This is a genomic window from Rheinheimera tangshanensis (assembly GCF_014645135.1).
Lineage (GTDB): Bacteria > Pseudomonadota > Gammaproteobacteria > Enterobacterales > Alteromonadaceae > Pararheinheimera > Pararheinheimera tangshanensis.
Genome location: NZ_BMLH01000001.1, coordinates 343,439 through 804,811 on the forward strand (window position 1 = coordinate 343,439; position 461,373 = coordinate 804,811).

Sequence of the window (461,373 nt, forward strand, 5' to 3'; positions counted from 1 at the left end):
GATTACAACGAGCCAAAAACAGATATCAACGATTTGTTCGCCGCTATTGTTGAGCACGTAGCTCCACCAGCTGTTGAGCTGGATGGTGATACTCAAATTCAGGTCTCTCAGCTGGATTACTCAAGCTACTTAGGTATCATCGGTATTGGTCGTATCAAGCGCGGTACTTTAAAGCCAAACCAGCAAGTGACAGTTTTGGGTGCCGATGGTACTAAGCGTAATGCGAAAGTAGGTCAGGTTTTTGGTTACTTAGGACTGGAGCGTATTGAAGCCACTGAAGCCAACGCGGGTGACATAGTGGCGTTCACTGGTTTAGGCGAGTTAAAAATCTCCGATACCATTTGTGCTCCAAACAATCTGGAACCATTACCAGCGCTGCAAGTTGACGAGCCGACAGTGACGATGACCTTCCAGGTCAATACCTCTCCATTTGCAGGTAAAGAAGGTAAGTTTGTTACTTCACGTCAGATTTTGGATCGCTTAAATGCTGAACTGAAACACAACGTAGCTTTACGTGTTGAAGAAACAGAAGATGGTGACAAGTTCAAAGTATCAGGCCGTGGTGAATTGCACTTAGGCGTGTTAATCGAAAACATGCGTCGTGAAGGTTTTGAACTGGCCGTATCTCGTCCAGAAGTGATCATGCGCGTCGAAGACGGCGTGAAAACCGAACCGATGGAAAACGTCACCATTGACGTGGAAGAACAGCACCAGGGTTCTATCATGGAAAAAATGGGTGAGCGTAAAGCTGACCTGACCAATATGCAACCGGATGGTAAAGGCCGTATTCGTATGGACTTCAATATGCCAAGCCGTGGTTTAATTGGTTTCCGTACAGAATTTATGACTCTGACTTCAGGTACTGGTCTGATGTACCACAGTTTCGACTGCTACGGTCCATACAAAGGCGGTACTATAGGTCAGCGTATGAACGGCGTGTTGATTTCTAACGCGACGGGTAAAGCGGCTGGTTACGCGATTTTCTCTTTGCAGGAACGTGGTCGTATGTTTATCGGTCACGCCGAAGAAGTGTACGAAGGTCAGGTCATTGGTATCCACAGCCGTAGCAACGATTTAACTGTAAACTGCTTAAAAGGCAAACAGTTAACTAACGTACGTGCTTCTGGTACTGACGAAGCCATCAACCTGGTTCCACCAATCCGTTACGCTTTGGAACAGGCTCTGGAATTTATTGATGACGATGAACTGGTGGAAGTAACGCCATTATCTATTCGTATCCGTAAACGTCACTTAACGGAAAACGACCGTAAACGTGCTGGCCGTGCCGGTTAATCACGTCGTTTAAGAGTAAAAAAACCGCCACAAGGCGGTTTTTTTGTTTGAGGGGAAGTGGACGTTGAACCTCAGCTGATGTCAGTAAGCTGTTACATCTGAACACTTTTACGCACAATTAATCACTTCGGCAAACTAAGATACTGAGCTATATTGGTAACAGTAGATTTAGCGTCACTGCCCTCTAGCATTAGGTGGGATTGATCAGTGGTTGCCAGAAACGAAAAGAGGTGAGTTATGCGTTTTATTAAATCTGGTGTATTGATGCTTTCTATGCTGGTTATCACAGCCGCTGCAGCCGCAGAAGTAAAGGTTGAATACAAGGACTATAAAAAGTTTACGGACATGAAACCAGCCAACGAACCTCGGGGTAGCTATGAAAAACGCACTATGGCCAGCTTCGATAAAATCTTTGCTGATTTGGCTAAACAATTACCTGAAGGTTTCAGCTGGACTGTCGTGGTCACCGATATAGATTTGGCGGGAGACGTGAATCATATGATGACTCAGACGGGGCAACAGATCCGCGTGATCAAGGATATTTTTATCCCAAGAGTCAATTTCAGCTACACATTGCTTGATCAAAACAAGGTTGTAGTGGCAGAAGAAAAAGATATAAAGCTCAAAGACATGGGCTTTATGAACCGGATCAGCAATGTACGTGCCGATCGTCCGTTGGAACATGAAAGGGTGATGCTGGAACGTTGGTTTAAAGAGACTCTAATGCCTGTAGTTGCTTCTTATCAACAAAATACGACTACAAAAGGTTAGCTATTTCTCTGTAAATAGCGATGGCTTCCTCACGGCTTAATTGACCACTGGAAGCCGCTTTTCCCAGCGTGCTGCTTACCCGTATTGAGTCTTGCCGCGGTTCTTCTTTTTGCTGCTGTGGCTCAGGCAAAACTTCTGCCAGCTGTTGCTGTTTAAGTTGTTGTACCGAGGGTTCTAATTGTCTGGCTAAAGCAGAGCCTGGATTAGAACGAGTTTGACCGCCGGACAGCGCGAATTGTCGTGCTTCCAGTTTTATATTGTCTACTGAAGTGGTTAAGCTGGCCATGGCGTACTCCTTCTACCTAGTTAGAGTAGTGCAATGGCCTGGTGTCGTTAGAATAATTTTTTATAAGCGAGTTAAAAAACAGGCTATTTTGTGATTGCTTGACGAAACTCTGCCAGAGTTTTGTGTAGCAACTGAATTTGTTTGACCACACGTTGTAAAGTGGCTGTATTAAACTGCTGTGTTTGGCGCATAGCTGCTACTTGCTCGGCTGCTTCACTTAAATAAGGCATAAATCTGTTACTGCTGACCTGAAAGCTTTTGTCGTTAACAAAAATGGTCTGATACTTGCCATGACCTTGTTGCTGGATGTCATCCAAAATCGCGTCTGCGTCCAAAGCTTTGCGATACAGATCTTTTAAGTTTTGATCCAGTTGTTCCAGTAATTGATCCATGATTGTGTCTCCCCAAAATTTTCCGCATTATGCCACAGCCAACGTCTGATGCCGATTGAGTCGCTGAGCTTTTTACTTAGGGTTCGAAAAGATTACTCAGAGCGGTTTGTTTTTGTTTTGATTTGTTATATTATCTCACTCCTTTAAAATCGGAGTGTTAATTCGTGCTGAGCCAGGTTCGTAATACATTAGATAAAGTAGGTATAGCCATCACGTCTTTGTGTGCTATTCATTGCATTATGCTACCTGTGTTATTGCCTGTGTTGCCTTTATTGGGATTGAGTGCCTGGCACAACCATGCCTTTGAGCGGATTATTTTATTGATCACTATGGTGTTGGGTTTTATCACTCTATTTGCCGGTTTTCATCGCTACCATAAAAAGATTTACCCTTTTTATTCGCTGTTTTTAGGTGGTTTTATTTACTGGCAAAAAGACATTTTTGGCCACGACTACGAGCACTATATTTTGATTGTTGGTGCCTCTTTTGTTGTACTGGCGCATATCTTAAATATCCGCCTGTGCAATAAATGCCATAGCTGCGACAGCCACAAGCATTAAGCTTAATCACCTGCTACCAGTTTCTGGCTTGCAGTGGATAGTTACAAAAAATCCCGTCTACACCCAACTGCTGCAGTTTTTTCGCTGTGCAGGCGTCGTTCACTGTATAGACCAGCACTTTTAAGCCACGTTGATGCGCATCCTGTACCATCTGCTGGTTGATAAAACCTTTATCACAATGCACTGACCAGGCACCGAGCTCTGATGCAAAGGCGGCATAATCCAGAGGTAATGAGGCCGTTAAGGCGCCAAGTTTTAAATCTGGTCTGTGGTTTTGAATCTGTTTCAGCAGATGATGGTTAAAAGAAGAAATCAGCAGTTTGTCCGGCTTTGTGCCAAGTTCTGTTTCCGCTTTTTTAAGCAGGGCTACTAATGTTTCTGCTGTGTCTGCACCTTTCAGCTCAATATTCAACAAGGCCTGGTTGTTCACTAGTTGCAGTACCTGCCATAAGGTAGGAACCTGTTGGCCTGAACCAGCATCCAGTTGTTGTAATTGTTGCAACGTAAAATTGTGCAGTAAGCCTGTACCATTGGTGGTGCGGCTCACATCTTCGTCGTGGATCACCACCAGCTCGTTTTCGACACAAAACACGTCAATTTCAATGCCATCCGCTTTTGCCAACAGAGCTTGCTCTATCGCCAGCAAGGTATTTTCCGGATAAGAGCCACTGGCCCCACGATGGGCAAAAATTTGCATTAATATTCTCCGTCGCCAGACACAAAACTCTGAGGAATAAAAAAAGCAGAGACCGGGCTCTGCTTTCTATCATCTAACCTTTAGAGACTATCTCGGCAAAAGGCTCGCCCATGCGTGTCACCGCTGTTGGGTATTGCTTGTCTGTAAACTCAATCTGACCGGCCTGGAACGCTAGGATCACTGTGGATCCTAATTTAAAGCGACCCATTTCAGCACCTTTGTCTAAAGTAACAGCTTGTGGTCCTGTGGCGGGATAAGTCCAGCGGAAGACATCTTTACCAGCAGGTGGAGTTACAGTGCCGGCCCAGACGGTTTCAATACTGGCCACTATAGTCGCGCCTACTAATACCAAAGCCATAGGGCCCAGTTCAGTATCAAAAATCGTGACTACTCGTTCGTTGCGGGCGAATAAATCCGGCACGTTTTCGGCTGTCAGCGGATTCACTGAAAACAACTCTCCCGGTACATAAATCATTTCACGTAAGGTGCCTTTGATAGGCATATGAATGCGGTGATAATCTTTAGGGGCTAAATAAATAGTAGCGAACTTACCGCCGGCGTAAGGCGCTGACGTCGCCGCATCACCGCCTAATAAGGCTTGCAATGAATAATTGTGGTTCTTCGCCTGAATTAACTTACCATCGACGATATCACCTAACTGACTGATCGCACCGTCTACCGGCTGGCAAACCACATCATCGTCGGTATCGATAGGACGTAAGCCATCTTTTAACGGACGGGTAAAAAACTCGTTAAAGCTGGCGTAATCCGAAGCCTTTTCAAATTTAGCTTCAGCCATATTAATTTTATAGGCTTTGATAAACAGATTAATCAGCGCATGGCTGATAAAACCTAAACGTGCTGCTGCCAAATAGCCAACAAGACGGGACAGTAAATGCTTTGGCATTACGTATTGCAATGCGATTTTGACTTGATCCATAGTGGATTTAAACCTCAGGGTTGAAAATAATTCGGTTTATCCTGCGCCATACTCAGCAAGATTTTATGGTAATTAGCAAAACGTTCCGGGTGAATTTCACCGATACTGACAGCGTGCTGTAAGGCACAGCCCGGATCGTTTAAATGCTTACAATCACGGAATTTGCAGCGTCCCAGCCAGTCTTTAAATTCAGGGTAACCTAAAGCAATTTGCTCTGGTTCTAAATGCCACAAGGCAAATTCGCGGATACCGGGCGAATCAATCAGATCGCCGCCGTCAGGCAGGTGGTACAAACGAGCCGTAGTGGTGGTATGTTGGCCTAAACCAGAATTCTCCGACACTTCGCGGGTTTCGGCGGAAATATCCGGCAACAGGTTATTTACTAAAGAGGATTTTCCTACCCCAGACTGACCAACAAAAATACTAACACCTTGTTTCAGGTAGGCATCCAGCTGAGCAGTGCCTTCGCCGGTTTTGGCACTGAGTAATAAAAATTCGTAACCAATCTTTTGATAAATCGCTAGTTGCTGATCGACTTCAGCACGTTGCTCTTCCGTTAATAAATCAATTTTATTCAACAATAACAAAGGTTTAATATGCATAGCTTCGGCCGCTATTAAATAGCGGTCGACAATATTCAGCGAAAACGCAGGTAAAACCGCAGAGACAATAATCATCAAATCTATATTGGCAGCTACAGGTTTTAAACCATCATAAAAGTCAGGACGCAGTAATACGGATTCGCGCTCAGCAACAGCTTCGACAACACCCTCTGGGCCACCGCCTGGCACTTTAGTGCGTCGAAACACCACTTTGTCACCTGTCACCAGAGAGTTAACAGTGCGGCGGATATTGCAACGAAAGATCTGGCCTGAGCTATCTTCAATATCGGCATGTTGGCCAAAACGACTGATCACTAAGCCATGTTCAGCTTCAGTCAATAAGTCAGAATCCAGCTCTGGTTTGTTGGTTTTATTCTGAGCCCTGGCTAAACGACGATCCTGATTGGCGGCTATACGTTGATGCTGGCGTTGATTGAGATGCTTTTTCTTGGTCACTGGGGCCTTGTATCTTTACTGTTGCCTGACTACGGCGGTTTTTACTTTGCTTAAGGCATAGTATGATACCGCTATTCGGGCAAGTTACAAAGCAGCAATACTGGCTGCATATTACCTAGGGTATAAAGCATGGCGAGCAATGAGAATAATCTGGTGTGGATCGATCTGGAAATGACTGGTTTGGATCCAGAACAGGATGTCATTTTAGAAATGGCTACTATAGTCACCGATAGCCAACTGAATATACTGGCTGAAGGTCCTGTATTTGCTATTAAAACACCTAAAGCTGTATTAGATGGCATGGATGCGTGGTGTACTGAAACTCACGGTAAAAGTGGTTTGACCAAGCGCTGTCTGGAAAGTGAAGTTGAATTAGCAGATGCTATGGCACAGACCATCAGCTTCCTGTCTGATTATGTGCCTGCAGGCAAATCACCTATGTGTGGCAACAGCATTGGCCAGGACAGACGCTTTCTAGTCAAGTATGCGCCGGAATTTGAGGCTTTTTTCCACTATCGCAACCTGGATGTCAGCACAGTGAAAGAGCTAGCCAGAAGATGGTACCCTGAAGTGACTAAGCTGGTTAAAAAGTCATCAAGTCATTTAGCTCTTGATGATATTCGGGAATCTATTGCGGAATTAGCAGTTTATAAAAAGCATTTTTTCAAAATTCCTGAATAAAATCTCTTGCAAAGGCCAAGGAATTTTGTAAAATGCGCGCCGCTTCGAACGAAAAATCGATTGAAGCGGTGTTTTCAGTAATCTTCTTTACAACCAAAGTAAAGAGTACAAATTATTGACAACAGGATGCGGGCATAGCTCAGTTGGTAGAGCGCGACCTTGCCAAGGTCGAGGTCACGAGTTCGAGCCTCGTTGCCCGCTCCAAATTCAAATTGGACTACCAATACCAGTTTGATAAAAATCAGTAAGATCCCATGCATGCGGGCATAGCTCAGTTGGTAGAGCGCGACCTTGCCAAGGTCGAGGTCACGAGTTCGAGCCTCGTTGCCCGCTCCAAGTTTCAAGTCAATTCTTTAATCTTCATAGTTAATAAAATCATCACTCGTACTGGCATAGTTGTGTTGGTAGAGCGCGACCTTGCCAAGGTCGAGGTCACGAGTTCGAGCCTCGTTGCCCGCTCCAAGTTTCAAGTCAATTCTTTAATCTTCATAGTTAATAAAATCATCACTTGTACTGGCACAGTTGTGTTGATAGAGCGCGACCTTGCCAAGGTCGAGGTCACGAGTTCGAGCCTCGTTGCCCGCTCCAAATTTTACTCCATTTTTTATTTTCATCTTAAATCTAAAACTTACTCTTTTGCCTTGAACTCAACTTGCTGGCGGATTTTATTGCTGCTATCTTTGCCTGACTAAAACTTACAGGTAAGACCAGTATGAAAGCCATTAATAAACTCGGCCGTTATGTGACCAAAATCAATCACTACTCGCCTTGGTTACGTTCTCCTCTGCTGACTTTATTGTTTGGTAAAGCTGTGAAATTTGCTGGTACTGCCTCGGTCAAAGTTGATTTGTTAAATTTTCAACAGGCGCAATTAAGCTTGGCGAACAAGACCAAAGTACAAAACCATATAGGTTCTGTGCACGCTGCTGCTATGGCTTTGCTGGGGGAATCAGCCAGTGGTTTTTTAGTCGGTTTGCATGTGGCTGACGATCGTATTCCGCTGTTAAAGTCGATGCAGCTGAACTATGTCAAAAGAGCGACAGGGAAGCTGGTGGCAACGACCTCACTGACGGATGAACAAATTCAGTGCATTCGTGACACAGAAAAAGGCGAGATCACTATGTTGGTGAAAATTACTGATGAGCTGAATGTGGAGCCTGTCATCGCAGAGTTTGTCTGGGCCTGGGTGCCTAAACAGAGAAAATAAAGTTTGGATAGTTAGTTGGCAGGCTATGATGAATTTAATAACGGAGACTTCTATGCCTGCATCACCCTGTAACCGCATTTGCTGTTTAAATCACTCTGATGTTTGTTTGGGCTGTGGTCGCACTTTGCAGGAGATTAAAGACTGGCATACCGCGGATCGGACTCAGAAACTGCAAATTTTACAAGACGCGCAGCTGCGTTTGGCTGCAAAGCCTCAGTTTGATCTTAAGCATCGCGCGGTAAACCCTTCTGAATAACCCGAACTAAACGGTCGGTCTGGCGACTCAATAAATTTTGCTGTAACAGACTTTTATTCTGCTGCTGTCTTAAAGCCCATTGAATATGCTCTGCCACCAAGTCAGAGGCTAACGCCAGTTGCTGTTCTAACGCGTCGACAATAGCAGGATCAAAAGGTGCGTTACCCAAAGCGACAGCAATATTGCGTTGCCAGCGTTGATAACCTATGCGGCGAATCGCAGAACCTTCTGTGTAGTTTAAAAATTCAGTTTCAGTCCAGCGCCATAAATCCAGCAAAGATGTATTCAGCCACTGTGGTCTGCGCTGAAAGTCTTGCTCTTGGGTGGTATCCGCTGCTCTGTTAACAGGGCATACCAGTTGGCAATCATCACAACCATAAATGCGATTGCCAAGCAAAGGCCGGAATTCTTCTGGAATAGCACCTTGCAGTTCTATCGTCAGATAAGAAATACAGCGTCTGGCATTCACTGTGTAAGGCGCTACTATAGCCTGAGTCGGACAAATAGTGATGCAAGCCACACAAGAGCCGCAGTCTCCTGTATGCACAGCGTCGACAGGCAGCGGAATATCAACCAGCAATTCGCCGAGGAAAAACCAGGAACCAGCATCCTGATTCAACACCAGACTATGTTTACCTTGCCAACCAAGGCCAGCTTTGACTGCAAGCGGCCGCTCCAGAATAGGGGCCGAATCAACAAAAGGCCGGAAACCTAATGCTCCCAACTCTTTTTCTATCCGTTCGCCCAACTGTTTTAATCGGTTACGAATGAGCTTATGGTAATCGCGCCCTAGCGCGTAACGGCTGATGTAGGCCATCGAAGGATCGGCCAGATTGGCGGCAAACTGTGCATGCTCTGGCAAGTAATCCATTCGTACGCTGATCACCCGAATAGTGCCTGGATGTAATTCAGCAGGCCTCGCTCTTTTCATACCATGAGCAGCCATGTAGTCCATCTCACCATGATAACCCGCATCCAGCCATTGCTGTAATTTAGGTTCTTCCGATGTTAGATCCGTATCGGTTATACCTATTTGTTGGAAGCCGAGTTGCTGGCCCCATTCTTTAATTTGCTCTGCAAGCTGCTGCCAATTGATGCTGTTGGTCATACTGAGATCCACTACTATTCGCTGCGCACTTTAGCATAAAAGCCGCTCAGGTTTTTGCTTTGACTTTTATACTTCCTGTTTCAGAAGAAACTGGCTGCACTGCGCTGTTTTTGTTAGCATAGCGGTCAATTCATCTGCTGTAGTCAAACAGCACGTGCGCTTAAAAAATTGTGACGACTGAGATCACTCAGCTTAGGTACAGATGACAGCTCAAAGCTACATTTTTCATTTAGCGGATGAAGCCGCTACTTTGGCATTGGCCGCCTTATTTGCACCCCATTTACGCCATGGAGCAGTAGTGTATTTGCAGGGTGATTTAGGGGCAGGTAAAACTACCTTTAGTCGTGGTTTGTTGCAGGCTATGGGACATCATGGCAATGTGAAAAGCCCTACGTATACCTTGGTTGAACCCTACACTATTGCTGAACAGCAGGTCTTTCACTTTGATTTGTATCGTCTTCGCGATCCGGAAGAGCTGGAGTTTATGGGGATTCGCGACTATTTCTCCAAAGGCAACTTGTGTCTGATTGAGTGGCCTGAACGAGGTTATGGTTTATTGGCGGATGCTGATCTGGATCTGCAGTTACAGATCGATCAAAATCAGCGTCAGTTGTGTGTAACGGCGAATCAGCCTGATGCTGTGCTGTGGTTGAACGCTATTAAGTTGGCATGGGAGCAGGCTCAATGAGTCTGACACTCAGAATTGTTGCTCTGCTGCTGTTACTTGTGTCCAGCCAAAGCTGGGCAGTGAACAGTGTCAAAGGTGTGCGCATTTGGCATGCGCCTGACAATACCCGATTGGTGTTAGATCTGGCCAATGCCCCCACACACAAAGTAAAACGCTTAAGTAACCCAAGCCGACTGGAAATAGAGCTTGCTGGTGTCACTAGCTTGAACATAGGCACTGTCAGTGGGGACTCACCTCTGGTCAAGCGGGTTTATGCCAGCAGAACACCAAGTGCTGCTACTGCCGTGGTGATCGAACTGGCTTTTCCGGTCAATGACAGTATTTTTTCTTTGCCACCCTCACCGCCTTATGGCCATCGTCTGGTGGTAGATATAAAAGCGCAAGGTGTTGTCGCTGCGTCCAATCAGACAGCGCCTGTTACCTCAGTGACTTCGTCACGACCACAAGCAGTGGTATCTCAGCCTGTAAGCTCAGCGCCTCAAGGTACGCCCCATAGCAAAGCGACAGGGCGGGATATTATTATCGCTATTGATGCAGGGCACGGTGGTCAGGATCCGGGAGCGGTCGGACCTAAAGGCACCTATGAGAAAAATATTACTTTATCTATATCGCGCCAGTTAGCCGATATGATTAATAAGCAACCTGGCTTAAAAGCTGTGCTAACCCGTACCGGTGATTACTATATTCACCCAAATAAAAGACCGGATATCGCTCGTCAAAAACAAGCTGATTTATTGATTTCGGTGCACGCAGACGCTGTACAAAACCGCAAAGCTCATGGCGCATCGGTCTGGGTGTTGTCGATGCGCCGCGCTACGACCGAAGTGGGACGGATGCTGGAACAAACCGAACAACATTCAGAGTTATTAGGTGGTGTGGCCGAAGTCATTAAAGACTCGGCTAACGAACGGTATCTGGCACAAACCGTACTGGATTTGTCGATGAATCATTCGATGGTCACTGGGTTTGAAGTAGCGAAAGAGATATTACGTGAAGTAGCACCCATAGCCCACTTACATAAAAAGGAGCCGCAGGCTGCCAGTCTGGCTGTGTTAAAGGCGCCAGATATTCCATCTATTCTGTTTGAAACAGGTTTTATATCGAACTACAACGAAGAACGTTTACTGAAAGATTCAAATCATCAACACAAGCTGGCGTTGGCTATGTTTCGGGCTATCAAAGGTTATTTTGAAAAATCACCGCCAGCGGATTCGTTATTTGCCGCCCATAAAAATAATGGCCGCTCAGTGCCTAGTGTTATGCCCTCCACACACAGACGATCATCAGCTGTCCCTGCAATGAGCAATCGGACTCATAAAGTAAAACGGGGTGAGTCTTTATCCAGAGTGGCGAAACAGTATGGAGTCAGCATGGCTGAACTTCGCAGGCACAATAATCTGAAAAGTGACAACATTCTGATTGGTCAGGTATTACGGATCCCCTGATGCCTATTCAAATTTTACCTCCTCAACTGGCTAACCAGATTGCTGCAGGCGAAGTGGTAGAACGTCCTGCCTCTGTCGTCAAAGAGCTGGTCGAAAACAGCCTGGATGCTGGTGCCGATCAAATTCTGATTGAGATTGAGCGTGGTGGCAGCAAAAAAATCCTTATTCGTGATAATGGCTCTGGCATAGCTGAAGCTGAGTTAGGCCTGGCGTTAAGTCGACATGCCACCAGTAAAATAAGCTCTCTGGATGATTTGGAGCAAATAGTCAGTCTGGGCTTCAGGGGTGAAGCTTTGGCCTCTATCAGCTCTGTTTCCCGTCTGACGTTAACGTCAAAACCAGCTGCTCAGGATAAAGCCTGGCAAGCCTGTGCCGAGGGCCGTGATATGCAGGTAAAAATTAAACCTGCAGCTCATCCGGATGGCTGTAGTATTGAAGTGCTGGATCTGTTTTTTAATACTCCGGCCCGGCGTAAGTTTTTGCGTAGCGACAAAACCGAGTTTGCGCATATTGATGAGTTGGTGAAACGTTTAGCATTAAGCCGTTTTGATGTCAGTTGGACTTTAATTCATAACGGTCAAACAGTACGGCAGCTGAAAAAAGCCGATAGCCGCGAAGCGCAGCAAAAACGCGTAGCCGCTTTGTGTGGCAAAAACTTTCTGGAACAGGCTGCTTTTGTTGAAGTCGCTTATGACGACTTAAAGCTTTGGGGCTGGGTGTTGCAGCCCTCAGCCTGTAAAGAGCAACTGCAATGTCAGTACAGCTATGTCAACGGCCGTATGATGAAAGATAAGTTACTCAATCATGCGATACGTCAGGCTTATGGCTCTATGCTAAGTGCTGAACAGCAACCGGCTTTTGTACTCTATCTGGACATTAATCCACGTCAGGTGGATGTCAATGTGCATCCGGCCAAGCATGAAGTTCGGTTCCATCAGGCTCGTTTAGTACACGATTTTGTTGCCTCGGCATTAACTGACGCGTTATTGCAGTTAGAGCCGCAGCAACAGAGTAGTGAGGTTGTAGTACCACCAGAACCTTCTGCCTTTGCTATGCCGGAAGCTTCAGCACTAAAAACCAGATCTGAACCTGTTCAGCGTTCTGCCACAGTTCCTTCTTATGTTGCTAGACCTTCAGCTTATGCAGGTCAACCTTATCGACCTGCGGTAGCACAACCTGCAGCACAAAGCTGGCCGGTTTTTGCTGAAAAAACTCAGCGGGTGGAGCAATCAGTGTCTGTTGTACGACACGATGCTCTGATAAGCCAGAATCGTTATTTGCTCTGCTCTGGCTCAGATCAACTCTGGTTAGTCGATATAGCACTGAGCAGCGCCAGATTATGGCTGGAACAAGGTGCAGAGCCTTTACCTTTATTGATGCCAGTACGCTTAACGCTACAACAAACAGAGCAAGAGTTGTTGCTCTGCAAAGCGGATTTATTAAGCCATTTGGGTTTTGATTTTTTAATCAGTAATCAAACTTTAATTGTCAGAGCTGTGCCGGCCTGGTTGCGACAAAGTGCAGTAGCGCAGTGGTTACCTTTATGGTGGCAAGGCTGGTTGCAGCAGCAAGATACACAACTGCTAAGCTTATTACTGCAGCAGTTATTAGGCTCTGGAGTGCTGCAGGCTGCTTCTTTGGTGAAACATTTTCCACTGTTAAGTCAGCAAGGGCCACATTGGTCTGCCGTGCCGCTGGATTTAACAGCTTCTATTCAGTTATTACAGGACTCAGATGGATCCTAAAGTTATTTTTTTAATGGGGCCTACAGCCAGCGGTAAAACGTCCTTGGCTATTGATCTGTATAACAGCATCCCCTCTGAGCTGATTAGTGTCGACAGTGCCTTGATTTATAAAGGTATGGATATCGGTACCGCCAAGCCTACAGCGGCAGAACTATTGGATGCACCTCATCACTTAATTGATATTCTGGATCCGGCTTTTGCTTATTCGGCTGCGGATTTTCGTAACGACGCATTACGACTTATTGCTGATATCCACAGCAGGGGAAAAACCGCTATTCTTGTAGGCGGCACTATGTTGTATTTCCGCACTCTGTTGCAGGGGATATCGCCTTTGCCTGAAGCGGACCCGGAGATACGGCAACAGATTGAAACTGAAGCGGCAGAGCACGGTTGGGGCTATTTGCATCAGCAATTGGCAGAGTTTGATCCGGTGTCGGCGGCCCGTATTCATCCGAATGACCCACAGCGGGTCAACAGGGCTGTAGAGGTCTATCGGTTAACTGGTAAGAGTTTAACTGAATTGACAGAGCAAAAAGGTGAGCCTTTTCCCTATCAGGTGCAACAATTTGCTATCAATCCGACAGATCGCTCTGAACTTCACCAACGTATAGCTGTCAGATTCCGGCAAATGCTAGCTTCTGGTTTTGCTGAAGAAGTAAAAACTCTGATGCAACGACCTGATTTGCATTTGGATTTACCTTCGATGCGTTGTGTGGGCTACCGTCAGATGTGGTTGCACCTGCAAGGACAGCTGTCTGAGCAGGAGATGATCGAGCAGGGAATTGCCGCTACTCGTCAACTGGCGAAACGGCAACTAACCTGGTTACGCAGCTGGCCTGAATTAAATTGGTTAAAAACTGAAGACAAACAGGCCGAAAACTTGCAAGCCATTTTAACTTCGCTAAGCTAGTTAAAGATAATTGAAAAAAAGTTGTTATTTAACGACTTGAAAATAATATAATAATCCATATATAGAGAACCATAATTAGAAATAAGGAAAGCGAAAATGGCAAAGGGCCAATCGTTACAAGACCCGTTTTTAAATACTTTAAGACGTGAGCGTATCCCAGTATCTATTTATCTGGTGAACGGTATTAAATTGCAGGGACAAATCGAGTCTTTTGATCAATTTGTGATCCTTCTGAAAAACACAGTCAGCCAAATGGTCTACAAACATGCCATTTCTACTGTAGTCCCAGCTCGCGCTGTCAATACTATGGCTAGCCATGGTACAGGCACAGGCGAAATGGACGAGATGGAATAATCGGGAATTCTTAAGCTTGTTTGACAGCGAAATGGTGGCCGAGCAAGCGATCCTTGTGCATATCTATCTTTCACAAGACAGCGCCAGCGAAGATTTGCAGGAGCTGGAGATGCTTGTGTCCTCGGCTGGAGTTCAATCACGTGCTGTGATGACCGCCAACCGTAGTTTGATTGATGCTAAGTTTTTTCTTGGCAGTGGCAAAGCGGCAGAACTAGCGCAAGCTGTCGCTGAGCTACAAGTCGATCTGATTATTTTCAATCACGCTTTAACCCCTGCTCAAACCCGTAACCTGGAACTGCTTTGTCAGTGCCGGGTTATTGATCGTACCACCTTGATCCTGGATATTTTTGCCCAGCGCGCCCGCAGCTACGAAGGTAAACTGCAGGTTGAACTGGCACAGCTAAAACATTTGTCGTCGCGTTTAGTGCGTGGCTGGGACAATGCTGAGCGGCAAAAAGGTGGCATTGGCATGAGAGGCCCGGGTGAAACACGTCTCGAAACAGACAGGCGTTTGGTGCGGGAGAAAATCACAGCTTTGTTACTGAAGCTGGATAAAGTCGGTAAACAGCGTGAGCAAGGCCGCAAGGCCAGACAACGTGCTGAAATTCCTGTGGTGTCTTTAGTCGGCTATACCAACGCTGGTAAATCTACTTTATTTAATCGCCTGACCAGTGCGGATGTTTATGCTGCCGATCAGCTGTTTGCAACGCTGGACCCAACACTACGGCAAGTGAAACTGCCAGAGTTTGGTTCTATTATCTTTGCCGATACTGTGGGTTTTATCCGTCATTTACCTCATGACTTAGTGGCCGCCTTTAAATCCACTTTGCAGGAAAGCCGGGATGCGGATTTGCAACTGCATGTGATTGATGTTGCCGATCAGCGGATGGCGGACAATATCAAACAAGTGCAACTGGTGTTACATGAAATTGTCGCCGATCAGGTGCCTCAGTTACTGGTGTTTAATAAAATTGACCAGACTGAGCAACAAGCCCGTATAGAATACAATGAACAAGCAGAACCTATAGCTGTGTATATTTCAGCAAAGCAGGGGTTAGGTATAGAGTTGCTGCTGCAGGTGATCCGCGAACGACTGGCGGATGACTATATGCAGCTGGATTTAAAACTGCCTGCAGATGCCGCTCTATGGCGGGCTCGGTTACACGAACTCTCTGCTGTTCAGACAGAATCTTTTACTGATCTGGGGGAAACCCAGCTTAGAATCGTCTTATCAAAAGCTCAGTGGGCGCGTTTACTGAAACAAAGTGATGGACTGTTACAAAACTATATCGTCAGTCCTTAGTTTTTTATCGTCAGCACGAAGCTTTTTTTGATACATTAGTTTCAATATCACAACTAGAGATGGAGTGAAGCATGGCTTGGAACGAGCCGGGCAATAATGGCAAAGACAACGACCCTTGGAAACAAGGCGGTCGTGATCAGGGCCCGCCCGATTTAGATGAAGTCTTCCGTAACTTAAGCAAAAAGTTCGGTGGTATCTTTGGTGGCAATAAAAACACCAGCAGCAACAGCAATAACAGTGGTGGCTCAGCCGCACTGATATTAATAGCTGTGGTAGCTTTACTGGTCTGGGCCTTTAGTGGCTTTTACACCATTAAAGAATCAGAACGGGGGTTGATCTTACGTTTTGGTCAGTATCACTCTGAAGTGATGCCTGGTATTCACTGGAAACCGACTTTTATCGATACAGTCACTCCGGTGGATGTGACCAGCGTGCGTTCATTACGTACCGACGGTTTTATGCTGACTCAGGATCAAAACCTGGTCCGTGTCACTTTTGAAATCCAGTACCGTGTGTTTGATGCCCGCGCTTACAAGTTCTCTGTGGTCGATGCAGACAGCAGCTTACGTGAAGCGACAGACGCCGCCTTACGTTATGTGGTAGGTCATTCCATTATGGATGATGTACTGACCAAAGGCCGTGAAGTGATTCGTCAAAACACCAGAACTGAGTTAGAACAAATCATCTCTCCTTATGCCATGGGTTTAGAATTAGTGGATGTCAACTTCCGTGATGCCCGTCCACCAGAAGAAGTGAAAGAAGCTTTTGATGATGCGATAGCGGCGCAGGAAGATGAGCAACGTTACATTCGTGAGGCTGAAGCTTATGCCCGTGAAATCGAACCGCGTGCCCGTGGTCAGGTGAACCGGATGATGCAGGAAGCTGAAGCTTATAAACAACAGACCTTGTTAAAAGCTCAGGGTGAAGTGGCTCGTTTCGAGAAACTGTTACCTGAATACCTGGCTGCGCCACAAGTGACTCGTGATCGTATGTACTTAGAGACAATGGAGCAGGTGTACGGCAATAGCTCTAAAGTACTGGTCGATGTAAAAAATGGTAATAACATTATGTATTTACCTTTGGACAAAATGATTAATAACAGTGGCGATACCAAAGCTCCTGCGATGAACCCATTAGCGCCAAACAGAACCAATGGTAATGAGGGCAGAACTCCGGATCTGCGTCCTGAAGCAAGCCGTGCAGACAGCACCAGAACTGGCAGAGGTTAAGTGATGAAAAATTTAGTATTAGCCTTAATCGCTATCCTGGGTATTGTTGCAGTGTCTTCAGTCTTTGTTGTACCTGAAGGCGAACGTGGCATTGTCATTCGTTTTGGTAAAATTCAACGTGATGACACTGAAGCTGTTCGGGTATTTGAACCTGGCCTGCATTTTAAAGTGCCGCTGATTGAGAATGTTCGTAAACTGGATGCCCGTATTCAAACCTTAGCTGATCCATCGTCAGACCGTTTTGTTACCGCTGAGAAAAAAGACTTATTGGTCGACAGCTATGTGAAATGGCGTATTGCCGACTTTGGTAAGTACTTCTTATCCACTGGCGGTAATTTGTCTCAGGCTGAAGTGCTGTTAAAGCAGTACATCAACAACGGTTTACGTACTGAGTTTGGTAGCCGCACCATTCAGGAAATTGTATCGGGTGAGCGTACTCAGCTGATGCAACGTGCAATGGAACAGGCTGCTGCTGGTTCAAAAGAGTTAGGTATCGATATACTTGACGTTCGGGTGAAAAAAATCAATTTACCTGATGAAATCAGTAACTCTATTTTCCAGCGTATGCGTGCTGAACGTACTGCTGTGGCAAAAGAGCACCGCAGCCGTGGTATGGAACAGTCTGAAATTATCAAAGCGGACGTCGATGCCCGTGTGACTATCATGGTGGCGGATGCTGAACGTAATTCACGCACCGTGCGCGGTGAAGGTGATGCAGCTGCTGCTAAAGTTTATGCGGATGTGTACAGCAGAAATGGTGAGTTTTACAGTTTCGTGCGTAGTTTAGAAGCCTATAAGAATAGCTTCCAGAACAAAAACGACGTGATGGTGATCCAGCCAGATAACGACTTCTTCCGCTATATGAAGTCGGACAAAGTGCAAAACTAAGCTGACACCTGCACTGTTTTGTTGAATAAGAAAAGGCCCTTAAGGGCCTTTTCTGTTCCTATAGCTTTCGGTTACTCTGCGTTGTCTTTCGTAAGGATCTTCCTATGTATCAGCAGTTTTATCAGCACTTCTTAAAAGCCAACCCGGATAAACAACATTTTGCCTGCCATTCCCATCACTATTGGCCCGATGTAACCCGCGACGCCACTTTGGCTTACTGGGATGACAGTGCCAGGCTGGTGGATGATAAGTGGGATCTGGTGTTTGGTGATAAAGTGCCTGCGGTACAGCACCACATAGCCCGAATTTTAAAGCTGCCTGACGCAGAACAAATAGTGTTTGCGCCCAATACCCACGAATTTGTCATGCGGATATTAAGCTGCTTTGACTGGTCCAAAGCCCTAACAGTCGTCACTACCGATAGCGAGTTTCATAGTTTTCATCGTCAGATCAATCGTTTGTCAGAATTAAACACAGTTAATGTCATTCGGGTACCGACCGAGCCTTTTGCTACTTTTCCAGAGCGTTTTGCGGCAGTTGTGGCGGCTCAGCCGACGGATCTGGTGTTTTTCAGTCAAGTGTTTTTTAACTCTGGAGTGGGGGTTAAGGAGTTGACTGGTCTGGTCCAACAGCTGGATAAAGTCACAGACGCAATGATAGTCGTAGACGGCTATCATGGTTTTATGGCGGTGCCGACCGACTTATCGGCTATAGCACAGCGTATTTTTTACCTGGCGGGCAGTTACAAATATGCGCAGGGTGGCGAAGGCTGTTGCTTCCTGGCTGTACCGAAATGCAGTGAACACAGACCTGCTTACACCGGCTGGTTTGCTGAATTTGGTGAACTGGCAAATGCTAAACAAGGACAAGTGCAATACGCCAACAATGGTTATCGTTTTGCCGGTGCTACTATGGATTGTTCAGCTTTATACCGGGTATTGGCAGTCTTTGACTTGTACCAACAGCAAGGCCTGACGGTTGAAAAAGTGCAGTCTTATATCCAAAGCCTACAGCATAGCTTCCTCGCCATATTAGATGAAATGCAGCATCCACTACTAAATCGCGCTCATCTGCTGGATAAGCAAAATCAGCAACAAGGCCAGTTTTTAACTTTTCGTTTTGCAGCTGATGATGTTGCTCGTATCGCTGCAGCATTAAAACAGCAGGGCATCATAACGGATTACCGGGGTGACAGGCTGCGTTTTGGTTTTGCCTTGTACCACAATCCGGCGGACTACAACTTAAGTTGCCTGAAGGAGATTCGTTAAATGGCAGACTACTGGTGGGCGGCTTTAGGGCTGGTGTTGATCATTGAAGGCCTGGGGCCGATGTTATTTCCAAATAAGTGGCGCTCTTATCTGCAGAAAATCGCAGAACAACCCACAGCTCAAATGCAGCAGGTGGGGGGAACACTGGTGATTGCTGGTGTTTTGCTGCTGTTTTTCTTTGCCTCTTAGCTATTTTTATCCCTCTTAGTTATTGAAAAAGAACCAGAAAGAAAATATCTGGTTTTTTTTTCTTAATCGCGCTGAACTTTGGTTGTTAATTTGGTAGAATCCCCGCCTAATTTTTCTCCATGATGTAGGAACCATGGCCAAAAACGTTGTCGTACTCGGAACCCAATGGGGTGACGAAGGAAAAGGTAAAATCGTTGATTTATTAACTGACAAAGCCAGCTATGTGGTGCGCTATCAAGGCGGCCATAACGCAGGTCATACCTTAGTAATTGACGGTGAAAAAACGGTATTGCATTTGATCCCATCAGGCATTTTGCGCTCCAACGTAAAATGTGTGATCGGTAACGGTGTAGTGTTATCCCCTGAAGCTTTATTAAAAGAGATGGCGATGCTGGAGCAAAAAGGTGTTCCGGTAAAAGAGCGTCTGTTGTTGAGCGAAGCTTGTCCGTTAATCCTGCCTTTCCATGTGGCTTTGGATAAAGCGCGCGAAGTAGCCCGTGGCGATAAGCCAATCGGTACTACAGGTCGTGGTATTGGCCCTGCCTATGAAGACAAAGTAGCGCGCCGTGGTCTGCGTGTAGGTGATTTGTTTAATCCTGAATTGTTTGCTGAGAAGCTGAAAGTTCTGATGGATTTGCACAACTTCACTTTAACTCAGTACTACAAAGTGGAAGCGATTGATTTCCAAACGACTTTAGACAGTGCTTTAGCCATAGCTGAAGTGTTAAAGCCTATGGTTGTAGATGTGACCGATTTACTGGATAAAGCCCGTAAAGCCGGTAAAGAAATCATGTTTGAAGGTGCCCAGGGTACTTTATTAGACATTGACCACGGTACTTACCCGTACGTGACTTCGTCTAACACAACAGCTGGTGGCGTAGCTACAGGTGCTGGTTTTGGCCCACGTTACTTAGACTATGTGTTAGGTATTGTGAAAGCTTATACCACCCGTGTTGGTTCAGGCCCGTTCCCAACAGAGCTGGACTGTGAAGTCGGTGAACACTTAGGTGTCAAAGGCCATGAATTTGGCGCCACCACTGGCCGTAAACGCCGTTGTGGTTGGTTTGATGCTGTTGCAGTGAAACGTGCTGTGCAGTTAAACAGTATCTCTGGATTCTGCTTAACTAAGCTCGACGTGTTAGATGGCTTAAGTGTCGTCAAGATTTGTATTGGCTATAAAGCAGCTGACGGTTCTATCACTGACGTGCCTCCAATGGCGGCTGAAGGTTATGAAATCGTCACTCCGGTATTTGAAGAAATGCCGGGCTGGACCCAAAGTACTTTTGGCGTACAGAAGCTGGAAGACCTGCCAGTAGAAGCTCGCAACTACATCACTCGTCTGGAACAGATCACTGGTGTACCTATTGATATTATTTCAACAGGCCCGGATCGTATTCAGACCATCACGCTGCGTCATCCTTTTGCCGTTTAATCCGCGGTAAGTAGAAAAAACGCTGCCATGTGCAGCGTTTTTTTTATCCTCGTCGTACTTACTGCCGCAGCGTTGTTGACTTCACGTCCTAGCCCCAGTCACATAGTGAACTATGCTCCCGGGGACTAGAACTCTTGTCGCCTAGCTGCAACAGCAATTACTTAGAGGATAGATTTGTCGTACTTGCTTCCGCAGCGTTGTTAACCATTTTCTCTGCGAACTAAACAGGATATGCTGGTGTCAGAACACTGTCTTTTGCGATGGCCTGATTTTTGTATGTTTTTTATCTATAAGTGTATAAATATCAGTGGCTATAGCCCGGGGTAACTATGAAGTTTTGTTTTTTAGTCTTAAGTTCAGTTCTGGTGCTGCTTAGCTTGCCTGCCAAAGCGCAGGAAGTGGCGGTAGTACAGTTGTATACTCAGGATGAACTGCTGGATTTAATTAAACAAAATGTACATTTACAGCGGGTGCAAAAAGACGAATGCCAGCTGGTCAGTGATATTCAGGCCAGAGCCGATGTCATGAAAGTGCCGGCTTATCAGTTTTTGTATGGCGATATGCTGGCCTTTGGTGTTTGTGTGAAAAAAGATGTCGAACGGGGCTGGGATTTAATGCAACAAGCTGCGTCTCAGGGCTTACCTGAAGCGCTGGAGCAAGTAGGGCGTTATTATCATACGGGCCGTTTTGTTCAGCAGGACAACAACAAAGCTGTGGTATATCTGCGTGAAGCCGCAGGTTTAGGCAATTTAAAAGCGCAGATGCGTTTTGCCCAAATGCTGATCAAAGGCGACGCCAGCCCTTTAGACATGGAAGATTGTTACCGTTGGCTGCATCACTCAGTGATCGCCGACACCAAAACGCACCAAGAGGTGCAACAGCTGTTAGCTCAGCTGGCGAATAAAATGCCGGGTGCTGCGCTAACGAGGGCCAAAAGGCCATTGTAGTGAAAAATTCACCTGCGACTGCTACACTGCAGGCTGAATTAGTGAAAAAGAGAAAACATGACGGTCAAAGATCCGCATCTTGCGCGTGAGCAAGAAAAATATGAAAACCCTATCCCTAGTCGGGAATTTATCCTCGAACACTTAAAGCAGCGGCAACAACCTGCCTACTTTGAAGAGTTGGCCGCTGAATTAAAGCTGACAGACGATGAGGCGATGTTTGCGCTGAAAAAACGTCTGCGTGCTATGGAACGTGACGGCCAGTTGCTGTTTAACAAAAGCAAACGTTATGGTCTGGTCGACGACCTGGATTTAGTTAAAGGTACTGTGTTAGGACACCGCGATGGTTTTGGCTTCTTAAAGCTGGAACAAGGTGGTCCGGACTGGTTTATTCCTAACTTTGAAATGAAACGTCTACTGCACGGCGACGTGGTGCTGGCATCGAAAAGCGATTTTGCCAGCCGCGACAAAGTAGAAGCCCGTATAGTCCGCATTTTAGAACCTCGTAATGAACCTATAGTAGGCCGTTATTTTAAAGATTTTGCTTTAGGTGTGGTGGTACCAGACGATCCACGTTTGAGCCAGGACATTGTGATACCACCAGGTGAAGAAGGCGCAGCGCGTCATGGTCAGGTGGTGTTGGTTGAAATCAGCCAACGTCCAAGCAAAAGAGTAAACGCCGTAGGTAAAGTGATTGAAGTGCTGGGCGAACATATGGCGCCTGGTATGGAAATCGAAATCGCTATTCGTAACCATCAGATCCCTCACGAGTTTTCCAAAGCTATTGAACAGCAAGTGGCAGGTTATGGCACTGAAGTGCCGGAAGAAGCCAAAGCTGGCCGCGTTGATTTAACGCAATTGGGTTTGATTACTATAGATGGCGAAGATGCCCGTGACTTTGATGACGCAGTGTATTGTGAACGCAAAGCCGATGGCGGCTGGCATTTATGGGTCGCTATAGCGGATGTCAGCGCTTATGTGCTGCCAGACACTCCGCTGGACAAAGAAGCGCTGGACCGTGGTAACTCGGTGTATTTCCCGGACCATGTAGTGCCTATGCTGCCTGAAGTGTTATCCAACGGTTTATGTTCATTGAACCCACACACTGACCGGCTTTGTTTTGTTGCTGAAATGCATATCAGTAAACAAGGCAAACTGGATGGTTATCAGTTCTATGAAGCCGTGATGCACTCCAGTGCACGTCTGACTTACAACAAGGTTCACGCCATATTAGAAGGTGATCCGAAGTTACGTCAGCAATACGAAGCCAACTTAACCAATATAGATAACCTGTTTTCGCTGTATAAACAAATGGCGAAAGTGCGGGCCGAGCGGGGGGCTATTGAATTTGAAACGGTCGAAACCCGTTTTATCTTTAACAGCCATCGTAAAATTGAACAAATCGTGCCAATTCACCGCAACGAAGCGCATAAGATCATTGAAGAATGTATGATTTTAGCCAACGTGTCGGCCGCTAAGCTGATTGAAAAACATGAGGCTTTTGCCTTGTTCCGTGTGCATGAGCGCCCGGATGGCGATCGTTTTGCCAACTTCAGACGTTTCCTGGCTGAATTAGGTATTGAAGCTAATCTGCCTGTGGAACCAACCCCTTTGGATCTGATGCTGACTTTGCAAAAACTGCAGGACAGACCGGATAAAGAGCTGATTGAAACCACGATGCTGCGCTCAATGAAGCAGGCTGTGTATCAGGGCGATAACCTGGGGCACTTTGGTCTGGCGTTAGAAGCTTATGCACACTTTACCTCGCCTATTCGTCGTTATCCTGATCTGGTATTGCACCGTGCTATTAAAGCCATTTTGCAAACTCAGGGTCAGAAAGTGACTGGGCCTAAAGGTTACACTGAAAAACAAATTCATCCTTTGGGTGAACAATGTTCAATGACGGAACGCCGTGCTGACGATGCCACCCGTGAAGTCGCAGATTGGCTGAAGTGTGAGTATATGCAGGATCACATTGGCGACAGCTTCAAAGGTGTGGTGTCGACCGTCACTAACTTTGGTTTGTTTGTACGGATCACAGATCTTTACATCGAAGGTTTAGTGCATGTCACTTCGCTTCAGAATGACTACTACCATTTTGATACTGAGCGTCAGGTGCTTCGTGGTGAGCATAGCAATGTGCAATACCGTATGGGCGACCTGATTGAAGTCAAAGTGCTGGCGGTGAACCTGGAAGCTCGCAAAATTGATTTAGGCATAGTGGGCATGGAAAAACGCACGACGTCCAATCGTAAAATCAGTGCCAGCAAAAAGGCCGCTATGACACCAGCGGAAGAAAAAGCCTCGATGCGCAAAAAAGGTGCCCGTAAAGCCGGTATTGAGCAGACAGCTCCAGCTAAAGCGGGCAAGAAACCAGCGGGTAAAAAGCCTACAGCGAAAAAACCAGCAGGTAGCAAGCCAGCGGCTAAAAGTCCGGCAGCGAAAAGCCCTGCGGGTCCGCGGCCAGGTAAAGCACCGCGTAAGCGTAAGTAACAGCCAGGTCAGTGTTTTTGCTACACTATACCCAAATTAATTGGAGTTGCAGCGCGGCGACAAGCGTTCGAGACCCCATGAGCATAGTTGTCCTATGTGATTGGGGCGAGATACCGCAGTCAACAAAGCTGCGGCTTCAAGTAAGAAGGGTATAGACGCTAGTTAAACTGAGCCCGGTGTTACCGGGCTCGGTCATTTTTAAAGAGGTTGCGATGAGCGCAGATTTTGTATTTGGTATTCATGCGGTAAGTGCGTTATTTGAACGTGCGCCGGAAGATGTTCTTGAACTTTTTATCTTAAAAGACAAAGACGATCAGCGTTTACAGCCGTTGCTGAAATTCGCCCGTGATTTTGGCGTGTCAGTGCAGTACTGCAACCGCCGAGCTTTAGATGAAAAGGTCAATGGTGCGCAGCATCAGGGCGTGGTGGCTAAAGCCCGTGCTCAGCAATCAGGCAATGAGCAGGATTTAGCCCGCATTGTCTCTGAACAATCCAGTCCTTTTATTCTGATTTTAGATGGCATTACCGACCCACATAACTTAGGTGCTATTTTACGTAGTGCCGATGCTGCCGGTGTGCATGCAGTGGTGGCAGCTAAAGACAGGTCAGTCAAAGTCACACCTGTGGTGCGTAAAGTGGCTTGTGGTGCCGCAGAAGTCGTGCCTTTCATCACTGTGACTAACTTAGCCCGTACTATTCGTGAATTAAAAGACGCTGGTATTTGGGTGGTAGGCGCTGCAGGTGAAACTGAAACGACAATTTATCAAACCAAACTGAATGGCCCTCTGGCCATAGCCATGGGCGCTGAAGGGGATGGTTTACGTCGTCTGACCCGCGAATTGTGTGACTCGCTGATGAAAATCCCTATGTTTGGTTCTGTCTCGAGCTTAAACGTATCGGTCGCGACCGGTATTTGCTTATTTGAAGCTGTACGTCAGCGCCAGTAATCTGTTGGGGAGCAGACCTTGCAGACTGCCCCCCAACTTTTAACTCTGACTTAAAAGGGCCGGATCCAATAACTTTTCTAACTCTGCTCTGCTATAACTGGTTTGCTCCACAGCCACATCAATCACAGGCCGTTTTTCTTTGTAAGCCTGTTTGGCAATATCCGCCGCTTTTAAATACCCAATCAATGGATTCAAAGCCGTCACCAGAATAGGGTTACGCGACAAGGCCTCGTTTATTTTGTCTTCCTGCACCGTAAATCCCGCTATGGCTTTTTCACCTAAAGCAGAACTTGCTGAACTTAACAGCTCCAGACTTTGTAAGATGTTATGGGCTATCACAGGCAACATCACATTGAGCTCAAAGTTGCCCGACTGACCAGCCACTGTAATGGTGGCATCGTTGCCTATCACCTGGGCCGCCACCATGGCTACAGCCTCTGGGATCACCGGGTTCACTTTACCCGGCATAATGGAAGAGCCTGGTTGCAACGCAGGCAGAGCTATTTCACCTAAACCCGCTAGTGGGCCAGAGTTCATCCAACGTAAGTCATTGGCTATTTTCATTAAAGCCACTGCCAGCACTTTAGTGGCACCTGATAAAGCTACAATAGAGTCTTGCGAGCCTAAACTTAAAAAGAAGTTGGAGCTGGGTTGAAATTTTAAACCTGTCTGCTGACTTAACTTCTGACAAAACAGAGCGGCAAAATCCGGATGGGCGTTCACACCAGTACCCACTGCTGTGCCGCCCTGAGCTAGCGCTAATACCTGTTGCTGGGCAAACTCCAGTTGCTGCCGGGCATGGGCAATTTGGGCTTGCCAGCCGGATAACACCTGAGCAAAAGTCACAGGCATCGCATCCATTAAATGAGTGCGGCCAGTTTTGACGATATGCCCAACCTCTTGAGCTTTAGTCGCTATCATAGCTTCAAGCCTGACCAGCGTCTCAATCAACTGATGATTGGCAACAGCTGCACTTAAATGAATGGCAGTTGGAATGACATCATTGCTGCTTTGGCCCAGATTAATATGATCGTTAGGGCTAATAGCCAGGCCTGAACTTTTACTGGCTAAAGTGGCCAGTACTTCATTCACATTCATATTGGTGCTGGTGCCAGATCCTGTCTGAAACAGGTCGATAGGGTAGTGCGCCATATCCAGTTCAAGCAGTTGCTGCTTTGCAGCAGAATGAATAGCCGAAGCAATTTCTGGTTGCAGTAACTTAAGCTCAAGATTGGCGGCAGCTGCAGCTTGTTTCACTCGAAGCACAGCTTTAATAAAAGCCGGAGGCATCGTTAGCTGACTGATTTGAAAGTTATCCAAAGCGCGCTGCGTTTGCGCCTGATACAAGGCTTCGGCTGGTAGTTGCACTTCACCCATACTGTCGCGTTCTGTTCTGAAACCCATGCCTAATTCCCGCTTATTTCCTGACCATTGAGAAATGTTATGGGGCCGCTTCAGATAAAAAGCAATATTCAGGTTGAATTGACACTCTAGCCTAATAAAAATCTGTATTGCTGCTTGTTTTAACAGCAAGAAACCCCTAGAATACAGCCCCTTCGGCCATCCAGAACGTTCCTTGCCTCTATGCGAGTCTGGCCGAGCTCACCCGAGGCTAACTAACCGTAAGGAGCTACAATGCGTCATTACGAAATCGTGTTTATGGTTCACCCAGATCAAAGTGAACAAGTTCCAGGAATGATCGAGCGTTACACTGGCGCGATCAAAGAAGCTGGTGGTTCAATTCACCGCTTAGAAGACTGGGGCCGTCGTCAATTAGCTTATCCAATCGAAAAGCTGCACAAAGCTCACTATGTTCTGATGAACGTAGAAGCGCCACAGGCAGTAATTGACGAGCTGGAAACTAACTTCCGCTTCAACGACGCTGTATTGCGTAACCTGATCATGCGCACTAACACTGCTGTGACTGAGCCATCACCAATGGCTAAGGTACGTGAAGAACGTCGTGACCGTGCTCCTCGTGATTCAGATGAGCTGGTAGCAAACGACGAGTAATTTGCAGATGGACAATAGCCTGGTCGTGACTGGCACTATCTGCCGTCAGGTCGACCACAGCGAAAGTCCGGCCGGTATTCCTCACAGTTATTTAGTGATTGAGCACCAATCGGTGCAGCAGGAAGCCGGTTTTAACCGTCAGGCTTATGTCAGGCTACAAGTAGTCTGTGCCGGAGCCGGGTTAGCGCAACAAACTCACAATTTGAAACTGGGAAACAAAGTTCGGGTGTCAGGTTTTTTAAACCGTCATCAGAGCCGCAGCGGTCAGTCTAAACTGGTGTTGCATGCCCAACAGATTGAAATATTAAGTTAGGAGAAATTTCATGGCTCGTTATTTCCGTCGCCGTAAATTCTGCCGTTTCTCTGCAGAAGGCGTGATTGAGATCGATTACAAAGATACAGCTACGTTAAAAAATTATGTCACTGAAAGTGGCAAAATTGTCCCAAGCCGTATCACTGGTACCAGCGCTAAGTATCAACGTCAATTAGCTCGCGCTATCAAACGCGCCCGCTACCTGGCCTTGTTACCATACAGCGATTCACACAGCTAAGCAGCGACTGGTTAAACCGTATACAGAGAGGGTATTACAATGGAAATTATTCTGTTGGACAAAGTCGCTAACCTGGGTGGTTTAGGCGACAACGTAACTGTTAAATCTGGTTATGCTCGTAACTTCTTATTCCCACAAGGAAAAGCAGTTCCAGCGACCAAAGCTAACATCGAAAAATTCGAACAGCGTCGCGCTGAGTTAGAAGCCAAACTGGCTGAAACTTTAGCTGCTTCTCAAGCTCGTGCTGAGAAGATCGCTGCTCTGGCTGAAGTGACTTTAGCTTCTAAAGCGGGTGACGAAGGCAAGTTGTTCGGTTCAGTGGGTACACGTGATATTGCTGATGCTATCACTGCTGCAGGTGTTGCAGTAGCGAAAGCTGAAGTGAAGTTACCTAACGGTACTATCCGTGAAACTGGCGAATTCAACATCGCACTGCAGTTGCACGCAGAAGTAACAGCTACTATCAAAGTAGTAGTGGTTGCTGAGGCTTAATAAGCCTTTTGGGCACACAGTTTTGTGTGCCCAATCCCTTCCCGCTTTACCTTCGCTTTTGCACTAAAAAAATTCCGCTTAACTGATTTTTCCAAACTTTTAACCATGCTTTAATGGTAGGCTATCGCTCCCTGACAGGCGCTATCAGCCTGTGACCTAATTTCTAGAACTTCTGGTGTTATGGACAATAAGCAAAGAGATAAACAAGTCGCTGCGGTAAAAATGCCGCCACATTCCATTGAAGCCGAGCAATCCGTACTGGGTGGCTTGATGCTGGACAATGATGCCTGGGATAAAGTCTCAGAAAAAGTGGTAGAGCAGGACTTCTATTTACGTTCACATCGCTTTATTTTTTCCGCCATGTCGCGCGTGGCAGAAGCCAACCAGCCGATCGACTTAATTACGGTATCCGAAGATTTAGAGCGTAATCAGCAACTAGCAGACGTCGGTGGTTTTGCTTATTTAGGCGAGATTGCAAAAAATACCCCAAGTGCCGCCAATATTCTGGCCTATGCCGAGATAGTACGAGAGCGTGCTGTGGTGCGGGATATGATTGCAGTGGCGCACGATATTGCCGATGCAGGTTATGACCCACAAGGCCGCAACAGTGCTGAGCTTTTGGACTTCGCTGAAACTAAAGTCTTTAAAATTGCTGAACAGCGCGCCAACTCGAATGAAGGCCCTGAGCCTATCAACAGCATTCTGTCTAAAACCATAGACAAAATAGATGAGCTATTCCGTAACCCAAGCGCCGGTGGTTTAACAGGTGTATCCACGGGTTATATGGATCTGGATAAAATGACCAACGGCATGCAGCCGTCCGATCTGATCATTGTGGCGGCTCGTCCTTCTATGGGTAAAACCACTTTTGCGATGAACCTGTGTGAACACGCCGCTATCACCAGCGACAAACCTGTGCTTATTTTCAGCTTAGAGATGCCGTCCGAACAAATTATGATGAGGATGCTGGCGTCTTTAGGTCGTATTGACCAAACCAAAGTGCGGACAGGCCAGTTGGATGACGAAGATTGGGCGCGTTTATCCTCTGCCATAGAACTTCTGAACAGCAAAGGCAAAATGTATATTGATGACGCTTCAGGCTTAACACCGACTGAAGTGCGTTCCCGTGCCCGTCGTGTGGCGCGTGAGCATGGTGGCCTGAGCATGATCATGGTCGACTACCTGCAGCTGATGACGGTGCCAGGTTTATCGGAAAACCGTACTTTAGAAATCGCCGAAATTTCGCGTTCACTCAAAGCTTTAGCTAAAGAATTAAAAGTGCCAGTAGTGGCCTTATCGCAGCTAAACCGTAGTTTGGAACAACGGGCCGACAAACGTCCTGTGAACTCCGACTTAAGGGAATCTGGTTCTATTGAGCAGGATGCCGACTTAATTATGTTTATCTACCGTGATGAGGTCTATCACGACGATAGCCCGGATAAAGGCACGGCTGAGGTGATTATAGGTAAACAGCGTAACGGCCCTATAGGTCGTATTCGCCTGACCTTCCATGGCCGCTATTCACGTTTTGACAACTATGCCGGAACAGCACGTTTTGAGGACGAGTATTAATGAGTCGTCGTCCACAGGCCCGTATTGATTTAGCGGCCTTATTGCATAATTTACAACACCTCCGTGCAGCCGCTCCCAACAGCAAAGTGTTGGCGGTATTAAAAGCCAATGCCTATGGCCATGGTTTATTGAAAGTGGCCGAACAGTTAAAAGACGCCAGTGCTTTTGGTGTAGCCCGCATCGATGAAGCTTTGATGCTGCGCGCCGGTGGTATCGTCAAACCCATAGTACTGCTGGAAGGTTTTTTCCATGCGGATGAATTACCGCAAGTGGTTGCCAGTAACTTACAGGTGGTGGTGCATCATCCAAGTCAGGTTGACGCTTTGCTGGCGGCAGAGCTCGATGCGCCTATCCATGTCTGGCTAAAAATGGACAGCGGTATGCACCGTTTAGGTTTATTGCCACAAGAGTTTCTGCAGGCTTATCAGCAGTTGTGTCAAAGTGCTAATGTGATCCAGCCTATGCGGCTGATGACGCATTTTGCCAGCGCTGATGAGCTGATGGTTGAGAGCACCCAACAGCAGATCGATCTCTTTATGAAAACTGTTGAAGGTTTGGCAGGTGAGCTTTGTTTGGCCAATTCTGCCGGCACTTTGGCCTGGCCACAAAGCCATGGTCATTGGATCCGCCCTGGTATAGCTTTATACGGTGTTTCCCCTATGGAGCAGGGCAGAGCAGAGCAACATCAGTTAAAAGCTGTGATGAGCTTCAGCAGCAGCGTTATTGCAGTGCGTGATGTGAAAAAAGGCGACAAAGTGGGGTATGGCGGTACTTGGACTGCGCCCACTGATACCCGCTTAGCAGTGGTGGCTGTAGGTTATGGTGATGGCTATCCAAGAGCGGCCAGCAATGGTTGCCCTGTACTGATTAAAGGTGAGCGGTATCCGATAGTTGGTCGTGTTTCTATGGATATGACCACAGTCGATATTGGCAAGGCTGATGTACAGATTGGTGACGAAGTGCTGTTATGGGGTGCCGATCTGCCGGTTGAAGAAATTGCGGAGCGGGTACAAACCATTCCGTACGAGCTGCTATGTAACATCACCAGCAGGGTCGAATTCCGATATCAGGAATAAAAATGGGGTCAGATCACATTGTTAACAGTTAACAATGTGATCTGACCCCATTTTCGTTAATTATTCGTCGAAGCTGACTTCAATAAACACTTTGCCGAAGTCTGAATCAAAAGGCATCAGAATTTTCGCACCAGTCGTCTTGTGGGTAATAGTGTGGCCTTTACCTGACACAACTACAGGAGTCGCCATACTGAATTCATGGCCTTTTTCGCCGAGAATACGTTTCGCACCACCAGTCACCATGTTGGTGATTTCTCCAACCATGTCCGTGACTTCTTCGTTAATACTGTCAGGTTTTTCACCCAACATTCTGGACATGATTTCCAGCGCCAAAGATTCTTCAAACGTGACTGAGAACGACCCTTTTGTGGTTGGGCCTATCATACCAATCAAACCTGATACTTCACCGCGAGCCTGTTCATCTTTCTTTAATCGTGGCTGTCCGGGCACAATTTTTGTATTGGCCATGGTACCTAACACGTTGACTAACGAAGAGAGAAACGGATTTACATACTCAACATTCATTTAATTAGCCTGTTCGGAGTCTAGACCTGATTGCGTTGCCAACTTCAAGATTAGGTGGCTCTGCTTTATAACACAAGTCTAGCTTATTGTTTTGGTATGAATTTTTCTAAATTATTTACAATTTTATGCTGTTCTAGTCACTAAAATAGCCAGTGTGACCAGAAGGCGTCAAGCGGATTCAGTCGTTTGACGCTTTTTTCAGACAACTTTGGCAACTGCCGTGAGCCTCCACAGTTTGCCTTTGAATTAAAAAGCCTTTTTCAGAGGCTAATTTTACAAGTTCTTGTTGTAACGGAGACGAATGTAATTCCTCTACATGACCACATTGATCGCAGATCAACAGCTGAGCAGGATGATGTTGCTCAAAGTGATGACAGAGTAAAAATGCGTTGGTCGATTCAATTTTATGAATAAACCCCTGCTCAGTCAGAAAGTCCAATGCCCGATAAATAGTGGCTGGTTTAGCCGCTGGTTCACTCGCTTTTAACTGTTCCAGTAATTCATATGCACCAATACCACCGTGAGTATCCGCCAATAAGCGGAATACTTTTTCTCGTATGGTAGTAAAACGCGCGCCATTCACATCACAAATATGGCGTGCTCTGGTGACCAAAGATTCAATCGACATAACTCAGCCCACTCTCGTAGCAATAGCGGCAGTTTATCACAGAAGTTTGTTCACTCCAGCTTTTGAGTTGGGATTTCCTGATACAAAACAGAAGTTAAGTCATATATGTACCAGAGCCTCTTTTTTATTCTTTATCTCTTCGTTTTATCAAGGGCGTCGGAGAGTCTCACTTCGTAGCTAGCTGTTTTTAGAGGAGCGCAAGGCAATAAGCGCATAGATTTATAAAGACGTTATCTGCGGCAGACCTATTCTTTGTGCCTTTAAAAGGTTGAAAAGTAATCTAACAGTGATTTTTTGTATTAATTTGTTTGTTTAAGTGTAAAAGTTTGTATATATTGTCGCCGTTTTCTTAGGCTGTATGGTCTGTTGTATCAGTCTAAGTGAAAACACAAATGGCAAACTGTTCCGAAAGGTCAGGACGCAAAGCCGCTGGTCTACTTACTTCTTTGATGAAGTATATGATGGCAGTGGTTGCATGTACTCACTCAGCTTCCTCTGATTTAAAGTATCTGGTCCTCCTTCTTTATAGTTATAAGTTTCTTTGCAGAATCTTTGCCCTTCTTGCCAACAGCCATAAGTTGCTGTGGTTATTTTATAGCCTTTGAGTGCAGTCCTCAGTTGTACTCAGGTTTTTTGTTTGTATGGAGTTTTTCAATGTTGAAAAGGAAGTTAGCCCTCGGCGTGATCTGTGGTTTCACTTTGTCTGGACTAGTTGCATGTGGTGGCGGTGGAGGTTCGTCTGAACCTGCATCACAGGGGAATTCAACTACTCCGGCCCCAGCTCCAATTCCTACACCCGAGCCTTCGGCTACCAATACAGTCAAGTTTTCCGCAGGCACTTATGTGCGCGAGAATCAGGGCACTATTTCCGAAGCCGTTGTGGTCGACGATACTATGTATTACGTCAGCTTTGAGACTGACGGCACCATGTGGTCTCGTGTCGACAAAGTGAAAGACTATGTTGTCGCTGATAAGATTGTTGATGCTCCGGCTGTCTATCAACTCGCGGATCAAACTATGGTTAATTCAGGACAGTTTGATGCAACGCTTACTATCAATAGCGATAAAGTGATTAGCTCAATGACAGGTTTGGCTTTGTCTATGGGTAACAGTTTCTTTCTCAATGGCAATAGATTTAACCCAGTTGAAAATATTACAGATCTTAGCAAGTTGAATGGTCAATGGATTAGCTCCGATTTTCGAAGTGTCCAAATTGACGGCAACACCACATTCAGTGCTGTTGATGCAAACAACTGTCAAATCAGTGGCATTTTAAGTGCGAAGTCCAATGGTGTGTTTGCAGCAACCTTAACTTATAGCAGCTGCGACAAAGCGGGCAGCTACGAAGGTGTCTTATGGTCATACAACTTTAATGATGTGACTTACCTGAAGTGGTTTGGTTTAGACAACGGTAACAAGGCTGTAAGCGCTTCGTTAGATACTGTTGCATCTGAGCAGGAACAATTGGCTTTGTCCGGTAAGTTAAATACGGCCTTTTACGCCAACACTACGGGCAAAATCTTATTTACCAAAAGCAACAAAGTCTATTATTCAGGCGGTAACAATGGTGGAAAATACTTTTTTGAGTATCAGACACCTGCTGATGTCACTACCTTGAACGCGGCAGGTCAAGGTATTACCTGGCCAGTCAAAACTGCTGTAAAGGCTTCATTAAAACTGATGGTGCCGAAATTGACGGGCCAGGCTGTGGAAGGTGAAATCACGTACGACACGGACCTGTCTGAATCCTTTTTCAACCTGCAACCTGTGCCAAAACAATCTTTATTAAGCTCAGTGACGGGGAATTGGGGTGAGTTGAGTATCGCTGATAATGGTAGTTTAAGTGGTAAGTTATTGGATTGTACTGTAGTGAGCGGTACTGTATCCGGCTACGAAAACTCTATCGCTGACATTGCACTAGAGTTAACCTCTTGTGATGGGGCTGGTTCATATTCAGGTGTCGTTACCGCTCAGGATTTGGAAAAAGACCGTTTAATGTTGTTTGTTCATCTAAATAATAACACTGATGTTTCAGTTGGAATTATTAGTGGTGGTTTAGATCGTACTAACTAATGGTTGGCCGGACAGAGTCGCTTTGCGCTCTGTCTGCTATTTATCTGACTCGCCTCGCTGTTTTAAGTCTCTGAATCGAAGACGAAAATTTGCGAGGCGAAAACTAGCCTAAACCTTCTTTTTTATTTGTATGTTTCGTCGTTAATTTATGGTTAATTAATTCTTTGCTATCCTACGCCAAAGCAACTAATATGCCGCGCCCCTGACTTCGTCTTGTAACTAAAGAGTAACAAATGATTACAGTCAACTTTGAGCATAAGCATAAACTAATGAGTAACTTTGCATGTTAGAACAGCACTCCATGAATCCAGAAGTTATTCCAAAAATTATTCATTATGTTTGGGTAGGTACTGCCCCGAAAACAGAACTGGCTTTACGTTGTATTGCCAGCTGGAAGAAGTTTTTACCAGATTACGAAATTATCGAATGGAATAATGAGCGTTTCGCTGCTTTAAATAATCGTTATGCTCAAGAGGCTTTCGCAGCGAAAAAATGGGCTTTTGTGTCAGATTTCCTGCGTCTTTATGCGCTCCGGGAAATGGGCGGATTTTATTTTGATACCGACTTAGAGTTAACTGCAGATCTGCAGCCATTTCGTCATCACGGATTTGTCATTGGTTTTGAGAATTTTAAAGGACGTGTAGCGCCACTCTCAGCAATGATTGGGGCAGCCCCCCGTCATGCGGTCGTTGAAAAGTTGCTAAGCGCTTATGACAGCAAATCTTTTTACAAAGCAGATGGTTCTGAAGATTTAACACCGAATACCGGGTTGTTCAGTGATATATTTGCCCAAAGTTTTGGTTTGAGTAAACCCTACGCGAGTGACCAGATCAATCAATTAACCGAAGATGCTTTCATTTATCCTAGTCATTACTTTTGCACACCTGAACCGGGTAAAGAAAACTTCAGTATTCACCACTTCAATGGTTCTTGGTTTGAGGAATACAGCCGGAAATTGCTGGTTTATCTGGCAGGGTATCAGTTACTGCGCTTGAAGCGTAATAAAGTCCGTAGCGGTGAGCTACCGTTAAAACAAGGCGAGAGAAAAATAGCTTTGCTGGAGCTAAGTTCGCGTTATAGCTTGTTATTGCTTAAATCTCAGCCCTGATCACCACAAACTCCGCTTTACGCTGAAATGCCGGGCTGTCTGGTGTATACTCGCGCGATTTTTCTACACTCTGTATTTAGAGCCGAAGAAAACAGCAGATTAACCAGATGGCAGCCGTTTTATGATGAGTTCGACTAATTCCCCCTCAAAGCCTGTGATTATGGATCACCGTTTCTCCATTGCCCCTATGCTGGACTGGACTGATAGGCATTGCCGTTATTTCCACAGATTATTGTCACAGCACGCTGTGCTCTATACCGAAATGGTCACTACAGGCGCTATCATTTATGGTCAGGGTGATTATCTGGCCTTTAATGAAGAAGAACATCCAGTGGTTGTGCAGCTGGGCGGCTCGGATCCAAAAGACATGGCGCACAGTGCTAAGCTTTGCCAGGAGCGGGGTTACGACGCTATCAATATCAACGTCGGTTGTCCGTCGGACAGAGTGCAAAACGGTATGTTTGGTGCTTGCCTGATGGCCAAACCTGAATTAGTCGCTGCCTGTATCCATGAAATGCGTTCTGTGGTGGATATTCCTGTCACAGTAAAAAGCCGTATTGGTATTGATGATCACGACAGCTATCAGTTTTTAGTGGATTTTATCGGCACTATCGCTGAATCCGGCTGTAACCAGTTTATAGTGCATGCCCGCAAAGCCTGGTTAAGTGGTTTAAGCCCCAAAGAGAACCGCGAAATTCCGCCTCTGGATTATGAAAGAGTCTATCAGCTGAAAAAAGATTTCCCGCAGTTAGATATCTCCATCAATGGTGGTGTGAAAACGCTGGCTGACTGTTTAACCCATTTGCAGCACGTCGATGGGGTTATGGTTGGACGTGAAGCCTATGCTAACCCTTTGATATTGGCACAAATTGATGCAGCTATTTATAACAACCCACGCGTGGTGCCCACGCCGCATCAGGTGGTTGAGCTGATGTTGCCTTATATTGAACGCCAGATGGCACAAGGTGCACGCTTCTGGCATATAGCACGGCATATGCTTGGGTTGTTTCAGGGCGTGCCTGGTGCTCGCTTATGGCGCCGGCATTTAAGTGAAATAGGCCACTTACCGACCAGTGGTCCACAGGTGATGCTGGATGCTCTGAAAAAGGTGCCGCAGCTTTAATTTCGAAAACAAAAAAGTGGTGAATTTCACCACTTTTTTGTTTTTAATCTTTGTGTATTTTTTTGATTATTCTTTTTATTTTATTTAATTCATTAAATATCAGTGATTTAGTAAATTTTTTCAGTATGGCATGCACCTTGAAATAGACATAGTGAACTTCACTACTCATTAAGGAGCACGACCATGAAAACACTTGCTACATTAGTCCTTGTTACCACTGCAGCTTTTGCTGTGACTCCAGCAGCGCAAGCCAATGAACTGAGCTTACCTTCAGTCAATACACAAGCCGTTAGTGTGTTAGCTGCCGAATTGATGAGCCAGCAAATGGCTGAGTTAAAAGTTGCTATTCTGGAGCAAAGCCAAAAAGCTCTGGCTGAACTGGCAACCACTTTAGCGACCACCACTGAAACTGAAAAAGAAACTGTAATTGCAGTAGCTAAGGTGGACTAGGGATGCTGAGTTTAACATTAGGGTTGTTGGGTTTATTTTTATTACCCGTAGTTAGTGTTGGCCTGGTGTCTGTGATCTGGCATTGGTTATTACCGCCTTTCGATATTCCTTCTTCAACCCGGTTTTAAGTAGTACCGGGTTTTGCTTTTTTACGTCCTCTCCTGCTTTCCTGTTTGTATCTGTCGATCCCTTTAGATCTACCAATTTTCAAACTTGTCTGAAGTGTCATCCTGCTGTATTTGCATGCCTGAGTTTAGTCTCAATAGGCTGTTTTTAAATCAGCTAAAAAGTGGTCAAAAATACTACTTTCGTGTTTTGAATGAAATTTGAGCTATAAAGGTTTTGTTGTTTTTATTTGATTAAGTTCATTAAAAACAATGGTTTAAAATTTATTTTCAAATTGGCACAACAGCTGCAACGTATAGATATCAACAGATGAACTGATGATGAATTAAACCACTAACTAAGGTTGAGGAGAGTCAAAATGGAAATAGCAGCACTGATGGTTGTATTAGCTTGGTTCGGTATTGTTGCAAGCTGGGCAGCTGACGAAGTCTAAATAGCAAAGCGTTGGTGAGTACCAGCAAAAGCACAAATAAAGGTTAGGAGAGTCAAAATGGAAATAGTAGCACTGATGGTTGTATTAGCATGGTTTGGCATAGTAGGTAGCTGGGCCGTAGACGAAATCTGAACGGATTAATCCGGTGAAGGAGGAACAGGACATGTCGCTGATTATCATCAACATAGTCGTGGTCTGGGCTTTAGCTGGTTTGCTGTGGATGCTGGATAAAGCGGTAATTAACAAAGTTGGGGAGTAACGTGATGAGAAACGACAAAAACGCCTGGTTTGTAAACAAGGCTAAACGCAAAATTTCTGGTGTATGTGCAGGTTTTGCCGCCTATTATGATCAGCCGATTTGGGTTATTCGCGCACTTGTAGTGGTAATGGCATTCTGCTTTCCGGTCGCAGTTTTGGTTGCTTATATAGCCGCCGCTTTGATACTGCCAGAACGTTGGGTGTACTGATATGAATTTGTTCGCAACAGGCGACCGGGCAGGTCGCCTGTAGAGCAGTTAAGCTATAGATAAGGCATTAAACTTTCTTTCGCGCCGTTAAGCGCACCCATTCTTCTTTAACCGCTACCGGGTCAAACTCAAATTCTGCCGCATAGGCATCGATCACCGACTGAGCCTGACTTTCCAGAATACCGGACAGCGCCAGTAAGCCACCTGGTTTGACATAAGCACTGATAATGCCGCTCAATTGTGCAAGCGGACCGGCCAGAATATTAGCCACTACTACATCTGCTTGTAATGAAGCTGGTTGATCCTTCGGCAAATACAGCTCAATTTGTTGTTCTACACCGTTGCGGGTAGCGTTGGCTAGGCTTGATTCAATAGCTTGAGGGTCAATATCGATACCAACCACACGCTTAGCGCCAAGCTTTAATGCAGCAATACCTAAAATGCCTGAGCCACAGCCAAAATCGACCACTAAACTTTGCGATAATTCCTGCGCATCCAGCCATTCCATACAAAGCGCAGTCGTAGGGTGAGTACCAGTACCAAACGCCAAGCCAGGGTCGAGCATTACGTTTACTGCAGTTGGGTCCGGAATATCGCGCCAGCTTGGGCAAACCCATAAACGGTTACCAAAGCGGATAGGGTGGAAGTTATCCATCCATTCCCTTTCCCAGTCTTTGTCTTCCAGTTGTTCCAGCTTGTACTGCACACCATTTTTGAAAATGGCGGCTTTTTCCAGCTGACGAACCACTTTGTCCATTTTGTGCTCGGCATCAAACAAACCCACCACAACCGTATTTTCCCAATACAAGACTTCACCCGGCAGAGGTTCGTAAATAGGGGTGTCTTTGGCGTCAACAAAACTGACAGCTTGCGCGCCCCAGCTCATCAGCATATCACTGACCTGCTCGGCTTGTTTTTCAGTGCTGTTTACGCGTAATTGGATCCACGGCATGGCGTTGCTCTTCACTCTCTGGAAATGGACGCGAATTGTAGCAGTTTGGCGGCGTAAAATCAGCGCTTAGGTGGTGCAAAAAGCAAAGCCACCGGGAAGGTGGCTCTGTAGGGGCGAGGCTTGTCCCCGCCCGTCTCATGTTCAAACACATGTGGGGTGAGAGCTTGAAGTCAACAACGCTGCAGCTTCAAGTACGACGGCAAGACCAATACCCAAAGTAATTGATGTTGCAGCTAGGCGACAAGTGCTTGAGACCCCAGGAGCATAGTTGCCTATGCGACTGGGGCGAGAGCTTGAAGTCAACAACGCTGCAGCTTCAAGTACGCAGGGGATTACTTCAGACCGAGTTTATGTTCCAAATAGTGGATGTTCGTTCCACCTTTATTGAAGTTCTCGTCTGTCATAATCAGCTTGTGCAGCTCGATATTGGTTTTGATCCCACCGACCAGCAGTTCGCTTAATGCGTTACGCATACGGGCTATAGCGATATCACGGTTTTCACCGTAAGTGATCAGCTTGCCCACCATGGAATCGTAGTTTGGCGGCACTGTGTAATCCGCGTAAATATGCGAATCCCAACGCACACCGTTGCCACCTGGTGGGTGGAAGCGGGTGATAGTGCCTGGCGACGGAATAAAGGTCTTGGCATCTTCAGCGTTGATACGGCATTCCACAGCATGACCACGGATCACAATGTCTGACTGCTTAATGCTCAGTGGCATGCCAGAGGCAATGCGCAGCTGCTCTTTAATCAGATCCACACCAGTGATCATTTCTGTCACTGGGTGTTCTACCTGAATACGGGTGTTCATTTCGATGAAATAAAACTCGCCGTCTTCAAACAGGAATTCGAAAGTACCAGCACCACGGTAGTTCAGGTCGATACAAGCCTGCACACAACGGCCACCGATAAAATTACGCAGTTCCTGAGTAATGCCTGGAGCTGGCGCTTCTTCTACCACTTTCTGGTGACGACGTTGCATAGAACAATCACGTTCACCTAAGTGAATGGCATTGCCCTGACCATCAGCCAACACCTGAATTTCGATATGACGTGGGTTTTCCAGGAATTTCTCCATGTACACCATGTCATTACCAAAAGCAGTGCCTGCTTCGTTTTTGGTCATCGCAATAGATTCAACCAGTTCGTCTTCGCTGCGCACTACACGCATACCACGACCACCGCCGCCGCCAGCAGCTTTAACGATAATCGGGTAACCGATACGTTTAGCAATAGCTTTGTTGACTTCGTCGTCGTCGCCCACAGCGCCGTCAGAACCTGGTACACAAGGTACACCGGCTTTTTTCATGGCTTCAATGGCAGAAACTTTGTCGCCCATTAAACGGATAGACTCAGGACGTGGACCGATAAACACCAGACCACTTTCTTCCACTTGCTGCGCAAAATCAGCACGTTCAGCTAAGAAACCATAACCAGGGTGAATCGCCTGGGCATTGGTCACTTCAGCTGCGGCAATCAGCGCAGGAATATTTAAGTAACTTTGTGGTGATGGCGCAGGACCAATACAAATGGTCTCATCGGCCAGCAGCACGTGTTTCAGATTACGGTCTACTGTGGAGTGCACAGCCACCGTTTTGATACCGAGTTCCTTACACGCACGTAAAATACGCAGTGCAATTTCACCCCGGTTGGCGATCAGTACTTTTTCTAGCATGAGTCTGCCTTTTAACTTATTCGATCACAAATAATGGCTGGTCAAACTCAACCGGCTCGCCGTTTTCTACCAGAATTTGTGTCACCACACCCGCCTTGTCAGACTGGATTTGGTTCATCATCTTCATCGCTTCGATAATACACAGCGTATCACCCACTTTAACGCTCTGGCCTACTTCAACAAAAGCTTTGGAAGTTGGAGATGCTGCGCGGTAGAACGAACCTACCATAGGTGAACGCATCTGGTGGCCAGTGATGACTGGCTTGGCAGCTTCAGCAGGAGCAGCGGCAGCAACTGGCGCTGCAGCAGGAGCTTGTTGCATTGGCGCAGCAGCATACTGCATTGGAGCATATTGCTGCATTGGGCCATTGCGGCTGATACGAACGGATTCTTCGCCTTCAGTAATTTCAAGCTCGTTAATGCCTGATTCTTCCAGCAGTTCGATCAATTTTTTAATTTTTCTGATATCCATGACGTAGTTGCCTAATTAATTTGATGGAATGGTTGATAAGGACGACACCGCCGATTCCAGTGCATAGTGGTAGCCTTTGGCCCCTAAACCACAAATCACACCTTTGGCGATATCGGATAAATACGAGTGACGACGGAATTCTTCCCGCGCATGTACATTGGACAAATGCACTTCAATAAAAGGGATAGCCACGGCCAGCAGCGCATCACGAATCGCCACGCTGGTATGGGTATATGCGCCCGGGTTGATAATAATAAAGTCCTGTTGTCCAAGGCTTTGCTGAATAGCGTTGATGAGCTCATGTTCGGCGTTAGATTGCAGATGAGTCAAAGTAGCATTCAGCTCTTTGGCATGGGCAGTTAAGCCATCAACAATGTGCGGTAAAGTGGCGGCGCCATAAATTTGAGGCTCACGTTTGCCTAACATATTTAAGTTAGGGCCGTTGAGCAGCAAAATACGTAAGTTTGTAGACATATAGCGCGAATTTCCCGTCATCTTGTTTAATTGCCAACTATCTTGCCAAAGGCATAAAGCAATTGCATCTTTTTTGTTCAGCGATCAGCTGTCGCTGCAGATTTGCCGCTTATTATAGTGAAATCGTTGCAAATGGCAGCAAAATACTGGTCTTATCAGCAGAGCGGAACTTTTTTGCGAAGTTGAAAATGAAGCTGTGAAATTTCGGCAAAGTCAGAGCCAGTCTGACTTTGCCGTGAGTAGCGCGGGAATTTTTACTGCAGTATTGGGCCTAAATGGGCACTAAAATCTTTTGGTCCCATGAAGCCTGTAATGCGAGATTGCGTTAATTCGCTGCCGTTTTTGTCAAATAACAGCAAAGTTGGCAAACCTAAAACTTGAAAATGATCGAGCAATTGCTGATCCTGCTCAGTGGCATGGGTGACATCTATCTTAATTAAGGTGAACTGCGCCATTAAGCTTTTCACTTCGCCATCAGCAAAAGTGATGTGCTCAAACTCTTTACAGGCCACACACCATTCGGCGAACAAATCGACCAGCACAGGTTTACCTGCTTCAGCCGATTTTTCCACTTCCTGTTGCAGCTCATCCAAAGTTTTCACCAGTTTAAATTCTGTGTTTTGTGTCTGAGTGACTTGCGTCGTTGTCACTGTAGCGCCAGGTAACCAATACCATAAGTTCGCACCTGTAGTGCCCAGCACTATCACTAAGGCCAGCATCCAACTGATGCTTTGGCCTGTAGTACCGGAAGAGAGTTGCTGCGATAAGCGGTGTAAATACACAGCCAGCATCAACAAGACGAGAGTTGCGGCAATGACCACCACATAAGCAGGCAGGAAACGGCTGAGTAACCAGACTGGCACTGCTAATAACAGGAAACCAAAGCTGGCTTTAACCACATCCATCCAGGCGCCGGCTTTGGGTAAAAACTTACCTCCCGTGCTGCCTAAAATCAGTAATGGCAAGCCCATACCCATACTTAAGATATAAAGCGTTAAAGCGCCCAGGGCTAAATCGCCGGACTGAGCTACATATAAAAGTGCTGCTGTCAGAGGGGCTGTGGTGCAAGGGGAGGCGACTAAACCTGATAACAAGCCCATCAAAGCCGCACCTTTAATGCTGCCGCCTTGTTGTTTGTTGCTTAAGTTATTTACTTTGTTTTGCCATTTTTCCGGCAGGCTTAAGTTAAACACGCCAAACATAGCCAAGGCTAAAAACACAAATAAGATGCTGATGGCGATTAATACAACAGGGTGCTGAAAATAGGTCTGGAACTGCAAACCTAAGCTTGCGACCAATAAACCCAATAAGGAGTAGCTAATAGCCATACCCTGCACATAAGCCATAGACAAACTAAAAGCGCGTTTGCCGGATAACTGCTGACCTTGCCCTACAATAATGCTGGTTAAAATAGGGTACATAGGGAACACACAAGGCGTAAAAGCCAAACCTAAACCCAGCAGGAAAAACAAAAACAGTGCTTTGACCGTGCTGTCGCTTTGTAATTTATCTAACAGCTGCAGCTGTTCTGAAACCGGTGCTGTAGAAGTTGTTGTTGAATCATCTGCAGCAGAATTATCCGTAATACCTAAAGCGGCTGCAGCATCAGCTGTACTGGCGCTAGCCGTTACAGCAGGTGCTATCAAAGGAATATCCAGCGTTTGCACCGGGTAACATAAACCGGCTTCTGCACAGCCCTGGAAGCGCACCTTCAGCATGGCTTCAGAACCCAATTGGCTTAACGGAATATCCAACACGACCTGATGGAAATACACTTCGGACTCACCAAAGTATTCGTCAGTAATCATCACACCTTTTGGGTACTGTGGATGAGAAAAGGCAGCATCTATGCCGACAAACTTAAACTTGTCTTTATACAAGTAATAACCGTCCGCTATGGTGAAGCTCACCTGCAACTTGTTTTCTTGCTGGCGAAAATCCATCACAAAAGCCTGCTCTACCGGCAGAAACTGCGAACCTTGCTGCAAGGCGGCCAGCGCATTGGTGCTTTGTGCCTGACTTACAAAAGATAAGCACAGCAGCAGGCTAACTAAAAAACTCTTAATCACGACTTGTTACCTCTTGAACCCACTGTAAATAGGGGGCGAATACTTGTTGTGCAGCAATAGCAATAATTTCAGGCACCTGATACGGGTGTAAAGCACAAATGGCCTGTTCGACTTCGATAAAATCTTCTTTTCTGGCTTTAATTAACAATGGAATTTCAGTGCTTTGTTCAAGTTTACCCTGCCAGACATAATGCGATTGCACTGCTGGCAAAACGTTAACACAAGCTGCCAGCTTTTGCTCCAGCAAGTGTTGAGTGATGCGCTCTGCAACTTCTGCATCAGGGCAATTACACAAAATCAGTTCCATCATCATGGTCGGATCCTCATCATCACGGCAAACAAGACCTGCTTAACCCGAATTTTGTTGCATAAAACGAATTGTTTGCACAAAAACTAAGCAGAAACACTTAAATGCGCAAAATTTTTAAAAAATAGCCCTTGGGTTCATAAGGAGATTGCCCCATATAGCAAACACAACAAATTTAACACCCAATGTTAAAACTCAAATCGCTTTTAGGAGATAAAAAAGCATGAATATTCGTCCATTACACGATCGCGTCATCATCAAGCGTTTGGAAGCTGAAAGCAAATCTGCTGGTGGTATTGTGCTGACTGGCGCTTCTGCTGAAAAATCTACTCGTGGTGAAGTGGTTGCAGTTGGCAACGGTCGCATTTTAGAAAACGGCACGGTCCGTCCTTTAGATGTGAAAGTCGGCGACAAAGTGATCTTTGGTGCTTACGTAGAACGCACTGAAAAAATCGAAGGCCAGGAATATGTCATCACTAAAGAAGACAACATCCTTGGCGTGATCACCGAATAATTAAACCGAACTTTCTAATTTAATTTCAAAGTATTCAGAGGAATTTTTAAAATGGCTGCAAAAGACGTACGTTTTGGCGATGAAGCCCGTAACAAGATGCTCAAAGGCGTCAACATTTTAGCAAACGCAGTGCGCGTAACTTTAGGCCCTAAAGGCCGTAACGTGATTCTGGACAAGTCATTCGGTTCACCAATCATCACTAAAGACGGTGTATCTGTGGCCAAAGAGATCGAGCTGGAAGACAAGTTCGAAAACATGGGCGCACAAATGGTGAAAGAAGTTGCTTCTAAAGCCAATGACGAAGCCGGTGACGGTACTACGACTGCCACTGTGTTAGCACAAAACATTATCAACGAAGGCGTAAAAGCTGTTGCTGCCGGTATGAATCCAATGGATTTAAAACGTGGTATCGACAAAGCAGTGATCGCTGCCGTTGAAGAATTAAAAGCTTTATCTCAGCCATGCGCCGACACTAAAGCTATTGCTCAGGTTGGTACTATCTCTGCAAACTCTGACGATGAAATTGGCCAAATCATTGCCAATGCCATGGACAAAGTAGGCAAAGAAGGCGTGATCACTGTTGAAGAAGGCCAGGGCTTAGCCAACGAGCTGGCTGTGGTTGAAGGTATGCAGTTTGACCGTGGCTACCTGTCTCCGTACTTCATCAACAACCCGGAAGCTGGTCAGGTCGAACTGGACAACCCGTTCATCCTGACTGTGGATAAAAAAATCAGCAACATCCGTGAATTACTGCCGGTATTAGAAGGCGTGGCCAAGTCTGGCAAGCCTCTGCTGATCATCGCTGAAGATTTAGAAGGCGAAGCTTTAGCTACGCTGGTTGTGAACAACATGCGCGGTATCGTCAAAGTATCTGCGGTGAAAGCGCCAGGTTTCGGTGACCGTCGTAAAGCTATGCTGCAAGACATCGCGGTATTAACTGGTGGTGTAGTGATTTCTGAAGAAATCGGTATGGAGCTGGAAAAAGCCACGCTGGAAGATTTAGGTACTGCTAAACGTGTTGTGATCACTAAAGACAACACCACGATCATCGATGGTGCTGGTGAGCAGGACGCTATTGACGGTCGCGTGAAGCAAATCCGTCAACAAGTGGAAGATGCCACTTCAGACTACGATAAAGAAAAACTGCAAGAGCGCCTGGCGAAGTTAGCTGGCGGTGTTGCTGTGATTAAAGTAGGCGCTGCCACTGAAATCGAAATGAAAGAGAAAAAACACCGCGTAGAAGACGCGCTGCACGCAACTCGTGCTGCCGTTGAAGAAGGCGTAGTGCCTGGCGGTGGTGTGGCTTTAGTACGTGTAGCTGCCAAGCTGGTTGACCTGCGTGGCATCAACGAAGACCAGAACCACGGTATCAAAATCGCACTGCGTGCGATGGAAGCACCACTGCGTCAAATCGTTGATAACGCCGGTGAAGAGCCTTCAGTTGTTGTAAACAACGTGAAAAACGGTTCAGGCAACTACGGTTACAACGCTGCAACTGGCGTGTACGGCGATATGCTGGAAATGGGTATCCTGGATCCAACCAAAGTAACTCGTTCTGCTCTGCAGTTCGCAGCTTCTGTTGGTTCTCTGATGATCACCACCGAAGCTATGGTGACAGAACTGCCGAAGAAAGATGCTCCTGCAATGCCAGATATGGGCGGCATGGGTGGAATGGGCGGAATGATGTAATCCGCACATCCCCCTAAAAAAATGAACCCGGCGCAAGCCGGGTTTGTTGTTTTTAAGGGGGAATGGCGGCTCACGAAGGGGTCAGATCAAGATTTGCGAAGCAAATTTGCTCTGACCCCAATATTCCATCCGAATCCTCAATCCCATCTGAACTAATCTGACGCTTCAACTTCAGAGCAAAACCAAACCGCTCTCCGAACCAGCCCAACCACCAACTACTACGTTCGCCCGTTCGCGCCTCCCGCGCTCACTTTTGATTGCTCACTGCGCAGTTACTGGTGTTTGGTATGCGACTTTCCTAAAATCCGATCTATTAGTCTTTTATGTGCAGCTAAGCTGGCACCAATATTTCATCCACGTCCAATGATCGCATTTCCTGCATGGTTTTCGATGATTTTAAAAATCGGAGAGATAGACATTTCATGAATGTAGCAATGATGGATTGATAGAACTAAATCTTGAAGTCGCTTATCTGTTTCCAAATCCAAAATATTTAAACCTATTCTTCTAAGTTCATCCCTAGTGATGTGTCGAGAATGAGTTTTGTGATTAGTATGATCTCCAAGAGCTTGCGACACTTTTAAAGCATGCTCTTTTGCTTCATCCCCCTTACCTGCAAACATTCCTCTAGCAAGCCATTCAGTCACCATAGTGTTTGACCAAGAGATGGCATGCTTACAGGTTGTTAGTAGAGTGGGATGGTACTTTTCCATTATGGGTCGCCACACATGAGCATATGCTGGGTTTTGAATTATTTGAGATGCAGCATATTCAAACTCTTCGATCAAACTTTGTGCCGCCATACCTCCAAGTTGTGGATCTATAGGGCCCAAGTTAGAATGGTTTCCCATTATGATTTCTTTGCAAGAGCAAGAAATCATTGTGCCAGCAGACATTGCTATCTGCGGTATTATCGCCCTTATGTCACCTTTGAATATACTGTATATATACTCAACTATAGATTCAGTGGCAGCTATGTCACCGCCAGGGGTATGGAGAATAAGGTCTAATCCAAGGCTTACATCTATGCCGCTTATTGCGTTCATAAATCCATTTTTATCTGAGTCATTGATAATTGTATTAGCAACGCCCGGCCTAGATAAAAAGCCTGAGTAGTAACAGATGACATTTCTTTGAGTGTGCTGATGTAATTCACCTAAATATTTTCTGCGTACACTATCAGACGGATGAGGATTTTCTGTAACGGTCTGAGTAGCGATCTCTAGCTGAATCTTATTGAAATTAGGCATAGTGGGTACATCCAATGTATAAAAAAGCTCCCAATTAGGGAGCTTAAATTTCTAAATAATTTAAACAGCAGCTGTTTGCTGTTCTGGAGGAGAAGTGTGAGAAACTAACTTCTCAGGAACATGCTTTAGCAGTGTAAATATTTCAAAGCTTGTTGCTTCTGACGCGTTGTTATTAGCTGTTTTTATTGCATCTGGGGTTGGAGTAAACCCTAAACTTTCGTACATTGCTGCGTAATCCATAAATATCACCCTGTTTGTTCGTACCCGATAAAAACCATTTTGGTTATTTCATCTGCACAAAAAGCGCGCGTATTATACTGTTATCGTCCGTTTCCACAATCACTAAAGTGATAAGTTTTGGCGCTCAAATAGACAATAGATCCATTCGTCGGACTAACGCAAGAGCATTTTGTATAAAAATGCAATTAAGTTTGCATAACCTATGAAGTTATTCTTTTTCTATGCACTAATAACTGTCTTTTTGCGTTCATCTGTGTATAAGTTTGTTAATAAGTTTGTTTTTTCGCTTTTATCCACATAGTTTTAGACTGATTCTCGGTAATTAGTTCAGTAAAATTGACTTTTTGCATGTGGATTCGTGGTGATAAATCTGCTGCGTTACCCAGCTTTTCTAAAGCTAAAGGCGACCAAACCACATTCATTTTTTCAACCGAGCTAGCAGCAAACTGCGGGCGTCTTCATTCGAAACTCCGGCGCCTGACGCCAGTTGGGCTTCTGCGGTGCGCAGTTCTTCCAGCAGTTCAATTTTCTCCTGCATAGCTTCATATTCAGCTACGTCCATCAACACAGCGACGCCTTTGCCATGCTGCGTAATGACTAAGGGACGGCGGGTTTCATTAATTTGCCGGATATAAGAAGCAACACTGGATCTGAATTCAGAAAGAGGTTGGATGTCCTGATCAAGACGGAGACGTGCCACAATAAAGCCCCATTAAGTACGAAATAACGTACAAAATATAGTGTAAGTTGAGTAATCAAGCAAGGTAGTTTGGCTACAAAGATCGCTCGCCCCAACCCCTGTCCCTAAACCTTTACAAATAGCCCAAACTTCAATAAATCACTTAAATTGATTAAAACCACATTTTCTATTCCATTGGTCTAATGTTTAGCGCGGTGCAGGTTAACTTTAACCAATGGAGGGAGCGCATATGCTTCAACGGAAAACAACATTACTCTCGGCTTTAGCAGTCGCCGTTTCGCTAGCTTTAACTACCCATATCGCCAGTGCTGAAAGCATGAATAAAGACAATCAGTTCTGGTGGCCTGAACAATTAAACCTGGCGCCGCTGCGTCAGCATGGGGTGGAATCCAGCCCTATGGATCAAAGCTTTAACTACGCAGAAGAATTTAAAAAGCTGGATTTAAAGGCAGTCAAAGCCGACATCACCAAACTGATGACCACGCCGCAAGACTGGTGGCCGCCGGATTATGGTCACTATGGGCCGTTTTTTATTCGTATGGCCTGGCACAGCGCTGGTACCTACCGGATTTCTGATGGCCGGGGTGGTGCAGGTGGAGGGCAGCAGCGGTTTGAGCCTTTAAATAGCTGGCCTGATAACGTCAATTTAGATAAAGCCCGGCGCTTGCTCTGGCCTATTAAACAAAAATATGGCCGGCAAATTTCATGGGCTGACTTAATGGTGCTGACAGGCAATGTGGCGCTGGAGTCTATGGGCTTTAAAACCTTTGGTTTTGCCGGTGGTCGCACCGATGACTGGGAAGCCGATATTGTTTACTGGGGACCGGAAACTAAATTCCTGGATGACAAGCGCTACAGTGGTGATCGTAAGCTACAAAAACCTCTGGCTGCTGTGCAAATGGGCCTGATTTATGTCAATCCGGAAGGGCCTAATGGCAATCCTGATCCCTTGCTTGCCGCCAAAGATATTCGCGAAACCTTTGGTCGTATGGCGATGAACGATGAGGAAACAGTGGCCTTAATAGCGGGTGGCCACACTTTTGGTAAAGCGCACGGTGCGCATAAACCTGAAGACTGTGTTGGCAAAGAACCTGCTGCGGCAGAGCTTGAAGAACAAGGTTTTGGCTGGAAAAACAAATGTGGCAAAGGCCATTCCGAAGATACAGTCACTTCGGGTTTAGAAGGTGCCTGGTCGGTGAATCCAACTGCCTGGACTACTCAGTATCTGGATAACCTCTATGCCTTTGATTGGGTCAAAACCAAAAGCCCGGCTGGTGCCACTCAGTGGATCCCGAAAGACGGTCAGGCTGCCAATTTAGTGCCGGACGCGCACGACAAAACCAAACGCCATGCGCCTATTATGTTCACCACAGACCTGGCGCTAAAAGAAGATCCCGAATACCGCAAAATCACCATGCGCTTTAAAGAAAACCCCAAGGAGTTTGAACTGGCCTTTGCTAAAGCCTGGTTTAAATTAACTCACCGCGATATGGGGCCTAAGGTTCGGTATTTAGGTGCTGAAGTGCCAGCTGAAACCTTGATTTGGCAGGACGCTGTGCCCGCTGTCGATCATGAATTGGTCAACGCTGAGGATATCAAAGCGCTCAAAGCCAAAGTGTTGTCATCCGGTTTAACAGTGCCAGAGCTGGTTCGCACCAGTTGGGCTGCAGCAGCCAGCTTCCGTGGTACAGATTTACGTGGTGGTGCCAACGGAGCTCGTTTGGCTTTAGCGCCACAAAAAGACTGGGCGGTGAATAACCCGGCTGAAGTGGCCAAGGTACTGAAAAAACTGCAAGGCATTCAGCAGGACTTTAATAAAGCCCAAAGCGGTGGCAAAAAAGTCTCTCTGGCTGATTTGATTGTGCTTGCTGGCGGTGCTGCAGTAGAGCAAGCCGCTAAAGCAGGGGGCATCACGGTAGAAGTGCCCTTTACACCGGGCCGCACTGATGCCAGTCAGGCGCAAACCGATGTGGCATCTTTTGCTGTATTGGAGCCGATGGCTGATGGCTTCCGCAACTACTACAGCAAAGATACTCTGTTATCTCCTGCTGAGGCTTTGGTAGATAAAGCCAATCTGCTGACCTTAAGCGTGCCGGAAATGACAGTGCTGATAGGTGGTTTACGTGCGCTGGACGCCAATACAGGCGGTGCAAAACACGGCGTATTTACCAGTAAACCCGGCACTTTAAGCAACGACTTCTTTGTCAATTTGCTGGATATGTCCACAGAGTGGCGCAAGTCGGCTAAAACTGAAGGCATGTACGAAGGTGTGGATCGCAAAACCGGCACACTGAAATGGACTGCAACCCCGGTGGATCTGGTGTTTGGTTCGCACTCGGAGCTTCGCGCTATAGCAGAAGTTTATGCGGCACAGGATGGCAAAGTGAAGTTCACTAAAGACTTTGTCGACGCCTGGACCAAAGTGATGACGCTGGACAGGTTTGATCTGACTATGTGATTGCTTCGTTGTTGAAGTAAATGATGAAGATAAAACACGGCGGCCTTTGGGTCGCCGTGTTTTCTGGGATCACTTGTATCATCTTAGTAGTTGACTGTTTTACTCGGGCTTTGTTAAAGTTGCGCCATCCCAAAGGGGAGTAGCTCACTACTGGTTTATCGTCATTACGAAACTTCAGGTTTCCGGTAACCAGGTCAGTACCACACTGATGAGCAAGACCTTTGCCGCTCTGGCAAAGATCCCTTTCAAACAGGAGTTCCAGCCCGTGCGGTTCTGGACAATACCGGCAGCAGCCGGTGAATCAAACCCTGTTTGGAGCTTTTTATGGAATCCATTGCAAACCCCTGGTTATGGGCCGCATTTTTTAGTGTGGTCATCATCATGCTTGCTATCGACTTATTTTGGGTCGGTGGCGGTAAACAACACAAAGTCTCAGTCAAAGAAGCTGCCATTTGGTCTGGTATTTGGGTATCGGTGTCTATGCTGTTTGCTGCCGGATTATGGCTGTATCTGAATAACACTGTGGGTGAACAAATAGCCACAGCCAAAACTCTGGAATATGTCACAGGTTATTTAATTGAGAAGTCACTGGCCATAGACAATGTCTTCGTCTGGCTGATGATTTTTACTGTGTTTGCTATCCCGGCAGATTTACAAAAACGCGTGCTGGTGTTGGGTGTTATAGGTGCCATTGTGATGCGTACCATCATGATTTTTGCTGGTGCTTGGCTTATTACTCAATTCCATTGGTTACTTTATGTGTTTGGCGTTTTCCTGCTGTTCACTGGTATAAAAATGTGGCTGGCTGCTGAGCAACAACCTGATTTAGCCAATAGCAAAATCGTCTTGTGGTTACGTCGTCGTTACAACATTACAGAACAACTTGAAGGCGAGAAGTTTTTCGTCAAACGTTTCGTCGATGGCCGCTGGGTACTGTATGCCACGCCGCTGTTTTTGGTGTTGGTGCTGGTGGAATTCTCGGATCTGATCTTTGCTGTTGACTCCATCCCGGCGATTTTTGCCATTACCACAGATCCATTTATCGTTTTAACCTCAAATATCTTTGCGATATTAGGTTTGCGCTCTATGTATTTTCTACTGGCCGATATGGCTGATCGCTTTAGTTTACTGAAGTATGGTTTGGCTTTAGTGCTGGTATTTATTGGTATCAAAATGATGCTGATTGATCTGATGAAGATCCCAACCGCTTTATCCTTATGTGTCGTAGCGACTATTATTGCCACCTCTGTGATACTGTCACTGCGCAAAAATCGTAAAGAAGCTGAAGGTTCAGCAGAATAAAACTGACGTCTAGGCCCAACTGGCATCTATTTTTTGCATGGATGCCAGTTGGTTAACTCTTCCCAACTACATCAGGCCCAGCTAGGCTAGAGCCATCCACATATGCCAAGGGCCATCTATGCGTCAGCAGTTGCTAAGTGGCTGGCAGAAAGCCTTAAAATCTGTCCTTGTATGACGTAGGGGCGGCCTTTATGGTCGCCCGTCTCTTATTTATAACCAAAACAAATTTCGCTTAAATGGCTTTATCTTTGCGTAATGCCCACAGCGTAAACAAACTTGCGGTGATAAACATCAGCAAGCTATAGACGCTGGGGGCTATCGACATGGCGCTATTTTGTAAAATGCCAGTAGTGATCATCAAAGCCAGTGTGCCATTTTGCAGACCAACCTCAAGACAAATGGTTCTGGCTTGTTTTTCTTGCTGCAGTAAAAACCGGCCTAAGCCATAACCTGCCAGCATGGTCAGCACATTTAAGGTCAAAGCTGCAGGTCCGGTTTTCTGTAAAAACAACCAAAGATCTGAACCCAGATCGGTCGCTATGCTGATGATCAGCAGTACCAGCACTATCACTGAAAAGCGGCTGATCAAGGGGTGAATGCGGGATGAGCGTTCAGGCCATTTAAAGTTAAACCACATGCCAAGCAATACAGGGAATACACCCACTATCATTAAGGTCAGCCAGGTTTTTAATAACGGCAGCTGAAAAGCAGTGTTTTCCCCTAAGAAATGCTCAATCGCCCATGCAGCCAGCAGCGGCAATGAAAAAGGCGTAACAAAACCAACCAGAGCTGTTAATGCGACCGACAAACCGACATCAGCTTTGGCTAAGTAACTGTACAAATTAGAGGTGGTTCCACCCGGACATAAGGCCAGAATAAATAAACCCACTGCGAGCTCACCCTGCAGCTCAAATAGAGAAATCACCAATAAGGCACAAAGCGGCAGCAGAAGTAATTGCGCCAAAGCACCAATAAAAAATGCTTTAGGCTGCCGTGCCACTTCAGTGAAGTGAGCTGGCCGCAGCGTCATTCCCACGCCTGTCATAATCAGTATTAATGCGATGGGTAAACCAATTTGGGTTAGCGTTTCAGGCATTTTATTCTTCTTCAAAGAGAGTAGAGGCTCACCCTAACTTGAATTTCCTGACTGAGCAAGAGTTACTCTACTCCCCGTCTGCGCGGCTGGCGTTTCACTTCGATCCTTAAGTAAATAACTAAATATCTTTATTTTTCATAAGCTTAGCTGTTGGTCGAAAAATAAGCTTGCGATCATGCTGTGTCGCACCTAGTATTTGCTGTGTGTTGCACAGTGTGCGCGGCACAGTATCGATGATTGAACAGGATTTTTTATGACCTCATCACAGTTGGACAAAATGCGACTGGAACTGCGCCGTGGGGTGCTGGTGCTTGCTGTTTTGGCTTCGTTGAAGCAGCCACATTATGGCTATTCGCTTAGAAAGCAACTGCAGGACAGAGGCATAGATATAGACGAAGGCACTTTGTATCCGTTGGTGCGGCGTTTAGCAGAGCAAGGTTTGCTGGACAGCGAATGGCAGCAAGCCGAAGGCCGCGAGCGGCGTTATTACTTGTTGTCGGAGCAAGGCAAAGAGCTGCTGGTGCAGTTAACCTCTGAATGGCTACAACTCAATTCGGCTTTGGATCCTTTGTTAACACAAGAGCAAAGCGGGGAGACAGAATAATGGAACTGGTAGAACGTTATGTGGCTGCGGTGCAGCGTGAGTTGCCTGAATCGAAAAGGCTGGAAATAGGCCGCGAACTGAATGCCAATATTATGGACCAGCTCGATGCGCTAAAAGAGCAGCAGGGTCAGTTGTCAGAAGAGGATGTGGCAGCAGCGTTAAAACAAATGGGGCGGCCCAGAACTGTGGCTTACCAGTTTGTGCCGCCTAAAGCTTTAGTGGCAGCCGAAGATATGCCTATGCTGAAACACACTTTGTATATGGTGTTGGGTGTGCTTTTTGTATTGCAGGTAATAGGCGCAACCACGCATTGGCTGGGCAGCAGTGATGGCAACTTAATACGTTTTCTATTGCAGCTTGCTGCTGGTTTTATGGCGGATGCTTGTTTTGCCTTTACCGCCATAGTGCTAAGTTTTGCCGCAATCAATGGTACAGGCCATAAGCTAGGTCATTGCCCGGGCAAAGACTGGTCGCCTAAAGATTTACCCAAAGCAGACCTGGGCTGGCAGCATATTAACCTGAGCGACATCTTTACTGATCTGGCGACCTGTATCTTTTTACTCATTGTAATTTGGTATCCACTGTGGATGAACCCGGCAGAATTTGCTGCCCGTAGTGTGACTTTTACTGATACTGCTTTGTTGATGTTGCAATGGTTTAGCCCTGTGATAATTCTGTCCGTTATGCTGAGTGTATGGCAATTACAACGACGGATTTGGAATCGGAAGCTTTTACTGAGCAGTATTGCAATCAATGCAGCTTTTGCGGTGTTTTTAGTGGCACTGGCTTTTAGTGGTCCATTGTTGCAGGCTGGTCCCGCCGAGCTGAATAGCCTGTTTACTTTACAACAGCTAGAACAGGGGCTGACTCATGGCTTGTTGATCACTGCCTGTTTTCCTGGTTATGAAGTTGTCAGAGATCTGCTCAGGTTAAAGCGTCTGAATTCAATTTGATTGAGCGTCTGATCTGGGGCTGTTGAATTTATCACACAACAGCCCCATTACCTTCAAAGGCAATCCGCCTTAACTGACTGAAGGTTTATCATGGCTTTACATCTTCCTGCTGTTGTTACCTTGCTGGCACTTTTATTATTCGTTTACAGCTTTCTGGCCGTTGGTATGGCTCGGAAAAAATATGGCGTGGCAGCACCAGCTACTACGGGCGCTGTTGAGTTTGAGGTGGTGTATAGAGTACAGATGAACACGCTGGAGCAATTGGTGTTGTTTTTACCTGCGCTTTGGTTATTCAGTGAGTACGTCAGTCCACTTTGGGCGGGGCTTTTGGGGTTAGTCTGGTTAGTGGGCCGTGTGTTGTATTCTGTCAGTTATATCAAAGACCCTAAAAGCAGGGGACCTGGTTTTATGATTAGTTTTATCGCCGCGATGGTGCTTATCCTCGGTGCTGCTGTGGGTGTAGTGATGCGTATCATGGCTGGTTTATAAATGGTGAGCAGCAGATCCCTCGAAACAGAAGCTGAGCCTGATACTGAAGTTCAGGTTCCAGCTAAAAAAATAGGCCCGCTTTTTAGCTTATTACCTTTTTTAACTCCTTATGCCAGCCGCTGGTTGCTGACTTTTATTGCTTTAACAGTGGCAGCTGTGGCTACTCTGACTTTGCCTGTGGCTTTTCGGTATCTGATTGATGCGGGTTTTTCCAGCGATCAGGCGGGTCATATCGACCAATATTTTCTGGCGTTATTTGGCCTTTCCGTCGTTCTGGCGGTGGCTACTGCATTGCGGTTTTATTATGTGTCCTGGCTGGGGGAGCGGGTGACAGCTGATTTGCGCAGTGCTGTCTATGCTCATGTGGTGAAGATGAGCCCGCAGTTTTTTGAGCTGACTAAAACCGGCGAAGTTTTATCACGTTTAACCACAGATACCACCTTAATTCAGGCTGTGGTGGGCACCAGTTTGTCTATGGGTTTACGCAATAGCTTCTTGTTGCTTGGCGGTTTGGTGATGCTATTTGTCACTAGTGCCAAGTTAGCCACTTACATTCTGCTGACCTTAGTCTTGGTGATTTTGCCAATTTTCTTATTTGGCCGCAAAGTCCGTAAGTTATCGCGTGACAGTCAGGACCGTATTGCTGATGCCAGTGCTGTGGCAGGTGAAGTGTTAAACGCTATTCCCACAGTGCAGTCGTACCGGCAGGAGCAACGGGAAACCGCGCGTTTTACTGGATCTGTTGAAACTGCTTTTACCACAGCGTTATCCCGTATTCGCGCCCGCTCTATGCTGACCTTAGTGGCGATAGTACTGGTATTTGGTGCTATCTCTTTTGTGCTGTGGTTAGGGGCTCAGGCTGTGCTGGCTAATGAAATGACAGGCGGCGAGTTGTCGCAGTTTATTTTATATGCGGTATTAACAGCTGGTGCTATTGGCGCTATTGCCGAAGTTTGGGGCGATTTACAACGCGCAGCTGGCGCGGCAGAGCGTTTGATGCAGTTGTTAAATGTACAGTCTCCTGTGGTGGAAAGAGCTGATCCTCTGCCTTTGGTTTTGCCTGAACATAATCTGGCGGGCAGTGGTATTGAGTTTAACAATGTTAATTTCAGCTACCCATCGCGGCCTGATACTTTGGCTTTGCAGGACTTTTCACTGCAAATTAAACCCGGTGAACATATAGCTTTAGTTGGCCCTTCAGGCGCTGGCAAAACCACCTTGTTCCAGTTGTTGCTGCGCTTTTACGATCCACAAAGCGGCCAGGTGAAATTTAACGGCACAGATTTAAAAGACGTACGTTTAACCGATGCCCGTCAGCCTTTTGGCATAGTGCTGCAGGACACTGTGATATTTGCAGGTTCTGTGCTGGATAATATCCGTTATGCCCGCCCTGAAGCGTCCGAGCAAGAAGTGCAGGATGCCGCAAAAATGGCAGCAGCACACGACTTTATTCTGGCTCTGCCCGAAGGTTACAACACTTATTTAGGCGAACGGGGTGTGCGTTTATCTGGTGGTCAGCGTCAACGTATTTCCATTGCCAGAGCCATCTTAAGTAACCCTTCGGTATTATTGCTGGATGAAGCCACCAGTGCTTTGGATGCACAAAGTGAACGACAAGTGCAACAGGCTTTGGATAACGCCGCACAAAACCGCACTACTCTGGTGATAGCACACAGGTTGGCCACCGTTTTGGCAGCCGATCGTATTGTGGTGCTGGAAGCGGGGCAAATTGTCGCTCAGGGCACACATACAGAACTTTTGCAAAGCAGTGAGTTGTATGCCCGTTTGGCAGCTTTGCAGTTTAGTCATTAATACCCTTCTTACTTGAAGCTGCAGCTTTGTTGACTTCGAGCCATCGCCCCAGTTGTTTTGCAAATAACATACTGGGGTAGAGCAGCTCGTTCTCGCTTCAATCCAATTGCACACAGGACTACTATGCTCCTGGGGGCTCAGGCTCTTGTCGCCTCCCTGCAACTCCAATTACTTTGGGTATAGGTAGGCAGGAAGAGCTTTGGTTTATAGCCAGGGCTCGAGTTTGGTTACATAATCTGCTGGCAACAGATGACCACTGTCGAAACGGAATAGCTTTTTATCTGGGTTTGGCAAAGCATCAAACAGCTGTTGATTCTGTTTGATGCTGGCGTATTCATCGTCATCTGCGGTGAAAAGCCAGACTTGATTATCCGAAAGGCCAGCCATCACATTCAGCGGTGCTACTACGGCTGTAGTGCTGTTCATATGGGGCGGTACTATGGCGGCGACACTCTTGATACGAGAGTCAACTCCGGCCAATAACAAGCTAATTTGTGCGCCCATGCTGTAGCCGGCCAGTTTAATCTTATTTTTATCAAGCATAGGTTGCTGTACCAACCAATCCAGTAACACTCTATGATCCCGCACCGTATCCACCAGCATGGTTTCGTAAGGCTCACGTTCGCCCCACCAGTGTAAATTCTCGATGATATCTACTACGGTCAGATCCGGGTCTTTACGTAAACCATGATTACGCGCATCTATGGCGACTACCGCATAACCTTTGGCTAATGCCATTGCTGTGATTTTGTCTGTTTGCTCAAAGGTCGCTCTGTCTTTAAAGCTGTCTTGCCACCAGCGAATTTGGCTGCGACCCATCGCATGAGCGCCAATCAGCACTGGTACTGGGCTTTGAATTGTTTTAGGCGCCTGCGGATAAATGATGCGGCCATTCACAGTCACGCCATCAAAACTTGGGTAGGTAAATTCAAAACTTTGTGGGGTTAGTTCTTTCAGATCCAGTTGCACTTGCTGTTTCACAGAGTAAGCATACCTGGCTGTCAGTTCCTCTGCGCTTAAGCTATAAGGTTTTAAACCAAATACGCCATACCAAAGCGCAGCGATTCCTGCCATTACAATACCTATGCTTAACATCGTCTTTTTTCCTTTTGTCAGTGCCATCACTTGTGCCTTTTTTCTATCAATGCAAACACGTTATCTTTCTCTGTGGCACAGAGCTTAAAGCTGCCAATGTGAAAACAATGTGAAATGAAAATATGAATGAGCACTGAGCCGTATCCGACTATGTGCACTTTATATTGTCACGACCTCTTTGTAGTTTTAGGTCGGACTCGCTTTATTGCTGCTAGAGTTAAGTTTGTTTCCCGTGCTTTTTTAATTTTTGATGGTAGCTATTTATGTTCAGGTTGTTACTGGGGGTTATGCTCTGTTGTCTTTTCGCTGAAAATGCAGTGGCTAAGGAGCCGTTACAATTTTTGATGCCAGACTATCCGCCTTACACCTATCAGGAGAATGGAGGTAACAAAGGCATAGGCTATGAGGCTGTGGCAAGTATTATGGCGGATCTGCAGTTGCCGTTTTCTGTGCAGTTAGTGCCTCATTTTGGCCGTGCTATAGCGGACCTGCAACAAGGCAGCGTGGATGGATTTTTTCTTGCTACCGAGAGCGCAGAACGTAACAAAAGTGCAGAGTTTTCTGAGCCTGTGTTGATGATCCAGTGGAGTTGGGTTTGGTTAAAGCAGCGCACGGACTTACAGCCAGGTTCGAATAGCTTTAAGCAAAAGGCAGTGGTATCGGCGCAAACTAACAGCAATATCTATCAATGGCTGAAAGAGCAGAATTATAAGGTAACTGCAGGAACTACGGATATACGAGGACTCTTGAATTTACTGCAGTTTAAACGCGTTGAAGCTATTTTATTACCAGAGCTAACGGTAAAAACTCTGATGGCAGAACAAGAAATTGATACGGCATTATTTAACTTCCAGCAGGAGGTGAATTTACCTTTTGCCATCTATATCAATAAAGTATATCTGCAAAAACATCCGGAATTTATGCAACAGTTAAATGCTGCTATTCGTCGTTATCAGGAGAAAATCTCTAATGCGACGACTGACTAAGCTGCTGCAACTTTGTATCCTCAGTTGTTTGTTGCCGCTTACAGCAGCGCAAGCAAAAGAGCCGTTGCGCATGGCGATGCCAGATTATCCGCCTTACACCTATGTTCAGAATGGCGAGTATAAGGGCTTTGGTTATGAAGCTTTTGTGAGCATCATGGCCGATTTGCAGCAGGACTTTACAATTGTACCCAAGCCAAATTACGGCAGGGCAGTGAAGGATATGCAAAATCAGTTGGTCGATGGTTTGTTTTTGGCGTCGGAAAATGATGAGCGAAACAAATTTGCTGAGTTTTCTGCTACTGTGTCTTACACTGGCTGGAGCTGGGTCTGGTTAAAGCAGCGCGCTGAATTGGACCCTGATTCTGCTGAGTTTAAGCAAAACGCTGTAGTTTCCGCTCAGTTAAATAGTAACCCTTATTTGTGGTTAATGAAGCAGGGTTATAAGGTTGCAGGAGCGCCAAATGACATTCGTATGTTATTTACTTTGTTAAATTCCCGGCGCGTTGATGCCATCATGTTGCCGGAATTGACGGCAAAGGCCCTGATGCAACAGGAAAAGTTAGATCCAGCTTTGTATTCAATGCAACTGGAGATGCAGTTACCTTTTGGCATTTACATCAGTAAAGATTATATCGCCCGCAACCCAGAGATTATGCCAAAATTAAATCTGGCTATTGAGCGTTACCATCAGCGTCAGAATAAGCCGGTTACAGTACCTTCCCACTCAAAGCTAAAGTAGCTTCACGCTGATCCAGTTGTTGACTGAAACTATTTACTGATTTCTTAATCTGAGTTCTCTGCCATAAAGTTGAGACTGGCATTTTCCATAGATTCAGCAGCCAGTCAGGCGCATAAGACAAATATCAATAGTTACAAAACGATGTTGTTCTCCTACAATGGCGCGGCAACTGGAGAGTAGTGATGAAATTTTCGGCAGTTTTAATTTTGGCTTTAAGTGCCAGTCCTGTGTATGCGACTGAATGGTGGCAAACTAAACAGGACCCAAATAACACTCAGGTGATAGCACTTGGCAAAAAGCCAGTCAATTCAGTGGCGTCGTGCCCGGAAGATACCGCACTGCGTTATTTCCTAAAAGATGACAAAATTACTGCGTTGCAAAATACCTGGTATCAGCAAGCAAGTCGTGAACCTCAAACCGATTTATATCGTTGGGTTTATGGCCCAACCTGGTCTGAGAAGTTAGAAAAAGCTGTATGGCCGGGTGAGGAAGCTTTGGTTAAAGCTGCGACTTTGGGGTCTGTGCAACAGTTGACAATGGAATTCCCTCAGTCTGAGCAAGATAATTTAGCCTTTGAGGATGTACTGGTCTTTAATCTGCAATTTGCCGGTTTTACCGCCGACCATAAACCGGATTTACGTATTGAACTGGACAGAGATCGAAGCCGGGTTGCTGGTGTGGGCGATTTGGACTTAGCCCTAAACCACAGATTGGCGAACAATATTTGTGTGGTGCATAGTTTGAATGAACTGGCAAAAGACAAGGAAGTTGAACTGAAAATTAAAGGTAAAACTGTTCCCACATTAAAAATGAGCTCTGAAACTGTCACTAGTCAGTTGTGTCTGGTAGAAATTCATCAGCAACAGCAAGTGAAAGGATCGCTGACTTTGCCTGTAACTCAGTGTTAGGGCGCGAAAGCTGCTGTTGTACTGCTATTTCCAGTATTGCTCCACCGTAATTTGGCCGGGGTCGCGGCGCAAGTTCTTCTTCAGGCCAAGACTCTCTAATACAGCTTTGGTTTCGGTGATCATCTGCGGATTGCCGCACAGCAGCACTTGCGATTCTTGATCCAGGCTGTGGCCACAAGCCTGTTGCAGTGCGCCACTTTGGATTAATTCCGGGATACGTTGTTGTAAAGCGCCAGCCTTGGCTTCCCGTGTGACTATGGGCTGATAATGCAGTTGCGTGCCATAACGTTGTTGAAAGTGACTGATCAGCGGCTGGTAAACCAGTTCTGCGACATAGCGCACACTATGCAGCAGAATAATTGATGAGAACCTTTGCCAGGGTGTTTCGGTTCCGAGCATAGATAAATAAGGGCCAATACCTGTGCCTGTTGAAATCAGCCACAGATTTTTACCATCAGGCACTTCATCCAGAATAAAGAATCCACAGGCAGGCTGACTGATGTCGACTGTATCGCCAGGCTTTAGCTGATGCAGCAAAGGTGTCAGCAGGCCATCCGCGACTGTGCTGATTAAGAACTCCTGTTCTGGGCCGCCAGGACTATTGAGCAGTGAGTAAGCACGCTGTACTTTGCCATCTGCAGTCTCTATGGCCAGCCGGACAAACTGACCGGCGATAAAATCAAAAGGCTCAGTCTTGACCCTTAGACTAAATAAAGTGTCAGTCCAGTGCGTATTTGCTATTACTGTTCCGCTAAGCCACTGCGCCATTTGTGATGTCCTGTCGGATGAGTCTGAGTTAAGCCTAACAAAACTGCATTGATATACAAAGTAGAACCTGACAGCGCTGAAGCAGAAAAAAGCCCGGAGAACCGGGCTTTTACATTTTTAGTTGGAGTTGGTTTTGTATTGATTAAACCAGGCCAGAATATATTCAATCTTGGTGATCATCCGGCTGGGTTTATTGGCAATACCGTGCGGAGAGCCCGGAATACGCACCATTACTGTGTCAACTTTGCGGATTTTCAGCGCCTGATAAAACTGCTCAGACTCACTGATTGGCGTACGTCTGTCAGCCTCGCCCGTCATCAACATAGTAGGAGTGGTGACATTACCTACTAAGGATAAAGGCGAACGTTTCCAGTAATGTTCAACGTTTTCCCAAGGTACTCCAGGGAACTGATGGAAGGTCTGATACAAATAACTGTCGCCTGTCAGTACTTTACTTAACCAGTTGATAATAGGCTTGACCACGGCCGCTGCTTTGTAGCGCTGAGTTAAACCCACCGCATAAGCTGTAGCTATACCACCGGCAGAACCACCAGCGATAAACAGGTTGTCTTTATCAATAAACCCCAGGTCGATCATGGCATTTACGCCTGAGTCGTGGTCGGCGTAATCCTCAGGTGAGCTGTATTTTCCGTGCAATAACATGGCAAAACGTTCGCCATAGGATGAGCTGCCTCTGTGATTGTCATAAAACACCACATAACCTTCTTTGGCAAAACGTTGCATCTCAGCACTGAAATGCGGGCCATAAGCTAAATGAGGACCACCGTGAATTTCCAGCATCATCGGGTATTTTTTGGTCGGGTCAAAGTCTGGTGGTGTGATATACCAGCCCTGAATTGGCTCGCCATCAAAAGAGGATTTGTAATTAATTTCATGCACTTGCCCCAGTTTTTTATGGCCAAGTACATCTTCATTTAAGGCGGTTAAGGTGCGGGTTTTGCCGTTTGCTATCACCGCCACATCAGCCGGACGCTGTGCATTGCCTCGGGTAAAGGCAATCACTTCATTAGCGACGCTGTATTCGCCACTTAAATAAGGCTGAGGTAATCCGGCACCAGACAGCTCGTCTGTCATTTGTTCCAGCTTGCCGGACAAAGACACTGAAGCAAGAGTGCGCTTGCCTTTGTCATCAAACTGGATCACCAGGCTGCTGTTATCCAGCCACTGCGGATTTTCCACGTCTCTGTCGAGTGTTTTGGTCAGATCTTTAATTTCGCCAGAGCGCCAGTCCATCAGTTTGAGTTTGCCGTTGGTATAAGGCACTTTTTCATTGTTGCCCCAGACAAAAGCCAGGTGTTTACCATCGGGCGAAAACACAGCTGAGTTTTCCTGGCCTGGCATATTGGTCAGTTGCTTTAACTGACTGTTGGCCAGCGTGAACTGATACAGGTCACTGTCTCGTGGCTGGTATTCCCAGTCTTTATGGGTATTGGCTGAAAAAATCAGAGCTTTGCCATCCGGTGTCCAGCTTAAGTCCGAGCCGTAGTTAAAGTCACCGTCCGTCAGCTTACGTTCTTTTCCACCTGTTGCAGGTAAAACAAACACATGACGAAACTCAGATTTTAAAAAACCCTGACCGTCAGCCTGATACTGAGCCCGCTCAATCAAGATTGCAGGTTCAGACCATTTGGCTGCTTCAGGTTTCTTTGGCATTTTAATGGCTTTAGCCAGTGGAGTGGCCTGAGCCGGCACATTCATGGTGAAGGCGAGTTGTTCACCATCAGGCGACCAGGTTAAGTTGCCCGGGCTTTTGGTCAGTTGGCTGACTAAAGCGGTTTTGTTTTCTTTGACATAATGCACATGGATTTGACGTGAGCCTGAACGGTCAGAAATAAAAGCAATACGGTTGCCGTCTTCAGACCAGCGTGGAGAGCCGTAGTTAAACTGATCAACAAATAAAGGGCTTTGCTGGCCGGTTTTGACATCCAGCAGCCATAAACTGCTATGGGTGCCATCTGTCATAATATCGTTGCTGTTACGGACATAAACTATTTGTTTGCCGTCCGGTGATACTTGAGGATCGTTGGCATACTCCAGCGCAAAAATATCTTCAGATTCAAAGTACTGGCTTGCTGCTGTTGACGCGAAAACTGGTGCTGCACAAAGCAAGGTGGTGCTGGCAATACAGGAGTAAATAAAAGGCCTGATGGCCTGGGGCTTTTGCATGGTTAAACCTCTTCTGATTAGACAGCAACTAAACTAACCCGATGTGACCTACTGCACAATTTGTCAGCGACCAAAACCTGAATTTAAGCGTTCAGTTCGTGCTGTTATCCCGCTGTAAGCCAGAACCCACGGCCTTAGTGGCTGGATTTTACAACCTGTTTTGTTTACACTGGCCCTATCTATCCTTTTGTTTGTAGTGCCTTATGTCGTTAAAAAACCTGAGTGTTTTTGCCTTCCTTTTTGTTGGTTTAACCGCCTGTAGTCAACCTGACCCTATTCAACGTATTTCAGGCCCAGCGCAGGGCTCCACCTTTACGGTCAGTTTTTGGAGTGAACAAGAGCTGGACAAAACCAGTTTAGAAACTCAGTTAAAAGACGAACTGGACCGTATTGATCTGTTGATGTCGAACTACAGACCTGACTCTGTGATTGAAGCTTTTAATGCCCAGCAAAGTCAGGAACCCATCGAAGTAGGTGAGGAACTGGTGCAACTGGTAGAAATTGCCAGACAAGTGTCCGTGCACAGTGAAGGCTGTTACGACTTAACAGTGAAGCCCTATTTTGAACTCTGGGGTTTTCGGGGCGATAAGCTCACCAAACCCAGTACAGAACAAATTCAGGCGTTAAAACAAACCATTGGATTAGATAAAGTCAGTAGCAAAGAAGGTAGCTTAACCAAGTTGAATCCGGCGCTGCGAGTGGACGTGTCTTCTATCGCGCAGGGCTACACAGTTGGCCAACTGGCAAAAATTCTTGATAAGGCTGGTATCCAGAATTACCTGGTCGAAGTAGGGGGAGAACTGGTTAGTAAAGGTAAAAAACCAGAAGCAAAAGCCTGGCGTGTTGCTATTGAAAAACCTTTGCCTGATTCGCAAAAACTACAAAAAATTATCAGTGTGCAACAAAGTGAGCCTCTATCTATTATGACTTCAGGCACCTACCGACATTTTTACGATCAGGACGGCGTAAGATACAGCCACGTGCTGGATGCCCGTACTGGTACTCCGGTGACTCACGATACAGTATCAACCACTATTCTGATCCCGGATCCAACCTGGGGAGATGCCTGGTCTACAGCGTTTTTATGCATGGGCAGTGAGCAGGGATTAAAAGTGGCGGATGAACTGAAATTACCAGTACTCTTTATTGACCAGCAAGGTGATAATTTTATTGAAAAACCAAGCCAGGCTTTAACAGAGGCACTCGCTTCAGGTACAGCGTTTAGCTTTCAGGAGTAAGAGGTAATGGCACAAGGATGGGATAAACAGAGACTGCAGCTGTGGCTTAGGCAAAGTGTGGACTTTTTCACTTTGTATCTGAAGCGTTGTCAGCATGATCAGATTAATGTGATAGGCGGATACCTGGCCTATATCTCGTTACTCTCTTTGGTGCCTTTTATTGCTGTGATGTTTTCTGTGATGGGCGCTTTTCCAATGTTCAGCGAATGGCGTGAGCAGTTAGAGGCCTTTTTGTATGCCAATGTAGTTCCGTCCAGAGGTGATGAACTGCGTCTCTATATCGCTGGTTTTGTTGAAAATATTGGAAAAATGACAGCAGTAGGTATAGCGGCTTTGGTGGTAGTAGCGCTGATGTTGATCCACAATATCGACAAAACCATCAACAGAATATTCCGCATTCAAAAACGCCCCAGACTGATTATTTCGTTCTCCATTTACTGGATGATCCTGACCTTTGGCCCTATTCTGCTGGGTGCGTCCATTGCCGTGACCTCTTATATTTTATCTTTATCCAGTTTGGCAGAGGGCTATACCCCCGGGTTAAGCTCTGTTTTGCTGGCACTTACTCCTTATCTGTTTTCTATTCTGGCGTTTTTTCTGCTGTATCTGGTGGTGCCCAATGGCAAAGTGAAGTATCGGCATGCCTTGATTGGTGCCACAGTGGCCAGCCTGTTGTTCGAATTCCTGAAAGAAGGTTTTGCTCTTTACATCACGCAATTTCCGTCTTATCAGGCGATTTATGGTGCTCTGGCTTTAGTGCCTATCTTGTTTTTGTGGATCTATCTGGTATGGCTGGTGGTGCTCTTGGGGGCTGAATTAACGGCTTTGTTGCAGGAGCTGTGGCTTTTAGCTGCAACAAAAGAAGAAAAAATAGCAGAACAGGATGCCACAGCATGAGCAGAGGTACAGCGATTGAAGCTTTTGCTACCCAATGGCTTGACACTCCTGATGGTCAGCAGATTTATCTGGAACAAAGTGGTAACCCGAACGGTATTCCGGTGATTTATTGCCATGGCGGGCCTGGTGGCGGTAGCTCGCCCTTTCATCGCCAGCTGTTTGATGCAGCTTTGTACCACATTATTATTTTTGATCAGCGTGGTTGCGGTTTATCCAGACCCGCATTGCAACTGAACAATAACAGTACCCAACACCTGATTGCGGATATGGAGATGATCCGGCAACATCTTCAGATCCCAAACTGGGTGGTTGCTGGTGGTTCCTGGGGCAGTACGCTGGCTTTAGCTTATGGTCAGACTTATCCGCAGTATTGTCTGGGCTTTATTTTGCGTGGCATTTTCCTTGGTCGTGAGCAGGACATCGATTGGCTCTACCGGGCAGGTTTTGGTGCCAGCCAGGTTTTTCCTGATTATTATCAGGATTTCCTTCAGCCTATTACTCATCTTGTGCACTTAGATGTGTTGCAAGCCTATCAGCTGCAACTGCATCATCAGGATGAAGCTATCCGTCTGGAGGCTGCATTAGCCTGGAGTATCTGGGAATCCCGTATCGCTACTTTAATGCCGAATGAGTTTTCCTGGGGTGGGGAGATGGATGCACAGTCCGCTCTGGCTCTGGCTTTGATTGAACATCATTATTTTATGCATCAGTGTTTTTTTGAACCTAATCAGTTGTTAGATAATCTACATAAAATCAGTCATTTACCTTGTAACATAGTGCATGGGCGCTATGACATGATTTGCAAAGCCGAAAATGCTTTTAGTCTGGCGTCGCGTTGGCCTGATGCCCAACTACATTGGGTATTGGATGCAGGCCATTCAGCCTCCGAAACTGGCATCGCAAAAGCCCTATACCAAGCCAGCAGGGCTATGGCGGACAGGTTACAAACTCAAGCCAGGACTGCGGTATGAAGGCTTTAATACAACGGGTCAGCTCTGCCAGTGTCACTGTCGATCAGCATCTGGTGGGGGCCATCAACACAGGTTTGCTGGTGTTGCTGGGAGTAGAAAAAGATGATTCAGAGCAGCAACTGAAAAAGCTGGCTGAGAAGGTACTTAAATATCGAGTGTTTTCGGATGAAAACGGCAAAATGAATCTGAATGTGCAACAAGCGGGTGGCGCTTTGTTAGTGGTTTCGCAATTTACTCTGGCCGCAGACACGAATTCCGGCTTAAGACCCAGTTTTTCGACCGCAGCTCATCCAGAGCTCGCACTTCAGCTTTATCAGGATTTTGTTGCTTACTGCAGAAGCCTGGGGGTTGAGGTAGCGACAGGACAGTTTGGGGCAGATATGCAGGTCGCTTTGGTCAACAATGGCCCTGTTACTTTTCTGTTAGAGGCTTAATCTCGTACAGCAGGTTAAAATATCCTTTGATTGGAATGCATTGATAAGGGCGATCGGAGAGTAAAACTTCGAGGTCTGGCTGACACTCAGGCTGAGATAAATTGATCCAGATAGTACCTTTTTGCTGCAGTAGTGTTTGCATGGCCTGCTGCCAGCCTTCAAAGAGCGGGTAAATATCCCAAAACACAAAAGGCCATTGCTGCTGATTCGACTGCAGAAAATCTTGTGCAGCTAAGCTCAGCAGCTGTTCTTTACCTTTTAGACAAAAGAAACGTTGATAAGCATCTATCACTTCATGACTTAGTTCTATGGTCAGCAAATGAGTATTGGGCAGCACAGTGGTCATAAAACGATTGATATCACCACCTCCCAAGCCCAGCTGCAATACTGCATCAGGCTTAAGTCGCTGTAACGAATACAGAACAGGCTCCAGATGAGCGGACAGTGTTGCTGCAGGTGCCAACTGGTTCATTTTACTTTGCATGATGCCGTCAAGATACAAGCATAAAAACGGGCCTTCTTCTGTCAGTTCTAATCTGGGCGGACCAGACTTAAACCAGACTAACTGTTGTATAACCTCAGCTTTTTGCTCCACAATACCCTCAAATCAACAGACGACAGGACGCAGATGTGAACTGGCAGCTTAGCGCCCCACAAACCGAAGCTCAATGGTTAGCTTATTATCAATTACGCTGGCAAGTGCTTCGAGCGCCTTGGGATCAACCTAAAGGTTCTGAACAGGATGAGTTGGAAGCACACTCTTTTCACCGTATGGTCTGCACTGAAGATGGTGAAGTTGTTGCTGTTGGTCGTTTGCATAAGGTCGATGAACACACTGCTCAGGTGCGTTACATGGCCGTGTCTGATCAATGGCAGGGCCATGGTTTAGGCGCTATGGTGCTGCAGCAACTGGAGCAAGTAGCGCTGGAGCAGGGCATGCAACGTATCATCTTAAATGCACGTGATACTGCTGCTGGTTTTTACCAAAAGGCAGGGTATAGCTACCTCGAACCTGCCAATGCGTTGTTTGGTATTGCGCATCATCGTTATGTCAAAACTCTGGCTTTTTCTACATCAGCAGTGGTGTTGCAGCAATGGCAAGCAGAGCTACAGCAGACTTTTTGGCAGACCATTCCACTCTCTGCTTATATGCAGTTAAAAGTACAGTCAGTGAACAGGCAACAGCTGGTCTGTACTGCACCTTTAGCCCCGAATATCAATCTGCATCAGACCATGTTTGCCGGCAGTATTTATACCCTGGGTACTTTAACAGGCTGGGGTATGGTCTGGTTATTGTTAAAAGATCAACAACTGGACGGGGATATAGTGCTGGCTGATGGCCATATCCGTTATCTCAAACCTGTGGCGGGGCAGGCTGAAGGACGCTGCTTGCGTCATCAGCACCACCCCGATTTTTCTGCTTTAGCACAACAACGAAAGGCCAAACTGGATGTTAAGGTCGGGATTTTTTGTGACGATAACCAAGTCGCTGTATTTGAAGGTTGTTTCGCTGTGTTACCAAAAAAAGCGCCTTAGGGGCGCGGTTTATCCGCGCCCGTCTCAAATTCCAATTCAATGCGGAGCGAAAACACCAAGCCAACAAAGCAGCAGCTTTAAATACGCAAGTCTCAGATTTAACCAAAGTAGTTGAAGTTGCGGCGAGGCGGCAAGTGGTCGAGAGCCCGGGAGTATAGTTGTCTATGTGACCGGGTCGAGAACATGAAGCCAACAACGCAGCAGCTTTAAATACGCGAGTCTCAGATTTAACCAAAGTAGTTGAAGTTGCGGCGAGGCGGCAAGTGGTCGAGAGCCCGGGAGCATAGTTGTCTATGTGACCGGGTCGAGAACATGAAGCCAACAAAGCAGCAGCTTTAAATACGCAGGTTAAACAGATATAAAGCAAATATCAGGGTTATTTCAGGTAAAAAGCTCTGACAAATTTGATACTGCAACTATCAAATCTGTCAGGAGAGTCTGTGATGAATAACAAATGGTTGATCAGCTCATGTATTGCGACAGCCGCAGGAATAGTTGCAGGGGCAACCTACCTGTTGTTTTCTGAATATTCAGTTTTATCTGGCGGTCAAAGTTGGGTGTTAAGTGCCACTTGGTCCAGTGTCATGTTGTGGCTCTTTGTCTCCATGTTTCTGCTGGCGTTGTTGTTTAATATTCTGGCCTTTCTGGAACTGGAACGTCAGGAAGAAGTGCTGAATCCTATGTGGTGGCCACAAGGCACTAAGCTTGGGCGACAACAGCAACAGTTCAAAGAAAATACTCAGCATTTATTGCAGTTTTTTGGCCGTGAAATGGAATCGGTAGAAGACTGTGATTCTCACTTCTTAGTTCGCCGTCAGCAGCAGGCTTTGTTGCTTTATATCCAACCTGAATTGGATCAGGCTTTAACTGTAGCCCAGGTTCGTTCTGTATTTCAGCAAATGTTATCGCTCAATTGTCAGCGTGGCTTAATTGTCTGCTATCAGAAAATTAATAGCCAGGTGCGTCTGTTTGCAGCTGAAGCGGGCATCGAACTTTTTGACCAACAACGACTGAAAAAATACATCAATGCTGAAAATTTTAGTCAATTAGCGCTGATATAAGGCTGATGTAAAGCTATATAAAGCTTTCGTCATGTTTTTATCGCCAAATTTGTCATGATGATCAAGCGTTTACGAATGTTAGACATGGAACGAACAAAGATAACGGATTACACACTTCCTGCCTGGCCAGACACTGTCTGGCCATTTTTTTAACCTCCACACTGAGCTGTCCTGAGTTTTATTCTGCATCCCTGAGAGAGTTTAAATACAGCTGCAAAGAGCTACTTTTACCAAGGGCTTCGCTTTATACACCTACTGGGTTTGGTGCCGCGTTACTCCAATCTGTATTACAAAAGAAGCTGCTAAAACCCCCGCGGACTAAAAGGGAGCTGATCGTGCCTGATGGACGATAACTTGTGATAAAAAAGCCAGAGCAATGGCTCTGGCTGATGGCTGTGCTAAGAGGCGCGACTTAATGCAACTTGAAGCTACGCACTGCATTTTCCAGTGTGCCTGCAGCTGTCGCGACCTGAGCGCTTTGTTCTAAAGTTGAGGTAGCGCGTTCAGTACTTTGTTCTGCTAACTCCACCATACTGTGCATGCTCTGCTCTATCGCAGTACCAAGCTGCAATTGGCTGGATGTTGTAGTGGCTATGTTATCGCTGATCTGATGCATGGCTTCGATAGCATGGTTAATTTCAGCCAAAGCTGTCATTAGCTGGCCATTTTGCGCCACACAGTTATTGGCATCGGTCTGGCCTTTTTCGATAGATTTTACCGCATGCATACTTTGTTGTTGCAAACTGCCAATCATGGTGCGGATTTCATCTGTCGCTTGCTGACTTCGTACAGCTAAAGAACGGACTTCATCTGCGACTACAGCAAAACCCCGACCCTGTTCACCTGCTCTGGCAGCTTCTATAGCAGCGTTTAATGCCAGCAGGTTGGTCTGTTCGGCGATGCCACGAATGGTGGTCAGAATGCCACCTATGTTGTTTGATTCAGTGTTCACAGCCTGCATGGTCGTGCTGGTATCATTCAGTTGTTGCGCCAACTCCTGGATCAGGCTGTTATTGGCGGCTGAGACCTGATCAATTTGCTGGCTTTGCGTCAGAGCTTGCTGCATTTGTTGCTGCGCCATATCCGCCTGTTCAGCAATCTGATGGGTATTGGTTGCCAATTGATGGGTAATACCGTTTACCTCTGCCACCTGATGATGTTGGGTACTTAAAGCCTGATGAATAGCACTGACTTCCTGACTGGATAAACGGGCACTCTGATTGAGCTCCAATACGCCTTGCTGAATTTGCTCAATCAGTTGTCGCAGGGCTTTGATCAGTGTGTTGACATTGGCGGATAATTCACCAAATTCGTCGTCTGAATTAATGCTCAGCTCTCGGCTTAAATCGCCTTTTGCGATTTGATCCAGCACTCTGTTGATACCGGCTAAAGGCGTGATCATGGCTTTAATCGTCAGATAAGCAGCACCTATCGCCAGCCCCACCAGCACAATCAGCATGATGACCGCTCTTATGGTGCCTGAGTTTAAGGCTGAGGATAAATCCTGCTGCAGAGAGTTAAACTGACTGTCCGCCTGGCCAATCATTTGATCCAATGCAGCCACAGCCTGTGTGACTTGTTGTTCAGACAACTCCAGTTGCTGCCTTGCTGTTTGCAGCTGGCTGACCTGCAGCAACTTAATGCTGACCAGACTATTTTCACTTTCAATCCTGCTCTTTGCCTGAGCGAGCTGTGCCAGGAAATCCTGCCACAAATCATCAGCTCCCACTTGCTTCACTATATTGGCAATGTAATCCAGGTTGCTTTGCATATCACTAAAAGCAAACTCCAGATTCTCCTGGCTGCTGGCAAGTTGCGCCGGATCGGTCATGGCTGCGATTTCGCGCACAGTTTTCATCAAACCTAACAACTGACCATCCACCCGGCCTGCAGCACCTTCCAATAAGGCCATTTGTGCACTTTTGCCAGGAGCTTCTAAAAATGAAATATCAACCAGTGTGGCGCCAGCAGCATCGATCAGATTTTCTAACTCTTTCAGCTCTGCCGCCGCTTTATCTGCCAAAGCTATCGCTTCTAAACGCGATGTAAACAGTTGTTCTACAGCTTGTTGATAGGCTAAAGAGGTTTGTTGAGCTTCAGCTAAAGGTTTTTGCAGAACAGGCTCTTTTGCAACTAAAGGGGCCAGACTGGTCATTTTGCTACGGTAAACGTCTGACGTCTGGATAAATTCGTTTTGGTATGCGGTAATTTTGGTCGCATCTTCGGCGGTATAACCCAAAGCAGATAACTTCGCTAGTTTAAGGAGCTGAATTTGCGCCATATTGCTTTGTTGTTGCACCGGCACTGCGGTTTCATTCATCTGGCTGCTGGTGCTATTCACTACAGCGAAACTCCAGAGTGACGATAAGCTGGCGACTAATAGCAGCAAGGCAATAAAGCCAAAGCCCAGATAAATTTTATGTGCGACACGAAGTTTCATAGACAAATTCCAACTGCTGTTATGGTTTTAGTATTGGTTAGAAAAAAGGCAAAAGATAATGGAAGGCTGAAACTAACAAAGTTTTTTTAACTGGTCTAGCCAGATTGGTGCAAATTTAGTTTTTTCTTATAAAAAAAGAGCACCATTTCGGTGCTCTTTGTTAGAAAGTGTAATTAAACTAATGGTTTAAAAACTGCTTAATAAATTAGCCGGTAATAAAGAATTTAAACGGCCATGACGTAACAGTTCAGCTGCTTTTTCGATATCAGGTGCAAAGTAGCGATCGACATCATAAAAGCTGACTTCTTTACGTAGCAGAGCCTTTGCCTGTTCCACGGCTGCAGCACCTTTAAGTGGCGCACGGAAGTCCATACCCTGAGCTGCTGCCAGATATTCAACTGCCAATACGCCTAAGGTATTTTCAGCCATATCTGCTAAACGACGGGCAGCAAAAGTGGCCATGGATACATGGTCTTCCTGATTGGCTGAGGTAGGTAAGCTGTCGACAGAAGCCGGATGTGCCAGAGATTTATTCTCTGAAGCTAAAGCTGCAGCTGTGACCTGAGCAATCATAAAGCCGCTGTTTACACCGCCGTTATTCACTAAAAAGGCCGGTAACTTGCTTAGATGCGAGTCGATTAAAAGCGCCATACGGCGCTCAGAAATAGAGCCAATTTCAGCAATAGCCAAAGCCAGATTATCGGCCGCCATAGCGACAGGCTCGGCGTGGAAGTTCCCACCAGAGATAATGTCATCTTCAGCTGCAAACACCAGCGGGTTGTCTGTCACGCCATTGGCTTCGACTAACAATACTGAAGCAGCAAAGCGGATTTGGGCTAAACAGGCACCCATTACCTGAGGCTGGCAGCGTAAGCTGTATGGGTCTTGTACTTTTTCACAGTCGATATGTGATTCGGCAATCTCTGAGCTTTCACCTAATAAATGACGGTAAATCAGCGCGGCATCTATCTGACCTTGCTGACCACGCACTGCATGAATGCGGGCATCAAAAGGTGAACGGCTACCCATAGCGGCTTCCACACTCATAGCGCCAATCACAGAACCTGCGGCATATAAGTCTTCTGCACGGAATAAACCTTCCAGCGCAAAAGCAGTGGATGCCTGAGTACCGTTTAATAAAGCCAAACCTTCTTTAGCCGCTAAAGTAATAGGCGCTAAACCCGCTATGGCTAAGCCTTCTTTGGCGGAGTAAATCTGACCCGCGATGCATACTTCGCCTTCACCAATTAAAGGCAACACCATATGAGATAAAGGTGCTAAATCGCCTGATGCGCCGACTGAACCTTTTTTCGGAATACAAGGATAGACACCTGCATTGACCAGTTGGATCAGCGCGTTGATCACCAGTGGGCGCACGCCTGAATAACCGCGGGCTAAGGAGTTAATTTTCAACACCATCATCAAACGTACTGTGCTGTCGTCCATCAGGTCGCCAAAACCCGCAGCGTGCGATAAAACGATAGAACGTTGCAGCGTTTCCAGTTTGTCTTTTTCAATTTTGGTATTGGCCAATAAACCAAAACCAGTATTGATGCCATACACAGTGCGGTTTTCCGCAACAATTTTTGCCACAGTAGCAGCGGATGCTTCAATAGCTGGTAAAGCGGCCGGGTCTAACGTCAGAGTCACAGCATGTTGTTGTACCTGACGCAGTTGCGCCAATGTGAGTTCACCCGGAGTGATGGTTAAAGCGTAAGTCATGTTTTTATCCTTCAAATTAATTCTGGTTAACCATCGGCAGATCAAGGCCTTGTTCGCGGGCGCAATTTTTCGCTATGTCATAACCAGCATCGGCATGACGCATCACGCCAGTGCCTGGGTCATTCCACAGTACGCGGCCTAAACGACGTGCTGCGGCCTCTGTACCGTCGGCTAAAATCACCACACCAGAATGTTGGCTGTAGCCCATACCTACGCCACCACCATGATGCAAGGACACCCAGGTTGCGCCGCCTGCTGTATTGAGCAGAGCATTTAATAATGGCCAGTCAGATACGGCGTCTGAGCCATCCAGCATGGCTTCGGTTTCACGGTTTGGACTGGCGACAGAGCCTGAATCCAAATGGTCACGACCAATGATAATAGGCGCTTTTAATTCGCCGTTTTTCACCATTTCGTTAAATGCCAACGCAATGCGGGCGCGGTCTTTTAAACCAATCCAGCAAATGCGAGCTGGTAAACCCTGGAATTTAATACGTTCACGCGCCATATCCAACCAGCGGTGTAAATGTGGATTGTCCGGGATCAGTTCTTTGACTTTAGCGTCTGTTTTATAGATATCTTCCGGATCACCGGATAACGCCACCCAGCGGAATGGACCTATGCCTTCACAAAACAGTGGGCGAATATAAGCGGGCACAAAACCCGGATAATCAAAAGCGTTCGCCACACCCATATCAAGCGCCATCTGGCGGATATTGTTGCCGTAATCCACAGCCACAGCGCCTTTGGTTTGCATATCCAAAGTGGCTTTGACTTGAATGGCCATTGAGGCTTTGGCGGCTTGTACTACTGCAGTTTCGCTTTCAAGGCGGCGCTCTGCTGCTTGCTGCATAGTCCAGCCTTGTGGCAGGTAACCGTTTAACGGATCGTGCGCAGAAGTTTGGTCTGTCACTACATCAGGAATAATATTACGAGCGACCAGTTCAGCGAAGATATCAGCTGCATTGCCTAATAAGCCGATAGAAGTGGGTTTACCTGATGCTTTGGCAGCTTCAAGCTGAGCTAAAGCTTCATCCAGGTTGTAGGCTTTTTGGTCAACATACCCAGTGCGTAAGCGGAAATCGATACGGGACTCGTCGACTTCACAGGCAATCATATGAAAACCAGCCATAGTGGCCGCCAATGGCTGAGCGCCACCCATGCCACCTAAACCACCGGTCAGAACCCATTTACCCTTTGGCTCACCGGCAAAATGTTGTTTGGCGATGGCAACAAAAGTCTCGTAGGTGCCCTGAACTATGCCCTGAGTACCAATGTAGATCCAGGAACCTGCTGTCATTTGGCCGTACATCATCAGGCCTTGTTTATCCAGCTCGTTAAAATGCTCCCAGTTAGCCCAGTTAGGCACCAAATTCGAGTTGGCCAGTAACACACGAGGCGCGTCCGGGTGAGTTGGGAATACACCGACGGGTTTACCGCTTTGGATCAATAAGGTCTGGTCGTCGTTTAATCTGTCCAGTACTTCAACAATTTTGTCGTAACAAGCCCAATCACGTGCAGCACGGCCTATGCCGCCATATACCACCAAAGAGGTTGGGTGCTCGGCCACTTCAGGGTCGAGGTTATTCATCAACATGCGTTTGGCAGCTTCGGTCTGCCAGCTCTTGGCGGTAATTTCGCTGCCGCGAGCGGCTCGGATCACACGGCTTGGGTCTAAACGTGGATTGCTCATAGGGTTATCTCTTTAAGTCTTAGGGTGGATAGTCAGGTGCCCGCCTAAACGATAGCGGCTGCCTGCAGAGGTCAGATAGGCAAAACTGACAGCACCACCCCGACTGAAGGTGCGGCGTGTCAGGCGTAAACAAGGTTCAGAAGCTGGTATTTTTAAATGCTGACGGGTCAGTTCATCCGGCAATACGGCTTCGACTATATGCTCGGCGTCTGTCAGTGGCGCCACAGCACTTAAGTATTCATGCGGTGTTTGCAAAACAAAGTCCTGAGCTAAATAGTCCGGCACTTGCTCTGGATTGACATAACGGGCTTCCAGCTGCAATGGCTGCTGGTTTTCGTAGTGCACAATGAGTGAAAAAAACACCGGCGCATTGCGACTTAAACCTAATGCTGTGGCAACCACACCAGGGCAAGGTAAGCTGGTCAGTTGCACTAATTCTGCTTTATGAAAATGACCACGGCGCTGAATTTCATCGGCAATATTACGGATTTCCAGCAAAGAAGATTGCGACTTAGGTGAGGCGACAAAACTACCAACCCCCTGAGTGCGATACAACACGCCTTGTTCGGTCAGTTCCTGCAAAGCACGACGTGCAGTCATGCGGCTGACTGCAAACTGAGTCGCCAGCTCGTTTTCCGATGGAATACGGCTATGCTCAGGCCAGGCCGCAGTTTCGACCTGGCTCAAAATATAATCTTTGATAGTAGCAAACTTCTTTTGCCCGGAACTGTTATCCATGACTGCTTTAACGCCTGAGTTTGAATGCAAAGAAAAATAGCTGAATTTGGTTGTATATACAAGTTGATCGGGTAGAATTAATTTCAGGCCGATAAGAGCAAACCACAAGCCGTGCAGGGGAATAAAATGCAAGTCTTTGATGCAATTTGGATTAATGTCAATTTAGCTACTATGACTGATAACGGTCAGCCTTATGGAGCTATTAGTAATGGCGCCCTGGCGGTGAAAGATGGCCGTATCGCCTGGTTGGGTCCTAAAGCAGAATTGCCAGAAACTGACTTGTTATCAACTCCTTTGTATGATGGCAAAGGCCAGTGGTTATTGCCGGGTTTTATCGACTGCCACACCCATCTGGTGTATGCAGGCAGCCGCGCTAACGAATTTGAAATGCGCTTAAATGGCGCTACTTATCAGCAAATCGCAGAAGCGGGTGGTGGTATTAAATCCACTGTGGCGGCCACCCGTGCCGCCAGCCACGAAGAGTTATTTGTGCTGGGTAAGCAGCGCTTAAATGCGCTGTTGAGTCAGAGCGTGACCACTGTTGAAATCAAATCTGGTTATGGCCTGGATTTGGAAACGGAGCAAAAAATACTCGAAGTCGCAGCAGAGCTTGATCGCACTCATCCAGTTGATATTCAGAAGACCTTTTTAGGCGCTCATGCCTTGCCGGTGGAGTATGCCGGTCGGCCAGATGAGTATATGCAGTTGGTTGTGGATGAAATGCTACCTGCGCTGCATCAGCAAGGTTTAGTGGATGCCGTCGACGTGTTTTGTGAAGGCATAGGTTTTTCGGTTGCGCAAAGCCGCTTGTTATTTGAAAAAGCCAAGGCCTTAGGTTTGCCAGTCAAGGCGCATGCTGAGCAGTTATCGCATTTAGGTGGTGCGAGTTTAGTGGCTGAATTCAGTGGTTTATCTGCCGATCATATTGAATACCTGCAAGAACAAGACGTGCTGGCGATGAAAGCTGCCGGCACTGTGGCAGTAGTTTTGCCGGGTGCTTTTTACTTTTTACGTGAAACCAAGCTGCCGCCTTTTGAGCTATTGCGCCAGCATCAGGTGCCTATGGCGATATCTACCGACTTAAACCCTGGTACTTCGCCTTTCTGTAATGTGCCTTTAATGCTGAATATGGCCTGTACTTTATTCCGTTTTACGCCAGAAGAAGCTATAGCAGGAGTGACCCGACACGCTGCCGCAGCTTTAGGCATGGCCGACAGAGGCAGCTTGGCTGTAAGCCAACTGGCTGATTTTGGTCTGTATCAAATCAGTCAGCCAGCAGAGTTGTGTTATCAGTTTGGTGTGAATAGCTTAACTCAACTGGTCAAGGGCGGGCGCGAAGTCAATTTGCGTGGACTGGGCTAACTTTACAAGGCAGGAAAACAGAGTAATCTTAAGATCTTATTGATCTTTTGAGTGCTGGCTGTGCTGTTATCTTCCCGGTCTTTGTTGTCTGCTTTATTGCTTACCAGCTCTGCCCCAGCTTTGGCTCAGGGTTTGGTAAGCCAGCCTTCGTTTTATCTGCTTGTTTTGTTAACTTTGCTGGTGCTGCTACTCGCACTTTGGGTTGTGCTGCTAAAAAAACAGTTGGTAGCGCAAAAGGCTGTTCAGCAAGACGCTAAACCCAAAGATTTGTCCTTTTTATCTTTGCGCGATGACACCAGTGGTTTACCGAATAAACTGCAGTTACAGCAGCAGTTTGAACTTTGGTGTCGTAGTCACCCCAATCGAAAAGCGTCTTTGCTGCTAGTGAAAATTCAGAACTTTGAGCGGGTAAATCAGGCGCTTGGCCACCAGAATGCCAATCTGGTGTTAGTGCAGATAGCACAACGTATCAACGCAGCAGTGCAGCAGGATCAGGAATTACTGGTGCTGGAACAGCAAGACAAACACACCAGTAAAGTGGCGCATATAGGTGGAGTCGATTTCGTACTTTGGGTCGATGCCAGTATCCGCCAGCATGCAGCAGAGCAAATAGCCCGCCGATTGGAGCACACTGTACCTGAAGCTTTGCTTATTCATGGTTGTGCTGTGGAATATCAACTACAAAGTGGTATTGCGCATTATCCGCAGCATGGCGAGTTGTTATCTGATTTGATAGACCGCGCCTATCTTGCGATGCAAAACCGGCAATGGATGCACAGCAGCTCTGGGGTTTTTCATCCGGATCTAATCAGTTACAACAACGATAAACTAGGGTTAATGGCTGAATTGCGTCATGCTATTGGTCAGCAGCAATTAAAACTACATATTCAGCCGCAAATTGCCTTAAGTTCCCGTCAGGTATTAGCAGGTGAAGTCTTAGTGCGCTGGCATCATCCCCGCCGTGGTTTGCTGGGACCCACTGAGTTTTTAGAGCTGGCTGAACAAATGGGGGTGATTTACCCGCTGACGCAATGGGTGCTGGAAAAAGCCGTGATGACGTTGGCAGAGCTTGCAGCGCAAGAGATCCATTGCAAGATAGCTGTGAATATTTCCAGCAAAGATTTACTGCAGGATGAACTGGTCGATAGCATTGAGCTGCTATTGAAACGTCACAGAGTGCAAGCTTCGCAACTGGTACTGGAACTGAAAGAGAGCGCGTTGGTGGCCGAACCCGACAAAGCTATGCGGATGCTAAAACACCTGGCGCAGCTTGGCGTAGAACTGGCGCTGGATGATTTTGGCACTGGCTTTTCCTCACTGGCTTATTTGCGTGAACTGCCGATTAGCCAGGTCAAAGTAGATTGCTCCTTTATCTTTGACTTACACCGCTCTGATACTCATACCGCTATTACGGGAGCCATTATTGATATGGCAAAAAATATGAATTTTATCGTAGTGGCCGAGGGGATTGAACAGCCAGAAGTTGAGCAAAAACTAATAGCTATGGGCTGTGCCAGAGGGCAGGGCTTTTTATATGCCAAGCCCTTTGCACTGGATGCCTTTCCTGAGTGGGTCAAGCAGTGGAGCTATAGCAAGGCGACCTATTAAAGCTGCTCCTTACCAAACAAAAAGGCGCAGACCAAAGCTGTTAAGATTTGCCCTGCGTCATTCATTCCTGCGGCTAAGCCCGCAGGGTGCTGAGCCGGCGCAGCTTCTGCCAGATGCAGATAACGGCTTTGAGTCTGACTTGCAAGCAAATAGACGAAATGCTCAGCTTGTTGCACTGATACTCCGCAACTGTTGTAGGCGCTGACCGGCATACCAGTAATAGCGTCTGTATCCAGTTCAATCCCAAACACCTGCTGTGGATCACGTTGGCTTAACCAGAGTTTAAGTAGTTCTGGCCAAGGGGCCTGTTCCCGCACAAAAAGTTGCTGATAACTCAATATATCCACACCAGCGGTTTTTATTTGTGCTAACGAGCTGGCTGAGTTTTTTAGTTCATGCAAGCCCATCACCAGATACTTATCTAAATGGCCCTGAGCTTTGGCATAACTAAAACCATTACCGCTGTGACGGCCTTCCAGTAAACGAAAATCTGCATGAGGGTCGAGGTTGATACAATTGACCGCCTGCTGCTGGTTTTTCGCTAAAGCGCTTAACAACGGCAAACTGTTGTTATGACCACCGCCTATCACTATAGGAGTTAAACCCGCCTCGAAAATAGCCAATAACACGGGCTCTAAACGTAAATCAATCTCTGCACAGAGGCTGCGTAAAGTGGCGACATCGGCATTTTGACTTTGCTGTTGCAGGTCGGCGCAGTTCAGTTCACCCAATAACAGTATCTGTGATCCGTCTAAAAATTCGTTTTGCTGCAAGTTAATAAATTTACGGATAAAAGCCTGCCAGCCCAGATCGGAACCACCCTGACCCAAATTGGCGCGTGGGCCTATATCTTCAGGCACGCCGAGCAACGCAAAAGCACAGCCTTGTTGTTTAGCTGCAGTTAAAGCTTCTGCCAGAGGTAAAACAGGATCGGTATAACATAGTACTTGACCCAGGCGGGTTTCACCGTCCCGGACCTGTTGAAAGGCCGCCAAAGAGGCGGCCTGATAACGGATTAGCGAGTCACTCATCTGCTATTCCAGATCTAAAGGCTCTGGAGATAAAATAATGCCAGTATTGTCGGCATATAAATGGTCGCCAGGTAAAAAGGTGACACCACCAAAGTTGACCGGAATTTCGTGTTCGCCAAAACCACGGTCATCGGCACCTACAGGAATAGCATTAACCGCTTGAATACCTATATCAAAGTCTTCCAGAGTGTCGACATCACGCACACTACCGTAACAAACAATACCTTCCCAGCCATTGGCCGCAGCGATAGAAGCCAATTCACCGTCAATCAAAGCGCGGCGCGAAGAGCCACCACCGTCAATTAATAACACTTTACCTACGCCAGGTTCAGCTAAAGCCTGACGAACTAAACCGTTGTCTTCAAAACATTTAATGGTCTGGATTACGCCGCCAAAAGAACGGCGACCACCGTAGTTGGCGAAAATGGGTTCAACCACATCGATCATGTCTGCGTAAAGGTCACATAATTCCGAAGTGTTATATTCCATGTTGTGCTCCAAACTTAAGTCTTTGATCAAAAACACAGTATACCCGTCTCACCTGAAGCTGCAAGGTCGTTGACAGCGCTCATTCGCCCCAATCACATAGTTTTTCTATGCTCATAGGGACTCAGTCGCCTGTCGCCTGCTTGCAACTCCAGTTGCTTTGGCTATTAACCCGTCTCACCTGAAGCTGCAAGGTCGTTGACAGCGCCCAATCTGCTCCAGGCTGATTTCTCAGCAGTTATTCATACCTAAGTTTTCACTATTCTGCTGTCGCTTGATTGTGACTCTGCATTGCCAGTGTTAAGGTGATTTTGCTAATTTAATTTAAGTTGTTTAATCAGGACTTTGCCTTTGAACTCAGAGCTGTTAGCCCGTACCTTGTTGCACCTGACACAGATAGGGTTTGCCGTTACCCTTACTGCTTTGCTTTGGTATTTTTTTAAAGTCTATCAACGTAGTTATCTGAAATCATGGGCTATTGCTTTCAGCTGTTTTACCGCTTATGCCACCTTTATTTTGGTTGAAATATTTTGGCAGCCAGTGTTTGCTGCCGAATTTCTTGGTTTAGGCGTCAAGTTTTTATACATCAGCTTCTGTTACGGTTTTGCGGTCTGGATTTTAGTTGGGGTGTATGAGGCGGTTAAACAGCAGCGACTGGCAACCCGAACTGTCAATCAATTGCTATTGCTGGTGACAAGCATAGCTTTGCTGTCTGTGACTCTGTTTTTACTGCTGCCGCAGTGGCAGGAGATGACCTTATATTTGCAGTTTTATATGCGTCTGGTGCTGATAGGCTTTGCCTTGTGTGTGGCCGGATTCTGGCTTTGGAGTTTAACCAAACGAATTTTTGCAACTAAAGTAGTCGCCAGTGCTATGTTGGCTTGGGGAAGCTTATTTTTGGCCAGTGCTGGCTCTATGCTGTTGCATGATGTTCAGGAAGAATCTATCCAGATGATACTTTATTTTAAACATTTGGAGCTGCTGGTTCAGGTCATTCTGGGTTTAGGTCTGATCATTTGGTTGCAAGAAGACGAACGTAGCACCAACCAGCAATTAACCGCCAAAACTCAATATCTGGACAGCCACGACCCCTTAACCGGCGCATTAAACCGCGATGCTTTGTTGCGGCAATTATCCTTGGTTTTACAGGCGGATAAACCCATCATTTTGCTGATGATAGGTTTAGATAGTTTTAAAGTAGTGAATGAATCTGTTGGCTTAAAACAGGGCGACCGTATTTTACGTGAAGTGAATCGTCGCTTTGAATCCTCTATTGTCAAACCTTGCTTAATAGCCCGTACCGGTGGCGATATCTTTGCTTTAGTGTTGGAGGATTGCACAACAGATCGGCAAAAGTTATTTGCGCTGCAGCATCTGGAACAGTTAATTGAAAAGCCTTTTACCACAGACAGTGGCCTGATCAAACTGACGGCCAGCATAGGTCTGGCTTGCGCGCCCCAGCACGCTGTGGAAGCAGATATGCTGTTGCAAAAAGCCAATATTGCGTTTCACCACTGTAAACGTTTGCAGCAACGCTGTACTTTTTACCAGCCGGGTATGGAAGAAGAGTCGGCTCGCTTACTTAATTTGGAAAAAGATTTGTTGTTGGCGTTGGAGCATGATCAGTTTGTATTTTATTTTCAGCCGCAATGGGATCTGCGTGAACAAAGAATTGAGGCTTTTGAAGCCTTAGTGCGTTGGGAACATCCACAAAAAGGCTTGTTGATGCCTTGTCAGTTTTTACCGCTTGTAGAGCAGGTTGGATTGAGTAAAGAGCTGGATTTACTGCTACTGGAAAAAGCAGTCTGCACTTTAGCTGAGTGGAAAAAACAAGGTATTCAGGTGCCACTGGCCGTGAATATGTCACCTGTGCATTTTCAGGTTGATGGTTTAAAAAGTCGCATTCAACAGTTGCTACTCAAGTATCAGGTATCACCCGCTGTATTGGAGTTGGAGATCACAGAAAATACTGCTATGGGCGATATGGAAAAAGGCTCGAACTACATTAACGAGCTGCAACAAATGGGGATCCGGGTTTCTATTGACGACTTTGGTACCGGCTATTCCTCTTTAGGTTATTTACGCAAAATGCCGATCGACAAAATTAAAATAGACCGTAGTTTTGTTACTGAGATGGCTGCCAACGATTCCGATATGATGATAGTCAAGACTATGATCACGCTGGCGCATGGTTTGGGCAAACGCATTCTGGCAGAAGGGGTAGAAACTGAAACTCAGTTGCTGCTGCTGCGTACTTTAGCCTGTGATGCGATTCAGGGCTATTTATTGGCCAAACCTTTACCTGAAGCAGAAGCTTTAGCGTTGCTAAATGGTTGTGCTTTATCCCGCTAATTGATTGTTTTTTTGTCATGTGTTTGTCACTAAGCCACTTTAAGCTGAACCTAGTCAAAGCAAAACGGCGGCTTGCTTATGTGGTTACAACGACTTGGAGTTTGGGATCAGCGTTGTTTTCTTATGCTTTTTAGTAAAAGTGAACGCAAGCGCATCCATCAACTCAGTTTCTGGTGCTCCAAAACCGGTGACGGCCCTTTGTATCTGGTTTTAGTGGCGCTATTGTTTGCCTTCGAACTGACTCACGCCAGCGCTTTTACTGAACTGCTGCTGCTGAGTTTTGCTATTGAATTGCCTCTGTATCTGGTGTTGAAAAACTCTATTCGTCGTCAGCGCCCTTACCAGTTGATGGCAGGCATGATGCAAGCTCATATCGAAGCCTCAGATAAATTCAGTTTGCCATCGGGCCATACAGCTGCCGCTTTTGTGGTGGCTAGTACCTTGTTATCTTTTTATCCGGACTGGGCCTGGTTGGCCTTTAGTTGGGCCGGTTTAATAGGCTTATCCCGTATTCTGTTAGGCGTGCATTTTCCGCTGGATATTCTGGCTGGCTCGTCTTTAGGTCTGTCTAGTTGTCTGGTGGCGCAACAAATCCTGCATTGATTCTGCAACTTTTATTAAATATTTCACAGCGAGCCTGGTAAAAGTCTGCTTGCTTTGTATTCCCTCTCTATAATTACTGGTAGTTTCTATATCCTCAGCTGATTCAACTGCTTGCGCAGTATTTTTTGGAGTTACCTTCTATGACCTTTTTACGTCAGTTTTCTATACGTCAGCGTTTATTGCTCAATGCAATTACTGTGGCTGTGTCGATGTTAATCATGTTGGGGTTGCTGCTGTTTCAAAGCAGTGAGCTGACTAAACTGGCGGAGCTCCGTCTTGAAGTGGAACGGCTTAATCTAAACGTGTTGCAACTTCGGCGTAGTGAAAAAGACTTTCTGCTACGCTCCGATTTAGAGTATCAGCAAAGGTTTAATCAAACCGCTACTGAGCTGAATCAAAAAGCGGCTTTATTGGCCGAAGGTCTGGTAGCGCACAGTATAGACGTTGCACCTTTAAACTCCTTTATTGGTTTTACCAAAAGTTATCAGGAGTTATTTAATCAACTGGTGCAATTGTCCGGGCAGGTTGGTTTAGATCCTCAATCCGGTTTGTACGGCGAGTTAAGAGCCAAAGCCCATGAACTGGAACAAGCCTTTAAAGACACTAACGATTTGCTGCTGACGACTCAGTTACTGCAGTTACGCCGGGCGGAAAAAGATTTTATGTTGCGGCTGGATTTAAAGTATCTGGAGAGTTTTAACACAGGTTTCAGCAAATTCCGGGCTCAAATTCAAAGCAATATCCCCGACACAACACAAGCGCTACAGATGCAGCAATTGGCTGATGCTTACAGTGTAGCTTTTGTGCGTTTGGTCGAAGGTGAGCAAAAAATTGGTTTAACTCATGATCAAGGCCTGATGGGACAAATGCGTGACGCTATTCACCAGACTGAAGAAAGCCTGGCTCTGATGTCGGAGCGCACTGAAGCCGCCGTCAATCAGGCCAGCTCAGCCAGTCAGACCTTAGCCATCAGTTTATTTGTCCTGGTGTTGGTAGTGGTGATAGCACTGGTGCTGATGACCAGTAAAAGCATCTTAGTGCCTATCCAAAAAGTGTGCGTCACTATAGGTTTAGTGCGTCAAGACAACGACTTTCGCTTGCGCGTGGCTGAAGATGGTCAGGATGAAATGACCCAATTAGCCAGAGATTTTAATCATATGCTGTCTGATGTGCAGGAATTGGTAGGTAACGTCAATCAGGCTTTGGTTATGCTGGATACTGCGACCAATGAGCTGGCTAAATCAACGGCCGAAACCAGCAAAGGTATGGCGCAACAGCAACTGGAAAGCGATATGGTGGCGACCGCTGTAACCGAAATGGGCGCTACAGTGGACGAAATAGCAGTGAATACCGAAAACACTGCCACCAAAGCACAAAATACCAATACCAATGCGTTGTCAGGTTTGAAAGAAGTGGAGCAAACAGTAAGCAAGATCAATGCTTTATCACAGGAGTTACAACAGGCTTCTGTTGTGTTGGCGGAGCTGGAGCAGGACAGTGCCACTATAGGTTCGGTGTTGGATGTGATCCGTGCTATCGCTGAACAAACCAATTTGCTGGCGCTAAATGCCGCAATTGAAGCAGCAAGGGCGGGCGAACAAGGACGAGGCTTTGCCGTGGTAGCGGATGAAGTCCGTACTTTGGCGCAGCGCACTCAGGAGTCTACAGGTCAGATTGAGAAAATTATTTCTGGCTTGCAACAGCGCACCAAAAATATTGTGGCTGTAATGCAAAACTGTCAGACACAAGGTAAAGAGAGCGCCAGTCAGGCAGGCTCTACGATAGAGTTGTTACGGCAAATTACCAGCGATGTGGGACTGATTATGGATATGACCACTCAAATTGCGACAGCGGTGGAGGAGCAAAGTTTAGTCGCTGCTGATGTGAATAAAAATGTGGTGCGTATTCGTGATATCTCAGAAGACTCGCTGAGTATTTCCAAACACAATGCGCAAATCAGTGAAGAAGTCGCCAGTCAGGCCAGCATGTTGCATCAGACTGTGGATAAGTTTAAAGCTTAATAAATTGGGTCAGATCACCTGGTTAAAATGTGATCTGACCCGGTTTTCATAGCTGTTTGATGGTCAGTTGTATCTCGCGGTTGCTGTTGGCTTGTTTTAAACGCTGCAAATAATCTGCCCAGAGTTCATTCTGCTCTGCGCCCAGTTTGGCCAGATAAGCCCAACTGTACAAACCCGTCTGATGACCATCATCAAATACCAGTTTCACCGCATATTGGCCTACTGGCACTATCTGGCTGATGGCGACAGCTTTTTTATGGCTGACCAATTGCGGCTTGCCATGACCACGCACTTCAGCCGAAGGCGAAAACACCCGCAAAAATTCAGCGCTCAACTGAAAGAGCTGGCCGTCAGCAAATCTGACGTCCAGCATTTTGCTTAAGCGATGATAATGCAGCACAGAGACCTGTGGCGTAGGGCTCACATTTGTTTGGATCTGCGCTGTCATAGAAGCTCCTGCAGCTATTTTTATAAAATAAAACGGCTTAAATCTTCGTCCTGCACTAAAGCGTCCAGATGTGAGTCGACGTAAGCAGCGTCGATCACAATGTGCTGACCGCTGTGATCGGCAGCATCAAAAGACAACTCTTCGAGCAAACGTTCCATCACTGTATATAAACGACGGGCACCGATGTTTTCAGTACGTTCGTTTACTTGCCAGGCCGCATTGGCGATACGTTTAATGCCGTCATCGGCAAAACGCACCTGCACGCCTTCGGTCGCCAGCATAGCAACACTTTGTTCGGTCAAAGAGGCTTTAGGTTCCGTCAGAATACGTTCAAAATCATTGGCTGATAAGGCGTCCAGTTCAACACGAATAGGTAAGCGACCTTGTAACTCTGGTACTAAATCTGATGGTTTGGCCATCTGAAAAGCGCCTGAAGCAATAAACAAAATATGATCGGTTTTGACCATACCGTGTTTGGTGTTGACTGTGCAGCCTTCGATCAGCGGTAGTAAATCCCGTTGCACCCCTTCACGCGATACATCAGGGCCACTGGTTTCGCCACGCTTACAAATTTTGTCTATTTCATCGATAAAGACAATACCTGTTTGCTCCACAGCATCTAAAGCTTTCAATTTCAGCTCTTCCGGATTCACCAGGCGTGCGGCTTCTTCTTCCACAAGCTGTTTAAAGGCGTCTTTAATTTTCAGCTTACGGCTTTTTTTCTTGTCAGCCCCTAAGTTCTGAAACATAGACTGCAGCTGGGAGGTCATTTCTTCCATACCAGGTGGCGCCATAATTTCCACACCCATCACTGGTGCTGCCAAATCGATTTCAATTTCTTTGTCGTCGAGTTGGCCTTCTCGCAACTTCTTACGGAAGATCTGACGAGTGCTGCTGTCGGATTCGCTTTGTTCAGCTTTGCCCCAGGCATCACGGGCTGGTGGCAATAAGGCATCGAGAATACGTTCTTCTGCAGCTTCTTCAGCGCGGAATTTGTTTTTTGCTACTTCCTGCTCACGGAACATTTTTACGGCGCTGTCGGTTAAATCGCGGATAATACTTTCCACTTCTTTACCTACATAACCTACTTCAGTGAATTTAGTCGCTTCGACTTTAATAAAAGGCGCATTTGCTAATTTGGCCAGACGACGGGCGATTTCAGTTTTACCTACACCTGTTGGGCCTATCATCAGAATATTTTTTGGTGTCACTTCCTGACGCAAGGCCGGATCCAGTTGCATACGGCGCCATCTGTTACGCAGTGCAATGGCGACTGCTCTTTTGGCATTCGCCTGACCAATAATGTGGCGGTCCAGTTCGTGGACTATCTCTCTTGGGGTCATATCAGACATGCAATTTACCCTTACAATTCTTCAATGGTCTGGTGATGATTGGTATAGACACAAATATCACCAGCTATGGTTAAACTTTTTTCCGCAATTTCGCGGGCGCTCAAATCAGTGTTAGCCAAAAGTGCTGTTGCAGCGGCCTGAGCAAAAGGCCCACCGCTGCCTATGGCGATTAAGTCATGTTCTGGCTGGATGACATCACCGTTGCCTGTAATGATTAAGGAGCAATTGGCGTCAGCTACAGCAAGCAAAGCTTCGAGCTTTCGCAGCATGCGGTCGGTGCGCCAGTCTTTAGCCAGCTCCACAGCAGCGCGCATTAAATGGCCCTGATGCATCTCGAGTTTGGCTTCAAAACGTTCAAATAAAGTAAAAGCGTCCGCTGTACCGCCGGCAAAACCAGCGAGCACTTTGCCGTGATACAAACGGCGGACTTTGCGGGCGTTGCCCTTCATCACGGTATTACCCAGCGAAACCTGACCGTCACCGGCAATAGCAACATGGCCGTTTCGGCGCACAGAAACAATAGTGGTCATCAGAAGCCCTTTTTGGCTGAAGAAAACAGATTAGCAAGGAGATAAGGGTGGGAATGCAGATTTTCAATACCCTTCGTACTTGAAGCTGCAGCTTTGTTGACTGTGCGCTTTCGCCCCAGTCACATAGGTTTACTATGTTCCTGGGGTCTCAAGCACTTGTCGCCTCCCTGCAACTCCAATTACTTTGGGTATACATGGGTATACATGGGTATAGATATGAAGATGTTTAAGTGGCGTTCGCTATGCGGCAATCAGCCACTTTTTGCCGCAGTAAGCGGCTTTTATCACTTTCAGCCTGACGTTTGCTGGTATAAGGCCCTAAAGTGACGCGGAAAAATACGCCATTTTTTCCTTCGATACGCCGCACTTCCGAAGGGTAACCGGCAAAAGCGACTTTGGCTTTCATTTGCTGTGCGGTTTCGATAGCACGGTAAGTACCACAAAACATTAAGAATGGTCCTTTGGCTTCCAGCTCTTCTACCTGCACCTGAATCTCTTTGTTTTCCAGCTCTTTAATGTACTGGTAAGGCTCGGCAGCAGGCTTGGGGGGTAACTCGTCTTTTTTCGCGGTGATAGCAGGTGTGACGGCATCCTCAACCGGAGTTTTTTGTGACAAATGGTATAAAAACCATACGAAACCAATAACTAAAGCAACGACCGTTATCACTAACGGCCAGGGGAAAGGTTTGGCTGTTTTGGTATTTTTTCTGGGTCTGGGGGTTGCCCGACCGGCTTTGACATAATCTTTTGGTGGCATCTTCACAACTAACAACAACTGGCCTGATGTCCCGCATTCTACTGCAGTTTTGTTAAAAAGAAATGATTAATTCAGGTCCTGCGGGTCCACATCCAGCTGCCATTTCACTTTGCGGCTTAACGACCAACGGCTGATTTCTGCCAGTACAGAGTCCAGACTTTGGTGCAATTGTTTCCTGTCTTTGGCAAACAATTGAATTTGCCAGCGGTACTTACCTGCTTTACGTTCCAGCGGACAAGCCAGTGGTCCCAGTAACTGCACTTGTGGCCAGTTTTTGTAATGTTCTGCTACTTGTTGCAGCCATTCTTTGCAGAGTTCCAGCTGGTGTGCTTCCACTCTGAATAAGGCGAGGAACATAAAAGGCGGCAAAAAAGTCTGTTGCCGCTCTTTTAATGCGCTGCGGGCAAAGGAGGCGTAACCATTCTGGATCACGTCCTGAAGCAGGGCATGGCCCGGATAATGGGTTTGCAGCAAAACTTTACCCGGCTGAGAGCCTCGTCCGGCGCGACCCGACACTTGAGTTAACAACTGAGCGAGCTGTTCCGGAGCTCTGAAATCATTGCTGTATAAAGCCGAGTCGACATCAATAATCACTACTAATCCGACATTCGGGAAATGATGGCCTTTGGCCAGCATTTGAGTGCCTAATATCAACTGAGGCTCGCCTTGTAAAATCTGATCCAAAGCCTGCTGCAAACTGCCTTTACGTCTGGTGCTGTCTCTGTCCAGCCGGGTGACAGTAAATGCAGGAAACAGTTGTTGCAGCTGCTCTTCCAATTGTTCGGTGCCCTGACCCACAGGCGCCAGCTGAGTACTGCCACAGCCGCCGCATTGATGTGGCACACCTTTAGTCGCCCCACAATGGTGACACACTAACTGACGGCTTTGTTTATGAAAGGTAGTAAAAGCGCTGCATCTGTGGCATTCGGTCATCCAGCCACATTCATGGCAAATTAAAGCCGGTGCAAAACCACGGCGATTTAAAAACAGCAGTACCTGCTGACCCAGTTTTAAATGCTGCTCGATGCGCTGGCGGGTTAACCCCGCCATGCCATGGATCATTTGCTGTTGTTTTAAATCGACCAGCTCAACAGCTGGCATTAACTGACCCGCGGCGCGGTCGGGTAATTCCAGATGCGCAAAACGGCCTTGCTGCACATTGGCAAGGCTCTCTAAGCTCGGTGTTGCTGAGCCTAATAAAATAGGGCAGCCCTGAATAGAGGCGCGTTTAATAGCTAAATCGCGGGCGTGATAGCGAAAACCGTCTTGCTGCTTAAAAGAGTTGTCGTGTTCTTCATCAATGATCAGCAAATCAAGTTTCAGGAAAGGTAAAAACAAGGCGGAGCGGGTACCTATTACGATAGCTAAATCTCCGGTTTGGCAGCGTTGCCAGACGGTAAAACGTTCAAGGTCCGTCATATTGGAATGCCAGACGCCAACAGGCACACCAAAACGTTGTTCAAAACGAGCTAAGGTTTGTGGTGTTAAACCAATTTCAGGCACTAACACCAACACCTGCCCCCCTTGTTTTACCACTGGGCTGATGGCCTGCAAATAGACTTCAGTTTTACCTGACCCTGTTACCCCTTCCAGTAAAAAGCAGCTAAAACTACCTAAGGCTTGTTGCACGGCTGTTACAGCCAAAGCCTGCGCCGGATTCAATGGCAAAGATTTTTGCTGTTCAGCTGTGGTTTGATAAGGGCCATAAAAAACTGGCGTGACTTGAGCCCAGCCCTGCTCAACAAAATACTGCAGCTCTTTGCGTTGAAAATGCTGCAGTAACTGGCTTTCGGTTTGAGGTTGCTGTAGCTGTTGCCATAACGCCAGCCGTTTTTTGGCCGCTTTAAATTGCTCTGCGGTTAAATGCTGGCCGGCTACAGTCAGGCTATAACTATGATCTTTCAGCGGATCGGCATTTTTGCCGTCGCGTAATAAGGCGGGCAGGGCACTGGTCAACACATCGCCTAACGGATGATGGTAGTAATCTGCGGCAAAACTCAGAAGCTGACGAATGGGGGCTGCTAATACCGGAATTTGATCCAATACTTCGGTCACAGCTTTGAGTTGAGCTGCGTCGTAGCTGTCAGTCGGGTTCAGTTGCCAGACAATACCTATCAGCTCGCGTTTGCCAAAAGGCACCAAAACACGACAACCCGGGCTTACCTCTTTGTCACAAAGGTAATCAAAATGCAGCCGAAGAGGTATGGGCAAGGCTACCCGAATCACCATCACAGTCAAAATCCACCTGTTTTATCAAGCAATTAGTGTAAAGCCCGTTACAGAACAAAGCCATTAAAAATAAATCAGCCAATTTGTTGAAACTTTAAGCCTTAGCCATTAAACTACGCGCCCTAATTTAACTGAAATTGCGTATGGTGTCTGACAACAGTTGATCAGATAGCGATACGGCCTAACGAGGTAACCCATGAAACCAAGTATCCACCCGGAATACAAAGAAATCACTGCAACTTGTACTTGCGGTAACTCTTTCAAAACTCACTCTACACTGTGCAAAGACATCCACCTGGACGTTTGCTCAGCTTGCCACCCATTCTACACTGGTAAGCAGAAAGTGTTAGACGTAGGCGGCCGTGTTGACCGCTTCAAAAAACGTTTCGCAGTACTGGGCGCCAAGTAATTTCAGGCATCAGTCAAAAAAGGCACCTCGGGTGCCTTTTTTTATGGGCTGCAAAATGTTCCGGCCAGTGGTCAGAGCCACTGGCGCTCATCCGGGCATTGCCAAACTGTTGGCAATGCTAAAACCGGCTTCGCCCTCCGTGCCATCGTCGCTCCGCTCCAATGTTAAAAAACAGCAGGACAGCTGTTTTTCACAGCTTCAGCTGCCGTGGGCGAACATCATGGACGATGTGAGTGAAAAATCGTTCCAGACGATTTTTTTATTGCCTGTAATTCAACAATGAGCGGGATTTACCCTAAGTAATTGGAGTTGTGGCAAGGCGGCAAGTGAACGAGACTCCAGGAGCATAGTTGCCTATGCGACTGGGGCGAGAGTGCGCAGCCAACGCCGCTACAGCTTCAAGAACGACGGGTAAAAAATCAATGCTTTTATAATGCAGCCCATAACTATATATTAAACATATAGTTAAATGGCGGCTGTGGTTATGAACGGTACTTTCTTTTTTGGCGAGTGGCAGGTGGACCCCAGCGCCAATACGCTAAGGCTTGGCAAACAGCTGATCCAGCTTGAACCTAAAGCTATGGATGTGCTGGTTTTACTGTGCCAAAAGGCCGGAGAAGTTCTCAGCAGCGACGAGATTGTCAGTGCCTGCTGGCCTCAGGCTGAAGTGGGCGATAACCCACTGCATAAAATCATCACCCAAATTCGTAAAGCCCTTGGCGACAGCGCTACGTCCTCTTCTTATATTGAAACCATACGTAAACGCGGTTACCGCACTCTGGCTCAGGTGATTTTCCCACTCGGGCAGGAAGAAAGCGCTACACCCCAAAGCTGGCAGGGTGGTTCACCTTTCCCGGGTTTACAGGCGTACGATGCCCGTTATGCCACAGTGTTTTTTGGCCGTGGCAGTCAAATTGATACCTTATTGGAACGTATAGCGCAGCAAGTGCAGTACGGCAGAGCTTTTTGTTTGGTGTTAGGCCCAAGTGGCAGCGGTAAATCTTCGTTAATCAATGCTGGCGTTATGCCAAATTTGATGCAAAACAATGGCTACAACGGCGTCAAGGTGGAGTCGTACAGCAGTCTGGATTTAGCTGACCTGACGCCAGGCCAATTGCTGATGCAGCTGGCCAGTGCTTTGCTCGACTGGGAAGTGGCGGACCAGCCGGTATTTGAAGGCTGCAGTGCCGAGCAGTTGGCTGATAAACTACAGCATCAAATGGACTGGGTGCTGCAAAGCTGTAAAAAAGCGCTACAAAACCAAAATGAAAGCAAATCCCGTTTTGCCATTTTTATCGACCGGCTTGAAGTGCTGTTATCTTCACCGCATTTTAGCGAAGAAGAACGGCAGCTGTTTATCGACCGGATGGAACAACTGGCAACTTCAGGTTCTGTAGTGGTATTAAGTGCCTGTCGTAACGAGTTTTACCCTTTACTGGTCAACCATCCTAGTTTAATGGCAGGCAAAGCCCGTGGTGCGCATTTTGACTTAGCGCCACCGGGCCGTACCGAACTTTTACAAATGATCCGCCTACCAGCCATAGCCGCCAATTTAAGCTGGGACATAGACCCCAACACAGCAATACCACTGGATGAGCTGTTATGCAGCGAAGCGGCCAGCAATCCCGACGCTTTACCTATGCTGCAATACACTTTGCAGGAATTGTATTTACAGCGCAGCGACAGCAATCAGCTGCTGTTTTCTGTTTATAAAAACTTAGGGGGTATTGAAGGTGCTATAGGTAAAAATGCCGAGCAGGCCATAGCGCAGTTAAGTACAGCAGAAAAAGACAGCTTACCTCGCGTGCTCTCTTTACTGGTGACTTTACGTGAAGACGAACAGTCCATCACCAGTCGCACAGCACTCTGGCAACAATTACAAAATGACGCTGAGCGTACTTTGGTGCAAGCTATGGTGGAGCATCGTTTATTTGTCTCTCACCTGCAAAATGCTGTGCCTTGTTTTAGCGTAGCGCACGAAGCTTTATTAAGGCGCTGGCCACGAGCTACAGCCTGGATAGCAGAACATCACCAAAGTTTAAGTGTAAAAAGCCGCTTGCAGCATTTAACCAAACGCTGGCTGACCGAAGATAAACACAGCGCCTATTTATTGGCCGACGGCAAACCTTTAGCCGAAGCCCAGCAACTGGCGCAAAATGGCTTTTTTACTTTAGATGCCAACGAACTGGCTTTTATTCAGGCCTCAGGCAAAAGAGCCACATTGCTGCGTACCAGCAGACGCCTGACCTTTGCTTTGCTTTGTCTGCTGACTTTTACCGCAGTATTAATGAGCTTCCGCAGTTTTGAAGCGGAAAAACAAGCGCAGCAAAAACGTTTAGCGGCCGAAAGTTTATTAGGTTTTATGGTGGGTGATTTTGCCGACAAATTACGCAGCATAGGCCGGATGGATTTACTCGACGGTATCAGCAATAAAGCACTGGAGTATTTCAGCGACTTTTCTGATGCCAATAACGATCAGTACCTAAGCACCCAAGCCCGTTTGCAACATGGCCAAACACTGGAAGCTATGGGCGAAGTGGCTTATTCACGTAACAAAATTGATGAAGCCAAAACTGCTTTATTAGCAGCCAGAGACAAACTGGCACCAGTACTTAAAGAGCAACCGGATAATTTAGAACTGCTCAAAACCTTAGGCGCCAATGCCTTTTGGTTAGGGCAAATTCATTACGATGCCAATAACTGGTTGGCCGCTAAACCTGAATTAGAACTTTATTACAGTTATAGCCAGGCTATGTACAAAATAGCACCAGACAGTGTAGATGCCCTTATGGAGCTATCTTACGCCACAAATTCGTTAGGCTCTTTGGCGATGAAATTGCAAGAGTTTGAGCAAGCCACAGCTTTTTTTGACGAGTCGCTGAATCTTAAATTATTGGCAAAAGCCAAAGACCCCACCAATACAGCCTTAATAGCTGATATAGCAGATACCCGTTCCTGGTTAGCCAGCGCTGCTTTGGCAAAAGGGGATATACATAAAGCTATAGCAGTGCATTTACAAATACAGACTGAATTTGAAAGAATGAATAGTGCTTTCAAATCAGATGCTTACTTGTTAGATAAAGTATTTAATAGCTACTTTAACCTAGCCTCTATTTATCATTATCAAGGTTTAAGCAAACAGGCTTTTGAGCAGGCTTATCAGGCTCATGCTTTGCTGGGGCTGGCTGTCGCACAAGATCCTAACAATAAAAGATGGTATGGTGAATTGTTCCACCTTAAGGTCTGGTTGATGAGATTGAATGTAACACTACGTGACCCGCGTGCAAAATTTACTCCTGAGACGTTAAAACAAGAACTTGAACAGAAGAAACATGAATTTGCCAGTGAACAACACTTCGCAAAAGTTTATGACAACTGGCTTATTCAGTCTGCCCGTTATTACGAGGCAATAGGACAGACGCAAAAAAGTATGGCCTTAACATCGGAGGCTCTAACTTATTATCGGGCATTGGTCGCAGCTGAATCAGGCGATCTGCAATTAGTGGCCTCTTTAGCTGAATTGGAGTTACTGCAGGCAAAACTGTATAAAAAGCAAATGCTACATCAGCAAAACCAGCAATCCTGCACCAGAGCTAAAAACTTGTTAGCTCCCTTGCAACAGAAAGATAAAAAACCTCAATATATTCAACCTTATGCTACGGCTTTAAATTGTCTGAATGAACTGGATCGACATCCAGAACTGCAGAAGTTGCTGAAAAAATTAGCACTTGAGCTTAACGATCTGTAGATTTTTTGTTTTTAACCCAAACCAAGGAAATTTTATGAACGCAACAACATTAATTCAGGGCCCTATTATTGATGTGATGATTACGCTGGATGCGAGTCAGGAACCTAAAGTCACATATCTGCAGGATGGTGCAGTTTGCACTGGTAGTGTGGTGGTGACTTGTGGCGAAGATATTACCTACAGACTGGTCAACTCCGCTGGTTATGCTTTTATGGGCGCGGGTTTTTTAACCCCTTATGACCATATTATTGATGCTGTACAAGTTTCTGCAGATGGTCAGGAACTGGTACTGGTGGATGAAGATAGTGTGTCAGGCACTACCAAGTTCCAGTTAATTTTTACCAATACAACCAATAGTTTGCTGCTACTAAGTCCTGACCCACAAATTGTAAACAAAGGCCAAGTTCCACCTAAGTCTTAATACTGCGTCTTACAACTTGGCTCTAAACTGTATCTAATTCAGTATCGAGCCCCTGTAGCGGTAAGTAACTCTTAATCTAAAAGCCCCCAGCCGGGGCTTTTTACTTCAGTTTAAAAAAGCCATAACTCAAGCAGCCCCTCGATTTTCTATTGTGTATTCGCTGTCCCTCTATTAGTGTGTAATCGATTTTATCCCCATCTTAACCCTTTCAATTAAAAGGAATTAGCGTGAAAAAAACGTCCTTACTTTTTACTGCCTTATTGGCAGCAGCACCATTTTTCAGCCAGGCCGCCACTCAACAAGAAATTGATCTGGCACTTGCCCCTGTAAAAACCAATGCCGATTTACAACAGCTGTTAAATTCAGCTTCGCCTTTAGATGCACTGGAACAGCATGTATTTCAGTTTGTCAGTAGTGTAAAGTTTTCGAAAAAAGGTAAGGCACCAAGCTTTGATAAAGAGCTGTTGGAAACGAACCTGTCGGCTACAGAGATTTATAAAATTCTGGCGCTATTTGGCCAACAAAGCAGCATCAGCCAGTATCAAAATGCCGCGATTATCACAGACACCGATAAATTATTATTAACAGGCTCCAGCCTGCCATTTTGTAATGCCGCCGATCCTATCGAAACCAGTGTCACCTTGGATAAAAATAAACAGGCGATATTTGGTTATGCTCAAGGTGGTGTTGTGTGTGACGGTAATGTCGAGCTGACTGAAAATACCACTGTTACCTATGTGTTAGTGCAGAGTGAACAATCGCCTAAAGGTTTACGTTTAACAGGCGCTGGTTTTACCAACCCTTTTGACGGCCATATAGAAAAAGTAACGGTAAGTCAGGACGGCCAAAGTATTCAGCTGGAGAACAATATTGAAAACTCCGGTGTCAGCAAATACCAGTTTATCCTCGAGTCGGAAGAAAATGATTTGCTGTTGGTAAGCCCGGATCCGCAGGTTATAAACAAAGGTGAATTGCCCCCTATGTAAGCTTGCCGAAGCTTTTGTGTTTGGCGGTAAAAGCTGAAAAGTTGTCTTTATCAGCAAGTGTAAACAGGCATTTTACTGCTGACACAAACAACAAAGCTGAATAAAAAGCCCCTTGCTGGGGCTTTTATAGTTTTTATGAGAAAGTAATTTATTTAAATTCAATAAGTTAAATCGGAAGGTTGCCGGAAGGTTTGTTTTTTCCATAAGTTCTAAAGTCATGCTCAGTAAACGCAGCAATGCGTCGGTACCAGGGCTTATGGAGCACAGACCTATGACACGTTCAGCACAATCTAAAAGATTATATTTAACCTCTGCACCTGTAAGTGAAGCCAACACCAGTTCAACTGAACTGAACCCTTCGCTTTATAACCGCAACGATGTAAGCCGGATCGATTTTTCTGGCGCTGGTGGTTATGCGGTCCCTCAGCTTGAAGCTTTACCTGCCCTGATTGAGTATTTGTCTGAGGCTGTGTTGGTGGTGAATTCCAGTGGCAGTATTGTTTGCATCAATAATAAAGCAGCGCAGTTTTTGGGCCATACCCAAGGCGCATTGCGTGGGCATTGCTGGCCGGACTTTTTAGTCAAACGTTATCAGCCGCATTACCACAACCTGGTCGATATGGGCCGTCGTGGTGTGTTGTCGCAGCAACAAAAGCCGACTGAAATGGCTATTATTTGCGTCAATGGGGATATAAAAGATATTGAGCTGACCCTGAGCTACTTGCCTTCAGATGACCCGTTGCTGGTGATTGTGATGCGTGATCTGACTTCTCATAAAGCCGAATGTTATAAATTGCATACGCTGGCCTGCACCGATCCTTTAACTGCGCTTGCCAATAGACGCCATTTTGATCAGATGTTGCAGAACTATTGGGATGAATGCAATAAAACACAAAGCCCAGTTAGTGTGCTGATTGTTGACGTCGATCATTTCAAGCAGTTTAACGACCAATATGGCCATATTCAGGGCGACGAATGTTTACGCCGTATAGCCGCTGCTATTTCATTGGCCGTTCCTCGTGGTCAGGGTTTAGCGGCCCGTTATGGTGGTGAAGAGTTTGCGCTTATTCTGCCGTACCACGACGAAGCTATGGCTAAAGCTGTGGCGGTTAAAGTGCAGCATTATGTCAGTCAGCTGAAGTTTTCAGAACAAGGTTTGTCAGACGATATCTCTGTGGCTGTCAGCCAGGGGTTTGCCAGTGAAATCAACGGTCAGTTCCGCACACCCTTTGCGATGTTATGTGCTGCTGATACAGCTTTATACCGTGCTAAGGCTGAGGGAAGGAATTGTATTAGCAGTAGTTGCTGATTGCCCGTCGTACTTGAAGCCGTAGCTTCGTTGACTTCGTATTCTCGCCCCGGTCACATAGGTTAACTATGCTCCCGGGGTCTCGAAGCCTCGTCGCCTCGCTGCAACTCCAATTACTTAGGGCAATAGGCTCGTTGTGCTTGAAGCCGCAGCTTCGTTGACTTCGTATTCTCGCCCCGGTTGTTCGTGGAACATGGTGATTGGTATGAGCTGAGAGTTCTCGCTTCAATCCAATGACACATAGGTGAACTATGCTCTCTGGGTCTCGAAGCCTCGTCGCCTCGCTGCAACTCTAATTACTTAGGGCAATAGGCTCGTTGTGCTTGAAGCCGTAGCTTCGTTGACTTCGTATTCTCGCCCCAAAACACAGCAGGTTTTGCTGCAACAACACCTGCTGATTGTTTTACGCCTCGCTGCAAAGGGGCGTTTTTTTATTTGTGCTGCTCTTTTGTCATAGCAGTTCAGCGCCTAAGATAAGCCACCTGAAACCGCTTTTAAGTTCTTGTTATGGCGCTCCAACTTATATCCCCCAACCAATGGCAAACTCAGGCCTGGAAAAATGGCGGTGGCATTACGCATCAGCTTGCCCGTTCTGACGACAATGCCGGTATGCGCTGGCGTGTTTCCATCGCTGAAGTCGCCAGTGACTGTGCTTTTTCCCGTTTTGAACAAACCGACCGCATTATTATGCTGCTGCAAGGCAATGGTTTTTGTTTGTATGGTGCTGAAGATCAGCCCGTGGTGCTGGATAAAGCCTTAGTACCTTTTGCTTTTACCGGTGAAACCGCTATTAACTGCACCTTGATTGACGGCCCGGTACGGGATTTTAACCTGATGACCAGACGCGCTGATATAAAAGCCAGTTTGCTGGTTGTGTCTGTGACAAATCCTTTGTCTTTGGTGCTGGCACAAGAATCAATCTTGTATCTGGCTTCTGGCCAGCTTCAGGTGAGTTTCGCCGGGCAGAGTGATCAGCTCGAAGCAGGGCAAAGCTTGTTATGCACTGACGAGGTGGGGGAGTTGCAGATTAGCGCTGGTGTAGAGCCATGTCAGTTGGTGTGGATCTGTATTCACCAACGGCCTCCTTTACAAGCCAGCCAAGGCGCGTACCATAAAGACACTGATGTTAGAAAGGATTTACTAATGAGCAAACAACATTCCCCAGGCTTTTTGGCTTTAGTTGAAGATGCCAAAAGTAGAGTAAAAGAGCTGACTATTGCGGATTTGCAGCAGTTTCCAACCCCTTATGTGCTGGTCGATGTGCGGGAAGATTTAGAGTGGCTGGCCGGGCATTTGCCTGCTGCTATTCATTTGGGTAAAGGCGTAATTGAGCGCGATGTGGAAAACGCAGTGCAGGATAAACAGCAAACGCTGATTTTGTATTGTGGTGGTGGTTTTCGTTCGGCTTTAGCGGCCGATATGCTGCAGAAAATGGGCTATCAGGATGTCTGGAGTCTGGCGGGTGGTTATACCGCCTGGGTCAATGCAGGTTTGCCTTTGACTAAGCCGCAAGTTTGATTTGAACATTGAGACGAACATAAAGGGTCAGAGCACTTTTGCTGCGCAAATGTGCTCTGACCTCAAGCTATTTACTTCAACAGAGCTTCTGTCAAATGCGGGCGCATGCCTTTTAACATGGCACCTAATACTTTTGGACTTGCGGCTACGATGTTGCCGCTGCGCAGGTAGTTGTTACCACCAGCGAAGTCACTGATTAAGCCACCGGCTTCACGTAAAATCAGCTCGCCTGCAGCAAAATCCCATGGCTTTAAACCAATTTCCCAGAAACCATCAAAACGGCCTGCTGCGACATAACATAAATCCAGCGCTGCCGAACCAGTACGACGCACGTCTGCGGCCTGAACCATCAGAGTTTTAAAGGTTTCAGTGTACGCGTCTAAATGGTGTTTGTGTTTAAAAGGGAAACCAGTCGCCAGAATAGCGCCGCCTAAATCAGGTAAATTAGTAGTACGGATACGACGGCCATTGAGCTGAGCGCCTGCACCACGGGATGCGGTGAACACTTCGCCACGTAATGGGTCAAATACCACGGCTTGATCCAGTTTGCCCTGATGACGCAGAGCTATGGATACCGCAAAGTGAGGAATGCCTTTGATAAAGTTTGTGGTGCCATCAAGCGGGTCGATGATCCACTGGTAATCGCTATTGTTGTTGCCATATTCGCCGTTCTCTTCACCGATAATATCGTGATCCGGGAATGACTTACGTAAAACATGCACTATGGCCTGTTCTGCTTCTTTATCGATGTTGGTCACAAAGTCATTAGTGCCTTTCTGAGTCGTCTGAACTAAGTCCATCTGACCACAAGCTTTAGCGATGACATTACCTGCGCTGCGGGCAGCACGAATTGCGATGTTTAACATCGGATGCATAACGATTACCTTATTGTATAAAGAACAGTCAAAAGAGCGGCGCGTATTGTAGCCGCTGACAGGAAAAAGTAAAGCGAATTCAGGGCCTGTGTTTTTGTAGTTTGCGCTGCAAAGTGCGCCTGTGCATCGCCAGAGCTTTGGCAGTCTGGGATATATTGCCCTGATGCTGTTCCAGAACCCGTTGAATATGCTCCCATTCCAGCTGATCTGTCGATAACACTTCGGGTTCAGTGGCTGCTGTTGCCTGGCTGATGTGGCCACTTAAGGCCTGAGTTAAAGTAGCAAAATCGACAGGTTTGGTCAGGTAATCGTCTGCTCCTGCTTTTACCGCTTGCACTGCTGTGGTGATGCTGGCGTAGCCTGTTAATAACACAATGCGGCATGTCGGCAACTGCTGGCGCAGTGGTGCAATATAATCCAGACCTGAGGCCACACCAAAACGTAAATCCAGCAGGTAGCAATCCGCTTGTTCTGCCACCAGTAAGTCCGGGCTTATCACCTCGTTATAGCTTTTCACCTGATGCCCCAATGCTTCCAGCCGACGGCATAAAGTGCGGGTTAACGTGACATCATCGTCCAGTAGTACCAGTTTCATTCTGTTTTATTACCAAAATAAATACGGGTTAATACGCCATTATCCGCACAGTTTTGCCGTTCCACTTTGCCACCTAAACTATCAATAGACACATTGGCCAGAAACTGGCCTAAGCCTAAACCTTGTTCACTGGGGCTGGGTTTTTTACCCAATTGCGCCAGTTCGCTCTCCGGTAAACCCGGGCCATAGTCGCGGATTTGTAACTCTAACTGGCTGTTATGTTGCTGCATGGTCAGACTTAACCGAGGTTCTTTGTTGGCTAAGCTGGCATCAGCGGCATTATCCAGAATATTAAATAAAGCTGCGGCCAGACTGATGCTGTCGCTGACTGTTAAAGGCGACTGATCGCTGCTGAAGTGTTGCTCCATGCTGATTTCAGGCCTGCTGACCAGCCAGAGCTGAATGCTGTGTTCTATAGCGTTATACAAAGGCTGGGATTGTAAGTCACCTTTACGCAGTTGCTGGGCATTACTGCGAAGTTTTTGCACTATTTGCTGGCAAAGCAGTAATTGCTGCCGTAAATCTGCAGCTAATTCAGGGTCTTGTTGTTCAGTCAGCTCGTCGGTCAGCAGTACCAGATTTTGTAGTGGGGTGGCCAAATCATGTGCCGCATTGGCAGCGTAGGTGGCCACAGCCAGTATTTGTTCATGCTGCAGCTGCTTTTGTTGCAGCTTGTTTAATTGAGCTGAAGTGCTGCGGATACGCTGGGTTTGGGCGCTGATAAACCAGCTGACGATAAAAGCACTAAAACTAAAAGCCCACCACATCTGGCTGATATGCTGACTAAAAGGTTCTGTGCCCGCTGGCTCAGCACTATGATGCTGGTGCATGGCATGCACATCTGTAGTCAATGGAACTTGCAGCAGCAGGCTGTAACAGCCAATAGCCAGTATCGCCATCAGGTAGCTGGGGAGTGTGGAAAATAACACAGCAGTAACGGCCACAGGCAGCAGTAAAATAGCGACAAAACCATTGCTGGCGCCTCCTGTCATGGCCAGCAGCGCTGTGATCATAAAAAGATCAATCAGAATACTGATGGCGATAAAACGTTGTTCAGAGCCTTTGTTGCCTCGCCAGAGTTTCAGACTGATATTGGTGAATACATGCACCGCAATAACAAAACACAGCAGACTCCAGCTATGGATAGGGTACTCCAGCAAGTAACCCGTCAGGCTGGCCAGCAGTTCCAATCCAATTAAGATCCAGCGAAAACGTTGCAGTTGCTGAATTGGCTGCTCTGTATGAAGTGTGTTGCGGGAAAAAATGGCGTTCATAGCATCTCAAAAAAAGCGGCTGCTAAGCAGCCGTTGCAAAAAACTGACAGCTCAGATTATAGGAGTGGGAACACCTTGTCATCTGATGGAAGTCGGAGTCATTCTGGTCTGGTTTTGGGCGCTTCGCAATGTGGCAAAAGGTCGCAGCTGGTTTTGTTGGTTTTGTAGGTGCGACTGGGGCGAGAGAGCGCAGTCAACAAAGCAGCAGCGTCAATGACAAAAGGGAAAGTCATACAACTGTAACCCGAGGCCTATAGTCTGCCTGCATTTTCTGCAATGAAGGTAATATGGATGAAAGCTGTACTTTATCTGATGCGTCATGCCACGGCTGATGTACGAAACTCCATGGTGGATGAGGCCGATCGTTGCCTGAATGAAAAAGGCAGATTACAAGCGCGCCGTGTTGCGGCTTTTATGCAAAAACATGGTTTGTTACCGGATCGGATTTTCTGCAGTCCACACACTAAAGCCGTGCAAACGGCCGCTTTAGTACGTAAAGATTCAGGAGTAAAAGTACTGGTTGAAGAATGGCCTTGTTTATTGCCTGCTGTACCGGCAGTTGAAGCAAAAACGCATTTATTCAGCCAGTTGCAAGACAATGAAGCTGTGCTGTTGGTGGGGCATGAACCTGAGATGGCATTGCTGGTGAATGAATTATTAGGGTTGGATAAAACTTTTCTTGAACTGAAAAAAGCCTCTTTAACTTGTCTGGAACTAGGCACTGAAGCCACAGTACCTGTGCGACTGGCCTGGTCTGTACCTGCTAAGTTTATGTAAGCCTCCGAGGTTTTTATCTGAATGTCCCGGAACTAATGACGACTTGAATTGTGTTGCTTAAATAGATATAAAACAGCCTGTATATTTTTTGTAAACTAAGGGACTAGTGTGAATAAGGATTATTGCAATAAAATCGGTCAGTGGTTGTGGGTTAGCCTGCTGTTACTTTTTGTCACTGCCTGTAGCCACAACGCTGTGGTTCCCGTTACTGAGCATACCATGCTCAAGGCCAGATTTGGTCATGCCGCAGTGCAGGATGGAAAAAGGATCTTTATTCTCGCTGGTTCTGATAAATCAGGATTGCTGTCTGATATTGAAGTTTATGATCCAGCCACTGGGCAAATTGAACACTGGAAAAAAAAGTTGATCCCACGCCGTTATTTTTCAGCCGTATGGGATGGCAATGAATCTGTCTATATTTTGGGTGGGATCTCAGTTTCAGCACGGGGTTCTGCTATAGAACCCAGAGTAGAAGTGTTAAACACCAGAACAGGTGATGTGACTTTTGCTCCAAATTTACCAGCGCCTACCCTGAACAATACAGCAGTTTTTTCTGATGGCCGGATAGTTGTGTTTGGTGGCTCTCGTCTTGAGCGTGACACCATAATGTCTACCTCTGTTGTAGCGATTTATGACCTGGCAGAAAGGCAGTGGTTTAGGGCAAAGGATATGCCAACACCAAAAGATACCAAGGCTGTGCTGAAAGACGAATGGATTTATTTGGTTGGGGGTTATAACAGGCAAAGTGCGTTAAATTCCTTTGAACGTTTTAATCCGACAACCCGTGAGTGGCAGGTTCTACCGCCTTTGCCTGTAAAGCTTAGCGCCCATTCTGTTGCTGTACTGCAAAACCAATTGCTAGCATTTGGGGACTACGAAAATATGACGTCCACCTACAGCTACGATTTTGATAAAGGACAGTGGCAGAAACTGGAGTTGGGTTACAAAGCCAGTAGGCATAATGCAGCTGTCACTTTTGATGATGACGTTTATGTGTTTGGTGGCACTATCGGCGGGAATGGACCTTTCCTTAACTATATTCAAAAATTCAGTTTTTAATTCAAATCAGGGCAAACCTTCAGGCATTAGGCATTGCCCTGCTTATTCCCTTCAATTGCAAACCCGCAGCTAATACAAAGTCACAGATACTGCTATAAATGATATTGAATTGCGAATCATTCTCGTTTAGTCTGTGCACCTTTGTTGTTGCTTTGAGGCTGTTATGTTGTCCTTACCATCTCCTTCGTTACTGGCTGTTGCTGTTATTGCTGCTTTACATTCAATTCCGTCTTATGCCCAGCTGTCAGATCAAGAAGGTTCTGATACACAACAAGCTGATAAAGAACTGGAAGTGATAGAGGTCAAAGGCCGCGCTCAGACTTTATACCGCGCTTCTCAAAGCAGTGTAGGCACAAGAACAGATACAGATTTAGAGCTGGTGCCGCAAAATATTCAGGTATTACCGGAAGCGCTGATCCGTGATCAGGCGGCTCGTCAGGTCACTGATCTTTACCGTAGCATGAGTGGCGTCAGTGCTTTTAGTTACTCAGGCGTGACCTTTCGTGGTTTCCGTCAGGACGAAATTTTATATGATGGCGTAAGAGGCGATCCATTTAATGGTTTTGCTGTGCCTCAGTTGTTTAACGTGCAGGAAGTGCAGTTACTCAAAGGCAGCAGCGGCGCTTTGTACGGCAGCAGCGCTCCTGGTGGCCTAATTAACTATGTGACTAAAAAACCACAACGTACCGCGAAAAATCAGCTGGAATTAGGTTTAGGCAATGATGATTACTGGCAGGGTTCACTGGAGTTGAGTGGTCCACTGAACGAGCAGCAAGCCTACCGTTTTGGTTATTACCGCGATTCTGAGCAGCCGTTTCGCTGGAATACCAAAGTTGAAAATGAAATTCTGGATCTGGGGTATCTGATTGATATCACAGACAGCACCAGTCTGACATTGCAATACAATACTCTGACGCAGGATTATCAGGGGGCCCGTTTACGCGGTGTGCCAACAGATGATCAGGGTAATTTCCTTGGCGACAGAGCCTGGAACCATAACGAAGCGACAGATTTTCAGTCGTTAGAAGCAGACGTTTGGCAGGTGCGGGCTGACCATGAATTTAACAGCAACTGGCGCACCGATTTGACCTGGCGTCATTACGATAATACCGAATTGCAGAACTACCATGAACCTTTCTGTAGCTTCGACACAGATGGTGATGGTGTGGTGGATTATTGCCGCCGTCAGTTCAGGGATCAGCGCCGCGAAAATACCGCAGACAGCGTGACCTGGAACAACATAGTAGAGTTCAGCACTGCGGGTTTGAATCACCAGTTGTTAATTGGTGCTGATACCATGACGCAGGACTCGTACTTTTTAGGCCGCAACGTAGCGCCAATCGAGCAGGGCGGTAAGGCCTTAGGTATTAGTTTAATCAACCCTGTGTATGGCCTGACCTCAGCTGCGGATTATGATATCGACAGCATCAAATCTACGCCGACCGATACCACTGCTGTGCGGCAGGGTTTTTATCTGCAGGATCAGTTAGATTTAACCTCAAGCTGGAATCTGTTGCTGGGTGTGCGCTGGGATAGTTTTGAAGATAAAAACAATATGGCCTCGTCCAAAGTGGATGGTAACGACAGCTCCTGGCGTGTCGGTTCTACTTATCAGTTGACCGATTGGGTGCGTTTGTATGCACTGAAAGGCACAGGCTTCAGCCCGCAGGCAAGTGCGTCTCAGGTGCCTGAAGTGGGTGGTCCTTTTGAAGCTGAGCAATCCAGTATTATCGAAGCGGGCGCGCGTTTTTCTTTGCTTAATGATGCAATCCGCCTGAATGTGGCTACTTATGAAATGATCAGAAATAACATACTGCAGGCGGACCCTCGTGGTGATGTCGGTGGGGATGGTCGTGACGATCAAATCGCTTTGGGCGAAGTCAAAAGTAAAGGCGTGGAACTGGACCTGCTGGGCGACTTAACCGACTCCTGGGTGCTGAATCTGAACTATGCCTACAACGATACCCGTATTGTCGAAAGCACCAGCGCTATTACCAATGCGGTGGGAGACAAGTTTGCCAATGCGCCACAACATCAGGTCGGGATATGGAGTCGTTACGAGCTGGACAGCATCAACTCAGCCATAGCAGCAGGTATGGATTATGTCAGCGATCAGTTAAGTATTGATGGTCAGCATGTAAAATCCTACACCGTCTTTGATATGAGCTGGCAAACCCGCTGGCAGCAGTGGATGTTTCAGGCCAATGTGAAAAATCTGTTTGATAAAACTTATGCCACTGCTGGTTTTATTGAACGCACCGGCCATTTTCCGGGTGAGCCACGCCGCTTAATAGTCACAGCCAGTTATCAGTTCTAAGCTGGCTATGAACGGCAGAAGTTGGTATAAGTTACATTCCTTTGCAGGTTTTGCTTTTGGCCTGCTGATGTTGCTGGTCTGTCTGACCGGCACTTTGGCCGTGGTCAGTCATGAAATTCAGTATCTGTCGCATCAAAAATACAGGGCCTTGTCTGAACGACAGGGACCTGTGCCCTGGCAGGTGCTGGAGCAGAATTTAGCCAAAGCTTATCCCGACTATCAGATCAGCAATCTCAACGTGCCGGAACAATGGTATTTGGCGGGCGCCGTAAGTTTAAATGCAGGCTCGGAATTTAAATTTGTTTATTTTGATCCCGCTTCCGGAGCTTTAACAGGCGAAGGTCAGTGGGGCACCGTATCGCGGTTTTTACGTAATATTCATATGTACCTGTCGCTGGGTTCTACCGGCAAAATCATAGTCACCAGTTTAAGTTTTTTGCTGCTGATTATTTTAATCAGCAGTTTTTATGTGTACCGGCAGTGGTGGCGTAAAGGTTTTCAGCTGCCTTCCGGTGCTAAAGCCTCCGGCCGTACTTTTTGGTCAGACTGGCATAAATGGACAGGCGTCTGGTGCTGGGGTTTTATTCTGCTGATGTTTCTGACAGGGCTTTGGTACTTTACCGAACACTTTTTACTGAAGTTTAAAGTGGATCATTACCCAAAAGCGCCGAAGCTGGAGCAGGCCATCACACATAAAGCTTTGTCTGTAACCGAATTAATGCAAGCTGCGCAAAAGGCCAGACCTGAACTGGATATCAGAGCGCTGAATTATCCGCTGTCTGACAAAGCGCCTGTGGTGGTGACTGGGCAGGATGATACGCTGCTGGTGCGCGACAGAGCCAACCGCATTTACCTGCATCCGGTGACGGCGCAAGTGCTGAAGATCCAAAAAGGCGGCGATTTAAAACCTGTGGCTTATATCTCAGATATGGCTGACCCGCTGCATTTTGGTAACTTTGCCGGGTTTGGCGTCAAGCTGCTGTATTTTGTGTTTGGGCTGGGTTTTACCTTTTTAGTGGCGGGAGGGCTTTGGATGCACTGGCTGCGCACCAAAAGACAACAACCACAACTGATGCGCTGGATAGGCTGGAGCGGAGCGGTGTCGTCAGTATTGGTTATTACGGCGCTGGTGGTGACTTCGGTGCAGTTTTCACAACGTGAAGTAGAAAACTTGCCTTTGTCGCCATTGCTTGGATCTCTACGATAGCGTTCAACAAAATAAAATGGGGTCAGATCACATTGTTAACGGTTAACAATGTGATCTGACCCCATTTTTAGGTTTTAGTGACGGAAATGACGCACGCCTGTGAAGATCATCGTCATGCCATGCTCGTCTGCAGCAGCTATCACTTCTGCATCGCGCATAGAGCCACCAGGCTGGATCACAGCTTTGATACCTGCAGCAGCTGCTGCATCAATACCATCACGGAACGGGAAAAATGCATCTGATGCCATGACTGAACCTTTGACTTCCAGGTTCTCGTCAGCAGCCTTGATACCGGCGATCTTCGCACTGTAGACACGGCTCATCTGGCCTGCACCGACGCCAATAGTCATGCTGTCTTTGGCATAAACAATAGCATTAGATTTCACATATTTGGCCACTTTCCAGCAGAACAACAAGTCACGTAATTCATCTGCAGTAGGCTGGCGTTTGGACACTACTTTTAAGTCATCCAGACCGACCATTTTCTGGTCACGGTCTTGCACTAGCACACCACCGTTGACACGTTTGATATCAAAACCTGTGGTTTTGCTGTCCCACTCGCCACAGACCAGTAAACGCACGTTTGGTTTGGTTGACACCACAGCTGCAGCCTGAGCTGTAGCGCTTGGCGCGATAATGACTTCAACAAACTGACGGCTGACAATAGCTTCGGCAGTTTTAGCATCTAATTCGCGGTTAAAAGCGATAATGCCACCAAAAGCAGAGGTTGGGTCTGTTTTGTAAGCGCGCTCATAAGCCGCCAGAATATCGTCGCCAATAGCTACACCACAAGGGTTAGCGTGTTTAACGATGACGCAAGCTGGTTCGTCGAATTCTTTTACACACTCTAAAGCTGCGTCTGTATCAGCGATATTGTTGTACGACAGCTCTTTGCCTTGCAGCTGAGTAGCGCTGGCAACAGAGGCTTCCTGAATGCTGTTTTCCACGTAAAAAGCAGCGCTTTGGTGGCTGTTTTCACCGTAACGTAAGTCTTGTTTTTTCACGAACTGAGTATTAAAAGTGCGCGGGAATTTGCTTGGTTTGGCGTCTTCATCACCGTCAGCGGCAAGCCCATAAGCAGGTAACATGGTTCCGAAGTAGTTGGCAATCATACCGTCGTATTGAGCAGTATGCTCAAAAGCGCTGATGGCTAAACTAAAACGGGTAGCATGAGTAGTAGAACCTGCGTTTGCAGCCATCTCTGCTAACACTTTGTCGTAATCGGCTGCGTTGACCACAATAGTCACATCGTTATGGTTTTTCGCTGCAGCACGCACCATAGTTGGGCCGCCGATATCGATATTCTCGATGGCGTCTTCTAAAGTACAACCTGCTTTGGCCACTGTGTTGGCGAACGGATACAGGTTCACTACCACTAAATCGATAGGCTTGATGTTGTTTGTTGCCATGACAGCTTCATCCATACCACGGCGGGCCAGAATGCCACCATGTACTTTTGGATGCAGCGTTTTGACGCGGCCGTCCATAATTTCCGGGTGACCTGTGTAATCAGACACTTCAGTGACAGCTATGCCTTGTTCTGCCAACAACTTGGCTGTACCACCTGTGGATAACAGTTCCACACCCTGGGCGGCTAAAGCACGGGCAAATTCAACTATACCGGTTTTATCTGACACGCTTAACAAGGCGCGACGGATTGGACGAGCTGCGTTCATTGGATCATTCTCCGCTGTAATGGTTAATTCGGACCAGCACTGCTGTTTTGGGCAGCTTTTGGATAGCAACAAAGCCAGGATATAAGCATAGAGAAAAAAGGCTTTGCTGTATCGCCGGGATTAGCTGGTGAAATCCCTTTTTTACTTCACACACTACTTAAAGTGGTTCCGCTAAGTATTTGACGTTGCGGCGAGGCGGCAAGGGCGTGAGACCCAGGGAGCATAGTCCACTATGTGACCTGGGTGAGCGCACGCAGCCAACGAAGCTGCAGCGTCAAAGACGACGCGGAAAAACAAAAAAGCACCCGAAGGTGCTTTTGCTGCGGGACTCCTCCCGCGGGGGCATTAACTCATGCCGTATTGTTTCAGCTTCTTACGCAGAGTACCGCGGTTGATGCCCATCAGGTTGGCAGCGCGGGTCTGGTTGCCGCGAGTGTATTTCATCACTTCTTCTAATAACGGCTTTTCTAATTCGGACAACACTAATTCGTACAGGTCGTTGACGTCCTGACCATTTAGTTGTTGTAAGTAGTTCGCCACCGCTTTTTGTACCGCGTTGCTTAAAGGCTGCGGTTTTTCTTGCGTTTGAACATGGGCGTTGGTGATAAATGGCGAAGTCACGTTTTGATTAAACATTGCCTAGTCTCTTTTACGTTAGGTTGCTGCTAGTAATTGCTCGAAATACACACTCAAGGTATCCAACTGCTGTTGAGCTTGTTCGATACCATTAAATTCACTGCGAAACATGCCTTCGCTGTCATGCTCTGCCAGGTACCAACCCACATGTTTGCGGGCAATACGTGGGCCAAGCACTTCACCATATAACTGGTGTAAGCCACGGACATGCTCCAGCAAAATATCCCTCACCTCGCTTGTTGAAGGCGAAGCCAGATGTTCACCAGTTTGCAGATAGTGCACCACTTCACGGAAAATCCAGGGTCTGCCCTGAGCGGCCCGGCCAATCATGACCGCGTCTGCTCCGGTATAGTCCAATACAAATCTGGCTTTTTCCGGCGTGGTGATATCGCCATTGGCAATCACCGGGATAGACACATTTTGTTTAATAGCGCGGATAGTGTCGTACTCCGCCTCTCCTTTATACATACAAGCTTTGGTTCGGCCATGAACCGCTAAAGCCACAATGCCGTTGTCCTGCGCTATTTGCGCTATCTGTACGCCATTTTTATGTTCGATGTTCCAGCCAGTACGGATTTTTAAGGTCACAGGTACTGATACTGCCTGAACGACGGCCTGAATAATCTGCTGCACTAAATCCGGATACTGTAACAGTGCCGAACCCGCCAGTTTTTTATTCACCTTTTTTGCCGGACATCCCATATTGATGTCGATGATTTGGGCGCCATGTTCAACATTAAACACAGCAGCTTCAGCCATCTGATCTGGATCTGAACCGGCAATTTGCACCGATCGAAGACCAGATTCATTTTGGTGAGTCATACGATTTAGCGATTTTTCACTTTGCCAGACCAAAGGATTGCTCGACATCATTTCTGATACAGCTAAACCTGCACCAAAACGACGGCAAAGCTCACGAAAAGTGTAATCCGTCACTCCAGCCATAGGAGCGCAAATTACGTTGTTCGTTAATTGATATGGACCTATGCGCACCGCTAAAACCAAGGCTCTACCCTAAAGGGGCGCTAAGTTTACGGATTTTTGCCAACAATGCAAAGGTTATTATTTAAACAAAAGTATAAATTTATAGGGGGTTGTTGGGTTGACAATCGCTAAACGTCTGAAAACTAGACTTTCTGAAATGTAAAACCCAATAAAATCGGGGGAAGGACTTATAGATAATTGTACAGCTGCTGTTTTTATCACCAAAACAGGACAAAAAGCAGCTTATAAAAGAAGTCAATGCTTTTCGTCGGCTAAGTTTGTTGCCCCATCCTCTGTCGTGTAAGATAAAGATCTGATCTTTAAAGGAGAACCCTGAATGAAAAAATGGATACTTACCTTATGCTTAGGCGCAATCAGTAGTTTGGCTCTGGCTGAAGTTATAGTCACAGATGCGACAGTTCGGGAAATACTGCCTGGCCGTAACATGACTGCAGGTTATTTTAGTATCAGTAACAAAAATAACGTAGCGGCAGAACTTACTGGCGCTAGTAGCCCTCTGTTTGGTTCTATTGAGCTGCATCGTACCAGCTTTAAAGACGGAATGATGAGTATGCAGCAGGTCGAATCTGTTGTGATAAAAGCGGGTGATCAAATACATTTTCTGCCGGGTGGTTTGCATCTGATGATGTTTGATGTCAAAGGTAGTATTAAACGAGGTCAACAGATCCCGTTACGTTTCACTTTTAAAGATGGTCAATCCATCGAGGTTCAGGCTTCGGTCAGCGCAATTGCAAGCCATTAGGAGTTATAAATGAACAGATTCAGGATTATAAGTTTAGCCGTGCTGTTCGTTTTTATTTTGGGTTATGGCACCGCCTGGTGGGCCAGTAGTGAACCTGAATTGTTTGATGTAAAAGATTTATCGGCCGAACTTAGCCCGGAACATAAGCAAACCGTGGGCTACACCACTACCAGTGCGCTGATCAAAGTGCTGGACACTCTGCTGACGAAAAATGCTGGCTTTATCAGTAACGACGTGGCGCCACCTTTCTCCTTGTTGGACAACATGCCGGCCTGGGAATTAGGGGCATTAGAGATGTCTCGGGATTTAGCACTGGCATTGCGTAAGGATTTAAGTCGTTCCCAATCTCAGTCTATTGAAAACCAGTATTTAAAGTTGGCTCAACCTATGCTCAATATTGATCATCGCAGTTGGGCTGTGCCTGCCGCTGAATCTGAGTATCAGCAGGCTATCACGCAATTAGCTTTGTACCGTACCGCATTATTAGATCCTGCCAAAACCGATAGCCAGTTTTACACCAGAGCAGATAATCTGCGTGATTGGCTCAAAAACGTGGAAAAACGGCTTGGTAGTTATAGTCAGCGTTTGAGTGTCAGCGTAGGGCAGGACAGGTTAAATACTGATTTAGCCGGGGATAGAAATGCCAGACAGTCGACACTGACTGCTGAATCCAACAGAATTAAAACAAGCTGGTGGAGCATAGATGATGAGTTTTATGAAGCACGTGGTGCGTGCTGGGCTTTGTTACATCTATTAAAAGCGATAGAATTGGATTTCGCCGACGTGTTAACCAACAAAAACGCGATGATTAGCTTACGCCAGATTGTTCGTGAACTGGAAGCTACCCAACAGCCCGTCTGGAGTCCTATGATCCTGAACGGTCGGGGTTTTGGTTTTATGGCAAACCACAGTCTGGTGATGGCGAATTATATCTCCAGAGCCAATGCAGCTCTGTTGGATTTAACTGAATTATTAGCGCAAGGATAAAGCATGAAAAAGTCTGTATTAAGTATGGTAGCTCTGGCTGTGTTGGCTGGTCCTGCAGCTATGGCTGATACCATTGGTGGTGTGTACCTTGGTGCTGATCTGCATTTTGCCGATGCCAAAGGTAGTTTTGGTCAGACAGGCAACCAGCAAAACTTCGAATTCGATGATAAAAATTTAAGCAGCTTTTATATCAAGCTTGAACATCCGGTTCCTTTGCTACCGAATATTAAACTGCAGCGTAATAGCTTAACGTCTGACGGCACGACCACTTTAAATCGTACTTTTGAGTTTGATAATCAGGTTTTTGCTGTGGGCACAGATGTGGCTCAGGATCTGGATTTATCCAATATTGACGCTACTTTTTATTACGAAATTTTGGACAATGATCTGGTCAGCCTGGATCTCGGTGTGACAGCTAAGTATATCGACGGTGATATCACTGTCGCCAGTCAGGGACAAAGCGCGACTCAGGATTTGTCTGCGGTGATCCCTATGGGGTATCTGTATGGTAGTTTTGGTTTATTAGGCACTGGCACAAAGGTGTTTGCTGAAGTGAATTACGTCAGCTACGACGGCAGTTCCTTGTCTGATATGCAGTTTGGTGTTGCTTATGAATTGATCGATTCATTGGCTGTTGATCTGGCGTTAAAAGCCGGAGTCAAAAAGACTAAACTGGAACTGGACGATATAGATAACCTGGATGCAGATTTAACCTTCGATGGTGCGTTCATTTCCGCGGAACTGCATTTCTAAACCATAGCCAATCCCGCCCCCAGCGCAGAATTTTGTTGTTCTGCTTTGAGGGGCAGCTTATAGTGCAGCTCAGGGATTTCAGGGTTCAATTGACATGACGTTAAAAGCTAAACTGGGTTTGGTATTTGGCTCTCTAGCCCTGATCGTTATCTGTCTTTATAGCTCTGCAAAGCTGCAATTACGTCATGAAACTATGGTCAGAGTTCAGGCTGAACAGCAATTGCTGATGAGTTTGTCTTTGATGGTTGAACCCTTTTTAGCACAGAACAAAATAGAGCAAGTCAAAGGCCATCTGCTGGCCACCAGCTTTTCCAGTACTTTACCTATCAAAGCTATTTTAGTGTATCAGGCTGATGGCAATTTGTTTGCCGCAACCCAATTTCCGCGTGAGCTGTTTAATTTTAGTCCAACCCGTGATTTAACCGGACAAAAAGCCTTACAAGATGGTTCTACTCTGTTGTGGTCCACTGTGATGGTGACTCCTGCCAGTATGAGTTATTTCGACAGCGATAAAGTCGCAGCTGAGGGCAGTACCTTGGGCTATGTCGCTATCCAGATCTCGCCATTGCGTTTATCTCAGCTATGGTGGTGGCAAAGCTTTTTGTGGGGCACAGTGTTAGTCATCATTCTTGCTTTAGCTGTGTTATTGCAGCGCCGTATTTTTTACCATCAGCATTTACGTTGGCAGGCATTTTTGAGACAAATCCGGACTTTAGTTTCTTCTCAGGAGCTTAACGATAAAAAGCTTACAGAGTTTGACTCTGCCGAACTGACATTGTTGTTTCGCTCACTGTATACGCAGCAACAGCAGCTCCAACAGCAATTGCAATTACAACATCAGCTGGAACAAAAGCAAGAACAAAACAAACAAATGGAATGTGAGCAACGGGAGCTGAACTATCAACAACAGTTAATGACTCTTGCCGATGAATTAAACAGCAGCCAATGCCAATTACAGCAATGGCAACAACTTTGTGTTTTAGGTCATGCCGGGAAAACGGAGCAGCAGGCTCAACTGCTGAAGTGGCTGCAGACTCAGGATATGCTGGATAAGCTTGAATTGCAGCAGGAAACTGTCTGGTTTCCTGCATGGCTGGCTGCGCAGGTGGCAGTATGGCAGCAAGAACTGCAACTTGATAAATTGAATTTTGTTCTGGTGGAGGACCCTGCACTGAGTGTATCTGAAGTGCAGTTTTATACCCGACACACGGCTGAGTTATTGAAACAAATCCTGAGTCTTGTGCTACAGGATGTGCAACAAAACGAATTGAGTCTGCATATCAACCTGCAGACATTTTCCGACAATAAACTGTTGCTGCAGTTTGATCACTCAGGCCAGAGCAAAGCGATTCGACAGGTGATTTCAACAACAGAATCTGCTGCAGTAGTGCAGCAACTCTGCCACAGATCACTGACACGGCTTGGCGCTAAATTGTCCGTATCTGCTTTGGAAGACTTAGGTTGTTCAGTACGCCTTGAATTGTCCTTAATTGCAGTAAAAAGTACAGAGCTTCCTATGTATCAAACTGCAGTCTATCTGGACACTAACCCTCTGCGGGCTGCCGTTTTAAAACAAAGTGTTTATTCAGTTGCAGAACAAGTTATTTATATCCAACAATGGTCACAACTTCAGCCTGAGTTACAACATCGACTCGTTGATTTAGTGCTTGTGCAACTGCCTTCTCCTGATACTGCAGACTCGCTTCGGACTGAATTACAGGCCCTTGCAGCTCGTACTCCGTTATTGGCATTTTGTGACTTTGCCCAGTTGAATGACTGGAAACAGATGTTAAATTGTCCTGTATTGGCCAACCCTATGTTGTCAGCAGATATCCGGCAGTATATTGACCGCAAGCCTGCAGAACCGCAGTTGAGGCTATTGGTGGTGGATGATAACAAAACTAATCTGGCTTTTGTCAAAGCCATCCTGAGTCAGCAACAGTTAGAAGTTGATACCGCAGAGACGGGAGCTGATGCGGTCCGGCTTGCTAAAAGTGGCCGATATCAGTTGATCCTGATGGATATTCAGTTACCGGATATGTCAGGCATTTTGGCGACTCACCTGATCAGGCAATTACCACAACATCAGAATACGGTGATTATGGCATTTACCGCCCATGCTTTACCGGAGGAAATCCAGCAGTTTCATCAGGCTGGAATGAATGATGTGGTAATCAAGCCTTTAGATGCTCACAAAGTGGCAGACTTGATCCGACGCTGTCAGCAACTCAGCCCTCAAAATCCAATACCGGGTTAAACAGTTGCTTTACCGCTTGCAGATAAGCCGGATTAGCCTGACTGTTCAGCAAAGGCAAGAGCTCAGCTCCTACAGGAGTAAATTTGTAGTATTGCAGTACCACTCCTGAATGCCTGGCTTTGCAGGTCAGCTGGTGCTGGTGGTATTGCAACTGCAAAGGTTGAGCCGGGATCAATTCACCGCTTTCAATTTCAATCTGATGCAACAGATTGAGGTCAATCAAGCTTAGGATCTGAGGATAAGTCAGCCCGAACTGGCTCAGGTTCAGCACAGCTCTGCTACGACCTGTCAGCACTTGCCAGATAGAAGGTTTGCGGACATAACCAAAATAAATATGACCACTGTCCTGTAGTCTGACTCTACAGGTCAGACTTGCTGCTTTTTGTAAGGCTAAGGCCTCTTTGTAACTCATACGTTGTAATAAAAATAAGGTTTTTAGCGAAAAGCTGCCAGGTTGGCCAATTTCTCCAGCCAGTATCTTAGCCCATAGCTGTTGCATGGTTTGGTTAGAAATATTCAGCACGAGGTCACAGTATTGCTGAAACCAATCCGGGTCGACCTCCATCTCTGCGACGTAGTCCGGACAAAAATCCAAAGCCAGTGCCATGATCTTCTCTAAATTGGACTGCTGTCGTTCTTTATTCATGCGCTCACGTCGTTCAGCACGTTGTGATAGAGTCGGGCCTTTAAAGCCAGTCTCGATAGAGACAGGAGCTCCGGATCGCTGTGACAGACTCTGATGACGTTGACTAAAGTCGCCTGCCTGAACCTGACTGACCGTCTCTGTATCTGCCGCGCTGCTTTTTGTTGCGAATTCCTGACCTAACTGGCTGCGAGCTAATTGCAATAAACGTTGATGACCACGACCAGTAGAGATTTTCTGCATCAGTACACCTCAGATGAAGACAGTTTCTAGTGTTTATTTTTCACAATAGCGCAAAAACCAGGTGACGACTTCAGAAGAAGTTTATGAATGTGTTAAATCAATGATTCATAATGGTTTTAATAAAATGAATTGCTTTTTCTGCCTGAGAGTATAGTGTAGAACAACTGGATTAAAAGCTTACCAAGGATTGTTGTGGGATTAGGTTCTGATTGTTAAAGCTAATACAGGGTTTAGGCTCGTATTTATGCAGTAAAACCTTGATATGTTTTTAAAAAAGTCCCTTACAGCTGATGTAAAAAAGGTCGGAGCATGGTGTCAAAAGCAGCAGATGATGATTTTCTGTTCCTCGCAGAAGACGAAATAAATTCGGAAGCAGAAACCCAATCCAGCGGTGAGTGGCACCTGTTGATTGTGGATGATGACGAAGAAATTCATACAGTCACTAAGCTGGCTTTATCTGACTTATTGGTTTTGGACCGTAAGTTGGTGTTTCATCATGCGTTTTCCGGTAAAGAAGCACTGAAGTTTCTGGCACAACATCCTTACATCGCCGTTATTTTACTTGATGTCGTGATGGAGTCTGACGACGCAGGTCTCAAGGTTGTGCAGCAAATCCGCGATGAATTAAAGATGGATGAGGTACGGATAGTTCTGCGTACCGGCCAGCCAGGTTATGCCCCGGAAGAGAGTGTCATCAAAGAATATGACATCAACGACTATAAAACCAAAACTGAGCTGACCCGCAATAAGCTGGTTACCGCTATTATTTCGTCCATTCGCAGCTATCAGCAAATCCGTACTATTAATCAAAACCGTATCGGCTTACAGAAAATTATCAATGCCGGCGCTAATTTGCTTGAACAGCATTCTTTGCATGAATTCTCTGAAGGAGTGGTAACTCAGATTTCTTCATTAATAGGTTTGCATGCAGAAGGGGTGCTCTGTGCGCAGATTGAGGATGACGGCAGTAGCAGTGATACTATTTATGTGTTGGGTGCGGCAGGGCACTATGCGCCCTATATCAAATGCAAATTGGAACGACTGAACAACCACAGAATTATTCAGCAAATTACCACCTGCCTTGAAGAAAGACGCCACATTTTTACCGAAAAAGATACCGTATTGTATCTAGGCAATACGGAACATGCAGCTGCTGTTTATATCGAAACCAACAGGCCGGTGGAAGATTTTGATCGCCAGTTGATCGAAGTGTTTTTGAGTAATATCTCCATTGGCTATGAAAACGTCACGTTGTTTCAGCAATTAAAACACGCTGCTTATATTGATCCTTTAACTAAAACACCAAACCGTAACGAGTTCACCGCTTTGTTGCAGGAAACCCGTCGTCTGGATCCTGATCGTAATGTTGCAGTACTGATTGATATTGATCATTTTTCTGATGTGAACGATGGTTTAGGCCAGGAAACGGGCAATGAGCTGCTGATCGCTATCACGCACCGACTGGTGGCTCAATTTGGCGAAATCGCCCAGATAGGCCGTATTGGTGCAGATGTATTTGGCTTAATAGGGCCTGAGCAGGCGCTGACTCCAGAGTCGTTGTCTGGCATTTTTGAAATGCCATTTCAGTGTTCCGAACATTCGCTACAGGTCAATGCCAGCTTCGGATTTTGCCGGTTACGTGACAGCGCCATGCATGGCCTGACTATTCTGAAACATGTGTATATAGCGCTGAACAGAGCAAAAAAGCATCTGGCACAAAACTATGAATATTTCAGTGCCAAGATGGAAGAACAGATGGTCGACCGGCTGGTCATGCTCAGAAGTCTGAGATCGGATTTCCAGAGAGACAAACTTCAGTTGTGGTATCAGCCACAAATTTGTTTAAAAACTGGCCATGTGTTGGGGATGGAGGCGTTATTACGCTGGCCTCAGTCCGAAGGATGTTTTGTCTCACCTTCTGTTTTTATTCCATTGGCAGAGTACTCTGGCCTTATCATTGAAATAGGTGACTGGGTGCTGCAGCAAGCCTGTAAACAATTGCAAAGTTTAAAAGCGCAAGGCTTTCCCAAGTTACGTATAGCAGTGAATGTGTCTATGCCACAGTTCCGTAATCATCGATTTGTGCAGTCTGTTATTGATTGTGTCGAGCGTTATCAGGTGGACCCGGCGTTGCTGGAGCTGGAAATTACCGAGTCTGTGGTGATGGATGATCCACAAATTGTGATTGCAGCTTTAAACAAGCTAAAAACATTTGGTATTAAAGTCGCGATTGATGACTTTGGTATAGGCTTTTCATCCCTGAGTTATTTACAGCAGTTGCCTTTAGACAGGATTAAAATTGATCGTGCTTTTATTCAGGATTTTGCCCGGCCCAACGGCACTTTAATTGCGGAAACTATCGTGGATCTTGGACAAAAGCTTGGCTTAGCTACTATAGCTGAAGGCATAGAAACTCAGGCGCAGGAAGATGCAGTGCGTGCTATGGGCTGTCAGGAAGTACAGGGCTTTATGTATGCTAAACCTATGACTGCGGCAGATTTAGTGAAGTTTTTATCTAAAAGTTGAAAATTAAGGGCAGAGTAAAATTAAACAACAAAGCTTAATTTTACTCTGCCCTTAATTCGTTTTAGCGACTGGCAATCAAAGCTAGCTGTTCGCCCATCTGATGCAAATCTTTGCTGTTTTGTTGGCTTTGAGTGGTGTGTGTGGCGATATCCCGCATGTATGTCACCATAGTTTTAGTTAAATGCTGCTGCTCATCTGTCGCCGAGGCTATTTCCTGATTCATCGCACAAATTTGCGCTATGCTGCCGGTGATTTCCTGCAAAGACAATCCCGCCTGATTGGCAGACTGCACACTTAAATCCGCTTGTTCACTGCTTAACTTCATTTTTTGCACGGCGTCACGGGCAGCGCTTTGCAACTGCTCGATGGTGCGCTGAATTTGTTCAGTGGATTTTTGCGTACGGGATGCCAGAGTACGTACTTCATCTGCCACTACCGCAAAACCACGGCCTTGTTCACCAGCTCTTGCTGCTTCAATAGCGGCGTTCAGCGCCAGTAAATTAGTTTGTTCCGCTATACCTTTAATCACTTCAAGCACGGCGCCAACCTGATTACTGTCTTGTTCCAACTGAGCAATAGTGGCTGATGCCTGCTGTAAATTTTGTGCCAGTTGTTCGATATTCTGCACTGTGCTGAATACAGTTTGCTGACCTTGTTTCGCAATATGATTGGAGTGGTTCGCTGCATCAGCCGCCATATTGGCGCTTTGCACTTCATCTAATACACTTTGGTTCATCGACTCCACCATAGTCAGAGTCTCACCCACAATCTGTTGCTGTTGTCCCAGATGCTTTTGTTCGTTTTTAGCCATATGGCGTATAGCTATAACCAGTTGCTGCAATTGCTCAGTCTGAGTTGAAGTGTCGTGTTGTTGCTGTTGCAGCGTGCCAAGCCACAGGTTAAATTGTTCACGAGCTTGAGTCAGCTCCGAAGCACCAGTAGCGCTTAACCGCAAGCTTAAGTCTTTTTCCTGCACACAGCGCTTGATTAGCGTCTGTTGTTCCGTCACGTAGTTTTGGTAATTTTTGACAGCAGACTGAAGCAATACCCAGTTCAGTAGCAGCACTGCAGTGATGAGGAGCACAGACCATAACCAGTGCTGTCCTGCGAACAAGGTAGCCAATAACACCATAGTTGTGAGCGTGATTACACTTGACAGCATAATTTGGGTTCGCGCAGACCCGAATTCAAACAAAACCATAACCTTACCCCTGACTCACTTCAATCTTTCTGCTGAAGTAGAATTTATTATTGTAATAATGAAAATTGGCCGATAGAACTAAACCAAATCTGCTGCTGAAAATAACAGATATTTACCGAAGTTTTTATCAGATTTTGCGTTTTTTTGAGAAAAAAGTCCTGGGTGTAAACAAAGAGACTGGCAGGAAGGATATTACTGAATAAAGTGCTGGATTGAAGGGATTCAGTGGATAAAAAAACGGCACTTTACAGTGCCGTTTTCAGTCGCAGATGTTACTTCTGCTGAGCGCGCTCAAACGAGCTGACGATTTCAGCTCTGGCTTCAGCTTTGTCGCCCCAACCAATGACTTTGACCCACTTACCTGGCTCTAACTCTTTGTAACGTTCAAAGAAATGCTGGATTTGGTTTTTCAGCAGTTCTGGCACGTCGTTCAGATCCTGGATGTTGTCATAAATTTTAGTCAGTTTGCTGATAGGCACAGCTAAAACTTTAGCGTCTTCACCGGCTTCGTCTGCCATTTTTAATACAGCAACTGGACGGCATTTGATCACTGCACCTGGTACCAGTGGGTATGGTGTTGGCACTAATACATCAACCGGGTCACCGTCTAATGACAGAGTGTGGTTCACAAAACCATAGTTGCACGGGTAAAACATTGGTGTTGACATAAAACGGTCAACCCAGACTGTACCTGTGTCTTTGTCTACTTCGTATTTGATTGGATCGGCATTCGCCGGAATTTCAATGATGACATTAATTTCATCTGGCAGATTTTTACCTGCGGCAACCTGACTTAAGCTCATAATGCTTCCTTTATGCTGAATTTTGGTGCTGTATTATAACAGCGGCCGTAAATATGGCTATAGCCGTTGTACTTGAAGCTGCAGCTTTTACCAGGCCTATGCCTGATGATACTGCAGGCAGCTTTCCACTTCGTGCTTTGAGCCTAAAATTACAGGGACACGCTGGTGAATATCCACAGGCTGGATTTCCATAATACGTTCATAGCCTGTAGTACTGGTACCGCCTGCCTGTTCGACCAGAAAGCTCATTGGATTGGCTTCGTACATCAGGCGCAGTTTGTCTGGTTTGCTTGGGTCTTTCAGATCCCGTGGATAAGCAAAAATACCACCACGGCATAATATTCTGTGGACGTCACCGACCATAGCGGCTATCCAACGCATATTAAAATTCTTACCGCGGGGACCTTCTTTGCCTTTGAGCAGGTCGGCAATGTAGCTCTGCATAGCAGGCTGCCAGTAGCGTTGGTTCGACATATTAATAGCAAATTCAGCGGTGACACCGGGAATAGTGACCTGCTCTGTGGTGAGCAGGAAACCGCCATAGGTTTTATCCAACGTATACATTTTGGTGCCTTTACCTGTGGTCAAAGCCATCAGGGTTGAAGGGCCATACAAAATGTAACCCGCTGCAATCTGAGCAGTACCAGGTTGCAGGAAAATAGCAGGATCAGCAGGGTCTGCGCCTTTGGGGGCCGGCAGAATTGAAAAAATAGTGCCAATTAAGCTATTGATATCTGTGTTGGACGAACCATCCAGTGGGTCGAAGGTGACCAGATATCTGCCTTCAGGGTTACCTGCCACAGTACTTTCTTCTTCTTCAGAAGAAATGGCCATCACAGAACCTGTTTCAAGGATCAGATCTTTCAGCAGCTCATTGGAGATAACATCGAGTTTCTTCTGAGTTTCGCCCTGAACATTTTCGTTCAAAGTGGAACCCAATACATCGGAGAGTTCACCCTGACCGACCCGAAATGAAATTTCTTTGCAGGCAGCTACGATACTTTTAATCAGATCTATCAGTTCTGCATCTGCGCCATCTAGACGCAGGGCCGGAGCCAATCGACGCATAACACCATCCTTTTTTTGTGTAGGTAGAGGAAGCTCTGGCCGCAGTATGAATTTTGATTAGAGGCTGTCGGCCACAGCAGCTGCCATTTTAATCAAGTTCGGGCTAAATTGCAGGTTTCTCACTGTTTTATTTCAGCTGTTCTTCAGAGTCCTTTGCTAGAATGGCTGCAAAATCCAAAATGGACCGGCTAAGGATCGAGTATGCATATTCATATTTTAGGTATTTGTGGCACTTTTATGGGCGGTATTGCCGCTATTGCAAAAAGTCTTGGGCATAAAGTGACAGGCTCTGATGCCAATGTGTACCCACCTATGAGCACTCAGCTGGAACAATTGGGTATAGAGTTGACGCAAGGTTATGATCCGGTTCAGCTACAACCCGCGCCTGATCTGGTGATTATTGGTAATGCCATGTCGCGTGGTAATCCTGCAGTGGAGTACACACTGGATCAGAATATTCCCTATAATTCTGGCCCGCAGTGGTTGGCGGAGCAGGTTCTGCATCAGCGCTGGGTGCTTGCTGTATCTGGTACTCATGGTAAAACCACGACCAGCAGCATGTTGGCTTGGGTGCTGGAGTATGCAGGTCTAAAACCTGGCTTTTTGATTGGTGGTATTCCGCAGAACTTTGATAGTTCAGCCCGTTTAGGCGACTCGCCGTTTTTTGTCATTGAAGCGGACGAATACGACACGGCTTTTTTTGATAAACGTTCTAAGTTTGTGCATTACAGACCCCGGACTTTGGTCATCAATAACCTGGAATATGATCACGCTGATATTTTCCCGGATTTAGCTGCTATTCAGCGTCAGTTCCATCATTTGCTGCGTATGGTGCCGTCGACTGGTCTGGTGTTAAGCCCGGCCAAGGTTGAAGCTGTGGATCAAACCCTCGCTATGGGCTGCTGGAGCGAACAACAGCGTTATGGCAAAGACTGGACTGTGGAGTTAAAACAGCCGGATGGCAGCGTATTTGAGCTGTTTTATCAAAGTGTTTCGCAAGGCACCTTAGGTTGGGATTTATGTGGTAACCATAATGTCGAAAACGCTGTGATGGCGATAGCGGCTGCCCGTCATGTCGGAGTGCCTGTGGCAGTCTCTATTGAAGCTTTAACGCAGTTTGTGGCGCCAAAACGCCGGATGGAACTTAAAGGTATAATCAACGATATTGCTGTGTACGACGATTTTGCCCATCACCCAACAGCTATTGAAACCACTTTGGCCGGTTTAAGAGCCCGTGTCGGGGATGCAAAAATCTGGGCAGTGCTGGAGCCGAGATCCAACACCATGCGAATGGGCGTACACAAATCTGCTATCGCTGATTCGCTGCATGATGCCAATGAAGTGCTGCTGTTTGAACCTGCAAATTCTGGCTGGTCCCTGACTGCTGTGGCAGAACAGATGCCGGGCAGGGCGCAAGTGTTTCAATCAGTTGAATTAATAGTGGCCGCTTTGGTTGAAAAAGCGTCCGCAGGGGATCATATAGTCATTATGAGCAATGGCGGTTTTGGTGGTATACATCAAAAGTTACTGGACGCCTTGTTTGCAACCCGTCGTACTTGAAGCTGCAGCTTTGTTGGCTGCCTGTTCGCGCCCCAGTCACATAGGTTAACTATGCTCCTGGGGTCTTGAACACTTGCCGCCTCGCCGCAACTCCAATTACTTAGGGTTCAGATCGGCGTGAAAATAAGAGCCACCACTTTAAAAAGAGAACTCCATGACCCAAGAAGTCACCTTAGCTTTTACCGGCGCTTCAGGCGCTGGTTATGGCTGGCGTTTGCTGGAAAACTTACTGGCACAACAAGTTAAAGTGCATCTGTTAATTTCCAGTGCGGCCCGCGTGGTATTCGCTACCGAATATGATTTAAAACTTCCGGGCGGGCCTGAAGCCTGTCGTGATTTTATTCTGGAAAAAACCGGTGCCAGCAAAGAGCTGCTCGCAGTGTATGGCAAAGACGACTGGTTTTCGCCTTGTGCTTCAGGTTCTGCTGCACCGAAGCAGATGGTGATTTGCCCATGCTCTACTGGCACTGCTGCCGCTATTGCCCATGGCATGAGTGACAATCTGATTGAACGTGCTGCGGATGTAGTGCTGAAAGAGCGAGGTCAGCTGATTATTGTGCCCCGCGAAACTCCATTAGGTACTATTCATCTGGAGAACTTACTTGCCTTGTCCAAAGCTGGCGCAGTGGTGATGCCGGCAGCGCCTGGTTTTTATCATCAGCCTCAATCTGTCGATGACTTAATCGACTTTATGGTGGCACGAATTCTTGACCATTTAGGTTTAAAGCAACAGTTAGTCAGCCGTTGGGGCTATGGAGATCCACAGTGACCTTAGCGTTAGATATTCAACAGTTACACAAGGTGTATAAAAGCGGCACTGTCGCTTTAAAAGGTATTGATCTGCAAGTGCAGCAAGGCGACTTTTTTGCTCTATTAGGCCCGAATGGCGCAGGCAAAAGTACCAGCATTGGCATTATCAGTTCACTGGTCAATAAAAGCAGCGGTACAGTCAAAGTTTTTGATTATGACTTAGATACTCAACTGGAAGATGCCAAAAGCCAGCTGGGTTTAGTACCACAGGAATTTAACTTCAACCAGTTTGAAACTGTGCTGCAAATTGTATTGAATCAGGCTGGTTATTATGGTGTGCCACGTTCTGTCGCCATAGTGCGGGCTGAAAAATACTTAGGTCAGCTTGGCTTATGGGATAAACGCTATGCCCGCTCGCGTGAGTTGTCTGGTGGTATGAAACGCCGTCTGATGATAGCCCGAGCTTTAATGCATGAACCTAAGTTACTGATTCTAGATGAACCTACAGCGGGGGTGGATATTGAACTACGCCGCTCTATGTGGGAGTTCTTAAAAGAGATTAACCAGCAGGGTGTGACTATTATTCTGACCACTCACTATCTGGAAGAAGCAGAGTCGTTGTGCCGTAATATCGCCATTATCGACAAAGGCCAGATTGTCGAAAATACCAGCATGAAAAACCTGTTGAGTAAGCTCAATAAGGAAACCTTTTTACTGGATATAGCGCCGACAGATGCTGTGATCACACTGGAGGGTTATACCTTCCGTCAGACTGACAGCCATAGTCTGGAAGTCGATGTGGAAAAAGCTCAGGGCTTAAATGGCGTATTCAGCGCTTTAACAGCGCAAGGCATTCAGGTGCTTTCAATGCGTAACAAAGCCAACCGTCTGGAAGAGTTGTTTGTCAGTCTGGTCGAAAACGGACGCGGAGCCAAAGTATGAGTTCTCGTAATTTAATAGCGCTACAAAGTATTCTTTATAAAGAAACCAACAGATTTATGCGCATTTGGGTGCAAACCCTGGTGCCTCCAGCCATTACCATGACCTTGTATTTTGTCATTTTTGGTGCTTTGGTGGGCTCGCGTATTGGTGATATGGGGGGCTTCAGTTATATGGAGTTTATTGTGCCTGGCCTGATTATGATGTCGGTCATCACCAACTCCTACTCGAATGTGGCCTCATCTTTTTTCAGTGCCAAGTTTCAACGTAATGTCGAAGAGCTATTGGTCGCACCTGTACCTAACTACATCATAGTGCTGGGTTATGTCGGTGGTGGCGTGGCGCGCGGCATTCTGGTTGGATTGATAGTCTCTTTGTTATCACTGTTTTTTGTCGATATCAAAGTGCATCATTTGTTTATTCTGATGTCGACAGTGGTATTGACTGCCACTTTGTTTTCGCTGGCCGGTTTAATTAACGCTATTTACGCCAAAACTTTTGATGACATCAGTATCATTCCAACTTTTGTACTGACGCCTTTAACTTACCTGGGCGGCGTGTTTTATTCACTGAGTTTGCTGCCGGAGTTTTGGCAGTATGTCTCGAAGGTGAACCCCATTGTGTATATGGTCAACGCCTTCCGTTACGGCTTTTTAGGTGTCAGTGATGTCAATCTGGTGTTTGCGTTCAGTGTGATTGTTGGTTTTATTGTTGTGTTTTTTAGCTTTGCTATGTATCTGATTAATAAGGGTACTGGCCTTAGAAGCTAAGCCACTGCACCTTCACATCAAAAAAGAGGCGCTTATACAGCGCCTCTTTTTTATACAGTTCCTCTTTCATAGTAGCGAAGTGGCACTGGCGCTGCAGGGCCAAAATAGTAACCTTGGGCGTAGCTGATGCCACAACGTTCCAGTGCATCCAAAGATTGTTTGCTTTCGACCATTTCTGCGATGATCAGTAAGTTGGTTTGTTTGGCAAAAGAGCTGATATGTTCAATAAAAAGCTGAGCGTCCGGGTCTGAGCTTATCAGTTCAATTAAGCTGCCATGAATTTTTAATCCATCCACCCGTAACTGCAGTAAATCGGCTATGCCTATACCGCTTGCTATACCAAAATCATCCAGCAGTACCTTGGCTCCGGTTTTCTGTAGGGCCAGTATAGCCTCACGACAGCGCTCAAACTGAGGTAAAACTCCGGCTTCAGCCAGTTCAAAATAGACCCGTTGTGGTTTGGGGTAATGCTGCAGGTAGTCGAGGAAAAACTGTTGCAAATCATCATCCAGTAAGTCCCGACAAGTGATATTAATAGACCAGCTGACTTCAGAGCTAGCGAACTGACTGGCACTTTTAATAAACATCATTTTGGTCAGCTCAGTATCCAGATGATTACGATTGATGATGCTTAAAAACTGACCCGGCGTCAGTATGCTGCCGTCACTGCGTAAAATCCGCGCCAGACATTCGTATTGGAGAATCTCACCTGTACTGATGTGTACCACAGGCTGGAAGTACGGCACTATTTGTTCATGACCTATGGCCTCACGTACTTCTTTGGCCATTTTGATATTGGTATGCAAATGCTGTTTCAGCGCCAGTAAGTTATCCGAATACACCACTAATGATTGCTGCTGCAAACGTGCTGTATTGACCGCCAACATGGCATTTTCCAGCACTACAGCGGCAGGAGATAACGCCACGCCTAAAGTCACAGTAAAGAGCAGGTAAGGGTCATTCAGCACTGGCTGACTGAAATCAAAACTTTTGAGTTTGTCATGCAATTCGTGATCAGAGCTTGCAGCAACGCGGCGAATAGCAAGCTTTTCAAAAGACAAACGGTATAATCGGAATGAAGGTCCCAGATGCTGTTGTAACTGGTGAATAAAGTGCTTCACCGCTTGTTCGGCAATCAGGGTGCCGTACAAGTGACTGATTTCCTCAAGATTGTTGACTTGTAAAATAGCCAGTTGGCAGAGGTTTGCTGACTCACGTCGCAGATGGGCTTCCAAAGCTAAGGCATTGCGCTGCCCAGAGCTGCGGTCTGTGGTCAGGTTATGTCGTAATACCACGGCGTAACTTAACGCCAACAGCAGGGCTAAACCAAAGAATATTGAACCACTTAAAATAGAGTGCTGCATACTGGCCATCAGCCACTGATCCAGATCGGTAATGGCAATATCAGCGCCCGCTAAATACACAGTGCCATCGGCGCTTTGATACGGAATCAAGACAGAACGGAAATGACCAAATTGGTCAACAGACTCTTCAAATACCGGCGCTATGGAGGCAAAAGCAGCTTTGTTGGCCTCCGTCGCTTCAGGATAATAATCGTAAAAGTAGCTTAACTGGCCACGAAGTAAGTCATCTTCTGTGTAGCTGGATGAGGTGAAATGTACTTTGCCATCGACCTGGATCATGCTGTAGACATATTGTAATTTTACATCTTTGGCGTACAGGCTGAGTTTCTTAGCCAGCTCCAGATACTCAGCACGAGAGATATGTTGGGGGCCACTGATGTTATTGTGGTAGTTTTCGCCAAGTAAATAGGGCACTGCTTTTACTGCACTGATCAGTTGCTGGTCAATCTGTGCCAGTTTAGTCTGATAGGTTTGCTGGTACTGGTAATACACAAAAAAAACGATGGCGAACAAATACACCACGAGACTGGCAATCATAAAATGCGCTGAACGGATCCGTACCATGCAATGACTCGTAAAAAGGAACCTGAAAACAATACGTTAATAGCTTAGCTGATTTCACTCAGGCTGACAGCTAATACTTTAATCTGATGAGGCAGGACTTCCTCTACAGATTTGTTGTAATCAGGTAGCGACATTCGGCAAAAATAGCCTGTTTGTTCGATTATTGCGGCATCTTTGCACAGAGATGATCAACAGATGAATTTTTTTAAAGACATTTAAAGGGGCATTTAGTACAGTGACTGCCTTTTTTGACTTACTGATTTTACGGCCTGAAAACACAAAATAAGAAGCCGACTTAGAGACAACGGTGAGACAGGATACGAATGACAGAATTAAATAAACGTCAGGCTACCGCTTCTGAAGAAGCTTTGTGGCGCATATTTACTGTGCCAGAGGCACCGGACTCGACTTTAAGTATCATTGAGCAGAATATTTCACAGAACCTGGCTGGCTTTTTACGCGAAAGTATTGTCGCTGTAGAGAAGCCTCTCTGGCAAATTGAACGCGATTTTCAGGCTCATCAGATCCCATCAGAACCTAAATTTGTCTCGGATTATGCTGAGCAGATGATGGAAAAACTGGTGGCGCATTCAGTCCATACCGCAGCTCCAAGTTTTATTGGTCATATGACCTCGGCTTTGCCTTATTTTGTGTTGCCGTTGTCAAAAATGATGGTGGGTTTAAACCAGAATCTGGTAAAAATCGAAACCTCTAAAGCTTTCACTCCGCTAGAGCGTCAGGTCATCGGCATGATGCATCATCTGGTGTATGGTGAGGGCGACAGCTTCTATAAAAAATGGATGCACAGTGCTAACCATTCTTTAGGTGCTTTTTGCTCTGGCGGTACTATTGCCAATATCACTGCGCTTTGGATTGCCCGGAACCGTCTGCTAAAAGCCGAAGGTGACTTTAAAGGCGTCGCCAAAGAAGGCCTGTTCCGTGCGATGAAGTATTATGGCTATGAAGGTTTAGCCATTTTAGTCTCAGAGCGTGGGCATTATTCTTTAGGCAAAGCCGCTGATATTTTAGGTATTGGCCGTGAGTTCTTAGTGCCTGTGAAAACTGATGCGAACAACAAAGTACAAAGCGCTGAAATGCGTCGCATCAGTCGTGAACTGAATGATAAAAATATCAAAGTGATGGCGATAGTAGGTGTTGCAGGCACCACTGAAACAGGCAATGTCGACCCGCTGAATGATTTAGCGGATTTAGCCGCTGAACTGGGCTGCCATTTCCACGTAGATGCGGCCTGGGGCGGGGCCACTTTATTGTCGGATAAATACCGCCATCTGCTAAAGGGTATAGAAAGAGCTGATTCAGTCACTATTGACGCTCATAAACAAATGTACGTGCCTATGGGCGCTGGTATGGTGGTATTTAAACACCCCTCTTCTGCTCATGCGATAGAACACCATGCTGAGTATATTCTGCGCAAAGGCTCAAAAGATTTAGGCAGCCAGACGCTGGAAGGTTCACGCCCTGGTATGGCCATGCTGGTGCATGCTTGCCTTCAGGTGATTGGCCGTCAGGGTTATGAAATTCTGATTAATCGCAGTTTAGATAAAGCCCGCTATTTTGCGCAGCTTATTAAAGAGCACGCACAATTTGAGCTTATCACTGAGCCAGAGCTTTGTTTACTGACATATCGTTTTGTGCCTGCTCAAGTGCAACAGGCCATGGCTACTGCTTCAGCGGAAAAGCTGCAGAAGTTTAATGAGCTGCTGAATGGCCTGACGAAGTTTATTCAGAAAACCCAGCGTGAAGAAGGCCGCTCTTTTGTCTCCCGCACCAGGATTAAACCGGAACGCTATCATCGCCAGGACACAGTGGTCTTTCGCGTAGTGCTGGCGAATCCTCTGACCACAGATCAGATTTTATTGGATGTATTGGAAGAGCAGCAGCAAGTGGCTGCTTTGGATAAAGAGTTTCTGCCAAGATTGTTGCAAATGGCCAAAGATAGCACAGCTTAATCTTCAGATAACAGCTGCAATCATCATCTGCAGCGCCAGTGCCGATAATCCCAGTTTTATCCAGTGGATATAGCGGGGGTTCGGTTCTGGTGGCCTGATTTTAGCACCCAGGTAAGAGCCTGCTACAGCACCCACTATCAGCGCCGCTAAAGGCCACAGATAATCAAGATAGGCAAAACCTATCCAGCCAAATACAAGTACTTTGAGCAAATGGCTGATGGACATCATCAAGGCCGTTGTCACTATCACTTTGTTTTGATCAGCGCTTTGTTTCAGCAATAAGCTGGTGGCAATAGGCCCGGTCGCACCAACAAATAAACTTAAACCACTTTGTAAAAAGCCAATCCAGATAAAGTTTTCATAGCGGCTGAGCAGTTTTTTGAATCCCTTATGCCACAAGCTCAGTAAGATGTAGAGCCCGATAAACAACGGGAGCAGTTGTACAGGCAGCTGAGTCCATAGCCAGCCAGCTGCGGCCACACCCAACACTGAGCCTGCTAAAAAGCCCGGAATCAAAGACCACAATACATCTTGAAGTGAGAACAGGGCTCTGGAGCTATTACTGGCTAATTGCGTTAAACCGTGCACAGGCACTATGGCTGCGGCAGGCAGAAACAAGGGCAGGATAGCTATCAACAACATACCTCCGCCAAAACCTATTAAAGCGGCCAATAAGGATGTCAGGCAGGAGAGAATAAATAACAGGAGTAGCAAAGTCATGGCCTTTTCAGTGTGTATCTGCCTAAGCATGCGGCAGAACATAGTTTCTTACAACAGAGGCATTGCATCCGTAGTGACAGATCGCTACTTTAAGAACGGCATGACATAGGAGGAACGCAGAATGTCGGATAAAACCTTAGCTTTATCAAATGATAAAATGATCGCAGGGGTCTGTGGTGGTATAGCTGACTATTTTGGCTGGTCCAGTGGTGGTGTGCGTCTGGCCTATGTGTTGCTCTCTGTGTTATCCGCTGCATTCCCTGGCTTGTTTATCTATATCGTGTTGTGGCTGTTAATGCCAAAAAAAGACACTATTTAAACTCTTGAACTCAAAAGAACGGACTTCGTATGTATTCGGGCCAATGCCTTTGTGGTGAAGTAAAGGTAGAAATTCATGGTGGTATTACTGACATTATCCATTGCCATTGTTCTTTGTGTCGTAAATCCAGTGGTACGGCTTACGCCACTAATGGTTTTGTATTGAGTTCGGAGTTTCGTGTGGTGCTGGGCAAAGAATTGCTGAGCGCATTTTCTTTAAAACAGGGCAGGGTAAGGCATTTTTGTTCTCAGTGCGGCAGTCCTGTTTACAGCTCCAGCGCTGCAGATCCAACTCGGATCCGTATTCGCTTGGGCATACTGGATTCAGACATCACAGAGCGTCCCATCAGCCATAACTTTGTCTCGTCAAAAGCCTGCTGGGACAATCTGGATGCAGAGTTGCCCCGTTATGATGCTCATGAACCAGGCAGGACCTAAACTTCAATATTATCAATCAGACGGGTATTGCCTAGATAAGCTGCAGCCAGTATCACTAAAGGCTGGGAGCTGTCTGTGGCAGGTACTAGCGTCTGACGATTAGATATATTCATGTAATCCGCTTTGAAACCTGCAGCATTGAGCTTGTCTTTCGCTTGTTGCTCTAAAGCCCTGAAGTCAGAGAAGCCTTGATGTAACTGTTGTTTCATCCACTGTAAAACGCTGTACAAATCAGGCGCTATGGCGCGTTGTTCTGCAGTCAAATACCCATTGCGTGAACTTAAGGCTAAGCCATCCTCAGCACGGGTAGTGGGGACACCTATGATTTCAATCGGCATAGATAAATCGGCCACCATTTGGCGGATAATAGCCAGTTGCTGATAGTCTTTCTGGCCAAAACAGGCAATGTCAGGCTGGACCAGATTAAACAGCTTGGTCACTATGGTCGACACCCCACGGAAATGACCAGCGCGGCTAGCGCCGCAGTGGTGATCACCCAGTAAAGGCACCTCGACATAAGTCTGCACATCCAGGCCCCTGGGATAAATAATGGCAGGTGTAGGGGTAAATACCGCATCAGCGCCGTGTTCGGTCAAGCCTTTACAGTCCTGCTCCAGAGTGCGGGGATATTTATCTAAATCTTCATTGGCACCAAACTGCATAGGATTGACAAAAATACTGACAATGACTCTGTCGGCTCTTTGTTTGGCGGTATCGACTAACTGCAAATGGCCCTGGTGCAGATTACCCATAGTCGGCACAAATGCAATCCGTTCACCAGCATTGCGCCATTGCCGGATTAACGCTCGTAGTTGAACTATATCCTGAATCATTAACATAAAAAACCGACCTTAAAAGCTATGTTCAGGGCCAGGGAACTGGCCTTGTTTAACATCCTGGATGTATTTGCCGATGGCTTGTTTAATCTCACCGGTTTCCTGCAGGAAGTTTTTCGAGAATTTTGGAATATAACCCGAGCTGATGCCTAACAAGTCGTGCATCACTAAAATCTGACCATCAGTGTCTTTGCCTGCACCTATGCCAATCACCGGGATCACCAGAGCTTTGGAGATACGTTCAGCCAACGCAGACGGAATACATTCAACTACTAAAAGTTGAGCACCAGCGTCCTGTAAAGCTATAGCCTGTTGCACCATAGCATCTGCGGCTTGTTCGTCACGGCCTTGCACTTTAAAGCCGCCAAACACATGCACTGACTGAGGAGTTAAGCCTAAATGGCCACAGACCGGAATACCCCGTTCAGTCAAAGCTTTGATGGTCGGTAACAGGAAGTCACCGCCTTCAAGCTTGACCATATTGGCGCCAGCTTGCATCAGCGGAGTAGCGTTTTGCATCGCCTGTTCTACTGTGGCGTAACTCATAAAAGGCATATCGGCGATGACAAAAGCCAGCGGTGCGCCAGCGCGGACGCAGCGGGTGTGGTAGGCGATTTCAGCTGTTGTCACGGGTAATGTGTCACTGTGGCCTTGTAATACCATGCCCAGCGAATCACCAATTAAAATAACCTCAACACCAGCATCGGCAAACAATTTAGCGAAACTGGCGTCATAAGCCGTTAAGGCGGTAATTTTTTCGCCTTTTTGTTTCATCTTCAGCAATTGAGCGGTGGTAATTTTTGCCATTTTTCTCTCATCCGACCACAAGGGAATAATTCGGGGCGCACCTTGGCATAAAAAAACGCCAACGGCAAGTTATCCATCTTCTATATAACCAAGCAACCAGGAGTTGCAGGGAGGTGACAAGCCAGTAAGACCCCAGGAGCATAGTTAAGCTATGTCACTGAGGCGAGATGGCGCAGTCAACAAAGCTACAGCTTCAAGTACGACGGTTATAGACGAGTCAGGCCGTTTAAAGGCACAGTCGTCAGTAACTCGGTCAGTCTGGTGCCATCAGGTAATACCAAGTCTGAGTTTAGTTCTGCCAAAGGGTAAAGCACAAACTCACGTTGCTTCATGCCGTAATGTGGCACTGTTAAACGTTCGGTCTGAATGATTTCATGACCAAACAACAGAATATCTAAATCCAGAGTTCGAGGGCCCCAACGTTCGTCTTTACGCTGTCGACCTTGTTCCAGTTCTATCTTTTGTAATTCTGTCAGCAAATCTTCTGCCGCTAAGCGGGTATGAAGTGCTGCTACAGCGTTGACATAGTCTGGCTGATCCTGCGGCCCCATAGGTTTGGAGCCGTAAAAACCAGATACCTTCACCAGTGAGGTGTGTTTGATGCTCTGCAAAGCTATGACAGCCCGTTCTAACTGTTGCGGAGGCTGGGCTAAATTAGCGCCCAGCCCGACGTAAACCAGCGTATCAGCCATTGGTTGTTGAACCCGGAGGGCGACGTTTGGTGGGTGGGCGACGGCGGCGTGGCCGACGTTCAATACCTTCTTTACCGAGGTTTTGCACTAAAATTTCACGACCAGCTTCATCATCGGCCTGGAAACGTTGCCACCAGTTGGCCAGTTCCAATAATTCGCCACCTTCGGCCTGGGCCCGCAGTTGCAAGAAGTCGTAAGCACCACGGAATTTGGTTTGCTCCAGCAATTTAAAAGCCCGGCGGCCCGCACGCTTACTTAACCGGCCTTGCAGGAACCAAATATCTTTAATGGTCAGGCTAAAACGTTTTGGAATAGCGATAGAACGCTGCACTTCATCCAGTATTTCCATCATGGCGATATTCAGTGCATCCACTTCGTTTAAACCACTTTCTACCAGCAGTTTCTGTGCACGTTGTTCGACCGGGTACCAGAGCAAAGCTGCAAAGGTAAAAGCCGGAGTGACAGGCTTATCCACGGCAACACGCTGATCGGTGTCCTGCATGGCTTTAGTGATCATCGTAAACACTTTGCCGCTACTATCCTGCTTCAACACTTTAGCCAATTGCGGCAACAGCTGTTTGAGAATGCCTAAGTCATTCAGCATCACAAAGTTATCAAAGGCTTTGCCTGCCATAAATAGCTTGAGGAATTCTTCAAATAAACGGGCCGCCGGAATATTTTTTAAAAGTACCGCCAGCTCCTTAATCGGCTCCAGTGACGCTGGAGCTATCTCCATATTCAGCTTGGTGGCAAAACGCACGGCGCGCAGCATCCGTACCGGATCTTCACGATAACGGGTTTCAGGGTCGCCAATCAGTTCAATTTTGCGTTGTGCTATGGCTTCAATGCCGTTGGCAAAGTCGTAAATGGCAAAGTCAGCCACTGAGTAGTAAAGGGCATTGATACTAAAATCCCGACGCTCAGCGTCTTCTTCAATAGTGCCGTAGACGTTGTCACGTAAAATCTGGCCAGCATCACTTTGGCTGGCTTTAGGGCTGGTTTCATCGTCACCTGTGTGATGACCACGGAAGGTTGCCACTTCAATCACTTCACGGCCAAACACCACATGAGCCAAGCGGAAACGGCGGCCGATCAGGCGGCAGTTTTTAAATACCTGACGTACTTGTTCAGGATGCGCATTGGTCACTACATCAAAATCTTTCGGCTTTAAACCCAGCAAAATATCGCGGATACAACCACCGACCAGATAGGCCTCGTAACCCGCATCTTTTAGGCGGTATAACACTTTAAGTGCGTTAGGGCTGATGTCTTTACGCGACACAGAATGGGCGTCACGGGAGATTTTTTTCAGCTCAGGCAGAATGGATTGACGGCTTTTTTTGGGTTGAGCTACGCTCTCAACGCTTTTGCTGCCAAGGGTTCGGCGGCAAAAATCCAGGACTCGCGAAATAATGGCAGTACTCCTTGTGAGCATCTAAAAATGAACTCGATGAAAAAAGCGGCTAATGATACCGCAGCAGCCATAAAAATAGAATGTTCGGCCTTGTGCTTTATAAAAAATCTGTAGCTTTTTGTTCGTTTTGACCGGGGATTTGTCTGATTTGCCAGTGTGTGCTGGCCCAGTTTAATAATTCACTGGCACAAGCTCCTGTCAGCTCAGTTGGCGGAGGATGACCTAAAAAACGTAAAACAGCAGTTAGAGTCTCGCTGACAGGCCAATGATCTACCGCCGGAGCATGGTTTTGTTTACTCAGTTTAAAACCGGGCTCGGCTACCGCCAAAGGCAAATGCAAGTAGGCGGGTGCTGCTTTGCCAAGTAGTTGAAACAGTGCCTGTTGTCGGGTGGTCAGTTCGAGTAAGTCTGCACCGCGCACTACTTCTGTAATGCCTTGATCCAAATCGTCCACGACCACCACGAGCTGGTAAGCAAATAAGCCATCACGGCGCTTTAAAATATAATCTTCAGCGGCTAATGCAGTGGGGACCTGCACTTCGCCTGCCAGCAGATCGGTAAAACTTGTGGCCGTGGCCGGTGCTTTTAGGCGCCATGCCAGCGAGTCTCCGCTCAGGTGTTGATCCCGGCAAAACCCATCATACCCCTGAGGCAAGCTTTGAATACGGGCACGGCTGCAGTTGCAGGCATAGGTAAGTTGCTGTTGTTTTAACAGATCCAACACCTGTTGGTAGCGTTCTAGTCTCTGACTTTGCACCCAGACATCGCCATCCCAGAACAGTTGATAACGTTCTAAAGTGCGCAAAATAGCATCAGCAGCACCGGTTTGCATCCGGGGGGTATCAATATCTTCCATCCGAACCAGCCATTGGCCTTGTTGGGATTTGGCTTGCAGATAGCTGCCCACAGCAGCGATGAGGGATCCAAAATGCAAAGGGCCGGATGGCGATGGCGCAAACCGGCCCCTGTAGGCAGGAGGGACAACAGGCATCATTAACCGCCCAGTTGTTTTTCCTTGATTTCAGCCAGTGTTTTGCAGTCGATACACAGATCGGCCGTAGGACGGGCTTCTAAACGTTTGATACCAATTTCGATACCACAGGTATCGCAGTAACCAAAGTCTTCGTCTTCGATTTTCTGCAGAGTTTTTTCAATCTTTTTCAGTAATTTACGTTCGCGATCCCGAGCACGTAATTCCAGACTGAACTCTTCTTCCTGAGCAGCACGATCCACTGGATCCGGGAAGTTTGCAGCTTCATCGGCCATATGGTTTTTGGTGCGATCCACTTCTTCACGTAACTGTTGACGCCATGCGTCCAGAATGCGGCGGAAATGGTCCAGCTGTTTTGGGTTCATGTACTCTTCGCCCTGCGCGGCCTGATAAGGCTCTACGCCAGCAAGGGCTAACAGTCCCAAAGTTTTTACGGTTTTGCCTTCTGGCATGATCATCTCCTGTAAAACAGTGCCAAGCAAAAAGTTGGCGGCTAGTGATAGCAGAAAAATATGACAGCTGCAATCACTATTAAAAAAGCCGCGGAAGTATACAGAGCAGAAGTGCCTGCGTCACCTTTTTTCCGACAGGTCAAAAATTTAGCTGATTTCATCAGACCACACTCTAAACTGCAAAAACACAGCTTGGGAAGTATTGTTCTTTGCTGCATCTGTTAACTTATTCAAAACAGGAGATATTTATTGCTTTAGTTTGTTAAAGTAATGCTCTTTTATTTAGGGGCGGGCACTGAGTATGGCCATCGAATGGGTTATTGCGTATTTGTTGTTGGGCGGCGCTGTGGGTTTTTTTGCCGGATTACTGGGAGTTGGCGGTGGCGGCATTATGGTGCCTGTGCTGACTGCTTTATTTTTAGCACAGCAATTTCCGGCTGAATTGTCTGTGCATATGGCATTAGCAACTTCTATGGCCGCTATTATCGTCACCTCCTTTTCCAGTATGCGTAGTCATCAGCGCCATGGCGCTATTTTATGGCCTGTGGTCTGGAAATTAACGCCAGCCATACTCATAGGCACTGTAGCAGCTGCTTATTTGGCTGCTGCTTTATCTTCGTTGGCTTTGGCTATCTTCTTCTGCTGTTTTATGACTTATGTCGCAATACAGATGCTGTTGAATATAAAACCTAAAGCTAGCCGTCAATTGCCTGGGGTTGTAGGTTTTAGTGGCGTCGGGTTGGTTATTGGAGCGGTATCAGCCTTAGTGGCTATAGGCGGTGGTTCGCTGACTGTGCCTTTTCTCACCTGGTGTAATGTCAAAATTCAACAGGCCATAGCCACTTCTGCTGCTGTGGGTTTACCTATAGCCATAAGCGGTACGCTAGGCTATTTTCTGGCTGGGGCTTCCACAGACACGGTATTACCACAATACAGTCTGGGTTATGTCTACTTACCCGCTATGCTGCTTATCGCTTCTGTCAGTTACTTTACTGCACCGCTTGGAGCCTCGCTGGCCCATCGTTTGCCTGTAGCTACTTTAAAGAAAGTGTTTGCCGCATTGCTTATCGCGTTAAGCGCGAAAATGTTACAGAGCGTCCTAAGCAGTTAAGTGGCTGTGATACACTCGGCCTTATACTTTATCCACGTAATAAGAGATAAAACCTATGTCTGACCTGATTCAAATTCGTTTAAGCAGCGCTGCTGCGGATGCCAAATGGGGCAAAAATGTAGCGCTGACACCAGACGCTACTGGCTATCAGTTGCATGTTAAAGCTGCTGATTTACGTGCAGTGCAAAAAGCCGGCCGTCAGCTCGATACCTTAGGTATTCAACAATTCCAGCTGGCAGGTGATGGTTGGACTGTCGATAGCCAGTGGGCCTTGTATCAGGGCTTTTGTACTGCCAAAAAACTGGGTGCTATAGGCTGGACAGGCACAGACGCTGAACAACAGCAATTACAGCAGTTACATCAAAGCTTCAGTTGGGCTAAAGCCATTATCAACCAGACGCCAGAAGATTTATCCCCTGTCACTTTGGCGGAGCAGGCTGCTGCTTTTATTCGTTCTGTAGCGCCAGAAGGTACTGTATCCACTGAAATTATTGCCGGTTCTGCGTTATTGCAGCAGGGCTGGGTAGGCATTCATGCGGTAGGGCGTGGCAGCGATCGCGACCCGGCCATGTTAGTACTGGATTACAACCCAACAGGCAAAGCCGATGCGCCTGTGTTTGCAGCTTTGGTCGGTAAGGGCATCACGTTTGACAGTGGTGGTTATTCGATTAAAGCCAGCGAAGGCATGGTGACCATGAAGTGCGATATGGGTGGTGCAGCTACTGTCACTGCTGCATTAGCTTTGGCGATTTTGCAGGGCTTAAACAAAAGAGTACAGCTGATTTTATGCTGTGCAGAAAACCTGATCTCAGGTGGCGCCTTTAAATTGGGCGATATCCTGACTTATAAAAATGGCGTCACTGTCGAAATCGTCAATACCGATGCTGAAGGCCGTTTGGTATTGGCGGATGGTTTACAAAAAGCTGCAGAAGCAACGCCAGAACTTATTATTGATGCTGCGACTTTAACAGGTGCAGCGGTGAACGCCTTAGGCACCGAATACAATGCAGTTTTTGCCTTGGATAAGGCCCTGGCACAACGGGTGTTAAGTTATGCCGAACAAGTGCAGGAAGCTGCCTGGCAATTACCGCTGGAAAAATGGCATCAGGGCCAATGTCCTTCACCTTATGCTGATACGGCCAATAGCCGTCCTGTCAAAGGTGGCGGTGCCGGTGGCGCCAGCAATGCGGCAGGTTTTTTAAGTCGTTTTGTGCCGAACGACGGCAAAGGTTGGGTGCATTTAGATTTAGCGGCAGCTTTTCATAATTCAGCCAATGGCTTTTGGGCCGCAGGTGCAACAGGTATGGGTATTCGTTTAGTGGCTCAAACCCTGACACAGGAATAATTATTGGCTAATTGCTGTTTAAGGCAGCAATTGGCAGAAACATTGATGTTTCTGACTTCGGTTCAATGGAAAAAGCAGCTAAGATAAGGCTGCTTTTTGTTTTTAGCGAGACTTGATTTGTTACCTGTTGCACAGATTTGCCCACAGCTGGTTCAGAGTCTGAAACAGCACAACAAAGTGATTTTATCTGCGCCGCCCGGTGCAGGTAAATCAACCTACCTGCCGCTGTTTTTACTGAACCATGCCGATTTTGCTGGAAAAACTATTCTGCTGTTAGAACCCAGGCGACTTGCTGCTAAAAGCATTGCCAGTTATCTGGCCAGTCAGTTAAATGAAGCTGTGGGGCAGCAGGTTGGGTATCAAATTCGCCATGAAAAAAGTTACAGTAAAAATACCCGCTTATTAATAGTCACAGAAGGTGTGTTGATCCGAAAGATTCAGCAGGATCCACAACTTACAGGCATAGACCTGATTATCTTTGATGAATTTCATGAGCGTTCCGTACAAGCCGATTTAGCTTTGGCGTTGGTGCTGGAAGTTCAGCAACTCAATAGCGATTTGCAATTGTTGATCATGTCGGCGACTTTAGATCAGCACAAACTAGCACTAGCCTTAGACGCACCTGTGCTGAGCAGCGAAGGCCGAAGTTATCCGGTGGAGATTCTTTATCAAGCGCTTACAGCCGAACCAATCTGGTTACAAAGTGCCAGATTAAGCCTGCAAGCCAGCCTTAAACATCAGGGTAGTATCCTTACTTTTTTACCAGGCCAACGTGATATTAATCAGGCCAGAGATTGGTTGCTGGAACACAACAAAGACAGTCGGTTAGATATTTATGCATTATCTGGTGCTTTAACTTTGGCCGAGCAGCAACAGGCTATAGCACCGAGCCCACAAGGGCTGCGCAAACTGGTACTGACCACCAATATTGCTGAAACCAGCTTGACCATCGAAGGTATTGAAGTGGTGGTGGATTCAGGTTTGTGTCGTCAGGCGGTGTATCACCCCAAACATGGCTTAACCCGTCTTGAAACTGTAGCCATCAGTCAGGCCGCAGCGGTGCAAAGAGCTGGACGGGCTGGTCGTTTATCTGCTGGTATTTGTTATCGGCTTGACAGCGCTGAGCTGTGGCAACGCCGTGCCGCTTTTACCCCTGCGGCTGTATTGCAATCCGATTTAACCGCATTACTTTTGGACATTTCAGCCTGGGGCTGCTCAGCAGATCAATTATTCTGGCTGGATCAACCGCCTCAAGCCAATCTAAAGTCAGCCGCCTGGGTGTTGTTGCAACTTAAAGCCATCAATGACAAAGGCCAGATCACTGAATTTGGCCGACAGCTGTTAGCTACAGGTACTGAGCCACGACTAGCCGCTTTAGTGCTGCATGGCAAAGAGCTGGAGCAACAAGGTGAGCAAGGCGCTGCCTGGCTTGCAGTGGTGCTGGCCACTCTGCTGGAAAACCCAAACCGCAGCCGTGAACAGGATATAGACCAGGTGTTGCAGCAGCCTTTGTATGGCGCTCTCTTGCTGCAGGCAAAACAACTGGCACAACAGAATCAGATCCAGGTGAGCAACTATTTACCTCAGCATCTAACGGCTGCTTTATTAAGCCGTGCTTTTCCTGACCGTATTGCGTTGCAAAGAGGCAAGGGTTATCTGCTGACCAACAGCGCAGGTGCATTATTATTTCCTGATAGTCCCTTAGTTGGAGCTGAAGTGCTGGTGATCTGTGATTTGTATTTTGGTCAAAGTACACAAGTCAGTCTGGCCGCTCGCTGGACTATGGCGGAGCTGATGCAAGAGTGGCGGGCTGATTTACAGCAGCAGTCCTATGTCGGCTTTGACGCGCAGCAAGGCCGTTTTATTGCAGAGCAGCGTTTAATGCTGGGCTGTTGTGTGCTGGAACGTAAACCGCTGAATACAAAACTGACAGAGACAGAGCAGCAGCAAGCCTGGTTAGATTGGTTAAAGCAGCAAGGCTTGCAGGCGTTGCCATGGACTGAACAGGCATTGCAATTAAGGCACAGGCTGCAATTGATGCAGCGACTGATGCCGGAACATCAGTTAGCCAAAGTCGATGACGAAGCCTTGTGGGCAGATGCAGAGGTCTGGTTAGCTCCGGCCTTAGGCAGGTTTACAAAACTGAATGATTTGAATAAGTTAGACCTTTACACTTTATTGTGGCAACGTCTTAGTTACAAAGAGCAGCAACTGCTTACCAGCTGTATGCCAGACAGTTGGCGTTCAGCTGTAGGATCTATGATCCCTGTTCACTACAGCGATGAGGGAGAAGCTATTTTGTCTGTTCGAATTCAGGAAATGTTTGGTCAGCTTGAGACTCCTGCTGTGGCAAACGGGCGTTTAGCCATGAAAATTCATTTATTGTCGCCAGCGCGTCGCCCTTTACAGGTAACTCAGGATTTGGCCAGTTTCTGGGCCACTAGTTATGCTGAAGTGAAAAAGGAAATGAAGGGCCGTTACCCAAAACATTATTGGCCCGACAACCCAGCACAGGCTATGCCGACCAATAAAACTAAAAAAGCTATGCAAAAATGACACAAAAACAAAGCCGTACATCAAGAAAAAAACCATCAGCCAAAAATGCCAAACGCCCGCAATTTGCCAGACAAATGTTGTGGCTGGCGCTGAAAATTGGCCTGGTATTGCTGCTGACCTTATTTATTTATCTGATTTATCTGGATAGCAAAATTACCACCTTGTTCTCCAGTCATAAATGGCAATTTCCAGCTCAGGTTTATGCCCGCAGTCTGGAATTAATACCAGGTAAAAGTCTGACGCAAAAACAACTGGTCAGCGAGCTGGAACTGCTGCAATACAGGGCTGTGGATAAAATTAATGGTCCTGGTCAATACAGTCAGAGTGGGACTAAAGTGACTGTGTTTCGCCGCGCCTTTCAGTTTGCCGATGGTTATGATCAGGAAGAAGTCTTTACTGTGTCCTTTGCCGGTCAAAGGGTGCACAACATTTATGATCATCAGCTGAAAAAGTCGGTACAAAAATCCCGGATTGAACCTCAGCTGGTGCAGCATTTAGTCTCTTCAGAACAGGAAGACAGGGAGATGGTGACTCTGGCAGATATGCCGGAGCATATTAAACAGGCTTTGCTGACCATTGAAGATCGGGATTTCTATCAGCATCACGGTGTTTCTGTCTGGTCTGTTGTTCGTGCATTTTGGGCCAATTTAATGGCTGGACGTACAGTACAGGGCGGCTCAACCTTAACCCAGCAGTTAGCAAAAAACATGTATCTAACGGCGGATAAAACCATGATCCGCAAGGTGAACGAAGCACTGATTGCGTTAATTCTGGATTATCGTTACAGCAAGGATCAGATCCTTGAAGCTTATTTGAACGAAATTTTTATCGGCCAGTTCCACAGCAATGCTGTTCACGGTTTTGCGCTCGGTAGTAAGTTCTATTTCGGTAAACCTCTGGATGAGTTGTTGCCCGAAGAATATGCGTTGCTGGTGGCGATAGTCAAAGGTCCTTCTTATTACGATCCACGGCGTTTTGGCGCACGAGCTAAAGATCGCCGTGACCTGGTGCTGAAAATGCTTCACGCTGAAGAGTTGTTATCTGATGCTGATTATCAGCGCGCTGTTAGCAAACCGCTTGCTGTGATCCCTTTGGGACATCATTTGAAAGGCCGTTCGCCGTCTTATCTGGACGCTGTTAAACGTGAGCTGAAAAATTTAGTCACAGATCCAGCAGTGATTGCAGAAGGGATGAAGATATTTACCTACATGGATCCGCAGGCTCAATTGGCGGCCGAGCAGGTTGTGAAACAACGTCTTTCAGAATTAGATAGCCAACTGGAAGCTGCTATGGTGGTGACGGATTATCAGGCGGGGTCGTACAAAGCTATAGTAGGAGGCAAGGCCGTGCATTTTGCCGGATATAACAGAGCCTTAGATGCCCGTCGTCAGATTGGCAGTATAGTAAAACCTGTGTTGTATCTGCAGGCTCTGAGCAGGCCGGAGCAATTTAGTCTGGCGACTATGCTCGATGACAGCCCTATTCATCTGAAGGGCAGCCAGGGCGGCTGGAGTCCACAGAACTTTGATAAAAAATTCCGTGGTCAGGTCACTTTAATCCAGGCCTTATCCGAATCACTCAATGTGCCAACAGTGCGTTTAGGTCTAAAACTGGGTTTACCTGCTTTGCGGGACGGTTTCAGCAAACTGGGGCTTGAACGTGAACTAAAAATGCAGCCTTCGGCTTTTTTAGGGGCTGTAGAACTGACTCCTGCTGAAGTTGCTCAGCTTTATCAGGTGATTGCCAATAAAGGCCGTTATATAAAATTGGCGAGCATAGAGTCTATAACTAAAACAGATGGAACTATGCTGTATCAGCGCAGAAACATTGTGCAACAAAGAGTTACAGAAGAAGCTGATTATCTGTTGCAATATGCGATGCAACAAAGCACACGCAGTGGTACATCAAAAATACTAGCGAATCAGTTTGCTGGTATTCGTTTTGCCGGAAAAACCGGAACCTCCAGCGATCACAAAGACAGCTGGTTTACCGGTTTTGAACATGAATTGTCCGTCACGGTCTGGTTAGGCCGGGATGACAATAAATCTATAGGTTTAACCGGGGGATCAGGTGCTTTAACTTTGTTCAGTCAGTATTTCAGAACTGTACCACCGAACTCTTTGTTCAGAGCTATACCACCTGATGTTACCTTAGGACGTTTTTCAGTAACAACGGGCAGACCCGTGGCAGATGATTGTGACGGAAGCATGTTGTTACCTAAAGTTGTCAGTGCGACACTCATTACAGAGTGCGAATAAACGGGAATTATTGACTTATGTCGTTCAGGCCAGAGAAACAGTTAAAAGTTGAAGAGTGGTGGTATTTGCCACAGCTGGACAAGCTGGCAAAACTCAACAACAGGATGGAGGTCAGTGAGTTAGCTGATCTCGATCACCTGTGTCAAAGCGTACTGAATTTTTTCCTGATGAACCCAGGTCGCCTGATCAGTAAGGAAGAACTGTTAAAAGAAGTCTGGCAAATGACCTCTGTCACTGATGGCCGTGTAGCCCGGGTGATCAGTATTTTACGTGATGTGTTAGGGGATGATGTTAAATCCCCTCGTTATATCGAAACTATTCCAAAGCGTGGTTATCGTTTTATTGCCAAAGTGATAGAGCAGGAACAACTGATAGCTCCAGCTTCTGACGGTCAGGAAGAGCCTGCCAGTGCGGCGGAGCGGAAAATAAACCGTATCTGGTGGTTGAGCCTGACTGCCGCCACAGTATTACTCGCTGTGTTAGCCAGTTGGCTCTTTTGGCCCGGCGACTCAGATCTTGAAAAACAAGCGCCTTTTGTGAACTGGAGTCCGGTGTCTTCGTTAGATGGTTTTGAGTATTATCCGGCGATTTCAAACGATAAAAAGTTTTTGGTGTACAGCTATCAAAAAAGTAAAAATCACTCCAATGTGTTGATGCTGCAGAATTTACGGAATCATCAAACGCAACAACTGACACAAAGTGACGCAGATGATTATGGCGCAAGTTTTCGGCCTGATGGCAAAGCCATCGCCTATCAACGATTAAAATACCGTGAATCCTGTGAAATCCGCCTACTAACTTTTACCGGTGAACCCGGTTTTTCTGCAACAGAAGATAAATTGTTGAGCTCTTGTGGTGCAGCTAGCACATCAACCCGCATCTCCTGGGCACCAGATGGTAAATCTTTGTTATTTAGCAGCGATGAAAATGGTGCAAAACGTATGGCAATTTTTTCGCTGGATATAGCTTCAGGTAATAAAACCCAGCTGGTTTTGCCGAGTAATTCAGGAATGGGGGATTTTACTGCCCGTTATTCTCATAGTGGCGATAAAATTGCCTTTTTACGTGATGTGGCCAGTAATTCAGTGCAAATCTGGCTAATGGATTTAAATAGCAGAGAAACCTCGTTATTACTGCATCTTAAACATAGTTATCCGGGCGATATTGCCTGGAGCCATGATGATAAACAGATTTATTATCCTGCCCGAAAATGGAATATTGAAAGTGTTGATGTGAATACAGCCGAACAAACAACCATAGCTCTTACCAATAACCAGGCTTATGAAATAGCTTTAGGGGCAAACAAGGAGTTTTATGGTGTGATAGGGCGTTATGGGAACTATTATATTAAAAAGTTTAATAACCCTATGACCAACCCTAAACCATCTGAAGAAATAGTTTTTAAATCCAACCGCAGTGAACGTATGGTGGAAGCGAATCCTACTTTGGATGGGCCAACAGCTGCTGTATCTATGCGTACCGGTTTGCCTCAGGTCTGGTTATTTTACCCAGACGGCAGGCAGCAGATGATTAGCCAGTTTGAAACTTCAGTGGTGATATCTGATATGGAGTTTTCCGGTGATGGTAAGCAATTGTTGGTGCTGATAGATCAGGAAGTCTGGTTATTTGATTTAGCAGGTCAGGCTAAACGGATCAGCGCAAAAGGGGATGTGGTAAAAAACCTAAGTTGGGGTCAGCAAACCAATACTGTATTTTATACAGTCAATAATAAAGGCAATTGGCTGGTGATGTCTTATCAGTTGGATTCGGAAAACCAGCCTGTAGCCTATCTGGATGGCGTTGATTTATTTGTCCAAAGCAAAGGTAGTAACCATCAGTTAAAACGAAGTACGGCCACAGGCCGATACAGTATTTTGACAGAACAGGGCGAAGAACTTTTAAGTGATGAAGTGCAGAGACTAATATTTGTTGAGTCCTCTACTTTTTTGCTGCGGGAAAATGGTCTGTATTTTTCCGCTATTAATGATCAGCAGCAAAGCCAGTTATATTTTTACTCTTACAAGGATAAAGTTCTGACTCCTTTGGCTTTGGTGTCTGATTTATATTCATCCCGTTTTTCGTTAAGTCATGATGGTCAGTATATTTATATGGTGATAGGAGAGACTCAGGATTTAGATATAGCTAAATTAGAGCTAAAAACCATAAAATAATCATTAATTTATAATAATTTCATCAGTTTATGTATTTGCAGACATCCGATAGTGTGTTGGTCAAATTTAACCACTCTATTTGGGACTTATATATGAAACTGATTAAATATATCGCCGCTATTGCTGTAGTTGCTTCAACTTCTCTGGTTTCAGGTGGCAATGCTACAGCTACAAATCATACCCAAGCTGTTGCTGGCGTTTGCCCAAACTGGCCATACTGCCGTGATGTAGAGATTGCAGATCAAACCATGGATACAAATCAATATATGAAGCTTGAAGCAGTGCGCAAGGCTGTTTAACTCACCCCTCTACTTTTTGTCTGAATTGGTTATAATCCGCCTACTTATTTATGTAGGCGGACCCTTATGCAACATACGGCAGACTACCTGACCTTTGGTCAATGGCGGTATCTGCGTACCATCGGACAATTACAACCTCTATCAGCTAGCGCTGATCCGGAGGTGTTGACATTGGAACCCCGGCTGCACAAATTATTAAACTTTTTCCTGGACCATAAAGATCTGGTGGTGAGTCGCGAACAAATTTTGTCTGGGGTTTGGGGCGAAGGTTTAGGCTCGGATGAATCCTTAACCCGTGCTATAGCCGCTCTGCGCCGAGCTCTGCAAGACAGCAGAGTGGAGCCGACTTATATCGCAACTTTGTCAAAAAAAGGTTACTGCTGGCTGGCTCCCGTAACAGAAATTGATGTGCCACCTGAGATTGAATCGCCACAGAACGCGGCAAACCCGACTCCAGCGGATCTGCTGAGCACCCAAAAAGCTATAGAGAACTGGCATCACACCAAGCAAAATAAATTAAAACGTATTCGCTATATCTGGTTCAGCACTTTAATACTGTTACTATTTAGCCTGAGTTTTGCATTATTGCTCAGTAAAATGAACGAAAAGGCTACTTTACCTCGTTATTTACAGGTCACACCTTTGAGTGCGCTTGATGGCAAAGAACAAAGCCCTTTATTGTCGAATGATCACTCTTTATTACTATTCCAGCACCAATTTCCTGACGATGTCAGTTGGCGTTGGGTTGCACAGCAACTTCCTTCGATGCAATCCCAACATGATGAACAAAGTTATCAGTTGCTCTCTCAGCCTCATTGGTTGAATACAGAACACATTATTTTTCGGGCGCAACAACAGCAAAAGTGCGCCTTTTGGCGTCAAAAAGTAAAACATGGTTTTTCAGCTGCGGTGCCACTGTTTTCTTGTCATCAGTTTAGTGCGTCCGGGCAAGCTGTCACTGCGGATGGTTTGTACTGGTTGGACTTAGATCCTGCCACAGGACAAACTCAGCTTTGGTTATGGCAAGAGGATTCGTCTCAACGTTTGTTGATGCAGTTTCCCGCGCAGTGGCGTGGCGTCAGTCATCTTATTGTCAGAGATAAAAAAGCTTATGCGCTGGCGCAAACAGGTTACAGCTATTCTTCATTGCTGGAATTGGATTTAACGGATTTAGACTGGCGGGTTATTACTGAGTTTGATTTTGCTGCCAATCAACTTGCATGGTGGGGCGAACATGACTTATTGGTAAATAAGTCCGCCCAGCAACTTCAGGTGTGGTCGCTGCGAACCGGAAATAGTAGAGTATTTGGCGAAATGACCTTTAATCTGGCAGAAAGCTCAGTCTGGAAACAATCGTTATTAGCGGTTTATCCAGCTCAGGCTGTTACAGACATAGGTCAATTACAATGGCAGGAGCATAATAGTCAATTTGTTACTTTACCTTTTGCCGAGAGTAACAGATCAGAGTTTTTACTACAGGCACATCACGGTCAGTACTATTTCATCTCTGATCGCTCAGGACTGCCGCAAATCTGGCGCTCGCAAGGAGAAAACACCCAACAAATCAGTCAGTTTAAAACCCAACTCAGTATTCAGCAGTTGTTATGGTTTAATGATAAGTTGTTGTTACTGGTCGACAGGCAGTTATTTGAATTTTCAGAAACATCGTCAAAACTAATACCTTTCACGGAGAAGCTGGCTGGAAGCGAGCATTTTGTGGTCTGTGACAACACTTTGTATTGGACATCTAAGGACCAAAAAGGTTGGGCCTTAAATCGTCTTGAACAAGGCAAAAACAAAGAATTACTCAGAGACGTTGTCAATGTCGGCTGTGGACCAGGACAAAGTCTGGTGTTACAGCAACAGGATTCGCTTTATGTCAGGCAGTGGCTGCAAGGTCAAACCATCACTTTGCCTATACAAATTAATTGGCGCAACACGGATGCATCTGCTTGGGCAAGCACAGATACAGGGTTGTACTGGTTATCAGCAAACGGAACTGTGTTGAATTATTATGGCTGGGTGAATCGACAACAGCAGCAATGGCCGCTTCCTGAACATGCACAGGCTTTGGTTTCAGGACTTGATGGAACTTTGTTTGTGCAGCAATTCAGGGCTCAGGATACAGATATTGTCTGGTTGCATCCTGAGCCTGTTGAATAACTCTTATGCTTTTAGCTGGAGAAAGGCTTTTTTAGCTGCGGCTATAGTATACGCAAGGTCGTCGTCACTATGAGCTATCGACAAGAAACCTGCTTCATAAGCTGAAGGTGCCAGATAAACCCCTTGCTCCAACATCAGGTGGAAAAAGCGTTTAAAGGCTGCGATATCACACTGAGTGGCTTGCTGGTAGTTAGTGATTTGTGCTTCCTTGCTAAAAAATACACCAAACATACCGCCGACCTGGGTGGTCGCTAATGGAATACCTACTTCTTTAGCAACTGCTGCTAAACCTTCAATCAGCTGTGTGGTTTTGGCTGTTAAAACATCATACACACCAGGTTTACGGATTTCTGTCAGTGCTGCTAAACCAGCGGCCATAGCAATGGGATTACCGGATAAGGTACCTGCCTGATAGACGCCACCTAAAGGCGCTATATGCTGCATAATATCGCGACGACCACCAAAAGCGCCCACTGGCATACCGCCACCAATAATTTTGCCTAAGGTCGTCAGGTCAGGTTTGATGTTGTAATAAGCCTGAGCTCCGCCTAAAGCCACGCGGAACCCCGTCATTACTTCATCAAAAATCAGCACTGCACCGTATTGATCACACAGGGCTCGCAGACCTTCTAAAAAGCCCGGCGCTGGGGGGATGCAGTTCATATTGCCAGCCACAGGTTCGACAATAATACAGGCCAGATCGGCACCTTGTTCGGCAAAAATCTGCTTCACTTGCTCTAAGTTATTAAACTCTGCGGTCAGGGTATATTTGGCAAAATCAGCAGGGACGCCAGGAGAATTGGGCACACCCAGAGTTAAAGCGCCTGAGCCGGCTTTAACCAATAAAGAGTCGGCATGGCCGTGGTAACAGCCTTCAAATTTTAAAATACTGTTACGACCGGTAAAACCACGGGCCAAACGAATAGCGCTCATGGTCGCTTCTGTGCCTGAGCTGACCATACGGACCATTTCCATGCTGGGCACTAATTCACAGATGGTTTCAGCCATAGTGATTTCAGCAGGGCAAGGCGCACCAAAACTTAAACCTTTTTCTGCAGCTTTGACTACAGCTTCACGGATCGCTGGGTGATTATGCCCCAGCAACATTGGGCCCCAGGACCCTATATAGTCGATATACTTTTTGCCATCGACATCGTACAAATAAGCCCTGTTGGCGCTATCAATAAAAACAGGTGTACCGCCAACGCTTTTAAAAGCGCGAACTGGTGAATTCACGCCACCAGGAATGGTGTTCTGTGCTTGTTGAAATAATTGTTCTGACTTGGACATAAAAGATCCTTAAAACCAAAGCTCTAAAACAAAGCCGGGCCTAAAGCCCGACTTAAAGATAACTGTATTGTGCATTATTTATTGCTGTACCAAGGTACTTCGCGTTCGTATTTAGTCACCAACTGTTCTACACCTAAAGTTAAAGCAAACAACGCCATACGAACCAAAACGCCATTGTCAGCCTGGCGGAAAATGGCCAGATTTGGGTTCAGGTTTAAGTCGTTATCCAATTCATTGGCTTCGATACGTGAATCCCGTGGTAGCGGATGCATAATGACGGTATTGGATTTACAGTGTTTGGTGTAAATATCCTGATTTAAGCGGAATTTTCCGCGGTATTTATTGGCTTCTTCCTGTGAGGGGAAACGCTCTTCCTGAATACGGGTTTGATAAACAATATCTGCATTCAGATGACCAGCTAATTGATCAGTCACTGTCACTCTGTGGCCTGCGTTTTCAATCAGGGAAACAATATCATCCGGCATAGCCAGCTCATTGGGTGCTATCAGCGTGAACTGGATGTTTTTATACAGTGCCAGTAACTTGGATAACGAATGCACAGTACGGCCAAACTTTAAATCGCCAATCATAGCGATATGCATACCATCTATAGGTTGTTGTGAGGCGGCCAGCTCTTTTTCTATAGTAAATAAATCCAATAAAGCTTGAGTGGGATGCTCATTCGCACCGTCACCACCGTTTAACACCGGCACGCGACTGCCTTCAGCAAATTCAGCCACTGAACCTGCTTGCGGATGACGCATGGCGATTACATCGCTGTAACTGCTGATCACCCGTGCTGTATCAAACAAGGATTCGCCTTTAGATAAAGCCGAGGATTGCATACCTGTGGTTTCGCGAACTTCACCGCCTAACAGGTTGAACGCGCAACCAAAGCTGACACGAGTTCTGGTGCTGGGTTCGAAAAACAGATTGCCTAAAATAGCTCCTTCAAGCACAGTCGTGCGCTTCTGCCGTTTGGCATAAGGTTCCATGCTTCGGGCGATATCAAAAACTTGCTGAATTTTGTCGCGGTCAAACTGTTTGACGGAGAGGATGTGTTCGCCTTTAAAGCTCATACTGGGTGCTCATCTGCTAGAGGTTGCGGGGGCGCCGAAACTGGCTGAAAGTCGGGGCATATAATAGCAAATAAGGTGCTTTAAATCAGCCTAGAGTGGCTTTAAAATCGCCAGAAAAATGATGCCAAACAATAACAGCACCGGAAACTCATTAAAGAAGCGGTAAAATTTGCTGCTTTTGCTGTTTTTGCCCAGCTTAAAGTCGCTTAACAGCTTAAAGCAATACCCGTGATAGATATAAAGCAGGGTGACCAACACTAACTTGTAATGCAGCCAACTGCTTGCAGCAAACCAGGCTGAACCATACAGATGAATCAGCCAGAGGCCAAATACCAGCGTTAGCACCGCAAAAGGTGTGACAAAATAAAGTAATCGCCTCTCCATCACTTTAAACTGGGTATCGACTGCCGGGTCTTTGTTGTCAGCGTGATATACAAACAAGCGCGGCAGATAAAAAATGCCTGCAAACCAGGCCACCATAAAACTGACATGTAATGCCTTAATAATGAGTAATGTATTCATCAGATTAAATTGTTCTGTTTAGTTAAAAGAGCTCGAACCTGTTCCCAGCGGATCAGGCCCAACAATTGTTCAGGCATTTGTGGATCGTAAATGTAAACGACGCCGCCTTTTTGTTCGTCCAGTAGCGTATGTACTTCTGCCATAGTAGCCTGATGGCTTAAACCCTGCAGGGGCTGATGTACTAAGGTCGCTTGCCCTGTCATCGAAGCGTCCAAATCATAATCAATCAACAAGAAAGGCTGTTCCGGATTGTTGGTCTTTTGCAGTAGCAATTGGTGGGCAGGTTTGTTGGCCAGAATAGTTTCAATTTGACTGTCTTCAGACGCTGATAGCACCAAATACTCTTTATCCAACATCGCCAGAACCCCGACCTTTTGCAGCACGTCATCCGCAGGCGCCAGTTTATAGGGCAGTTGTTGCAGTTCTAATTGCAATACAAAAATCGATTTGTTTTTAAATAACTGCACTGTAGTGACATAAGCGCAGGTAATGACCAGCATGGCTGGTACTATGATATCCGGGTTGTAGGACAGCTCCATCACGGCCACCAAAGCGGCCAGAGGAGCGTGTAAAGTTGCAGCCATAAAACCTGCCATACCCAAAGTGGCATAAGTACCGGATAAACTGGCGTCTCCTGACACAAATACCGGTAAAAACGCCAATAAAGTACCAGCTAAAATTCCTATACCAAAGATTGGGCCCACCACCCCTCCAGGCACCGCCAGACCTACAGCTACTATGGTTAGCACAAACTTAGCCAGCAATATAGTCAGTAATAACCAGAATTCAGTCGAGGCGGTCACAGCATAAAATATGGCACCTGTTTCTGCCCCCATCGCCTGAGGAACCAGATGACCTATGGCAGCGGTAATACTGGCGGCTAACAACAGCTTCAGCGCTAAATGCCAGTTCTGGAACCACTTTAAAATGCGCCAGATACTTTGGTTAAAGACATAAGCACCAGCGCCTATGGCGATACCACAAAGCACCAGATAAGGCAGATGCCAGCCACTGATTGAGATAATTTTCAGTGCCGCCAAATCATTGCCCATACCAAAGACGCCTCGGGTTAATAAAGCTCCAACCACTGAAGCCAGCATCACGGGCACAAAGACATGAATACGATATTCCCTTAGTACCACCTCCATCACAAAAATGACCGCGGCCAAAGGCGTATTAAAGGATGCTGAAATAGCGGCCGCTATGCCACAACCAGCCAGAATACGGATGCTGTTGTATGGTAAGTGCAAATATTGACCAAGCAAGCCAGCGCCAAAAGCGCCCAAATGTACTGAAGGGCCTTCACGACCTACAGAAAAACCACTGGTCAGCGCTATGATGCCGCCAAAAAACTGATTAAAAGTATTCCAGAACGGAATGACCCCGTAGCGGGTTTTAATACGATGGATCACATAGGAAATGCCCATACGATAATGCGACAGTCCAACTAACATCGCCATGATGCTGATAAGTCCGGCTGCGATAAAAGGCAAAGTCCAACGGTAGCCTTCGGCTATGCCGGAAAAGTCGTCAGTACGTTCCAAAAAGAAACTTTGGATGCCGATAATAGTCAGACGAAACAGCAGAATGATCAGAGCAGCTAAAAAACCTGCCACTATGGCCAACAGGCATAATTGTACCGAAGTAAGAGGGAAAGCTAACCGAAGTCGTAATTTTGCTTGCCAGTCCGCTGGTAGTAACATGCTATAGTGTCTGAGTCTGAGATGGACAAAGTGTAACATATACCCACACGAATTGAAGTTCTGGCATTTCGGGTATAACTAATTGAGTAGATTGATGAATCGTATGCAGTTTTTGCTTTGGCTTAAAAGTAGCTGGAGACAGGTTTTGGTCACAGTTGGTCTGATGGGACTTGCTGCTTTGGCTGGGCAGATATTTGGTAATTATTATTATGTGCAGCAGGTAAATCTGCTGTCGTCCAAACTGGAAGAAAGTCAGAAAAAAACCAACAGCCTGACCGCGAGTCTGAATGAGCAGCTAAAACAGAATGACTATCTGACTGCTGAGTTAGCCGTAGAAAAAAGTGCAGGACAGCTGATCCAACAAGAACTGAAAGCGGAGCAGCAAAAGCTGTTTGATACCCGCAAAGACTTGGCATTTTACCAGCGTATTATTTCTCCTGAATTACAAGCGGACAGCTTGATTATCGACAGTTTCAGCATCAGTCCTGGCGCTTCGGCTAATAGCTACAGATTTAATCTGGTGCTTATTCAGCAAGATAAACAACGTAATTTTGCTAAGGGCACAGTGGATTTGAAACTGCATGGTTTTGCGGGGGATAAAAGGGATACGCTGGATCTGTTGCAATTAGCAGGTTTCAAGAAAAGTGATAAGGCCTTCAGCTTTAAGTATTTTCAGATTATTGAAGGCGAGTTTTCGCTGCCCGAAGGCTTTAAACCTGAAAAAGTAGACGTTGCGTTGAAGGTTGCAGCTGCACGCTCAGCCAAGTCAGCCAAAGTGGACAAGAACTTTTTTTGGCCTACCGAACAGCCTGCCGAAATACTTGAATAAATTAGTCAGGTATTAGATAATCCGCGCCCAGTTATACCGGAGGACACATGTCAGAGTTACAGCTTCCTATTCAGTTCACAGACGCCGCCGCCAATAAAGTATTGGCCCTGGTCACCGAAGAGGAAAACCCTGAGTTAAAACTGCGGGTTTACATCACAGGTGGCGGCTGTTCAGGCTTCCAGTACGGTTTTACTTTTGATGAAAAAGTAAATGAAGGTGATTTGGTTGTCGAAAAAAATGGCGTGGTCATGGTGGTTGATCCGATGAGCTTGCAGTATCTGGTCGGTGGAGTGGTCGATTACACTGACGGCTTGCAAGGCAGCCGTTTTGTCGTGCAAAACCCAAATGCAACAACAACCTGTGGTTGTGGGTCAAGCTTTTCCGTTTAGTACCTCTGCGATTCATCCACTGATAAAAAGGCTTCTGCAGTGCAGAGGCCTTTTTAGTTTTTGTTCCCTGATCATCTTGTTCAGCCAGCAGTCAGACCTGTTGTGGAAACATGATTGCAACAGACTTGCATCCATTGCTGTACTGTAATCAAAACTGTTCGTTCCTGTAATTGCTGCAGTTCGATTATTCGACAAAACTGGACGATAAGTGACTACTTTTTCAGCCCCGCAACTATACGCTCTGAACAAGCTATGGTTTAATGAAATGCTTTTTTTGCTTATTGGGACATTCCCTAAGCTTTTGGATTTTTTTGGCAGGAAGTTTAAGTCGTAAACATAAGGCGTTCGCACGCCGGGAGAACAACAAATGAAAGGTACTAAAAGCGTTATTTCAGACGAAAATAAAAGATTGTGTGTATGGCTGAAGCGTCAGCGTCAGGAAAAAGGCCATACGATGCGTAGTTTGTCGGAAATTTTAGGCACACCGCATTCTTTTATTGGTAAGGTTGAAAATCAGGAACGTCGTCTTGATGTTGTTGAATATGTTCGTTATTGCCAGGCTTTAGCTATCGATCCTATGGATGGATTAAAGCAAGTTCTGATTGAAGCTTAATCTGCTTTCATCTGAAAAAAACGCCGCATTACTGCGGCGTTTTTTTTATCAACATTAAACAAAGCACAATAGCAGGTAAGCCCATCAGTGCTGTCATCACAAAAAAAGCTTGATAGTCCATGACTTCAACCCAGCCCCCGGAAAATCCACCAAGGAATTTAGGTAATAACAACATCAGGGAACTAAAGAGTGCGTATTGAGTAGCAGTAAAAGCCAAATTCACTAATGACGACAGATAAGCAATAAAAGCGCTGGTTGCTATACCTGCACTTAAATTATCAGCAGAGATCACTGCGACTAGCAATGGAATGTTGTGACCCTGGGTACTCAGGTAACAATAAAGAAAATTGGTACATGCACTAAGTAAGGCGCCCAGCAACAATATTCGCAAGGTACCAAAGCTGTTAATCAGTAAACCACCTAAAGCTGCACCAAGCAAAGTCATCACTACACCGAATATTTTAGAGACACTCGCAACTTCTTCTTTACTGAATCCCATATCTACATAAAACACATTGGCCATCACGCCCATCACTACATCAGAGACGCGATAACAAGCGATTAAACTCAAGATCAGCAAGGCATTCAGACCATGGCGGGCAAAAAAATCGACAAAAGGGCCTATCACAGCCACCTTAAGCCAGTTCAGCAGTTTTTGGCCGATAGAGCTTTCGGCTGTACTGACTCTGATCTGAGATTCAACAGCAGGTTCGGGTGAGAGTAGGGTAGTCAGCAAGCCTAAAGTCATACAAGCGGCCATCACCAGATAAGTGGACTGCCATGCCTGAAGATCGTAATCCGTATTCTCGCTGCTGAATATAGCCGCTATCCATAAGGTGCCAGCTGATGAGAAAATCATCGCTAGTCGATAACCAGCCAGATAGGCGGCAGCAAGCACAGCCTGCAAACGCTCTGGCGCTGCTTCAATACGGTAGGCATCTATAGTGATATCCTGAGTGGCTGACGCTATAGCGAGCAACACAGCGCACAAAGCCATCCATTTCAGTTCTGTCTGCGGGTCCATACTGGCCATTAAAACCACGGCCAGTATAATCAGGCATTGCGATAACATCAGCCAGCTGCGTCGTCGGCCAAGCCAGTGTTTCAGACCTGGCAGACTTAAATGGTCAATCAGGGGGGACCAGATAAATTTAATGGCATAAACCATAACCACCCAGCTGAAATAGCCTATTTGTTCACGCGAGACACCAGCTTCTCTGAGCCAGAATGATAAAACTCCAAACACCAGCATTAACGGCAAACCACCGGAAAAACCTAGAATAAAAATGGTTAACACTCTGCGCTGAAAGTAAATTTTTAAGGAGGAGAAAAAAGCAGCAATAGCAGACAAGACAGCAGCCCGTGAAAAAAACATGAAACCAGCTTACAGCTTCAATAAATTAGATCAAGGCCTTACACCCACACAATAACAAGGCAGCTGGCCGTAACCATGCAAAAAACTCAGGCAATAACGCAATTCCCGGCGTATTTGAGTATTTTGTTTGAGTTCAGGTTCTGACCAGTATTCAATCTGGTACAACAGATGCCAGAACACTTGTTCGCGCAAGGTTTCAGGACGCCAGCTTCCGATCCGTAGCTGCGACCACTCTTCTAATGTATCCCAGACGAATAAATGCAGTTCCCTGTGAGGTAAATGGCCACGCAGGAAGCGAGAAAGGTAAAAAATCAACTGTCGTGATTTTTGTTCAATAAAGGGCTCTAACATAGGTCTGATCCCTGTCAGAGCTGGCACCGCGCCAGCTCTGTGCGCTCAGAGCAAGTATAGTCAGACTTTATTGTTCTGGCTGTAAAATCACTTGTTTTAAAATGATGGGTTGCTTGGGCACATTTTGCCAGCCAGTTTTTTCGTCGGTATGAGTTTCCAGCAGTTTTATTTTTTCCAGAACTTCAAAGCCATCCTGAATTTGGCCAAAGACTGTGTACCCCCAGTTTTTGCCAGGATCCAGACTTGGGTTGTCGTTCAGATTAAAAAAGAACTGGCTGGTTGCGCTGTGAGGATCGTTGTTTCTGGCCATAGCTATACTGCCAAACTGATTTTTGGCGCCATTGCCTGATTCATTAAACACAGCGGGAAACTCAGCTACCGGGGCCATATCGGGCTTATAGCCGCCCCCTTGTACTACAAACTCAGGTTCCAGCCGGTGAAATACTGTGTTGTCATAAGCTTTGATATTGACGTAACTTAGAAAATTATTCACCGCTAAAGGCGCTTTAGTTCTGTCCAGTTCGACCAGGATGTCACCTACTGAGGTCACCAGTTTTACTTTGGGAAACAGGTTGTTTTGCTGGACATATTTGCCTGTTGGCTTTTTCATATCAACAGCAGCCAATGCTGAGACAGAAAACAGGGCAACTAAAGCTAATGTAATGAAACGCATAACTTATCCCTTTACGTAAGAGTGCCAGCTACTGTCATTCAGCAACTCAGCCAATACTTGCTCGGTTAATACCCTCAATTTCACTTCAGCCGCAGCGTTATCTAATTTAAATGGACCAGAGAAGCTGCTTTTTCCTGCATAGACTTTATCAAAAGTACCATGCTGATTTTCGATGGCGATACGTAATTCGACATCATTTTTCACTACGTGCTCTACGGTACGTTGATCGGCATCGGCAGATAATTTCAGGATTTGCACCGTCATGGTCGTGACGCTACTGGACGTTAACTTTGCACCTTGAGCCGTCATCGCATCTGTTAAAGTAGATTCCAGTTGCTGTGCCAAGTTATTGCTGGTGGGCAGGCTGCTGACTGAGGTACCTTTGCGCAAAAATAAGGTTTGGTCAGAGGGACGTTGATCCACTACGGTCAATACAAACTCTGCACCTGCTAAGGTTTTGCTTTGGTTCCAGAACACTTGTGGTGTCACTAAAAAGGATGATGAGGTACTGCTGCAGGCGGCAAGAACCAGACTAAAAGCCACCAGAGCCGGACGTATAAAAAGGCGCATATTTATTTCCTTTTGGTTGATTCGAGGATCACAAATTTATTGTTGCTGGCAATATGACGGCAGCCACCCAGCAGAACTGTCATTTTTTCGTAATAAGGTAAATGCCTATTGGCGACAATACGTAACTTCCCGCCTGCTTTTAAACAACGTTTCGCATCATTAAACATCTGCCACGCAATATGTTCTGTCACTGCCTGCTGTTGATGGAAAGGCGGATTACAAATCACATAATCCAGACTCTGATCCGCCTGACTGGCCAGACAATCATCTGTTCTGAACTCGGCTTGAGTCATAAGTTCAGGGATGTTCAGCTCTACCGACGCTCGTGCTGAAGCGACCGCCATATAAGAGTCGTCGGTAAAAATTACTTTAGCTGCAGGTTGTTGTTTCAGTAATGCAAGCCCAAGTACCCCATTACCACAACCTAAATCAGCCACTACCGCACCTTCTTCCACTACTGGTAAGTGTTCTAACAGAAAACGTGCGCCTATATCCAGTTGCTCTTTGGCAAATACATTGGCGTGATTCACCAAGGTGAACTGCTGTTCTGGTAACGGCCATTGAATAGGGTAAGTAAAGGCGCGAGCTTCACCGCGCGGTGTACAATGAATAGTCCGACATTTTTTCTGAGCCAGCGATGCCTGAGTAGGGCCTAACTCTTGTTCAAAAATAGCCAGTAAGTTTTTATGAATATCTTTGGCTTTAGCAGCGGCGATAATCATAGTGTCAGGCCGAACCACCTGACTTAACTGCTGTAGCATATAACGCAGATAACCATGATTATTTGGGACTTTTAACAGCACAAGATCCAAATTGGCAGGTAAAGCCGTAACACTGTCCAGAAAGCTGACGCTATCTGCAGACAATCCATTTTGTTGTCTGTTGTACACAGTGGCTTGTTGGCTTAATACCGAGTCGTTTTGCTGGCTATGTGGGTAGTTACCCAAAGCACAAGACAAGGCGCCAAATAAGTCGTGCATTACCACTACTTTTAAATCTGGGCGTTGAGCTAGTAAAGGCAAAGCCTGTTGTAACAGTAACTCGTCGGCCGCATCCCAAGCTTGTAAGCTGCGATTGCTTTGTCCTAGTGGTAATCTGTCCAGCTGCAGTTGCTTGTCAGCGATGGTAAAAATAGTATTCATGCCATTCAACTAAAAGAAGAGAAGGTTGTATTTTGACACGAGCACACCAGAGCGACAACCATGGATCGCTGCAACACTTTGTATTACCTGATACAGAACTGTTGTTTTGGCCAGGCTGGCTGTCACCAGAGCAGGCAGAACGTTGTTATCAGCAATTATCACAGCAATTAAACTGGCAGCAACCCGCGATAAAAATTTTTGGCAAAGCAGTGAAGATCCCGCGTCAACAGGTGTGGATGGGAGACCCACACTGTAGTTACAAATATTCAGGTGTATTATTTGAACCCGAACCCTGGCATCCGCTGGTCAAACAATTAACAGAGAGCGTGAATAAGCTGTGTCAAAGCCGTTTTAATTCTGTGCTGCTGAATTGGTATGCTGATGGTGGGCAGCATATGGGGTGGCATAGTGACGATGAATCTGAACTCGGTGAGAGCCCAAAAATAGCATCATTAAGTTTAGGTCAACCACGTTTTTTTGATTTAAAACACAAACACTTAGGTACGCAGCTTAAATTAGAGTTGGGACATGGTTCTTTACTATTAATGGCTGGCCAATGCCAGGCATTTTGGCAACACCGAGTGCCCAAAATGGCCTCTGCTACACGAGGACGTATAAACCTTACTTTCCGTGAAATCAAGCAAAAAACAACTTAATTATATTTTCTCTATGGCAGCAATCGCTTAGCTGGTTTTCCTTCACTTTTGCTAAAAAGCGGGCTGACAAGGCGCATTGCCTTAACTAGAGTAGAAGAGAGGGAGCAACAAAAGGGTTTCGCTATGTTGGTTCATACCGCAATAGAACAGAAGTTATTGAGCGCATTTGATCCTGTGTTCCTTGACGTGGTCAATGAAAGCCATATGCACAGTGTGGCACCGGGTTCGCAATCACATTTTAAAGTGGTCATTGTGACTAACGCCTTTGATGGCATGAGATTGTTAAATCGCCACAGAGCAGTCAATGCAATACTGGCCGAGGAGTTAGCCGAAAAGATCCACGCTTTAGCTCTACATACTTACACACCTGGTGAGTGGTACGAGTATTACGCTGAGAAACCTCCAGCCTCGCCTAAATGTTTTGGCGGCAGTAAGAGAGAGAAAACTGCATTACCTGAGTCCTGAACTCAGCTGAATTAAAAATATACCAAGCGCCGTAAGGCGCTTTTATTTTTGACACTATCCTCTTTCAATATCACTAAGTGCTTGTTTTTGAATCAGCATTACTGATATTTTTGCTGATCAGACCTGTTTTTTAAGCTAACGGCTTAAACTAGCTGACAATTTTCAACCAACAATAGGTTTTGTTATGGTTATCCAACCTAAAATTCGTGGTTTTATCTGCACTAACGCACATCCGGTCGGTTGTGCTGCTCATGTGCAAGAACAAATTGATTATGTCAAAGCCAAAGGCCCTGTAGCCGCTGGTCCAAAAAATGTGTTAGTCATCGGCGCTTCAACAGGTTACGGCCTGGCTTCCCGTATTACTTCTGCTTTTGCTTCTGGCGCAAAAACCTTAGGTATCTTTTTTGAAAAAGAGCCAACAGAGGGTAAAACAGCTTCGGCTGGTTGGTACAACACGGTCGCGTTCGAGCAAGCTGCTGCCGCTGAAGGTTTATGGAATAAACATCTGAACGGTGACGCTTTTACTGATGAGTTAAAAGCTCAGGCTATTGATTTAATTCGTCGTGAGATGGGCAAAATTGATTTAGTCGTTTACAGCCTGGCGGCGCCACGTCGTAAAGATCCGGTGACTGGCGAAGTGTACAGCTCAGTGTTAAAACCAATAGCCCAGGCTTACACGGCAAAAACTCTGAATACCAGCAAACGCGAAATTGAAAGTGTTTCTGTTGAACCTGCATCCGATGAAGAAATCTTCAACACGGTAAAAGTCATGGGTGGGGAAGACTGGGAACGTTGGCTTGATCAGTTGCATGCTGCCGGTGTATTGGCTGAAGGTTGCCAGACTGTCGCTTACACTTATATTGGTAAAGAGCTGACCTGGCCAATTTATGGCAAAGCAACTATCGGCAAAGCCAAAGAAGATTTAGATCGTGCTGCTGCAGCCATCACGCAAAAACTGGATGCAGTCAAAGGCCAGGCTTATGTAGCGTCATTGAAAGCTCTGGTGACGCAAGCCAGTTCAGCTATTCCTATCATGCCGCTCTATATCTCTTTGTTATACCGTGTGATGAAAGAGGAAGGCAGCCACGAAGGTTGTATCGAACAGATTTATGGTTTATTTCAGCAAGCGCTTTATAACAATAGTCGGACTTTAGATGAGGCCGGTCGTTTGCGTATGGATGGCAAAGAATTATCTGATCATATTCAGTCTGCCGTAAAAGAGCTCTGGGGTCAGGTGACCACAGAAAACATTGATGAGCTGACCGACTATAAGGGTTATCACCATGAATTCCTGCGCTTGTTCGGTTTTGGTTACAGTCATGTCGATTACGACGCCGATGTGCCGGCTTTATTGCCGCTGAAAAATTTGGTGCAGTAACGTTGAAAAGTCGCTTAATGCGACTTTTTCATTTAATCGCCCCTGGTTTTATTCAGATCCAGCAGAATTTACTCGCTCACAAGCCCAACTCAAAGGCAAAGTTAAAAATCTTGTCTACACTGAGCTTCAGTCGGCTGAAATGCCGGATAATTTTGTTGATTAACATAGATAGCACTTATGTTTAGTGCTAGAATCCGCAACTTTGGTATGTGTATCCGCCACCTGCAACAGAGGTTAGGCTGTTGAGGTACCGGATGCTACGCGCGGCGAGCAGCCGATAAACCAGGCCCTGTTTCTTCCCGTTAAAAAGTGCAAGTACGTATGATAAAAATCAAAAAAGGATTGGACATTCCCCTCGCGGGCAGTCCCAAACAAGACATACATGATGGTCCGTCCATCAAACACGTTGCTGTACTTGGCGAAGAGTACGTCGGTATGCGTCCTACAATGCTGGTAGAGGTTGGGGACCGTGTGAAAAAGGGTCAGGCTCTTTTTGAAGACAAAAAGAACCCTGGCGTATTTTTCACGGCGTCTGTTGCCGGTACAGTGAAAGAAATCAACCGCGGTGCTAAGCGTGTGTTGCAGTCTGTTGTAATTGAAGCTGAAGGTGATGAGTCTGTCACTTTTGATTCATTCTCAGCTGCAGAACTTGCTTCATTAACTGCTGAACAAGTGAAAAAGAACTTAACAAGTTCGGGTTTGTGGACTGCGTTACGCACCAGACCATTCAGCACTTCGCCAGCCGTTGATAGCACACCAAGAGCTATTTTCGTTACGGCTATGGATACCAATCCGCTGGCTGCTGATCCGACGGTAGTGATAGCGCAGCGTAGCGCAGATTTCAGCAATGGTTTAACAGTGTTATCCCGTTTGTCTGACAAAGTCTATCTGTGTAAAAAAGCGGGCGCCTCAATTCCTTCAGTTCCTGCAGTGCAGGTTGAAGAGTTTGACGGTCCACACCCGGCTGGTTTACCAGGCACTCATATCCATTTCCTCGACCCTGTCAGCATCAATAAAGTGGTGTGGCATATCAACTATCAGGACGTGATTGCGATCGGCGCACTCTTCACTTCAGGTCAACTGAATGCAGAACGCGTGATCTCTTTAGCCGGTCCTGTAGTGAAAAATCCACGTTTAGTGAAGACAGTCTTGGGCGCCTCTATTGCTGAACTGACCGCAGGTGAGCTGCAAGATGGTCAGAACCGTATCATTTCTGGTTCTGTATTATCAGGCGCTGCTGCAGGTGGTGTGCATGGCTATCTGGGACGTTTCCACAACCAGATTTCTGTGCTGGCAGAAGGGTATGACAAAGAGTTTTTAGGCTGGGCTATGCCTGGTTCAGATAAATTCTCTGTGACCCGTGCTTACTTATCTCATTTAAATCCTAAACGCCTGTTCAATATGACCACCAGCACCAATGGTTCGTCACGTGCCATGGTACCTATTGGTAACTATGAACGTGTGATGCCGCTGGACATTCTGCCAACTCTGTTATTACGTGACCTGTTGGTTGGTGATACAGATGGCGCGGTCTCTTTAGGTTGTTTAGAGCTGGATGAAGAAGACTTGGCATTATCCACCTTTGTATGCCCTGGTAAATATGACTATGGCGTAGCACTGCGTGATTGCCTGGCGACTATCCAGAAGGAAGGCTAAAAATGGGTTTAAAGCATTTTTTAGAAAGTATTGAGCCGCAGTTCGAAAAAGGCGGTAAATACGAAAAGTGGTATGCTTTATATGAAGCTGCTGCAACAATTTTCTATACCCCAGGTCTGGTGACTAAAGCGGGTACTCATGTGCGTGACAGTATCGATCTGAAACGTATCATGATTTTTGTCTGGTTAATGTTATTCCCTGCGTTGTTTTTTGGTATGTTCAATATCGGTCATCAGGCAGTTATCGCGCTGCAGGCTGGTTTTGGTATGCCTGACACCTGGCAGGTGGGCTTGTTCCAGTTACTGGGCGGTGAATTAACTGCTGAATCGGGCTGGGGCAGCAAAATGTGGTACGGTGCCGTTTGGTTCCTGCCTATTTATGCCACAGTCTTTGTTGTCGGTGGTTTCTGGGAAGTGTTGTTTGCTTCGGTGCGCAAGCATGAAATCAACGAGGGCTTCTTTGTAACCTCTATTCTGTTCGCCTTAATTCTTCCTGCTTCTATCCCTCTGTGGCAAGCCGCTTTAGGTATTACCTTTGGTGTGGTTGTAGCGAAAGAAGTCTTTGGTGGTACAGGCCGTAACTTCTTAAACCCAGCGTTAGCTGGCCGTGCTTTCCTGTTCTTTGCTTACCCTGCACAGATTTCAGGCGACAAAGTATGGACAGTGGCTGATGGTTACTCAGGGGCAACCTGGTTATCTAATGCCGCCAATGGTTTAGCTGCCAATGGCGAAAAAGCAGTAGATTGGTCTATCAACCAGCAATGGTGGGATGCGTTTTATGGTTTTATCCCAGGTTCAGTCGGTGAAACCTCGTTCTTAGCTCTGATGATTGGTGGTTTAGCCTTAATTTATTTCCGTATCGCTTCATGGCGTATCGTGCTTGGTGTTTTGGTAGGTACAGCAGTGTTTGCCACTATGTTCAACATGATAGGTTCTGACACAAATGCTATGTTTGCTATGCCTTGGTACTGGCACATTGTGTTAGGTGGCTTTGCTATCGGTATGTTCTTTATGGCTACAGACCCGGTATCCGCCTCTTTCACAAATCAAGGTAAATGGGCATACGGTATCCTGATTGGTTTTATGGTGGTGATGATCCGTGTGGTTAACCCTGCTTACCCTGAAGGTATGATGTTAGCTATTTTGTTCGCTAACTTATTTGCACCATTGTTTGACTATATGGTGGCTCAGGCGAACATCAATCGGAGGCTTGCCCGTAATGTTTAGTAATAACGATAGTATCGGCAAAACCTTTTTTGTGGTTATTGCTTTATGTTTGGTTTGCGCCGTGTTCGTGGCTACTTCAGCTGTTCAACTGCGACCAAAACAAACTGAAAACAAACTGTTAGATGCCCAGAAAAACATCCTGGTTGCGACTGGCTTGTTATCAGGTGACAACGTCAAAGAGCTGTTTACTAAACATATTCAGGAACGTCTGGTTGATATGAATACCGGCGAATTTGTGGATATGGACCCGGCTAAATACGATTACCGTAAAGCGATGAAAGCACCTGAAACCAGTATTAGACTGGAAGGTGCTGACGATAAGGCTTCAATTAAATCTCGCGCTAACGTTGCGCCGGTTTATTTTGCGTATAACGACGGTATCGAGTCTGGCAAGTTGTCCGCTATTGTTCTGCCAATTCATGGTTATGGCTTATGGTCCACCATGCATGCGTTTTTAGCTTTGGACAAAGATGGCAATACCATCAAAGGTCTGAACTACTACGAGCATGCAGAGACTCCTGGTCTGGGTGGCGAAATCCAGAATCCAAAATGGGTTGCTCAGTTTGTCGGTAAGAAGTTATTTGATGAAGCCGGTAACCCTGCTATCAAAATTCTGAAACCGGGTAATGCTGTTGCGACTTCAGAGCATGATGTAGATGGTTTATCTGGCGCTACCTTAACCAGTAATGGCGTACAACATACGTTTGAGTTCTGGACTGGTGCCAAAGGCTTTGCGCCTTTCCTGACTAAGGTTCGTGATGGAGCATTAAACAATGGCTAGTGCAAAAGAAATTAAAAGCCTTGTCTTCGGACCGGTCTTTGCAAATAACCCTATCGCATTACAAGTATTAGGTATTTGTTCTGCGTTGGCTGTAACCACTAAGCTGGATAAAGCTTTGGTTATGGGTATAGCCCTGACTTTGGTTACTGCGTTTTCGAGCATGTTTATCTCGATGATCCGTAACCATATTCCATCAAGCGTACGTATCATAGTTCAGATGACCATCATTGCGTCCCTGGTAATTGTGGTGGATCAGGTGTTGAAAGCTTTTGCTTACAACGTAGCCAAAGAGCTGTCGGTATTTGTTGGTTTGATTATCACCAACTGTATCGTTATGGGTCGTGCTGAAGCTTATGCGATGAAAAGCCCACCATTAATGAGCTTTTTAGACGGTATAGGTAATGGTTTGGGCTACACAGTGTTGCTGCTGATCGTTGCATTTATCCGTGAGTTGTTTGGTTCAGGTACTGTGTTTGGTGTAGAAATTCTGCCTCTGATCAGTGCCGGTGGTTGGTATCAGCCTATGGGCCTGTTACTTATGCCTCCAAGCGCTTTCTTTATCATCGGCTTGTTCATCTGGGTTCTGCGGACTTTCCGCCCAGAACAAGTTGAGAAGTAAGGGGACAGAAGATGGAACATTATTTAAGTTTATTTGTTCGTGCGGTATTTATTGATAACCTGGCTTTATCGTTTTTCCTTGGGATGTGTACTTTTATCGCCATCTCTAAACAAGTAAAAACAGCCTTCAGTTTAGGTATTGCCGTCACAGTAGTATTGGGTTTATCAGTACCGCTGAACAACATTGTATTTAAGCAATTTTTGGCACCAGGTGCTTTAGACTGGGCTGGTTTTCCAGATACAGATTTAAGCTTCCTTGGCTTTATCGCTTACATCGGCGTAATCGCAGGTTTAGTGCAGGTTCTGGAAATGTTCCTGGATAAGTACGTGCCTTCGTTATACAACGCTTTAGGTATTTTCCTGCCGTTAATCACAGTGAACTGCGCCATTTTTGGTGGTGTAGCATTCATGGTTGAACGTGATTACAACTTAGCGGAAAGTGCGGTATTTGGTTTAGGCGGCGGTTTAGGTTGGACTCTGGCCATCACATTAATGGCAGCTGTGAGCGAAAAACTGAAGTATGCGGATATCCCTGCGGGTCTGCGTGGTTTAGGTTCTCGTTTTATCATGGTTGGTTTAATGGGGTTAGGCTTTATGTCTTTCTCTGGCGTGTCATTGTAAAAATTGCTGTAAAAGGAAAACACAATGCAAGAGATTTATCTTGGCGTTGGGATGTTCACCCTGCTGGTTGTAGCTTTAGTGATTATGATTTTAGTCGCCAAAGCAAAACTGGTATCTTCTGGTGACATCACCATTGGCGTTAATGGCGACCCTTCGTTAGCCATTCAAACAAAAGCCGGCGGCAAATTACTTGGCGCTTTAGCTGATAAAGGCATTTTCCTGTCATCAGCTTGTGGTGGCGGCGGCTCATGTGGTCAGTGCCGTGTCCATGTTCATGCGGGTGGCGGAGACGTTTTACCTGTGGAAATGGGGCACTTAACTAAAGGTGAACGTCGTGAAGGTTGTCGTTTAGCTTGTCAGGTCAGTGTCAAAACTGACATGGAAATCGAAGTTGAACCAGAAATCTTTGGTATCAAAAAATGGGAATGTACTGTTATCTCTAACGATAACAAAGCTACCTTTATCAAAGAATTAAAGCTGGCTATTCCAGATGGTGAATCAGTACCTTTCCGTGCTGGTGGTTATATTCAGATTGAAGCTCCAGCTCACCATGTGAAGTATGCTGACTTCGACATTCCTGAAGAATACCGTGGTGACTGGGAGCGCTTTAAGTTCTTCACTCTGGAGTCCAAAGTAGACGAAGAAACTATTCGTGCTTACTCTATGGCGAACTATCCGGAAGAAGAAGGCATTATCATGTTAAACGTGCGGATCGCATCTCCTCCGCCAAATAACCTGAGCTTACCTTGCGGTAAAATGTCTTCGTATATCTGGAGCTTAAAAGCTGGCGATAAAGTGACGATTTCTGGTCCATTTGGTGAATTCTTCGCTAAAGATACTGATGCTGAAATGGTATTCGTGGGTGGTGGTGCTGGTATGGCCCCAATGCGTTCGCACATTTTCGACCAGTTACGCCGTCTGAAATCCAAACGTAAGATGAGCTTCTGGTACGGTGCCCGTTCTAAGCGTGAAATGTTTTATGTTGAAGATTTCGACATGTTGGCCGCAGAGAATGACAACTTCCAGTGGCACGTAGCTTTATCTGATCCGCAGCCGGAAGATAACTGGACTGGTTACACAGGTTTTATTCACAACGTGTTGTTTGAAAACTATCTGAAAAATCATAAAGCTCCGGAAGACTGTGAGTTCTATATGTGTGGTCCACCGATGATGAACAAAGCGGTGATCAACATGCTGAAAGATTTAGGCGTAGAAGACGACAACATTCTGTTGGATGACTTCGGCGGTTAAGCCAAAGCAAATTAAAAGTGGGGTCCTTGGGACCCCATTTTTATTCGCAGCCATCCCTGGCGCTCACCCTTTGGGCCAATGCTTCGCATTGTTAAAAATTGATCCTGACAATTTTTTATTTGTCTGAAAAACGTTTTTACGTAGGGAGAGTGGCTGAAACTTGTTACAATAGTGACCTGTATCGGGCGAGCAGGCAGACTGTTTGTTCAAAGCTTCTAAGTTTGATGAGGTTGCTATGGAAGTTTTTATTTTTACTTTTATCATCCTGATAGTTGTAGTCGCCGCTATGGCTATAGGCTACATGGTGCAACGTAAGACCATAGCTGGTAGTTGTGGTGGCTTAGGCGCTTTAGGCATTGAAAAGGCCTGTGACTGCGATACCCCTTGTGAGAAACGTCAGCAACGTATGAAAAAAGAGCAGGAATGGCAGCAGAATAAAATTATCTGATACTGTACATTTTTGTTTTATCAACGCCCGTCAAGTCAGCTTTAGCTGGCTTGTCAGTTTTTAGCTACAGGCTCTGTCTCTAACATCCTTTTGCTCTATTGCCTCAAATTGCTCTGTACTTAATAATGCAGTTCATTATTCTTTTGAGGCCATCTTCATGTCTTATCCGCTTGCTATTGCTGTATCTTCTGTTCAGGCTGCACTGAATGACTCCCAATGGGATGCTTTGATTATTATTGCGTCTGATTTTACTGCTGTGCCTGAATTACAGTTTGAAATTAATGCTGCCGCCGCTATTGATAGCCGTATTGGTAAAGAAACTGTGTTGCTGTTATCTGCAAAAGCGCCGGGTCAACGTCTGGTGCTTTCACCTACAGGCCCGCTTGACAGAGATTATGATGATGTTCGCAGTTTTTATGATGCCGCCAAACAAGGTATTACTCAGGCCAAAGCCGCTGGCGCTAAATCTCCGGCTTTGTATGTGATAGCGCCAGAAACAGATGCCTATCAATATGCAGCAGAAGTAGCTTATTTAGGTGCGTGTCAGGCCTTATGGCAACCGCTCGAAGGTCGTGAAGCCCGGGGGGAGGCCACGATAGAGCCTGTGACCCAGATTGGCGTCATTGGTGTCTCAGAACATCAGTCTCGTTACATGGAGGCTGTTGAAGCCGGTAAACGTGTGGCTCGTGATTTATGTGGCACTGAACCTGAACGTATGGCGCCACGTCGCTTCGCCGATTATTGTGTAGAAACATTTGCCGGTACTGATGTGCAGGTGTCGGTAGAAACTAAAGTCGATACATTGCAAAAAGACTACCCACTCCTGATGGCCGTCGCCCGCAGCTCGTTGCAGGTTGATCGCCATAAGCCAGCCGTGATCCGTCTTGAATATCAGGGCGAAGGCGAAATCGAACAAACGCTGCTATTTGCCGGTAAAGGACTGGTGTATGACACAGGTGGCGCGGACTTAAAAACCGGTGGCGCTATGGCTGGTATGAGTCGCGATAAAGGTGGCGCAGCCGCTGTGGCTGGCTTTATCAAAACTGTGGCTTTGTTAAAAACTAAAGGTATACGCATCATTGCCGAAATTGGTGCTGTGCGAAACAGCATAGGTTCAGATGCTTTTGTACCGGATGAAATTATTACCAGTCATGCAGGTGTAAGGGTACGTATTGGGAATACGGATGCTGAGGGGCGCTTAGTACTGGCGGACTTATTATCGCATTTACGTGAGGATGCCAAAACTGCGGTCAATCCTACTTTGTATTCTATCGCTACTTTAACTGGTCATGCGGCCCGAGCCGTAGGTCCATACAGTGCTCTGGTGGAAAATGGTGCTGCTCGTCGAGTTGGTTTGTCGGCTGACTTAGCTCTGGTGGGCGATTTATGGGCTGACCCAAGCGAAATCTCCCGCAGTCGTCGCGAAGATTTCAGCTTTATCAAAGGCCGCAGTTCTGCTGATGATTTATTAAGCTGTAATAATGCGCCTTCGTCAGTCACGCCCCGAGGCCATCAATTCCCTATGGCCTTCTTAGTTGCCGCGGCAGGATTAGATCAACACGGATTAAACACTGAACAGCCATTGCCATATTGTCATATTGACATAGCTGGCAGCGGTGTTGATGGTGGCGATTGGCAACATGGCAAGCCATCAGCAGCGCCAGTGGCAGCCTTAGCCGCTTACTATTGTTTATAAACCAGAATTCACTTGGCTATTGAATAACCCGAGGCTATGCTTCGGGTTTTTGCATTTATGCATCTGAGTAATGGATCGGACCTGATGAAATTTTTAGATCGTTATTTTGAGCTGACGGCACGCCAGACCAACATTAAAAAAGAGCTGATCGCAGGCCTTACGACTTTTATGGCGATGAGTTATATCCTGTTTGTAAATCCCACTATGCTGGCTCAAACCGGCATGGATCAGGGGGCAGTTTTTGTAGCCACTTGTCTGGCCGCAGCTTTTGGTTCTATCGCTATGGGAATGTTGGCAAACTTACCTGTGGCCTTGGCTCCTGGTATGGGGCTTAATGCTTTTTTTACTTATGTGATAGTGCTTGAGCAAGGTCACAGCTGGCAGACGGCTTTAGCTGCAGTGTTCTGCTCTGGTGTGCTGTTTTTGCTGCTAAGTATTTTCAAAATTCGTGAGTGGATTATTCAGAGTATTCCCTTTGCATTGAAGATGGGTATCGCTGCTGGTATAGGCATGTTTCTGGCACTGATTGCATTAAAAACTGCCAATATCATAGTGGCCAGCCCTGCCACGCTGGTGACGCTGGGCGATTTGCATGACCCTAAAGTCTTGCTTGCCATAGCTGGTTTTTTTCTGATTTTCGCCTTGGCACATCGTAAACAACATGCGGCAGTCTTTATCAGTATTTTAGTGATCACAGCTATCGCCTGGTGGCGTGGGGACACCACTTTTAACGGTGTTGTGTCTATGCCTCCCTCCTTGGCGCCGACTTTTTTACAGCTGGATTTTGCCTCTGTGCTGCAATGGGCTATGGTGCCAGTTATTTTAAGCTTATTGTTTTTAGATTTGTTTGATACCAGTGGTACTTTAGTGGCTGTGAGTCAAAGAGCCGGATTATTAAAAGCCAATGGTGAGATCCCCCATTTAAAAGGCGCATTATTAGCAGACAGTTCGGCAACTATTGCTGGTGCTTTAGTCGGCACGTCCACAACCACTAGTTATGTCGAAAGCACTGCAGGTGTTGCTGCTGGTGGTCGTAGTGGTTTAACTGCCGTTGTAGTAGGGCTGGCTTTTTTCGCTGCGCTTTGGTTGTCGCCACTGGCGGCTATGGTGCCAGCGTACGCTACAGCGGGCGCTTTACTTTATGTTGCCACCTTAATGCTCAGCAGTTTGCAGCATGTAGAGTGGAACGATCTGATCGAATCCGTGCCCGTTGTCGTAGTTTTGGTGATGATGCCGCTGACCTTCTCTATCGCCGATGGCATAGGTATGGGTTTTATTACTTATGCGGTGCTCTGTTTAGTAACGGGTCGTTTGTCAAAAACTACCCTTAGCGTGTGGATATTAACCGCAGTTTTTGCTGCTAAATTCTTCTTTGCATAAGGATGGATATGAAAAAAGTTACAGTTTTACTGGCACTGATGTTATGTGGTGTTGCTCATGCTCAGGACAAAGTGCAGGTCAGCAGTCTAGAGCTGGCAAAGCATTTGTATATGATCAAAGGGGCTGGCGGTAATATTGCCGCTGTCGTTGGTCCTGAAGGTGCGCTAGTGGTGGACTCTCAGTACGAGCATATGGCTCCACAGATCAAAGCTGAGCTTGAAAGCAAACAAGCAGGAGTACAAATCAAAACTCTGGTGAACACTCATTTCCATGGTGACCACGTTAATGGCAATGCGGCTTTAGCTTCAGGTGCTCAGATTATTGCTCATACTAATGTACTGACCCGATTAAAAGCTGATGCCAAGTTTCCTGTTGCTGGCTTACCTACAGAAACTTTTGTTGGTGAAAAACCGCTGAGACTTAACGGCGTCGACTTGCATCTTGTCACTATGCCTGTCAGTCATACAGATGGCGATTTGGTGGTCTGGTTTAAAGAGGCCAACGTGCTGCATATGGGCGATTTGTTTTTCGCAGACCGTTTCCCTTTTATCGATCTGAAAAGTGGCGGTTCAGTTGCTGGCTATATCAGTAACGTCAAACTGCTTCTCAGTCAAATCGATGATAAAACCAGGTTAGTTCCAGGCCACGGTGATTTAATGGATAAAGCAGGCTTGCAGCGCTTTTTAACTATGATGGAACAGACGCTCTCTGAAGTGAATGCACTGAAAGCACAGGGAAAAACAGAAGATCAAATAGTAGCTCAGGGTTTATCTGCCCAGTGGAAAAGCTGGAGTTGGAACTTTATAACGGAAGAGCGTTGGATCCGTACGCTATTTCAAGCTTAGTCTTGTAGTTCGGAGGCGCTCTGGTTATGCTTTGGCAACGAACAGGGCGCTTTTAGGGTATAAATCAGGATCTTCATGAGGTTACGTGAAACTTTAGTAGTCTACATGCTGCCTATCCTGGTCTTGCCTTTGTTATGTCTGGGTTATTTATCCTATCACTTCAGTGTACGCTATTACGAACAACAGCTGTTTCAGCAAATTAAAAATGAGTTGGTGCAGGTACAGCAGGACATTCGTCTTCAATTATCATCGTACCAGCAAGCTTTACTGCTGCTGTCTTCCCAAAGTCTGGTCGAACGTTTTATTGCCAAAGAGCAGCAACCGGAAGCCGCGCTGATTCAGGGATTTGAACACTATCGTAGAGAGCATCCGGAAATATCGTCGATTAAATTTATTCGTTTAAACGGCGATTATCTACTGACTATTCCGCAGCAAGACAAGGCGAAAGCACTCAGCAGGTTTCGAAATCAGTATTTTTCAGCGTTACAATCCATGATGGACGATAATGGTTTTTTCCTGTCCAGTGAGCAAGGTTCAAGCCAGCTGAATTTGTATGTGGCCCAAAAAGTTTATATGTCCGGACAATCGCCCGGCGATATTAAACGGCTTTGGGGTTATGTCGTCTTTGTGATTGATCCCGAATTATTTCACCAAAGTATCAGGCAGTTAGGAGGAGATCTGCGTGCTCCTTTGATTGTGAGTCAGGCTGCAACTATTGCTTTTTCCGAAAATCCTTTACTGATGGGTAGCGCTTTTTCTCCGGTTAGTTTTACGGAAATTCAGGCTAGTGTCGACCAAGATGAATTTGTTCCTACTCTGCTACTTGGACAGTCTATGTTAGTAACAGGTGTCTCTTTAGCTGGCCCTTATCAGCTGATTATGGGGATACGGCCAGCACTGTTAAACCAAAGCATGGCATATAAACCTATGTTAATAGCCTTGTTTTGTATCCTGTTTTGCATAGGATTACCTATGTTAATTTATTGGGTTCTGGCTCGCTTTGTGTTAACACCTATAAGGGAACTTACCCTGGCCAAAACTGCGGTAGGGCGAGGTGATTTATCCACAGTTCTCACTGTCAGAAAGCAGGATGAATTAGGCGATATGTTCGCTGCTTTTAACGTGATGGTACGTCAGTTACGTGTCTACAGAGAGCGGGAGAGAGCCTATCAGTTGCAACTGGAGGATAAAGTAGCGGCCAGAACTCAGGATTTAGCAGATGCGAATCAGCAACTGGAAGATGCCAATCAGCAATTGATTTTAGCCCGTGAGGTGGCAGAACAGGCTAACCGATTAAAAAGTGTATTTCTGGCCAATATGAGCCATGAAATCCGCACACCGTTGACAGCCATTATTGGTTTCAGTGAGCAAGCTATTCATGAGAATGACCCCCACAGACAACTGGACTATCTGAGTCGTGTGCTGCGCAGCGGCGATCATTTACTGGCTCTGATTAACGATATTCTTGATCTGTCAAAAATTGAAGCTGATAAACTGGAATTGTTAACAGAGCAGATCAGTTTGCTGGCCATGCTGGACGATGTGTACCAATTAACCAAGCAACAGGCAGAACAAAAAGGTTTGCAATGCTTGCTGGAACTGAACTATCCATTGCCACAATTTATCTACACCGACACCTTACGTTTCCGTCAAGTTCTGCTCAACCTAACCTCCAATGCAGTGAAGTTCACTCAGAAAGGCAAAGTGGTGATCGATGTGTCCTATCAAACGCCTGAGGAAGTGCTGAGGATCAAAATTAAGGATACCGGTATAGGCATTACCACGGTGGAGCTTAGTAAACTCTTTCAGCCTTTTGTGCAGGCTGACGCTGCCGTAACCCGTAATTTTGGCGGTTCTGGTCTTGGTCTTTGTATTTCAAAAAAACTGATGGAGCAGATGCAAGGCGATATTCTGGTGGACAGCGTCAAGGGAATTGGCAGCTGTTTTGAGATTGTAATGTCGTGTGAGCATCAACATATCAGTCTGGTCGATAGTTATCAAAAACCTACCCAAGAGCCTTTGGTGGTTGAAACTTCTACCGATTATCAAAAGTTGAAGCTACTGGTGGCCGAAGACAATACTGATAACCAGTTACTGATCCAGGTGTTGTTACAAAAGTTGGGTATTCATGCTGTGATTGTTGAAAACGGCCACAAAGCAGTAGAAAGGGTACTATTGGAGCATTTTGATCTGGTGTTGATGGATATGCAGATGCCGGAAATGGGGGGGGAAGAAGCGACGGCCTTAATTCGTCATGCGGGTATGGACTTACCTATTATTGCCTTAACAGCCAACGTGATGAGCGAAGACCAAAGCCGATATTTAAAGGCGGGGTGCCAGGCCGTCTTATCTAAACCTATAGTGCAAAAAGATTTTATCGCTGTGATACAAAAATTCTGTCAAAGCCGGACCAGTCTGGATGAGCAACTAGAAGCACAACTCGCTTCGGATCCCGTTATTGTACAGCTGAAACTGGAGTTTAAGCGGTCCTTGCCTTCGTTGCTTCAGGAGTTTCAGCTTTGGCTTAGTGCGGCAAACTGGAGCCGGATACAGTTTGAAGCTCACAGTGTAAAAGGTAGTGCCGGCAGCATGGGATATCCAGAGTTGACCGAGTTGATGTCGAATTTAGAATATGCAGTACGACAGGCAGATGTTGCGTTGATCACAGAGCTAATTCATGATTTTGCAGTGTTCGTCAGTACAGAGCAAATTACAGAACAGGAGATCATCAGTGCATCATAAAGAATTTGAACTTGCGGCAGAATTTGAACGAGATAGCCTCTATCTCGCGGATTGGCCGCTTTGTCAGTTGCGACTGCAAAACGATGCGAACTACCCTTGGTTTATCCTGATCCCGCGTCGCGTTGGTATGGTGGAAATTATTGATCTGACACAAACCGAGCAAAACCAACTTTGGCGCGAAAGTGCTCATTTATCTGTTTTTCTCAAAGCACAGTTTCAGGCTAAAAAACTGAATATCGCAGCTCTTGGTAATATGGTACCGCAGTTGCACTTGCATCATATAGTGCGCTACGACACGGATTTTGCCTGGCCTGCGCCTGTCTGGGGCAAGGTGCCTGCTCTGACTTACACTAAAGAGGCTTTAGAGCTCTTAAAACAAAAAATGGCATTATTGGCTGTACCTACATGACGAGTTTGCTTCCTGAAGGGTAGAATGTGCTGTTTTCTGAGACCCAGTCTGTGCTTGCAGTATACTTCGGCTGCCTAAACTTTTTTCGTGCTAAGGAACCTTGTTATGTCGGCTGAAAATGCTCTGTTAACTATTTTGGTTGAGAAGATCCGCACTGATATGCTGGTTTTACCAACTTTACCTGAAATGGCGATTCAGGTTCGAAAAACAGCGGACGACCCTGATAGTAATTTATTGATGATGACAGATGTGATTGCCCAGGATCCAGCCTTAGCCGCTCGTATGATCAAAGTGGCCAACAGTGCCTTTATGGGACGTTCCATTAAGGTCAACTCATTAAATCAGGCTATTACCCGCATTGGTCTGAGTCAGGTGAAAAACATTGCCACTGCTATGGCGATGGAGCAGCTGTTTGTATCACAACATGAGCAAATCAAAGAGAGAATGGCTTCTGTTTGGCGAGACAGTGTCAATGTGACCAGCATAGCGCTAGCCTGCTTAAAGTTATATATCGTTGAAAATAAGCACTGTAATCTGAATTTAGATGTGATGACCTTGGCAGGTTTGATGCATTTGATCGGTGCTTTGCCTATTTTGACTGAAGCTGAACGTTATCAGACCGTGTTTGGCGAGTCTCAATTTTTAGATCACGCACTTAGTACTTTGTCTGGCCAAATAGGAGCCAGCATTATGCGAGCCTGGGATTTCGCTGATACTTATGTGGATATTGTGCTGAACTGGAATAATGCTAACGTTCAGACTGAACAGGTTGGTTATATCGACTTTATCCGACTGGGTGCTTTGGTGCAAAGCCCATTGACAGGCACTGCAAGGTTGCAGGCGTTGCAACCCTATATTGACCGCAACATAATACCCGATGCTCACTTTATGGATATCGCAGAAATTCGTTTAATTTCTCAGGAAATCAAAGCTCTGTTAAGCTGATAGTCTGTCTTAGTACGAAAAGGCCCGCTTATTCGCGGGCCTTGTTGTATACACTATCCGTTTTACTGACTGCTGATATTGGCTTTGAGTGGCGTCAAGGCATGACGCAAAGCGTCTGTCATCAGTAATAAGTCGGCGTCCAGACGACCCATGACATCATCCCAGCCCATTTCTTCGTTTGCACCTGATAACAGGTCATGGAATTTTAAGCGCTTGATACTGCCGTCATCACAGATCAAAAAGGTCACTTTTTCGTCCTGCTCTAAGGCCAGTTTTGTCACCAGTTTATCCTGTAAATGGCTTTGCACTTCATCTGCACTTAGCAAGTGATTGATAAAGCGTACTTTAGCGCCTTCTTCATCCGGTGCTTTGAGTTCGGCTTCAGCCCCTAACTGAAAACCTTCTGGTAATTCTTTGCCTTGTAACCAAAAATGCAGTTGCTGATTCAACTGGTGATTGTCCAGCAGCGGCATGGCAGGTAAAGAGCCAAAAGCCTTGCGTAGCAACGCCAGTAGTTCTTCCGCTCTGCTGGCGCTACTGGTATCTACCAGTAACCAACCTTGTTGTTTATCGTACAAGGCAGTAGTGACGCTGGATTTGCTGAACGCCCGTGGTAACAGGGTTTGGATCAGTTCTTCTTTTAACGCCTGTTTTTCTTTGCGGCTTAAAGGGCGGCCTTTTTCCTGCTCCATCGCATCAATTTTTGGTGCCAGCTCTTCATTCACCACTGAACCCGGCAGCACTTTCTCCTGGCGTTTGACCGCAAATAACATCACGTCATTGGTCTGGTGGCAGTATTGCTTCAGGCTTGGATGCAAAGGGCTGGTGAAGCCCATTTTAATGGCTTCCTGTGAGGTACAAGGTGTGAATTTGAATGCAGCTAAGGCCTGCTCTAATTGATCCTGATCGGTGTTCAGGTTTTCGGTGACCTGATATAAACGTAAATTTTTAAACCACATAGTTAATTACTCTGTCTATAAGAATTGCGGCTTAGTATACAGAGTTCAATCATCAGATTTTGAGTTTTTCAGCTGAAAAAACCAAAGTGCAGTGCGCTGTACTTTGGTTGTTTAGGTTCAGGAATTACGTTTTAAGTTTTTCGGAAAACGAATATGATAACTCAAGCCATGGCCAGGTTCGCTGCTGACCTGAATCGAACCGCCCAGTGTTTGACGTACCAGATTATAAGTAATATGCGTGCCTAAACCACTACCGCCCTGGTCACGTTTTGTGGTGAAAAACGGATGGAAGAGTTTTTCCAGCTGTTCCTGAGTCAGGCCGCGGCCATTATCTGAATACGTGATGTCTACCATCTGACCTTCATCCAGCACAGTAATGCGGATATAACCTTCTTCCAGTTCTTCAAAACCATGAATTAACGAATTCATTAAAAGGTTAGTGAAAATTTGTGAGATAGCACCGGCAGGGCAGCTGAGCATCAGGCTTTCCGGGCAATTCACATCAATATGATGGCGGGTCTTTTTGAAGTTTGGCTGCAAGGAGCGGATCACTTCGTGCAGGTATTCGGCCAGATTAATAGTGCGAATTGCATCACTGGTCTGATCGACGGCGATTTGTTTAAAGCTGGCAATCAGCTCGGAAGCGCGGGTCAGGTTGGATTGCAGCAAAGAGGTACTTTGTTTGGCTTCCTCAATAAAATGCTCCAGCACTTTAGGCGACAAAGTCTTTTCTTTATAAGCGGCCTCCAGAGCCGTCAGCTTCTCAGCCAGAAAACTGGTGGCGGTAACGCCAATACCGACAGGGGTATTTACTTCATGGGTAATACCTGCCACAAAACCACCTAAAGCCGCCATTTTCTCCGACTGCACTAACCTGTCTTGTGCCTGCTTTAAATCATCCACGGTTTTTTCCAGCTCGCTTTGTTTGCCACGTAAGGCTTCTTCACTGTGGCGACGGCGTTCTATTTCCTCACGTAACGCTTGCTGTTTAACTTCAAGTTCTTGTTTTTGCTGTTGTAAATCCATCATGGCCTGACTTAGGCCTGAGGTTTTACGCGCCACTTCCTGCTCCAGTAGCAAGTTGTGCTGATCGAGTTTTTCGTTGGAGTGCAGCAGTTGTTTTTGGGTGCTTTCCAACTGCACTTTGTAATCCTGCACGCGAGCAATCAAGCGGTTAAAGGCATCTGCCATAACACTGAGTTCATTGGCTTCATCGTGGCGTACTTCCACTTTGGTGCCTTCCAGGTGGTCCAGCTCCAGATCTTCAATTTGTTGTGTCAGTTCACTCAGCGGTAAGGTCAGCTGACTGCGAAACGCCAGTAAAAAAAGAATAATTAAGAAGGTCGTTTTTAAAACCGCATTACCAACCAAAAAATAAATGCCAATTTTGATCCGGTCCAGCACTACAGCCCGGCTGGAGAACAAAGTAACGTCACCTACCTGAGTGGCGCGCCCTGAGAATTCAAAAATGAGAGGAAAGGTATAACCAAATAAGCCGGAGTTTTGTTCTGTGAGTCGAATGCCTTCCTGCACCAACTGATTACTGTAGCGCTCGCTGATATCTATATATCTACCCAATTGAGTAATGACAGCGCCACTATCATCCCGAACTATAATGCCTTCAATCGCAGGAATAGCCAGTAAACCATCAGCAATAATCAAGGCTTGTTGGGTATTTAACTCCCAAATAGCCCTAGTCAGACTGCCGGAAAAGGTTTGCTGTAAAGTCGCCAGTTCACCATTGATATGGTCTTTGGTGTTGAAATACTCGGCAACAATCTGGCCTAAAGTCACCACAAAGGTCAGGATAAAATACACTGACAAGACTTTGGTCAGCAGCTTACGCGATAAACTTTTTTGCTGCATGAAACAACCTTGTTTGGTTCGGCTTAATAGTAGTTAGCATTGAAACTCTAAGTTATAGAAGATCTGTTTAAATGAAAATACTATATGTAATAAATAACTTAGAGACTAGGCAACAAGAGCAGCTTTAGCAATATCGCGGCTATAAATTGTCAGAAGGCTGCAAAAGCAGCATTTAATGGTGTTCAATTGCGGTAGCTTTGAGTATGGTAGCGGTGTCGAATAATTGAGCTGTGCACATTAAATTGAAAACAAATAAAGCAATAATAAAGAGGCTGTTTTAATGGCGTTACCTGTATTAATTTGTGACGACTCCTTACTGGCGCGAAAACAAGTCCGTAAATCTCTACCTGAGTCTTTTGATGCTGATATTTTGACAGCAGCTAATGGTGTCGAAGCCCTGACTATTTTACGTAGTCAGGAGATAGGTTTGGTATTTTTAGATCTAACCATGCCGGAGCTGGATGGAATAGGTGTGCTTGAGGCGATAAAACAGGATGGATTGGATTGTTTTGTCATTGTCATTTCAGCTGATATCCAGCCGGAAATGCAAAAGCGGGTCACAGAGCTTGGGGCTTTAGCTTTTATTCACAAACCTGTGAATCCGGAAAAGCTGGTTGTTATTTTAAAACACTATGGATTGATATGAGTACAGTATTCTCTGAAGAACAAAGGGATTGTTTACAGGAGCTGATCAATGTCGCTATGGGTCTGGCCAGCGATAAACTTGCCCGTTTTTTAAATACCTTTGTGCATATACAGGTGCCTGCAATAGAGCTGGTGAACTCTGCACAAATTCCGGCACAATTTGAAGCTCAATACAGTAGTGCTGAAGCCGCTTTAGTCAGTCAGGGATTTTTGGGCAATGATGGGCTTCGGGGTGAGGCTATAGTGTTGTATCAGTTGGAGAATGCCCATCGCATTGCGGCTTTATTAGGGTATGACACGGATAACGCGTCCGAGCTGGAGATGCTGACGGATATTAGCTCTATTTTGACCACCACCTTTTTGAATGGTCTGGCGGAGCAAATTGACAATAGTTTGTCCTATAGCGCGCCCAGAGTTTTATCATCGCGGCAGAATAATATGACTGAAGCCTTAATTGAAACGGCTTGTCACTGGGAACTGGCACTTAGAGTCGATATTAGTTACCAGTTAATTCATCATTCTTTTAACTGCGATATGTTGTTGCTGATCCCAGGAGAAGCTGTGTTAAATATCCAGCAAATTTTGGATCGGATAGTGGAAGAGTATTAATGTCAGACGACTGGTTAACGGGCCCCATATTAGAGCAGCTTAGTAGTGGCGTGCTGGTGGTTGATGAGGAATTTCAACTGGTCTATCTGAATACCTTTTTGCAGCGCCACAGCTCAGTTCAACTGACTGAAGCAAAAGGGAAAAGTCTGTTTAAAGTTTTTGCTGATTTACCAGAAGCATGGCTTAGGCGTAAGTTTGCCTCTGTGCTGGAGTTGCAAAGTCCCTCATTTAGCAGCTGGGAGCAGCGGCAGTATGTGATCAAGTTACCCCATTTACGTCCTGTGACCAGTTCGAGCCAGTATATGGCGCAGAACTGCACCATGTTGCCATTGAATGATCCGTCGGGTCGTCGTCATGTCTGTATGCTGATTGAGGACGCCACTGATGCTTTTGTTTATCAACAGCATCTGCAAACGACTTTACAAAAACTGGAGCAAAGCAATCGTGTGGATGGTTTAACCCAGGCATTAAACCGCCGTTACTGGGAAGAACAGTTAAAGCTTGAAGTCCAACGAGCGCAGCGTTATCAGCAACCTCTGTCGTTGTTATTGTTTGATCTGGATAAATTTAAGCAACTCAATGATCAGTATGGTCATTTAGGCGGAGATTGTGTGCTGATTGAGTTAACAGCCAGAGTTCGGGGTTTATTGCGTGACACCGACTGGTTTGGCCGATACGGTGGTGAGGAGTTTGGCATAGTACTGACCAATACAGCCCTGGCCGGGGCAATGGAAGTGGCCGAACGTATTTGTCTGGCCGTCAGTAGTAAAGCAGTCACATTTAATGAGCACTCTATACAAAGTTCAATCAGTGTTGGTGTAGCGCAGCTTGACGCTGCTGGCGAAAGAGCCCACGAGGTACTGATAGGTCAGGCTGATATGGCGCTTTATAACGCGAAAAGAGAGGGGCGTAACAGGGTGGTCTCCTACAGTGCCGGTGAAACAGAGTTTCAGTTGAAAACCAATTAACGCCCCATTAAATTTAGAATAATCTAAACATTTAGATTGACAGACGTCTAAAACTTTGAGCATATAGACAGTATGAAAAAGACACAAATCCGCAATACACTCACCATTATTATTACCACCAACCCTGCGGGGTAGGAGGTCGGCGGCGTATTGTTTTCAAAAAGGCCCGTGACCTCCCCGTCACGGGCCTTTTTCGTTTAGCAAGGAGTAAAACATGAGGGTGCTTAAGTTTGGTGGTTCGTCTCTGGCGTCGGTAACCCGCTTTCTCGAGGTGGCGGATATAGTACAACAACAAATTGGCAATCAAAGCGTCGGCTTAGTCTTGTCAGCGCCTCAGGGCGTCACCAACTTACTGGTGGAACTGACGGATCTGGCCTTTTTAGGCTCAGATTATCAGCCGCTGTTGCTGCAGTGGAAAAATCGTCTGGCGCAGCATATTGCTGAAGCTTCACTTCGGGTCAATGCGCAGCAGCTGAAGGCTGTGCAACAACTGGCTGACGAGCAGGAACAAAAGCTAACTGAACGTTTGCAAGGCATCAGCTTATTGAGTTATTGCCCTGATCATATCAAGGCACAAATTTTAGGTATGGGTGAGCAGTTCAGTGTTTGCCTGATGACGGCGCTGTTTAAGTCCCGTCAGGTTAACGTGGTGCTGCTGGACTCTGTGGCTTTGGTGAAAAGTCAGGGTGATTATTTAAATGCAGTGGCTGATATTCCTGCTTCGGAGCAAAGCTTTGCAGCCGCTTTAGCGAAGCAATCGGCGCAGGTTTATGTGATGGCAGGTTTTGTCTCGAGCAATGCGCAGGGCGAGCTGTGTTTATTAGGCCGCAATGGTTCTGACTACTCTGCTGCAATAGTTGCTGCCGCGGTCAAAGCTTCAGTCTGTGAAATCTGGACTGATGTCGATGGTGTCTACAGTGCTGACCCACGTCAGGTGAAACAAGCCAAACTGATTGACCATTTATCTTATGACGAAGCCATGGAATTGTCGTATTTTGGTGCCAAAGTGCTGCATCCAAAAACTATTGGTCCATTGGCTCGTTTTCAAATTCCTTGTTATATCAAAAACACCTTAAACCCGTCGGCTCCAGGCACCTGTATTGATGCCGATAACAACGGTGACTCGCTGGTCAAAGGCATTTCCAGTCTGGAGCATCTGGCTCTGATCACAGTCTCTGGCCCTGGCTTAAAAGGCGTAGTCGGTATGGCCTCGCGGGTGTTTGCCACTATGGCGCGTGAGCAGGTATCTGTTAGTTTAATTACTCAGTCGTCTTCTGAATTCAGTATCAGTTTTTGCGTGGCTCAACTGGATTTAGCTGCTGCGAAAAAAGCGCTTGAAGCTGAGTTTGAACTGGAGTTACAAGGCAAGTTGTTGCGTCCGCTGCAAATCTTATCTGATATGGCGATAGTCAGCCTGGTCGGCGATGGTATGCGTCAGCACCGTGGTGTGGCGGCTAAGTTTTTTGCGTCCCTGGCGCAGGCTCGGGTCAATGTGGTAGCTATAGCTCAGGACAGCAGTGAACGTTCTATCTCTGCTGTCGTTGAGCAAAAAGCCTGTCAGAACGCAGTGAAGGTGTGCCATGAAAACTTCTTCAGCCATGTCCCAAGTATCGATGTGTTTCTGGTCGGTTGTGGTGTGGTTGGCAGCGAATTACTGGCGCAGTTCCAGCGTCAGCAAGAGTTTTTACAGCAACGTAATGTCAAGCTGAAGGTGTATGGCATAGCCAATTCCAAAGCCTTATTGCTGGATGAAAAAGGCATTGACCTCAGTCAGTGGCAACAGCAGATGCAGCAGGCCAAAGCTCAGTTTTCTGTGGCAGATTTAAGTCGCTTTGCTCAGGAGCAGCATTTAACTAATCCGGTATTGATCGACTGCAGCAGTGCAGAACCAGTGGCTGATTTGTATGTCGATTTCCTCAAAGCTGGCTTCCATGTGGTCACCCCAAATAAAAAAGCCAATACAGGCTCATTGGATTACTACCATCAACTGCGTCAGGTGGCACAGCAACATCGCCGACGTTTCCTGTATGAAACGACTGTAGGCGCAGGCCTACCGGTGATCGACACCTTACAGGGCTTGTTTAATGCAGGTGACGAGCTGGTGGCTTTTGAGGGGATTTTATCCGGCTCTTTATCCTATATTTTTGGTTTACTGGAGCAGGGCCAGTCTTTATCTGAGGTGACTACTAAAGCCCGGGAATTGGGTTTTACTGAGCCTGACCCTCGTGATGATTTATCCGGTATGGATGTGGCGCGTAAGTTACTGATTATGGCGCGTGAATCTGGTTTGATGCTGAATTTAGCCGATGTCGAAGTGGAAGGTGTATTACCTGCTGATTTTGCGCCAAACACTGACGTACCGACTTTTATGCAAAAGTTACCACAGCTCGACAAAGCTTTTTCTGAACGTATTGCACAGGCCAGAGCTAAAGGTCAGGTGCTGCGTTATATAGGTGAAATCAGTGAAGGTCGTTGCAAAGTCGCTATCAAAGCTTTGGATCTGGATCACCCACTGGCCAAAGTGAAAGACGGTGAAAATGCGCTGGCTATTCATACCCGGTATTACCAGCCTATTCCTTTTGTATTGCGTGGTTATGGTGCTGGTGCTGCGGTCACAGCAGCAGGTGTGTTCAGTGATGTAATGCGGACTTTGTCCTGGCAGCAGGAGATGTAATATGAAGTCGTATTTTGCGCCTGCGTCCACAGGGAATTTTTCTGTTGGCTTTGATTTATTAGGCGCTGCGTTTGAACCAGTTGATGGTTCTTTATTTGGCGATGAACTGCGTATTCACTCTGAGCAAGCTGAACTGAGTTTACAACTGACCGGTCGTTATGTGCATCAGTTGCCAAAAGACACAGACGATAACTTAGTGCTGAAGTGTTTTTATTCCTTTGAAAAGGCGATAGGCCGGACTTTGCCCCGATTGCAACTGGAGCTGGTGAAAAATCTGCCGGTTGGCAGTGGTTTGGGGTCCAGTGCCTGTTCTATTGTCGTGGCCTGTTATGCCTTTAATGACTATTTCGGCAAACCTTTAGCTGACTATCAGTTGTTACAACTGATGGCGCAACTGGAAGGGGGCGTTAGTGGTTCTGTGCATTACGATAACGTGGCGCCGTCCTTTTATGGCGGCTTATTGTTAATGTTACCGGATAGCCCCTTGTTATGCCGGACTTTGCCCTGGTTTGAACATTGGCAAGTGGTGCTTTGTTATCCGGGGACTGTACTGTCGACCAAGGAAGCCCGTGCCGTCTTGCCACAACAATTAACGCTGAAACACAGCATAGCGTTTGCCGGTATGTTAAGCCGTTTTATCAGTGCTTTGTATGCCTGGGATGAAACAGAAGCTTTTGCTGCTTTACAGGACTTGGTGGCGGAGCCTGCCCGTCAGCACCTGATGCCTGAACTGTTGCCTATCCGTGAAGCGTTATCCGCCGAAGGGATCGGTCATGTTGGTATCTCAGGCGCTGGCCCTACGATTTTTGCGGTCTGCCAAAACGATACTCAGGCCCAATTTGCCGCTGATTATTTACAACAGCATTACGCTAAAAACTCAGATGCCATCACGACCATTTGTCGCCTGGCGAGACAAGGCGCACGTGCGCTGTAGGATGTAACTATGCAATTAACAAATACCAAAGTCGCTTCGCAACAAGTTAGTTTTTTAGATGCAGTTCGTATTGGTTTGGGTGAGCAGCAAGGGCTGTTTTTTCCAACCCAGTGGCCAAGTCTGGATATAGATGCGTTATTAGAGCTACCTTTTGTCGAGCGCAGCGCCAAAGTACTGCAAGCTTTAATTGGTGATGAGCTTTCTGCTGAACAAATCCATCAGATGGTAAGCAACGCTTTTCAGTTTCCTGCACCTTTAGCTCAGGTGACGGATGATGTCGCCTGCTTAGAGTTATTTCATGGCCCCACTTTAGCTTTTAAAGACTTTGGTGGCCGTTTTATGGCGCAGGCCCTGATCCAGGCGCAAAAGCAGCAAAATGTCAGCAAAACCACTATAGTCACAGCAACTTCTGGTGATACAGGAGCTGCAGTGGCTCACGCTTTTTATCAGCAAGCTGGTGTTGATGTAGTGATTTTATTTCCAAAAGGAAAAATCAGCCCATTACAAGAAAAGCTGTTTACTACTTTAGGTCACAACATCCATACACTGGCGGTAGAGGCCGATTTTGACCAGTGTCAGGCGCTGGTGAAAGAGGTATTTAACGACCGTGATTTAGTCAAACAGCTGAATATCAACTCAGCCAACTCTATTAATATCAGCCGTTTGTTTGCCCAAATTTGTTATTACTTTGAAGCTGTAGCTCAGGTGCCAAAAGATAAACGCGATCAAATTGTTATTGCCGTGCCTAGTGGTAACTTCGGTAACCTGACTGCAGGTCTAATTGCCAAGGTGTTGGGTTTACCTATCAAACGTATGATAGCGGCCACCAACTTAAACGACACCGTGCCTCGTTACTGGAAGGATGGCCAGTGGGCACCGAACAAGACTGTGGCCACCTTATCTAATGCAATGGATGTCAGCGCACCAAATAACTGGCCACGGGTTGAAGCTTTATTGGCGCAAGGTAAAATTTGCCGCGACGATTTAGAAGCTGTGATGGTGGATGAAGAGGATACCCAAGTGTCGATGCGTCAGCTGGCACATTTAGGTTATGTCAGCGAACCTCACGCTGCTATTGCCTACAAAGCGCTAAAGCGTAGTTTGGAGGACGGCGAGTTTGGTATTTTCTTAGGCACTGCGCATCCGGCTAAATTTAAAGAGCAGGTTGAGAATATCCTCGGCAGCCCTATAGCTCTGCCGCCTGAATTAGCAGCAGTTGCATCAGAGGCAAGTTTAAGTGCAGATATGTCGCCGGATTTTGTACAATTACGCCAATTCTTACTGACTCTGGATAAATAAACTGTGTCTTTAAACTGGCAAGACGTGATTGGGGCTGAAAAAAATCAGCCCTATTTTCTGCAAACTATGGATTACTTAAAGCAACAACGTGCGGCAGGCCAGGTGATTTATCCGCCTGAAGTGCTGGTGTTTAATGCCTTTAAGTTAACGCCTTTTGCACAGATGAAAGTGGTAGTGATAGGGCAGGACCCTTACCATGGTCCAAATCAGGCTCATGGCTTAAGTTTTTCTGTGCCTGCAGGAGTGGCTATTCCACCTTCTTTACGAAATATCTATAAAGAGCTGGCACTGGAATATAGTGATTTCCAAACCCCAAATCACGGTTGTCTGGAAAGCTGGGCACAGCAAGGGGTGTTGTTACTCAATACGGCCTTGACTGTGGTGGCGAACGAAGCCAACTCACACCGTCACTTAGGCTGGGAGCAGTTTACCGATCAGGTGATCCGGGCTATCAGTGCCCATGCAGAAGGCATAGTGTTTTTGTTATGGGGCAGCCATGCGATTAAAAAATCTGCGCTGATTGATAAAACAAAACACCATATTCTGACCGCACCTCATCCATCCCCTTTGTCAGCGCACCGCGGCTTTTTGGGCTGTGGGCACTTTGCCAAGGCAAATGAGTTATTACAACAACAGGGTAAGAGCCCCATTTGTTGGCAGGTATAAATGACCATATATCGGTCAGGGATAAACCCAATCGCTACTGCGTATTCAGAGCCTGAATGACAGCCAAATAAAAAGCCCCGACATTACTGCCGGGGCTTAAATTTAACTTAATTCAATGTTCACTAATTCAGGTTCTATGGTCCAGTCTATGTCTTCTAGTTCTCGTTTTAAGCGCTGGCGTTCTTTGACTGCTTCAATTTCTCGCCACTTGCGTTTGACTGCACGGCTCTTCGTCGCAGGACGCTCCAACATATTCAGTAAGTCTTCGAAGCTTTCCATGGTTGCCCCTCTGAGTTGTTGTTATTTTCAACAAATTAGTACCACACTTTGTCTAAAAATAAAATAACTCTTTGACACAAATATGAACGAAAAATGAATGTTTTTCGTTCATTCAACAGGTTAGCCCAAGTTCAACTGCTTAAATTTTGCGATAAGTGCCTCTGTGGACGCATCAAAGTTATTTTTTTGTTGATCAGATAACACCTGATAAATAGGCGTCGACAGCTGTTTACCCAGCTCAACACCCCACTGATCAAACGAATTGATATTCCACAAAACACCCTGACAAAACACCTTCTGCTCATAAAGCGCTATTAAGGCGCCTAAGTAATAAGGTGATAATTCCGGCAGCAATAAGGTATTACTTGGCTTATTACCGGGCGACACTTTATGTGGTGCCAAAGCAATAGCTTCTGCTTCTGATGCACCGCTTGCCAGCACTTCAGCTTTGGCTTCATCAAAGGTTTTACCTTGCATCAATGCCTGAGTTTGAGCAAAGCAGTGCGCTGCTAATCTGTGGTGATGATCGTTGAGCTCGTGGCTGACTTTGGCCGGCAGAATAAAGTCCGACGGCACAGCCAATGCACTTTGATGCAATAACTGGTGATAGGCATGCTGGCCATTAGTGCCTGCGTCGCCCCAAATTACTGGCGCTGTAGCATCTGTCAGTGGCTTGCCATCCAGATCCACTCCTTTACCGTTGCTCTCCATATCCAGTTGCTGCACATAGGAGGGCAGGAAACGCAAATAGTGGCTGTATGGCAATAAAGCCTGCGCCTGACAACCTTTAGCATTGATATACCAGACGCCAAGCAAAGCCAAAATCACCGGCATATTTTGCTCAAGAGGGGCGTTGATAAAATGCTGGTCCATATCGCGTGCGCCCTTGAGCAGTTGTTGAAACTGTTCCATGCCCAACTGCAATGCCACAGGGAAGCCGATGGCAGACCATAACGAATAGCGACCACCCACCCAGTCCCACATCGGCAGAATATGTTCCGCCACTATGCCAAACTCCGCTGCGGCTTTGATATTGGACGAGGTGGCCCAGAAATGCTGAGCTATAGCGGCTTTATCTGCACCTTTGTCAGTGAACCACTGACGTACAGCCAACGCATTTTGTTTGGTTTCTTCAGTGCCAAAAGACTTAGAGGCGACAAACACCAGGGTAGTGGCAGGGTTTAACCCTTTGACTACATCGGACACTACAGCGCCATCTATATTGCCGGCAAAGTGAATACGTACCGGGCTTTTGTTAAAAGGCGCTAAAGCTTCACAGGCCATTTGTGGGCCTAATAACGAGCCGCCAATACCAATCCAAATCAGATCGGTAATGGCATCGCCCTGATAACCTTTGTAGCTACCCTGATGCAACTGGCCAATCAGCTCTGCCATTTGCGCATGACAAGCCTGAATTTCCGGCTGTAAATCAACACCATCTAACACTAAAGGCGTTTTTGTATCGGCGCGTAATGCCATATGCCAGACGGCACGTTGTTCCGTATTGTTAATTTTATCGCCATGGAGCATCTGCTGAGTTTTGCTTTGAATTTGGCTTTGTTTTGCCAGTTCCAGCAGCTTTTGCCAAATGCCATCTGTGATCAGGTTTTTGGCAAAATCCAGGTGAATACCACAGGCATTGACCTGGAATTTCTCAGCCCGCTTTGGGTCGGCGGCAAACTGCTGACGCAAGGATAAAGGCTGCTGTGCCAGCTGTTTTAATTCAGCCCAAAGTGCAGACGACATCATATAAACTCCTGTAGTGATCCGATGGTGATAAAAATTAAGCCTTTGCTTAGGCTTGTAATTGGGCCTGAATTAAAGTTTCCAGCTTACGTTGGTCCACGGCAAATTTACGGATACCTTCCGATAGTTTTTCGGTCGCCATCGCATCTTCATTCAGTGCCCAGCGGAATTCTGCTTCAGTTAAAGCGGCCGTTTCTTTGGCGGTAGCGCCTGTATCTTTTAGATAAACAGTTAAAGTGCCTTGTTGCTGGTTCAGTTCTTCTAATAAACCCGGGCTGATGGTTAAGCGATCACAGCCTGCCAGAGCCAATACTTCACCGATGTTGCGGAAGCTTGCACCCATCACCACAGTTTTATGGCCATAGCTTTTGAAGTAACGGTAAATTTCACGCACAGAAACCACTCCAGGATCAGTTTCTGCTGTGTAGTCTTGTTTGGTGTTGGCTTTGTACCAATCCAGAATACGACCGACAAAAGGGGAAATTAAAAATACACCAGCTTCAGCACAGGCTCGGGCTTGCGCCATATGGAACAGCAGCGTCAGGTTGCACTGAATACCTTGTTGTTCGAGTTGGCGGGCGGCCTGAATGCCTTCCCAGGTAGAGGCTATTTTGATCAAAATCCGATCTTTGCTGATACCATTTTCTTCATACAAAGCAACCAGTTGCAGCGCCTTATTGATGCTGGCCTGGGTATCAAAAGATAAACGCGCATCCACTTCAGTCGAAACACGGCCTGGCACTAACTTGCTGATCTGAGTGCCGATATCGACCGCAAACTTATCACTGGCTATGCTGACTTGAGTCGCCAGATCTGAGCTTTTGCTTTTGGCATAAGCCACGGCCTGAGCTAATAACGGCTTGGAAAACTCCAGCTGGCTGGCGTTTAGTAATAAAGATGGGTTTGTCGTTGCGTCTACAGGGCGGAATTGTTCAATGGCGCCTAAATCACCACTGTCGACCACTACTGTAGTCACTGCTTTTAGCTGTTCTAGTAAAGTGCTCATATTGTTTTATTACCGTTTTTCTGATCACAAGTCAGTGATGTGGGGCTTAATACTAAATAAATGTAGGAAAATTACAACACAAAAGCAGGCTTTTGCGGCAAGTTTCTCTCATTCGGAATTCTGTTTAGTTTACTGGCTACAGCCTTATTTTATAAGCTCTGCAGCCGGATCAAAGCTTACCATGAAAAAAACTAAAAACCATGTCAAAGCCGCGTCCGTATTGAGTTTTGTTGTCGAGCTCTGCCATAGTTTTTGTTATAGTCGCTTTATCTTGCTGTATAGGAAACCAAAACCCATGTTGATGGTGATATCACCCGCCAAAGATTTAGATTATCAAAGCCCATTATCTGTCACTGCTTTTACTCAACCCGCGTTGCTGGATCAAAGTGTGGAGTTGATGCCTTATTGCCGTACACTGACTCCTGCTCAGTTATCCAGCCTGATGCATATTAGTGATAAGCTGGCAGGTCTGAATGCGGCGCGGTTTGCACAGTGGTCCACACCTTTTAAACCGGACAATGCCCGTCAGGCTCTGTTTGCTTTTAATGGGGATGTCTATCAGGGCTTGCAAGCGTCCAGCCTGAAACAAAAAGATTTGGACTATGCCCAGCAGCATTTACGCATTTTAAGTGGTTTGTATGGTGTATTACGGCCTTTGGATCTGATGCAGCCATATCGATTGGAGATGGGAACTTCTCTGGCAACTGGCCGTGGCAGCAATTTGTATCAGTTCTGGGGCGACCGCATCAGTACTGAACTGAATCAACAGCTGGAGCAGTTAAATTCAGCAATGCTGCTGAACTTAGCCTCGCAGGAATACTTTAAAGCCGTCGATAAAAAAACGCTGAAAGCCAAAGTATTGAATGTTGAATTTAAAGATTTCAAAAATGGCCAGTATAAAATTATCAGCTTTTTCGCTAAAAAAGCCCGTGGTTTGATGGCGCGTTATGTCATTGAGCAGCAGATTGATCAGGTCGAAGGCCTTAAGCAATTTAACAGCGCTGGCTATCAGTTTAGCAGCACCGAATCCAAAGCCGATAAACTGGTGTTTACACGGATGCAACAGCAAGACTAAAACTTCTGGCTATCTTCGCGAAATAACCGAAAAAGCCGCGGAAAACTGCGGCTTTTTCCTGCGCTTTTTTAATTGGCTTTTGCTAAAATGCGCGGCTCTATTGATCCGAGTGTTGCCCTATGAAATTCCCTGGTCGTCGTAAACTCAAACATTATTTTCCCGTGTCTCAGCCTAAGCTGGCTTTACCCAGCTACGAAGTGCGGCCTGAACTGGACACTTATATTGTGGGTTTGGACCAAACTATAGTGGATGTGATTGCCAACGTCAGCGACGAGTTCCTTGAAAAATACGGCATAGGTAAAGGTTTATCTAATCTGGTTGAACATGGCAAAGCCGATTTGATCTATCAGGAACTGGTGGGTTCCAATGCGATTTCTGATCACTTTGCCGGCGGCACCATAGGCAATACAGTGCATAACTACTCAGTGCTGGCGGACGACAAGTCGGTATTGCTGGGCGTGATGTCGTCCAATATTCAGCTGGGTTCTCCGGCTTATCACTATTTATGCCATACCAGCAGTAAAGTCGACATGAACCACTTACAGGGAGTGCCTGGTGATATTGGTCGTGGTATTACTATGATCACCCCAGATGGCGAGCGCACTTTTGTTATCGATCCGGGCGACATGGACGAATTAACACCTGCTTATATTCCAACAGATATTATTGCCAAAGCCGCTGCTATAGTGGTCAGTGCTTATCCGCTGCGCGCTACTGACCAGCCTATTCAACAGGCTATGGTGAAAATGTTGTCCGATGCAAAAGTTGCAGATGTGCCTGTGGTGATGAGTTTAGGCACTAAACATTTAGTGGAAGAGCATAGGGAGCTGATTCAGCAAACTCTGGCGCAGTACGTTAATGTGCTGGCGATGAATGAGCTGGAAGCCGAAGCCTTGACTGGTTTTGCTGATCCTTTGCTTGCGGCAGAAGCAGCGCTAGATTATGTCGATATGGTGCTGCTGACCGCAGGTCCGGAGGGCTTGTATTTGTGTGGTTATACTGACGCTTCGGTTAAACGCGAGACCACCAACCCAATCAAATCCGGTGCTTTGGCAGACTACAACGAATTTGAGTTCAGCCGTCCTATGCAGAAAAAAGACTGCCAGCAGCCGGTCAAAGTCTATTCGCATATCGACCCTTATTTGGGTGGACCTGAGCGGATTAAAAACACCAACGGCGCAGGCGATGGCGCTTTAGCGGCGATTTTGCATGATATAGCAGCCAATCATTTTCACCGTCAAACCTTGCCTCTGTCCAGTAAACATGAACAACCTTATCTGGCCTATTCGTCTTTTGCCCAGATCTGTAAATACGCCAACCGCGTTAGTTACGCCATTCTGGTGCAAAATGCGCCACGCTTGTCTAAAGGCTTACCTGAGAAAGAGGACTCGCTGGAAGAAAGTTACTGGGACAGATAATAGAGTAACAGCCAGTTACAAATTCAGCGCAGAAGGCCGGCATGTCCGGTCTTCTTATTTTTAGCGTCTTTCTATATAGTGCCGGTGACTTTTTCTGCTGCTGTACAAGGATGCCTGAATGCTGCGTTGGTTTTTTCTCTGGATCGCTGTTTTTTCCTGTGCTGCTATCGCCGATATTCAAATCCCAAAAACCACTGAAACTATCAGCATTGATGGTGACTTATCTGATGCTGCCTGGGCGCAAGCCAACAAAGTACAGATAGAGATTAACAGCTGGCCATCGGAAAATACCCCAGCTCCGGTCGAAACCGAAGCTTTGCTGCTGGAAAACGGCGAGTATTTTTATCTGGCCTTTAAAGCCAAAGATCCCAACCCTTCGCAAATCCGTGCTTTTTTAAAAGACAGAGACAATGTCTGGGAAGATGATTTAGTCGGCATCAAAATTGACAGCTACAACGATCAAAAATTGGCCTATCAGTTTTTCAGTAACCCGCTGGGTGTGCAGGCAGATGCGATAGAGAATGAGGTCACTGGCGATGAAAGTGATGCCTGGGATGGGATTTGGCACAGCGTAGGTCAACTGACCCCTGATGGCTATCAGGTAGAAATTGCTATCCCGCTACGTATTTTAAACTTTAATGACAAATTGGCACTGCAGCAATGGCGTATTGAGCTGGTGCGGTTTTATCCAAGGGATCTAAAACACCGCTTATCCAGCAATAAAATTGAGCGGGTAAATCCGTGCTGGATTTGCCAAATGCGTGTCGCTACGGGTTTTTCCGGTGCCAAACAAGGCAGTCATTTTAGTGTGGTGCCCTCTTTAGTCACAGGTGCAAGTCAGCAACGTGATGTAACAGCTGACGCGAAAACAGACTGGCAGACAGAACCCAATACCGAAGTCAGTCTGGATTTAAAATGGGGCATCACACCGGACATTAACCTCAATGCCACACTCAATCCTGACTTTTCTCAGGTCGAAGCTGATGTGGCACAAGTTTCAATGAACGACACCTTCTCGTTATTTTTTGACGAAAAACGTGCATTTTTCCTTGATAACCAGGATTACTTCAGCTCACCGCTGGATTTGGTGTACACCCGCAATATTGGGGCTCCTGATACAGGCGCTAAGCTGACGGGTAAACAACAGCAGCATTCCTTTGCTTTTTTTGCCGCGAATGATGAAAAAACTACCTTTATCGTACCGGGCAACCTGGGTTCTGATGTTGCAATCCTGGATGAAGAAAGCACCAATGCTGTATTTCGATACCGCTACGATTTAAGTGCTGACTTGTCTTTGGGCTGGATCAGCAGCTTGCGGCAAAGCGACAGCTATCACAACAACTTAGCTGGTCTGGATCTGAAGTATAAATTCACCGATCAGGATCAATTGGTGTTGCAGTATTTATATGCCGACTCAGCCTATTCAGCAGCCTTACGCCAGAGCTTTGCAGATTCAGAGGCGGGTTTACGCCTGGCAGATGATTTATCCGATCCGGCTTACTTTTTGATGTATGAGCACGATGACGGGGCTTGGTTCTGGAATACCGAATACCTGGCGCTGGAACAAGACTTTCGCGCTGATATGGGCTATATGCCACAAACCGACTTTCATAAATTTGTGCAGGGTTTGGGCTATCAGTGGTTTTCTGACAACAACTGGTGGAACAGGGCGATTTTGAGCGGCGACTGGGATATCAGCCATAATGCCAATAATGAACTCTTGGAAAAAGAAGCAGAGCTATTTTTGGAGTTATGGGGTCCACAACAAAGCTTTTTCTCTGTGAGTCTTGCCGACAGAGATAAAACAGGTCCTCGTCTGAATAACAACTCGCTGGCTATTGATGGCAATACACTGATGTTTAACGAACAAAGACTGACCACTTTTGCCGAATTCAGGCCTTTACCTGCGCTTTATGCCAATGCCGAAGTAGAGCTGGGAGATGCCATAGATTACCGCAACAACAGGCTGGGCGAGCTGGTGCAGTTCGCACCGGAAATCAGCTGGAACGCCACTACACATTTGCAAGTTGAAGCCCGCCATACCTACAGATATTTAGAGGCTGATGGTGCCGAGGTCTTTACCGCCAACCTGACTGACTTGCGATTTAGCTATCAGTTTTCAGTGCGTAGTCTGTTGCGCCTGACTTTAATTTACAGCGATATTGTGCAGAACCCGCTGAATAATCCGGGTCTTACCCAGCAATTGGAGCGTAGCTTGGGTAGTCAGTTGTTATATTCTTACAAACTGAATCCACAGACCTTATTTTTCGCCGGATACAGCGATAATGCCTATCAGGATGATGAATTAACCAGTTTGGAGCGGGATCAGCGTTCTGTCTTTATGAAGTTCAGTTACGCCTGGTTGCTTTAACAAATCGTGACATAGTTCTGGCAGAAAAAGCTTTACAGCCTAAAGACTTCACTTTTATGCTGACTTTACAGAGCATGGAGTTGGGTAGTCAGAAGTGATGCGTTGGAAGCTTGTTTGTATCATTGGAATAATGCTTTGTTGTAGCCACCAGTTGCAGGCTAAATCACAGGACGTATATTTCCAGAGTAAAATGTCACCGGACTGGTTAAGCACCACACCAACTACAATCGAAAGTCTTGAGCTGAAGTTAATGCGGTTGATTTTGGCGCAAAGCTCTGATTTAACTCCGCATTTCCGTCAGGTTAATCACACTAAAGCTACGGAGTTGACTCGTACCCAGTCTTCCAGTTGTATGGCCAGTATCTTAAAAAATCCACAACGAGCTGCCGAGTTTATTTTCAGCCAACCGCTTTTAGCGACGGAAGGATTAAGACTTTATCTGCCTATTGAAAGTCCGTTACATACCAAACTACAATCCCGGCTAAAGCTCTGGGGTGGCAAAGTGCAGCTGCGGGATTTGTTGTTGACTGAATCAGGTTTTGTGTTAGGACTGGATCAGGAACGCTCCTACGGTGCAGGGTTGGATGTGCTATTAAAAGAAAAAGTACTTCGGCGTAGTTTGTACTTTAAACAAAGTGGCGCTCAGATTGCGCAGCTCTGGCCCATGTTGCAGCAGGGCCGAGTGTCAGCTGTACTGGAATATCCTTTTATGTTGGCAACGACAGATGCCAGTAGGCTGCACAGTTATGAAGTCGCTGAAGCCGAACCTTTGCAACTGGGTTATTTTGCTTGTAATAAAAGTGAAACTGGTCAGGCTATTATCAATAGTCTGGATCAAAGCATCCAGGCTTTGGTAGGTACCCAGGCTTATCTGGATTTGCATTTAACGACAGTACCGACAGAGCGGCAGCAGGCGTTTATACAAAATTACAATCAGCTAATGCTGGGTAAGCTAAATTAAGTGAGCACCAGCCAACCCGATGTAGTTCGCCTTTTGATGCAGCTGACTATATCGGGTCAGGGCAAAGAATTAACCTTTGGCCTTAGCGGCTTTTTTCAGCGCTTTTTTCTTCGCTGCTGTTTTAGGTTTTTTCTGTTTAGTCGGCGCTTTGGCTTCTTTGTGTTTAGGGCGTAAGCCTTCAATAAAGCGGCGTTTGAGTGGCTGCTCTGTATAACGCTCTACTTTCCCTACCACACCAATATCGTGAGCTTCTACTAACGAAATAGCAGTGCCTTTTTTACCAGCGCGGCCGGTACGGCCAATTCGGTGCACATAGACATCGGCAGTACGTGGCATATCGTAGTTAATCACATGAGTGATATCGTCAATATCCAGACCACGAGCCGCTATATCGGTCGCCACCAGAATACGCACCTGATTGTTACTAAAACGTGCCAAAGCAGTCTGACGTTTGTCCTGTGCCATTTCGCCCTGTAACCAGCAACATTTTAAACCTGCGGCTTCAAGCTGACCTGTTAAGGTGGCTAAACGTTCACGAGTCTTCACAAAGACGATGACTTTGCTGACATCTTCTTGCTTCAGAATATGGATAAGCAGCGCCAGTTTATGTTCGGCATCGTCAGCAGCATGCATCCACTGCTGAATCTTGGCTTTTTCGCGACGTGGTGGCGCGGCTTCAATCAGCACAGGTTCACGTAAAGCGCGCTCCGAAAACTTATTGACGCCATTACCATCCAAAGTGGCGGAGAACAACATGGTCTGACGACGACGTTTGGCTTCGAGAATAATGCGGTTCATCTCACCAACAAAACCCATATCCAGCATACGGTCGGCTTCGTCGAGGATCAGCACTTCTACTTCGTCGGCATGGAAACTTTCGTTATCCAGATATTCAATTAAACGACCTGGTGTAGCCACCAGAATATCGTTGTTTTTTTCTAAGGTTTCTTTGTGACTGCCGTAGTTGATACCGCCAGTGATCACACCAGCGTGCAGGTCGGTCAGCATAATCAGCTGCTGCACCTGTTCAAAAATCTGGTAGGCCAGTTCACGGGTTGGCGTCATGATGAGTACACGGGCAAAACCCGGATCGCGGCGCGGAAAATCCAGCAGGTACTGAATAGCCGGCAATAAAAACGCCAGCGTTTTGCCTGTGCCTGTAGGTGCACTGGCCAGTATGTCGCGGCCTTCCAAAGCCACAGGAATAGCCAGTTTCTGAATGCTGGTCGCTTCTTTAAAACCCGCTTTACTCAGGGTTTTCTCTAAGCTGTCATCCAGTTGAAACTCAGCAAAGGTCATTTTTTCCTGTGCAGTGTTGATTTCGCTCACGCTGTTCTTACCTTCTGTTTAGATCACGTTTAATAAGATGATGTTCTGTACTGACATACAAAACAGCTTCTTATACACTGCCACTCTTTTGGCCTTAGTAAGTAAGGGCAGTAGTGAGCGGCTTTTGGTGTAAAGAATTTTTTGTTGGCCACGACCGCTGTGCGATGAAAGTCGGCACGGACGCCTTGCTGTTGGGCGCCTGGGCCACTTTACCCAAGGCTGGCACAGCACTGGATATAGGGGCAGGTAGTGGCATTTTGTCTCTGATGCTGGCGCAGCGATTGCAAAAATCTGGGCTGAACCCATTGGTTTATGCTGTCGAATTGGACCAGGATGCGGCCTTACAGGCGCAAGAAAATGTGGCGGCCAGTCGCTGGGCGGCACAAATCCATGTCATTCAGGCCGATATTCTAACCTATGCGGCGACGGATAACCAACCAGAGCATGGATTTGAACTGATTATCAGCAATCCGCCTTATTTTCAGCAGAGTTTAGCCGCTTCAGATCCGAAGCGTCATCAGGCCCGCCATACCGATAGTTTATCTTTTACTGACTTAGCTTTAGTTGCCAAAAAGCTCGCCGCGCCGGATGCACATTTTTGTTTAGTCTTGCCCGTGGACGCAGATTTTAGAGCGGTAGCAGAGCAGGCTGGTTGGACTTTGCAACGACGTTGTCTGGTTAAAACTGCTACGCATAAAGCCGCTAAATTGCAGCTGTTGGATTTTAGTGCCAGTGCCGTAACTAGCCAGGTTGAACAGACAGAACTCTTGATACAACAAAGCCCAGGCCAGTACAGTGATGACTATCGAACCCTTCTGGCCGATTTTTATTTAAGGTTTTAACTGATGACTGCCTCTTGCCCCTTTAGCCCCAAAGAGTTACGCCAACTGATACTGCAGCATCAGGGCTTACTTCAACCAGCATCCGGCAAAGCAGCTGTGGCACAAGTGCTACAACAAATCAGTTATGTGCAGTTGGATTCTATTTATGTGGTGGAGCGGGCGCATCACCATGTGCTGTATAACAGAGTAAAAAACTACCAGCCAAAGCTGTTAGATAAAGCACTGCAGCAAAAACAAAGTTTTGAATACTGGTCGCATGCAGCGTCCTTTTTGCCCGCTGAAGATTATCGTTTTAGTCTGCAGCGCAAGCTGTTACTGCAAAACGGTAATAACCACTGGTTTAAGCCTGAACAGCAACTGATGAATGAAGTGTTGGTTCGCGTTGAGGCCGAAGGTCCACTAAAGGCCAGTGATTTTGCCGGTAATAATGGCAATGCGGGTAAGAAAAACGGTGCCTGGTGGGACTGGCAGCCCGCCAAGCAGGCGCTGGAGCAGCTGTTTATGCAAGGCAAGTTGATGGTAGCGCGGCGGGATAAATTCCAGAAGGTCTATGATCTGGCGGAGCGGGTCTGGCCCGATCATGCGGAGCATCAGGCACCTACAGACTCTGAGTTTGCCGATTATTTAATAGAGCGTTGCCTGCAAAGTCAGGCTGTGGCCACAGTGCAGCAAATAGGTTATCTGCGTAAAAATATGCAGTTGGCACTCAAGCAACAGCTAAAACAACAGCTGGAGCAGGGCAGGCTGCAGACTTTTTTGCTGGATGGAAAGATCTATTACTATAGGCCCCAGTTAGCGCTCACTAACAAACTACCTAATAAAGTGCCCAATAAAGTCTGGCTGTTGTCGCCTTTTGATAACTTAGTGATCCAGCGCGACCGGCTAAAGCAGCTGTTTAATTTTGATTATCAGATTGAAGTGTATGTGCCCGCCGCCAAACGGCAGATTGGTTATTACAGCCTGCCAATTTTGTATAAAGACCAATTTATCGGCCAGGTAGATGTTAAAGCAGACAGAGCCAGCAACACCTTATTGCTGCAGCATTTAGTGCTGGATGAGCAGGTCAGACTGACGGATGCATTAAAAGCGGCTTTAACCAAAGCAGTGGTGGACTATGCCAGTTTTAATGGCTGCGACAGTTGGCAGTTGATCAAAGCTAATAGCGACATTCGTCAGTGGTTGTTAGAAAGATTGTGACTGTATGCACGATAAGTACTATTAAAAGTTGGAATTGTACCTATATCAAGCTTCTGGTACTTTTGTTTGCATTCTATTTACATGTTGTCAGGGAAGATGGTGATGGTTAAATTCTATGTTACGTTCTTTATCTGCTGTATGATTTTTACGCTGCAGGCTTCGACTGAGGTTGAATCCATGCAACTGTCTCCGGGCTTGTGGGAAGGGATTAGCTCCGACAAGATGAGCTATCAGGTACTGGAGATCACAGAGAAAGGGCAACATCGCTTTATCTCGGCTAAGCTTACGAACGGCTTCAAGAATGGCATTGTCTATTCTTTTCATGATCAGCAGGTCAAATGCAGCTCATCTGAATGTATCGTGGATGTCGCACACCCGCAGCGTTCTGACGAACTTTTGAGGCTGATCCTGACTCCTTATCTGGATGAGTATTTTACCGTCTTGCATATTCACCGCGATCAAAATGGCAGGCCTGTGTTGACCGAGCATTACAGGCTAAGTAAGCAAACAAAAAAATCGACAGTGACGCGTTTTCTTGATGCACGTTTGGAACAGTTAAAAAAGCTAAAACCTGCTTCTGAGGGGGAGATGGATGGTGTCTGGATTGGTGTGATGAACTCGTCTGAAGGTTCAGCCGATATGGTGCTGTTAGAGTTTTATAGTCAGCAGATGTCCATTATCACCCGCTACATCAATGGCACTGAGTACACTCATGTTGCTACCTTTAAACCTGAAGACGTCAGTAAGCGTGGGGAGCACTTTTTAATTCGGGCGACTCACCCTATTAAAGATAGCAATCGTGAACTGACGCTCCATCGCAACGGCGACAATTTTATAGAGGGTTACTGGTCCGAATCTTTAAGAGGCCAGATAGCCTACGCTGGTAGTTTCAGGTTATATCATTTAGGTAAATAGCAACTTTTTGCGTACAGGTTCAAATGTGGATAAAGCCAAGGACTGAGCTTACACCAACGTCTGAATGGCTAAAGTTTGACTCTGTAAACGTAAGTTGCTAGCTGGTGTTGTTGCTTTTGTAAGTCTTGTACAAAAAGCTGAGCCACTTTCGAAGCGCCTTGCACTGATAAATGGGTGTTGTCGGTTTTGCCATCCGGAAACTTCTGATACAAACCCACCGGCACCTGAATAAAATACGGCTGACTGCCCGCAGGACCCAACTCTTGCCATAAATCGCAGCTTTGCTGCTGCAAATCAAAAAAGTCTACTTGTGCGAGTTCAGCCTGTTGTTTAGCTTGGGCAGCGTACGCTGCTAAATCCCGCTCTAAGCTTTTGCCTTTAAAATTACGTCTGCAAATCGAGCTGGCCAACATTGGTATAGCGGCTTTGGCTTTGACCTCACGGATAAACTGCTGCAGCAACTGTGGGTAACGCGTGTTCACCTCAGCATAACGCTTTGGGTCGTCCTGTTTTTGATCGTTATGGCCAAACTGGATCAACACATAATCACCAGCTTGCAGGTCATCCAGCAGCATTTGCCAGCGACCTTCGTTTAAGAATCTTAAGGTGCTGCGGCCATTGACGGCTAAGTTGACGACTTGTAACTGCGGCAACATAAAGTCAGGCAATAACTGGCCCCAGCCGCGCTCCGGATAAGCCAGGTTGGTTTTATCTGACATAGTGGAATCACCGACCAGATAGAGTTTGGCAGGCGGAGTGTTGGCCTTAGTGGTTAACCAGCTGCGGATGGTTTTTAGCAACTGCTCAGGCTGCCACTGGCCCTGATAAACCCAATCTTCGGTGATCTGAGATACTGCTTTAGGCCAGTTATCTTTTAACCAGCCGTAACTGGCACCCGTGGAGCCATTAAAATAACTACGTTCGCCCCACAAGTTGGCTCTGTCGCGGCTGGGTTCGTCCGGATAGGTTTTACGGAATATAGGTTTATCTGCCATCAAAGGTGAATACTGATTATTTTGCAGATAAAACTGGGCGTCATAATGGCGGCGGCCGAGTAAAAAGCCCTGAATACCGGATAGCTTCGAGTCTGTGACCACTAACTTCGCGTTTTTATCCAGCTCGCCATCGTGCCAAAGTGAGGCCTCTGTAGCCTGACTATAAAATTGGCTCTGTTTTATCCAGGCAGTGCCACGTGGACAGACATAATCAACATGGCCTTCAAAGTAACAGTTGCTGTGGTAATACAGCCCTTGTTTATTCCACAAACTTAAGCTGTCGGCACCACCAGCTATCACTCTGCACTGGTCGGTGATAATACGACTGGCTTGCTCAAAACCACGAATGGCAAACTGATGGTCATGATCGCCATACAGCGCGCCATAGCTATTAAATACGGTTAAATCTAACAGCACTATATCCGAGGCTTTGATATTCACCACGGCAGAACCCCAGTCATCAGGCTGTTGTTTTAAATGGTTTTTACGAAGTTCCGGGAATTCAATGGTGGTGCTGGTTTTACCGCTGCCGGCCAACACCACTTTATCGCGGGTCAGGTAAAGTTTTTCTTTATAAATGCCGGGGCCAATTTCAATCAAAGCCCATTGCTTGGTTGCAGGTAAGGAATCCAGCGCCTGCTGTACAGAGCGAAAAGGCGCGGAACCATCCAAAGCAACCTGTAAGCGAAGTGGTTGCTCACTGGCGTGCAGGCTCAGGCAAAATAGGTTGAATGCCAGTGCACCCAGCCAGACAGTAAGAAACTTCATCAGCTTAGTCTTTTAACAGCTGTGCCATTTGCACGCCAGCCATAATAAAAGGCCCTGTGCCTTTGCTGTCGTTGCGGTAGATTGGCTCACTCATGTAATAGTGATAGCTACCATCGCGACCTGCACCTAAACCCGCCACTTGTACCATGTTGGTCAGGCTGATGCTGCCATCCGGATGCACCAGTACAAATTCATTGAGCAGGCCTTGCCAGGCTTTTTTACTGATCTCCAGATACTGCTCTTTGGGTAAATAGCCTTTATTGATGGCTTTGGCATAAAAGTAGACAAACATGCTGCTGCCGCTTGATTCCAGATAGTTGCCACGCTCGCCGGCTTTATCCATAATCTGATACCAGACACCGCTTTCCGCGTCCTGATACCTGGCTAAGTCAGCGGCCAGTTCAGTCACCATAGTCAGCAGTGGCTGACGTAACTCGGTGTTATCCGCAGGGATATAATCCAACACATCCACCAGCGCCATACCCAACCAGCCAATAGCACGGCCCCAGAAATAAGCCGAGCGGCCAGTTTCTTTGTCGGCCCAGTCCATTTGTTTGGATTCATCCCAGGCATGGAAATACAAACCGGTTTTGTCATCACGTAACTGTTCGCGGGTCACGACAAACTCGTGCACCGCCTGTTCCAGACTGGCACCTTGCTCAAACAGACTGCTGTAATAAGCTAAAAACGGCATGCCCATATAAACCCCATCCAGCCAGAGTTGATGTGGATAAATCTTCTTATGCCAAAATGCGCCGTTTGATGTTTTCGGGTGATGCTTTAATTGTTCGCGTAAGGCTTGAACTGCCAATTGATATTTGGGCTCTTTGGTCTGTTCATAGACCCGCAGCAGCGCGTTTCCGCTATTAATACTGTCGATATTAAACTTACTGGCATCATAGCTGTGAATAGTGCCATCGGCCGCAACAAAGCTGTCGGCCATTTTACTGATCACGGCCTGATAAGCCGGGTTCGGAGCATATTTATTTAAATCATCAAAAGCCTGTACCAATAAACCTGTGGTGTATTCAAAACTGACAGGTCTGTCGCGCTCTGTATCCCAGCCGCCCCAATAATACTGGCCAGCCTGGCGTTTCAATTCAGAGTTGGCCAGCTGTTGGCTCCAGTACAAAGCCCGTTCGCTGGTCAGCGGCTGACTGGTTTGAGCCTTAGTCAATTCTGTTTTTAGTCTCAAACGAGGCTGTAGGGTTAAACGCTCTACCTCCTGTTGCAGATACTCTACAAATTGCTGTTCGTTGCTGATGCCATTCAGTTCATGTTGCCAGGCACCTAACAGGTAATACTCCAGATGCTGGCCTGATACATTCATCACAGCCACATGGTTATGCTCGTCTGTCGTCAACTGTTCCAGCTTGCCGCGCTTAAATAAAATCGCCATGCCCAGGTTAGAACCATCCAGACTTTGTTTGCCGTAAGTCGCGAGGTAGGTATAAGTATGGCCGCTACTTTCCAGTGTACCTGTCAGCAGTTGAGTGTCTGGTAGTTTGACTATACCCAGCGCCAGATTATCCAGTGGCTGGCTTAAGGTTAGGCGGTTATGCAGTAAACGGCTGCCTGCTGTCATCGATAAATGGGCTTTTACATCAAGAGTTTTTCCGGCGATTTGCCAGTTTTTGTAGTCGATGGTCATGGCTGAATACAAAGGGCCGTTTTCGATGATAGTGACTGTGTGGCCATCCAGTTTCGATACCCGTTCTACTTTGCTGCCATCCCAGTAACCAAAACCGCCAGCCCCTACTGCTTTGCCAACTTTCAGCACATCTGTGCCCCAGGGCAACATTTCATGGTAGGAGCTGTAACCATCCTGGCCTATTTGATCCAATATCGGCTTACCAGTTTTATTACCAAAAATATCAAAGCCATTACGCCAGTCGAGATAAATACGGTACGCCACTTTATCGGATTCAATACCAGGGCCTTCGTAACGGATAAATTCACTGTGATCTGTGTATTGAGGTGGAGGAGTCAGACTGCTGACATTTTCAAAGCTGCCACCGACGTACTTTTTGTCTTGCCACTGGCCACCGGTTTTTTGCGAAATCTCGGCCTGGGTTTGTTTCGGCTGTTCTGTTGCTGTGCCTGCGGTGATTTGCAGATCGAGAGTTTCACCAGCACTCAGAGTGGGGCTGATAAGTAAGGTATCTTTTTCGCCATCAGCGTTGCGGTCAATCCACTGTGAGGGCAGTTGGCCTTTGCTGTCGGTTGCAATAAAGCCGGAATTCTGGACTTCAGTTTCTGCCAGTCCTAAGTCGGCGGCAGCAAGATAAATAGGCTCTTGTGAGCGTAAAAAATCAGAAGGGTTGTGAATGCTTAACCTGGCAACTGCTTTGGCCGGAGCGGACTGAACGCTTTGTGGTTCTGTGGGTTCTGGTGCCGGAGCAGGTTTACCACAGGCGGCTAAAAAACTTAAGCTGAGGCTGGAGATCAGTAATGGGCTTTTAAACATCGAAGTCACGGCTATTACCTGTTGTAAAAGGATAAACAAAATCGTGACTTACAGCACCAGACTGTAAGTCACGCCAAAGCCGCCATCTCTGGCTAAGCAATGTAGCTATGTAGATCAGAATTTGTACTGAGCGCCCAGATAGTACTGGCGACCGGTTTCATGGTAATAGGTCAGGCGGTTACCGGCTGAATCTACCCACTGATCATCCACTTCGTCGGTCAGATTCAGTGCTTCAAAACTGATTTTCCAGTTGTCGTTTAACGCGTAGGATACTGAGGCGTCGACGTTAGTGGTGGCATTGGTACCTTCCATATCGTTGTTATCACGGCCTATGGCTGTGGTCAGGTATTTACCACGTTTTGCCATGGATACACGGGCGTTTAAGGCTTCATGCTCGTAATAAATAGTGGCAGCAGAGGTGTTTTTTGACAGGCCGTTTAAATCTCGAGTGGCCTGCACTACGCCAGCTGCACTGATGTAGTCCATCTGAGCGTCAACATAAGTGTAATTGCCGATAAAACCAAATCTGTTCCAGAACTCAGGCAGGAAAGTGAAAGGCAATTGATAGCTTACTTCCATTCCTTTTAAATCACCGCCAGGGCCATTGAGGGGGGTAGTTACCTGCCAATCGACGTTTTCATTACAGTCCGCATTGTAACCAGGACCTGCGGTACAGGCATCAATAGCTGCCTGGATCGGTAGTCCCGTTGCAGTAAAGGCTTTGGTTTCACGTAAAGTCTGGACATGGCTGTCAATATCTTTGAAGAAGAACGCCACACCTAACATGGATTCGTCAGAGAAATAGAATTCGAAACCTAAGTCGTATGTCTGAGCTTTGGTCGGCTCCAGTTGTGGGTTACCCCCAGAAACTGCGCGACTGCCGCCAGAAACAGATACTGAGACGTCAGGACGAATAGATCCTAAACCTGCACGAGCCATTACCTCTGCAGCACCAAAACGTACAATCACATCATCCCATGGTTCTAACGCCAGGTTTAACGAAGGCAATAACTCATTGTAATCATGCTCAGCTGTGATTTGAGTCGGAGTCGTGGCAAAAGTAGCCCATGCAGTGGAGCTTTGGTCTGTGTTCACCTGACGTAAGCCAATGTTACCGCGCAGTGGCATATCGGCAATATCTGTATCAAAACCTAATTGCAGATACGCACCTAAAGTTTCTTCTTCGGCTGAGTAGTTATCAGGGCGACGGAAGTCTGCGCTGACTACAAAAGCACCTGTATTACTGTAGATATCATACTGAGCATCAATAGCCGCAAAATCAGGTACTAACCAAACAGGTTGGCTACCTAAGCCTGAGTTGTATTCTTTTAACAGATCCGGCGTGTAGACGATTCCTGCACCATTTTCAGTTTGGCGACGGGCTTCATAGGTTTCAAAACTAAAGTCTTTATAATGCAAGCCTGCTTTTAGTGTGATGTTGTCGGTTAATAAGTAGGTAAAGTTCAGCTCAGCGGTGTCAAAGCTGTTTTCAGCCCCCAATGGACGCAAACGCACGCTGTTTGAGGTCCAGCCTGTTGGATCAAATACACCAGCACCATAAGTCAGCGCAGGGCTTTCTCTGTTGCCACCACGGTAATCATAGGCAAACTCCACGCCACGTTTTTCTGCTACCAAGGTCGTTTGTACCGGGTTATCAAACTCTGATTTGGCGGTACCAATCATCGCATCCATGCTCAAATCATCAGTCAGATGCTGTTTTAACGACAGGTTGTATTGCAGGAATTCTGTGCTGAGTTCGTCAAAGCGGTTTTCGGCACGAATAGTGGCATTTTCAAAACTGCCGTAGGTCATGGTATTGGTGTCATCGATAAAATAATCAACTACGTTCATGACTCCGGTATTTCCTGAGGCCGCGGTTGCCGAAGTAGGACGATTAGCTCCAGCGTTCAGAATGCCCTGCAGAAACACTTCATTACGGGTTGCATCCGTTTTTGCATACAACACATCTAAATCAATCTTGGTGTCTTCATTAGGTCTGAACTGGAAAGAAGAGCTTAAACCTAAGCGATCCATATCATGAGTGTAAGAGTCATAACGGGGTAAACGTGGACGGAATGCATTATTAATTTCGTCCAGTTCAGGTGCAGCGTTATCGCCCTGATAAGAGCCAAAGTCGTTGACGTTGTTCCAGCGTACTGTACTTGCACCTTGATCTTTGAGCTGACGTTCTGAATAAGAGGCAGAAAATAATGCGCCCACTTTGCCGTCAGCAAAAATATTACTGACTAAAAACGAGGTTTTCGGATCTGACTTTTCAGACAAATCGTTGTAACCCATCTGACCTGAGGCGGCGAAAGTAAAGCCATCGTAATCAAAAGGTTGTGCCGCTCTTAAGTCGACAGTGGCACCTAAAGAGCCCTCTTCGACATCTGCTGATGCAGTTTTACGCACTGTCAATGAGCTGAATAAATCAGAAGAGAAGGTATTAAAGTCAAAGCCACGGCCACGGTTTGCGCCACCTATCTGATCAGTACCACCGCTGGTGGACACTGCTTCCATGCCGTTAATACGGACGCGGGTAAATTCAGGGCCCAGGCCTCGTACAGAAATCTGCCGGCCTTCGCCTGCTGCACGGGAAATAGCAATACCTGGAATACGCTGCAGAGATTCAGCCAGGTTTAAATCCGGAAAGTCGGCGATATCTTCCGCCAGAATGGCATCGATGGCGCCATCAGACTGGCGTTTTTGATTTAATGCATTGGATAAAGAATCGCGGAAACTGCCTTTCACTTCGATCACTTCAATTCTTTCTTCGGCTTGCTTCGTTTCAGCCGTCTCTTGTGCAGAGACAGAAACTACTGAAGTACAACCTGCGATAGCTAAAGCTAAGGCAATTTTATTCGGGTGAAATGGCGTGTTGGATTTTGCCATGATATCTACCTCGTCCTGTCTGGTTCAAAGCGTTCAGCCAGTTCATGCCAGCTGTATTTTTAATAATGGAAGACGCTTTGTGCGACTCCCTGTTGATTTTGTCTACCGGTGGCAAAAAGTGCTTGCAATTTTGTGCCACCGATGGCAAAAAGCTAACACCAAGCTTAGATTACTGTCAAACGTCGCACAAAAAAAAATCAGTCATGTTGTAAGGTTTTATTTGATGTTGATAGTTAACTTATTGTTTTGTATTGATAATGTTGCACATTTAATCGCCGGATAAAATAGGTTTTGTTCCAGATGTGAAATTAATTCTGCTTAGACCGAACTTCACAGCCAGTTTGAACATTAAATATGCAGTAATAACAAGCTGTGGATCAGATAAAAAGGAATCAAAGAATGTCGGCTTTATTTTCGTTAAAAGGACAAAGAGCATTGGTCACTGGTGCCAGCCGTGGTTTAGGTAAGGCTATTGCACATGCCTTGGCACAAGCTGGAGCTTCGGTGATTTGTTGCAGCTCGCAGTCAGATGGTGCCCGAAAAACTGCAGCTGAGATTGAGGCGCAAGGTGCTCAGGCGTTTTCATTGGCCGCTGATTTATCGGATTTAGAGCAGGTGCATTCTTTAGCGCAAAATGCTTTGGCATTGGGTGACGTGCATATTCTGGTCAATTGCGGTGGGACCATTTTCCGTGCTCCAGCTGTCGATTATCCAATGCAAGAGTGGCAAAACGTCATGCGGGTGAATCTGGATTCTGCGTTTTTGTTAAGCCAGTTGCTAGGAGCTGAAATGCTGAAACGAGGTCAGGGCAAAATCATCAATATTGCTTCTATGTTGTCCTACAGCGGTGGTATTACGGTGCCAGCTTATACCGCCAGTAAACATGCGATTACAGGTTTAACCAAAGCTTTGGCCAATGAATGGGCTGCCTCAGGTTTAAATATTAATGCGATAGCTCCGGGGTATTTCCGTACTGACAATACCTTTGCTTTGCAGCAGGACGAAGTTCGTAATCAGGCTATTCTGGCAAGGATCCCGTCTGGTCGTTGGGGAGAACCCGAAGATTTAGCAGGTGCTGCGGTATTTTTGGCAAGCAGCGCCAGTAATTATGTCAACGGCCATGTATTGGCTGTTGATGGAGGCTGGCTGGCTCGTTAAGGCCAATTCATGCCCATTTTTTCAGGAGAATAAAATGAATGTAATTTTTGAAAACCGTTTTGCCACAGCTCCCTTGGATGTCAAACACTACGACACCGAAAAGCTGCGGCAGAATTTTTTGATCGACAACCTGATGCAAGCTGATCAACTGGTGTTGTGTTACACCCACTATGAACGTTTGATTGTTGGCAGTGCTGTGCCGGTCAAAGCCCCTGTTGCATTGCAAACAGTAGATGCACTCAAAGCTGAGTTTTTTCTACAGCGCCGAGAACTGGGAGTGATCAACGTCGGCGGCACTGGCTATGTAGAAGTCGACGGTAATCAATACGAGCTTGCCAATAAAGAAGCTTTGTATGTAGGGATGGGCTGTAGAAACGTTAGCTTTCATAGCTTAAACGCTCAGGAGCCGGCGAAGTTTTACTTAAATTCTACGCCTGCTCATCACGCTTATCCGGTGCAGCATGTACGGATGAATGATTGTAAGAAGCTGGAAATGGGCGCTTTAGCGACCAGTAATGAGCGCATTATTTATCAGTTAATGATTAAAGAAGTGGTGCAAACCTGCCAGCTGCAAATGGGCTTAACAGTGCTGAGTCAGGGCAGTGTCTGGAATACTATGCCAGCGCATCAGCATGACAGACGGATGGAAGCCTATTTCTATTTTGATCTGACGCCAGGTCAGGCCGTCTGTCACTTTATGGGTGAACCCAAAGAGACCCGTCATTTGTGGCTGGGTAATGAGCAGGCAGTGGTCTCTCCGCCATGGTCAATCCACAGCGGTGTGGGTACCGGCAGTTATGCCTTTATCTGGGGTATGGCTGGTGAGAATCTGGACTATCACGATATGGATAAATTTGGCCCTGATCAATTGAGATAAGGGAGACGGAGCTCTGGGGAGAGCTTCGTTTAGTCTTGTGTGCGATGCCTGGGAAACTTGATGTAGTAGTTAAAAAAGCGGCTTCAGGTTCGAAGTGTATACAGGGCAGCAATCACTGCAACAGACAGTGTGCCCTTCGACAGCGCCAGCAGTACGAGCGCTGACTTATAAAAAAGACATACCTCGTCAATAAAGCTGCGGCTTTAATCAGGGCGGGGAAAGCAACAGGTAGGTTAGACGATGAAATTCTTTTCACTGCGCAGCATAATGCTGTGCTGCGGTTTGGCGACTTTGCTATCCATCACAGGCTGTCAGCGCCAGCAAGATCACATCACCTTGCGTATGGGCCATTCGTTAGATCAGGAACATGTGGTGCACAAAGCTATGGTCTATATGGCAGAGCGACTGGAGCATTACTCCAAAGGTCAGATGCATATTCAGATCTATAGCGGTGGTCAGCTCGGTTCAGAGCGTGAACTGATTGAACTGCTGCAAATTGGCAGTCTGGCCCTGACTAAAGTGTCAGCCAGCCCGCTCGAAGGTTTTGTGCCCAGAATGCAAGTCTTTAGTGTGCCTTACGTATTCAGAGACAGCGCGCATTTATGGGCTGTATTAAACGGTGCTATAGGGCAGGATTTACTCAATTCAATGCATAGTGCCCGTTTGCATGGGTTAGGTTATTACGATGCCGGCAGCCGCAGTTTTTACACCACGAACAAGGCCATACGTCAGCCCGCTGATTTAAAAGGTTTAAAGTTCCGGGTTCCGAATAGTCAGACCTCAGTGCAGATGGTGCAAACCTTAGGGGGCGCGGCCACGCCAGTCGATTGGGGCGAACTCTACACAGCTCTGCAGCAGGGGGTGGTGGATGGTGCCGAAAATAACCCGCCCAGCTTCTTTTTATCCCGCCATTACGAACTGTCGAAGTACTACAGTCTGGATGAGCACACCTCAGTGCCAGACGTCATTTTAATGAGTTTACCTGTCTGGAAAAGCCTGACGACTGAGCAACAAGGCTGGCTGGAGCTGGCGATGAAAGACTCAGTGCGTTATCAGCGTGATTTATGGCAGCAGGCCAGCGACGATGCCCTTGCCAAAGTAAAGGCTGCAGGCGTTGAAGTGATTTATCCGGATAAAGCCGCTTTTGCTGCAGCTGTGCAGCCACTGCATCAATCTTTGCAGGGCACCGAAGTAGGGAACCTGATGGCTGAAATTGCGTTGGTTCAGGGCGAAACTGCGGAGGTGTCCAATGACTAAATTAGTGCTGTTAGTGGATTGGCTGTTAAAGCGCAGTTTAATGCTGTTGATGGCTGCCATAGTACTGGTGGTCTGCTGGCAGGTGCTATCTCGTTTTGTTCTGACTAATCCCAGTTCCATGACTGAAGAAATTGCCCGTTGTTTATTGCTGTGGATTGCCATGTTAGGGGCGGCTTATGCCTATCGCACTGGTCAGCATTTGGGCTTGGATATAGTCACCAGCCGGATGACGCCGTTGTGGCAACACCGTATTGCTTTTGTGCTGACGGCCGCTGTGGTGGTTTTCTCGTCTATTGTGATGGTCTGGGGCGGCGGCGAATTGGTATGGCTGACTTTTGAGCTAAACCAGATGTCAGCTGCTTTAGGTATTCGTATGGCCTGGATTTATATGGTGCTGCCTTTGGCTGGTGTGTTAATTGCGTTTTATGGAGTTTGTCAGCTGCGCTGTCTGGCGGCAAAAATTCAACTAGTCCCGGCAGAGGAGTCTGAATAATGGAATGGTCCGCACTTATTTTAATTAGCGTATTTTTTGCCTTGCTGTTACTGAACGTTCCTATTTCTTTTTGTATAGGTTTAGCCACTTTATGCACTATGTTGCTGTCGATGGACTTATTACCAGCTGTGACTACGTTGGCGCAGCGTATGGCGGGAGGCTTAAATAGTTTTGCTTTGCTGGCTATTCCATTTTTTGTGCTCTCAGGTTTGTTGATGGGGCGGGGAGGTATAGCCAAACGTTTAATTGAAGCTGCTATGGCATTGGTCGGCAGTTTGCCCGGCGGCCTGGCCCTGGTCAATGTGCTGTCTTGTATGTTATTTGGCGCTATTTCGGGCTCTGCAGTTGCAGCCACTTCTGCCATCGGCAGTTTTATGGTGCCTGAAATGAAAAAACAAGGCTATGACGTCAATTACAGTGCTGCAGTCACAGCAGCGGCAGCCACTACTGGTATGCTTATTCCTCCGAGCAATATTATGATTGTGTACGCTATTGCCAGCGGAGGAGTGTCTATTGCTGCTTTGTTTGTCGCAGGGTATTTGCCTGGTATTTTATTGGGGACGGGGTTAATGGTGGTATGTGCTGGTTATGCCAAACTAAAAGGCTATCCACTTGCTGCCCGCTTACCTTTGTCTTTAACTTTCAAAAAAATGGCTGCAGCTATTCCAAGTTTGCTGATGATTATTTTGGTGATAGGCGGCATTATCAGTGGTGCTTTTACTGCAACGGAAGCAGGCGCTATTGCTGTGGTCTATTCCTTTGTGCTGGCGGTTTGTGTCTACCGTGAAGTAAAAATAAAGGAGTTGCCGGCAATACTGCTGAAATCGGCAGAAACTACCGCCATAGTGATGGCGTTGATTGCCACTTCTGCGGCTATGTCCTGGATTTTGTCCTATGAAAATATTCCTCAGACTGTCAGCCAGGGCTTATTAACCTTAAGTGAAAACCCGTTACTGATTTTGTTATTGATCAACATTATTTTGCTGGTGGTAGGCGCCTTTATGGATATGACGCCTGCAGTGCTGATTTTTACTCCTATCTTTCTACCTGTTGCCGTGGAGCTGGGAATGAGTCCGCTACACTTTGGTATTATGATGATTTTGAACCTGTCTATTGGTTTGGTCTCACCTCCGGTCGGTAGTGTACTTTTTGTTGCTTGTGCTGTGGCCAAAACCAAACTGGAGTCTTTGATCAAGCCGTTGTTGCCTATGTATGCCGCCATGTTTGTGGTGCTGATGATGGTGACTTACATCCCTGCGATCAGTGAATTTTTGCCTGCTTTGTTTGGGCTTTAGGAGCTGTTATGACCAGTTATTTGATCCCTAATCTTGCCAATGCCTGCCGTATGATGGAGTTAGTGGCGGCATCGGGTTCTGGTTTAACTTTATCCCAGCTTGAACAGCAACTGCAGGTACCAAGAACCAGTGCTTTTCGTATTTTACAAACCCTGTGTCAGCAACAAATGCTATACAAAGAGGGTAAAAAGTATCGGGTAGGCAGTAGTTTATACAAAATGGGGCTGGACTTATTGCAGCACCATCATTTACATCAACTGGCGGTACCAGTGCTGCATAAACTGACTATCAGCACAGGCCTCACCAGCCATCTGGCCTTACCACGGCCTGATGGCGCTTTAATAGCTGAAGTCTGTGACAGTCCGAATCCCAGTCATCTGGCAGCCCGTCCCGGCTTTTTGGCTGATTTGCATTGTTCTGCTGGCGGCAAGGTGTTTTTAGCCTTTAACTACTTTGATCAATTGGCTACTTTGCCTGGTTTGCAGCACATGCAAGCAAGGACAGCACAAAGCATTACCGATCTGGCCTGCTTGCGGGTAGAATTGCAAAGCGTTTTAGGCCGGGGTTATGCAATAGACGATCAGGAATATCAGGCTAATGTGCGTTGTATTGCTGTGCCGATACGTAATGCGCAGGGCGCTGTTGTGGCTTCTGTTGGGGTCACCGGATTAACCAGTATTTTATGCAAACAACGTTTACCTGAATTGGTTGCAGCAGTGAAACAAGCGGCGATTGAAATCAGTCTGGCGTGCTACAGGCCTGCTTTGCTGGCTAACGATTAATAATAGGAAAAGCGGATGATACAAAAAAGTTCGACCATTAATGATGTCGCCCGTCTGGCCGGAGTGTCTAAACGCACAGTATCACGGGTGATCAATGGCTCATTAAGTGTGGGTGATAGCACCAGAGTCCGGGTCGAAAAAATTATCGCTGAATTAAATTATTCGCCCAATACGCAAGCCCGGGGTTTAGCATCCAGCCGTTCCTATTTATTGGGTTTAATTTACGACAACCCGGATGCGTTGTATTTAGATGATGTTCAACGGGGGGTCCTGGAAATTTGCTCAACTCTTGGCTACGAGTTGGTGGTGCATCCTTGTCGTTATCGCAGTGAAACCCTGGTGCAGGATTGCCTGAATTTTATCAACAGATCCAAATTGGATGGGGTGATCGTATTGCCCCCGGTTTCGGAATTAGAATCTTTGGCACTTGCACTTAAAAATGCAGGCCGTCCTTATGTGCGTTTAACCTCAGTCAGCATCGATGAGCCGCAGCACATAGTCGTGTCGGATGACAGAGCAGCTGCAGCAGAGATGGCTCGTTATTTTGCTCAGTTAGGTCATCAGGATATTGCTTTTATCAGTGGTCCACAGCGTTATAAATCGTCAACAGAACGGATGGAAGGATTCAAATTAGGGTTATCGGCTTACGGTATTACCCTCCAAACTGAGCGTATTATTGAGGGCAATAATACCTATGAAACAGGGATTGAGTGCGCTCGTAATCTGCTGAGTCAAACGCCTTTACCTACTGCTATTTTCGCTAATAACGATCAGATGGCAGCTGGCGTGCTGAAAGTAGCGCATCAAATGGGTATAGCTATTCCAGACCAGCTTTCCGTAGCAGGTTTTGATGATAACTTGCTGGCTTCCAGAGTCATCCCGGCTTTAACCACTATTCGTCGTCCAGTGCGACAAATGGCACAATTGGCTACGACTAAAATGATTATGGTTATTGAACAAAATGATAAATCTGCACAACAAGTTGCTGCCAAAGTGGCTCCCACTCTGGTTGTGCGCGAGTCTACGGCTCAGGCTGCTGTAGCAGTGTCATCATAACGACATCTGCTTTTATACTTTTTTAGTTTTCCCGGTCATGAAAATAGAGTAAGGTAGGTTTATTAGAAAAAATGAAACCATCTGCTGACTGGGATGGCGCTGATGTTATTTTGTATCAAATTTACTAAATCAAAGCTTGGAAAAAGTAGTAGTTTTTATATTACTGCATTTTTGCTATCGCTGTTTTTTGCTCTTCCTTTACCAGCTACAGCGGCCACTGCCACTCTTGCAGATTATTTCCGCGAGAGCTGGAGTACTCGTCAGGGCTTGCCTCATAACACTATTAACAGTATTAGTCAGACTCCGGATGGCTATCTTTGGTTTGCAACCTGGGAAGGGGTAGCCCGCTACAACGGCCGTGAATTTAAAGTCTTTGGTCGTGAGCAACAAACCGGATTACCAGACTCCGGGATCCGTGCTTTGCACTTAGATCCGAAAGGCCGCTTATTGTTAGGTGGCTCCCGCGGCGGTTTGGCGCTTGTTCAGGAGCAGCAATGGCGACCTGTCGATGCTGTATCTGCCTTAGTGAATGAAGTAAGGGGAGATGCGCAAGGTCAGCTATGGGTTGGTACCGAGGGGGGCGGTTTATTTTGTCTGCAGGCTAATGGCTCCCGCCAACAGTGGACTCGTAATGAGGGCTTACCCAGTAATACAATTTATAGTCTGCTGCATGATCAACAAGGTGGGCTTTGGATAGGCACCGCCGAGGGTTTAGTCTACCTGCATGATGGCAAGTTAACTCAGGTCGCCAATAGCCCAAAATCACCTGTTTTCGCTCTGGCTTTTTATAATAATCAGTTACACGTAGCGACTGAACGCGGTTTGTATCGGCAAGAAGCTGAACACTTTGTTGTGGCGCAGCAAGAATTACAGCAGACGGCTATTTCCAAATTATTGGTGGATCACCATGGTGATTTATGGATAGGCACTGTAGAAGAAGGTATTTTTCGTTCAAGTAATTATGGTCTGGAACAGCTTACCGCTAAACATGGTATGCCAAATAATAGAGTCTTGGCTATCTACGAAGACAATGAGCACAGTATCTGGTTGGGGACCAACGGCGGTTTATTCCGTTTGCGTGATGCACCTTTTTCCACTTTAAGTTCCGAACAAGGATTGCCAGATAATTTTGTCCGTACTGTGTTGCAACATTCGGACGGCGGCATCTGGATTGGTACCGCACGAGGCGTAGCGCGTTATCTTCATGATGAACTACTGACAGAACATAACCTCTTGCCTGAGCAATCCATACTAAGTCTGGCGGAAACAGACACAGGCGATGTGTTGATCGGAACTTACTCCTCTGGTGTTTTTCTATTCAGCAGCGGCAAGCTGACCAAGCTGTTGGACCGTGATTCTGGTTTATTATCCAATGAAGTCAGAGCTATTTTGCCTTTGCCTGATGGTTCTATCTGGTTAGGCACGGCACAAGGGCTGAACTATTATCATCCTGAACAACAGATACAAAGTTACACCACCAGGGATGGTTTAACGGCTGATTTTGTTGTGGCTCTGCATAAAATAGACGATGTACTCTGGGTGGGAACAGGCACTGGTGTCACTCGTTTGGTCAAAGGGGCCTTTGAACCTCTTAAGCTGTCGCATTTAGATCAAGCTGAATATGCTTTTGATTTTTATGAGCAAACTGAGCAAAAACTACTCTGGTTGGCGACAGATCGGGGCTTAGTGCGTTATCGTCTGGATACTGCTGAGTTGTCCCTGATTGGCCGCAAGGCTGGACTTCCTTTTGATAAAATTTTTCAGGTGCAGGCCGATCTGCACGGTAATTTTTGGCTGAGCAGCAATAGAGGGATTTTACGCATCAGTCAGCAGGACGCGAACGCTGTGGCTGAAGGTAAAGTCGCTTTTCTTGACTACGATTTGTATGGTGAAAGTGATGGCATGCTCAGTGCTCAGGCGAACGGTGGTTCAAATCCCGCAGCTATTCTGGCTCAGGATGGGGCTTTGTGGTTCGCCACAGCGTCAGGAGTCAGCCGGGTTCAACCGAAACGTTTAGCTGCTTTTGCTGAAGCTACCCCACCTGTGGTCCTCGAAGCCTTACTGGTGAATGGGGTAGCCCAAAAAATCGATGACAGTATTGAGTTACAGCCCGACAGTGACAGAGTGGAGTTACATTTCGCTGGTTTAGGTTTTGTGATGCCTGGCCGGATCCGCTATCGTAGTCAATTGATCGGCTTTGATGCCAACTGGCTGGACAGAGGCCAACAGAACTTTGCCGAATATACTAATCTGGCTCCGGGTCGTTATGAGTTTCAGGTGCAAGCTGCCAATCCTGGTGGGCAATGGAGTAAAGCAGCCCGAATAGAATTGATTAAGCATCCGTACTGGTGGCAAACCCGCAACTTTCAGTGGTTAAGTGCTTTCTCTTCGATAGCGCTGATCGTCCTGTTAGTGTATTGGCGGATTTCCAGCCTGCGTCATTCTGAGCAACGTTTAAAACGACAAGTTGCAGAGAAAACTGCGGAACTGCAGCAAAAAGCCAACAGTCTGCTCGCTGCAGATACGGAGAAGTCTCTGTTGCTTGAGCAGTTGCATCAACAAACCTTGGCTTTGGCATTGCAGGCCAGACAGGATGGTTTAACCGGTCTCGCTAACCGCCGTGCTTTTGATGAGGTATTAAGTAAAGAATTCAGCCGCTCGCAGCGACTGAAACAACCTTTGGTGTTCGCTTTTATTGACATAGACCACTTTAAGAAAATCAATGATACCTGGTCACACAATGCCGGAGACCTGGCGTTAGTGGCGATAGCGGAAAAAATCCGTCAGCATTCCCGTTCAGTGGATTGTGCTGCTCGTTGGGGTGGTGAAGAGTTTGCACTTTTGATGCCATCTACCAGTATGGAGCAGGCTCAGTTAGTTTGTGAACGTTTAAGGCAAGAGATTATGGCTTTGGATTGGCAGGATATAGCGCCTGACATTAGTATTACGGTCAGTATTGGTCTTGCTATCAGTGATGAGTTAACGGATGCCAAACAGCTGCTCTTTTTAGCGGATCAGGCCTTGTATCAAGCCAAACAGCAAGGTCGCAACAGGGTTTGTGCCGCCTGAAACCCTGGAATGATTCGAACCGCGTTTATTTCAATAATGGAATCTTCTTTGTAAACTTCTCTGACCAGTTGCCATCGGTGGCAAAAATTGCTGTCAATCTATTGCTACCGGTGGCAAATGCGTTATTATGCTGTTTAAACAGGCATAAAGCTGTGCTCAAAGCAGAGCCTTTATGCAGGCAACATGGATAAACACATGCTAATACCTGATCTGAAAAAACGTTTTTTACTCAAAGCTGGTATCGCCTCTACGGCGCTGGCGCCTTTGCTTAGTTTTTCAGCCAAGGCAGCAGCTGCAAAGGCGATCGATCCCGTTTGGGCTGGTGCAGAGCAAATACTGCGGGATTTAAAACAAACCTCTTTTCCAGATCATGATTTTGTTATTACAGCCTTTGGTGCTCAGCAAAATCAACGTTGTGATGAAGCTATCGCCAAAGCCATCACTGCTTGTCATCAAGCGGGTGGTGGTCGTGTGGTTGTGCCTGAGGGAGTCTGGTTGACTGGTCCGGTGCATTTACAATCTAACGTCAATTTACATCTGCAGAAAAACGCCGTTTTATCTTTTGTCACGGATCCACAAGCTTATTTACCGCTGGTCTTTACTCGCTGGGAAGGGGTGGAACTGATGGGGTTTTCACCTTTAATTTATGCCTACCAGCAGCAAAATATTGCAGTAACAGGGGAAGGTATTCTGGAAGGTAACGCCAGTGGTGACAACTGGTGGCCATGGAAAGGGGTATGGAAACATACACCATGGAAACTTGACCCTGCGACTGATCAAAAACCAGGTCGTGATCAGCTATTTGCTATGGCGGAAGCTGGTGTACCGGTTGAAAAACGTATTCTGGACAACAACAGGCTAAGACCACCTTTTATCCAGCCTTACCAGTGTCAAAGAGTATTGATTGAAGGTGTTACTATCCGCAACTCGCCCTTTTGGCTGATTAACCCAGTGTTGTGTAAGGACGTTGTGATCCGTGGAGTGAATTGCATCAGCCATGGTCCAAACTCTGATGGTTGCGATCCAGAGTCCTGTCAACGAGTGTTGATTGAAAATTGTCTGTTTGATACGGGCGATGACTGCATCGCGTTAAAGTCAGGCCGCAATGCCGATGGTCGTCGTTTAGCAACCCCGATACAACAAGTGCTGATCCAGGACTGTCTGATGAAATCAGGTCACGGTGGAGTAGTAATTGGCAGTGAAATCTCAGGGGGCGCTAAACAAATTTTTGCCCGCCGTTGTCGTATGAGCAGTCCGGATTTGGAACGGGGTTTACGTATTAAAACGAACTCAGTGCGTGGCGGTTTAATTGAGCAAGTTGCAGTAGCTGATATTGATATTGGTGAGGTCAAAGACGCTATCGTCATCAATTTCTACTATGAAGAAGGGGATGCAGGTCAGTTTTTACCTCAAGTCAAAGATTTAGATATCCGTAACTTCAGAGTGAAAAAAGCTCAACGTGCTTTTGAGATTCGAGGTTTACCCCGTTCTGGTATCAGCGGTATTCGTATGACGGATGTTAGCTTTGAACAAGCCAGTTTGGGCGTCTTAGAAAACGCCAGTGATTTTAAACTGAGTCATGTCAGCATGAATGGAAAACCCTGGACAGGACCTAAGTAAAACAGCTGAAGCGTATTTTTTTAACTCTATTTTGCCACCGATAGACAAGCTATAGAGCAGGTTGAAAATGACAGAACTAACAAAAGGTTGTAGCCCACATATTGCCGATCCGGCCGCTATTCAGTTGAGCCTGTTACAGGTGCATCCACGCGACAATGTGCTGGTGGTATTACAGCCTTTAGCTTCAGGTCAGGCTTTGATTGACCCCTGGCAAGAAGTGCAGGCCAAAGACGATATTCAACCAGGCCATAAAGTGGCTCTGCAGCTAATTAAAAAAGGTGAGGCGGTGATCAAATATGGTTACCCCATAGGTGTTGCCCAACAAGATATTCCGGCTGGTAGCTGGGTGCATTCGCATAACTTGAAAACCTTATTATCTGATCAGATTGAGTATCAGTATCAGGGTTGTGAGGCTGAGGATTTCACTTTCCCAACCGAATTACCTACTCATTTTATGGGCTATCGCCGCGCCAATGGCCGGGTCGGTACCCGCAACGAGTTATGGATTGTAAATACCGTAGGTTGTGTCAATCGTGCGGCAATGAAAATAGCCGAAAAAGCCAATCAGCAATTTGCCGGTTTAACAGATGGGGTGTTTGCGTATACCCATCCATTTGGTTGTTCTCAGTTAGGCGATGATTTAAATCATACCCGCGCTGTATTGGCTGGCCTGATGCAAAACCCCAATGCCGGTGCTGTGCTGGTGCTGGGTTTGGGCTGCGAAAACAATCAACTGGCGGCTTTGCTTAAAGCTTGCCCTGAACTGGATCAAAGCCGGTTGCGCTCTTTCAATGCCCAGCAGGTTGAAGACGAGTTAGAGCAGGGCCTGGAGGCTGTTGCGGAGCTGGTGCAACTGATGCAGCAGGATAAGCGCACAGAATGCCCAGTGTCCGATTTAGTGGTCGGCATGAAATGTGGTGGCTCAGATGGGTTAAGTGGTTTAACTGCCAATCCGCTGGTCGGCCGTATGGCCGATTTAGTCTGCGCTGCAGGGGGTAAAGTCGTCTTGACTGAAACGCCGGAGATGTTTGGTGCTGAACAAGTGCTGATGAGCCGTGCTGTCAACAAAACTGTGTTCTCCGACATAGTCAGCTTGGTCAACGACTTTAAACAGTACTTTATCGACAACAACCAACCCGTGTATGAAAACCCAAGCCCGGGCAATAAGGCCGGTGGTTTAACGACCCTGGAAGAGAAATCCTTAGGTGCTATTCAAAAAGGTGGCTCCGCCAAAGTAACCCAAGTGATCCCTTATGGCGCTTTGGTGCAGCAACAAGGTTTAACTTTATTGCAGGGCCCCGGCAATGATGCGGTATCGTCCACTGCTTTAGCTGCCAGTGGCGCCACCCTGCTGCTTTTTACCACGGGCCGTGGCACACCGCTGGGTTTCCCTGTGCCTACGGTAAAAATTTCGTCCAACAGCGATTTAGCCAAACGTAAACCGCAGTGGATAGATTTTGACGCCGGCGCTCTGTTGCAACAAGGCCAGAATGCGCAGGACTTTTCCTACCAGTTTTTCCGCGAGCTTATTGATATCGCCTCAGGTAAAAACACCAAAAACGAATTATCAGACAACAAAGAAATTGCCATTTGGAAAAATGGCGTGACCCTGTAAGGACTTTATATGGCCAACTTTAAACCTTTAGTACTTGATGACGACAGATTATTTCCGGCCGATCCAACAGTTCGCGCCATAGCCAGACGTTTGTATGCTGGCATTAAAAATCTGCCAATTGTCAGCCCCCATGGTCATACCGACCCGGCTTGGTTTGCTAGTAATGCTAATTTTGACAATGCCACCAGCTTACTATTGCTGCCGGATCACTATGTATTTCGTATGCTGTACAGTCAGGGGATTTCGCTGGAGTCTTTAGGTATTCGCACTAAAGACGGCACACCGGTTGAAACGGATTACCGCAAAATTTTCCACACTTTTGCTAAAAATTATCACTTGTTCCGTGGCACTCCATCCCGCATTTGGCTCGACAGCGTATTTCATGATGTCTTTGGTTTGGAACATGCATTAAACAGCGATACCGCAGATTTGTATTACGACAGCATCAACGAGCAGTTAGTCAAACCTGAATTTAAGCCCCGTGCTTTGCTGGATAAATTTAATATCGAACTGATTGCCACCACAGAAGGCGCGGTGAATTCGCTGAAACACCATGCGGCGTTAAAAGGCACGGGTTATGAAAAACGGGTGATCACCACCTTCAGACCTGATGATGTGATAGATGCTGACCGGGCTGATTTTCTGAGCAATATCAAAAAACTGGCAGAGCAAACAGGTCAGGACACTCATAGCTGGCAAGGCTATTTACAGGCTTTGCGTATTCGTCGGCAGTTTTTCCGCGACCATGGCGCGACCGCTACCGATCACGGGCATCCAACCGCCAAAACTGCTAATTTGTCCGAAACTGAAGCAAGCAGCCTGTTTCAGCTCTGTTTATCTGGTAACGCCAGTAAAGAGCAAACTGAGTTATTCCGTGGCCAGATGCTGACGGAAATGGCCGGGATGAGCATTGAAGATGGCATGACGATGCAAATTCACCCTGGTGCCTTCCGAAACCATAACCCGTCGATTTTCGAACGTTTTGGTGCAGACAAAGGCGCGGATATTCCAAGCCCGACTGAATTTGTCAGTAACTTAAAACCTCTGCTGGATAAATACGGCAACAATGCCGCTTTGAAAATAATCCTGTTTACCCTGGATGAAACTACCTATGCCCGTGAACTGGCGCCTTTAGCTGGTCATTATCCAGCCTTAAAACTGGGTCCAGCCTGGTGGTTCCATGACAGCCCTGAAGGTATGTTGCGATTCCGTCATCAGGTCACTGAAACCGCAGGCTTTTACAACACAGTCGGCTTTAACGACGATACCAGAGCTTTCTTGTCTATTCCGGCCCGCCATGATGTAGCGCGTCGTATTGATTGCCGCTTTTTAGCAGGTTTAGTGGCTGAACATCGCTTAAGCGAAGACGAAGCCCATGAACTGGCGCAGCAACTGACCTATCAGTTGGTAAAACAAGCCTATCAGTTGGACTAAGGGATTAAGCATGAGCATTGATATTCCTCGTTTACAGCCAGCGTTACTGGAACAGCTGCAAGGCAAACTGAAATTGCCAGCCTATGACCCTTCCGCGACAGGCATAGGCATAGTGCATATTGGTCCTGGTGCTTTTTTTCGGGCGCATCAGGCCTGGTACACAGATCTCGCGCTGAAATACGGCGGTGACTGGGGTATTTCGGTGGTGTCGATGCGTTCGAACGATTTGGCCAAAGCTTTAACACCGCAACAGGGTTTATACAGTCTGGTATTGCTGGATAAAACCACTGAATATCAGGTGGTCGGTTCTATTCGTGAGTTATTAGTGGCAGCAGAACAGTACGAGCAGGTACTGCAGCGTTTAGCGGCACCCAGTAGTTTTTATGTGACTTTAACCATCACCGAAAAAGGCTACTGCTTAAATGCCCTAGGTGAGCTGGATTTAACTCATGCCGATATCCAACACGATTTACAAAGTAACGTTAAAGCCCGATCTGCTATAGGTTTGCTGGTGCAGGCCTTATCTCTGCGTTTTGCTGCCAATGTGCCACCTTTTGTCCTGCTGAGCTGCGATAACCTGACAGACAATGGTCATAAACTCCGTAATGCAGTACTTACTTTTGCACGGCAAAAGCAACCCGCATTAGCCAACTGGCTGGAACAGCAGCTGTTATGTCCCTGCACTATGGTCGACAGCATCACCCCTGCCACCGATGAAGAATTGCCTAAACAACTAGCCTCAGAGCTGGGTTATCAGGACAACTGGCCTATTAAACGCGAAAAGTTCTGTCAGTGGGTGATTGAAGATATTCTGCCGGCCCACAGACCAGCCTGGCATCAGGTTGGAGTGACTTACACTCAGGATGTGAAAGCCTTTGAAAAAGCCAAGTTGCGGTTACTGAACGCACCGCATTCAGCTTTGGCCTATCTAGGCTCTTTGTGTGGTTTAGAAACAGTGTTTGATGCTATGCAGCAACCGGCGCTGCGCCAGTTTGTGCAGCAACTGGCGCAGGACGAAATTATCGGCTCTTTCCATGCGCCTGCAGAATTAAACCCGACAGAGTATAGCGTCGATATTTTCCAGCGTTTTGATAACCCAGCTATCCGGCACTTATTGGCGCAAATTGCCTGGGATGGTTCACAAAAACTACCAATGCGGGTTTTTCCTATCATTCTGGATAACTTAGCCGCGGGCCGCTCTATTCGTTTATTAAGTCGGGTTGTTGCCGGCTGGCTGTTGTTTATCCGGCTGCGTTATCAACAACAACCCAATACGGCCTTGGTCGACCCTTTAGCGAAAACCTTATTGGATTGCGCAGCGGCTTGCTCTGGTGATGCAGCTAAGGACACGGCGTTGTTTGTAGCTTTAGAGCAGGTGTTTCCGCCATCCTTGCAGCAGTCAAATATTTTTAAAGCTGAACTGGCGTCCGCTTACCAGCAGCTTTCCCCATTACTTTTATCAGCTCAAGGCACTGATGTTGCCACTTTTTTACAGGATCTTGTGAAATGACCTCGTTATCTTCCTTACTCAAAGGTGGCTTGTTGTTACCTATTATTCAGGCTGAACAACCAGAGCAGGCTGTGGCTATTGCTAAGGCGATGCAACAAGGTGGGGTCACTGCAGTGGAAGTTGTACTGCGTACAGCGGCGGCTTTAGATTGTATCAGCGCTATTCGTGCTGAAGTACCACAACTGTTAACTGGGGCCGGTACTATTTTGTCAGCCAAAGATGCTAACAATGCTAAAGCTGCTGGTGCGCAGTTTCTGGTTAGCCCTGCCAGTACACCTGAGTTATTAAAGGCGATGATCAACACTGAACTGGCTTTAGCTCCAGGTGTAGCCACCCCCTCTGAAATGGCGATGGCATTGGAGCTTGGTTTAACAGAGCTGAAGTTTTTTCCTGCCCATTTAGCTGGTGGCATTGAGATGCTGAAAGCTTTATCAGGTATTTTTCAGCAGGTTCAGTTTTGTCCGACCGGTGGAGTGCACTTAACTAATCTGGCTGATTTTTTAGCTTTACCCAATGTGTTTGTGGTTGGAGGCTCCTGGTTGTCTCCTAAAGAGTGGGTGCAACAACAAAACTGGAATGCTATCACCGAATTAACCCGCCAGTCTGTCGCAATGGCTGAACAAAGCCGGGTAAGGCATAACCGAGTTGCCTGATAAGGATTGATCCATGAAACAAGTGATAATTTTTGGTGAATGCATGGTGGAGTTATTCCAGCTCGTGGATAACGTTTACCATCAGGCCTTTGCCGGGGATGTATATAATACGGCGGTGTATTGCAAACGCAGTGCTGCAGCACAGCTGAATCTGAAGTTTTTATCTGCAGTAGGCACGGATTTAGTCAGTGACAAACTGATTGCCCAGCTGGAACAAGAGAAACTTGATAGCTCGCTCGTGCTGCGCACTAAAACAGCCCGGCCTGGTTTGTATATGATCAACACCGACTGCTTTGGTGAGCGTAGTTTTGTCTATTGGCGTGACAGCTCAGCTGCCAAACAAAGTCTGGCTTTGTTTAGACAACACCACACTGTCGAGCGGTTATTACCAGCAGATGTATTTTATTTCTCCGGTATCAGTCTGGCCATTTTGTCACTGGAGGATCGCACCTATCTGTTTACGCTGATTAAAGAGTTAAAAGCTCAGGGCGTGCAGATTGTATTTGACCCTAACTACAGGCCTGCGCTCTGGCCTGACGCTGAGATTTGTCGTGCTAATTTCGATCAGGCTTATGCGTTGTCCGATATCGCCTTACCCGGTTTAGACGATCATAAAGTCTTGTATGGTTGCAGCAGTGCTGGCGATGTGTTGGCTCAATTACAGACGTTAGGTGTCAAAGAGATTATTGTGAAAAATGGCTCGTCTGGAGTGCTTGGTTACAGTGAAGGAGAAAGCTTTCAATGTCCTGCAGTTCCTGTAAAAAAAGTGATAGATACCACAGCAGCAGGAGATTCTTTTAATGGGGGTTATCTGGCGGGGCGGCTTAATGGCTTATCGCCTCTAGCTGCTTGTCAGTATGCTGCGACACTTGCCAGTTTTGTTGTGGAGCACACAGGCGCCATTGTCACTAAAGAGCAATTCCGTGGTTTTTCCAGCCGTTTTAATTTGAGTACATTTAGCTAAAAGGAAATGAGTGATGTCTGCTGATCTGTCTTTGTATTTTCCAACCCAGGCTGATATTCCGACCCAGTGGCGACTCACAGCTCCGATAGAACAGCGTGACTATTTACTCAATGGTGAGCTCTGTCAGTGGCAGGGCGATTTAGCTCCTGTGTATAGTCCGGTAGCGCTTAGAAATAGTGCAGGTGAACTGACGCCTACTTTATTAGGTGCTACACCTTTAATGGACGAAACTGCCGCCAAAGCTGCGTTGCATGCAGCCTTAAAAGCTTATGATTTGGGCCGTGGTGTCTGGCCCTCTATGGCGGTGATGGAGCGAGTGGCGGCTGTAGAGAAATTCCTTGCTGCTATGCTGCTGCAACGTGAAGCGGTGATCCGTTTATTGATGTGGGAAATTGGCAAACCTTTACCGGATGCCGCCAAAGAGTTTGACCGCACCTGCGACTATATCCGCGATACGGTACAAGCTTTAAAGCAACAGGACCGCAGCGCCAGCCACTTTGTGATAGAGCAGGGCACTTTAGGCAAAATACGTCGGGTTGCAGTGGGCGTCGCACTTTGTATGGGGCCTTTTAACTACCCGCTAAATGAAACCTTTACCACTTTGATCCCGGCTTTGATCATGGGTAACACTGTTATTTTTAAACCTGCTAAGTACGGTGTGTTATTAATCCAGCCTTTGCTTAAGGCGTTTGCAGATTCTTTTCCACCAGGTGTGATCAACGTGATTTACGGTCGTGGCCGTGAAACTGTCGGTGCTTTAATGGAAAGCGGCAGCGTGGATTTATTTGCTTTTATCGGCACCAACAAAGGCGCCAGTGACTTAAAAAAACTGCATCCACGGCCACACCGTTTGCGAGCTGTGCTTGGTCTTGACGCGAAGAACCCAGCCATAGTGCTAAGAGATGCCGACTTAGAATTAACAGTTAAAGAGGCTGTGGCCGGTGCGTTATCTTTTAACGGTCAACGCTGTACGGCGTTAAAGATCTTATTTGTTGAGCGTTCAGTTGCCGATGCTTTTGTGCAAAAACTTTCAGAGGCCATTAGTGCTTTGCAACTGGGTTTACCCTGGAGTGACAAAGTGCAAATCACTCCTTTACCTGAGCCTGGCAAAGTCGATTTTTTAAAGAGCTTAATAACTGACGCTCTGGAGCATGGGGCCAGGGTAATCAACCCTGAAGGTGGTCAAAGCTCAGGCTCGCTGATGCGTCCTGCTTTGGTGTATCCGGTGAACAGTCAGATGAGATTGTATCAGGAAGAGCAGTTTGGCCCTCTGGTGCCGGTAGTGCCTTATGATGATATCAGTGAAGTCATTCATTATGTGATTCACTCCGACTTTGGTCAGCAACTGAGTATTTTTGGTCAGGACGCACGGCAAATAGGTGAGTTGGTGGACATGTTCGCCAATCAGGTCGGGCGTATTAACATCAACAGCCAATGTCAGCGTAGTCCGGATAGTTTCCCTTTTACCGGCCGGAAAAACTCAGCGGAAGGCACCTTGTCGGTGGAGGATGCTTTGCTGCAGTTTTCTATCCCCACTCTGGTGGCCTGTAAATACAACCCTGAACAAATTGCGCTGATGAAAGAAATGATTAAACAAGGTTCATCCCAGTTTTTAGCCACAGATTTTTTATTTTAAGCAGAGGGAAAACATGACTTCGGCATTTGGCCTTGCTGAACACAATGCCCGGTGAGATTTGTCTGTATCTCAGGCTTAGACAGATAAAAAGCTGTACAAAAACGAAGTCCCCCAGCCCCGGAAAGGCTGGGGGCAATGGTTGATTAGACTTTAAAACGTTTCACCATATCCATTAAACGAGAGGCCATACCCGCCAACTCCTGGCTTGCGGCGTTGGTCTGATTCGCTCCGGCAGAGGTTTGAACTGCTAAATCTTTAATAGCGACCAAACTTCTGTCGACATCACGGGCCACATGAGCTTGTTCTTCTGACGCTGTAGCAATAAGTAAGTTACGTTCATTGATATGGCTGACCGATGTACAGATTTGTTCAAAAGCCTGCCCGGCTTTGTTGGCCATATCGACCGTATTATCGGCAAGCCCTGTACTTGCTTCTATCGATTGTACCGCTTTGACTGTACCCTGACGGATATGAGTGATGAGTTGCTCAATTTCTTTGGTTGAGTTCTGAGTTCTGTGCGCCAAAGCCCTGACTTCATCTGCAACTACCGCAAAACCACGGCCTGCATCGCCAGCACGTGCTGCTTCTATAGCCGCGTTTAACGCCAGTAAATTAGTTTGCTCTGCCACGGCTCTGATCACGTCCAGCACCTGACCTATATTGTTGGCTTGAGTCGCCAGTTCCTGCACCAGTTCAGCGGAGGTTTTCATCTCAGTCGCCATTTTGCGGGTTTGGGCTATGGTGAGCCTCATTTCCTCAAGACTACGGCTGGCCAGTTCATTGGATTCTTTTGATGCATCAGAGGTCGATAAAGCATTTTGTGCCACATCCTCTACTGCAACTGTCATCTCGTTCACCGCAGTAGCGGCTTGTTGTAATTCAGCATTTTGCAGATCAAGGCCTTCAGTACTTTGTGAGGTGACAATACTTAATTCCTCGGCCGCTGATGCTAACTGAGTGGCGGTGTTATTAATTTGGCTGATGGTATCTTTTTGACTTTGTTGTAAATGTTGCAAGCCAGAAAACAGCGCTCCAATTTCATTTTTACTTTCAACTCGGATATGGCTGCTTAAATCGCCTTGCGCCATGCGCTGAAAGTGCTCGCCAGCCAGCTCCAGAGGCTGGATCAGCATTTTTTTGATCAAATACCAGCTCATTACTAAAGCGGCCAGAGCAATAACCAGAAAGATAGCGCAAAGAATAGCTGTCGCTGTATATCGATCAGAAGCTTCTTTCATAAAATTACTGTTTTTGATGCTGGCTTCTTCAACAAACTTCGCCACCATTTCCTGAGCTTTCGCATTGGTATCACGAGCTTCGAGGTTGGCGATGACATAACTTTCGCTGGTCCCTGTTTGCAGCTCTTTTGCTGTTTTGTCGATAGCTGCAAAGTACAAAGAAAAAACTTTCTGCATGTCCTGCACTAACTCTTTATGGTCGCCTTTGAGGCCTACCTCAGCAAAAGCATTAAATTTTTCGACGGCTTCTTTCAGAAACATCTCACCACGTTGAGCACTGATCTGAGCCTTATCGTTTTGGCCGCCTTCTTTTTCGATAAAACCGCCAGCTAAGGCTAGTCTGCTGCGTAACAGCATGCCATAAACATCTGAGATAGGGTTTACTTGTAAGACGGATAATTGGTACAGATCAGCCATACCTTCTTCACTGGCTTTGGCGCTATTCCAGGAGTAAAAGCTCAATATAGCCATACCGGCACTGAACATCAGCAGAATGGATAAAATTATATTTTTCAAATACATATCTTTGAACATGGTTACTCCTTGTCTAGGATCTTTAGTCTGGCGGCTGAGTACTCTTTATGGAGAAAGCACACTTAGTAACGAGTTAAATTACCTATTGTTTTTGCATAAAATCAGAGCTATCACTACGCCTGATACTATAGAACATAATAGCCAACATAGAGATCCAACATCCGTACTCTTTGTTTCTATCTGGATTTTGACAGATGCCGTTTTATCCGCTAAAACCCTATAAAGCGTCGTTTAGTACGAAATACTGAAGTATTTAATAGATTAATCTTTAAATTATTGTGTTTATTTTGCTGGGGAGCTTGAGCGTCTCAGTTTTGCACCAAAGGGGATAGGTACTTAAGATAATTTTTTGTATGCAAAGTGAGCAATGTCCTTGGTGCTGGATTATGTGCTCATCAATAGAGATTATGTTGTGACATCTGATAATTTATTTGAGTTACCCGTTTAATTTATCGGTCATGATGGTCGCTTTATTATTGTTTATTTCTTTGTCTGGTGTTGAGCAATAGTTTTATCGGGAGTGCATTAAGTCCGACTTTCATCGAATTATTAAATAATTTGGTTTTACAGTGATAGTCAGTAGATAAACCTATTGAGATTGACATTTTTGTGTGACTTTTGGCGAAAATAATCTGATTGCCAACAGTGAAAATAGTAAATAAGGGGACGAATTTGAACAACAAATATTGTGCTACCGTTGGCTCGCTGATGCTGCTGAGTGCCGGGGCTCAGGCCTTTGAGTGGGATGTCTACGGCAAGCTTGATCTGCAAGGCTTGTATGTAGATAAAGGCTTATACCGTTATGCCGACCAAGGTTGGCAAATTGAAGCGCCATTTACCAGGCTGGGGTTTAAAGCTCGCCAGGAGCTGGTGGATAATCTTGACCTGATCGTGGTTTATGAGTGGCAGGTTAATGGTTTAGATGAGGCAAACAAAGACGACAGATTAGGCAGTCGTAACACCTACATAGGTTTTGCCGGAAATTGGGGCGAACTGGTTTTTGGTAAAAATGACACCCGCTTCAAAAAGTCTGAAGGTAAAATAGATTTATTCAACGAGACCCTCAATGACATAGCACAGTTAAGTGCGGGGCAGGACAGGCTAGAAAATATTATTGGCTATCAGAGCCCCGTGATTGAAGGTTTTCAGTTGCAAGCTACGTACCAGACTGGCGCCAGCGATGAGGTCGCTGGTGGCTATGATTGGACCTTAAGTTATGGTGACTCAGGTTTTAAAGCTTACCCTTACTATTTTGCATACAGTCAGGCGCGTGAGCTAAATAATATCGATGCTGAACGTATTCTGGCTCACTTTAAGCTGATGGAATTGTCTGGAGGTCAGTTATCGGCGGGTTTGATGTTGCAGCACAGTGAACATATAAGACGCAACGTTGAAGGCGATGCAGTGATGGCACAGCTTGCATATAAGCTTGAAGCTCTGACTTACAAACTGCAATGGCAGCGGGATGACAGTAAAATTCGTCATCCGGAAACCGGTACTTTGTGGAGTGTAGGTGCAGACTACGCCCTGAACAGTGAGATGGTGATTTATACCATGTTCTCTGCTCTGGATTTTGATACAGAGCAGGACGAATCTGCAGCTTTGGGTTTTAAATATAATTTTTAATCTGGTGTAGTGCTTGAAACGAAAACCCCGGTAAGCCGGGGTTTTTCTGTTTAAAAGAATGCAATGCTCTGCTCAGAAGTTGTCTTTTTTGCCAGCGTCTTTGGTAATTTTATCCAGATAGCCCATAGCAAAAGCTGAGACAACAAAGGTCATATGGATAAGCAGATACCACATAATTTTGTCATTGGGGATATTCTGGGTATCCATAAAAACTTTAAGCAAATGAATAGAGGATATAGCCACTATGGATGCAGCAACTTTGTTCTTTAACGAATTGGAGTCGAGTTTACCTAACCATCCGAGCTTTTCACTGTCACCATCAATATCCATGCGGGACACGAAGTTCTCATAACCAGAAAACATCACCATCACCAGCAAGCCACCAACCAGCGAAATATCAATTAAAGACAGTACGACTAAAATCAGATCGACTTCCTTCATACTGAAAATAACAGGAATGATGGAGAATACTTCCTGAAAAAACTTCACGCCAAGAGCCAGTAAAGCCAGACTCAGACCAAGATAAATAGGCGCCATTAACCAGCGGGTGGCGTACATCACCTTTTCGATTAGTTGTTCCATTGCAGCTCCTGTATTTTTAACGACTTCACTTTATGGGGGAAATAGTACGGAAATTCAAGTCTCTGGCCGTTTTACTTTGCTGTAAAATATCGCACAATGAGCCCCGTTACCCGCAACAGTATCAGCACAGTGCTCTGATGCTGTTAGTTTGTCTGGGCCTTTATGCCAAGGAATTTCTGAATGAAAAAAACACTGCTTACACTGGCGTTGTCCATCGCTACTTTTGCTCATGCCGACGAAGGCATGTGGCAGCCTCATCAATTACCTGAACTAGAACAACTCCTCAAAGAAAAAGGTCTGGAAATTGATACCAAAAGTATTGCTCAGCTTACAGCCTTTCCAATGAACGCTGTGATTAGTTTAGGTGGTTGCACTGCCTCTTTTGTCTCTAATCAGGGGTTAGTAGTGACGAACCATCATTGTGCTTATGGCAGTATTCAGCACAACAGCACAGCGGCTAATAATTTGCTGGCTAAAGGTTTTTTAGCGAAAGAGTTAGACGAAGAATTACCGGCAGCTCCAGGGTCTAAAATTTTTGTGACTCAGCAAGTGACTAATATCACAGCGCAAATCAACCAGGAATTATCGCCTTCGCTCAAGGGCAAAGAACGTTTTGATAAAATTGACGAGCTGCGTAAAGAGCAAGTTGCTGCTTGCGAAACTCCGGGTTACCGCTGTGAGGTGTATAGTTTTCACGGTGGTTTAGAGTATTACCTGATCAAACAAATGGAAATTCGTGATGTACGTTTAGTGCATGCGCCAGCTTCAGGTATAGGTAAATTTGGTGGTGATATCGACAACTGGATGTGGCCGCGTCACACAGGTGACTACTCATTTTATCGTGCCTATGTCGGCAAAGATGGTCAGCCTGCTGATTTCAGCGCAGAAAATGTGCCTTTTACTCCACCTTCCTATTTAAAGGTATCTGCTAAGCCACTGAAAGAAAATGACTTTGTAATGGTTATCGGTTATCCGGGCCGTACCAACAGATACAACACTGCAGCTGAAGTTGAAAACCAGTTCACCCAGGTGTTGCCTTTATCCAAAGCCTATCGTGAAGAAGCGATAGAGGTGATTAAACAATACTCAGCTGAAGGCTCAGAAGCTCGGATAAAATATGAAAGTATTCTGGCGTCACTGGCTAATTATGCGAAAAACTTTGAAGGGATGATCGGCAGTTACCAGAAAGGTGATACTCAGCAACGTAAAGATCAGTTTGATAAAGCACTGAATCTATGGATTAAATCCAGCCCGGCCCGTCAGGCGAAGTATGCAGCTGCGGTGCGTAATCTGCAGCAGTTGTTGCAAGAGGAACAGCACTATCAGCAGCGTGATCTCATTTTAGGTTATCTGAGTTATGGCCAATTATTTAACACTGCCAAACGTTTATATCGTTTAGCTCATGAGCAGCAAAAACCAGACGCAGAGCGTGAAATAGGCTACCAGGAACGTGATTTGGAGCGTTTTTCTGCCAGCATGAAGCGTTTGTCGCGCAGTTTTGATGCCAAAGTAGAACAAGAGTTGATGCTGCATTTTCTGCAACATTACGCCAAATTACCGGCGGGTCAGCGTTTAAAAGCTTTGGATGGTTATTTTGGTATAGGTTCTACTGAGCTGGATGTCGCAGCGCTTCGCACCAAACTGGAAGGTCTGTATCAGGCGACTAAGTTGTCGGATGAAGTCGAGCGTTTAGCCTGGATGGGCAAATCAGTAGACGACTTTAAAGAGAGTGCCGATCCTCTGATCCAATACGCTGTTGCTATGTACGAGACCGATATCGCCTTAGAAAATGCAGAAAAAGAACACAAAGGTAAGCTAGCCGTGGTGCGTCCGCAAGTGATGGAAGCCATCATTGCGTTTAACAAAGCCAATGGCAAAGCAGTGTATGCCGATGCCAACAGCACCTTGCGTGTCACTTATGGTTCTATCAAAGGTTACCAGCCAAAAGATGCGGTGTCTTATCAGCCATTTACCACAGCTGCTGGTATTTTGCAGAAGCAAACGGGTATAGAGCCATTTGACGCACCGCAGGCTCAGATTGAAGCGTTAAAACAAGGCGATTTTGGCATCTACAAAGATGCGGTCTATAACAATCTGCCGGTCAACTTCTTAAGCACAGTGGATACCACTGGTGGGAACTCAGGTTCACCTACGCTGAACGGTAAAGCTGAATTAGTGGGTTTGTTATTTGATGGCGTGATTGAAGGCATCATTGGCAATTGGGACTATGACCCTGCCACCAACCGCTCTATCCATGTCGACAGCCGTTATATGCTGTGGCAAATGGAGAAGGTAGATGGGGCGACCAACCTGATTAAAGAAATGGAAATTGTGAAGGAATAATTGTAGGGGCGGGGTTTATCCCCGCCCGTCTCACATTCAAATCTCATACTGTTTAGGCTTTATGGTCGCTCTTTTTTAAGGTGTCACCCTAAACCTGATAGCCCCCAATAACTGCCCTGAATCCGTAACGACCCGAATTTTCCATTTGCCCACTGCATCTTGTGGAAATTGCTGTTTGCGAGTCCAGGCTCTGTAGCCTTCCTCCCGTCCGCCTGAAATATTTAGTGCAATACGCTCGACAGCTTGGCCATTATGAGTCCACTCATGATAAATCTGCTCTTTTAAGCCTCGGGGGGCCCGCACTGAGGTGTAGGCGTAGAGGCCTTGTTGCAGTTCAGCCAGCGATAACTCTGTAATAGCTGCACCTGGTAAACGTTGTTCGTAATCCATCTGCTGACTTAGCTGAATGTCGGTTAGGTTTAACACCGGCGCGGGGATCAGGCTGCGGCTAAACCAGATGCTACTGGTCATGACTACTAACAACAGAGATAATACAGGTAAGCGCCAGCGGCCTGGTTGTGCTAATAAAGGGCGGATACTGGGAATACTCAGTAAAGCTGAAATAATAAGTGCCAAACCCAAACTTTGGGTGGTGGTCATAAAAAACAGCAGCGGCAACACCACCATCAAAACGGCGAATAAAGAAAAACAGTGATACAGCAAAAATAAAGCCCGTCGTCTTGTCAGCAGCCTGTTGTAAGCCGGATCAATCACTGCCACCAAAGCACAACAAACCAATACCAGAGTAAACACGGCTTGGGGCTGGTCCCAGTCAGTGGCTGCCAGAAAAAATGGCAAGGCAAAAAACAAGCTTTCCTGATGCAGTAACTGAGTGATCAGGTGGGTGACGTCTTTTGATAACGAGATACCAAACTTACGCAATAAACCTTTGCGCAGCCAGTATTCACCCATCAACCACAACCAGCCAATAACCATTAGAATGGCAAAAAACTGGGCAAATTCTTCACGACGTTCAACTTGCCATAAACTGAATAAACCAGTGCAAAACCCAAATAAAGCCACCAGGCCGGAATATTTTTTTGTTAACTCAATCAGCCAAAAAAAAGCACTTTGAATGTTCTGCATTCAATCCTCATCAGTATCCGTCCCTGTCCGTCTGCGGCGGTTTGAATTCTGTCGCCGCACTATACGCTGTAATGACCTGTGAAAGCTGTTTTGGTTTCAAAATGATGAAGCCCGCAGTTAATTTACATAATCCGTAGCGAAAACCGTCTTTTTCTGCGTCAGCTATTCTTAGTAACCCTGCTTTTGCAGTAAGATATGCCTCGTTTCGTGGCTATCAGAGCTTCGACTGCTGAAGTGACAGAAGGGTTAAAGTTCGTGGATCAGAAAGTTCAGGTAAAACTTATCATACGTCGTGTGCCTATGCAGGCGGCTCTGACTTGGCTGACTAAAGCCTGGGAGTTGTTTCGTCAAGCACCTGCAACGCTGATTGCTATGGTGGCTTTTACCACTGTGCTAAGTTTAGTGGCGCAGTTGCATCCTGTGCTTGGAGTGATTCTGGTACTGGCAAATCCATTTCTAACAGCTGGTTTTTACAAAACTATAGTGCTGTTACAACAGCAACAAGCTGTCAATTTTCAGCTGATTTTTAGTGTGTTTAAAGAAGAACGTTATCGCCGTACTTTTATCAGGTTAGCTGGCGCTAATTTGCTGGCGAATATTCCGCTGATGCTATTGGCCGCCCAGTTGATGGAGCAAACTCAGGCTGGGGTAGTTGACCCTGTGACTATGTTTTTGCTCGCTGTGGTCTTAAGTCTGGTCTTTATGTTGTTTGCCTACGCTGTGGCCATTGCCTATTTCCTTAACGAACAACGTTTACAGGCTATTTTAATGGCTAGCCTCACCGCCTGTTGGCGTAATGTCGGTGCCTTAACTTTGTTTGGTATTTTGTCAGTCGTATTAGGCATGCTGGGCATAGCCACTTTGGGCTTTGCTTTTATTGTGATTATTCCGCTGTTACAAATTGCGTTCTTTTTGTCTTTTAGCGCTTTTTTTGCGCTGCAGCTGGATGATTCAGCACCTGCTGTGCTGGAAGTATAAGCATGACAGCGCCGCAGCCCTCGCAACAGCCAAAGCTCCTGACAGAGCAGGAGCTGCGGCAATGGTTGTTGGGTTTATTATCGCGCCGGGAATACAGCGCGCTGGAGCTGAAACAAAAGCTCAAGCAAAAAGGAGCTTCGACAGAGCAAATTAGTCAACTACTGGATTGGGCGCAGCAACGGGATTATCAAAACGAGTTACGTTATGCCCGGATGCAGGTCAATGCAAAGTTGCATAAAGGCTACGGATGGTTTTACATTAGCCAGTTTTGTGCACAGCAGGGCATTAACAAAGAACTACAACAGCAACTGCTGGACGAATTAGACATCGACTGGTTTGAGGTCGCCTCAACGGCGTACCGTAAAAAATATGCGGATAAACCCATAACGGATTATCAGGACAAACTTAAACGGATGCGTTATTTACAAAGCCGAGGCTTTGGCAGTGACACTATCCAACTTGTATTTGCAGAGCTTAAAGAAGAGTAAGATATGTATATGACTTCGGCACAACTTCGCCGCGCTTTCCTGGACTTTTTTGCCAGTAAAGGCCACCAAATCGTTAGCAGCAGTTCACTGATCCCAGGTAATGATCCAACCTTACTCTTCACCAACGCTGGTATGGTGCAGTTTAAAGACGTGTTTTTAGGCCAGGACAAACGTAGCTATAACCGCGCTGTCACAGCACAACGTTGTTTACGCGCCGGCGGTAAGCACAACGATTTAGAAAACGTAGGTTACACAGCCCGTCACCATACCTTCTTTGAAATGTTAGGTAACTTCAGCTTTGGTGATTATTTCAAACAGGACGCTATTCAATACGCCTGGGAATTTTTGACTGAAGTGGTCAAGCTGCCAAAAGAAAAACTCTGGATCACTGTCTACGCAACAGACGATGAAGCTTTTGATATCTGGACCAAACATATTGGTGTGCCAGTAGAACGCGCTATTCGTATTGGTGATAACAAAGGCGCACCTTATGCTTCGGATAACTTCTGGGCTATGGGCGACACAGGTCCTTGTGGTCCTTGTACTGAAATTTTCTACGATCACGGCGATCACATCTGGGGTGGCCCACCGGGTTCAGCTGAAGAAGATGGTGACCGTTTTATTGAGATCTGGAACAACGTCTTTATGCAGTTTAACCGTCACGCCGATGGCCGGATGGAACCTCTGCCAAAACCAAGCGTCGATACAGGCATGGGCTTAGAGCGTATTGCAGCTATTTTGCAAAACGTGCACAGCAACTACGAAATCGACACCTTTGCGGCGCTGATTAAAGCCACTGCAGCTATCACAGGCGCGACTGATTTAAACGACAAGTCATTACGTGTGGTCGCCGACCATATCCGCAGCTGTTCTTTTTTAGTGGCTGACGGTGTGATGCCATCCAACGAAGGCCGTGGTTATGTGCTGCGCCGTATTATTCGCCGTGCTATCCGTCACGGTAATAAGCTGGGCGCTAAAGGCGTGTTTTTCAGCAAATTGGTGGGCGCTTTAGCCGAACAAATGGGTGAGGCTTACCCAGAACTGATTGAAAAACAGGCTGTCATTGAAAAAGTGCTGGCGCTGGAAGAAGAGCAGTTTGGTAAAACTTTAGAGCGTGGTCTGGGTATTCTCGAAGAGGCTTTAGCAGGACTGAATGGCAGCACTGTGATCCCGGGCGAAGTCGCCTTTAAGTTGTATGACACTTACGGCTTCCCACTGGATTTAACCAGCGATGTGGCGCGTGAGCGCGGTTTAACTGTGGATCAGGCCGGTTTTGAAGCGGCGATGGAAGCACAGCGTAAACGAGCTCAGCAAGCCTCTAATTTTGGTGCTGATTACAATCAGGCCTTAACTTCTGCCCAGTGCACTGATTTTACTGGTTATACCCAAATTCAGGGCAAAGCCAAAGTGGTTGAAATTCTGCTGGAAGGCAATGCAGTCAATGCACTAAGCGATGGACAGCAGGCCTTGGTGATCCTGGATCAAACGCCATTTTATGCCGAGTCTGGTGGTCAATCCGGTGATGCTGGTGTATTAACGCTGGCCAATGGTGCTGTCTTTAGTGTGGTTGATACCATCAAAGTAGGTAAAGCTTTTGCCCATAAAGGCAGCTTAAAGGGCGCTTTGGCTATCGGTGATTTAGTCGATGCGGCCATTGATAATGCCCGTCGTGAAGCTATTCGGAAAAATCACTCGGCCACCCACTTGTTGCACGCAGCGCTGCGCACTGTCTTGGGTGAGCACGTGACGCAAAAAGGCTCTTTGGTAGGTTCAGAACGTTTACGTTTTGACTTCTCGCATTTTGAAACAGTAAAAGCCGATGAAATCCGTCGCATTGAGCAGATGGTGAATGAACAAATTCAGCAAAACCACGAAGTGTTGACCCGTCTGATGAATGTCGATGACGCCAAAGCTGCAGGCGCTATGGCGCTGTTTGGTGAAAAATACGATGACGAAGTGCGTGTACTGAGTATGGGCGACTTCTCGATTGAACTTTGTGGTGGGACTCATGTGTCCCGCACTGGTGATATCGGCCTGTTCAAAATTGTGGTCGAAAGCGGTATAGCTGCAGGTATTCGTCGTATTGAAGCTGTGACTGGCGAAGGTGCTTTAGCTTTTGTGCATAAGCTGGAACAACAGGCTCAAACAGTAGCTTCAATGCTCAAAGGCGATGTGTTTTCTATTGCTGAAAAAGTGCAGCAAGCCATGGACAGCCGCAAAGCTTTAGAGAAAGAGCTGGAGCAATTAAAAGCCAAACTCGCCAGCGCTGCCGGTGCTTCTTTGCTGGAGCAGGTGCAGATGATTAACGGCGTTAAAGTGCTGATTGCAGAGCTTAAAGGTGCTGATCCAAAAGCCTTCCGTACTATGGTCGATGAGCTGAAAAACAAACTAGGTTCAGGTATTTTGTTATTAGCTACAGCTGCTGAAGGCAAAGTCAGTTTAATTGCTGGCGTGACCTCTGATTTAACCGCCAAAGTACAAGCTGGTCAGCTGATTAGTTGGGCTGCAGAACAAGTAGGTGGTAAAGGCGGTGGTAAGCCGGACTTAGCTCAGGCTGGTGGGACTGATGTAGCCGCTTTACCTGCTGTGCTCAAAGCTGCTGCCGACTATATTGCGGCTAAGCTGTAATACTCAGTGGCTTTATATGTGCAAAAATTCGGGGGTACCTCAGTCGGTACCCCCGAGCGTATCGAGGCTGTAGCAGAGCAGGTGATTCAGACTGTGCATGCTGGTCACAAAGTAGTAGTGGTGGTGTCCGCGATGGCGGGTGAAACCAACAGGCTGCTTGGGCTGGCGCACCAGATTGATAGTCGTCCCTCGACCCGCGAACTGGATATGCTCGCCGCCAGCGGTGAACAGGTCAGTATAGCTCTGCTGGCGATGGCGCTGATTAAACGCGGTCATCCGGCAGTGTCTTTATTGGCTGACCAGATTGGTATTCTGACTGACAATAAATTCAGCCGTGCCCGTATTTTATCCGTAGGTACAGAACGTTTGTGGCAGGAGTTGGAGCAGGGCCATATTGTCATCGCTGCTGGTTTTCAGGGCCGCGATATTGAAGGCAATATCACCACTTTAGGCCGTGGCGGTTCTGATACCACAGCAGTGGCTTTGGCTGCGGCATTAAAAGCCGACGAGTGTCAGATATTTACCGATGTCGACGGTATTTACAGCATGGACCCGCGTATTTGTGCTGATGCGTTCCGGCTGCCTTATGTCGACGCGTCCAGTATGCTGGAACTGGCCAGTTTAGGCGCCAAAGTATTGCATTCCCGCTCTGTTGAATACGCAGCTATGCATCAGGTGCCGGTGCGGGTGTTATCCAGCTTCAAACCCGACCAGGGAACTTTAGTGTGTTATGAGGACCAGACCATGAGTCTACCAGCGGTTACAGGACTGGCTTGCCAGACCGGCGAAGTCTGGCTGGAGCTGAATGAGGTCAGTAGTGAGCTACATATCGCATTACTGAAGGAGTTCGCCCGTTTAGCTATTGAGACCGATATGTTAAAGGTGCAGTATGCGCAGTCAGGTTTAGTACAAATGCAGTTTAGTTTGAACCAAAATGACCTGAATACTGTAGAAGATATCTGTAATGAACTGAAAAAGAAGCAAAATTTTACGCTGCAAAGCAGGAAGTCTTTGGGCAAATTATCTATAGTAGGGATAGGGCTAAAATCAAATCCTGTTATTACAGCGACAGTATTTGAACAATTACAGTTATTAGCCGTACAAGTTGTGGCTGTCAGTTGTGCCGAAATTAAATTATCTATCGTCGTGCCAGAGACTGAATTGAATAAAGTCGCTGTCGCTTTACACACTGTCTTATTGGGTTCAGTTAATTAATTTCAAGGTTTTCATAAATTTGTCAGCTGAGTTATTATGAAGCTGACAGGTCTGCGCAGTACGATCAAACAGGCGCAACCATTGGAAGCTGGGATCATACAAAAGGAGCAAAGAATGCTTATTTTAACGCGTCGTGTTGGTGAGACCCTGATGATTGGTGATGAAGTCACGGTCACAGTTTTAGGCGTCAAAGGAAATCAGGTTCGTATCGGTGTGAATGCACCAAAAGAAGTGTCAGTGCACAGAGAAGAGATTTATATGCGCATTCAGGCTGAAAAAGGCACTCCTGGTGGCTTTAGCGGCGATGACGATCAATAAGTTTTAAGCTTTACCATTTTTAGAAATTGTATATTTTTAACGCTTTGTAGCGAATATTTAGTCGAATTGTTTAAAAGGTCAGCAAACGCGCTTTCCAGCTCCAAAAATTGTTTGACTTATTTTCCTGAGACATTAATATACACGCCGCAACGTAGTGCGGAGAAGTGGCCGAGTGGCTGAAGGCGCACCCCTGCTAAGGGTGTATAGGGGAAACTCTATCGAGGGTTCGAATCCCTCCTTCTCCGCCAGTTGTACTGTTAAGATTGGATGCATAGCTCAGCTGGATAGAGTACTCGGCTACGAACCGAGCGGTCGGAGGTTCGAATCCTCCTGCGTCCACCACTTAACTACAACGACGATGTGAAAAAGATAGTACCAGATGGATGCATAGCTCAGCTGGATAGAGTACTCGGCTACGAACCGAGCGGTCGGAGGTTCGAATCCTCCTGCGTCCACCACAACTAAACCTGCTAAGTGCAGGTTTTTTTGTGCCTGAAATTCACTTAAATAGATCGGCGATGTGGAGGCAGTAGGTGAGAACCTCCGCAAGGTTCGACAAAATCGCCGGGAGCGATTTTCACTCGTACCATCCGTGGTACTCGCCTTCGGCAGCGAAGCTGTGCAAAACGACGTCCTGTCGTTTTGTGGACGAGCGAAGCTCGGCCCGCAGGGCAAGTGGCAGGACGCCATTTGCAATCCTCCTGCGTCCACCACAACTAAACCTGCTAAGTGCAGGTTTTTTTGTTTTTCGCATCCCTGCGAAAAATCCCTTCGGGACCCGCCATGCGGCGGTCCAAACACGCTCCAGGCGTTTTTGTGTTTTTAAAATTCAGCTAAATAGATCTGCGATGGTGGACACAGGCGGATGAGATCCTCCTATCTCCTCGCAGAGCTCGTCGTGTTCAATCGGCAAGACGCCAAACTGTTGGCGTCTTGAGAGCCCTATTTCACGGTTCGAGCCATTTGCCGGGAGCAAATGGCGACAGCCGAAGGCTGGCCCGCAGGGACGTTTGCCAGGACGGCAAACGCAATCCTCCTGCCGCGAAGTCTTAGCTTCTGCAGTTTCTCTTTTGCTCTTTCGAGTTCCAGCAGAGTTCCAACCCAAATCTAAGCCGCCCGTTCCCCGCCATAACAATCCCCAAGCGTAGCCTCCAAAGCGCGAACCACCTGACCTCTGTTGAGCACCCCAACCACCGAGCCATTCTCCAGCACAGGCAGCTGATGCAAATGCAGACTGGTAAAAATCACGGCGCTATCTACCAGGCTGTCGGATGCAAGCACAGTCACTACCTTTTTACTCATTACTTGCGCTATGGTGTTGTGCAAGCTACAAAAGTAGCTGGCGTGTAACATAGCAGTCAAACAATCCTGTTCAGACAAATAACCAACCAGTTCATTGTCTTTGTTAAATACTGGCGAACCCGTCAGATTAAATTCTCGCAGTTGCTGCACGGCCTGAACTATCGTATCGTCTTGTTGCAGACGCGGAAATTCACGCTGGTATATATCTCGTACTGTGCTCATGGTTTTCCTCCTTTGAAGCTATAACGGCAGAATAAGCCTGATAAATGCGTCGATGAAAACGAATTAATAAGCTTGCCAGTATCGTAATTTCTGATTAAAAAACTTTGTCGCAAGCAGAGAAGGGGCCTTAAAGGAATGAAACGTATGTTTTATGTGCAGTTAAATCAGTGCAGACAGATTTTTGCTTTACCTTTGATGCCTCTTTTGTATAATGGCGCCTCCAACGCTAGGGGCATAGTTCCAATTGGTAGAACAGCGGTCTCCAAAACCGATGGTTGGGGGTTCGAATCCCTCTGCCCCTGCCACTTCATTCTGATATGAATTCTTCATCATCCAAGCAGCAGTTGCTGCATTTACTCCAGATACAACCACTTGAATTACATCAAGAGTTCTCTGCTATGGCTAAAACGCCTGAAGCAGAAATAATGGTGTTGGCTGAACCAGAAGCTGATATGGTCGCTGTAGCTGATGTGATAGAGACCGCAGCCCCAGTGCCTATTGAATCCTACTCAGAACCTGACCCTGAGCTGCCCCTCTCTAAAGACGTCTTGGCGGCGATGAATGAATATCAACCTGGTCTGCAGTGGCGGTTAAACCCAAGCAGTACTGAACCTATGTTGCAAAACGGACTCTTAGTAACACCTTCGATTGAATTATTACAGTCAGTGCCGCAGAAAAAGCTGCTCTGGTTGTGCCTCCAGCAAGAGAGCTGATGCATGCCGTTACTCCGTAGTGCCACCCCTGCCGATATCCCTGCGATGCTGCAGATAGAACAAAGCGCCAATAGCCATCCCTGGTCGGAAGGCACCTTCAACACTTGCTTTAGTGAGCGCTATTTTAATGCGGTGCTGCTGAATGATGATGACACCATCATAGGTTTTTACATAGGTGAAAAAGTCGCAGTAGAAGCCAGTTTATTTAATATAGGCGTATCGCCAAAGTTTCAGGGCCTGGGCTATGGTCAACAACTTTTGCAGCACTTTATTGCGCAGGCGCAGGATTTAGGAGCACTGGACTGCTGGCTGGAAGTGCGCCAATCCAATGCTAATGCCATTAAGCTGTATGAAAAATGTGGTTTTATTCAAACCGGTTTACGCCCCAGTTATTACCCAACTGCTACAGGCCGTGAAGACGCAATTTTAATGGCTTTGCCTCTGGGATAGCGAAAATCATTTTCCCAGACAGATAATTTCCTGAGCAAAACGGCTAAATTCTGTGCCTGTGCTTTGGTTGCTGTTATAATCGCGCGAAATTTCCATTTATAGCTAAGCCCACTCTGCTTTCTGGCTAAGTTGTGGCCTTTGTTTATTGATCAAGTTGGATGGCATGACGACCGAACTGTTTTTAGAAGAAGTTAATAAACGTCGCACTTTTGCGATCATTTCTCACCCCGATGCCGGTAAAACCACCATCACTGAAAAAGTGTTGTTGTTTGGACAGTTGATCCAAAAAGCAGGGACGGTCAAAGGTAAAAAGTCTGGCCAATACGCCACCTCCGACTGGATGGAAATGGAGAAAGAGCGGGGCATCTCGGTCACCACTTCTGTGATGCAGTTCCCTTATGCCGATTGCTTAGTCAACCTGCTTGATACGCCTGGTCACGAAGACTTCTCTGAAGATACTTACCGAACTTTAACGGCGGTGGATTCATGTTTAATGGTGATTGACGGCGCTAAAGGTGTTGAAGACCGGACCATTAAACTGATGGAGGTCACCCGTTTACGTGATACGCCAATCATCACTTTTATGAACAAAATGGACCGCGATATTCGTGATCCTGTTGATTTATTAGATGAAGTAGAAAGCGTATTAAAAATCGCCTGTGCTCCTATCACCTGGCCTATTGCCTCGGGTAAAGAGTTCAAAGGTGTTTATCACATTTACCGCGACGAAATTATTTTATACAAATCAGGTATGGGCCATACCATCCAGGAGCTGGATGTGATTAAAGGCATCAACAATCCTGAACTGGATCAACGTATTGGTTATTACGCTGGCCAATTGCGCGAAGAGATGGAGTTGGTCAAAGGAGCCAGTCACGAATTTGATTTAGAGTTGTTCCGCAAGGGCGAACTCACGCCGGTATTTTTTGGTACCGCCTTAGGTAACTTTGGTGTCGATCATATGCTGGACGGTTTAACTGAATGGGCACCTGCACCACAACACCGTGCGACTACCACTCGTGTTATTGAGCCGTCTGAACCTGCTTTTACCGGATTCGTGTTTAAAATTCAGGCCAATATGGACCCGAAACATCGTGACCGTGTGGCCTTTTTACGTATCTGTTCAGGTAAATATGAAAAGGGCATGAAAATGCACCATGTGCGTATTGGCAAAGATATGCTGGTGCCACAGGCATTAACCTTTTTAGCGGGCGATCGTGAGCATGTTGAGGAAGCCTACCCTGGCGATATCATAGGTTTACATAATCACGGCACTATTCAGATTGGTGATACTTTTACCTCTGGTGAGAAGTTTAACTTCACAGGTATTCCAAACTTTGCGCCTGAGTTATTCCGTCGTATTCGTTTGCGTGATCCTTTAAAACAAAAGCAGTTACTTAAAGGTTTAGTGCAGTTGTCGGAAGAAGGCGCGGTGCAGGTGTTCCGTCCGCTGGATAACAATGATTTGATCGTAGGTGCTGTCGGTGTGCTGCAGTTTGATGTGGTAGTGCATCGTTTAAAATCTGAGTACAACGTCGATGCGATTTACGAAAGTGTCAACGTGACGACTGCGCGTTGGGTATACAGTGATGATCAGAAAGCCCTGAGCGAGTTTAAAAACAAAGCCAGTATGAACCTGGCTTTGGACGGTGGCGATAACCTGACTTATCTGGCTCCTACTATGGTGAACCTGAATTTGTCGATAGAACGTTATCCGAAGATCAAATTCCATAAAACCCGTGAACATTAATTCAGGCGCTAAAGGTTTTTTATGAATATCAAAGAATTACTATCGAGCAAAACCCAGGCTGCTATGGTGGCATTGGGGTTGCCTGCTGACACCAACACAGCGGTGACCATCAGCACTAAAGTTGAATTTGGCGATTACCAAATTAACGGCGCTATGGCTGCGGCCAAGTTACTCAAAACAAATCCGCGTGCTTTAGCGGAGCAGCTGGTGCAACAGCTGGATTTAGCTGAACTGGCTGAGAAAGTAGAAATTGCAGGCCCAGGTTTTATTAACGTCACGCTACGCAAAGACTGGATAGCGGCACAGTTAGCCGGTGCTTCACAAAACCCACGCTTAACCTTAAGTGCAAACCCGGCACCACAAACTATCGTAGTGGATTACTCAGCGCCTAACCTGGCCAAAGAGATGCACGTTGGACATTTGCGCTCCACCATTATTGGCGATGCAGTAGTGCGTTGTCTGGAGTTCTGGGGCGACAAAGTCATACGTCAGAACCATATGGGCGATTGGGGTACGCAGTTTGGTATGCTGATTGCGCATCTGGAAGACAAGCTGGCGGCCGGTATCGATTTAGAGCAAGTGGCCTTAGCCGACCTTGAAGACTTTTACCGCGAAGCGAAAAAACGTTTTGACGATGAAGCAGGTTTTGCTGATAAGTCGCGTGACTATGTAGTGAAACTACAAAGTGGCGATGCGCATTGCCAGAAGTTGTGGCAGTTGTTTATCGATACTTCGATTAAGCACAGCGATGAAGTCTACAAAACCTTAAAAGTCACGTTAGGCCACGAGCATATCAAGCCAGAAAGCGCGTATAACGCTATGCTGCAGCCTATAGTGGATAGCTTGAAGCAGCAGGGGTTAGCGGTTGAAAGTGAGGGCGCTTTAGTAGTGTTTTTACAGGAACTGGCTGATAAAGAGGGTAATCCCTCGCCTTTTATCGTGCAAAAAACTGGTGGGGGCTTCCTGTACGCCACTACAGATTTAGCGGCTTGCCAATACCGTAGCTTTGATTTAGCGGCCGATCGAATTGTGATTTTTACCGATGCCCGTCAGGCGCTGCACTTTAAACAAGTGGAATTAGTGGCCCGAAAAGCTGGTTTGTTAAAAGACCATGTGGCTTATGATCACTGTCCTTTTGGTACCATGATGGGTGAAGACGGTAAGCCGTTTAAAACCCGTACCGGTGGCACTGTCAAACTGGCTGAATTGTTAGAAGAAGCCGTAGTGCGTGCAAAGGCCGTGGTTGAGCAAAAGTCCTCTGATTTAAGCGCTGAAGAAATGGCGGAAGTGGCACGCAAAGTTGGTATAGGTGCAGTGAAGTTTGCTGACTTATCGAAAAACCGCACCAGTGATTACGTCTTTAGCTGGGATGCGATGTTAAGTTTTGAAGGTGCTACAGCTCCTTACCTGCAATATGCCTATACCAGGGTCAGCGGCATTTTGCGCAAAGCCGGTATCGACGAGAGCTTTGTAGCTCCGCTGCAACTGCTGGAAGAGCAGGAAAAGCAGTTAGCAGTCAAACTGTTACGCTTAGAAGAAACTTTACAGGCCGTGATGAAAGATGCTGTGCCTAACCTGTTGTGTAACTATTTATACGAGTTATCCAGCCAGTTTATGAGTTTCTACGAAGCTTGCCCTATTTTAAAAGAAGGCATTGAACCAGATATAAAAAACAGCCGTTTAATGCTGAGTATTCTGGTGGCCAGTACTTTAAAACAAGGCCTGGATTTGTTAGGCATTGAAGTGATGGAGCGGATGTAATCCGCTTCAGGCCAGGAATCTCCTATAGATCTTCGCTGTTCAAGGACAAACTGATGAAAATTGCTGATATTCGCCGCAGTTATACTATGGATAAACTGGACCTGGATAAGCTCAATGCCGATCCATTTGTGCAGTTTGAAGCCTGGTTAAAAGACGCTGTAACTGCAGAATTACCAGACCCTACTGCTATGTGTGTAGCGACAGTGGATGCGTCAGGTCAGCCATCACAACGTCTGGTTTTGCTTAAAGATGTCAGCAGTAAAGGTTTTGTGTTTTATACCAACTTAGGTAGCCGTAAGGCCTCTGAACTGGAGCACAACCCTAAGGTGTGTCTGCATTTTCCATGGCATCCACTGGAGCGTCAGGTCATCGTTTATGGCACGGCAGAGCGGGTTCCGACCAGTCAGGTGATGAGTTATTTCTTATCCCGACCAAAAGAGAGTCAGCTGGCGGCCTGGGCTTCAGAGCAAAGCCGTCCAGTTTCGACCCGTCAGGTGTTGATGCAAAAGTTTGCTGAAATTAAACATAAATTTGAACATGGTGAAGTGCCGGTACCATCATTCTGGGGCGGCTTTTTAGTCAAACCCCATCAGATTGAATTCTGGCAAGGCGGCGAGCACAGGCTGCATGACCGCTTTATGTACAAACAGCAAGCCGATCAAAGCTGGGCCATAGAGCGTTTATGCCCCTAAGTCTTCCTTCACAGGCCGCCGATAAGCGGCCTGTATTATTTGATAGCCACTGTCATCTGGATTTACCAGAGTTATTGCCTGATCTGGAGTTGCATCTGGCGAGCGCTAAAGCTGTGGGGGTGGATGACTTTTTAGTGCCTGCAGTGCAATCCTCCGCCTGGTTGCCTTTGCTGGCATTAAAGCAGCGTTATGGTTTTTACATTGCCTTGGGTGTGCATCCCTGGTGGGCAAGCGAATCTGAACGTGAGGCTTTATCGCAGCTTGAAGCTTTAGCCGCTTTACCCGAAGTCAGTGCTATAGGTGAAATAGGGCTGGATTTCGCTTTGGATGAACATAGTTTCGCTTTGCAACGGCAGTGTTTTGAGGCTCAATTACAGCTGGCAGGCAAACTAAAAAAGCCAGTGATTTTGCACCATCGCAAATCACATAATGAGTTAGTGCAGGTCATTAAACATCAGCAGTTTAGCCAGGGCGGTATTTTGCATGCGTTTTCCGGTAGTTTCCAACAAGGCAAAGCCTTTATTGATATGGGCTTTAAGCTGGGGATTGGCGGAACTATTACTTATGAGCGTGCTGAGAAAACCCGCAAGGCAGTGAAACAATTTCCGTTGGAGGCTTTAGTGCTGGAAACTGATTCTCCTTCTATGCCGCTAAATGGTTTTCAGGGCCAGATCAATACACCAGCTCAGTTACCTTTGGTACTAACAGAGTTGGCGGAGTTAAGAGGCGAAGATCCGCTGCAGATAGCAAAAGCGCTTTGGAACACAACAGCACAGCTGTTAAATAAAATAGCCTAAAGCAAATTGGCAGCGTCCGCTTGTTTGCCTTTGCGCCATTTTTGCCATTGATGCACAATTTTGCTCCAGGTGCCGCGTAGCATAAAAGCGACCACGCCAGCGAGTAACAACATCCAGAATACCTGCTGCATCAACTGCTGCCAGGCCTGAGTCACTGGCAACAAGCTGGCATCGAGCTTCATACTGATTTTGATATAACCAATCACTCTGTTGTCCTGAGTAATCTCCTGCACCATGGCAAGCAAAGCTTGTTCGTGTTGAGGGGCGTATAACAACTGAGCTGCGGCTGTGCCGTCTGAGGCAGATAACTTCACGCCGTTGGCATCGTAGACTACGACATCCTGCAAATAAGGGGTGGCGGCAATATGGGTGGTGAGCTGATTTAAGCTTTCCAACTGGTCGTTATCTATCAGATAAGCGGCAGTATGAGATAAAGCCACAAGAGTAGACCGCATCAGTTCAGCGCTTTGTTGCTGGAACAACAGTTCGCCCTGTTGGTTACTGTTCCACCACCATTGTGAGAGCACCCAAATCCCGAGCAAAGCCAGCAACAGCTGAGCCAGTCTGAAGTATTTTGAGTTTTTATTGTGCTGATAACCGCTTAATTGCATTAATTTGCCTGATTTTTACACTGACAATGGCTTAAAAATGTCGGTAGAATGCCACGGCAACAGAATGAAGTACAGGTGGCCTTTTGAGCTTTTATTATAAGATTGACCCAAACTCTTTTGCCGACAACAGTTTAGTTCAGTGGCTGACTGCACAAGACACAGTGCTTTTGCACGCTTCCGGCTATTATCAAAGCGAACGTGAAGCTGCTGACTTTGTTTCAGCGCCAGAATTCTGGGCTGGATTAGTTACAAGGCAAAGCGCCGCCAGCCTGCGGATTTTTTCAGGGAGTTTTACGCTATCGCAGCTATTTGCTGTGCTTAAGTTATTGCCCGCTGATGCGGCTTATCCCTTGAGTCTGTATCGACCTCATGCCGATTTAGCTTTGGCCGTGCGTATCGACTTACCGCAAGCCCTAAGTGCAGAGCAAATTCTGGCTTTACGCCAGTTGAGTGAGCCCTGGACTGCTGAATTGGTCTATCTGCCAGCTCCGGTGTTGTTACAGCAACCTGGTGTACTGGTGATGGATATGGATTCGACTGCCATTCAGATTGAGTGCATTGATGAAATTGCCAAACTAGCCGGTGTTGGTGAGCAAGTGGCAGCTGTCACAGCCCGGGCTATGAACGGTGAGCTGGATTTTGCCCAAAGCCTGCGACAACGTGTCGCCACGCTCAAAGATGCACCAGAGACAATTCTGAAACAAGTGTTAGACGCTGTGCCACTGATGCCAGGTTTAGAATCTTTAGTCGCATTTTTACAGCAACATCAATGGCAAGTGGTGATCGCATCCGGTGGTTTTACTTATTTTACCGAAGCTCTAAAACAGCGTTTACAACTGACAGCTACTTTTGCTAATCAACTGGAAATTATCAATGGCAAGCTGACAGGGCAGGTATTGGGGGCTGTGGTGGATGCTCAGACCAAAGCGGACGTGGTGCAACGAATCGCCAGCCAATACCATATTCCGTCCAGTCAGACTGTAGCTATCGGTGATGGCGCTAACGACTTACCTATGCTGGCTGTCGCAGCCCTTGGGGTGGCTTTTCATGCCAAACCTAAAGTACAGGCGCAGGCCAAAGCGGCGATACGACAAGGTTCGCTGCTGCAATTACTTTATTTATTGGATTGCTGATGCAACATCACCAACAATCTGAATGGCTGACAGTTGCTGATTATCAGCTGCATTTGCGCCAGCTCACGCCAGTCCAGCCAGATTCCGCTTATCCGGTGCTGATGCTGCATGGCGCCATTGAAAACAGCCGGATTTTTTATAATGAAAAGGGTCGCGGTTTAGGCTGTTTTTTAGCAGACCACGGTTTTTATGTGACTTGCGCAGACTTTGCCGGTCGGGGCTTGTCTCAGCCTAAAGCCAGCAGGGATTTTAATCACAGTCAGCAGCAACTGATTTGTCAGGATATTCCGTCTCTTATTCAGCATCTACAGCAGCAGTATCAGCTGCCTGTAGTCGTGATTGCGCATTCCTGGGCTGGTGTGGTGCTGGCCGCAAGTTTAGCTCGTTTTCCACACCTGCTACCTAAGGTAAAAGCCATCATCACTTTTGGCAGTAAAAGGGTGATTCGTGTCGGTGGCTTTAAAAAACGTCTGCATATTGATTTGGTCTGGAACAGACTATCACCGCTGCTTTGCCGGTTATATGGTTATTTGCCCGCTAAACAATGGCGTTTTGGTGCTGATAACGAACCAGCTCAGTATTTATTGGATACTATTGGTTGGATCCGTGGTCATGCTTTTACCGATCCGACGGATGGTTTTGATTATGCCGCTGCTTGTGCCAAGCTCAGCTGGCCAGTCAGTTGGCATTTCGCTGCCATCAATGATCAGTTGTTAGGTCATCCGCTGGATGTACAGGCTTTTCTGACAGAAACAGGCTTAAACAAGGGACGTTATACCTTGCTGGGGAAAGCTCAGGGCCACCATCAGGATTATGATCATATTTCTATGCTGACTCATCCTTGCGCCTGTAAGGATCACTTTAACGAAGTGATGTTGTGGTTAAAGCAGATTGAGCCTCAGTACTGAGGCTAGGCTTATTCAGGCAGTTGAATACTCGCCAATAACGTCAGTCGTTTTTGCTGTTGCTGCGCTATTTGTGTATTGCTCAGGTTAGAACGCAATAGAACTTCATCTGTAATATCAACGACTTCACCTACACCTACGACGCTCCACAGCTCCTCTTCCAGTACTTTTGCTTTGTGAATAGCATAAGTGCTGACATAACCAAGTTCTTTAGCTATATGCTCGGTGTCAGGGCGACCTGTGCGGGATAAAAAGATTTTAAAAGCAAACAACACATCAGTATTGACCACATCATCGATAAACGCTTTTTTTGCACTATGCAACTGAAAGTCAAAATCAAACTTAGTTTCAAAGCTTTGTTCTATGCTGTCTTGCCCTGGAATAAAACGTAAAAATACCTCATAACTGAATGGTACTTCCTGACGCTTCATTTTTTTCAGCTGATTGGCAAAATGCAAATTGGTGGCGTTGTTTTTCAACAGCGGCAGCATAGTTATTGAGTTGGCATTATCACTAAACTGCGCCAGCAGCTTGTGTAGTGAATTGGGTTTAGCGCCAACAGCGACCACATCCAGGTTATAGCGCACGCCTTGTCGATGTACATAAAACGCGAAGTTATCCAAAGCCTTGACGTACATATTTCGCAGTGCAGGACCAAGGCCTGGAAACTTAGGCGTTTCCTCTGCCATGGTCAGTTTGCTTCTGTTGTTATTAATCAGTTGTTGGAAAAATATTTTACCTGGATGATCATTGGTTGGGTCTATTACCCGCATATTCATAATCAGTTTATTTTTACTGACGGCCATCACTTCATAAGCTAAGCCAGAAAGCTGATGCTTAGTGGTGATTTTTTGTAGTTCCGGCAAACTGATTTTTACCTGATCACCTTTTGAAAAACTGACAAGTTCCGCACATTCAATCTGCAGGCCTTTACTGGAAAAGTCGCGGCTAAATGCCTGAATATCAGGTCCTTTCGCCTGTGCCAGCATCACTGTAGTTTTATATAAAAATCGGCTCTCAGAACGTAAGTTGACATACTGCACTGAAGCACTTTCAATCGGAGGAATATGTTCCAGTTTGCCATGGCCAAATACTTTGAGCTTATTCAGCAGAGCGGCGTCATAGGTCATGGCTTTATACAGGCTAGAGCTGTGCGCAGTACTGATATCGGTCAGCTCCACTATATAACGCAAGTTACGAATAAAGTTTGCGATTAAAGGTGTAGGGGGCTGGTTTAGCTTTTGTATTTCCTGATCAGCACTGTTTGGTAAGGACAATGGAATATGTGCATGAGCAGGCAAAGTACGTAATACCGACATTCTGAACGCACGAAAGCTGGGTTTAGCCGCACCAAAGCCAAAAAATACAGGTTTTAGTTTAGAGTGTTGCTGCAATTCTTCACTGGTTGCTGAATAAAAGAATAATCTGCCTTTGGCTGCATGAGTAAAGGTATAAAGCACAGTGCTGTGCTCGTTGGCATCTTTGGCCAGACATTGTTTTAAGCGACGGACATGCAGTAACTGAGGCAAGACATGTTGCTGGCGCTCATCCTGAAAATAATGCATCAGATGTCTGTTATTTTCCGTGGTCAATACACAGCTCGGTGTCGCTTTGCCATCCTGAACAGAGAGAAATACGGGTAAAGAACTGATACGTGGCAGGTAAAACTGTTCGTAACCTTTGATAAATACCGCTTCATAGGTGTTATCCAGATTGACCTTATAGCGTCTTTTATTGCCATGAATAAAATGCTGCAGAAACTCTGAAAAGCCTTTTTCGTCCGCCAGAGGTAAACGCTTTAATCTGACATAATAACTTTTGTCAGCAGCTTCAACGTCGATCACCTGATAAGGGATGCCATTGTTGATACCTAAGGCAAACTCTTGTTCTAAACCACGGAAAAATATGGCAACTTTTTGCCCGGCACTCATCTCTATTGCAAGAGGTATTTTTATCTTGCAGCCAGAAACGGACAAATCACTGGTGGTTGCCGGAAAACGTTCGTCCTCTTGCAACAGAACTTCAATATCAATGGAGAAATTCATCCGCTCTTCGCGGCGAACACTATAACCGGCAAAGCGGATCAGGTGAGCTGCTTTATAATCGTTTATTGTTGCATCAATATCTGAGGGTTGCGAGGTCAGATTGCTTGTGCTGGTGGTCTCTTTGGATAACACATCCTGCAGTCTTTTATTGGTTTCCTGCTGATGTCTTACTCTGAAGTTGTTATCGGTGTTGGTGACATCTTCAAAAATCCCAATAGTGTATTGGCCATATTGTCTCAGTCCTTTTTCAAAGGTCTGTATTGCCACTTCATCCAGATAATGAGTCTGGCCTTTATACTCAAAAGGACGAACTTCGCCGTCGACCCTGCCACGTAAATCTATATAATAGCTGCAGGGTTGGGCCAGACGTTTTAATTCCATTTTGATCAGGAATTGTTGTGATTTGGCTAAGTCTGCGGTCAATAACTTAAATTCCTCATCAAACATCTTTGTGTTAATAAGGGGTTTCAGGCGTTCCAGCACGCTGCTATGAGCTTGTAAGTCGTTTGTTGTCATGCTCGCTTAAACACTTACAGGGCATCATGCCCCGCATCAATAATTGGGTTAGAGTAAAACCAGTACGATGTAAAAGCAATAATCGTGCCTTTTAATAAAAAGAGATTAAAAAATGGCTAAAACTAAAAGTGCTTACGTCTGCAATGACTGTGGCGCAGACTTTGTGCGCTGGCAAGGCCAATGCACAGAATGTGGTGCCTGGAACAGCATTAGTGAAGTGCGCTTGCCAAGCCTGACAAAACAGCAACGTTTTGACGGTTATGCTGGTGCGACTGCTGCCAAAGTGATCCGGTTGGATCAGGTCGACCTGCAGGATGTACCGCGATTTAGCTCTGGTTTTGCCGAATTTGACCGGGTTCTGGGAGGTGGTATTGTGCCAGGTTCTGCCATCTTAATAGGCGGTAGCCCTGGTGCAGGCAAAAGTACGTTATTACTGCAGATTATGTGTGGTTTAGCGACTACAGACAAAGCTTTGTATGTCACGGGTGAAGAATCTTTGCAACAAGTAGCGCTGCGAGCCCACAGATTAGGCTTACCGACACAAAACTTAATGATGCTGGCTGAAACCAATGTTGAGACCATCTGCCAGCTGGCTCAGCAGGAAAAGCCGCGCATTATGGTGATCGACTCCATTCAGGTGATGCAGATGAGTGATATTCAGTCTGCGCCAGGCAGTGTGTCGCAAGTGCGGGAAAGCGCGGCTTATTTAACCCGTTTTGCCAAGCAGCATAATGTGGCTGTGATTATGGTGGGTCATGTCACCAAAGATGGTTCTTTAGCTGGCCCCAAAGTTCTTGAGCATTGTATCGACTGTTCTATTTTACTGGATGGTGATACGGACAACAGATACCGCACGTTACGAGGTAATAAAAACCGTTTTGGTGCTGTGAATGAACTGGGTGTTTTTGCGATGACAGGGCAAGGTATGCGTGAGGTGAAAAACCCATCCGCGATATTTTTAAGCCGTGGCAAAGAAGACACGCCAGGCTCTATTGTGATGGTGCTGTGGGAGGGAACCCGACCTTTGCTAGTGGAAATTCAAGGCTTAGTGGATTATTCACCGCTAAATAACCCACGTCGCGTCACTTTGGGGATGGAGCAAAACCGTATTTCGATGTTACTAGCTGTATTGCATCGTCATGCCGGTATTCAAATGGCGGATCAGGATGTGTTTGTCAACGTGGTAGGTGGCGTCAAAGTCAACGAAACCAGTGCTGATTTAGCCACTTTGCTGGCATTGGTCTCCAGCTTTAAAAATAAAGCTCTGCCTAATGAGTTGGTGGTGTTTGGTGAAGTGGGGTTGTCCGGTGAAATCCGTCCTGTACCCAGCGGTCAGGAGCGCTTAAAAGAAGCGGCGAAACATGGCTTTAAACGCGCTATAGTGCCAGTTGCCAATGCGCCCAAAGAGGCCATTCCAGGCATGACAGTAGTTGCAGTCAGTAAATTATCAGAAGCCTTGGATGCGTTGTAAACGCAAAGTTAGGCATAAGCAAACATAAAAAAACGGCCTAAAAGCCGTTTTTTCTGTTTTGATACCCTAGGTAATTGATGTTGCAGCGAGGCGACAAGTGATTAAGACCCCAGGCGCATAGTGAACTATGTGACTGGGGCGATACTCTTTTCTTAAAATCAGACGCAGTCAACAAAGCTGCGGCTCCAATTACGACGGGTATATTAATTCAGAGCGTTAGGGAAGTTCAGCAACAACACAGCTTTAGCGTCATCACGTAATTTCGCCAAGCCTAATTTATCGTAACTTTCGACCATAATCTTCAGTGCTTGCTCTACCTGTGGTGAATCACGGTAGTACTCAACAATGTATTTACAACGGTTAGCCGCTGCTAGATGAGCACCACGACGAACATAATAATCAGCAACTAGTAATTCGTAACGAACCAGTTTTTCTTTGATGGCAAACATACGCTTTCTGGCATCGTTGGCATATTTACTGTTTGGGTAAGTGCTCACCAGAATTTTGAAATCTTCAAAACCTTGTTTGGTGCTGGACATATCGCGGTCAGCTCTGTCTATGCCAACAAACTCCTGAAAGGAGTTTTCATCTGCTTTAATATTGCTCAGGCCACGCATGTAATAGGCGTAGTCTAAATCCGGATGGTTTGGATTTAACCGGATAAAACGGTCGATACTGGCTAACGACTGAGTGGTATCACCACTTTGGTAGTAGGCATAAATCAGATCCAACTGCACCTGACGAGACAGTGGGCCAAATGGATAACGACTTTCCATCGCCTTTAATAGCTCAATAGCTCTGTTATACAGACCTGAGTCCAGCACATTTTTGGCTTCTTCATACATTTGCTGAGCAGACTGGTTGGTATTAACCAGCTCTTCTTCAGCATTTTTGTTCCCCGCACAGGCGGTAAGTGTTAAAGCTAGGGCGATTATGGCTAAAAAATTCACTTTCATTTAAAAATCCGCTACTACTTAAACCTATTGGCTATTTAGTCTGGAGTAAAACCGTTAAAATAGACTTTTATAGCCCGATTCTAACCCAGACAGTTCGGGTATGCACACAGGATAACTGGTTCCGACATGACAAAACAGATAAAACTTGCAGAAATTGTACCTGACCATCTTTTTGGTAAGCGCTTAGATCAGGTATTAGCGGAAATGTTCCCGGACTATTCGCGTTCCAGAATAAAAGAGTGGATTTTAGCCGATTGGGTTCAAATCAATGGCCAGCTCTGCAACACCCCCAGAGAAAAGTTACTGGGAGGGGAGTCTGTATTGATCCAGGCCGAGTTACCGGACGATGAACGTTTTGAAGCTGAGCCTATTGATCTGAATATCGTTTATGAAGACGAGCACATTATGGTGATCAATAAACCTGCGGGTTTAGTGGTGCATCCTGGTGCGGGCAATGCCGACGGTACTTTACTTAACGCGTTATTACACCACTGTCCTTCTATTGCTGAAGTGCCACGTGCGGGTATAGTGCATCGTTTAGATAAAGACACCACAGGTTTAATGGTGATTGCCAAAACTATTCCGGCTCAGACCCATTTAGTGGAAGCGATGCAGGAGCGGGAAATTACCCGTGAATACGAAGCGATTTGCCATGGCACTATGACAGCGGGCGGCACAGTGGATGAGCCAATAGGCCGTCACCCTACCAAACGTACTCATATGGCAGTGACCAGCTCAGGTCGTCCTGCTGTGACCCACTACCGTGTAATGGAAAAATTCCGTGCCCACACTCGTTTGCGTTTACGCCTGGAAACAGGTCGGACTCACCAAATTCGTGTGCATATGACCTATATCAATTACCCGCTGGTAGGCGATCCAGTATACGCAGGACGTCCACGTCCACCGCGTAAAGCCGATGAAGCTTTGCTTACTGTATTGCGTGGCTTTAAGCGTCAGGCACTGCATGCGGCTATGCTGCGTTTAGCGCATCCTATTACCAGTGAAATTATGGAATGGCATGCGCCTATCCCAGACGATATGGTTGAACTGACGCTGGCGCTACGTGAAGACACTGAAATCCATGGTCTGGACTTTGCCTGATGTTCAAAGCAGACTGGCCTGCGCCATTGAATGTCAAAACAGCAATCAGTACTCGTGAGGGGGGCGTCTCTTTGCCTCCTTACGCTGGCTTGAATTTAGGCAGTCATGTCCACGACAGGCCTGAAGCTGTGGCGCAGAATCGTCAGCTGTTCAGGCAAGAGGCCAAGATGCCAGCTGAACCTTTATGGCTCAATCAGGTGCATGGCACAGACTGTCTGTTTCTTGAACACACTGATTTTTCTGCAGGACCTGTGACTGCCGATGCCAGCACCACTAAAACCAAAGGCCTGGTGTCAGTGGTACTGACAGCAGATTGTCTGCCAGTATTGTTTTGTGATCTGGATGGCACTCAGGTGGCGGCCGCTCATGCGGGGTGGCGAGGTTTAGTGGATGGAGTGCTGGAACAGACGTTGGTGCGATTCCCTGATCCCCGTCGGGTGATGGCTTGGTTAGGTCCAGCTATTGGCCCCAGCGCTTTTGAAGTTGGTGACGAAGTACGGCAAGTTTTTGTGGAAAAAGATGCCAAAGCCGATGCTGCTTTTGCAGCTGTGCCGGATAAAACCGGTAAATGGCTGGCTGACTTATATCAACTGGCGCGTTTTCGTTTGAACGCTTCTGGTGTGACTCAATTATACGGTGGCGGTTTTTGTACGTACTCCGACCCACAACGTTTTTACTCCTATCGCCGTGATGGCCAGACAGGTCGCATGGCCTCCTGTATCTGGATGGATTGATATAAGTCAAATTTTTGACGTTTTACTGCTTGATAATTAGTCAGCTCTCCCCCATCTTAATGTCAACAGCAGTTTGACTTATGCGGAGATGTTATGAGACTCGACAGATTCACCAGCAAATTCCAATTGGCCATAGCCGAAGCTCAATCTATGGCTTTGGGCCGTGACCATCAGTTTATAGAACCTATTCATTTGATGTTTGCCTTGCTGGATCAGGAAGGTGGATCCACTAAAGATCTATTTAGCAAAATTGGTATCAACACCAACGAACTGCGCTCCAAATTATCCCAAGCCTTAGAGCGATTGCCCAAGGTCGAAGGCGCGGATGCGAATGTTCAGCTGTCTGCGGCCACTATTAATATGCTGAATTTGTGTGATAAATACGCGCAGAAGCGAAAAGATCAGTACATTTCCAGCGAGTTATTTGTGTTGGCCGCCTGTGAGGATAAATCTGAACTGGGCCATTTATTACGCCTGCTTGGATTAGACAAAGCGGCAGTGGAAAAAGCTATAGATCAGATCCGTGGCGGCCAGAATGTGGATGATCCGAACGCAGAAGACAGCCGTCAGGCTCTGAACAAATATACGGTGGATTTAACAGCGCGGGCTGAGGCCGGTAAGTTAGACCCGGTGATAGGCCGGGATGAAGAAATCCGCCGTTGTATTCAGGTTTTGCAGCGCCGCACTAAAAATAACCCGGTACTGATTGGTGAACCTGGGGTGGGTAAAACCGCCATAGTCGAAGGTTTAGCGCTGCGTATTATCAATAAAGAAGTGCCGGAAGGTTTAAAAGACAAGCGGGTATTGTCTTTGGATATGGGCTCGTTATTGGCGGGGGCTAAGTACCGTGGTGAATTTGAAGAACGTTTAAAGGCGGTATTGAACGAGCTTTCAAAAGAAGAAGGCCGGGTGATTCTGTTTATCGATGAAATTCATACCATGGTCGGTGCAGGCAAAGCTGATGGTGCTATGGACGCTGGCAATATGCTCAAACCTGCGTTAGCGCGGGGTGAACTGCATTGTTTAGGTGCGACCACTTTGGATGAATACCGCAAATACATTGAAAAAGATGCGGCACTGGAGCGACGTTTCCAGAAAGTCATAGTGGACGAACCTTCAGTGGAAGACACTATCGCCATTTTACGTGGCCTAAAAGAACGCTACGAGCTGCACCATGCGGTAGAAATTACCGATCCGGCCATAGTGGCTGCTGCGACTTTGTCGCACCGTTATGTCAGTGACCGGCAACTGCCGGATAAAGCCATAGATTTAATTGACGAAGCGGCTTCGAGTATCCGGATGCAGATGGACTCCAAACCAGAAGAGTTGGACAGATTAGAGCGGCGTATTATTCAGCTGAAGCTGGAGGACAATGCGCTTGCCAAAGAAACTGATGATGCGACGAAAAAGCGCCGTGACATGATCCAGGAGCAAATTCGTGAACTGGATTTGAAATACAACGAGCTGGATGAAGTCTGGACTTCAGAAAAAGCGGCCTTACAAGGCACACAGAATATCAAAGCGGACTTAGAACAAGCCCGGCTGGATATGGAAGTGGCGCGCCGTGCTGGTGATTTAAACCGCATGTCACAGCTGAAATACGAACGTATTCCGGCGTTAGAAAAACGCCTGGATTTAGCCTCTCAGGCTGAAATGCACGAAATGACTTTGCTCAGGAATAAAGTAACAGAGCAGGAAATTGCCGATGTCCTGTCCAAGGCCACTGGTATTCCGGTCAGTAAAATGCTGGAAGGCGAGCGTGATAAGCTGCTTCGGATGGAGCAGGAACTGCAAAAACGTGTAGTAGGCCAGACCGAAGCTTTAGAAGCGGTCTCGAATTCTATCCGCCGCTCCCGTGCAGGTTTAGCCGATCCGAATAAACCTATTGGCTCTTTCCTGTTTTTAGGCCCGACAGGGGTTGGTAAAACTGAGCTGACCAAAGCTTTAGCCCAGTTCCTGTTTGATACAGAGGAGGCGCTGATCCGCATTGATATGTCAGAGTTTATGGAAAAACACAGTGTCTCGCGTTTAGTTGGAGCACCTCCTGGTTATGTTGGTTATGAAGAGGGAGGTTATTTAACTGAAGCTGTGCGGCGCAAACCTTATTCCGTAGTACTGCTGGATGAGGTAGAAAAGGCGCATCCGGATGTGTTTAATATTCTGTTGCAGGTACTGGACGATGGTCGTTTAACCGACGGACAAGGTCGTACTGTGGATTTTAAAAACACAGTGATCATTATGACCTCGAATTTAGGCTCAGACCTTATTCAGGAGCATTATCAGCATCAGGATTATCAGCAAATGAAAGACATGCTGATGGAAGTACTGAGTAAACATTTCAGACCTGAGTTTTTAAACCGTCTGGATGAAACCGTGGTATTCCATCCGCTGGATAACGCTCATATCCGCCACATTGCTTCGATTCAGTTGCAGCGTCTGCGTTTGCGCTTACAGGATAAAGGCTTTGGTTTGTCGGTGACAGATAGCGCTTTGGATCTGTTAGCTGCAGCTGGTTTTGATGCAGTCTTTGGTGCACGGCCGTTAAAACGTGCTATTCAGCACTATATAGAAAACCCCTTGGCGCAGACCTTACTCAAGGGGCAGGTTAAACCTAATTCAATAGTGACTGTTGATGCACAAGAAGGGCAGTTTGTCATTGGCTCTGCGAATCCGCATTAAGCCGCGCTATTGAGAATAAAAAAGCCCGCTGCTGCGGGCTTTTTCACAACCAAAATTACTGACTGAAGGTTTTGCTTAAGTTTGCTATTTCAGCTGCTTGCTGATGCAAACGTTTATTGTTGTCAGCGACCAGTTGCATATTGTTTAAGTTTTCGTCGGCAATATGCTGGATATTTTGCACATTGCTTGCCACTTCGCTGGCAACCTGACCTTGTTGAGTGGCTGCAGTGGCGATTTGCGATGACAAATGATCGATGGTGTTCACCATCGCCACTATATCAGTCAGTTGCTCTGTACTGTGGGTGGTTTGAGTGACACATTCTTCTACCTGCTCGCGGCTTTGGGTCATAGTTTTGCCCCAGCTCAGTAAAGTTTGCTGGATTTCACCAATAGAGCGCTGTATTTGCTCTGTGGCTTTATGAGTGCGTGATGACAGGGCTCGGACTTCATCAGCAACAACAGCAAAGCCGCGGCCATGTTCACCAGCCCGTGCTGCTTCGATAGCAGCGTTTAACGCCAGTAAGTTGGTTTGATCTGCTATTCCCTGAATCTCTGTCATGACGGCACCAATGCGTTCAGCTTCAACCGCTAAGTTATCTGCTGTACTGGCTGCGCCCTGAACTTCTACCGCTAGTTTTTTTACTGTGTTGGCGGTTAATTGCATGACTTGTTCAGCCTGATGACAAATCTGTTGCGCTTCGCCCACTTTCTGATTGGTTTCACCTGTACGTTCGGCAATATCCAGCACTGTGCTACTTAATTGTTGAGTGGCAGCAGCAATAGACACCAGTTGTTGACTTTGTTGATGAATACCACGTTCTGTTAAATGCACAGCTTCTTCCAGCGTATCGGCAATACTAGTTAGTTTGTTAGTGCTATCTTTGGTTCGGCCTAACACAGTGCGCAAACGAGCCTGATGCATCTGGTGACGGAAATCTGCGACTGAAAATGCGGTTTTACCGCTGTAGATATAACGGGATACCGAGTCAAAATCTTGCTTAATTTTCTGTAGCTGGGCTGGAATATCTACTAATTCTTCATACATCAGTACAAAGAAAATGGCTGGAATAAGTAACGCCAGCCATAACGCATGAGACCAGAGTAATGCGCCAGCAGTGATTAAAATTAAACTGCACAACAGAGCAATCAGTCGACGTAAACTGCTATTGCCACTCCACTGGCTAACTGCTTTGCCGGAATTAATTGCCTGATAACAACGATCGGCTCTTTGGATCAAATCCGGGCTCGCTTTGACTCGTACTGATTGGTAACCCACCAGTTGTTGTTGCTGATAGATAGGGGTAACAAAAGCATCGACCCAATAATAACGGCCGTCCTTACAGCGATTCTTGACCATGCCGCGCCAGGATTGCCCTTGTTTTAAATGGCTCCAAAGGTCAGCAAAAGCGGCTGCAGGCATGTCTGGGTGACGCACCAGATTATGGTTTTTACCGACAAGTTCATCCTCGCTGTATCCTGCCACCTGACAAAACGCAGGGTTCGCATAAGTGATAACGCCACGGGTATCTGTAGTGGAGACTAGCTCTTGTCCGGCGTCGTACTGAACTTCCTGGTCAACTAGGTGCTGGTTGCGGCGGTTCATGCATATTTCCTTTTTATTTATCATTCAGTTAATCTGGATCAAAGCGGCGGCATTATTTCAAAGATCTCTCAGATAAGCGAGCCTAGGAGCATTATGCAAGTATCTGCCATTATGACCAGAAAGTTGACTATGGTTGACCCAGATATGAGTTTGTCTGTCTTAAAAGATATTTTTAACCAGTCAAAATTTCAGCATGTGCCCGTAGTTGATGCCAGCCGACGTTTGGTAGGTATAGTTTCAGTAAAGGATTATTTCAAAGCACTGGCTCCAGTGATGGATGCCGCTTCAGAAAAAACCTTAGATATTTTTGTCACCAGTCGTAAAATTAAGCATGTGATGACCAGCCCTGTGATTGCTGTGCCTGAAGACTATCCAGTAGTGAAAGCTGCGGCTTTATTGCTCAAACACAATATTGGTTGTTTGCCTGTGACTGATCTGGATAACCTGGCTATAGGTATAGTGTCGTGGAAAGATATTATGCGGGTTGTAGTATTGCAGGCGGCGCGCAAAAGCAGATTAGCTTATGGTGCCTCGTCTGAAGAAGAGTAAACTAACAGCATCATTTTTTGTCAGAGAAACTTAATCTGCCGGCGCTCTTGTTTTTTAATTTAAGTCGCCCCATTTTATGCTCTGCTTTTTATTCAGAATTAAGGGATCAGCTTGAGTCATTTCCTCGAACAACGTCTGGCTGCGCTTGGCACCACGTCATTTAAAACTGCGATTAAAGGGATCAGACGGGGTATTGAGCGGGAGACATTGCGGATCAAACCCGATGGTCAACTGGCACAAACCGATCATGCGAAAGCTTTAGGTTCGGCTTTAACTCATCCTTTAATCACTACAGATTTTTCTGAGTCTTTGCTTGAGTTTATTACTCCTGCGCAGACTGATATAGAAGTTACGCTAAAACAGCTGACCGACATCCATAAGTTTGCTCTATCTCACATTGGTGAAGAACGACTTTGGGCTGGCTCAATGCCTTGTTATATCGATAATCAGGACGAGATCCGCCTGGCGCAGTACGGCAGCTCTAATGTCGGTACTATGAAAACTGTCTACCGTCAGGGTCTTAAAAACCGTTATGGCAGTATGATGCAGGCCATCAGTGGTGTGCATTTTAACTTCTCTATCCCACAAGAGTTTTGGCAGCAGTATCAAAAGTTATTAGGCGATACCGGTTCGTTACAGGACTTTATTTCTGCTCAGTACCTGCACTTAATTCGTAACTACAAAAGATATGTCTGGCTGGTGGTGTATTTGTTTGGTGCGTCACCTGCAATGTGCAGCTCGTTTTTGCAGGGGCGTGAACCTAAATACAAGTTCCAGACCTTGGGTAAAGGCTCTTTGTATTTACCTTATGCTACCTCCTTGCGGATGAGTGATTTGGGCTACACCAACAGTGCTCAGTCCAGTTTGAATATCAGTTACAACAACCTGCCTGATTATATTCAAGGCCTGCGCCAGGCTATTTCGACGCCCTCTGCAGAATATGCTTCTATTGGCATCAAAGTGGACGGCGAATATCAGCAACTGAACGACAATATTCTGCAAATCGAAAACGAATTCTATTCGACTATTCGACCAAAACGCACCACTCAAAGTGGGGAACGCCCAACTTGTGCATTAAAACGCCGTGGTGTCGAATATATTGAAGTGCGGGCTTTAGACGTGAACCCATTCAGTGCTGTAGGCATAAATGCGGAGCAAATGCGCTTTCTCGATTTGTTCTTAATTTATTGTTTATTAGAGCAAAGTCCGGATTTATCTGCTGAAGAACAAACGATCACTGAGCAGAATTTACGTAAAGTTGTTACTGACGGTCGCCGACAAAATCTGGATTTGAATGACCAAGGGCAGCCTCGGTTGATGTTGGACTGGGCAGAGCAGTTATTTGCCGATCTAATGCCGATTGCCGAGTGGATGGACGCAGCTCACGGTGGTGATGCCTATAAAGCTGTGATGAAAGAGTTTTATTTAGGCTTGCTTGATCCAAACCAAACTTACTCAGGCAAGTTACTCAGTCGTTTAATAGCGCAGCAACAGGACAGCCCTTATTATGCCTTGTCTTTGGCAGAGCAGTACAGACAGCAACTGGCGGCGATGGATTATCAAATTTATAGCGAGGCTGAGTTTGAAAAAATGGCCGAGCAATCTTTACGTGAACAACAAGAGATCGAGCAGGCAGATGACCTGAGTTTTGATCAGTATCTCGAACGATACTTTGCTGATTTATAAAGATTAAACCGGATTTTGAATCCGGTTTTTGTTTACAAATTCCTTATCTTACAGATAAAAAAACGGCCAGCAAGCTGGCCGTGAAAACTAAGGATAAGGATAATCCAGGGATGAAAAACAAAAACTTGGTTGAATCCATTCATTGGGTTAGTCTGAGTTGTGTTTTAAAAAGTTCAGCGTCCGATGAAAAAAATTAAAAAAACTTTACTCTTCTTATCACTAGCCACAGCACTGACAGGTTGCGCGACAGCTCCGCCAAAAAATAGCTCTAATTTATGTGACATATTCCGCGAACATGACGATTGGTATGATGCCGCCGCGGATATGCGCGATAAATGGGACGTGCCCATTCATGTGCCTATGGCGATGATGTATCAGGAAAGCAGCTTTAAGCATGATGCGCAGCCTCCGATGCAGTATTGGTTCGGATTTATTCCTGTCGGTCGGGCCAGTACGGCTTATGGTTATGCTCAAGTGAAAGATGAAACCTGGGAAGACTATGGTCGGGAGACGGGCAGTTATTTTGCGGCCCGCTCCAACTTTGACGATGCGCTGGATTTTATGGGTTGGTATATCAATAAAAGTAGCCGTATTAATAGAGTATCGAAGTCGGATGCCTATGCTCAGTACCTGAATTATCACGAGGGCTGGGGCGGTTATAAGCGTGGCAGCTACTATAAAAAGCGCTGGTTGATGGAAACGTCCCGCAAGGTTCAGCAGCGTGCAACCATGTATCAACGTCAGTTGCAGAGCTGTGAAGACGAGTTTAAAAGCGGCTGGTTTTTTGGTTTGTTTGGTTAACTCAATCCAGTTGTGTAAAGGAAAATGCCATGGCTGGAGCGCGGTTTATCCGCGCCCGGCTCAAATTTTAAATTCAAGTACGACGGAATCTATTAATCCTGCTGTAAGTGAGGCATTAACCGCACTGTCTTAATCATATTGTCCTGCACTTCGATAATCTCCATAGGGCAGCCTGCCAAGGTTAAACCCAAGCTAGCTTCCGGAATTTCCTCCAGGTATTCCAACACCAGACCATTTAAGGTCTTAGGGCCGTCTGTTGGAAAGTTCAGCTGCATATCGCGATTTAAATCCCTTAAGTTGATACCGCCGTCGACCAGATAACTACCATCGGCTTGAGGCTGAATTTCGTTATTCTGATGATCTGCGATATCGGTAGTGAAGTTACCTACTACCTCTTCAAGTATATCTTCTAAGGTCACTAAACCCTGAATATCACCGTACTCATCCACTACCAGACCTATACGCTCTTTCGAGCTTTGAAACTTATGTAGCTGGGTATTGAGTGGGGTATTTTCCGGAATAAAATAAATTTCCCGCACTGAACGTAATAAAGAGGCTTTATTCAGCTGTTCTTTCAATGCTAAGCGAGCCAGCTCGCGGCTATGGATAAAACCCAAAGCATCATCAACGCTGTCACGGTACAACAAAATGCGGTTGTGTTGACTGTTAGACAGCTGGCGCACTATGTCTTTCCATTCGTCGTTAATATCGACCCCAACTAATTCGTTACGGGGGATCATAATGTCTTCCACTGTGGCTTTTTCTAAGTCCAGCACTCCGACCAGCATATTTTGGTGTTGTTGCGGAATTAAAGCTCCGGCCTCGTGCACTACAGTGCGCAGTTCTTCAGAGCTTAAGCTGCTGCCGTGATGTTGTTCAGCACTGACTCCCAGCCAGCCTAAAAAGGTATTGCAGATTTTATTCAGTAACCAGACCACAGGATAAAGCACTTTCATCAGGGGTTTGAGCACTACAGAACTAGGAAAAGCCACTCGTTCCGGATGCAAAGCTGCCAGTGTTTTTGGTGTCACCTCGCCAAAAATCAGGATGATCACTGTCAGCGCTACTGTGGCTATGGCAATACCAAAATCGCCGTAGAGTCGAAGACCAATCACTGTCGCAATTGCAGAGGCGGCAATATTGACCAGATTATTCCCCACCAGAATCAAACCAATCAGCCGATCACGGCGTTCCAGCATTGCTGTGACGCGCAGCGCAGCTTTATGCTGTTCATTGGCCAGATGTTTAAGCTTGTATGGGTTCACCGACATCATGCCGGTTTCAGAAGCTGAGAAGAATGCAGAACATAACACCAGCAGTCCCAATATGATAAAGAGGGTGCTGGTTGAGATCTCGTCCAAAAGTACTGTACCTGTAGGGCTAATCGAAGCTATTTGATATTATGAAGTGCCCGCCAAGTCAAGCCTTAATGACCCTTAGCGGTAAAAAGCTGTTATCCGAGCCGCTCCAGTATCACTTCACGCACGAAACGACTGCCAAAATAAGCCAGAGTCAGCAAAGTACTGCCAGTAAAGGTTAATGCAATGGCCAGACGACCACGCCAACCTAATTGAGCATGACCCCATAACAGCACCACAAACACCAGAAAGGCGATGGAACTCAAAATATTTTTATGCAGGTTATGTGCAGCCAGCCAGTTATCAGTAAAGGCTGCGCCACTGAATAAAGTCAAACCCAGTAATAAAGTACCGAGCAATAACACTCTGAACTGCAGCTGTTCTACCTGAAGCAGAGGCGGCAAGAACTGATTACCCAGCATAAAGTCTTTTTGTTTTAGTTTTTTACTAATGTAGTGCACTTGCAGAGAGTGGAGAGTGGCGACTATGAGCAGCGTATAGGCGACGAAGGCTACTATGATATGCATCAGTAATATAGGATTGTGTTCAAAGTGTTGCATTTGCACTTCAGTCGGTAGCGCCAGAACCGCTAATTGCGTCAGCGCTGAAAAACCATAGACTATCGGAAGCAATAAGACGGTTGGGGTACGAAGAGCCGTGACAGTAATAGCTGTGCTGATCAACCAACATACCAGTGAGATCACATTCAACAAACTGAAGTTTTGGCCAGAGTCGGCAAAAATTGAGTCAGCCAGAAACAGCATGTGGCAGACGATAGCTATTAAAGCTGCACTGAACATCAATTTATAGTTCGGGCCTTGTGGATGCACCAGACGTGACAAGACCATTACTGTTGCCAGCAGATAACCAACTAATGCCACACCGGGTAACAGCTCAACTAACATAAATCAGATCCTGTTGATTCGTGAAGATTTAACATTCTATTGCAAATTACTCGCATTTGACAGCCTAAGCTGAGGTATTCAGAGTAACAGCTTCTGCTCAGATGGCGGCTGACTGCTAACTCGCATCTTGAGGTCACTTGGGTATATAATCCGGCCATATTGTATATCAGGTGCTAAGTTATGTTTGAAAACCTGTCGGACCGCCTAACCAAAACGCTGAAGAACATCAGTGGTCGTGGTCGTTTAACTGAAGATAATATCAAAGAAACCTTACGTGAAGTAAGGATGGCTCTGTTAGAAGCTGACGTTGCTTTGCCTGTAGTACGTGACTTTGTCAATCAGGTCAAAGAACGCTCAGTAGGTATTGAAGTCAGTAAAAGTCTGACACCTGGTCAGGAATTTCTGAAAATCGTCCGTAAAGCATTAGAAGATGCGATGGGCGAAGCGAACGAAGAGCTGGCGCTTAATGTTCAGCCACCTGCTGTGGTTTTAATGGCAGGTTTACAGGGGGCGGGTAAAACCACCTCTGTCGGTAAACTGGCTAAGTTCTTAAAAGAGCGCAAAAAGAAAAAAGTATTGGTGGTCTCTGCTGACGTCTATCGTCCTGCTGCTATTAAGCAGTTAGAAACGCTGGCTAAAGAAGTGGGTGTGGAGTGTTTCCCAAGCGACGTGACACAAAAGCCTATAGATATAGTCAACGCGGCTATAGCTCATGCCCGCTTACAAATTTTTGATGTGCTGCTCGTCGACACCGCTGGTCGTCTTCATGTTGATGAAGAAATGATGTGCGAAATCAAAGCACTGCATGCTGCGGTGAAACCTATCGAAACTCTGTTTGTGGTTGATGCCATGACAGGCCAGGATGCGGCCAATACAGCGAAAGCTTTTAATGAAGCTTTGCCTTTGACCGGTGTGATCCTGACTAAAGCCGATGGTGACGCTCGTGGTGGTGCTGCTTTATCTATTCGTCATATCACTGGTAAGCCGATTAAGTTTATCGGTATGGGCGAAAAAACTGACGCCTTAGAGCCATTCCATCCGGATCGTATCGCTTCCCGCATTCTGGGTATGGGCGATGTGATGAGCCTGATTGAGCAAATCGAGCAGAAGGTTGATAAAGAACAAGCCGCTAAAGTCGCTGCCAAAGTGTTGAAAGGGCAGGGCTTTAGTTTAGAAGACTTCCGTGACCAGCTTGTACAGATGCGTGGTATGGGTGGCATGATGTCGATGCTGGACAAATTACCTGGCATGAAAAATTTACCGGCTGGTGCTATGGATCAGATGGGTAATAAGCAGTTCAATAAAATGGAAGCCATTATTAATTCCATGACGAAAAAAGAGCGCTTGTTTCCGGATTTAATCAAAGGCTCGCGGAAAAAACGTATAGCTGCAGGTTCAGGTACCCAAGTGCAGGATGTGAACCAACTGCTGAAGCAATTTACCCAAATGCAGAAAATGATGAAGCAGATGTCGGGTAAAGGCGGCTTGATGAAGATGATGCGCGGTATGGGGGGTAAGTTACCACCTGGACTGTTACCTCCCCGTTAAGTCCTGCTCCGGCCTCTTGCTGTCGGGTTTTGGCAAAAGCTTAAATATGCTGCCAAAGCCCGAAAAACCTTGCAAAGCAGGCAAAAATCCGTACAATTCACCGACCCCACGGTCTGACCGCGGGGTTTGTTATTTTTTTAAATCCTGAACGATTATTAGAGGACGGTATGGTAACTATTCGTTTACAACGTGGTGGCGCGAAAAAGCGTCCATTTTACCAAGTTGTGGTAGCGGACAGCCGTTTTGCCCGTGATGGCCGCTTCATTGAGCGCGTGGGTTTTTTCAACCCAATCGCTAGCGGTACTGAAGAGCAAACGCGTATTGACTTAGAGCGTATCAACCACTGGGTATCGCAAGGCGCTTCTTTAAGCGACCGCGTTGCTTCATTGGTGAAAGCTGCTAAGAAAACTGCTGCTTAATAGCTAAAATAAATAAAGGTCGGAGTTTCACCTTGAACGGTAAAGATTTAGTTGTCTTAGGTAAGTTTGGCGCCGTTTACGGCATCAACGGGTGGCTAAAAGTAAACTCCTATACCGATATCCCGGAAGGGATTTTTGATTACACACCCTGGCAAATTCAAGTGCAGGGTAACTGGCGTCAAATGCAAATCTCCGGTAAAAAACGACATGGCAACGGCCTGATCGTAAAACTGGCAGACGTGGCTGACCGCGACCAGGCTCAACTCTACGTCAATGCGGATATCGCAGTAGAGCGTTCTGCATTACCCCAGCTTGCTGAGGGTGATTTCTATTGGCGTGACCTGATGGGCATGGCAGTAGTGAACGAGGCTGGTTATCACTTAGGTGAAGTGGTCGACATGATGGAAACTGGCTCAAATGACGTTCTCGTTGTGAAAGCCAATAAATCCGATGCATTTGGCAAGACGGAGCGTTTACTCCCTTTCCTGACTGACTCTGTTATTAAGGAAGTGAATAACGCTGAACGACGTATCTTAGTAGACTGGGATCCGGACTTTTAATGTCGCAGCAAGCTGGTTTGTGGGTTGGGGTTATTACTCTGTTCCCGCAGATGTTTGATGCTATTACAAAGTTTGGTGTAACAAGCCGCGCTGTAAAGCAAGGGTTGTTGCAGGTAGAGTGCTGGAATCCGCGGGATTATACTTCGGATAAACACAATACCGTCGATGATCGCCCTTTTGGTGGTGGTCCCGGAATGCTGATGATGGTGCAGCCGCTGACCGACGCTATTCGCGCCGCTAAGCAAGCTGCCGGAGGAAATGTACATACGGTGTATTTGTCGCCGCAAGGCCGCAAGCTAGACCAAAAAGGTGTACAGGAACTTTCACGTTACCCGAAACTGCTGTTAGTGGCAGGCCGTTACGAAGGCATTGATGAACGCGTAATTGAAACCGAAATTGACGAAGAATGGTCAATAGGGGATTACGTGCTGAGTGGAGGCGAGTTGCCTGCGATGACGCTGATTGATGCGGTATCGCGACTAGTACCTGGCGTACTGGGGCACGAAGAGTCGGCAGAGCAGGATTCGTTTGCAACTGGTTTGTTAGACTGTCCACACTACACCAGACCTGCGGTGTTAGCAGACAAAGAGGTTCCACCGGTGTTGCTGAGTGGACACCATGAAAATATACGACGCTGGCGTCTGAAACAGGCTCTTGGTAGAACCTGGTTAAGACGGCCGGATATGTTAAATGCCCTGGCTCTGACTAAGGAGCAACGCAAATTACTGGATGAATTCCAATTGGAACACCAGGCGTTGCAGCAACACGATAGTTAATTCCAGGTAAAGTGAGATTGTTATGAGCAAAGTTAGCCAAAACATTATCAAGCAACTTGAAGACGAACAGTTAAAAACTGACGTGCCAGCATTTGGCCCAGGTGACACTGTAGTTGTTCAGGTTAAAGTGAAAGAAGGTGACAAAACCCGTCTGCAGGCTTACGAAGGCGTAGTTATCGCCAAACGTAACCGTGGTCTGCATTCAGCTTTCACAGTTCGTAAAATTTCCAACGGCGAAGGTGTTGAGCGTGTATTCCAGACGCACAGCCCTATGATTGACAGCATTACGCTGAAACGCCGTGGCGCAGTCCGCCGTGCCAAGCTTTACTACTTACGCGATCGTTCAGGTAAATCAGCGCGTATCCGCGAAAAGCTTAACTAAGCGACTGGAAAGGCTGACCTTGTGTCAGCCTTTTTTTTCGCCTTTACTTAAGTCATGCGCACAGAGCTGCAAGATGATTTAGTTACTGCACTCGAAGCTTTCCTGTTGTCCAGACAAGGTGAGATCAGCGAGCAGGAATTGCTACGTCAGTTAAAAGCCTTTTTCCCCGAACCCCGCTCTCTCGCTGTCGACTCTTTGTTATTCCAACAACACTTTATTCTTTATCATCATTTGTTTGTACTGCAGGCGCAGTGGCAGCAGGAGCAAGTAGCCTTGTTGCATATTGGTTATGCCAAAGTGATGGTTTATACGGTGACATCGTTACCCGATAATGCAGTAGCGTTATGGCAAGAGCAGCAGGAGAAAGCTGCTTACTATCTGGACTGGCAAAATATGCGTGCTATGACGGATGATAAATTACAGTCTTTGTTAAATGAGTTTTGGAAAAAACTGGAGCTGCATCAACAAAATAAAGCGCTCGACACAGGTTTTCTGCAGCAGAAATGGCAGTTAAGCCGCCCTTATTCTGTCGCCCAGTTGAAAAGAAACTACCGACAGCAGGCTCTGCGTTTGCATCCGGATAAAGGTGGCGATGCTGCAGCTTTTCAGTTATTACAGCAGGAATACCAATGGCTGCTGGCTGAGCTATCTTCGTAGAGCCGCACTATAAAAAGTGCTGTAACTTGGACTTTATCAATCACTTAGCTTTATCCTGTTCTATCCATACTTTACAAAGCCCACTACAATAGCTGTATTGTGTTGCAACGCGACAAGGACCCTGAAGTGGATTCCGCCAGTTTTATTGAAAAACGCCGTTTTATTGTCAAGCTTGGCAAAATGCTGCATAAGTTTGGCACCCCAGCTTACCGCCTGGAAGCGCACTTACAGGAAGTGGCCAAGTTGCTGCAAGTAGGTGGCTCTTTTGCTATTACGCCTACAGTGCTGACTTTTGTGCTTTGGATCCCTGGCGATGAAAATGAATACACTCATATTTCCCGAGTAAGCCCCGGCGAGCTTGATTTAGGTGCATTGTCTTATACAGATGAGCTGGTTGACCAGCTTGCCAGCAGTAAACTGACCTTACAGGATGTCAATCAGCGGCTGGATCAAATTACTGCTGCGCCTAACCCTTATTCACGTTGGGCTACCTTTGTGGCTTTTGGTGCTGCAGGGGGCGCTTTTGCCATGTTAATGCGCGCCAGCTGGCATGATGTATTCTGGGCCACAGTACTAAGCCTGATTGTGTATTTGTTTGTACTCTGGTCGATGAAGTCGCGCCGTGTGGCTCATATGCTGGAACCATTAGTGGCTTTGGTTTCGGCTTTGTTGGCGACAGCTGTGGCTGTGTATATCGACCCGATGATCAACGTACCTTTGGTGGTTTTATCTGCCATCATCGTCTTTATTCCTGGCCTGGCTTTAACCCTGGGTTTAGCTGAGCTCGCCGCCCGTCATCTGGTGTCAGGTACTGCCCGTGTAATGGATGCGGTGATGCTGTTGTTTAAGCTGTATTTTGGTGCTTTCTTAGGCGTAGCTTTAGGTCAGGTATTGTTCGGCCAAATTCCGCCACAAATCGCACCTTCAGTACCGCAGTGGACTAGTTGGTTAGCTGTCGCTATTTTATGTGGCAGCTTAGTGGTGGTGTTTAAAGCCAGATTGCGGCACGCGCTCTGGGGGCTGTTATCAGGCTTTATTGCTTATGCAGCCAGCTTGTGGGGCGCTTATTATCTGGGATTAGCACTAGGAGCTTTTGTCGGAGCTTTTGCTGTAGGTCTATACGGTAACCTATTTAACAGACTGATGAATGCACCGGCCAGCATAGTCTCTTTGCAGGGCATGATCGTACTGGTGCCTGGCAGTAAAACTTACATAGGCTTAAATGCTTTTGTTTCAGGCCAGCAGATGGTGGCGACTGATCAATTGGGTCAGCAAACCTTTCTGATTTTTATGTCGCTGGTAGCAGGCTTTATATTTGCTAACGTGGCATTACCACCAAGGAAGGCGTTGTAGCAAATTCGATTTTCGTTATACCCAAAGCTAATCTGCTGAAACAAATGATCGGGGCGAGGAGCGCAGCGACGATGGCCCGTCAGGGCGCAGCCAGTAAAGGCATTGCCAATAGTTTGGCAATGCTCGGATGAGCGTAAGTGGCTCTGCCTACTGGCCGGAACATTTTGCAGGACAGCAAAATATAAAAAAGCTGCGATTAACGCAGCTCTTGTAGTAACTTCTCTAAGCGGTCTTTTAAGTCGCTGAATAACAGTGGTTTTCGCATCAGTTGCACTGATTCAGGTAAGCCGCCACCAGCTGCAATTTCTGCATCTGTTAGTGCTGTCACAACAATAATTTTCATATTTTCGTGACGTGGAGAGAGTTTCAGTTCACGGATCATCTGAAAACCGTCCAGTTCAGGCATCTGCAAATCTGAGATCAAAATTTGTGGTGCCCATTCGCCGATTTTCAACAACCCGGCAATACCGTTGGTGACAGATTGCAAGCTGATGGGTAAATCCCAGGATTCAATTTGCAGGCTATAAAGTTGTTTCAGTAACTCGTCATCTTCAGCGAGTAAAATGCGAACTGAATTATCAACAGGTTGGGTTTGATTTTTCAGCAGAAGGCGTTCGACAGAAGACTGAGTGACACGACGATGACCACCTGGAGTTTTCCAGGCGTCCAGAGCACCTTTTTCTACCCACAACTGCACCGTGCGTAAAGAAACGCCAAGCAAATCAGCAGCTTGTTGAGTCGACAATAAAGGTTCTGTGTGCTTACTTTTGTTCATACGGGGCTAATGGGTATCATATTTTGTATTTTTATCAATTCTAGACGAGAACACAGGCCGCTGTCACTTTATTTTTTGTGATTTTCAACCGCTTTTTTTCAGCTAGGGGTCCTTCTCCTTTTGCTTGAACGGCAAAATAGTTGCACAAGGTTTTTGCTGCGGTTTTTGCGTCTTGCATAACAGTTCCAGAGCATCCTGCATCCGGCTCATTTCCGACAACATGAGTTGATAGGCTCTGGTTAGCCGGACCAGGGGAGCTTTATATCTCAATTGTTCTGACTGTAGCCTGAATAAGGTTTGTTGAATGGCTTTTCTTCCTTCGTTATCACTCTGCGCGTCGATCAGTTCCTGGTTCAATTTCTGCTGTAACCGATCCAGTGCAGCCGGATCTTGTTTTGCCATATGCAGTAATTCATCGAAAGCTGGTAGCGGTGAATAGGTGGAAGCAGCCATAACAGCGCCCATTTACAAAAAAAGAAGTTGTTTCTTAGTGTAGACCATTCATTTCAGCTTGTTATTCGTATTGTTTGAGTAGCAGGTGATGGGCTTAGAACATTTCATATTGCATTCACAATCATTGTGTAAATTAATTTGTACATTTTCTCTTCGTCTATTGTTTTTGGTTTAAGCCCTTATTTGTTTGGCTTTAATGGTTGACTTGTTTAGCTTTGGTTTTTAATATGCTTCTATTCGTAATTAATTAAATACGTGTTGTAAATATAAGTTTACTGGTGTTCTGCTTGCATTTATCAAGTAAAACCGGCGCTTTGGCAACGCATGATGCAAACAGGAGCATAAAAATGACTAAGATAGTTGACGATTTACGTATAGTATCGGAGCAGTTATTAAGCCCGCCTGCGGTGTTAAAACAGGCTTTACCTTTATCTGGTGCAGGTTCTGACTTTATTCAGAAATCCCGTCAGGAAATTGCTGACATAGTACATGGTCGTGATCCACGTTTGTTGGTGATCACAGGTCCTTGCTCTATCCATGACCCGGTGTCCGCTATGGATTACGCCCGTCGTTTGAAACAGTTGCAACTGCAATACAAGGATACCTTGTATATCGTAATGCGGGTGTACTTCGAAAAACCTCGCACTACGGTCGGCTGGAAGGGATTTATTAATGATCCGCACCTGGATGACTCTTTTGATCTGGAAACAGGTTTAACTAAAGGCCGTCGTTTACTGCTTGATTTAGTGGAGATGGAGTTGCCTGCAGCTACTGAAGCCTTAGATCCGATCAGTCCGCAGTACTTATCTGATTTAATCAGTTGGGCAGCTGTCGGAGCCCGTACTGTGGAGTCACAAACTCACCGTGAAATGGCCAGTGGCCTGTCGATGCCGGTTGGCTTTAAAAATGGCACGGACGGTAATTTAAATATCGCACTGAATGCGCTGCAATCAGCTGCCAGTGGTCACAGCTTTATTGGTATTAACCAAAAAGGTCAGGTCTCTTTGGTGCAAACCGCCGGAAATCCGGATGGTCATGTGATTTTGCGTGGCGGCTCTAAACCTAACTATGACGAAGACAGCGTGCAGGCAGCCTTGGCTGCGCTGCGTAAACATGGTTTACCTGAAGGTTTGGTGATTGACTGTAGTCATGGCAATTCCAGTAAAGATCACAACAGGCAAGGTATTGTGGCTCAGTCTGTGATTGAGCAGCGTGTCAAAGGCAACAAAGCCATTATCGGTATTATGCTGGAAAGTCATATTCATGCAGGGCGTCAGGATTTGGTAGATGGTAAAGCCGAACTTTACGGTGTATCTGTAACAGACGCTTGTATCGACTGGGCCACCACTGCCGAGTTGTTGGCAGGTTTAGAACAGCAGCTATCCTTAGCTGAATCCTCTGAAGTGGCAGCCTGAGAAGAAAATATGAATGATGCGTTAAATACGGCTGAGCCAATGACCGCTCTGCTGCCACTGCGTCAGCAAATCGATGTATTGGACAGTCAATTGGTTGAATTGTTGGCGAAAAGAGCTGCAGTGACCGCAGAAGTAGGCAGGGTAAAGCAGCTTTATGCTTTGCCTTTGTATGTGCCTGAACGTGAACAGTCCTTGATTAAAGCGCGCCGGCAGCAAGCCGAGCAGGCGGGTGTCTCAGCCGATTTGATTGAAGATGTATTACGCCGGGTGATGCGCGAGTCGTATCAGACGCAGGAAGCAGGCTTTGTTTGTTGCCGTACCCAAGGAGACAAAGTTGTTGTAGTGGGCGGGGCAGGTGCTTTAGGTCAACGTTTTGTCAGTTTATTTCAGCGTTCAGGCTACAGCGTGGAAGTGTTGGAACAAGATAACTGGCATCAGGCAAAAGCTATGGTGCAAGGCGCAGCTTTGATACTGATCGCAGTGCCTATTGCCGTGACTGAACAGGTTATAGCTCAGTTGCCTGAATTAGATGCTGACACAGTGCTGGCTGATTTAACCAGTACCAAGACCGGGCCTTTGACTGCCATGCTGGCCAAACACAGCGGAGCCGTAGTGGGTTTGCATCCTATGTTTGGTCCTGATATCAGTAACATCGCCAAGCAAGTAGTGGTCGTCAGTCATGGGCGTAATGTTGAACACTACCAGTGGCTGATCCAGCAGTTTAAAGTTTGGGGCGCTGTACTGACTGAAAAATCTGCCCAGCAGCATGATGAATTGATGCAACTTATTCAGGCGATGCGTCACTTTAGCTCTTTAGTTTATGGCGTGCATTTGGCCGAAGAGCGGGCTGATTTACAGCAGTTGCTGGAATTAAGTTCCCCTATTTACCGGTTGGAGCTGGCGATGGTGGGCAGACTCTTTGCACAAAATGCTGAGCTTTACGCTGACATTATGTTGTCCTCCAGTGCTGTCACGGGGTTATTGCAGCGTTATCAGCACAGGTTTAATCAATTATCACACTTGTTAGCGGCAAGGGACAAAGCAGGTTTAATGGCTGAATTTGCCAAGGGCCAGCAGTTTTTTGGACCCTTGGCTGATCAGTTTTTGCAGGAAAGTCGCCGTTTGCTACAAAAAGCCTCGGACGAACGTAGTTAAATTAAGTCTTTTCAGTTATATACCCAAAGCAATTGGAGTTGCAGTGCGGCGGCAAGTGAGCTAGACCCCGTGAGCATAGATACACTATGCGATTGGGGCGAGTAGCGCAGCCAACAATGCTGCGGCTTCAAGTGTGAAAGGGATACAGCAACTAAAGCTGGCTCATTTTATTGGAGAGCTTTACACTCAAATCTGATGAACACTTTTATCTGTATGGAAAGTCATTGATTTCAATTTGGTTTCGTAAGCTGCTTCGCGTTGTTAAATATCTGGTGATCCTGGCCTTGAGTCTGGTGATTTTACTTGCCTTTGTACCAGTTCCCGTCACTGGAGTAATGATTGAACGGCAAATTCAGGCGCTGTGGAATAATCATAAAAGTTATGAATTACAGCATGACTGGGTGCCTTTTGAACAAATTTCCGCTGCGATGAAACAAGCGGTCGTGGCGGCTGAAGATCAAAAGTTTCCGGATCACTATGGCTTTGATACCGCAGCTATAGAAAAGGCACTGGAGTACAACAGCAGAGGCCAGAAAGTGCGTGGCGCTTCCACCATTAGCCAACAAACTGCAAAGAATGTGTTTTTATGGACGGGCCGCAGCTGGTTTCGCAAAGGGCTGGAGCTTGTATTTACTGGTTTGATTGAGCTAACCTGGGGCAAGGAACGCATTTTAGAAGTGTATTTAAATAGTGTGGAGTTTGGTCCCGGAGTTTTTGGGGTTGAGGCTGCCGCGCAGAAATTTTTTAAACGACCCGCCAGTAAGTTGAGTCGCCATCAGGCAGCATTGCTAGCCGCTGTTTTGCCTAATCCACTGCGTTTTAAAGTACAAAGTCCCTCGCCTTATGTTTACAAACGCCAGCAATGGATTTTAAAACAAATGAGGCAATTAGCCCCGATAGAACAGCGCTTTGCTGATAATTAAATCTAGTATGACTTTTTCATGACTATGATGTGACTGTTCGATGAAGATTTCTGATTTTTAACGCTTTTTCGCTGCAAACTTTGCTCAGGCTGTTTAGGATCTGCTGCAACTGAAGAGTTGAAGCGGAGTTTGATCATGGGCAAAAGAACATCTGAATTTATGCGCTCTGTGCATATAAAAACTATCCAGGCCGATTTACAGCAAGGGAAAAGCATCGAGGATGCAACGCAGCACCTGCGTTTTGTTGGCGTCTGCGAGGATGAGATGATCGAGCTTTTAATCGAAGCTGGATACAATCCTGAGCATTATGCCATTCAGGGTTCTGAGTATTCAGGTATTTAAGTGGGCGGTGTTGCGATGGTAGAAATAAAAATGCAAAAAAGCAGGGACTGCATGCAGTCCCTGAAGCGCTGGGTATAGAACAGGAATAGAGCTGCGTCTTGCTACAGCCATAGCTAAGATGCCCAAACGCTGTGTCCGTTCTGTGACACCCCGCGCTTCTGCTCTGGTGAATACGTATTCAGCCGATTTTTTATCTTATTTGGGTAATTTGTGATTTTTCTGCAGGAAAAACAGGTCGGATTAGAGGAATTTTCTGCAAAATAAAGTATCCTTTGCGCACTTTTAACCGGCTTGGGGTACTCCATGCGTTTTTACTTCCCTCTGATCATCATTGATGAAGATTTCAGATCCGAAAATACCAGTGGTTCAGGCATTCGTGAACTGGCTGCAGCCATTGAGGCTGAAGGCATGGATGTGGTGGGTTACACCAGTTATGGTGACCTGACCTCTTTTGCTCAGCAACAAAGCCGGGCCGCCGGTTTTATTTTGTCTATTGATGACGAAGAATTTGGTGGCGGCTCTGTGGAAGACAGCCAATCGGTGCTGGAAAACCTTAAAGGTTTTGTTGATAAAATCCGTCATCGCAATCCGGATATTCCAATTTATCTGTACGGAGAAACCCGTACTTCTCGCCATATCCCTAATGCAATTTTACGTGAACTGCATGGTTTTATTCATATGCACGAAGACACGCCAGAGTTTGTGGCGCGTCATATTATTCGTGAAGCGAAAAGTTATTTAGATACCCTGGCTCCACCGTTTTTCCGCGCTTTAACCAACTATGCACAGGATGGCTCCTACTCCTGGCATTGTCCTGGACACTCAGGCGGCGTCGCCTTTTTAAAATCGCCTGTGGGTCAGATGTTCCACCAATTTTTTGGTGAAAACATGCTTCGGGCTGATGTCTGTAATGCGGTCGATGAGTTAGGTCAGTTATTGGATCACACAGGTCCTGTGGCGGCTTCAGAGCGCAATGCGGCTCGTATTTTTAATGCGGATCATTTGTTTTTTGTCACCAATGGCACGTCTACCTCCAACAAAATTGTCTGGAACTCCACAGTGGCTCCGGGTGATATAGTTGTGGTTGACCGTAACTGCCATAAGTCTATTTTGCACGCCATTATGATGACGGGGGCTGTGCCGGTATTTTTAATGCCAACGCGCAACCACTACGGCATTATTGGCCCTATCCCACGCAGTGAGTTTGAACCTGCGACCATTCGTAAGAAAATGCTGGCCAATCCATTTTGCCGTGAAAAACTGGAACAAAATCCGGATGTTAAACCACGGGTTTTGACTATTACTCAGTCGACTTATGATGGCGTCTTGTATAACGTCGAGGAAATTAAGTCGCTGCTGGATGGCGAAATTGAAACCCTGCACTTTGATGAAGCCTGGTTACCTCATGCCGCTTTCCATGATTTCTATGGCGATTATCACGCGATAGGGGAAGGCCGTCCACGTTGTGAAACTTCGATGGTGTTCTCGACTCAGTCGACACATAAGCTGTTAGCTGGTATTTCACAGGCGTCACAGATCCTGGTGCAGGATGCGCAGCAGAACAAGCTGGATCAGCATCTGTTTAATGAAGCTTATTTGATGCATACCTCGACCAGTCCGCAATACGCCATTATTGCCTCCTGTGATGTGGCTGCAGCCATGATGGAAGCACCAGGTGGCACAGCCTTAGTAGAAGAGTCGCTGGACGAAGCTCTGGAGTTCCGCCGAGCTATGCGCAAAGTCGACGATGAATATGGCGATGACTGGTGGTTTAAGGTGTGGGGACCGGATGATTTAACAGACGAAGGTCTGGATCACCGCGATGCCTGGATGTTAAAAGCGGGCGAGAGCTGGCATGGTTTCGGTGATATAGCTGAAGGTTTTAACCTGCTCGACCCTATTAAAGCCACCATTTTGACACCAGGTTTAAACGTCGACGGTGATTTTGATGAGTCAGGTATTCCTGCTGCTATTGTGGCTAAATATCTGGCCGAACACGGCGTGGTCATTGAAAAAACCGGTCTGTACTCGTTTTTCATTATGTTTACCATCGGCATTACCAAAGGCCGTTGGAATACCATGGTGACAGCGCTGCAGCAGTTCAAAGACGATTACGATAAAAACGCGCCATTGTGGCGGGTATTGCCGGAATTTATCGCCAAGTACCCTCAATACGAACGTATTGGTTTAAAGGACTTGTGTGATCAAATTCACCAGATCTACCGCGAAAACAACGTCGCCAAGATGACCACAGAGATGTATTTATCTGAGCTGGTACCAGCAATGAAACCATCCAAAGCTTTTGCTGCCATGGCACACAAAGAGCTGGATCGGGTGCCGCTGGATGATCTGATCGGCCGTATTACCGCTGTGATGTTAACGCCTTACCCACCAGGTATCCCGCTATTAGTGCCGGGTGAAGTGTTCAACACTGTGATAGTGGACTATCTGAAATTCGCCCGCGAATTTAATGGTCGTTTCCCGGGCTTTGAGACTTATATTCACGGTCTGGTCAGTGAAGAGCGCAACGGCAAAACAGAATATTTTGTCGACTGTGTAAAAGCGCAATAACGGATGACTGGGTCAGAGTCAAAGACTCTGGCCCAGCTGATAACAATCACAAATCGCTTGCCAGGCTTGCTCTGGTGTATCAACAAACTGAATAAGCTCCAGATCTTCTGCTTTAACTAATCCTTCCTCGACCAGCATGTCGAAGTTAATCAAACGATTCCAGAAGCTTTTATCGTAAAGTATTACGGGTACTGTGTTGGCTTTGCCGGTTTGCAATAAGGTCAAAGTTTCAAACAACTCATCCAGAGTGCCAAAACCTCCGGGAAAGGCGACTAAAGCTCGTGCTCGTTGCAAGAAGTGCATTTTACGAATAGCAAAATAGTGAAAACGAAAGCAAAACTCTGATGTGATATAAGGGTTAGGTTTTTGCTCGTGCGGCAGCACTATATTCAGACCAATACTTTGACCACCTGCCTGATAAGCGCCTTTATTGGCGGCTTCCATCACACCTGGTCCACCACCACTGATAATCATCAGAGAGCTATCTGGACAATCTTTGCTGTGCTGAGTGACTAATCTTGAAAATTCGGCCGCAGCTTCGTAATAGACACTGTTTTTCAGCTGTCGCTGAGCCTCTCTCAATTGCTGTTGCAGTGCTACAGCATCCGGCTGTTGGGTCAATTTAGTCTGGGCTACAGCAATCATCTGTTCAGCCTGCTGACGTGAAACAAAACGAGCACTGCCGAAGACAACAACTGTCGCATTGATTTGATGTTGCTCGAGGATCAACTGAGGTTTCAAGTACTCCAACTGCAAACGTACATGCCGTAGTTCGTCCTGCATCAAAAAATCATTATCTGCAAAAGCCAGCTTGTAAGAGGGATGCTCAAGTAAATCCTGACTTTGTTGCTCTGTCGCTTCACGGGCAGAACTCAGATGGCGTTGATACAGCGGATTATCAGCAGACATAAAAAGACTCCGGAGATAGGAAAAATTAATAAACTAACATATTGTTTGATATGGACTAATCTTTTACTACTTCAATTCAGTTATAACATGGGGAGAACCCCACAACCGGAGTGCACTCAATGCCATTAGATGCCAGTTTAACCTTTTTAGGCGCCGCCGAGCAGGTTACAGGGTCTTGTTATCTGTTAAAGCTCAAAGAGAAGCAAATTTTACTCGATTGCGGTATGACTCAAGGCGAAAACCAAATTACTGAATGGCATAAATTCCGCTTTGCCTTTCGCCCTAAAGATATCGACTATGTGATTCTGTCGCATGCCCATATTGATCACAGTGGTCTATTGCCGCTGCTGGTGGCTAAAGGTTTTCAGGGCAAAATTTATTGCACTCAGGGCACGGCTTTATTGCTTGGTGTATTGCTGAAAGATTCAGTGCATTTGTATTTAAAAGATCTGGAGTGGCAAAACCGGCAGTTGGCCCGTCAGGGCAAAAAGCTACTGGATCCTGTGATGGGGATACAGGATGTAGAGCAGGTGTTGGACTACTGCCATCCTATAGGCTATCAGCAAAAAACCACAGTCTGCGAAGGGCTTGAGCTGGAGTTTTTGGATGCGGGTCATATTCTGGGTTCTGCCATAGTGCAGCTGGCAGTCAAGCAAGGCAAGGCCATGCGCCAGTTGGTATTTTCCGGCGATTTGGGTAATCCTGCCACAGTGCTAATGCCTGATCCAAGTCCGGTCAAAACCGCTGATCTGGTGCTGATGGAAAGTACCTATGGCGATCGAAACCACCAGCCTTTGCAGAATACGTTGGAAGAATTTGCCAATGCGCTGGAAGAAGCACACAGAGGCGGCGGAAATGTATTTATTCCTGCGTTCGCTTTAGGTCGTAGTCAGGAAATTTTGTATTACCTCGGACTTTTGTACCATCAGGGCCGGTTGAAACAAAAGATGGTGGTACTCGATAGCCCAATGGCAATTGAGATCACTAAAATTTACAGTGAGTTGATGAGCGAGTTCGACCGCAAAGATACGAAGGTGTTACATGGCTTTGGAGCTCGTGATTTGCAATCCTTTTTGCCGATCCTACGCCTAGCTTCCAGTATGGAAGAGTCCATGGCGTTAAACCGGGTCAGTGGCGGTGCTATTGTGATTGCAGGTTCTGGCATGTGTAACGGTGGCCGTATTGTGCATCACTTAAAACACAATTTATGGAAAAGCAGCAATCATTTGATTTTCGTTGGTTTTCAGGCCAGGGGGACTTTAGGCCGACGGCTGGTGGATGGTGAAAAAAGAGTCAAACTCTTTGGCCAGAATATAGCGGTCAAAGCAACAGTCCATACCATTGGCGGTTTTTCTGCTCATGCCGGTCAGGATGAGTTAATCGGCTGGGCCAGGATGATCGGCGGTGAGCCACGCTTTTATCTGGTGCATGGTGAACCGCAAGCTCAACAAGCGCTGCAAAGCCGTCTGATGGATTACGGCCTGCATTGCCAGATCGCTGAAAAAGGTCAACAAATTAAACTATAGGGGGGCGTCCACCACTGTTTTGCTGAAAAAGGTCAGCTCAGTAAACTATGACGCATCCACATGAACTACAGTTGGGCTGATATCTTCACTTGGATAACAGCCCAATACTTTGACAAAACGAGTGATACGGTTCAGTTCATCCAAAGCGCGGGTCATGGCGTAATCGCCTAAATTAGCGAATACATCCACATAAAACATCTCTTCCCATGGGTTGCCTGGGATAGGGCGAGACTCCAGTTTACCCATGCTGATACCGTGTTGTTTCAGTACGGTTAATGCATCGACTAAGGCGCCTGGCTGCTGGCCTGTGTACATAATAAAAGTGGTTTTGGCTGGGATGGCTTTGGCCACATTTATTGCTTTGCGCGCCACCACAATAAAACGGCTGGCGTTGTCTTTTTGATTGGCTAAACCGCGGCCTAACACTTCTAATCCATAGAGCTTGCCACCTTCTTCACCACCAATAGCCACTACGGATTTGTCCTGGGCTTTACGAACCCGCTCAAAAGCGTCAGAGGAGGCGTCGCAGTATTCAATTTTGACATTGGATAAACCCTGCAGATAATTACTGCACTGAGCTATGACTTGTGGGTGAGCACAAATTTGACGGATTTTAGTTAATTCTGTGCCTTCCACACCCAATAAACAGTGTTCTATAGGGTGGGTCAATTCGCCGACGATCGACAAACGGGTATGCTGCAGTAAGTCATAGACTTCGTTAATGCTGCCGGATGAGGTGTTTTCGATAGGCAACACGGCATAATCAGCATGGCCTGTTTCTACCGCTTGCACTATTTCGTTAAAACTGTCGCAGCCAATTTCAATCAGCTTTTCAGCACGACGGGTGAAGTACTTTTGCGTGGCCCAGTAGCTGTATGAACCCTGACGACCTAAAAAGGCGACACGACAGACAGGACCATTGTCGCCATTGAGTTGGCCTTGCACTTTGGCTTGTTGTTGCAGTACTGAGTCTTCAATAATCACGTGGTAAATTTTAGTCACATACTGAGCGTCTAAACCCAATTCCTTACCATGTTCAATCAATGACACCAGCAACTCTTCTTCCCGTTTCTGATCGCGGATCGGTTTATTTTGTGCCAGTTTGGCATCGGCTACGCTTAATGCGAGCTGACGTCGGGTGGCCAGTAATTGCAGCAAGTCTTTGTCTGTGCTACTGATCTGCTGGCGAATATGGTCTAAATCTATGCTCATAACAGCGTCCTTTAAGCTAAAAAAAAACCTCCCGATGTTGGGAGGTTTTTTGGTTTATCACGCGCGCGCGACTTACCGCCTCCCCGTTGGGGTGGTAAAGAGGCGAAAAAAGCGAGCGATCTGAATTTGTTTCATGGTCACCACAATAGTAAGTCTGGACGTCTAAAGTCAAGCTTTAGGTTGCAACTTCAGCAAGTATTTTTGCTCACCAGGTAAAAAGCCTAAAGGCTGCTCCTTTAACCAGAAGTCGTGGTCGGCGTCATAAAAAGGCGATAACGGATGACCAGACTGACCTGCCGGGATCACTAAAATACCTTCAGCTTCTTTGCCTGGAGACACCACCATGCGCTCCGACTGGCCATGCACTTTGTTTTGCACTCGTGGCATATGACTGTCGCCATTCATTGGCATAGCAGGCATATTCAACCAGTCACCAAAGAAGGGCACAGCAGCTGCCAAAGGATGCACTATGGCACTCTGATTGATATTGCCCCAACTGGCGCTGGCTAAACTGCCATAATCGGTTTCTAATTTTTGTTTACTCTGCAACACAGCCTGTTGCAACAGGCTACGCCAGGAGCTGAAATCAGCCGGCAAGGTATCAGTACGCTGCTGCTGGATCATTTCCCAGCCAGCGGTTTCCAGTGAAAACTTTAGATCCCGGCCTGATAATTTGTTCTGCTCCAGTAACGCCGTTAAAGGCGCAAAAGTCAGCTCCAGAGTTTTAGCCCGGAAGGCCCGCACCAACGAATAACCGACTGAGCCGATACTGGCCTGACTGGCATCTTTCATCACATAATCCCGATAAGACTCAAGCTGATGTTCTGCCACAAAATCTTTGGTCAGTACAGTGTCGAGCAAGAGCTGTTGCCAGCGAGCGAGCATCAAGGCGCGATGATCCAGTTGTATGGCATGCAGGCTTTGCTCGTTATGCTGCGCGGATGCTAAGAGTGCATCCCGGATTTGTTGGCCGCGAGCGCCCAGGTCATAGCCGCCGTTACCTATTAACTCTAAATCTTTACCGCCAATCATTCGGCTGTTGGCTGTCCAGAGCTGGCCGGATTGTGGCTGGTAAATTTGTGGGTAAGCACTTTGTGACAAATAACCCGTCCAGTTATTCTGGCCATTGCTCCAGTCTTGCGGTGTATCCATCTGTTGTACTTTGCGTTGTGGCAAAGCACCAATCAAAGTCCAGCCAATTGCGCCGTCTTTATCTGCCACCAGTAAGTTTTGCGCCGGAACTCCGGCACTGGCGGCCAGTTTTAACGTCTCTTTTACGCCTTTACTTTTCTCAAGTGTTATTAAATTAAAGTTGGCACCTTGTGGATCATGCGCCACCCAGCGGTAAGCATAATTCTGAAAAGGAGGTGTTAAAACCGGGCCCCAGATGGTTTCTTTTTGTAGCACCAATTCATCGGGCTGACCTTTGACCTTAATCACTTCGTTCTGATAACTGAACTCCTGCCAGCCGTCTGTAGTCTGGTATTTCTCAGCTTTCTCATCCAGTTTTAGCGCTATAACATCAGACCAATCTGCGGTGCTGTTGGTAAAACCCCAGGCGATATGACCATTACTACCCGCTACTATAGCCGGAGTGCCTGGCAGGCTGACCCCTGCAACTTCATAGGCTTCTCCGTTTTCTATCCACTTCAGCTGGGCCTTAAACCAGGTGCCTGGCACCCGAATGCCTAAATGCATATCATCGGCCAGAATAGCCCGGCCATCTGCTGTTCTTTTGCCTGAGACGGCAAAGTTATTACTGCCGATATCTGTGCTGTCATGCAAGGAGCAGTCTGTGCAGGCGGTTTTTTGTCCAGCTAATACGGCTGGGTAGCTGGACTTCGGCATAGGTGTCAGACTAACTTTGCTGTCATCCATAGCAGCTTGCCAGTCCGGGCTGTGCTGAAATAAAAAGTCGTACCAGTCCTGGGGTAACTTTTGTTGCATCAAGCCCATAGCTAATTCGTCTTTGCCTTCAGCCCCCTGCAAATCCAGATACATGCTGTAGAGCGCCAAAAAGGAATCAGCTTCAACCCAGTTACGCGGAGTCTGAGCTAGCAAGCCATACTCAAAAGGTGGCCAGCCCAGTTCAGCTAAACCTGCATTCACCCCTGCGGTATATCGCTGTAGTAGTGTTTTGTGCTCAGCAGGTAAGGCAGCAAACCCCCATTCTGCTTTGGCTCTGAATCTGTGAATGCGGCGTTTTTTATCCAGCTCCAACGCCATTTCGCCAAACAGTTCCGACAGCTCACCAGCTGCATTGCGGCGCAATAAATCCATTTGGAAAAAGCGTTCTTGTGCATGCACAAAACCTAAGGCATAAGCCACATCATTGCGGTTTTCGCCTTCGATACTGGCATAACCCTGAGCATCCCGGCTGATCGCAACACTTTGATTGACCTCTGCAGGCAATTCACCTTCATATAGCGGCAAACTGCTGCGAAGCACAAAGTATAGAAAACCAACCACCAGCAGTATCAGAGTCAGTAAGCCGACCGAAATCCGTTTAAACCAAAGCATAGGTTTTTGCTTCCAATAGGGTAAAATCAATAACTTATCATAATAGAGGACGATAAGAAGATGAAAGTGATTCAGTTATGGGATAAGGCCATTCGTATTTATCACTGGAGCCAGTTATTGTTGCTGGTTGGTTTATGGTTTAGCGCTGAGCAGGGGTATTTGGTGCTGCATCAGCTTTTTGCCTATTCGTTAGCAGCACTTTTGATCAGTCGTATTCTCTGGGGTTTTGTTGGCAGTGAGACAGCTCGTTTTAGCCATTTCCTGCAAAGTCCGCTGCAGTTGGTACAGATGTGGAACAAAGCTAAACATGGTATCGGCCATAGAGGCTTGTCCGGTTATATGAGTCTGACCTTAATGCTGTTGTTAGCCTTGCAGTTTATTTCCGGCTTAATGACCACAGATGATGTAATGACCGAAGGCCCCTTGTATAGTGCGGTATCCTCTGACTGGTCCTCTTTTGCCTCCTGGTTTCATCATAATAACTTTAATCTGCTATTGGCGCTGATTGCAGTGCACGTGGTTGCAGCTTTGGTGCATGGATTTAAAAAAGACGGTGTTTTAGGCGCTATGCTGCATGGCAAGCTTCAAACTGAAGTACAGCAACCTAAAGTGAAATCAACGGGTTGGTACCTGCTGCTGGTGATGGTGTTTGCCGGGATTTTTGCGCTCTGGCAAGGTGTATCTTTGTATCAGCAGTGGTGATGTGTAACGGTAGCTTCTAAGGATATATCCAAGGTCATTGGAGTTGCAGCGAGGCGAGAGGCCGCAGTCAACAAAGCTGCGGCTTCAAAGACGAAGGATAGATATTAGTCGGCTTTGTACTGGTCGTGACACGCCTTGCAATTTTTGGCGAAATTCCCAAAAGCAGGCTTAATGGTGGCCTGATCGCCAGACTTAGCTGCAGTTTGCAAGGCTATAGCATCAGCCTGGAATTGCTCTGCTTTTTGTTTAAAGTCTTTTAAGTCTTTCCAGATCTCTGCTTTGGCATCACTTTTTACTTTGTCAGCACCAGGTACTTCAAAGGCTTCCCATGGCAATGTGGTCAGTGTTGCTAAAGCATCAGCTCGTTTTTCTGCACGTTTCGCGTCAAATGGCACTTTGCCGCGCATCATGTCTCCTAAATCGACAAAATTATGCCGGATCAACTGGAAGCTATGTTGGCGGTAGGTGACAGAGTCTTCGGCGTCGGTAAAGGCGCTGCCCGCCAGAGCCGCGGCAGAAGATAAACCCAAAGATAGCAAGATAAACAGATTTTTCATTGGCTTAATTCTCATTTATTTGATTTTGATGCAATAATGGTTTGATGCTTTTGTATGCCACATTAGCATTACAACTGAACCCCGTCGCTGTCAATTCAGGAAATCATGTGAAGGAAGTCAATTTTCACAAACCTACAGGTATGAATTCCCTTAGCATTAAGTTCGCGCTGCTGGTATTTATGCTAACCATAGTTGCCAGTGCGGCTATTGCTTATGCTGTGCTGATATTGCAACAAAGTGTACTAGTTGAGCAGGAAAAACAACAATTAAAACTGCAATCTGAAAAATATGCCCGTGAATTGGATGCTGCTTTTCTGACCCGAGAAAAAAAAGCCATCAGTGCAAATAACATAGTGGTGCGGTACTTAACGAAAAATACAGCAGTCACTTCCTCTGTACCTGCAACTTTGCCAGACGGTAGTGTGCGTAGCCAGGATGATTTATCGGCAGCCTTTATTCCTCAAACAAAGTTAGATGCTCAGCAAGCACGCTGGTTAGTGCAAACCGAAGAATTATGGCAACAGTTGGCGCCTTTAATGCTGGAAGAGTTTTTTAATTTTTATTTTATTTCCAAACAGGGGTTGATCCGTATAGCTCCTGCCGACTGGGCTCTTGAAGTACCTGTAACTCATGATTTCACCAAAGATATATTCTTTGATATCGCAAGTCCCGAACAAAACCCCAGTCGTCTGCCTCGTTGGACTCCCCTTTATTACGATCCGATCTGGCAAAAATGGATGACCAGTCTGGTGATCCCTGTCTACGCAGAGGATGAATTTCTGGGGGTCACAGGCAGTGACTATGTCCTCGATGAACTGTTTCTTGATTTGACCACTATTGAGCAGTCCTCAAATGGCGTACGTAGCCTGTTATTTGACCCAAAAGGTCATCTGTTACTGGATGGGAAAAAGCCAGTAGCAGTGGGGGGAGCCGCGCAGCAAAACTTTGATGCCAGATATAGTTCAGTTGCACCAAGACGTCCGGAGCTGGCCGCTTTTATTCAGCAAGTGATTGCAAATCCAAAACAGCTGGAGCTGCGACAAGCAGATGTGACTAACTATCTGATCTCCGCGGCTAAAGTAGAGCGATTAGATTGGTACTTGACTCTGTATCAGGATAAACAGGTTGTGATGACTGGCCTGAAAGATTTTCGTGACAATGTGATGTTAATCTTCCTTGCGGTCGCTGTGGTAGTGGCTTTATCCCTGCAATTTTTTATTTATCAGTTTATTTTAAAACGCTTAACCCGCTTATCTTCTGCAGTACAGCGGATTAGCCGTGGTGACTTGCAACAAATAGCACTGGATCAGAATGACGATGAGATAGGCATGCTGAACCGGGCTTTTAATGGTATGGCGGACGAAATTCATCAACTGATATCAGGGTTAAATACTCGTATTGTTGAAAAAGAACAAGCTGAACGGGCAACCCGTAAACTGACCAAAGCCGTGGCTTTTTCCAGCTCTGGATTGCTGTTAACCGATAAAGAACTGAACATCGAATATGTCAATCCTTTTATGCTGGAACTGATTGGCTGTAGCGCTGAGCAGATGATGCATAAACCTTTGTCCTCATTGTTTGCTACCGAGATGTTTTTTGTCGGTGAAGAGATAGCTCAAACTTTGCAGGAACGTCATCACTGGCGCGGTGATATGTTGTTACAGCATGTGCTGCGTAAACTTTGGGTGTCATTAGCAATAGCACCTATCCGTGATGAAAAGGGGGATGTCAGCAACTATGTCTGCGCCATGCAGGACATTTCTTTTATCAAAGAGAGTCAGCGTAAAATGGAACAGCTGGCCTATTACGATATGCTAACCGGCCTTGCCAATCGCAGTTATTTCCGCGACCAGTTACGCAAAGCTATTGCCATGTCCTCCCGGGGTTATTACCACTTTGCTTTGTTGTATTTTGATCTGGATGAATTTAAGCGGATTAACGACACTTTAGGTCATGATGCCGGTGATGAATTACTCAAAGAAGTGGCCCGCAGGTTAATCAGTCGTTTGCGTGAGGAAGATACCATAGCCCGTTTAGGGGGCGATGAGTTTGCCGTGATCTTAAGCGGGATTAAAGACAGAGCCCAGGCTGCCCTTATCGCTGAAAATTTGCAGCAAAGTTTTGCGGCCCCGGTCAAATTAACAGGTCAGGAAGTCGCAATCAGCGCCAGTATTGGTATCACCATAGCGCCAGAAGATGCGGCTGATGAGGAGCTGTTGCTCAAACATGCTGATCTGGCTATGTATGAGGCTAAGGCTCGTGGTCGTAACACCTATCATTTCTTCAGTCAGGATTTAAACGAGGCTGCCAAAGAGAAATTACAGATTGAAAACCAGCTGCGTGAAGCCATACGCGAGCATCAATTTGTCTTGTATTACCAACCAAAAATAGACATTCGCACTAATGTCGTCATTGGTTATGAAGCATTGCTGCGTTGGGTTCGGCCTGATGGTTCGATGATCCCGCCCTTGCGCTTCATCCCGGTGGCAGAGAGCACGGGGTTGATAGTGGAAATTGGTGAATGGATAGTATGGGAGGCTTGTCGTTTTATCAGCCGCCAGCAATCCAGGGGTCATGATGTCAGCATTTCTATCAACCTGTCGGCACGGCAATTTACCGATCAAAATCTGACCGAAGTGGTCGAGCGGGTATTGCAAAGAACCGGGGCCCGACCCGATAAACTGATCTTTGAAATTACTGAGTCCATGTTAATGGGAGACACTGATGCGGCTATTGCCCAGTTAAATGAGTTAAAAGGGCTGGGGGTGACTTTATCTATTGACGACTTTGGTACAGGCTATTCATCGCTGAGTTATTTAAAGCGATTCCCGGTAGACGAGCTGAAAATCGACCGTTCTTTTGTTAAAGATATTCCGAATGACACCAATGACATGGACATAGTTGCGGCCATTATCGCGATGGCGCAAAAAATGAACCTGAGGGTGGTGGCAGAAGGGGTAGAGAGCAAAGAACAGGTTGAATTCTTGAAAAACAATGCTTGCTATCTGGTACAAGGTTATTACTTCAGCATGCCAAGAGCAGAGCAGGACTTATATAACCTGAGTTATCAACCATTATTAATAGGGGAAACGCCACTGTAATCTGTAGTTGGGACTAAGCCCGCTTTGCTGCATGCTTTTCCTCGTCAGTGTACAGGGCAAAACCTCAACAAAACCAGGAAACATCCATGATCAAACTAAGACTGTCCTTGTGCAGTACGGCAATGCTTTGCGCGCTATTGCCTGCAGCTTCGGCGGATCAAACCACGCCCGTTCAGGGCATACGTGATAAATCTCCGCAACTTTACGCTTTAACCAATGCCACAGTGATCACAGAACCTGGCAAACGGCTGGACAAAGCGACTGTGCTTATCAGCAACGGTAAAATCAGCAAAATACAAAATAAAGCGGATGTACCGGCTGGTTACCAGACGATAGATGCCAGCGGCTATTTTATTTATCCGGGTTTTATCGATCTATACAGTCAGTATGGCTTGCCCAAAGCGGAAAAGGGCAATGGCTTCGAATTCGGTCGCAAGCCGAATTATACCAATGACCGCAAAGGTGGCAATGCCAGCAATGCCGCTATTCATGCTCGCCAGCAGTGGGTCAGTGAATTTAAACCTGATGCTGAACAGGCAAAAAGTTATCAGCAGCAGGGCTTTACTACAGTGCAATCCGGTCGTTTTGACGGTATTTTTCGTGGCCAGGCTTTTGTTGCCTCATTAGTGCAGGGTTTGCCGAATGAAGCTGTGATGCGGGCACAGGCCAACCAATTTATGGCCTTTAGCAAAGGGACTTCGGTACAAAGTTATCCATCGTCCTTGATGGGCAGCATAGCCCTTATTCGTCAGACCTTGGCGGATGCCAATTGGTACAGTCAGGCTTACGGCAAAGGCAACTGGCGTTTTTACAATCAAGCCATTGAATTTAATGCTGATTTAGCGGCATTAGGCCAGTTAAAGACTCAGGGGCTGGTGTTTGAAGCTGCTGACGATCAGGCCTTGTTACGGGCGGATAAGCTGTTAAAAGAATTTGGCTTGAATAAAGCGGCTCTGATCGCTTCAGGCTATGAGTACAGTCGTATTGAACAAATCAAAGCAACGGGCCGTCCGCTTATACTGCCTCTGGCTTTTCCTGCAGCACCTGCAGTACAGCAACTGAATGATCAGTTGGATGTGGAATTAGCACAGTTACGACACTGGGAAAGAGCGCCAGCTAATGCTGCGGTATTGGAGCAGGCCAAAGTGCCTTTTGCGCTGACACTGCATAAACTGGAAAAACCAGAACAATTTTGGCCAAACCTGCGTAAAGCTGTGTCTTATGGCTTAAGTCAGCAAAAAGCTTTAGCCGCACTGACGACCGAACCGGCCAAATGGTTGGGGATGGAGCAACAGATAGGTAAAATTGCTGAAGGTTATCAAGCCGATTTAGTGGTCAGTAAAGGCGATTTATTTGCTGATGGTGAAATAGTAGCGACCTGGGTGCGTGGTCAGCAACAACAGTTCACAGCTATGGATTTACCTGTTTTTGCCGGTACCTATCAGTTGAATGTCAATGGCAGCAGCTTGCCGTTAGAACTGACAGATAAAAAAGGCTCAGTCGAGGGTACAGTCAAGCTGGGCGATAAAACCAGTAAGTTACAACATGTGGCTGTACAAAAAAATCAGCTGCAGTTTGCTCTGGATCTAAAAGCTTTAGGGCAGGGAGCAGGCATAGCGCAGTTCAGCGGCGAACTCAAAGGTAAAACCTTGCAAGGCAAGTTAGTCACTGCAGAGGGCAATACTGTTGCGATCAGTAGTCTGCAGCAACCCCTTGTTGCCAAAGTTGAGCAGAAAAAAGCCCCAGAAAAACCTGTGTTAGTATCAAAACTGACGACCCCTAATCGGGCTTTTGGCGTGACTGAACAAGCCAAACAGCAAAATGTGCATATCAAAAATGCCACAGTCTGGACTTCAGCCAAAGCAGGTAAGTTAGAAAACACCGATGTGCTGGTAGAGGACGGCGAGTTTGTCAAAATTGGTAAAAATTTATCCACTCCGTCTGGTTTTCAGGTGATTGATGCCACCGGCATGCACTTAACCGCAGGTATTATCGATGAACACTCGCATATCGCCATTGATCAGGGCGTGAATGAAGGTTCAGACGCTGTTACCTCCGAAGTGCGGATTGGTGATGTACTGGATGCGGATGATATCAATATTTATCGTGGTTTAGCTGGTGGTACTACTACAGCTCAACTGTTACACGGCAGTGCTAATCCTATTGGTGGTCAGGCACAAATTATTCAGCTGCGTTGGGGCGATAATTCAGAGCAACTGAAGTTTAAAGGTGCGCCTGAGAGCATCAAGTTTGCTTTAGGTGAAAACGTCAAACAATCCAACTGGGGCGACGACTTTGTCACCCGCTATCCACAAACCCGCAGTGGTGTCGACACTATTATTCGTGATGCCTTCCAGGCTGCCAAAGAATACAAAGCACAATGGGCGGAGTATGAGGATTTATCCAGTTCAGAGCAGAGTAAAACTGCACCACCCCGGTTGGATTATCGTTTAAAAGCCCTGGTTGAAATTTTGGATAAAGAACGTTTTATCCATGTACATTCTTATGTGGCCTCTGAAATTCTGATGATTATCAAATTAGCCGAGGAAATGGGCTTTAACATCACCACTTTCACCCACATTCTGGAAGGCTACAAAGTCGCGGACGAGATGAAAGCACATGGTGCCAGCGCTTCTACTTTTGCCGACTGGTGGGCTTATAAAATGGAAGTGCAGGATGCTATTCCAACCAACGTTTGTTTAATGCAACAACAAGGCGTGTTGGTCAGCGTCAACTCAGATAGCCCGGATTTACAGCGTCGTTTGAATCAGGAAGCGGCCAAAGCTGTGGTCTACTGTGGTATGGATGAACAACAAGCGCTGAATATGGTGACTATTAATCCAGCGAAGCAGTTAAAAATTGATGAAAAAGTGGGTTCAGTCGAAGAGGGCAAACAGGCTGACTTCGTCTTGTGGTCTGCTCATCCACTGTCTGTGTACGCCCGTGCCCAACAAACCTGGATTGAAGGTACACCTTATTATCAACTGACGAAAGACGAGCAACTGCAACAGCAAGTGGCCAGTGAAAAACAACAGCTGATCCAGAAGGTGCTGCAATCTTCTGATGATGAAAAAGCAGGTTCTGGCGCGTCCTACAAAGCCAATAACCCGGTTTGGCACTGTGAGGATAACCATGACGTGTTATCCCTTGCTTTTGATCACCAGCATTAATGGAGTCCGTCATGAAATTTTCTAAACTTTTTACCCTGATGACGGCAGCACTTTGTGTAACGGCACAGGCTAATGATATAGCGCCAGCTCCTGCACAACGTCAGGCTATCCTGTTACAGGATGCCACTGTGCATACTGTGACCAATGGTGTCTTAAAAGATACTGATGTCTTACTGGTGGACGGTAAAATCAGCGCTATAGGCGCAGATTTAGCAGTGCCAGCTGGCGCACAAGTGCTGTCTTTACAAGGTAAGCAGTTGTATCCAGGTCTGGTCGCTTTAGCGAATCAGCTGGGTTTAACCGAAATTGAAGCAGTACGGTCAACAGATGACACCACAGAAGTGACCAATACCAACCCGGATATCAAAGCTCAGGTCGCTTACAACGCTGACTCCGAAGTAGTCCCTACGATTCGCGCTAATGGTTTTAGTTACAGCCTGGTCTATCCAAATGGCTCTCTGATCATGGGCCAGTCGGCATTGATGCAATTGGATGCCTGGAACTGGACTGATGCCACAGTGGTAGATTCAGTAGCCTTACATATCAAATGGCCCCGTGCTGATGTAATGCCAAGCCCATGGCGGCCACAAAAGCCGGAAGACATTCGTAAAGCCAGTCAAAAGGCCATGACGGAACTGGAAGGTTACTTCAAAACAGCAAAAGCTTATGCTGACGCTGTCGGCAAAGGTGTAAAACTGCCTGTCGATTCACGCTGGCAGGCGATGATCCCGGTGTTTAAAGGCGAATTGCCGGTCTTTGTGCATGCCAATGACGAGCGTCAGATGGAGCAAGCCATGAAGTTTGCCCAGCAGTACGGTTTTGCACTGACGATAGTAGGAGGGCGTGATGCCTGGCGTATAGCGCCACAGCTTGCCGCTGCTAATGTAGCTGTGATCTACACCTCACCTTATGGCATCCCTGAGCGCGCCGATGAAGCGACCAGCCAGTCGTTCCAGACGCCTGCACTGCTTGCTAAAGCAGGTGTGAAGTTTGCGTTATCACTGGACGGCTACTGGGATACCCGCAACGTGGTTTTTGCCGCAGGACAGGCGATTAGCTATGGCTTGAGTCCTGAGCAGGCGTTACGTTCTGTTACACTTGATGCAGCGGCTATTGCTGGTGTAGCTGATAAAATCGGTAGCATCGAAGTGGGGAAAGCGGCCACTCTGGTGGTGTCTGATGGTGATATTTTTGATTATCTGGGACACAAAGTTCGGTACATGTGGATTGATGGTCGCGCTGTGGATTTAAACAGCAGACATAAACAACTGCATGATAAATATCAGCAGCGTTACCAGGCTAAAAACTAAACAGTCAGGGGCGAAAGCCCCTGAATTTTTTAAGGAAACTTTATGAAACTGATGTCAGTCAGTGCTTTATCCGCCATGCTGGTGCTGGCGGGTTGTCAAAGCACCACTGCTCCTTCCTCTGTGGTTGTGCAGCCCAAAGCCAGCGCGAAAGCCATCGAAGCTCACATGACCTTTTTAGGCGATGACAGCTTAGAAGGCCGTGACACTGGTAGTCGTGGTCATCAAATTGCCTCTAATTACATTGCCACTCAACTGGCAGGTTTAGGTTTAGAGCCAGCAGGGGAACAAGGCTATTTTCAGTCTGTACCTATGCGCAAAGCTTTACTGGTGCAAAGCAGCGCCAAAATGTCGCTGACTAAAGATGGCAAAACCACAAACTTTGAGTATCCAAAGCAGTTTTTCACTGGTCCCAGTACGTTACATGCCAAAGTAGATGTAACAGCGCCTTTGGTGTTTGTTGGTTATGGTCTGGTGTCGAAAGAATTTAATCTGGACGATTACGCTAATCTGGATGTGAAAGGCAAAATAGTGGTGATGCTCAGTGGTCGTCCTAAGTCCTTACCAAGCGAGGAAGCTGCGCATATCCAAAGTTTAAAAGCCGAAAACGCCGCTGAACGTGGTGCTGTCGGTGTGATCACCTTGCATACTCCTTCAGAAGAAAAAGTACGGCCTTATGCCAACAGCCTGATGTATCTGACCAGCCCTCGTATGCGCTGGTTGCATAAAGATGGCAAAGCCGAAGGTGAGTTTGAGTCCTTAACAGGTTCTGCTTATCTGCACCCTGATGCAGCTAAAGTATTATTTGCAGGAGCCAGTCGTTCTCTGGACGATATTTTTGCTGACTTAGCCGCAGAAAAGGTGCCGACAGGTTTTGCATTGGAAGGTACGGTTAATTTAAAGCGAGAATCTACCACTGAAGATATCACCAGCCCAAACGTGGCTGCGGTATTACCAGGTTCAGATCCAAAGCTTAAAGATGAGTATGTGGTTATAACAGCGCACTCGGATCACATAGGGTTTTCCAACGATGTGCGCAGTAAAGACAAAATCAATAATGGCTTGATGGATAATGCCGCCGGCGTCAGCATTATGCTGGAAACGGCGCGTTTATTTGCTCAGCAAGCGCAGCGGCCAAAACGTTCTTTGTTATTTGTTGCGGTAACAGGGGAAGAAAAAGGTTTGTTGGGTGCTGACTATTTTGCCCATTATCCAACCCGTCCTATCGACAAGCTGGTAGCGAACGTCAATATCGATATGCCTGTGTTGTTGTATCCTTTTGCTGACATCGTAGCTTTTGGCGCCAATCACTCCAGTTTAGGTGCAACAGTAGATAACGCAGCTGCTGCTGTTGGTATTACCCAAAGCCCGGATCCTATGCCTGAACAGGCTATTTTTACCCGTTCAGACCACTACACTTTAGTGCAAAAAGGCGTGCCATCCGTGTTCCTGATGACAGGTTTTACTTCCAAAGATCCAAAGCAAAAAGGTGGCGAAGTCTGGGGCAAGTTTTTTGCCAAACATTACCACAAGCCAACGGATGATAAAGCGGGTTTAACCGCTGACTTTGGTGCTATTCGTTATGATGCTGGTGCTACATTTGCCGACATTAACTTTGGTATCACTACGCAAGTGGCGAATAATCCACAGCGTCCTGTCTGGTTAAAAGACAGTTTCTTTGGCAAGATTTTTGGCAAAGACTACAACCAACAGAAGTAATCTGACGGGTCAGAGTGCAAGCTCTGACCCTTCTTTTTTTAGTGTTCCATAATGCGGCTTAATAAAGCCCGCACTGTCTCAGGTTCAAACGGCTTATCACAAAGTGCATTTACACCGGACTGAGCTATGTTGGCTAGATGAGATTCATTGGCTTCACTGGTCACCATCAAGACTGGAATATGGCTTTGTTGGCTGTGTTCACGAATATACTGGGTCAGCTCCTGACCATTCACTTCTGGCATATTAAAGTCGGTCACTACTAAATCAAACATGTTGTTTTGCAGCAGCTCAATGGCTTGTTGTCCATCTTCTGCTTCAGTTAAATGCTGAATGCCCAGATTCTGCAGTACACGTTTAATATGATTACGAGCCAGACGACTGTCGTCCACTACCAACACCCGCACATCGTGCACGTCAAACAAACTCAGTTCCAGTTCGGCCGGACTTAACAAGTCGATAGCTGCATTTAAGGCTTTGCCTAGCTGCACTGAATTAAAAGGCTTAGGTAAAATCGCCACAACACCTGATTGTTTAAACTGCTCCAGCTGGGCTTTTTTAGTTTCAGACGAAATCAGCACAAAAGGCACGTCCGCTAAATTTGCATCGTTTTTTAGTTTTGCTAACAGCTCCAGGCTAGTTCCTTGCTCAAAATACAAGCTGCTGATCACCAGATCGGCTTTATGCTGTTTGAGCTGCTGCATGGCTGTTGTTATGTTGTCTGCTGTACTGACCTGGGTGGCGCCTTCTTCGGCCAGCTGTTTGATAATAATTTTGCGTTGAACATCTGAAGGTTCAATCAACAGGATAGATAAATCAGAAGGGGAGAGTTGTTGCATCAGACGCTCGCTTAATCCGCTTGGGTATCTTGGGTATAAAAGGGGGGCGGGTTAACCACCAGCCCACTTATGTTTGTAACCTAATTTGGTTAACTCCTGCTGCACCAGCTCGCGCTGGTCACCCTGAATTTCAATGACACCATCTTTGACCGAACCACCACAACCGCACTTTTTCTTTAATAGGGCTGCTATTTCCGCCAGTGTTTCTGTGCTTTCAGCCAGGCCGGAAATAGTGATCACCGCTTTGCCATTACGGCCTTTGGTCTCCCGTCTTAATCGTGCATGACCGTCAGAAAAACTCTGAGCCACAACTTTTTGTGGTTTGGGTTTATCAATACGGCCTGAATCTGTACTGTAGACCAAATCATCCGATGCTGCTGTTGCAGCTTCAGCAGGTCGACCCAATTGCTGCTGCCAATCGGCTAAAGATATTTTTTTGCCACTCATAAAACAATCTGTGTAAGTCATCAGAAAGCGCACGATAAACAAGTTAATAATAAACAGCAAGCGCTATCCCCGTCGTTCTTGAAGCCGCAGCTTTGTTACCTTCGTGCTCTCGCCCAAGCCACATAGTGGCCTATGCTCCTTGGGTCTCGCTCTCTTGTCGCCTTGTTGCAACTCCAATTACTTAGGGTACATCCGTCGTTCTTGAATCCGCAGCTTTGTTACCTTCGTGCTCTCGCCCAAGTCACATAGTGGCCTATGCTCCTTGGGTCTCGATCTCTTGTCGCCTTGTTGCAACTCCAATTACTTAGGGTACACCCGTCGTTCTTGAAGCCGCAGCTTTGTTACCTGCGCGCTCTCGCCCAAGTCACATAGTGGCCTATGCTCCTTGGGTCTCGCTCTCTTGTCGCCTTGCTGCAACTCCGATTACTTAGGGTATAAAAATAAGGAGGTAAAAAAAGCCATTGGCAAATAAAAGGCTTCTGGTAAACTACGGCTAATTTTAGAAATCTGGATGGCTGAAGTGTCTATTAATTTATATCTGGAACAGTCAGGATTATCTGCCTTGCTAGAAGGGCAGGAAACAGCCATAGAACAGGCTGTGGCTGCACTGAAAACACAACTTGCCGCAGCGTCAGCTCCTGCTGTGACCTGGTCGTATCAGGTGCCGGAATTAGGCGAAGGTGGTGCTTGTTCTTTGTTTGGTCAACTGGCCGATGAACCTTATGATTTAGCTGCTACTTTAGGTAAAAGCGAAGCAACCACAAAAGCTTTGAGTCAACTAACTGCTGTGGTGAAAAACTATCAGCAGAGCAATGACAGTGATTGGTTTGGTATTTATCAGAAACGTCAGAATCCACAAGGCGAAACCGTACTGGTGAAGCTGGCCTATTTTGGTGCGGCTTCCCGTGCTGAATTTCCGTTAACAGCCGAGTTTGCCCAAATCAGCAATAACAGCACTGTGGGTCTGACCGGCAAAGCTAAAGTGATTAACGATGTCACTGCGTATTTAACCGCAGGTGGCGAATATTATACCTGCGACCCCAAAGTATTATCCGAAGCTTGTTTGCCTCTCTTTAATAGTACAGGTGAACTGGCAGGTATTATTGACGCTGAGGCATTTAAACGTCAGGCCTACCATACAGATGCACTGGTTCGTCTGGTCGCTATCTGTCTTGTGCTGCCAGACTTGCTGCCTGCATGATAAGATGAAACCGAATTGATTTTTTAACACTGCAAACTGACAGGTAAAATTTATGTTTTCGCACTTACAGCCGACCCCTATCGATCCCATTTTAGGTTTAATGGCCGCTTATAAAGAAGATCCAAATCCACTGAAAGTGGACCTTGGGGTGGGTGTCTATAAAGACGAGCAAGGCCATACGGCTGTGCTGGATTGTGTGAAGAAAGCAGAAGCGCTGCGTTTAAAAAACGAAGATAGTAAAACCTACATTGGTATGGCGGGTGATTTATCCTTTAACAGCCATATCGAGAAACTGGCTTTTGGTCAGCATAAAGTACTGTTGTCTGGCCGTGTCACTACAGCGCATACCCCTGGTGGTACAGGCGCATTACGGGTGGCTGCTGAATTTATTAAAAAAGCCAATCCTGATGCTACGGTGTGGGTCACCAACCCAACCTGGGCTAACCATATTTCTCTGTTTCAGGCGGCCGGTCTGAAAGTCAAAGAATACAGTTACTATGACTGGGATACCAAAGGCTTAAAGTTTGACGCCATGCTGACTGAGCTGGCGCAAGTCCCTGCAGGTGACGTGGTGCTGGTACATGCCTGCTGCCATAACCCAAGCGGTATGGATTTGAACTTTGAGCAGTGGAAACAATTTGCGCATTTGGCCAAAGAAAAAGGCTTTACGCCACTGGTGGATATGGCCTATCAGGGTTTTGGTTTAGGTCTGGAAGAAGACACTCAGGGCTTACGTTATCTGGCTGATCTGGTCGAGGAACTGATTTTATGTAGTTCATGTTCGAAAAACTTTGGTTTGTACCGTGAGCGTATAGGGGCCTGTAGCATAGTAACAGCGGACAGCAAAACCACTGAAATTGCAAAATCAGTGTTGTTGAGCGTGGTACGTAGTATCTACTCTATGCCACCAGCTCATGGCGCTATCATCGTTAGTCATATTCTGGATAGCCAGGAATTAACTGCGCTGTGGCATCAGGAACTTGCTGTGATGCGTAATCGTATCAATGACTACCGTCAGCTGATTATCGATAAATTTATTGCTGAAGGTATTACACAGGATTTCAGCTTCATTACTAAACAACATGGTATGTTCTCGTTCCTTGGTATTAACAAAGAACAAATAGAACGTCTGCGGAAAGAGTTCAGCATTTATATGGTGGGTTCAAGCCGCGTCAGTATCTCCGGCTTAAACCACAGCAATATTGATTACTTCGCCAAAGCGATGGCGCAGGTGCTAAAAGGTTAAGCGTTCAGACTAACCAATAAAGGGTGGCTTGTGTCACCCTTTTTAATTGCAGCAAAAAGTACTGAGTCGCAGGAAGGTGGCGCTGATTTAAGCTAGCATAAATAAAGTTTCGTATAGATAGTCATACATCTGCCTGAGGTTAGTAGTGCTAAAAAGTCTATGTGCTGTTCTGTTTTCTTTGTCAGCTGTGTCTGCCTATGCAGCTTCAATCCGGGTAGTGACAGAGCTATCGCCGCCACATCAGACGGTCGAAAATGGCCGGGTTGCTGGTGTCAGCACACAAATTGTTGAGGCTACGTTACAACAGGCGGGGCTGCAAAGCCGCATCGAAGTCTATCCCTGGGCCAGGGCTTTTTATATTGCGACAAGCACGCCGAATGTGCTGATTTACAACATGGCCCGAACCACAGAACGGGAAACAGAATTTCACTGGATTGGTCCTGTAGCCACTTACAGGTTAGGGTTAGTCAGACTGACTGAACGCACTGATTTGACCCCAAACCATCTCAAAGACTTAGGCTCTGCTGTGATTGCGGTGCAAAGAGATGATTTCTCTTATCACTGGTTAAAACAGCAAGGTATGAAGGTTGGCAAAGAGCTGCAACTCTCTGCGGATATACTGGAATCCTGGCGTTTATTGCTCAAAGGCAAGGTAGATTATGTGATCGACGACGAGGCCGCCTTGACGTTGATGGAGAAGCAGTTGGCTCAACCTCAAGGCATCACACGTTTTGTGTTGGCTATCCCACAGCTTGAGCAAAAAACCTATCTGGCAGCCAGTAAGGACACAGATCCTGAACTGGTTAAGAAGCTGCAGCAAGCCCATCTTCAAGTGCAAAAAACAGCCTTGTACCAGAATGTGATGGCTGGTCGTTTTTAAAGTTCGACCAGTTCGTTCATTAACTGAGTCAGCCATACATTAAGACGCTGATCCGTCTGGTCATATTGATTTTCTTCGTCCAACGCCAACCCATAAAACCATTCGCCGTCTGAGGTCACTGCTTTGGAGGCAATAAAGTCATACCCCTCTGTAGGCCAGAACCCGATCCGAATACAGTCTTGCGGCGCTATGGCCTGATGCAACATACCTACAGCATCCTGAAACCATTCGGCATAGCCCAGTTGGTCGCCCATGCCATAAATAGCCACTATTTTTCCGCTTAAGTCGACTTCTTTAATGTCGTCCCAATGTGCTTCCCAATCTTCCTGCAGCTCACCAAAATCCCAGGTAGAAATACCCAAAATCAGCAAATCGTAGTCTGCCATCAGCGTCAGAGGCTGATCTTTAATATTATGAAGTGTTACACTGCTGCCATCCGGCAAACTTGGGTCAGCACTTAAAAGCACCTGAATTTTCTCTGCCACTATCTGGGTGTAGCAGGTGGTGGATCCGTAAAAAAGACCAATGTTCATCTGATATAACTCAGCACTTTGTGGGGCCGGCAGTGTAGCAGAAGCGTCTGAACCAACAAAGTCAGACAAGATAAATTAACCCGGGAGTAAGAAGTGGCAACGGTATTGGCCAGCTCAGAGCAACAACTGATCCAGGCTTTTTTAGATCAGCTATGGCTGGATAAAGGTGTCAGTGAACATACCTTAAGCGCCTATGGCACAGATCTGACTAAATTTGCGTTGTTTTTGCAGCAGCACGACCAGCAATTGACGGCTGTGGATCAACTGCTGCTGAATAGTTATCTGGCCTACAGAGTGGATCAGGGCTTTAGCCCACGCAGCACCTCCCGCACTTTAAGCAGCTTACGACGCTTTTATCGTCATCTGCACAAAACCAAACAAATCAGCGAAAATCCTTTATCTGATGTTTTTAACCCCAAAATTGGTCGTTCGTTGCCTAAAACTCTGTCTGAGCAGGACGTGGATTTATTATTGGCTGCGCCGGATGTCAGTGATTTAATTCAGTTTCGTGACAAAGTGATGTTAGAAATTCTCTATGCAGCCGGTCTTCGAGTGTCGGAGCTGGTCGGTTTAACCTTGCAACAGATTAATCTGCGCCAGGGCTTAGTCCGGGTCACAGGCAAAGGCAAAAAAGAACGGCTGGTGCCTTTGGGGGAAACTGCGGTGGAATGGCTGGATCAATACCTGCGTCAGGGCCGCGGCTTGTTGCTCGATGGTCAAAGTGATGTGGTATTCCCAAGCAACAGAGGCCAGCAAATGACCCGACAAACTTTCTGGCACCGGATTAAGTTTTATGCCAAAGTGGCAGGCATTAGTGCAGAGTTGTCTCCGCATACGGTACGACATGCTTTTGCTACCCATTTATTGAATCATGGTGCTGATTTAAGGGTCGTACAGTTACTGTTGGGACACAGCGATTTATCAACTACCCAAATTTATACCCATGTGGCGCAAGCGCGCTTGCAAAGTTTACATCAACAACATCATCCAAGGGGCTAGCCCGCGGAGCAGGAAACAGAGATGAAGAAGTTTAGCTATCTCGCCGTTATGGCAGCATGTTTGAGTACAGGTTTAGCAGCACAGGCGGTGTTACCTGAAGTGAATAAAGCCTTTTCTGAAGTGGGCTTAACTGTCAAAGCTGTAGCGGACTCCACTGTGCCCGGCATGCTGCAGGTGCAAACCGACAAAGGTTTATTTTTTATGTCAGACAACAAACAGTATCTGTTTGAAGGCAATATTTACGACTTAAAAAATAAAAAACTGGTGAATGAGGATATCCTGAAAGACATCCGCAAAGCCGGTGTAAAAGACTTTGACGGTTCAGTCATTGAGTTTAAAGCCGCTGACGAAAAATATGTGATCCATGTATTCACCGATACCAGCTGTGGTTATTGCCGTAAGTTACATAACGAAATGGCGGATTTAAATAAAGCTGGTATTACCGTACGTTACCTCGCTTTCCCTCGCGGAGGGATCCAGTCGGCAACCTATGACGAGTTGCAGTCGATTTGGTGTGCTAAAGATGCCAAACAGGCGCTGACGGATGCAAAAAATGGTAAAGCCGTGAAGCAAGCCAGCTGCCAGAACAACGTGGCGCAGCAATACGAGTTGGGCCAGAGTTTTGGTATCAATGGCACTCCAGCTCTGATCTTACCTGATGGTCGTTTAATTCCAGGTTATCAACCCGCCGCAGCTTTAGTAGCTACCCTGAGTCAGAATGCGTCTTAAGCGGAACCATCCTTGAGTATCATGAAAGAATTACAACGCCGGCCTGTACCGGCGATTTCGGCGGAGCTTTCCCAGTACCATCCGGTGATACAGCGTATCTATGCCAGCCGCGGCATTGAAAGCTCGCTGCAATTGGCACGGGGCGCTGCTCAGTTACTGCCTTTTACTTTGCTCAAAGGTATTTCAGCAGCAATAACCTTGTTGATTGAAGCGTTACAGCAGCAACAGCATATTGTCATAGTCGGCGATTTTGATGCCGATGGTGCCACCAGCACAGCCACTCTGCTGACCGGCTTAAAAAGTCTGGGGTTTAAGCATGTGGAGTATTTGGTGCCGAACCGGTTTGAATATGGTTATGGTTTGTCGGTTGAAATGGCAGAAATTGCTGTGGCTCAGGGCGCTCAGCTGATCGTCACAGTTGATAATGGTATTTCAGCCATTGACGGCATAGCGCTGGCAAAAAAAATGGGTGTCAAAGTGCTGGTCACAGATCACCATTTACCTGGCAACGAACTGCCGGATGCGGATGCTATCGTCAATCCAAACCAGCCGGGCTGTGACTTTCCCAGTAAACAACTGGCTGGTGTAGGTGTGGCGTTTTATCTGCTGTTGGCGCTGCGTGCTGAACTTCGAAGCCTTGGATATTTTACCGAAACTCAGCCTGAACCTAATCTGGCGGATCTGTTGGATCTGGTGGCGTTAGGCACAGTGGCTGACGTTGTACCGCTGGATACCAATAACAGAATTCTGGTGCATCAGGGCTTGCAACGTATTCGCAGTGGCAAAGCCCGGCCAGGCATTCAGGCGTTAATTGATATTGCCAATCGTAAAGCGGAAAAACTGACAGCTCAGGATTTTGGTTTTGCTTTAGCTCCCCGTTTAAATGCCGCAGGGCGTTTAGATGATATGGGCCTTGGTATTAGCTGCTTATTAGCACCTGATTTACCCCGCGCCCGTATGTATGCGGCAGAACTCGATAGCTTAAACGTCGAGCGCCGTGAAATAGAGCAGGGCATGCAGCAGGAAGCTCAGGCTTATTTGCAGCGGTTGTCCTTTGCCTCTGAAGAGTTGCCGGACGCTTTGTGTTTGTACCAAAGTGATTGGCATCAGGGCGTGATCGGGATTTTGGCCGGCCGTATTAAAGAGCAGTACCACAGACCTGTGCTGGTGTTTGCTCAAGGCGATGCAGGCGAGCTCAAAGGGTCTGCCCGTTCAATTCCGGGCTTACATATCCGCGATTTATTAGATGAAGTTTCTACCCAATACCCTGGCCTGATTAAAAAGTTTGGCGGTCATGCGATGGCGGCTGGTTTAACTATTGCCGAAGAGCGGTTTGAAACCTTTAAGCTGGCGCTGAACTTTGTTGCAAAAAAATACCTGACGCCAGAGCTACTGACAGCAGTGCTCTATACAGACGGAGATTTGGGTAGTGATTGCTTGTCTGTACCTTTTGCAAGGCTGTTGCAACAAGCAGGTCCCTGGGGACAAGCGTTCCCTGAACCTGTGTTTGAAGGCGAATTTATTATCCGCCAACAACGCTTGTTAGCTGATAAGCATCTGAAACTGATGCTGGAATCCAGTGATGGCAGCTTAGTAGATGCCATCTGGTTTAACGCTGATAACAAGGCCTGGCCTGATGCCAATGTCAAAAAAATCCGCGTGGCTTATCAGTTGGATATCAACGACTACCGTGAGCAACAGTCGGTGCAATTGATAGTGCGTTTAATTGAAAAAATTGGTTAGCTTGTCCAAATAAGTACTTTAGGGCCAGCATTTTTGTGGCCCTAAAGTATCCGCAACAGAAAATCGTCGGGATGGCTGCATGTCTGCAGAAAAATTGCTACAATCGCCACCAATTTTTTTCTAAGCGCCTTAAATCATGTTTGAAGTAAATCCGGTATACAACGCCATTAAAGATCTGACTGAACGCACCAATGTGCTTCGGGGGTATCTTTGACTACGACGCCAAAAAAGAAAAGTTAGAAGAAGTCAGCCGCGAGCTGGAAGATGCTGCCGTCTGGAATAAACCTGAATATGCTCAGGCTTTAGGTAAAGAACGTTCGGCTTTAGAGCAAGTGGTGGGTACCATTGACAAGCTGGACCAGGGACTGGAAGACGTAGCCGGTCTGGTCGAGCTTGCCATTGAAGCTGAAGACGAAGATACTTTTCATGAAGCTCAGGCTGAACTTGCTGATCTGGAAACTCAGCTGGCAAAGCTGGAATTCCGTCGTATGTTCTCAGGCAAAAGCGATCCGGCGGATTGTTATCTGGATATTCAATCTGGTTCTGGTGGTACTGAAGCTCAGGATTGGGCCAGTATGTTAATGCGGATGTATCTGCGTTGGGGCGAAGCCAAAGGCTTTAAACCTGAACTGTACGAAGTGACAGATGGCGACGTGGCCGGCATCAAAGGTTGTACTATCAAATTTACCGGCGAATATGCCTATGGCTGGTTGCGCACTGAAACCGGTGTACATCGTTTAGTGCGTAAAAGCCCGTTTGACTCGGGCAACCGTCGCCATACCTCGTTTGCGTCGGTATTTGTGTCGCCTGAAGTCGATGATGATATTGAAATTGAAATCAATCCAGCCGATTTGCGGATAGATACCTACCGTGCATCAGGCGCTGGTGGTCAGCACGTCAACAGAACCGACTCAGCGGTGCGTATTACTCACTTACCCACCAATATTGTGGTGCAGTGTCAGAACGACAGGTCACAACATAAAAACCGCGATAACGCTTATAAGCAATTACGCGCCAAGTTGTATGAGTTTGAACTGCAAAAACAAAACGCCGAAAAACAAGCGCTGGAAGACACCAAGTCGGATATCGGCTGGGGCAGTCAAATCCGTTCTTACGTGCTGGACGACTCGCGGATTAAAGACTTACGCACAGGCGTGGAAACCCGCAATACCCAGGCCGTATTGGACGGTGACCTCGACAAATTTATTGAAGCCAGCTTAAAAGCCGGTTTGTAATTTAGCTCACAAAATCAGGAACTTATCATGTCTGAACAAAACACTCCTATCGAAGAACATCAGGACGTAAATAAACTGATTGCTGAGCGAAAACATAAGTTGGCTGGCTTACGTGAGATGGGTAACCCATTTCCAAATGATTTTCGCCGTGATGCCACTTCTGACCAGATCCATGCTCAGTACGAGCACCTGAGCAAAGAAGAGCTGGAAGAGAAGAAAATCCGTGTCACTGTGGCAGGTCGTATGATGCTGCGTCGTATTATGGGTAAAGCCAGCTTTACCACTATTTCTGATGTCGGTGGCAAGCTGCAGTTGTATGTTGCACGCGACAGTCTGCCTGAGAATGTCTATAACGAAGGCTTTAAGAAGTGGGATTTAGGCGACATCATAGGCGGTAGCGGTGTGTTGTTTAAAACTCAGACCGGTGAGCTGACCGTCTGGTTAGACGAAATCCGGTTGCTGACCAAAGCCTTGCGTCCATTGCCGGACAAATTCCATGGTTTAACCGATCAGGAAGCTTGTTACCGCCAGCGTTATTTAGATTTGATTGTGAACGATCAGTCACGCAAAACCTTTTTAATCCGTTCAAAAACTGTGGCTTATATCCGTCAGTTTTTTAACAGCAAAGGCTTTTTAGAAGTAGAAACCCCAATGCTGCAAAGCATTCCAGGTGGTGCTTCGGCCCGTCCTTTTGAGACGCACCACAATGCGCTGGATATGCAAATGTTCCTGCGTATTGCACCAGAGCTGTATTTAAAGCGTTTAGTGGTCGGTGGTTTTGAAAAAGTATTTGAGCTGAACCGTAACTTCCGCAACGAAGGCGTTTCTACCCGTCATAACCCTGAATTCACTATGCTGGAATTCTACTGGGCTTATGCCGATTACAACGATTTAATGGATATCACTGAAGAGTTATTCCGCGGTCTGGCGCAGTCTGTGCTGGGCACCACTGAAGTGCCTTATCAGGGCAACCTGTTTGATTTCGGTAAACCTTTTGCCCGTATGTCAGTGACTGAATCTATTCTGCACTACAACCCAGAAGTGAAGTTAGAGCAGTTAACGACCCGTGAAGCAGTGGCTGAACTTGCCAAGTCGTTAGGCATTGAAGTCAAAGCCAACTATGGTCATGGCCGTATTCTGATGGAAGTCTTTGATGAGCTGGTCGAAACCAAGCTGCAACAACCTACTTTTATCACTGAATACCCGGCAGAGATTTCTCCGCTGGCGCGTCGTAACGATCACAATCCGGAAATCACCGACCGTTTTGAGTTCTTTATTGGTGGTCGTGAATTAGGCAATGGTTTCAGCGAATTAAACGACGCAGAAGATCAGGCTGAACGTTTCCGTGAGCAAGTTGCACAAAAAGAAGCGGGCGACGATGAAGCCATGTACTACGACGAAGATTTCGTCACTGCACTGGAACATGGTTTACCGCCAACCGCAGGTCAGGGTATTGGGATCGACCGTCTGGTAATGTTACTGGCCGACGCGCCAAGCATCCGGGACGTGATCCTGTTCCCGCATATGCGTCATAGCGATAAGCACGGTTCTTAAGTTTTGAATTTAAAAAGGCAGCGCAAGCTGCCTTTTTCTTCTGTGCTCCGTTAAAACAGAGGCTTTTACTGTGCTTTGCTGATTTATTATTTTTTTATCCTGCCTTTTGATTGAGCAGCAAGCTGCCCTTTGTTATAATTTCCCCCCGTCCTAAGTTCGTAAATTCTTTATTGCCAATGGCGTCTCAGGGGTCTCATGACTACAAGATACATCTTCGTGACGGGTGGGGTTGTCTCATCCTTAGGTAAAGGCATTGCTGCTGCATCCTTAGCAGCTATTTTAGAAGCCCGTGGCCTGAAAGTGACCATCCTTAAACTGGATCCGTACATCAACCTGGATCCGGGCACCATGAGCCCAATTCAGCACGGTGAAGTGTACGTCACAGAAGACGGCGCAGAAACCGACCTCGATTTAGGTCACTATGAGCGGTTTATCCGCACTAAAATGACCAAACGTAATAACTTCACCCAAGGCCGTATTTACTCGGACGTATTACGTCGTGAGCGCCGTGGTGATTATTTAGGTGCCACTATTCAGGTGATCCCTCATATCACCAACGAAATCAAAAGCCGTGTGATTGCTGGTGCTGAAGGTTATGACATTGCCATAGTGGAGATTGGTGGCACTGTAGGTGATATCGAATCCCTGCCATTCTTAGAAGCTATTCGTCAGTTAGGTACCGAAATTGGCCGCGAACGCGCCATGTTTATGCACCTGACTTTAGTGCCATACCTGGGCACTGCCGGTGAAATCAAAACCAAACCTACTCAGCATTCGGTCAAAGAGCTGCGTTCTATTGGTATTCAGCCGGATATTCTGGTCTGCCGTTCTGACCGCGCTATTCCGTCGAATGAGCGCGCTAAGATTGCGCTCTTTACCAATGTGGAAGAGCGTGCTGTGATTTCATTAAAAGATGTGTCCAGCATTTACCAAATTCCTGCACTGTTAAAATCACAGGGTCTGGATGATTTAGTGGTGCGCCGTTTCCATATGACTTGTCCTGAAGCTGACCTGACCGAATGGGAACAGGTGTTGTATCAGGAATCCAATCCTACAGGCGAAGTGACCATTGGTATGGTCGGTAAATACGTTGAACTGCCAGATGCTTATAAATCAGTCAACGAAGCCTTAAACCATGCAGGTTTAAAAAATCGCTTAACTGTGCATATCAAATACATTGACTCGCAAGACGTCGAAAGCAAAGGCACTGACATTTTAGCTGGTGTGGATGCGATTCTGGTGCCTGGTGGTTTTGGTGAGCGTGGCGTCGAAGGCAAAATTTTAGCGGCCCGTTATGCCCGTGAAAACAAGGTCCCTTACCTGGGTATTTGTTTAGGTATGCAAGTCGCGCTGATTGAATATGCCCGTAATGTAGCTGGCATGAAAGATGCGCATTCAACTGAATTTAATAAGAAAACACCTTACCCTGTGGTGGGTCTCATCACAGAATGGCTGGATGCGGACGGTAATGTTGAACAGCGGACTGATAAGTCTGATATGGGCGGCACTATGCGTCTGGGCAGTCAAAACTGTAACCTCAAAGCCAATACCAAAGCCCGTGAGATCTATGGCAATGACATCATCAGTGAACGTCATCGTCACAGATACGAAGTGAACAACAACTATGTTGCTCAGCTCGAAGAGGCTGGCTTAAAGATCTCTGGTCTGTCGGCGGACAACCAGCTGGTTGAAATGATTGAAATACCTACACACCCATGGTTTGTGGCGGGTCAGTTCCATCCGGAATTTAACTCTACACCACGTGACGGACATCCGTTATTCCAGGGCTTCGTGGCCGCCGCTTATAAATATCAGAAACAGCAATTGGTTTAATTTGATTAAAGCCGGGCCCTTGAGTCCGGCTTTTGTTTATGCAGCATAGAAGGGGATTTACATGTCTGAGATCGTCAATATCATCGCCCGTGAGATCATGGATTCGCGCGGTAACCCAACAGTAGAAGCCGATGTATTTCTGGCCAGCGGTGCCATGGGTCGTGGCTGTGCGCCATCAGGTGCTTCTACCGGTACCCGTGAAGCTTTAGAACTGCGCGATGGTGACAAGAGCCGTTATTTAGGGAAGGGCGTGCGCACTGCGGTTGCCAATATCGATGGTCCAATCAAAGCGGCTTTAATAGGTAAAAACGCGTACAAACAAGCAGAAATTGACCAGATCATGATCGATCTTGATGGTACTGAGTCTAAATCTAAGTTAGGTGCTAACGCTATTCTGGCTGTGTCTTTAGCTGTAGCCCGCGCAGCTGCTGCTGACAAAAAAATCCCATTGTATCAGCACATTGCCGACTTAAACGGCACACCTGGTGTGTATTCCATGCCAGTGCCTATGATGAACATCATCAACGGTGGTGAACATGCGGATAACAACGTCGATATTCAGGAATTTATGGTGCAGCCTGTTGGCGCTAAGACCTTCGCTGAAGCGCTGCGTATGGGCGCCGAAATTTTCCACCAACTGAAAAAAGAACTGCACAGTCAGGGCTTAAATACAGCTGTGGGTGATGAAGGTGGTTTTGCACCGGATCTGAAGTCTAACGAAGAAGCTTTAACTGTGATTTCTAAAGCTGTGGCCGCTGCTGGTTACGAGCTGAACAAAGACATCACTTTAGCTTTAGACTGCGCAGCCTCTGAGTTTTATGTCGATGGTAAGTACAAATTATCTGGCGAAGGCAAAGAATTCACCTCGTATGAATTCAATGACTTCCTGGCTGGTTTAGCCACCCGTTTCCCTATAGTTTCAATCGAAGACGGTTTAGATGAGTCGGATTGGGATGGCTGGAAAGACATGACCAATAAAATGGGCAACAAAATCCAGTTAGTAGGCGACGATTTATTTGTCACCAACACGAAAATTCTGACCCGTGGTATTGAGCAGGGCATTGGTAACTCTATCCTGATCAAATTCAACCAAATCGGTAGTTTAACTGAAACTTTAGCCGCTATTAAAATGGCGAAAGACGCAGGTTTTACCGCAGTGATTTCACACCGTTCAGGCGAAACTGAAGATGCCTTTATTGCTGACTTAGCTGTAGGTACCGCTGCTGGTCAAATTAAAACAGGTTCTTTATGCCGCTCAGACCGCGTGTCTAAGTACAACCAGTTACTGCGTATTGAGCAGGAATTAGGTGCTAAAGCCCCGTACCGTGGCCGTGTAGAAATCAAAGGCCAGGCGTAAGCCTGATCAGATAAAGCAATCAAGGGTGGTTTTTGCCCTCTTGATTGCTTTTGCTCCCTTGATTACCATCAACGGATGAAAAAACATTCAGCCGATCAACATCAGCTGTGGCAAGGCCCGGCGCAGGACCTGACGTATACAGAGCTTTGTAATGCTTTGTATGAACGGGAGTTAATGCGTTATGCCAAAACTGCCCCTGAGTTTTTAACTGGTCTTCCTAAAAAAATTGCCAGTTTGCCTTTTTATATCCGCCGCTGCGCCAGCAGTATTTTGTCGCACAAATCCCCGCTTGAAATGGATAGTCAAAATGCCAGTTGGATAGGTCGTCAAAGCCCACAGTGTCCGGCCAAAGAACAAGGCATTGAACAAATTGAACAGTTTTACTTAAAACACAAAAAATTAGCTTTGATAGTGCCTGTCTACCAAAACCAATTGGCGCAAGAAACAGTTTGGCTGGACTCAGTCGATGAAATTGATATCAATGGGCAGAGATTGCATTGCAATGAACATGGCTGGTTTAGTTTTAACGGCACCCCTTTGACCGACGAAAACAGTGATAAATTCTTACTTAAGCCAACAAAAAGCTTAATGACAGCCGCTTGTTGTGGTCATCAGTGGCTTAACAGTGAACGCAAAACCCCACGAGTCTTGAGTTTAAGAGAGTTATTGCTGGCAAGCCGGCTAAATTGGCAGAACTTTGCTAAGCCTTTTCAGCCTTAAGTCACATTTTTCCTGCATAAGCCTTTATTTTCGGCTTTCCAGTCTGGCCGATAAGCTTCATAATACTTTTATCTTTTTCATTGTTGGTTTGATATGCGCCTGTTGGTTTTATTGTTACTGACGCTGCTTGCAGCACTTCAACATCGCTTGTGGCTTGGCCAACACAGCGTGATGGAGTATTGGGCTCATAAAACTGAACTTGCCAAGATGGAACAACAAAATGAAGTGCTGGCCAAGCGTAATAAATTACTGAAGGCGGACGTCACTGACCTGCAAATTGGTCTGGATGCTATTGAAGAGCGTGCCCGCAACGAATTAGGTTTGATCAGACAAGACGAAGTATTTTTCCGGATTATTAGCCCGCTGGATAAAAAATGACTGCTATTCCTGCTATTGCGACTGTGATCCCGGCCGCTGGTGTTGGCAAACGAATGCAAGCGGATAAGCCCAAGCAGTATCTGCAACTTTGTGGCCTGACTGTGTTGGAGCAAACGCTGCATCGCTTAAAACAAGTTCCTGCTTTACAACAATTTTATCTGGCGCTGAGTCCGGATGACCCTTATTTTCCTGCATTGCCTCTGGCGAATGACCCGAAGATTCAACGCCTGAATGGTGGCGCTGAACGCGCCAATTCAGTGCTTAACGCTTTGCTACAGATTGACGCGCAGCAGTACCCATGGGTGCTGGTGCATGACGCCGCCCGCCCTGCAGTGCGGGTCAGTGATATCGAGCTTTTGATTCAGAGCTGTATTCAACAAGGGCAAGGCGGCATTTTAGCCACGCCTGTGCGGGATACCATGAAACGTGGTTCTGACACTGTACAGCATACGGTTGATCGTGCTGGTTTATGGCATGCCTATACGCCGCAGTTGTTTCCGACAGCGCAGCTCAAGGATGCATTGCAACAAGCTTTAGCTCAGGGCGTGGCTATTACTGATGAAGCCAGCGCTATGGAATGGGCAGGATTGCCTGTACTTTTGGTGCAGGGCCATGCTGACAATATCAAAATTACTCAGGCTGAAGATTTAGCTTTGGCCGCTTTTTATCTGGAGCATTCTGTATGATGCCGTTTCGTATTGGTCATGGTTTTGATGTGCACGCTTTTGGTGGTGAAGGTCCTGTCACTTTAGGTGGGGTAAAAATTCCTTACGAACAAGGTTTGCTGGCGCATTCAGATGGTGATGTAGTGCTACATGCTGTATCCGACGCATTGTTAGGCGCTATGGCCTTAGGTGATATAGGCCATCATTTTCCTGACACAGACGCGGCTTTTAAAGGCATAGACAGCCGTATTTTATTGCGTAAAGTTTTTGCTGATGTCAAAGCTTTAGGCTACGAAGTGGGTAATCTGGACGTGACCATTATGGCGCAAGCGCCAAAAATGGCGCCTCATGTCGATGCGATGCGCGCTTGTATTGCTGAAGATCTGGTCTGCGGTTTGTCACAAGTCAATGTCAAAGCCACTACAACAGAAAAACTTGGTTTTGTTGGTCGCAAAGAAGGCATTGCTGTTGAAGCCGTGGTGCTGTTGGTGAAGTCCTGATGCAAAGAACAGTGCAGCTGCCACAGCTAAGTTATTTATATGGCCAGCCTGAAACTACAGCTTTATTGCGTGTGCAACCTGATGATTTTATTGTGCATGAAGAGCTGAGTTTTACACCGACCGGCGCTGGCGAGCATATGCTGCTGCTAGTGGAAAAAATTGGTCAGAATACGCAATATGTCGCTAAGTTATTGGCTGAATTAGTAGGTTGTAAAGCCCGCCAGGTCAGTTATGCCGGTTTAAAAGATAGACACGCTGTAACCCGTCAGTGGTTTTGTGTGCCCGTGCCTATCAAACAACAACTGAACTGGCAGGACTGGAATATCGAGGGCGTTAAAGTTCTCGACAGTATCCGTCATCAGCGTAGGTTAAAGTTAGGCTCGATAAAATATAACGAATTCACCCTGACGTTAAGGGATGTCAGTGATATTCCGGCTCTTTTACAGCGGCTGGAATTAGTGAAAAAAGGCGTGCCGAATTATTACGGCGAACAACGTTTTGGTATTCAGGGTGGTAATTTAGCTTTAGCCGAACAGCTATTTTCTGGTGGTGGTATTGAGGATCGGAAAATACGCGGTTTAGCTTTGTCGGCCAGCCGTTCTTTTTTGTTTAATTTACAAGTCGATGCGCGGGTAAAAGCTGGTACTTTTAATCAGTTGCTGATGGGTGAAGTGGTTCAACTGGATGGCTCTGGTTCTATTTTTAAAGTGCCGCAGAGCGATGACACTTTAAGGCAACGCTTACTGGAGGCTGACCTTCATCCCACGGCGGGCTTGCCGGGTTTAGGTGAGCCTTTAACTACGGCCGATGCTTTGGCTTTTGAACAACAAAGCCTGAGCCTCTGGCAGCATTGGGTCGATAAGCTCGCTGAACTTAATGTCAGGGCGGAGCGACGCAGCATTCGGGTTATACCAAAAGATTTAACGGCCGAAGTACAAGGCCAAAATGTAAAAATTAGCTTTAAACTCTATTCAGGTTGTTTTGCCACTGCCGTTTTACGGGAGCTGGTGAATTACCAGGATGTGCAACGTAATTACGCCACATTGGATTAACCCCTTTGGGGCGAGGGCAGATCATCAATGCGAATTTTATTAAGTAACGACGATGGCGTGTACGCCAAAGGTATTCAGGTGCTGCAGCAGGCTTTATCTGCCATAGCAGAAGTCACTACTGTAGGGCCCGATCGCAATTGCAGTGGGGCCAGCAATTCGCTCACCCTATTAAACCCGTTACGTACTCAGCAGTTGGATAATGGTTTTATCGCAGTCAATGGTACCCCAACAGACTGTGTGCATTTGGCGATCAATCAGTTGTTGGACAAAGCACCGGATTTGGTAGTGGCTGGTATTAACCACGGTGCAAACTTAGGCGACGATGTACTGTATTCGGGCACCGTAGCTGCAGCTACCGAAGGCAGACATTTAGGTTTGCCTGCCATTGCGGTCTCTTTAGCTGGTCGTGATGAGCGGCATTTTGCTACCGCAGCTTATGTCACAGTGCAGGTGATTAAAAAATTAAAATCTCAGCCACTGCCTGCGGATCAAATTTTAAATATCAATGTACCAGCTGTGCCATTGGAGCAACTGCGCGGTATACAGGTGACCCGCTTGGGCCGTCGTCATAAGGCTGAAACCATGCAAAGCTCTACAGACCCTTGGGGCCGTCCCATCTATTGGTATGGCTCCTTAGGACCCGAGCTGGATGCAGGCCCAGGCACAGACTTCTATGCGATAGCCCAGGGTTACGCCTCTATTACGCCTTTGCATGTCGACATGACAGCCTATCGCAGCATGGAATTATTAACGGACTGGTTAGATGGAATTGAGTGTTAAGTTATGGCTGTAGTCACCCATCGCAGTGCCGCAGTATTGGCACAAAAGCTCCAGCAGGATGGTATTCAGGACAGCAGAGTGTTGTCCGCTATTGCGCAAACGCCAAGGCATTTGTTTGTCGAAGCTGTACTGGCACATAAAGCCTATGAAAATACGGCTTTGCCCATAGGCCAGGGCCAAACTATTTCGCAGCCTTATATAGTAGCGAAAATGACAGAGTTATTGCTGCAATCTCAGCAATGTCAAAAGGTGCTGGAAATAGGCACTGGCTCCGGTTATCAGACCGCTGTACTGGCGCGTTTATTTTCACAGGTTTGTAGTGTAGAGCGGATAAAGTCGTTGCAGTTTCAGGCCAAACGCCGTTTGCAGCAGCTGGATTTGCACAATGTGTCGATGAAACATGGTGATGGCTGGCTTGGCTGGGCCAGTAAAGCGCCTTTTGACTGCATTATAGTGACAGCTGCACCTCATGAAGTGCCACAAGCTTTATTGCAGCAACTGTCAGAGGGCGGGCGTTTAGTGATCCCAGTCGGCTCTCAGGAGCAAGTGTTACGAGTATTCACCCGCATTGGGGATGAGTTTGAACAAAAAGATGTCGAGGCCGTGCGTTTTGTACCCTTAGTTCCGGGTGAGCTGGCTTAATCAAAAGGATGAACAGTTGAAAATTTTCCAATGGATGTATGACAAAGCACTGGTATGGGCAAAACACCGGCATGCAGAACGTTATTTAGCAGGCTTGAGTTTTACTGAATCCGTTATTTTCCCTATACCGCCAGATGTGATGTTAGCTCCTATGGCATTGTCCCAACCTGACAAGGCCTGGCGTTTTGCCTGGATCACCACTTTGTTTTCGGTATTTGGTGGTATTTGCGGCTATTTCCTTGGTTTATGGCTGTATGAACCACTCGTATTGCCTGCCGTCGAATACATGGGCTATCAGGAGACTTTTGCCAAAGTAGAACATTGGTTCACTACCTATGGTGTGTGGGTGGTATTTATTGCGGGTTTCTCTCCTATTCCCTACAAGTTATTTACCGTAGGCGCAGGATTGATGAATATGGCTTTTTTCCCTTTTGTTATCGCTTCTTTTATTGGTCGCGCTAGTCGGTTTTTTTTGGTTGCAGGCCTGATGTACTGGGGCGGTGAAAAAATGCAGCAAAAACTGCGCGATATAGTCGATTGGTTAGGCTGGGGCACTGTGGCTGTTGGCGGCATTTTATATCTGGTCTATCGCTAACTGATGAAGTATTTGAGTGTCTGTTGCCTGGTTCTGACATTAACGGCTTGTAGCTCAAGAGAATCGCCAGCACCTGTTACTACACTCAATGACATCAAAAGTTACTACAAAAAATACCCACAAGGTGAACCAGTCTCAGGTTATGTTGTTCAAACAGGTGACACCTTGTATTCGCTTGCATTCAGAGCCGGTATGGATTACAGGGAACTGGCTCAACTGAATAATATTTTACCTCCTTATCGTATTTTTGTAGGTCAAACGTTACGATTTAGTAACAAAAAATACACATCAATTCGCGGTGAACAGCGTTATTCATCCGTTAAAGTGCCAAAAATAGCGACTGCAACAGTAAAGAATCCTTCGCGAACGCAAAGTAAATTAACAACTGCTAACAAAGCTGTTGCGCGCAACAATCAAACGGGTTATGTTCGAAAGCAGACAGTAAAGGAAAATGCAACTTCAGCAGAAAATTCTGTTTCCAGTTCTAAAGTAAGATGGTCATGGCCAGTTCGTGGACCACTACTGGCAGGCTTCTCTAATGCTGAACATGGTAACAAAGGGTTAGATATAGGAGGAAAAGCAGGGACTCCTATAAAAGCAGCTGCGGCGGGTGAAGTCGTTTATGCGGGAAATGCACTAAGGGGCTACGGCAATCTGGTGATTATCCGTCACAACGACGACTTCTTAAGCGCCTATGCTCATAACCGTAAATTACTGGTGAAAGAGCGTGATACTGTCGCAAGCGGACAAACTATAGCTGAAATGGGTGATACTGATGCGACCTCTGTCCGGCTGCATTTTGAGATCCGTTTCCGTGGTAAGTCTGTTGATCCAAAACGATACTTAAAATAATTAAATATAATAAAAAACATCACCCCGAAAGGGCGAACAGGTAAGGATACCGGGCAGTTCAGGTGATACCCAAAGCTTGTAGAAGTGGGAGAAGGAAATGGGCCATAAAGATGACGATGATGTAATTGAATTTAAAGAAGCTGAATTAACAGATGATGTTCTTTTAGCAGATGATGATAACGCAGAACCCGATTTAGCCGCTTTAGCAGCGGAAGAAGACACTACCCCAGACGATGTTTTTACAGCCAATGATAGCCAGAGAGCTATGGACGCCACTCAGATTTATCTGGGTGAAATTGGTTTTTCCCCTCTATTATCTGCCGAAGAAGAAGTCTATTTTTCCCGTCTTGCACTGAAAGGCGATAAAGCTGCCCGTAAACGTATGATTGAAAGCAACTTACGTTTAGTGGTGAAAATTGCCCGTCGGTATATCAATCGAGGTTTAGCTTTGCTGGATCTGATTGAAGAGGGGAATTTAGGTTTGATCCGCGCTGTGGAAAAGTTTGATCCTGAACGAGGTTTTCGTTTTTCAACTTATGCTACCTGGTGGATCCGTCAAACCATAGAACGGGCCATTATGAATCAGACCCGTACTATTCGCTTGCCTATTCATGTAGTCAAAGAGCTGAATATCTACCTGCGTGCAGCCCGTGAGTTATCACAACGACTGGATCACGAGCCAACACCGGAAGAAATCGCAGCGGCACTCGACAGGCCTGTCGAAGAGGTACGCAAGATGTTGAAGCTGAATGAAAAAATTACCTCAGTGGATACCCCTGTTGCAGGCTCTTCAGAAAAACAGCTACTTGATGTATTAGCAGATGAAAAAGAATTAGGCCCGGAAACTGAATTACAGGATGCAGATATTCGCCAGCATCTGGTGATTTGGCTAGATGAGCTGAATGCCAAACAACGAGAAGTCTTAGCCCGCCGTTTTGGTTTATTAGGCTATGAGCCATCGACGCTGGAAGATGTAGGTAAGGAAATTGGATTAACCCGCGAAAGAGTAAGACAAATTCAGGTAGAGGCACTGCGCCGTCTGCGTGAAATTGTGACTCATCAGGGCCTGAATATCGAAACTTTATTCCAGGAATAATGAAGCGGGTCAGAGCTTTAGCTCTGACCCTAATATTCTGTTTAATAGCAAAACCATCTAGTCTGTTTTAGTTCTCCGCTTAAAACCTGAAGTCCCAACTTTCTCTGTATGTCACCAACTTGTCACTCAAAGTTCAAGCTCTGAACTGCAATGGCATAACCCTTGCTCCTTTCTGATACAGAACAAAAAAAGCAGGCCCATCAGTTAAGTTGTTCGGGTCGTATCGGACGGGAAGGAGTCGCCAATGGGTGCAAAAAGTTTTGGGCACTATCAGCAAATCAGCCAGTGTTTTGATGAGCTGGTGCAGGCGGATGGACAAATACGACCACCGGCTGCGGCTATAGCTCGTTTTATTGATCGCCACGGCTCTGCTGAGCTGATTCAACGGCAAGAGCAGTTAAATCAAACGATTAGCGCCATGGGCGTTTGCTTTACCTTGTATTCAGACGGTAATAATATCGATCGCTGCTGGCCTTTAGATGTAATGCCACGCACTATCCCAAGCTCTGAATGGCAAAAAACTAGTGCAGGCCTGAAACAACGTTTAGCTGCGTTAAACCTGTTTATTGACGACTTGTACCACGATCAGCGTATTCTGAAAGACGGCATAGTGCCAGCTGATTTAGTGCTGGACTCGCGCAACTACCTTGCACCATGTAAGGGCATTTCGCCCCGTTATGGGGTCTGGGCCAATATCTGTGGGACTGATTTGGTGCGTGATGGCTCAGGCCAATTTTTAGTGCTGGAAGATAACTTAAGGGTGCCGTCTGGCGTGTCTTATATGCTGGAAAACCGCACTGTGATGAAACGGGTGTTTCCGGAATTATTTGCCGATTCCTTTATCTACCCTGTAGACGACTACCCGCATCAACTCTGGCGTATGTTGGCCTCTTTATCTCCTCGTCCTGGTGATGTGCCTTGTATAGTGCTGTTAACACCTGGTGTTTATAACTCGGCTTATTTTGAGCACAGTTTTCTGGCACAGCAGATGGGCGTTGAGCTGGCCGAAAATACAGATTTACTGGTGCAGGATGACATTGTTTATTTAAAAACTCTGCATGGCCTGCAGCGGGTGGACGTGATTTATCGCCGGGTGGACGATGTGTTTATCGACCCACAAGCTTTTCGGCCCGATTCTGTGTTAGGTATTCCGGGTTTGATCAAAGCCTGGGCCAAAGGCAATGTATCTATCGCTAACGCGCCAGGCTCTGGTGTCGCCGACGATAAAGTGATCTATGCCTATGTGCCACAAATCATCAATTATTATCTCGGCGAACAGCCGCTGATTGACAACGTTCCTACCTATTTGTGTCTGGATCCAAAACAGCGTGACTATGTGTTGGCTAATCTGGACCAGTTGGTGGTGAAACCTGCCAATGAATCCGGTGGTTACGGCATTTTGATAGGCCCACGCTCCACCAAAGCAGAGCAACAGCAAATGGCGGAAGCTATTAAAGCCAATCCGCGTAATTTTATAGCTCAGCCGACTTTGGCGTTATCGACTGCGCCAACTTTATGTGACGGTGTGCTGGAACCCCGGCATTTGGATTTACGGCCCTTTATTTTGCAGGGCCGGGATTTGTACTGCACCACAGGCGGTTTAAGCCGGGTGGCACTGAAAAAAGGCTCTTTGGTGGTCAATTCGTCGCAAGGCGGCGGTAGCAAAGACACCTGGATCATCAACGATGAGGTCTGATCTATGTTATTAAAATCTTTGGATCATATATTCTGGTTAGGCCGTTATCTGGAGCGTCTGGATGACACGGCCCGCTTAATTAATGCCACCAGCCATTTACTGATCGATAGTCACAAAGACAGCCAGTTCAGTTGGTCCTTGTTGTTGGATGTGCTGGGGCAGAATAGTGTTGAACTCCTAAGCCAGCTACCGGCCAGCGATTTAACCTTAGAGCAGCAGGTGATGGGATTTTTAATTACAGATGCCAGTAGTCAGGTGTCGATACGAGCGGCCTGCAGTGCGCTGAAACAAAATGCCAGAACAGTGCGACAACTGATCCCCCGTGATATGTGGGAAGAGCTGAATTCACTGGATTTGTTTTTGCAGGAGCACTGTCAGCAGTTGCAGGGACGGCAGCACAGATACAAGTTAATGACGGAAGTCAGCCGTCGCTGCCAAATGGTGGTGGGGGTGTTGGACGGTACTATGCTGCGCAGTGATGCTTTTGATTTGTTCAACATAGGCCGGCATCTGGAGCGGGCCGATATGACGACTCGTATTATGGACGTGATGGTATTGCAGCAGTTGCAGCCGACAGATATTAAAAGACCACGTTTTCGCTGGACTTCGATCTTAAATGCTCTGGGTGGCGTAGAGTCTTACCACTACTATTTAGCCCATCAAAACACTGAAGTGGATGCGGTGGATTATTTACTGACGTACGCAGACTTTCCGCGCTCTATTGCCTATTGTTTGCACAGAGTGGCCGCTTCGGCCAAAGCTTTACCTCATGGTGCCGCTATTTTGCAACGGGTCTGGCAGTTACAGGATTTGTTAAAAACACAGAACTTAGCGGAATTAACCACAGGTCAGTTGCATCAGCTAATCGATCAACTTCAGACAGGGATCATTGAATTGCATCAGGTCATCAGTACTCCTTCAATTGAGTTTTCCTCAGAGCTCAGCCAGCAAATGTCGGCTTGAGGATGACAGTGCACGATCAGTCGTTCAACGAACAGCAGCTTTGGGCAGAACTGCCACAGTGGCAGCAGTTGCAACTCTGGTGGCAGCAACAGTCTGAGTCGCAGCTGTTGCAGTTGCATACGGAGCTGCAGCATCAACTGCGGGAAAATGGTGCCACTTTTGATCCCTGGCTGGAACAGCAACGGCAGCTGGATTTAATGCCCTGGCTGGTCAGTGACTCTGAGTGGCAGCAGCTGCAAGCTGGAGTAAAGCAGCGACAATTGCTGCTCTCGATGATCTTGCAGGACTTGTATGGCCCCCAGCAACTGATCCAACAGGGTCTGCTGCCAGCTGAACTGATTTTTCAGAATAAAAACTATTTGTTGCCTTGCCATCAACTGGTACCCACTCATCAGCAGTGGCTGAGTTTGCTGGCGGTGGATATAGGCCGGGATAGCAAAGGCCAGTTTTGCGTCTATGCCGATCAAAGTCAGATGCCAGCAGGATTAGGTTTTGTGTTAGAACACAGGCTGGCGTTTAACCACTGCATTGGTGAGCTGAATCACAGCATAGGTAAAAGTCAGCTGGCTGGTTTTTTCCGTAAATTGCAGCTGGTGTTTGCACAGGGCACTGGCCATACAGCCGAAGGGCGACGGCCACTTTGTGGTTTATTAACCCATGGCAAACGGGATGCTGCCTATTTTGAACATGCCTTTTTAGCCAATTATTTAGATATAGCCCTGATGCACAGTGCCGATCTGATGTTTAAAGACGGTGCTTTATGGCTTAAAACAGTCACAGGTTTACAGCAGGTCGACAGCCTGATGCGCTATTTACCCGATGCACGTTGTGACGCATTGGAACTGGACCCGGATTCAACAGGCACTGCAGGTTTATTGCAAAGTATCCGCCAGCAGCAGCTGTTTTGTGCTAATCCGCCAGGAGCTGCCTTAGTGGATTCAGCTGTGTTATTGCCGTTTTTACCGCAATTATGCCGGGTACTGTTGAATGAAGAGTTGCAGCTACCTGGCACTGCAGCTATTTGGTGTGGTGAACCTGATCTGCTACAGCAGGTGTTGTCTGATGCCATGCAGTATAGGTTCCATCGGGTCGACACAGGCCAAAGCTGGCTTTGGGCTCAGCTGGAGCCGTTGCAACAACAGCAGTTGCAGCAGCAACTGCAAGCAGAGCCCAGACTTTTTATTGCCATCTATTTGCTACCTTTAAGCACAGTGCCTTGCTGGAATGCTACCCAAGGCGAGCATCAGCAATATGGCGTGTTGCGGTTATTTGGATTGTTGTCCGAGCAGCATAGTCCTGCTGTGATGCCAGGCGCTTTGGCTCGCATCAGTCCGGATCCGCTTTATCTGCAGCATCATTACAGCATGGGCTTTGTCGCTAAAGATGTCTGGGTACTGGCCGATCAGGACCATGCGGTCAGCTTGCTGCAAAATACCCAAAAACGTATTTTATTGTCCCGCCACAGTGGCTTGTTGCCAAGCAGAGTGGCTGACCATTTGTTCTGGCTGGGTCGTTACAACGAAAGGCTGAACTTAGTGTGCCGTGCTTTACGTTATACGGTGCCGCTTTTGACCAGTGCTGGTGTAAGCAGTTTTCAGGCCAGCACCAGTCAGCAGCAAGACAGCAGAGCTTTAGTCCGGTTTTGCCTGCAGGCCAATGGCACCTTGCCAGACAGCGCAGCTTTGAGTTCATTACAGCAGACCAGCGCTTTGCAGCAGGCTTTAAGTGAACTCTTTTCGCTACAGCATCCGGCCGGTTTAGCGCAGGTGCTGAAAAACTTACTCTTTAATGCACAGTCAGTACGGGAATACTTCAGCGAAGACACCTGGTATGTGCTGGATAAATTGCAGCTGGCGCTGACGCAATGGCCGAATCCGTTAAACTGGCAGCAGCCGCAACAAATGGTGCGTTTGCTGGATGAAGTCATATTATTGCAGACCGCTATTTATGGTCTGAATAACGAAACCATGAGCCGCACCCAAACCCTGAGATTTATGGATTTAGGTCAGCACCTGGAAAGAGCACTACAAAGTGTCACTCTGCTGCAGGAAGTTTTTGTCTTTGATCAGGGTAGAAATTGTAGCGCTTCGTTGATGGAGTCTGTTTTGCGTATGACGGATACCTTGATGACCTACAGGCGCCGTTATAAAACCGAGCTGCACCCGCTGGCTGTGATTGACTTGCTGCTGCTGGATGACAGTACGCCTCGTTCTGTGGGTTATCAGTGCGCCCGTCTTGCCAGCCAAATTCAGCAACTGCCTAAACCCGGTGCAGCTGTGGTGCTGAGCCGCGAGCAAAAACTTGCAGTGGAGCTGGTATCTTTACTGCAACTGGCTGAACCCGAACAATTATTTGATGATCAGTTACAGGCAACACCAGAGCTGAGGCTTTTATTGCAGCAGTTGCATACTGTGCTTAGGCAATTGTCTGACAGCATTACCTTGTCGTATTTCAGCCATGCGGAAGCGGGCAAATCCTGGCAGAGCTTTTAAATGGGTATTGATATGAACACCGGACGGGCGGGTGCAAGACCCGCCCCTACAAGGCTGAAAATATGAAGTACCAGATCCGCCACCTGACCCGTTATTGTTACCAGCATCCTGTGGCCAACAGTTACAATCTGGCTTGTTTGCAGCCACGGCAATTACCGACACAGGAGCTATGTAGTTTCAGCTTAGAGGTTTTGCCTACAGCGTCTTCTGTGTATGCCAGAACAGATACCTTTGGTAATACCCAGCATTTTATTCACTTGCAGCCGCCGCATCAGCAACTGGCTGTGACTGCTTTTTCTGTGGTTGAAGTTTTGCCACGGCAGCAGAGTCTGGCTTTGGATTTAACTCAGCCCTGGCCACAAGTCGCAGCTTTTTTCCGCCAGCAACAAGGTTATTCACCCGAGCAACTCAAAGCATTGTTGTGCACCGGTCCAAGCCGGATGATCCCAGTGCCGGATGAAACAAAGGCATTAATTCAGAGCATTGCTGACCCGAGTTTGACCGTATTACAGCTAGCGCAACAACTGACAGATTTGATTTTCCACCAGTTTGAATACGACCCTGAATTTAGCTCAGTGGTCACCCCTGTGTCCGAAGTGTTGCTGCATAAAAAAGGCGTCTGTCAGGATTTTGCTCAACTGGCTGTCAGCTGTTTACGTGCTTTAGGTATTCCCAGTCGTTATGTCAGTGGTTATCTGGAAACCTCACCACCAGAAGGCCAACCGCGTTTAATAGGTGCTGATGCTTCTCATGCCTGGTTTGCTGTATACGACCCTGAACTGGGCTGGGTTGATTTTGATCCCACCAACAACCTGATGCCGGCAGAACGTCATATTACCCTGGCTTATGGCCGTGACTACGCCGACGTAGTGCCACTGAAAGGTTTGCTGCAAGGCCATGGTGTGCATCAGCTCGAAGTGGAAGTGGATGTAGTGCCGATGTGATGTCGGGTCAGATCATCATTTGCGTAGCAAATGTGCTCTGACCCGAGAGATCAAATCACAAACTATAATCCTGCGTTAGTTCATCATCGCCTTTTTCCAGCTCAAAACTTACTGTGTCACCATCAGCGCACAGCTGCACTATTTTGCAGGGTACACCTTCAGCCGTTAGCTCGACTAAACCTATACCAGCCGCATTAACCAGACGGCGGCCTTTGCTTTCGCCCATGGGTTTGTGGTGGGTGATTTTCATCCGGCGTCTTTTGGTAAACCAGTTTAGCGGTGAGCGGGAGGCATAAAGCCAGCGGTTGGCGGTATCTAAAATAGCCAGTAGCTTATGTGGAAACTCATTTTTCAGGCCGCTGCTGGTGATTTGCCAAATAGCCGGGCTTTGCTGTTTATGTTTAAGGGCAACCTGAAATACAAAACTGTAATGCACATCACCGGATAAAATCACAAAGTTGCGGGGTGTTTTGGGGTGGCGGAATAAATTTAGCAGCGCATAAGCAGAGCCCGGGTGGGTCATCCAGTTTTCAGCGTCGACCATCAGAGGTTTACCAAAGCTGGTAAAAATACGCTGAATAGTTTCAATCAGTTTCACACCAAACACAGGGGCGGGGGACACCAGCAATACAGCTTCATAGCCCAGCAATTGTTGCTGCAATTCAGTAATAGCTTCCCAGTCCATTAAGCCCGAAGGTTTTGCCATTGACAGCTCAGAGCGCCAGCGTTGGGTGCGGGTATCCAGTACTAACAAAGGCGGCTGGGTTGGCCAGCTATAATGCCATTCAGAGAATTTGAGCAGGCTATTAATGCATTCATCATGCGCTTCAGAGCCGGGCTGACTCAGGGCTTGTTGGCACAAGGGCATCAGCTTTTGGACTTTTTCCGGCGCATTACCAAAACCCTGAAACAGCAAGTAGCCCATTAGCGCATTACCAATAATACGGCGGGAAAACGGGTGTTCGTAGGCGGTTTTTTCCCACTCTGCAGTTAAATTCCAGTCGTCGGTAATATCGTGATCATCAAACATCATAGCGACAGGCAGGTGGGCCATTACACGTCTGACCTGGCTTAAACCTGCTTTAAATTCTGTCAGGTTTTTGCTGTAGGTAGCACAGCGCTTTTGGCGCTCCGGACTAAAGCTATTGAGCTGTGCTTGGGGCATCTGCAACTCCAGCTCTTGCCACGGCGCAGGCGACCAGACCAGCAGGTACATCGAAAACACTTCGGCCATAGAGATCAGATGGTTATGGGCACTGTCTGTGGTAAATACTGGCTTTTTTGCGCCTTGAAACAACTGTTTTAATACCTGATAACTGGCTTCGGTAGCAGGCAGCAGTTTCTCGCGTTGGTAATAATAAGGGGTTTTGCTGTGTAGCTCATGGCTCGAGCTTAAAGTAGCACAAGGCAAGGTTTCGTCAGCAAATTCCAGTTTAGCAATCAGTTGATGAATAGCATAAAGCATAGGTGCGGCCACATCGTCAGTGTAGACCTGATCGCCACTTAGCATCAGCAAGCTTGGCCACTCTGCAGGGTTTGTTTCCGCTAACTGCTGGTCGGCACAAACTAAACCGTCTCCGGCACCAAAATGTGGTTTACGACAGGAGCCGTGCAAGACCGAATGCACCTTGGGTTTGAGGATAAAACCCGGTAAATCCCGTCCTGGATAAACTAAGTCGTCCGCCCACTGCCGCCAGTTTTGCCAGTCGCTGCTGCTGGTTTTTAACTGCAGATCATAACTAATCCAGCGTTCTGTTGGCAGCGCTTCGCTCAGTTCCAGGTCCAGCAAAACCAGATGTAATTTACCGGCAAGCTGCAGTTGTTGCACAAAGGGCTGCAGCTGTTTTGCGTCAAACTCGAGCGGTTCAGCTTGTTCAGGTTGAAGCTGAAGTTGCAATTCAACCGCTTCGGAACTTGCTAACCAGAGACATAACCGCTTTGGTGTCAGGCGACGTATGATAGGGCCAGCCCACACCAAAGGAGTACGACTGGCTGCTTTGGACAAACTTAGTTCAGAAATAACAGCACTCCTTTTTCAACCAGTTTTTTACAAGCGCTCTTTCAGTTGATACAACAAATCCAAAGCCTGACGGGCTGACAATTGATCCGGATCCAGTTTTGTCAGTTGCTCCAGTATTGGATGAGGTTCGGCTTCGGCAAATAATTGTTGTTGCAGCGGCTCTATTGTTTTAGCCGCTGCAGGTGCTTTGGCACTGACAACGGACTGTTGTTCCAATTGGGCCAGTTTTTGTTTGGCTTTTTGGATCACCACCCGAGGCACACCAGCCAGCTGGGCCACTTGTAAACCATAACTTTTACTGGCCGCGCCGTCCTGCACCTGATGCATAAAGACGATGTGTTCGTCGTGCTCGACCGCATCCAGATGAATATTGGCTAAACCCTGTAACTGCGATGCTAGCTCCGTCAGTTCAAAATAATGGGTGGCGAATAAGGTCATGGCTTTCAGTTGCTGCGCCAGGTATTCAGCACAGGCCCATGCCAGAGACAAACCATCATAAGTACTGGTGCCACGGCCTATTTCATCCATCAGCACTAAACTTTGAGCTGTCGCATGATGCAAAATAGTGGCGGTTTCTGTCATTTCCACCATAAATGTAGAGCGGCCTGACGCCAGATCATCGGATGCACCGACCCGGGTGAATATCCTGTCGACCGGGCCTAATACAGCGCGCTGTGCCGGTACAAAACTACCTATATAAGCCATCAGCACTATTAAGGCATTCTGACGCATATAAGTCGATTTACCGCCCATATTCGGGCCTGTAATCATCAGCATGCGCCGCTCTGGCGAGAGCTGAAGTGGGTTGGCAATAAAAGGTTCGGTCATCACCTGTTCCACCACAGGGTGACGGCCTGCTTCTATCTGGATGCCAGGTTCTGGTGTCAGCTCTGGCTGATGGTAGTTCAGCTGTTCAGCCCGTTCAGCGAAGTTGGTCAGTAAATCCAGTTCGGCCAAAGCAGCGGACAGTTGCTGTAAATCAGCCAGGTAAGGTGCTGTTAAATCAAATAACTCGTCATACAGCTGTTTTTCCAAGGCCAAAGCTTTGCTTTGACTGCCAAGCACTTTGTCTTCGTATTCTTTTAATTCAGGAATAATAAAACGTTCGTTGTTTTTTAAGGTCTGGCGACGAATATAATCGGCTGGCACCTGATCGGCAGCGCTGCGGCCGGTTTCAATGTAATAACCCGCCACTCTGTTAAAACCTACTTTGAGTGAAGCTATGCCGGTGCGTTCTTTTTCGCGTTGCTCCAGTCGCTCCAGATAGTCCGTAGCCCCTGTCGCCAGTTCACGCCATTGATCCAATGCGGCGTTGTAGCCTGAAGCTATCACACCACCATCCCGAATAAGCATGGGTGGAGTGTCCACTATGGCGCGCTCTAATAAATCACAAAGCTCTGGCAGTGGCTGACACTTCGCAGCAAGCTGCGCCAATAAAGGGCTGCGTAACAGAGTCAGTTCAGGTGAGAGTTCAGGTAATAACTGCAACGCAGCGCGCAAACGCGAGAAATCACGAGGCCTGGCGCTTCGAAGTGCTAAACGGGCGATTACCCGCTCCGTATCGCCTACTTGCTTAAACAGCGGTTGTAAACTCTGATGATGGTGCTGCAATTCAGCCACGGCCTGATGCCGGCCTGATACTAAAGCCTGATCGCGCAGCGGTGCATGGATCCAGCGTTTGAGTAAACGACTGCCCATAGCTGTCTGGCATTGATCCAATACTGCCGCGAGCGTGTGGTCAAATTGGCCTGCTAAGGTTTGGGTTAGCTCCAGATTACGCCTTGTTGCTGCATCCAGCACTATGCAGTCCTGATTACGCTCTAATGCGATAGAGCGAATATGAGGTAACTGAGCGCGCTGGGTGTCTTTGACATAACCCATTAAGCAGCCCGCGGCCATTAAAGCCACAGGTGCTTGTTCTACGCCAAAACTTTGTAAGTCGCGGGTGCCAAATTGTTGGGTCAGTAAACGTTTGGCATTGCTTAGCTCAAATTCCCAGACAGGGCGGCGACGCACGCCTTTGCGGTTAATGACGCTGTCGGGCCAATCCTGCTCTTCGGCATATAAAATTTCTGCCGGATTTAAACGTTGCAATAAGGCCAATAAATCGTCTAAATGAGAGACTTCGTTAATTAAAAAACGGCCACTGCTTAAATCCAGATAAGCAAAACCATAACTGCCTTTTTGCTGATACAAAGCCGAGACCAGCGTATCCTGCCGTTCATTCAGCAGTGCTTCGTCTGTAACAGTGCCCGGAGTCACAATACGCACCACAGCACGTTCCACCGGACCTTTGCTTAAAGCTGGATCGCCGATTTGTTCACAAATAGCGGCGGATTCGCCTAACTGTACTAAACGGGCTAAATAACCCTCAATCGAATGATAAGGCACGCCTGCCATAGGAATAGGCTGGCCTGCCGACTGACCTCTTTTAGTCAGGGAAATATCCAAAAGGGCAGAGGCCTTTTTGGCATCGTCGTAAAACAGCTCGTAAAAGTCACCCATACGATAAAACAGCAAAATATCAGGATGCTGGCATTTCAGGCCAAGGTACTGTTGCATCATCGGAGTGTGCGGGCTTGGGGCTTGCCCGTCTTTCTGTTCTGGCGGCATAATGGCTTAATAATTCCTGCGTTGGACCAAAGATGACAATTCCAGTAACCACCTATCAATTGGCGGCGGAGCTCGGAGCGCTATTATTGCGGAAAAACTTCAGTATCACCACAGCAGAATCCTGCACTGGCGGTGGTATTGCTTATGTGTTAACCGCAGTAGCAGGCAGCTCCGCTTATCTGGACCGCTCTTTTGTTACTTACAGCAATAAATCCAAGCAACAGTTGCTGGGCGTCAAAGCCGAAACTTTATTGCAATACGGTGCTGTCAGTAAAGAAACTGTACTGGAAATGGCGGTAGGCGCAGCCAAAGCTGCTGGTGCTGAAGTGGCTGTAGCAGTGTCAGGTATTGCTGGCCCTGATGGTGGGTCGGCCGCTAAACCTGTGGGTACTGTACATTTTTGTTTTGAAATTCAGGGCCATCAGGTATTGTCGCAGCGTATTTTTGATGGCGACAGAGCTAGCGTGCGCCAGCAGGCGATCGATTTTGTGTTGCAGCAGTTGATCTTGTTATTGACAGACTAAAGCAAAAAGACTACTGTATGAGCATACAGCACTTTGAGTGCATCCAAGAATCCACCGGAGAGAGCAATGGACGACAATAAACAAAAAGCATTGACCGCAGCCTTAGGTCAAATCGAACGCCAGTTTGGTAAAGGTTCTATTATGCGTTTGGGCGACAGCACAGCGCTTGATATCGACTTTATCCCTACAGGTTCGTTAGGTTTGGATATAGCGCTCGGCATAGGCGGTTTGCCTTGTGGTCGTATTGTTGAGATCTACGGTCCTGAATCATCAGGTAAAACTACTTTAACTTTACAAGTCGTTGCTGAAGCTCAGCGCATGCTTAGACCCTGTGTACGCTAAAAAATTAGGCGTTAACGTCGATGATTTATTAGTGTCTCAGCCTGATACAGGTGAACAGGCTCTGGAAATTTGTGACATGTTAGTACGCTCTGCTGCGGTCGACGTGATCATTGTCGACTCAGTCGCTGCATTAACACCTCGCGCTGAAATTGAAGGCGATATGGGTGACAGCCACGTCGGTTTGCAGGCACGTTTAATGTCTCAAGCTTTACGTAAACTGACAGGTAATATCAAACGCTCCAACACTTTATGTATTTGGTTCACCAGAAACCACCACAGGCGGTAACGCATTAAAATTCTACGCTTCAGTGCGTTTAGATATTCGTCGTACTGGTTCTGTCAAAGATGGCGACGAAGTGACGGGTAACGAAACCCGCGTCAAAGTGGTGAAAAACAAAGTAGCACCACCCTTTAAACAAGCCGAGTTTATTATTATGTATGGCGCTGGTATCAGCAAAGATGGCGAATTAATCGACTTAGGTGTGCTGCATAAGCTAATCGACAAAGCCGGTGCCTGGTATGCATACAAAGGTAACAAAATTGGTCAAGGTAAAGCCAACGCCATGAAGTACCTGCAGGAAAACCCTGCGGTTGCCAAAGAAATTGAAGCTGAATTACGCCGTATGCTGTTACTGGAACCTTCTAAAGGTGCTCCGTCACCAGCAGAAGATTTTGGTATGGTGCCAGAAGACGCTGAAGCCGATCTGTAAGCGGGAGCAGCCCTGAGCTATAAGCGCAAAAGTTAACACGAACCCGGCTCAGGCCGGGTTTGTTGTTTTTAGACCCTCGTCATTTTTGATTCTGCTCCGGCTTTTTTGAGTTGTGTCGGTTTCATTCTTTTTGGAAAATAAGGAGCTGTTAATTAAGGTCTGGAGTTGCTGGATGTTTCACTTTTTCTCTCCATCTTATTTTTAGACGTCTAAACGTTTAGAAGTTGACATTTCCAGGGCTTTCAGCCAGAGTAACCTCATTTTTCAGTCTTGCCGGAGATGCTATGCCTATTAAAGTCATTGATCAGTTACCTGCTGTGGAAGCTCTTTCTGCAGAGAATGTGTTTGTCATGACCGAGAGCCGGGCTTTGTCGCAGGATATCCGGCCGCTGAAAATTGCCATTTTGAATTTAATGCCAAACAAAGTCGCGACTGAAATCCAGTTATTGCGCTTGTTAGCCAATAGTCCGCTGCAGGTGGATGTAGAGCTTATTCGTCTTGATAACCATGTCAGCAAACATACCCCGCAGAACCATCTGGACTGTTTTTACCGTTATTTTTCTGATGTAGAGCAGCAAAACTATGATGGCCTGATTATCACAGGCGCGCCTTTAGGTTTAGTGAATTACGAAGATGTCAGTTATTGGCCACAGCTCTCAGAAATTCTGACCTGGGCTGATCGTCATGTCACCTCAACTTTGTTTTTATGTTGGGCTGCCCATGCGGCTTTGTATCATTATTATGGTTTACAGCGCGAAATTCGTGGCGAGAAGTTATCCGGGGTCTACTGGCAAAACGTCTGTCAGCCTTTAAGCCCATTGGTACGGGGTTTCGACGATGAGTTTTTAGTACCACATTCACGTTATGCGCAGGTACCTAAACAAAAATATCAGCATCATCCGGATTTGCATGTGTTAGCAGAAGCCGATGTGACAGGCGCCTATTTGCTGCAAAACAGCACGGGTAGCCGGGTCTTTGTCACTGGTCATCCTGAGTATGATTTAACCACGTTAAATGATGAATATCAGCGTGATCTGGCCGCAGGTCTAGAGCCAAAAATCCCAGAGAACTACTATAAACAAAACGATCCGGCCAAAGGTCCACATAAGTTATGGCAAAGTCATGCCTTTTTATTGTTCAGCAACTGGCTGAACTATTATGTATACCAGGCCACACCTTTTGATATTCAGCAGATAGGGCAGCAGTTATGACCAATCGCAGTGTGTTAACCCCAGACGCCCTTCGTACGCTGTTGGCGGAACGTATTTTGGTATTAGACGGTGCTATGGGCACCATGATCCAGCAATATAAATTGCAGGAAGCGGATTACCGTGGCGCTGAGTTTGCCGATTGGTCTACTGATCTGAAAGGCAATAACGATTTGCTGGTGCTGACCAAGCCTGAACTTATTCTGGATATCCATCGTCAGTACTTAGCTGCCGGTGCTGATATTCTGGAAACCAATAGCTTTAATGCCACGCCTATCGCCATGGCTGATTACCAGATGTCGCATTTATCTGCCCGTATCAACCGTGAGTCAGCGGCTCTGGCGCGGCAGGCCTGTGATGAATACAGCACGCCGGATAAACCGCGTTTTGTCGCTGGCGTATTAGGCCCGACCAACAGAACGGCTTCTATTTCACCTGACGTGAACGACCCGGGTTTCCGTAATGTCGATTTTGATACCTTGGTCAGCGCTTATTCTGAATCTACTCATGCGCTGATTGAAGGTGGTGCTGACATTATTATGCTCGAAACCATCTTTGATACTTTAAATGCCAAAGCTGCTGCTTTTGCGGTACTGAAAGTATTTGATGAGCTGGGTTACAGTTTACCTGTGATGATCTCTGGCACTATTACTGATGCCTCAGGTCGTACTTTATCTGGCCAAACTACTGAAGCTTTTTACCATTCACTCTCTCATGTAGAGCCAGTCAGTTTTGGTTTGAACTGTGCTTTAGGGCCAGATCTATTGCGGCCTTATGTAGAGACTTTGTCAGGTATTTCACAGTGTTATGTTTCAGTACATCCAAACGCCGGTTTACCGAATGAATTTGGTGAATATGATTTAGGTGCAGTAGATATGGCCAAAGAAATCGCCGACTGGGCAGAGCAGGGCTTTTTAAATATTGTAGGTGGTTGTTGTGGCACCACACCAGAACATATCCGTGCTATCAGTGATGTAGTTGCAGGAAAGCCTGCGCGTCAGCCGAAAGAAAAAACGCACCAGTTTCATTTGTCTGGTTTAGAAGCTTTTGGTCTGGAGTGGTAATGCGACAACAAGCCCGTTTTATTAACGTTGGTGAACGTACCAACGTTACAGGTTCAGCCCGTTTTAAAAAGCTGATTTTAGAAGGCGAATATGAAAAAGCCTTAGACGTTGCCCGTCAGCAAGTCGAAAACGGCGCTCAGATCATTGACATCAACATGGACGAAGCCATGCTCGACAGCAAGGCGGCCATGGTACGTTATCTGAATTTATTAGCCTCTGAGCCGGATATCTCCCGGGTGCCCATTATGGTCGACTCGTCCAAATGGGAAGTGATTGAAGCTGCACTGAAATGTATTCAGGGGAAGCCAGTCGTCAATTCTATTTCGCTGAAAGAAGGCATTGAGCCGTTTTTGTATCAGGCCAAATTGCTGCGCCGTTACGGTGCTGCTGTGGTGGTGATGGCCTTTGATGAAAAAGGTCAGGCCGATACCAAAGTCCGCAAAGTCGAAATCTGTCAGCGCGCTTATGACATTCTGGTTAACCAAATTGGCTTTCCGCCAGAAGATATTATCTTTGACCCGAATATTTTTGCTGTGGCGACCGGCATAGAAGAGCATAACAACTACGCTGTCGACTTTATTGAAGCGACCCGTGAAATCAAACGCTTATGTCCTTATGCCAAAATTTCAGGCGGCGTGTCGAATATTTCCTTTTCGTTCCGTGGTAACGACCCGGTGCGCGAAGCCATGCACTCAGTATTTTTGTACCACGCCATTGGCGCAGGTATGGACATGGGCATAGTCAACGCCGGTCAGTTGGCGGTGTATGACGATATTCCAGAGCTGCTGCGTGAGCGGGTGGAAGATGTAATTTTAAACCGCCGTGACGATGCGACAGAACGTTTACTGGATATTGCCGCCGAATTCAAAGGCGATGGAGCTGTGGCTGTTAAAGAAGACGAAGCCTGGCGCGCCTGGCCTGTGCATAAACGCCTTGAACATGCCTTAGTCAAAGGCATTACCGACTTTATTGATCAAGACACGGAAGAAGCCCGTTTAACTGTTGACCGCCCCTTGCACGTGATTGAAGGTCCGCTGATGGACGGTATGAACGTGGTCGGTGACTTATTTGGCGAAGGAAAAATGTTCCTGCCTCAGGTAGTCAAATCCGCCCGGGTGATGAAAAAAGCAGTAGCTTATTTGCAGCCTTTTATCGAACTGGAAAAAGCCGGTACTGGTGCTCAGGCTCAGGGCAAAGTGCTGATGGCAACCGTCAAAGGTGATGTGCACGACATAGGCAAAAACATAGTAGGCGTAGTACTGCAATGTAATAACTATGAAGTGATCGACCTTGGCGTCATGGTGCCTTGTGCCACCTTGCTGCAAAAAGCCAAAGAGCTGAATGTCGATATTATTGGCTTGTCTGGCCTGATTACGCCGTCTTTAGATGAGATGGTGCATGTAGCCAAAGAAATGAGCCGTCTGGGTTTTGATATTCCGCTGTTGATTGGTGGCGCTACGACATCCAAAGCCCATACCGCCATCAAGATTGCGCCGAATTATCCGCATGGTGTGGTTTATGTACCTAACGCTTCGCGTAGTGTGTCTGTGGTGCAATCGCTGATCAGCAAAGAGCATAAACCGGCCTTTTTGGAAAGGGTCAATGACGAATACGACAGGGCACGTGACCAGCATGCCCGTAGCAGGCCTGGTGAAAAGCTGCTGAGCCTGGAGCAAGCCCGCGCTAATAAATTCCAGCTGGATTTAACTAAAGTGGCACCAGCGCCTAAACAGAGTGGTGTGTATTTATGGCAAGACGTGGATTTAGAGCGGCTTCGCGATTACATCGACTGGACGCCATTTTTCCTGACCTGGCAGCTGTCTGGTAAATTTCCAGCCATTTTGAATCACCCTGAAGTGGGCATGGAAGCACGTCGTGTGCATAAAGATGCCAATGCTATTTTGGATTTGATGATCCAGCAGAAGAAAGTGCAGGGCAAAGCTGTATTTGGTTTCTTTCCGGCCAACAGCGAAGGTGACGATATTATTGTCTACACGGACGAAAGCCGTACAGTGGAACGCTGCCGTTTATTTAACTTACGTCAGCAATTGCAGCTGCGTAATGACAATCCAAACTGCTGCCTGGCTGACTTTGTTGCCCCTGTGGGTTCAGGCATTGCTGATTATATTGGCGGTTTTGCTGTCAGCACTGGTTTTGGTGCTGATGAACTGGCTGCTGAATTTGCTGCGCAGCATGATGATTACAACAGCATTATGGTCAAAGCCCTCGCCGATCGTTTAGCTGAAGCGCTAGCCGAATACCTGCATATGCGAGTGCGACGGGAATTCTGGGGTTATGCACCTGAGGAAAACCTGGATAACGAGCAGCTTATTCGTGAGTTGTATCAGGGCATACGGCCTGCACCTGGTTATCCGGCTTGTCCTGAGCACACTGAAAAAGGCACTTTATGGCAGCTGCTGGATGTCGAAGCCCAAACCGGTATTCAACTGACTGAGAGTTACGCCATGTGGCCTGGCGCCGCAGTCAGTGGCTGGTACTTTGCTCATCCTGATAGCAAATACTTTGCTGTCAGCAAAATTGGCACTGATCAAAAAGACGAATATGCCGCGAAAAAAGGCTGGAGTACTGAACAAGCAGACAGCTGGTTAGCGCCTAATTTAGGATAATGATGATCGGATCAGAGCCCTGGCTCTGACCTGGCCTTTAACTGGCGATAGTCGGATCACCAATAAAAGGTTGCAGCATTTTAATGACTTGTCGTTCCGGCAGTTCAAACTTACTACCCAAAGACAATTTCTGTAATTCCAGATGACAGTCCATAATTTCACCGTGCAGTTGAATACGCTCCTCCTCGCCAGGCACCAATAACTCCATTAGCAGCGGCATTTTGTTGATTGGACTGGTGTCGGCATGCTGTTTGATTGAACAATATCTTTATAACCTCCATCCACAACTCGCTGCGGAAGCTTCAACACCAGACAGCGGTCTTTTTTGTGCACCATGACTGAGTCTAACCATTGCTCCATCACGCAACACTTTTTTGCTTTAAATAAAGCGGCATATTTGATTCATAGTGCAAATCTCCTGGGGCGCTTTATTGTAAAGAGATGATACCAGTGGGAGTAAATCAGGGGCGAGTGGGGAATGAGGATGCTTACCAGAACCGCGGCCGTGTTCTATAGTAAAAGCAGGCGAGGGATAACTTCCGTTTTTAGTGAGCAGTGAGTCCCGACAGGAGCATCAAATGCAAAGAATTACTCTCAGTTGTCTATGTGGTCTATTGCTGATGATGACTGCTGGTTGCAGTCTGACAGTCCAAAATGAACTAAATACAGAACCCCGGCAGTATCTGGCTGATCATTTGTTTACGGCTATCCCCGAGCAAAGTATAGAGACTGAGCAACAGATTTTCGCATTACCAGATGCTGTTTATCACGACATGTTGCGGATGGTCAGGCCTCTGAACTCCTCCAGAGAAAAAGCCGATGCATTGTTAAATTACATCTTTTTTCTTAAGGGAAAGCGTATCAGTTATGAGACCAACGCAACCTTAACCGCTAGCGAAACATTGGCAAGGCAGCAAGCGAATTGTCTGTCTTTGACTATTCTGGCGTACAGTCTGGCCAGCGTTGCAGAAATGAACGTGCTTTTTCAGGACGTCATCATTCCGGAATACTGGACCCATGTGCAAGGCGTCAGTTTGTTAAGTGGTCATGTGAACTTAAAATTGACTGGCTCCGGCGCAAAGACCTCACGAGGAGCTGCAAATTATGAACAATTTAGTTATGTCATCGATTTTGACTTGGAAACTAATAAGAGTGATTTTCCGGTTCGTGTACTAAAAAAACCGCAAATCATAGCCATGTTTTACAACAATAAAGCCGCTCAGTTTATGATTGAAAAAGACTATGATCATGCATTCGCCTATCTAAAAGCGGCTATCTTAACAGACCCAAATTCATCAGAGAGCTGGAATAATTTGGCGGTGTTGTACCGCAGCATCAGGCATTTTGATTTGGCGGAAGATGCGTATAAGCTCGCACTGCAATTAGACCCTGAGTCAACCAATGTAAAATCCAATTTGGCATTGCTCTATATGCTGAAAGGCGAAACTGAAAAAGCAGAAGATTTACAGCGGGTAGTGTATATCCAACGATTAGACAATCCGTATTATCACATTATGCTTGGCAATGAAGCTATGCAGATGAGTGATCATCAACAGGCGATAAAGCATTTCAGATACAGTCTTAAATTGAATAAAAAGGCATCAGAAGCATTGGCTGGGCTGGCTAAAGCGTACTACCAGCTTGGTCATGCAGAAGCGGCCAGGCATTACTTGTTACAAGCTAAAAAACATGCACCCAGCATGCAGGAGCGAGGAAGATATCAGTCTAAGCTCGATTCTTTAATGACCGCCTCTAAGCAGCATTAAATGCTGGCTCAGACTCGAATGATGGTGAAGTGGTTGTGCTTTGTTAGCTGTTTATTCTCTGTCAACGTTTGGGGTGATGTAGCTGAGTTTGAAAGCGCCTTGCTTACGGATATAAAACTACTGGCTGATGATCGGATGCAGGGGCGAAAAACCGGTCATCCGGGCGCTGAGCTGGCAAGGCGTTATATTGAACAACGTTACCAGCAGTTAAAATTACTACCTATACAGGAGAAGGGATTCCGTCAGGTATTTAGCTATTCATCAGGTTTTACTGAAAAGAAAGGAATGAATGTCATAGGGTGGCGACAAGGTTGTGTTCATCCGTCTTCTTATGTGGTGATCACTGCTCATTATGACCACTTAGGTATGTCCGGCAGCAGAGTGTACAACGGTGCGGATGACAATGCCTCTGGTGTCGCCACTATGCTGGCATTGGCTGCCTTGTTAGGACAAAACTGTCCGGCATATAGTTATATTTTTGCGGCTACAGACGCTGAGGAAAATGGTTTATACGGAGCTAAAGCTTTGCTCAGGCATTTCCCTGTCGCTGCAGAACATATTTTGCTTAACTTGAATCTGGATATGTTGAGCAGAGGAGAACGATCTAACCAGCTTTACGTCTATGGTGCCCGTTCTTTACCCGGAGTCAGTGAGTTTTTTAAACAACGATCTTTTGCGGTGAAGATCAAACTAAGGCGTCAGGGGCGACAACAAGGTCAATCAGGCACAGATTGGGATAATGCCAGTGATCATGCACCTTTTCGTCGCGCTGGTATTCCATTTTTGTATTTTGGTGTCGACACTCACGCAGATTACCACAGTATAAACGATGACTGGCAGCGTATTGACTCTGACTTTTTGCAACGTATGTTTTCTTCATTAAGTCAGGTGCTGTTATGGCTGGACCAGCAGCCGCCTGAATGGTATCAGGCGGCGCGTAAATCTTAATAAGAGTACAAGCATACTTTAAGGTGCGGGGATCCACTCGGGATCGTCGGTCAAACGAGGGAAGTTGCCGCTATTCCAGTCTGCTTTGGCTTGAGCCAGACGCTCTGGGGTACGGGCTACAAAGTTCCAGTTAAGCAGCACAGGATCTGCCACTGCATCGCCACCCAACAGCATAAAATGTGCACCGTCATCACCGGCCAGCACTGTTAGATCGTCAGTCATCACCAGCATTTGTCCAGCGTTCAGCTGTGGTTGTTTTAACGAGCCTTTCGCCAGGTAGATAGCCAATTGCTGCTCTGATTTGGGTAATGTCAGATTGCTGCACGGGTCTAGTTTCAGTTCGGCATAACAGCAGCGGGATGGGAAACTAACCACTGACGTCTGAGAAAAATATTCGCCTAACAAGACTTTGATTTCACAGCCTGGTACCTGCATGACCGGAAATAAAGCCGCGGGATAATGTTGAAACGAAGGCTCTGACTCGGCTTGATCCTCTGGTAACATCAGCCATATTTGCATACCTTCGACCTGAACCTGCTCCTGACGAATATCGACCGGAATACGTTCAGAGTGCGCTATACCACGACCTGCACGCATCAGATTGATGGCACCTGGTTCAATTCGTTGTCTGGTCCCCAAGGTGTCACTATGTTGCATAGCGCCGGAAAATAAATAGGTGACAGTAGCCAGTCCGATATGCGGATGCTGTCGCACATCACCTTCAGTACTGCCAGCGACAAAAGTAGCTGGCCCCATATGATCAACAAAAATAAAAGGTCCGACACGACGCTGGGCTTTGGCAGGCAATAACCTTTTGATCATAAAACCTATATCACGTTCCTGTGGCTGGATAAGCAGAGGCTCACTGCTTTGAACCGGGGCGGATTCGGATTTCAGGCTGGTATGCACCTGAACTTCACTGTGCGTTACCAATTTATGGATAGGGCATTTATCGGCTATAGCCAGCAACTGCTCGCGCTGCTCTGTGGTTAAATCACCAATCAATTCCAGAGTGGCATACAGCTGGTACAAACCTTTGCTTTCGGCGCTGTCATCCCTGCTGATTTCCACTTTTACTTCGTCTAACGGGATATTTTTGCGTTTGGCAAATAACTGTAAGGTCATGGCTTTACACGTAGCCACGGCTGCGTCAAACAAATCGTGTGGATCAGGTCCAGTGTCTGAGCCTCCGGCAGCCTGAGTTAAATCAGCATTGATTTGATGACTATGAATACGGATGGTTTGTCGTAATTGGCCTGGCGTATGTTGGCTGACTGTAATGGTCATAACTCAATCCTTTTTACGTTAACTGCACTCAGCTTAACTTAAATTGACCAGCTGGTGTGTCATTCGTTCAGATCAAGGTCCAGCTGCGCCCTCGAGTTAGCCGATTTTGTTTTGCGCTTTGATGGCCTTTTCCTGCTGGCATGGCGCTGTACGACCTGACGTTTTTGCTCGCGCCACCAGCTCTGATCCTGCTGTTGTTTGCATTCCGTCAGGCGCTGTTTAGCCAGTCGCATAGCCTGTTGTAAATCAACAACAGGTAGAGGGTAATCTCGGCCCAGCACACAGGCATATTGCTGTTGTAACGACAAAGGCATCAACCAGGGTTGATGCAGCCAGCTGTCGGGCAATAAAGTCAGTTCCGGGCACCAGCGCCTGATAAAGTGTCCTTGTGGATCTTTTTGCTGGCTTTGCAGCACAGGATTGTACATCCGGTTAGGATTGATGCCCGTTGTACCAGCCTGCATCTGAATTTGCGGGTAATGAATGCCCGGTTCATAGTCAACAAAACACTGAGCCAGATGCAATGCCACGGGTCGCCAATCCAGCCATAAGTGATAACAGGCAAAGGCCACTAACATGGCACGGGCACGAAAATGCAGCCAGCCTGTGGCGAGTAAGCTGCGCATGCAGGCATCAATCAGCGGATAACCGGTATACCCATGCGACCAGGCCCAAAACCAGTCACTGTTAAAATCCTGCTTACGTAGCCTGGCATACCCCGGATGCAGCGCTTCGGTTTCGATCAGCGGATCGGATTCCAGTTTCTGAATAAAATGACAATGCCAGCGCAATCTGCTGTAAAAAGACGATAAACCAAAACTCAAGGCTGGTTGCTGCTTGATGCTGCGCAAGGTCTGCTGCTGCAAGGCTCTTAAACTCAATTGACCATAAGCCAGATAAGGACTGAGCCGTGAGCTGCTGTGCAGTGCTTTGTCAGGTAATGAAATATGCCGGCTGTAGTCTTTGGCTCTGTGGCTAAAAAAGCTTTGCGTTGTATTTTGCAAAGCAAAAGCGTTTTGTCCCTGACGACAAGGGGGCAAATCCAGCACTCTTTGTGGCCGGAAGGGCTGCAGCAACTGGCGGCCTGCAGCTAAAAAATCTAATGACGCAGGGGGCTGAAACAAAGCGCCGGATAAATACTGATCGGCTTGTTCAGCCCATAGGTCTCTGTTATTTAAAGCCCGAAACACCGCATGCTGACGATACTCACGCCATGGGACCGCCAGTTCTTTCAGCAGTTGTTTCACCGCCAAATCGCGCTGAAAAGTCCATAAGTTGCCGGTTTCTTCATGGCTCAATACCTGAGTGATCGGAAATTCCTGACACAACTGCCGGATCACTTGCGTGGCCGGGCCTTTGATCACAAACAAAGGTTGACCCAAGGCTGTCAGCTGTTGGTCCAGCAGTTGCAGGCTTTGCTCGATAAACAGCCATTGCCGTACTGAGGTATCAGGTTGTTGCCAATAATCAGGCTCAACAATATACAAAGGCAAGACAGCGCCTTGCCGTGCCGCCTCTGTCAAAGGGCCATGGTCATGGATACGCAAATCACGCTTAAACCAGACCAGACTGATCATGCTTTACTCTTGAGCTGCTTAAGAAAAGGTAACCAGAAGTCCTGCAGCTGGACTTTAGCCTCAGGCCAATGCACCAAAGCGCCTGCTGTGGTTTTTTCCGGTAGCCAATGGCGAACAAAATCACCGTGCGGATCGTGAGTTAAGGCCTGTTTGATCAGGTTAAACTGCCTGGCGCCGCTATTGCCAACACCGGCGATATAAGCCCAGTTACACCAGTTGCTGGCGCAATCATAATCCAGTAAATGCTGCTCAAAAAAAGCGGCCCCCAAACGCCAGTCTTGCTGCAATTCAAAAATAAGATAACTGGCGACATTCTGCCGGCCACGATTCGACATCCAGCCGGTATGCAACAACATTTGGATATTGGCATCGACCAAAGGCAGGCCTGTCTGGCCCTTGCACCAGAGTTCAAAACGCTTATCCGGGATAGGTGCAGAAAAATCCAGCGGTGGACGAAAGGCATTTTTACTAAACCAGGCGCTATTGTGCTGACGCATCTGCCAGCGGAAATATTCACGCCATAACAGCTCAAAGCGGATCCAATAGGTTGATTCATTCGCCATCTGCTGTTGTTCAAAATCCACGACCTGTTGCCAGGCATAACAGGGCGATAAACTGCCATTGGCTAAATAAAAACACCACAAGCTGCTGTTCCAGTCTCCATCCAAAGCATCACGGCTTTGCTTGTAATGAAGAACTGCGCGTTGCTGCCAGATAAATTTCGTCAAACGCTCCAGAGCCGCCGCTTCATTCAGTAAAGCCGCAGTCGGAGTGTGGTAGCGACTGATAAAATCAGCTGAGACTGTATCCAGAGCCAGCTTTGTTTCACCATAAAACTGCCCGGAAAACTTTAGTTGTAGTGGTCGCTGCACCAGCAGTTCGGGCTCGCGCTGCTTTCTAAAGGCTGAAAAACTTTTAGGTAATGAGGCTAAATCTGGTCTGAGCTGGTGCTGCAACAAGCTATTGATGTCATACAACCTGAGCGCTAAGCCTGTGCTCTTTAGTTGTTGGTATTGTTCCGGTGCAGTGGGCTCTGCTGCAATCAGGCTTTGAGCCTGATACTGCTGAGCTAATTGCAGCAGACAGCTTGTGGTGTCGCCAATACGAAGGTGCAGCACCAACTGTTTTTGCTGCCATTGCTGTTGCCAATCCAGCAGCAGTTTTAATTGAGCCTGCAGACGCTGTGCACTGGCGCGTTTGATACCATATTGTTCAGTCAAATATTCGGCGGGGTCTAACACAACAACGGCAATTAGCTGATCGAAGTAGGCGTGTTCTGACAGCAGCAGATTGTCGTGCCAGCGCAGGGCCTGGTTGAACAACACCAAAGCGCGTTTCATAATTGCTCCAGATGGATCAACAACTGCTGAGCTTTTTCGGTAATTTGCGCACGTTCTTCATCCGATTTACGGTACCAGTTCTGATAACTCAGCTGCATTCGGGCATTGCCGGATAATAACGCCTGATTACGCTCGAGGAAATTCCAGTACAAAGCATTAAAAGGACAGGCCGTGGGGCTGGTGGTTTCAGCGACATCGTAACTGCAGCTTTTGCAGTAATTACTCATGCGCTGAATATATTTACCACTGGCTGCATAAGGTTTGGACGCCAAGACACCTTCATCGGCAAACAAGGCCATCCCCAGTGTGTTGGGCAGTTCAACCCATTCATAGGCGTCGGCATACACAGCCAGATACCAATTGCAGATCTCATCAACAGACAAACCAGCCAGAAGTGCAAAGTTACCTGTGACCATCAGACGCTGAATATGATGCGAATAGGCATGTTCTATGGTGTGGCTGATGGCTTGTTGCATACAGCGCATTTTCGTCTGCGCCGTCCAGTAATAGCCGGGCAAAGCGGTTTGAGCATTTAAGAAGTTACGTTCTTTATACTCCGGCATCAGCAACCAGTACAAACCCCGGACAAATTCACGCCAGCCAATCAATTGGCGAATAAAACCCTCAGCGGCGTTCAGTGGCACTTTGCCTTCTTTGTAAGCGAGTTCTACTTTCTGGCAGACCCAGCGCACATCCAACAAACCACAATTGAGATACATGGAGCAAATACTGTGGAACAGATGAGGTTCGTCCAGTTGCATCGCATCCTGATAATCACCAAAAAGTGGTAGCTGATGCTCAACAAAATGCAAAAATGCCTGACGAGCCTGCTTGCCGGTCACCGCGTAGCTAAAATGCTCTGCGTTGCCCATATTGTTCGGAAATTGCTGTTGAACTAAAGCGATAACCTCTCTGGTGATATCGTCCTGTTCAAATTTAAGTATTGGTGGCAACTGCTGTTTCGCCGACATGGCTTTTCTGTTACTGGCATCAAAATTCCACTGTCCACCTACCGGCAAACCGTCCTGCATTAAAAGGCCTGTGTAACGCCGCATTTCTCGGTAGAAATACTCCATCCGATACTGTTTTCTATCCTGCGCCCAGTGTTGAAACATGGCTTTACTGGCAATAAAACGATCATCCTCCATCAGCACTACAGGGCGCTGAAATTGCATTTGCCAGCTTAAAATCTCTTGCTCCAGCCTGTATTCGCCGCATTCGGTGATACAAATTTGCTGCAACTCTGGATAACGGGATAGCTCTATCGCCACAGCTTCGGTCAGACTGCTGACTTTTTGCTGATAGTCGATGTAACTGACCTGGATCCCCTGTTGTTGCAATACAGAGGCAAAATGCCGCATTGCGCTGAAAATCAGCACGATTTTTTGTTTGTGGTGTGGGGTGTAGTTGGCCTCGCTGGCGACTTCAGCCATCAGGACCCGGTCTTGGGGTTGCACGTCACGTAAACTCGACAGTGCAGGACTGAGTTGATCACCTAATACCAGAATTAACTTTGCCATGACTCATTACCATTATTTTGTTTTTTGATACGGCGCTGGCCCTGGAACAGATCAATGACAAGACGAAAGCTGTGATACCGTTGAATTAACAAAAAACTGCGGCAGAAGGCGGTGGCAAAACAGATATCTTCCAAAGGTCGGGGTTATGATAAAGACATATTTCTTGTTTTGGAGTAGTGGGTCGTGCAGTCAAAAACCATGAATACAATAGTAAGACGATGGGGCTTAGTGCTTGGTGCAACTTTGTTTGTCAACTCGGCAACAGCGCAGGAGCATCAGCATGAAGAACATGGCAGTCATACCCATGGTCAGGCCGTATTAACTTTTGTGCTGGAGGGCAATGAAGCTGAGCTGGCTTTTGCAACGCCAACGGTGAATATTGTCGGTTTTGAACATCAGGCGAAAGGCGAAGCACAGCGTCAGCTGGTGCAAAAAATGATTGCAGATTTTACCAACGCCAACTGGTTTAGTTTTGATGAGCAAGCCAACTGCACGGTGACAGGAACTGACATCAGTTCAGATTTAACGGCAGAGCGCACCACTCAGCCACAACATGCAGATTTAAATGCAAACTATACTCTGGTCTGCCAGAACCCGGCGCGTTTACAAGCGTTGACATTGGATTTAGCCACTATTGCAGCAGGTGTAGAAAAAGTATCAGTACAGTGGATAGTCAATGGTGAGCAAGGGGCCAGGGACTGGACGCCAGACTCAGCAGCATTGCCGCTGACGGCACAATAAAGCATGTGCGGATTTGGTCGCTACAAGGTTCCACATTGTTGCGACATGCCGTCCATCCCACTAAAAAACCGGCCTGAGCCGGTTTTTTAGTCGGATAAGGACCAAACCTACTCGTAAGTATATTCTTCGATTTTATCAGCTTTCATCGAATAAGCTGATTTGGCTAAATCATGGCTCATCGTCTCTGTAGTCAAAGTACCACTGATCCAAAACGGTGAGTAAATCATGTCGCCTTTGATTTTTTGTTTGTTGGTGACAAAAATAATCTGGTTTGGCGGTGGTGGTGGAACGTGAATACAGGCTCCGAAATAAGGCACCAGAAAAAATGCAGTTACATTCTGATCAGCATCGTATTCCACTGGCACAATAAAACCCGGTACTTTCACTTTTTGGTTATTCAGTTCGGCTTTTACATTGGCGGACATCAATACTTCGTTCCAGGCCGCTGCTGCGGGGTCCTGATTGCCAAAGGCTTGATTTAAAGCACCACCGGCAGGAGCTTCACCTCCTTCGTGGCTGATTTCCGGCAATTGTTCCATCTTTTTCAAGTCTTCTTCAGGCAATAAATCTGTCCATTCCAATGCCTTATAGTCTTCCGCTTTGACTGGTAACGCAGTAAATGCGACCAAAGTCAGAATTAATGCCATGTATAACGATTTAACCATTGGAGCCTCAGCCTCTGCATATGTTATAAGGTCACAAAAGAAGCCGTATCATAACATGAGCCTTGTAATGTCAGAGCACACAGACCTGAAAATTCCGGCACTTGAACTCAAATCTTTAGTGTTCAGTTGGCCGGACCAAGCCCCTTTATTCAACATTCCGCAGCTGAAGTTAGCGCAGGGGCAGCATTTATTCATTTATGGATCATCCGGTTCAGGAAAAACCACCTTACTGAATTTACTCGCAGGTATTTACCCTTGCCAGCGTGGCGATATTGTCATTGCAGGCCAGTCGATGACTGCGTTATCCGCCGCAAAAAGGGATCAATTGCGGGCCTCTTCTATAGGTGTCGTCTTTCAGCAGCTGAACTTAATACCGTATTTGACTGTGTTGCAAAACGTCTTGCTGGTCAGTGCCTTCGCCAAAAAAATTCCGCAGGCCGAGCAACGCGCCCGGTATTTATTACAGAAACTGGGGTTAGAACAGCAGTTATGGCAAGCGCCAGCTAACCGACTGAGCGTAGGGCAACAGCAGCGTGTGGCGATAGCCAGAGCTCTGCTAAGCCAGCCGGCTTTATTAATTGCGGATGAACCAACCTCGGCTTTGGATCATAAACACAGGGACAGTTTTATGCAGTTGATGCTCAGTGAGGCTGAACTTTGTGGCACTACGGTGATTTTCGTCAGTCATGATCCTGCTTTACGCTCGTATTTTCACTTCGAGCTGGATATGGAACAATTACATCAGGGAGTTCAGCCATGTTAATGCAGTTGGCCAGAGCCAGTTTATGGAACCGCAAAGGCACAGTACTGATGACGGTGATTTCACTGACCATCAGTATCGCTTTGTTATTAGGTATTGATCATATCCGCCACGAGGCGAAAAGTAGTTTTACCAGTACAGTGTCCGGTACGGATTTAATTGTAGGTGCCCGTTCCAGCCAGTTGAATTTATTATTGTATTCAGTGTTTCGTATTGGTAATGCCACCAATAATATCAGTTGGCAAAATTATCAGACGGTCAAAACTCATCCGCAAGTGGCCTGGAGCATTCCCATCTCATTAGGCGACTCACATCGTGGTTACAGAGTGATAGGGACCAACGAAGATTATTTTAAGTTTTACCAGTACGGTGAAAAACAGCCATTAAAACTGGCTCAGGGCAAGGTGTTTGCAGGTGTGTATCAGGCGGTGATTGGCTCAGTAGTAGCGCAAAAACTGGGTTATCAACTAGGCGAAAAGATCACCCTATCGCATGGCGTTGGCAGTGTCAGCTTTACTCAGCATAAAGATAAACCCTTTGAAGTGGTGGGCATTCTGGCGCCAACAGGGACTCCGGTGGATCAAAGTGTACATATTCCGCTGCAAGGTATCGAAGCTATCCATTTGGGCTGGCAAAGCGGTGGTATGCCAGCACCAGGTAAAGGCATTAGTGTTGAACAAAGCCTGAGTATGGATTTAGAACCTAAAGTGATTACCGCTTATATGCTGGGTTTAAAAGCCAAAATGGCGACTTTTGTGGTACAGCGTCAGCTGAACGAATTTAAAGGGGAGCCATTATCCGCCATTCTGCCTGGTGTGGCTTTAGCTGAGCTCTGGCAAATGCTCAGTATGGTGGAGAATATGCTGCTTCTGATTACAGCTTTAGTCATAGTGGCCACTTTGGTTGGGATAGTTACCACCTTACTGGCTGGCTTAAAAGAACGGCAGCGTGAAATGGCAATTTTAAGAGCCGTGGGTGCACCGGCCTCCACTGTTTTTTTACTGATTGAGCTGGAGTTGCTACTGATGGCGTTGTTGTCTATCGCGGCAGCCGTGCTGGTTTTAGTGGCGGGGCTCTGGGGATTCCGTGAGGTACTGGCCAGTCAATATGGACTTTTTATCAGCATTAATCCCTGGCATGATCAGACGGTCTGGTTGCTCAGCGCTGTACTTGGATTGACCTTGGTGTTAGGAGCTATTCCGGCCTTTTTAGCTTACCGCAGAGCACTGGCTTCAGGTTTGATGGTACGACTTTAAGCAACCAATGGGCAAAGCCGCAATGGTCTTTGCCCAAATTTTGTTGTTTTTTTAAGCACATAGCGTGAAGTTTTTTCTGGCAAATTTGTATTTGTAGCTGGGATTTGTTTAATCCTTTGTTATAGTAGAACAGCATTTACAATCAATTATGACTGAGCATGACCGCAGATCAATCTAAATTAGAACAACAACTAGCCAAGCTTCATCAGCAATATATGGAGCGACTGCAAACCGATATTCCCGCACTCGCTGTTCAGGTGAGTTCCTTAGTGACCTTGTCAGGTCAGCCTGACTGGCGTTCAACGATTCTGCCGCTTAAGCATAAATTCCATACTTTGGCAGGCTCTGCTGGTACCTTTGGTTTACCTCAATTGGGTAAGTTGGCTAAAAATCTTGAGTTACAGCTCAAAGATTGGATTGCTGCGGATGTTGCACCTGATCTGACTGCCATCAATAACTTTATGAGTGTTTTTCAGCAGGTGCAATATGCGCATCAAAGCGGGCATCAGGTAATGAACCTTACCTCAGCCAGGCTTGATGCGTTAAATGAACAAAAGGCTTTAATTTATGTGCTGGAAGATGATGAAGAAACTGCAAATCATCTGACTCTGACACTCGCCACTTTTGGTTATCAGGTTCAAAGTTACAGACGTCTGGTCGAACTTGATCAGGCCCTGAAAACAAAGTTACCTGATGCGCTGATCCTGGATATTTCCTTACCTGGTGAAGAACAAACCGGTTTGGAATATATCAGTGCTTTTCAGCAGAGCTTGACTGAAGCGCTGCCTGTGCTGGTGATCACCAGTCATAACAGTTTTGAGCATCACTTGCAGGCCGTTCGAATAGGGGCTCGCGGTTATTTTGTAAAACCTGTCAATACCACCGCACTTGAAGCGCGTTTACAGCGCTTGTTGGCCGTGCGTCAACGTGAAGCTTTTCGGGTTTTGATTGTCGATGATGATCAACTACTCGCTGAACATTATGCGCTGGTGCTGCAAGGTGCAGGATTACGGGCTGAGATTTTGTTAGAACCTTCGCAAATTTATGAGGGAATGAATCGCTTTCGCCCCGATGTCATATTACTGGATGTTCTGATGCCGGGCTGCTCAGGCCCTGAATTAGCACAATTAATCCGCCTACAGGATGAATGGCTAAGTGTACCTATTATTTATTTGTCCTCTGAAACAGACAGTGAGCGTCAGTTAGCAGCGCTGGTCAAAGGGGGGGACGACTTTCTGACCAAGCCTATTACAGACACTGCACTGATTGTAGCTGTGTTTGCCAGAGCACAGCGTGCCAGACAGCTGGCTGAGATGATGACTAAAGATAGCCTGACTGGCTTGTTGCAACATGCCAGAGTGAAAGAGCGATTAGATCATGAATTGCAGCGCAGTGAGCGCACAGGTGAGCCATTAAGTGTAGTGATGCTGGATATCGATCACTTCAAAAAGGTCAATGACAACTATGGCCATCTGATCGGCGATCAGGTGATCAGCAGTGTAGCCAATCTGTTAAAACAGCAACTTCGTAAGACCGACATCATAGGCCGTTACGGTGGTGAAGAGTTTTTGCTGATTTTACCCGATTGTAATCAGCAACAGGCTTTTGCTCTGGTGGAGCAGCTGCGTCAATCCTTTGCCAGTTTGCCTTTTAGTTTCGACTATCACAATTTCCACTGTACTTTCAGTGCAGGTATCAGTCAGGCCAAAGCAACAGATGACACCGATCAGTTGATAGACCAAGCTGATAAAGCCTTATACAGCTCGAAACATGCGGGCAGAAACCAAACTCAATTTTACCAACAACAGTCTTAGCTGGAGTTCTCACTCAAGGCTCTGCATGCCGAGCCTTGAGTGATCAAAGCCCTTGTGGTAGCAAGCTTTTTAGTTGCTCTAACAAAGCCGGTAAATCTATCCGGCTTTTAGCCAGTACCAGATCGACCTGGTGTTTTTGTTTTTGATTTAGTTCCTGAGCTGACCAAATCACTACGGGTGTGTGTGGCTGACGTAACGCTAGCTCAGGTAATAACTCCAGTCCTGAACCATCTGGCAAACCAATATCCAGAATGACTAAATCAAAACATTGACTGTTTAGCAGTTGCATAGCTGATTTGACACTAGTGGCTTGTACAGAAGACGCGAAATCAGCCAGGTGTACAGCTAGCACTTGCCCTAAATGCAGATCATCTTCGACATGAAGAATTTTGATACCCTGATTTTTCCTAGTTCTTAATAACAGCTCCAGCTTTTCCAACAGAGATGAAGGGGATACAGGCTTATCCAGCCAATCCAGAGTATGGATCCCACCAAACAACTGAGTATGATTGTCTTTCGATTCTGAACTGATGATCAAAACCGGGGTGCTCAGATAGCGTTCACGATGTCGTAGTTCAGCAAACAGAGCTGAACCATGACCATCAGGTAAATTCAGATCCAAAGTCACGCCTTGATAGCTATCCAGGTCTAACGCAGCAACAGCATCAGCCAGAGTAGCCGCGTTGTGGCTTTGGTAGCCTTGAGTGTGCAACAGCTGCATGATAAATGCTGCAACCTGAGGATCATCCTCCACCACAAGTATTTTTGGTTGATTCAGGTTGGCTTGTTGCGCTTGAGGAAAGTTCAGATAAAAACAACTGCCCTTAGGAGACAGATTATAAAAACCTACCTGACCAGCCATGTGCTCGGTCAGTTCTTTCACTATCGACAGACCTAAGCCAGTACCTTCGCTTTGTCTGCTATCGGCGCCATCGGCCTGTGAAAATTTCTCAAAGATATGAGCTTTAAACTCAGTGGGTATGCCAGGTCCTTCGTCTTCTACTTCGATTCTGATCTGACCATCTTTTAACAAAGAACGTACTTTCACCACTGAACCCGCAGGCGAAAACTTGGCTGCGTTGGACAATAAATTAGCCATAATTTGCTGAAACCTCATGGCATCTGCCATCACCAAGGCTTCCTGTTGTTCAGTCAGTTGTAGCTGGACGCCGTACTTATCGGCATATGGCTGGTTACTTTGTACTGATTTTTTCAGCAGATCCGTGACCAGACACAAACTCAGATCAAAATGCATTTTGCCTGCAACCAGTTTATCTATATCCAACAGATCATTAATCAACTGACTCAGTCTGGCGCTGTTATCTTTGGCTATCTCCAGCATAGGGACCATAGCCGCAGGTACAGCTCCTAAAACTCCCCCCGTGATTAATGCCAAGGAGCCTGAAATAGACGTCAGTGGGGTACGTAGCTCATGACTTACCATAGAAACAAATTGATTTTTCATCTGTTCTATACGACGGCGTTCAGTAATGTCCTGAATAATGGACCAGATTTGTTGTTCGCCCTCGTGATTTTGAATCAATACCCCTGTCACAGACACGGGCACCAGATGACCATCCTGATGGCGAAGCTCCTGCTCCAGCGGACCGTAGCGACCATTGTGTTGCAGTTGCACCATGGCATCCTGTGCCAGCATGGCGTAGTCACCTTCAAAAGACGCCTCAACACCAACAGCAGTGTGTTGATAACCCAACATGCAATAAAACTCAGGGTTAGCTTCGATAAAAGCACCATCAGTAAAACGGTTCAGCGCTATGGCAAGCGGTGCCATTTTGTAGAGTGAGGATAATTTTTGCTCGCTTGCAGTTAAAGCCAGCTGTGCTTCATGTTGCAGCGTCACGTCCCAGATAAAACCGTCTATGTATAACAACTCGCCTTTTTCGTCGTACACACCCTGACCTAACTCCTGCACCCAACGTAAGCTGCCATCTTTGTGCCTCAGCCTGTATTCAACATTAAAGCGTTGGCGATTAGATAAAGCATGCTGCACTACGGTATTAGCATGCTGCATGTCCTCCGGGTGATTTAACTGTGCAAAGCTGATTTCCTTGCTGCGGATCAGTTGTTGCGCCTGATAGCCGGTCAGCGCAAAAACCTCATCACTGATAAACAGCATGGTCCAGTATTCATCGTTACGGCATCGGTACACTACACCTGGCAAGTTATCCAACATAGAGCGATAACGCTGTTCACTCATCAGCAAGGCGTGATTTAAATGTTCCAGCTGAGTAATATCGATGGCAACGCCCAGAAAGCCGCGAATGGCGTTGTGTTCATCCCTCATGGCCGACACACTCAAACGAACTTGTTTACGATCGCCATTTTTGCAAATATAGGTCCATTGGCGGGTTTCGTTTTGACCTTGTCGGGCCTGATGCACAAAGGTGTCAAAGCCCTGGATCGGTTGACCGTACTTTTTGCTCAGTAGCTGCCCCTGAGACTTAACTTCTGACGGCTCATGAAATAAAGCGGGGCTATGCTGGCCGACCAGCTCGTCCGCGCTGTAGCCGAGCATACGTTCTGCTCCGGTATTAAATAACCTGATGATGCCCTGAGGATCGGTTGAGATCAAAGCGACCTCAGTGGAAGAATCGATCATAGCTTGCAGCCAGGAACGGGTTTCCAGGATCTCCGCTGCTTTCTCTACGGCTTCAGTCACGTCGGAATGAATACCAAACATCAATAAGGGTTGACCATCGGCGGTCCAGTTCATCACCTTGCCTATGGCATGGATCCATACCCAGTGGCCGTTCTGATGCTTCATCCTGAATTTAGTATCGTAATAGGCGGTCGCTTTTGAGAAATGCTGCGCCAGTATGTGTTTTGATTGAATCAGATCATCCGGATGCAGCAGGCTGGCCCACAAATCGATCGAGGTGGTCGCTTGTTGCGACATCCCTAAAAGTTCAAACCAGCGTGCATTGTAGATGGTGGTACCTGTCTGTATATTCCACTCCCAGGTGCCGAGATTTGAGCCGTTAATGATGGCATCCATTCGATCATGTTCTTGTTTTAATTGTATTTGTTGTTGGTGAACTTCGGTGACATTTGCTGCAATAATGATGATACTTTCTACCTTACCCTGACGATTTTTTTGAGGCACGAAGTTCACATCGAAGATTTGACCGTTGGCAGGTTTGGCCTGAAAAGTGACAGTCTCTCCTGTCAGGCAGAGTTCTAAAGAGGGTTTGGCATTGAGAAAAGCTTCTTCACCAAAAACTTCGACAATAGTTTTACCTACGGCTACTTGAGGTGCTATGCCAAACCACTCTGCATACTTGTGGTTACAAAAGATATAACGAAAATGAGTGTCAATTTGTCCTAACAGCACAGGTGCATGATTGATCACGGTTTCTAACGTGCGTTGTTGCTTGTAATGCTGTTCTGCTTTTTGCCGTGCTTCCAATAATTGCACCGCCTGCAACCCCAACAAGGCCAGACTTTGTTGTTGCTCTGCGGTCAGTTCTCGCACTTTGCTGTCCACTACACATAATGTACCCAGCACAACACCATTGCTTAAGGTCAGGGGAGCACCGGCATACATCCGTATACCATCTGGTTTAGTGACATCAGGATTGTCTGAAAAACGTGGATCCTGCGTCGCATCCGGCACATAAGTGAGTGCATTAGGCTGCAAAATACTATGGGCACAAAAGGAGATATCGCGGTGTGTTTGATGATGATCAAAGCCGATTTTTGTTTTAAACCATTGCCTGTCTTTGTCTATCAGCGTCAGCACAGCGCAAGGAGTCTGGCATATATAACTTGCCAGTTGTACCAGTGCGTCAAAAGCTGCTTCAGGCGCAGTATCGAGGATATTCAACGCATGCAATGTCGCTAAACGTTCTGTTTCATTGGGAGGTAAAGCTGCCCGCATAACACATTCCAGACAATGACTGTGGATAGAGTGTAACTGTTAATTTAAAAGCTTTTAAAGAAAAAGCTGAAACAAAGCAGGTATTTAATGTTTTCAGATGGATTGGGCGGGCGTAGTGAACTATCAAAAACTCTGACCAGAACTACTGTCTGAGCAGCCGATTCATTTTCGTAGTTGGTGAAAGTATGGGTGACAAAGGAGTTAAAGTCGGCGAGCATAAGATTTGAGTTATTGGATCAGACAGGAGTGATTATGTTATTCAGAATTCTATGTGTGTATGCAGCCTTATTTATCACAGCTGCAACCGCTTCAGAAGCGCAGCTACTCAGAGCGGATTATCAAAGCGCTGTCGACGGTTTAAAACGGCAGTATTTTGTCTATTTGCCGCAAGGTTATGACCAAAAAGCAGCACAAAAATGGCCGGTTCTGCTGTTTTTACATGGCAATGGTGAGCGGGGCAATGGCCTGGACGAGCTGGATTACACTCTAATCCACGGTCCTTTATACGAAGCCTGGATACAAAAACGCGACCTGCCTTTTATTATGATAGTGCCGCAATTGCATATGTTTGATATGGGTAAGCTGCCTTATATCGCCAACCGTAGCAAAACTGATATTCCAAAACGCTTAGCGGATGGGGTACCACCACGGCCTATGATGTTCCCGTCGGACAAAGCCATAGTGCCAGCCAAGGCTGTAGCAGATATGTCGCAAGTGCCCGTGTTATTACCAAATGGCTGGGAGAAGGCTGAACAGGACTTGCTGGCCATGCTGGCGACTGTGGATAAAAAATACAATACGGACACCAAAAGACGTTATATCTCGGGCATCAGTTACGGTGGTTTTGGCACCTGGTATATGGCCAGCAAACACCCTGATTTATTTGCAGCCGCTGCTCCTGTTGTGGCCTGGGGTCACCCGGATTTAATGCCGCCTCTAGCTGCAGCTAAATTACCTTTATGGGTTATTGCTGCAGGCCGGGATTCGGCGATCAATAAAGATAATATCTACCCAGGCATAGAGAAGCTGCGCCAGCTTGGCCACACCAATGTACGTTTTAGTATGCTGGAACAGGCCGAACACGACGCCTGGCGACAAGTGTACGAAGGCTGGGATATTTATGGTTGGTTGCTGGGGCAGGGGAAGTAGGGTTTTGTTCGTCTCTCGCGTCCGCCGCGAAACCACAATAAAGCAAAAGGCCACCTTGCGGTGGTGGGATAGTTGGGGGGATTTATTCGCGGCTTTGCCGCTCACCTCTCGTTTTCAACGAGAGGCCGCCCTTTGGGCGTTGTCTGCGCTTGCTGCGCAAGCTCCGGCTGAACCCCAAACGGCGCTTCGCGTCCACCGTGAAACCACAATAAAGCAAAAGGCCACCTTGCGGTGGTGGGATAGTTGGGGGGATTTATTCGCGGCTTTGCCGCTCACCTCTCGTTTGACAACGAGAGGCCGCCCTTTGGGCGTTGTCTCCGCTTGCTGCGCAAGCTCCGGCTGAACCCCAAACGGCGCTTCGCGTCCACCGTGAAACCACAATAAAGCAAAAGGCCACCTTGCGGTGGCCTTTTGCTTTATTGGTGGAGCCGGGGGGATTTGAACCCCCGTCCGAAAAACCTAGATCGTCGGTACTACATGCTTATCCAGTTATTTAGTTAACCCTATGAGCGCCAGCTGGCAGGCTATCGTCGGGCGAGTCTGATTGGTTTTAGCATCTTGGCTCCAGACAAAGCCGCCATGCGATCCTATTAGGGGTGATCTTCCAGAGTCTCAGCTTATAGGCATGCGTGAGGGGAAGAGCGCTCTACTGCTTATTAGGCAGCGAGTGCGTAAGTTTCGTCGTTTGCGACTACTAGTTTGCGGCTTTTTTACGAGGCCTACCGCACCTCGGCATGCACCTAAGAGTTCGTGAATCCCGTCGAATCCAGTATCGGCCCCGAATTCTTTAGTACTTCTGAACACTTCTGTGTTGAGCGCATTCTACGCTCTGCAGTGCAAGGCAGCAAGGTGAAGACTGGAGTTTTCTTGCTGCATTTCACTGTTATTTACTTATATGGTGATGAATTGAACAATCTCAAGGCCAAAGGCAAAAGTTATCTTTTGCTGTGCTTCATCATTCGTTCTTTTTCACGTGACCAGTCTCTGTCTTTGATGTCATCGCGTTTATCAAAGTGTTTTTTACCTTTGGCCAGATGGAATTCCAGTTTTACCCAACAGGCTTTCCAGTACATGGAGGTGGCTATTAAGGTGTAGCCGTCCTGTTCTTTTTTACCGACCAGTTTGTTCAGTTCACGTTTGTTCAGCAACAGCTTGCGCGAGCGCTCTGGATCACAAACTACATGGGATGACGCGCTGTGCAGCGCCTGAATTTGTGCACCAATTAAAAAAGCCTCGCCATCTTTTATAATGACATAGGAGTCAGATAAATTGACTTTACCTTCACGAATACTCTTTATTTCCCAGCCTTGCAGGCACATACCTGCTTCGAAACGCTCCTCGAGGAAATAGTCGTGTCGTGCTTTTCTATTTTGGGCTATGGTGCCGCCCTGATTTTTGCTGCTTTGTTTTTTGCTCATCTTTGCGAACGAATAACTCTTAAAAGCCAAGGAATTTAATGGCAAAAGGCTTGCGCCTGGGACATTGAGGCTACGGCTAATTCTGTTACAATCGCCGCCTGCATTAAGGGGAGAGAGTATGCCACAAATTGAGCGCAGCGCACTGGTTTTTTACAGCGCGCGCCAGATGTTTGAGCTGGTGAACGACGTGCCACGTTATCCGGAATTTTTACCCGGTTGTGCCAAAGCACAAATTTTGCAGCAATCTGCTGACCAGATGCTGGCTAAGTTACAGGTAAAAAAAGCCGGTATCAGTCAGGAGTTCACCACCCGAAATACGCTAGTGACCAATTCACAAATTCAAATGCAACTGGAGTCCGGCCCTTTTAAAGCTTTGTCCGGTGGCTGGACCTTTGTACCCTTGAGTGATGAGGCGTGTAAGGTGGTGTTGTCGTTGGATTTTGAGTTTTCTAATAAAATAGTCGAGTTTGCTTTTGGTAAAATTTTTAATGAGTTAACGGCCGCTATGGTAGGTGCCTTTACGCAAAGAGCAAAACAAGTGTACGGAGAACAACATGGCGGAAACTAAAGCTGTCGAGCTGGCTTATGCCACGCCGGCGAAACAAAGTTTGTTGAGTTTAACTGTGGATGCTGCATCTACTGTAGAGCAGATCATTCAGCAGTCAGGCATTTTATCCAGTCATGCAGAAATTGATTTAAGTCAGAATAAAGTGGGGATCTGGAGCCGGACCTGCAAACTGAATGAAGTGCCTAAAGCGGGTGATCGCATTGAGATTTACCGGCCTTTAATTGCTGATCCAAAAGATATGCGCCGTCGCCGTGCTGAAAAAGCCAAAGACGAAGGCAGAGCAAACAAAACAACGGGTGGCAGGGCGCAGGTGCAGAATCATGATTCTGAGCCACAGTCTGACAGTTGATGGATAGGTAGAAGGTTACACCGAAGTCATGATGAAGGGGTCAGAGTGGAAACTCTGACCCAGCCAAAAAGTTATTTATCCAGCGGTGTATTGAAGTTTTCTGGCTTTTTGAAATCACCAGTGATATCAACTAATTTGTCGTCTTTAAATTGAGCGACCATCTGTTTTTCAAAGTTTTCACCACGACCACCTTTTAACGCATAAAAATAATGCCAGATGTCGTCGTCAAATGCGTTTTCAGCAACAGGGTTGCCTAACACAAAGCGAACCTGCTCTTTGGTCATTTGAACACGCAGTTTATCGATATCTTTTTGTTCCAGAAAGTTGCCTTGTGGCACGTCAATCCGGTAAATCCAACTGCTACAAGCTCCCAGAGTCAATGCTGTGGCCAACACAAGGGCCGTTTTCACTACTGCTTTCATCTGTCTCTTCATCTGAATAAGTCTGACGGCATCATACCGCAAGCATGGGCTGAAATTAAAGCCTTAATCAGACCTAAGTGTGCTGGCTAAGTTCGTACCTGTTAAAAATAATTGCTACAAATCAGTTTTAAGGCGCACATAACAACTCACGTGCATTGGCAATTGCATTGGCGCTGACATTTTCACCCGCCAGTAAACGTGCTATTTCCTGTACCCGCTCTTCGTCTGCCAGTTCACGAATACGGGTTTCGGTGGCTATACCGTCAGTGTATTTTTCAACAAACAATTGGTGATGTCCCTGGCTGGCGACTTGTGGCAAGTGAGTGACACAAATCACTTGAGTGGATTCACCCAACTGGCGTAATAATCGACCTACACCCGCAGCCACAGGGCCGCTGATGCCTACATCTACCTCATCGAAAATTAATGTAGGAGTGGTTACTTTACCAGCCAGAATGACCTGAATGGCCAGACTGATACGGGATAGTTCGCCACCAGACGCGACTTTGTGCAGCGCCTGTAAAGGTTGGCCCGGGTTGGTGCTGACCAGAAAATCGACCTGATCCCAGCCGGATGCGTTGGCTTTTTCTATCCCGACACTTTCCACGGCGATAAAAAATTTGCCGTTAGCCATGCTGAGTTCTGCCATGCTGCGGGCAATTTTGTCGGACAGCTCCAAAGCAGCTGATTTACGCAATTCAGAGACTATTTCTGCGGCCTTACAATACAGCTGTTGGGCCTGCTGAATTTCAAGCTGGAGTTCAACGATACGCTCATCATCGCCTGCCAGTTCTGACAACTGCTGGGACAATTGCTGGTGGAACAAGGCCAGCTGGTCGTTTGGAATTTGATGTTTACGGCTTAAACTGAGCCATAGGCCCAGACGCTGATCAATTTCTGCTAAACGCTCTGGGTCTATATCTACTTTTTCGCTGTAACGGCGTAATTCGCGGCCAGCTTCTTCAATTTGTACTAAAGCTTCACTTAGCATCTGATGAATAGGGGCTAAAGCCGGATCGACGTCGATATAGTCGTCCAGTTGCTGGCAGGCATGGCTTAATAAGCGATAGCTGTTGGCTTCTTCATCCTCATAGACCAATTGTAACGTCTGTTGGCTGGCCTGAATTAGACTGTGACTATTACTTAAACGCTGATGTTCAGTTTCCAACTCGGCAAATTCATCCGCGCCCGGCGCAAATTGATCCAGCTCAGCCACCTGGTATTCCAATAACTGACGCTGTGCTTCACGTTGCTGCTGACTGCTTTGTAGTTCGCCATATTCCTGTTTCAACTGTTGCCAGGCTTTCCAGTAATGACGACAGTCAGCTAAAGCGGATTGAGTATTGGCATAAGCGTCCAGTAACTGGCGCTGATGATCCGATTTTAATAACAGTTGATGTGCATGCTGGCCATGAATGCTCAGCAGGTGATGTCCCAGTGCTTTGAGTTGCTGCGCAGGTACCTGCACGCCATTTATATAACCACGGGAGCGGCCTTCGCTGCCCACCACACGGCGCACTATACATTCGTTACCCATGGCGAGATCTTGTTCAGCCAGCCAGTGCTGAGCGGCAGCTAACTGACTGATATCAAACGTAGCCACTATATCGGCTTTATCACAACCGGGGCGAACCACTAAACCATCGGCACGGTCGCCTAAACACAAGGACAAGGCATCCAAAGCTATAGATTTACCTGCGCCTGTTTCGCCGGTAATGGTGGTCATGCCACCACGCCAGTCGAGTTCCAGCGCGCGTACTATGGCAAAGTTGCTGATATGCAGATGGTTGAGCATGGTCCAACTCCCTTATACTGAATAACTGTTAATTTATACAGTAATTCTGTATTTAGCAAGGGAGTGAGCCATAGAATTTTTTAGTAGAGTTTACTGCCCCAACCAAGTTTGTTACGCAGCACATTAAAGTAGCTATAACCCGGTGGATGCACCAGTTTCAGTGGCTTAGGGTGTTTACGAATACGGATCTCATCACCAGGCATCACGGCCAGAATGACGTGACTGTCACAGCTGACCTGTAAATGTGCGTCGTTACTCGGCGATACTTTGAGTACAATTTCACTGGTGCCAGAGACCACCAGAGGCCGGCTGCTTAAGGTATGAGGAAACATGGGCACTAAGCTCATCGCATCCAGTTCTGGCGTCAAAATTGGGCCGCCTCCAGACAAGGAATAGGCGGTGGAGCCTGTGGGCGTGCTGACAATTAAACCATCAGAGCGCTGACTAAACACAAATTCACCATTGATATGTGCTTCAAACTCAATCATATGAGCTACTTTATCAGCGTGTAATACCGCTTCGTTTACCGCGCTGTTACTGCTTTTAACGCAGTCATTGCGATAGACTTCGACTTCCAGCAGATTGCGTTTTTCGGTGACAAAATTACCTGCCAGCACTGCGGCTAAAGGCGTTTCAAAATCTTCCGGTGACAAATCAGTTAAAAAACCTAAGTTACCGCGGTTTACACCCAGGACTGCGACACCAAATCGCGCTAATACGCGCGCAGCTCCGAGCATATTGCCATCACCACCGACCACTATGGCCAGGTCGCAGTTTTTACCCAGCTCCACTAAATCCATCACCTTTACATCCGGCAAGGCCAGGGATTCTGCTACTTTTTCTTCCACGTATACCTGTAGCTTTTGTGCCGTTAAAAACTGATACAGGCTGATAAGAGTAGTATTGGCGCCGGGATGATTCGGTTTGCCAATAAGGCCAATGGTTTGAAATGCGCTGCCTGGATTTTGACTCATGAGTGTTCCTTTCAAAGTGCAAATGCAGTATACCCATAGTTTTTCGCAGCGAACAGCTTTGCAGGCGCAGAGCAGTGCACAAGGGCAAGGCTTGAATTTTTAAATAAAGACCCCACAATACATAGCAGTATAAGCAGAGCGTATTTATTTTTGGTCGTTGGGTCGTCTTTTTAACCGGAGTAACAGCTGTAGTGGTTCAGTTAAGCAGACCAGAACTGATATTAAAACTCATCGTCGAGCATTATTTGACGGATGGTATGCCGGTGTCTTCTAAACTGCTGTGTGAGCAGTCAGAGCTTGGTGTCAGTTCGGCTACTGTACGCAATACCATGATGTTACTGGAGCAGCAGGGGTTTATCCGCTCTCCTCATACCTCAGCTGGTCGGGTTCCAACCACTTCGGGTATTCGCTTATTTATCGATAAAATGTTACAGCTTGAGCCTTTAAGCGGGCGTTGGCTGGACGCTATTCAGGTGAACTTACCGCCACAATTGCCTGTCTCTCTGCTTTGTCAGCAAGCCGGACAGTTGCTCGCTAACTTAACGGGTATGGTCAGTATTGTCAGTGCGCCTAAAGGTCAGGGCCGGGTGATACGTCAGGTTGATTTGGTGCGTCTGGCTACACAGCGCTTACTGCTGGTGGTGATAGACGAAGACGGTGATATTTTACATCGTGTGCTGTTTAACGACGATTTAATAGATAACCAGACCTTAAGCCGGGTTTTGTGTTTACTGAATGCGGCGTTATGTGGACAGGACTGGCTGGATGGTATTTCCCGTTTAGCTTTAATTGCAAAACAAGAATCTGGTGCAGTTCAGACTTTAGTGCAAACCGCTATGGCACAGCTGAGTCTGGATGAGATGCAGCAGCATCAGCCTCTGATTTATGGACAGCATCAATTGATGCAGGCAAGTGACTACCACCGGGATCCGGAATTACAGCAAGTGATTGAGTTGCTGGATAATCCGTCCTGTCTGGTGAAGTTATTAGCGCCTGTCACTCAGGATGCTCAACCAAAATTAATACTCGGACGTGAGTCTGGTATTGAACCTTTAGCCAAGGTGAGTTTGATTTGTGCACGCTACCGTGCAGAGCCCCATGGCTTTATTGCCTTGCTTGGGCCACGCCGGATGAACTATGGTCGTTTTGTGCCTTTAGTTGAAGCTGTAGCACAACAAATGTTTTTTAACTTGAATCATCTTAATCAATCCCCATAATAAGCCAACCTATGGTGGAGTAGTAACTAATGAGCGAGCAAGATAAAGTGCAAACTGAACAACAACAGGCTGCGGAAGCAGCGGCAGAGCAACAAGTGGTAGAACTGACGCCGGAGCAGGAACTTATTGCAAAGCTGGATGCAGAATTACAGCAGGCAAAAGCCCAGTTGGCAGAGCAGCATGATTTAATGCTTAGAATTAAAGCTGAAGCTGACAACAGCCGTCGTCGTTCAGCCATGGATGTTGAAAAAGCCCATAAATTTGCGCTGGAGCGTTTCGCTGGTGATTTATTGCCTGTGGTCGACAACCTCGAGCGTGCTTTAACTTTCTTAAATCGCGAAGACGACAGCCAGAAAGCTCTGGGTGAAGGCGTGGATTTAACCTTAAAAGGTTTACTGGATACCTTGGCGAAAAACGGTGTGCAGCAAATTGACCCGCAAGGTCAGCCGTTTAATCCTGAATTCCATCAGGCCATGTCGATTCAGCCAAGTGCTGATGTAGCGCCAAACACTGTGACTTTTGTGATGCAGAAAGGTTACGAGCTGAACGGTCGTTTAGTACGTCCTGCTATGGTGGGTGTATCTAAAGCTGTTGAATAACAAGCAACTGCGTAAAAGCAGGGGGAAGAGACATGGGATGCCAGCATCTGATGTCTCTGCCCCCTTATTTTTTACTGGGCTTTATCCTTGCGGGCTTTTACAATAGCTTCATCGCAGTGTAGGCATTTGCAAAGGAATCTTTTTGTCTGATCTGGAGTCTGGTGTAACGCAGCCCGCGCAACCTGTTACTGAACTGGTGCTTTGTCGCCACTGCGATCTATTGCAGCAATTGCCCTTATTGGCTATTGGTCAGGAAGCGGCTTGCAGCCGCTGTGGTTATTTACTGGATATGCGTCAGAAAGATCCGGTGTTGCGCCCTGTACTCTACGCTGCTAGTTCGTTGTTTATGCTGATCCTGGCAAACCTCTTTCCTTTTATTGGCATGGATGTGGCGGGTAACGTCCATATCATGAGTTTCTTTGATACCTCCTCCGTCTTGTTTAACGAACACCAGCAATGGCTGGCTGTACTGGTTTGGTTATTTATTCAGGCGATCCCGGCTTTTTGTATGTTGGCGGTGATTTATATCAAACTTGGCATGGTGCGCCGTGTCCGTGGTTTAGTCTGGACTGCCCGTGTGCTGTATATGCTTAAACCTTGGAGTATGGTGGATATTTTCCTTATTGGTATTCTGGTCGCTTTTGTCAAACTGGTGGTCTATGCCGATATTTCTGTCGGAATGAGTTTCTGGGCTTTTTGCCTGTTTTGTTTGTTGCATTTGCGCACTTTCCAGGTGATAGACCGTCATGCCTTGTGGGAGTCGATAGCTGCAACGCCTCAACCTGTTTCCGCTGATTTTGCCGGACGAACCGGTATGTCGCTGAATTTAGCCAGTTGCAGCTGCTGCACTGCCATAGTGCCGCTGGAGCAAAAACACTGCGGTCGCTGCGGCACCAAAGTCACGGCGCGCATTCCGGCCAGCCTGCAAAAAACTTTGGCTTGGTTGATTACTGCTACCTTGTTGTATATCCCAGCTAACTTGCTGCCTATTATGGAGACTGTGTCTTTGGGCAGTAGCATTCAGTCTACAATCATCAGCGGTATTATATTGATGTGGCAGGACGGTGCTTACCCTGTCGCTATTGTGATTTTATTGGCCAGCGTGGTGGTACCAGTGGTGAAAATCGCTGTGATGTTTTGGCTCTGTTATCTTGCCAGTCACAGTGGACATAAGCGGCAGTTGCTATCGACCAGGGTGTATTTACTGGTCGACTGGATTGGCCGTTGGTCCATGGTGGATGTTTTAGTGGTCGCTATTCTGGCGGCATTGGTTCGATTTGATTTATTGATGGGCGTGTACCCTGGTATGGGTGCGATAATTTTTGCGACTGTGGTGATCACCACCATGCTCGCCGCTATGAGTTTTGACCCACGTTTATTGTGGGACCAACGGAATAAAAAAGAGGAGAAGCAGCGTGGCTAAGACGCAGGGCCGGGTGGCCGCGGTGAAAAAGATCCGACAATTATCTCCGATCTGGATAGTGCCAGTGATAGCTGTGGCTATTGGTATTTGGATGCTTTATTACACTCAGAAAAATCAGGGGCCCGTGATCACCTTAGTCACACTCAATGCTGAGGGCATAGTGGCAGGTAAAACCCAGATCAAAAGTCGTAGTGTGGATATAGGCCGGGTCGAATCCGTGCAGCTATCAGAAGATTTAAGCAAAGTGTTAATCAAAGCTCGGATGGATCCCGGTATTGAGCCTTTACTCAATGAAGACTCTCAGTTATGGGTGGTTAAGCCTACGGTAGGGCGTGGTGGTGTCAGTGGTTTAAATACATTGTTATCAGGTGCTTATATTGAATTACAGCCAGGTAAAGCCAATGTACAGAAGTATTATTACGAGCTGCTCGACAGTCCACCTATAGCACCGGCTGATGCGCCTGGGGTTCGTGTGACGTTGTTAAGTGATGATGCGACAGCTTTAGCTGTAGGCGATCCTGTGCTTTATCATGGTTATGCAGTAGGTACGGTAGAAACCAGTCATTTTGTGGCTGAGCAAGGTCATATGACCTATCAGTTGTTTATACGTGCACCTTATGATGCTTTGGTCACTGAAAACGTGCGCTTCTGGCAAGCCAGCGGTATGGCGCTGGATGTCTCTGCTCAAGGGGTGCGAGTGGAGTTAGCCTCTATCGCCACGCTACTGAGTGGCGGCGTGCATTTTGATGTGCTGGATGGTTGGCCCGCTGGGGATAAAGTGGTTAGCAACAGCGAGTTTCAGTTATTTAAAAATCAAAAAGCGATCAAAGAAGGTTTATATACCGAATACAACGAATACCTGCTGTTTTTTGATGAGTCTATTCGTGGTTTAACTGCTGGGGCTCCTTTGGAATACAAAGGTATACGCATTGGTACTGTGGCTATGGCGCCGTACTTTTTTAACATGGATAATCCATTGGATGTGGCCTTTAAAAAAGGTATTCCTGTATTGGTGCGGGTTGAAGCGGGCCGTCTGGCTGGTGAGATGAGCCTGAAAAAACTGGCGCAGGAATTAGAAACTGCAGTACAACATGGCTTAAGAGCCGTACTAAAAACTGGTAGTTTATTGACGGGCGCTTTGTATATTGAACTGGTGCAAACTGATGCACAAATTGAAACACCTAAAGTTAAAGTAGATATGCCAGCTTTGGCTGATGCTGAACAGTCTGAGAAAGTTCAAGTCACTACAACACAACCGCCAGAATTTTCCAGCGAAGGTTTTGTGCCTGCACCTTTTGCCCTAGCCGATCACGCTGGTCTGAAAATTATGCCAACAGCCCCAAGCGGTTTAGCCAATATTGAACAGAAAGTGCTGCAGGTGCTGGATAAGGTGAATCGTCTGCCTGTAGAAGATGTGTTAGCGCAAAGTTCCGCTACTTTGGCACAAAGCGAAAAAATGCTGAAAAACGCTGAACAGCTGATCCAGTCACTGGACTTGCTGGTGAAAAATAACGCAGTGCAGCAATTACCTGCAGACTTACAACAAAGCCTGGCAGAGCTGCGCAAAACTCTGGCTGGTTTTTCGCCGGGCTCACCGGCTTATGAGCGTTTAAATGGAAATTTACAGTCGATGGATCAGTTATTACGTGATTTACAGCCTGTGATTAAAACCATGAACAGTCAAAGTAACTCTCTGATCTTTAATGCTGATCTGCCAAAAGATCCTGAACCTGAGAAGGGCAACTAATGCGTTATTTAGCTTGTGTAGTCTTAAGCCTGGCGTTGGCCGGTTGTGGCAGTTCTCCGTCTGAACTGCAGTATTACCGTTTACCAGCAGTTGCGGTCAAGGCACCAGTGGTGGATAGCAGCAAAGTGTTGGTGGTAGAGCCAGTGATGGTGGCCAGTTACCTGAACAGCAATGCGCTGGTGTATCAGAACAATGAGGTTAACCTTCAGCTGACCCGCACTCATCAATGGGCCGAAGCTCTGGATCAGCAACTGACCCGTAATTTGCAGGCACATTTATCCGGCGCTTTAACGGACTGGCGTGTCACTCAACAGGTAAACGGGGCGGGAGACAGTCGTCTGACGGTACAGGTGACGCAGTTCCATACCACAGCAGATGGTGTGGTGCTGATCAGTGGTCAGGCGCATTTACTCACAGGCGCTACCGTGAAGCAAATGCCTTTTGAGCTGCAATTAGCTATTGCTGATGATGGTTATGACGAAGTGGTCAAAACCTTAGGGCAAGGCTGGGGACAGGTTGCTACACAAATAGCAAAGGTAGTGGAACAACAATAAGTAGTAGTGTGGAATTTAGTAGGTAAATTCCGCACCTAATACCACGGCTTTTCGTGCGCCTGTGACTTCAGGAATATTACCTGGGATCTTGTGGTCATAGGCATAAGCCAGCCAGGCAAAAGCCATAGCCTCCACATCATCAGCTTTTATCCCTAAACTTGCAGTTTGCTGCAGCCGTACTGCAGGCAATAGCTGCTGCAAATCGCTGAAAAGTACTTTGTTATAAGCGCCACCCCCACAGACAAATAACTCCTCTATGGCTTCATTGACCAGTGCGATTTTAATGCTCTCCGCAGTAAAGCGTGTCAACGTGCGCTGCACATCGGCCGCGGCATAGGTATTCGCAAGTAGCTTATGGGCCAGCCACTGTGGATTGAAATACTCTCTGCCTGTGCTTTTGGGGCCTTGTAACTGAAAGTATGGATCTGACAGAAGGTTAGCTAATAAATCTTGCTGTACCACGCCTGAGGCCGCATAAAGGCCATCTTTGTCATACAAACCTAAACCTTGTTGTTGGATCCAGTTGTCCATCAGGCCATTGCCAGGGCCAGTATCAAAACCACGCACTGGCATATTGGGTTGCAACAAGGTGATATTGGCGATACCACCAATATTTAAAATGGCGCGATAGCTGTCTGGCTTTGCAAAAATAGCTTTGTGAAAAGCTGGTACCAAAGGGGCACCTTGCCCGCCATACGCCATGTCTTTACGACGAAAATCGGCAATCACCCGGATTTGCGTTTGTGCAGCCAGACGGAACATATCTCCAATCTGATAAGTAAAAGGAAACTGCGCATAAGGGCGGTGACGAATGGTTTGGCCATGACAGCCAATGGCGCTTATTTGTTCAGCAGCTACTTTGGCCTTTGCTAATAATTGCTTGATCGCATCTGCATAAGCTAAGGCCAGTTGCTGCTCCACCTGACCCATCAATTCCAGCTCGTTGGGGCCGGACTGGGCTAATTGGCTTAATTGCTGACGTAATAGTTCAGAAAAAGGACAAAGCAGAGAGTCGAGTAATTCAGGTTGGAGTTTATCTTGAGGTCGCGGCCCAAAACGAACCAGCACCAGATCGATGCCATCGAGACTGGTGCCGGACATTATACCTATGTACAAGCTGGACATTACTCAGCAGCGGCTACTGTGATCCGCTCGTGGTTTTGCATTTGTGCAATCAGCTGTTTTGCTTGATTCACAAAAGCAACACGTTCGCTGGTAGACAGTGCATCTGCCTGAGGTAATTTCACAGTACGTGGATTACGGTGTACACCGCCGACCACAAATTCGTAGTGCAGGTGAGCGCCAGTGACACGGCCAGTGGCGCCTAAGCGACCTATAACCTGACCTTGTTTCACGTTTTCACCTTGCTTCACATCACGTTTGGATAAGTGTAGGTATTTGGTCACTATGTTGTTTTTATGCTTAATAAACACGTAGTTACCATTCACTCCGTTACGGGTTGATGCAATCACTTTACCATCACCAGCCGCCATAATAGGGGTCCCGACTGCAGCAACATAGTCGACACCATTATGAGGCTTTACTTTCTTTAACACTGGGTGTAAACGGCGAGGGTTAAAATTGGAGCTGACATACTGGAAGCTAACCGGGGCTCGTAAGAAGGCTTGTTTTGTGCCTTTACCGTCCGGCTTGTAAAAAGCGCCGTCCTTGTGACGAACTGCCTGATACACCTGGCCTTCGTTTTTAAACTGTGCGGCGAGAATATTCCCGTTACCAACAAATTGACCGTCGGCATAACGGGTCTCAAAAATCACGCTAAAGCTGTCACCTGCTTTGATATCTAAACCAAAGTCGATGTCGTAGCTGAAAATGTTGTTGGCCAGAGTCAGCATCTGAGCTTCGGTTAAACCCGCTTCCAGACCTGCGTTCCAGAATGAACCGTTAACCACACCACTGACCACTTCAGTGCGGGTTTCAACTTCTTTTAATAACTCTTCGGCTGCAAACTTGCCATTGGCAGTACGCTGTACCCGCAAAGTTTTCAGGTTGTTGATTGGATAACGGATTTCCTGCAACTTGCCCTGGTTATCTAAACCAAACTCAATTTGCTCGCCGGGGAAAATACGGGTTAAGGTTTTGACTGGTTTACCCAGCTCTAACACTTCCTGCATTGTGGCTTGATCTAATTTAGCTTTGCGGAAAATAGCCGACAGAATATCGCCTTTTTTCACATCGATAGTCACCCACTCCAGTGAGTTATCTTCGTGTGGAAGAGTTGCCAGCTGTTCAGCCGCAATTTTCTCTTCCACCAAAGGAATATCAATACTGTATCTTTTTCCAACTTCCAACTCAGAAGTTTCTGTAGTTCTGGAGGCTGAAGCTTGTTCTGACGGGATCAACAGCATAACGGCAACAATGCCGCTTAAAGCGCCGATTAATAACCGATGTTTGATAGGCAAAGAAGAAATCATAGAAAGCGCATCTCTTATTATTATCAGACAAACCAATAAAAAAACGAGCATATAACGATTTTTTACCTGATGCCACACTTTTGTTGGTTTGATCTAAAGAAATGTTTCGTTAGAATGCAGGCTTGGAATTTTGCCAAATACAAAGATATTTAGGAGTAGACCATGGCTCACTGGGAGCAGGCGCTGGCTGAGATAAAACGCGGCTGCGAAGAGATTTTGTTAGAAGAAGAACTTATTGCCAAGTTAAAGGAAGGAAAACCTTTAAAAATCAAAGCAGGTTTTGATCCAACTGCGCCAGATTTGCACTTGGGCCATACGGTTCTGATCAACAAATTACGTACCTTTCAACAGTTGGGTCATGAGGTTATTTTCCTGATAGGCGACTTCACCGGCATGATTGGCGACCCAACAGGTAAAAACGTCACACGTAAGCCTTTGACCCGCGAAGATGTGCTGGCCAATGCGCAGACTTATAAAGAGCAGGTGTTTAAAATTCTTGATCCGGCAAAAACCCGCGTGGCTTTTAACTCCGAATGGATGGAAAAGTTAGGTGCGGCTGGCATGATCAAACTGGCAGCGCGTCAAACCGTAGCCCGTATGCTGGAGCGTGATGACTTTAAAAAGCGTTATGCTAATAACCAGTCTATTGCTATCCACGAGTTTTTATATCCGCTGGTGCAAGGCTGGGACTCTGTTGCTTTAGAAGCCGATATCGAAATGGGCGGCACCGATCAGCGCTTTAACCTGCTGATGGGCCGTGAGCTGCAAAAAGACGAAGGTCAGCGGCCGCAAACTATTATTATGGTGCCATTGCTGGAAGGCCTGGACGGTGTGCAGAAAATGTCCAAATCTTTGGGCAACTATATTGGTATCACAGACACGCCGGGTGAAATGTTTGGCAAAGTCATGTCCATCAGCGATGAGCTGATGTGGCGTTATTACGATTTGCTGAGTTTCCGTCCTATCGCTGATATTGCGGCACTGAAGCAACAAGCGGCTGAAGGTCGTAACCCACGTGATATCAAAATTGAGCTGGCAAAGGAAATTATTGCCCGTTTCCATGACGGGGCGGCAGCGGATGCTGCTGAGCAGGATTTTATCCAGCGTTTTCAGAAAAACGCCTTGCCGGATGATATTCCTGAACTGACCTTGACCTTAACATCAGACAGTATCCAGATTGCCAACTTATTAAAAGAAGCAGGTCTGGTTGAAAGCACTTCAGAGGCTTTGCGTATGATTAAGCAAGGTGCGGTCAAGCTCGATGGTGAAACTAAGGTGGAAGACAGCAAAATGGAATTTGCCAAAGGCAGCCATCACATCTTCCAGGTCGGTAAACGTAAGTTTGCTAAAGTCAGTCTGGTCTAAGCTCTGATTTATTCTAACAAAACCGGCTTTGATGCCGGTTTTTTTATGTTGTGATTAGCTGGCTTGTTGTAAGCGGGCAAATAGCAGCTTTTGTAATTCTGCCTTAAATTGTGACGGGTCAAATGGCAGGTGCAGCCAAATAATATCAATACTCAGCTTTGGCTCTGGGTCTTCAGCACAGAGCAGGGCAAGTTTCACCTGATGTTGAGTAAGCTCGTTGAGCAGCATGGGTAAATCTATTCCTGGCTGGTCAGCCATCATCATGACGAGTTCAGGTTTATGTTCACCCATCATCAATAAAGCTTCTACAGCGTTGCGCGCATATTTTAATTCAATTGGAAAATGCCACTGCTTACACAAGGCTTGAATTAATTTGAAAAAATCTGCATCCAGATCTACGCATAACAGATGTGTCAGCGGCGGGGATTTTTGTCTTTTATGTAACAAACCCAGCAGAGACTCCTGCACTATACGTCTGTGTCCCCCAGGTGTTTTCCATGCACTCAATAAGCCTTGTTCAACCCAAAGCTGGATAGTGCGCACTGAAACTCCAAGCAGGGTAGCTGCCTGACGAGTAGAAAGAAGTTGATGTTGCTCTGACATAATATACTTTCTGATTTGATTAATTTTATCATATTTATCAAATGAGGTGATGTCAATGAAGTCTGAAGTTTTTGTGACTGATAGCATGTTTTTTATACATATTACCTTGCGCTTTTTTTAAATGAAGCTAATTTGATATTAAATTGATATCAAATTAAGGAGCCGAAATGAAAGAGTATCTGGCAACAAGCCGCAGTGGTTTAATGATGTTAGCTGTGCTTCCGGCAGTCTTTGTTTTATCTGGTTTTGGTCTGCTGGTCTTAGGTGGACCACTAAAACTGGTAGCGATACTGGCGCTGATTTTTGTGGGAATTGGTTTTTTTGGCTTCTACATGGTGCAGCCCAACCAATGTGCCGTACTGCAGCTGTTTGGCCGTTACGTCGGCTCTGACCTACAAACAGGCTTACGTTGGGCAAATCCTTTTTACAGTAAACAAAAAGTGTCACTGCGGGTTCGTAACTTTGAAAGCGGCAAATTAAAGGTGAACGATCACAGTGGCAACCCGGTGGAAATTGCGGCCGTTGTGGTGTGGAAAGTGGTAGACAGTGCTGAAGCTGTGTTTGAAGTGGAAGATTACGAAAACTTTGTCAGTATTCAAAGTGAAGCAGCACTGCGGTTTTTGGCGTCCAGTTATCCGTATGAAGCAGCAGACGACATCGATATCAGCCTGCGCAGCAATGGCCCTGAAGTGACCGATTTGCTCAAAGGTGAAATTCAAGCTCGATTGGATAAAGCCGGTGTTGAAGTGCTGGAAGCACGGATCAGCCATTTGGCTTATGCGCCTGAGATTGCCAGCGCTATGTTGCAACGTCAGCAAGCGCGTGCTGTGGTGATGGCTCGTCAGCAATTGGTTGAGGGGGCTGTAGGTATGGTTGAACTGGCATTGGCGCGTTTATCTGAAAAAAACATGGTGCAACTGGACGAAGAGCGCAAAGCCGCTATGGTCAGTAACTTGCTCGTCGTGCTTTGTGGTGATCATCAGGTGCAACCTGTGATCAACACTGGCACTTTGTATTAAGCGGAGAGCAGTGTGTCAAAAAAAGCTTTTGCGTTACGTATTGATGAAACAGTGCTGCATGCTTTGCAGCATTGGGCTGACGATGAGTTTCGCAGTGTGAACGGTCAGATAGAATATTTGTTACGAGAGGCACTTATTCAGTCCGGACGGCTAAAGAAAAAACCTCCGGCAGAATCAGTTGCAGAGCCAGATTAACGCAAGGCCTGCATCAGCAGCCTGGCTTGTTGTTTGGCATGCTGAGCCACTGTGGCATCGGCGTGCACTAAAGCCATACTGATGGCGCCTTCTTTCAGCAACATCAAACCATCCAGCAATAAAGACTGAGTTTCCTCTGATAGCTGACAACTCTGCAGTTGAGTGTTCACTAAGTCTCTCACCTTGCGTTTATGCTGGGCGCAAAGCTGCAATACGGTGCTGTCTGGGCCATGGTATTCTGCAGCGCAATTTTGAAAATAGCAGCCAAAAAAAGGCCCTAAAGGCTTCGCGTTGCCTTCAAACCAAAAACCCAAGGCATCAAAGAGTTGATCTACCGGGCTTATGTTTTCATTAGTATTAAACTGATGCTCCAGCCACTGATAAAAGCGCTGATGCCGAAGTTCCAGTGTCGCCAATAACAGCTCGTCTTTGCTGACGAAATGGTGATACAGCGTTTTTTTAGCCACAGCAGACTGTTCTAAAATCTGATTAATACCTACAGCATGCACACCGTGACGATAAAACAAGCTTAAAGCTGTTTCAACAAGTTGTTGTTTTTTATCCGGTTCCATACATGTCCTCACCATAGTAGAGACTTAGCTTGACACAGGTAGACCAGTCTGTCTACAATGCAATTCGTTGGTAGACAAACTGGTCTACTTTAAGAGGTGATACTGTGACTGAACATAAAGTCTGGGTGCAAGCTGTGTTAGCGGGTTCTGGTGCAGCATTGGTGATGGCATTATTGGCTTTGCTGCAACAATGGCAGCAGTTATGGCTGGTGGCACCTTTTGGCGCTACCGCAGTGATTTTGTTTGCCTTGCCGGGTAGTCCGCTTGGTAAAGCAAAAAATGTGATAGCGGGGCATTTTTTAGCCGCGTTGATTGGCCTGACTTTTGTGCATAGTTTTGGTCTAACTGTATGGAGTCTGTCTATTGCTGTCGGGTTAGCTATAGGTTTGATGGTACTGCTGAAAATTACTCATCCGCCTGCAGGTGCTACTACTTTACTGATTATGCTGACAGCGCCGGACTGGTGGTTTTTGTTGAACCCTGTGCTGACAGGTTCTGTGCTGATGGTGGTGGTGGCTCATTATTATCATCAAAGTCACAGGAAAGGCCATCAACATTTAGTTAAACGTAAAGCTGCAGTAGTAAGTACCAAAGCGGAAGACTGATAAAACTAAGCAGTAAACCCAAACCTACCAAAGCTGGCACTAAACGCAGTGCCAGCCCTGCACCAATAGCGATAGCACCGGCAGATACCATAGGCGGCATGGCGGCTTCAAATACTACGACCTGCAGCAATAAGGGCTCTGGCTGGAAAAAGCTTAAAAAAGTTAAGGCTAATACAGGCATCAGAAGCAGTTTAACTCCTAAGGCAAAAATTAAAGGTTTGGTGTCTTCGTTATCCAGTTGCAATCTGAACTGAAAACCTACGGCTATCATTATCACCGGCACTAAAGTTGCGGCCAGACTATCTAGCAGCTGGCTAAAAAACTGCGGATAAGGCCAGGATTTAAGGGCTAAGGCTACAGCCAAAGCGACAAAAGATGGGAAAGTGATTACACGCATCAGCATTTGCAAGGCGCTGGGGGTAGTTGCATTCGGGTTATACCAAGCCGCCAGCAAGGTGGAATAAGTCGCCAAAGCGACAAAAGAGCCCGCCTGATCGTAAATCATCGCAAAGGGCAGGGCTTTTTCACCAAAAAATGCTTCTACCATAGGAAAACCTAAAAAAGAGGTATTGCCCAAGGGGAGTACCACCAGCAAGGCCCCTACTGTGGTTTTCTCCCAGTGCCACACTTTACCGGCGAGGATCACTAAGCCAGCCACTATGATCAGTAGCACCCAGGGCGTGATAGCGGGCAACCAAAGCTGACTGGAAAATTCTAACAAAGGAATTTTTTGCAGTACCAGAGCAGGTAAAGCAACAAAAAGCACATACTGATTCAGCACTAAACCTGTATCTTGAGGAAATTGCGGCAGTCTGCGTAGCAGGGCACCAATCATCAGATAGATCAGGACTAAAGCAAAATTTTCCATCACAACTCCTTATGCTTTTCAGCCAGTCTAATCTGAAGCGGCTTCTGTGCCTATGCGACTTTCGCCTGATAGCTGCTCTAGCAGGTTCAGCTGTCTAATCTCTTGCCTTAGCAACAACTCTTTGTCTTTTTTTGTCCATCGTTTCAGCTGATACTCCAATTTGCTGGCTGAAGAGCGGCACGGCATAGGGTGAGTAAAAACTAACTCTAAAGGACCTTTGCCTTTAAGTGCTTTAGCCCCACCCGTTAATTCCCCCTTATGTTGACGTAAACGCCGTTCTGGATCAGTGCTGATGCCCGTATACAAAGTATCTGCTGTGGTGCGCACCATATAAACAAACCATGGGGATGATACTGCTGTCATGCCTTGTCCTGTTAGTTCTGCTAAACTAGCGACGATTTATACCTTTAGCACCTGAAGCCGTAGCCTCAGGAGATTTGGGTATAGATGTTTCAAAGCCGATACTTTAAAGGAAATTGCATGTCATTTGCCACGCTTGGTTTAGATCCCCGTATTCTTTCTGCTGTGACCAATCAGGGGTATCACACGCCAACCCCTATTCAGCAGCAAACCATACCCGTGATCTTGGAAGGCAAAGACGTATTAGCTGGCGCTCAGACGGGTACTGGAAAAACAGCTGCTTTTACCTTGCCCGTACTACAGTTGCTCAGTAAAAATACCAGCAAAGTGAATAATCTGCAGGTGCGTTGTTTAGTACTGACGCCAACCCGTGAACTGGCGCAGCAGGTCGCTGACAGTGTCAAAGCTTATGGTGCGGACTTGCCACTGAAATACGCGGTTTTTTATGGCGGTGTGTCAATAAATCCGCAATATGATCAGGCAAGCAGAGGTTTAGATATTCTGGTCGCCACACCAGGGCGTTTGCTTGATCATTTGCATCAGGGCACTGTCAGTTTGTCAGAGCTGCAAATTCTGGTGCTGGATGAAGCCGACCGTATGCTGGATATGGGTTTTATTCACGACATTAAACGTATTATGGCGCGCCTGCCCAAAGAGCGACAGACACTGTTTTTCTCTGCGACTTTTGCTAAAGAAATCAAAGAGCTGGCTGATACCTTATTAAAATCTCCTGTACTGATTGAAGTCGCTAAACCCAACAGTACCGCAGAGAAAATAGAGCAACTGGCCTATCGTGTGGATTCGCAGCGCAAGCGTGAAATGTTGTCTTATCTGATTGGCTCACGGCAGTGGAAACAGGTGCTGATTTTCAGCCGTACTAAACATGGTGCTGACCGTCTGGCGAAACAATTACGTTTAGATGGGATTGAGGCAGGTGCTATCCATGGTGATAAAAGTCAGGGCGCCCGCACTAAAGCGCTGGATGACTTTAAGAACAACAGATTAAGTGTGTTAGTGGCGACTGACATCGCGGCTCGCGGTTTAGATATTGAAGAGCTACCTATAGTAGTGAACTACGATTTACCACAGGTGGCGGAAGATTATGTACACCGCATTGGCCGGACAGGCCGGGCCGGAAACTCGGGTTTAGCCATAAGTTTAGTCACGCCTGATGATCTGGTGATGTTACAAGCTATTGAGAAACTGACCAAACAAGTGATCACGCAACAGGTATTACCTGGGTATGAGCATGATCCGAAAATGAATCACAGCAGCAAAAAAGCCGATGCCGAAGAAGAACGGGTGCAAAAAGTCGCCAGCCGCAATAAACAGCTGGCTAAAGAAAAGGCTAAATTACGCTCACAGTTGCTAGGTAAAAAATAATCACCAGGCCGGTCAGCCGTCTACAGGCTCGACTGGCGTATTTAAGGTCAGCTGATAAAAGGCCAAATCTAACCAGCGGCCAAATTTGAAACCCGCCTGAGTGATAGTGCCACTGTGTCTGAAGCCATGTTTGGTATGTAACGCAATACTGGCTTCATTAGCCGCATCAATACCTCCAATCAGCAGATGATAATTTTCCAGTTGCGCCTGCTGAATAATTTGCTGCAACATCAGAGCTCCATAGCCTTTCCCTTGCTGATCCGGTGCTACATAGACTGAGTGCTCGACTGAATATTTGAAAGCCGGAAAAGCTCTGAAGGTGCCATAACTGCCAAAAGCCACCAGTTGGCCCTGCTCATTCAGCAGTCCTAACACCGGGAAATTGCCTGCCGTTTTGTTAGCAAACCATTGCTGCATCGTGGTCATAGTACGTGGCTTGTATTCATACAAAGCTGTGGTATGCAAAATAGCGTGGTTAAAAATAGCCAGAATAGCTTCGGCATGTTCTTCATAATTACAGAGCACAAAACGCATCTGGTTCTCCAGTGATTGCTGCTGTTAGCTTCGATACAAAGTTTTAATCAGGTGGTAACCAAACTGGGTTTTCACCGGGCCATGCACTTCCAGAACCGCCTTTTTAAACACCACTTCGTCAAAAGCTCTGACCATCTGACCTGGTTTAAACTCTCCTAAATCCCCGCCTTTTTTGCCGGAAGGGCACAACGAATGTTTTTTAGCTAAGTCATGAAAACTGGCACCTTTGGCCAGTAGTTGTTTTAACTTCTCTGCTTCAGCTGCAGTTTTAACCAGAATATGGCAGGCACAGGCTTTGGCCATGCAGATTGCTCCTTCAAAACGAAAACTTATTGTATAACGTCAAGGTGCGCAGGAGCAAAACTAGATTGGAATTTGCTATGGTGAATTTTGCAGAATAAAAAACCCGCCAGAGGCGGGTTTTTTTATCGAAGGTTTTATTTAGTTTGGTTTATATAATTTCTCAACTACATCCAAACGAGCTTCCTTCACCAATCCTGATTTACGGACTGATTCAATTAACTCAGTAAGATTAGCACCAGCTGGAGCTTGCATAATGGCAATTTTATTGCCTATGGTCTTCACTGATTTTAAGCCAAACTCTTGTTGTAAACGTTGCAGTGCAGCAGCATCATTCGCCAATATAGACAAACGACCAGTGACAACTCCAAGTTCACCTGTCAGTAAATTTCTTACCACAGCGTCAGTTTTCACCACACCATCCGAATTCACTGTTGTTTGTTGTACTAAAGCACGGCCAGACAAAGTACCTTCAGCGCTACCAGCAGCCAGACTGGCCGGAGCTAATGCTAAATCCGGTAACAACTTATAAACGCCAAAATCGGCATTTTCAACTTTTTTGACTGTTTTGCTTGTTACAGCTTCAGTTTTCGCCGGAGTCAGCTTTCTTAACTCTGGTGAAATTTCGGTAGCCTGTACTGAAGCCATAGTTCCGATAGTAGCCAGAGCAACTAAGGTTAATTTGAATTTCATAACTCTCTACTTCCTCTATTAATGGCCAAATACACGAATAGCTACGCCTTCTACAACTGAAGGTTCAGCGTTGTTGGCGTATCCGTCGACTCCTAAGTAACCGCCTGTAGCGGCATAATCAGAGCCGTTTGCATCCAGAACTTTAATGGTCCAGGTACCCTGAGCGTTTTCGCCATAAAAAGCGTTCGTCAGGAACACGGTATCATTCAGTATATAGCCTGGTTGGAAGAAGAAATCTTCTGTCAAAGCAGGGATGGTCAGAGCCTGTTTAGAAGATAACAAGACACTCTTAGTTCCTGCAGGTGAAGTGACTTCGATAGCTAAATCAATACCAGCTGTTGTTTGGAAGTAACCATCCACTGTGCTGAAACCATACTCCATATCTGGGTTAGAGACAGAAAACTTCAGCTGAGCACCCTCAAGTACCATCTTGTCAGTGACCTCAAGCGTGACAGTAGCTCCAGTCACACTGTTATCCGGAACAGGTAAAGCCAGAGAGGTTGGAGTTTCTGTAGCAGCATAAGACCCTACACCAATCCAATCAGAGCTGACTGCTTCACCTAAGTTCACTGTATAGTTTTTAGCCATAGCAACAGCTGCACCAGCGTTGACCCGACCAAAACCATATAAGTTATTGAAGTTAAAACCTGCTGCGTTTTCTACCCAGCCTTGGTGCGCTACGAATTCACCATTGGCTAATGCTAAGGATACTGGTTCATTGTCTGCATCAACCATAGTGCTGGTTGATACCAGAATGTGACGAATATCGCGGTAACTCAGCTCTGGGTTAGCAGAGGCGATCAGCGCTACTACACCTGAAGCATTTGGAGCCGCAGATGAAGTACCATTGAAGGTTGATGTGTAGTTACAGCTGGCGTTTTCCGGGTGACCTGGGTTGTTAAACGGATAGAATCCTGCAAAGAAGCCTGGGAAATAGCTGTTATCGAACCGATCGGCTCTGGTAAAGCTACTATAACCACGTAAACAAGTCATTTGGTCAGTAGTCACCATCGCAGGCTCAAAATCACCATACTCACCCGCAGGGGCAGATACCAATACGTTGGCACCAGCAGTGGAGTAGCTGGTATGTTTGCCATCGCTATTCACTGCACCAATACTGAAGTAGTACGGAGTTGCTTGTGAAGGTTCAAAGTTACCGTTGTAACAGGTTAAACCTAAGTCATTGGCACCGTTTACGTCACATAAATCGTTGTCAAAGTCTACACTGCCGTCAAGGAAGCTATTGCCACTGGATTTCATATTGGCAGCGCCTTTGCCTGAACGTAATTCGGTCGCACTGAATTCCTGTACTGCTTCTTCAAATTCTGAGTAAGCAATAGCTGCAGGTATGGTCAGACCGTAGCTGCGGTTAAATACTGCAACTGGTTCAGAAGTACTAATACCGCTGCCTGGTGCACCATGACTTAACAGGAAAGCTACGTTGCTCTGTTCTTCCAGGTAGTTCATACCAATCAGTTGCGCATTAGGCGCGACACCACGACCGCCCAAACCATTCCAGCCTTCAGCCGCAATCAAACCTGCAACGCTGGTACCATGGTCACCTGTGGTGCTGGTACTGGTTGGGTTAGTTGGATCTGTGACTCCCGGAATAAAGTTCAGTGAGCGATTTGGTATTACGTTGTTTCTCAGATCTTCATGAGCAATCTCCAGACCTGAGTCAACCACAACAGCGATAGTGTTGCTACCCGTTGCGCCTGCAGCATAAGCCGCAGTCACGTTCATATCTTCGCCTTCTACCAAGATCTCTGGATTCTTACGCGATTCAACGATAGCAACTGCATCTTCCTCGTCCAGACCAAATACATCTGTCAATAGGGTTAGATAGGTCTCGTACACTGAGTCGCTCATTGAAAAGGCTTTTTGGCCAGTGTTTTTTAAATGCCACTGTTGGTAAGCCAATGGATCTGTCTCTGCTCCAGCAATAGTGACTGTCGCAGTAGCAGATTCGTTACCATCCGATACAGTATAAGAAAATACTTGCTCACCTGGAGCTGTTGGTGTGAATACGAAATTCAAACCAGTCACTGCTAGAGTGCCTTTACTTAAGCTATATACACCGCCGGTAGGCGTCACTAGGGTATTGTTTTCAGTGATAGCTGTCAGGGTTAATGCATCCTGATTTGCATCAGTGCCTGCAAATGCACCTGATACAGGGACCCATTCTTTGACTTCAATATTTGTCAGTGAGACGTTTGTTGCTTGTGGAGCAATGTTTCTATTTCCATCACCACCACAGGCTGCAAGAGCAACCAGCACAGCAACGGATAAAGCAGAATATTTTAGCTTAGACATTGTGTTGTTCTCTGTTCCGTGATTTCAAGTTTTTGTTATGAGCTTGTTTGTTGTTATGTGCGCACATAGACAACCAACTGCCATTTCATCCTATCATGTTAACAAATTGAAACTCTAGTGATTTGTTTGTGTTTTTTTCAAGAGGGAATTGCATTGATTTGTATGGTTTTTTGTTCTTATTTGTTATTTTTGGCTGTTTTTTGTCCAAAAAAACGGAGCTTCATGCTCCGTTTCGCGGGGAATTATAAATTAAGCAGGCTGTTGCTGAGTAATACAGTGCACGTTACCGCCACCTAACAAAATCTCCCTGCCTGGCACAGTGACGACCTGATGTTTTGGAAAGACTTTAGTTAAGATGTCGATCGCTACCTGATCGTTGGCATCGTCAAATACCGGCAACACCAAGCCGCCATTGCATAAATAGAAGTTGATGTAAGAGCCTGCTAAACGTGCTTCAGACTCACGAGGTACAGCTGCACCTGTTAAATCCACAGTGGCATATTCGTCTGCTTTGGCCAGCATAGGAGCAGGCACAGGCAGCTTGTGGACAGTGAATTTCCGACCTTTCGCATCAGTGCTGTTTTCCAGCACTTCTAAAGCAGCGCGTGAGCGTTCGTACTGTGGATCGTTTTTGTCGTCAGTCCAGGCCAGTAAGACTTCTGCTGGGCCGACAAAACAGCACATATTGTCGACGTGGCCATCGGTTTCGTCGTTAAAAATGCCTTCTTTGAGCCAAATCACTTTATCTATACTTAAGTAGTCTGACAGCATCTGCTCGATTTGTTCGCGCGATAAATCCGGGTTACGGTTTTTATTCAGCAAACATTCTTCAGTGGTCAGCAAGGTGCCTTCGCCATCAACATGAATAGCGCCGCCTTCCAGCACAAAACCTTCAGTGCGGTAACGTGGCGTGCTTTCAATATTGGCAATCTTTTGTGCGACCTGGTCGTCTCTGTGCCATGGGAAGTATAAACCACCGTTTAAACCACCCCAGGCGTTAAAAGTCCAGTCAACAGCCCGCACTTCTTTGCCATTGGTGACAAAAGTAGGGCCTGTATCACGGCACCAGGCATCGTCTGTTGAGGTTTCAACCACACGAATTGGGTGAGTGGTTGGCTCTAAGCTCAACTGCGCCTGAGCATTAGCAAACTGAGCGGCAGAAGCCAATACTGTGACCTGCTCAAAACGGGCAATAGCACGAATGACTGCACAAAAGGCTTGCTGTGCTGGCTTGGCGCCTAAACGCCAGTTATCGGTGCGCTCTGGCCATACCATCCAGGTTTGTTTATGCTCGGCCCATTCGGCTGGCATAAAAAAACCATCGGCACGAGGCGTACTTTGTAAGGTAACAGCCATCTTAGTTATTACCTTCAGTTGGTATGGTTTTACCGTCTTTGGTTAAGATCGCGCCGTATAAGTCGATACGACGGTCACGGTACACGCCCCAGTTACGACGGTTTTTCGCGGTTTCGTCTAAATCGAAGGTGTGAACTAACACAGCCTCGCTGACTTCGTCGGCTTCTTCTACTTTGGCGCCAAACTCGTTGGCGATAAAAGAGCTGCCATAGAAGGTAATAGCAAAGTCGTCTTCGGTTTCACGGCCAATACGGTTCGATGCAATCAGAGGCACTAAGTTAGCAGCGGCATGGCCTTGCTGAGTACGTTGCCAGTGTTCACGTGAATTCACGGTTTCATCATGAGGTTCAGTGCCGATAGCTGTTGGGTAGAACAGCAGTTCTGCACCCATTAAAGCCATGCTGCGGGCACATTCAGGGAACCATTGATCCCAGCAAATACCAATACCAATTTTGGCATAAGCGGTATCCCAGACTTTAAAGCCTGTATCACCTGGGGTGAAATAGAACTTCTCGCTGTAACCTGGGCCATCAGGAATATGGCTCTTGCGGTATAAACCTAAGTTACTGCCGTCGGCGTCAATCACGGCTACAGTGTTGTAAAAGCAGTTGCCGGCTTTTTCATAAAAGCTGATAGGCAGAACGACCTTCAACTCTTTGGCAATTTTGCTGAAGTGTTTAATAGCCGCGTTGTCTTCGACACTAGTCGCGAACTCTAAATATTCATACTTTTGTTTCTGGCAGAAGTAGTTACGCTCAAACAGTTCCTGCAGCAGGATGATCTGGGCGCCCTGTTCAGCGGCTTCACGGACTAAGCGCTCACCACGGGCAATATTTTCTTCTACATTCCAGCCACCAATCATTTGGGTGGCGGCCACAGTTACCTTACGCATGCAAAGTCTCCTCAAGCCAGAGCTATTATTCAAAGTAGAATTCAAAACAGAATTCGGATCTAAAGATGCAGCTACTCTAGTCAGTTTTATGCTGGAGGGCAATCAAAAGCCAGGGCTGCAAGGGCGCGCAAAATGCCGTATTTTTGGGCTGTCGTCAATGAGTTTTACGTTGTTAGGGCAGAGTTTCAGGGCAGTTCGGGCTGCCCTGAATTAACTATGGGTGGATATGCATAAATATTGGGTTTTTAGTGAATGTTATTCGTTTGGCTGTTTTGCTAAACGAGCTGCCAGCAACAACAGCTCAGGCTGTAAGCGGACTTTGTAATTAATATGCTGATAGCTGTACTGCACTAAACCCTCTTTGTTCAGGATATATACAGCAGGCACGGGCAGCACTACTTTGCCGCTGCTTGCTTCCTTATTTAAATTCAGTTTGTAGGTATTTAAATAGGTCGCGCTGGTTTTTTCATCCAGATAATAAGCCACACCAAAAGCAGAGCTTAAATTGAACTGACTGTCGGATAACAGGGTATAAGTAATGGCAGCGCCTTTGGTCTCTTTTAAACTAGCCTGGATAGCGGCAGGGCTGTCTGGTGTCACTGCAATCAGCTGATAACCTAAAGCTGCAAGTTTAGGTTCAATCTCACGTAAAGCCGCCAGTTGCAGGTTGCAATAAGGACACCAGCCACCGCGGTAAAACACCAGCACTGTGTCTTGTTGTTTTAGTACTGAATTAAGATCTACTGCTTTGCCTGTCGCATCCTGCAGACTGACCTTAGGCGCAGACATGCCGTTTAATAAGGGTTTAATATCTTCAGGGCTTTGCGCAATGCGGGGTGCTGCCAACAGGCTAAAACTGAACAGGCTGAGGCTAAGTAACAGAATATGCTGAATTTTCATTTTGGTTTTTCCTTAAGTGATATGAGCTTATATACCGAAGTTGCCTGAAGAATCTTTCAGCGGCTGCTGAATAAATGACGAATAATTGCTGATATAGCGCAAAGTAAACACCGAAAAGCAGGGTAGAATGTGCTGAAGTGAGCAGGAGGTTGTTGTGCTGGATATATTAATTGTAGGTGGTGGTATGGTGGGCGCCTCAGTGGCGCTGAAGTTAAGCCGTGCTGGTATGCAAGTGGGCTTAATTGAAAAGCAGCCCGTCGCGGCTTTTGACCCACAAAGCAGCATCGACTTGCGTGTATCCGCTATCAACAGACGCAGTGAACAGTGGCTGACGGACTTAGGTGCCTGGTCTTTATTGCAGCAATGGCGTGTATGCCCTTATAAACGATTACAGGCGTTTGAAGGCGAACAGGCCGGACTGACTTTTCATGCTGATGAAGTGGCTTTGACCCATCTGGGCCATATCATCGAAAATAACCTTATTCAGCAGGCGCTCTGGGCCAACTTTCCTGCCAACTTACAATTGTTTTGTCCAGCCACTGTGACAGGTTTTACCCAGCAGTCAGACTTTGTTTCTGTCAGTACCGCAGAATTTGGCGAGCTAAAAGCTAAACTGGTGATAGCAGCAGATGGTGGGCAGTCACAGCTGCGGCAGTTAGCACAAATTGGTGTGTCGGGTTGGCAGTATCAGCAAAGCTGTTTAGTGGTTACAGTCAATACAGACTGCGAACAGCAGGACATCACCTGGCAGCAATTTAACGAATCAGGCCCACGGGCTTTTTTACCTTTGCCGGGTAAGCAGGGCTCTTTAGTCTGGTACGACCATCATCACAAAATTAAACAGTTGGCGGCATTATCTAAAACCGCTTTGGCGGAACAAATTCAGCAGGCTTTTCCGGCTAAGCTTGGCAAAATTACAGTGGAACAAGTGGCCAGTTTTCCTTTAGCCCGTGTCCATGCAAAGGATTATGTCAAAGGGCGGCTGGTGCTGGTGGGCGATGCGGCTCACAGTATTAATCCACTGGCAGGTCAGGGCGTCAATTTAGGTTTTGCCGATGCGATGTTGTTGTCTGAACTGCTGGAAAAGGCTTTTGCCCAACGCAAGGATGTAGCCGAGCCTGAGTTATTAAAGCAGTACCAAAGCACACGCCAGCGTGAAAATGCGCTGATGATGTCGGCTATGGACCTGTTTTATCAAAGCTTTAGCAGCAGCTTGCCTCCTGTACGTTTTTTACGTCAGTTGGGTTTAGCAGTAGCAGAAAAAGCTGGCCCGTTAAAGCATTGGGTCAGCCGTTATGCGGTGGGTATCAGTTAAGCTACAACTTCAGTAAACGTACCTGATAAAGTCCACCTGCTATGTTGCCGGGCTTGGCGACAAATTTGATCCTGAAGTGATTGGCATTTTTCGGCAGCAGATCATTGGGGATTGGATAATCGACGCTGTACCAGTCCGGCCCCAAGCCGCTTTTAAGCTCCACATCGGTCAGCTTTTTATCATCCAGCCAGACTTCAAATGCTCGTCCGCCATCCAGACCAAAATACTCCAGCCGCAAGGTCAGATTCTGCTGGCCCTTGTGGCTTAACTGATAACTAAACCAGCTTTTACTGTGCCGCCAATGTCGGCCTGAATTGATACCAGCTTCGCTTTGTTCACCCTGATAGAAATGGTCCGACTCAGGCTGCTGTTCACCCGGATAGACTTTATCCAGCGTTTGTTGTTCCAGTAAAGCTGCGGATTTATCTTGCTGTTCTTGAGAAGCTTTTTGTTGTTGCCAGAGTTCAAGGCTAGTGTGCTGAAAGTAAATCTGGTATCTGCTGTCGTGCAGCCTGAAAAAAGGAATCAGCTCCGGCTTGCCCTGCAAAAAGCCTTGGCCTGTGCTGAAGCTTAAAGGTTGATTGGGCAGACGCTTTAAGCTGGCGAGGAAGTTTTTTGTATCACCAATGTAAAGTGGTGCAGCTGAGACTGGGCAGGTTGGGCCTGAAGCTATATGGCCCATACGGCTGTCGTCAGCAACAAAGCTCAAGCTTTCGTTTTTAAAAGGTGTACTACGACTGGCCAGCACTATAGGGCCGTACAATACCGCATGATAATCTGGCTTGGCTGGCATAGCCTCCAGACTTAACTGCATCGGCAGCTCCAGTTTCACTTTGTCGCCTTGCTGCCAGGGGCCTGCCAGCAGAATATGTTCACCGGCTTTGGCTGTTACTTCAACGGCTTTGCTATTGCGCCAGACTTTCACGGCTCCAGCCCAGGATGGATAACGCAGCTGCAGGTTCAATGTACTTGCTGCATCAAAGACCAATTCAGTGCTGTTTTCATCCGGAAATAGGGTCTGCTGATGCAGTTTTATCTCTGGAGTGTTAATGCTAGACGCTATCCACAAATTCACTTGCAAAGCGTTTTTATCAAAGCTGTAAATAAATTCGCCATGTTTGCTGTGGCTTTCTATGCCTGAGCCCACACAACACCACATGCCTTGATCCACTTTGGAGTAAACCCGGTAATGTTGGGGCCGCATAGAGGTAAAATAAACAAAACCGCCATGCTCTGGATGTTGGCTGGCCAGAATGTGGTTCCACAAGCCACGCTCATAATAATCGAGGTATTTGCTCTGGCCAGTCTGACGGTACAGCAGCATAGAAAGCTTCAGCATATTGTAGGTATTGCAGGTTTCAGGCCCTTCCACTTCATTGAGCATAGGGTTGAAGTCGTCTTTGGGATGAAAATGCTCCCGCACGCTATTGCCACCTATAGCGACAGTGCGCTGCTCTACCACTAAAGACCAGAAGTATTCGGCCGCTTTTAACCAGTCCTTGTCGCCCGACAATTCAGCAATACGGGCTATCCCCACCACTTTAGGAATTTGGGTGTTAGCATGCAGGCCTGTCAGCTTGTCTTCGCCTTTTAGCAGCGGTTCCAGAATACGTAATTCGGTAAAGTCTTTGGCGAGAGTCATATAGCTGTCATCGTCATAAATAACCGCCATATCAGCTAGCACTTCGTTCATGCCACCATGTTCGGTTAGCAGCATTTGCTGGACTTGCTGCGCTGATAAGTTTTTCACCAGATTTTTCAGCCAGTTGCCATAATTCAGCAACAGGGTTTTGGCGCGCATATCGCCAGTTTGCTGGTAGATATCACGCAGGCCTGCGAAGGTTTTATGGATATTGTAAAAAGGCACCCAGTGTTTATTCAGGCTAAATAAATCAGCTTCAATCTGGCCTTGTTGAATTTGTTGCCACAATGCTTTACTGCCGGGCACTCCGCCTAAATAACCCTGCTGAGCCTGCTGGATTTTCTCAAGTTCAGTCAGCAGATAATCCAGCCTGGCTTTGATCTGTTCATTGGCTGTAGCGCTCGCCATAAAAGCCAGAGCACTCAGGTAATGCCCCAGCATATGACCGTCTAAGCCGGTATTTTCCCAGTTGCCATAGGATTCTGTCTTTTGTTCAATACCTGCTTCACGGCGCAGTGGTGCCAGCAGTTTGTCCGCATCCAGCGCCAGTAAGTACTGCAGATTGGTTTGCTCTGAATGTGAAAATGGGCCGTCGGTTAAGCGCACTTCTTTGAGTGGCACAGTCGTTAGCGCAGCAGCTTGCACGCAGAAACTGGTGGCCAACAACAGGGAAAATACTAGTCGCATTGATGACACCTCTTAGGTCAGAGCCAAGGCTCTGACCCGCTAATTACTCCTGTAAAGAAGGGCGGCCAAACAGCGGCATCCCCTGCTCATCCCAGCGCAGCGCTTTGACATAAGTATGGCGGTTTGGATCCCAGAGTGGATCGCCGACTATTTCAGTGTAGGTGCGGGCGTGATACACCAGTAAGTCGGTTTTTCCGTCGGCGGATACTGTAAAACTGTTGTGGCCAGGGCCATACACCTTATGTTCAAAGCAGCTTTGCAGCACTGGTTCTGGCAGCTTATGCCAGCTTTGTGGGTCCATCAGGTTGGCGTTTTCATCGGCCCACAATAGCCCCATCGCATAGTTTTCATCTGTAGCGCTGGCGGAGTAGCTGATAAATACTTTGCCGTGACGAATAAGCACGCTCGGGCCTTCATTGACCCAAAAACCACGGATTTCCCAGTCAAATTCAGGCTTACTCAACAGCACAGGTTCGCTGCTGATTTTGTCCGGTGTATCCATAGTGGCTAGGTATAAATTGCTGTTGCCTTCAATCTGATTGTCTTTTTGCGCCCACAGATAATACAGCTGGCCCTGATGTTCGAAGGTGGTGGCGTCCAGACAAAAAGTATCGATGCCGGTATCAATCTGGCCTAAAAACTGCCATTGGCCCGAGGTAGGATCTGCGTCTTTGCAGCAAATCACGTACATACGGTGCTGAAACAGTTTGTTTTTAATCTCGCGACTTGGAGCAGCAGCAAAGTAGATATACCAGGCACCCTGACGAAAATGAATTTCCGGCGCCCATATAAGCTCTGAATAAGGCCCTGACTCAGGTTTTAACCAGGCCGTGATGGGAGTTGATTGCGGTAGTTCTTCAATGCTGCGGGCACGGCGCAACTCGACTCTGTCATAGGCTGGCACTGATGCAGTGAAATAATAATAACCATCGCTATGACGATAAATGCAGGGATCAGCCCGCTGCTCAATTAAAGGCGTTAACAATCGCATAAAAACTCCAGTGCGTTAGTCGTCTACAAAAATTTATTTGGCATTCACCAGCTGAACTTTAGCTGTTGCCTGCTCAGGCTTTGGGGGCTCAATTTGGCCTGCCACCATGTCCTGATAAAAGTTGTCGGTGATTTTGTATTTGTACATCAGAAGGCCCATCAACAAATGGAAGAAGCCCGGGATCACCGATAACATCAGCGCTATACCCAATAAGCTGAATTCGCTTTGCAGCTGATCAGGTTGATAATCAAAAAAGGTCAGTAAGCTGCCGACGACAAAACCCGCTATGCCCATGCCTGCTTTCTGGCAAAAGGAAATACCACCAAAAGCTAAACCTGATACACGCTGACCGGTTTTGTGTTCGCCATAATCTACGGCTTCGGCAATAGCCGACCAGAACACAGGCGCGTGCAAATCCACCACAAAAGAGAGTAAAAAATACAACACAAAAGCCAACCAGAGATCACCGGGTTTGACCAGTACAAACAGCAGCACACTTAATACCGCCACCACAATCTGGCTGTGCCGGAATAGTTTTACTTTGCAATGATGTTTAGTGATCCAGGTCGATGCCACCATGGCCAGAATAGCGGCGACCACGCCAGTAGATAAAAAGGCGGAGAGCAGAGCGGCATCTCCACCCAGATAATACTTGGCGTAATAGGCCGCCACTGAGCCGCGAATGACATAACCAATAGTACCTGTGACACAAACAGCACACAAAATCAGCCACTGCTCATTTTTTAATAACAGCTTTAACTGACTGAAAAAAGGTTTGGTTTCCACCTGATGCTGCAAACGCTCAGTGGTATTAAAAAAGCAGAATAAAAACAATAAGCTGGCCATAGCACCCATCAAACCCATAGCGGCCTGATAACCAGCAGCCAGTTGGCCTTCGCCCCATTGCGCTGCCAACACTGGCACAATAATAGTGACTAAAAAAGCAGCTATTTTGGCGAAAAATAAACGGTAGCCGTTGGCGGATAAACGCTCTTTCGGGCAATCGGTCAAGACACCGATAATGGAAATATAGGGGATAGTGACAGCGGTAAACATCAGGGTGACAAAGATGTAGGTGGCATAGGCCCACACCAGTTTACCGTTATAGTCCAGGTCTGGTGTTGAGAAGGTTAAAAACACCGAGATGCCAAAAGGGATCGCCATAAAGAGGAAATAATGCCTGTAGCGGCCCCAGCGGGTGGTAAATTTATCGGTCAGCATGCCCATCAAAGGGTCGGTCACTGCGTCAATCAGTCGTACCACCAGAAACAAAATGGCAACGTCTGCGGCTTTTAGGCCAAAGATATCGGTGTAAAAAAACGTGATGATAAGCATCATGGAAGAAATGACTACATTGACTGCCATATCGCCGGCGCCAAAGCCAATTTTCTCCATAACAGATAGTTTATAACCTGCCATTCGACTCCCCTGTGGTTTACATCAGTTTTATGCTCAGTTTTTCTCATCCACCATTAAAACGCGGCTGGATCCTGATGCTAAAACCTGTTTTATATCGTTTATGATCTTATAGTATTACTAATAAGTTGGGCTGGCAAGTCAGCAAAAAGCTTGGTTTTTACAGCCATTAATTAGTGTTTATCTATTTGTTTTATATGGTTATTTATTGATTTTTTTGCTGAGTTCAGCGCAATAGTGGGCAGTAGTGCTTCTGCATTTTATTGCTTGCTGAGTTGAACTTATGCTATTTGTAATACAAATTCAACTAAAACAGGATTCACTGTATGGGCAAGCCTAAATCTTCGATCGCTTTGCTGGGGTTGTCACTTTTTAGCGGCTGTCTGCTTTATGTCAACTCGTTGCAAGCTGAACAGGTTAGCATTCATGATCCGGTGCTGGCGAAAGAAAAGGGCCAGTATTTTTTATACAGCACAGGGCCGGGCATCACCTTTTATCAATCCAGTGATTTAACAAACTGGCGTTTAGGTGGTCGGGTGTTTGCAGGTGAACCGACCTGGGCCAAATCTGTATCCCCAAGCTTTGATGGTCATATTTGGGCACCTGATATTTTTCAGCATCAGGGCAAGTTTTATTTGTATTACTCCATCTCGGCTTTTGGTAAAAACACCTCGGCTATTGGGGTCACTGTGAACACTACTCTGGATCCTAACGATCCAGCCTATCAATGGGTGGATCAGGGCATAGTGCTGCAGTCTGTGCCACAGCGGGATTTATGGAATGCGATAGACCCAGCAGTGATTTTGGATAAACAAGGCCAGGCCTGGATGAGTTTTGGCTCCTTTTGGGGAGGCCTGAAACTAGTGAAACTGGACCCCACTTTAACCCGTATAGCGCAACCCGAACACTGGCATACGCTGGCAAAAGCACAGCGGCCAGCATTTTTGGATGATGCTGAACCTGGCCCTGCTGAGCTAGAAGCGCCTTTTATCTACAAAAAAGGCCAGTTTTATTATCTCTTTGTTTCCTATGGCAAATGTTGTCGCGGTAAAGACAGCACTTACTATATGGTGGTCGGTCGTTCTCAAACCTTAACCGGGCCTTATCTGGATAAAAACGGTAAGGATTTAGCCGCAGGTGGCGGTTCTGTTTTATTGAAAGGTAACAAAGACTGGCCGGGTTTAGGCCATAACTCTGTGTATGCTATGGATGGCAAAGATTATCTGGTGTTTCATGCCTATGAAATGGCAGACAAGGGTCTGCAAAAGTTGAAGATCACTGCATTGGAGTGGGATAACCATGGCTGGCCTTTGGTGAATGAAAAAGACTGGTTGGGCTATCAGAGTGTGCTGGTTCGCTAAATTCTGACTTAGGCGAAGGATCGCCGCTGCTGTTGTTTTCTTTTGTTTTTCGTTTTAGACTCATAAAGTCTTATTGTAATACAAATATAAGATTCAACAGATCAGACAGGGGTAGCTATGAATTTCAGTACAAAGCCTTTGCCCGGCTTCAAAGGGTATCGTCTGCCATTGGCTATCAGCTTACTTAGTGTGTTGGCCGCTTGCTCGCCTGAACCAAAAAGCAGGGAAGCAGTTTTAGTAGCTGCGCCACCAGTGACAGCAGCTGCCGCTGCTATTGAAGATCAAAGTTTTACCAATCCACTATTTGCCAATGGTGCTGATCCCTGGCTGGAGTATTGGCAAGGCAATTATTACCTGACCACTACCACCTGGACTTCTCAGTTGGTGATGCGTAAATCGCCGACTCTGGCCGGTTTAGCCAATGCCACACCAGTCAATATCTGGTCTGAAACCAATCCAAAAAGTTGTTGTAACTTCTGGGCTTTTGAATTTCATCGTTTGCAGGGGCCTGACGGTCCTCGTTGGTACATGATCTATACCTCGGGCAAGCAGGAAAACTTAGATGGTCAGCATTTATCTGTGCTGGAAAGTGCAGGGGACGACCCTATGGGGCCTTATCAGTACAAAGGCTCGCCTATGCCTGATAGCTGGAACATCGACGGTAACTACCTGGAACATAATGGAAAATTGTATCTGTTATGGTCAGAGTGGGTAGGGGATGAGCAACTGAACTGGATAAGTCAAATGTCTAACCCCTGGACCTTAACAGGCGAGCGGATGGTGTTATCCCGACCGTCTCTTCCTTGGGAACAGTCAGGTCGTAAGGTGAATGAAGGTCCTGAAGTGCTAAAACATCAAGGCCGTACCTTTGTGATTTACTCCGCCAGTTTTTGTGACACAGCGGATTATAAATTAGGGCTGTTGGAGTTAACAGGTGCCAATCCAATGGATACCAAGTCCTGGACTAAGGCAAAACACCCTGTGTTTGAGCGTGGTAATGGCGTATTTGGTCCAGGTCACAATGGCTTTTTCACCTCACCTGACGGCAGCGAAAACTGGCTGGTGTATCACGGCAATAATAAAGAAACTGAGGGTTGCAGCGCGACCCGCTCAGTGCGTGCTCAGCCATTTACATTCAAGCAAGATGGCATGCCGGATTTTGGTACTCCAGTACCTGAAGGTCAGACGGTTGCTGCTCCATCAGGTGAAAATGGTCCTTTAGTTGTGGTGCCTGAAGGGGTGAAATGGCAGGTTGTGAATCGCGCCACTCAGCTTTGTCTGGCGTCCTCTGCACAAGGGCTAACAGAACAGGTGTGCGATGAGCAGGGGTCTTGGATTATAGACCCGACCACTAAGGGACGTTACCGACTGGTTGATAGTGAGGGGCGCTTTCTTGGTGCAAATCGAGATTTATCAGCCTGGGTCAATCAGCCAAGTCAGCAGTGGCAGTTAAACGCTGGTCCAGATGGTTATTATCAGTTGCTTAACGCCGCAGATCAAAAGCCATTTACTATGACAAACTGCAAAGCAGAAGATGGAGCCTTATGTCAGGACTGGTTACTGCTGCCCACTGGTAATACGGTAGTGAGCAGCAGACAAAGTGGTAAGGTGCTCAGTACGGAAGATTGTACTGCCGGGAACAATACTTTGGTCACACAACAAAGCTGGAACAAACAAGGCTGTCAGCAATGGAACTGGAAAGCAGGGCAGGCGGGTTATGTTCAGCTGCACAACAGCCTGAACCCGGAACTTTGTCTGATAGTGAAAGACGATGCATTGGCAACTGGTGCTGATTTGGTATTAGGCAATTGTGCAGCAAAATCCAGTCAGTGGGCTTTGCAATTACTCACCAATGGTGCTGTGTCTTTGTTATCTCAACATACAAAGCAGGTGGTCGATTTACCCAGTTGCAGTTTGTTCGACGGGGTTGGGTTGAAACAGACTCCAGAACAGTCTGATGCAATTTGTCAGCAATTTCAGCTCAGAACTGCAGACTAAAAGAATTCGGGCCAGAGTAAAATGCAGTGTATGACTTCATTTTACTCTGGCCCTGATTCAGTTATTCCCTGAATTTAGACGAGACAGTGTTCAGCTCCTGAGCCAGACCGCGCAGTTGGTCTGAAATATCAGCTACTGTGCTTTGCACCTGGATAGTACGGCTAAATGAGTCGGCCATCTGGTGGGTATTATCCAGCACCAAACTGGCTACCATGGTTTGCTCTTCTGTGGCAGTCGCTATTTGGGCATTGACCATATTAATTTTGTCAATTTCCTGATTAATCAGCTCTATAGAGCTGCCTGCTTCGGCCGTCAACACTGCGCTGTTATTGGCTTTGGTGACAGCCTGGTCCATTAGTCGGACTGCGCTATCAACGTTTTGTGTTAGCTTGCCCAACAAATCACGAATAGTAGTCACAGATGAGGCGGTGCGGGATGACAATAAACGCACTTCATCCGCAACTACGGCAAAGCCACGACCTTGTTCACCAGCACGTGCGGCTTCGATAGCTGCGTTGAGTGCCAGTAAGTTGGTTTGATCGGCAATATCATTGATGCTTTTTAAAATACCGCCAACTTCCTGAGTTTGTTTGGCAAGGTCGGTAATCACACTGCTGGTTTGAGCAATTTCTCCGGCCAAATCTTTGGAAGCCTGCACGGACGAGGTGGTTTTTTCATAACCTAGTTTGGCAAGGCGGCTGGCATCATTCGCGCTGCCAGAGGCGGCATTGGCCGACTGACTGATATCTTTGACGCTGCTTTGCATCTCCTCCATTGAGTGAGAGACGGTATCTGCATCATTTTTCTGTTGGCTTGTCATGCTATCTAACTCACGCATGCCTCTGGCCAACTCGTCCGCCGTTCGGCTTACAGGGTCGACTAAATGAGCTATAGCCACAAAAGAGCTTTGTAGCAAAGCGATAAATTCGTTGAAGTTGCGGGCTACAGCACCAAATTCATCTTCAGAGTCTATCGCAAGACGGCTGGATAAAGAGCCTTTTCCCGACGCTAAAACCTGCAGCGAACTGGCCAGATCATTGGCTGTTTTACTGATGTTGCGGCCTATCACATGACCGACAACAGCCATAATAATCAATAGGATAGTTCCACATAACACAATGATAAGCACTGAACGCTCTGATGAGGCAGACATATCCACCAGTATTTGTTGGAAGTTATCATCTGTTTGTTTTTGGTAGGATACAAAACCAGTTTTAGCTGTTTCGTACAAAGCCGTTTTATTTTGAATAATGCTTTGTGCTGCACTCATATCCAAAGTGCCATCAATCATCGACTGCGCTATCTCTGCTGCAGCTGTGGCATAGGCGTTAAAATTCTTTTCCAGTGTTTCCAGTTGTTTCAGATTAGCGGTATCAAGTTTTTTAAGCTGAGCCAGATTAGTGACCACCCGATCTTCAGTGGCTTTGGCTGTACTGAGGATGTCTGGATCAGACAAAGAAACCGACTGAGTAAAAAACTCTTCAACGGCATTAAACTCCACCACTATTTGAGAGGCGAGTTTAGAACTGTCATACATTTTATCTTTAATCAGCACAATGCTGTCGGCATTGCGGGCGGTAAAGTAAATGGACGACGTCAAAACTATCAAGAAAGCCAGAATTGCGATGGCAATAATAAGCCAGATTTTTTTTAATAAACTCAGGTATTTCAGCATAAGTAGTATCCAGAGTATGGCTTACAACAAAGGCAGGTGATGTGATCACCTGCCTGCCAGGCTTTAATTCAGTGTTAAAGCTACTTTGACATTACCAGTAACAGCGCCCGCACTGACATAGCCAATAGCTGCAGGGTTTTTTGCTACTGTATCCAGCACTTCCTGTTCTGATGCCAGTTCTTTTGGTGGTGTTCCTTTACCTGTGAATACGAGCTTAGACCAATAAGCTTTCATCTGGCTCGAAGAACGCCCCAGCGCTTTTTGATCAAAATCGGCACGAGCTGCAACTGTCTCTGTCAGATTTACTGGCTCAGCTGCTTTGCCATCAGTAAAGGTTTTAGCACGGCCGGTAAAAATTTTATTGATATCATCCTGCGACAAGGCTGCCGCATTGGATGGGTGAACTATCACTGCCACATTGGCAACTGCCATAAAGCTTAGAGCCAGAACAGGAATTAAGATTAATTTTTTTAACATGATTGGATTCCTTAAAACACCAGATCTACGCCAACAACCAAGACGCTGTCTTTACGATCAGCAGTTTTATTGTCTGCACTGGTGTATTGAGCTTTAAATGCAGCTGATGGGTGGAAGTCATAACGCACACCAAGGTTAATACTGTCGCGTTCAAGTTGCTGACGATTTACCACGCTTGAGACTGCACCATAAATTGGTGACGCCGTTGGTATAGCTGCGTACAGTTCAGTTTTTGCTGTGTTATCTTCTTTTTCAAACGACACATAGGGAGTGATGGTATCAAAACGATGTCCGACAGAAATATAATAAGATTTCTGATCGGTAATAAACGAATCATCAACTGTCGCTTTCGTGATTTCTGATACCACTACCCAGTCATTTTTATCGATATTAAAGCCAACACCGGCGAAAGAGCTGGATTCATCCACTATATCTAAATCTTTAGCTAAAGCGCCTAAGCCAAAAGCGGTTAGTTGCGCGTACAAGCCAGACACTGGAGTATCCAGTTGGTTGATAGAGAACGTCGATTTACCGATCAGATAAGCCATACGGAATGAATAACCGTCCTGACCTACTTCCCAGGCTACACCTGTCACGTTGTCAATTTGCGCTTCAGCCGTTGTACCACCTATTTCTTCTTCACCATCGTAACTGCCGATAATCAGCTGTAAAGTGGAATCAAAATTACCTAATGTGGTGGTATGGTACAAGGATGCACCTTCAATGGTATCAAAACCTAAACCGTACACGCTTTGCGGTACCCGCGACCAATCATAGGCGTAACCTACATCACGGAAGTCTGAGTATTTGTAAAACGGAGTTCTTAAACGACCTGCGTTCACACGCAGAGTATCGGTTAAATCGTAACTTAAAAAAGCCCACTCAAATTTAACATCCCAGTCGTCAGCGCCGCGGCCTAATAACTGAGCCGTCACTGAGAGTTTGTCGCCTAAGTCTGATTTCACTTGAAGTGCAGCCAAACTTTCGTTTTTAAAGCTGAAATCATCGTCGTAGCCATAGAGCTCGTCATCGTTGCTCAATGCCATACCGCCTTTGATTGAAGCAAAACCGTTAATGTCTACTGCGGCCTGACTGGCGCCGCAAAAAGACGCAGCTATAGTGGCTGCCAGTAATGTACGTTTTAACATAGGGTATCCTCATCAATGTTATATGTATTGCGTGTTTTAAAGGCTAAGCAGCCTTAGCTTTTGAGAGATTTACTAGTCAACCTTGACTAAGTTTTTGTTTGCTATAAGGTGTAAAACCTCACATCTGGTCTGATGTCTATGTCCGAGTCGACTGAGTCAATTTTGTACCTTTTTATATTTGCATTAACTTTTGTCGTGTGAATTGTACAACCTGACGAATTGAATTACTAGTTTTTTCAGATTTATCATATTTTCGTTTGTGTCTGAGATGGAAAAAACCTGTGTCTCTGCCTTTAAACATAGCTAAGAGCGCAGGTTTTGCAGAGATTTTTGTTTGATTTACAACAGCTTTAGCTGAAGTTGTTGGCAGTTTTTCAGAGCAGGCAGAGACTGATGACTGGCGATGATGAGAATTTGCTGCGAACAGCGGCGACTCAAGATTTGAAACAGTTGATCCGCTGTGGCTGGATCCAGCCCAACGAAAGGCTCATCAAGTAAAAGGATCTGGTGGGGTTGTAACAGCAAACGCGCCAAGGCGATACGTCTGGCTTGGCCGCCAGAGACTGCAACCCCATATTCACCCAATTCAGTATCAAGCCCCAGAGGTAAATGGGTCAGCCATTGTTCTAACTGAGCATCGGCTAAAACCTGTCGCAGCTCTTCATCACTGGCCTGCGGTTTTGCCAGACGTAAATTCGCAGCGAGCGACATATTAAATAAGCTGACCTGTTGCGATAGTAAACCTATGTGGTGCCGCAGTGTTGAGTCCTGATACAGCTGCAGCTCCTGACCATTGAGCAGAATGCGGCCTGACGCAGGCTGCAACCAGCCTGCCAGAGTACAGAGAAAAGTAGATTTTCCCACGCCTGATGGGCCTTGTAACCATAACATCTCACCGGATTTTAACTGATAATTCACAGCGGATGTCTGCTGTATAGCGTCGGGATAAGCCACACTCACTTGCTGTAGTTCAAGGGTTAAAGGCCCGCTAAGATGATGTAAAGAACCTTTTGGTACCTGAGGTTGTATCTGATCCAGCCGTTGTTTTGCCATCAGACTGTCGGCCAGGTGGCGGTACAAAGTTGCCAGGGGTAACCAGAGCTCTGTTAAAGCTAAAGTCGACATCAACATAGCCACTAAAGCGGCAATACTGATTTGTTGCTGCTGCAGTAAAGGTAAAGCTGTCCACAACAGATGAAAAGCCATCAGTGCCAAAATACTCAAGAGTAAAAACTGACAACACAGATCCAATACGCTCTGGCGCCATACCAACTTCTGATACTGCTGCTCTGTCTGTTGCCATTGCTGCTCTGCTGCAGTCCAGCCCTGATGCAGTTGTAACATGGTCAGGGCGGATAAAGGCTCCAGTAATTCCTGCCTGCGTTGGGATGCCATTTCGACTAAAGTACAAGCCCGGCTATACCCTAAAAGTACAGCGAATACAGGCACTAGCAGCAAGCCAAGCAGATAACAGAAAGCAAGTTGAGCCAGGTCGTTTTGCCAAAACCATAATAGAGTTAACCAGCCTGCACTTATCAGACAAGCCCAGAATACCGGAGCTATCACACGCAGAGGCCATTGATCCAGCCGGTCTATATCGGTGATCAGTTTTTGTAACAGATCGGCTGATTTCGTATCGGGTTGAACCGAGCTGGCTAAAAACCGTCGCATAAACCACAGCCTTAGTTGTTGTAGCAACAGCAAGATAGCGTTGTGCGAGCTTAAGCGCTCAAAGTAGCGGCCCGCAGTGCGGCTGATGGCAAAAAAGCGAATAAGAGCGGCAGGGCCAAAGTAGTTAAAACTACCAGCACTTGCCAGTTGCAAACCAGCCAAAGCAGAGGCGGTAATAAACCAACCGGAGACAGTGAATAACCCCATAATACTGGCCAGGGTTAAAGCCCCTAAGGCCAGACTAAGTAACCACCAGCGCCAGTGTGGACGCATCAAAGCGGAGAGTTTCAGTTGATCTTTCATTGGCTCTCCTGCGCATAACTGGCCTGATACAGCGGATGAGCCTGAATTTCTGTCACTGTGCCTTTGGCGACAATCTGTCCCTGTACAATAAGCCATACCTGATCCAGCCAGTCCAACTGCTGCAACTGATGAGTGGCCAGCAGCAGAGTTTTGCCGCGGCTTAACTGTTCAAGCTGCTGAAAATAATGCTGTTGTTGCTCTTTTGGTAGCATGGAGGCTGGCTCATCCAACAACCAACACCAACTTTGTTTCAATAAAGCTCTGGCCAGCGCCAGGCGTTGTAATTGCCCCCCCGACAAGCCAATACCACTCTCGGCCAGCACAGTGTCCAGTCCCGCAGGTAAGGCAAAAACAAAGTCTGCACACAAAGCTTGTTGTAACACCAGTTTAAGCTCAGCGTCTGTGGCGCTTGGTTTAGCCACTAATAAATTGCTGCGCAAGCTGCCACTTAGCCACTGACTTTGTTGAGATAAATACAACAGTTGTTGTCGCCACTGAGCTAGATTCAGATCCGTCAACTTCTGATCGCCAATCTTGATCTGTCCTTGCGCCGGTTGCTGAAAGCCCAATAAAGACTCAAGCACACTGGTTTTTCCCGCACCACTTGGCCCAGTTAAAGCTATACGTTGTGCCGGTAATACCTTGGCCTGAATATCTGTCAATAATGCAGCCCTGTGCTCAGATCCTTGCAGGCTAAACTGCTGAAATTCAATGCAGACAGCTTCTGTCGGGGCAGGAGAGTCGCCGCCTCTGCAAAAAGGTAAAGTCCAGATCGGTGCCAGACTGGCAAAAGCGGCTTCGGCTTGAGCTTTGGCATGATAGTCTGAACCTAGCTGGCGCAGAGGTGCATAAAACTCTGGTGCCATTAATAAAATAAACAGGGCGGGTTGGTAAGAGACTAGGATCTCTGCTTTGGCCCATGGCAACTCGCCTAGTAACCCCAAGCCCAGATACAAAGCCACTAAAGCTATGGCTAAAGAGGCAAATAATTCCAGCACAGCGCCGGATAAAAAGGCTTTGCTTAACACCGACATAGTGCGGTTTCTGTAGTCTTCACTGGCGTTATTTAGCCGATTTAATACCAAAGGTTCAGCTTGTAATTGGCGGATAAGCGCAGCGCCTCGTAAAAATTCCAGAAAACGCCCGCCCAACAAACCTAAAGCCTGTACTTGCTGCTGACTGGCCTGTGCAGCTCTTTTACCCAGTAAAATCATAAAAAGAGGGATAAGAGGGGCGGTGGCCAATAACAGTAGCGCTGCCAACAGACTTTGAGTGGCTACAGCAACAGAGATAAATAAAGGGCAAAGCACAACCAGATAAAGCTGCGGATAATAGCGACTGATATAGGGGGCAAGCGCATCCACTTGTTCCAGCAAACGGGTGGATAAATCGCCGTCAGAGGCGATACGTTGGCGCAGTGGCCCGGCTTGACTAATAAGTTGAAGTAATTGGTGCCGAACAGATGTACATATATTCTGGCTGGCAGAGAGGCCAAGCAGATCTTTAGCCGCCAACAACAAAGGACGTAGCAGCCACAGTACTAAAATATGCAACAGCAAAGAGCTTGGGATTGGTTGCTGATGTAAAGCCAAATCACATAAAGTCGCCAGCAACCAGCACTGCCAAATCATCAGTAATGCAGCCGTTGCTCCCAGCGCTATGGCCAGGTGCAAACGGCTTTTTTCTGACTGGACTATTTGCCTTAAAGACAACACAGGCGTCAAATCCTTATTTACTCTGATGGCTCGTTTTCTTCGCCAGGGTAGCCATTAAATTCCAGCCACATCGCATTGATAATGCCAAAAGAGCAGGCTAGTAACACGCCTAAAATCCAGGTGAAATACCACATAAACTGCTCCTTAATACAATGAATGAGTGTTGCTGCTGATGGAGTTACGGTTTAAGCGGCCCCACATTTTCCAGTAACACCAGGCTGTGTAGCCCAGAATGATAGGTACAAAGATACAAGCGACCACAAACATGATTTTTAAGGTCAGTTCGCTGGAGGTTGCATCCCACATCGTCAGACTATGATTCGGCATGCTGCTGGATGGCATAATAAAAGGAAACATTGACACGCCGCAGGTCATAATCACGCCTACAATGGCTAGCGAAGAAGCGACAAAAGCTTGCCAGCCCTTAGCCATTTTGCTGCAAAGCGCACTGACCAGGAATGCAGCTACACCTAGCAAAGGAAAAATCCATAGCAGCGGGTAGCTTTCATAATTGCTTAGCCAGGCACCGCTACTGACTTCCACTGTTTTCGTTACCGCACTATTAATAGCATTGCTGTCTATGACGCTGGTCACTTTATAGCCCATACCAGCGGAAGCCAGCCAAACTCCTGCTGCGATAAACAGCACGGCGGCCAGAGTTGCGCTGATTAAAGACACAGCTTCTGCACGCTGACGTAATGGAGCTTCGGTTTTCATTTGCAGATAGCAGGCGCCCTGGTTGATAAACATCAGCAGGCTAAACACACCAACCAACAAAGCAAAGGGGTTTAACAAAGCCCAGAATGAGCCTGTGTAGTAAATCCGCAGCAGTTCGTCAAAGTGAAAAGGAACACCTAGCAGCAGGTTGCCAAAGGCTACACCAAAGATAATGGGGGGTATGGCTGAGCCTGCAGTGAGAGCCCAGTCCCAGTTGCTACGCCATTTAGCATTATCCAGCTTAGAGCGGTAATCAAAACCAATAGGACGCAGGAATAAAGCGGCCAGCGTCAGCATCATCGCCAGATAAAAACCACTGAAGGCTGTGGCATAAACCGGAGGCCAGGCAGCAAATAAAGCACCACCAGCGGTAATGAGCCAGACCTGATTACCATCCCAATGCGGCGCAACGGCATTGATCAGTATGCGGCGTTCTGTATCGTCGCGGCCTATCACTTTTAACAGAGCACCGACACCCATATCAAAACCATCTGTAATGGTAAAACCAATCAGCAAGACGCCAACCAATAACCACCAGATAAAGCGTAAAAATTCATAATCCATATTAAACCTCCCGGGCCTGTTCGCCGTGATACTTGCCGGTATGGATAGACGCAGGGCCTTTGCGGGCGAAATGCTGCATCAACCAGACTTCGATGATCAGAAACACTGTATAAAGCGCGGTGATAGCCAATAAGCTGATCCAAATTTCTGTGGCGCTTAACTGAGAGGCCGCTAAATGAGTCGGCAGAATTTCACCTACAGCCCATGGCTGACGGCCATATTCAGCGACAAACCAACCAGCCTCACAGGCAATCCATGGCAGTGGTAAAGAAAACAGCGCAGCTTTAAGCAGCCAACGTGGTTTTTCTGGCGTGCGTTTGGCACTGTGATAAAAAGACAGGGCAAACACCAGCAGCATAATAAAGCCAGCAGCGACCATCACACGGAAGGACCAAAACAACGGGGCTACTTTAGGTATACTGTTTTGCACAGCTTGTTCCACCTGCTCTGCAGTGGCATTGACCGGGTCGTCTGTGTAAGCCATCAGCAGCAAGCCATAACCTAAGTCATTTTTTACCGCATCAAAAGCCGCGATGTTTTCAGCTGTTTTTTCACCCGCACGCAGTTTTTTCAACAAGCCATAAGCGGTTTGCCCGTTGACAATACGCTGACGGTGAATCTCTTTCAGCTCTGCAAGTCCCATCACTTCTTTGTCCAAAGATCGGGTGGCTATCAGGCCCATAGCGCCCGGAATTTTCAGCGCATAGTCGGTGCTTTGAGTTTCTTCGTTTGGAATACCGAATAGGGTGAAATCTGCTGGTGCTTCGTGAGTTTTCCATTCAGCTTCCACTGCAGCTAATTTCACTTTTTGTACATCACCTAACTCATAACCAGATTCGTCTCCCAGAACTATCACTGATAAAGCACTGGCTAAACCAAAAGCTGAAGCAATAGCAAAACTACGGCGGGCAAAAGCTAAGTCGCGGCCTTTGAGCATATACCAGGCCGAAATGGCCAGTACAAACATGGCGCCTGTGACATAACCAGCAGAGACAGTATGAACAAACTTCACCTGTGCGACAGGGTTAAATACCACTTCGCTGAAGCTGACCATTTCCATACGCATGGTCTCGAAATTAAATTCAGCGCCGACCGGATGTTGCATCCAGCCATTGGCGATTAAAATCCACAGCGCTGATAAGTTCGAGGCTAAGGCGACTAACCAGGTGACGGCTAAGTGTTGGACTTTGCTCAGCCTGTCCCAACCAAAAAAGAACAAGCCGACTAAGGTAGACTCAAGGAAAAATGCCATCAGGCCTTCAATAGCCAGAGGTGCACCAAAAATGTCACCGACATAATGCGAATAATAGGACCAGTTCGTGCCAAACTGGAATTCCATCGCTATACCTGTGGTCACACCTAAAGCGAAGTTAATGGCAAACAGCTTGCCCCAGAATTTAGTCATGTCGCGGTAAATTTCTTTACCCGTCATCACATACACTGACTCCATGATAGCCAGCAAGAAGGTCATACCCAAAGTTAAGGGTACAAATAAGAAGTGGTACATTGCCGTAGCGGCAAACTGTAACCTTGAGAGTTCTACAACATCCATTCGGATTGCTCCTCCATATGGAACTGTGGGTCTGGGCCTAAAGCTCCAGTCAGTAGCTAAAACTCATACATCAGAATGAGTGAAGGCCAAATTACGCCTTTTGTTGCTGGCTGGTGTTGATGCCGATCAAGAAAAATCGATGCTTCAGTTCAAATCCTGGAAAATTTGATAAAAATCGCATCAGTTATTCTGTTACCATCAAATTCCATATCAGGGGAGTGAAGGCATTAAAGATGAAAATTTTAGTGATTGGTGCGGGCTGGTTAGGGACTCAACTGGCAACTCAGTTAAAAACAGATGGCCACGAGTTATGGCTTAGCAGTCGCAGTGCAAGCAAATCTTCTGTGGTGACAGAACAGTTTGGTCATTTTGTGCTGGATTTAGCACAATCTGTGCGGCCTACTGCTGAGTTGGGGTCTTTATTCAAAGATGCTCTGATCCTTTGTACTGTGCCTGCCAGCCGCTCTGATGGTGAGGGTTATATAAGAGCGCTGACTCAGTTAGCGACTTTGATGAAACAGTTAGGTGCTGCAGCTTGTATTCATTTAAGCAGCACTGGTATTTATGAAGGTTTGACAGGCAATGTGGATGAGAAAAGTCAGCTACAACTCGCGGATCCCCGTATTGCATTGCTGGATGCTGGTGAAAAATTACTAGCAGCGGCAGTGCCTTGCTGTACGTTACGTTTGGCGGGTTTAATTGGTCCTGGCCGTCATCCGGCCCGATTTTTATCCGGTAAGCAAGCCGGCGCGGCTGACGTGGCTGTGAATATGGTGCATAGCAGCGATATCTGCAGCGCTGTTTCTGCGATAGTTCAGCAGCAGTTATGGCCAGAGCTGTTTAACTTATCCTGTCCTGAATTTTGCTCAAAAGCGGAGTTTTACTTAACGGCTTGTGAACTGGCCTCCTTGCCAGCTCCGCAGTTTGAGTCGAGCAGCACAGCGACATCAAGCCGCAGAGTACTCAGCACTAAATCTCAGACTATCACTGGTTTTCACTATCAATTTGAGTCAGCGTTGGCGGCTTTACCTTTTTGCAGCTGAGCTAAACTCTAAACTTCTGTAGCCGGGTAACCGGCTTCATCCAGCGCTGCAATAATCTCCTCAGCCGTTACTATGCTCTCCACACTGACCTGTTGCTGTGCTAAGTCTACTGTCACCTTGGCATCGGTCTGTAGCGCTGCGATCGCTTTATTGACCATACTGATGCAGTGATTGCAAGTCATACCCGTAACCTTCAATTGAACTTTCATTTTATCTTTCCTCTGTAGTGAATGGGGGGCCACCATGATCTAAGTTTGACCTGTGGTAAGGTCAACTACTATTTTTTATTTTTTGGGTTGACCTTACCCTGATGGCAAGCTTTAGCCTTATTGCTATCGGGTCATCGCACCTTTTTCATCTGGAGTCATGGTATGTCTGAACAGATCCAACTGAATATCAATGGAATGAGCTGTGCTTCCTGTGTGGGGCGTATTGAAAAAGCTTTAGCCAAAGTGACAGGTGTTGAGCAAGTGAGTGTCAATCTGGCCAGTGAAACGGCCACAGTCAGCGGCTTGTCTGTGTCAACTGACTTACTGCTAGCGGCGGTGGAGAAAGCCGGTTATCAGGCCAGTCTGCCAGAAAAAAAGATCCAGACTGAACAGAAGCAGACTGCTTTTTATCAGCAGGAATGGTGGCCTGTGCTCGCAAGCATGGTACTGACCTTACCTTTAGTGCTGCCCATGGTTGGTTTACTTTTTGATCAGGACTGGATGCTGGCTGCGTTTTGGCAATGGCTGCTGGCTACACCAGTACAGTTTTATTTTGGTGCACGTTTTTATAAAGCGGGCTGGGCAGCAGTGAAAGCTGGCAGTGGCAATATGGATTTATTGGTGGCTATAGGCACCAGTGCTGCATATGGCTTGTCCTTGTATTTGTGGTGGAGTTTTACTGCGCTGCATGGACAACACGGCGCGCCTCATTTGTATTTTGAAAGCAGCAGCGCGGTTTTAAGTCTGGTGCTTTTAGGTAAATATCTGGAACATAAAGCGAAAAAACGCACCACTGATGCACTAAGAGCACTGGAAAACTTAAAACCTGCAGTAGCCACTGTGTTTCAACAGGGACTCTGGGTGGACGTTAAAGCAGAAACTGTGCAACAAGGCGATTTGGTGTTGGTCAAGCCTGGCGAGCGCGTTCCGGTGGATGCGGTGGTGGAGCAAGGCCTAAGCCATGTGGATGAGGCCTTGATTAGCGGCGAGTCTGTACCTGTCAGTAAAATGCCGGCTGATAAAGTCACAGGAGGCTCTGTTAATCTGGATGGTGTACTACAAATCCGTGCTACTGCAGTGGGCGCTGAATCGACCCTGTCCCGCATTATTCAACTGGTAGAGCAGGCGCAGGGAGCCAAGGCTCCAGTGCAGGCCTTAGTCGATAAAATCAGCGCTATTTTTGTGCCTGTGGTTTTACTGATAGCCCTGGCGACCCTGGTCGGTTGGGGTCTGCTGACAGACAACTGGGTGACGGGTATCTTAAATGCAGTTGCTGTATTGGTCATTGCCTGTCCTTGCGCACTGGGATTAGCAACACCAGCAGCTATCATGGCGGGCACAGGTTCAGCCGCGCGTTCAGGTATTTTGATCAAGGATGCGATAGCGCTGGAGCACGCGAAGGCTGTGACTTTGGTCGTATTTGACAAAACCGGCACCTTAACTCAGGGCAAAGCTGTGTTGCAGCAAGTCAGCAATCTGGCTGATGAACCTGATGCATTACTATGGGCTGCCTCATTGCAGCAACACAGCGAACATCCGCTGGCTAAAGCTGTAGTGAATTACGCCACAGCGCATCAGGTGGCCGCTTTGGAGGTGACTGAGTTTCAGGTGATCGCAGGTAAAGGGGTGCAAGGCAAAGTACAAGGGCACAACCTGATTCTTGGCAGTAGTCACTGGATGCAGCAGTTGGGCATAGAGTTGCCAGTGGATCAGATTAAAACCAGTGGCGCTTCCGTGTCCTGGTTAGCTGAGCAACAAGCTAACGACAGCTATAAGTTAGTCGCACTGTTTTGTTTTACCGACGAATTAAAGCCTGATGCAGTGCAAGCTGTGAATTTGTTAAAGCAACAAGCTATTGCTGTCGCCATGCTGACAGGTGATAGTAAACAAAGTGCGGCACTCATAGCGCAGCAGCTGGATTTAACTGACTGGAAGGCAGAGGTGTTACCGGCAGACAAAGCTGCGGCCATTCAGAACTGGCAGCAGCAGGGTTATCGGGTGGCTATGGTTGGCGATGGTATTAATGATGCCCCAGCTTTAGCCCAGGCGGATTTAGGTATAGCGATGGCGAGTGGTACTGAAGTGGCTGTCAGTGCTTCGGCTATGACCCTAATGCGCAGTAAGCCCTCTCTGGTGAGTGCAGCGTTGCAGATAGCGCGGCTGAGCTACCGTAAAATTCAGCAGAATTTGTTTTGGGTTTTTATTTTTAATGTGATCGGTATTCCTTTGGCTGCTTTGGGTTATTTAAATCCGGTTATTGCTGGAGCTGCTATGGCGTGCAGCAGTTTATTTGTCATTAGCAATGCCTTGTTGTTACAGCGTTGGAGAGCTCATGAGTAAAATGATGACAACCTTAGTGACCATAGGCCAGGCGGCTAAACAAACCGGACTTTCTGCCAAAATGATCCGGCATTATGAAGAAGCGGGTTTGCTTAAAAAAGCCAACAGGACAGATGCCGGGTACCGCTTGTACAACAGTCAACAGCTGCAACAACTGAGTTTTATTAAACAAGCCCGAACTTTGGGTTTTTCTATTGCTCAGGTCAGTTCTTTACTGGATTTATGGCGAAATCCACAGCGCAGCAGCAAAGAGGTCAAACAATTGGCCGAACAGCATCTGGATGAAATTAAACAAAAAGTCGCCGAGCTGCAGCAGATGCAAAAGGTATTACAGCAATTAGCGGATAGCTGTTGTGGGGATGATCAACCCCAGTGTGCAATTCTGGATGGCTTACAAAAATAAAAGCTGGAGCTTTTTAAAAAAAAGATCCCGACTTTTGTCGGGATCTTCAGCTAAAAGCCCAGGGATTAAGGCTGATAAGAGGTTGTTAAAGTGATACCTGATGCCGCTGTGTAACCACGAATACCAATATGGTAAGTGGCTGCTACAGGGTTATTAAAGGTACAGCTTTCTGTATTGCCATTGAGGTATGGACGGCAATCATAGGTTGACGTCGTCGGTTGTGAACCGCGACGGACATATAGATCCGCATCACCTGTACCGCCAGAGGTATTGACAGTCAGTACTCTCATACCCGCTGGTACTACGACTGTGTAGTATTTCCAGCTATTTGCACCGACACTGATGTTGTTGATGGTCGAGGTTGCTCCTGTACCACCGCCGCCGCCGGTGCCTGATGCAGCAGCTACAGCAGCTGCTGCATCAACAATACCAGTACCACAACTGGTACAAGTCGCAGGGAAAGAACGGGTGGTGGTTTTCAGGATGGTTTCAATTTCATCTGGTGTTGCCGCTGGTTTTTTCTGGGCAATTAATGCCGCTACACCAGCCACATGAGGTGCAGCCATGGATGTACCTTGGCTGTAACCGTAGCTGTCTGAACCCGGTGTAGTAGTTCCAGTGTTGTAAGTCGACAGAATACCATTTGGATCATTAGCCGAGTTCATCGCGCCACCAGGTGCAGCGACATCAATAGAGGTACCGTAGTTTGAGTAGTAAGCACGACCACCGCTGCGATTGGTGGAGGCTACGTTGACAACACCAGCGCAGTTACCTGGGTTGAAGTTGTTGGCGTTACCGTTGTCGTTACCTGATGCAATGACAACCACAGTGCCACGTGAGCGGGCTGAATTAATAGCTGCCTGGGTGGTAGAGTCACATGCGCCTGAACCACCTAAACTCATGTTGATGACTTTTGCGGGGTTAGCGTTCGCTGGAACACCGGACACTGTGCCACCTGAAGCCCAGATAATACCGTCTGCGATATCTGAAGTATAACCACCACATTTGCCCAGTACACGCACTGGTACTACTTTAGCGCCATAGGCAACACCAGCTACACCTGAACCGTTATTGGTCACTGCAGCGACTGTACCAGCGACGTGCGTACCATGCCATGAAGAATCTTGTGCTGGGTTTGAGCCGCCGCATTCATTGGCCAACACCCAGTCACCCGGATCCCTCGCATCAGAGTCACGAGCATTTCCATCGTTACCGACAAAACTGTCAGAAATCATGTCGTAGCCAGGCAGGATATTGGCATTTAAATCAGCGTGCGGACGGTAACCTGTGTCTAACACAGCCACTACCACACCAGCTCCTGTGGCATTATCCCATGCAGTGTTTGCACGTAAACCGCCTGTAGACTCGTAGTAATGCCATTGACTGGTGTACTGCGTGTCGTTTGGTGTTGCTGCGATTTGTAACATGCGGTCTTCTTCAACCGATTCTACCATTGGGTCCTGAGCAAGCAGTTCGATCGTACGAGCTGTTTCAGCTTTTGACAGACGGCGCTCCGCTTTTACTACATGGCGGTTGGCTACCGCTAAAGAACGCACAAAGCTCATAGGCTCACCAGCTCGGCTGGATAATTCAGCAGCGGCATGAGCTTTTAACTGACTGACTGAGTTTGCAGCCATGCCGGTTAAACCCTGAGCAGATAAAGTGGCAGCACTTTTATACTTGACGATAAAACGGGTTGGTGGCTCGATAGCTTTGGTTTCATTGATCTCTGCAGTGATACCAGATTTTTGGGGGGCAGCCTGTACAGCAGTCGCCACCAAGGACAGCGCGGACAAAGTAAGCAATGAGACTTTGGATAAGTTAAATATTTTATGTTGCATTTTGTTCTCTCGGATTATTGTTATGTGAATTGCCTCATCCATGGAAACCCTGTCCCTTATTTAGTTAATGTACTGGGCAGGCAATAGGATAATTAGTCAATATTTTGTTAATGTAAATAGGTGTATATTTATCAAATTTAATCTTTTGTTTTCAATTTTTCGGTTTTATCAGAGTTGTATGCGATAAGTTGCTTGTGTGGGGCGGCGAAAATGCTGGGTTTGATTACAATTTGTCACAAGTGTATATTTGTTGAAAAAAGTTATTAGATATATTAAAAAGGTATAATGAGTGGTTTTTTATTGGTCTGTTGTCTGTTTTTTGTTGGTCTTTGCCACTACCGGCAGAGTAACTGGCAGTAAAAAAGCCCTGAGATCAGGGCTTTTTCATTCTGTTTAATGGTGGGAGTGTGAATTCGGTTTTCTTACTTTCAGTGTATCTGTACTTTCTGTGGTATCCGCTTGTGCGGATGTCACTTCTGGTACTTCTCCTGTCCATTCCTGAGCTATAGTACCGGCTGGATGTGGATACCAGCCCGGATCTTTGTAATCGCCAGGTGCCTGATCTTTCCGGACTTTAAACACGCTGAACATACCGCCCATTTCCACGGAGCCAAAAGGTCCATCACCTGACATCATTGGTAAGGTATTAGCAGGTAGCGGCATCTTCATTTCAGTCATATCTGCCATACCACGTTCACCCATGACCATATAATCCGGCACCAGTTTATTGATTTTTTGCATCAAACCACTGTGATCCACCCCAATCAGCGTCGGTACGTCATGGCCCATCGCATTCATCGTATGATGCGATTTGTGGCAATGGAAAGCCCAGTCACCTTCTTCGTCCGCCAGTAATTCAATTTGTCGCATCTGACCTACAGCCACATCTGTGGTGACTTCAGGCCAGCGGGCAGAAGGCGGCACAGGACCACCGTCTGTGCCTGTGACTGTAAATTCATGACCGTGAATATGAATAGGGTGATTGGTCATGGTCAGATTACCCACCCGGATCCGGACTTTATCGTTTTTACGCACCACTAAAGGATCGATGCCAGGGAAGACACGACTATTCCAGGTCCAGAGATTAAAGTCGGTCATGGTCATGATTTTTGGCGTGGCACTGCCAGGCTCTATATCGTAAGCATTCAGCAGAAAACAGAAATCGCGGTCCACTTCGTCGATATGGGGATGGGCCTCTTTTGGATGGGTGATCCACATGCCCATCATACCCATCGCCATTTGTACCATTTCGTCGGCATGAGGGTGATACATAAAAGTACCGGGGCGGCGGGCGATGAACTCATACATAAAGGTTTTACCGGGCTTGATGGCGCGCTGATTTAAGCCGGCGACTCCATCCATACCATTAGGTAAACGCTGACCATGCCAGTGGATAGAGGTATGTTCGGGTAACTTGTTGGTGACAAAAATCCGCACTCTGTCGCCTTCCACCACTTCAATCGTAGGGCCTGGCGACTGGCCGTTATAACCCCATAAATGCGCTTTCATCCCTGGTGCCAGTTCACGCACTACAGGCTCTGCCACCAGATGAAATTCTTTTACGCCATTATTCATCCGCCACGGCAAAGTCCAGCCGTTTAGCGTGACAACAGGGTTATAAGGTCGGCCAGTGTTGGGTATTAAGGGATCCATAGTGTCAGCGGATTGCTGGATCACAGGTTCAGGCAAGGTGGCCATTGAGCTTTTGCTGACTGCGGCTACACCTACAGCAGCTGTAATAGCACCGACTTTTTTTAATAAATCACGACGGGTGAGCATCACATTCTCCTGTTAATGACCAGCTGCAGTAGCTGAAGTGTTGGTAATTTCCGTTGCTGTTGGCAGCTGCAGTGTTGGGCTGCCCCACAGCGCTTGTTGTAAAGCCAGTTGTGAGAGATAAAAATCGCGTTGTGCTGTCATTTGTCCTGTCACAGTGCTGACCTGTGCCTGAGTGTCGGCAATCAGTTCAAATACACCAATCAGCATGCCGTTATACCGCAGTACATTTTGCTGATTGATTTTCTGCGCCAGTGGCACTAGCTGGTCCTGATAATGCCGGGCAACCTGATAAGAATGCTGCTGCAGGCTGTAAGCCTGACGTACTTCAGACAACGCTTTTTGTTCCAGAGCTTTGGCTTGCCACCAGGCTTGCAGGTATTGCGCCTGAGCTTTGTTGATACGCTGTGCGCCAGAGTCAAACAAGGGTAATTCAATGCCTAAAGCCACTTCACGTTCTGCACTGTGTTGCACTGATCCTGCAATTTCACCAGATAAACCGCGGACAAAACGGCTGTTCTCATTTTGCTCAAGTTGTAACTGTAGTTGCTTTAATCTGACTTTAGCTTGTTGCAGATCCAATCGTTGTTCCAGCGCTTGTTGTTCTAACTGATGTTGTGGTTGCATTTCAGTCGGAATCGCAGGCAGGTAAGCGGGTAATTGCAAGGAAACTGCAGCGTCAGACAGACCAAGCGCAAGAAGAAGGCGCTCGCGACTTTGTTGTTGCTGTTGTTGTGCTGTCGCCAGTTGCAGACGAATTTCTGCGGCAAACTTTTGTTGGCGTGCGTGCTGCAGTTCACTGTAGTTGCCGACCTGATACATGCGACTGGCCAGTTCAGCCGAGGCGTCTATTGCTTCCTGTACTGTCTGCAAATAGCTAAAACGCTGTTGTGCCACCACGGCTTCAATAAAAGCGCTGCGACTTTGGCTTAACAATTCCTGCAACTGAAGAGCCACCTGCTGTTGCTGTTGCCTAGCCTGTTGTTCTGCTATGGCCTGATTGGATTTGAAAAACAGAAAGCCAAATAAGTCAAAAGAGAAATCAAGTTCTGTGTTATAGCCTTCTTCTTCGCGGCTGCGGATCACTCTCAGGCCCGGATTAGGTAACAAACCGGCCTGAGCCAACTCAGCTCGGCTAATGTCCAAAGATGACAAACTCGCCAGAAACTCAGGGTTGTTTAATACCGCGATACGACTGACGTTATGCAATGACAAAGGCCCGGCTAATAGTCGTTCCACTTCCTGTTCAGTCTCTGCTCTTAACGCCGGGTCTACCGGAGCCAGAGTCAGCTGTTGCCGTTCGGCTTGTTGTATCAGCGCATTGTTTTGTTGCAGCTGAGAGGTCCCGGCACAAGCGCTCAGTAAAACCAGCGCGGCCAAAGGCGATAATTTAGTGATGATGCTCATGCTGATCTCCTGCTGCTGGTTTTGGTGCTGTCTGCTTGGAAGTTGCATGGCCCGAATGCTGCGAGTGATCCATGGCGGGTTCAGCCTTATGTCCGCTGTGGCCCGAATGCTGCGAGTGGTCTATAACGGGTTCAGCCTTATGTCCGCCGTGGCTCGAATGCTGCGAGTGGTCCATAGCGGGCTCAGCCTTATGTCCGCTGTGGCCCGAATGCTGCGAGTGGTCCATGGCAGGCTCAGCCTTATGTCCGCTGTGGCCCGAATGCTGCGAGTGATCCATGGCGGGCTCAGCCTTATGTCCGCTGTGGCCCGAATGCTGCGAGTGGTCCATGGCAGCATGACCACCTGCTTCCTGCATATAAAATTGCCAGCCGCCCAGTTCCGCCACCTTTTTATTGGCCTGGATCCAGTCAGATGTTTTTTCTTCAGAGCTGATGAACAGTGGGGGCAATTGTTGTAACACTGATACCTCTGGTGAAGCGAAAGAGATACCAGAATGAGTCATCAATAAACCGCAGGCACAACGAAGTGCTTTGTTTTTGACAGAGAGCATAAGAAAACCTGTTTTACACTGAAAAACTATTAAGAAAGGCTGGATGCAGAGCCTTCACCTACTAAAAAGTATGATCAGCTGTATAAACGAGGCGGACGTTCCAGACCAGAACTGGTTAAAGGGAATAGAAAGGAGGTTGAACTGAAGATCCGCTCAGTTTGATTTTTCTCGGGCGGTATCCCGCATGGATCCATAATCAAGACAGCAGAAGCACAACTGATAGCGCAGCCTGGGCAGGAGCTTTTATGTCCGGCATTGGAGAGGTCTGAGTCCTGATCTTGCTGTTCCATCATCTCTGCATGCTGTTCGGTGCTGTGAGCCCTATGATCAGACATCTGATGTGCTGTAGTGCCCGAATTCGGATGATGAGAAGAGGAAGTTGAATGAGAGCTGTGATCTGGCCCACAACACAACATAGCGGCAGAAGCTACTCCTTTGAACAAGAGTAAGCTAATAAGCACCATTAACCTGAGCCAGGGCGTTTGTCCCTGATTTCTGTTCATGTTTTTCTGCTTGCTTGTGCCATGGGATAAAACTGACGTTACCTTAATACAAAACAGCTTGAAACTCAAGAGCCACAAGACTCAGAGCCGGGCAAGCTAAGTATTGACGGAATACAAAAGCGGCGTCATTGTAAACAAAACACTAAGGAAACAACTCGAGCTTGCTATGTATTCAGATACAATCCGTGCTTTTCATGCAGAAATAAAACAAGCAATGACAGCCCGCCGTCGACAGCAGTGGCAAGAGGCCTGGTTTCATCTTGAGCGAGCCCATATTTTAGGCCAACAAGATTTTATTCTGCATATGCATACTCACTGGCAGATGTTAAAGCTGGCCGCCGATCAAATAAACTGGTTGGAAGTCCGTGGTCAGTTGTTGCGTCTGATTCTGACTCCCGTCGGCCATTTAACAGGACGCTTGCCTTTGGGTAACCCTGGCTCCAGCCGTTACTCTGTATTGGAATCTGTGCCAGTGCCTGATGATTTACAAGCTTTATTAGAAAAGTCTGAGCAAGACCAGCGTTAAGGTGCAGTGTTTCTTTTTGTGGTATGGTTTGAGGTAGATTTTTTGTTGTCAGCCAAGGAGCGAAAGCATGCAGGTTGCCCAAATTCCGCTTAATGAGCAGGAAAGATTAAAAGCACTGCTGAAGTTACAAATCCTGGATACTGAACCTGATGCCACTTTTGATGCCATTACCTCTTTGGCTACTACTTTGTTTCAGGTTCCGATAGCCCTGGTGTCTTTGATTGATGAGCAACGACAGTGGTTTAAAAGTAAACAAGGGCTGGAGGTCTGTCAGACTGATCGCAAACTGGCGTTTTGCGCTCATGCTATTTTGCAGCCAGATATTTTTATCGTCGAGGATGCATCTAAAGACGAACGTTTTGCCGATAATCCGCTGGTGTGCACTATCCCCAATATCAGATTTTATGCCGGATGTCCGTTAATTGATGAAGCCGGCTTTGCACTGGGCACTTTATGCGTGATTGATGGAAAACCACGCACTATGTCTGAGCAGGACAAAGCTGTGTTGCGAAAACTGGCGGTGTTGGTGATGGACAGATTGAAGGAGCACAAACAAAAACTTCAGACTGAACATAAATTGCAACTGCTGGACTTACTGCTGGATTCTATTCCTGATGCCTTAGTGGCTTGTGACAGTGAGGGGCATCTGGAGCAATTTAATAAAGTTGCCCGCGACTGGCATGGGGTGGATGTTCGCAAGTGTGAAGCACAGCTGTGGAGTCATCACTATAACTTGTATGAAGAGAATGGCCATACAGTGCTGCCCGTGGAACGAATACCTTTGCTCCGGGCTTTTCATGGCGAGACTGTGGTTGGACAGGATATTTGTATTAAGAGTAAGGGGCAGCCTCCACGTTGGGTGAGTTGCCGAGGAGAGCAGCTAAAAACACGCTCAGGCCAGCTGTTAGGGGCTTTAGTTTTGATGCATGACATCAGCGAGCAAAAGCAACTGGAACAGATGAAAACTGATTTTATTTCTACCGTCAGTCATGAATTACGTACCCCTATTACTGCTATTAGTGGTGGTTTAGATTTAGTGATCAATCAGGTTTTAGGGCCTGTTCCTGAAAAAGCTTTAGCTATGCTGAAGGTGGCCGGCCAAAATAGTAAAAGACTGCAGTTACTGGTAAATGACTTACTGGATATGGAGAAACTCAGCGCAGGGAAAATGGATTTCTGTCTGCAGCCTTGCGATTTGGCTGTCGAATGTCAGCAAGCTATCGCACAAAATCAACCTTATGCCGATAAGTTTGGTGTTCATTTGCGGATACTCAATACAGAATCTGTTCAGATGCAGCTGGATAACCACAGGCTGCAGCAGGTATTGAGTAACTTATTATCCAACGCTATTAAATACTCAAAAGCTGGTGCTGAAGTCACACTGAGTTACGCTCAGCAGGGTAACAAGACGCGTATTCAGGTCGAAGACAAAGGTGAAGGCATACCGCTACCTTTTCAGGAGAAAGTCTTCCAGCGTTTTGCTCAGGCGGATGGCTCTGATTCCAAAGCCAAATCTGGCACAGGTTTGGGACTTGCGATCAGTAAAGCCATTATTGAGTCTATGGGAGGCAGCATAGGTTTTCATTCAGTGCCCGGACAGGGCACTGTATTTTTTTGTGATTTTCCGTTGTAAACACCTACAGAGCTGAAGATAAATAGCGCTGACCTTCAGTTCTGTCTCCGTGCTTAGTTTTTCCTCAGCGGAATTTGTTCCAGCTCCAGTGCCGCTTTGACCTCTGGTAATTCGCCCATACGATCCAGATACTGTTGGAGTGAGTGCAATTGCGCTACGCCAGGCACTGCAGACAAGCTCCAGCGAATAAAAGGCAACAGGTAATAATCGGCCAGTGTTAGTTGGTCACTAAGCCAGTATTGGTGTTGCGCTAATTCCTGGTTCAGTTCGGTAAAACGTTGTAATAAACGCGGTTGTGCCTGCGTACTGACGGCAGTTTTTAACCCTGCATCCAGCACAAAACGTTGGGGTCGCCACAAGGTGGCAAAATCGATATGCAAGGTATTGGACAGCCATGTCATTTTGGCCAGAACTTTTGCCTGCAGCAGGGGCTCTGCGGGTAATAAGCCCTGTGGATGGCGTTGTTCCAGCCAAATCAATAATGCCATGGCTTCGGTCAGTGCAGTGTCCTGAAAGATTAGTACCGGTACGCGCTCTGCCGGATTGAGCTGACGGAATGAGTCGGTCTGGTGCTGACCCTGAGCCAGATCAACTTTGACTGGCTGATAGGGGACGGCTGCCTTTTTTAACTTGATCTGAACAGCCAAAGAACAGGCTCCGCTGGAGTAATAAAGTTGATACATAAATGCTCCTATCGACGGCCGACCCAGGCTAATGGTGTTAAACCACAGTCCTGGATCAACTGGATTAATTTGTCCAGACTCAGCAAAGTCTCAATCCACAGGGTGTTGCAGCTTTTTCCCGGCTGGATATGGCTAAAGGGATCAAGGCGTGATAACTGATCACGAATATGGTCAAAGGTTCCTTCTCGGTGTAAGTCCTGCACAGTGATCTCAATCATAGTACTACTCCGATCCTGTTTGAGTTTGCTCTGGCTAAAGCTTGCCTCTGGGCAGAGTCAAGTAATTTGGTAACGTGCCAGTATATGGGTATTAGTCACCGACTTTTCAAAGCAGCGGGCTTTGATTTGCAGATACTCAGGATGATTAAAAAAGCTCTCCATCCAATGCTCTGAAGCAAAGTGAATAGTAAATACTCTGTTGATTGCTGAATTTGACGGCTTCAGGGTGTGCTGTACTACAAAATCGTAGCCAAAATCTCCCTGATGTTGCAGTAATAAAGGTGTCATCTGACGGCGATATTCTGCGTAAAGCTCGGCATCATTCAGTTCTAATCCGATCAACAATTCGATACGCATCATGTTACTCCTGTAAAAAGTGGCGCAACTTTAACCAGTGTCTTGGTTGCAGACAAGTAATTAACTGTAATTACACTGTTTACTAAATGAGCATAATAGCATCTATGTAACCAGCGATTAGCCAGTTGAGCCTGTTGCAGCTTGCGGTCGTTCACTCAGACTCCATCAATCTGATTGTGTTTCGTCGATAAAAAGTGGATGTTTTTGCAGTCGATACAAGCCAGGCGGTTGCTGATAATGAGCTTTGAATACGGTTGAAAAATGATAAGGGTTACTGAAGCCCGTCTGATGTGCGATCTGTTTGATACTCAGGCTGGTGCTGGTAAGTAACATAGCAGCGTGGCGTAATCTTAATAACTGCAGGTAGTGTTTAGGCGTTTGCCCCCAATGCTGCAGACAAAGCCGGTGCAGTTGCCGCTCTGATAAAAAAGCGCTTTCAGCCATTTCTGCTACTGTCCATGCTTTGTCCAGAGATGTGACAAGCCGCTGTCTGAGCTGCTCTAAAGGCGCAACCATGGTGTGCTGCCTTACTCTTTGGGTCAGGATCCGCAGTTGCTGACAACAGAGGGTGCTGCTTTGATCCGCCTTGGGATTTTGCTGCTCATTATAGAGAAACTGTAACAGGAGTTTTAGTTGCAGAGCCTGATCGGTCGCGCCTGACTGATACCTGGTCAAAGCTGGCGTTTTTGTGCTGTAAAACAGTATCCAGCAAAGCTGCCAGGGAGTCGTTGTATCCGGATCGGTTAGTTGATACTGAACTAAACTGCCGGAAGGCAACCAGACCCAATCACCGGCGTGCTGCATCTGCCAGTGATCCGCTAGTTTCACCATCCCCTGACCTGACACTGTCACCAGTAAGGTATCTATGCCAGGCAGCACACGGTGAATTTGATATAAGTGTTGTAGCTCAGAGTATCCCGCCAGCCAGATCCCTTGTTGTGCCAGAGCAGGCAAAAGAGAGTCACAGCAAATCCATTCTTGGCAGTCTTCCCCAACCAAAATGATTGCTTTGTTGGCAGTTTTTGAAATCATGATGTCATTATCAGGTATTTTTTAACAAGGTACTTATAAATACTATGGCAGAAATTGATATCTGTGAGGATCGCTTTATGAAGATCGAACATCTTGCTATCTGGACTGAGCAACTGGAGTTATTAAAGGAGTTTTATTGTCGTTATTTTGGCGGCAAAGCAGGCAGGTTGTATCAAAACCCGCGGCATGATTTTACATCCTATTTTATTGAATTTGAGCAAGGGGCGAGGCTCGAACTGATGCAGATGCCGGTCTTACCCAGACCTTATCCGCCGGGCCGACAGCATCTTGGCTGGGCGCATCTGGCCTTTGCGTTAGGTTCAGAGCAAGCTGTGGATCAGTTAACAGCACAGCTAGTTCAAGACGGTTACACTCATCTCGATGGTCCACGGCGGACTGGCGATGGGTACTATGAGAGTACTGTTTTGGATCCTGAAGGAAACCGGCTGGAACTGACGGTTTAACTGCTGTGCTTAAGCAAGCTAAACAATGTTTTAATATCGGGAGCCTGAATTTTTGTCACACAGGTCTGAGCGGATGCAAAAAAGTGCGTCTGAACCAAGGCTGTCAGCTCCTGTAATGAAAACTCTTTCACCGCTTTGGTAGCGACAGTCTCCAGAGGGCAGGGCTTGAGCGAATAAGCCTGACCTGTGCTGTCGATCAGCAAATCATCAGGCAACAGATAAGACTGCTGCAGCTGATAGTGTTGCATAAAGTTACTTTGTGTCTCAGATAAAAGCAGTTCATCCTGACCTGACAACTTGAAGATGGCGGGAAACTGGATCATCTGAACACCCTCTGGATTCTTTGTTGTATTGTAGCCTGAACCGAAGACTGGTAGTAGCGGATTAACAAGGGAATGAGTCCCCATGAACATAGTTCACTCTATGATTGGGGCGAAGCTCTTTTTAAAAAGCCAGGGCAGTCAATAAAGCGGCAGCTTCAAGGGCGAAGGCTAAACAAAAAAGCCCCTTGCAAGCAAGAGGCAAAAGGCGCGGATGAGCCTATGGGTTAAACTATGTCTGTGACATTCTGCAGGAACCTCACAACAGTTACTGTTATACGCCCTTTACTTTGTCAGTAAAAATCGAATATAACTTCTAATATGTTCGTAAATAATTGAGTTAATATGACCCCCGTTAATTACAACCAGCTGTATTATTTTTATCTGGTCGCTGAGCACGGCAGTATTGCCCGGGTCAGTGAGTTGTTACATATCACGCCGCAAACCATCAGTGGACAAATCAGTGCCTTTGAACATGGTATTGGTACTGCGCTGTTTTCCCGGCAGGGTAAGCGACTGATCCCAACTGAGTTAGGCGTTGTAGTGCAACGTTATGCCGCTGATATCTTTCAATTGGGGGATGAGCTTAAAGCTGTACTGACCCGTCAGCACAGCAGTTGGCAAAATTTTAGTGTCGGTATCACCGACGTTTTGCCTAAGGCTTTTGTTTATGAAATGCTCAGACCTGTTTTGCAGTTGCCAATTAAGCTGATTTGCCGTGAAGGTGAGCAAGCCGGATTGTTGTCTGAACTTGCGATCAATAAACTGGATATGGTGTTATCGGATCAACCTATTCAGCCTGGCAGCCATGTCAAAGCCTACAGTCATTTAGTCACCGAATCTCCAATGGCCGTTTATGCATGTGAAGCTTTGGCTGAACAACTCAGCGCAGATTTCCCGCGTTCCCTGCACGATCAACCTTTTTTGTTGCAAGGTAAAAAATCCATAATCCGCCAGCAGTTAATGGGCTGGTTTAATGAAGTGGAGGTGCAGCCGGATGTCGTAGCTGAATTTGATGACAGTGCCTTGATGCAGGCTTTTGCCCAGCAGGGCTTGGGTGCTTTTGCCGCCCCTTTATTGCTGGAAACTCAACTGCTGAACAACTATCGTCTGTTAAAAGTCGGAGTGATCCACAGAGTTACAGAACGTTTTTATGCGATATCGCCTGAGCGTAAACTGACTCACCCGGCCGTGTTGCAACTGGTCAAAGCATTACAACAGGATGGCCGGGCTGATGTTGAAAAAACTAAAAGTTAAGCCGCAGAAAAAGGCTGCAGTTGTTGTTGGGTGCGTTTAGTTCCGGATAACAACTGCTCTGTGGCCTGATCTATAGCGGCCATCTGTTGATACGCCAGATTGGTGCCTTGTTCAATTTCTGTCAGGTGATGATGGTTTTGTTCTGAGCTATGCGCCAGTTGCTGCACATGCTGCTGAATATGATTCAGTTGCTGCTGGGCATTTTTAAGTTGTTGCTCCAGTTGACTAAAATCACCACTGGTTTGCTGGATCTGTTGCTGGGCTGCGCCAGCTTGTTGTTGCAGTTGCTCGGATTCGTTCTTTGTATCGCGAACCAATACATCCATTTCATTCAGGAAACCAGAGATTTGGCCTGTAGCGCTGTTGACTTTAGCTGCCAGAGTGCGCACTTCGTCAGCGACCACGGCAAAACCACGACCGGCTTCGCCCGCCCGTGCGGCTTCAATCGCTGCATTAAGTGCCAACAGGTTGGTTTGATCGGAGAAGTTCTCCACCATCAACAAAATCTGCCGCACGTTTTCGGCGTTTTTCTGCAAACCTGTCACAGTGCCACCAAAGTTAGCCAGTAGCTGCTCGATTTTATGCAGTTGGCTAGTGAGCTGATCCAGTTGAGTACTGGCGGTTCTGGCGTTATGGACTGTGCTACTGGCAACTTGTATCACCTGATCGTTGCTTTGCACTATTTCGGCTAAACGTTGCAAGGACTGATCACTTTGTTGGCGGATTTGCTGACTGTTTTGCTCAGCTCCCTGCAATTGATGTCTGGTACTGTGCACAGCTTCTGCCACTTGCTGGTTGACTGCAAAGTTGCTGGACGCTTGCTGATGAATACCTCGTAACATCGCGGATAATTGCTCAACAAATAAATTGTATTGCTCAGACAAAGTACGAAATTCATCAAAAGTAAAAGCAGGTAAACGGGTTTTTAGATCGCTGCCTGCCTGGTTGGCGTGCTGCAGAGCGTCGACCAGAGCTTTGACCGGACGCACAATGAGATGCATCAGATAGCCGATAGTGAATACAAAAGCGCCGGTACCAAGCACTAAAATCCACCACCAGCTTTGTCCTGCGCTCCCTTCATCCGGGTAAGCTGCAAACATCGCCAGCCAGAAAATCAACGTTAAAAAGCCAATATTACCGACAATTTTTAATGTCAGGCTGTAGAAAAACTGCCGCTCAACTGCATTGTAAATATCGTTAAATAAGCTCATGTCCTGACTCTCAGTCTTAGTTCCAAACCCAATTGCTGATGTTGAACTTTAACCTCTTGTGACAGAGGCTTTATTGTCCTATGTCATACCATACCCAGTTTTTAGCTATTTTTTAAGTGCATTCGAAGGATTGTTTTTATACAATTAGTATATGAAATGTATATGAAGCGTAGTTATGGGTATAGTGAAAATATCGGACGACCTGCATGATGATTTGCGGGAAGCCAGCAGGGTGATGGCGCGTTCCATTAACGCTCAGGCTGAATTCTGGATCCGGGTCGGCATGTTGGCTGAGCTGAACCCTCAGCTTAGTTACCAGGAATTGTGTCGTAAATTATTAAAAAACAAATCTACAACTTTGCAGGACTTACTGAATGAACTCGATCCATCTGAAAACCCCGGCTGAACTGGACCTCCAACACAAAGCCGGGCAGTTGCTGGCTCAGGTCTTTCTGATGCTGGATGAGCTGGTGCAGCCTGGCATCAGTACCATGCAAATTAACGATGCAGTGGAGGATTTTATCCGCGGGCCTTTAGCGTCACGACCTGCCAGCAAGGGTCAGTATGACTATCAGTACGTACTCAATAGCTCTATCAATGAGGTGGTCTGCCATGGCGTGCCCAAACCTGCTGATATTTTAAAAGAAGGCGATATTGTCAATCTGGACATTACGTTGGAAAAAGATGGTTTTATCGCCGACTCCAGCAAAATGTATTGCGTAGGTAAGGTCAGTCCTTTAGCACAGGCTTTAGTGGATGTAACTTATCAGGCGATGTGGCAGGGCATTTATCAGGTGAAACCCGGCGCCCGTTTAGGTGACATAGCGGCTGCTGTACAGCACCATGCTGAGCGGCATGGTTATTCTGTCGTGCGTGAATACTGTGGTCATGGCATAGGGCGTGAGATGCACGAAGAGCCACAAATTTTGCACTACGGTAAAGCAGGCACAGGTCTTACTCTAAAGCCTGGCATGGTATTTACCATTGAACCTATGATCAATCAGGGCGACAGAAGGGTAAAACAAAAATCTGACGGCTGGACTGTGGTGACCAAGGATAAGAAGTTATCAGCCCAGTGGGAGCATACAGTGGCTGTGACTGACACTGGTTTTCTGGTGTTAACACTAAGGCCAGATGAGCAACACTTAGTGCAGGCAGGCCAGCGATGAGCAAAACCATACTGATCACCGGCTGCTCCAGCGGTATAGGCAAAGCTTTGGCGTTAGAGGCTAAACAACAAGGCTACAGAGTCTTTGTTACAGCACGAAAAGAGACTGATCTGCAGCAACTAAAGCAGATGGGTCTGGAAAGCATAGCACTGGAAATGACCAACCCAGATTCTGTGAAACAAGCTGTGGTGCAGTTGCAGCGACAAGCAGGGCGTTTGGATATTCTGGTGAATAATGCTGGTTTTGGTGTTATGGGGCCAGTGCTGGACGCCGGGGCTGAAGGCTTACGTCAGCAGTTTGAAGTCAACGTATTTGCGGTGATGGATTTAACACAGGCTTGTTTGCCTTTGCTGTTACAAAGCAAAGGCCTTGTCGTCAATATTGGCAGTGTATCTGGGATATTAACCACACCTTTTGCTGGCGTTTATTGTGCCTCTAAAGCGGCGCTACATAGCTTGTCTGATGCACTGCGAATGGAACTAGCGCCTTTAGGTGTGCGGGTGTTGACTGTGCAGCCTGGAGCTATTGCTACTGGTTTTGCCCAAAGAGCAAAACTTGAAGCTGAGCAGTTGTTAAAACCGGATTCACTCTGGTGGCCTATGCGTGATGGTGTGATGCTGCGCGCTAATGCCAGTCAAAACCAACCTACATCGGCAGAACGTTTTGCCAAACGTTTGGTACGAGAGCTGAATAAAGCCGATTGCAGCGGTGCTGTGGGTATAGGGCATGGCGCTGTCACTTTACCTTTGCTGGCAAGATTATTACCACAAAAATGGTTGGATCGTCTGCTACAGCGCAAGTTTTTATTACGGAATCCCTAAATTAGGGTTTCAGCATAAATTCAGTTTCATTGTTTTATAACTGCAAAGTTGAGTGGGGTCATCCCAGCTATCAGGAGTAAAAAATGAATACTAAGAAACAATGGGGTATTTTGGCATTGGTCAGTGCTTTATCCGTCAGCTTAGCCGCTTGCGGAGGGGGCTCGTCAGAGGAGGTTGATCAAAACGCCAGTTTTAGTCTGGCGATCAGTGACGCACCAGTGGATGGTGTGGATAAAGTGATGTTATGTTTTGGCTCAGTTGAACTGGTAGGAAATGGTTTGGGTAATCAGACATTTACGCCAGGTTTGGAGCCAGTTGCAGCAAACAATAATACTGAGTGTCTCGATAACAATGGTGCGGTTGTGGCAAATAGTATAGGGGTTGATCTATTAACCTTGCCAGGCGCCACCTCATTGGCTTTGATTTCGCAAGCCACAGTACCTGCGGGAAATTATGGCCAAATGCGTTTGAATATCGTGCCCGGCAGTTACATTCAGCTGACGGATGGTACTCAATATCCATTGGAAGTACCGTCAAATCAACTTCGTCTGAATGGTGTTACTTTATCTGCTGGTGGGACTTTCAGTTACACTCTTGAATTTGATTTACGTAAAGCTATGGTGTTGTCTAACCCGCAGAAATACTTGCTCAAACCTACAGGTTTACGTCTGGTGAATACCAGTGAAATTGGTCATCTGGAAGGTGATATCAGTGAGGCTGTTTTATTAGCCAATAATTGTACTGTAGCCCCAGCTGATCAAAATCAGCCCGTCGCAGCTGTTTATCTGTATCCTGGAGCAGATTTGGATCTGAGTACCTTGGCTGATTATGGTGGTACTGAAGCTGTGTCACCTTATGCCAGTGCACCGGTATTATTTGATGGTGCTTCCAGTTACGGTTATGAGTTAGGTTTTATTGACGCCGGGAATTACACTGCCGCTCTGACCTGCCAGCTGAATGATGAACCTGAGCAAAATGACGAGCTTGTATTTTTGCAGACTAAAAATTTGACCATCACTAAATCCGCGACTCCGGTCGAACTTGATTTCTGATCCTGTGTCTCCAAGGTCAAGGTACAACTAGGTACCTTGACCGTTAAGTTTTTGTTTGTATTCTAGTTTCAATTCATTCGAAAAAATTGTGCAAATTTTCATCGAAAACTGCTTGCCTGCTGCTGAATATTTCACCACTATGACTGTCGCTTTTCTGCAGAGAGTGAATTATATGACATCTAACTTTATGCGAACTGTGCACTTGAAAACTGCACAACAATTCAAAGAACAAGGCCATGATGTGCAGTATGTGGTGAAGCATTTTCACAAAGTAGGTATACCGGAAGATGAGATACCGGAACTCTTGCCGCTACTGGGTTTTAGCCTTGACGCCGACCCTTTGGCTTTACCAAACAAGGGCCGTAAAGATTAATTATTCAACAAAAAACGCCACTTTCCAGTGGCGTTTTTTGTATGTAGCAAGAAGCCTAGTCGTGCATCTCATCTGCAGCAGACTGCATATCCGCCACTTGTTCCGGCGTCAGTTGAATAGCTAATACTTTGTCTACCCGCTTGCCATCCATATCGACAATTTCCAGTTGCCAGTTATGCAGCAGCACTTTGTCTGCAGTCTGTGGAATTTTGCCCATTAACAGCATCAATAGGCCATTTAAGGTCTGATAGTTACGCTGATTTTCTTCAGGTAATTCATTTAAACCTAAACAGTCTTTTAGATCGATAATAGGCAGCAGTCCGTCCAGCAAATAGGAGCCGTCATCACGCTGCACCACCATTAAATCTTCGCCGTCATCCGGGTTCAATTCGCCTGTTAAGGCTTCCATTAAATCCTGCAGCGTCACCATGCCTTTTAGGTCGCCATATTCATCGACAACAAAAACAACCTGGCGTGCTGTTGTACGGAAATGCTCCAATAATTCCATGCCAGTTAAACTGTCAGGCACATAATGACAAGGTTGGACCAATGACGACAAATCCGTAAGCTGACCTGCGACAGATTGTGCCAGCAATTGTTTGGCGGAGACTATCCCAATTAACTCATCTGCGCTCTGTTTGCAGACCGGAAAGCGGGAGTGTGGCGATTGCATCACGCGATGTAAGTTATCTTCCATACTGATGGCAGTGTCTAAAAAGATAATGTCAGAACGGGGTACCATCAAGGATGAAATCGAACGTTCATCCAGACGGAATACGTTCTTCACCATCGCATGTTCATTGTGTTCAATAGCACCTGAACTGGAGCCTTCCAGTAACATGGCCTGAATGTCTTCATGGGTCACATTGGATTCAGTGCTGTGAGCAAAACCAAAGAGCCGCATCAGACCGTGAGTTGAGCCGGATAATAACCAGACAAAAGGTTTGGTCACTACAGCCAGTAACAGCATAGGTTTGGCCATTAAGCAGGCGATAGATTCGGCACTGATTTGACCTACACGTTTAGGTACTAACTCACCCACAACGATAGACACATAAGTCACCACTATAACCACTAAAGCTGTGGCAAAAATGCTGCTGAATTCCGGTGTCATTCCGAGGCTTTGTAACCACAAGGCAAAAGGTTCTGCAAGAATAGATTCACCGAAGATACCGTTTAAGATACCAATAGAGGTAATACCAATCTGGACTGTCGATAAAAATTGAGTAGGGTCTTCAGCCAATTTCAGCGCTATGGCGGCGGAGGATTTGCCTTTTTGTGCCAGAGCTGTTAAACGCGATTTTTTGGCGGTGACGATAGCAATTTCAGACATGGCAAAAATGCCATTTAATACGATAAGTCCAACAAGTATAAAGATTTCCATGGGGTCTCATTGAGGTTATGAACTGCGACGGATTATATAAACAAAAGCAGGGGTTGGATAGTGCTCAAATCGGGCAGCAGATACAGATCATCTAAATGTCATACTGGATACAAATAAAAACAGGCCCTACTGGGCCTGTTGTGACGTTTTTGGCTAACTCATTGATGTATTTGTTTGTTTTTTATGCGGTCATGGATAAATGAGGCGACCACGTAAAGTACAACCACAGGCAACAAACCGTACAAAATACCTTGTTGTAAGTCTGGCAGATAAGCCTCTTTTAACGCCATAGCCACCAGATACCAAGTGTAGGCGATGTAGAGCAGCATAAAGAGTAAACCTTCGATGCGGTTCAGCACTGAGCCGATAAAAAACAGCGGTACACAAAGCACTGCCACACCGACCATCACCGGAATATCGACCATGGCCATTTGCTCACCAGCCAGCAGGGGGAGAGGAGACACCAGACCTGAGATACCCAGTACACACAGGATATTGAATATATTGCTGCCTACGACGTTGCCGACAGCTATATCACGCTCGCCGCGTATGGTGGCGACAACAGAAGTAACCACTTCAGGCAAGGAGGTTCCGGCAGCGATAATAGTCAAACCTATTACAGCCTCGTTGACTCCAAAGGCGCGGGCAATCTCGACCGCACTGTCGACCAGAAAACGTGAACCTAACACCAGCAATATTAAACCACCGACCAGCAACAATAGGTTTTGCCAGGTTGGTACTTTAGCTTTGAGCATTGCTTCGACTTCTTCGTCTACCGTATCTGCGCCTTTGGCTTTACCCTGGCGAAATAAAAACCAGGTGTAGCTGATTAACCCGAGAGTCAATATCACTGCTTCCAGACGAGTAATTGAACCATCAAAAGTCATCCACATGGCAAGAGCTGATACCAGGACCATAATAGGTACATCCTGGCGGATCAACTGACGTGAAATAATCAGAGGCGAAATCATCGCCGCAGCACCCAGAATAAACAACACGTTAAAGATATTACTGCCGACCGCATTTGCAATCGCCAATTCTGCCTGACCAGAATATGCAGCTTTCACACTGACGGCTAATTCAGGTGCGCTGGTACCAAATGCGACCACTGTTAAACCTATCACTAAAGCCGGGATCCCAAAAGATCCTGCTAAACGTGCAGCCCCTTTGACTAATAAATCAGCACCAACGACCAGTAATACCAGGCCAACCACCAAAAAAATCCAGGTCATGCGTTACTCCATCTGATGATTTTAATTGGTCGCTAATGTAGAGGAAAAACATGACTGTTGGAAGAGCGAAGCCGGATAAAGTCTTGCCAATAGTTTGGCAAGACCCGGCTGAGCGCCAACGGCTCTGACCGTTGGCCAGGTTGTGTTCGGATAAAGTCTTGCCAATAGTTTGGCAGCTTTGATGGTAAAGCTGCGGCTGAGCGCCAATGGCTCTGACCGTTGGCCAGGTTGTGTTCGAATAGTGCGCAAAGGACTGCAAAAAAAGGCCCGCTGCTCAGACGGGCCTTTGTTACAAAACCAGCTGCGGCTTAGTACTGCAAACTGATTTTATAACCTGTTTCAGTATCAGGATCTTTTTCTGCGACCAGCAGGTAAGAACTGCCCTGAATAAATTCAATTTCATCAGTTTGCGCCAGCAGGGTTTTGTTGTTATTTAAATCCTTGCGCACCAGTAACACCCTATAGCTGTCTAGCGGCAGAGTAATGCTCGCGCTGGTGGCATCGTTGATGCTGCTGATGTAGTACAAGGTGGTTTCCATGGTTTTGCCTGGCGGCACAAAATAGATGCTGACGTTTTCAAAGTCAGGTATCACGTTCACCACATTAAAAACAAAGTCGTATACTTGAGGAGTCGCGCTGTCAGTGACAGACATCACTGTTGGCTGGTCATTTTCGTCACGGTAAAAGATCAGACTTTTGCTTTGACCCTGATTTAAGGTTAACAAACCGTTTGGAATTTGGCTGGACCCTTCGTTTGCTGTTAACGTCACTCTGTAATCACCATGTGGTATTTCAACATAAGAGGTCAGAGTATCCGCTGCTACATCAGCAAAAACCGGCGTACCATTGGTGCTGCCAGCATAAATTTGAGCCGGATCTAAATCGTTCAGACTGTTGTATACCCGGAATTGAGCGTTGCTGTTTACGTCTTCCAGTGGATAAACAGTAGTGGTATTGCCTATCACATCTAAAGCAATTTTACGTTTAAGCGGGCCTGCGTTGTCACGCAAAGCCAGAATATATTCTGTTTCGTAGCTAAAGGAGTACACCGGGCTTTGTAATACAACTTCTTTGCTGCCTGAGTCTGTCAGGTACAAAATGTAGCTGCCAATATCAAAAGTAACTGCTTCACTAAAGGCGTTTTGTCCTACGGTTGCAACAAAATCGGCGTCATCAAAATCTTCAGTGGAGCTGCTGATGTATAGATCCATGGTTTTATTTTCCGCCAGTAAATTGGCAAAGTAGACTTTAAACTGATCATCCAGCCCATCATCCCGCAAAAAGCTTAAATTCAGCAGTTTTGGCGCTTCGTAGTTATCTACCATAAAAAGCACAGTTTTTTGACTGGTTTTCATGCTGACCTGATCTTCCAGCACAGTCTGCACATCGCCACTTTTATCGGTGTAAGTGAAAGCTAAATCATAAGTTTCAGTATCTACAGTAGTTAAAGCTGTGGCGTCACCAAAAGCGGCACTGCCTAAAGTACTTTCCACTTCATCACTGTCGGTTAAGGTCAGTGTGGTGGTCGCGCTGTTGGATGAGCCGTTATAAAACTGCAGATAACTGCTTGGGTAGGTATCGTTGCCTTCTGATGAGCTACCGCCACCGCAGGCACTGAGTACAAAAAGGCTGGTAATTGGAATGATGAGCTGACGTAACAACATAGTGGTTTTCTTATCCTGTGAGAAATAAATACCGTCATCAGAACAAAAAAAATATGCCGGGTTCAGCTCTTTACCCGGCATTTACTTTGCTTAACCTAACTTAATATCAGCTTTACTCAGCTTTGGGTTTAGCCTCTTGCTGTTTGGCCCACAACTGTGCATAAAGCCCTTGTTGGGCAAGCAATTGCTGGTGGGTGCCAGCTTCAGCCACTTCGCCTTGTTGCAGCACTAATATCTTGTCCGCGTCGGTAATAGTCGACAACCGGTGCGCTATCACCACTGAAGTATGGTGTTTCGCCAGTTCACGCAAGGCTTTTAAAATAGCGGCTTCTGAGTGTGAATCCAAAGCTGAGGTGGCCTCATCAAAAATCAGAATAGGGGAGCCTTTTAACAATACCCTGGCTATGGCAATACGTTGTTTTTCTCCACCTGATACTTTTAAACCACGTTCACCGACTAAAGTTTGGTCGCCTTGAGGCAAACTTTGGATAAAGCTGTCCAGATGGGCCAACTTGATCACCTGATCCACTTCTGCCTCGCTGGCTTCAGGGTTACCGTAACGAATGTTTTCTCTGATACTGGTGTTAAACAACACTGTGTCCTGCGGCACTATGGCGATGCTTTGGCGTAATGAGCTTTGAGTCACATCACGTAAATCCTGCCCATCAATGCATATACTGCCGCTTTGGATATCGTAAAAACGATACAACAGTCTGGCTATGGTACTTTTACCTGCACCCGAAGCACCAACAATCGCCAGTTTCTGCCCAGGCTCTACCACAAAACTTAAGCCATTCAGAATAGGGCGGCCCGGCTGATAACTAAAATGTACTTGCTTAAACTCAATACGACCTTGCTGCAACTGCAGCTCCGGTGCATTGGTTTTGTCTTTGATTTTCGCCTCTTTTTTCAAAAGGCCAAGCATATTTTCCAGATCGGTTAATGAGCGGCGGATTTCCCGATAGACAAAACCTAAAAAATTCAGTGGGATAAAAAGTTGTAGCATGTAGGCATTGACCATGGCCAAATCGCCTAGCGTCAGCTCTTTGTTAAGCACTCCTTGCGCCGCCATCCACATCATTAAGGTAATGGCCAGCGCTATAATCAGCGCCTGACCAGAGTTTAATGCCAGCAGCGACATACGGTTTTTTAGCTTGGCAGTTTCCCAGTTGGCTAAAAACTGATCATAAGTGCGTTCTTCATAAGCTTCGTTATTGAAGTATTTGACGGTCTCATAGTTCAGCAAGCTATCAACAGCCCTGCTGTTGGTGGCTGAATCGGCCTGGTTAGCCTCACGGATATATTTATTGCGCCATTCGGTGACATAAAAAGTGAAAGCCACATACAAAGCTACAGCGACAAAAGTTAACACGGCATACCAGTAGGAAAACAGCAGTGCAAAAATCACCGCCACCAGCAGAATTTCCAGCAGGGTAGGCACAATGTTAAACATTAAAAACCGCATCAAAAAACTGATACCGTTGGTGCCTCGCTCTATATCACGACTGATGCCACCGGTCTGACGGTCCAAATGAAAACTTAGTTCTAACTGGTGCAGATGATTAAATACCCGCAGGCCAACTTTACGCATCGCATGTTCAGTCACTCTGCTAAACAATGCGTCACGCACTTCACCAAAAAACACTGAGCCGAAACGTAAAGCGCCATAAAATAACAGAAAGGCCAGTGGTAAAGTGATGACTGAGTTTAGGCTGGGATCTAAATCATCAATGATAAGTTTTAAAGCGTAAGGCAGATATAAAGTGGCTGCTTTGGCGGCAAGTAAAGCCGCTAAAGCCAATAATACCCTGCCTTTAAAGGCCCAGATATAGGGCCACATATACTCTACAGTTTGCTTCAGATTAAGAGCTTCGGTCTGCTTTAGTGCGTCTGCTCTTTTCGCCACTGTTCCCATACCACGCATAAATCAGTTTTTCCTGAATAGGCGTGCCGGATACACACCTTATTGATAAGTACAAAGATAAGCTGTATCAGCTGCGACTTTTAATTGAAATTTCACCTGAGCAGGCACTTCAAATGAAGCTCCGCGCGCAAAGGTTTGCCACTGGGTCTGACCAGGTAATAATACGGTTAAAGCGCCGCTAATCACAGTTAAAACTTCATGCTGACTGGTACCGAATTCATACTCGCCCGGCGCCATCACACCCACTGTTGCTGGGAGTTCTTCGCCTTGAAAAGCTATGGATGTCACCTTGCCGTCAAAATAACTATTTACCTTAAACATCTGTTTTATTCCCCTGAAAAAAATACTGCAACCAGTTAACCCGATTTCGCTTTTGAAATAAAGAGATTTCTGGGTGTTTAGATGTCTATTTCTGTGTTGGGGAATTCAGTTTTGGTTCGGGCTTTTTTTAACAACTGTTGCTATACCTAAATAGCGATATCACAGAATGGAGTCTAAGTATCTGAATTTAATTCTCAATCAGCATTGGAGTCTGTATGCAGATCACAAAATTTCTTGTACCGGCTTGCCTGATATTGGGTTTCAACCCATCGGCTCAGGCCAATTTGAGTTCCACTGTTACTCTGACTTCTAACTATTTATTTAATGGTATTACGCTGACTCAGGATGATCCGGCTTTACAACCCAGTCTTGACTGGGTGTCCGATTCCGGTTGGTATCTTGGTACCTGGGGATCCAACGTCAGTTTTGCCGAAAATACCGACCGGGAAGTTGATTTTTATACAGGCTATTACACCGATTTAGGCAACAACTGGGCAATGGATCTTGGCATAGCGCATTACACTTATTATGGCAGCAGCGATAGCAGCGCTTTCGATTATCCGGAGGCTTACATCAAAGTATCTTACAGAGACACTAAACTCAGTTATTGGTATGCCAAAGATTATTTTGGTGCTGGTGGCGGGCATTACATAGTGATGTTGACGCAAAATGTGCAATTAACACAGGACTTGACCTTACAGCTGTCGGCTGATCGTTCCACTTCAACAGATACCAGCAAATTTTTACGTGATAATGACGGCACCTACCATCACTGGCGTCTTGCATTACTGGGTGAATGGTTCGGGGCAAAATGGACAGCTGCTTTTGATGATACCGATTTGGAGCTGGATGATTTAGGTGAACCTACCTTTTCGTTGTCAGTGGCAAAAACATTTAATTGGTTCTAGGTGGCGATGATGCAGTTAAATTCCTTACGTTTTAAACTCACTTTTGGTGTCGCACTGTTACTTTCTATCAGTATAGGCAGCATGGCTTTTATTGGTTGGTATTCAATGACCAGCAGCAATAAATCAGCCGTGAGTAAACTCACGCAGTCGGTACGCACCTTAGCCGAACAAATTCTGACCGAAGCAGCACAGCGCACAGCCCTGGAGACCAGTAGTGTACTGGATCGCAACTTTGATACGGCGAAGAACTTTGCGGCTTTATTATCTGGTACAGCACTGGGTAGTGGGCAGACCCCCTACAGTCGCGAGCAAGTGAAGGCAATGGCGGGTCACATCCTCGCCAGCAACACAGGTATTTCATCTTTATACAGTCAGTTTGAACCCAATGGCTATGATGGGGCTGACAGCCAATTCTCAATTGCCAATGATCACAGCTCGAAAACCGGCACTATGGAAATTTACTGGGTACGTGAACAAAATCAGCTGAAGTTTGTGCAAACACCAGATCCTGCAGTGAAATACAAAGAGACTAAAAACGAATTTGGTGTGCGGGAAGCCGAATGGTACCTGTGTAGCCGTGACAGTAAAAAAGCTTGTCTGATGGAGCCTTATTTATGGGAAATAGCGCCGGGTAATCAGGTGTTGTTAACTTCTTTGGTCTACCCCGTAGTGACTCAGGATCAGTTTCGTGGCGTTTCTGGTGTCGATTTAAACCTGCCTGTACTACAACAATTACTGCAAGCTCAGGCTGATTTATTATACGGCGGCAAAGCGCAACTTTATTTACTGAGTAAATATGGCTCAGTAGTGGCCAGTAATAGATTTCCCGACAAACTGGGGCAATCTATTAAAAGCCTGGATGCTGAATTAACTGCTCATCTGGAAAAACAGCAGGCTGGTGTGAGTTTATACAACGGCTCGATGCTGGTAACTCAGCCCATTAAACTCGACAGTACACAATCTGGCTGGACTGTCGTTGTGGCTGTGCCTGAAGTCACAGCCTTAGCGATGGCAACTCAACTGGCAGAGCAACTGAATGCAGATTCTGCTCAAACTACACAAAGTATGATTGGTTTGGGGGTGATCCTGTTATTGGCTTTTGTGCTGTTAATGGCTTTAGGCTTAAAAACGGCGACTGCGCCTATATTGCAAATGAGCATGCTGATGAAAGAGCTGGCGGGGTCGGAGGGCGATTTAACCCGGCAGTTAACTCAAAGCCAGCATCAGGAACTGAATGATATGGCCGATGGCTTTAATCTATTTACGGCTAAATTACGCTCCATGATCAACAACTTAAAAGAATCCTCCAAGCTGATGCAGTATCAATCCGAGCAAATGGTCAAAACCACGGATCAAACCAATAGTTCGGTCAGTATTCAAGCCAGCGAAATTCAGAATGTGGCTTCTGCCATGCATGAAATGTCAGCCACAGCCCATGAAGTGGCTAATCTGGCCGGAAGCACAGCCCAAGGCGCTCAGGAATCACTGGAGGCGTTAACGTCGGCCAATCAGTTGTTTCAGAATACAGTTGAGGCTTTCAAAGCTGTGTCTGTTGAATTTAATCACACCAGTCAAGGTGTTAATGAGGTTGCGCAAAGTAGTCAGAAAATTAACGGCATCATTGATGTGATCCAGGCCATAGCGGAGCAAACGAATTTACTGGCATTAAATGCTGCTATTGAAGCGGCACGGGCAGGGGAGCAAGGCCGGGGTTTTGCTGTGGTTGCTGACGAGGTTCGTTCACTGGCTGCCCGCACTCACAGCTCTACCGACGAAATTAAAAACCTGATCCATGCTTTGCAGCAGCAAGTTTCAGCTGCAGTACAGCAAATTCATACTAATACCGCTAAGGTGACCAGCACCTTGCAAGAAGCTGAAAGTTCGTATGAAAAACTGTCACTGGCCACAGCTGGTATTTCTACCATAGCGGATAACGCGTTTCAGGTAGCGTCAGCGGCTGAGGAACAAAATCAGGTCAGTGAAGAAATTAACCGGAATATTACCGCCATAGATGACGCAACTAAGGCATTGAATCAACTGGCTAAACAAAACCTGCTGATCAGCAAAGAGATTGACAGCATTACCGGAGCCATGGATGCTCAACTGGCGCAATTGCGTTGCTAAGTTGAGGCAAAACGAGTGAAGAAGTGGTTGTTTTTGCTATGGAGTGTATCTGCATCTGTGCAGGCCGTCGTAGCTGAGCCTGTGCGGCTGGCCAGTTTAGACTGGCCACCCTACACAGGACATCAGCTTGAACAGCAAGGTGAAACTTCAATACTGCTGCGGCAAGTCTTTGCGGCTATGCAACTGGAGGTACAGACAGAGTTTTTACCCTGGTCCAGAGCCATTCGCGCCAGTGAAAGCTCAGGCGCTTCATACGCAGGCTATTTTCCAGAGTATCAAACTCATAACCCCAGCTTTATTTTGTCGGATAGTTTAGGCAGCAGCGAGCTGGGGTTTGTTGAATCAAAAGCAAAACCTCTGGGGCCACTCACTGCTGTGTTGCTGCCAAAGTTTCAGTTAGGTGTGGTGCAAGACTATGTCAATTTAACAGTGGTTGATCAAATGATTGCCAGAGGCCAACTGACACCCCAACTGGCGTTTTCTGATCGGCAAAACATTCTTAAAGTCGCTTTAGGTCGGCTGGATTTGGCGGTGATAGACCGCAGGGTTTTACTTTATTTGCTTGAGCATGATGCAGAAGTTAAACGTTTGGCGACAGATAAGGTGCAATTTAACGCCAGTTTAACTGAACTAAAAACCTTACATCTGGCACTGCGAAACGAACCAGAACATAAGCTATTGATAGAGAAATTTAATCAATATTTACAAAAGGTTAAAGCTGATTCTATCGTAAATAATTAAATGTTTGTGTGTTCGGCATTGCAGCTTTTTGCGTGACATCTTTTGGCAGTGAACAACACTAACCTTACGAATAGTGAGGGTGAATACAAGACGCTCAAGGCGTCTTGTATTCACCAGCTCAGTCTTAAATCAAAGCTTTAATACCAATGACTCGAATGGTGCTAGTTCAATCTTTACTGAAGCCGTATCTCCCGTCACTTTTAAAGAGGCTTTACGTTCAGACAACAGATCTTGGAGCTGATAATCACCTTTGCTTAACTGCCATTGTTTCTGCAAATCCGCTGGCAGTTTTAACTCAAAGCGGGTCGCCTCGGTGGCGAAATTACTGGCTACTATCACCTTGGTGCTGTCGTTAAAACGAGCAAAAGCATAGGTTTTATCGCTGTAGCCGTCCGTATCCTTGTTGATGCTGTGCAGTTCCTGATAAGCGCCGTTAAATACAGCTTCTGTCGCCGATAAGCTCATTAACTTGACATAAAACTCGCGTAGTTGCTTTTGTTCGGCTGTCAGTTTACCGCCATCAAATTTGCCGTCATTAAGCCAATTCTGATGAGCCGGAACACCCGCATAATCAAAAATGGTCGTGCGGCTTGGGTCGCCAAAACCTGAATCTAAAGCAGCGGTTTCACCGACTTCCTGGCCAAAATACAACATAGTAGGGGAGCTGCTGATTAACGCCGATACCACCATAGCGGGCTTGGCTTTGTTGGCATCACCGGCAAACTCAGGCGCGGCAATACGCTGCTCGTCGTGGTTTTCTAAAAAGTGCAGCATATGGTGTTCAATATCCGCCATACCTTGTTGCACCTGAGCTATGGCATCTGTGCTGCCTTTGCCTTGCATCACCAGCTTTAAGCTATCGTACATTTCTACTTTGTCGTACAGATAATCCATTTTACCGAGGCGAATATAGTCGCGGTATAAGGTGGGGTTATAAACTTCTGCTAATAAAAAGGCGTCCGGGTTCTTGGTTTTAATGCTCGAGTTTAAAAAGCTCCAGAATTCAACAGGCACCATTTCGGCCATATCAAAACGGAAACCATCGACACCTTTATCCAACCAGTAGAAGGCGATGTCACGGAATTTCAACCAAGAGTTTGGCAGGTCTTTACCTTGCCAGAAGGCCGCGTGTTCCTGCACTGATTTATCGGCGTAGTCTGCCGGTAGGCGATCAAAATCGTAGCTGCCATCTGGTTTAACACCGTAGTTTACTTTGACGGTTTCGTACCAGTCGTTAAAGTCAGGCTGAGCTAAACGCGAGCCATTGCCTGTCCATTTCGCCGGATTTTCATCAAATTTGCCGTCGGACAGTGGATGTGCTTCGCCGCCCAAAGGCTGATAGCCATTGAGTGGCTTTGGCACCTGGAACGGCTGGCCAACCACGTAGTAGAAGTTATTGTCTCGTTTGTATTCAACACTGGTGTCATCATTGGCACCAAAATCTTCAATGCCGGCAGGTTTATCCAAAGATTTGTAATGCCGTGCCACATGGTTAGGCACTATATCAATAATAACTTTTAAACCCTCTGCATGGGTTCGTTCTATCAGTGCTTCGAATTCCTGCACTCGTTTGGCCGGGTCTACTGCTAAATCCGGATTGACACTGTAATAGTCTTTCACTGCATAAGGAGAGCCTGCACGGCCTTTGACTACATCCGGGTCGTCCAAACTTATGCCATAAGCGCTGTAATCTCTAATGACTGCATGGTGCAATATGCCGGTGTACCAGACATAAGTTGCACCCAGCTCTTTAATGCCTTTGAGTGCAGCTTGGTTAATATCGTTAAATTTACCGACACCGTTTTGCTCTATGGTGCCCCAGGGCTGATTGGCATTATTGCTATTGCCGAATAAGCGGGTAAACATCTGATACACCACTACTTTGCCTGCTGGCGCTGCGACAGGCTCACTGGTTGGAACTGGCTTTTCTACAGCAGCTTGTTTAGTGGCGGTTTGATGTTCCACTGGTGCTTTACCGCAAGAGGCCACTGCAGCAAGAGCCAGAGCACTGAGCAGTAGGGTGTTGCTTTTGGAGTAAATAGATAGACGCATCTTTGTCTGGTTCCATGTCGTTTTTCCTTATGCTAACACAGCCACTCTGTCAGGCTTTTTTCCTGCATACGTTTTCATAAGCTGAGCCTGTAAAGCGTCAATAGCTTATTTCGCTTCTATCCGCTTTAAACGCTGGATAAAGCGCTCTATATGTTCTTCGTCTTTGGCATCTATATGATATTTCTGGTGAAAACCCAAAGTGACAGTGACTTGGTCTGCGACAAAATATAAATCGTAGCCATCAAAACCACTGGCTATGGTCATGCCGTCCAGCTCAAAACCTTTCCCAAATGGCGTATCCACAGCAGTGCCTTGTTGTTCCACTTTGCTAAATACTTTCATTAGTAATTTAGCATCTATTAAATTTTGCATTTCCTTTCCTCTGGTTGCCCGGCTTTTGCGTTAAGGCATTTAATAAAGGTATAGTGCGGTTACGAAAAAAAGGAGTCCACGGATGCAAATAACTAAAAAAACATTATTTATCAACGCCTTTTCCTTAACATCCACTATCACAATCAGTCTTGCTTCATGGTCTGTTTCTGCGGCACCAAGCCAGGCGCAACTGCAGTTTTTTGACCAGTTAAAAGCTCTGTGCGGCAAAGCTTTTGCTGGCAAAACCACTTTGGATAATCAGCCAAGCGCTGCGTTTAGTGGCGATATGGTGATGCATGTGCGCGATTGCAGCGACACACAAATTCAGGTGCCTTTTGTGGTCGGTGAAAACCGCTCCCGCACCTGGATTATTACCAAAACCGACACGGGCCTTAAGCTACAGCACCAACATAAGCATGAAGATGGTACAGATGATCAGTCTACTCTGTACGGTGGCCATACTTCTACAGCTGGTTGGGCTGAAGCTCAGAGTTTTCCGGCAGATGACTATTCAAAAGATTTATTTATCAAAACCAAAACACCACAATCCGTCGGCAATACCTGGCATATGTACTTATACCCGAACGAGAGTTTCAGCTATCGCTTAACCCGCGAAGGCCGTGAATTTCGAGTTGATTTTGATTTAAGCAAAGCTGTTGCTTTACCAAAAGCCAACTGGGGCGCTGGAAAATAAATCAATTGACGGCGAAATCACCGCTAACGGGGCAAAAGCTGCGATAACTGCTCTGGTCAGTCGCAGCTCGCTTGGTTAGTATCAGAGAGTATTTAAGAATTTTACACAAGACCTTAATAAAAACGATCCGGGAGTGTTATGAAGCCACAATTTTGGTTTTCAGCCACAACGCTGACCGTGATGGCTGCTTTAACCTTAACAGCGTGTTCTAAACCCGCTGAACAGGAACAAACCGCCAGCACTGCAGCAGTTGAATCTGCCAAAGCCACCACAGCTTTGGTTGGAACTGAGTTTAACTCAGCCTACAAAGACTACTTAAAAACTCTGGCTTCTGATGAATTTCAGGGCCGTATGCCTGCAACGCCAGGTGAAGAAAAAACCATTAACTACATTTCAGAGCAATTTAAACGTATTGGCCTCAAAGGTATTAATGGCGACAGTTACCTGCAGCCTGTGTCTTTAGTGCGTATTGATCCTAAAGAAGTGTCTGGCCTGAAGCTCTCTGGCGATAAGCTTAATGCAGAGCTGAAATACAAAGAGCAAATGATGGCCTGGACCACGCAAGTGACAGAACAGGTTGAAGTCAAAGACAGCGAGCTGGTGTTTGTTGGTTACGGCATAGTAGCGCCGGAATACGACTGGAACGACTATGAAGGTCTGGACGTCAAAGGCAAAACCGTCGTGATGTTTGTTAACGATCCGGGTTTTGCCACAAAAGATCCAAACCTCTTTACCGGCAATGCCATGACTTATTACGGTCGTTGGACCTATAAGTTTGAAGAAGCGGCTCGTCAGGGCGCTGCAATGGCCTTGATTATCCACGAAACTGAACCTGCATCTTACGGCTGGCAGGTGATAGCTGGTGGCTCGCCTACTAAGTTTGACCTGATTAATCCTAATAAAAATATGGATAGATCCAAAGTAGAAGGCTGGCTGACCACTGAGTCGGCGCAGCAGTTGTTTGCTGCTATGGGCACTGACATTGAAACCATGCGCCAAAAAGCACTGAGCAAAGACTTTGCCCCTGTGCCTATGGGCGTAACAGCTTCGGTTTCAGTGAAAAACAATATCAGTGAACTGACGTCAAACAACGTGATGGGGTATATCGAAGGTTCAGAAAAACCGGACGAAGTGGTGCTGTATATGGGCCACTGGGATCACTTGGGTGTGGATTTTTCTAATCCAAAAGACAAAGTCTTTAACGGTGCACAAGACAACGCCAGTGGTACTGCTGCTGTGATAGCTCTGGCCGAACATTTTGCCAAACAACCCAAGCCAAAACGTTCAGTCGCTTTCCTTGCGGTCACAGCTGAGGAACGTGGTTTATTAGGTTCAGCTTGGTACGCCGCTCATCCTGTGTTCCCACTGAACAAAACTGTTGCCGGTATTAACATGGACGTGATGAATGTCTATGGTCCGATGAAAGATATGGTAGTGGTGGGTCATAACAACTCAGAGCTGGAAAACCTGCTGACTAAATACACTGAACAGCAAGGCCGTTATGTCGCGCCTGAGCCAAGTCCTGAGCACGGTTCATTCTACCGCTCAGACCACTTCAATCTGGCCAAAGTTGGTGTGCCAATGCTGTACGCTAAAGGTGGTATCGACAGTTTTGAGCATGGCAAAGAGTGGGGCGCAGCCCAGAAGAAAGACTACAACGTCTGCTGTTACCACAAAGCCGCTGACGAATTTAATGACAGCTGGGACTTACGTGGTGTGCAGCAGGACATGAATGTGTTTTATCAGGTGGGTGCTGATTTAGCCAACTCAGATCAGTGGCCAAACTGGTTTGAAGGCCGCGAGTTCCGCGCCATTCGCGACGCTTCTTTAGCCGCCAAATAAATGAAAATGGGGTCAGATCACATTGTTAACTATTAACAATGTGATCTGACCCCATTTTTTTAAGAGGGAAATCTATGAATAAGTTAGTCACTGCTTTGGCTTTGGGTCTGGTGTTTACTGCCAGTGCCGCAGAACCGGCATTAGTTCAAACCGACTTTAACGCCAATTTCGCCCGCTATTTTGAAAAAGTAGCGTCGGATGAAATGCAAGGCCGGGCTCCGGCCACAGAAGGTGAAAAACGCACTGTCGCTTACCTTGAAACTGAATTTAAACGTTTAGGTTTAACGGCTTACAAAGACGGCAGTTACCGTCAGGCTGTGCCTGTGGTACAAATTGACCCTGTGTCCGTCTCCAGCATGACCTTGACTGGCGATAAAACCGCAGCTTCGCTGGTATACAAAACCGATATGATGGCCTGGTCCACCCGTATGGTACCGGAAATTAAAGTCGAAAACAGCGATATGGTGTTTGCCGGCTACGGCATAGTAGCGCCTGAATACAACTGGAATGATTACAAAGACTTAGATGTCAAAGGTAAAACAGTGGTCGTGCTGGTGAACGATCCGGGTTTTGCGACTCAGGATCCCGCTCTTTTCACTGGTAATGCCATGACTTATTACGGTCGCTGGACTTACAAATATGAAGAAGCGGCCCGGCAGGGCGCAGCTATGCTGTTGATAGTACATGAAACTGAAGCCGCCAGTTATGGCTGGAATGTGGTCGCTGGCACCAGCCCGATTCGGTTTGAACTGGCTGATGCCAATAAAAACATGCACAAAGCTCAGGTGGAAGGCTGGTTATCTTTGGATGCGGCCGAGCGTTTATTTGCCGCCAATGGCAGTAGCTTAAAAGAGATGAAAGCCAAAGCCTTAAAGCCTGATTTTAGGGCCATACCACTGAATGCCAAAGCCAGCATCCGCATTAAAAACAACTTACGAGAAATCGACTCCAACAACGTCATAGGTTTTATTCCTGGCAGTAAAAAGCCGGATGAAGCTGTGATTTATATGGCGCATTGGGACCATTTTGGTCTGGATTTCAGTCGCAGCGATGACAAAATTTTTAACGGTGCTCAGGATAACGCCGGTGGTATTGCAGGTTTATTAGCTCTGGCTGAAAAGTTTAAACAAGGCCCGGCACCAGAGCGTTCTATAGCTTTTGTTGCTGTCACTGCTGAAGAGCGGGGTTTGTTAGGTTCACGTTGGTATGCCGAACATCCACTGTTTCCGGTCAATAAAACGGTAGCCGGTATCAATATGGACATTATGAATGTCTACGGCCCAATGCGTGATGTGATGGTATTTGGTTATGGCAGCTCAGAGCTGGAGCCTATTCTGGGCAAATACGCCAAAGCGCAAAACCGCTACATAGCGCCTGAACCTACACCACAGGATGGGTTTTATTACCGCTCAGACCACTTTAATCTGGCGAAAAAAGGCGTGCCTATGTTGTATGCCCGTGGTGGTATAGACAGTGTAGAGCACGGCAAAGACTGGGGCCTACAGCAACGCAAAAACTACGTCACGGACTACTACCACAAGGTGAACGACGAGTTTGATCCGAAGTGGGATTTACGGGGTTCACAGCAGGATTTATTCCTGTTTTATCAGGTAGGTTTAGAGGTGGCGAATAGCCAAAGTTGGCCTAACTGGTTGCCCGGTAAAGAATTTAAAGCGATACGGGATCAATCACTGCAGCACTGACTGCTCAGATGAAATCTTCAGGCCACAATTCACTGTGGCCTGAGTTTTACTGGATCAGCTTTTAGAGGCATCCTGCATTGTGGTGACAGCCAGTGCATCAGCCATAGTATCTACGCTATAAATCTGCTTAACGCCTTGTGTGGTTGCTGCCTGCGCCAGAATATCCTGTTGCCGCTGATTACTGACCGCGTTCTCAAACAAAATCCCGGTGGAATGCGCCATACTCTGGTACAAAGTTCCCATCGCGATGGCTGGACTTTCAGGCACAACTTTGACATTGCTTTGAGTCACGGCATCTGTGATTTGTTCATTGACTGAAGTAGCCATTTTTATTCTCCTTTATTGAGTTTATTCTTACTGCTGTTATTACCATGAGTGTCTAATTAACCCGTTGTTTTACTATCAAAAGCTGTTGCGACAGCGCTGGCCGCAGCCGTCAGCTCCCGCGCAAAACCTGTTAAACCTTGTAATGCGTCTGTGACAGCACTTAATGCTGCTTTGCCTTGCTCTGTGGTTGTTTCCTCTGTGGCCAAATGGGCCGCTTTTGCCAAGGCTACGAATAGAAGTTGTTCGCTACCCTGTAAAAAACAGCGCATATCCTCCAGCATCAAAGCCGCGGTCTGGTTGGCCATAAGTCGGCTTGCTGCTGAGGCAAGTTGTGGATTGGTCTGAAGCAATTGCTGGCATACAGCCTCAAAGGGTTCGATATTTCCGGCTGGCTCTGAATGAGGATCTGTTGTGGTTGTCATCTGATGTGGTCCCGTTTAGCTTTTCAGCAGTTGAATAGCCTGAGCCACAATAGCCGGATTGAGCTGATTGAGATTCTGCTGGTTACTAACGGCGTTATGCATCGCAAGCCCTAACGCATGGGCGCTGAGTTGATACAAAGTAGCTATCGCCTGACTCGGTGCATTGCACAGCACTGTCGTATTGGTTTGGGTGACCGCGTCGGTAATTTGTGGATTCACAGTACTCATGGTTTCTCCAGTAGGTGGTGCGGACTGATAAAAGCTGCTTTGTGCCGCTTTTGATCTATGGCTCAAGACCTTGTCACTAAAAGGCGGTCACAGCCGGGCCGTTAAGACTATAGGTTGTAGTTGATATAGGTGCAAATCTGCCGTTAAAACTAACAGTTTACCTTCAATCGGAATTTATCTTTCGAGATGAATATTTCTTTGTTTCTGAGTTGACAGTCTATTAATCATACAATAGCATGATTTAAGAAATGATAAAAAAATGCCTCGAAGGTCTGCTGTGTTTTGACCGGGAAGGTGTACTAAAACCACGACAAGGGGAGAAGAAGCTCATGTTTAAGCGATCCGTCTTAAGCAGTGCAGTGTCTATGGCTATTGTATTAGTAAGTCAGCCAGTGCATGCAGCGCAAGAAAATAACAAAGCAGCAGAAGTTGAAATTATTGAAGTCAAAGGTATTCGGGGTAGTCTGAATAAAGCGCTGGGTGTAAAGCGTCACAATGAACAAATTGTGGATGCGATAGTCGCAGAAGATATTGGTAAGTTCCCCGACAATAACGTCGTAGAGTCTTTGCAACGCGTGACAGGTGTGCAGGTGACAAACCGTGCTTCAGGCGAAATTTCGGCTGTCTCCATTCGTGGTTTAAGTGATATTACCACCACAGTGAATGGCAGAAATATTTTCACCGCCTCAGGCACAGCCGTTGCTCTGCAGGATATTCCTGCCAGTTTATTAAAACAGGTGGATGTGTATAAAACCCGTTCCGCCAGTCAAATTGAAAGTGGTATTGCCGGTTCTATTGACGTCAAAACACATCGGCCTTTTGATTTTGACGGCGCTAAGTTTATTGCCAATGCCCGCGGTATTTATACCGAACAAAATGAAGAAATTAATCCAACCTTTAGCGCTTTAGCCAGTAATAACTGGGAGTTGGACTCTGGTCAGTTTGGCGCTTTGGTGAATATCTCCTATTCCAGAATGCGTTACCGCGATCAAAGCGTGACTGCTGGCGCTATGCTGCCCTTTATGACAGAAAATCCGACAGCGCCTTTTACCCCCTACGAGCGTATTTTTCTGGATAGGCCAGGGGTTGCTGAAAATCCTATCTGGCAACCGGGTTTATTAGCGGGTTTACCATCAAACCAGGGTGCTACCTTGGATATCAATGGTGTGGCAACCCCTTATTTACTCAGTCGTGATGCGATATTCCAAAGTGATTTCAGCGGTGAGCGCGAACGTCCTGCCGCCAATATTTCCTTGCAGTTCGCTCCCAATGAAAAGTCTGAGTATGTATTCGAATCCTTTTATAACGGCTTTCGTAATGAAGGTTTTAACAGCCTGCTGTTCTCCTTTGCTGATGGTTGGGGTGGTTATGCAGGCATGACACCAGCGCAGGCTGCCGCTGCGGCTAATGTGCAGTTGCATCCAGGCACTAATATTGTCAAATCCCGTTCAGTTAACGACCCTTGGGTTTTTACCAGCGGTGACTTGTCCACAGGAAAAACTGACAGTTACTTGCATGCTTTAGGTGGTAAATGGGAGCTGTCTGACTACATGACGTTAAAATCTGAACTGGTGTATCAGGACAGTGAATACAACAGTGATTTTTTTGCCATGCGTTTTGTGCGGCCGGGTAACAACTACAAACTAAATGTCGATTTTAATGAAAACGGTGGAATTCCGGGTTTTAACTTTGAAGACAATCCGGCGACTACAGCAGTGGATGAGTCTAGTATGGCGGATCCTTCGGCTTATCGAATCGACGGCATGTACGACAATGCCAATAAAGACGAAGGCGATGCGGTGACTTTTACTTCTGACTTGTCCTATCGTCTTGATGGTTTTTTTACCACAGTAGAAACAGGTGTGCGTTATGACAAGCGTGGCGCGACCACATCATTCAGCCGTCAGGATCGTTGCTGCGGCGGTGAGGTTAATGTAGGCACTATAGACGGGCTGGCATCGATCAATTCAGGATTTATGGACGGTGAAGCCAATGTGCCCACCAGCTGGGCTGTGGCTAATGGCTATTACATCCGTAATAACGCTGACGAGTTCCGCGCTCTGTATGGCATGAACAAACTGGATTTACAGCGCTCCTTTGATATTGACGCCACCACTTTGTCCTTGTATTTGCAGAGCAAGTTTGAAACCGAAGTGGCAGGTCGTGCATTAAACGGTGAAATTGGTGCGCGTTACACGGGCATAGACACAGACTCCACTTTCTATCAGGAAAGCGCGCCTGGAGCATTGCAAAATACTACTGCTGGCGAGAGTAAAACCCGCAAAATTTTGCCTAGTCTGACGGCTCGTTATCAACTGACGGATGATGTGCAGGCCCGGCTTGCTTACACCGAAACTTTACGTTATCCAGCCTTTGGTGATTTAAATCCGCTGATCATCTACAACGAGGATGTCACAGGTATAGGCTATGGCACTGCAGGCGGCGGCAATCCGGATTTGAAACCAACAGAGTCGAAAAACTACGATCTGTCGCTGGAATGGTATTTTGCTGAAGCCAGTTCTTTGTACGGTACTTTATTCAGACGTGATATTGATGGTTTTGTGGTGGGCTTCCGCCGCTCTGTTACAGCGCCAAAATCAGCGACCGACTCAACCCCTTATAAATTTGTGCTGACGCAGCCATACAATGCTTCGAATGGCGAGTTATCTGGTGCTGAAATTGGTCTGGTCTGGTTCCCTGACTATTTACCTGATGCTTTAGATGGCTTTGGGGTACAAGCCAGTTATACCCGTTTGTCATCTCAACAAACCACACCAGATACGAACAGTGAAGGTGAAATTACCGGCTACAGAGACACCGATCTGTTTGGTGTGTCAGACTCGTCTTACAGTGTGGTGCTGGCATACGATAAAAACGACTTGGGGATGAGATTATCCTACTCCTGGCGCGAAGGATTCCTGTCCAATTATGAAGCGGCTTTATTTGCCAACCCGCTGGAGATGCGCCGTAAATCCGAAGCCAGTATGGATTTCCAGTTAAGTTACAAACTGACAGAGCAGTTTGAAATTACTCTGGATGGCACTAACCTGACCAATGAGCTTTATCAGAGTTATTATGGTAATGACGCGACTACAGGCAATTTCGGTACTGCGTTATACAGCCGTACTTTCGCCTTAGGGGTGCGCTACAGTATGTAAGTGCAACCCTTGCACTCACCATCAAAACACCGGACTTGTGCCGGTGTTTTTTTGCGCACGTCACAGCTTGGCGTCAATACCGCCCTTGAAGTAGTGCAACATGACAAAGTGCAGAAACTTAGATCCGGCAAATTCTGCTCCTCCCCACTGTGTTTATTTTTCAGTAGTCTGGTATTCTGAGCAAAGAATTTGTTATTGCAGCTTTTATCGTTTTCATCAGCGGTACATTGTGGTTCATTCAGGCATAAGGCAGGATATGAAACAGCGGACTTTTTTTGATTTATCAGCCAGCACTGATGTGATTGTTTTAACTGCTCATCAACTTAAGCGATTAAAGCAAATTGTCTGGATTTGTCTGACTGCAGTGATCTGTGGTGTCTTGCCGTCAGGTCCTAAATCCTCAGCCATTTTATTGGCCACAGCCGTTGGCTTAGTGTGCATTCTGATTTTGCTTTACCGGGCTAAAGTCCGTTTTGCTACCGATGCTTTGTTGTGGCTGTTAACTCTGATGATCTGTAGTCTGATCAGTATTAATTTGGGTATTTTCGACCTGATGTTGCTGGGGTACCCATTGGTATTGGCTTATGCCGCTATGTACAGCGGGAAGCGTTTTTATTGGTTGCTGTTCGGTTTTATTTTGCTGTTTTGTTCTGCTCTGGCTTTAGCTACTTTGTATGGCTGGATTGAGTTTCGCCAGCCTCTGCCTACAGTTAACTCTTTTGTTACTTTAAATATTCTTTTGATTGTCAGTGGCTTAAGCATGAGGCTGATTGCCCGGGATACCAAAGATGCCTTGTTGCAATTAAAGCGGGAAAACGAAAGAGTCGTCAGCTCTCAGTTGGAAATTCAGCGTTTGGCTCAGCACGATCCATTGACTGGCTTAGTGAACCGCGCTCAATGTGAACTTGCCTTTCAACGAGCCGTGGCGGTCAAACCTGAAGCAGAAGTCGCTTTACTATTTATTGATTTAGACAACTTTAAGCCTATTAACGATGCGCTGGGGCATCAGGCAGGAGACGAGGTTTTAAAGCAATTAGCGGTCAATTTGCAGCGAGCCTTGTCGGAGCAGGATCTGTTAAGCCGTTTTGGTGGTGATGAATTTGTTGTGCTGTTAACCCAATGGCAACAGCGGCAAGAACTTGAACTTTTAGTGCAAAACTTATTGCAACATTGCCAACAGGAAGTTCTGGTGCAGCAACATAAAGTGCAGCTATCGGCTTCTGTTGGGGTGGCATTGTCGCCACAGGACGGTACTGACTTTCAGCTGCTTTGCAAAAAAGCTGATACCGCTATGTATCAGGCGAAGAAGATGGGGCGTAACAGATTTTGCTGGTATCAGAGCGAGATGGAACAGCAGCAACTGGAAAAATTTAATCTGATGATGCGCTTACGTTTGGCCGTCAAACAGCAACTATTCTCTGTGCTGTATCAACCTGTCTATGACATCAAAACGAATACAGTATTTGGAGCAGAAGCTTTATTGCGCTGGACTGATTCTGAATTAGGTGTGATTGCGCCGGACGTCTTTATTCCTCTGGCTGAGGAAATAGGCTTGATTCAAGAGTTAGGGCTTTTTGTGTTGCAACAGGCTTGCGGTCAGGCCGTCGCATGGCAAAACTCAGGGTATGCGCTTCGTATTGCCGTCAATATCTCTGTCATGCAATGCAAGCAGGGTGATTTACCTGCTCTAATCCGGCAAGTTCTGCAGGAGACTGGCTTGGCCGCACATGCACTGGAGTTGGAGCTAACCGAGTCTGTACTGATTGATGATACCGCTTTGGTAAAACAACAAATACAACAGTTATCGGCTTTGGGTGTGCATTTTGCCATCGATGATTTTGGTACTGGCTATTCTAATTTAGGCTATTTAAGCCAGTTTCAGCTCAGCAGTTTAAAAATAGATCGATCTTTTGTTAGCCGCATCTCACATGATGACAAAGATTTGGCTCTGGTCAAAGGTATTATTCAACTGGCAAGCAGCTTAGGTTTGCATACTGTGGCTGAAGGCGTGGAAGATCAGCAGAGTCTGGAGTTATTACAGCAAGCAGGTTGTCATTATGCACAAGGTTATTTATGGTCTAAAGCTGTGTCGCCAAAGGAATTTGAATCACTACTAACTCAGTAACAAGGGGGACAGATGATACTAGCTATGTGTAACTAATATTATCTGGCCCCAGCTTCATGTTTGGGTTTTAGACTGGTTTCACCTGATGCTCTTCTTCGTCATCCTCTTCGTCCATTACCTTGTCATGGCTATGATCTTTGGCGATCAGCATGTAGACAGAAGGTAACACAAAGAGTGTCATCAAGGTTCCGATCGTCATCCCCAGTACCAGGACTATACCTATAGAGTTACGTGCAGCGGCACCTGCGCCTTCAGCGAAAATCAGTGGCGTGTGACCTGCGATAGTCGCAATGCTGGTCATCATGACAGGACGCAACCGCAGCACTGAAGCTTCACGAATGGCCTCCAGTTTGGATTTACCTTGCTCTTGCAGTTTGTTGGCAAATTCCACCACCAGAATACCGTTACGGGCTATTAAACCTATCAGTGTGACTAAGCCCACCTGCGAATAGATATTCAGTGTGCTGGTAAAGCCGTCGGTGAAAAATGGCATAGGCGCTGGTATTTTCAGGAAGGTAAAGACCAGGGCACCAAACAGAGCCAGCGGTACTGAACCTAACAAGATGACGATAGGATCACGGAAGCTGTTGTACTGAGCCGCGAGCACCAGGAAAATCATAGTCACTGCCAGAGTAAAGGCTGGCAGGAAGGTGTTGCCCTCCCGTTTTAACTGACGGGATTCACCTGTGTAATCTATTGAATAACCGCTAGGCAGTAACTTCTTCGCTTCGGTTTCAAGGAAGGTTAAGGTCTCATCCAGAGGTTTAATAGTCACACCACTGATTTTCACAGCATTTAACTGCTGCATACGGTTGATGCTGCGTGGCACAGTGCTGTGAGTCAGGCTGGCGATTTGATCAACCCGAATCATCTGGTCTTGTGGGCCTTTGATATAGAGATTGGTTAAATCATCAGGCGTTAACCGCTCCAGACGTTTAACCTGCGGTACCACTTTGTAACTTTGGCCTGACATGTTAAAGCGGTTAACGTAACCACCACCTAACAAAGTGCCTAAGTCTTGCACTACATCACGCATATTCAGTCCCAGATCCGCCACTTTGTCGCGGTCGATATTCAACTGATACTCAGGCTGATCCACCTTCATATCAATCACCTGGAACGGGAACATACCGCTTTCACGCATTACTTTTTCCAGTCTCAGCGCATAGTCGTAAATCTCTTTTGACTCAGCCGTAGAGGCAATGACAAATTCAACAGGGAATTGGCCACCACCAGGTAAAGCAGGTGGAGTAATAGGTAAAATTCTAACACCCGATATTTCTGCCAGTTTTTGCTGCACTTCCGGCATCATCTCAAAGACTGTACGCTCACGTTCAGCCCAGGGTTTAGTCACCATGCCGCCAAAACCACCAGTAGGGAAGGTGATTTGGAAGGTAAAGTCAGTTTCAGGCACGGACATAAAAGCTTCGTTCACGTACTTACCGTAATAAGATGACTGATCCACTGTTGAGTTAGCGGGAGAGTCGACTATGCCGAAAATAACGCCCTGATCCTCTACTGGTGCCAGCTCTTTCGGTGACATGCTGTATAAAGGTACGCACAGCAGCATAATGCCAACCCAGAATACATAGACGCCCGATCTGTTATTTAAACTACTTTCGAGCTTACGGCTGTAAAAGTGCTGGAAACGGCTAAAAATAGCATCCAGTGGTGCTTTATTGCTGGTATGAGGTTTTAACATCCGTGATGCCATCATGGGCGACAACGTAATAGCGACAATGGCAGAAATAGCCACAGCACCTGCCAGTGTAATGGCAAATTCACGGAATAAGGTCCCTGTTAAACCACCTTGTAGACCTATAGGCACATAGACAGAAATCAAAGTCACTGTCATCGCAATAATAGGACCACCCAGTTCGCGGGCCGCCACTAAGGCTGCTTTGAAAGGTTTCAGGCCATTCTGAATATGGCGCTCTATGTTTTCCACCATAACAATAGCGTCATCCACCACCAGACCGACAGACAATACAATCGATAGCAAGGTCAGCAGGTTTAATGAGAAGCCAAAGACTTTCATAATAAACATGGCGCCAATCAGGGACAGTGGGATGGCGATAATAGGAATGAGCACTGAGCGGCTGAACCCTAAAAACAGGAAGATGACGATGACGATAATCAGTAAAGTTTCGCCTAGTGTTTTTACGACATCATCAATAGCAGCTTCAATGTATTTGGTGGCGTCGTAAGACACTTCACCTGTTAAACCACTGGGCAGCTCAGCTTTAATTTGCTCCATCTCTTTGGTTACTGCTTTAATCACATCCAGCGAGTTGGCATTAGGAGCCACAAAGACCCCCATAAAGACGGCTGTTTCGCCTGAGTAGTTGACGTCCGTGTTGTAATCGTCAGCACCTAACACCACATCTGCTACATCAGACAAACGCACTATACCGTCGCTATTCTGACGTAAAATCATACGCTTAAATTCATCAACACTTTTCATGTCGGTGTTGGCGCGCAAATTCACCTGGGTGTAAGCGCCCCGGGTCTGACCTATGGTGGCCTGAATATTATTGTCAGTCAGGGCAGTGCGCACATCAGAAGCGGTAATACCTAAAGCCGCCATACGCTCTGGTTTGAGCCAGACCCGCATTGCAAAAGTGCGGCCACCCAGGATATCTGCTTTTTGTACACCACTGATGGCAATTAAACGAGGCTGTACAGAACGGCTTAAAAACTCAGTAATTTGGTTTTGCTCCAGAATGTCTGAGCTAAAGCTTAAGTAAGCCGCAGCAAACTGACTGTCGGCGGCTTCAATCGCAATAGCCGGCACTTCGGCTTCTGGCGGTAAATCTCCCCTTACCTGATTGACCTTAGCACTGATTTCCGTCATAGCTTTGAGCGGGTCATAGTTCAGGTGTAAATGCGCTGTGACTGTCGACACGCCCATAGTGCTTTGCGATTCGATATAGTCGATACCACCAGCTGAGGCGATAGCACGCTCTATAGGGGTAGTAATAAAACCACGAACCAAATCAGCGTTGGCACCTATGTAAGCCGTGGTAATTTTGATCACAGCTATGTCTGAACGTGGGTACTGCCGTACCGTCATATTGCTCATCGACTGGAAGCCAGCGAGCAATATCAGCAGGCTGACCACTATGGCCAGCACAGGCTTCTTAATAAAAATATCGGTAAAATTCATAATCTGCTCATTCTTAATGGCTGGTTATTAGCAAGTACAAATCAGGTATCAGCAGGTGTTGGCGTTGCTTTAAACTCTGGTGGTTGAGTTTTACTCAGCACCACAGCCTGGCCGTTAAATAATTTAAAGGCTCCAGCGCTTACCACTTGCTCACCGGCTTTTAAGCCATCAATCACTTCAACAAAATCACCACGGGCTTTACCGAGACGGACAAACTGTTGACGGGCTTTTAAGCCGCCTTTGTCATCTTTTTCTACTACAAATACGGTGTCACCAAAAGGCGCGTAGATAATGGCTGTGCTTGGTACCACCAGCAGTTGATGTGGTTCTGTTAAGGTTACAGTGGTAGAGACCGCCATACCTGGAATTAATACGTCAGAGCTGTTGTCCAGAATGGATTGCACTATTACGTTTCGGGTGCTGGTATTAATTTCTGCGCCTATCGCACTGATCTCGCCTTTGACAATCACAGCTCCGTCACCGACAGACACTTCTACAGGCAAACCTTTAGTGATCTGGGTCAGCCAGTGTTGCGGCACAGGGAAGTTGACCCGCACTTTATTGGTGGCCTGCAATGACACTATCGGAGTTCCAGCTTGTAAATCTGTGCCTAAATCCACCTGACGAATGCCAATACGGCCATCAAAAGGCGCGCGAATGACTTTCTTCTGCAAGGTGGCTTTTAAGTTATCGACTTGAGCTGCGGCGCTGTCCAGTTGCTGTTTGGCATTATCCAGTTCGCTTTGAGTGGCAATGTTAGTGCGACGTAACTGCACTAAACGGTCATAACTGGTTTTCGCCAGTTTTAAGCTGGCTTCAGCTGAACGCAACTGAGCCTGCTCATTGGTGACATCCTGTTCAATCAGTACTGTGCCTGCAGTGACTTGCTGGCCATTACTGAAACTGATTTTTTTCACCCGACCCGGTACTTCAGCCGCGACAATAATACCTTCGTCGGCCAGCACCGTGCCTATCGCATTGTAGGTATTAGGCCAGCTTTGTTGCTCTACAACAAAGGTGCTGACATGTTCTGGTGGCGGCACAAAAGTTTCACCTGATTCGATCATGGCTGCAATCTGGCCACCTTTGACCCCTGCAAGCACCATAAACACACAGATCAGGCCAAGTACGGCAAACAATATAGATTTAAATCTTTTCATAGCGGTAACCAGATTAAAAGTTAATAAAGACCCAAGAGTTTCAGCGCTGATACTACGAGCTGGCAGCACTCCCGGATTAGAGCCACTTATAGTGAAAAGCTCGGAATAATGGTTCTGAGCTTATACCTGACTTACAACATTCAGCGGGCTGACTAGTGTGCCACGTTTTCCTACAAATTGTGACGATTAGTCATAAATTAATAAAAATTTAAGAAAATGGGTGCTGGTTAGCTCTGAATGGCAGTGGTCCGTGCCAGTAGTTTTGCGCTTTGCCTGGGGTTGGAACAGTAGCAAAGACGCAAAAAACCTTGTCATAGTGTAGCGAGCAAAAGCGCTTTCACCTATCGGAAAATAGATTAAATTTGTAACCAAATGACAGGAATGTTAAGCGTTATCACAAAGTCTGGCAGCGTTGTTGCAGGAAAATAAGGCCACCTTAGGGTGGCCATCTCTACATAAACTCGATCAGAGACTGATTTTTTCTACCGGGTAACCCAGTTTCTCCAGCTCTGGTGTTAAGCTTTTCGCATCCCCCACCACCAGAATGGCCATCTCTTTGGTGTTTAAATGTTTGGCAGCCAAAGCGTTAATTTGCTCTTTACTGATACCAGACACAATCTGATTACGTTCACGGACAAAATCGGGCGTTAAGTTAAATTCCAGAATTTGTGCCATAAAGCCTAACTTAGCATTGGGCGTTTCGTATTTTAGTGCATCCGACTGATTAATGGCCTGACGCATAAAAGACAGTTCATCATCGGCAATACCTTTTTGCTGGAAGGCATCCAGTTCATTGATAAATTGACGAATAGAATCAGCCGTGGCATCGGCACGCACAGCCGCAGAAGCAGTGTAAGTACCTGCAAACTTGTCGGCGATAAAACTGGCGCGGGCGCCGTAGGTGTAGCCTTTGTCTTCACGCAGATTCAGGTTAATGCGGCTGTTAAAGGTACCGCCTAACACAAAGTTCATCAGGCTTGCCTGATAAAACTCGCCAGTAATGTCCTGGGTCAGTGAACGCTTACCAATACGAATTTCAGACTGGGGGGCGTTAGGTTTATCCAGCAAATAAATAGTGCCAGGCTTGGCTTTCATCTGGCCTGTATTGACCTGAACAGCCGGACCTTTACCTTGCCAGTCAGTCAACTGAGTTTTTAACTCTGCAGCGACTTTATCCTGAGCTAAATCCGATACCACAATCAGCTGGCCACCGGCTGGCTTGAAGTAGGTTTGATACCAGTTTTTCACATCATCCAACGTCAGTTTGCTGACAGATTCCAGCGTGCCTTCATTAGGTAAAGCCGCGATACTGCCATCAAACATTAGTTTGTTGTAAGCCGTTGCCGCTATATAAGCCGGATTAGTGGCGCTGTGCTGAATACCCTGCAAGGTTTGCTGTTGCAGGCGACTGAAGTCTTCGGCTTTAAAGGCTGGATTACGTAACTTTTCCTCCAACAGCCTTAAGGTTTGTGGCAGGTTTTTGCTGAGGCTGGATACAAACACATCGATGTAACTATCGCCTGAACTGATGTTGATGTTGCTACCCAGCTTTTCCAGCTCCAGACTCATTTGCTCCGTGCTGTAGTTTTGTGTGCTTTCATTCAGAATAGCCGCCAGTAAAGCGCTGATACCAGCTTTGTCCGCTGTTTCGTAATAGCTGCCGACCGGGATTTTCAGCAATAACGAAGTGGTAGGTGTTTCAGTGCTTTGGCTGCCTAATACCTTGATACCGTTGCCTAAATCCATGGTCCAGGTGGCTGGTAGTTCCACGGCTGGGTTCACGCCAGCCATAGGTTGTTTACTGCGGTCAAAAGTGTCCACTGCTTTACGTACTTGTAAATCTTCAGCTCTGGTTTTTGAAGGGCCACCAAAATCGTGTTTTACCGGTGTGAAATTATCTGCTTTGGCGATCAGTTGCTTCTGGCCTTTTGGCACCACGCTCATCACCACAGAATGTTGATTTTTAATGTAGGTGTTGTACACCCGCATTACGTCTTCTTTGGTTACCGCATTGTAACGGGCTATATCGTCCGCAATGGTATCTGGTTTGCCCTGGAAGGTTTGGCTTGCCGCCAACTGACTGACTTTACCGGACACACTCTGCAGGCCAAAAATACTACTGGCTTCTATCTTGGCTTTTACTTTTAACAAATCGTCGTCTGTGACGCCACGCTGTTCAAATTCGGTCAGGCTGGCGCGGATCACTTGCTCTATATCGGCCAGAGTTTTGCCTGAGGCCGGATGAGGCAGGGCATATAAAGAAAATTCACAGGCCAGCTCACGACAGGGGTGCGATACAGCAGCCTGCACTGCCAGCTGATTTTTCACCAGATTTTTGTACAGCAGCGAGTTATTACCGCCGCCTAAAATTTCCGACAAAATATCCAATGCGGCTTCGTCTTTATGAGTGGCATAAGCTGTTGGATACGCAATGTAGACCAGCGGTAAATGCACATTGTCTTCCATCGAGATATAACGGGTTTCCGGTAGCTTCACGAACGTTTTAGCTGCATCCGTTACTTCAGGGCCACGTGGGATAGAGCCAAAATACTTTTGCACCAGAGGTAACATATCTTCAGCTTTTACCGCTCCACCTATGGTTAAAGTGGCATTATTTGGTCCATACCAGCGCAGGAAGAAGGCTTTGACATCATTGACGTTAGCGCGGTTTAAATCGTCCATGTAACCAATCACTGGCCAGGAGTAGGGATGGCCATCTGGATACAATGCTTGAGAGACTCTCTCGTTTAAACGGCCATAGGGTTGGTTGTCGACCCGCTGACCCCGTTCGTTTTTCACGGTTTCACGTTGTACTTCAAACTTCTTTTCTGTCACAGCGTCCAGTAAAAAGCCCATCCGGTCTGCTTCTAACCAAAGCATTTTTTCAACCTGATTGACAGGTACTGTTTCAAAGTAATTGGTACGGTCTGAGTTAGTGGTACCGTTTAAAGTGCCGCCTGCTTCGGTAATGATTTTAAAATGTTGTTCGTCACCAACGTTTTCAGATCCCTGAAACATCATATGCTCAAAAAAGTGAGCAAAACCTGATTTACCTAGCTCTTCGCGGGCCGACCCCACATGATAGGTCACATCTACATGCACCAGTGGGTCTGAGTTATCCTCATGCACTATCACAGTCAAACCATTGTCCAACTGATACTTTTTATAAGGAATATGAATGCCTTGCTGCGGTTTGGACTGATCAACTAATGTCACACCAGCAGGTAAATTTGTTTGAGTCTGAGTGCCGCAAGCGGCTAAGGTAAAGGCAAAAGCGATGGCTAGTGCCAGTTTAGATTTGTGCATAAGTCCCTCCGTGTAAGTGGCCCGATTAAAACACGTTTCGCAGGGGTTAAAAAGATACAACTATGTAACAAAGCTATACAATGCGGCGGTGCGGGGTTCGATAAAAGTACTTTTGCCGCTATTTATCTCCAACACAGGGTACTGAATTCATTCATAATTCAGCCTGTCTGGCTTAAAGTTCTGACAAGCAAAGAGGATATCAAGTGGCGAAGCCTGGTTCTGGCATAAAGAAATCGACCTCCTGGTTAAAATGGAACCTGCTGTTATTACTGCTGGCAGGCTGCGTATTTGCTTTTATTCAGTTGCAGTTCTGGTGGACTCAACTCAGTCCAAAGTGGCAAGGTTTGGAATGGTCATGGGGCTCGGCGCGTGTGGAGCAGTTGTCCTTGCAACTGCCGTTCTCTGGCCAGCAGCAGGTGCAACTGGAGCAAGTAGAACTCGGTTGGAGCGGCTGGCCCTGGCCTTTGGATGTACTCAAAGCGAAATCGCTAAAAGCCCAATTGGATGTGCAACTGGCCGCATCCGGCGAAACCGGGCAGGAGGCTACAGTCTCAGTACCCACACTACCGCTCTGGTTGCCGAAGGTGTTGTCCTTCGAGCAGATAGAAGTCTCGCTGCCTTGTGCCCGTTTGAATACTAAGCTTAGCAACAGCACTGAAAATAACGACTGCAAGCTCATTGGTGCTTTAACCTACAGCGAACAAAACCAGCAGATACAGCTGCAACTGGCGAATCAGCAGGCCGTACTTATTGAGGGGGTCGGTGATATAAAGCTAGCAGTGAAAGCTTTGATCACTCCAAGTGCTGAACAACTGCAAATTCCACAGTTTGAACTGAGTCTTGCAAGCAGTAAGCTTAATTGGCAGCAGTACCAGTTGTCTGATTTGGAGCTAAAGCTCAGCGGTCGAGCCGTCTGGCAAAACAACCTGCTGCAATTTGAAGCTACCGAACCTTTGCAGCTGACCACCAGTTATCAGCAACCTGACTTGCAAGTACAGCAGTTGATGCTGAATGCAACTTCCTTGCAGCTGGAATTGGACCCAACGCAGTTGGCCAATTCGCAGCTGAAAAGCGATCTGCAATTTGAAGTAAAGCAGCTGCAGCATCCACGACTCAACACGCTGGACTGGAACTGGGTCGGAACTCTGTTGTATCAACAGCAACAAGCTCAACTCGAAGGTCGGTTAGCGAATAGTTTATCTCTGGCGCTTGAGCATAAAATACAAATGGCAGAGCAAAAAGTCAGTGCCAGCTGGACTTTGCCTGAGCTGTTTTTTTTGGCCGGTAACCCGCTGCACGTTGGAACTTTTTGGCCTGAACTGCTGACGCTGCAAAAAGGCAAAGCCTCAGGCAAAGGCCAGCTGGAGTTTGACCTTAGCAGCATGGCGCTGACCAAACAGCACACAGAACTGGAGCTGCGGGATTTAAGCGGCATTTACGACAGAACTGTATTTACAGGTTTAACCACCACACTGAAGCTGTTCAGCCAAGGTATGGTCTGGAAAGTAGAGACTGGTGATCTCAAGCTGCAACAGATGAACCACGGTCTGGTGATGGGACCATTGAAATTGAATGCGCTCTACAAAACCACAGCACCGGATTGGTTCAAAGGTCAGTTAGACTTAAAGCAGCTGCAATTGGCTTTATTTGGTGGACAGATAAAAGCCGCAGAGCAGCAAATTGATTTAAGTAAAGATGCTAAGGTATTGCTACAGCTGGATAAATTACAGCTGGCAGAGCTACTGAAGCAGCACCCCAGCGCCGATATGACAGGGCAGGGAACTCTATCCGGTACTTTGCCTCTGAGCATAGAACAAGGCAAGCTGACGGTGGCTCAAGGCTCTGTCGCGGCTTTAGAGCCTGGTGGCAAAATTGCCTATCAGTCGCAAAAGGCTCAGGCTATGGCCGCATCGAATCAGGGCATGAAGATTGTGATGCAGGCGCTGCAGAATTTTCATTTTTCAGTGCTGTCGGCCGGAGTCAGTTACAGCAAAGAAGGTCAGCTGTTATTGGCTTTAAAACTGGAAGGCAATAATCCGGATTTTGAAAAAGGCCGGGCTGTTAATTTCAGTATTAATTTAGAAGAGAATTTACCGGCCATGATCACCAGCCTACAGTTGAGCGGTCAGGTCAGCGAGTTAGTGAAAAAACGGGTTCAACAGCGTCTGGCAGCCCAAAAAGCCAAAGACGCCCGCAAGGAGTAACAATGCGATATGGGCAGGATAGACAATTTTCCCAGCCAAAGGCTGCTAGTCAAAAGCGGTTGGCGGCACAAGGCCTGAGCCTTGGTTTGGCCATCTTCATCACTGCAGCCTGTACCCCAACGGTGCAGGTGGCTATGCCAAATGAGCCAATCAACATCAATTTGAATGTCAAAATTCAGCATGAAATTTTGATTAAAGTGGACAAAGAACTGGACGAACTGATCAGTGATTCCAGTGGTTTATTTTAAGGAGCACCAAGATGAAAATTGTACATAAATTCGTGCTGTCAGCTTTATTTGCTCTCAGTTTGCCAGTGCTGGCGATGGACTTACAACAGGCGATGTCTGCGTTAGGGCCAGCAAAAGCCCAGGGGTTGGTCGGTGAACAACCCAATGGTTATTTAGGCGTGGTGAGCTCATCAGCGCAAGCCAAAGAAATTGCCGACTTAATTAACCAGGCCCGCAAAGCTGAATATCAGAAACTGGCCGCTAAAAACGGTATTCAGCTAGCGGACGTTGAAGCTATCGCAGGCAAAAAGGCCATAGAAAAGACCGAACCCGGCCAGTTTATTCAGCTGAACGGCCAGTGGCAGAAAAAATAGCCTAACGGATTGGTGTTGCTGCGTCATGGCCTACCACTGTATGCCATGGCAGAATACGGTAGCTACTGACTAAGCCATGAATGACATAAGGATCCGATTCGGCAAAGGCCTTCACCTTTGCTGGATCGGAGACATTAAACAGCAATAACGCGCTTTCGATCGGCTCGCCCACTGCACCACCTAAGATCAATTCTCCCCGCTCCGCGGCCCACCATGCCAGCTGTAAATGTTCTGCTCTGAATAAGCTGCGTTTTTCCAGATAATCTGCTGAGGTTTGATACTGCAGTAAATAATGCATTTGTGCTCCCTGATGGTTAAATGCCCGTTGTCCGGCTGATTTTAGCGGACACTTTTTCTGTCCGCGGACAGTTTTTAATTAGTAAGTGCTTTATTGATATTTGTTTATAAAACAAAGGTTTATTTTTATTTTCTGTGCTGGCACGTTCCCTGCTATCTCTGCGTAATCAGATTGCGGAGAACAACGATGATCCAGGGTACAGAAAATCAGGATATTCAAATCCAACCGACCAAAGCAAGGCAATGGCGTCGCCCTGTGTTGGCCACTTTGTTTATGGCTGGTGTTTGTTATATCAGTTATAGCCTGTTGGCCGCCAGCTCGGCTCAGGCTTCTTTGGTGTTGCCTAAAGATCAGGTGCAACTGGCCATAGTTGAGCGCGGCAGCTTTACCCGCGATTTATCAGTGCAGGGCAGAGTGGTTGCGGCTAATGCACCTACTTTGTTTAGTCAGGAAGCAGGGCAGGTGCAGTATCTGAAGCAACCTGGCGAAGCTGTGCAGCTGGGGGATTTATTGGCTGTGGTGTCCAGTCCGGCTTTGGATAATGAGCTGGAGCAACAACGCGCTTTGCTGGCCAGCATGGAATCTGACTTTGAACGTTCCACTTTATTAGCCCGTGAACTGCAACTGGATATGGAACAAGTGCAAAACACAGCTCATGTCAACTTAGTGGCGGCGAAGCGCGAGCTGGCCCGTGCTGAACAATCCATCAAAGTGGGGGTGATTCGTCAACTGGATTATGACGTTGCTAAAGACAAGTTGTTACAGGCTGAGCTGGAATTTGATCATGCCAAACGTAAAGTAGCTCTGGCTTCAGATAAGCTGAATTTTGAAAAAAAGTCGGGTCAGTCCGCCTTAGCTCGTCAGGCTTTAGTAGTGGCTGAACTGGACAGAAAACTGGCCGCTTTACAAATTAAAGCACCGGTCACAGGCCAGGTCGGTAACTGGCTGGTGGAGCAACAAAGCCATGTGCTGGCAGGCACAGGTTTACTGACCGTGATTGATTTAAGCCGCTACGAAGCCGAGCTTTCAGTACAGGAGAGTTACATCCGCGATTTAGCTGTGGGTATGCCGGTGGAAGTGAATTTAGGCAATCAGCAACTCAAAGGTGAGCTGAGCCATATAGCCCCAGAAGTCAAAGACAATTTAGTCACAGCCCGAGTGCGTTTCTCGCAGAACGACAGCACCAGTTTACGCCAAAACCAACGTTTATCTGCCCGTGTCATTATTGAACAAAAAGAAAATGTACTGCGCATCAAGCGTGGCGACTTTGTTGGCTCAGGTGCCAGTCGTATCGCCTATCAGGTGACTAATAATCTGGCGGTGAAAACCCCTGTGGTATTAGGTGCATCTTCAGTGCAGTACGTCGAAATTTTACAAGGTGCCAAAGAGGGAGACCAATGGGTGATCTCTAATCTGGATGAATTTAAACAACAAGACAGAGTTCAATTGAACTAAGGCTTTCACAGGAATTGAGGGCTTGAGCCCTACAGGAGAAAACCATGATTAAAATTAATAACTTAAGCAAAATTTTCCGCACCGATTTAATTGAAACCCATGCGCTGCGGCAGATTAATCTGCAGGTGAATGAAGGCGAATTCGCTGCGTTAACAGGCCCTTCAGGTTCTGGTAAATCAACCTTGCTGAATGTGCTGGGTACGTTAGAAAGTTTTGATCAGGGCGATTATTTATTGGATGGCCGTTCCGTCAAGGGGTTATCGGACCGGGAATTATCAGCCCTTCGCAATGAAAAAATAGGTTTTATTTTTCAGGGCTTTAACCTGATTAAAGACTTCAGCTTGTTCGACAATATCGAACTACCGCTACGTTATCGTGGTTTTAGCGCTGCTGAGCGTAAACGCCGGGTGGAGCAGGCGTTAGAAACTGTGGGTTTAGCGGCGCGTCGTGATTATCATCCAAGTCAGCTGTCCGGTGGTCAGCAGCAACGGGTTGCTATAGCCCGCGCTATTGCCGGTGAACCTCGTATTCTGCTGGCGGATGAACCAACAGGCAACCTGGATTCGTTAATGGCCCGTCAGGTGATGGAACTGCTGGAAAAAATTAATCAGCAAGGCTGTACCATTTTGATGGTGACACACGACCCGGATCAGGCCCGCCGTGCCAACCGTCATATCCAGATTGTTGATGGTCAACTGAATGATGCGACCATGTACGAACCTTTAGCGTCTGAACCTTTAGTTGCAGGAGCTTAACATGGAAGCCTTACTCCATAACCTGAAGCTGAGCTGGTTCAGCATTAAAAGAGCGCCTTTGCCTTATGCCTTAACCCTGCTGATTTTAAGTTTAGGTCTAGGTACTTTTTTCAGTAATGCCACTTTGTATTACTGGATGAACCGCGATCCTATTCCGCAGAAGAGCGCAACTTTGTTTATGGCCCGAATAAACTCTACACCGGGCGATTGCACCGACTGTTTTGAGCCACCACGAGTAATGAGTTACATGGATATGCAAAAGATGAGTGGCAGCGGCATACCCTCTGCAGAAGCTGCTATGTTCTCCAGCGATGCCTATGCCAAAACAGTAGAAAATCAACAGGCGACTCCCAGTCAGGTCGAGTTGCGTGTCACCCAGCGCGATTTTTTTAAGCTATTTGACGTGCCTTTTTTACATGGCGAAACCTGGCCTGATAACAAAGCCCGGATGGAAGTAGTGATCAGCAAAAATACCGCGCTGAAGTTTTTCAGCCGTACTGATGTGGTCGGTCAGGAGATGCTGATTGATGACAAACTGTATAAAGTCATTGGCGTACTGGACGACTGGGCTATGTTGCCCCGTTTGTATGATGTCAATGGTCGTCGCTCTGCTGAACCTGCGGAGGATATCTATATCCCATTGGAGACTGCTTACGATTTAGCCATTCAGTCCAACACTCAGAACTCTTATTTTGACGTGGATTGGGATGGCAATATGGCTACTTACCCGCAAATGGCCAGAACTAATTTTGCCAATCAGTTGCAGTTTTGGGTGCAATTAGACAGCCCTGAAAAAGTGCAGCAGTATCAGCAGTTTCTGAAAAATCTGGTGGCCGATGAGAAAGCTGCTGGTCGTCATACCAGACCTGAAAGCAACAAGTTGGATAATATTCTGGACGTGCAAAAAGCTATGCGTGCGACCAATGAGCAACTGGATGCTTTTGCTTTAGTGGCTTCATTATTTCTGTTGGTTTGTGTGGTCAACGCCAGCCATTTATCGTTGAACCGTTATATGGCCAACCAGTATGAATTCAGTTTACGCCGTGCTTTAGGTGCCAGCCGCTGGCAGTTACAAGGCCAGATCCTGGCCGATGTGTTATTCAGTTCAGTGTTAGCTTTTGCTGCAGCGCTGCTGTTTGCTCAGTTGGGTTTATGGACTATTAATTCGTTATTGCCCAGCACCCGGGCTTTAGCGGGGTGGGACTGGCAGATGGTGGCAGTGATGGCGCTCTTTGTGGTGCTAATCAGTTACCTGGTGACCTTGTATCCGGCATTAAAAACCTCGTTCAGCCCGCTGAATCAGCAGTTAAAACAATAAGGAGCGCATTATGTCTGTTCATTTAATTATTAAATCCTTATTGCGCCGTAAAGTGGTGACGGCTTTATTACTGTTGCAGCTGGCTGTGACTTTAGGTTTGGTCGTTAACTCCTTGTTATTAGCCAGTGCTGCTAAAGAGTTGGTAGAGCAACCAACAGGTCTGGCATTGGAGCAAATTCTGACGGTCAGAGTAAAACCGACCAGCGCATCGATGCGGAATGAGCCAGCCTTGTCTGAAGTAATTAGCCGGCAACTGGCGGCCATTCGCTTAATTCCCGGTGTGGAAGCCGCTGAATACGCCAATCAGACGCCGTTACGGCAGGGGGGCTCGAGCTCTAACCTGTTTGAAACTGACCGTCAGGATGAGAGTAATGTCGACGCAGTGCCTTACTACAACACAGGCAGCCAGATTTTTCAGGTGCTTGGCACTCAGTTAATAGCGGGCAGGGAACTGACCGATCTGGATAAAGGCACTCAAAACATTATTCTGACTGAAAAGCTGGCAAAACAAGTCTTTGGCGAACAGAACCCTATAGGGAAATCCACCAATCAGGGCACTGTGGTTGGGGTTGTGTCTGACTTTTACTCGCAGCGATATGCCACAGATCAATCCTATGGCGCTATCAATTTTGTGCCTATGGCCAGAGCGGAAATGGGTTATCAGCTGATGATCCGGGTAGCCCCTGGCCAGTCGGAAGCTGTGCGAAAGCAACTGACCGATGTGATCAGAAATGCCGAGTCAGAAATGGATATTGGCACAGTGATGCGAATGGATGAAAACCGTGATGAAGTGTTCCGCGCTGAAATTGGTTTAGCTACGTTGCTGGCGGTATTAAGTGGTCTGATGTTGTTGGTCGCTATGATTTCTGCCTACAGCCACGCCCACTTTCACGCGCTGCAAATGCAAAAAGAAGTGGGTATTAAACGGGCCTTAGGCGCCAGTAAAGCCCGGGTATTGCTGGACGTGTTAAGCGAGAGCTGGCTGACCACCGCCATAGGTGCAGGCTTTGGTATTCTGGTGTGTTATGGCTTAAATATCAGCTTGGCTAAGGTGATCAGCATCCCGGCAGTACCGGTCTGGCTGCCGCTGCTGACACTGGTATTACTGCTGCTTTGTGTCACGCTGGCCACATGGTATCCTGCCAGAATAGCAACCAGAATTTCACCAGCCACTGCTACTAAAACCTTATGAAAAAAATACTGGTCATCGACGATAACGAAGCGGTGTGCACCGCCCTGATGACCCTGTTTCAGTTGCAGGGTTATCAGGTGTTTGTTGCGCAGCATCCGGCTCAGGCTAAAAGCATTTTGCAGCAGCAATCTATCGATCTGATTTTGCAGGATATGAACTTTGCGCAAGGCGAAATGAGTGGCGCCCAAGGCAAAGAGCTGTTTTATCAGTTGCGATCTGACTACCCAAGCATTCCAGTGGTATTGCTGACGGCCTGGACTCATCTGGATATGGTGGTGGAACTGGTCAAAGCCGGTGCCACCGACTATATCGCCAAGCCCTGGGATGATCAGCGTTTGCTGACCACTGTGGCCAATGCACTGAAAATTAAACAACTGACAGAGCAAAACTTAAAAGCCGAGCGCAAGCAGCAGGAAAGATTAGGTCTTTTTGCCGGTAAAGATTTATGTGGTCTGGTGTTTGCCAGCACCGCCATGGAGCAGTTGCTGCAGATGGCGTTGCAACTGGCGCCGAGCAATGCGGCAGTTTTGGTCACTGGTGAAAATGGTGCGGGCAAAGAGGGCATAGCTCAGGTGCTGCATGCTAATTCCAGCCGTAAACAGCAGCCTTTGATCAAGGTAAATATGGGCGCTTTGCCGGCCGATTTAATGGAAGCTGAGCTGTTTGGGGCCGAAGCCGGAGCCTACAGCGGTGCCAGCAAAACCCGGATAGGCCGTTTTGAAGCTGCAGATGGCGGCACTTTGTTCCTCG

At 46.6% G+C, this 461,373-nt stretch carries 402 protein-coding genes, 6 tRNA genes, 1 other RNA gene, 1 pseudogene and 1 riboswitch (2 of these 411 only partly in view); of the genes and pseudogenes, 257 read left to right on the plus strand and 153 right to left on the minus strand.

Translation table 11 applies throughout. The annotated features are described in order from the left end of the window. Both typA and IEW88_RS01575 read left to right on the plus strand, forming a co-directional pair. Positions 1-1,293: the 3' portion of a translational GTPase TypA gene (gene typA, locus IEW88_RS01570; RefSeq protein ID WP_053423876.1), read on the plus strand. It extends 540 nt beyond the left edge of the window; the window shows 1,293 of its 1,833 coding nt (coding positions 541-1,833); the start codon falls outside the window, past its left edge; it ends in the stop codon at positions 1,291-1,293. A 237-nt stretch (positions 1,294-1,530) separates the two neighbouring features. Next, positions 1,531-2,064, plus strand: coding sequence for a DUF3016 domain-containing protein (locus IEW88_RS01575; protein WP_147902999.1), 534 nt, complete (start codon positions 1,531-1,533; stop codon positions 2,062-2,064). Here the strand turns inward: IEW88_RS01575 and IEW88_RS01580 are convergent. Together IEW88_RS01580 and IEW88_RS01585 are read right to left on the minus strand one after the other, a co-directional pair. After that, complete coding sequence (locus IEW88_RS01580; protein WP_147902998.1) at positions 2,051-2,350, minus strand: hypothetical protein; 300 nt, start codon at positions 2,348-2,350, stop codon at positions 2,051-2,053. The two genes, IEW88_RS01575 and IEW88_RS01580, sit on opposite strands and share 14 nt — an antisense overlap. Positions 2,351-2,433: 83 nt before the next feature. Beyond that, positions 2,434-2,742 (minus strand): prephenate dehydrogenase, encoded by a 309-nt coding sequence (locus IEW88_RS01585; protein ID WP_147902997.1) that lies wholly within the window; start codon positions 2,740-2,742, stop codon positions 2,434-2,436. Between the two features lie 164 nt (positions 2,743-2,906). On the opposite strand from IEW88_RS01585, the gene IEW88_RS01590 reads away from it, so the two are divergent. Continuing rightward, positions 2,907-3,302 (plus strand): MerC domain-containing protein, encoded by a 396-nt coding sequence (locus IEW88_RS01590; protein ID WP_053423880.1) that lies wholly within the window; start codon positions 2,907-2,909, stop codon positions 3,300-3,302. Positions 3,303-3,315: 13 nt separating this feature from the next. On the opposite strand, the gene IEW88_RS01595 is transcribed toward IEW88_RS01590, so the two are convergent. The 3 genes from IEW88_RS01595 to rsgA form a co-directional block, all read right to left on the minus strand. Further along, complete coding sequence (locus IEW88_RS01595; RefSeq protein ID WP_147902996.1) at positions 3,316-3,999, minus strand: glycerophosphodiester phosphodiesterase; 684 nt, start codon at positions 3,997-3,999, stop codon at positions 3,316-3,318. A gap of 73 nt (positions 4,000-4,072) precedes the next feature. After that, the gene (gene asd / locus IEW88_RS01600) at positions 4,073-4,939 is read right to left on the minus strand and encodes an archaetidylserine decarboxylase (RefSeq protein ID WP_147902995.1); all 867 of its coding nucleotides are present in this window, start codon (positions 4,937-4,939) and stop codon (positions 4,073-4,075) included. A 14-nt stretch (positions 4,940-4,953) separates the two neighbouring features. Next, positions 4,954-5,997: a small ribosomal subunit biogenesis GTPase RsgA gene (gene rsgA, locus IEW88_RS01605; protein ID WP_053423883.1), complete on the minus strand. Its 1,044-nt coding sequence runs from the start codon at positions 5,995-5,997 to the stop codon at positions 4,954-4,956. A 129-nt stretch (positions 5,998-6,126) separates the two neighbouring features. Between rsgA and orn the strand changes: the two genes are divergently transcribed. The 5 genes from orn (at position 6,127) to IEW88_RS01630 (ending at position 8,141) form a co-directional block, all read left to right on the plus strand. Further along, positions 6,127-6,678, plus strand: coding sequence for an oligoribonuclease (gene orn, locus IEW88_RS01610; protein ID WP_053423884.1), 552 nt, complete (start codon positions 6,127-6,129; stop codon positions 6,676-6,678). A gap of 128 nt (positions 6,679-6,806) precedes the next feature. Continuing rightward, positions 6,807-6,882 (plus strand) — tRNA-Gly (locus tag IEW88_RS01615). Between the two features lie 56 nt (positions 6,883-6,938). Beyond that, a tRNA-Gly gene (locus tag IEW88_RS01620) sits at positions 6,939-7,014 on the plus strand. A gap of 376 nt (positions 7,015-7,390) precedes the next feature. After that, positions 7,391-7,885, plus strand: a complete 495-nt coding sequence (locus IEW88_RS01625) for a DUF4442 domain-containing protein (RefSeq protein ID WP_053423885.1) — start codon at positions 7,391-7,393, stop codon at positions 7,883-7,885. A 52-nt stretch (positions 7,886-7,937) separates the two neighbouring features. Then, a complete protein-coding gene (locus IEW88_RS01630) occupies positions 7,938-8,141 on the plus strand; it encodes a DUF1289 domain-containing protein (protein WP_147902993.1) in 204 nt (67 codons plus the stop codon). Here the strand turns inward: IEW88_RS01630 and queG are convergent. Beyond that, positions 8,110-9,249, minus strand: coding sequence for a tRNA epoxyqueuosine(34) reductase QueG (queG, locus tag IEW88_RS01635; protein WP_147902992.1), 1,140 nt, complete (start codon positions 9,247-9,249; stop codon positions 8,110-8,112). The two genes, IEW88_RS01630 and queG, sit on opposite strands and share 32 nt — an antisense overlap. Positions 9,250-9,451: 202 nt before the next feature. Here queG and tsaE point away from each other — a divergent pair, with 202 nt between their 5' ends. The 14 genes from tsaE (at position 9,452) to rlmB (ending at position 25,084) form a co-directional block, all read left to right on the plus strand. Beyond that, positions 9,452-9,937, plus strand: coding sequence for a tRNA (adenosine(37)-N6)-threonylcarbamoyltransferase complex ATPase subunit type 1 TsaE (gene tsaE, locus IEW88_RS01640; protein WP_147902991.1), 486 nt, complete (start codon positions 9,452-9,454; stop codon positions 9,935-9,937). Continuing rightward, entirely contained in the window at positions 9,934-11,382 is a 1,449-nt protein-coding gene (locus IEW88_RS01645) for an N-acetylmuramoyl-L-alanine amidase (protein ID WP_147902990.1), read from the plus strand. The genes tsaE and IEW88_RS01645 overlap by 4 nt, the downstream gene beginning before the upstream one ends. Then, entirely contained in the window at positions 11,382-13,127 is a 1,746-nt protein-coding gene (mutL, locus tag IEW88_RS01650; protein ID WP_147902989.1) for a DNA mismatch repair endonuclease MutL, read from the plus strand. Before IEW88_RS01645 ends, mutL begins: the two co-directional genes overlap by 1 nt. Further along, entirely contained in the window at positions 13,117-14,037 is a 921-nt protein-coding gene (gene miaA / locus IEW88_RS01655; RefSeq protein WP_147902988.1) for a tRNA (adenosine(37)-N6)-dimethylallyltransferase MiaA, read from the plus strand. Before mutL ends, miaA begins: the two co-directional genes overlap by 11 nt. 96 nt (positions 14,038-14,133) lie before the next feature. After that, on the plus strand, positions 14,134-14,391 hold the full coding sequence (gene hfq, locus IEW88_RS01660) for an RNA chaperone Hfq (RefSeq protein WP_053423891.1): 258 nt from the start codon (positions 14,134-14,136) through the stop codon (positions 14,389-14,391). A 16-nt stretch (positions 14,392-14,407) separates the two neighbouring features. Further along, positions 14,408-15,694, plus strand: a complete 1,287-nt coding sequence (gene hflX, locus IEW88_RS01665; RefSeq protein ID WP_221411346.1) for a ribosome rescue GTPase HflX — start codon at positions 14,408-14,410, stop codon at positions 15,692-15,694. A 71-nt stretch (positions 15,695-15,765) separates the two neighbouring features. Next, complete coding sequence (hflK, locus tag IEW88_RS01670; RefSeq protein ID WP_053423893.1) at positions 15,766-16,923, plus strand: FtsH protease activity modulator HflK; 1,158 nt, start codon at positions 15,766-15,768, stop codon at positions 16,921-16,923. A gap of 3 nt (positions 16,924-16,926) precedes the next feature. Then, positions 16,927-17,811 (plus strand): protease modulator HflC, encoded by an 885-nt coding sequence (hflC, locus tag IEW88_RS01675; protein WP_147902987.1) that lies wholly within the window; start codon positions 16,927-16,929, stop codon positions 17,809-17,811. A gap of 104 nt (positions 17,812-17,915) precedes the next feature. Continuing rightward, positions 17,916-19,079: an aminotransferase class V-fold PLP-dependent enzyme gene (locus IEW88_RS01680; RefSeq protein WP_147902986.1), complete on the plus strand. Its 1,164-nt coding sequence runs from the start codon at positions 17,916-17,918 to the stop codon at positions 19,077-19,079. Next, positions 19,080-19,268: a DUF2065 domain-containing protein gene (locus IEW88_RS01685; protein ID WP_147902985.1), complete on the plus strand. Its 189-nt coding sequence runs from the start codon at positions 19,080-19,082 to the stop codon at positions 19,266-19,268. Between the two features lie 133 nt (positions 19,269-19,401). Further along, positions 19,402-20,700: an adenylosuccinate synthase gene (locus IEW88_RS01690; RefSeq protein WP_147902984.1), complete on the plus strand. Its 1,299-nt coding sequence runs from the start codon at positions 19,402-19,404 to the stop codon at positions 20,698-20,700. Between the two features lie 329 nt (positions 20,701-21,029). Further along, positions 21,030-21,647 carry a tetratricopeptide repeat protein gene (locus IEW88_RS01695; protein ID WP_147902983.1) on the plus strand — a complete coding sequence of 206 codons (618 nt, stop codon included), beginning with the start codon at positions 21,030-21,032 and terminating at the stop codon, positions 21,645-21,647. A 57-nt stretch (positions 21,648-21,704) separates the two neighbouring features. Next, positions 21,705-24,137 (plus strand): ribonuclease R, encoded by a 2,433-nt coding sequence (rnr, locus tag IEW88_RS01700; protein ID WP_147902982.1) that lies wholly within the window; start codon positions 21,705-21,707, stop codon positions 24,135-24,137. Between the two features lie 212 nt (positions 24,138-24,349). Next, the gene (gene rlmB, locus IEW88_RS01705; RefSeq protein ID WP_046520106.1) at positions 24,350-25,084 is read left to right on the plus strand and encodes a 23S rRNA (guanosine(2251)-2'-O)-methyltransferase RlmB; all 735 of its coding nucleotides are present in this window, start codon (positions 24,350-24,352) and stop codon (positions 25,082-25,084) included. Between the two features lie 39 nt (positions 25,085-25,123). Here rlmB and IEW88_RS01710 read toward each other — a convergent pair whose 3' ends face one another. Beyond that, entirely contained in the window at positions 25,124-26,488 is a 1,365-nt protein-coding gene (locus IEW88_RS01710) for a class II fumarate hydratase (RefSeq protein ID WP_147902981.1), read from the minus strand. A 231-nt stretch (positions 26,489-26,719) separates the two neighbouring features. Here IEW88_RS01710 and rpsF point away from each other — a divergent pair, with 231 nt between their 5' ends. The 6 genes from rpsF to alr all read left to right on the plus strand — a co-directional run bounded on the left by rpsF (position 26,720) and on the right by alr (position 30,788). After that, positions 26,720-27,097: a 30S ribosomal protein S6 gene (rpsF, locus tag IEW88_RS01715; protein ID WP_046520104.1), complete on the plus strand. Its 378-nt coding sequence runs from the start codon at positions 26,720-26,722 to the stop codon at positions 27,095-27,097. Between the two features lie 7 nt (positions 27,098-27,104). Continuing rightward, complete coding sequence (gene priB / locus IEW88_RS01720) at positions 27,105-27,410, plus strand: primosomal replication protein N (protein WP_127020188.1); 306 nt, start codon at positions 27,105-27,107, stop codon at positions 27,408-27,410. Positions 27,411-27,420: 10 nt separating this feature from the next. Then, on the plus strand, positions 27,421-27,648 hold the full coding sequence (rpsR, locus tag IEW88_RS01725) for a 30S ribosomal protein S18 (protein WP_008899548.1): 228 nt from the start codon (positions 27,421-27,423) through the stop codon (positions 27,646-27,648). 39 nt (positions 27,649-27,687) lie between these two features. Further along, positions 27,688-28,140 (plus strand): 50S ribosomal protein L9, encoded by a 453-nt coding sequence (gene rplI / locus IEW88_RS01730; protein ID WP_053423903.1) that lies wholly within the window; start codon positions 27,688-27,690, stop codon positions 28,138-28,140. 180 nt (positions 28,141-28,320) lie between these two features. Beyond that, entirely contained in the window at positions 28,321-29,712 is a 1,392-nt protein-coding gene (dnaB, locus tag IEW88_RS01735) for a replicative DNA helicase (RefSeq protein WP_053423904.1), read from the plus strand. Continuing rightward, positions 29,712-30,788, plus strand: a complete 1,077-nt coding sequence (gene alr, locus IEW88_RS01740) for an alanine racemase (protein ID WP_147902980.1) — start codon at positions 29,712-29,714, stop codon at positions 30,786-30,788. Before dnaB ends, alr begins: the two co-directional genes overlap by 1 nt. A 60-nt stretch (positions 30,789-30,848) precedes the next feature. Here alr and IEW88_RS01745 read toward each other — a convergent pair whose 3' ends face one another. Together IEW88_RS01745 and IEW88_RS01750 are read right to left on the minus strand one after the other, a co-directional pair. Further along, positions 30,849-31,313 (minus strand): chemotaxis protein CheX, encoded by a 465-nt coding sequence (locus IEW88_RS01745; RefSeq protein WP_053423906.1) that lies wholly within the window; start codon positions 31,311-31,313, stop codon positions 30,849-30,851. A 178-nt stretch (positions 31,314-31,491) separates the two neighbouring features. Next, positions 31,492-31,941 (minus strand): transcriptional repressor, encoded by a 450-nt coding sequence (locus IEW88_RS01750; protein WP_147902979.1) that lies wholly within the window; start codon positions 31,939-31,941, stop codon positions 31,492-31,494. A 384-nt stretch (positions 31,942-32,325) separates the two neighbouring features. Beyond that, positions 32,326-32,420, plus strand: a riboswitch (cyclic di-GMP riboswitch). A gap of 175 nt (positions 32,421-32,595) precedes the next feature. Here IEW88_RS01750 and IEW88_RS01755 point away from each other — a divergent pair. The 6 genes from IEW88_RS01755 to IEW88_RS01775 all read left to right on the plus strand — a co-directional run bounded on the left by IEW88_RS01755 (position 32,596) and on the right by IEW88_RS01775 (position 37,721). Beyond that, entirely contained in the window at positions 32,596-34,014 is a 1,419-nt protein-coding gene (locus IEW88_RS01755) for a hypothetical protein (protein ID WP_147902978.1), read from the plus strand. 283 nt (positions 34,015-34,297) lie between these two features. Continuing rightward, complete coding sequence (locus tag IEW88_RS01760; RefSeq protein ID WP_147902977.1) at positions 34,298-35,122, plus strand: glycosyltransferase family 32 protein; 825 nt, start codon at positions 34,298-34,300, stop codon at positions 35,120-35,122. Between the two features lie 121 nt (positions 35,123-35,243). Then, positions 35,244-36,245: a tRNA dihydrouridine(20/20a) synthase DusA gene (gene dusA / locus IEW88_RS01765; protein ID WP_147902976.1), complete on the plus strand. Its 1,002-nt coding sequence runs from the start codon at positions 35,244-35,246 to the stop codon at positions 36,243-36,245. Positions 36,246-36,428: 183 nt separating this feature from the next. After that, positions 36,429-36,695: a hypothetical protein gene (locus tag IEW88_RS01770; RefSeq protein WP_053423911.1), complete on the plus strand. Its 267-nt coding sequence runs from the start codon at positions 36,429-36,431 to the stop codon at positions 36,693-36,695. 2 nt (positions 36,696-36,697) lie between these two features. Beyond that, positions 36,698-36,823 (plus strand): hypothetical protein, encoded by a 126-nt coding sequence (locus IEW88_RS18765; protein WP_260394360.1) that lies wholly within the window; start codon positions 36,698-36,700, stop codon positions 36,821-36,823. Positions 36,824-37,517: 694 nt separating this feature from the next. Then, on the plus strand, positions 37,518-37,721 hold the full coding sequence (locus tag IEW88_RS01775; RefSeq protein ID WP_053423912.1) for a PspC domain-containing protein: 204 nt from the start codon (positions 37,518-37,520) through the stop codon (positions 37,719-37,721). 67 nt (positions 37,722-37,788) lie between these two features. Here the strand turns inward: IEW88_RS01775 and prmA are convergent, their stop codons facing one another. The 6 genes from prmA to cutA all read right to left on the minus strand — a co-directional run bounded on the left by prmA (position 37,789) and on the right by cutA (position 43,677). After that, positions 37,789-38,673, minus strand: a complete 885-nt coding sequence (prmA, locus tag IEW88_RS01780; RefSeq protein WP_147902975.1) for a 50S ribosomal protein L11 methyltransferase — start codon at positions 38,671-38,673, stop codon at positions 37,789-37,791. Positions 38,674-39,005: 332 nt separating this feature from the next. Beyond that, the gene (accC, locus tag IEW88_RS01785) at positions 39,006-40,349 is read right to left on the minus strand and encodes an acetyl-CoA carboxylase biotin carboxylase subunit (RefSeq protein WP_053423914.1); all 1,344 of its coding nucleotides are present in this window, start codon (positions 40,347-40,349) and stop codon (positions 39,006-39,008) included. A 16-nt stretch (positions 40,350-40,365) separates the two neighbouring features. Next, entirely contained in the window at positions 40,366-40,821 is a 456-nt protein-coding gene (accB, locus tag IEW88_RS01790) for an acetyl-CoA carboxylase biotin carboxyl carrier protein (RefSeq protein WP_147902974.1), read from the minus strand. 15 nt (positions 40,822-40,836) lie between these two features. Continuing rightward, complete coding sequence (gene aroQ, locus IEW88_RS01795) at positions 40,837-41,295, minus strand: type II 3-dehydroquinate dehydratase (RefSeq protein WP_147902973.1); 459 nt, start codon at positions 41,293-41,295, stop codon at positions 40,837-40,839. Positions 41,296-41,549: 254 nt separating this feature from the next. Then, a complete protein-coding gene (locus tag IEW88_RS01800; protein ID WP_147902972.1) occupies positions 41,550-43,364 on the minus strand; it encodes a protein-disulfide reductase DsbD in 1,815 nt (604 codons plus the stop codon). After that, on the minus strand, positions 43,357-43,677 hold the full coding sequence (gene cutA, locus IEW88_RS01805; RefSeq protein ID WP_221411345.1) for a divalent-cation tolerance protein CutA: 321 nt from the start codon (positions 43,675-43,677) through the stop codon (positions 43,357-43,359). The genes IEW88_RS01800 and cutA overlap by 8 nt, the downstream gene beginning before the upstream one ends. A gap of 217 nt (positions 43,678-43,894) precedes the next feature. On the opposite strand from cutA, the gene IEW88_RS01810 reads away from it, so the two are divergent. Both IEW88_RS01810 and groL read left to right on the plus strand, forming a co-directional pair. Then, entirely contained in the window at positions 43,895-44,185 is a 291-nt protein-coding gene (locus IEW88_RS01810; protein ID WP_053423916.1) for a co-chaperone GroES, read from the plus strand. A 51-nt stretch (positions 44,186-44,236) separates the two neighbouring features. Then, positions 44,237-45,874, plus strand: a complete 1,638-nt coding sequence (gene groL, locus IEW88_RS01815) for a chaperonin GroEL (RefSeq protein WP_147902971.1) — start codon at positions 44,237-44,239, stop codon at positions 45,872-45,874. A gap of 350 nt (positions 45,875-46,224) precedes the next feature. On the opposite strand, the gene IEW88_RS01820 is transcribed toward groL, so the two are convergent. The 3 genes from IEW88_RS01820 to IEW88_RS01830 all read right to left on the minus strand — a co-directional run bounded on the left by IEW88_RS01820 (position 46,225) and on the right by IEW88_RS01830 (position 48,064). Beyond that, positions 46,225-47,124, minus strand: coding sequence for an SDH family Clp fold serine proteinase (locus IEW88_RS01820; protein WP_147902970.1), 900 nt, complete (start codon positions 47,122-47,124; stop codon positions 46,225-46,227). Positions 47,125-47,184: 60 nt separating this feature from the next. Further along, positions 47,185-47,364, minus strand: a complete 180-nt coding sequence (locus IEW88_RS01825; protein WP_147902969.1) for a hypothetical protein — start codon at positions 47,362-47,364, stop codon at positions 47,185-47,187. A 418-nt stretch (positions 47,365-47,782) separates the two neighbouring features. Continuing rightward, positions 47,783-48,064, minus strand: coding sequence for a type II toxin-antitoxin system Phd/YefM family antitoxin (locus tag IEW88_RS01830; protein WP_147902968.1), 282 nt, complete (start codon positions 48,062-48,064; stop codon positions 47,783-47,785). A gap of 229 nt (positions 48,065-48,293) precedes the next feature. On the opposite strand from IEW88_RS01830, the gene katG reads away from it, so the two are divergent. Together katG and IEW88_RS01840 are read left to right on the plus strand one after the other, a co-directional pair. Further along, positions 48,294-50,522: a catalase/peroxidase HPI gene (katG, locus tag IEW88_RS01835; RefSeq protein WP_147902967.1), complete on the plus strand. Its 2,229-nt coding sequence runs from the start codon at positions 48,294-48,296 to the stop codon at positions 50,520-50,522. A 324-nt stretch (positions 50,523-50,846) separates the two neighbouring features. Then, positions 50,847-51,824 (plus strand): TerC family protein, encoded by a 978-nt coding sequence (locus tag IEW88_RS01840; RefSeq protein ID WP_147902966.1) that lies wholly within the window; start codon positions 50,847-50,849, stop codon positions 51,822-51,824. A gap of 232 nt (positions 51,825-52,056) precedes the next feature. Here the strand turns inward: IEW88_RS01840 and IEW88_RS01845 are convergent, their stop codons facing one another. Further along, positions 52,057-52,920: a bile acid:sodium symporter family protein gene (locus IEW88_RS01845; protein WP_147902965.1), complete on the minus strand. Its 864-nt coding sequence runs from the start codon at positions 52,918-52,920 to the stop codon at positions 52,057-52,059. Positions 52,921-53,173: 253 nt separating this feature from the next. On the opposite strand from IEW88_RS01845, the gene IEW88_RS01850 reads away from it, so the two are divergent. The 4 genes from IEW88_RS01850 (at position 53,174) to IEW88_RS01865 (ending at position 56,778) form a co-directional block, all read left to right on the plus strand. Then, positions 53,174-53,524 carry a PadR family transcriptional regulator gene (locus IEW88_RS01850; RefSeq protein ID WP_053423561.1) on the plus strand — a complete coding sequence of 117 codons (351 nt, stop codon included), beginning with the start codon at positions 53,174-53,176 and terminating at the stop codon, positions 53,522-53,524. Continuing rightward, on the plus strand, positions 53,524-54,477 hold the full coding sequence (locus IEW88_RS01855) for a hypothetical protein (RefSeq protein WP_147902964.1): 954 nt from the start codon (positions 53,524-53,526) through the stop codon (positions 54,475-54,477). The genes IEW88_RS01850 and IEW88_RS01855 overlap by 1 nt, the downstream gene beginning before the upstream one ends. 90 nt (positions 54,478-54,567) lie before the next feature. Next, on the plus strand, positions 54,568-54,966 hold the full coding sequence (locus tag IEW88_RS01860; RefSeq protein ID WP_147902963.1) for an MAPEG family protein: 399 nt from the start codon (positions 54,568-54,570) through the stop codon (positions 54,964-54,966). Beyond that, positions 54,967-56,778, plus strand: a complete 1,812-nt coding sequence (locus tag IEW88_RS01865; protein WP_185148517.1) for an ABC transporter transmembrane domain-containing protein — start codon at positions 54,967-54,969, stop codon at positions 56,776-56,778. A 204-nt stretch (positions 56,779-56,982) separates the two neighbouring features. Here IEW88_RS01865 and IEW88_RS01870 read toward each other — a convergent pair whose 3' ends face one another. Continuing rightward, on the minus strand, positions 56,983-57,900 hold the full coding sequence (locus tag IEW88_RS01870; RefSeq protein WP_147902962.1) for an alpha/beta hydrolase family protein: 918 nt from the start codon (positions 57,898-57,900) through the stop codon (positions 56,983-56,985). Between the two features lie 317 nt (positions 57,901-58,217). Here IEW88_RS01870 and IEW88_RS01875 point away from each other — a divergent pair, with 317 nt between their 5' ends. From IEW88_RS01875 to IEW88_RS01885, 3 genes are all read left to right on the plus strand, one after another. Then, positions 58,218-58,859, plus strand: coding sequence for a substrate-binding periplasmic protein (locus IEW88_RS01875; RefSeq protein WP_147903213.1), 642 nt, complete (start codon positions 58,218-58,220; stop codon positions 58,857-58,859). After that, positions 58,843-59,598: a substrate-binding periplasmic protein gene (locus IEW88_RS01880; RefSeq protein WP_229670237.1), complete on the plus strand. Its 756-nt coding sequence runs from the start codon at positions 58,843-58,845 to the stop codon at positions 59,596-59,598. The genes IEW88_RS01875 and IEW88_RS01880 overlap by 17 nt, the downstream gene beginning before the upstream one ends. Before the next feature lie 182 nt (positions 59,599-59,780). Beyond that, entirely contained in the window at positions 59,781-60,506 is a 726-nt protein-coding gene (locus IEW88_RS01885) for a hypothetical protein (RefSeq protein ID WP_053423555.1), read from the plus strand. Between the two features lie 24 nt (positions 60,507-60,530). On the opposite strand, the gene IEW88_RS01890 is transcribed toward IEW88_RS01885, so the two are convergent. Together IEW88_RS01890 and IEW88_RS01895 are read right to left on the minus strand one after the other, a co-directional pair. Continuing rightward, complete coding sequence (locus IEW88_RS01890) at positions 60,531-61,274, minus strand: ferredoxin--NADP reductase (RefSeq protein WP_147902961.1); 744 nt, start codon at positions 61,272-61,274, stop codon at positions 60,531-60,533. A 117-nt stretch (positions 61,275-61,391) separates the two neighbouring features. Beyond that, a complete protein-coding gene (locus IEW88_RS01895; protein WP_147902960.1) occupies positions 61,392-63,461 on the minus strand; it encodes a S9 family peptidase in 2,070 nt (689 codons plus the stop codon). A gap of 203 nt (positions 63,462-63,664) precedes the next feature. Here IEW88_RS01895 and IEW88_RS01900 point away from each other — a divergent pair, with 203 nt between their 5' ends. The 4 genes from IEW88_RS01900 to dtd are packed head-to-tail and all read left to right on the plus strand — an operon-like array spanning position 63,665 to position 67,001. Then, the gene (locus IEW88_RS01900; RefSeq protein WP_147902959.1) at positions 63,665-64,699 is read left to right on the plus strand and encodes an FAD:protein FMN transferase; all 1,035 of its coding nucleotides are present in this window, start codon (positions 63,665-63,667) and stop codon (positions 64,697-64,699) included. A gap of 6 nt (positions 64,700-64,705) precedes the next feature. Then, positions 64,706-65,596, plus strand: a complete 891-nt coding sequence (locus IEW88_RS01905; RefSeq protein ID WP_147902958.1) for a virulence factor BrkB family protein — start codon at positions 64,706-64,708, stop codon at positions 65,594-65,596. Next, positions 65,593-66,567: a prolyl aminopeptidase gene (gene pip, locus IEW88_RS01910; protein ID WP_147902957.1), complete on the plus strand. Its 975-nt coding sequence runs from the start codon at positions 65,593-65,595 to the stop codon at positions 66,565-66,567. Before IEW88_RS01905 ends, pip begins: the two co-directional genes overlap by 4 nt. Beyond that, positions 66,564-67,001 carry a D-aminoacyl-tRNA deacylase gene (gene dtd, locus IEW88_RS01915; RefSeq protein ID WP_053423551.1) on the plus strand — a complete coding sequence of 146 codons (438 nt, stop codon included), beginning with the start codon at positions 66,564-66,566 and terminating at the stop codon, positions 66,999-67,001. Before pip ends, dtd begins: the two co-directional genes overlap by 4 nt. On the opposite strand, the gene IEW88_RS01920 is transcribed toward dtd, so the two are convergent. Beyond that, entirely contained in the window at positions 66,979-67,596 is a 618-nt protein-coding gene (locus tag IEW88_RS01920) for a class I SAM-dependent methyltransferase (protein WP_147902956.1), read from the minus strand. The two genes, dtd and IEW88_RS01920, sit on opposite strands and share 23 nt — an antisense overlap. Before the next feature lie 35 nt (positions 67,597-67,631). On the opposite strand from IEW88_RS01920, the gene IEW88_RS01925 reads away from it, so the two are divergent. Both IEW88_RS01925 and IEW88_RS01930 read left to right on the plus strand, forming a co-directional pair. Beyond that, entirely contained in the window at positions 67,632-68,537 is a 906-nt protein-coding gene (locus tag IEW88_RS01925; RefSeq protein WP_147902955.1) for a bifunctional GNAT family N-acetyltransferase/hotdog fold thioesterase, read from the plus strand. 443 nt (positions 68,538-68,980) lie between these two features. Continuing rightward, positions 68,981-69,598, plus strand: coding sequence for a restriction endonuclease (locus IEW88_RS01930; RefSeq protein ID WP_053425580.1), 618 nt, complete (start codon positions 68,981-68,983; stop codon positions 69,596-69,598). A gap of 412 nt (positions 69,599-70,010) precedes the next feature. Here the strand turns inward: IEW88_RS01930 and IEW88_RS01935 are convergent, their stop codons facing one another. From IEW88_RS01935 to hutC, 4 genes are all read right to left on the minus strand, one after another. Continuing rightward, the gene (locus IEW88_RS01935) at positions 70,011-72,038 is read right to left on the minus strand and encodes a methyl-accepting chemotaxis protein (RefSeq protein WP_147902954.1); all 2,028 of its coding nucleotides are present in this window, start codon (positions 72,036-72,038) and stop codon (positions 70,011-70,013) included. 186 nt (positions 72,039-72,224) lie between these two features. Next, entirely contained in the window at positions 72,225-73,760 is a 1,536-nt protein-coding gene (gene hutH, locus IEW88_RS01940; RefSeq protein ID WP_147902953.1) for a histidine ammonia-lyase, read from the minus strand. A gap of 16 nt (positions 73,761-73,776) precedes the next feature. Further along, complete coding sequence (hutU, locus tag IEW88_RS01945) at positions 73,777-75,453, minus strand: urocanate hydratase (protein WP_147902952.1); 1,677 nt, start codon at positions 75,451-75,453, stop codon at positions 73,777-73,779. A 12-nt stretch (positions 75,454-75,465) separates the two neighbouring features. Further along, positions 75,466-76,191 carry a histidine utilization transcriptional repressor HutC gene (hutC, locus tag IEW88_RS01950; RefSeq protein ID WP_147902951.1) on the minus strand — a complete coding sequence of 242 codons (726 nt, stop codon included), beginning with the start codon at positions 76,189-76,191 and terminating at the stop codon, positions 75,466-75,468. A 126-nt stretch (positions 76,192-76,317) separates the two neighbouring features. On the opposite strand from hutC, the gene hutI reads away from it, so the two are divergent. Beyond that, positions 76,318-77,553, plus strand: coding sequence for an imidazolonepropionase (gene hutI, locus IEW88_RS01955; RefSeq protein ID WP_147902950.1), 1,236 nt, complete (start codon positions 76,318-76,320; stop codon positions 77,551-77,553). A gap of 60 nt (positions 77,554-77,613) precedes the next feature. After that, positions 77,614-79,161, plus strand: coding sequence for a putative bifunctional diguanylate cyclase/phosphodiesterase (locus IEW88_RS01960; protein ID WP_147902949.1), 1,548 nt, complete (start codon positions 77,614-77,616; stop codon positions 79,159-79,161). Here IEW88_RS01960 and IEW88_RS01965 read toward each other — a convergent pair. Together IEW88_RS01965 and rraA are read right to left on the minus strand one after the other, a co-directional pair. Further along, the gene (locus tag IEW88_RS01965; protein WP_147902948.1) at positions 79,158-80,192 is read right to left on the minus strand and encodes a formimidoylglutamase; all 1,035 of its coding nucleotides are present in this window, start codon (positions 80,190-80,192) and stop codon (positions 79,158-79,160) included. The two genes, IEW88_RS01960 and IEW88_RS01965, sit on opposite strands and share 4 nt — an antisense overlap. Before the next feature lie 3 nt (positions 80,193-80,195). After that, positions 80,196-80,681 carry a ribonuclease E activity regulator RraA gene (rraA, locus tag IEW88_RS01970; protein WP_147902947.1) on the minus strand — a complete coding sequence of 162 codons (486 nt, stop codon included), beginning with the start codon at positions 80,679-80,681 and terminating at the stop codon, positions 80,196-80,198. 348 nt (positions 80,682-81,029) lie between these two features. Between rraA and IEW88_RS01975 the strand changes: the two genes are divergently transcribed. The 3 genes from IEW88_RS01975 (at position 81,030) to IEW88_RS01985 (ending at position 85,654) form a co-directional block, all read left to right on the plus strand. Next, positions 81,030-83,030: a putative bifunctional diguanylate cyclase/phosphodiesterase gene (locus IEW88_RS01975; RefSeq protein WP_147902946.1), complete on the plus strand. Its 2,001-nt coding sequence runs from the start codon at positions 81,030-81,032 to the stop codon at positions 83,028-83,030. 78 nt (positions 83,031-83,108) lie between these two features. Continuing rightward, on the plus strand, positions 83,109-83,633 hold the full coding sequence (locus tag IEW88_RS01980; RefSeq protein ID WP_053425588.1) for a phosphatase PAP2 family protein: 525 nt from the start codon (positions 83,109-83,111) through the stop codon (positions 83,631-83,633). A gap of 140 nt (positions 83,634-83,773) precedes the next feature. Next, entirely contained in the window at positions 83,774-85,654 is a 1,881-nt protein-coding gene (locus IEW88_RS01985; RefSeq protein WP_147902945.1) for a methyl-accepting chemotaxis protein, read from the plus strand. 46 nt (positions 85,655-85,700) lie between these two features. Here IEW88_RS01985 and IEW88_RS01990 read toward each other — a convergent pair whose 3' ends face one another. From IEW88_RS01990 to priA, 5 genes are all read right to left on the minus strand, one after another. Beyond that, positions 85,701-86,078, minus strand: a complete 378-nt coding sequence (locus IEW88_RS01990) for a gamma-butyrobetaine hydroxylase family protein (protein WP_221411360.1) — start codon at positions 86,076-86,078, stop codon at positions 85,701-85,703. A gap of 44 nt (positions 86,079-86,122) precedes the next feature. After that, entirely contained in the window at positions 86,123-87,454 is a 1,332-nt protein-coding gene (gene hslU / locus IEW88_RS01995; protein WP_147902943.1) for an ATP-dependent protease ATPase subunit HslU, read from the minus strand. Between the two features lie 11 nt (positions 87,455-87,465). Then, the gene (gene hslV / locus IEW88_RS02000) at positions 87,466-87,984 is read right to left on the minus strand and encodes an ATP-dependent protease subunit HslV (RefSeq protein WP_008899176.1); all 519 of its coding nucleotides are present in this window, start codon (positions 87,982-87,984) and stop codon (positions 87,466-87,468) included. 226 nt (positions 87,985-88,210) lie between these two features. After that, on the minus strand, positions 88,211-88,747 hold the full coding sequence (locus IEW88_RS02005) for an SPOR domain-containing protein (RefSeq protein ID WP_229670300.1): 537 nt from the start codon (positions 88,745-88,747) through the stop codon (positions 88,211-88,213). A 60-nt stretch (positions 88,748-88,807) separates the two neighbouring features. Next, positions 88,808-90,970, minus strand: coding sequence for a primosomal protein N' (gene priA, locus IEW88_RS02010; RefSeq protein WP_147903211.1), 2,163 nt, complete (start codon positions 90,968-90,970; stop codon positions 88,808-88,810). Positions 90,971-91,166: 196 nt separating this feature from the next. Between priA and rpmE the strand changes: the two genes are divergently transcribed. From rpmE to IEW88_RS02045, 7 genes are all read left to right on the plus strand, one after another. Continuing rightward, positions 91,167-91,379 carry a 50S ribosomal protein L31 gene (rpmE, locus tag IEW88_RS02015; protein ID WP_082101889.1) on the plus strand — a complete coding sequence of 71 codons (213 nt, stop codon included), beginning with the start codon at positions 91,167-91,169 and terminating at the stop codon, positions 91,377-91,379. Further along, positions 91,336-91,662 (plus strand): hypothetical protein, encoded by a 327-nt coding sequence (locus IEW88_RS02020; RefSeq protein ID WP_185148538.1) that lies wholly within the window; start codon positions 91,336-91,338, stop codon positions 91,660-91,662. The genes rpmE and IEW88_RS02020 overlap by 44 nt, the downstream gene beginning before the upstream one ends. Before the next feature lie 201 nt (positions 91,663-91,863). Then, a complete protein-coding gene (locus tag IEW88_RS02025) occupies positions 91,864-95,127 on the plus strand; it encodes an nSTAND1 domain-containing NTPase (protein WP_147902941.1) in 3,264 nt (1,087 codons plus the stop codon). A 34-nt stretch (positions 95,128-95,161) separates the two neighbouring features. Then, positions 95,162-95,548, plus strand: a complete 387-nt coding sequence (locus IEW88_RS02030; RefSeq protein WP_147902940.1) for a DP-EP family protein — start codon at positions 95,162-95,164, stop codon at positions 95,546-95,548. Between the two features lie 227 nt (positions 95,549-95,775). Beyond that, a complete protein-coding gene (locus IEW88_RS02035; protein WP_185148515.1) occupies positions 95,776-96,534 on the plus strand; it encodes a DP-EP family protein in 759 nt (252 codons plus the stop codon). A gap of 271 nt (positions 96,535-96,805) precedes the next feature. Beyond that, a complete protein-coding gene (locus tag IEW88_RS02040) occupies positions 96,806-97,843 on the plus strand; it encodes a sensor domain-containing diguanylate cyclase (RefSeq protein ID WP_147902938.1) in 1,038 nt (345 codons plus the stop codon). A gap of 507 nt (positions 97,844-98,350) precedes the next feature. Beyond that, positions 98,351-99,361 carry a HutD family protein gene (locus IEW88_RS02045; RefSeq protein ID WP_147902937.1) on the plus strand — a complete coding sequence of 337 codons (1,011 nt, stop codon included), beginning with the start codon at positions 98,351-98,353 and terminating at the stop codon, positions 99,359-99,361. 71 nt (positions 99,362-99,432) lie between these two features. Here the strand turns inward: IEW88_RS02045 and suhB are convergent, their stop codons facing one another. The 3 genes from suhB to IEW88_RS02060 form a co-directional block, all read right to left on the minus strand. Next, positions 99,433-100,236 carry an inositol-1-monophosphatase gene (suhB, locus tag IEW88_RS02050; RefSeq protein WP_147902936.1) on the minus strand — a complete coding sequence of 268 codons (804 nt, stop codon included), beginning with the start codon at positions 100,234-100,236 and terminating at the stop codon, positions 99,433-99,435. A 79-nt stretch (positions 100,237-100,315) separates the two neighbouring features. Next, positions 100,316-100,831, minus strand: a complete 516-nt coding sequence (locus IEW88_RS02055) for a response regulator transcription factor (protein ID WP_147902935.1) — start codon at positions 100,829-100,831, stop codon at positions 100,316-100,318. After that, positions 100,828-102,105 (minus strand): ATP-binding protein, encoded by a 1,278-nt coding sequence (locus tag IEW88_RS02060; protein WP_147902934.1) that lies wholly within the window; start codon positions 102,103-102,105, stop codon positions 100,828-100,830. The genes IEW88_RS02055 and IEW88_RS02060 overlap by 4 nt, the downstream gene beginning before the upstream one ends. A 291-nt stretch (positions 102,106-102,396) precedes the next feature. Here IEW88_RS02060 and IEW88_RS02065 point away from each other — a divergent pair, with 291 nt between their 5' ends. The 4 genes from IEW88_RS02065 to IEW88_RS02080 all read left to right on the plus strand — a co-directional run bounded on the left by IEW88_RS02065 (position 102,397) and on the right by IEW88_RS02080 (position 107,465). Then, a complete protein-coding gene (locus IEW88_RS02065) occupies positions 102,397-102,882 on the plus strand; it encodes a SixA phosphatase family protein (protein ID WP_185148514.1) in 486 nt (161 codons plus the stop codon). A 108-nt stretch (positions 102,883-102,990) separates the two neighbouring features. Then, positions 102,991-103,941 (plus strand): Kelch repeat-containing protein, encoded by a 951-nt coding sequence (locus tag IEW88_RS02070; protein WP_147902932.1) that lies wholly within the window; start codon positions 102,991-102,993, stop codon positions 103,939-103,941. Positions 103,942-104,104: 163 nt separating this feature from the next. Continuing rightward, positions 104,105-106,258 carry a TonB-dependent siderophore receptor gene (locus IEW88_RS02075; protein ID WP_147902931.1) on the plus strand — a complete coding sequence of 718 codons (2,154 nt, stop codon included), beginning with the start codon at positions 104,105-104,107 and terminating at the stop codon, positions 106,256-106,258. A gap of 7 nt (positions 106,259-106,265) precedes the next feature. After that, the gene (locus IEW88_RS02080; RefSeq protein ID WP_147902930.1) at positions 106,266-107,465 is read left to right on the plus strand and encodes a PepSY-associated TM helix domain-containing protein; all 1,200 of its coding nucleotides are present in this window, start codon (positions 106,266-106,268) and stop codon (positions 107,463-107,465) included. A gap of 74 nt (positions 107,466-107,539) precedes the next feature. On the opposite strand, the gene purH is transcribed toward IEW88_RS02080, so the two are convergent. From purH to dusB, 3 genes are all read right to left on the minus strand, one after another. Continuing rightward, positions 107,540-109,141: a bifunctional phosphoribosylaminoimidazolecarboxamide formyltransferase/IMP cyclohydrolase gene (purH, locus tag IEW88_RS02085; protein ID WP_147902929.1), complete on the minus strand. Its 1,602-nt coding sequence runs from the start codon at positions 109,139-109,141 to the stop codon at positions 107,540-107,542. A gap of 345 nt (positions 109,142-109,486) precedes the next feature. Beyond that, positions 109,487-109,777, minus strand: coding sequence for a DNA-binding transcriptional regulator Fis (fis, locus tag IEW88_RS02090; RefSeq protein WP_008897208.1), 291 nt, complete (start codon positions 109,775-109,777; stop codon positions 109,487-109,489). 18 nt (positions 109,778-109,795) lie between these two features. Beyond that, complete coding sequence (gene dusB, locus IEW88_RS02095; RefSeq protein ID WP_301331461.1) at positions 109,796-110,782, minus strand: tRNA dihydrouridine synthase DusB; 987 nt, start codon at positions 110,780-110,782, stop codon at positions 109,796-109,798. A 316-nt stretch (positions 110,783-111,098) separates the two neighbouring features. On the opposite strand from dusB, the gene IEW88_RS02100 reads away from it, so the two are divergent. The 4 genes from IEW88_RS02100 (at position 111,099) to IEW88_RS02115 (ending at position 115,521) form a co-directional block, all read left to right on the plus strand. Continuing rightward, entirely contained in the window at positions 111,099-111,524 is a 426-nt protein-coding gene (locus tag IEW88_RS02100) for a copper chaperone PCu(A)C (RefSeq protein WP_053425610.1), read from the plus strand. A gap of 9 nt (positions 111,525-111,533) precedes the next feature. Continuing rightward, a complete protein-coding gene (locus tag IEW88_RS02105; RefSeq protein ID WP_147902928.1) occupies positions 111,534-112,511 on the plus strand; it encodes a DUF2333 family protein in 978 nt (325 codons plus the stop codon). Positions 112,512-112,514: 3 nt separating this feature from the next. Then, positions 112,515-113,264 carry a TIGR04219 family outer membrane beta-barrel protein gene (locus IEW88_RS02110; RefSeq protein ID WP_147902927.1) on the plus strand — a complete coding sequence of 250 codons (750 nt, stop codon included), beginning with the start codon at positions 112,515-112,517 and terminating at the stop codon, positions 113,262-113,264. A 94-nt stretch (positions 113,265-113,358) separates the two neighbouring features. Then, positions 113,359-115,521, plus strand: coding sequence for a response regulator (locus IEW88_RS02115; RefSeq protein WP_147902926.1), 2,163 nt, complete (start codon positions 113,359-113,361; stop codon positions 115,519-115,521). On the opposite strand, the gene IEW88_RS02120 is transcribed toward IEW88_RS02115, so the two are convergent. Beyond that, complete coding sequence (locus tag IEW88_RS02120; protein WP_147902925.1) at positions 115,493-116,407, minus strand: TIGR03899 family protein; 915 nt, start codon at positions 116,405-116,407, stop codon at positions 115,493-115,495. The genes IEW88_RS02115 and IEW88_RS02120 overlap by 29 nt on opposite strands. A gap of 309 nt (positions 116,408-116,716) precedes the next feature. On the opposite strand from IEW88_RS02120, the gene IEW88_RS02125 reads away from it, so the two are divergent. Beyond that, positions 116,717-118,933 (plus strand): two-component system response regulator, encoded by a 2,217-nt coding sequence (locus tag IEW88_RS02125; protein WP_147902924.1) that lies wholly within the window; start codon positions 116,717-116,719, stop codon positions 118,931-118,933. A 61-nt stretch (positions 118,934-118,994) separates the two neighbouring features. Here the strand turns inward: IEW88_RS02125 and IEW88_RS02130 are convergent, their stop codons facing one another. The 3 genes from IEW88_RS02130 to IEW88_RS02140 form a co-directional block, all read right to left on the minus strand. Further along, on the minus strand, positions 118,995-120,095 hold the full coding sequence (locus IEW88_RS02130) for a methyl-accepting chemotaxis protein (RefSeq protein ID WP_221411344.1): 1,101 nt from the start codon (positions 120,093-120,095) through the stop codon (positions 118,995-118,997). Positions 120,096-120,406: 311 nt separating this feature from the next. Next, positions 120,407-120,937 (minus strand): inorganic diphosphatase, encoded by a 531-nt coding sequence (gene ppa, locus IEW88_RS02135; RefSeq protein WP_053425617.1) that lies wholly within the window; start codon positions 120,935-120,937, stop codon positions 120,407-120,409. A 96-nt stretch (positions 120,938-121,033) separates the two neighbouring features. Next, a complete protein-coding gene (locus IEW88_RS02140; protein ID WP_053425618.1) occupies positions 121,034-122,005 on the minus strand; it encodes a class 1 fructose-bisphosphatase in 972 nt (323 codons plus the stop codon). Between the two features lie 201 nt (positions 122,006-122,206). Here IEW88_RS02140 and mpl point away from each other — a divergent pair, with 201 nt between their 5' ends. From mpl to IEW88_RS02160, 4 genes are all read left to right on the plus strand, one after another. Then, positions 122,207-123,565, plus strand: a complete 1,359-nt coding sequence (mpl, locus tag IEW88_RS02145) for a UDP-N-acetylmuramate:L-alanyl-gamma-D-glutamyl-meso-diaminopimelate ligase (RefSeq protein ID WP_147902923.1) — start codon at positions 122,207-122,209, stop codon at positions 123,563-123,565. A 154-nt stretch (positions 123,566-123,719) separates the two neighbouring features. After that, positions 123,720-124,334, plus strand: a complete 615-nt coding sequence (locus IEW88_RS02150; RefSeq protein WP_147902922.1) for a flavin prenyltransferase UbiX — start codon at positions 123,720-123,722, stop codon at positions 124,332-124,334. Beyond that, entirely contained in the window at positions 124,331-125,257 is a 927-nt protein-coding gene (locus IEW88_RS02155) for an ABC transporter ATP-binding protein (RefSeq protein WP_147902921.1), read from the plus strand. The genes IEW88_RS02150 and IEW88_RS02155 overlap by 4 nt, the downstream gene beginning before the upstream one ends. After that, positions 125,254-126,024 carry an ABC transporter permease gene (locus IEW88_RS02160; protein ID WP_053425622.1) on the plus strand — a complete coding sequence of 257 codons (771 nt, stop codon included), beginning with the start codon at positions 125,254-125,256 and terminating at the stop codon, positions 126,022-126,024. Before IEW88_RS02155 ends, IEW88_RS02160 begins: the two co-directional genes overlap by 4 nt. A gap of 50 nt (positions 126,025-126,074) precedes the next feature. Here IEW88_RS02160 and IEW88_RS02165 read toward each other — a convergent pair whose 3' ends face one another. Then, a complete protein-coding gene (locus IEW88_RS02165) occupies positions 126,075-127,925 on the minus strand; it encodes an EAL domain-containing protein (RefSeq protein WP_185148512.1) in 1,851 nt (616 codons plus the stop codon). Between the two features lie 350 nt (positions 127,926-128,275). Here IEW88_RS02165 and panP point away from each other — a divergent pair, with 350 nt between their 5' ends. Further along, entirely contained in the window at positions 128,276-129,922 is a 1,647-nt protein-coding gene (gene panP / locus IEW88_RS02170; RefSeq protein WP_147902919.1) for a pyridoxal-dependent aspartate 1-decarboxylase PanP, read from the plus strand. 3 nt (positions 129,923-129,925) lie between these two features. Here the strand turns inward: panP and IEW88_RS02175 are convergent, their stop codons facing one another. Continuing rightward, positions 129,926-130,642: a sulfite exporter TauE/SafE family protein gene (locus IEW88_RS02175; RefSeq protein WP_147902918.1), complete on the minus strand. Its 717-nt coding sequence runs from the start codon at positions 130,640-130,642 to the stop codon at positions 129,926-129,928. Positions 130,643-130,763: 121 nt separating this feature from the next. Here IEW88_RS02175 and IEW88_RS02180 point away from each other — a divergent pair, with 121 nt between their 5' ends. Both IEW88_RS02180 and IEW88_RS02185 read left to right on the plus strand, forming a co-directional pair. Continuing rightward, positions 130,764-130,961 carry a PspC domain-containing protein gene (locus IEW88_RS02180; protein WP_147902917.1) on the plus strand — a complete coding sequence of 66 codons (198 nt, stop codon included), beginning with the start codon at positions 130,764-130,766 and terminating at the stop codon, positions 130,959-130,961. Between the two features lie 29 nt (positions 130,962-130,990). After that, complete coding sequence (locus IEW88_RS02185) at positions 130,991-131,398, plus strand: GFA family protein (RefSeq protein WP_147902916.1); 408 nt, start codon at positions 130,991-130,993, stop codon at positions 131,396-131,398. Here IEW88_RS02185 and panC read toward each other — a convergent pair. The 6 genes from panC to dksA all read right to left on the minus strand — a co-directional run bounded on the left by panC (position 131,395) and on the right by dksA (position 136,590). Beyond that, entirely contained in the window at positions 131,395-132,237 is an 843-nt protein-coding gene (gene panC / locus IEW88_RS02190; RefSeq protein WP_147902915.1) for a pantoate--beta-alanine ligase, read from the minus strand. The two genes, IEW88_RS02185 and panC, sit on opposite strands and share 4 nt — an antisense overlap. A gap of 12 nt (positions 132,238-132,249) precedes the next feature. Next, the gene (panB, locus tag IEW88_RS02195) at positions 132,250-133,041 is read right to left on the minus strand and encodes a 3-methyl-2-oxobutanoate hydroxymethyltransferase (protein ID WP_147902914.1); all 792 of its coding nucleotides are present in this window, start codon (positions 133,039-133,041) and stop codon (positions 132,250-132,252) included. A 206-nt stretch (positions 133,042-133,247) separates the two neighbouring features. Further along, entirely contained in the window at positions 133,248-133,733 is a 486-nt protein-coding gene (folK, locus tag IEW88_RS02200) for a 2-amino-4-hydroxy-6-hydroxymethyldihydropteridine diphosphokinase (protein WP_147902913.1), read from the minus strand. After that, complete coding sequence (gene pcnB, locus IEW88_RS02205) at positions 133,726-135,168, minus strand: polynucleotide adenylyltransferase PcnB (protein ID WP_053425630.1); 1,443 nt, start codon at positions 135,166-135,168, stop codon at positions 133,726-133,728. The genes folK and pcnB overlap by 8 nt, the downstream gene beginning before the upstream one ends. Positions 135,169-135,244: 76 nt before the next feature. Continuing rightward, positions 135,245-136,141, minus strand: coding sequence for a tRNA glutamyl-Q(34) synthetase GluQRS (gene gluQRS, locus IEW88_RS02210; protein WP_147902912.1), 897 nt, complete (start codon positions 136,139-136,141; stop codon positions 135,245-135,247). Beyond that, positions 136,141-136,590: an RNA polymerase-binding protein DksA gene (dksA, locus tag IEW88_RS02215; protein WP_046518342.1), complete on the minus strand. Its 450-nt coding sequence runs from the start codon at positions 136,588-136,590 to the stop codon at positions 136,141-136,143. The genes gluQRS and dksA overlap by 1 nt, the downstream gene beginning before the upstream one ends. Before the next feature lie 301 nt (positions 136,591-136,891). Here dksA and IEW88_RS02220 point away from each other — a divergent pair, with 301 nt between their 5' ends. The 7 genes from IEW88_RS02220 (at position 136,892) to IEW88_RS02250 (ending at position 148,493) form a co-directional block, all read left to right on the plus strand. Next, complete coding sequence (locus IEW88_RS02220; RefSeq protein WP_147902911.1) at positions 136,892-137,701, plus strand: sulfite exporter TauE/SafE family protein; 810 nt, start codon at positions 136,892-136,894, stop codon at positions 137,699-137,701. Between the two features lie 55 nt (positions 137,702-137,756). Continuing rightward, positions 137,757-139,046: an aminopeptidase PepB gene (pepB, locus tag IEW88_RS02225; RefSeq protein ID WP_147902910.1), complete on the plus strand. Its 1,290-nt coding sequence runs from the start codon at positions 137,757-137,759 to the stop codon at positions 139,044-139,046. A gap of 96 nt (positions 139,047-139,142) precedes the next feature. Continuing rightward, on the plus strand, positions 139,143-141,602 hold the full coding sequence (gene hrpB / locus IEW88_RS02230; protein WP_229670240.1) for an ATP-dependent helicase HrpB: 2,460 nt from the start codon (positions 139,143-139,145) through the stop codon (positions 141,600-141,602). Then, on the plus strand, positions 141,599-143,860 hold the full coding sequence (mrcB, locus tag IEW88_RS02235; RefSeq protein WP_147902909.1) for a penicillin-binding protein 1B: 2,262 nt from the start codon (positions 141,599-141,601) through the stop codon (positions 143,858-143,860). Before hrpB ends, mrcB begins: the two co-directional genes overlap by 4 nt. A gap of 17 nt (positions 143,861-143,877) precedes the next feature. Then, positions 143,878-146,031: a winged helix-turn-helix domain-containing protein gene (locus tag IEW88_RS02240; RefSeq protein ID WP_147902908.1), complete on the plus strand. Its 2,154-nt coding sequence runs from the start codon at positions 143,878-143,880 to the stop codon at positions 146,029-146,031. Between the two features lie 92 nt (positions 146,032-146,123). After that, complete coding sequence (locus IEW88_RS02245) at positions 146,124-146,330, plus strand: hypothetical protein (protein ID WP_147902907.1); 207 nt, start codon at positions 146,124-146,126, stop codon at positions 146,328-146,330. A 66-nt stretch (positions 146,331-146,396) separates the two neighbouring features. Continuing rightward, positions 146,397-148,493 (plus strand): winged helix-turn-helix domain-containing protein, encoded by a 2,097-nt coding sequence (locus tag IEW88_RS02250; RefSeq protein WP_147902906.1) that lies wholly within the window; start codon positions 146,397-146,399, stop codon positions 148,491-148,493. Positions 148,494-148,496: 3 nt separating this feature from the next. Here IEW88_RS02250 and hemL read toward each other — a convergent pair whose 3' ends face one another. The 4 genes from hemL to IEW88_RS02270 form a co-directional block, all read right to left on the minus strand. Next, complete coding sequence (gene hemL / locus IEW88_RS02255) at positions 148,497-149,783, minus strand: glutamate-1-semialdehyde 2,1-aminomutase (RefSeq protein ID WP_147902905.1); 1,287 nt, start codon at positions 149,781-149,783, stop codon at positions 148,497-148,499. Positions 149,784-149,857: 74 nt separating this feature from the next. Further along, complete coding sequence (locus tag IEW88_RS02260; protein WP_053425639.1) at positions 149,858-150,862, minus strand: aspartate carbamoyltransferase; 1,005 nt, start codon at positions 150,860-150,862, stop codon at positions 149,858-149,860. 90 nt (positions 150,863-150,952) lie between these two features. After that, entirely contained in the window at positions 150,953-151,384 is a 432-nt protein-coding gene (locus IEW88_RS02265) for a CopD family protein (RefSeq protein ID WP_147902904.1), read from the minus strand. Continuing rightward, the gene (locus IEW88_RS02270; RefSeq protein ID WP_147902903.1) at positions 151,384-153,087 is read right to left on the minus strand and encodes a chloride channel protein; all 1,704 of its coding nucleotides are present in this window, start codon (positions 153,085-153,087) and stop codon (positions 151,384-151,386) included. The genes IEW88_RS02265 and IEW88_RS02270 overlap by 1 nt, the downstream gene beginning before the upstream one ends. A 145-nt stretch (positions 153,088-153,232) precedes the next feature. Here IEW88_RS02270 and IEW88_RS02275 point away from each other — a divergent pair, with 145 nt between their 5' ends. From IEW88_RS02275 to IEW88_RS02285, 3 genes are all read left to right on the plus strand, one after another. Then, positions 153,233-153,916 carry a DUF6776 family protein gene (locus IEW88_RS02275; protein WP_147902902.1) on the plus strand — a complete coding sequence of 228 codons (684 nt, stop codon included), beginning with the start codon at positions 153,233-153,235 and terminating at the stop codon, positions 153,914-153,916. Between the two features lie 47 nt (positions 153,917-153,963). Then, positions 153,964-154,305, plus strand: coding sequence for an iron-sulfur cluster insertion protein ErpA (gene erpA / locus IEW88_RS02280; protein WP_046518331.1), 342 nt, complete (start codon positions 153,964-153,966; stop codon positions 154,303-154,305). Positions 154,306-154,672: 367 nt separating this feature from the next. Beyond that, positions 154,673-154,918, plus strand: a complete 246-nt coding sequence (locus IEW88_RS02285) for a helix-turn-helix domain-containing protein (protein WP_008897260.1) — start codon at positions 154,673-154,675, stop codon at positions 154,916-154,918. 28 nt (positions 154,919-154,946) lie between these two features. On the opposite strand, the gene IEW88_RS02290 is transcribed toward IEW88_RS02285, so the two are convergent. The 5 genes from IEW88_RS02290 to IEW88_RS02310 all read right to left on the minus strand — a co-directional run bounded on the left by IEW88_RS02290 (position 154,947) and on the right by IEW88_RS02310 (position 159,029). After that, entirely contained in the window at positions 154,947-156,293 is a 1,347-nt protein-coding gene (locus IEW88_RS02290; RefSeq protein ID WP_185148511.1) for an AmpG family muropeptide MFS transporter, read from the minus strand. Positions 156,294-156,323: 30 nt separating this feature from the next. Beyond that, positions 156,324-156,644, minus strand: coding sequence for a hypothetical protein (locus IEW88_RS02295; protein ID WP_147902901.1), 321 nt, complete (start codon positions 156,642-156,644; stop codon positions 156,324-156,326). Positions 156,645-156,711: 67 nt separating this feature from the next. Beyond that, complete coding sequence (locus IEW88_RS02300) at positions 156,712-157,317, minus strand: peptidylprolyl isomerase (protein WP_053425644.1); 606 nt, start codon at positions 157,315-157,317, stop codon at positions 156,712-156,714. A gap of 3 nt (positions 157,318-157,320) precedes the next feature. Further along, complete coding sequence (locus IEW88_RS02305; RefSeq protein ID WP_229670242.1) at positions 157,321-157,887, minus strand: YajG family lipoprotein; 567 nt, start codon at positions 157,885-157,887, stop codon at positions 157,321-157,323. A gap of 2 nt (positions 157,888-157,889) precedes the next feature. Beyond that, positions 157,890-159,029 carry a methyltransferase gene (locus IEW88_RS02310; protein WP_147902900.1) on the minus strand — a complete coding sequence of 380 codons (1,140 nt, stop codon included), beginning with the start codon at positions 159,027-159,029 and terminating at the stop codon, positions 157,890-157,892. 32 nt (positions 159,030-159,061) lie between these two features. On the opposite strand from IEW88_RS02310, the gene IEW88_RS02315 reads away from it, so the two are divergent. The 16 genes from IEW88_RS02315 to IEW88_RS02390 all read left to right on the plus strand — a co-directional run bounded on the left by IEW88_RS02315 (position 159,062) and on the right by IEW88_RS02390 (position 176,146). Beyond that, entirely contained in the window at positions 159,062-159,685 is a 624-nt protein-coding gene (locus IEW88_RS02315) for an alpha-ketoglutarate-dependent dioxygenase AlkB family protein (protein WP_147902899.1), read from the plus strand. 123 nt (positions 159,686-159,808) lie between these two features. Next, positions 159,809-160,150 (plus strand): BolA family protein, encoded by a 342-nt coding sequence (locus IEW88_RS02320; protein WP_053425694.1) that lies wholly within the window; start codon positions 159,809-159,811, stop codon positions 160,148-160,150. Between the two features lie 184 nt (positions 160,151-160,334). After that, positions 160,335-161,528 (plus strand): enoyl-ACP reductase FabV, encoded by a 1,194-nt coding sequence (gene fabV, locus IEW88_RS02325; RefSeq protein ID WP_147902898.1) that lies wholly within the window; start codon positions 160,335-160,337, stop codon positions 161,526-161,528. A gap of 321 nt (positions 161,529-161,849) precedes the next feature. Beyond that, complete coding sequence (locus IEW88_RS02330) at positions 161,850-163,184, plus strand: Na(+)-translocating NADH-quinone reductase subunit A (RefSeq protein WP_053425648.1); 1,335 nt, start codon at positions 161,850-161,852, stop codon at positions 163,182-163,184. Between the two features lie 2 nt (positions 163,185-163,186). Continuing rightward, positions 163,187-164,410, plus strand: a complete 1,224-nt coding sequence (locus IEW88_RS02335) for an NADH:ubiquinone reductase (Na(+)-transporting) subunit B (protein WP_147902897.1) — start codon at positions 163,187-163,189, stop codon at positions 164,408-164,410. Continuing rightward, the gene (locus IEW88_RS02340) at positions 164,403-165,191 is read left to right on the plus strand and encodes a Na(+)-translocating NADH-quinone reductase subunit C (protein ID WP_053425650.1); all 789 of its coding nucleotides are present in this window, start codon (positions 164,403-164,405) and stop codon (positions 165,189-165,191) included. Before IEW88_RS02335 ends, IEW88_RS02340 begins: the two co-directional genes overlap by 8 nt. Further along, positions 165,184-165,810, plus strand: a complete 627-nt coding sequence (locus IEW88_RS02345; protein WP_053425651.1) for an NADH:ubiquinone reductase (Na(+)-transporting) subunit D — start codon at positions 165,184-165,186, stop codon at positions 165,808-165,810. The genes IEW88_RS02340 and IEW88_RS02345 overlap by 8 nt, the downstream gene beginning before the upstream one ends. Before the next feature lie 11 nt (positions 165,811-165,821). Continuing rightward, positions 165,822-166,430, plus strand: a complete 609-nt coding sequence (gene nqrE / locus IEW88_RS02350; protein ID WP_053425652.1) for an NADH:ubiquinone reductase (Na(+)-transporting) subunit E — start codon at positions 165,822-165,824, stop codon at positions 166,428-166,430. A 24-nt stretch (positions 166,431-166,454) separates the two neighbouring features. After that, positions 166,455-167,681 (plus strand): NADH:ubiquinone reductase (Na(+)-transporting) subunit F, encoded by a 1,227-nt coding sequence (nqrF, locus tag IEW88_RS02355; protein WP_147902896.1) that lies wholly within the window; start codon positions 166,455-166,457, stop codon positions 167,679-167,681. A gap of 235 nt (positions 167,682-167,916) precedes the next feature. Continuing rightward, positions 167,917-168,129, plus strand: a complete 213-nt coding sequence (gene nqrM / locus IEW88_RS02360) for a (Na+)-NQR maturation NqrM (RefSeq protein ID WP_053425695.1) — start codon at positions 167,917-167,919, stop codon at positions 168,127-168,129. A 157-nt stretch (positions 168,130-168,286) separates the two neighbouring features. Further along, complete coding sequence (locus IEW88_RS02365; protein ID WP_147902895.1) at positions 168,287-169,825, plus strand: M17 family metallopeptidase; 1,539 nt, start codon at positions 168,287-168,289, stop codon at positions 169,823-169,825. Positions 169,826-169,909: 84 nt separating this feature from the next. After that, entirely contained in the window at positions 169,910-171,205 is a 1,296-nt protein-coding gene (locus IEW88_RS02370) for an NCS2 family permease (protein WP_147902894.1), read from the plus strand. An 8-nt stretch (positions 171,206-171,213) separates the two neighbouring features. Next, a complete protein-coding gene (locus IEW88_RS02375; RefSeq protein ID WP_147902893.1) occupies positions 171,214-172,050 on the plus strand; it encodes an MBL fold metallo-hydrolase in 837 nt (278 codons plus the stop codon). Positions 172,051-172,125: 75 nt separating this feature from the next. Continuing rightward, entirely contained in the window at positions 172,126-174,792 is a 2,667-nt protein-coding gene (locus IEW88_RS02380; RefSeq protein WP_147902892.1) for an ATP-binding protein, read from the plus strand. Next, positions 174,782-175,201, plus strand: coding sequence for an HIT domain-containing protein (locus tag IEW88_RS02385; protein ID WP_229670244.1), 420 nt, complete (start codon positions 174,782-174,784; stop codon positions 175,199-175,201). Before IEW88_RS02380 ends, IEW88_RS02385 begins: the two co-directional genes overlap by 11 nt. Positions 175,202-175,306: 105 nt before the next feature. Continuing rightward, positions 175,307-176,146: an HDOD domain-containing protein gene (locus IEW88_RS02390; RefSeq protein ID WP_147902890.1), complete on the plus strand. Its 840-nt coding sequence runs from the start codon at positions 175,307-175,309 to the stop codon at positions 176,144-176,146. Between the two features lie 62 nt (positions 176,147-176,208). Here IEW88_RS02390 and rdgC read toward each other — a convergent pair whose 3' ends face one another. Next, entirely contained in the window at positions 176,209-177,105 is an 897-nt protein-coding gene (gene rdgC, locus IEW88_RS02395) for a recombination-associated protein RdgC (protein ID WP_147902889.1), read from the minus strand. Positions 177,106-177,222: 117 nt separating this feature from the next. Continuing rightward, positions 177,223-178,971: a sensor histidine kinase gene (locus IEW88_RS02400; RefSeq protein ID WP_147902888.1), complete on the minus strand. Its 1,749-nt coding sequence runs from the start codon at positions 178,969-178,971 to the stop codon at positions 177,223-177,225. A gap of 280 nt (positions 178,972-179,251) precedes the next feature. Here IEW88_RS02400 and IEW88_RS02405 point away from each other — a divergent pair, with 280 nt between their 5' ends. The 7 genes from IEW88_RS02405 (at position 179,252) to ung (ending at position 186,766) form a co-directional block, all read left to right on the plus strand. Further along, a complete protein-coding gene (locus IEW88_RS02405) occupies positions 179,252-179,617 on the plus strand; it encodes a response regulator (RefSeq protein WP_053425661.1) in 366 nt (121 codons plus the stop codon). Continuing rightward, entirely contained in the window at positions 179,614-180,225 is a 612-nt protein-coding gene (locus tag IEW88_RS02410) for a chemotaxis protein (protein ID WP_147902887.1), read from the plus strand. The genes IEW88_RS02405 and IEW88_RS02410 overlap by 4 nt, the downstream gene beginning before the upstream one ends. Beyond that, complete coding sequence (locus tag IEW88_RS02415; RefSeq protein WP_147902886.1) at positions 180,225-181,193, plus strand: sensor domain-containing diguanylate cyclase; 969 nt, start codon at positions 180,225-180,227, stop codon at positions 181,191-181,193. The genes IEW88_RS02410 and IEW88_RS02415 overlap by 1 nt, the downstream gene beginning before the upstream one ends. A 214-nt stretch (positions 181,194-181,407) precedes the next feature. Beyond that, positions 181,408-183,867 carry a bifunctional aspartate kinase/homoserine dehydrogenase I gene (gene thrA, locus IEW88_RS02420; RefSeq protein ID WP_147902885.1) on the plus strand — a complete coding sequence of 820 codons (2,460 nt, stop codon included), beginning with the start codon at positions 181,408-181,410 and terminating at the stop codon, positions 183,865-183,867. A 1-nt stretch (position 183,868) separates the two neighbouring features. Further along, positions 183,869-184,801 (plus strand): homoserine kinase, encoded by a 933-nt coding sequence (gene thrB / locus IEW88_RS02425; RefSeq protein ID WP_147902884.1) that lies wholly within the window; start codon positions 183,869-183,871, stop codon positions 184,799-184,801. 9 nt (positions 184,802-184,810) lie between these two features. Next, positions 184,811-186,100 carry a threonine synthase gene (gene thrC / locus IEW88_RS02430; protein ID WP_147902883.1) on the plus strand — a complete coding sequence of 430 codons (1,290 nt, stop codon included), beginning with the start codon at positions 184,811-184,813 and terminating at the stop codon, positions 186,098-186,100. Positions 186,101-186,103: 3 nt separating this feature from the next. Continuing rightward, positions 186,104-186,766 (plus strand): uracil-DNA glycosylase, encoded by a 663-nt coding sequence (gene ung / locus IEW88_RS02435; RefSeq protein ID WP_147902882.1) that lies wholly within the window; start codon positions 186,104-186,106, stop codon positions 186,764-186,766. 102 nt (positions 186,767-186,868) lie between these two features. Here ung and IEW88_RS02440 read toward each other — a convergent pair whose 3' ends face one another. The 3 genes from IEW88_RS02440 to tal form a co-directional block, all read right to left on the minus strand. Further along, complete coding sequence (locus IEW88_RS02440) at positions 186,869-187,045, minus strand: DUF3545 family protein (RefSeq protein WP_082335833.1); 177 nt, start codon at positions 187,043-187,045, stop codon at positions 186,869-186,871. Positions 187,046-187,165: 120 nt separating this feature from the next. Further along, the gene (gene pgi / locus IEW88_RS02445; protein ID WP_221411342.1) at positions 187,166-188,794 is read right to left on the minus strand and encodes a glucose-6-phosphate isomerase; all 1,629 of its coding nucleotides are present in this window, start codon (positions 188,792-188,794) and stop codon (positions 187,166-187,168) included. A gap of 46 nt (positions 188,795-188,840) precedes the next feature. Next, positions 188,841-189,797: a transaldolase gene (gene tal / locus IEW88_RS02450; RefSeq protein WP_147902881.1), complete on the minus strand. Its 957-nt coding sequence runs from the start codon at positions 189,795-189,797 to the stop codon at positions 188,841-188,843. Between the two features lie 181 nt (positions 189,798-189,978). On the opposite strand from tal, the gene yaaA reads away from it, so the two are divergent. The 4 genes from yaaA (at position 189,979) to IEW88_RS02470 (ending at position 195,622) form a co-directional block, all read left to right on the plus strand. Further along, positions 189,979-190,872 (plus strand): peroxide stress protein YaaA, encoded by an 894-nt coding sequence (gene yaaA, locus IEW88_RS02455; RefSeq protein ID WP_229670246.1) that lies wholly within the window; start codon positions 189,979-189,981, stop codon positions 190,870-190,872. Between the two features lie 119 nt (positions 190,873-190,991). Beyond that, entirely contained in the window at positions 190,992-192,290 is a 1,299-nt protein-coding gene (locus IEW88_RS02460; RefSeq protein WP_053425669.1) for an inosine/guanosine kinase, read from the plus strand. A 118-nt stretch (positions 192,291-192,408) separates the two neighbouring features. Next, a complete protein-coding gene (locus IEW88_RS02465) occupies positions 192,409-194,661 on the plus strand; it encodes a carbohydrate binding family 9 domain-containing protein (RefSeq protein ID WP_147902880.1) in 2,253 nt (750 codons plus the stop codon). A 190-nt stretch (positions 194,662-194,851) separates the two neighbouring features. Continuing rightward, positions 194,852-195,622, plus strand: a complete 771-nt coding sequence (locus tag IEW88_RS02470; protein WP_147902879.1) for a hypothetical protein — start codon at positions 194,852-194,854, stop codon at positions 195,620-195,622. Positions 195,623-195,691: 69 nt separating this feature from the next. Here the strand turns inward: IEW88_RS02470 and srmB are convergent, their stop codons facing one another. After that, positions 195,692-196,951 (minus strand): ATP-dependent RNA helicase SrmB, encoded by a 1,260-nt coding sequence (gene srmB, locus IEW88_RS02475; RefSeq protein WP_229670248.1) that lies wholly within the window; start codon positions 196,949-196,951, stop codon positions 195,692-195,694. 113 nt (positions 196,952-197,064) lie between these two features. On the opposite strand from srmB, the gene IEW88_RS02480 reads away from it, so the two are divergent. The 3 genes from IEW88_RS02480 to IEW88_RS02490 all read left to right on the plus strand — a co-directional run bounded on the left by IEW88_RS02480 (position 197,065) and on the right by IEW88_RS02490 (position 199,905). Further along, the gene (locus IEW88_RS02480) at positions 197,065-197,793 is read left to right on the plus strand and encodes a tRNA1(Val) (adenine(37)-N6)-methyltransferase (RefSeq protein ID WP_229670249.1); all 729 of its coding nucleotides are present in this window, start codon (positions 197,065-197,067) and stop codon (positions 197,791-197,793) included. A gap of 3 nt (positions 197,794-197,796) precedes the next feature. Beyond that, complete coding sequence (locus IEW88_RS02485) at positions 197,797-198,990, plus strand: winged helix-turn-helix domain-containing protein (RefSeq protein WP_147902878.1); 1,194 nt, start codon at positions 197,797-197,799, stop codon at positions 198,988-198,990. A gap of 177 nt (positions 198,991-199,167) precedes the next feature. Continuing rightward, the gene (locus tag IEW88_RS02490) at positions 199,168-199,905 is read left to right on the plus strand and encodes a hypothetical protein (RefSeq protein WP_147902877.1); all 738 of its coding nucleotides are present in this window, start codon (positions 199,168-199,170) and stop codon (positions 199,903-199,905) included. A gap of 68 nt (positions 199,906-199,973) precedes the next feature. Here IEW88_RS02490 and IEW88_RS18625 read toward each other — a convergent pair whose 3' ends face one another. The 3 genes from IEW88_RS18625 to IEW88_RS02510 all read right to left on the minus strand — a co-directional run bounded on the left by IEW88_RS18625 (position 199,974) and on the right by IEW88_RS02510 (position 207,027). Next, a complete protein-coding gene (locus tag IEW88_RS18625; RefSeq protein ID WP_221411341.1) occupies positions 199,974-201,668 on the minus strand; it encodes a pectinesterase family protein in 1,695 nt (564 codons plus the stop codon). A gap of 4 nt (positions 201,669-201,672) precedes the next feature. Then, positions 201,673-204,135 (minus strand): glycoside hydrolase family 88 protein, encoded by a 2,463-nt coding sequence (locus tag IEW88_RS02505; protein ID WP_229670304.1) that lies wholly within the window; start codon positions 204,133-204,135, stop codon positions 201,673-201,675. A 114-nt stretch (positions 204,136-204,249) separates the two neighbouring features. After that, on the minus strand, positions 204,250-207,027 hold the full coding sequence (locus IEW88_RS02510) for a TonB-dependent receptor (RefSeq protein ID WP_147902875.1): 2,778 nt from the start codon (positions 207,025-207,027) through the stop codon (positions 204,250-204,252). Between the two features lie 399 nt (positions 207,028-207,426). Between IEW88_RS02510 and IEW88_RS02515 the strand changes: the two genes are divergently transcribed. The 15 genes from IEW88_RS02515 (at position 207,427) to IEW88_RS02585 (ending at position 226,446) form a co-directional block, all read left to right on the plus strand. Further along, the gene (locus tag IEW88_RS02515) at positions 207,427-208,185 is read left to right on the plus strand and encodes an SDR family oxidoreductase (RefSeq protein WP_147902874.1); all 759 of its coding nucleotides are present in this window, start codon (positions 207,427-207,429) and stop codon (positions 208,183-208,185) included. A 34-nt stretch (positions 208,186-208,219) separates the two neighbouring features. Next, entirely contained in the window at positions 208,220-209,062 is an 843-nt protein-coding gene (gene kduI, locus IEW88_RS02520) for a 5-dehydro-4-deoxy-D-glucuronate isomerase (protein ID WP_147902873.1), read from the plus strand. A 240-nt stretch (positions 209,063-209,302) separates the two neighbouring features. Continuing rightward, positions 209,303-210,319 (plus strand): TRAP transporter substrate-binding protein, encoded by a 1,017-nt coding sequence (locus IEW88_RS02525; protein ID WP_147902872.1) that lies wholly within the window; start codon positions 209,303-209,305, stop codon positions 210,317-210,319. Next, a complete protein-coding gene (locus tag IEW88_RS02530) occupies positions 210,312-210,812 on the plus strand; it encodes a TRAP transporter small permease (RefSeq protein WP_147902871.1) in 501 nt (166 codons plus the stop codon). The genes IEW88_RS02525 and IEW88_RS02530 overlap by 8 nt, the downstream gene beginning before the upstream one ends. Continuing rightward, the gene (locus tag IEW88_RS02535) at positions 210,812-212,107 is read left to right on the plus strand and encodes a TRAP transporter large permease (protein WP_147902870.1); all 1,296 of its coding nucleotides are present in this window, start codon (positions 210,812-210,814) and stop codon (positions 212,105-212,107) included. Before IEW88_RS02530 ends, IEW88_RS02535 begins: the two co-directional genes overlap by 1 nt. A gap of 8 nt (positions 212,108-212,115) precedes the next feature. Then, positions 212,116-212,889, plus strand: coding sequence for an IclR family transcriptional regulator (locus IEW88_RS02540; RefSeq protein ID WP_147902869.1), 774 nt, complete (start codon positions 212,116-212,118; stop codon positions 212,887-212,889). 15 nt (positions 212,890-212,904) lie between these two features. Next, entirely contained in the window at positions 212,905-213,945 is a 1,041-nt protein-coding gene (locus tag IEW88_RS02545) for a LacI family DNA-binding transcriptional regulator (RefSeq protein ID WP_147902868.1), read from the plus strand. A 102-nt stretch (positions 213,946-214,047) separates the two neighbouring features. Beyond that, complete coding sequence (locus IEW88_RS02550; protein ID WP_185148510.1) at positions 214,048-217,014, plus strand: ligand-binding sensor domain-containing diguanylate cyclase; 2,967 nt, start codon at positions 214,048-214,050, stop codon at positions 217,012-217,014. A gap of 195 nt (positions 217,015-217,209) precedes the next feature. Further along, positions 217,210-218,634, plus strand: coding sequence for a glycoside hydrolase family 28 protein (locus tag IEW88_RS02555; RefSeq protein ID WP_185148509.1), 1,425 nt, complete (start codon positions 217,210-217,212; stop codon positions 218,632-218,634). Positions 218,635-218,701: 67 nt separating this feature from the next. Then, a complete protein-coding gene (locus IEW88_RS02560; RefSeq protein ID WP_147902866.1) occupies positions 218,702-220,249 on the plus strand; it encodes a UxaA family hydrolase in 1,548 nt (515 codons plus the stop codon). Between the two features lie 9 nt (positions 220,250-220,258). After that, positions 220,259-221,683 carry a glucuronate isomerase gene (gene uxaC / locus IEW88_RS02565; RefSeq protein WP_147902865.1) on the plus strand — a complete coding sequence of 475 codons (1,425 nt, stop codon included), beginning with the start codon at positions 220,259-220,261 and terminating at the stop codon, positions 221,681-221,683. A 10-nt stretch (positions 221,684-221,693) separates the two neighbouring features. Then, complete coding sequence (locus IEW88_RS02570; protein WP_147902864.1) at positions 221,694-223,193, plus strand: mannitol dehydrogenase family protein; 1,500 nt, start codon at positions 221,694-221,696, stop codon at positions 223,191-223,193. Further along, on the plus strand, positions 223,190-223,846 hold the full coding sequence (eda, locus tag IEW88_RS02575) for a bifunctional 4-hydroxy-2-oxoglutarate aldolase/2-dehydro-3-deoxy-phosphogluconate aldolase (protein WP_147902863.1): 657 nt from the start codon (positions 223,190-223,192) through the stop codon (positions 223,844-223,846). Before IEW88_RS02570 ends, eda begins: the two co-directional genes overlap by 4 nt. 13 nt (positions 223,847-223,859) lie before the next feature. Then, positions 223,860-224,810: a sugar kinase gene (locus tag IEW88_RS02580; RefSeq protein ID WP_147902862.1), complete on the plus strand. Its 951-nt coding sequence runs from the start codon at positions 223,860-223,862 to the stop codon at positions 224,808-224,810. Between the two features lie 13 nt (positions 224,811-224,823). Next, positions 224,824-226,446, plus strand: coding sequence for an NADP-dependent glyceraldehyde-3-phosphate dehydrogenase (locus IEW88_RS02585; RefSeq protein ID WP_147902861.1), 1,623 nt, complete (start codon positions 224,824-224,826; stop codon positions 226,444-226,446). Positions 226,447-226,589: 143 nt separating this feature from the next. Here IEW88_RS02585 and IEW88_RS02590 read toward each other — a convergent pair whose 3' ends face one another. Continuing rightward, entirely contained in the window at positions 226,590-228,218 is a 1,629-nt protein-coding gene (locus IEW88_RS02590; protein WP_147902860.1) for a methyl-accepting chemotaxis protein, read from the minus strand. Positions 228,219-228,890: 672 nt separating this feature from the next. Between IEW88_RS02590 and IEW88_RS02595 the strand changes: the two genes are divergently transcribed. After that, positions 228,891-229,844, plus strand: coding sequence for a porin (locus tag IEW88_RS02595; RefSeq protein ID WP_147902859.1), 954 nt, complete (start codon positions 228,891-228,893; stop codon positions 229,842-229,844). Positions 229,845-229,916: 72 nt separating this feature from the next. Here IEW88_RS02595 and IEW88_RS02600 read toward each other — a convergent pair whose 3' ends face one another. Further along, positions 229,917-230,426: a TIGR00645 family protein gene (locus IEW88_RS02600; protein WP_053425685.1), complete on the minus strand. Its 510-nt coding sequence runs from the start codon at positions 230,424-230,426 to the stop codon at positions 229,917-229,919. A gap of 180 nt (positions 230,427-230,606) precedes the next feature. Here IEW88_RS02600 and IEW88_RS02605 point away from each other — a divergent pair, with 180 nt between their 5' ends. Next, positions 230,607-232,769: a S46 family peptidase gene (locus IEW88_RS02605; RefSeq protein ID WP_147902858.1), complete on the plus strand. Its 2,163-nt coding sequence runs from the start codon at positions 230,607-230,609 to the stop codon at positions 232,767-232,769. 75 nt (positions 232,770-232,844) lie between these two features. Here IEW88_RS02605 and IEW88_RS02610 read toward each other — a convergent pair whose 3' ends face one another. Further along, positions 232,845-233,855: a DUF5924 family protein gene (locus IEW88_RS02610; protein WP_147902857.1), complete on the minus strand. Its 1,011-nt coding sequence runs from the start codon at positions 233,853-233,855 to the stop codon at positions 232,845-232,847. 195 nt (positions 233,856-234,050) lie between these two features. Between IEW88_RS02610 and IEW88_RS02615 the strand changes: the two genes are divergently transcribed. The 8 genes from IEW88_RS02615 to IEW88_RS02650 all read left to right on the plus strand — a co-directional run bounded on the left by IEW88_RS02615 (position 234,051) and on the right by IEW88_RS02650 (position 239,940). Continuing rightward, a complete protein-coding gene (locus tag IEW88_RS02615) occupies positions 234,051-234,833 on the plus strand; it encodes a hypothetical protein (protein WP_147902856.1) in 783 nt (260 codons plus the stop codon). Between the two features lie 2 nt (positions 234,834-234,835). Continuing rightward, complete coding sequence (locus IEW88_RS02620) at positions 234,836-235,321, plus strand: regulatory protein RecX (protein ID WP_147902855.1); 486 nt, start codon at positions 234,836-234,838, stop codon at positions 235,319-235,321. A 9-nt stretch (positions 235,322-235,330) separates the two neighbouring features. Further along, entirely contained in the window at positions 235,331-237,949 is a 2,619-nt protein-coding gene (gene alaS, locus IEW88_RS02625; RefSeq protein ID WP_343897271.1) for an alanine--tRNA ligase, read from the plus strand. An 18-nt stretch (positions 237,950-237,967) separates the two neighbouring features. Continuing rightward, on the plus strand, positions 237,968-239,164 hold the full coding sequence (locus IEW88_RS02630) for an aspartate kinase (protein WP_221411340.1): 1,197 nt from the start codon (positions 237,968-237,970) through the stop codon (positions 239,162-239,164). A 114-nt stretch (positions 239,165-239,278) separates the two neighbouring features. After that, positions 239,279-239,482: a carbon storage regulator CsrA gene (gene csrA / locus IEW88_RS02635; protein ID WP_008897327.1), complete on the plus strand. Its 204-nt coding sequence runs from the start codon at positions 239,279-239,281 to the stop codon at positions 239,480-239,482. Between the two features lie 158 nt (positions 239,483-239,640). Then, a tRNA-Ser gene (locus IEW88_RS02640) sits at positions 239,641-239,730 on the plus strand. Between the two features lie 17 nt (positions 239,731-239,747). Further along, a tRNA-Arg gene (locus IEW88_RS02645) sits at positions 239,748-239,824 on the plus strand. A 39-nt stretch (positions 239,825-239,863) separates the two neighbouring features. Further along, positions 239,864-239,940: transfer RNA gene (locus IEW88_RS02650), tRNA-Arg, on the plus strand. A 649-nt stretch (positions 239,941-240,589) separates the two neighbouring features. Here IEW88_RS02650 and IEW88_RS02655 read toward each other — a convergent pair. After that, positions 240,590-241,006, minus strand: a complete 417-nt coding sequence (locus IEW88_RS02655) for a CBS domain-containing protein (RefSeq protein ID WP_147902852.1) — start codon at positions 241,004-241,006, stop codon at positions 240,590-240,592. 228 nt (positions 241,007-241,234) lie between these two features. On the opposite strand from IEW88_RS02655, the gene IEW88_RS02660 reads away from it, so the two are divergent. From IEW88_RS02660 to IEW88_RS02690, 7 genes are all read left to right on the plus strand, one after another. Continuing rightward, positions 241,235-241,311 (plus strand) — tRNA-Trp (locus tag IEW88_RS02660). Between the two features lie 93 nt (positions 241,312-241,404). Continuing rightward, the gene (locus IEW88_RS02665; RefSeq protein ID WP_147902851.1) at positions 241,405-241,719 is read left to right on the plus strand and encodes a hypothetical protein; all 315 of its coding nucleotides are present in this window, start codon (positions 241,405-241,407) and stop codon (positions 241,717-241,719) included. Between the two features lie 3 nt (positions 241,720-241,722). After that, positions 241,723-242,169, plus strand: coding sequence for a ribosomal protein S18-alanine N-acetyltransferase (gene rimI / locus IEW88_RS02670; RefSeq protein WP_147902850.1), 447 nt, complete (start codon positions 241,723-241,725; stop codon positions 242,167-242,169). A gap of 163 nt (positions 242,170-242,332) precedes the next feature. Further along, the gene (prfC, locus tag IEW88_RS02675; RefSeq protein WP_147902849.1) at positions 242,333-243,919 is read left to right on the plus strand and encodes a peptide chain release factor 3; all 1,587 of its coding nucleotides are present in this window, start codon (positions 242,333-242,335) and stop codon (positions 243,917-243,919) included. 21 nt (positions 243,920-243,940) lie between these two features. Then, positions 243,941-245,680, plus strand: coding sequence for an arginine--tRNA ligase (gene argS / locus IEW88_RS02680; RefSeq protein WP_147902848.1), 1,740 nt, complete (start codon positions 243,941-243,943; stop codon positions 245,678-245,680). Positions 245,681-245,733: 53 nt separating this feature from the next. Beyond that, positions 245,734-246,372: a pyridoxamine 5'-phosphate oxidase gene (gene pdxH / locus IEW88_RS02685; RefSeq protein WP_147902847.1), complete on the plus strand. Its 639-nt coding sequence runs from the start codon at positions 245,734-245,736 to the stop codon at positions 246,370-246,372. After that, a complete protein-coding gene (locus IEW88_RS02690) occupies positions 246,363-247,169 on the plus strand; it encodes a TatD family hydrolase (protein ID WP_147902846.1) in 807 nt (268 codons plus the stop codon). The genes pdxH and IEW88_RS02690 overlap by 10 nt, the downstream gene beginning before the upstream one ends. On the opposite strand, the gene IEW88_RS02695 is transcribed toward IEW88_RS02690, so the two are convergent. Further along, complete coding sequence (locus IEW88_RS02695) at positions 247,166-247,780, minus strand: hypothetical protein (RefSeq protein WP_147902845.1); 615 nt, start codon at positions 247,778-247,780, stop codon at positions 247,166-247,168. The genes IEW88_RS02690 and IEW88_RS02695 overlap by 4 nt on opposite strands. 83 nt (positions 247,781-247,863) lie before the next feature. Here IEW88_RS02695 and serB point away from each other — a divergent pair, with 83 nt between their 5' ends. Both serB and IEW88_RS02705 read left to right on the plus strand, forming a co-directional pair. Beyond that, positions 247,864-248,913 (plus strand): phosphoserine phosphatase SerB, encoded by a 1,050-nt coding sequence (gene serB, locus IEW88_RS02700; protein WP_147902844.1) that lies wholly within the window; start codon positions 247,864-247,866, stop codon positions 248,911-248,913. After that, complete coding sequence (locus IEW88_RS02705; protein ID WP_147902843.1) at positions 248,913-249,821, plus strand: alpha/beta hydrolase family protein; 909 nt, start codon at positions 248,913-248,915, stop codon at positions 249,819-249,821. Before serB ends, IEW88_RS02705 begins: the two co-directional genes overlap by 1 nt. Positions 249,822-249,829: 8 nt before the next feature. On the opposite strand, the gene IEW88_RS02710 is transcribed toward IEW88_RS02705, so the two are convergent. After that, positions 249,830-252,379 carry a PilZ domain-containing protein gene (locus IEW88_RS02710; protein ID WP_147902842.1) on the minus strand — a complete coding sequence of 850 codons (2,550 nt, stop codon included), beginning with the start codon at positions 252,377-252,379 and terminating at the stop codon, positions 249,830-249,832. Positions 252,380-252,491: 112 nt separating this feature from the next. On the opposite strand from IEW88_RS02710, the gene radA reads away from it, so the two are divergent. After that, complete coding sequence (radA, locus tag IEW88_RS02715) at positions 252,492-253,850, plus strand: DNA repair protein RadA (protein WP_147902841.1); 1,359 nt, start codon at positions 252,492-252,494, stop codon at positions 253,848-253,850. 203 nt (positions 253,851-254,053) lie between these two features. Here the strand turns inward: radA and IEW88_RS02720 are convergent, their stop codons facing one another. After that, positions 254,054-254,806 carry an outer membrane protein assembly factor BamD gene (locus IEW88_RS02720; RefSeq protein ID WP_053426168.1) on the minus strand — a complete coding sequence of 251 codons (753 nt, stop codon included), beginning with the start codon at positions 254,804-254,806 and terminating at the stop codon, positions 254,054-254,056. 126 nt (positions 254,807-254,932) lie between these two features. On the opposite strand from IEW88_RS02720, the gene rluD reads away from it, so the two are divergent. From rluD to clpB, 3 genes are all read left to right on the plus strand, one after another. Then, positions 254,933-255,907 (plus strand): 23S rRNA pseudouridine(1911/1915/1917) synthase RluD, encoded by a 975-nt coding sequence (gene rluD / locus IEW88_RS02725; RefSeq protein WP_147902840.1) that lies wholly within the window; start codon positions 254,933-254,935, stop codon positions 255,905-255,907. Continuing rightward, positions 255,907-256,641, plus strand: coding sequence for a peptidoglycan editing factor PgeF (gene pgeF / locus IEW88_RS02730; protein WP_147902839.1), 735 nt, complete (start codon positions 255,907-255,909; stop codon positions 256,639-256,641). Before rluD ends, pgeF begins: the two co-directional genes overlap by 1 nt. A gap of 93 nt (positions 256,642-256,734) precedes the next feature. Further along, positions 256,735-259,320 carry an ATP-dependent chaperone ClpB gene (clpB, locus tag IEW88_RS02735; RefSeq protein ID WP_147902838.1) on the plus strand — a complete coding sequence of 862 codons (2,586 nt, stop codon included), beginning with the start codon at positions 256,735-256,737 and terminating at the stop codon, positions 259,318-259,320. Positions 259,321-259,375: 55 nt separating this feature from the next. Here the strand turns inward: clpB and IEW88_RS02740 are convergent, their stop codons facing one another. Then, on the minus strand, positions 259,376-260,923 hold the full coding sequence (locus IEW88_RS02740) for a methyl-accepting chemotaxis protein (RefSeq protein ID WP_147902837.1): 1,548 nt from the start codon (positions 260,921-260,923) through the stop codon (positions 259,376-259,378). A 93-nt stretch (positions 260,924-261,016) separates the two neighbouring features. On the opposite strand from IEW88_RS02740, the gene IEW88_RS02745 reads away from it, so the two are divergent. The 3 genes from IEW88_RS02745 (at position 261,017) to IEW88_RS02755 (ending at position 263,959) form a co-directional block, all read left to right on the plus strand. After that, complete coding sequence (locus IEW88_RS02745) at positions 261,017-261,472, plus strand: CBS domain-containing protein (protein ID WP_147902836.1); 456 nt, start codon at positions 261,017-261,019, stop codon at positions 261,470-261,472. Positions 261,473-261,583: 111 nt separating this feature from the next. Beyond that, a complete protein-coding gene (gshA, locus tag IEW88_RS02750) occupies positions 261,584-263,158 on the plus strand; it encodes a glutamate--cysteine ligase (RefSeq protein ID WP_147902835.1) in 1,575 nt (524 codons plus the stop codon). Between the two features lie 183 nt (positions 263,159-263,341). Further along, positions 263,342-263,959 (plus strand): transglycosylase SLT domain-containing protein, encoded by a 618-nt coding sequence (locus tag IEW88_RS02755; RefSeq protein ID WP_053423265.1) that lies wholly within the window; start codon positions 263,342-263,344, stop codon positions 263,957-263,959. A gap of 92 nt (positions 263,960-264,051) precedes the next feature. On the opposite strand, the gene IEW88_RS02760 is transcribed toward IEW88_RS02755, so the two are convergent. Together IEW88_RS02760 and IEW88_RS02765 are read right to left on the minus strand one after the other, a co-directional pair. After that, the gene (locus IEW88_RS02760) at positions 264,052-265,320 is read right to left on the minus strand and encodes an HlyC/CorC family transporter (RefSeq protein WP_053423264.1); all 1,269 of its coding nucleotides are present in this window, start codon (positions 265,318-265,320) and stop codon (positions 264,052-264,054) included. Between the two features lie 92 nt (positions 265,321-265,412). Next, complete coding sequence (locus IEW88_RS02765) at positions 265,413-266,222, minus strand: cytochrome C assembly family protein (protein WP_053423263.1); 810 nt, start codon at positions 266,220-266,222, stop codon at positions 265,413-265,415. Between the two features lie 180 nt (positions 266,223-266,402). Here IEW88_RS02765 and ffh point away from each other — a divergent pair, with 180 nt between their 5' ends. The 7 genes from ffh to IEW88_RS02800 all read left to right on the plus strand — a co-directional run bounded on the left by ffh (position 266,403) and on the right by IEW88_RS02800 (position 271,917). After that, positions 266,403-267,770, plus strand: a complete 1,368-nt coding sequence (gene ffh, locus IEW88_RS02770; protein WP_147902834.1) for a signal recognition particle protein — start codon at positions 266,403-266,405, stop codon at positions 267,768-267,770. A 167-nt stretch (positions 267,771-267,937) separates the two neighbouring features. Next, positions 267,938-268,189, plus strand: coding sequence for a 30S ribosomal protein S16 (gene rpsP / locus IEW88_RS02775; protein WP_008898077.1), 252 nt, complete (start codon positions 267,938-267,940; stop codon positions 268,187-268,189). A 32-nt stretch (positions 268,190-268,221) separates the two neighbouring features. After that, positions 268,222-268,749, plus strand: coding sequence for a ribosome maturation factor RimM (gene rimM / locus IEW88_RS02780; RefSeq protein WP_053423261.1), 528 nt, complete (start codon positions 268,222-268,224; stop codon positions 268,747-268,749). After that, entirely contained in the window at positions 268,749-269,525 is a 777-nt protein-coding gene (trmD, locus tag IEW88_RS02785) for a tRNA (guanosine(37)-N1)-methyltransferase TrmD (protein ID WP_008898079.1), read from the plus strand. Before rimM ends, trmD begins: the two co-directional genes overlap by 1 nt. Before the next feature lie 22 nt (positions 269,526-269,547). Further along, entirely contained in the window at positions 269,548-269,907 is a 360-nt protein-coding gene (rplS, locus tag IEW88_RS02790) for a 50S ribosomal protein L19 (protein WP_008898080.1), read from the plus strand. A 54-nt stretch (positions 269,908-269,961) separates the two neighbouring features. After that, the gene (locus IEW88_RS02795) at positions 269,962-270,564 is read left to right on the plus strand and encodes a DNA-J related domain-containing protein (protein WP_147902833.1); all 603 of its coding nucleotides are present in this window, start codon (positions 269,962-269,964) and stop codon (positions 270,562-270,564) included. Positions 270,565-270,690: 126 nt separating this feature from the next. Continuing rightward, positions 270,691-271,917, plus strand: coding sequence for a threonine/serine exporter family protein (locus IEW88_RS02800; protein ID WP_147902832.1), 1,227 nt, complete (start codon positions 270,691-270,693; stop codon positions 271,915-271,917). Positions 271,918-272,113: 196 nt separating this feature from the next. On the opposite strand, the gene IEW88_RS02805 is transcribed toward IEW88_RS02800, so the two are convergent. Together IEW88_RS02805 and IEW88_RS02810 are read right to left on the minus strand one after the other, a co-directional pair. Beyond that, on the minus strand, positions 272,114-272,692 hold the full coding sequence (locus tag IEW88_RS02805; RefSeq protein WP_053423258.1) for a response regulator: 579 nt from the start codon (positions 272,690-272,692) through the stop codon (positions 272,114-272,116). Between the two features lie 102 nt (positions 272,693-272,794). Then, the gene (locus IEW88_RS02810) at positions 272,795-273,145 is read right to left on the minus strand and encodes a DUF3135 domain-containing protein (protein WP_185148508.1); all 351 of its coding nucleotides are present in this window, start codon (positions 273,143-273,145) and stop codon (positions 272,795-272,797) included. Between the two features lie 347 nt (positions 273,146-273,492). On the opposite strand from IEW88_RS02810, the gene IEW88_RS02815 reads away from it, so the two are divergent. The 5 genes from IEW88_RS02815 (at position 273,493) to IEW88_RS02835 (ending at position 279,551) form a co-directional block, all read left to right on the plus strand. Beyond that, the gene (locus tag IEW88_RS02815; protein ID WP_053423256.1) at positions 273,493-274,560 is read left to right on the plus strand and encodes a 3-deoxy-7-phosphoheptulonate synthase; all 1,068 of its coding nucleotides are present in this window, start codon (positions 273,493-273,495) and stop codon (positions 274,558-274,560) included. A gap of 9 nt (positions 274,561-274,569) precedes the next feature. Next, complete coding sequence (gene tyrA / locus IEW88_RS02820) at positions 274,570-275,715, plus strand: bifunctional chorismate mutase/prephenate dehydrogenase (RefSeq protein WP_082335667.1); 1,146 nt, start codon at positions 274,570-274,572, stop codon at positions 275,713-275,715. 224 nt (positions 275,716-275,939) lie between these two features. Then, on the plus strand, positions 275,940-276,638 hold the full coding sequence (gene mtgA, locus IEW88_RS02825) for a monofunctional biosynthetic peptidoglycan transglycosylase (RefSeq protein ID WP_147902830.1): 699 nt from the start codon (positions 275,940-275,942) through the stop codon (positions 276,636-276,638). Positions 276,639-276,773: 135 nt separating this feature from the next. Continuing rightward, on the plus strand, positions 276,774-276,980 hold the full coding sequence (locus IEW88_RS02830) for a head-tail connector protein (RefSeq protein WP_053423255.1): 207 nt from the start codon (positions 276,774-276,776) through the stop codon (positions 276,978-276,980). A gap of 303 nt (positions 276,981-277,283) precedes the next feature. After that, entirely contained in the window at positions 277,284-279,551 is a 2,268-nt protein-coding gene (locus tag IEW88_RS02835; protein WP_053423254.1) for an arginine/lysine/ornithine decarboxylase, read from the plus strand. Between the two features lie 18 nt (positions 279,552-279,569). Here IEW88_RS02835 and IEW88_RS02840 read toward each other — a convergent pair whose 3' ends face one another. After that, positions 279,570-280,460 carry an LOG family protein gene (locus tag IEW88_RS02840; protein ID WP_147902829.1) on the minus strand — a complete coding sequence of 297 codons (891 nt, stop codon included), beginning with the start codon at positions 280,458-280,460 and terminating at the stop codon, positions 279,570-279,572. Between the two features lie 119 nt (positions 280,461-280,579). Between IEW88_RS02840 and IEW88_RS02845 the strand changes: the two genes are divergently transcribed. Then, complete coding sequence (locus IEW88_RS02845; protein WP_147902828.1) at positions 280,580-281,986, plus strand: MBL fold metallo-hydrolase RNA specificity domain-containing protein; 1,407 nt, start codon at positions 280,580-280,582, stop codon at positions 281,984-281,986. Positions 281,987-282,031: 45 nt separating this feature from the next. Here the strand turns inward: IEW88_RS02845 and IEW88_RS02850 are convergent, their stop codons facing one another. Next, the gene (locus tag IEW88_RS02850) at positions 282,032-283,198 is read right to left on the minus strand and encodes a chorismate mutase (protein ID WP_185148507.1); all 1,167 of its coding nucleotides are present in this window, start codon (positions 283,196-283,198) and stop codon (positions 282,032-282,034) included. A gap of 168 nt (positions 283,199-283,366) precedes the next feature. Next, entirely contained in the window at positions 283,367-285,718 is a 2,352-nt protein-coding gene (locus IEW88_RS02855) for a penicillin acylase family protein (protein WP_147902827.1), read from the minus strand. A 60-nt stretch (positions 285,719-285,778) separates the two neighbouring features. Between IEW88_RS02855 and IEW88_RS02860 the strand changes: the two genes are divergently transcribed. Beyond that, positions 285,779-286,420: a cytochrome b/b6 domain-containing protein gene (locus IEW88_RS02860; protein WP_147902826.1), complete on the plus strand. Its 642-nt coding sequence runs from the start codon at positions 285,779-285,781 to the stop codon at positions 286,418-286,420. Between the two features lie 104 nt (positions 286,421-286,524). Here the strand turns inward: IEW88_RS02860 and IEW88_RS02865 are convergent, their stop codons facing one another. Beyond that, a complete protein-coding gene (locus tag IEW88_RS02865; protein WP_147902825.1) occupies positions 286,525-286,977 on the minus strand; it encodes a c-type cytochrome in 453 nt (150 codons plus the stop codon). 107 nt (positions 286,978-287,084) lie between these two features. Here IEW88_RS02865 and IEW88_RS02870 point away from each other — a divergent pair, with 107 nt between their 5' ends. The 4 genes from IEW88_RS02870 (at position 287,085) to IEW88_RS02885 (ending at position 296,274) form a co-directional block, all read left to right on the plus strand. After that, positions 287,085-290,078, plus strand: coding sequence for a bifunctional diguanylate cyclase/phosphodiesterase (locus IEW88_RS02870; RefSeq protein WP_147902824.1), 2,994 nt, complete (start codon positions 287,085-287,087; stop codon positions 290,076-290,078). Positions 290,079-290,164: 86 nt separating this feature from the next. Further along, the gene (locus tag IEW88_RS02875; protein WP_147902823.1) at positions 290,165-293,248 is read left to right on the plus strand and encodes an amidohydrolase family protein; all 3,084 of its coding nucleotides are present in this window, start codon (positions 290,165-290,167) and stop codon (positions 293,246-293,248) included. A gap of 11 nt (positions 293,249-293,259) precedes the next feature. Then, positions 293,260-294,558 carry an amidohydrolase family protein gene (locus IEW88_RS02880; RefSeq protein WP_147902822.1) on the plus strand — a complete coding sequence of 433 codons (1,299 nt, stop codon included), beginning with the start codon at positions 293,260-293,262 and terminating at the stop codon, positions 294,556-294,558. 42 nt (positions 294,559-294,600) lie between these two features. Next, on the plus strand, positions 294,601-296,274 hold the full coding sequence (locus IEW88_RS02885; RefSeq protein ID WP_147902821.1) for a M28 family metallopeptidase: 1,674 nt from the start codon (positions 294,601-294,603) through the stop codon (positions 296,272-296,274). A gap of 38 nt (positions 296,275-296,312) precedes the next feature. Here IEW88_RS02885 and IEW88_RS02890 read toward each other — a convergent pair whose 3' ends face one another. Then, entirely contained in the window at positions 296,313-297,110 is a 798-nt protein-coding gene (locus IEW88_RS02890; protein ID WP_147902820.1) for a response regulator, read from the minus strand. Between the two features lie 51 nt (positions 297,111-297,161). Beyond that, complete coding sequence (locus IEW88_RS02895) at positions 297,162-297,557, minus strand: translation initiation factor (protein WP_147902819.1); 396 nt, start codon at positions 297,555-297,557, stop codon at positions 297,162-297,164. A 511-nt stretch (positions 297,558-298,068) separates the two neighbouring features. Between IEW88_RS02895 and IEW88_RS02900 the strand changes: the two genes are divergently transcribed. The 3 genes from IEW88_RS02900 (at position 298,069) to IEW88_RS02910 (ending at position 300,884) form a co-directional block, all read left to right on the plus strand. Then, positions 298,069-298,758 (plus strand): GAF domain-containing protein, encoded by a 690-nt coding sequence (locus tag IEW88_RS02900; protein WP_147902818.1) that lies wholly within the window; start codon positions 298,069-298,071, stop codon positions 298,756-298,758. A gap of 52 nt (positions 298,759-298,810) precedes the next feature. After that, positions 298,811-300,004 (plus strand): amino acid aminotransferase, encoded by a 1,194-nt coding sequence (locus tag IEW88_RS02905; protein ID WP_053423245.1) that lies wholly within the window; start codon positions 298,811-298,813, stop codon positions 300,002-300,004. 145 nt (positions 300,005-300,149) lie between these two features. After that, positions 300,150-300,884 (plus strand): substrate-binding periplasmic protein, encoded by a 735-nt coding sequence (locus tag IEW88_RS02910; RefSeq protein WP_229670252.1) that lies wholly within the window; start codon positions 300,150-300,152, stop codon positions 300,882-300,884. Here IEW88_RS02910 and fldB read toward each other — a convergent pair. Beyond that, positions 300,881-301,486, minus strand: coding sequence for a flavodoxin FldB (gene fldB, locus IEW88_RS02915; protein ID WP_229670254.1), 606 nt, complete (start codon positions 301,484-301,486; stop codon positions 300,881-300,883). The two genes, IEW88_RS02910 and fldB, sit on opposite strands and share 4 nt — an antisense overlap. Before the next feature lie 24 nt (positions 301,487-301,510). Here fldB and xerD point away from each other — a divergent pair, with 24 nt between their 5' ends. The 21 genes from xerD (at position 301,511) to IEW88_RS03020 (ending at position 324,242) form a co-directional block, all read left to right on the plus strand. Beyond that, complete coding sequence (gene xerD, locus IEW88_RS02920) at positions 301,511-302,416, plus strand: site-specific tyrosine recombinase XerD (RefSeq protein ID WP_147902817.1); 906 nt, start codon at positions 301,511-301,513, stop codon at positions 302,414-302,416. Between the two features lie 21 nt (positions 302,417-302,437). Further along, positions 302,438-303,145, plus strand: coding sequence for a bifunctional protein-disulfide isomerase/oxidoreductase DsbC (gene dsbC, locus IEW88_RS02925; RefSeq protein ID WP_053423244.1), 708 nt, complete (start codon positions 302,438-302,440; stop codon positions 303,143-303,145). 21 nt (positions 303,146-303,166) lie between these two features. Next, positions 303,167-304,888 carry a single-stranded-DNA-specific exonuclease RecJ gene (recJ, locus tag IEW88_RS02930; protein WP_147903199.1) on the plus strand — a complete coding sequence of 574 codons (1,722 nt, stop codon included), beginning with the start codon at positions 303,167-303,169 and terminating at the stop codon, positions 304,886-304,888. 136 nt (positions 304,889-305,024) lie between these two features. Continuing rightward, positions 305,025-306,123, plus strand: a protein-coding gene (gene prfB / locus IEW88_RS02935) for a peptide chain release factor 2 (protein ID WP_185148506.1) whose coding sequence is annotated in 2 segments (ribosomal slippage) — positions 305,025-305,099 and positions 305,101-306,123 — 1,098 coding nt in all. Because the reading frame shifts where the segments join, the coding sequence is not laid out codon by codon here. Between the two features lie 27 nt (positions 306,124-306,150). After that, on the plus strand, positions 306,151-307,677 hold the full coding sequence (lysS, locus tag IEW88_RS02940) for a lysine--tRNA ligase (protein WP_147902815.1): 1,527 nt from the start codon (positions 306,151-306,153) through the stop codon (positions 307,675-307,677). Positions 307,678-307,872: 195 nt separating this feature from the next. Continuing rightward, positions 307,873-309,510, plus strand: a complete 1,638-nt coding sequence (gene pyrG, locus IEW88_RS02945; RefSeq protein WP_147902814.1) for a CTP synthase — start codon at positions 307,873-307,875, stop codon at positions 309,508-309,510. 61 nt (positions 309,511-309,571) lie between these two features. Further along, entirely contained in the window at positions 309,572-310,867 is a 1,296-nt protein-coding gene (gene eno / locus IEW88_RS02950) for a phosphopyruvate hydratase (RefSeq protein ID WP_127020624.1), read from the plus strand. A gap of 75 nt (positions 310,868-310,942) precedes the next feature. Next, positions 310,943-311,587, plus strand: coding sequence for a hypothetical protein (locus tag IEW88_RS02955; protein WP_147902813.1), 645 nt, complete (start codon positions 310,943-310,945; stop codon positions 311,585-311,587). Between the two features lie 93 nt (positions 311,588-311,680). After that, positions 311,681-311,965: a cell division protein FtsB gene (gene ftsB, locus IEW88_RS02960; protein WP_147902812.1), complete on the plus strand. Its 285-nt coding sequence runs from the start codon at positions 311,681-311,683 to the stop codon at positions 311,963-311,965. Beyond that, on the plus strand, positions 311,962-312,651 hold the full coding sequence (gene ispD, locus IEW88_RS02965) for a 2-C-methyl-D-erythritol 4-phosphate cytidylyltransferase (RefSeq protein WP_147902811.1): 690 nt from the start codon (positions 311,962-311,964) through the stop codon (positions 312,649-312,651). The genes ftsB and ispD overlap by 4 nt, the downstream gene beginning before the upstream one ends. Continuing rightward, on the plus strand, positions 312,648-313,130 hold the full coding sequence (gene ispF / locus IEW88_RS02970; RefSeq protein ID WP_288743115.1) for a 2-C-methyl-D-erythritol 2,4-cyclodiphosphate synthase: 483 nt from the start codon (positions 312,648-312,650) through the stop codon (positions 313,128-313,130). Before ispD ends, ispF begins: the two co-directional genes overlap by 4 nt. Beyond that, a complete protein-coding gene (gene truD / locus IEW88_RS02975) occupies positions 313,130-314,182 on the plus strand; it encodes a tRNA pseudouridine(13) synthase TruD (protein WP_147902810.1) in 1,053 nt (350 codons plus the stop codon). Before ispF ends, truD begins: the two co-directional genes overlap by 1 nt. Positions 314,183-314,209: 27 nt before the next feature. Beyond that, entirely contained in the window at positions 314,210-314,962 is a 753-nt protein-coding gene (gene surE, locus IEW88_RS02980; protein ID WP_147902809.1) for a 5'/3'-nucleotidase SurE, read from the plus strand. Positions 314,963-314,965: 3 nt separating this feature from the next. Continuing rightward, positions 314,966-315,604, plus strand: a complete 639-nt coding sequence (locus IEW88_RS02985; RefSeq protein ID WP_053423234.1) for a protein-L-isoaspartate(D-aspartate) O-methyltransferase — start codon at positions 314,966-314,968, stop codon at positions 315,602-315,604. A 16-nt stretch (positions 315,605-315,620) separates the two neighbouring features. Then, complete coding sequence (locus IEW88_RS02990; RefSeq protein WP_147902808.1) at positions 315,621-316,199, plus strand: YqaA family protein; 579 nt, start codon at positions 315,621-315,623, stop codon at positions 316,197-316,199. A 3-nt stretch (positions 316,200-316,202) separates the two neighbouring features. Then, entirely contained in the window at positions 316,203-317,051 is an 849-nt protein-coding gene (locus tag IEW88_RS02995) for a peptidoglycan DD-metalloendopeptidase family protein (RefSeq protein ID WP_147902807.1), read from the plus strand. 97 nt (positions 317,052-317,148) lie between these two features. Beyond that, on the plus strand, positions 317,149-318,147 hold the full coding sequence (rpoS, locus tag IEW88_RS03000) for an RNA polymerase sigma factor RpoS (RefSeq protein ID WP_053423231.1): 999 nt from the start codon (positions 317,149-317,151) through the stop codon (positions 318,145-318,147). Positions 318,148-318,391: 244 nt separating this feature from the next. Then, complete coding sequence (locus IEW88_RS03005) at positions 318,392-319,843, plus strand: circularly permuted type 2 ATP-grasp protein (protein WP_147902806.1); 1,452 nt, start codon at positions 318,392-318,394, stop codon at positions 319,841-319,843. Between the two features lie 3 nt (positions 319,844-319,846). Continuing rightward, on the plus strand, positions 319,847-320,806 hold the full coding sequence (locus IEW88_RS03010) for an alpha-E domain-containing protein (RefSeq protein WP_147902805.1): 960 nt from the start codon (positions 319,847-319,849) through the stop codon (positions 320,804-320,806). Between the two features lie 8 nt (positions 320,807-320,814). Continuing rightward, on the plus strand, positions 320,815-323,298 hold the full coding sequence (locus IEW88_RS03015) for a circularly permuted type 2 ATP-grasp protein (RefSeq protein WP_185148505.1): 2,484 nt from the start codon (positions 320,815-320,817) through the stop codon (positions 323,296-323,298). Between the two features lie 62 nt (positions 323,299-323,360). Continuing rightward, positions 323,361-324,242, plus strand: a complete 882-nt coding sequence (locus IEW88_RS03020; protein ID WP_147902803.1) for a transglutaminase family protein — start codon at positions 323,361-323,363, stop codon at positions 324,240-324,242. 55 nt (positions 324,243-324,297) lie between these two features. On the opposite strand, the gene IEW88_RS03025 is transcribed toward IEW88_RS03020, so the two are convergent. Both IEW88_RS03025 and mutS read right to left on the minus strand, forming a co-directional pair. Further along, positions 324,298-326,247, minus strand: coding sequence for an alkaline phosphatase D family protein (locus IEW88_RS03025; protein ID WP_229670257.1), 1,950 nt, complete (start codon positions 326,245-326,247; stop codon positions 324,298-324,300). 42 nt (positions 326,248-326,289) lie between these two features. Then, positions 326,290-328,875 carry a DNA mismatch repair protein MutS gene (gene mutS / locus IEW88_RS03030; RefSeq protein ID WP_147902802.1) on the minus strand — a complete coding sequence of 862 codons (2,586 nt, stop codon included), beginning with the start codon at positions 328,873-328,875 and terminating at the stop codon, positions 326,290-326,292. A 32-nt stretch (positions 328,876-328,907) separates the two neighbouring features. Between mutS and IEW88_RS03035 the strand changes: the two genes are divergently transcribed. From IEW88_RS03035 to metH, 5 genes and pseudogenes are all read left to right on the plus strand, one after another. Further along, positions 328,908-329,399 carry a CinA family protein gene (locus tag IEW88_RS03035; protein ID WP_147902801.1) on the plus strand — a complete coding sequence of 164 codons (492 nt, stop codon included), beginning with the start codon at positions 328,908-328,910 and terminating at the stop codon, positions 329,397-329,399. Positions 329,400-329,465: 66 nt separating this feature from the next. Further along, positions 329,466-330,451, plus strand: a pseudogene (recA, locus tag IEW88_RS03040) (recombinase RecA). Between the two features lie 284 nt (positions 330,452-330,735). Continuing rightward, positions 330,736-331,662: a homoserine O-acetyltransferase MetA gene (gene metA / locus IEW88_RS03045; RefSeq protein WP_147902800.1), complete on the plus strand. Its 927-nt coding sequence runs from the start codon at positions 330,736-330,738 to the stop codon at positions 331,660-331,662. After that, the gene (locus IEW88_RS18850; protein ID WP_147902799.1) at positions 331,659-332,723 is read left to right on the plus strand and encodes a homocysteine S-methyltransferase family protein; all 1,065 of its coding nucleotides are present in this window, start codon (positions 331,659-331,661) and stop codon (positions 332,721-332,723) included. Before metA ends, IEW88_RS18850 begins: the two co-directional genes overlap by 4 nt. Then, on the plus strand, positions 332,723-335,350 hold the full coding sequence (metH, locus tag IEW88_RS03055; RefSeq protein ID WP_147902798.1) for a methionine synthase: 2,628 nt from the start codon (positions 332,723-332,725) through the stop codon (positions 335,348-335,350). The genes IEW88_RS18850 and metH overlap by 1 nt, the downstream gene beginning before the upstream one ends. Before the next feature lie 37 nt (positions 335,351-335,387). On the opposite strand, the gene IEW88_RS03060 is transcribed toward metH, so the two are convergent. Beyond that, positions 335,388-335,558: a hypothetical protein gene (locus IEW88_RS03060; RefSeq protein ID WP_185148504.1), complete on the minus strand. Its 171-nt coding sequence runs from the start codon at positions 335,556-335,558 to the stop codon at positions 335,388-335,390. 370 nt (positions 335,559-335,928) lie between these two features. Between IEW88_RS03060 and IEW88_RS03065 the strand changes: the two genes are divergently transcribed. Both IEW88_RS03065 and IEW88_RS03070 read left to right on the plus strand, forming a co-directional pair. Beyond that, on the plus strand, positions 335,929-337,116 hold the full coding sequence (locus IEW88_RS03065; RefSeq protein WP_147902797.1) for a tetratricopeptide repeat protein: 1,188 nt from the start codon (positions 335,929-335,931) through the stop codon (positions 337,114-337,116). Continuing rightward, on the plus strand, positions 337,117-338,064 hold the full coding sequence (locus tag IEW88_RS03070) for a M28 family peptidase (protein WP_147902796.1): 948 nt from the start codon (positions 337,117-337,119) through the stop codon (positions 338,062-338,064). It begins immediately after the preceding gene. Between the two features lie 18 nt (positions 338,065-338,082). Here the strand turns inward: IEW88_RS03070 and IEW88_RS03075 are convergent, their stop codons facing one another. From IEW88_RS03075 to IEW88_RS03090, 4 genes are read right to left on the minus strand one after another with little or no spacing between them, the layout of a single operon-like run. Beyond that, positions 338,083-339,351 (minus strand): pirin family protein, encoded by a 1,269-nt coding sequence (locus IEW88_RS03075; RefSeq protein ID WP_147902795.1) that lies wholly within the window; start codon positions 339,349-339,351, stop codon positions 338,083-338,085. Between the two features lie 59 nt (positions 339,352-339,410). Continuing rightward, a complete protein-coding gene (locus IEW88_RS03080; RefSeq protein ID WP_185148503.1) occupies positions 339,411-340,928 on the minus strand; it encodes a cryptochrome/deoxyribodipyrimidine photo-lyase family protein in 1,518 nt (505 codons plus the stop codon). Beyond that, positions 340,925-342,268 (minus strand): FAD-binding domain-containing protein, encoded by a 1,344-nt coding sequence (locus IEW88_RS03085; RefSeq protein WP_147902794.1) that lies wholly within the window; start codon positions 342,266-342,268, stop codon positions 340,925-340,927. Before IEW88_RS03085 ends, IEW88_RS03080 begins: the two co-directional genes overlap by 4 nt. Beyond that, entirely contained in the window at positions 342,265-343,788 is a 1,524-nt protein-coding gene (locus IEW88_RS03090) for a cryptochrome/photolyase family protein (RefSeq protein WP_147902793.1), read from the minus strand. The genes IEW88_RS03085 and IEW88_RS03090 overlap by 4 nt, the downstream gene beginning before the upstream one ends. A gap of 198 nt (positions 343,789-343,986) precedes the next feature. On the opposite strand from IEW88_RS03090, the gene IEW88_RS03095 reads away from it, so the two are divergent. Continuing rightward, complete coding sequence (locus tag IEW88_RS03095) at positions 343,987-344,529, plus strand: ZrgA family zinc uptake protein (protein ID WP_147902792.1); 543 nt, start codon at positions 343,987-343,989, stop codon at positions 344,527-344,529. Positions 344,530-344,636: 107 nt separating this feature from the next. Here IEW88_RS03095 and IEW88_RS03100 read toward each other — a convergent pair whose 3' ends face one another. Beyond that, positions 344,637-345,194 (minus strand): DUF3299 domain-containing protein, encoded by a 558-nt coding sequence (locus tag IEW88_RS03100; protein ID WP_147902791.1) that lies wholly within the window; start codon positions 345,192-345,194, stop codon positions 344,637-344,639. A gap of 67 nt (positions 345,195-345,261) precedes the next feature. Between IEW88_RS03100 and IEW88_RS03105 the strand changes: the two genes are divergently transcribed. From IEW88_RS03105 to IEW88_RS03115, 3 genes are all read left to right on the plus strand, one after another. Further along, a complete protein-coding gene (locus IEW88_RS03105) occupies positions 345,262-345,957 on the plus strand; it encodes an ABC transporter ATP-binding protein (protein WP_147902790.1) in 696 nt (231 codons plus the stop codon). Beyond that, positions 345,951-347,210 (plus strand): ABC transporter permease, encoded by a 1,260-nt coding sequence (locus IEW88_RS03110; protein WP_147902789.1) that lies wholly within the window; start codon positions 345,951-345,953, stop codon positions 347,208-347,210. The genes IEW88_RS03105 and IEW88_RS03110 overlap by 7 nt, the downstream gene beginning before the upstream one ends. A 158-nt stretch (positions 347,211-347,368) precedes the next feature. Beyond that, the gene (locus tag IEW88_RS03115) at positions 347,369-349,024 is read left to right on the plus strand and encodes a diguanylate cyclase (RefSeq protein WP_147902788.1); all 1,656 of its coding nucleotides are present in this window, start codon (positions 347,369-347,371) and stop codon (positions 349,022-349,024) included. Between the two features lie 43 nt (positions 349,025-349,067). Here the strand turns inward: IEW88_RS03115 and IEW88_RS03120 are convergent, their stop codons facing one another. After that, positions 349,068-352,922 (minus strand): PAS domain S-box protein, encoded by a 3,855-nt coding sequence (locus IEW88_RS03120; RefSeq protein ID WP_147902787.1) that lies wholly within the window; start codon positions 352,920-352,922, stop codon positions 349,068-349,070. A 252-nt stretch (positions 352,923-353,174) separates the two neighbouring features. Between IEW88_RS03120 and IEW88_RS03125 the strand changes: the two genes are divergently transcribed. Continuing rightward, complete coding sequence (locus IEW88_RS03125) at positions 353,175-354,071, plus strand: carboxylesterase family protein (protein ID WP_147902786.1); 897 nt, start codon at positions 353,175-353,177, stop codon at positions 354,069-354,071. Positions 354,072-354,491: 420 nt separating this feature from the next. Here the strand turns inward: IEW88_RS03125 and ssrA are convergent. Both ssrA and smpB read right to left on the minus strand, forming a co-directional pair. Next, positions 354,492-354,851, minus strand: a transfer-messenger RNA (tmRNA) gene (gene ssrA, locus IEW88_RS03130). 155 nt (positions 354,852-355,006) lie between these two features. After that, positions 355,007-355,489: an SsrA-binding protein SmpB gene (gene smpB / locus IEW88_RS03135; protein WP_053425305.1), complete on the minus strand. Its 483-nt coding sequence runs from the start codon at positions 355,487-355,489 to the stop codon at positions 355,007-355,009. Between the two features lie 118 nt (positions 355,490-355,607). On the opposite strand from smpB, the gene IEW88_RS03140 reads away from it, so the two are divergent. Both IEW88_RS03140 and IEW88_RS03145 read left to right on the plus strand, forming a co-directional pair. Next, positions 355,608-356,057, plus strand: a complete 450-nt coding sequence (locus IEW88_RS03140) for an SRPBCC family protein (RefSeq protein WP_053425306.1) — start codon at positions 355,608-355,610, stop codon at positions 356,055-356,057. Then, positions 356,044-356,406: an RnfH family protein gene (locus IEW88_RS03145; RefSeq protein WP_053425307.1), complete on the plus strand. Its 363-nt coding sequence runs from the start codon at positions 356,044-356,046 to the stop codon at positions 356,404-356,406. The genes IEW88_RS03140 and IEW88_RS03145 overlap by 14 nt, the downstream gene beginning before the upstream one ends. Positions 356,407-356,477: 71 nt before the next feature. Here IEW88_RS03145 and IEW88_RS03150 read toward each other — a convergent pair whose 3' ends face one another. From IEW88_RS03150 to nadK, 3 genes are all read right to left on the minus strand, one after another. Beyond that, positions 356,478-356,828, minus strand: a complete 351-nt coding sequence (locus tag IEW88_RS03150; protein WP_147902785.1) for an outer membrane protein assembly factor BamE — start codon at positions 356,826-356,828, stop codon at positions 356,478-356,480. 127 nt (positions 356,829-356,955) lie between these two features. Then, positions 356,956-358,623 carry a DNA repair protein RecN gene (gene recN, locus IEW88_RS03155; RefSeq protein WP_147902784.1) on the minus strand — a complete coding sequence of 556 codons (1,668 nt, stop codon included), beginning with the start codon at positions 358,621-358,623 and terminating at the stop codon, positions 356,956-356,958. Between the two features lie 80 nt (positions 358,624-358,703). Beyond that, positions 358,704-359,597, minus strand: a complete 894-nt coding sequence (nadK, locus tag IEW88_RS03160) for an NAD(+) kinase (RefSeq protein WP_053425310.1) — start codon at positions 359,595-359,597, stop codon at positions 358,704-358,706. Positions 359,598-359,788: 191 nt separating this feature from the next. On the opposite strand from nadK, the gene hrcA reads away from it, so the two are divergent. The 5 genes from hrcA (at position 359,789) to IEW88_RS03185 (ending at position 365,137) form a co-directional block, all read left to right on the plus strand. Then, positions 359,789-360,814 (plus strand): heat-inducible transcriptional repressor HrcA, encoded by a 1,026-nt coding sequence (gene hrcA, locus IEW88_RS03165; protein ID WP_053425311.1) that lies wholly within the window; start codon positions 359,789-359,791, stop codon positions 360,812-360,814. A gap of 29 nt (positions 360,815-360,843) precedes the next feature. After that, on the plus strand, positions 360,844-361,413 hold the full coding sequence (gene grpE, locus IEW88_RS03170) for a nucleotide exchange factor GrpE (RefSeq protein ID WP_053425312.1): 570 nt from the start codon (positions 360,844-360,846) through the stop codon (positions 361,411-361,413). A 142-nt stretch (positions 361,414-361,555) separates the two neighbouring features. After that, a complete protein-coding gene (locus tag IEW88_RS03175) occupies positions 361,556-362,836 on the plus strand; it encodes a PqiA/YebS family transporter subunit (protein ID WP_147902783.1) in 1,281 nt (426 codons plus the stop codon). After that, positions 362,829-364,583 (plus strand): intermembrane transport protein PqiB, encoded by a 1,755-nt coding sequence (pqiB, locus tag IEW88_RS03180; RefSeq protein WP_147902782.1) that lies wholly within the window; start codon positions 362,829-362,831, stop codon positions 364,581-364,583. The genes IEW88_RS03175 and pqiB overlap by 8 nt, the downstream gene beginning before the upstream one ends. Then, on the plus strand, positions 364,583-365,137 hold the full coding sequence (locus IEW88_RS03185; protein WP_147902781.1) for a PqiC family protein: 555 nt from the start codon (positions 364,583-364,585) through the stop codon (positions 365,135-365,137). Before pqiB ends, IEW88_RS03185 begins: the two co-directional genes overlap by 1 nt. Before the next feature lie 15 nt (positions 365,138-365,152). Here the strand turns inward: IEW88_RS03185 and IEW88_RS03190 are convergent, their stop codons facing one another. Both IEW88_RS03190 and IEW88_RS03195 read right to left on the minus strand, forming a co-directional pair. Further along, a complete protein-coding gene (locus tag IEW88_RS03190) occupies positions 365,153-366,262 on the minus strand; it encodes an anhydro-N-acetylmuramic acid kinase (RefSeq protein ID WP_147902780.1) in 1,110 nt (369 codons plus the stop codon). Beyond that, on the minus strand, positions 366,262-367,569 hold the full coding sequence (locus tag IEW88_RS03195) for a peptidoglycan DD-metalloendopeptidase family protein (protein WP_147902779.1): 1,308 nt from the start codon (positions 367,567-367,569) through the stop codon (positions 366,262-366,264). The genes IEW88_RS03190 and IEW88_RS03195 overlap by 1 nt, the downstream gene beginning before the upstream one ends. A 162-nt stretch (positions 367,570-367,731) precedes the next feature. Between IEW88_RS03195 and tyrS the strand changes: the two genes are divergently transcribed. Beyond that, entirely contained in the window at positions 367,732-368,934 is a 1,203-nt protein-coding gene (gene tyrS, locus IEW88_RS03200; RefSeq protein ID WP_147902778.1) for a tyrosine--tRNA ligase, read from the plus strand. Between the two features lie 54 nt (positions 368,935-368,988). On the opposite strand, the gene IEW88_RS03205 is transcribed toward tyrS, so the two are convergent. Then, positions 368,989-369,537, minus strand: coding sequence for an excisionase family DNA-binding protein (locus IEW88_RS03205; RefSeq protein ID WP_147902777.1), 549 nt, complete (start codon positions 369,535-369,537; stop codon positions 368,989-368,991). Between the two features lie 167 nt (positions 369,538-369,704). On the opposite strand from IEW88_RS03205, the gene IEW88_RS03210 reads away from it, so the two are divergent. Both IEW88_RS03210 and IEW88_RS03215 read left to right on the plus strand, forming a co-directional pair. Then, positions 369,705-370,556, plus strand: a complete 852-nt coding sequence (locus IEW88_RS03210) for an SPFH domain-containing protein (RefSeq protein WP_053425320.1) — start codon at positions 369,705-369,707, stop codon at positions 370,554-370,556. Positions 370,557-370,568: 12 nt separating this feature from the next. Then, positions 370,569-370,751, plus strand: a complete 183-nt coding sequence (locus tag IEW88_RS03215; RefSeq protein WP_053425321.1) for a type II toxin-antitoxin system antitoxin — start codon at positions 370,569-370,571, stop codon at positions 370,749-370,751. On the opposite strand, the gene IEW88_RS03220 is transcribed toward IEW88_RS03215, so the two are convergent. Further along, positions 370,748-371,323: a TetR/AcrR family transcriptional regulator gene (locus IEW88_RS03220; RefSeq protein ID WP_147902776.1), complete on the minus strand. Its 576-nt coding sequence runs from the start codon at positions 371,321-371,323 to the stop codon at positions 370,748-370,750. The two genes, IEW88_RS03215 and IEW88_RS03220, sit on opposite strands and share 4 nt — an antisense overlap. Positions 371,324-371,427: 104 nt before the next feature. Here IEW88_RS03220 and IEW88_RS03225 point away from each other — a divergent pair, with 104 nt between their 5' ends. Further along, positions 371,428-371,928, plus strand: coding sequence for an HPP family protein (locus IEW88_RS03225; protein WP_221411337.1), 501 nt, complete (start codon positions 371,428-371,430; stop codon positions 371,926-371,928). Here the strand turns inward: IEW88_RS03225 and IEW88_RS03230 are convergent. Both IEW88_RS03230 and IEW88_RS03235 read right to left on the minus strand, forming a co-directional pair. Continuing rightward, positions 371,885-372,796: an AEC family transporter gene (locus IEW88_RS03230; RefSeq protein ID WP_147902775.1), complete on the minus strand. Its 912-nt coding sequence runs from the start codon at positions 372,794-372,796 to the stop codon at positions 371,885-371,887. The genes IEW88_RS03225 and IEW88_RS03230 overlap by 44 nt on opposite strands. Positions 372,797-372,823: 27 nt before the next feature. Next, a complete protein-coding gene (locus IEW88_RS03235; RefSeq protein ID WP_229670260.1) occupies positions 372,824-373,159 on the minus strand; it encodes a GIY-YIG nuclease family protein in 336 nt (111 codons plus the stop codon). 117 nt (positions 373,160-373,276) lie between these two features. Here IEW88_RS03235 and IEW88_RS03240 point away from each other — a divergent pair, with 117 nt between their 5' ends. Beyond that, positions 373,277-374,539 carry a DEAD/DEAH box helicase gene (locus IEW88_RS03240; RefSeq protein WP_147902774.1) on the plus strand — a complete coding sequence of 421 codons (1,263 nt, stop codon included), beginning with the start codon at positions 373,277-373,279 and terminating at the stop codon, positions 374,537-374,539. Positions 374,540-374,551: 12 nt separating this feature from the next. Here IEW88_RS03240 and IEW88_RS03245 read toward each other — a convergent pair whose 3' ends face one another. From IEW88_RS03245 to IEW88_RS03275, 7 genes are all read right to left on the minus strand, one after another. Further along, positions 374,552-375,073 carry a GNAT family N-acetyltransferase gene (locus IEW88_RS03245; protein ID WP_053425325.1) on the minus strand — a complete coding sequence of 174 codons (522 nt, stop codon included), beginning with the start codon at positions 375,071-375,073 and terminating at the stop codon, positions 374,552-374,554. 24 nt (positions 375,074-375,097) lie between these two features. Then, positions 375,098-375,376: a peptidylprolyl isomerase gene (locus tag IEW88_RS03250; protein ID WP_053425326.1), complete on the minus strand. Its 279-nt coding sequence runs from the start codon at positions 375,374-375,376 to the stop codon at positions 375,098-375,100. 138 nt (positions 375,377-375,514) lie between these two features. Next, the gene (locus IEW88_RS03255) at positions 375,515-376,066 is read right to left on the minus strand and encodes a serine protease external chaperone (protein WP_147902773.1); all 552 of its coding nucleotides are present in this window, start codon (positions 376,064-376,066) and stop codon (positions 375,515-375,517) included. 18 nt (positions 376,067-376,084) lie between these two features. After that, positions 376,085-378,379 (minus strand): S8 family serine peptidase, encoded by a 2,295-nt coding sequence (locus IEW88_RS03260; RefSeq protein WP_147902772.1) that lies wholly within the window; start codon positions 378,377-378,379, stop codon positions 376,085-376,087. A 249-nt stretch (positions 378,380-378,628) separates the two neighbouring features. Further along, positions 378,629-379,735: an agmatine deiminase gene (gene aguA / locus IEW88_RS03265; RefSeq protein WP_147902771.1), complete on the minus strand. Its 1,107-nt coding sequence runs from the start codon at positions 379,733-379,735 to the stop codon at positions 378,629-378,631. A gap of 1 nt (position 379,736) precedes the next feature. Then, a complete protein-coding gene (gene aguB, locus IEW88_RS03270; protein WP_147902770.1) occupies positions 379,737-380,627 on the minus strand; it encodes an N-carbamoylputrescine amidase in 891 nt (296 codons plus the stop codon). A gap of 255 nt (positions 380,628-380,882) precedes the next feature. Beyond that, positions 380,883-381,527, minus strand: coding sequence for a peroxiredoxin-like family protein (locus IEW88_RS03275; RefSeq protein WP_147902769.1), 645 nt, complete (start codon positions 381,525-381,527; stop codon positions 380,883-380,885). A gap of 154 nt (positions 381,528-381,681) precedes the next feature. Here IEW88_RS03275 and IEW88_RS03280 point away from each other — a divergent pair, with 154 nt between their 5' ends. Then, the gene (locus IEW88_RS03280; protein ID WP_147902768.1) at positions 381,682-382,842 is read left to right on the plus strand and encodes an FAD-dependent oxidoreductase; all 1,161 of its coding nucleotides are present in this window, start codon (positions 381,682-381,684) and stop codon (positions 382,840-382,842) included. A gap of 1 nt (position 382,843) precedes the next feature. Here IEW88_RS03280 and IEW88_RS03285 read toward each other — a convergent pair whose 3' ends face one another. The 3 genes from IEW88_RS03285 to IEW88_RS03295 are packed head-to-tail and all read right to left on the minus strand — an operon-like array spanning position 382,844 to position 387,581. Continuing rightward, complete coding sequence (locus IEW88_RS03285; RefSeq protein WP_147902767.1) at positions 382,844-385,171, minus strand: beta-L-arabinofuranosidase domain-containing protein; 2,328 nt, start codon at positions 385,169-385,171, stop codon at positions 382,844-382,846. A 43-nt stretch (positions 385,172-385,214) separates the two neighbouring features. After that, on the minus strand, positions 385,215-386,162 hold the full coding sequence (locus IEW88_RS03290) for a glycoside hydrolase family 43 protein (protein WP_147902766.1): 948 nt from the start codon (positions 386,160-386,162) through the stop codon (positions 385,215-385,217). Between the two features lie 33 nt (positions 386,163-386,195). Continuing rightward, positions 386,196-387,581 carry an MFS transporter gene (locus IEW88_RS03295; protein WP_147902765.1) on the minus strand — a complete coding sequence of 462 codons (1,386 nt, stop codon included), beginning with the start codon at positions 387,579-387,581 and terminating at the stop codon, positions 386,196-386,198. A gap of 323 nt (positions 387,582-387,904) precedes the next feature. Between IEW88_RS03295 and IEW88_RS03300 the strand changes: the two genes are divergently transcribed. After that, a complete protein-coding gene (locus IEW88_RS03300; protein WP_147902764.1) occupies positions 387,905-388,939 on the plus strand; it encodes an arabinan endo-1,5-alpha-L-arabinosidase in 1,035 nt (344 codons plus the stop codon). Positions 388,940-389,056: 117 nt separating this feature from the next. Further along, a complete protein-coding gene (locus tag IEW88_RS03305) occupies positions 389,057-390,937 on the plus strand; it encodes a family 43 glycosylhydrolase (protein ID WP_147902763.1) in 1,881 nt (626 codons plus the stop codon). A 61-nt stretch (positions 390,938-390,998) separates the two neighbouring features. On the opposite strand, the gene IEW88_RS03310 is transcribed toward IEW88_RS03305, so the two are convergent. The 8 genes from IEW88_RS03310 to IEW88_RS03345 form a co-directional block, all read right to left on the minus strand. Next, the gene (locus tag IEW88_RS03310; RefSeq protein WP_147902762.1) at positions 390,999-392,612 is read right to left on the minus strand and encodes a methyl-accepting chemotaxis protein; all 1,614 of its coding nucleotides are present in this window, start codon (positions 392,610-392,612) and stop codon (positions 390,999-391,001) included. Positions 392,613-392,675: 63 nt separating this feature from the next. Then, positions 392,676-393,089, minus strand: coding sequence for a type 2 periplasmic-binding domain-containing protein (locus tag IEW88_RS03315; protein ID WP_147902761.1), 414 nt, complete (start codon positions 393,087-393,089; stop codon positions 392,676-392,678). An 11-nt stretch (positions 393,090-393,100) separates the two neighbouring features. Next, positions 393,101-394,237 carry a hypothetical protein gene (locus IEW88_RS03320; protein WP_053425341.1) on the minus strand — a complete coding sequence of 379 codons (1,137 nt, stop codon included), beginning with the start codon at positions 394,235-394,237 and terminating at the stop codon, positions 393,101-393,103. A 339-nt stretch (positions 394,238-394,576) separates the two neighbouring features. Continuing rightward, positions 394,577-396,211, minus strand: a complete 1,635-nt coding sequence (gene cydC, locus IEW88_RS03325) for a thiol reductant ABC exporter subunit CydC (RefSeq protein WP_185148502.1) — start codon at positions 396,209-396,211, stop codon at positions 394,577-394,579. Continuing rightward, complete coding sequence (gene cydD / locus IEW88_RS03330; RefSeq protein ID WP_185148501.1) at positions 396,208-397,926, minus strand: thiol reductant ABC exporter subunit CydD; 1,719 nt, start codon at positions 397,924-397,926, stop codon at positions 396,208-396,210. The genes cydC and cydD overlap by 4 nt, the downstream gene beginning before the upstream one ends. Positions 397,927-397,943: 17 nt before the next feature. Next, positions 397,944-398,060: a cytochrome bd-I oxidase subunit CydX gene (cydX, locus tag IEW88_RS03335; RefSeq protein WP_053425345.1), complete on the minus strand. Its 117-nt coding sequence runs from the start codon at positions 398,058-398,060 to the stop codon at positions 397,944-397,946. Positions 398,061-398,070: 10 nt separating this feature from the next. After that, a complete protein-coding gene (cydB, locus tag IEW88_RS03340) occupies positions 398,071-399,207 on the minus strand; it encodes a cytochrome d ubiquinol oxidase subunit II (RefSeq protein ID WP_147902758.1) in 1,137 nt (378 codons plus the stop codon). A gap of 1 nt (position 399,208) precedes the next feature. Beyond that, positions 399,209-400,759, minus strand: a complete 1,551-nt coding sequence (locus tag IEW88_RS03345) for a cytochrome ubiquinol oxidase subunit I (RefSeq protein ID WP_147902757.1) — start codon at positions 400,757-400,759, stop codon at positions 399,209-399,211. Positions 400,760-400,992: 233 nt separating this feature from the next. On the opposite strand from IEW88_RS03345, the gene IEW88_RS03350 reads away from it, so the two are divergent. Further along, positions 400,993-401,802: an NAD-dependent epimerase/dehydratase family protein gene (locus tag IEW88_RS03350; RefSeq protein WP_185148500.1), complete on the plus strand. Its 810-nt coding sequence runs from the start codon at positions 400,993-400,995 to the stop codon at positions 401,800-401,802. A gap of 8 nt (positions 401,803-401,810) precedes the next feature. On the opposite strand, the gene IEW88_RS03355 is transcribed toward IEW88_RS03350, so the two are convergent. Continuing rightward, the gene (locus IEW88_RS03355) at positions 401,811-402,011 is read right to left on the minus strand and encodes a heavy-metal-associated domain-containing protein (protein ID WP_147902755.1); all 201 of its coding nucleotides are present in this window, start codon (positions 402,009-402,011) and stop codon (positions 401,811-401,813) included. A 162-nt stretch (positions 402,012-402,173) separates the two neighbouring features. On the opposite strand from IEW88_RS03355, the gene IEW88_RS03360 reads away from it, so the two are divergent. Together IEW88_RS03360 and cueR are read left to right on the plus strand one after the other, a co-directional pair. Beyond that, positions 402,174-404,351, plus strand: a complete 2,178-nt coding sequence (locus IEW88_RS03360) for a heavy metal translocating P-type ATPase (protein WP_147902754.1) — start codon at positions 402,174-402,176, stop codon at positions 404,349-404,351. After that, positions 404,344-404,754, plus strand: a complete 411-nt coding sequence (cueR, locus tag IEW88_RS03365) for a Cu(I)-responsive transcriptional regulator (RefSeq protein WP_221411336.1) — start codon at positions 404,344-404,346, stop codon at positions 404,752-404,754. Before IEW88_RS03360 ends, cueR begins: the two co-directional genes overlap by 8 nt. A 65-nt stretch (positions 404,755-404,819) precedes the next feature. On the opposite strand, the gene IEW88_RS03370 is transcribed toward cueR, so the two are convergent. The 5 genes from IEW88_RS03370 to IEW88_RS03390 all read right to left on the minus strand — a co-directional run bounded on the left by IEW88_RS03370 (position 404,820) and on the right by IEW88_RS03390 (position 410,831). Continuing rightward, positions 404,820-406,595: a S8 family peptidase gene (locus tag IEW88_RS03370; RefSeq protein ID WP_147902753.1), complete on the minus strand. Its 1,776-nt coding sequence runs from the start codon at positions 406,593-406,595 to the stop codon at positions 404,820-404,822. A 393-nt stretch (positions 406,596-406,988) separates the two neighbouring features. Beyond that, entirely contained in the window at positions 406,989-408,374 is a 1,386-nt protein-coding gene (locus IEW88_RS03375) for a multicopper oxidase family protein (protein ID WP_147902752.1), read from the minus strand. A gap of 12 nt (positions 408,375-408,386) precedes the next feature. Next, positions 408,387-409,778, minus strand: a complete 1,392-nt coding sequence (locus IEW88_RS03380) for a TolC family protein (RefSeq protein WP_185148499.1) — start codon at positions 409,776-409,778, stop codon at positions 408,387-408,389. Beyond that, entirely contained in the window at positions 409,762-410,328 is a 567-nt protein-coding gene (locus tag IEW88_RS03385; protein ID WP_188713502.1) for a hypothetical protein, read from the minus strand. The genes IEW88_RS03380 and IEW88_RS03385 overlap by 17 nt, the downstream gene beginning before the upstream one ends. Before the next feature lie 74 nt (positions 410,329-410,402). Next, a complete protein-coding gene (locus tag IEW88_RS03390) occupies positions 410,403-410,831 on the minus strand; it encodes a hypothetical protein (RefSeq protein ID WP_147902749.1) in 429 nt (142 codons plus the stop codon). A gap of 166 nt (positions 410,832-410,997) precedes the next feature. On the opposite strand from IEW88_RS03390, the gene IEW88_RS03395 reads away from it, so the two are divergent. Next, positions 410,998-411,357: a DUF3703 domain-containing protein gene (locus IEW88_RS03395; RefSeq protein WP_147902748.1), complete on the plus strand. Its 360-nt coding sequence runs from the start codon at positions 410,998-411,000 to the stop codon at positions 411,355-411,357. A gap of 67 nt (positions 411,358-411,424) precedes the next feature. Further along, the gene (locus IEW88_RS03400; RefSeq protein WP_147902747.1) at positions 411,425-412,990 is read left to right on the plus strand and encodes an ATP-binding protein; all 1,566 of its coding nucleotides are present in this window, start codon (positions 411,425-411,427) and stop codon (positions 412,988-412,990) included. A 53-nt stretch (positions 412,991-413,043) separates the two neighbouring features. Here IEW88_RS03400 and IEW88_RS03405 read toward each other — a convergent pair whose 3' ends face one another. The 4 genes from IEW88_RS03405 to IEW88_RS03420 all read right to left on the minus strand — a co-directional run bounded on the left by IEW88_RS03405 (position 413,044) and on the right by IEW88_RS03420 (position 415,280). After that, a complete protein-coding gene (locus tag IEW88_RS03405; protein WP_147902746.1) occupies positions 413,044-413,673 on the minus strand; it encodes a glutathione S-transferase family protein in 630 nt (209 codons plus the stop codon). Positions 413,674-413,681: 8 nt separating this feature from the next. Next, the gene (locus tag IEW88_RS03410; RefSeq protein WP_147902745.1) at positions 413,682-413,891 is read right to left on the minus strand and encodes a hypothetical protein; all 210 of its coding nucleotides are present in this window, start codon (positions 413,889-413,891) and stop codon (positions 413,682-413,684) included. Between the two features lie 57 nt (positions 413,892-413,948). Next, positions 413,949-414,251, minus strand: a complete 303-nt coding sequence (locus IEW88_RS03415) for a DUF1330 domain-containing protein (protein ID WP_229670262.1) — start codon at positions 414,249-414,251, stop codon at positions 413,949-413,951. 162 nt (positions 414,252-414,413) lie between these two features. Beyond that, a complete protein-coding gene (locus IEW88_RS03420; protein WP_147902744.1) occupies positions 414,414-415,280 on the minus strand; it encodes a helix-turn-helix domain-containing protein in 867 nt (288 codons plus the stop codon). Between the two features lie 77 nt (positions 415,281-415,357). Here IEW88_RS03420 and IEW88_RS03425 point away from each other — a divergent pair, with 77 nt between their 5' ends. Further along, on the plus strand, positions 415,358-415,744 hold the full coding sequence (locus IEW88_RS03425) for a VOC family protein (protein ID WP_147902743.1): 387 nt from the start codon (positions 415,358-415,360) through the stop codon (positions 415,742-415,744). On the opposite strand, the gene IEW88_RS03430 is transcribed toward IEW88_RS03425, so the two are convergent. Further along, a complete protein-coding gene (locus IEW88_RS03430; RefSeq protein ID WP_185148498.1) occupies positions 415,741-416,067 on the minus strand; it encodes a DUF4144 family protein in 327 nt (108 codons plus the stop codon). The genes IEW88_RS03425 and IEW88_RS03430 overlap by 4 nt on opposite strands. Before the next feature lie 342 nt (positions 416,068-416,409). Between IEW88_RS03430 and nhaR the strand changes: the two genes are divergently transcribed. Then, entirely contained in the window at positions 416,410-417,321 is a 912-nt protein-coding gene (nhaR, locus tag IEW88_RS03435; RefSeq protein ID WP_053425359.1) for a transcriptional activator NhaR, read from the plus strand. On the opposite strand, the gene IEW88_RS03440 is transcribed toward nhaR, so the two are convergent. Continuing rightward, on the minus strand, positions 417,318-418,532 hold the full coding sequence (locus tag IEW88_RS03440) for a methyl-accepting chemotaxis protein (RefSeq protein ID WP_053425360.1): 1,215 nt from the start codon (positions 418,530-418,532) through the stop codon (positions 417,318-417,320). The genes nhaR and IEW88_RS03440 overlap by 4 nt on opposite strands. Positions 418,533-418,707: 175 nt before the next feature. On the opposite strand from IEW88_RS03440, the gene IEW88_RS03445 reads away from it, so the two are divergent. The 5 genes from IEW88_RS03445 (at position 418,708) to IEW88_RS03465 (ending at position 421,947) form a co-directional block, all read left to right on the plus strand. Continuing rightward, positions 418,708-418,938 (plus strand): ParD-like family protein, encoded by a 231-nt coding sequence (locus IEW88_RS03445; protein ID WP_053425361.1) that lies wholly within the window; start codon positions 418,708-418,710, stop codon positions 418,936-418,938. Then, positions 418,907-419,701, plus strand: coding sequence for a type I methionyl aminopeptidase (gene map / locus IEW88_RS03450; RefSeq protein ID WP_147902741.1), 795 nt, complete (start codon positions 418,907-418,909; stop codon positions 419,699-419,701). The genes IEW88_RS03445 and map overlap by 32 nt, the downstream gene beginning before the upstream one ends. Further along, the gene (locus IEW88_RS03455; protein ID WP_147902740.1) at positions 419,698-420,522 is read left to right on the plus strand and encodes an SDR family oxidoreductase; all 825 of its coding nucleotides are present in this window, start codon (positions 419,698-419,700) and stop codon (positions 420,520-420,522) included. Before map ends, IEW88_RS03455 begins: the two co-directional genes overlap by 4 nt. 83 nt (positions 420,523-420,605) lie before the next feature. Further along, the gene (locus tag IEW88_RS03460; protein ID WP_147902739.1) at positions 420,606-421,574 is read left to right on the plus strand and encodes a DUF4382 domain-containing protein; all 969 of its coding nucleotides are present in this window, start codon (positions 420,606-420,608) and stop codon (positions 421,572-421,574) included. 172 nt (positions 421,575-421,746) lie between these two features. Further along, on the plus strand, positions 421,747-421,947 hold the full coding sequence (locus IEW88_RS03465) for a hypothetical protein (protein ID WP_147902738.1): 201 nt from the start codon (positions 421,747-421,749) through the stop codon (positions 421,945-421,947). A 55-nt stretch (positions 421,948-422,002) separates the two neighbouring features. Here the strand turns inward: IEW88_RS03465 and IEW88_RS03470 are convergent, their stop codons facing one another. The 5 genes from IEW88_RS03470 to ppnP form a co-directional block, all read right to left on the minus strand. Then, positions 422,003-423,331, minus strand: coding sequence for a hemolysin family protein (locus IEW88_RS03470; protein ID WP_147902737.1), 1,329 nt, complete (start codon positions 423,329-423,331; stop codon positions 422,003-422,005). Between the two features lie 158 nt (positions 423,332-423,489). Next, on the minus strand, positions 423,490-424,563 hold the full coding sequence (locus IEW88_RS03475; protein WP_147902736.1) for a calcium/sodium antiporter: 1,074 nt from the start codon (positions 424,561-424,563) through the stop codon (positions 423,490-423,492). Between the two features lie 308 nt (positions 424,564-424,871). Then, positions 424,872-426,308 (minus strand): DUF4397 domain-containing protein, encoded by a 1,437-nt coding sequence (locus IEW88_RS03480; protein ID WP_147902735.1) that lies wholly within the window; start codon positions 426,306-426,308, stop codon positions 424,872-424,874. Positions 426,309-426,339: 31 nt separating this feature from the next. Then, positions 426,340-428,151: an ABCB family ABC transporter ATP-binding protein/permease gene (locus IEW88_RS03485; RefSeq protein ID WP_147902734.1), complete on the minus strand. Its 1,812-nt coding sequence runs from the start codon at positions 428,149-428,151 to the stop codon at positions 426,340-426,342. Between the two features lie 39 nt (positions 428,152-428,190). Then, entirely contained in the window at positions 428,191-428,472 is a 282-nt protein-coding gene (gene ppnP, locus IEW88_RS03490; protein ID WP_147902733.1) for a pyrimidine/purine nucleoside phosphorylase, read from the minus strand. Positions 428,473-428,687: 215 nt separating this feature from the next. Between ppnP and IEW88_RS03495 the strand changes: the two genes are divergently transcribed. From IEW88_RS03495 to IEW88_RS03505, 3 genes are read left to right on the plus strand one after another with little or no spacing between them, the layout of a single operon-like run. Next, entirely contained in the window at positions 428,688-429,380 is a 693-nt protein-coding gene (locus IEW88_RS03495) for a TorF family putative porin (protein WP_147902732.1), read from the plus strand. 9 nt (positions 429,381-429,389) lie between these two features. Continuing rightward, positions 429,390-431,504: a methyl-accepting chemotaxis protein gene (locus tag IEW88_RS03500; RefSeq protein WP_147903191.1), complete on the plus strand. Its 2,115-nt coding sequence runs from the start codon at positions 429,390-429,392 to the stop codon at positions 431,502-431,504. A gap of 15 nt (positions 431,505-431,519) precedes the next feature. Then, entirely contained in the window at positions 431,520-432,245 is a 726-nt protein-coding gene (locus IEW88_RS03505; RefSeq protein WP_147902731.1) for a substrate-binding periplasmic protein, read from the plus strand. 129 nt (positions 432,246-432,374) lie between these two features. On the opposite strand, the gene IEW88_RS03510 is transcribed toward IEW88_RS03505, so the two are convergent. After that, positions 432,375-434,297 carry an alpha-amylase family glycosyl hydrolase gene (locus IEW88_RS03510; RefSeq protein ID WP_147902730.1) on the minus strand — a complete coding sequence of 641 codons (1,923 nt, stop codon included), beginning with the start codon at positions 434,295-434,297 and terminating at the stop codon, positions 432,375-432,377. Positions 434,298-434,402: 105 nt separating this feature from the next. Continuing rightward, positions 434,403-434,669 carry a DUF3081 family protein gene (locus IEW88_RS03515; RefSeq protein ID WP_147902729.1) on the minus strand — a complete coding sequence of 89 codons (267 nt, stop codon included), beginning with the start codon at positions 434,667-434,669 and terminating at the stop codon, positions 434,403-434,405. Between the two features lie 82 nt (positions 434,670-434,751). On the opposite strand from IEW88_RS03515, the gene IEW88_RS03520 reads away from it, so the two are divergent. The 3 genes from IEW88_RS03520 (at position 434,752) to IEW88_RS03530 (ending at position 438,908) form a co-directional block, all read left to right on the plus strand. Continuing rightward, a complete protein-coding gene (locus IEW88_RS03520; protein WP_185148497.1) occupies positions 434,752-435,363 on the plus strand; it encodes a hypothetical protein in 612 nt (203 codons plus the stop codon). Positions 435,364-435,501: 138 nt separating this feature from the next. Continuing rightward, a complete protein-coding gene (locus tag IEW88_RS03525; protein ID WP_147902728.1) occupies positions 435,502-437,205 on the plus strand; it encodes a M28 family metallopeptidase in 1,704 nt (567 codons plus the stop codon). A gap of 74 nt (positions 437,206-437,279) precedes the next feature. Continuing rightward, positions 437,280-438,908 (plus strand): M28 family metallopeptidase, encoded by a 1,629-nt coding sequence (locus tag IEW88_RS03530; RefSeq protein WP_147902727.1) that lies wholly within the window; start codon positions 437,280-437,282, stop codon positions 438,906-438,908. A 54-nt stretch (positions 438,909-438,962) separates the two neighbouring features. Here the strand turns inward: IEW88_RS03530 and IEW88_RS03535 are convergent, their stop codons facing one another. From IEW88_RS03535 to IEW88_RS03545, 3 genes are read right to left on the minus strand one after another with little or no spacing between them, the layout of a single operon-like run. Further along, on the minus strand, positions 438,963-439,235 hold the full coding sequence (locus tag IEW88_RS03535; RefSeq protein WP_185148496.1) for a RebB family R body protein: 273 nt from the start codon (positions 439,233-439,235) through the stop codon (positions 438,963-438,965). Positions 439,236-439,291: 56 nt separating this feature from the next. After that, positions 439,292-439,657: a hypothetical protein gene (locus IEW88_RS03540; protein ID WP_147902725.1), complete on the minus strand. Its 366-nt coding sequence runs from the start codon at positions 439,655-439,657 to the stop codon at positions 439,292-439,294. Between the two features lie 15 nt (positions 439,658-439,672). After that, entirely contained in the window at positions 439,673-439,885 is a 213-nt protein-coding gene (locus IEW88_RS03545; RefSeq protein WP_053425381.1) for a RebB family R body protein, read from the minus strand. A 248-nt stretch (positions 439,886-440,133) separates the two neighbouring features. Here IEW88_RS03545 and IEW88_RS03550 point away from each other — a divergent pair, with 248 nt between their 5' ends. Together IEW88_RS03550 and IEW88_RS03555 are read left to right on the plus strand one after the other, a co-directional pair. Continuing rightward, complete coding sequence (locus IEW88_RS03550; protein WP_229670264.1) at positions 440,134-443,043, plus strand: TonB-dependent receptor; 2,910 nt, start codon at positions 440,134-440,136, stop codon at positions 443,041-443,043. 256 nt (positions 443,044-443,299) lie between these two features. Continuing rightward, positions 443,300-445,168: a putative bifunctional diguanylate cyclase/phosphodiesterase gene (locus IEW88_RS03555; RefSeq protein WP_185148495.1), complete on the plus strand. Its 1,869-nt coding sequence runs from the start codon at positions 443,300-443,302 to the stop codon at positions 445,166-445,168. Positions 445,169-445,235: 67 nt separating this feature from the next. Here IEW88_RS03555 and IEW88_RS03560 read toward each other — a convergent pair whose 3' ends face one another. The 3 genes from IEW88_RS03560 to IEW88_RS03570 form a co-directional block, all read right to left on the minus strand. Beyond that, positions 445,236-448,334, minus strand: a complete 3,099-nt coding sequence (locus IEW88_RS03560; RefSeq protein ID WP_147902722.1) for an efflux RND transporter permease subunit — start codon at positions 448,332-448,334, stop codon at positions 445,236-445,238. Between the two features lie 41 nt (positions 448,335-448,375). Beyond that, positions 448,376-449,494, minus strand: coding sequence for an efflux RND transporter periplasmic adaptor subunit (locus IEW88_RS03565; protein WP_147902721.1), 1,119 nt, complete (start codon positions 449,492-449,494; stop codon positions 448,376-448,378). A 465-nt stretch (positions 449,495-449,959) separates the two neighbouring features. Then, complete coding sequence (locus tag IEW88_RS03570) at positions 449,960-452,800, minus strand: M16 family metallopeptidase (RefSeq protein WP_147902720.1); 2,841 nt, start codon at positions 452,798-452,800, stop codon at positions 449,960-449,962. 203 nt (positions 452,801-453,003) lie between these two features. Between IEW88_RS03570 and IEW88_RS03575 the strand changes: the two genes are divergently transcribed. The 3 genes from IEW88_RS03575 to IEW88_RS03585 are packed head-to-tail and all read left to right on the plus strand — an operon-like array spanning position 453,004 to position 455,605. After that, positions 453,004-455,004 carry an intermembrane phospholipid transport YdbH family protein gene (locus IEW88_RS03575; protein ID WP_147902719.1) on the plus strand — a complete coding sequence of 667 codons (2,001 nt, stop codon included), beginning with the start codon at positions 453,004-453,006 and terminating at the stop codon, positions 455,002-455,004. Positions 455,005-455,006: 2 nt separating this feature from the next. After that, the gene (locus tag IEW88_RS03580) at positions 455,007-455,252 is read left to right on the plus strand and encodes a YnbE family lipoprotein (RefSeq protein ID WP_147902718.1); all 246 of its coding nucleotides are present in this window, start codon (positions 455,007-455,009) and stop codon (positions 455,250-455,252) included. A gap of 11 nt (positions 455,253-455,263) precedes the next feature. Then, positions 455,264-455,605, plus strand: coding sequence for a YdbL family probable chaperone protein (locus IEW88_RS03585; RefSeq protein WP_147902717.1), 342 nt, complete (start codon positions 455,264-455,266; stop codon positions 455,603-455,605). A 1-nt stretch (position 455,606) separates the two neighbouring features. Here IEW88_RS03585 and IEW88_RS03590 read toward each other — a convergent pair whose 3' ends face one another. Next, complete coding sequence (locus IEW88_RS03590; RefSeq protein ID WP_053425389.1) at positions 455,607-455,903, minus strand: YciI-like protein; 297 nt, start codon at positions 455,901-455,903, stop codon at positions 455,607-455,609. Positions 455,904-456,089: 186 nt separating this feature from the next. Between IEW88_RS03590 and IEW88_RS03595 the strand changes: the two genes are divergently transcribed. The 5 genes in view from IEW88_RS03595 to IEW88_RS03615 are tightly spaced (at most 44 nt apart) and all read left to right on the plus strand, a layout consistent with a single transcriptional unit that may run on beyond the window. Next, on the plus strand, positions 456,090-457,358 hold the full coding sequence (locus IEW88_RS03595; RefSeq protein WP_147902716.1) for an efflux RND transporter periplasmic adaptor subunit: 1,269 nt from the start codon (positions 456,090-456,092) through the stop codon (positions 457,356-457,358). A gap of 44 nt (positions 457,359-457,402) precedes the next feature. Further along, on the plus strand, positions 457,403-458,113 hold the full coding sequence (locus IEW88_RS03600) for an ABC transporter ATP-binding protein (RefSeq protein WP_147902715.1): 711 nt from the start codon (positions 457,403-457,405) through the stop codon (positions 458,111-458,113). Position 458,114: 1 nt separating this feature from the next. After that, positions 458,115-459,431, plus strand: a complete 1,317-nt coding sequence (locus IEW88_RS03605) for an ABC transporter permease (protein ID WP_147902714.1) — start codon at positions 458,115-458,117, stop codon at positions 459,429-459,431. A 10-nt stretch (positions 459,432-459,441) separates the two neighbouring features. Further along, entirely contained in the window at positions 459,442-460,623 is a 1,182-nt protein-coding gene (locus tag IEW88_RS03610) for an ABC transporter permease (protein ID WP_147902713.1), read from the plus strand. After that, a protein-coding gene (locus tag IEW88_RS03615; RefSeq protein WP_147902712.1) for a sigma-54-dependent transcriptional regulator crosses the window boundary here: on the plus strand, positions 460,620-461,373 show its 5' portion. The gene runs 581 nt beyond the window's last position; the window shows 754 of its 1,335 coding nt (coding positions 1-754); the start codon lies at positions 460,620-460,622; the stop codon falls past the right edge of the window. Before IEW88_RS03610 ends, IEW88_RS03615 begins: the two co-directional genes overlap by 4 nt.

Bases quoted from the DNA above. Each gene is read 5' to 3' on its own strand.
- IEW88_RS01575 (WP_147902999.1), top strand. From the start codon at position 1,531: ATGCGTTTTATTAAATCTGGTGTATTGATGCTTTCTATGCTGGTTATC.
- IEW88_RS01580 (WP_147902998.1), bottom strand. From the start codon at position 2,350: ATGGCCAGCTTAACCACTTCAGTAGACAATATAAAACTGGAAGCACGA.
- IEW88_RS01585 (WP_147902997.1), bottom strand. From the start codon at position 2,742: ATGGATCAATTACTGGAACAACTGGATCAAAACTTAAAAGATCTGTAT.
- IEW88_RS01595 (WP_147902996.1), bottom strand. From the start codon at position 3,999: ATGCAAATTTTTGCCCATCGTGGGGCCAGTGGCTCTTATCCGGAAAAT.
- asd (WP_147902995.1), bottom strand. From the start codon at position 4,939: ATGGATCAAGTCAAAATCGCATTGCAATACGTAATGCCAAAGCATTTA.
- orn (WP_053423884.1), top strand. From the start codon at position 6,127: ATGGCGAGCAATGAGAATAATCTGGTGTGGATCGATCTGGAAATGACT.
- IEW88_RS01625 (WP_053423885.1), top strand. From the start codon at position 7,391: ATGAAAGCCATTAATAAACTCGGCCGTTATGTGACCAAAATCAATCAC.
- IEW88_RS01630 (WP_147902993.1), top strand. From the start codon at position 7,938: ATGCCTGCATCACCCTGTAACCGCATTTGCTGTTTAAATCACTCTGAT.
- queG (WP_147902992.1), bottom strand. From the start codon at position 9,249: ATGACCAACAGCATCAATTGGCAGCAGCTTGCAGAGCAAATTAAAGAA.
- tsaE (WP_147902991.1), top strand. From the start codon at position 9,452: ATGACAGCTCAAAGCTACATTTTTCATTTAGCGGATGAAGCCGCTACT.
- IEW88_RS01645 (WP_147902990.1), top strand. From the start codon at position 9,934: ATGAGTCTGACACTCAGAATTGTTGCTCTGCTGCTGTTACTTGTGTCC.
- mutL (WP_147902989.1), top strand. From the start codon at position 11,382: ATGCCTATTCAAATTTTACCTCCTCAACTGGCTAACCAGATTGCTGCA.
- miaA (WP_147902988.1), top strand. From the start codon at position 13,117: ATGGATCCTAAAGTTATTTTTTTAATGGGGCCTACAGCCAGCGGTAAA.
- hfq (WP_053423891.1), top strand. From the start codon at position 14,134: ATGGCAAAGGGCCAATCGTTACAAGACCCGTTTTTAAATACTTTAAGA.
- hflK (WP_053423893.1), top strand. From the start codon at position 15,766: ATGGCTTGGAACGAGCCGGGCAATAATGGCAAAGACAACGACCCTTGG.
- hflC (WP_147902987.1), top strand. From the start codon at position 16,927: ATGAAAAATTTAGTATTAGCCTTAATCGCTATCCTGGGTATTGTTGCA.
- IEW88_RS01680 (WP_147902986.1), top strand. From the start codon at position 17,916: ATGTATCAGCAGTTTTATCAGCACTTCTTAAAAGCCAACCCGGATAAA.
- IEW88_RS01685 (WP_147902985.1), top strand. From the start codon at position 19,080: ATGGCAGACTACTGGTGGGCGGCTTTAGGGCTGGTGTTGATCATTGAA.
- IEW88_RS01690 (WP_147902984.1), top strand. From the start codon at position 19,402: ATGGCCAAAAACGTTGTCGTACTCGGAACCCAATGGGGTGACGAAGGA.
- IEW88_RS01695 (WP_147902983.1), top strand. From the start codon at position 21,030: ATGAAGTTTTGTTTTTTAGTCTTAAGTTCAGTTCTGGTGCTGCTTAGC.
- rnr (WP_147902982.1), top strand. From the start codon at position 21,705: ATGACGGTCAAAGATCCGCATCTTGCGCGTGAGCAAGAAAAATATGAA.
- rlmB (WP_046520106.1), top strand. From the start codon at position 24,350: ATGAGCGCAGATTTTGTATTTGGTATTCATGCGGTAAGTGCGTTATTT.
- IEW88_RS01710 (WP_147902981.1), bottom strand. From the start codon at position 26,488: ATGGGTTTCAGAACAGAACGCGACAGTATGGGTGAAGTGCAACTACCA.
- rpsF (WP_046520104.1), top strand. From the start codon at position 26,720: ATGCGTCATTACGAAATCGTGTTTATGGTTCACCCAGATCAAAGTGAA.
- priB (WP_127020188.1), top strand. From the start codon at position 27,105: ATGGACAATAGCCTGGTCGTGACTGGCACTATCTGCCGTCAGGTCGAC.
- rpsR (WP_008899548.1), top strand. From the start codon at position 27,421: ATGGCTCGTTATTTCCGTCGCCGTAAATTCTGCCGTTTCTCTGCAGAA.
- rplI (WP_053423903.1), top strand. From the start codon at position 27,688: ATGGAAATTATTCTGTTGGACAAAGTCGCTAACCTGGGTGGTTTAGGC.
- dnaB (WP_053423904.1), top strand. From the start codon at position 28,321: ATGGACAATAAGCAAAGAGATAAACAAGTCGCTGCGGTAAAAATGCCG.
- alr (WP_147902980.1), top strand. From the start codon at position 29,712: ATGAGTCGTCGTCCACAGGCCCGTATTGATTTAGCGGCCTTATTGCAT.
- IEW88_RS01745 (WP_053423906.1), bottom strand. From the start codon at position 31,313: ATGAATGTTGAGTATGTAAATCCGTTTCTCTCTTCGTTAGTCAACGTG.
- IEW88_RS01750 (WP_147902979.1), bottom strand. From the start codon at position 31,941: ATGTCGATTGAATCTTTGGTCACCAGAGCACGCCATATTTGTGATGTG.
- IEW88_RS01755 (WP_147902978.1), top strand. From the start codon at position 32,596: ATGTTGAAAAGGAAGTTAGCCCTCGGCGTGATCTGTGGTTTCACTTTG.
- IEW88_RS01760 (WP_147902977.1), top strand. From the start codon at position 34,298: ATGTTAGAACAGCACTCCATGAATCCAGAAGTTATTCCAAAAATTATT.
- dusA (WP_147902976.1), top strand. From the start codon at position 35,244: ATGATGAGTTCGACTAATTCCCCCTCAAAGCCTGTGATTATGGATCAC.
- IEW88_RS01770 (WP_053423911.1), top strand. From the start codon at position 36,429: ATGAAAACACTTGCTACATTAGTCCTTGTTACCACTGCAGCTTTTGCT.
- IEW88_RS18765 (WP_260394360.1), top strand. From the start codon at position 36,698: ATGCTGAGTTTAACATTAGGGTTGTTGGGTTTATTTTTATTACCCGTA.
- IEW88_RS01775 (WP_053423912.1), top strand. From the start codon at position 37,518: ATGAGAAACGACAAAAACGCCTGGTTTGTAAACAAGGCTAAACGCAAA.
- prmA (WP_147902975.1), bottom strand. From the start codon at position 38,673: ATGCCGTGGATCCAATTACGCGTAAACAGCACTGAAAAACAAGCCGAG.
- accC (WP_053423914.1), bottom strand. From the start codon at position 40,349: ATGCTAGAAAAAGTACTGATCGCCAACCGGGGTGAAATTGCACTGCGT.
- accB (WP_147902974.1), bottom strand. From the start codon at position 40,821: ATGGATATCAGAAAAATTAAAAAATTGATCGAACTGCTGGAAGAATCA.
- aroQ (WP_147902973.1), bottom strand. From the start codon at position 41,295: ATGTCTACAAACTTACGTATTTTGCTGCTCAACGGCCCTAACTTAAAT.
- cutA (WP_221411345.1), bottom strand. From the start codon at position 43,677: ATGATGATGGAACTGATTTTGTGTAATTGCCCTGATGCAGAAGTTGCA.
- IEW88_RS01810 (WP_053423916.1), top strand. From the start codon at position 43,895: ATGAATATTCGTCCATTACACGATCGCGTCATCATCAAGCGTTTGGAA.
- groL (WP_147902971.1), top strand. From the start codon at position 44,237: ATGGCTGCAAAAGACGTACGTTTTGGCGATGAAGCCCGTAACAAGATG.
- IEW88_RS01820 (WP_147902970.1), bottom strand. From the start codon at position 47,124: ATGCCTAATTTCAATAAGATTCAGCTAGAGATCGCTACTCAGACCGTT.
- IEW88_RS01825 (WP_147902969.1), bottom strand. From the start codon at position 47,364: ATGGATTACGCAGCAATGTACGAAAGTTTAGGGTTTACTCCAACCCCA.
- katG (WP_147902967.1), top strand. From the start codon at position 48,294: ATGCTTCAACGGAAAACAACATTACTCTCGGCTTTAGCAGTCGCCGTT.
- IEW88_RS01840 (WP_147902966.1), top strand. From the start codon at position 50,847: ATGGAATCCATTGCAAACCCCTGGTTATGGGCCGCATTTTTTAGTGTG.
- IEW88_RS01845 (WP_147902965.1), bottom strand. From the start codon at position 52,920: ATGCCTGAAACGCTAACCCAAATTGGTTTACCCATCGCATTAATACTG.
- IEW88_RS01850 (WP_053423561.1), top strand. From the start codon at position 53,174: ATGACCTCATCACAGTTGGACAAAATGCGACTGGAACTGCGCCGTGGG.
- IEW88_RS01855 (WP_147902964.1), top strand. From the start codon at position 53,524: ATGGAACTGGTAGAACGTTATGTGGCTGCGGTGCAGCGTGAGTTGCCT.
- IEW88_RS01860 (WP_147902963.1), top strand. From the start codon at position 54,568: ATGGCTTTACATCTTCCTGCTGTTGTTACCTTGCTGGCACTTTTATTA.
- IEW88_RS01865 (WP_185148517.1), top strand. From the start codon at position 54,967: ATGGTGAGCAGCAGATCCCTCGAAACAGAAGCTGAGCCTGATACTGAA.
- IEW88_RS01870 (WP_147902962.1), bottom strand. From the start codon at position 57,900: ATGGCACTGACAAAAGGAAAAAAGACGATGTTAAGCATAGGTATTGTA.
- IEW88_RS01875 (WP_147903213.1), top strand. From the start codon at position 58,218: ATGCCAGACTATCCGCCTTACACCTATCAGGAGAATGGAGGTAACAAA.
- IEW88_RS01880 (WP_229670237.1), top strand. From the start codon at position 58,843: ATGCGACGACTGACTAAGCTGCTGCAACTTTGTATCCTCAGTTGTTTG.
- IEW88_RS01885 (WP_053423555.1), top strand. From the start codon at position 59,781: ATGAAATTTTCGGCAGTTTTAATTTTGGCTTTAAGTGCCAGTCCTGTG.
- IEW88_RS01890 (WP_147902961.1), bottom strand. From the start codon at position 61,274: ATGGCGCAGTGGCTTAGCGGAACAGTAATAGCAAATACGCACTGGACT.
- IEW88_RS01895 (WP_147902960.1), bottom strand. From the start codon at position 63,461: ATGCAAAAGCCCCAGGCCATCAGGCCTTTTATTTACTCCTGTATTGCC.
- IEW88_RS01900 (WP_147902959.1), top strand. From the start codon at position 63,665: ATGTCGTTAAAAAACCTGAGTGTTTTTGCCTTCCTTTTTGTTGGTTTA.
- IEW88_RS01905 (WP_147902958.1), top strand. From the start codon at position 64,706: ATGGCACAAGGATGGGATAAACAGAGACTGCAGCTGTGGCTTAGGCAA.
- pip (WP_147902957.1), top strand. From the start codon at position 65,593: ATGAGCAGAGGTACAGCGATTGAAGCTTTTGCTACCCAATGGCTTGAC.
- dtd (WP_053423551.1), top strand. From the start codon at position 66,564: ATGAAGGCTTTAATACAACGGGTCAGCTCTGCCAGTGTCACTGTCGAT.
- IEW88_RS01930 (WP_053425580.1), top strand. From the start codon at position 68,981: ATGAATAACAAATGGTTGATCAGCTCATGTATTGCGACAGCCGCAGGA.
- IEW88_RS01935 (WP_147902954.1), bottom strand. From the start codon at position 72,038: ATGAAACTTCGTGTCGCACATAAAATTTATCTGGGCTTTGGCTTTATT.
- hutH (WP_147902953.1), bottom strand. From the start codon at position 73,760: ATGACTTACGCTTTAACCATCACTCCGGGTGAACTCACATTGGCGCAA.
- hutU (WP_147902952.1), bottom strand. From the start codon at position 75,453: ATGAGCAATCCACGTTTAGACCCAAGCCGTGTGATCCGAGCCGCTCGC.
- hutC (WP_147902951.1), bottom strand. From the start codon at position 76,191: ATGGATAACAGTTCCGGGCAAAAGAAGTTTGCTACTATCAAAGATTAT.
- hutI (WP_147902950.1), top strand. From the start codon at position 76,318: ATGCAAGTCTTTGATGCAATTTGGATTAATGTCAATTTAGCTACTATG.
- IEW88_RS01965 (WP_147902948.1), bottom strand. From the start codon at position 80,192: ATGAGTGACTCGCTAATCCGTTATCAGGCCGCCTCTTTGGCGGCCTTT.
- rraA (WP_147902947.1), bottom strand. From the start codon at position 80,681: ATGGAATATAACACTTCGGAATTATGTGACCTTTACGCAGACATGATC.
- IEW88_RS01980 (WP_053425588.1), top strand. From the start codon at position 83,109: ATGTGGTTACAACGACTTGGAGTTTGGGATCAGCGTTGTTTTCTTATG.
- IEW88_RS01985 (WP_147902945.1), top strand. From the start codon at position 83,774: ATGACCTTTTTACGTCAGTTTTCTATACGTCAGCGTTTATTGCTCAAT.
- hslU (WP_147902943.1), bottom strand. From the start codon at position 87,454: ATGTCTGATATGACCCCAAGAGAGATAGTCCACGAACTGGACCGCCAC.
- hslV (WP_008899176.1), bottom strand. From the start codon at position 87,984: ATGACCACTATTGTTTCTGTGCGCCGAAACGGCCATGTTGCTATTGCC.
- priA (WP_147903211.1), bottom strand. From the start codon at position 90,970: ATGGTGATTCGGGTAGCCTTGCCCATACCTCTTCGGCTGCATTTTGAT.
- rpmE (WP_082101889.1), top strand. From the start codon at position 91,167: ATGAAACCAAGTATCCACCCGGAATACAAAGAAATCACTGCAACTTGT.
- IEW88_RS02025 (WP_147902941.1), top strand. From the start codon at position 91,864: ATGAACGGTACTTTCTTTTTTGGCGAGTGGCAGGTGGACCCCAGCGCC.
- IEW88_RS02030 (WP_147902940.1), top strand. From the start codon at position 95,162: ATGAACGCAACAACATTAATTCAGGGCCCTATTATTGATGTGATGATT.
- IEW88_RS02040 (WP_147902938.1), top strand. From the start codon at position 96,806: ATGACACGTTCAGCACAATCTAAAAGATTATATTTAACCTCTGCACCT.
- IEW88_RS02045 (WP_147902937.1), top strand. From the start codon at position 98,351: ATGGCGCTCCAACTTATATCCCCCAACCAATGGCAAACTCAGGCCTGG.
- suhB (WP_147902936.1), bottom strand. From the start codon at position 100,236: ATGCATCCGATGTTAAACATCGCAATTCGTGCTGCCCGCAGCGCAGGT.
- IEW88_RS02055 (WP_147902935.1), bottom strand. From the start codon at position 100,831: ATGAAACTGGTACTACTGGACGATGATGTCACGTTAACCCGCACTTTA.
- IEW88_RS02060 (WP_147902934.1), bottom strand. From the start codon at position 102,105: ATGAACGCCATTTTTTCCCGCAACACACTTCATACAGAGCAGCCAATT.
- IEW88_RS02065 (WP_185148514.1), top strand. From the start codon at position 102,397: ATGAAAGCTGTACTTTATCTGATGCGTCATGCCACGGCTGATGTACGA.
- IEW88_RS02075 (WP_147902931.1), top strand. From the start codon at position 104,105: ATGTTGTCCTTACCATCTCCTTCGTTACTGGCTGTTGCTGTTATTGCT.
- IEW88_RS02080 (WP_147902930.1), top strand. From the start codon at position 106,266: ATGAACGGCAGAAGTTGGTATAAGTTACATTCCTTTGCAGGTTTTGCT.
- purH (WP_147902929.1), bottom strand. From the start codon at position 109,141: ATGAACGCAGCTCGTCCAATCCGTCGCGCCTTGTTAAGCGTGTCAGAT.
- fis (WP_008897208.1), bottom strand. From the start codon at position 109,777: ATGTTTAATCAAAACGTGACTTCGCCATTTATCACCAACGCCCATGTT.
- IEW88_RS02100 (WP_053425610.1), top strand. From the start codon at position 111,099: ATGAAAAAATGGATACTTACCTTATGCTTAGGCGCAATCAGTAGTTTG.
- IEW88_RS02105 (WP_147902928.1), top strand. From the start codon at position 111,534: ATGAACAGATTCAGGATTATAAGTTTAGCCGTGCTGTTCGTTTTTATT.
- IEW88_RS02110 (WP_147902927.1), top strand. From the start codon at position 112,515: ATGAAAAAGTCTGTATTAAGTATGGTAGCTCTGGCTGTGTTGGCTGGT.
- IEW88_RS02115 (WP_147902926.1), top strand. From the start codon at position 113,359: ATGACGTTAAAAGCTAAACTGGGTTTGGTATTTGGCTCTCTAGCCCTG.
- IEW88_RS02120 (WP_147902925.1), bottom strand. From the start codon at position 116,407: ATGCAGAAAATCTCTACTGGTCGTGGTCATCAACGTTTATTGCAATTA.
- IEW88_RS02125 (WP_147902924.1), top strand. From the start codon at position 116,717: ATGGTGTCAAAAGCAGCAGATGATGATTTTCTGTTCCTCGCAGAAGAC.
- IEW88_RS02130 (WP_221411344.1), bottom strand. From the start codon at position 120,095: ATGCTGTCAAGTGTAATCACGCTCACAACTATGGTGTTATTGGCTACC.
- ppa (WP_053425617.1), bottom strand. From the start codon at position 120,937: ATGAGCTTAAGTCAGGTTGCCGCAGGTAAAAATCTGCCAGATGAAATT.
- IEW88_RS02140 (WP_053425618.1), bottom strand. From the start codon at position 122,005: ATGCGTCGATTGGCTCCGGCCCTGCGTCTAGATGGCGCAGATGCAGAA.
- mpl (WP_147902923.1), top strand. From the start codon at position 122,207: ATGCATATTCATATTTTAGGTATTTGTGGCACTTTTATGGGCGGTATT.
- IEW88_RS02150 (WP_147902922.1), top strand. From the start codon at position 123,720: ATGACCCAAGAAGTCACCTTAGCTTTTACCGGCGCTTCAGGCGCTGGT.
- IEW88_RS02160 (WP_053425622.1), top strand. From the start codon at position 125,254: ATGAGTTCTCGTAATTTAATAGCGCTACAAAGTATTCTTTATAAAGAA.
- IEW88_RS02165 (WP_185148512.1), bottom strand. From the start codon at position 127,925: ATGATTGCCAGTCTCGTGGTGTATTTGTTCGCCATCGTTTTTTTTGTG.
- panP (WP_147902919.1), top strand. From the start codon at position 128,276: ATGACAGAATTAAATAAACGTCAGGCTACCGCTTCTGAAGAAGCTTTG.
- IEW88_RS02175 (WP_147902918.1), bottom strand. From the start codon at position 130,642: ATGACTTTGCTACTCCTGTTATTTATTCTCTCCTGCCTGACATCCTTA.
- IEW88_RS02180 (WP_147902917.1), top strand. From the start codon at position 130,764: ATGTCGGATAAAACCTTAGCTTTATCAAATGATAAAATGATCGCAGGG.
- IEW88_RS02185 (WP_147902916.1), top strand. From the start codon at position 130,991: ATGTATTCGGGCCAATGCCTTTGTGGTGAAGTAAAGGTAGAAATTCAT.
- panC (WP_147902915.1), bottom strand. From the start codon at position 132,237: ATGTTAATGATTCAGGATATAGTTCAACTACGAGCGTTAATCCGGCAA.
- panB (WP_147902914.1), bottom strand. From the start codon at position 133,041: ATGGCAAAAATTACCACCGCTCAATTGCTGAAGATGAAACAAAAAGGC.
- folK (WP_147902913.1), bottom strand. From the start codon at position 133,733: ATGGCTGATACGCTGGTTTACGTCGGGCTGGGCGCTAATTTAGCCCAG.
- pcnB (WP_053425630.1), bottom strand. From the start codon at position 135,168: ATGCTCACAAGGAGTACTGCCATTATTTCGCGAGTCCTGGATTTTTGC.
- gluQRS (WP_147902912.1), bottom strand. From the start codon at position 136,141: ATGATGCCTGTTGTCCCTCCTGCCTACAGGGGCCGGTTTGCGCCATCG.
- dksA (WP_046518342.1), bottom strand. From the start codon at position 136,590: ATGCCAGAAGGCAAAACCGTAAAAACTTTGGGACTGTTAGCCCTTGCT.
- IEW88_RS02220 (WP_147902911.1), top strand. From the start codon at position 136,892: ATGGCCATCGAATGGGTTATTGCGTATTTGTTGTTGGGCGGCGCTGTG.
- pepB (WP_147902910.1), top strand. From the start codon at position 137,757: ATGTCTGACCTGATTCAAATTCGTTTAAGCAGCGCTGCTGCGGATGCC.
- mrcB (WP_147902909.1), top strand. From the start codon at position 141,599: ATGACACAAAAACAAAGCCGTACATCAAGAAAAAAACCATCAGCCAAA.
- IEW88_RS02240 (WP_147902908.1), top strand. From the start codon at position 143,878: ATGTCGTTCAGGCCAGAGAAACAGTTAAAAGTTGAAGAGTGGTGGTAT.
- IEW88_RS02245 (WP_147902907.1), top strand. From the start codon at position 146,124: ATGAAACTGATTAAATATATCGCCGCTATTGCTGTAGTTGCTTCAACT.
- IEW88_RS02250 (WP_147902906.1), top strand. From the start codon at position 146,397: ATGCAACATACGGCAGACTACCTGACCTTTGGTCAATGGCGGTATCTG.
- hemL (WP_147902905.1), bottom strand. From the start codon at position 149,783: ATGTCCAAGTCAGAACAATTATTTCAACAAGCACAGAACACCATTCCT.
- IEW88_RS02260 (WP_053425639.1), bottom strand. From the start codon at position 150,862: ATGAGCTTTAAAGGCGAACACATCCTCTCCGTCAAACAGTTTGACCGC.
- IEW88_RS02265 (WP_147902904.1), bottom strand. From the start codon at position 151,384: ATGAATACATTACTCATTATTAAGGCATTACATGTCAGTTTTATGGTG.
- IEW88_RS02270 (WP_147902903.1), bottom strand. From the start codon at position 153,087: ATGTTACTACCAGCGGACTGGCAAGCAAAATTACGACTTCGGTTAGCT.
- erpA (WP_046518331.1), top strand. From the start codon at position 153,964: ATGTCAGAGTTACAGCTTCCTATTCAGTTCACAGACGCCGCCGCCAAT.
- IEW88_RS02285 (WP_008897260.1), top strand. From the start codon at position 154,673: ATGAAAGGTACTAAAAGCGTTATTTCAGACGAAAATAAAAGATTGTGT.
- IEW88_RS02290 (WP_185148511.1), bottom strand. From the start codon at position 156,293: ATGTTTTTTTCACGGGCTGCTGTCTTGTCTGCTATTGCTGCTTTTTTC.
- IEW88_RS02295 (WP_147902901.1), bottom strand. From the start codon at position 156,644: ATGTTAGAGCCCTTTATTGAACAAAAATCACGACAGTTGATTTTTTAC.
- IEW88_RS02300 (WP_053425644.1), bottom strand. From the start codon at position 157,317: ATGCGTTTCATTACATTAGCTTTAGTTGCCCTGTTTTCTGTCTCAGCA.
- IEW88_RS02305 (WP_229670242.1), bottom strand. From the start codon at position 157,887: ATGCGCCTTTTTATACGTCCGGCTCTGGTGGCTTTTAGTCTGGTTCTT.
- IEW88_RS02310 (WP_147902900.1), bottom strand. From the start codon at position 159,029: ATGAATACTATTTTTACCATCGCTGACAAGCAACTGCAGCTGGACAGA.
- IEW88_RS02320 (WP_053425694.1), top strand. From the start codon at position 159,809: ATGTTGGTTCATACCGCAATAGAACAGAAGTTATTGAGCGCATTTGAT.
- fabV (WP_147902898.1), top strand. From the start codon at position 160,335: ATGGTTATCCAACCTAAAATTCGTGGTTTTATCTGCACTAACGCACAT.
- IEW88_RS02330 (WP_053425648.1), top strand. From the start codon at position 161,850: ATGATAAAAATCAAAAAAGGATTGGACATTCCCCTCGCGGGCAGTCCC.
- IEW88_RS02335 (WP_147902897.1), top strand. From the start codon at position 163,187: ATGGGTTTAAAGCATTTTTTAGAAAGTATTGAGCCGCAGTTCGAAAAA.
- IEW88_RS02340 (WP_053425650.1), top strand. From the start codon at position 164,403: ATGTTTAGTAATAACGATAGTATCGGCAAAACCTTTTTTGTGGTTATT.
- IEW88_RS02345 (WP_053425651.1), top strand. From the start codon at position 165,184: ATGGCTAGTGCAAAAGAAATTAAAAGCCTTGTCTTCGGACCGGTCTTT.
- nqrE (WP_053425652.1), top strand. From the start codon at position 165,822: ATGGAACATTATTTAAGTTTATTTGTTCGTGCGGTATTTATTGATAAC.
- nqrF (WP_147902896.1), top strand. From the start codon at position 166,455: ATGCAAGAGATTTATCTTGGCGTTGGGATGTTCACCCTGCTGGTTGTA.
- nqrM (WP_053425695.1), top strand. From the start codon at position 167,917: ATGGAAGTTTTTATTTTTACTTTTATCATCCTGATAGTTGTAGTCGCC.
- IEW88_RS02365 (WP_147902895.1), top strand. From the start codon at position 168,287: ATGTCTTATCCGCTTGCTATTGCTGTATCTTCTGTTCAGGCTGCACTG.
- IEW88_RS02370 (WP_147902894.1), top strand. From the start codon at position 169,910: ATGAAATTTTTAGATCGTTATTTTGAGCTGACGGCACGCCAGACCAAC.
- IEW88_RS02375 (WP_147902893.1), top strand. From the start codon at position 171,214: ATGAAAAAAGTTACAGTTTTACTGGCACTGATGTTATGTGGTGTTGCT.
- IEW88_RS02380 (WP_147902892.1), top strand. From the start codon at position 172,126: ATGAGGTTACGTGAAACTTTAGTAGTCTACATGCTGCCTATCCTGGTC.
- IEW88_RS02390 (WP_147902890.1), top strand. From the start codon at position 175,307: ATGTCGGCTGAAAATGCTCTGTTAACTATTTTGGTTGAGAAGATCCGC.
- rdgC (WP_147902889.1), bottom strand. From the start codon at position 177,105: ATGTGGTTTAAAAATTTACGTTTATATCAGGTCACCGAAAACCTGAAC.
- IEW88_RS02400 (WP_147902888.1), bottom strand. From the start codon at position 178,971: ATGCAGCAAAAAAGTTTATCGCGTAAGCTGCTGACCAAAGTCTTGTCA.
- IEW88_RS02405 (WP_053425661.1), top strand. From the start codon at position 179,252: ATGGCGTTACCTGTATTAATTTGTGACGACTCCTTACTGGCGCGAAAA.
- IEW88_RS02410 (WP_147902887.1), top strand. From the start codon at position 179,614: ATGAGTACAGTATTCTCTGAAGAACAAAGGGATTGTTTACAGGAGCTG.
- IEW88_RS02415 (WP_147902886.1), top strand. From the start codon at position 180,225: ATGTCAGACGACTGGTTAACGGGCCCCATATTAGAGCAGCTTAGTAGT.
- thrA (WP_147902885.1), top strand. From the start codon at position 181,408: ATGAGGGTGCTTAAGTTTGGTGGTTCGTCTCTGGCGTCGGTAACCCGC.
- thrB (WP_147902884.1), top strand. From the start codon at position 183,869: ATGAAGTCGTATTTTGCGCCTGCGTCCACAGGGAATTTTTCTGTTGGC.
- thrC (WP_147902883.1), top strand. From the start codon at position 184,811: ATGCAATTAACAAATACCAAAGTCGCTTCGCAACAAGTTAGTTTTTTA.
- IEW88_RS02440 (WP_082335833.1), bottom strand. From the start codon at position 187,045: ATGGAAAGCTTCGAAGACTTACTGAATATGTTGGAGCGTCCTGCGACG.
- pgi (WP_221411342.1), bottom strand. From the start codon at position 188,794: ATGATGTCGTCTGCACTTTGGGCTGAATTAAAACAGCTGGCACAGCAG.
- tal (WP_147902881.1), bottom strand. From the start codon at position 189,797: ATGAGCACTTTACTAGAACAGCTAAAAGCAGTGACTACAGTAGTGGTC.
- yaaA (WP_229670246.1), top strand. From the start codon at position 189,979: ATGAAAAAAACTAAAAACCATGTCAAAGCCGCGTCCGTATTGAGTTTT.
- IEW88_RS02460 (WP_053425669.1), top strand. From the start codon at position 190,992: ATGAAATTCCCTGGTCGTCGTAAACTCAAACATTATTTTCCCGTGTCT.
- IEW88_RS02465 (WP_147902880.1), top strand. From the start codon at position 192,409: ATGCTGCGTTGGTTTTTTCTCTGGATCGCTGTTTTTTCCTGTGCTGCT.
- IEW88_RS02470 (WP_147902879.1), top strand. From the start codon at position 194,852: ATGTCACCGGACTGGTTAAGCACCACACCAACTACAATCGAAAGTCTT.
- IEW88_RS02485 (WP_147902878.1), top strand. From the start codon at position 197,797: ATGACTGCCTCTTGCCCCTTTAGCCCCAAAGAGTTACGCCAACTGATA.
- IEW88_RS02490 (WP_147902877.1), top strand. From the start codon at position 199,168: ATGCAACTGTCTCCGGGCTTGTGGGAAGGGATTAGCTCCGACAAGATG.
- IEW88_RS18625 (WP_221411341.1), bottom strand. From the start codon at position 201,668: ATGAAGTTTCTTACTGTCTGGCTGGGTGCACTGGCATTCAACCTATTT.
- IEW88_RS02505 (WP_229670304.1), bottom strand. From the start codon at position 204,135: ATGTTTAAAAGCCCATTACTGATCTCCAGCCTCAGCTTAAGTTTTTTA.
- IEW88_RS02510 (WP_147902875.1), bottom strand. From the start codon at position 207,027: ATGGCAAAATCCAACACGCCATTTCACCCGAATAAAATTGCCTTAGCT.
- IEW88_RS02515 (WP_147902874.1), top strand. From the start codon at position 207,427: ATGTCGGCTTTATTTTCGTTAAAAGGACAAAGAGCATTGGTCACTGGT.
- kduI (WP_147902873.1), top strand. From the start codon at position 208,220: ATGAATGTAATTTTTGAAAACCGTTTTGCCACAGCTCCCTTGGATGTC.
- IEW88_RS02525 (WP_147902872.1), top strand. From the start codon at position 209,303: ATGAAATTCTTTTCACTGCGCAGCATAATGCTGTGCTGCGGTTTGGCG.
- IEW88_RS02530 (WP_147902871.1), top strand. From the start codon at position 210,312: ATGACTAAATTAGTGCTGTTAGTGGATTGGCTGTTAAAGCGCAGTTTA.
- IEW88_RS02535 (WP_147902870.1), top strand. From the start codon at position 210,812: ATGGAATGGTCCGCACTTATTTTAATTAGCGTATTTTTTGCCTTGCTG.
- IEW88_RS02540 (WP_147902869.1), top strand. From the start codon at position 212,116: ATGACCAGTTATTTGATCCCTAATCTTGCCAATGCCTGCCGTATGATG.
- IEW88_RS02545 (WP_147902868.1), top strand. From the start codon at position 212,905: ATGATACAAAAAAGTTCGACCATTAATGATGTCGCCCGTCTGGCCGGA.
- IEW88_RS02550 (WP_185148510.1), top strand. From the start codon at position 214,048: ATGTTATTTTGTATCAAATTTACTAAATCAAAGCTTGGAAAAAGTAGT.
- IEW88_RS02555 (WP_185148509.1), top strand. From the start codon at position 217,210: ATGCTAATACCTGATCTGAAAAAACGTTTTTTACTCAAAGCTGGTATC.
- IEW88_RS02560 (WP_147902866.1), top strand. From the start codon at position 218,702: ATGACAGAACTAACAAAAGGTTGTAGCCCACATATTGCCGATCCGGCC.
- uxaC (WP_147902865.1), top strand. From the start codon at position 220,259: ATGGCCAACTTTAAACCTTTAGTACTTGATGACGACAGATTATTTCCG.
- IEW88_RS02570 (WP_147902864.1), top strand. From the start codon at position 221,694: ATGAGCATTGATATTCCTCGTTTACAGCCAGCGTTACTGGAACAGCTG.
- eda (WP_147902863.1), top strand. From the start codon at position 223,190: ATGACCTCGTTATCTTCCTTACTCAAAGGTGGCTTGTTGTTACCTATT.
- IEW88_RS02580 (WP_147902862.1), top strand. From the start codon at position 223,860: ATGAAACAAGTGATAATTTTTGGTGAATGCATGGTGGAGTTATTCCAG.
- IEW88_RS02585 (WP_147902861.1), top strand. From the start codon at position 224,824: ATGTCTGCTGATCTGTCTTTGTATTTTCCAACCCAGGCTGATATTCCG.
- IEW88_RS02590 (WP_147902860.1), bottom strand. From the start codon at position 228,218: ATGTTCAAAGATATGTATTTGAAAAATATAATTTTATCCATTCTGCTG.
- IEW88_RS02600 (WP_053425685.1), bottom strand. From the start codon at position 230,426: ATGGAACAACTAATCGAAAAGGTGATGTACGCCACCCGCTGGTTAATG.
- IEW88_RS02605 (WP_147902858.1), top strand. From the start codon at position 230,607: ATGAAAAAAACACTGCTTACACTGGCGTTGTCCATCGCTACTTTTGCT.
- IEW88_RS02610 (WP_147902857.1), bottom strand. From the start codon at position 233,855: ATGCAGAACATTCAAAGTGCTTTTTTTTGGCTGATTGAGTTAACAAAA.
- IEW88_RS02615 (WP_147902856.1), top strand. From the start codon at position 234,051: ATGCCTCGTTTCGTGGCTATCAGAGCTTCGACTGCTGAAGTGACAGAA.
- IEW88_RS02620 (WP_147902855.1), top strand. From the start codon at position 234,836: ATGACAGCGCCGCAGCCCTCGCAACAGCCAAAGCTCCTGACAGAGCAG.
- alaS (WP_343897271.1), top strand. From the start codon at position 235,331: ATGACTTCGGCACAACTTCGCCGCGCTTTCCTGGACTTTTTTGCCAGT.
- csrA (WP_008897327.1), top strand. From the start codon at position 239,279: ATGCTTATTTTAACGCGTCGTGTTGGTGAGACCCTGATGATTGGTGAT.
- IEW88_RS02655 (WP_147902852.1), bottom strand. From the start codon at position 241,006: ATGAGCACAGTACGAGATATATACCAGCGTGAATTTCCGCGTCTGCAA.
- IEW88_RS02665 (WP_147902851.1), top strand. From the start codon at position 241,405: ATGGCTAAAACGCCTGAAGCAGAAATAATGGTGTTGGCTGAACCAGAA.
- rimI (WP_147902850.1), top strand. From the start codon at position 241,723: ATGCCGTTACTCCGTAGTGCCACCCCTGCCGATATCCCTGCGATGCTG.
- prfC (WP_147902849.1), top strand. From the start codon at position 242,333: ATGACGACCGAACTGTTTTTAGAAGAAGTTAATAAACGTCGCACTTTT.
- argS (WP_147902848.1), top strand. From the start codon at position 243,941: ATGAATATCAAAGAATTACTATCGAGCAAAACCCAGGCTGCTATGGTG.
- pdxH (WP_147902847.1), top strand. From the start codon at position 245,734: ATGAAAATTGCTGATATTCGCCGCAGTTATACTATGGATAAACTGGAC.
- IEW88_RS02690 (WP_147902846.1), top strand. From the start codon at position 246,363: ATGCCCCTAAGTCTTCCTTCACAGGCCGCCGATAAGCGGCCTGTATTA.
- IEW88_RS02695 (WP_147902845.1), bottom strand. From the start codon at position 247,780: ATGCAATTAAGCGGTTATCAGCACAATAAAAACTCAAAATACTTCAGA.
- IEW88_RS02705 (WP_147902843.1), top strand. From the start codon at position 248,913: ATGCAACATCACCAACAATCTGAATGGCTGACAGTTGCTGATTATCAG.
- IEW88_RS02710 (WP_147902842.1), bottom strand. From the start codon at position 252,379: ATGACAACAAACGACTTACAAGCTCATAGCAGCGTGCTGGAACGCCTG.
- radA (WP_147902841.1), top strand. From the start codon at position 252,492: ATGGCTAAAACTAAAAGTGCTTACGTCTGCAATGACTGTGGCGCAGAC.
- IEW88_RS02720 (WP_053426168.1), bottom strand. From the start codon at position 254,806: ATGAAAGTGAATTTTTTAGCCATAATCGCCCTAGCTTTAACACTTACC.
- rluD (WP_147902840.1), top strand. From the start codon at position 254,933: ATGACAAAACAGATAAAACTTGCAGAAATTGTACCTGACCATCTTTTT.
- pgeF (WP_147902839.1), top strand. From the start codon at position 255,907: ATGTTCAAAGCAGACTGGCCTGCGCCATTGAATGTCAAAACAGCAATC.
- clpB (WP_147902838.1), top strand. From the start codon at position 256,735: ATGAGACTCGACAGATTCACCAGCAAATTCCAATTGGCCATAGCCGAA.
- IEW88_RS02740 (WP_147902837.1), bottom strand. From the start codon at position 260,923: ATGAACCGCCGCAACCAGCACCTAGTTGACCAGGAAGTTCAGTACGAC.
- IEW88_RS02745 (WP_147902836.1), top strand. From the start codon at position 261,017: ATGCAAGTATCTGCCATTATGACCAGAAAGTTGACTATGGTTGACCCA.
- IEW88_RS02755 (WP_053423265.1), top strand. From the start codon at position 263,342: ATGAAAAAAATTAAAAAAACTTTACTCTTCTTATCACTAGCCACAGCA.
- IEW88_RS02765 (WP_053423263.1), bottom strand. From the start codon at position 266,222: ATGTTAGTTGAGCTGTTACCCGGTGTGGCATTAGTTGGTTATCTGCTG.
- ffh (WP_147902834.1), top strand. From the start codon at position 266,403: ATGTTTGAAAACCTGTCGGACCGCCTAACCAAAACGCTGAAGAACATC.
- rpsP (WP_008898077.1), top strand. From the start codon at position 267,938: ATGGTAACTATTCGTTTACAACGTGGTGGCGCGAAAAAGCGTCCATTT.
- trmD (WP_008898079.1), top strand. From the start codon at position 268,749: ATGTCGCAGCAAGCTGGTTTGTGGGTTGGGGTTATTACTCTGTTCCCG.
- rplS (WP_008898080.1), top strand. From the start codon at position 269,548: ATGAGCAAAGTTAGCCAAAACATTATCAAGCAACTTGAAGACGAACAG.
- IEW88_RS02795 (WP_147902833.1), top strand. From the start codon at position 269,962: ATGCGCACAGAGCTGCAAGATGATTTAGTTACTGCACTCGAAGCTTTC.
- IEW88_RS02805 (WP_053423258.1), bottom strand. From the start codon at position 272,692: ATGAACAAAAGTAAGCACACAGAACCTTTATTGTCGACTCAACAAGCT.
- IEW88_RS02810 (WP_185148508.1), bottom strand. From the start codon at position 273,145: ATGGCTGCTTCCACCTATTCACCGCTACCAGCTTTCGATGAATTACTG.
- IEW88_RS02815 (WP_053423256.1), top strand. From the start codon at position 273,493: ATGACTAAGATAGTTGACGATTTACGTATAGTATCGGAGCAGTTATTA.
- tyrA (WP_082335667.1), top strand. From the start codon at position 274,570: ATGAATGATGCGTTAAATACGGCTGAGCCAATGACCGCTCTGCTGCCA.
- IEW88_RS02830 (WP_053423255.1), top strand. From the start codon at position 276,774: ATGGGCAAAAGAACATCTGAATTTATGCGCTCTGTGCATATAAAAACT.
- IEW88_RS02835 (WP_053423254.1), top strand. From the start codon at position 277,284: ATGCGTTTTTACTTCCCTCTGATCATCATTGATGAAGATTTCAGATCC.
- IEW88_RS02840 (WP_147902829.1), bottom strand. From the start codon at position 280,460: ATGTCTGCTGATAATCCGCTGTATCAACGCCATCTGAGTTCTGCCCGT.
- IEW88_RS02845 (WP_147902828.1), top strand. From the start codon at position 280,580: ATGCCATTAGATGCCAGTTTAACCTTTTTAGGCGCCGCCGAGCAGGTT.
- IEW88_RS02850 (WP_185148507.1), bottom strand. From the start codon at position 283,198: ATGAGCATAGATTTAGACCATATTCGCCAGCAGATCAGTAGCACAGAC.
- IEW88_RS02855 (WP_147902827.1), bottom strand. From the start codon at position 285,718: ATGCTTTGGTTTAAACGGATTTCGGTCGGCTTACTGACTCTGATACTG.
- IEW88_RS02860 (WP_147902826.1), top strand. From the start codon at position 285,779: ATGAAAGTGATTCAGTTATGGGATAAGGCCATTCGTATTTATCACTGG.
- IEW88_RS02865 (WP_147902825.1), bottom strand. From the start codon at position 286,977: ATGAAAAATCTGTTTATCTTGCTATCTTTGGGTTTATCTTCTGCCGCG.
- IEW88_RS02875 (WP_147902823.1), top strand. From the start codon at position 290,165: ATGATCAAACTAAGACTGTCCTTGTGCAGTACGGCAATGCTTTGCGCG.
- IEW88_RS02880 (WP_147902822.1), top strand. From the start codon at position 293,260: ATGAAATTTTCTAAACTTTTTACCCTGATGACGGCAGCACTTTGTGTA.
- IEW88_RS02885 (WP_147902821.1), top strand. From the start codon at position 294,601: ATGAAACTGATGTCAGTCAGTGCTTTATCCGCCATGCTGGTGCTGGCG.
- IEW88_RS02890 (WP_147902820.1), bottom strand. From the start codon at position 297,110: ATGCAACAACTCTCCCCTTCTGATTTATCTATCCTGTTGATTGAACCT.
- IEW88_RS02895 (WP_147902819.1), bottom strand. From the start codon at position 297,557: ATGAGTGGCAAAAAAATATCTTTAGCCGATTGGCAGCAGCAATTGGGT.
- IEW88_RS02900 (WP_147902818.1), top strand. From the start codon at position 298,069: ATGGCTGAAGTGTCTATTAATTTATATCTGGAACAGTCAGGATTATCT.
- IEW88_RS02905 (WP_053423245.1), top strand. From the start codon at position 298,811: ATGTTTTCGCACTTACAGCCGACCCCTATCGATCCCATTTTAGGTTTA.
- dsbC (WP_053423244.1), top strand. From the start codon at position 302,438: ATGAAGAAGTTTAGCTATCTCGCCGTTATGGCAGCATGTTTGAGTACA.
- recJ (WP_147903199.1), top strand. From the start codon at position 303,167: ATGAAAGAATTACAACGCCGGCCTGTACCGGCGATTTCGGCGGAGCTT.
- lysS (WP_147902815.1), top strand. From the start codon at position 306,151: ATGTCTGAACAAAACACTCCTATCGAAGAACATCAGGACGTAAATAAA.
- pyrG (WP_147902814.1), top strand. From the start codon at position 307,873: ATGACTACAAGATACATCTTCGTGACGGGTGGGGTTGTCTCATCCTTA.
- eno (WP_127020624.1), top strand. From the start codon at position 309,572: ATGTCTGAGATCGTCAATATCATCGCCCGTGAGATCATGGATTCGCGC.
- IEW88_RS02955 (WP_147902813.1), top strand. From the start codon at position 310,943: ATGAAAAAACATTCAGCCGATCAACATCAGCTGTGGCAAGGCCCGGCG.
- ftsB (WP_147902812.1), top strand. From the start codon at position 311,681: ATGCGCCTGTTGGTTTTATTGTTACTGACGCTGCTTGCAGCACTTCAA.
- ispD (WP_147902811.1), top strand. From the start codon at position 311,962: ATGACTGCTATTCCTGCTATTGCGACTGTGATCCCGGCCGCTGGTGTT.
- ispF (WP_288743115.1), top strand. From the start codon at position 312,648: ATGATGCCGTTTCGTATTGGTCATGGTTTTGATGTGCACGCTTTTGGT.
- truD (WP_147902810.1), top strand. From the start codon at position 313,130: ATGCAAAGAACAGTGCAGCTGCCACAGCTAAGTTATTTATATGGCCAG.
- surE (WP_147902809.1), top strand. From the start codon at position 314,210: ATGCGAATTTTATTAAGTAACGACGATGGCGTGTACGCCAAAGGTATT.
- IEW88_RS02985 (WP_053423234.1), top strand. From the start codon at position 314,966: ATGGCTGTAGTCACCCATCGCAGTGCCGCAGTATTGGCACAAAAGCTC.
- IEW88_RS02995 (WP_147902807.1), top strand. From the start codon at position 316,203: ATGAAGTATTTGAGTGTCTGTTGCCTGGTTCTGACATTAACGGCTTGT.
- rpoS (WP_053423231.1), top strand. From the start codon at position 317,149: ATGGGCCATAAAGATGACGATGATGTAATTGAATTTAAAGAAGCTGAA.
- IEW88_RS03005 (WP_147902806.1), top strand. From the start codon at position 318,392: ATGGGTGCAAAAAGTTTTGGGCACTATCAGCAAATCAGCCAGTGTTTT.
- IEW88_RS03010 (WP_147902805.1), top strand. From the start codon at position 319,847: ATGTTATTAAAATCTTTGGATCATATATTCTGGTTAGGCCGTTATCTG.
- IEW88_RS03020 (WP_147902803.1), top strand. From the start codon at position 323,361: ATGAAGTACCAGATCCGCCACCTGACCCGTTATTGTTACCAGCATCCT.
- mutS (WP_147902802.1), bottom strand. From the start codon at position 328,875: ATGCCGCCAGAACAGAAAGACGGGCAAGCCCCAAGCCCGCACACTCCG.
- IEW88_RS03035 (WP_147902801.1), top strand. From the start codon at position 328,908: ATGACAATTCCAGTAACCACCTATCAATTGGCGGCGGAGCTCGGAGCG.
- metA (WP_147902800.1), top strand. From the start codon at position 330,736: ATGCCTATTAAAGTCATTGATCAGTTACCTGCTGTGGAAGCTCTTTCT.
- IEW88_RS18850 (WP_147902799.1), top strand. From the start codon at position 331,659: ATGACCAATCGCAGTGTGTTAACCCCAGACGCCCTTCGTACGCTGTTG.
- metH (WP_147902798.1), top strand. From the start codon at position 332,723: ATGCGACAACAAGCCCGTTTTATTAACGTTGGTGAACGTACCAACGTT.
- IEW88_RS03060 (WP_185148504.1), bottom strand. From the start codon at position 335,558: ATGGAGTTATTGGTGCCTGGCGAGGAGGAGCGTATTCAACTGCACGGT.
- IEW88_RS03065 (WP_147902797.1), top strand. From the start codon at position 335,929: ATGCAAAGAATTACTCTCAGTTGTCTATGTGGTCTATTGCTGATGATG.
- IEW88_RS03070 (WP_147902796.1), top strand. From the start codon at position 337,117: ATGCTGGCTCAGACTCGAATGATGGTGAAGTGGTTGTGCTTTGTTAGC.
- IEW88_RS03075 (WP_147902795.1), bottom strand. From the start codon at position 339,351: ATGACCATTACAGTCAGCCAACATACGCCAGGCCAATTACGACAAACC.
- IEW88_RS03080 (WP_185148503.1), bottom strand. From the start codon at position 340,928: ATGATCAGTCTGGTCTGGTTTAAGCGTGATTTGCGTATCCATGACCAT.
- IEW88_RS03085 (WP_147902794.1), bottom strand. From the start codon at position 342,268: ATGAAACGCGCTTTGGTGTTGTTCAACCAGGCCCTGCGCTGGCACGAC.
- IEW88_RS03090 (WP_147902793.1), bottom strand. From the start codon at position 343,788: ATGGCAAAGTTAATTCTGGTATTAGGTGATCAACTCAGTCCTGCACTG.
- IEW88_RS03095 (WP_147902792.1), top strand. From the start codon at position 343,987: ATGAATACAATAGTAAGACGATGGGGCTTAGTGCTTGGTGCAACTTTG.
- IEW88_RS03100 (WP_147902791.1), bottom strand. From the start codon at position 345,194: ATGGTTAAATCGTTATACATGGCATTAATTCTGACTTTGGTCGCATTT.
- IEW88_RS03105 (WP_147902790.1), top strand. From the start codon at position 345,262: ATGTCAGAGCACACAGACCTGAAAATTCCGGCACTTGAACTCAAATCT.
- IEW88_RS03110 (WP_147902789.1), top strand. From the start codon at position 345,951: ATGTTAATGCAGTTGGCCAGAGCCAGTTTATGGAACCGCAAAGGCACA.
- IEW88_RS03115 (WP_147902788.1), top strand. From the start codon at position 347,369: ATGACCGCAGATCAATCTAAATTAGAACAACAACTAGCCAAGCTTCAT.
- IEW88_RS03120 (WP_147902787.1), bottom strand. From the start codon at position 352,922: ATGCGGGCAGCTTTACCTCCCAATGAAACAGAACGTTTAGCGACATTG.
- IEW88_RS03125 (WP_147902786.1), top strand. From the start codon at position 353,175: ATGTTATTCAGAATTCTATGTGTGTATGCAGCCTTATTTATCACAGCT.
- smpB (WP_053425305.1), bottom strand. From the start codon at position 355,489: ATGAGCAAAAAACAAAGCAGCAAAAATCAGGGCGGCACCATAGCCCAA.
- IEW88_RS03140 (WP_053425306.1), top strand. From the start codon at position 355,608: ATGCCACAAATTGAGCGCAGCGCACTGGTTTTTTACAGCGCGCGCCAG.
- IEW88_RS03145 (WP_053425307.1), top strand. From the start codon at position 356,044: ATGGCGGAAACTAAAGCTGTCGAGCTGGCTTATGCCACGCCGGCGAAA.
- IEW88_RS03150 (WP_147902785.1), bottom strand. From the start codon at position 356,828: ATGAAAGCAGTAGTGAAAACGGCCCTTGTGTTGGCCACAGCATTGACT.
- recN (WP_147902784.1), bottom strand. From the start codon at position 358,623: ATGCTCAACCATCTGCATATCAGCAACTTTGCCATAGTACGCGCGCTG.
- nadK (WP_053425310.1), bottom strand. From the start codon at position 359,597: ATGAGTCAAAATCCAGGCAGCGCATTTCAAACCATTGGCCTTATTGGC.
- grpE (WP_053425312.1), top strand. From the start codon at position 360,844: ATGAGCGAGCAAGATAAAGTGCAAACTGAACAACAACAGGCTGCGGAA.
- IEW88_RS03185 (WP_147902781.1), top strand. From the start codon at position 364,583: ATGCGTTATTTAGCTTGTGTAGTCTTAAGCCTGGCGTTGGCCGGTTGT.
- IEW88_RS03190 (WP_147902780.1), bottom strand. From the start codon at position 366,262: ATGTCCAGCTTGTACATAGGTATAATGTCCGGCACCAGTCTCGATGGC.
- IEW88_RS03195 (WP_147902779.1), bottom strand. From the start codon at position 367,569: ATGATTTCTTCTTTGCCTATCAAACATCGGTTATTAATCGGCGCTTTA.
- tyrS (WP_147902778.1), top strand. From the start codon at position 367,732: ATGGCTCACTGGGAGCAGGCGCTGGCTGAGATAAAACGCGGCTGCGAA.
- IEW88_RS03205 (WP_147902777.1), bottom strand. From the start codon at position 369,537: ATGTCAGAGCAACATCAACTTCTTTCTACTCGTCAGGCAGCTACCCTG.
- IEW88_RS03210 (WP_053425320.1), top strand. From the start codon at position 369,705: ATGAAAGAGTATCTGGCAACAAGCCGCAGTGGTTTAATGATGTTAGCT.
- IEW88_RS03220 (WP_147902776.1), bottom strand. From the start codon at position 371,323: ATGGAACCGGATAAAAAACAACAACTTGTTGAAACAGCTTTAAGCTTG.
- IEW88_RS03230 (WP_147902775.1), bottom strand. From the start codon at position 372,796: ATGGAAAATTTTGCTTTAGTCCTGATCTATCTGATGATTGGTGCCCTG.
- IEW88_RS03235 (WP_229670260.1), bottom strand. From the start codon at position 373,159: ATGACAGCAGTATCATCCCCATGGTTTGTTTATATGGTGCGCACCACA.
- IEW88_RS03240 (WP_147902774.1), top strand. From the start codon at position 373,277: ATGTCATTTGCCACGCTTGGTTTAGATCCCCGTATTCTTTCTGCTGTG.
- IEW88_RS03245 (WP_053425325.1), bottom strand. From the start codon at position 375,073: ATGCGTTTTGTGCTCTGTAATTATGAAGAACATGCCGAAGCTATTCTG.
- IEW88_RS03250 (WP_053425326.1), bottom strand. From the start codon at position 375,376: ATGGCCAAAGCCTGTGCCTGCCATATTCTGGTTAAAACTGCAGCTGAA.
- IEW88_RS03255 (WP_147902773.1), bottom strand. From the start codon at position 376,066: ATGAAATTCAAATTAACCTTAGTTGCTCTGGCTACTATCGGAACTATG.
- IEW88_RS03260 (WP_147902772.1), bottom strand. From the start codon at position 378,379: ATGTCTAAGCTAAAATATTCTGCTTTATCCGTTGCTGTGCTGGTTGCT.
- aguA (WP_147902771.1), bottom strand. From the start codon at position 379,735: ATGGCTGTTACCTTACAAAGTACGCCTCGTGCCGATGGTTTTTTTATG.
- aguB (WP_147902770.1), bottom strand. From the start codon at position 380,627: ATGCGTAAGGTAACTGTGGCCGCCACCCAAATGATTGGTGGCTGGAAT.
- IEW88_RS03275 (WP_147902769.1), bottom strand. From the start codon at position 381,527: ATGAAAATTCAGCATATTCTGTTACTTAGCCTCAGCCTGTTCAGTTTT.
- IEW88_RS03285 (WP_147902767.1), bottom strand. From the start codon at position 385,171: ATGCGACTAGTATTTTCCCTGTTGTTGGCCACCAGTTTCTGCGTGCAA.
- IEW88_RS03290 (WP_147902766.1), bottom strand. From the start codon at position 386,162: ATGCGATTGTTAACGCCTTTAATTGAGCAGCGGGCTGATCCCTGCATT.
- IEW88_RS03295 (WP_147902765.1), bottom strand. From the start codon at position 387,581: ATGGCAGGTTATAAACTATCTGTTATGGAGAAAATTGGCTTTGGCGCC.
- IEW88_RS03300 (WP_147902764.1), top strand. From the start codon at position 387,905: ATGGGCAAGCCTAAATCTTCGATCGCTTTGCTGGGGTTGTCACTTTTT.
- IEW88_RS03305 (WP_147902763.1), top strand. From the start codon at position 389,057: ATGAATTTCAGTACAAAGCCTTTGCCCGGCTTCAAAGGGTATCGTCTG.
- IEW88_RS03310 (WP_147902762.1), bottom strand. From the start codon at position 392,612: ATGCTGAAATACCTGAGTTTATTAAAAAAAATCTGGCTTATTATTGCC.
- IEW88_RS03315 (WP_147902761.1), bottom strand. From the start codon at position 393,089: ATGTTAAAAAAATTAATCTTAATTCCTGTTCTGGCTCTAAGCTTTATG.
- IEW88_RS03320 (WP_053425341.1), bottom strand. From the start codon at position 394,237: ATGTTAAAACGTACATTACTGGCAGCCACTATAGCTGCGTCTTTTTGC.
- cydC (WP_185148502.1), bottom strand. From the start codon at position 396,211: ATGAAAGATCAACTGAAACTCTCCGCTTTGATGCGTCCACACTGGCGC.
- cydX (WP_053425345.1), bottom strand. From the start codon at position 398,060: ATGTGGTATTTCACCTGGATTTTAGGCGTGTTACTAGCCTGCTCTTTT.
- cydB (WP_147902758.1), bottom strand. From the start codon at position 399,207: ATGGATTATGAATTTTTACGCTTTATCTGGTGGTTATTGGTTGGCGTC.
- IEW88_RS03345 (WP_147902757.1), bottom strand. From the start codon at position 400,759: ATGGATGTTGTAGAACTCTCAAGGTTACAGTTTGCCGCTACGGCAATG.
- IEW88_RS03350 (WP_185148500.1), top strand. From the start codon at position 400,993: ATGAAAATTTTAGTGATTGGTGCGGGCTGGTTAGGGACTCAACTGGCA.
- IEW88_RS03355 (WP_147902755.1), bottom strand. From the start codon at position 402,011: ATGAAAGTTCAATTGAAGGTTACGGGTATGACTTGCAATCACTGCATC.
- IEW88_RS03360 (WP_147902754.1), top strand. From the start codon at position 402,174: ATGTCTGAACAGATCCAACTGAATATCAATGGAATGAGCTGTGCTTCC.
- cueR (WP_221411336.1), top strand. From the start codon at position 404,344: ATGAGTAAAATGATGACAACCTTAGTGACCATAGGCCAGGCGGCTAAA.
- IEW88_RS03370 (WP_147902753.1), bottom strand. From the start codon at position 406,595: ATGCAACATAAAATATTTAACTTATCCAAAGTCTCATTGCTTACTTTG.
- IEW88_RS03375 (WP_147902752.1), bottom strand. From the start codon at position 408,374: ATGCTCACCCGTCGTGATTTATTAAAAAAAGTCGGTGCTATTACAGCT.
- IEW88_RS03380 (WP_185148499.1), bottom strand. From the start codon at position 409,778: ATGAGCATCATCACTAAATTATCGCCTTTGGCCGCGCTGGTTTTACTG.
- IEW88_RS03385 (WP_188713502.1), bottom strand. From the start codon at position 410,328: ATGCTCTCTGTCAAAAACAAAGCACTTCGTTGTGCCTGCGGTTTATTG.
- IEW88_RS03390 (WP_147902749.1), bottom strand. From the start codon at position 410,831: ATGAACAGAAATCAGGGACAAACGCCCTGGCTCAGGTTAATGGTGCTT.
- IEW88_RS03395 (WP_147902748.1), top strand. From the start codon at position 410,998: ATGTATTCAGATACAATCCGTGCTTTTCATGCAGAAATAAAACAAGCA.
- IEW88_RS03400 (WP_147902747.1), top strand. From the start codon at position 411,425: ATGCAGGTTGCCCAAATTCCGCTTAATGAGCAGGAAAGATTAAAAGCA.
- IEW88_RS03405 (WP_147902746.1), bottom strand. From the start codon at position 413,673: ATGTATCAACTTTATTACTCCAGCGGAGCCTGTTCTTTGGCTGTTCAG.
- IEW88_RS03410 (WP_147902745.1), bottom strand. From the start codon at position 413,891: ATGATTGAGATCACTGTGCAGGACTTACACCGAGAAGGAACCTTTGAC.
- IEW88_RS03415 (WP_229670262.1), bottom strand. From the start codon at position 414,251: ATGATGCGTATCGAATTGTTGATCGGATTAGAACTGAATGATGCCGAG.
- IEW88_RS03420 (WP_147902744.1), bottom strand. From the start codon at position 415,280: ATGATTTCAAAAACTGCCAACAAAGCAATCATTTTGGTTGGGGAAGAC.
- IEW88_RS03425 (WP_147902743.1), top strand. From the start codon at position 415,358: ATGAAGATCGAACATCTTGCTATCTGGACTGAGCAACTGGAGTTATTA.
- IEW88_RS03430 (WP_185148498.1), bottom strand. From the start codon at position 416,067: ATGATCCAGTTTCCCGCCATCTTCAAGTTGTCAGGTCAGGATGAACTG.
- nhaR (WP_053425359.1), top strand. From the start codon at position 416,410: ATGACCCCCGTTAATTACAACCAGCTGTATTATTTTTATCTGGTCGCT.
- IEW88_RS03440 (WP_053425360.1), bottom strand. From the start codon at position 418,532: ATGAGCTTATTTAACGATATTTACAATGCAGTTGAGCGGCAGTTTTTC.
- IEW88_RS03445 (WP_053425361.1), top strand. From the start codon at position 418,708: ATGGGTATAGTGAAAATATCGGACGACCTGCATGATGATTTGCGGGAA.
- map (WP_147902741.1), top strand. From the start codon at position 418,907: ATGAACTCGATCCATCTGAAAACCCCGGCTGAACTGGACCTCCAACAC.
- IEW88_RS03455 (WP_147902740.1), top strand. From the start codon at position 419,698: ATGAGCAAAACCATACTGATCACCGGCTGCTCCAGCGGTATAGGCAAA.
- IEW88_RS03460 (WP_147902739.1), top strand. From the start codon at position 420,606: ATGAATACTAAGAAACAATGGGGTATTTTGGCATTGGTCAGTGCTTTA.
- IEW88_RS03465 (WP_147902738.1), top strand. From the start codon at position 421,747: ATGACATCTAACTTTATGCGAACTGTGCACTTGAAAACTGCACAACAA.
- IEW88_RS03470 (WP_147902737.1), bottom strand. From the start codon at position 423,331: ATGGAAATCTTTATACTTGTTGGACTTATCGTATTAAATGGCATTTTT.
- IEW88_RS03475 (WP_147902736.1), bottom strand. From the start codon at position 424,563: ATGACCTGGATTTTTTTGGTGGTTGGCCTGGTATTACTGGTCGTTGGT.
- IEW88_RS03480 (WP_147902735.1), bottom strand. From the start codon at position 426,308: ATGCCGGGTAAAGAGCTGAACCCGGCATATTTTTTTTGTTCTGATGAC.
- IEW88_RS03485 (WP_147902734.1), bottom strand. From the start codon at position 428,151: ATGCGTGGTATGGGAACAGTGGCGAAAAGAGCAGACGCACTAAAGCAG.
- ppnP (WP_147902733.1), bottom strand. From the start codon at position 428,472: ATGTTTAAGGTAAATAGTTATTTTGACGGCAAGGTGACATCCATAGCT.
- IEW88_RS03495 (WP_147902732.1), top strand. From the start codon at position 428,688: ATGCAGATCACAAAATTTCTTGTACCGGCTTGCCTGATATTGGGTTTC.
- IEW88_RS03500 (WP_147903191.1), top strand. From the start codon at position 429,390: ATGCAGTTAAATTCCTTACGTTTTAAACTCACTTTTGGTGTCGCACTG.
- IEW88_RS03510 (WP_147902730.1), bottom strand. From the start codon at position 434,297: ATGCGTCTATCTATTTACTCCAAAAGCAACACCCTACTGCTCAGTGCT.
- IEW88_RS03515 (WP_147902729.1), bottom strand. From the start codon at position 434,669: ATGCAAAATTTAATAGATGCTAAATTACTAATGAAAGTATTTAGCAAA.
- IEW88_RS03520 (WP_185148497.1), top strand. From the start codon at position 434,752: ATGCAAATAACTAAAAAAACATTATTTATCAACGCCTTTTCCTTAACA.
- IEW88_RS03525 (WP_147902728.1), top strand. From the start codon at position 435,502: ATGAAGCCACAATTTTGGTTTTCAGCCACAACGCTGACCGTGATGGCT.
- IEW88_RS03530 (WP_147902727.1), top strand. From the start codon at position 437,280: ATGAATAAGTTAGTCACTGCTTTGGCTTTGGGTCTGGTGTTTACTGCC.
- IEW88_RS03535 (WP_185148496.1), bottom strand. From the start codon at position 439,235: ATGGCTACTTCAGTCAATGAACAAATCACAGATGCCGTGACTCAAAGC.
- IEW88_RS03540 (WP_147902725.1), bottom strand. From the start codon at position 439,657: ATGACAACCACAACAGATCCTCATTCAGAGCCAGCCGGAAATATCGAA.
- IEW88_RS03545 (WP_053425381.1), bottom strand. From the start codon at position 439,885: ATGAGTACTGTGAATCCACAAATTACCGACGCGGTCACCCAAACCAAT.
- IEW88_RS03550 (WP_229670264.1), top strand. From the start codon at position 440,134: ATGATAAAAAAATGCCTCGAAGGTCTGCTGTGTTTTGACCGGGAAGGT.
- IEW88_RS03555 (WP_185148495.1), top strand. From the start codon at position 443,300: ATGAAACAGCGGACTTTTTTTGATTTATCAGCCAGCACTGATGTGATT.
- IEW88_RS03560 (WP_147902722.1), bottom strand. From the start codon at position 448,334: ATGAATTTTACCGATATTTTTATTAAGAAGCCTGTGCTGGCCATAGTG.
- IEW88_RS03565 (WP_147902721.1), bottom strand. From the start codon at position 449,494: ATGAAAAGATTTAAATCTATATTGTTTGCCGTACTTGGCCTGATCTGT.
- IEW88_RS03570 (WP_147902720.1), bottom strand. From the start codon at position 452,800: ATGCACAAATCTAAACTGGCACTAGCCATCGCTTTTGCCTTTACCTTA.
- IEW88_RS03580 (WP_147902718.1), top strand. From the start codon at position 455,007: ATGCGATATGGGCAGGATAGACAATTTTCCCAGCCAAAGGCTGCTAGT.
- IEW88_RS03585 (WP_147902717.1), top strand. From the start codon at position 455,264: ATGAAAATTGTACATAAATTCGTGCTGTCAGCTTTATTTGCTCTCAGT.
- IEW88_RS03590 (WP_053425389.1), bottom strand. From the start codon at position 455,903: ATGCATTATTTACTGCAGTATCAAACCTCAGCAGATTATCTGGAAAAA.
- IEW88_RS03595 (WP_147902716.1), top strand. From the start codon at position 456,090: ATGATCCAGGGTACAGAAAATCAGGATATTCAAATCCAACCGACCAAA.
- IEW88_RS03600 (WP_147902715.1), top strand. From the start codon at position 457,403: ATGATTAAAATTAATAACTTAAGCAAAATTTTCCGCACCGATTTAATT.
- IEW88_RS03605 (WP_147902714.1), top strand. From the start codon at position 458,115: ATGGAAGCCTTACTCCATAACCTGAAGCTGAGCTGGTTCAGCATTAAA.
- IEW88_RS03610 (WP_147902713.1), top strand. From the start codon at position 459,442: ATGTCTGTTCATTTAATTATTAAATCCTTATTGCGCCGTAAAGTGGTG.